We start from the raw sequence: 459,609 nt of genomic DNA on the forward strand, positions 1-459,609 counted from the left end.
GGGCATGCTCAGCGACGCCAGTTCCTCGGCAATGCGTGTGTCCAGCCGTGCGGCCGCGTCTTCGCGTTTTGCGGTCAGCGCGTCCGCCTGTTCCTGCCAGGTCTGCCGGAACGCGTCGACTTCAGCTTCCAACTGCTCCAGGCTGCCTTCGCCGCCGTCCAGTTGCGCGAGTTCCTCCTGCAGTTGCCGGTGCAGTTCCAGCAGCTGCTCGGGGCCGACCCGGTGTTTGCGGGCCAGTTCGTAGACCGTGCTCAGGCGACCTTCCACCTCTTCCAGGCGAGCCGGGTCGGCGTCGTAATCTTCCACGAAATGCTGCAGGTTGTTACCTGCCTCGTTAATCTGGATCTGGGCTTCGTTGAGCATCTGCAGGGTGTCGGCCAGAGCCGGGACGTCCACCGGAAGCTGCTCCAGTTGCTGCAGGGCCTGCTGAATCAGTGACGCTGCGCTGGGCTCTTCTTCGCTGCACAGCTGGGCGGCCTGATGGCAGTTGCGCAGAACCGTTTCGGAGTGGGCCAGCCGGGCCTGTTCCGCCTCCAGATCGTCGAGCTCGCCTTCGGCCAGCGCCAGACGGTCCAGCTCTTCCACCTGATAGCGAAGCAATTGCAGTTTTGCCTCATTCTCGTCGCGGTTGCTGCGCAGTTCGGTGAGCCGCTGCCGGCTTTTTTGCCAGGCTTTCCAGGCGTCTCGCGTGGACTCGGCAAGCTTCTCGGCGCCGGCGAACTCATCCAGCAGTTTGCGGTGGGTGTCTTTCTGCAGCAGGGATTGATGCTGATGCTGACTGTGGATGTCCATCAGCATGCCGCCAAGCTGGCGCAGGTCGGCCAGCGGGCAGGGCTGGCCATTGATATAGGCACGTGAGCGACCGTCCTTGCTGATCACGCGGCGCAGGATGCACTCATGCTCGTCGTCCAGGTCGTGGGCTTCCAGCCAGTCGGTGGCTTCGGGAATCCGGCTGACGTCGAAGCGGGCGGTGATGTCGGCCCGCTTGGCTCCGTGCCGCACGGCGCCCGCGTCTGCGCGGCCGCCGAGGACCAGGCCGAGGGCGTCAAGGACGATGGACTTGCCCGCCCCGGTTTCTCCCGTCAGCGTGGTCATGCCCTGGCGGAACCGCAGTTCAACGCGCTCGGCAATGGCGTAGTTGGCGACGATCAGTTGGTTCAGCATGAAGCCCTCCCGGATCGTGTGCGCCCTGAATGGCGCGGTGAAGTCTGGTTGGATGCGTTGTCACTGTTAATTCATACAGTGACTGTGAATATATACAGTGTTTGTTCAGTCTGCAAGTAATCTCGCCAAAGTGGTTGAAGTCCTCACGGGTGATCCCCATATCCCCGGCAAGCTAGTCAAGAAGGGCGGCATGCCGCCATTTTGCAGATAGATCAGGAGTGACTGATGAGCGCAGATGAATCCCGCAACGAGCAGGTTGAGGAAGAGCTGAACGAGGCACCCGAGGCGACTGAAGCGCCGACCGAAGAGCCCGTCGCCGAGGGGCAGGGCGAGGTTGAAGCCCTTCAGGCCCAGCTTTCCGAGCAGAAGGACCTGGTCCTGCGCACCCAGGCGGAAATGCAGAATGTGCGTCGTCGCGCGGACATCGATGTGGAGAAGGCGCGCAAGTTCGCGCTGGAGAAGTTCGTCAAGGAACTGCTGCCGGTGATCGACAGCCTGGAAAAGGCCGTCGAGAGCACCGAGGGCAAGTCGGCATCGGACGACGTGGTTGCCTCCATTCGCGAGGGGGCGGAAATGACCCTGAGTCTGTTCCGCAGCAGTCTCGAGAAGTTCAACGTGCAGGCCGTTGATCCCGTTGGCGAGCCGTTCGATCCGCAGCTCCACGAAGCCATGTCCATGGTGCCCGCGCCGGATGCGGAGCCCAACAGCGTGGTGTCCTGCATCCAGAAGGGGTACACCCTGAACGATCGTCTGGTGCGCCCGGCCATGGTGGTCGTGGCACGTCCTGACGACAGCGCAAAAATCGACGAGCAGGCTTGAAAACGCGCTTACCGAGCCAATATAGGCAGTAAACGCTCGACAAGCCGAGCCAAAGACAGAATGAACCATTGCGAATCAGGCAGATTCGGCAACTAAAGGAACTGGAGTCAATCAATGAGCAAAGTTATTGGTATCGACCTGGGGACCACGAACTCCTGTGTAGCCATCATGGATGGTGACAAGGTCAAGGTCATCGAGAACGCGGAAGGCGATCGCACCACGCCGTCCATCATCGCTTACACCGAAGACGGTGAAACGCTGGTCGGCCAGTCAGCCAAGCGTCAGGCCGTCACCAATCCGGACAACACCCTGTATGCCATCAAGCGACTGATCGGTCGTCGCTTCGAGGACAACGTTGTCCAGAAAGACATCAAGATGGTGCCCTACAAGATCGCCAAGGCCGACAACGGTGACGCCTGGGTTGAGGTGAAGGGCAAGAAGATGGCACCGCCGCAGGTTTCCGCGGAAGTGCTGAAGAAGATGAAGAAGACCGCCGAAGACTACCTCGGCGAAGAAGTCACCGAAGCGGTCATCACCGTTCCGGCCTACTTCAACGACAGTCAGCGTCAGGCCACCAAGGACGCCGGCAAGATCGCCGGTCTGGACGTCAAGCGGATCATCAACGAGCCGACCGCGGCGGCCCTGGCCTACGGCCTGGACAAGAAGGGCGGTGATCGCACGGTTGCTGTCTACGACCTGGGTGGCGGTACCTTCGATATCTCCATCATCGAAATCGCCGATGTCGACGGTGAGCACCAGTTCGAAGTGCTGGCCACCAACGGTGACACCTTCCTGGGTGGTGAAGACTTTGACCTGAAAGTCATCGAGTACCTGGCGGATCAGTTCAAGAAGGACAGCGGTATCGATCTGCGCGGCGATTCCCTGGCCATGCAGCGTCTGAAGGAAGCGGCCGAGAAAGCCAAGATCGAGCTGTCCAGCAGTCAACAGACCGACGTTAACCTGCCGTACATCACGGCGGACCAGAGCGGTCCCAAGCACCTCAACCTGAAGCTGACCCGCGCCAAGCTGGAAGCGCTGGTGGAAGACCTGGTCGACCGCAGCCTCGAGCCGTGCAAGGTCGCGCTGAAGGATTCCGGTGTGGACGCTTCCGAGATCGACGAAGTGATTCTGGTGGGCGGTCAGACCCGTATGCCGAAAGTCCAGGAGAAGGTTAAGAGCTTCTTCAACAAGGACGCGCGCAAGGACGTGAACCCGGACGAAGCGGTTGCCATGGGCGCGGCCATCCAGGCGGCGGTTCTGTCCGGTGACGTGAAAGACGTTCTGCTGCTGGACGTGACCCCGCTGACCCTGGGTATCGAAACCATGGGTGGTGTGGCCACGCCGCTGATCGAGAAGAACACCACGATCCCGACCAAGAAGTCGCAGACCTTCTCGACCGCCGATGACAACCAGACCGCCGTGACCATCCACGTGGTTCAGGGTGAGCGCAAGCAGGCGACCCAGAACAAGTCGCTGGGCCGTTTCGATCTGGCCGACATTCCGCCGGCGCCGCGCGGTGTGCCGCAGATCGAGGTCACTTTCGACATCGACGCCAATGGCATCCTGAACGTGTCCGCCAAGGACAAGGCCACCGGTAAAGAGCAGTCCATCGTGATCAAGGCCTCTTCCGGCCTGAGCGAGGACGAGATCGATCAGATGGTCCACGACGCTGAGGCGAACGCCGAAGAGGATCGCAAGTTCGAGGAGCTGATCCAGGCTCGCAACCAGGGCGACGGCATGGTTCACGCCGTACGCAAGACCCTGAGCGAAGCCGGCGACAAGGTCGACGAGCAGGAAAAAGAGTCCATCGAAACCGCGATCAGCGAGCTGGAAGAGGCGCTGAAGGGTGACGACAAGGACGACATCGAGGCCAAGACCCAGAAGCTGACCGAGGTCTCTTCTGAACTGGCCCAGAAGATGTACGCCGACCAGGCCGCTCAGGAAGGTGCCGAAGGCGCCGCCCAGGGTGAGCAGGCCCAGTCCAGCGGCGACGACGCCGTCGACGCTGAGTTCGAAGAAGTGAAAGATGAAGACAAGCGCTAAGCGCAACGTCTTCCGCTAGCCGCAAAACGCGGGGATTCATCTCCCCGCGTTTTGCGCGTTTGAAGGTTTGAGAAATTGTGCCCGGTGGCCAGCGTGCGCCGGGGGCAATGGGAATAGGCAGTCACAAGATCCCGGTGAGGCCGGGGTCTGCAACAGGTATCAGTCATGGCCAAACGCGATTATTACGAAGTTCTCGGAGTTTCCCGGGATGCGGACGACAAGGAAATAAAGCGCGCGTATCGTAAGCTTGCGATGAAATACCATCCGGACCGTAATCCGGATGACACGGAGGCCGAGAACAAGTTCAAGGAAGCCAGCGAAGCCTATGAAGTGCTGGCCGATGCGGGCAAGCGCAGCGCGTATGACCAGTTCGGCCACGCCGGTGTGGACGGCCAGGCCGGTGGTGGCGGCTTCGGCGGCGGTGGCGCCAGCTTCTCTGATATCTTTGGTGACGTCTTTGGCGATATCTTCGGGGGCGGCCGCGGTCGCAGCAACCGTGGGGCGGACCTGCGCTATACCCTGGAGCTGGATCTGGAAGAGGCGGTGAAAGGCACCACCGTGCAGATCAATGTGCCGGGACACGTCGAATGCGACGAGTGTGATGGCTCCGGCGCCGAGAAAGGCAGTCAGCCGGAAACCTGCGGTACCTGCGGTGGTATCGGTCAGGTGCGCATGCAGCAGGGATTCTTCGCGGTCCAGCAGGCCTGTCCGACCTGTCGGGGGTCGGGCAAGGTTATCAAGAATCCGTGCAAGAAGTGCCGGGGCGCCGGCCGTCTCGAGCAACCCAAGACCCTGTCGGTAAAAGTGCCGCCGGGTGTCGACACCGGCGACCGTATCCGTTTGTCCGGTGAGGGCGAAATGGGCATTGACGGTAGTCCGGCCGGCGACCTTTATGTCCAGGTCTCCGTGCGCGAGCATTCCATTTTCACCCGCGACGGTCGTAATCTGTACTGCGAGGTGCCGATCAGTATCGTGGATGCGTCCCTAGGTGGGGAGCTGGAAGTGCCCACGCTGGATGGTCGGGTCAAACTCAAGATCCCGCCGGAGACGCAAACCGGCAAACTGTTCCGCTTGCGCAACAAGGGCGTCACTCCGGTGCGCGGCGGGCCGGCCGGCGATTTGCTGTGCCGGGTGATCCTGGAGACGCCGGTCAAGCTGACCAAGCGCCAGAAAGAGTTGCTTGAGGAGTTCCAGCAGACCCTGGACGGGCAGAGTGGCAGCAACCACGCGCCGCGCAAGACCTCCTGGTTCGAGGGTGTGAAGAGCTTCTTTGACGAAATGAAATTCTAGGGAAAGGCAGCATGAAGGTAGCAATCATCGGCGCCGCCGGGCGCATGGGGAAAGTCCTGATCGAGGCGGTCGATGAGGCGGACGGCCTGGAGCTGGGGGCGGCGATCGTCGATCCGGCCAGCAGCCTGGTGGGCGCCGATGCCGGCGAAGTGGCCGGTATTGGTCGCAACGGCGTGGCGCTGGCGTCCAGTCTGGCCGACGTCCGGGATGCCTTCGATCTGCTGGTGGATTTCACCTTCCCGGATCTGACGCTGGACAACGCCCGCTTCTGCAATGAGCACGGCAAGACGATGGTGATCGGCACCACGGGCATGACCGAGGCCGAGCGGGCCGAGCTGGCCCAGGCGGCGGACGCCATTCCGGTGGTGTTTGCGCCCAACATGAGCGTGGGTGTGAACGTCGTGCTCAACCTGCTGCGGACCGCGGCCCAGGCTCTCGGTGACGACTACGATGTGGAAATCATCGAGGCGCATCATCGGCACAAGAAAGATTCCCCGTCCGGCACCGCGGTGCGTATGGGGGAAGTGGTGGCCGATGCGCTGGGGCGCGATCTGAAGGAATGCGCCGTCTACGGCCGTGAAGGTTTCGTCGGCGAGCGCCCGCGTCACGAGATCGGCTTCGAGACCATTCGCGGTGGCGATGTGGTCGGGGATCACACGGTCCTGTTTGCCGGTATCGGTGAGCGAGTCGAGGTGACCCACAAGGCCAGCAGCCGTATGACGTTCGCCAAGGGCGCGGTGCGGGCGGCCCAGTGGCTCCAGGATCGCCCGGCCGGTCTGTACGACATGCAGGACGTGCTGGGCCTGAAGGGGTCCTGAAGGGAGTGTGGCTGAACGAGACGGGTGCCGGTTATCACGGATGCCTGTCGACCTGGTGTCGGGGCGTCCGGTGGTGCTTTTCAATGGACATTGAGGTGCCCGGATTTTATAATAAGGCGGTTTAGCTGCACCAAGCGTAATTTTTAAAGAGCCAGGGAAGCGCACGCCATCTTCACTGGCAGACAAAGAAGCGGGACGGAGTGCTATCTCCCTCTCGCTTTTTTGCGACCTGAATTTGCGCTTGCGTTCCTGTTCGTGACGTTGGGGTCGTCGCTCTTGCCCGCGAGAGGGTCAGACCTGATCCGGAACTTACGATACGCCACTCGATGAGGATACAAGCCTTGAGTACACCAGCAATCCTTGCCCTCGCAGACGGAAGCCTGTTCAAAGGAATCGCCATCGGCGCCGATGGTGAAACCAGTGGCGAGGTCGTCTTCAATACGGCCATGACCGGGTACCAGGAGATTCTTACCGATCCGTCCTATGCCCGCCAGATTGTCACCCTGACCTATCCCCACATCGGCAACACCGGTGTCAACGAAGAAGACATCGAATCCGCCGACATCCAGGCCGCCGGCCTGATTATCCGGGATCTTCCGCTCCTCGCTTCCAACTGGCGCCAGACCAAGACCCTGGACCAGTACCTGAAGGACAGCAACCGCATCGGAATCGCCGGCATCGATACCCGCCGACTGACCCGCATCCTGCGTGACAAGGGTTCCCAGAACGGCGCCATCGTCGCCGGCGAGAACGCGAGCGAAGAGCGAGCGCTGGAGCTGGCCAGGGCGTTTCCGGGGCTCAAGGGCATGGATCTGGCCAAGGAAGTGGGCAGCACCACCTCCTACAAGTGGAGTCAGACGGACTGGACCCTGGCGGATGGCTACGGTGAGCAGGGCGCATCGCGGTTCAAGGTTGTCGCCTACGATTACGGCATCAAGTACAACATCCTGCGCATGCTGGCCAGCCGGGGTTGTGATATCACGGTTGTGCCGCCGCAGACGCCGGCCGCCGAGGTGCTGGCGATGAAGCCGGACGGCGTGTTCCTGTCCAATGGCCCGGGCGACCCGGAGCCCTGCGACTACGCCATCGAGGCGATCCGCGAGATTCTCGAAACCGAGCTGCCGGTGTTCGGCATCTGTCTCGGTCATCAGTTGCTGGCTTTGGCCAGCGGTGCCAAGACCCTGAAAATGGGCCACGGCCATCACGGCGCCAACCATCCGGTGCAGAACCTGGAGGACGGTACGGTGATGATCACCAGCCAGAACCACGGGTTTGCGGTGGACGAGTCCACCTTGCCGGACAACCTGGTGATGACCCACAAATCCCTGTTCGACGGCACCTTGCAGGGCATTCGCCGGACCGATCGTCCGGCCTTCAGCTTCCAGGGGCACCCGGAAGCCAGCCCGGGGCCGCATGATGTGGCGCCGCTGTTCGATGCCTTTATCCGCCTGATGGATCAGAGGGCAGCCACGCAGGGCTCCTGAAGCACCTGCCATGCCGCGCCGGCGGGCGCGGCCCTCGCTGAAGACTGAATCAAGCTGCTGACGGGTTTACTGAGAAATGCCAAAACGTACTGACATCAAGAGCATTCTGATCCTGGGCGCCGGACCCATTGTTATCGGGCAGGCGTGCGAATTCGACTATTCCGGGGCGCAAGCCTGCAAGGCGCTGCGAGAAGAGGGTTACCGGGTCATCCTGGTGAACTCCAACCCGGCCACGATCATGACCGACCCGGCCATGGCCGACGCCACCTACATCGAGCCGATTACCTGGAAGACGGTCGCCAAGATCATTGAGAAAGAGCGCCCCGACGCCCTGCTGCCGACCATGGGCGGCCAGACCGCGCTCAACTGCGCTCTGGACCTGGAAAAGCACGGCGTGCTGGAAGAGCTTGGCGTGGAAATGATCGGTGCCAACGCCGACACCATCGACAAGGCTGAGGACCGCGACCGTTTCGACAAGGCCATGAAGTCCATCGGCCTGGAGTGCCCGCGAGCGTCCATGGCTCACTCCATGGAAGAAGCCTTCCAGGTGCTGGACAACATTGGCTTCCCCTGCATCATCCGTCCGTCTTTCACCATGGGCGGCTCCGGCGGCGGTATTGCCTACAACCGCGAGGAATTCGAGGAGATCTGCGAACGCGGTCTTGACCTGTCTCCCACCAACGAGCTGCTGATCGACGAATCGCTGATCGGCTGGAAGGAATACGAGATGGAGGTCGTTCGGGACAAGAACGACAACTGCATTATCGTGTGTGCCATCGAAAACTTCGACGCCATGGGCGTGCACACTGGCGATTCCATCACTGTCGCGCCGGCCCAGACGCTGACCGACAAGGAATACCAGATCATGCGGAACGCCTCCCTGGCGGTCCTGCGTGAGATCGGCGTGGAAACCGGCGGCTCCAACGTCCAGTTCGGTATTCACCCGGACACCGGCCGCATGGTGGTGATCGAGATGAACCCCCGGGTGTCCCGTTCCTCCGCGCTGGCGTCCAAGGCGACCGGCTTCCCGATCGCCAAGATCGCCGCCAAGCTGGCGGTCGGCTACAGCCTGGACGAGCTGCAGAACGACATCACCGGCGGTGTGACGCCGGCGTCGTTCGAGCCGAGCATCGACTACGTCGTTACCAAGATTCCGCGCTTCACCTTCGAGAAGTTCCCCCAGGCCGACGCCCGCCTGACCACCCAGATGAAGTCCGTGGGTGAGGTCATGGCCATCGGTCGGACCTTCCAGGAGTCCATGCAGAAAGCGCTGCGCGGTCTGGAAGTGGGTTCCGAAGGCTTCGAGGAAATGGTCGATGTTGAGACCGAAGACGGTCGTGAGACCCTGATCCAGGAAATGAACGTGCCCGGTGCCCAGCGTATCTGGTACATCGGCGATGCGTTCCGTGCCGGCATGACCGTGGAAGAGGTCTATCGCCATACGCATGTGGATCCCTGGTACCTGGTCCAGATTGAAGACCTGGTCAAGGAGGAGGCCGCGCTCAAGACCGCCGGCAAGACCGATATCGACCACGCCACCCTGTTCCGTCTCAAGCGTAAGGGCTTCTCCGACTCGCGTCTGGCCAAGCTGCTGGGCATTTCCGAGGTGAGCCTGCGCAAGCATCGGCACGATCTGGACATCCGCCCGGTCTACAAGCGGGTCGATACCTGTGCGGCGGAGTTCGCGTCCGATACCGCCTACATGTACTCCACTTACGAGGAGGAGTGCGAGGCCGAAGCATCCGACCGCAAGAAGATCGTCGTGATCGGTGGCGGCCCGAACCGCATCGGTCAGGGCATCGAGTTTGATTACTGCTGCGTCCATGCCGCCTTCGCCATGCGCGATGACGGCTATGAGACCATCATGATCAACTGCAACCCGGAAACCGTGTCCACCGACTACGACACTTCCGATCGCCTCTACTTTGAGCCGATCACCCTGGAAGATGTACTCGAGATCGTGAACATCGAGAAGCCGGCGGGCGTGATCGTCCAGTTCGGCGGCCAGACGCCGCTGAAGCTGGCGCGTGGCCTGGAAGCGGCCGGCGTGCCGATTATCGGCACCACCCCGGACGCCATCGACCGTGCCGAGGACCGTGAGCGCTTCCAGCAGATGATTGGCCGCCTGAACCTGCGACAGCCCAGGAACGCCACCGTGCGCAGTCACGAGGAAGGCGTCATGGCAGCACGTGAAATCGGCTATCCGCTGGTGGTGCGCCCGTCCTACGTGCTGGGCGGCCGGGCGATGGAAATCGTCTACGACGAGGAAGAGCTGGTGCGCTACATGCGCAACGCCGTTCTGGTCTCCAACGACAGCCCGGTATTGCTGGATCACTTCCTCAACGCGGCCATCGAGGTGGATATCGACGCGGTATCCGACGGCAAGGACGTGGTGATCGGCGGCATCATGCAGCACATCGAGCAGGCCGGCGTACACTCCGGCGATTCCGCCTGTTCGCTGCCGCCCTACACGCTGCCCAAGGACGTCCAGGACGAGATGCGCGAAACCGTCAAGCGCATGGCCATCGAACTGGAAGTGGTGGGTCTGATGAACGTCCAGTTGGCCTGGCAGGACGATACCATCTACGTGATCGAAGTGAACCCGCGGGCCTCGCGCACCGTGCCGTTTGTGTCCAAGGCGATCGGTGTTTCGCTGGCCAAGGTGGCGGCCCGTTGCATGGCCGGTGTCAGCCTGCAGGAGCAGGGCTTCACGGAAGAGGTGGTGCCCACGTATTATGCCGTGAAGGAGTCGGTCTTCCCGTTCAACAAGTTCCCGTCGGTCGACCCGATCCTGGGGCCGGAAATGAAGTCCACCGGTGAGGTGATGGGTCTGGGTGACAGCTTCGATGAGGCCTTCGCCAAGGCGTCTCTGGCGTCCGGCACCCAGTTGCCCGCCAAGGGTACCGCGTTTATCTCCGTGCGCGATGTCGACAAGGCCGGAGCCGCGGCGGTGGCCCGGGACCTGATCGACGCCGGTTTCCGTCTCGTGGCCACGACCGGAACCGCCAAGGCGCTGGCTGAAGCTGGCATCGACGTTGAGCGGGTCAACAAGGTGCGCGAAGGCCGTCCGCACATTGTCGACGCCATCAAGAACGATCAGATCCAGTTGATCATCAACACAACCGAAGGGCGCAAGGCGATTTCCGATTCCGCCCAGATCCGCCAGTCTGCGTTGCAGCACAAGGTGACCTACACCACGACCCTGGCGGGTGGCGAAGCCTTCTGTCGCGCCATTAAATTCGGACCGGAGCGGACTGTGCGTCGGCTCCAGGACTTACACGCAGGAATTTGAAGATTATGAACAACCGAGTGCCGATGACCGTCAATGGCGAGGAGCGTCTCCGGGAGGAGCTGCAGAAGCTCAAGTCCGAAGATCGTCCCCGTGTGATCGAGGCCATTGCCGAAGCGCGTGAGCACGGCGACCTGAAAGAGAACGCCGAATATCACGCCGCGCGAGAGCAGCAGAGCTTCATTGAGGGCCGGATCCAGGAAATCGAATCCAAGCTGTCTGCCGCCCAGATCATCGATGTAACCAAGCTGGATAACACCGGCAAGGTGATCTTTGGTGTCACTGTGCAGCTGGTCAATGTGGAGACCGAGGAAGAGGTTCGCTACCAGATCTGTGGCGAGGATGAGGCGGATATCAAGGCCGGCAAGCTGTCAGTGACCTCGCCGATTGCGCGTGCCCTGATCGGGAAGAACGAGGGGGACGTGGTTGCGGTACGCGTGCCTTCCGGCACGGTCGAGTACGAAATCGAAGGTGTCGAGCACCTCTGATCCGTACCCGCCACACCCAAAAAAGCCGGCGACATGCCGGCTTTTTTGATTCCGCCTGGCGCTTGTAGAGGCGCGCCGGGGCGCCTTAGTTTTTGTGGCGCTGGAGGTTGGACAGCTTGGGGTTCGGCTTGGCCGCGCGGCGGAGAATGACGGCAATCTTGCCGATCATCTGCACCAGTTCGGCGCCCGACTCCTGGCACAGCGCTTCGATGGCTTCGCGGCGCTCGTCACGGTCCGGGCTGGCGATTTTGACCTTGATCAGTTCATGGTCGTCCAGGGCGCGCTCCAGTTCCTGCTGCAAGCCTTCGCTCAATCCCTTGTCGCCAATCATGACAACAGGCTTGAGATGGTGGGCAATGGCGCGGTACTCCCGGCGCTGTTCGGGCGACAGGCTCATAATTCAGTCTCTTTATGAATGCGATTTAAAATTCTCGGGCGGCATGGGCTGGGCCGATCCCGTATAATCCTGAAAGTGTACCAGTCCGTCCAAGGGCGGTGAATCGCCGTCACTACGTATTATGAATCAGGGCCGTCTCGGGCATGTTAGCGCTCGTAAAGGTTCCGGTGTCGGCTTTCGGAGGTCAGGTTTGGCGCGTTCCAAGTCCAGCAAGCGCTGGTTGAAAGAGCATTTTGATGACGAGTACGTCAAGCGTTCCCAGGTGGACGGTTATCGCTCCAGGGCCAGCTACAAGCTGATCGAACTTGACGACAAGGACCGCTTTTTCAAGCCGGGTCAGATGGTTGTCGACCTGGGGGCGGCGCCGGGCGGGTGGTCCCAGGTGGCCATGGAGCGGGTCGGCCACAATGGCCGTGTGCTGGCCAGCGATATACTGGAGATGAATCCGGTCGCCGGTGTTGAGTTTGTTCAGGGCGATTTCACCGAGCAGTCGGTGCTGGACGAGTTGCTCGATCGCCTCGGGGATGCGCGCGCCGACGTTGTAATTTCCGATATGGCCCCCAATATGAGTGGTATGCCGGCCGTGGATATTCCCAAAGCCATGGATTTGGTGGAACTGGCCCTGGACATGGCCAAGCAGGTGCTGCGGCCGGATGGCGTGTTTGTCGCCAAGGTTTTTCAGGGGGAGGGTTTCGACGCCCTTCTCAAGGATATGAAGGATAATTTCGGCTCTGTTGTGAGTCGTAAGCCGGGGGCGTCACGTTCACGCTCCCGGGAGGTCTATCAGGTCTGTCGCGGTTTTCGCGGCGGATGAGGACGGCTGAGCGGTTTTGCCGTCCGGACCGCCTCGACGCAGCTCCATTCCTAGTGAAGGGGCGTACAATTGATGTAAGGTTGAGGTAAAAGGGAGTGCTTGGCCATGAGTCTGGCTTCTTCCCCAGGGATCGCGCTGCGGGGCGGTCCAAACATTCACAGGTGACGATCCTTGAACGATATGGCTAAAAATCTGGTTCTCTGGCTGATCATAGCGGCCGTCTTGCTGATGGTTTTCCAAAACTTTTCGCCGACGACGAGTGGTCAGCAGGTAAATTATTCCCAGTTCGTGCAAATGGTGCAGCAGGGACAAGTCAAGCAGGTCACGGTGGATGGCTTGGAGATCCAGGGGGTGCGCGAGGATAACTCCCGGTTCCAGACAATCCGTCCGCAGGTGCCTGACAACAAGCTGATGGATGATCTGTTGGCCAACAACGTCGAGATCGTGGGTAAGGAGCCTGACCGCCAGAGCATCTGGACCCAGTTGCTGGTAGCGTCTTTCCCGATCCTCATCATCATCGCCCTGTTCGTGTTCTTCATGCGACAGATGCAGGGTGGCGGAGGCGGCAAGGGCCCCATGTCCTTCGGCAAGAGCAAGGCCCGCCTGATGAGCGAGGACCAGATCAAGACCACCTTCGGCGACGTGGCCGGTTGCGACGAAGCCAAGGAAGACGTCAAAGAACTGGTCGACTTCCTGCGTGATCCCAGCAAGTTCCAGCGCCTGGGTGGCAGCATTCCCAAAGGCGTGTTGATGGTGGGCCCGCCGGGTACCGGTAAGACCCTGCTGGCCAAGGCCATTGCCGGTGAGGCCAAGGTGCCGTTCTTCTCCATCTCCGGTTCCGACTTCGTGGAAATGTTCGTTGGTGTCGGCGCGTCCCGTGTCCGCGACATGTTCGAGCAGGCCAAGAAGCAGAGCCCGTGCATCATCTTTATCGATGAGATCGATGCCGTCGGTCGCCATCGTGGCGCCGGCCTGGGTGGCGGTCACGATGAGCGCGAGCAGACCCTGAACCAGCTGCTGGTTGAGATGGATGGTTTTGAGGGCAACGAGGGCGTTATCGTCATCGCCGCCACCAACCGTCCGGACGTTCTCGACCCGGCGCTGTTGCGACCGGGCCGTTTCGACCGCCAGGTGGTGGTCAACCTGCCCGACATCATTGGCCGGGAGCAGGTGCTTAAAGTGCACCTCAAGAAGGTGCCGCTGGCCGACGATATCGATCCGAAGGTCATTGCTCGCGGTACGCCGGGCTTCTCTGGCGCCGATCTGGCCAATCTGGTGAACGAGGCCGCCCTGTTTGCGGCGCGTCGTAACCAGCGTCTGGTTTCCATGGAGGAGCTGGAGCTGGCCAAGGACAAGATCATGATGGGCGCCGAGCGCAAGTCCATGGTGATGAACGAGAAAGAGAAGCTGAATACGGCCTTTCACGAGTCCGGTCATGCGATTGTCGGGCGTCTGATGCCCGAGCACGACCCGGTCTACAAAGTGACGATTATTCCGCGTGGCCGCGCGCTGGGTGTGACCATGTTCCTGCCTGAAGAGGACAAGTACAGTCACTCCAAGCGCTACCTGATCAGCTCGATCTGTAGCCTGTTCGGTGGCCGTATCGCCGAGGAGCTGACGCTGGGCTTTGACGGCGTCACCACCGGCGCCTCCAACGACATTGAGCGGGCCACGAGTCTGGCGCGCAACATGGTGACCCGCTGGGGGCTGTCCGAGAAGCTGGGGCCGCTGCAGTACGATACTGACAGCGAAGAGCCGTTCCTGGGCCGCTCGGCCGGCCAGAGTCAGACGGTTTACTCGCCGGAGACGGCGCAGCGTATCGATGAGGAAGTACGTTCGATCATTGATGACTGCTACGAAACGGCGCGTAATATCCTGATCGAAAACCGCGACAAGCTGGAAATGATGGCTGATGCACTGATGCGCTACGAAACCATCGATCGCTTCCAGATCGATGACATCATGGCTGGCAAGACGCCGCGGCCGCCGCAGGGCTGGAATGGCCCGGGTGCCGGTGGCAATGCCTCGGACGACGATGTGGCACCGGCTTCGAGCCCGTCTTCCGATTCGGGCAACGGGCGTCGCCCCGGCGAAGGCATCGGAGGTCCGGCCGGCGAGCACTGAGACGCTTGCCGCCCCGGCTGACTCCGGTCGCCAAAGCAGTTGCAAACGCCGTCCCGCGGGACGGCGTTTTTGTTTTACGTGCCCGCTCACGGGCATGGGTCCCACCAGAAGAGGAGTATCCCTGTGAAGATGAATTTCGCCGGTCATGAGCTCGACCTTTCCCAGTCGCATGTGATGGGGATCGTCAATATGACGCCGGACTCCTTTTCCGATGGTGGTAATTACAATCGCCTTGATGCGGCGCTGGTTCGGGCCGAGAGCTTCGTTCGTGACGGTGCCACGTTTATCGATATCGGCGGCGAGTCCACCCGCCCCGGCGCGGCGGACGTGTCCGTGCAGGAGGAGTTGGACCGTGTGTGCCCCCTGGTCGAGGCGATCCGTGAGCGTCTGGATGTGGCGATCTCCGTCGACACGAGTCAGCCGGAGGTGATCCGCGAGTCCGCCGCCCGCGGGGCCGGGTTGATCAACGATGTGCGGGCCTTACAGCTGGATGGCGCCCTGGAGGCAGCGGCTGAAATCGGATTGCCCGTGTGTCTGATGCACATGAAGGGCCAGCCGCGCTCGATGCAGGCGCAGCCCCATTACGATAACGTGGTGGCGGACGTGAGCGCGTTCCTGATGGATCGGGTGGCCGAGGCCAAGGCGGCGGGGGTTCGGGGAGAGAATATTATCCTCGACCCGGGGTTCGGTTTCGGCAAGACCCTGGAGCACAACCTGCAGCTGCTGGCCGGGCTGGAGCAGATGAACGCGCTGGGCTATCCGCTGTTGGTGGGCATGTCCAGAAAGACCATGTTGGGCGATATTACCGGACGGGACGTGAGTGAGCGGTTGCCTGCCAGTCTCGCAGTCGCGACAATATCCGCCATGTCGGGCTCCGCGATTATACGTGTACATGATGTCAGGGAAACCGTGGATGCCGTTAAAGTGGTCACCGCACTGAGGAACGTCGCTCAATGACGGAACGCAAATATTTTGGAACGGACGGGATCCGCGGGCGTGTGGGCGATGGCCCCATTACCCCGGACTTCATGCTTAAACTGGGTTGGGCTGCCGGGCAGGTCTTCAAGAAGCAGGGGCAGCGCAATCGTGTGCTGATCGGCAAGGACACCCGTTTGTCGGGCTATATGTTCGAGTCCGCCCTGGAGGCGGGGTTGTCGGCCGCGGGCGTCGACGTGTCGCTGCTGGGCCCCATGCCAACGCCGGCCATCGCCTACCTGACACGAACGTTCCGGGCGTCCGCCGGTATCGTCATCAGCGCGTCGCACAATCCCCACGAGGATAACGGCATCAAGTTCTTCTCCGCCGAAGGCGTTAAGTTGAGTGATGACGTCGAAGAGGCTATCGAAACCTGGCTCGACCGGGCGATCGAGGTGTGTGAGCCGGAAGAGCTGGGTAAGGCGTCCCGGATTGACGATGCCCCGGGGCGCTATGTCGAATTCTGCAAAAGCACGGTGCCCAATGCGTTTACCCTGGAAGGGCTGCGTGTGGTGCTGGATTGTGCCCACGGTGCGACCTACCACGTGGCTCCCAAAGTCTTCCGGGAGTTGGGGGCGTCCATCAGCGTTATGGCAAACCAGCCTGATGGGCTCAACATCAACCTGAACGTAGGTTCCACGCACATGGACGCGCTGCGGGAGAAGGTTCAGGCCGAACAGGCTGATATTGGCATTGCCTTTGACGGCGACGGTGACAGGGTCATGATGGTGGATCATGACGGCAGCGTGATCGACGGCGATGAACTGCTCTTTATCATCGCTTCCCAGCGGCAGGCTGAAGGCCGGCTGCGCGGTGGTGTCGTCGGTACCCTGATGACCAACCTTGGCGTCGAACTCGCGCTGAAGGATCGTGGTATTCCGTTCGAGCGGGCCAAGGTGGGCGACCGTTACGTCATGGAGCGTCTGGTGGCGAACGACTGGCAGCTCGGGGGCGAAGGTTCCGGGCATCTGGTGGTGCGCGATTGCACGTCCACCGGCGACGGCATCGTGTCTGCGCTGCAGGTGTTGCTCGCGGCCTGGCGGTCTGGCCGGTCCGTAGCCGAGCTGCGTCGGGAGATGACCCGTCTGCCCCAGGTGTTGATCAACGTCCGCGTCGACGAGCGTTTCGACCCCTTGTCCCGGCCGGCGATCGTGGATGCTGTCGCCGAGGCTGAGGCGGCCATGGGGGGAACCGGCCGCGTGCTGCTGCGGGCCTCGGGGACCGAGCCGTTGATTCGGGTGATGACCGAAGGGCAGGATGAGGCTCAAATGCGGCAGTGGGCCGAGAAGCTCGCCGATGTGGTGAGGCAGGCGCCCGCCGCCTGAAAATGCAAATGAGGGTGTCACTCGGTTGTGTCCGTTATAGGACTCCTGTATAGTGCGCCCTCCCTTGGAATGAGGGATGTTCATGCGACGTAAGATCGTAGCCGCCAACTGGAAAATGAACGGTTCGCGGACGTTGGCCAAAGAATTGGTCGGCGAGGTGCGGCAGGGTTTGTCCGCGCTTGATAATGGCGTTGAGGTTGTTATTATTCCTCCCGCTCTGTACGTCACTGACGTGCAGTCGCTTCTTCAGGGAAGCGCGCCGGTTGGGGTGCAGAATATTGCGCCCTGGTCTGAAGGGGCCTACACCGGTGAGCTGTCCGGGCGCATGGCGGCGGATGTCGGGTGTCAATACGCTATTGTGGGTCATTCCGAACGTCGCGAGTTGTTCGCTGAAACCGATGCGGTTATTGCGGACAAGATCGTCCAGGGGGTTGAGAGCGGTATTGCCCTGATCCTGTGTGTCGGTGAGACCCTGGAGCAGCGGGAAGCCGGGCTTGCAGTTGATGTGGTGAGCGCGCAGCTGAAAGAAGCGCTCAAGTCCGTCAGCGGCGAGCAGTGGAATCAGATCGTTGTCGCATACGAGCCCGTCTGGGCCATTGGTACCGGTAAGACAGCGACAGCGGAAGATGCCCAGGGCGTGCACCAGGCGATGCGCAAAGTGCTCGCGGAACTGGGGGCGCCGGCCGATGAGCTGAGCCTGTTATATGGGGGCAGCGTCAAGCCGGCAAATGCAGCGGAATTGTTTGCCCAGCCAGACATTGATGGCGGATTGATTGGCGGCGCTTCCCTGAAAGCGCAGGATTTTCTGGCCATCTGTAAGGCGGTTTAAGAGAGTTTGATATGGATTGGATGGAAACGCTGGTTGTCGTTGCGCACGTCGTAATTGCTGTGGCGCTGGTGGGTCTTGTTCTGATTCAGCAGGGCAAGGGCGCCGACGCGGGTGCAGCGTTTGGTGGCGGCGCATCGCAGACCGTGTTCGGCAGTCAGGGCAGTGGTAGCTTCCTGACCCGTGTGACCACGTTTCTCGCGATCCTGTTTTTTGTAACGAGTTTTACGTTGGCGGTGTTTGCCAAGCAGCGGGCCGAAGTGGCCGGCGAAGCGGGTATTCCGACCGTCCAGCAGGCGCCGGCCGCGGAGCAGTCTGACGACAGCGACGCAGCAGCCTCCGATGAGGCCCCGGCGCTGGAAGACTCCCAGCCTTCTGAAGGCGCGGGTGAAGATCAGTCTGAAGCCGGGAGCGAGTCCTCGCTTCCCGAGCTTGAGTAAGGTTGTTGCCGAAGTGGTGGAACTGGTAGACACGCTATCTTGAGGGGGTAGTGGCGCAAGCCGTGCCGGTTCGAGTCCGGCCTTCGGCACCATTTTAGAAAACGGCTTGGAGTTCCAAGCCGTTTTTTTTGGTCAGTCCTTGACCAGTGTTGTCGGCGTCCTTATACTCCGGCGATTATTGCAGTGGGTATCGGCAGCGCCGTGCCCGCTCAGGCAGGCCAGGTGTCTGTCGGCAGAGGGCGCGGGTGAAGTCGTCCTCTGGCACGTAATGACTTCAGAAGGCCCCGGTGTCGTGATGGGGCTTCTTGGTTCAGGGGCCTGGCGCAAGGCCCGATTGCACGAAAAAGGGCTGAATAACAGGCCCTTTTTTTGTTTGTGCCGAACGAAAACGAGTGGAGATGACAACAGCTTGTCAGCCAAAGTAAAGCAACTCGAAAGTATCCTGCGTCCCGTGATTGAAGGGCTTGGCTACGATTTCTGGGGCCTTGAATTCCGCTCCCAGGGCCACAAGTCCATGCTCCGGATCTTTATAGATGACGCGGAAAACGGCGTCAGCGTGGACGACTGCGAAACCGTCAGTCGCCAGGTCAGCGGCGTCATGGACGTTGAGGACCCTATCCAGACGGAATACACGCTGGAAGTGTCGTCGCCGGGCATGGACCGGCCTCTGTTCCGGCTCGAACAGTACGAAGCCTGGGCCGGGCACAATGTCAAAATCCGCCTGCGCATGGCCTTTGAGGGACGCCGCAAGTTTGAAGGCCTTCTCAAAGGTGTCGAGGGCAGTGACGTCATCGTGATCGTGGACGATCACGAATATCTGCTTCCGATCGACAGTATCGAAAAAGCCAACATCGTTCCGGTTTTTAAATAATTCGTTTGACTGCAAGTCTAAGGGTTAAGGGCAGGGCAATCTGATGAGTAAAGAGATCTTGCTGGTAGTTGAAGCCGTCTCCAACGAGAAGGGTGTGGAAAAAGAGGTCATTTTCGAGGCCATCGAACTTGCCCTGGCGACAGCAGCCAAGAAACGCTACGAAGACGAGGAAGCGGACATCCGCGTCGAAATCGATCGTCGCACCGGTGACTATGAAACTTTCCGGCGCTGGCTGGTGGTGGACAACGAGGCCGTTCCCGCACTGGGTACCGAGCTGACCATGCAGGAGGCCGAGGAGATCGATACCAGCCTCCAGCCGGGCGATGTCCATGAAGAGAAGGTCGAATCCGTGGCCTTTGGCCGGATCGGCGCGCAGGCGGCCAAGCAGATTATTTTCCAGAAGGTGCGTGAAGCCGAGCGTACCAAGATCGTCGACAGCTACCGCGACCGGGTCGGCGAGCTGATTTCCGGTACCGTCAAGAAAGTAACCCGTGACAACGTGATTGTGGACCTCGGTGCTAACGCCGAAGCCCTGCTCCCGCGCGATCAGTTGATTCCGCGGGAGACCTTCCGTATGGGCGATCGCGTTCGCGCGCTGCTGCTCGAGATCCGGACCGACCACCGTGGGCCGCAACTGATCCTGAGCCGTACCAACCCGGCCATGCTGATCGAGCTGTTCCGCATCGAGGTGCCGGAGATTGCCGAGGACCTGATCGAAATCCGTGGCGCCGCCCGCGATCCCGGCTCCCGCGCCAAGATTGCGGTCAAGACCAACGACCGCCGTATCGATCCGGTTGGCGCCTGTGTGGGCATGCGGGGTTCACGTGTCCAGGCCGTATCCAATGAACTGGGCGGCGAGCGCGTTGATATCGTGCTGTGGGACGACAACCCGGCACAGCTGGTGATCAATGCCATGGCGCCGGCGGAAGTGGCGTCCATCGTTATGGACGAGGATCGCCAGACCATGGAAGTGGCGGTCGCCGAGGACAACCTGGCCCAGGCCATCGGTCGCAACGGGCAGAACGTGCGCCTGGCGAGCGAGCTGACCGGCTGGACCCTCAATGTCATGACCGAGGAAGAGGCCGGCGAGCGCCAGGAGCAGGAATACAACCGCCTGCTGAACCATTTCACCGAGAACCTCGATGTCGACGAGGAATTGGCCGGGGTCCTGATCGAAGAAGGCTTTACCACCCTGGAAGAAGTGGCTTATGTACCGATGGACGAGATGCTCGCCATCGATGGATTCGATGAGGATATGGTCAGCGAGCTCCGTACTCGCGCCAAGGACCGCCTGCTCAATCAGGCTCTGGCCAGCGAAGAGGCCCTGGAGGGCAACGAGCCGGCTGAAGATCTGCTGACGATGGACGGCATGGACCGTGCGCTGGCATTCAAGCTGGCCGGTATGGGCGTGCGGACCATGGACGATCTGGCAGAGCAGTCCGTGGATGACCTGCTGGACATCGAAGGTATGGACGAAGAGCGTGCGGGCCAGTTGATCATGACCGCACGTGCGCCCTGGTTCCAGGACCAGGAATAATCGGGAGAGGAGGACCAGATGGCTGAAGTAACCGTAAAACAGCTGGCCGATGATGTAGGCGCTCCCGTGGACCGCTTGCTGCGCCAGATCGTAGAGGCTGGCCTGAAAGCCCGTTCTGAGAATGACGCTGTCAGCAGTGATGAGAAGCAGCAACTGCTGGCTTTCCTGCGCAAGACCCACGGCGAAGCCAACGCCGAGCCGCGCAAGATCACGCTCAAGCGCAAGACCACCACCACCCTGAAAACCGGTGGCAGTGGCGCTACACGCGGCAAGACGGTCAACGTAGAGGTTCGCAAGAAGCGCACATACATCAAGCGCACTGAAACGCAGCAGCCGGAGCAGGAAGACGCGCCGGTGGCAGAGGAAACGCCCCAGGCGGCTCCGGAAGCCCCTGTAGAAACGCCGGTCGCCGAGCAGGAACGTCCTGCTGAAGCCCCGGCTGCAGAGGAACAGGCGCCGGCCGAGCCGGAACAGCCGGAAGCAGAGGAGCCTGAGGTGGACGCCGAGGCGCCGGTGCCTGTCGAGGATGTGCCGGTACCGCCGGTCGACGCTGATGGTGGCAAAGACCGCAAGGCGAAGAAGAAAAAGGATAAATCTCGCGAACGCGCCGATGACAGCGACGATGGCAAGCCGAAGAAGAAATCGGCGGGCCACCGTGGACCGCGTAACCGTCCGGCCGAGCCGGTGTCCTTCAGTGAGGACGACGACGGTGGCGCGCGTAAACCGCTGCGGGCGAAAAAGAAACCCAAACAGAAGAGGCATGGTTTCGAGAAACCGACCAAACCCATGGTGCGTGAAGTAGAGATTCCGGAAACCATTACGGTGGGTGACCTGGCCCAGCGTATGGCCGTAAAAGCGGCCGATGTTATCAAGACGCTGATGGGGATGGGGGTCATGACCACCATCAACCAGCCTCTGGATCAGGAAACCGCTGTGCTCGTGACTGAAGAGCTCGGTCACAAGCCCAAGACCACCAGCGAGGATGCTTTCGAGGAAGAAGTCCTGAGCGAAATTTCCTTTGAGGGTGAGAAGGTCAAACGGGCCCCGGTCATCAGTGTGATGGGCCACGTCGACCACGGTAAGACTTCTCTGCTGGATCACATCCGCCGCACCAAGGTGGCGGCTGGCGAGTCCGGTGGTATTACCCAGCACATTGGTGCCTACCACGTGGAAACCGACCAGGGCATGGTCACCTTCCTCGACACCCCGGGCCACGCGGCGTTTACCGCCATGCGGGCGCGCGGTGCCCAGAGCACCGATATCGTTATCCTGGTTGTGGCGGCCGATGACGGCGTGATGCCGCAGACCAAGGAAGCCGTGGATCACGCCCGTTCCGCGGGTGTTCCGATTGTTGTGGCCATCAACAAGATGGACAAGGAACAGGCGGACCCGGACCGGATCAAGACCGAGCTGGCCGGTATGGACGTGATTCCGGAAGACTGGGGCGGCGACGTACAGTTCGTGCCCGTGTCCGCGCATTCCGGTCAGGGCATTGATGATCTGCTCGAAGCGGTTCTGCTGCAGTCCGAGATTCTCGAGCTGGAGGCCGTGCCGACCGCACCGGGTGCGGGTGTGGTTGTTGAGTCCAGCCTGGAAAAAGGTCGCGGCTCTGTGGCGACTATCCTGGTCCAGAACGGTACCGTCCGTCAGGGCGACATGATCGTGGCCGGAGCCTACTTCGGTAAGGTCCGGGCGATGATGAACGAGACCGGCGACCAGGTGAAGGAAGCGGGTCCGTCCATTCCGGTCGAGATCCTGGGCCTGAACGGAACACCGGACGCCGGCGACGAGTTCTTCGTGGTAGCGGACGAGCGCAAGGCGAAGGAACTGGCCGAGTTCCGCCAGAAGCGCGAGCGTGAGCAGCGTTTGCAGCGCCAGCAGGCGGCCAAGCTGGAGAACCTGTTCGAGAACATGGGCAAAGACGAGGTCAAGACCCTCAACGTTGTCCTCAAGACCGACGTGCGCGGTTCCCTGGAAGCCATCACCAAGGCTCTGCAGGAAATCGGCAACGAAGAAGTCCAGGTCAAGATCGTGTCCTCCGGCGTGGGCGGGATTGCCGAAACCGACGTCAGCCTGGCACTGGCCACCGACTCCGTACTCTTCGGTTTCAACGTCCGTGCCGATGCCTCCGCCAAGCGACTGGTGGAACAGGAAGGCGTCGACCTGCGCTACTACAGCATCATCTACAACATGATCGATGATGTGCGCGCAGCGCTGACCGGCATGCTGGCACCGGAGTTCCGCGAGGACATCGTGGGCATCGCCGATGTGCGCGATGTGTTCCGCTCGCCGAAGTTCGGTCAGGTGGCCGGCTGTATGGTCACCGAGGGCACCGTCTACCGTAACAAGCCGATCCGGGTCCTGCGTGACAACGTGGTGATCTTCGAAGGCGAACTCGAATCCCTGCGCCGCTTCAAGGACGATGTCCAGGAAGTGAAGAAGGGCATCGAGTGTGGTATCGGTGTTAAGGGCTACGACGTCAAGGTCGGTGACCAGATCGAGGTCTTCGACCGGGTCAGGGTCGAGCGTCAGCTGGAAAGCTGATCGCCGGACCGGTTAGACACTAGCTCAGATTGGCGCCCCGGACTCCGGGGCGCCGTGCATTCAGAGGGGCCTTGAGCCGCTCGCAAAAGGCACCTCAGGTTTGTGGTGGTGCCGAAACGACAGGGCGTAACCATGCCAAAAGAATTCAGCCGGGTTGACCGGGTTGCGGACCAGATCCAGAAAGAACTGGCCGTTATGGTCCAGCGTGAGATCAAGGATCCGCGTCTGGGCATGGTCACCATCAATGCCGTCAAGGTCAGCCGGGACCTGGGCTATGCCGACGTTTACATTTCGCTGCTGACCGCCGACGAGGTCACGGAAGACGATGAAAGCGTGCAGGATTCGCTCAAGGTTCTGCGTAAGGCGGCGGGCTTCCTGCGCAGCCAGCTCGGACGGGCGATGAAGCTGCGGGTGGTTCCCCAGCTGCGCTTCCACTTCGACACGCTGGGTGGTCAGAGCCGTCATATCGACAGCCTGATCGACCAGGCCATGGGCAAGAAGCCGGCGGTCGGACCGTCCGACGACGCCGACGAGGAGAGCCGGGATTGAGCCGGCGTCGTCGAGGCCGTGAGGTGAACGGCATCCTGGTGATCGACAAGCCCCAGGGTGTCACCTCCAACGGCGTTCTGCAGCAGGTCAAGCGGTTGTATGGCGCCGCCAAAGCCGGCCACACCGGCAGTCTGGACCCGTTGGCGACCGGGGTGCTGCCGCTTTGCTTCGGCGAAGCCACCAAGTTTTCCCAGCTGATGCTCGACAGCGATAAAGCCTACGTCGCCACAGGGCAACTTGGCGTGATCACCGACAGCGGCGACAGCGACGGCGCGGTGATGGCCGAGCGGGCGCTACCCGAAGGGCTGTCGCAGGCGGATCTGGACGCGGTGCTGCCGCGTTTCCGGGGGGCGATCGAACAGGTCCCGTCGATGTACTCGGCACTCAAGCACAAGGGGCGCCCGCTGTACGAGTATGCTCGCGAAGGCATCGAGATTGAGCGACCGGCACGGCCGGTGACCATCCATTCCCTGGAGCTGCTGTCGTTCGACGGCCGCCACTTCGACATTGCCGTGTCCTGCAGCAAGGGCACCTACATCCGCTCGCTGGTGGAGGACATTGGCGAGGCCCTGGGCTGCGGGGCGCACGTCACAAGCTTGCGTCGTACCGGCGCCGCGGGTTTCGGGCTTGATCAGGCGCACGACGTCGCCGAGCTGGAACGGATGCGCGAGGAAGGCCAGTCGCTGGACCCGCTGCTGGTTCCGGTGGACGCCGCGCTGGAAGCCTTCCCGAAAATAATGCTTCAGGATGAGCAGATTGTATCGATATTGAACGGACAACCCGTTAAAATGTCGGGTCACCCGCCGGGATGGGTTCGCCTCTACGGAGACGAGCGTTTTCTCGGATTGGGCGAGCAGTTGCCGGATGGTCGGGTTAGCCCGCGTCGTCTGGTGAAGCAGGCCTGAACGCCGTTAACGCTGTGTAGCGGGCGTCAGGTTTAGCCGGGCTGTAGAGATGCGCGGTTCGGCCGAATACGAAAGGCATCGCAAACCAAGAGGTGAGTTATGGCACTGTCTGCCGCAGAGAAGTCACAGATCGTCACTGATTTTCAGCAAGGTGAAGGCGACACCGGTTCCCCGGAAGTGCAGGTTGCACTGCTGAGCGCCAACATCGACAAGCTGCAGAATCACTTCAAGGCCAACAAGCAGGATCACCATTCCCGCCGTGGCCTGATTCGGATGGTTAACCAGCGTCGTAAGCTGCTGGACTACCTGAAGAAGAAGAACGCCGATCGCTACCTGGACCTGATCCAGCGTCTCGGTCTGCGTCGCTAAGAGACGACTGAGTCTTTGTCTGAAACGGCAGTGCGTCCCGGCCTCCGTTGTCTTGCAGCTCAGGCGTCCGCAAGGGTGCCGATGCTGAAAAGATGGAACCGGGTCCCTGCCGGTTCTGCCCGGAGAGCTCTGCTCTCCCGGCAGTCTATCTCGCCTTTCACGCTGCGCCGCAGCGAACACCGGATTCGGGGCTTTGGCCCGGGGATCCGGCGCAATGCCGACGCTGTCGGTCCTTGCCATGGGCCCGTCACGAACGACCGCCCTGTCGAGTATCGCCAGTCCCGCCGGCACAATTCGGTTATCGCAGGACATCCAGAGCTGTTTCCGACACCGGTCGGTGATGAAAGCCCGAACAATAGCAGGTTGTTGAAAGGCGCCGGCACTCTGGCGACGTTTTTCAACAGCCTGTTAGCTTTCAGTCCGGTAAGTCCCGACACTCTGACCCGCGAAGCCTCTGAGGGGAAAACGCCGCGTTTTCCGGAAATATGATTGAAAGTGAAGGAGTTACCGTGAATCCGGTAAAGAAATCATTTGAACTCGGTGGCAAGACAGTCACCCTGGAAACTGGACGCATCGCACGCCAGGCCACTGGCTCCGTGCTGGTCACTATCGACGACATCTCCGTGCTGGGCACGGTCGTGGCCCAGAAAGAGCCCAAGCCGGGCCAGCCGTTCTTCCCGCTGACCGTCAACTACAGCGAGAAGACCTACGCGGTGGGTAAGATCCCGGGTGGCTTCTTCAAGCGTGAAGGTCGTCCTTCCGAGAAGGAAACCCTGACGTCCCGCCTGATCGACCGTCCGATCCGTCCGCTGTTCCCGAAAGGCTTCATGAACGAAGTGCAGGTCATCTGTACCGTCATGTCCTCCAGCAAGACCCAGGATCCGGACATCGCCGGCATGCTGGCCGCCTCCGCTGCACTGGCCCTCTCCGGCGTGCCGTTTGAAGGCCCGGTGGGCGCGTCCCGTGTGGGTTACACCGACGAGGACGGTTACTTCCTGAACCCCACGTTCGAACAGTTGGAAACGTCCAAGCTGGACATGGTCGTGGCCGGTACCCAGGACGCGGTGCTCATGGTTGAGTCCGAGGCCCAGGGCCTGACCGAAGACCAGATGCTGGGCGCGGTCCTGTTCGCGCACGACGCCATGCAGACCGCCGTTACCGCTATCAAGGAACTGGCTGCCGAAGCCGGTCAACCGCGCTGGGAGTGGACGCCGGCCGAGGTCAACACCTCCCTGGCGGACGCGCTGGAGTCCGGCTTCAGCGACGCCGTCACCGAAGCCTACGGCATTCGCGACAAGATGGAGCGTTACAAGCGTCTGGGCGAAGTTCGCAACGACGCCGTCGAGAAGCTGGCCGGCGAAGAGGAAGGCCAGCCGTCCGAGGACGAGGTTAAGGCCTACTTCGGCAAACTGGAAAAGACCATCGTTCGTCGCCAGGTCATTGAAGGCAAGCCGCGTATCGACGGTCGTGACAACAAGACCGTGCGTCCGATCGAAGTGGAAGTGGGCGTGCTGCCGAGCACCCACGGTTCCGCCCTGTTCACCCGTGGCGAGACCCAGGCCATCGTGACCACCACCCTGGGCACCGCGCGCGACATGCAGATCATCGACGCGCTGGAAGGTGAGCGTAAGGATCCGTTCCTGTTCCACTACAACTTCCCGCCGTTCAGTGTTGGCGAGACCGGCCGCGTAGGCGCTCCGGGCCGTCGTGAAATCGGTCACGGTCGTCTGGCCAAGCGTGGTGTGGCGGCGGTCATGCCGACCGTTGAAGAGTTCCCGTACACCATCCGTGCGGTTTCCGAGATCACCGAATCCAACGGTTCCAGCTCCATGGCCTCGGTCTGTGGTTCCAGTCTGGCGCTGATGGACGCGGGTGTCCCCATCAAGGCACCGGTGGCCGGTATCGCCATGGGTCTGGTCAAGGAAGGCGAGCAGTTCGCGGTCCTGACCGACATCCTGGGTGACGAAGACCACCTGGGCGACATGGACTTCAAGGTCGCGGGTACCGCCGAGGGCATCACCGCCCTGCAGATGGACATCAAGATCACCGGCATTACCGAAGAGATCATGGAAATCGCCCTGGAGCAGGCGCACTCTGCGCGTCAGCATATCCTGGGTGAAATGGCCAAGGTCATCTCCGAGCCGCGCTCCACGCTGTCCGACCGTGCCCCAAGCATCACCAGCATGAAGATCCACCCGGACAAGATCCGTGACGTGATCGGCAAGGGCGGTTCCGTGATCCGCTCAATCTGCGACGACACCGGCGCCTCCATCGACCTGGACGACGACGGCAACGTCAAGATCTACGCCGACAACCAGGCCGCCGCCCAGGCCGCGCAGAAGCGCGTCATGGAGATCACCGCCGAAATCGAAGTCGGTGCGATCTACAAGGGCAAGGTTGAGCGCATTGTGGACTTCGGCGCCTTCGTCAACATCCTGCCGGGCAAGGATGGTCTGGTGCACATTTCCCAGATCGCCGAGCGTCGCATTGAGAACGTCACTGACGAGCTCAGCGAAGGCCAGGAAGTACTGGTCAAGGTGCTGGATGTGGACAACCGCGGTCGCGTGAAGCTGTCCATGAAAGAAGTGAAGGAAGGCGAGCAGCCGACCGAATTCGGCGCCTGATCCAGGCCCTGAATGAGAGAGCCGCCCCACGGGGCGGCTTTTTTGTGCCTGAAATCTACTGCCTCACCTGATCCAGGGGCGCAATAAACGTTCTTGCCCAGGTGCCTCGGCGTGGCCGCCGGGCCTCTACTCGCCTGAAGTGGTGCTTTCCTCGTTCGAAGCGGCCTCCTCAAGAAACGCCACCACCGCCTCCCGGTAGGCCGGGATCACAAACGTCGACGCGTGGGGCGTGTTGGTCTGCAGGAATTCCTTGGGCTGCTTCGCGGCCGTGTAGAGCGATGTGCCGTTGTGGAAGGGGATAATGCCGTCGCGCAGGCTGTGGATCACCATGACCGGCACCGGGCTGATTCGGTCGATGTGATCGACGCCTTCGTAGTCCCCCGGGATGGTCCAGCTCAGCGGCACCTGGAACAGCCAGGTGAGCCAGAAACTGTCGAGCTTTTCCCGGGCGATGGCGCGGAAACCGGCGAAGGTGCTGTCCAGCACGACCGCGGTCAAGGGCGGCTGTTCACCCCGGTCTTGCCATTCCGCGGCCAGCATCAGCCCCAGGCCGCCACCCAGGCTCTGTCCCAGCAGATAATAGGGCCCGGTGTCCGGTTGTTGCACCAGCCAGCGAAAGCCGGTCTCTGAGTCCGTCAGGGCACCCTCGATATCCGGTGCGCCGGTGGACTGGCCGTAGCCGCGATAATCGATCAGGAAGACGTTGTAGGCCTCCTTGGGCATCCAGGCCACGTTGAGCAGGTGGCTGCTCATGTTCTGGGCGTTGCCGTGCAGGAAGTAGACGGTACCGTGAGGTTCTCCCTGCGCCGGAAGCCACCAGCCGTGGAGCCGCTCGCCGTCGACCGTGTCCAGGTAAACGTCCCGGTACTCCAGGTTTAACTGGTCCGGCGTGATGTAGACCGTCTTGTCCGGATAGAAGAACAGACTCGAACAGCCGCCCAGCATCAGCAGCGGCAGGGCCAGCGAGAGCGTTAGAAGTACACGTGCAGTCCGGCGTGCCATTGGGTTTCATACCTGTCGAAGTGGTGTTTGCGCTGCCAGCCGGCGGTGAGACTGGCGGACGGATCCAGGTGCCAGGAAACGCTCGCGTAGCCGATGTCCTCGCGATGATGATCGCCGATCAGCCACGCCTTGCTTTTAACGCCTCCCATGATGCTTAACCGATGCCCCTGGTAGAGCCAGCCGAGATCGGCGCCGGGTGCTGTGTCGTAGCCCTTGTCCAGGTCATTGTCGATCTCCAGGTCGGCCGTTCCCATGGCGTAGAGCTGGCTGTTGGATGAAGTCGCCCAGCCGAAGCCGGCGCCGCCGTCCAGGTAGGGGGTGAAGACGCGCTTGCCCGATTCAATTTCCGTCCGCCGTCCGCCGAAGCCCACCTGCCAGGACAGTGGCGAAAAGAAGCGGTCGCGGACCGACAGCGAGCGGATTTCCACACCCACGAGTTGCTCCAGTTGTACTTCGTCATTGTCCGTGTAGTAACGGGTATCGAGCCGCAGGAACTGCAACTGGGCGCCCTGACGATAGCCTTCCGGTGGATCCAGCAGGTCGTGGTAGGCCGGCCGCAGGCTCAACTGAATGTAGTCGCGGTCTCCCTGCTGGCCAGCGGTCAGGCCGGCCCGGAACGTGTCGTGACCCTGGTCGTCGCGAATGGGCGGCTCGGCCGGCTGCTCCAGTGGAGGCGCGTCGTTGATCCGGCTGCGGGCCTTGAGCAGGTCGTAGGACAGGGGGGCGGCCCGGTCCCGGGGCCAGTCTTCTTCCTGCGCCTGATAGCGTACGTAGTCGTAGGTGGCGTCCAGCACGTGGGCCCGTGACTCGTCGGGCAGGGACTGGATGGCCGGTGCCGCCACAGTGCGCTCGCCGTCGGCCAGGTCAGCGGCCAGATCCCTTTCATCCGGGGGGAGCTGTTCCAGGTAGTGTTCGACGACGGTGGCGGAAGAAGGCCGGTAGTGGATCGACGCCACCAGATCGTGGTCGACCACCCAGCGTACCGTGTCGGAGGGAATGGCATGGGTGCCGACTTCGTCGAGCAGGTTGGTGCCGGGCCGGGCGACGTCGATCAGCGCCAGCAGGCGATAGGCGCAGTTCTCGTCGAAGAAGTAGTAGTCGAAATTCTTCTCGCGGATCTCCCACGCGTGGGCCAGCAGCATGTCGGTTTCTTCCGGCGTCAGGTTGAGCCGGTATTCCCACAGGTCCCGGTTCTCGATGTCCGAGTACAGGCGGATCTTTTCGTAATAGGGCTTCACCGAGGTGATGCCCGGATAGCCGCCGAAAATACCCCGGTAGGCGAACATGATCTCGCTGTCGTGGGCGGCGGCGTCCGCGGCGTAGGAAATGGTGCTGGCCAGCAACAGGTCCGCCTCTTCGTCGTTTTCCGTGCCGGGCGGATCCAGCCGCAGGAAGGTGTGCCCGAACATCGACGATGGACTGTTGAGGTAGGACGCGGCGAACACCAGGGTCACGGTTTCGGTGTTCAGTTCCTGGCGCCAGGTGTCGAAGGCCGGGCAGTCCGGCGTGTTCTGTGGCAGGTCCAGTTGCTGGCGAAGCCAGCGGTCCCTGGCCGGGAAGCGGCAGCGGGCGTGCTGGTCACCGTCGCCGGGTTGCTGGATGGCCGCCAAAGTGGCGCGCAGTTCGGCCTCCGGGGAATCCTTGCCGTCGACGCTGAGAAAAAAGCCGGCGTCATCGGCCTGGGAGGTGTAGCCGCTGCCCAGGGTGTCGGGGCGGTAATGGCCCAGGGTGAGCCAGGCCGGATCCTGGGCGAGTTGATCAAGGGGCGGAGCGGCCAGGGCAGACGAAGCCAGAAAGGCCGTTGCGATCAGGGCCAACAAACGGGGCCGTGGCCCCGACAGCGAATGTCGTTGCATGCGATCTCGGATCGGTGGTGCTTGGGAAATAGCTGTGCTGTGCGCCGTCCCTGGCGCGAAGGGCTATCCCTGCAGGTCAGGATCAGGCGATGTACTTGCCGAGGGTCTCATGCGACTCCAGCAAGGCCACGATGGCGGACACCGCTTCATCCGAGGTGGTATCGGAAGATGGGAAAATGGTGGCGAAGTTGTCCTGCATCAGTTGGCGGAAGGCCGGACGATCGGCTTCGTCGACTTTCAACAGAACCGCCAGGGTATCGAGGTTTTCGCCTTCGCCCCGGGACATGTCACGGGCAATCTTGTCGATGTTGTTATCCATGTACATGGCCATCGACTGAACCGATTCGTTGGTGTTACAGCCCAGGGTTCCGGTGGTCATGCCGAAGGTCTGGTTACCGAGCGTGCCGTTGGTGGTCGCCGCGAGAATGTGCGGGGCCATCCCCGACTGCCCCTTCCAGATCATGGCGCCGACACCACAGCCCGGCTGTGCGAAAGCGAGGCTGGAAGCGCCCAGAAGCATGGCTCCTGCGATAATTTTTTTCATGGTCCAACTCCTTGTCGTGCTTGCATCGATGTGAAAACAACGTAACGGCCCTGACGTGGTTCTCCTGACGTTGTGCCTTTGCGGGCAACGTCGTGCTCGTCCCGGTTCTCGAACGCCGGGGCTCGGCCTGACCGTTCAACAGAGTATAGACAAGTTTTGGTAGACAGCGACCCGTCCGGGCCTCAATTGACTGATTGTTCAGATAAAAAATGAACACAGTGATAACATATATTCCAAAAAGATCTAAAAACTAACTTTATATTTATTATTTGTAATATGGGTGTCACTCATTTATAGTTGCGCCCGCCACGATGGCTCACATATCACACACGGAGAGAAGTAGTCGTGAAAAAAGTACTGATCGCTTCAAGCCTGGTTCTGGCAGGCGCACTGTCTGGTTGTAGCTCCATGAACGTCAGCTCCAACCCGGTTCCCCTGTCCGGACACGTAGACACTGACCTGAAAGCTGACATTGATGTTGGCGAGAAGATCACTGGCCATTCCTCTGCGACCAAGATCCTGTTCTTCACCGTTGGTGGTGAATCCGAATACGCCGACGGCGTTGCATACGGCGCCGGCGCTGGTGGCGGTTCTCCGCTGGCCATGCTGGACGCGGTTGCTCCGGTTAAGGCCGCTGCGGCCTACAACGCCATCAAGTCTTCCGGTGCCGACGTGATCGTGGCTCCGCGTTACACCGTCAAGAAGACGGACTACCTGGTTTACGGCACCATTGACGTAACCGTTGAAGGCTACAAGGGCACCATCAAGAGCGTTCAATAAGCGCGGGTGTCTTCCTTCATGAAAAAGCCGGGCCCAAGGGCCCGGCTTTTTTGTGCCTGACGATCACGGCGCCCGGAGGGGCGCCGGCGGGTTCTAGCCGCCCAGATAGGCTTTCTGCACGTCTTCGTTGGCGAGCAGGTTGGCGCCGGAGTCTTCCAGCCGGATACGGCCCGTCTCCAGCACATAGCCGCGGTCGGCCAGCTTCAGGGCCTGCTTGGCGTTCTGCTCCACCAGGAAGACGGTGATGCCTTCATCGCGCAGGGTGCTGATGATGTCGAAGATCTGCTTGATGATCAGCGGCGCCAACCCCAGGGAGGGCTCGTCCAGGATGATCATGCGGGGTTTCGACATCAGGGCGCGGCCGATGGCCAGCATCTGCTGCTCGCCGCCGGACATGGTGCCGGCGCGCTGGTTGCGGCGTTCCTTTAGGCGCGGGAAAAGCTCGAACACGTGGTCCTGGCTCTTGCGGATCTCCGCCTTGGTATTGAAGAAGCCCCCCATATGCAGGTTCTCTTCCACCGTCAGACCGGGGAACACCCGGCGGCCTTCCGGCACAATGGCGATGCCCGACCGCATGATGTCGGAGGTGGGCTTGTGGGTGATGTCCTCGCCCCGGAACAACACGCGCCCCGAGCTGGCCTGCGGATCGCCACAGACAGTCATCAGCAGCGTCGTTTTGCCCGCCCCGTTGGCACCGATCAGGGAGACGATCTCGCCTTCCTTGACCTCCACCGAGACGCCGTGCAGCGCCTCGATCTTGCCGTAGTGGGTATGGATGTTTTCAAGTACCAGCATGGTTGATCCTTTTACTCCTCGCCCAGGTAGGCCTTGATCACGTCGTCGTTCTGCCGGATTTCCTCGGGCGTCCCACTGGCCAGCGGTCGGCCCTGGTTGATGACGTTGATGCGGTCGGAAATACCCATGACGAGGCTCATGTCGTGCTCGATCAGGACCACGGAGACGCAGTAGTCTTCCTTGAGGCTGATGATCAGCTCGTTGAGTTGCCGGGTTTCGTTGGGATTGAGTCCGGCGGCCGGCTCGTCGAGCATCAGCAGCTCCGGCTCGGTCACCATGCAGCGGGCAATCTCCAGGCGGCGCTGCTGGCCGTAGGCCAGGTTGCCGGCATCGCGGTTGGCCATCTCCGTCAGGCCGACCCGCTCGAGCCAGTAGGCGGCTCGCTCCAGTGATTTCTCTTCACGCTTGCGGTAGTCCGGTGTTTTCACCAGGCCGGCAAACAGGTTGGTGTTCAGGTGACGGTGCTGGGCGACCAGAAGGTTTTCCACCACCGTCATTTTGCTGAACAGCCGCACGTGCTGGAACGTGCGAACCATGCCCATCCGCGAGATCTTGTAATCCGGCTTGCCCTGGATCTCGCGCTCCTTGAACTTGATGGTGCCGCCGGTGGGGCGATAGAACCCGCTCAGGCAGTTAAACACCGTCGTTTTGCCGGCCCCATTGGGGCCGATGATGGACACGATCTCGCGGTCACCCACGTCCAGGGACACCTGGTCGACGGCCAACAGGCCGCCGAAACGCATCGACAGGTCGCGTACTTCAAGCATGGTCAGTCACTCCCGCTTCCTGCTGTTTGAGTTTGATGTGGACCCGGGTCATGGGCAGCAGGCCCTGCGGGCGCCAGACCATCATCAGCACCATGGCGGCGCCGAAGATCAGCATGCGGTATTCGGAGAATTCCCGTGCCAGCTCGGGCAGGATGGTGACCGCGATCGCGGCGAGGATAACCCCGAGCTGCGATCCCATGCCGCCCAGCACCACGATCGCCAGAATGATGGCGGATTCGAGGAACACGAAGGACTCCGGACTGATAAAGCCCTGCTTGGACGCGAAGATGGTACCGGCGAAGCCGGCAAAGAAGGCGCCGATGGTGAAGGCGGAGAGCTTGACCGCGGTACGGCTCAGCCCCAGGGAACGGGCGGCGATTTCGTCTTCGCGCAGGGCTTCCCAGGAACGGCCCACCGGCATGCGGATCAGGCGGCGGATGACCACCAGCGTGACGACGGCGAGGATCAGTGTGATCAGGTACAGGTAGATCACCTTGTCCATGCTGTCATAGGGTAGGTTGAACACTTCATGGAACGAGGTGTTGCCTTCCTCCTTGACGCGCCGGCCGAACTCCATGCCGAACAGCGTCGGGTCGGGGATGCCGCCGATCCCGTCCGGTCCGTTGGTCAGGTCGGTCAGGTTGTTCAGCAGGATACGGATGATCTCCCCGAAGCCCAGGGTCACGATGGCGAGGTAGTCACCCCGCAGGCGCAACACGGGGAAACCCAGCACGAAACCGAAGGCCGCCGCCAGGATTGCGCCGAGGGGCAGCGCCATCCAGAAGGAAAAGCCGTAGTACTGGGACAGCAAGGCAAAGGTGTAGGCGCCCACCGCGTAGAAAGCGACGTAGCCCAGGTCCAGCAGGCCCGCCAGGCCCACGACCACGTTCAGGCCGAGGCCCAGGATGATGTAGATCAGCACCAGCGTGGCGAGGTCGACGGCGCCGCGGGAGGCGATAAACGGCCAGGCCATGGCGCCCAGCACGATCACGATCAGGGCAATGCGCTCGATCGTCAGTTTCTTTTCCTGGGGCATCGGCGCGCGGCCGGCCATCGGGTTGATCGCCTTGGCCTGGCCCAGGGCTCCCATAATCGCAGGACGAAACAGCTGGAACAGGAAGACAATCAGCACCGCGATGGCGATGCCGATGTAGGTCTGGGTTTCGGCACCGGTCAGCTTAACGCTGATGCCCTGTGCCTCCAGGTTCAGGCCCAGGATGGGATAGGAAATAATCAGGGTAATGAATGCGCAGAACAGCGCATGGCGGAAATTCTGTGCAACCATCAGATCTTCTCCACTTCCGGTTTGCCGAGAAGGCCTGTGGGCCGGAACAGGAGGATGAGGATCAGCAGCCCGAACGACACCACGTCTTTGTACTCACCGCTCAGGTAGCCGGACGTGAAACTCTCGCCCACGCCCAGTATCAGCCCGCCGAGCATGGCCCCGGGAATACTGCCGATGCCGCCGAGTACAGCGGCGGTGAACGCCTTCAGGCCGGCAATGAAACCAAACAGCGGGTCGATCGACCCGTAATACATGCCCAGCAACAGACCGGCCACGGCGGCCAGAGAGGCCCCGATCACGAAGGTGGCGGCGATGATGCGGTTGGTGTCGATGCCCAGCAGGTTGGACATCTTGCGGTCCTGGGACACGGCGCGACAGGCGCGGCCGATGCGGGACCGGGAGATGAACAGGGACAGCCCGGTCATGCAGACCAGGGTCACCACGAAGATGGTGAGCTGCATGTAGGTCAGTGTGGCCTGGAAACCGTCCTCGCTGCCGCCCAGGGTGACGCCGCCTTCGATCAGCAGGGGGAAGCCGATGTTGCGCGAGCCCTGGGCCAGGTGAACGTAGTTCTGCAGGAAGATGGACATGCCGATGGCGGAAATCAGCGGAATCAGGCGGTGTTGGCCGCGGACGGGGCGGTAGGCGACGCGTTCGACGGCCCAGCCCATGGAGCTGGAGACGATGATGGCGCAGATCAGGGCAACGAGCAGGACCAGGGGAATCCAGGCGGGGCTGGTGACCGCCAGGCCGGTGATGACGATCAGCGAGACGTAAGCGCCGATCATGTAAATCTCACCGTGGGCGAAGTTGATCATGCCGATAATGCCGTAAACCATCGTGTAGCCGATGGCGATCAGGGCATACGCGCTTCCTACCGTCAGCCCGTTGATGAGCTGCTGGAGAAAGTACAGAACGTCGTGCATTTTTTTGAAACTCCGAAAATGAAAAACCCCGGTTGGCGATCACGCGACGCAAAAGCCCCTGTTGCCACAGGGCTTGCGGCCATCACGTCCATGTATCGCAGGTCACTGGCTGGCGTCGCCGGCGACTTCCCAAACCGGGGTTCCAAAAAAACACCTTCCCCCTCGTGAGGGGAAGGTGTCCTCAGAGAGGCGTGACCATTCGGGTCGTCCTCTCTTGCTCACAACTATTACCGATTTTTAATCGTTAGTTATTCTACCGGAGTTTTGCTGCCATCTGAATGCCATTCGTAGACCACGAAGTCGAATGACTTCAGATCACCGGCCTGATCGTATTCGACTGTACCGATGGGGGTCTCGTAGCTGCCGGAGCGCAGGGCCTCGGCAACGTCAAACGGATCCGTGGAGTCGGCCTGCTCGATGCCATCGGCAATCAGCTGAACGGCCGCGTAGGAGGTGAGGACGAACGGGCCGGAGGGATCTTCGCCCTTGTCCTGGAAGGCTTTGACCAGCGCCTGGTTCTCGGCCTTTTCGTCGAAGCTCGGGGGCAGGGTCACCAGCAGGCCTTCGGCGGCGTCGCCGGCGATGGTGTTGATGTCCTTGTTACCCACGCCTTCAGGGCCCATGAACTGGGCGTCGAGGCTGGCCTGCTGCGCCTGGCGCAGGATCAGGCCCAGCTCCGGGTGGTAGCCGCCGTAGTAGACGAAGTCGACGTTGGCCTGCTTCAGTTTGGTGACCAGGGAAGAGAAGTCTTTCTGGCCGGCAGTGATGCCTTCGTACATCACCACGTTGACGCCGTCGTCCTCCAGGGTGGATTTGACCGCGCTGGCGATGCCTTCACCATACTGCTGCTTGTCGTGGATGACCGCGACGCGCTCCGGGCTCTGGCTGGCGATGTAGTTGGCCGCAACCGGCCCCTGCATGCTATCCAGGCCAATGGTGCGGAACACCAGTTCGTAGCCGCGCTCGGTGATGGCCGGGCTGGTGGAAGCCGGGGTCACCATGAGGATGCCTTCGTCCTCATAAATGTCGGACGCCGGCTGGGTGGAGCTGGAGCACAGGTGGCCAACCACGAAGCGCACGCCTTCGTTGACCATGTTGTTGGCGACGGTGACGGCCTGTTTCGGGTCGCAGACGTCGTCCTGCTCAACGGCGACCAGTTCCTCGCCGTTGACGCCGCCGTTGGCGTTGATCTGCTCGATCGCCATACGCGCGCCGGAGAATTGCATGTCGCCGTACTGGGCAACGGCGCCGGTCATCGGGCCGGCGATGCCGATCTTGATTTCCGCGTTGGCGGCTCCGGTGGCCATCATGGCGAGTGAAGCGCTAACCCCGACCGCAAGTTTACTCAGCTTGGTTTTCATTTTGGTCTGTCCTGCCTTGCTTTCTGAGAACATTTTTTTGGTGTTTTTTCAGCCGTGCCGAGCCATTGGGAGCACGGCGATGCAACAAACAAACACCACCCGTTCTTCGTTGTCAAGAAATGGAGCGGGTCGCCGAAAAAGCCGGAACCGGCAGCGACCCGGGCGTGAAGTCCTGACAAGTGGTCGGGATCATAAGGCAGGGTTCATGCCAGGATTCAGGACTCGGTCGGACCGCTCTCCGATTCCTCCATATCCTCGGGGTGGACCAACTGGCGGAACTGGTCGAAATCGTGGAGCGGCGCAAAGCTCGGGTCGACCGAGGCGTCGTCCCGGTAGGCCTCGGAAATGTCGATGGCGGCGGACAGGCTCTTGATGGCGTCCTCCCAGCGGCCGATCTCGGCATAGGCGCAGGCCAACTGGTAATGCGGGTGGCCGTTGTCCGGCGCCAGCTTGAGTGCCCGCAGACAGAGGCTGATGGCCCACAGCGGCTCGTTCAACTCGAGCACGGCGTCGGCCTTGTAGCTCAGGGCTTCCACATCGTCTGGTCGTAGATCGAGAATCTGGTCGTAGACCGCAATCTTGTTCTGCTGGGAGGTTTCCTGACTGGCTTTCAGCCACAACGAATGCACTTCGTTGGTGCGTTCGATCTCTTCCTGGTTGCGGTTGATGATGTCCGATTTCTGCTGCAGCTGCTCTTCGATGAATTTGAGTCGCTGCTCGTATTCCACCACCAGCTCATTGACCCGCTTCTCGGCCACGCTGGCCAACTGGTTGCGCATATCCCGGATGGAGTTCCACCCGATGACCACCAGAATGGAGGTGGCGCCGGCGATCAGGTAGAAGAAGTAGGTCACCGTGTCGGTGGCGTAGGACATGGTCTTGTCGGCGACGGTGAGTTCCTTGTCCACCACCTTCTCGATGAGTTCGGCCCGGGTGCTCTGGATCTCGGTACGCAGGGTCTTTACTTCATCCAGCAGGTAACGCTCGACGAATGGGTTGTAGAGGGGCTCTTCCAACTGGTCGATGCGTTGCCGAACGTCGTCCGCGTCGGCGCCGGTCGGGCCCTGGACCTGGTTCGCGCCATTGCCGGCCGGAGGCGTCATGTCCTGCGCCTGGATAGGGCCCGCCGTCAGTGTGAGGGCCAGGGCGAATAGCCGGCCGAGTGCGCTCCTGGTGAGGCGTGACAGCACCGCGTAGGACGGCAAATGGCTGCGAGTGCGATTGTTTTGAAGCATAAAGGTTTCTAATCCCTGCGGTCTTGTTTGCTTACGGGCTTCGCGTTGAGTCCGGGCAACCGAATAGTGCCTCACGACGGGGCTTGAGGCAAAGGTTCGCGTCATGAGTGATTAGACTTTAAGCGGTCAAATAGTTAGAGTTATAAGTATTGAAGAGCGGCCAGCCTCAACCCTGAAACCGAATCTCTGGCGTTTTAGGGCTCTGTAGGGCAGAACGGGCGTTGCCATTCTCTTCATATCGTTTTTGCAGAGCCGGCGATGTAGTGGAAATGTCTGATATAAAAGCTTTGTACTCGAAAAACATGGAGCACTATAATTTCGGCCTCGCCGAATCGGCAGCGTGGGAAATCTTCATGAACAACTACGAGCAGGTGCTAGTCGCTCTTCGGCGCGTGATTCGCGCGACCGATCTCCACTCCAAGCGCCTCAGCAAAAACGCCGGATTGACGGCGCCGCAACTTCTGATCATGCGGACGATCCGCGATCTGGGGCAGGTCACTATTGGCACCATCGCCGACAAGGTTAGCCTCAGTCAGGCCACCGTGACCACCATCCTCGACCGTCTGGAGCATCGCAAGCTGGTGTACCGGGTGCGCAGCACCGCGGACAAGCGCAAGGTCCATGCCCACCTGACCGAAGACGGTGCCGAATTGCTGGCCCAGGCTCCCCAGCCGCTGCAGGAAGACTTCATCCAGAAGTTCCAGAGCCTGCACGAATGGGAGCAGAGCATGATCGTGGCGTCCCTGCAGCGGGTCGCCAGCATGATGGACGCCGACGAGATCGACGCCTCCCCGGTGCTTGATGTCGGGCCGATCAACCGTGAAGACGGGTGGAAGGCCAAAAAAAAGCAGTCGGCCAGCTAATCTAATCCGTATGGTTGCCGATACGAGGGGAAAGCGTATCGGCCCCGCCTCTCTCTTCCTGCAACAAGAACCCTGAGCGGGTCGTGCTGTTCGTGGCCGAGCCTTCAGCCGCTACCAGCTCGGCGTCCCGATACGCCATCCATAAACCGGAACTGCGGAAACACCCCTGGCCAACGTCTATAGTGGCTACACAGGTACCGATGGATCCGTACTTGGCGTAACGTCAGAAGGACATGAACTCCTATGCGAAAGAATCTCCCTGTCACCCAGCGTGAAGTCCGCATGTCGGACGGTGGTCGCCTGATCACCACCACCAATGCCAAAGGGGTTATCACCTACTGCAACGACGAGTTCGTCGACATCAGCGGCTTTTCCCGGGAAGAGCTGGTGGGGCAGGCCCACAACATCATCCGCCACCCGGATATGCCGCCCTCCGTGTTCAAGCATATGTGGGACACCCTGAAGGCCGGCCGCGCCTGGATGGGCGTGGTCAAGAACCGGTGCAGGAACGGCGACCACTACTGGGTCAGCGCCTACGTCACACCGGTGCGTGAAAATGGTCAGATGGTGGGGTACGAGTCCGTGCGCACCGCACCCACCGAGGACCAGAAGCGTCGAGCCGAGGAGCTCTATCGCAAGCTCAACGCTGGCAAGAACGGCGTGATCAAAATGGCCAACCTGCGCAACGTGTTCATCGTGGCGCTGCCATTGCTGGTCTCCCTGATCGCCAGTGTGGCGGCTCTGCACTGGGCATCGCCGGGCTGGGCCACGGCGGTGGTGATTATCGGTCACCTGACGGCCGGCTTTACCCTGCGCGGCATGATCGATAACCGGATGAAGTCCCTGGTCGATCTGCGCGATGATGCCTTCACTGACCCGCTCATCGCCATGACCTACACCGACCAGCGCGGCCGTTTTGGCGAGCTGGCGATGCTGCTGATCAGCGAGGAAGCACGGCTACGCACCGCTCTGGCCCGGATCGAGGACCAGGCCGGCATCCTGGCCGGCCATGCCTCCACCAGCCACAAGGCCATCAGTGAGGGTTCCGAGTACATCGCCAGGCAGCGTTCGGAAACCGACCAGACGGCCTCGGCCATCAACGAGATGACCGCATCGATTCACGAAGTCTCGGAAAACGTCACCCGCAATGCCCGGGAGGCGGAGTCTGCCAATGAGCATGCGGCGCAGGGTGCGGAGTTGTCGCGCCAGGCCCTGCAGGCGATCGAGAGCCTGGTCGAGCGGGTCCACGAAGTGGGCAACGCGGTGGAGAAGCTGGGTCAGTCCACCGACAGCATCGGTGAGGCCGCTGACCTGATCAGTGACATTGCCGAGCAGACCAACCTGCTGGCGCTGAACGCCGCCATCGAGGCAGCCCGCGCCGGTGAGCAGGGCCGCGGCTTTGCGGTGGTTGCTGACGAAGTGCGTTCGCTGGCGGGCCGCACGCGGGAGAGCACGACGCGCATCCACAGCGTCATCGAGGATTTCCGCAAACAGGTCGGCACCGCGGTGAGCGCCGCGCGCGACGGCGAGGTCGTGGCCGGTTCCGGTTTGGACAGGGTGCGCGAGGCGGAGCGTGCGCTGGGTGAGATCGTCGATGGCATCGGGCGCATCACCGATCGCTTCCTGCAGATGTCGGCGGCGGTAGAGCAGCAAAGCCAGGTGTCTGAGGAGATCAACCGGCAGGTGGTGAACATCGCCGAGCTGGCGGACAGCAGTACCGATCGGGCGCAGACGGCGGACAAGGTGAGCGAGGAGCTGATGCGTTTCTCGGGCGGTCTGCGCGATCTGGTGGCGCGTTTTATCGGGCGCCGGTAAGGCGTTCGGGGTCCCGGCACTGAACGGGGCCTTTCCCTTCTGTCTTTTCGTTCTGGAGGATCATCGGCCCGGGTGTCGGGGCGTGATTTGTCTCCGGCCACACCTTTTCTTTGGGCATAAAAAAAGGCGCCTAAACCAGGCGCCTAATGGGCTCTTCTCAGATGACAGGAATTCGACGCGAATGCGATGAATCCAATGATTAGAAGTATAGGTATGTGCCCCGTTTTGAACCATAGTGGATTGCGCGTACGGGTGTTCCGACTCCGTGTAACCCACTATTCATGCGGTCTGAGGGGGAGCGATCCATATCAGTGCACGCTCGCGCCGCGACGAGGCTTGTGTGCAAAACAAATCGAGTAGACATCGGAGAAATGTTTCGCGAAATGCACATTGAGCCCCTCCTGCAAATAGTCCGGTAGCTCCTCGTAATCGCCCCGGTTGGCTTCCGGCAAAATCAGGGTGCTGATCTTCTGGCGCCGGGCCGCGATGACCTTCTCGCGGATACCGCCCACCGGCAGCACCTGACCGGTCAGGGTCAGCTCGCCGGTCATCGCCAGACCCGCCTGGGGCGCCTCGCCCCGGGCGATGGACAGCAGGGCGGTGGCCATGGTGATGCCGGCGCTGGGGCCATCCTTGGGGGTGGCGCCCTCGGGCACGTGCAGGTGCACGAAGGACTTGTCGAAGAACGCCGGGTCGCCTTTGTAACGTTTCAGGTTCGAGGAGACGTAGCTGTAGGCGATCTCCGCCGACTCGCGCATCACGTCACCCAGTTGGCCCGTCAGCTTGAAGCCACGCTGGCTGCTGTGGATGCGCGAGGCCTCGATGCTGAGTGTCGCCCCGCCCATCGCGGTCCAGGCGAGGCCGGTGACCACGCCTGTGCCCTTGAGCGCCTTTTCGCGTTTGAAGTGGGGCTGGCCCAGGAAATCAGGCAGGTCGCTGACGCCCACCTTCACCGGCTGGTCCGGCTCGTCGAGCAGCCTGACGATGCCCTTGCGCACGATCTTGTGCAGCTGTTTCTCCAGGTTGCGCACCCCCGCTTCCCGGGCGTAGCCCTCGACCACCTGGCGGATGGCCGCGTCGCTGATGTTGAGCTGCTTCTTCTTCAGGTCCGAGCGCTTGAGCAGCCGCGGCAACAGGTGGTGCTTGGCGATCAGCACTTTCTCCTCGGTGATGTAGCCGGACAGGCGGATGACGTCCATACGGTCGAGCAGCGGCCGCGGAATGGTGTCCAGCTGGTTGGCGGTGCAGATGAACAGGGTCTTGGACAGATCCATGCGCACATCGAGGTAGTGGTCGAGGAAATCCTTGTTCTGCTCCGGGTCCAGGGTTTCCAGCAGGGCCGATGCCGGATCCCCCTGGAAAGACGCGCCCACCTTGTCGATCTCGTCGAGCATGATCACCGGGTTGTCCACGCCGGTGTCTTTCAGGGCCTGCACCAGCTTGCCGGGCATGGCGCCGATGTAGGTGCGCCGGTGTCCCTTGATTTCCGCCTCGTCACGCATGCCGCCCAGGCTGAAGCGATAGAACTGTCGCCCCAGTGCGTCGGCGACCGAACGTCCGATGGAGGTCTTGCCCACGCCGGGCGGCCCCACCAGCAGGACGATCGAGCCGGCGACCGAGTTGCGGAAGGTGCCCTCGGCCAGGAACTCGACGATGCGGTCCTTCACGTCTTCCAGGCCATCGTGGTCGCGGTCCAGGATCTTGCGGGCGCGGTCCAGGTCAAAGTGATCCTCCGACGACTGGCCCCAGGGCACCTGGGTCAGCCAGTCCAGGTAGTTGCGGGTGACGCCGTACTCCGGCGAGCCCTGTTCCAGCACCGACAGTTTCTGCAGCTCGTCGTCGAAGCGTTCCCGCACATGCTCGGGCGGGTTCAGCTCGTCCATGCGCGCCTGGAAACGCTCCACATCGGCGGTCTTGTCGTCCTTGGCCATCCCCAGTTCACGCTGGATGACCTTGAGCTGCTCACGCAGGAAGAACTCGCGCTGGTGCTTCTGGACTTTAGTGTTCACCTCTTCGTTGATTTCCGCCTGCAGGCGCGCGACCTCCTGCTCCTTGCGCATCAGCAGCAGCACTTTCTCCATGCGTCGCAGGAGGGGCACGGTGTCGAGCACGTCCTGCAGCTCCGGACCCTTGGCGCTGGTCATGGACGCGCCGAAGTCGGCCAGTGGTGAGCTGTCGTCCGGCCCGAAGCGGGACAGGTACTGCTTGACCTCCTCGCCGTAAAGCGGGTTGCTGCGCAGCAGCTCCTTGATGGCACTGATGATCGCGAGGGTATAGGCCTTGAGTTCGTCGGCCTCTTCCTCCGGCTCCTGTGGGTAACTGACTTCCACCAGGAACGGCGGTTTGCGCCGTAGCCACTGGACGATGCGGAAACGCTGCAGGCCCTGGGCGATGAACTGCACCTTGCCGCCTTCGTGCTGAACCTGGTGGGTGCGCACCGCGCAGCCCATGATTTCCAGGTCATCGCTGTCGGGAATGTTCGCTGACTCATCGGAGTCGACAAAGCAGAGGCCCAGAACCTGGTGGTCCGTCTCCTTGACCCGCTTGAGGGTTTCCTGCCAGGGATCCTGATTGACCACGACCGGTTGCACCTGGGCGGGGAAGAACGGGCGATTCTGGACCGGCAGCAGGTACATGCGCTTGGGCATGACCTGTTGGGTCAGGGCAAGGCTCTGTCGGTTCTCGTCCTTGCCGATGTACTCCATGCTCTCTTCCTCGTGGTGGCTATCGGTCTTGATCACGCTGCATCCTCGTGTGATTGGCTTCAGGACTCTTGCCAAATGGCTTATTCTCCGTATGTAACGGCGTCTGCCGGAAATTCAAGCAGGTTTGCGGTAATCGCCGGTTGCGAGGTGGCTGCGTCTTGAATTCGCGCTGCTGAACACCATAGTAGACATCTGTCGCCAATACCCCTGATATCGATCGAACACCGGAACAAGGTTTTCCTATGAGTGAGTCGCCCTACGTTTTCGAAGCCACCCTCGACAATTTCCAGGACAAGGTCATGCAGGCCTCCGCGCAGACGCCGGTGCTGGTGGACGTGTGGGCCGAGTGGTGCGCGCCGTGCAAACAGTTGATGCCGGTGCTGGAAAAGCTGGCGGAAGAGTTCAAGGGCGCCTTCACCCTGGCCAAGGTCAACGCCGATGAGCAGCAGGAGCTGACCGGTCACCTGGGCGTGCGCAGTCTGCCCACGGTGCTGCTGGTCAAGGACGGCCAGGCGGTGGATGGCTTCAACGGGGCGCTGCCGGAAAGCGAAATCCGCAAGGTGCTGGAGAAGCACGTGGACGCGCCTGAGGAAAATCCCCATGACAAGGCCAACCGGCTGTGGGAAGAGGGCGACCTGGATAGCGCGCTGGCGATCCTCACCGAGATGAACCAGGCCGATCCGGAAGACACCGCGGTACTGATTGATCTGGCGCAGATCAAGGCGGAACTGGGCGATACCGACACCGCCCAGCAGATCCTCGACAGCCTGGCGCCGGAAGACAAGATGCAGCCCCACGCCCGGCAACTGGCGGCGCGTCTGAAGTTCATGGAGCAGGCGGGACAACTGCCGCCGGTGGCGGAACTGGAAAAGCGTCTGGAGGCTGATCCCAGGGACTGCGACGCCCTGCACCAGCTGGCGCTGCAGCACGTGATCAAGGAAAACAACGCCGCGGCCATGGACCTGCTGGTGCGGCTGATGCAGGCCGACGCCGGCTACAAGGACGGCATCGCCAAGACGACACTGGTGGAGCTGTTCGACAAGCTCGGCAATGCCAACCCGGACGTGCGTACCTACCGCCGCAAACTCTACACCCTGATGCACTGAGTCGTCGGGGCGCAGCGGCTGGCCCGTCATGCTGAAACTGCCCCCGCAACCGGACTGCTGTGAGCTGTGCGACCGCCCGGTCGCCCAGCTCACGCGTCACCACCTCATCCCCCGTCGCCTTCACGGCAAGAAGCGTTTCCAGAAACTGTTCAGCCGCGAAGACATGATCACCCGCACCCTCTGGGTCTGTCGCCCCTGCCACAACGCGATCCACGGCGCCTGTTCCGAGCACGAGCTGGGTATGCACTACAACACCCGCAACAAGCTGATGCAGTTGGATGAGTTACGCACCTTCGTCGACTGGCTGAAGGACAAGCCGGAAGGATTTGTACCCAAGCGCCAGCGGCGGGGTTAAGGCTTGAGAATCCCGCAGACCCTGTAGCCTGAATGGGCTTTTCACATCGGCCGCCCACAAAAAAGCCGGGCACAGGGCCCGGCTTTCGGAGCGCGCGGCGAACGGCTTAACCGTTGCCCTTGCGCATCGCCTCGTACTCGTCCTCGAAGAAGAATTTCTCCTCCCCGAAGGCCGGCTCCAGCTCGTGCAGCCAGGTGGCGGTATCGCTGTACTTGGCGAAGAACGGGCGCTGTACCCAGTCCGGGTTGCGGCCCTGCAGGAAACGCAGCACGAACACCTTTTCGCCGTGGATCTCGGCAATGCCCTGGACTTCCACCTTGCCCGGGCCCGCGCTCATGGAGGGGCCGCGCGCGGTGCGGCCCAGGCCGGACACGTTCTTCATGGCTTCGCGATAGATCTCGTAGGCTTCCGCCAGTGGCAGTTCGAAGTAGTTCTTGGCGCCGGTGTCCCGCTCCACGAACATGTAGTAGGGGATGATGCCCAGCTGCACCTGTTTCTTCCACATCCTGGCCCAGGCATCGGCGTCGTCGTTGACGTGCTTGATGATCGGGCCCTGGGCGCGAATCTCGGCACCGGTGGCGCGGATGCGGCGAATTGCTTCCTCGGCGATGTCGGTGGTGATTTCCTGCCAGTGGTTGTAGTGGGCCATGACCGCCACGTGTTTGCCGTTCTCGACCAGGCGCGCGAACAGGTCGATCAGCTCGGCGGCGTCCTTGTCGGTCACGAAGCGGTACGGCCAGAAGGTCAGGGCCTTGGTGCCGATGCGGATGGTCTGGATGTGATCGAACTCCGGCTCCAGCAGGGGCTCCAGATACTGCACCAGGTTCTTGGTCTTCATCACCATCGGGTCGCCGCCGGTCATCAGCAGGTCGGTGACCTCGGTGTGCTCGCGCAGGTAACCGTGCAGTTTCTCGGCGTCGGTGCTGGCCATTTTCAGGTCCTTGTCACCGACAAACTGCGCCCAGCGGAAGCAGAAGGTGCAGTAGGAATGGCAGGTCTGGCCCTGGGACGGGAAGAACAGCACGGTCTCGCGGTACTTGTGCTGCAGGCCTTCGAGGGCCTCACCGTCCAGCTCCGGCTGATTCATCTGCATCTGGCCGGCCGGGTGCGGGTTCAGGTCGTCGCGGATTTCCTTGGCGACCGCCTGGATCTCTTTCTTGTCGGCGCCGCTGCGGTGCATCTCCGCCATGCGCTCGTAGTGCTCGGGCTTGAGCATCTCGCGCTGGGGAAAGACCAGCTGGTAGAGCGGATCATTGGGCACCTTGTCCCAGTTGATCAGCTCGTTGATCACGTACTCGTTGACCCGGAAAGGCAGGACGCTGGAGACGACCTTCATCTCGAACAGGGTGTCTTCCGGCAGGGACTGGATGGCTTCGATTTTGTCCAGTTGGCGGTCGGTGTAGACCTGGAAGCGGCGCTCCTCGAATTCCACCGTGGGAATGCGGGCGGAGAATGTTTCAGGGGCGTTTACAACGGAGTTCATAGGCCTCCCTCTCTCGTATTGGATCGATTCCGGTGCTTCTGCGGCGCCGGTCATGACAATTCAGGGCAGGGAGGGGCGTGAACGCGGATGGGTGCGTCCCCGTGACGTGGTATTCCTGTTGTTGGTAACCCCTCCTTTTGCCCCGCCTGAAAATCGGGGAGCGGAGTATAACCAATCGGGATTTTATTTTCAGGTCTAATTAAATTGCGCGTGCAAACAGGTGCTTGGCGGCATGCTCTGTTCTCAATTCAATGGAAAGGCCGCGAAATTGCAGGTATGTGACAGGAAGGTGTTCGCACTTCAATATTTAGAGTGGCGATGAATTCGGGCCTCAACGGCACAGGAAGACGATCAGCTCCTTGGGGCCGTGGGCGCCGTAGGCCAGGGTCTGCTGAATGTCGGCTGTCTTGGACGGGCCGGAGATGAAGATCAGGTTGGTGGGCAGGCCGCTGTGGCTGTAGTTGGCCAGGGCCTTCGCCATGTCCGGGTAGACGGTCCGTTCGCGCACCACGACCACGTGTACCGGTGGCACCAGTGACAGGGTCCGGGGCGTTTCGGGCCGGCTTTCCACGATCAGGGTGCCGGTTTCAGCGATCCCGCCCTGGGCCAGGCTCAGGGCGACCGGAGCCTCGCGAAACAGCGCGTCTTTCTGCGTCGTCCAGTCGTCGAACACGGTGACCTGGGGGGCGGACGCATGCTGCTGCCAGGTCTGTGCGACTTCGTCGCGACCCACCCACCAGTGCTGCCAGCTCCGTTCGGCGGCCATGGCGGCGAGCCGGTCCGGCCACTGGCTTTCCTCGATCCGGATGACCTCCGCGTGAGCCGCGCCCAGAGCCTCGATCATGGGCTCCAGGTCTGGTTGGGTGACCGCCGGCGGCGGCGACTCCGGGGGCGTCATGGGCGCTGCCGGGGAGGCGGTGCGCCCGTGACGCAGGCGGGCGAGGATACGATCTCTCGACTTCATGGGCGCGGTTCCGTCTGGCGGCGTTGGGCCATCTGTTCGTGGAAGCTGCGTGGCGCCGGCTCAAGGCGCGCGCGCCGGGCGGTCCAGGCTCGGGGCAGGGGCGGAAGCAGGCGGCGTGACCGGGTGGCCAGCCGGGTCACCAGACGGTAGAGCCGCGGATGGGCGTGGATCGTGGCCCAGACCCGCCAGATCAGGGCTTCACTGGCCTGACGCTGGCGGCCATGACCGCGTACCGGGCTGGCGGGATCGTCGGTGACGCCTTCGTGGCGCAGGCGGCGGATCAGGTCGGGCAGCGGAATGCGGACCGGGCAGGCCTCGCCGCAGGCACCGTTGAGGCTGCACGCCTGGGTCAGCTTGCCGGCCTTGTCGAGCCCGAACAGCTGCGGCATCACCACCTGGCCGATGGGACCGGGATAGACCGTGCCGTAAGCGTGCCCGCCCAGACGTTCGTACACCGGGCAGTGGTTCATGCAGGCGCCACAGCGGATGCAGCGTAGAGTGGCGCGCAACTCGCGGTCGGCGTAGATACGGCTGCGGCCGTTGTCCACCAGCACCAGGTGCACCTGACGCGGCCCGTCGCATTCGTCGTCCCGGCGCGGTCCGCTGATCAGATTGATGTAGGTGGTGATGGCCTGGCCGGTGGCGGAGCGTGGCAGCAGGCGCATCAGGTCCGGCAGGTCGGCCAGCTTTTCGATGACTTTCTCGATGCCCATGACGGCGATGTGGGTGTCCGGCACGGTGGTGGACATCCGGCCATTGCCTTCGTTCTCCACCAGGCACAGGGTGCCGGTTTCGGCGATGGCGAAATTCACCCCGGAGATGCCCACATCCGCATGGGCAAAGGCCTGGCGCAATACCCGTCGGCCGGTGCCGATCAGTTCGTCCACGTCCTCGGTGTAGGGGGTGTCCGGGATCTGGTCGGCGAACTGGCGAGCGATGCTGGCCTTGTTGCGGTGGATCGCCGGCATGATGATGTGGGACGGCGTCTCGCCCGCCTGCTGGACGATGTACTCGCCCATGTCCGATTCCAGGCAGGTGAAGCCGGCGGCCTCCAGCGCGGTGTTCAGGCCGATTTCTTCGGTTGCCATGGACTTGCCCTTGACGATGCGCTGGCCATGCACCGACTGGATCAGCCCGGTGATGATGGCGTTGGCCTCGTCACTGGTCTCGGCCCAATGCACCTGGATGCCGTTGTGGCGGCAGCGGTCTTCCAACTGCTCAAGCAGATCCGGCAGCTTGGCCAGGGCCCGGTCGCGGATGGCGGCGCCACTGTCGCGCAGGTTCTCGAGGGCATCGGGATCCGGAAACTGGCTGCGCCGTTTCTCCCGCAGGAAGGTCATGGCGCCGTGGAAGCTCTCGCGCAGCTCGGCGTCCTCCAGAGCTTCGTGGATGCGGACGCCGAAGTCCTGGTCCGGCTGGCTGGTGAAGCCGCTCATGATGCGCCTCCGGTGCGTTCCCAGAGAAAGGTGGCCAGGTGATGGGCGGGCAGGGCATTGCCCTGTTTGCGCAGCATGCCGTCGATGTTGAGCAGGCAGCCGCAGTCGCTGCTGAGCAACTGATCGGCGCCGCTGGCGCGCACGGCCTGGCACTTGTCGCTGGCCATGGCGACCGAGATCTCCGGCATCTTCACCGCGAAGGTGCCGCCGAAGCCACAGCATGCCTCGGCGTTTTCCGGCTCGCACACGGTCACGTTGGCCAGTTGTCCCAGCAGCGCCAGGCCGTCTTCCCGCACGCCCATTTCCCGGCGTGCGCTGCACGCAGTGTGCATGACCACCGTCACCGGCTCACCGTGGTCTTCCAGTTTCACGGCCAGAATACGGTGCAGAAACTCGTGCAGTTCGTAGGTGCGGGCGGCCAGGTCGCGGGCGGCGTCGGCCAGGGGATCGTCGGCCAGCAGATCGGGGTAGTGGTGGCGCAGCATGCCGGCGCAGGAGCCGGATGGCACGATCACAGGGATGGGCTCGGCGAAGCGTTCCACCACCTGGCGCGCCACGGTGCGGGCCTGGTCATCGTAGCCGGAATTGTAGGGGGGCTGCCCGCAGCAGGTCTGCTCCGGCGGGAAGATCACCTCGACACCTTCCCGCTCCAGCAGCCGGACTGTGGCCATGCCCGCTTCCGGATGGAACACATCGATCAGGCAGGTGCCGAACAGGTACACGCGATCAACAGCAGCTTTGGTCATTGGACTCCCCGAGCCGGTGACGGGCCCCGCGTTGATCAGGGGCTCACTACTCACTAGTAGACTAGTGTGAGATATCGGGCAGTACGAGCCCTGCGCTGTTCAGACATTGGTCGCAGGCGGCTTGTCGGAGGCGGGGCCAGCGACCACGCTGAGGGTTTCCCCGGGCCTTGGGTCCGGTTCATCGGTTTGTTCGGGAACTCTGACAACATCTGCCGACAAACCCATGACCCGGGCGATCCTGTTCTATGCTTACTGGAACCTTTTGTGAGCCCGTTTGGGCCAGAACGCTGTGATTTCGGCTCGGCGCGAACCGCCAGTCGGCCACGACAAACGTCTTCCGCATTGCCAACATGATGCTTGATGAGGAGGGTCGGATGTATCAGGACGAAGATCCTATCGAAACCCAGGAGTGGATGGAGGCTCTGGATTCCCTGATCGACAACGAGGGGATCGACCGCGCCAAGTTCATCCTGGAACGCCTGTCCGAGCGCGCCAGCCGCGAAGGCACCCAGTTGCCATATTCCATCACCACGCCGTTCCGCAACACCATTCCGCTGAAGCAGGAAGCCCGGATGCCCGGTGACCTGTTCATGGAGCGCCGCATCCGTTCGCTGATCCGCTGGAATGCCATGGCCATGGTACTGCGGGCCAACCAGCGACCGGGGGAGCTGGGCGGTCACATCTCCAGCTTCTCGTCGGCGGCGACCCTCTACGACGTGGGCTTCAACTACTTCTTCAATGCCGGTAACGAGAAACAGGAATCGGATCTGGTCTATTTCCAGGGGCACTCGGCGCCTGGTATCTACGCCCGTTCCTACCTGGAAGGGCGCCTGGAGGAAGAACATCTGGACAAGTACCGCGAGGAAGTCGACGGCAACGGTCTGTCGTCCTACCCGCACCCCTGGCTGATGCCGGATTACTGGCAGTTCCCCACCGTGTCCATGGGGCTGGGGCCGATCCAGGCGATCTACCAGGCCCATGTGATGAAGTACCTGCACAGCCGCGAGCTGGTGGATATGGGCGATCGTCACGTGTGGTGCTTCGTCGGCGATGGCGAATGCGATGAGCCGGAAACCCTGGGCTCGATCTCCATGGCCGGGCGCGAGAAACTGGACAACCTCATTTTCGTGGTCAACTGCAACCTGCAGCGTCTCGATGGCCCGGTGCGAGGCAACGGCAAGATCATCCAGGAACTGGAAGGCGTCTTCCGCGGCGCCAACTGGAACGTGCTCAAGGTGGTCTGGGGGCGCATGTGGGACCCGCTGTTCGACCAGGATCAGGACGGTCTGATGCAGCGCGCCATGGACGAATCCTGCGACGGCGACCTGCAGAACTACAAGAGCAACGGCCCGGCCTACACCCGCAAGAACTTCTTCGGCCGCTACCCGGAGCTGGCCAAGATGGTCGAGCACCTGACCGACGACGACATCAACAAGCTCAACCGTGGCGGGCACGATCCCTACAAGGTCTACGCGGCCTACCACAATGCGGTGCACCACAAGGGGCAGCCCACGGTGATCCTGGCCCACACCATCAAGGGCTACGGCTTCGGCGATGCCGGTGAAGCCCAGAACACCACCCACTCCCTGAAGAAGCTGGACATCGACCAGCTCAAGCGCTTCCGTGACCGTTTTGCGGTGCCATTGAAAGACGAGGAGCTGGAAAAGGTGCCCTACTACCGGCCGGCTCCGGACAGCCCGGAAATGGTCTACATGAAGAAACGCCGGCAGGAGCTGGGCGGCTTCCTGCCCAAGCGCCGCAAGGACAGTCAGCCGCTGAAAGTGCCCGGGCTGGATATCTTCAAGAATCTGCTGGAGGGCTCCGGCGACCGCAAGATCTCCACCACCATGGCGTTCGTCAGGCTGCTCACGTCCCTCACCAAGGACAAGCGCGTGGGCAAACGGGTGGTACCGATCGTGCCGGACGAGGCGCGTACCTTCGGCATGGAAGGCATGTTCCGGCAATTGGGGATCTACACCTCCGAGGGGCAGAAATACACGCCCCAGGACCGCGACCAGATCATGTACTACAAGGAGGACAAGAAGGGCCAGATCCTGGAAGAGGGCATCAATGAGGACGGTTCCATGGCCGCCTGGATGGCCTGCGCCACGTCTTACAGCACCAACGATTTCCCGCTGATCCCGTTCTACTGTTTCTACTCCATGTTCGGCTTCCAGCGGGTCGGTGACCTGGCCTGGGCCTCCGGTGACATCCAGGCGCGGGGCTTTCTGGTGGGTGGCACCGCCGGGCGCACCACGCTCAACGGCGAGGGCCTGCAGCACCAGGACGGTCACAGCCTGATCCTGGCCCAGACCATTCCCAACTGCGTGGCGTACGATCCGGCCTACGCCTACGAGATGGCCGTGGTGGTGCAGGACGGCATGCGGCGCATGTACGAAGAGAACGAGAACGTCTTCTACTACGTCACCATGATGAACGAGAACTACGAGCAGCCAGCCATGCCCAAGGGCGCCGAGGACGGCATCATCAAGGGGATGTACAAGTTCGGTGCGGTGGATACCAAGGGCCGCAAGAAGAAGCCGCGGGTTCAACTGCTCGGCGCCGGTACCATCCTCAACGAGGTCCGGGCGGCGGCCGAGCTGCTCCGGGACGACTACGGCGTGGCCAGCGACATCTGGAGCGTCACCAGCTTCAACGAACTGGCCCGGGACGGCCAGCACGTGGACCGCTGGAACAAGCTGCACCCGGACGACAAACCCAAGCAGCCATACGTGACCCAGTGCCTGCAGAAGCAGATCGGGCCGGTGGTGGCGTCCACCGACTACATGAAACTCTACGCCGACCAGGTTCGCGCCTGGGTGCCCAAGCACTATGAGGTCCTGGGGACCGACGGGTTTGGCCGCAGCGACACCCGAGAGCGTCTGCGCAGCTTCTTCGAAGTGGATCGCTACCACGTGGTGGTGGCGGCGCTCCGGGCCCTGGCCGCGGATGGTGAGATGGAACAGAAACAGGTGCTGGAGGCGATGCGTAAGTACAACATCGACCGCAACAAGCCGAATCCGGTGAAGAGCTGAGGAGACCGCCATGAGTGAGCAGGAGATCAAGGTACCCGATCTTGGCGGCGCGGATGAGGTGGAAATCATCGAAATCGCTGTCAGCGCGGGGGATACGGTCGAGGAGGAGGATCCGATCCTGACCGTGGAGTCCGACAAGGCGTCGGTGGACCTGCCGTCGCCAATGGCCGGCAAGATCACCAAAATTACCGTGTCCGTGGGAGACTCGGTCAAGGAAGGTGACGTGGTCGGGCTGATCGACGCCGACGCTGCGGCGGCGGATGAAACGCCCGATGACGACACGCCGGACGAACCGTCTGAGGACGCCTCTGAGGACACGTCTGAGGACGCCTCTGAGGACACGTCTGAGGACAAAGCGGACGACAAGCCCGCCAAACCGGCAGCATCGACTGCCGGCGGCTCGCGCACGGAGACGGTCACCGTTCCTGATCTGGACGGGGCGGAAGACGTGCCTGTCCTTGAGATCAACGTGAAAGAAGGGGACGACGTGGCCGCGGATGATCCGCTGGTGACGGTGGAGTCCGACAAGGCGACCTTCGAAATTCCGTCACCCTTCGCCGGCAAGGTCGGCAAGCTGCTGGTCAAGGAGGGGGACAAGCTCTCCGCCGGCGACAAGCTGCTGGAGATGACGGTCAGCGGCGGTGAGAGCGACGGCGAGGAGAAAGAAGCGCCAGCAAAGGCCAGCGAGGCATCGGCGGAATCGTCGTCGGAAAGCGCGCCCAAACCGCAGAAGAAAGCCTCCGGCGGTTCACGCAAGGAAACCGTCAAGGTGCCCAACATGGATGGCGCCGAAGGTGTGCCGGTTCTGGAAATCAACGTCAGCGCCGGCGATGAAGTGGCTGAGGAAGATCCTCTGGTGACGGTGGAGTCGGACAAGGCAACGTTCGAGATTCCGTCGCCCTATGCGGGCAAGGTGGACAAGGTTCTGGTCAGCCAGGGCGACAAGCTTTCCGAAGGCGACAACCTGCTGGAAATGACCGTCGCCGGTGACGGTGAGGCGGCGGACAAGGGGGCTGACGAAGCCCCGGCTGCGGAGGAGAACAAGCCGTCCCGGGCGGAAGGGGAGCAAGCGTCCCCGGCCGCGGAGTCCGTCTCTGACGAACCAAAAACCTCCGGCAAGGTGCACGCCGGCCCCGCCGTACGCAAGCTGGCGCGGGAACTCGGCGTGGACATGGCGCGCATCCGGGGCAGCGGGCCCAAGAGCCGCATCCTCAAGGACGACGTCCAGGCCTACGTCAAAGGCGAGCTGCAGAAAACCCAGGAAGGGAGCGCTCCGGCCGCTGCGGGCGGCGCCGGCATCCCCGGCGTCAAGCTGCCGGATTTCAGCCAGTTCGGCGACATCGAGCGCGAGAGCATGTCGCGCATCCAGGTGGCCACTGCCAACAACATGCAGCGCAACTGGCTCAATGTGCCTCATGTGACCCAGCACGACGCGGCGGACATCACCGACATGGAGGCCTTCCGCAAGAGCCTCAAAGCGGAGGGCGAAAAACGCGGCGTGAAGATGACGCCCCTGGCGTTCCTGCTCAAGGCCAGTGCCCATGCGCTGCTGGAACTGCCGCAGTTCAACGTGTCGCTGGATATGGAGCGCCGGGAGGTGATCCGCAAACGCTACATCCACATCGGCATTGCGGTGGACACGCCCAACGGGCTGATGGTGCCGGTGATCCGGGATGTGGATAAGAAAGGACTCTGGGAGCTGGCGGAGGAAGCCTCCGAAATGGCGGCCAAGGCGCGGGACAAGAAGCTCAAGCCCAATGAGATGCAGGGCGGGTGCTTCTCTATCACCAGCCTGGGCGGTATTGGCGGTACGGCGTTCACGCCCATTGTCAGCACGCCGGAAGTGGCGATTCTCGGTGTGTCCAGGGCGTCGATGCAACCGGTGTGGGACGGTGGCGCTTTCCAGCCCCGGCTGATGATGCCGCTGTCCCTGTCCTATGACCATCGGGCTGTAAATGGCGCCGATGCGGCACGCTTCACGACGTTGCTGGGGCAAATGCTGGGGGACGTTCGACGGTTACTGCTCTGAGGTGAAGGCGATCCAGGAAAAGCGGGCTTCGGCCCGCTTTTTCGTAATGGGTAGTCGGGCCGTTCAATGTAGCCGAAGCTTGAGCGTCGGAGGAGCCGTAAGGCTCCCCACGAGATCACTCTCGATTTCTGTCGGGGCCCGTCGGGCCCACCGAAGCTAAAGCTCCGGCTACACCAGACGGGACACTAGTTGGCAAAGTACATCCAGTCGAAATAGTCGTGCAGGTCGTCCATTACGGCGGCCTCGAACGGGTGGGTCAGTTCAAACAGAACGCTTTGGTCGTCAGTCCGTTTCATGGTCAAACCCTCGTCTTCGAAATGGACCGGGTCATGCCCGGTAAGGGCGATGCAGCACAGGGCGTGCCATGGGCAGGGGCAGGCGGGAAATCAGTCGGTTCGAAGATCGGGTTTGTCAGATCGGGCCAGGTGCGCGAGGTGTGCTGCGCCAAACCGTTGCCCGGTGAGCGATCGCGGTGCCACAAAAAAGCCCCGGCCATGGCGACCGGGGCTTCCTGTGGCGCGCTTCGTCAGAAGTTGTACTGGCTGGCAAACAGGATGCGGCTGGCGTCGCCGTCATCGCCGTTTACTTTGTCCACCATGAAGTAGGCGTATTCCACGCCCATGGTGACGTTTTCCACCGGGCTCCACTGGTAGTTGATCATCGCGTTGCTGTTGGTTTCGTGTTTCTCGCCGACGTTGGCCGTTCCAAGATCGTCCTCGGCATCGTCCCAGTCGTTGGTGGCAAAGCCGTAGCCGGCGTTAATGGAACCGGGGCCGACATCCACGCCCACACCGACCGTGCCGCCGTAGCCGCTGATGGTTTCCAGATCGCCGTTGGCGTCGACGTAGGCGTCCTCGGCGGCAAAGTTGTCGCCGGAGCGATACAGGTAGGCGTTACCGCCGTCGCTGTAGACCAGCGCCCCCTGCAGGCTGATCGTGTCGGTCAGCGCGAACTTGGCCGCGCCGAAAACCGCAAAACCGACGGCGCTGTCGTCTTCGGTGCCTGTGTCGTACTCGACCTGCTGCGCCAGGGCGGCGGCCGAGAACGACAGTGGCCCGGAGGCACTCTCGAAGCGGGCGGTCAACGTGGGCAGGCTGTGCTTATCGTCCACACCACCAACGGAGTAGACGGAGCTGATATTTTCCTCCAGCGACACCGACAAGGGCCCGGAGGTGTACCGGCCCTGGGCCACGCGACCCTGAAGACCGGCGTTCCCGGCCAGGGCGTCGAAATCGAGCACCGAGGTGTTGCCGACGAAACTGTTGAAGTTGGACCAGGTCTGGCCCAGCAGAACGCCCATATATTCGCCATAGGCATGACGCAGTCGCAGGTCGCCGCCGCCGTTGCCGCGGAAGTCGCCTTCCACGACGACTTGCAGGCCCTGTTCGGTCATGACCTTGACACCCAAGCGGCTCTGGACCGCGTCGGCGTCGAAGTGACCGGTCACTTCATCGTCTTCCGCCGCCCCGGTATTCACTTCGTCGAAGGAACCGGCCTGGGTGGAAATACCGATGTCTTCGTCAATGTCATAGACGGCGTTGAGGCGGGCGTAACCGTAGAGCTCGGCTTCGATTGAGCCGGGGTTGAGCTCGATGGCGCTGGCCTGACCGGCCAAGCCGAGGATAAAGGCAGAGGTTGTAGCCTGAACTGCGATTGTTATTTTGTTGCGGTTCATCCTGGTGTTCTCCGTGCGTTATTGTTGTGTTGCGTCAAATTCAACCTAGTTACGGTAATGTGACAATACAAAGTAAATTGATCAAAAATTATACTAAGGTCTAATCTTCAAATTCCCTTTGGAATCGCGGTCCAGTGGCGATTTATTCACGTAGAGGATAAACATGACTGAGACTGCGGCTTTTCTCGATTCTGCGACGCTGGCATTCATCGATCTGGAAACCACCGGCGGCAATTCCGCGGCGGATCGCATCACCGAGATCGGTATTCGCTTCTGGCACGATGGCGAGGTCATCGACGAGTGGCAGACCCTGCTCAACCCCCAGACCCGCATCTCCCCGTTCATCGAGCGGTTCACCGGCATCAGTAACGAGATGGTTGCGGACGCACCGCTGTTCGAGGACATCGCCGACACCCTGCGAGACAAACTGGACGGCTGCGTGTTCGTGGCCCACAACGCGCGCTTCGACTATGGCTTCATCAAGGCGGAATTCCGCCGGCTGGGGCAGGCGTTCTCGGCGCGGGTGCTGTGTACGGTGAAGCTGTCGCGGCGTCTGTATCCGCAGCATCGGCGCCACAATATGGACACGCTGATTGCCCGGCACGGCCTGCCCACCGTGCAGCGTCACCGTGCCATGGGGGATGTGGAAGCCATGCTGGCGTTCTTCGAAACGACGCTGACGGACAAGGGCGGAGAGGCGGTCGAAGCGGCGGTGCGTCATTTGCTGCGCCGACCGAGCGTGCCCTCGCACCTGCCCACGGACATCCTCGATACCCTGCCGCAGGCACCTGGGGTCTACCGGTTCTACGGTGAGAACGACGTGCTGCTGTATGTGGGCAAGAGCACCAACATCCTGCAGCGGGTGGCTTCGCATTTTTCCGGCGACCACAACTCCCACCGCGGGGTACGTATGTCCCAGAGCCTGCGCCATGTGGACTGGACCGAAACCGCCGGCGAGCTGGGCGCGATGCTGCTGGAGCTGCGTCAGATCAAGACCCTCAACCCGCTCTACAACCGGCGCTCGCGAGCGGCCAAGACGCTGGTCAGCATCGAACTGGCCGAGAGCGAGACCGGCTACCTGCAGGCGCGACTGGTGCGTGAAATCGAGCCGCACAGGCTGGGGGATTACTTCGGGCTGTTCCGCAGCGTGAAGGACGCCCAGCGGGCCCTGCAGGGCATCGCCGCCAGGAATGAGCTATGTAACCGGCTGCTGGGGCTGGAGCCCGACAACGACGGCCACTGCTTTCAGCGCACCCTGGGGCGTTGCCAGGGTGCCTGCGAGGGCGAGGAAGACGTCACCCGCTACAACCTGCGCATGCAGATCGGCTTCCACGGCCTGCGCCTGACCACCTGGCCCTGGCCTGGGCCGGTGGGGGTGGTTGAGTACAACCGGGAGCGCGACCGCACCGACATTCTCATCATCTACAACTGGATGCACGTGGCGACGGTCCACGACGAAGCCGAACTGGCGGATCTGTCCCTGTCGTCCGGGAGTGTCACCTTCGACCTTGATTCCTATAAACTGGTGGTGAAGGCGCTGATGGCGCGCGATGGCCACAAGCGACGGATCATCGAGCTGCCGGCGGTCGGGTCGCCCGATGTGCTGATGCCGGACGCCGACGCCTGAACGAATCCACGCCGGGGCACCGGGCTGTTTGAGGGGTATCACTTGTCACTGAATGTCGGTTTGCTGCTGCTGCCCGGCGCCTCCGCGCTGACCTACGCCGCAGCGGTCGAACCTTTGCTGGCGGCCAACCGTCTGCTGGGCGAAACCTGCTTTGCCATCCATCACTTCGGCGAAGGTGGCGCGCTCGGCGCTGGCCTGCCCCTGCCGCAAACCGCACTGCAGGATGACGACACACCGCTGCACTGGTTGTTGGTGATCGGCGGTCACGCCCCGCCCCGTTCGCTGCCGGAGAGTTTGCCGGACCAGCTGCGGGCCCGCGCACCCGCCCTGAAACTGATCGGCGGTCTGGCCAGCGGCAGTCTGGTGCTGGCGGAGGCGGGGTTGCTCGATGGCTACCGCGCCGCCCTGCACGGTCTGCCGGCGGCGGAGCGTCGCCGTCGTTACGCCGGCATCCGCCAGAGCGATGACGTTTTCTGCGTTGACCGCAACCGCGTTACCTGTCGCGGCGCCACCGCCGCCCAGGACCTGATGATCTGGACCATCGGCCGCGAACTGGGGCGCGACGTGGCCGAGGCCCTGGCCCAGTGGTTCGTCCGCGAGCGGGTGGGGGAACCGGATCTGGGCGGCGGGACCGAACTCGACCAGGCGACCCGCCAGGAACAGCCGGCGCTGGCGGAGGCGGTGGACCTGATGTTCGCCAACATCGAGGAACCCCTGTCCGGGGACGACATTGCCGGCCACGTAAACCTGTCCCGGCGGCAGCTCGAGCGACTGTTCCGCAAGCATCTCGATACCGTTCCCTCACGCTACTACCTCAAGCTGCGGCTGGACCGTGCCCGCGAACTGGTGCGCAACAGTGGCCTGAGCCTGACCGAGATCGCGCTGTCCTGCGGCTTTTCGTCGGGGGCGCACTTCAGCACCACCTACCGCAATGCGTTCGGGTTGACGCCGTCGGAGGACCGGGAGGTCTGAGGCGAGCGAGTGGCGGATGTGGCCGTCGTGAATGTTCCCGTCGCGGATGTAGCCGGAACGTCAGTTTCGGAGCAGGCCGAAGGCCTGCCGATATAGCCCCGGGCCCTTCCGAATCTGACGTTCCGGCCGTCGACGCGGGAGCGACCATCTCACCCGCCCCAGGTCGCAATCCTGTAACGTCCGGGTCGCAATCCTGAAAGCGACATCCACAGCACCTTCATAGAATCGTGGCAGTTTCTGACAACACGATAACGAGGATGCTATGACAACACCTTCCATTACCCGCGAAATGTTTGATGACGTGATGGTCCCCAACTACGCGCCGGGCAAGATCATCCCGGTCCGCGGCGAAGGCTCGCGCGTCTGGGATCAGGAAGGCAAGGAGTACATCGACCTGGCCGGCGGTATCGCCGTCACCGCGCTGGGCCACGCTCACCCGGGGCTGCTGGGCGCCCTGACCAGCCAGGCCGAGAAGATCTGGCATCTGTCCAACGTCATGACCAACGAGCCGGCGATCCACCTGGCCAGGACCCTGTGCGACCTGACTTTTGCCGAGCGCGTATTCTTCGCCAACTCCGGCGGCGAAGCCAACGAAGCGGCCTTCAAGCTGGCGCGCCGTTACGCCTGGCAGCACCACGGCGGTGACAAGAACGAGATCATCTCCTTCAGGAACAGCTTCCACGGTCGCACCCTGTTTACCGTAAGCGTCGGCGGCCAGCCCAAGTACCTGGAAGGGTTTGAGCCGGCGCCGCAAGGCATTCACCACGCCGACTTCAACGACCTGGCCAGCGTCGAGGCCCTGATCTCCGACAAGACCTGCGCCATCGTGGTCGAGCCGATCCAGGGCGAGGGCGGCATTCTGCCGGGCGAGCAGGCGTTCCTGGAAGGCCTGCGTGAGCTGTGCGACAAGCACAACGCCCTGCTGGTGTTCGACGAAGTGCAGACCGGCGTGGGCCGCACCGGCCACCTCTACGCCTACCAGATGTACGGCGTGACTCCGGATATCCTGTCCACCGCCAAATCCCTGGGCGGTGGCTTCCCGGTCGGCGCCATGCTGACCACCGCCAAAATCGCCGAGAGCCTGGGCGTGGGCACCCACGGCAGCACCTACGGCGGCAACCCGCTGGCCTGCGCCGTGGCCCAGCGCGTGATCGACATCGTCAGCCAGCCGGAAGTGCTCAAAGGCGTCGAAGCGCGTTCCAAACGCCTGCGCGAAGGTATGGAGAAAATCGGCCAGAAGTACGGCGTGTTCGAGCAGGTTCGCGGCGCCGGCCTGCTGCTTGGTGGTGTGCTGACCGATGAGTGGAAGGGCAAGGCCAAGGAATTCCTCAACGCCGGCCTGGAAGAGGGTGTGATGGTGCTGGTCGCCGGGGCCAACGTAGTCCGCCTGGCCCCGTCGCTGATCATCCCCGAGTCTGACATCGACGAGGCCCTGGAGCGCTTCGAGCGCGCCGTTGCCAAGGTGGCCGGTTAACGCCGGGCTTGTGCGGGCCCGATGATCGGGCCCGCGATTCGCACGACTCACAGGAGAAACGGATCCATGTGGATTGTCCGACCCGCACGACACGAAGACCTGGCCGGCATTGAAAAGCTGGCCACCGGTCACGGTGCCCGTGTTTCCACCTTGCCCCAGTCCCGGGACAAGCTGAGCGAGAAGATCGACCATTCCCTGCGGTCGCTGGCGGGAGATCCCGCGCTGGCGGACCGCGAGCGGTTCCTGTTTGTGCTGGAAGATTCCGAGACCGGCCGCATCCACGGCAGCGCCGGCATCGACGCCCGCGCCGGCAACGGCCAGCCGTTCTACAACTACCGCCGCGACGAGCTGATTCACGCGTCCCACGAGCTGGACGTGTCCAAGCGCGTGTCGGTGCTGTACCCGACCCACGAGCTGACCGGCAAAAGCCTGCTGTGCTCCTTCACCATCGACCCGGACCTGCGCGACGGCGAGGCGTTTGAGCTGCTGTCCCGCGCCCGCCTGCTGTTCATCGACCGGCACCGGGAACGCTTCACCGATGAGCTGGTGGTGGAGATCCAGGGCGTGCAGACCGACGAGGGCAACGCGCCCTTCTGGGACAGTCTGGGCCGGCATTTCTTCCATATGGACTTTGCCACCGCCGACTACTACTCCGGCGTCAAGAGCAAGACCTTCATCGCCGAGCTGATGCCGCCCAACCCGATCTACGAGACGTTGTTGTCGGAACCGGCCCAGGCCGCGATCAGTCAGCCCCACGACGCCGCGGCGCGCACCTGCCAGTTGCTGGAGCGGGAAGGCTTCCGCGTCGGCAAGCACATCGACATTTTCGATGGTGGCCCGGTGCTGGAGGCCCGCACCGATGCGCTCAACACCATCACCAGCCGCCGCACCAAGAACGTCCGGCGGGGCGAGGGCAGCCGGGGCGTGCGCTACCTGGTGGCCAATGGTGAAAGCGAACAGTTCCGCTGCACCCTGACCAACGTCAGCGATGGCCTGGGCGACGTGGTGCGTCTCAATACCGCCGTGGCCGATGTGCTGGCTGTGTCCGACGGCGACGATCTGGCTCTGGTGGCCCTCTAGCCCTGAAAGGAGACGTAGAATGCTTTTGATTCGACCCGTCAACCAGGGCGACCTGGAAGACCTGCTGGAGATGGCGCACGGCGCGGGCAAGGGCCTGACCTCCCTGCCGCCCAACCGCGACCTGCTGGCCAGCAAGATTGCCCGCGCCGAAGAGACTTTCAACGAGCGCTGTGAACCCGAGGCGGGCATGTACCTGTTCGCCCTGGAAGACACCGAGCAGAAGAAGTGCGTCGGGATCAGCGGCATCGAGGCCCGCGTCGGCCTGGACGAGGTCTGGTACAACTACCGTCTGTCCACCACGGTCAACGCGTCGCGGGAACTGGGTGTCCACGTGCGCACGCCCACCCTGCACCTGACCAACGACATGACCGACACCAGCGAGATCTGTTCGTTGCTGCTGTCCGACACCCACCGCCAGGGCGGGAACGGCCTGCTGCTGTCCCGCAGCCGGTTCCTGTACATGGCCGACTTCCGCGAGCTGTTCTCCGATAAAGTGTTCGCCGAGATGCGCGGTGTGTCCGACGCCGATGGCCGCAGCCCGCTGTGGGACGCCCTGGGCCGGCGCTTCTTCGACATGGATTTCAGCGAAGCGGACTTCCTGTCCGGCATGGGCAACAAGTCGTTCATCGCCGAGCTGATGCCCAAATACCCGATCTATGTCCCGCTGCTGCCGCCGGCGGCGCGCGAGGTGCTGAGCGAGGTGCACGACAACACCAAACCGGCGTTGCGCATGCTCCAGGCCGAAGGCTTCAACTTTAACGGGCTGGTGGACATCTTCGACGGCGGCCCGGTGGTGGAAGCGTTCATCCACAACGTCCGCGCCGTGCGCGAGAGCATGAAACGCCACGTGCTGGTGACGCGCCAGCCGGTGAACCTGGACGTGCCGCCCGAGGAGCGCGCCATGGTGTCCAACCGCTCGTTCCGGGATTTCCGCGTCACCACACTGCCGCTGAGCTGCATCAAACCGGACACCGTCAGCATGCCGGCGGAAGTGGCCGACGCCCTGCAGGTGACCTCCGGCGATCTGGTGCGACTGTCGCCCCTGAAAGACGGCAACCGCACCCGCGCGGCCCAGAACCACTGACCCCGGCGGCTGACAATACGAATTCCCGTGCAGGCGTTCGCGACTGCACGCCACAGAATGACAGGAGTGAGATATGACCATTGAACTGACCGGCGAACTGCTGATCGACGGCAAATGGCTGACCGGCCACGGCCCGGCTCTGGAATCCATCCAGCCGGTGACCGGCGATGCGGTCTGGCAGGGCCAGAGCGCCGATGTAGAAGACGTGGACGCCGCCGTACGTGCGGCCCGCAAAGCATTCCCGGCCTGGCGCCGCAAGTCGTTCGAGGAGCGCCTGGCGATCGTCGAAGCTTTCGCCAAGGAGCTGGAAGCCAACAAGGAAGCGCTGGCCCACACCATCGGTGAAGAGACCGGCAAGCCGATGTGGGAGTCCCGCACCGAAGTGGGCGCCATGATCGGCAAGATCGGCATCTCCAGGAAAGCCTACGAAGACCGCACCGGCTACAGCGCCAACGAAGTGGCCGGCGGCCAGGCGGTCCTGCGCCATCGCCCCCACGGCGTGGTGGCGGTGTTCGGCCCTTACAACTTCCCGGGCCACCTGCCTAACGGTCACCTGGTGCCGGCGCTGCTGGCGGGCAACACGGCCCTGTTCAAGCCCAGCGAAATCGCCCCGGCCACGGCCGAACTGACCCTGCGCCTGTGGCTCAAGGCGGGTCTGCCGGACGGCGTGATCAACCTGGTTCAGGGTGAGAAAGACACCGGCGTGGCCCTGGCCAATCATCCGGGCATCGACGGCCTGTTCTTCACTGGCAGCTCCAACGTCGGCCACCTGCTGCACAAGCAGTTCGGCGGCCAGCCGGAGAAGATCCTGGCACTGGAGATGGGCGGCAACAACCCGCTGATCGTGCAGGACGTTTCCGACCTGGACGGCGCCGTCCACCACGCGATCCAGTCTGCGTTTCTGTCCGCCGGTCAGCGCTGCACCTGCGCCCGCCGCATGCTGGTACCGGAAGGCGAGGCCGGCGACCGCTTTATCGATCGGGTCGTCGAGGTGGCCAGCAAGATCCAGGTCGGTCGCTTCGACGCCGATCCGCAGCCGTTCATGGGCGGTGTGGTCTCGGTCGCGGCAGCGGATGCGCTGCTCAACGCCCAGGCCAGCCTGTTCGAGAAAGGCGGCAAGTCGCTGCTGGAGATGCGCCGCCTGGAAGAGAACACGTCCCTGCTGTCTCCGGCCATCATCGACGTGACCGACGTGAAGGACGGCGTGGATGAAGAGTTCTTCGGCCCGCTGCTGACCGTGATCCGTTACCGGGATTTCGACCAGGCCCTGGAAATCGCCAACGACACCCGTTACGGCCTGTCCGCCGGCATCCTCACCGACGACCGCTCCCTGTACGAGCGCCTGACCGAAGAGGTCCGCGCCGGCATCGTCAACTGGAACCGGCCCCTGACCGGCGCCAGCAGTGCGGCTCCGTTCGGCGGCGTGGGCGCCAGCGGCAACCACCGCCCCAGCGCCTACTACGCGGCGGACTACTGTGCCTGGCCGATGGCGTCGCTGGAGTCCGAGAAGAGCGCCATGCCGGACGCCCTGGCGCCGGGCCTGAGCTTCGACTGAGGCGATGAGTACGTGTCGCCGACGCATGAGCTTCGGAGCAGGCGCAAGCCTGCCGGGAAATATCGGGGGATGTGCAGTCCCCTCCGAAACTGAAGCTTCGGCTACATTGGACTGAGCAGTGCCGGGCCACCGGTCCGGTATCTCCACGAGGATCTTGAGTGAGGTTGTCATGACCCAACACGCCACAGAAGCGAATTTCGACGGTCTGGTTGGACCGACCCACAACTACGCGGGCCTGTCCTGGGGGAACGTGGCCTCCAAGTCCAACGTCAGCGCGGTCTCCAACCCCAAGGAAGCGGCCCTGCAGGGCCTGGCCAAGATGAAGGCCCTGGCCGACCGGGGATTTGTGCAGGGCATCCTGCCGCCCCACGAGCGCCCGCACATTCCCACGCTGCGCAAGCTGGGTTACAGCGGCAGCGACGCGGACGTGCTGGCGGCCGCCGCCAAAGACAATCCGGTGGTGCTGGCGGCGGCGTCCTCCGCCTCCTGCATGTGGACGGCCAACGCGGCGACGGTGTCTCCCAGCGCCGATACCGCGGATCACCGGGTGCATTTCACCCCGGCCAACCTGAACGCCAAGTTCCACCGCTCCATCGAGCACGAGGTGACCGGTAGGGCGTTGAAGTCCATGTTCTCCGACGACGCCTACTTCGCCCACCATCCGGCCCTGCCGGCGGTGAGCCAGTTCGGCGACGAAGGTGCGGCCAACCACACCCGCCTGTGCGGCGCCTATGGCGACCCCGGGGTGGAGCTGTTCGTGTTCGGGCAGTCGGCGTTTGATGAGACCGCGCCGGCGCCCCAGCGCTTCCCGGCGCGCCAGACCCTGGAGGCGTCCCGCGCCATTGCCCGACTGCACGGGCTGAGCGACGCCCACTCGGTCTTTGCCCAGCAGAATCCGCACGCCATCGACGCCGGCGTGTTCCACAACGACGTGATCGCGGTGGGCAACGGCAACGTTCTGTTCTACCACGACATGGCGTTCCTCAATGAAGACCAGGTCCTGACCGACGTGCGGGCTCGCCTGAAGGGCACCGAACTGCAGCCGGTGCGGGTCAGCTCCGATGAGGTGCCGATTGCCGATGCGGTCAGTTCCTACCTGTTCAACAGCCAGCTGCTGACCCGCCAGGACGGTTCCATGCTGCTGGCGGTGCCGGGCGAATGCCGCGAGATCGAGTCGGTGAGCCGCTATCTGGACAAGCTGGTGGCCCAGGGCGGGCCCATCGCCGCGGTGGAGGTGTTCGACGTCAAGCAGTCGATGCGCAACGGCGGCGGGCCCGCGTGCCTGCGTCTGCGCGTCGTGCTGACCGACGACGAGCTCAAGGCCATGCACGACGGCGTGCTGATGAACGACGCCCTCTACGAGCGCCTGTGCACCTGGGTGGAAGGCCATTACCGCAGCGAGCTGACCCAGGCGGATCTGGCCGACCCGATGCTGCTGGACGAGAGCCGGCATGCGCTGGACGAGCTGACCGGGATTCTGGGATTGGGCTCGATCTACGATTTCCAGCGGTAATCATGGCTTGGACAAAAAAGGGCGCTTCGGCGCCCTTTTTTGTTGCTGACCCCGGCGTGTTGAACGCTATGCCTTGATGGAGCGCAGCAGCATCTCCATGGTGTGCCGGATCAGCGCGTCGCCCGGGTAGGTCGCCAGCGGCCCGTCGTCGCCCATTTCCTGCTGGCACATCATGATGACCCCGTGCAGCGCGCCGCGCAGATAGAGCGCGGTCTGGAAACTGTCGCTGACCTGTTGCGCATCGACGCTGCCGTCGGCGATGCCCATATCCAGCGCCTGCACCATCAACTGCATGGTTTCCATCTCGCAGCCGACCATGACCTGCGTTTCCTCGGCCTCGGCCTCCTGCATGGCGGTGGTGGCCTTGGTCAGCGCCGCAAAGTAGTCCGGCTCCTCCTGCCAGAAGTGGTAGTAGGCTGTGCCGATGGCCTGGATCTTGTCCAGCCCGGTGGCGCCCGTCTCCAGCGCCGCCCGGAAGCGTTCCCGCAAGCGTTCGGCGGCACGCAGCATGATGCCCCGCTGGATCGCCGCCTTGTCCTTGAAATAGACGTAAAGCAGGGCGCGGCTGAGGCTGGCGGTCCGCGCGATGTCGTCCATCGAGGTGCGGTCGTAGCCTTTCTCCGCGAACATGGTTTCGGCCGCGTCGAGAATCGATAACTGACGTTGCTGTTTTTCCCGTTCCCGACGTTCCTGCAGGTTGCTCATACTTCCGACCTTTCCGATTGCTTGAGGACCATCTTACTGGGCTGGCAAGCCATCCCGCGAATTTATGTGCGCTCCAGTCATTGACAATGTGTCAAAGAGTGACATGATGTCGAAATAGTCGTTCAGTTACTGAACTAATGCAAGGGCGGCGACGCTGCCCGAATGATCCGGATCGCGTCAGAACGCAGGTGAACGCCATGATCTCCGCTCCCCGAAGTGCTCGTTCCGTTGTCCTTTCAGGATGTCTTGTGTGGCTGGTGGCCGTTCTCTCCGGCTGCTCGGAATCCGTCAGTGCACCGGCGGCCATGAACACCGCGGTCAGTGTGCGTACCGCACCAGTGCAGCTCGGCGGTGAGCGCAGTGAACCGCTGCGCTTTGCAGGCATCGTCCAGGCGCGTCAGCGCGCCACCCTGACGTTCCAGGTCAGCGGCACGCTGCGGGAACGCCCGGTGGAGCTGGGGGAGCGGGTGGCTGACGGCCAGACGCTGGCCCGACTGTACAACCCGGGGCTGGAGCCGGCCCGGGATTCTGCCCGGGCCCGCCTGCAGGAGCTGCGGACCCAGCTCGACCAGGCCGGGCGTGAGTGGCGACGCTCGCAAAGCCTGTTCGAGCGGGGCGTGGTGTCGGAGCAGTCGCTGGAGCAACTGGCGGCGCGGCGTGATGCGCTGCAGGCCAGCGTGTCCACTGCCCGGGCCTCCCTGGCCGAGGCTGAACGCATGGTGGCGGAAAGCACGCTTAAAGCGCCATTCAGCGGCCGCATCGAGGCGCTGCTCGTGGAGTCGGGCGAGTTCGTCTCCGCCGGCCAGCCGGTGGCGCGTCTGTCCTCACCCAGCGGGCAGGAAGTTGAAGTGCGGGTACCGGCGTACTTGCTGGGCCAGGTCCGCCTGGGGGATGCGGTCGAGGTCTGGTCCGTGCAGGCGCGAGAGCAGGCGCCGGTGACCGGCACGGTGGTGGAAATCGCACAGCCCAGCGGTCTGCGCGGCGAGCTGCATGCGGTGCTGGTGAACCTGCCGGAGCACACGCTCGACGCCGGCGTGCCGGTGGAAGTGGGGATCGCGGCTTCGGACCGGACGACCCTGTCGGTGCCGTTGCTGTCGGTCATGCGTTCGCCTTCGGGCACCAGCGTGTTTCGTGTGGCGGCGGACGGTGACCGGCCCACGGCGGAACGGGTGGACGTGGCCGTCCGCCGCATCGTGGGCGAGCAGGCGCTGCTCGAGGAAGGAGGGCTGCAGCGGGGCGATCGCGTGGTCTACGCCGGCATGACCCGGGTCACGCCTGGAGACGCGCTGGAGGTCCTGCCATGATCGGCAAACTGATGCGCTGCCGGCGCCTGTTGGGCATGGTGGTGGTCATGCTATGCCTGCTGGGGGCCGCCGCCTACAACACCATGCCGCGCCAGGAGGATCCGTCGTTTCCCTACCGGGCCGGGCTGTTGACCGTGTCCTATCCGGGCGCCAACGCCGACACGGTGGAGCGCCTGGTGCTTGATCCGCTGGCGGACGAGCTGCGCCAGGTGGAGGAAGTGGATTTCAGTACCGGCACCGCGCGCACCGGCGTGGCGGTGGTCAATATCCGTCTGAACGACACCCTCTACGATACGGATGCCGCCTGGGACCGGGTGCGTCAGGCGCTGGATCGGGCCCGGCTGGAGTTTCCCGACGGCGTGGGGCCACTGCGGCTGGACGACCGCCTGATCGATATCCCGGCGGTGGTACTGGCGGTGGGCGGTTCACCGTCGGTCACGGCGCTGACGGAGCAGGCCGAACGCCTGAAGGACAACCTGCTGGATCTCCCCGGCGTGTCCCGCATCGAGGTGGACGGTGATGTGGACGAACAGATCACCCTGGCCCTGGACGACGCCGCGCTGTACCGGCTGGGCATCTCGCCGTCGCGGGTGCTGGATACCCTGGCCCAGCGCAATCAGGTGATTCCCGGCGGCTTCCTGGTGGTCGACGGCCAGCGCCTGTCGGTGTTGCCCAACAGCGAATTCACCGACATCGATGCCATTCGCGCCACGCCCATCGCCCTGCCGGACGGTTCCCAGGTGCCGCTGGCCGCCGCCGCTGACATCTGGCGCGGACCGGAAGAACCGCGCCAGCCGGAAACCTGGAAAGACGGCGAGCGGGTGGTGCTGGTGTCGCTGATCCTGGAAGAGGGCACCACCGACGCCATTCGCTTCGGCCAGCGCGTGCGGGAACGGGTGGCGCAGATCGCGCCCGATTTTGCCCCTTACACCATCGAGGAAATGTTCTTCCAGCCCGACAAGGTGGAGGCGCGCCTGGACAACCTGGCCTGGAGCCTGCTGTTTTCCGTGCTGATCATCATCGCCGTGGTGTTTACCGGCATGGGGCTGCGTATGGGCCTGCTGGTGGCGACGATCCTGCCCATGGTCACGCTGATCAGCATCGGGCTTTACGATCTCGGCGGCGGCGTCCTGCACCAGATTGCGGTGATCGGCATGGTCATCTCACTGGGGATTCTGATCGACAACGCCATCGTGATCGTCGAGAACATCCAGAGCCGGCTGGACCAGGGAGCGGCCCGGCGCGAGGCGCTGGTGCAGTCGGTGAAGTCGCTGGCCGGGCCGCTGGGCGCGTCCACCGGCACCACGCTGGCGGCGTTTGCACCGCTGCTGCTGTCCAAGGGCGGGACGGCGGATTTCACCCGGGGCATTCCGGTGATGATCATGCTTACCCTGTCCATCAGCTATCTGCTGGCGATTTCCGCAGTGCCGCTGCTGGCGTCCCGTTTTCTCAAGCCGCGGCGTCGTGTAAACGTCGATCCCCTGGCGGGGCTGGCGCGCCGGCTGGGCAGCCTGGTCGCCCGGATGCCGGGTCTGCTGGTCGGCCTGGGAGTGGTGATGGTCGTCGCCAGTGTCGCGCTGACGCCGTTCCTCAAGCAGCAGTTTTTCCCCAACGCCGACCGGCCGCGGGTGGTGGTGGAGCTTTACATGCCGGAGGGCACCGACCAGGCGCGCACCGCCATGGTGGCGGCAGAGCTGGAGCGGGCCCTGCGTACACGCCCGGAAACGGTCAACGTGCACCGCTTCGTCGGTTTTACCGGGCCGAGTTTCTACTACAACCTGAGCCGCGCGCCGCAGGCGCCCAACCGGGGCCGGCTGGTGGTCAGGACGCATAACCTGTCGGAGACCACGGCCCTGGTGCACTGGGTGCGCGAATACGCCGCCGAGGCCCTGCCCGAAGCGGACCTGACCGTGGGCATTCTGGGGCAGGGTCCGCCGCGGGTAGCGCCGGTGGAAGTGCGTCTGTACCACCCGGACGATGCGATCCGCGCGCAGGCGGTGGAGACGGTCTATGCTGGCCTGCGGCGGGCCCCGGGAGCGGTGGACGTGCGCCACGACCTGGACCCCGGCGTGCCCAGCGTGCGCGTCAATGTGGACGATGCCATCGCCGCCCGCTATGGCGTGACCCGTGCCGATGTGGCGCGCAGCCTCTACGGACAGAGCTTCGGTATGGTCGCTGAGCAGTACCGTCGCGAGGATGATCCCATTCCGCTGGTGCTGCGTTCCCGGGACGGCACGGACCTGTCCCTGTCGCGCCTGCTGTCGATCAACGTCTACACCAACGACGGCCGCGCCGTGCCGCTGTCTGCCGTGGCCACCGTGGAGACCACCTGGGAGCCGGCCGCGCGCTACCTGCGTAACGGCGTTCGGGTAAACACCGTGACGGCCAATCTGGAAACCGGCTACAGCTTCAGCCAGGCCCTGGACGGGCTGGGCGCCTATCTGACAGAGCATCCGTTGCCGCCGGGCGCACGCCTGGAATACGGCGGCGACGCGGAGGGCTCCAGCGACGCCAACAACGCAATCCTGACCACCGCGCCCATCGGCGTGTTGCTGCTGATGTTCTTCCTGTTGCTGCAGTTCAACTCGTTCAAGCGGGTCGGAATCATCCTGCTCACGGTGCCGTTGGCGACGGTAGGGATTTTCCCGGGACTGGTGCTGTCCGGGTCGCCGTTCGGTTTCCAGTCGCTGTTGGGCGTGATCGCGTTGGTGGGGATAGTGGTGAACAACGCCATCGTCCTGCTGGATGTGATGGATCGTCAGTTGGAAACGGGAGCCGATATTCGTGACGCCGTGCGCGAGGCGGTCGAGCAGCGCACGCGACCGATCCTCCTGACCACGGCGACCACGGTGGCGGGCCTGCTGCCGCTGGCGTTCTCCAGCTCGACCCTCTGGCCGCCCATGGCCTGGGCGATCATTTCCGGACTGTTGGCTTCGACGGTGCTGACGCTGCTGGTGGTGCCGGCGCTGTGCGTGAAGGTGATTCGCGGGCCGGTGGTGGAGATGGCGCCGGACGCGGCCTGAAGGATGCGAGGCAGGGCCTGAAATGTAGCCGAAACTTCAGTTTCGGAGGGGCCGTCCAGGCCCCGGCGCAAGACGACGGCAGGCCGGCGGCCTGCTCCGAAGCTAAAGCTCCGGCTACAGGCAGGCAAGGTGAGCCTCGTGAAAAAGACCGTCAGGCCTTCTCCCGCACCAGCAGCCCCACCCGCTGCCCGACAGGCACGTTGCGGTTGGGGAAGACGATGGCCTCCGGCCTGTCGCCCACCCTGTACTGCGTTTCGTCGTCTTCCCAGATCACGGTGCCCGGTTTGTAGGGCGTGAAGTTGGAGACGTCGTCCGGCACGTGGAAGCGGAACCGGTCGCCGGTGTTGAGGATCTCGTGGACCACTTCGAACACGGTCAGCTCATCCGAGTCGCGGGGTGGCGGTGTTGGCTCGTCGGCGATCAGGCGGCGCAGGGCGTTTTCGATGCCCTTGAAGCGCAGCAGGTCGTTCTGACCGAATGGCCGCACCTTGCCCAGCTCGATGGTGAAGCTTTCCGCACCCAGGTGGCTGGACGAGAACGATGAGAAGGTCGTGCCCGCCTTGTGTTGCAGCAGCAGCGTATGGACGTCCGCTTCCAGCAGGAAGTCGCACTGGCTCTGCGGCACCTGGCGACCCGCGACGAACGGGTAGAGGGCGAACTTCTCCCGCAGGGAGGGGCGGATGGCCGTGTGCAGGTCGTAGTGGACCACGTCCTGGGCGTTGCCAGCGAAGTCCCGGCAAGCCTGCTCCAACTGAGCGGCGCGGGTCGCCTCATCGCTGCCGGCATACTCCGCTTTGGCGTGGGCGCCGCTGAACAGCCGGTTCATGTTGTGTTCGACGAAACGGTCGCCGGCGACCATGGACGGCGGGTTGCCCAGAATCAGCAGGGTGCGCCGGCCCAACGCCCAGCGGCCGTCGATCAGCTCGTTGAGCAGTCCGTTGACCACTTCGATGGGGGCGGTTTCGTTGCCGTGCACACCGGCGGAAATGATCAGGCGGCGATCGTCGGCGTCGGCCGGAATCAGGTCCAGCAGGCCGGTGTCCAGGCGTCGGATCACGGTGCCGTCGGCCAGTTTGACTTCGGCCGGCGCCGAGGATTCACTGGCGTGGGCCAGGGTGTGGGCGAGCCAGTCCGGCTCGCCCTCAAACAGGATGGTACGGATAAACATGTCTCAGGCCCTTAACTCAGCGGCTTGAGGTGGCGCAGCATTCGCTTCTCCAGCAGGCGGAAGCAGAACACGATGGTAAAGGTCAGGGCCATGTAGATCAGGGCCACGGCGATGAAGGCATCAAACGGCGCGTAGAAGCGGGAGTAGATGTCACGCGCGGCGCCGGTCAGGTCCACGATGGTCACCACGCTGGCGATGGCACTGGCGTGCAGCATGAAGATCACTTCGTTGGAATAGGCCTGCAGGGCACGGCGGGCGGCGCTGGGCAGGATGATCCGCTGCATGCGTTTCATCCAGGACATGCCGTAAGCCTTGGCCGCTTCCACCTCGCCATAGGGCGTGGCTTCCAGGGCGCCGCGGATGATCTCCGTGGTGTAGGCCGCGGTGTTCAGCACGAACGCCAGCAGGGCCGGGTAGAACGGATCCTTGAAGATCACCCACCAGAAGGTGTCCTGGATGCCCTCAATCTGGGCGATGCCGTAGTAGATGATGTAAAGCTGGATCAGCAGCGGCGTGCCGCGGAACAGGTAGGTGTAGAGCCATACCGGGCCGGACACGAACGGGTTATGCACAGTGCGCATCACCGCCAGCGGAACGGAAAGCACCAGGCCGATGACCAGCGACAGGAAAACCAGTTGTACGGTAGTCACCAGGCCATCCCAGTAATGCAGCATGGTGGTGGCGGTGAACACCTGGTTCTGGTTGAGAAGCTCGGTAATGAATTCTGGCATTTGCTCAGTCCCCCTTGACGATACCGACGCTGACCCGGGAATTGAGCCACTTGATAAAGAGTTCGGACACGGCCGTCAGCAGCAGGTACATGATCGCTACCGGCACAAAGAACTTGAAGGGCGCGTGTTCGGCCTTGCTGGCCTGTTCGGCGATGCGGACCATGTCGGTCAGGCCGATGATGGAGACCAGGGCCGTGGTCTTGAGCAGCACCTGCCAGTTGTTGCCGATACCGGGCAGGGCGTGGCGCAGCATCTGCGGGAACATGATGCGGCGGAAGGTGTGCCAGCGGCTGAAGCCGTACGCCTTGCCTGCTTCAATCTGACCGCTCTCAACGGCCAGGAAGGCACCGCGGAAGGTTTCGGTCATGTAGGCGCCGAAGATCAGGCCGATGGTAAGCACACCGGATATGAACGGATCGAACTGGATAAACCAGTCGATTTCGAATTCGTAGTAGAGAAAGTCGGACAGGCTGTTCACCATGACCTGGCCGCCGTAGTACAGCAGCAGCATCATGACCAGATCCGGTACGCCGCGGATAACGGTGGTGTAGAAGGTCGCGCCAGCGTACAGGCCGCGATTGCCGGAAAGCTTGGACGAGGCGCCGATCAGTCCGAGGACTACCGCAAGCACCAGCGACAACAACGCCAGTTCAGCGGTAACCACTGCGCCTTTCATTAATGAAGGGCCGTAGCCGTGCAGGTCGAGCATGGATAGGTCCGTGTTGGGGACAGGCCGCCGGCAGCGTTGCCGGCGGCCGTGCCGGGTTTACATCTTGATGTCGTAGGAGAAGTACTTCTTCATGATGGTGTCGTAAGTGCCATCATTTTTCAGAGTCTCCAGGGCGGCGTTGATCTGCTCGGCCAGATCCGCGTCGCGTTTGCGCATGGCAACGCCCACGCCTTCACCCAGCTTCACCGGCTCGCCGATTTCGTGGAAACCTTCACGGCCCAGCAGAGTCTGCTCGCCCACCGGGTAGTCGACGAAGACCATGTCCAGGCGCTCGCCTTCCAGGTCCAGGACCATGTCGTCGGCGGTGGTGTAACGCTTGATTTCCACGGTGCCGCTCATGTTCTCGGTGACGTAGGTGTCCATGGTGGTACCGCGCTGGACGCCGACGATCTTGCCTTTCATGGCGTCCATGTCAGACGGGTCGGTGTTTTCGTCGTTCTTGGCGAACCAGCCACCCGGGGTGATGTAGTACGGCTCGGAGAACAGCACCTTCTCGGCGCGCTCCGGGGTGATGGACATGGAAGACATGATGGCGTCGAACTTGCGCGCCAGCAGCCCCGGGATCATGCCGTCCCAGGACTGGATGACGAAGTCACAGTTGGCTTCCAGTTCCTTACACATGGCTTCGGCCAGTTCCACTTCGAAACCGGTCAGGGTGCCATCCGGGTTTTTGTATTCGAACGGCTCGTAGGGCACGTCGAATGCAATGCGAATGTCTTTCCAGTCGCGTGCCTGGACGGAGCCCGCTGCGACGGCCAGGGCACAGGTTGCTGCAACAATCAGCTTTTTCATGAGTCGCTTCTCCATTGTTTTGCCTTTTTATCCAGTGATTCGGGATCACTGTTTTCTCTTTTTTCTGAACGCTTTCCGGCGGGCCAATCCCGCCGTGGTTGGAACAGAACGGGTGATCAGAACTTGGGCGCCAGGAACTGCTTCATGCGCTCCGAGTCCGGATTGTCGAAGACTTTTTCCGGCGTCCCCTGTTCTTCAATGCGGCCCTGATGCAAGAACAGGACCTGGGACGACACATCACGGGCAAACGCCATCTCGTGGGTCACGACGATCATGGTGCGGCCTTCCTCGGCCAGGCTCTGCATAACGCGCAGCACCTCGCCGACCAGTTCAGGGTCGAGGGCGGAAGTGGGTTCGTCAAAGAGCATGACTTCCGGCTCCATGGCCAGGGCCCGGGCGATGGCCGCGCGCTGCTGCTGGCCGCCGGACATCTGCGACGGATAATAGTCCTTGCGCTCGTAGATGCCGACCTTGTGCAGGTAGGCTTCGGCGCGCTCGATGGCCTCTTTCTTGGGTACCTTGAGCACGTTGATCGGGGCTTCAATGATGTTCTCGAGCACTGTCATGTGGGACCAGAGGTTGAAGCTCTGGAAGACCATCGACAGCTTGGCGCGCATCAGTTCCACCTGCTTGTTATCGGCGGGAATGCGGACACCCTTGCGGTTGGTTTTGAACCGGATTGGTTCACCGTGGACGATGACGTCCCCGGAGGTGGGCGTTTCCAGCATGTTGATACAACGCAGGAAAGTACTCTTGCCGGAGCCGGAACTGCCGATCAGCGACACCACATCGCCTTTGCGGGTTTCCAGGGAGATTCCCTTGAGAACTTCGTTGTCATTGAAGGTTTTGTGGATGTCTTTGCAGATCAAGGGCGCATTGTCCGCCATGAATGACTCCTGGGCCTGTCGGTAACGATCGATATCTGAGTTGGACCGATATCTGAAGTAAAGATAGTCGCATTCGAGTGGCTGCACTAACCCGCGGAAACACGAGCACGCGTGACGATTGGGCTGGCATCCGAAGCAGTCGGGAAAGGGGGAGATCTACTCGTCGAGGACCTTGGCGAGGACGAGCTTGGCCACGGGCGATTGGCCGATGAGGGCTGCCGGCTGGAGTCGCGGGCGAATCACCGTGGGGATTGTCGATGGGTCTGTCGTCATCTGAAGGCTTTGCATCTGCTTTTTCCAGCAGCCGCGACCGGGATCGCCGGCGGGCCGCATTGCCCTTCTCTTTTTTGGACCGTCTTGCCCCGGCCTGGGTCAGCGGCTCTTTTAAAGCGCGTGGCTGACACCGATTGCTTACCGGGAGTGCGGTTGAATAGCGCCAAGTTTTACGGACTGTTGCGATAAAAATCAATAGTTGGCCTGTTCGGCGTCAACATGCTTCGCGATGCGATGTATCACGGGCATCCTGAAAAGCATCGCTACATGAGCGGGTTAGGGACTCCCGAAGCGGCGCGGAGTGCTTCCGCCCGGTGACAAAAAATAACCGATTCGATGGGCCAACCTGTTAAGGTGGAAAGCTGGCGTTTTAAGGTAAAACGTTGGTGTTGATCGGCCGTTTACGGCCGGACAGGGATGAAGCAGACGTGTAAGGGAGTACCCCAAAGAACAAGAACGGGTACACGTTGAATGGTTTTTTCCGATAACGATGTCTTGCTTGAGCGCGGCCTGCTGCGGGTGACGGCGAGGGCCTGCGATCCCGACGAGTCGGTGACCCGGCGTGCCTATGATGTGGAAATCGCCGGGCAGGAGATTCTCAAGACGTTCCCCACCTTTGACGAGGCACGCCAGTTCCTCGATATGGTGGCGCCGGCCCCGGATGACTCCTGAAGGCCCGCGCCCGCGCTCCTGCTATTTTTCGCCCAGGATCGACAGCAGACTCTGGGCATGCTCTGCCGCCTCGATGCCCAGTTGGGTCAGATAGCCGCCGTCTTTCTGGGTGGTGAGGCCTTTATCGTACAGGCGCTCGGCCGCCGCGACCGCATCGAAGGTCGCCTCGTGACTGTGAACCTTGATACCTTCGCGGGTGGAATGCAGATTGAACAGGGTCAACAGGTTGAGTTCATGCAATTGGTCGGATGTGAAGGCCATGGCGTGTCCTTGTATTGTTGTTGACTCTATCCATAGTTGTAACTGACTGGCGCGGCTTCGCAAGTCTTTGCGGGCCTGACAGCTTGCCGCCGGTCCCGACCTTGCCGATTCAGGGAGAGAAAACCATGACCCCATCGATTAACTCTGTGCGCCGATCCTATGCGGCCGTCCTGGTACTGCTGGCGCTGGTGCTGGTCGGCGGCTGCAGCTCGATGTATTACGACGCCATGGAGCAGTTGGGGTTCGAGAAGCGGGATATCCTGGTCGACCGGGTGGAAGAGGCGCGAGATGCCCAGGGCGAGGCGCAGGAGACCTTCCGTTCCTCGCTGGAGCGCTTCCAGAGTGTGGTCAATACGCCGGATACCGATCTCAAGGCGAAGTACGAGGAGATCCGCGATGCTTATGAAGACAGCGAAGCGGTGGCCGCCGACGTGCGCGACCGGATCGACGCCGTGGAAGACGTTTCCGGGGCGCTGTTCGAGGAGTGGGAGGACGAGCTGGATCGCTATGAAAGCGCGTCGCTGCGCCGTTCCAGCGAGCGTCAGTTGCAGGAAACCCAGCAGCGCTATGCCCAGCTCATTGACCGGATGCATCAGGCCGAATCGCGCATGGGCCCGGTGCTGGAAGCGTTCGAGGACCAGGTACTGTTCCTCAAGCACAACCTCAATGCCCAGGCCATTGGTTCCCTGGAAAGCGAACTGGGCCGCATCCAGCAGGATGTGGACGCGCTGATCCAGAACATGGAAGCCGCCATTGCCGAGTCCCAGTCCTTTATCGACAGCTTCCAGACAGCGCAGTAAACGGCGCTCCCGGTCCCGGTCAGCCGCTGGCCGGGATCGTCTGGCTCTCGCGCAAACTCTTGTAGGCGTTCAGGTCGAAGAAAGACACGTGCACGATGTGCCGGGTCGGGATGACGATGCGGAAATCCGACAGCCCGGCCATCCGCGCGCCTTCCTCCAGCAGTCCCTTTTCCTCGTAGTGGTGGTAGTAGTTGCGCAGCAGCACCAGCTCCAGATCGTCGTCGCGCCGGTAGCCACTCAGGGTGGGGATGATGGAAATGGAGTCCAGTAGCGACGCCTCCGTGTGCACGTGGGTCACCAGCCCGATGTAGCACTTGCGGGTGTCCAGGGTCAGGGAGACCCACTGCTCGCCGCGCACGGCGTCGAGGAAAATGCCTTCCAGCTCATCCCCCAGACAGGCCTTGCGCAGCTTCTTCAGGCGCACGGCCGGGTGTCGGGTGCGGCGCTTGCTCGCGTAGCCGCTGACGGTGGCCAGGAAAAAGGCGAGCAGGGCGATCAGCAACTCCCGGGGCGTGATGGCCTGGCTGGTGTAGTCGCCGATGTTGCGGGTCAGATGATCCAGTGTGATGTCCAGGAGGGGCAGGGCGCCGGAGGGCAGGTCGAATGCGTCGATGAGCAGGACGATCAGGGTCGCCAGGATAACAAAGACAAACCCGTACAGGGCCACCGAGAAATAGCTTTCCCAGCCGGAAAGGCGCTTTTGCTGGTAGCGTGCCGGCAGGTGCAGGGACGTGAAGATGAAACCGCAGACGAGGACAAACGCAACGTAAAGGACGCCCATGCGCTTCAGGCGGTTTTGCGGTCGGGTTCGAAATCCTTGAGGCTTTGGAGTTGGGCGCGAATGGAGCGGACGACCTCTTCGTTTTCGAGGTTCAGTTTGACATTGCCATCACGATCCACGCGATAGCGGCCGGCATCCTTACCGCTGCTGTCTTTCCCTTTTTTCCAAAATCCGAAGAATCCCACGGACATAAGAAACGTCTCCTGACTGATGATGGCAGCATAGCGAATGGGGCGCGGCGTTGTCTATTCCATGACCGGTACGCAACGTCGACCGTCAATCTGTTGCGAAGAGTCTTCACTGGCCAGTTTTTTCTTTTCATGGCAGATCAAAAGGCTAGGACTGGATGCGGGAATCCTTGCCGCGTCTTCATGAATTTCGGGTTGCACCCGGGTTGATCAGTTCTTAAGCTGTTTTTCCCCATGGAGGGATGATCAGAACAGAGAGGAATAAGGCGAGCGCCAAACCGAACAATACGAAAAACGTGCGGCCAGCACGGAGGCACCACCCATGCTCGAACATTACCTCTGCAGTACCCTCCATTTGTCGCCCGGTCACCAACTCCGACCGGTTGAACCCGAAACCATGATGACCCGTTTGCCGGACGCCCCGGCGGGCAAGTGTCAGCACTTCTGCCTTCGTGACGACAGCAACCGTATCATCGCCCTTTTCGATGCACGACGGATGGCTGGCGGTTATTTCGGTTACCACAGGTATCACCCGGACGGCACGCACCTGTTGCATCGACTGTTTCGCATGAAGCAGCCGGTGGAGTATGAATTCCCGGTCTAGATCGATCTGGAGATCGGACTGGATAGCGGCCGGTTTTGAGGGGCGACGATGTGTCGGCCCGCTGCCGCCGGTTGATATAAAAAGCGCCTGCTCCGGCCGGGTCATTATGTCGGGGCAGTGGTTGAGATCAGGGACGATCTGGAACTCGATTGAACGTTCATAGTGAGTCCTATGCGATCCGTGATTCTCGAACATTTCTGTGTACAACTCGTCCAGGAAAAGCGTCAGGACGACGTTCCCCTCTACAGCATTGAGGTGGAAGGCGAAGGCTCGCTCTACAGCCATGTCAGCTTCGAGGCTGTCATGCACTATTTTGAGATGCTGGTTCACCCCGCCGATACCGGAACCGTGGCCTGAGCTTCCTGGCTTCACGCAAATGAAACACGACTGCGCCAGGATGGATCCTGCATCTGGTTGATCCCTGTTTGGCCTGGACCGGGAGGTCAGGGCTGAACGATTGTGGCCGGCGATTCTGCCGGCTTTTTGTCATCCAGCTGTCATCATCTGTCAGTAGCTTTATTCAGCAGTGCCAAGAGCCTCTGAAAAAGTTCAGTGCTCAGACTCTTCTGGAGTGGACATCGTTGCTTGCCAGGCTTTTGCCTGGCTTTTTTATGTCTGCTTGAGGCCCTTTTCGCTCTGTAGCCATCGGCTGTGGTCCACTGACCCGAATAGCGTTGGCCATTTTCCTACATCCGCCTCATCCATTTCGTCTCAAACCCGGTTCGTGTTGTCGTTATTCTGGTGACGTCTCTAATGGATGGATTGCGTGTAACACACCGACCAGAGAGATTGGTCTGTCGAGCCTGTCCGTATAGCAGTCGGACTTTTTTCATGGGTCGTTGATGCCCTGGGCCTGCCGGAGTCCCCCCGGAGGTCACGTGAAAGGGCATCCTTTTTCTTCCCCGCACGTTCGAACGAAACCTTTTCCAGCCTGAGCGATTCTCCCCCGTTTCCTGGCATCTTCCCTTCCGGCGGCTGTTCCCGTTGCTGAGCCAGCCTTGCCCTTCGCCCGGCTTGTGGGTTGGTCGTGCTCCGGCCGTCATAAAAGTGTCATCGCATTGCCATTTGCCCAAAGCTACCCTATGAAGCGCTGGCAGGAGAGCGTTCGCCACCCAGACAGATCCATGGACCATGGCCATGTGGCTGTGGCGCCCCGCATTTCACTGATGAACATCGGAGGCAAGCATGATCGAAGAGCACCTGCGCGACTGTATCTATATTCCCCAAGGGCATCGGCTGGTCCGCCAGGCGGCGGATGCTGCAGAGGCCGACGAGGACCGGGTATCAACCTGTCAGAGCGAACGGTTCCAACTGCTGGACGCCAGGGACAACCTGGTGTGCCGCTACAAGGCCTGGCAGGTCGACAACGACTTCTTCGGATACTTCGAATACGACACCGACGACACGCTGGTCGATCGCAAGACCGTGACCCTCTGACGCGTGCTGGCCACATGGCGCACCCGGCGCATCGTGGTAACCACGTACCCCGGCGTGGCCCTGTTTCACCGGATTGTCACGCAGCGTCGTTTTAATGCACCTGGTTTCGGCTTATCTGTCGGTCGAAACGAACGTGTTGCCAATGAACGATGCTGGATGGCATCGACTGGACAGCCACGGATGGCTGGCTTTTTCAGCGATTCCGAACAGGTGCCCCATGCGATCCGTACTGCACGATCACGACGTGGTCCGATTGATCAAAGACGAAACCAATGCCAGTGAAACCCTCTACCGGGTCGAGGTGGAAGGTGAAGGCACGCTCTATTCGGCCGCCAGTTTCGACGCCGCCCTGCATTACCTCGACATGCTCATGCACCCGCTGATCGTTGAACCCGCCGCCTGAAACGCTGTCTGAATGCTTCGGGTTTCTGCGTTACCCACCCATCTGTCTTCTTCCAAAACGTTGCTGTGAACGGGGCCGGCCCCGTTGCGCGGTAACCATAGAGGGAAAGGGAGTCCGATCGTGAAAGCGCTGATAACGCACCTGCGCGAGAAACTGGAACTCAAACCAAGACAGACGCTCGTGGAAATGGATCGGATGCGAACGTCGGACGGTTCAGCGCGATTTCGCAAGAAAATGTTCGAACTCCGCGAAGATGGCGACCGGGTCATCGCGCTCTATGATGCCTGGATGATCGAAGAGCGCGGCAACGGCTTCTTCGGCTACTTCCGGTACAACGCGGATGGCGACCTGATGGGGCGCCGGACATTCATCATCCGCCGACGCCGGAAGCCGACGCGCACTGGGCCCGAAACCGAATCGTCCGGACACTGAATATGACACTTTGTTCACTTGTAAGGGCTGCCGAAATCCAGACAATACCCCGCTTTTGCTCGACCGAACGGGGACTTACGGGTGAAGTGGATAGTAGTTCTGGCGATGCTGCCAGCGATAGTGTGGGCTGACTACGGCAGCGTGCGGGTGGACGAAGTGGTGCGGGTCTACGACGGCGACACCATCACCGTGAACGTCGGCGAGTGGCCGGCGCTGCTGGGTCATGAGATCGGCGTGCGCGTGAACGGCATCGACACCCCGGAAATCCGCGGCCGCTGCGAGAGCGAAAAGGCCCTGGCCTATGAAGCTCGCGACCTGGTCCGCCGCATCCTCGCGACCGCCCGCGACATCGAACTGCGCAACCTCGACCGCGGCAAGTACTTCCGCGTGGTGGCCGACGTCTACGTCGACGGCCAGAACCTCGCCTCCCACGTGCTGGCGGCGAAGCTGGCTTATCCATACGACGGCGGAACCAAGCAGGGGTGGTGTGGCGCCTGACCGGGAAAGGATCGAAAGCGCTTAGTAGGTCACCTGAATGCCCCGCTTCCGGATAAAACCGTCCGAGACAAACACACCGACAATCCCACCCACCGAAACCGCAAACGTGGCGATGAAAAGCGCGGGCAGGGCCAGCGGTCCGCTCAGCCAGCCATCGCCGAACAGGTAGAGCAGGGACGAGAGAATCGCCACCGCAAACGCCCACTTGTTCGTCAGGAAAAAGAACCCAATCTCGAAGGCCCAGACCGACTCCCGGGCCTTGTAGCGCGACAGTCCGAACGCCACGTAAGCAGCGGTGGCCAGCAAGGCCAGTCCGGCCACCACGAGTGTGTCCGGATTCAGCGGTGCCGCGACGAGCCAGACGTAGCCGATGCGTAGCGACAGCCCGGCCACGGCCAGCCAGAATAAAAACAGCGGACCCAGGATCAGTCCCATCCTTTCCTCCCTGAAGGCGCAATCCCTGATGAGCCGGTAAGCGTATCAGGCTCGCGCCTCCGTTACCGCGTTGGGCACATCAATTTCGTTCAATACCGCGTCCGGCCGTTATCGCATCCTGCGGCAACCTTTCATGCATGAAGAGAGCGACCATGACTGTTTCGATCCTGCTGATGATGTCCGCCTTCGCGCTCGCCGCGTCCATTTCGCCGGGGCCGGTGAACCTGGTGTGCCTGAGCAGTGGCACCCGTTACCCGATTTCCCAGGGCCTGATTTTTGTCACCGGCGCGACCCTGGGGTTCATTGCGCTGTTTATCGGCGTCGGGTTGGGGCTCTATTCCGTGCTGGCGCTGGTGCCTTGGCTGGAGGAGGCCTTGCGGTGGGGCGGGATTGGGTTCCTGCTGTACCTGAGCCTGCGCCTGTTTCTCGACGATGGCCGGTTGCCGGACCGGGAGGCGCGCGCCGCGCCGGGGTTCATGACCGGGGCGCTGATGCAGTGGCTCAACCCCAAGGCCTGGCTGGCGTCCGCCTCGGGCATCGGTGCCTACACCAACGGCAGCGAGCTGGACCAGGTGATCGTTTTCGCCGCGCTGTACCTGCCGATCTGCTGGCTGTCCCTGGGCAGTTGGGTCTACGCCGGCGCCTTCCTGCGGCGCCATATCCAGCGTCCGGTGGTGCTGGTTACGATCAACCGGGTGTTGGCGTTACTGCTGGCGGCGACCTGCCTGTACCTGTTGTTCGAGTAGGGGCTGGCGGTACTGGTTCGGCGTGGCCGCCATCAGTCGCTTGAAGGTGCGCTGGAAGTGGGCCTGGTCGGTGAAACCGGCGTCCAGGGCGGCCTCGGCAATCGGACGGCCGCGTTTGAGGGCCTGCTGACCGAGCTGGACGCGGCAGTTGATCTGGTAGGCGTGCGGAGGCAGGCCAAAGTGCTGCTTGAAGGCGCGCACCAGGTGCCCCGAGCTGTATCCCGAACGCGCGCACAACTCGTCGAGCGACACCTCATCCGCCGCCCGCGCCTTCAGGTAGGCGGCCAGATCCTGCAACACCTCGGGTGCCTGGGCTACTGGCTCATCGGGCCGCTCTGCCAGAGCCTGCATCAATGCCGTCAGGTATTCGACCAGCATCGTCTGCTTGTCCAGCAACGCCCGCTGCGAGTCCAGCAGGCACGCGGCCAGACGAACGTACCCGTCGTACCAGAGCGGATCCCTGAGCACGGCGGTGGCCATGTCCTGCCACTGCGGCGCGTCGAGCAACCCGGCGTCATAGCGCAGCGCCGTCAGCCAGTCCGTATCGACGTACATCATGAAATAGGCCCAGGGCCGGTTGTCGATCGGATTGCAGGCGTGGACCCAGTTGGGGTTCATCAGCACCAGTGTGCCGGCGTCGATGCGGTAAGTGTCCTTGCGGTAGAGAAAGGTGCTGAAGCCGTCAGTGATGGCGCCCAGCGACCACTGGGTGTGGCTGTGCGGCGCGTAACAGACCTGGCGACCGTCCTCGACCTTGCGCAGCTCCACGTGGGGCATGCGGTCATCGCGCCAGAATACTGGCCGGCAGGGATCCGTCTTCATCGGTGGGCACCTCGCTGCGGGATTGTTGTGTCGATTCATGCCGCGACTGACAGGTTAGCATAGCTTCGTCTGGCAATAGCCGGTGCAGTAAACTGATCGAAACCCGGAATGGTTGTTCACAGAAGCTCAGGGAGGACTGATGTCGGTGACGGAAGAGTATAAAGAAGTAGACCGCGTGTTGTATGGGCATATTCTCAGCTTTCTCGGAGCGTTAACCGCGTTCGCCACCGCTGTTGTATTGCTGGTCGTGCAGGGAAGTGTTTCGGCGGGCCGGGGATTCGGTTTGATGGGTGTCATCATGCTCGTATTGGCGATTCCCTTCTGCTTTGCCGCGTTTGTTCTTAATCTGAAGTTGCTCCGGCGTGATCGAGTTCATCCGAAAAGCATCAAAGCAGTCGATAACTTCACCACGACGGCGATGTCGTTCGGGGTTGTCGGATTCTGGGGCATTATCGGTGCCTGGACCACCTTGCTGGGGCTCGTTTTTACTGCTGCTGTATTCGTTGCATTTGGGGCGACAGTCTTCGTCGCTCGGCGGTTTGATCGACTGAACCCGAGGGACGATGAATAACTGTAGTAACTGCTCCGAAAGGCATTTTTCGTCACAATTCCTGCCGAATGTCGTCGAGATCCGGTCGGTGTCCCGACGATAGCCTTGTTCCTGTACCCGGACAATACAGGAGCGTTTATGTCTTCGGATTCCATAGCAAAGCAGTGGCTGGAGCTTTGCGACCAGGCCAACCAGGCGGAAACAAAGTATGCGTTTGAGCGGACCTTCCAGAATCTCAGGGAGATGCGGCGGATTCAGAAGGAGCGGGATCGGGTGGGGCGTCAGTTGGCGCGCTGCTGCCCGGCCCAGTGAGGCGCGGGCCTTGCCAAAACAGAGGGCCAGAAACGAAAAAAGCCGCTCGATTGAGCGGCTTTTCAGAATGATGGTGCCCGGAGGCGGAATCGAACCACCGACACGGGGATTTTCAATCCCCTGCTCTACCGACTGAGCTATCCGGGCAACGGGGGCGTATTAAACCGGTTTCGATGGGTTGAGTCAAGGCTGTTTTGCAGAAAAATTCCCAGACTTTTCAGGGGTGCTCAAACCTTGCGCAACCTGCCGGTTTATTGCTCTTCCGGCGGCACAAAACCTTCGGCTTGCTCGAAGGGTTCGTTGTCGAGGAACTTCTCCATCTGAGCCTTGAGGTACTTCCGTGCGAACGGGTCCATCATGTTCAGGTGCTTTTCGTTGATCAGCATGGTCTGCTGGTTCTGCCACTCCTGCCAGGCCTGCTTGGAGACGCTGTCGTAGAGTTCCTGGCCCTTGGCGCCGGGCATGGGCGGGAAGTCCAGGCCTTCCATCTCTTTCTGGTATTTGCGGCAGAATACGGTGCGGCTCATGAGGGCTCCTGTATTGGGCGTTCCGGATTGGGATTGATGGTAACAGATCCGTCGGGTCTGGATCAGATCAGCTGAGGCTGTTCGGGACGCGTCAGCAACTTGCGGATGGGGCTGGGAATGCCCAGCGTTGGCGCTTCTTCCCGACGTTGCCAGGCGAAGCTGTCGCCGTCCTGCACGGTGGTTTCGCCCAGGTGGCGCAGGCGCACCGGGTGGATGTGCAGGTGGTAGTGGCTGAAGGTGTGGCGGAAGCCTTCCAGCGGTTCGGCGTCGCCGCAGCGCACGCCCAGTTCCCGCTCGGCCACTTCCGGCAGTTCGTCCAGGGTGATGGCGGTATCCAGTTCGGGCAGGCTCCATAGGCCGCCCCAGATGCCGCTGGGCGGGCGCCGTTCCATCAGCAGGTTACCGGCGTCGTCCTCGATCATCAGCAGCCAGGCCTCTTTCTCGGGCTTGGCTTTCTTGGGTTTGGATTCGGGCAGGGCGTCGGTCAGACCTTCGGCCAGGGCATCGCAGTCGCTGGAGACCGGACAGGCGCCGCAGTCCGGTCTGCGCCGGGTGCAGAGCAGGGCGCCCAGGTCCATGATGCCCTGGGTGTAGTCCCGCACGCGCTCGTGGGGCGTATGCCGCTCGGCGTGGGTCCAGAGTTCGCGCAGCACAGCGGTCTGCCCCGGCCAGCCGCGCACGGCGTGGTAGCGGGCCAGCACACGTTTGACGTTGCCGTCGAGGATGGCGGCGCGGATGCCGTGGGCCTGGGCCAGTATGGCGGCGGCGGTGGAGCGGCCGATGCCGGGCAGGGCCTCAAGCTGCTCCTGTTCTTGCGGGAACTCGCCGTCGTGGTCGCGAACCACCGCCTGCGCCGCTTTCTGCAGGTTGCGGGCGCGGGCGTAGTAGCCCAGGCCCGACCAGTGCCGCAGCACGTCGTCCACCGGCGCCTCCGCCAGGCTTTGCACGTCCGGGAAGCGGGCCATGAACGCCTGGTAGTAGGGGATGACGGTGGTCACCTGGGTCTGCTGCAGCATGATCTCGGACACCCACACGCGGTAGGGCGTCCGGTTCTCGTGCCAGGGCAGGGCCTTGCGGCCGTGGTCGTCGTACCAGGCGAGCAGCAGATCGGCGAAACGGTCTGACATCAGTTGAACAGCCCTTTCAGCGCGTCCTTGATCTTGTCGCTGCTTTCCTTGTCCAGCTTCTCGTCCAGTTTTTCGCCGAGCTTCTCGTCGATGGCCTTGTTCACTTCTTTGGTCGCCTTTTTCTTGGCGGCGCTGGCGGCCATGTCCTTGAGGTTGTCGCGGAAACGCGAGCCGTCGAAGGAGCAGAGCTTGGCCGGTTCGCCGGAAATGTCGCCGCGGCATTCTACCGGAATCACCACGCCTTCCACATACTCGGTCACGCGGCAGGCTTCATCCCGGTGGATCTCGCCGACGATGCGCAGGCCCAGTTCGTAGTCCAGATTGCTCGCCGCCAGGTCCACATTGCCATCGCCATTGAGCTGCATGCCGGCCAGGGCGGCGGTGAGGTCGGTGTTGGTGATGGTGTTGCCGTCGATCTTGAGTACGCCGTGCATGTCGTTGAACGGCGTGGTGGTGCCCCAGTCGCTGGTGGACAGGCTTTCCTGGTTGGCCAGGGCAATGCCCTGGCAGGCCATGCGGGTCAGGTTCATGTCGTTGAAGCTGCCCTCGGCCAGGTTGAACTTGATCTCGCCCTTGGCGTTGTTGCGCAGGGCGGACATGCGGTTGCCCTGCGTCGTGATGTCGGCGGTCAGGTTGGCGCCGCCGGACAGCATTTTCATGTCGGCCAGATCGGTGAGCAGATCCAGGGTCTGGATGTTGTTGGCGCGTTCGCTGATTTTCCAGGTGGGGTTGTCCTTGCGCGCATCCAGGGTGGCGGTGACGTTGAAGTCGCCGTCGTAGAGTTTGCCGGCAAACGGGTCCAGCTTGATCAGTCCGTTCCTGGCGGACACCTTGGACTGGATCTCGGTGATGGTCAGGTTGCTGGCGATGAGCTGGTCCAGGCCCAGGTCGATGTCCAGGTCCAGGCCGCGCAGTGTGTCCAGCGGCAGCAGATCGGATTCCTCACCCGCCGCGGCCGCCGTCGAGCCGGACGGTTGCTCGCCGCCGGACTCGCCGGCATCCGCGCTGCCGGCGTCGCCTTCTTCCGCCTCCGGGGGCAGGTAGCGGTCGACGTTGATCGCGTCGCCCTGCAGCTTAAGGTCGATGGCGGTGTTGGCCAGGCCCAGGCCGAAGTTGCCGTTGAAGGTGGTGTCGTCCAGCACCAGTTTCAGGTTGCTGAGGTTGACCTGGCCGCCTTCGCCGCCGATGTCGGTGGAGAACGAGGCTTTCTTGAGCACGTCCGGATCGCGGGTCTCGATGGCCGGCTGGCCCAGGGTGCTGAGCAGGTCGCGGATGGAGAATTCGGCCAGGGCCAGGTTGCCGTCCAGCTTGGGCTGGTCGCCGAAGCCGGCCACGTCGACGTTGGCGGTCAGTTCCAGGCCGGCCAGGGTGGCAACGAAGTCGGACAGGGACGCGGTTTCGTTCTCCAGGTTGGCAGCGGCGTTGCCGGTGAAGCCCGCATTGACGGTCTTGCCGCCCACCGCTTCGCCGCTCAGCTCGAAGGTGCTGTCCAGGTCCTGCATCTGGAACTGGTTGAGGGCTTCGTTAGCGGTGAGTTGGGCGGAGAGCTGCGCGTTCACCGCCAGTTCCGGCGCGTTGGTGGTAAAGCGGAAGCCCAGGTCGAGCGGGAAGGTCTGGCCCAGGGCGATGTCCTGGGCGGTCAGGGAGAAGTCCTCCAGGGTGACGGACTGGCCGCTGGCCTCGTCGCTGTAGTGCACCTGGGCGTTGGTGATGGCCACTTCCTCGACGTTGAACTTGAGCGGCTCGCTGTCGCCGGTGGCGGCTTCTTGCGTTGGTTCTTCGGCGGGGGCCGGTTCGGTCGGCGCGGTCTCTTGCGCCGGCTCACCTTCCGGCATGATGCGCTCCCAGTTGCCCTGACCCTGGGCGTTCTTCACCAGCCGGGCGTCGAGGCCATCGAGGGTGAACACGTCCACCGCCGGCGCCATGGTGATCAGCGACCAGAAGTCCACTTCCGCCTGCAGCCGGTCCAGCCTGACCAGGCGCTGGCCTTCCAGCTGCGCTTCCACGTCGTTCACTTCCAGGCCGATGGGAATGAACGACCAGCTGATGTCGCCGTTCAGGGACAGGTCGAGGTTGGTCCGGCTCTCGACGGCTTTCTCGATCTGGGGCTTGTAGGCGTTGGGATCGATGATCGTGGTGGCGACCACAATGGCCAGGGCCATCAGCACAATGATGGCAATCACGGCGATCAGGAGATAGCGAAGCGCTTTCATGGCGGCAGTATCCTTACGGCTCGAATGGGTTGTCGGCAAGGGTCCGGGCGCGGACAGCAAAGCGCCCATAACGAAACTTTGTCAATTTTGCCATACGTTTAGCATACGATAGGGGATGCAATCCGCCCACTTCAGCGGCCCAATCAGCGGCGAATCTTTCCGAATGTTCATTTAATCGGCAAACCCGTTAAACTGTCGATCATCGGGCAGGGCCGTTACAGGTCTGCTGTCTCGGCGAGTAGCACGGTCGGTGCGACCGGTCCGGCATAATAAAGACAAATCAACGAAAGGAGTTTCGGGTGGCCATTACCATTGCGATCGAACTGAACCGCGAGATCGATATTCCAGGCAGCTACGACGAGGTTTTCGAACTGCTGGCGGACGTGCCGCGCTCGGCCAGCCACTTCCCCAAGGTCGATCAGTTGGTGGACCTGGGCAACAACACCTACCGCTGGGAAATGGAGAAGATCGGCATCGACAAGCACTCCATCCAGTCGGTCTACGCCAGCCAGTACCAGTCCGACAAAGAGGCCGGCAGGATCACCTGGACGCCGGTCAAGGGCGAGGGCAACGGCGTGGTGCAGGGATCCTGGACGCTCACTGCCAAGGGCGACGACGTCACCCGCGCCAGCTTCCAGACGACAGCGGAACTGACCCTGCCCCTGCCCGGCCTGCTCAAACTGGCCATCAGCCCGGTGGTGAAGCACGAGTTCAACGGGTTGGTGGATACCTACATGAACAACCTCAGGAAAGCGTTCTAGACCGCTCCGGATCTCACCGTTCCAAAGAGTTCCCGGGCGCGGTTCCGGCAATCGCGTTGATAGACGCAATGTGGTGTCAATCAAGTGAGATTGACACCGTAACGCGGTATACTCTGCCCTGTTCATTTTGACGGCTTTTCTTGATGGAGTCCCCATGGCCGAACGCAAGGCGCGGGTAGAGCGCAATACCCTCGAAACCCAGATCACTGTTTCCGTAAATCTCGACGGCACCGGCGAATCCCATTTCGACACCGGCGTGCCTTTCCTGGAACACATGATGGACCAGATTGCCCGTCATGGTCTGGTGGATCTGGAAATCGTAGCCAAGGGCGACCTGCACATCGACGACCACCACACGGTTGAGGACATCGGCATCACCCTGGGCCAGGCCTTCACCAAGGCCGTGGGCGACAAGAAGGGCATCCGCCGCTACGGTCACGCCTACGTGCCGCTGGATGAAGCCCTGTCGCGGGTGGTGATCGACCTGTCCGGCCGTCCCGGCCTGACCATGGAAGTGCCGTATACCCGGGCCAGCGTCGGTGGCTTCGACGTGGACCTGTTCGAGGAATTCTTCCACGGTTTCGTCAACCACTCGATGGTGACGCTGCACATCGACAACCTGCGCGGCAAGAACTCCCATCACCAGATCGAGACCGTCTTCAAGGCGTTCGGTCGCGCCCTGCGCATGGCCATCGAACCGGATGAGCGCATGGCGGGCGTCATCGCCTCCACCAAGGGTTCTCTCTAACCGCGTTTCCAATGATTCCGGCCGCGGCCCGATCGGACGGCGGCGGCCCTTCCTCTCCGGAGTTGTCCTGACTATGAAGTCCGTTGCCATTATCGACTACGGTATGGGTAACCTGCACTCGGCCAGCAAGGCCGTGGAACACGTGGCGCCGGACATGCGCGTCCACGTCACCGACGATGAAGCCGTTATCCGTGAAGCCGACCGCGTGATCCTGCCGGGTGTCGGCGCGATCCGCGACTGCATGGCCGAGATCCGCCGCCAGGGGGTGGATACCCTGGTCCGGGATCTGGTCGACGAGGGCCGCCCGCTGCTGGGGATCTGCGTCGGCATGCAGGCGCTGATGGCCCGCAGCGAGGAAAACAACGGCGTGGAGGGCATTGGCCTGTTCCCGTCGGAAGTCCGCTACTTCGGTGACGACCTCAGCGAGGCCGGTGAGCGTCCGGGCGAGCGTCTGCGTCTGAAGGTGCCGCACATGGGCTGGAACCAGGTCTGGCAGACCCAGGACCACCCGATCTGGCACGGCATCGAGGACGGTGACCGCTTCTACTTCGTGCACAGCTACTACGCCGAGGCCGAGGGCAATGCCGACATCGCCGGGCGCACCCGCTACGGCGTGGACCTGGCCGCCGCGGTGGCCCGCAATAATGTCTTCGCCACGCAGTTCCACCCGGAGAAGAGTCATCGGGCCGGCCTGCAGCTGTTGAAAAACTTCGTACAATGGTCCGGCCGCTGACACCGGCCCCACAACCCGAACTGGATTGATACCACCATGCTGATTATTCCCGCCATCGACCTGAAAGACGGCAAATGCGTGCGCCTGCGCCAGGGCCGCATGGACGATTCCACGATCTTCTCCGAGAACCCGGTGGACGTGGCGGCCCGCTGGGTCGACGCCGGTGCCCGTCGCCTGCATCTGGTGGACCTGAACGGCGCCTTTGCGGGTGAGCCGGTCAACGGCGAGATCGTCAACGCCATTGCCAAGCGCTTCCCGGACCTGCCGATCCAGATTGGCGGCGGCATCCGCTCGGCGGAGACCATCGAGGCCTACCTCAAGGCGGGCGTGCAGTGGGTCATCATCGGCACCAAGGCGGTGAAAGAGCCCGAGTTCGTCACCGAGATGTGCAAGCGCTTCCCGGGCCACATCATCGTCGGCCTGGACGCCAAAGACGGCCTGGTGGCCACCGATGGCTGGGCGGAGGTATCTGAAGTCAAAGCCACCGACCTGGCAAAGCAGTTCGCCAACGACGGCGTCGACAGCATCGTCTACACCGACATCAGCCGCGACGGCATGATGCAGGGCGTCAACGTCGAGCAGACCGCACACCTGGCGGAATCCTGCGGCATTCCGGTGATCGCCTCCGGCGGCGTCACCAACATGGACGACATCCAGCGCCTGTCCGCCGAGGCGGACCGCGGCATCCTGGGGGCCATCACCGGCCGGGCCATCTATGAAGGCACCCTGGACGTGGCCGAAGCCCAGGCCTGGTGCGACCAGCAGGAGCAATAATCATGTCCCTGGCCAAACGCATCATCCCATGCCTGGACGTGGATAAGGGCCGCGTGGTGAAAGGCGTGAACTTCGTCGATATCCGCGACGCCGGCGACCCGGTGGAAGTGGCCCGCAAGTACAACGAGCAGGGCGCCGACGAGATCACCTTCCTCGACATCACCGCCAGCCACGAAAGCCGTGACACCACCTACGAAACGGTGGAACGCATGGCCAGCCAGGTGTTTATCCCGCTGACCGTGGGTGGCGGCGTGCGCACGGTGGACGATATCCGCAAGCTGCTCAACGCCGGGGCCGACAAGGTCAGCATCAACACCGCGGCGGTGTTCAACCCGGACTTCGTGCGCGAGGCGGCCGAGCGTTTTGGCCGTCAGTGCATCGTGGTGGCGATCGACGCCAAGCGCGTCAGCGAGGAGGGCGAGGCGCCGCGCTGGGAGATCTTCACCCACGGCGGCCGCAAGCCCACTGGGCTGGACGCGGTGGAATGGGCGAAGAAAATGGTCGACCTGGGCGCCGGCGAGCTGCTGCTGACCAGCATGGACCGGGACGGCACCAAGGTCGGCTTCGATCTGGGCCTGACCCGTGCGGTGAGCGATGCGGTGAGCGTGCCGGTGATCGCCTCCGGCGGTGTCGGCGAGCTGCAGCACCTGGCGGACGGTGTCACCGAGGGCGGTGCCGACGCGGTGCTGGCGGCGTCGATCTTCCACTTCGGGCAGCACACCATTCCCGAGGCGAAACAGTTCATGCAGGCGCAGGGCATCGAAGTCCGGCTCTGAGGCCTTGTGCGTACCCGGAGGGCGCCCGCTCTCCGGGCTTTCCCCTGAATTCTCCGTCTATTCCCCGTCGACCTTTCTCTTCGCCAGCGGTAGATGCACCGGCTGCTTGATGTCCACAAACATCGGCGCGTTATTGTGGCGCATGGCCCACAGGCCGCTGACCGTGGCCACGGCGATGCCCTGTTCGTCCAGTTCCGGCAAGTGCTTGACCAGATAGTCCACCGTCACCTTGTGCGGGTGGCCGATGGCGATGGCGGTGCCCTTGCGGCGGGCAATGTCGATCAGGTGTTTGAACTGCTTATCGACGAAGGCCTCGGTCTGCTTGTGGTCCAGGAACACGTCCCGGCTCAGGTTGGGCACCTGTGCGCGCTGGGCGCTGTCTGCAGCCACGGTGGAGGCGATGGTGCGGCTGTCGACGAAGTACAGCGGGTACTGGAACAGCTCGCCCATGACCCAGTCCATGTGATCCCGGTTCTGGGTCAGCAGGCTGCCCATGTGGTTGTTGACGCCCTGCACGTAGGGAATGGACTTCAGCGCCCGGCGCAGGGTCTGCACGGTGGTGCGCTGGTCCATGTCGGCGTAGAGCCCGCCGCCGCCGAGACCGATATGGTGGGTGTTGGCCATGGGCGCGTGCAGCATGATTTCCTTGCCGCGGGCGTGGGCCGATTCCGCCAGGTCGTGGGTGTACGGCCGGTAGGGCAGGAAGGCCAGGGTGATCGGCTGATCCAGATCGATCAGGCGCTGGCCCTGGATGCGGTCGTGCCCCATGTCATCGATGATGATGGCGATGGTGGGCGGCGGCTGCTCGCCCGACGCCGAGGCATCGGCGAACGGTAGCAGGGTGGTGCCGACAACGGTCAGCAGGGCGCCGAGCAGGCGTCGATGACGTCCTTTCAAACTCACTCCTTGATGGCTTTGCTCTGATCGAGGATTTTCAGGCCCTTGAGCAGGTTGAGGCTGGTCCGCAGCTGGTAGTCGCGGGACACCAGTTCGTCCCGCGCCGGAGCATCGCCGTTGTCCTCGCTCTCGCCTTCGCCGTTTTCCAGGTGCCCGCTGAGGTCCGCTTCCGTAAAGAAGGGCTGGTTCTCGACTTCGGTCAGCCGGCCCTGGCGCACGACGATGTCCGGGTGGATACCCTTGGCCTGGATGGAGCGCCCGCTGGGCGTGTAATAGCGGGCCGTGGTCAGTTTGATGGCGTGGGTCTCGTCCAGTGGAACGACCGTCTGCACGGAGCCCTTGCCAAAGGATTCGGTGCCCATGACCACGGCGCGGTGGTGGTCCTGCAGGGCGCCGGCGAGAATCTCCGAAGCGGAGGCCGAACCGCCGTTGATCAGCACCACGATGGGGGCGCCGTCGGTTTCGTCCCCCGGTTGGGCGGAGAAGCGCAATTTGGAGCTCTGGATGCGCCCCTCGGTGTAGACGATCAGGCCCTCGTCCATAACCGCGTCCGCCGCTTCCACCGCCGCTTGCAGGACGCCGCCGGGGTTGTTGCGCAGGTCGATGATCAGGCCGTTCAGGGAGCCGCCGTTCCTGTCTTCGAGGCGGTTGATGGCATCGACGAACTCGCGTCCGGTTTCCGCCTGGAACTGGGTGAGGCGCAGGTAGCCGTAGCCAGGCTCGAGCATCCGGCTCTTGACGCTGGTGACCTTGATGATCGCCCGCTCGACGTCGATTTCGATGGGCGCGCCGCCCTCGTCATCACGGACGATGGTCAGTGTGAGGGTGGTGCCCGGTTCCCCGCGCATCAGCGACACGGCTTCTTCCAGCGTCATGCCTTTGACCGGCTGGTCGCCCAGCTTGATGATGACGTCGCCGGCCTGCACGCCGGCTTTCTGGGCCGGAGTGTCGTCGATGGGCGAGATCACCCGGATGAAACCGTCTTCCATACCCACTTCGATGCCCAGTCCGCCGAACTCGCCGCTGGTGCTTTCTTCCAGTTCTTCGTAGGCCTGGGGTTCCAGGTAGGCGGAATGCGGGTCGAGGCCGGACAGCATGCCCTTGATGGCGTTCTCCAGCAGGGTCTTGTCGTCGACTTCCTCCACATACGCCTCACGGATACGCCCGAACACCTCGGTGAACTTGCGCAGCTCGTCCAGCGGGAGCTGTTTTTCCGGATTGGGCAGGCGAACCGTGACGTCCTTGCCATCGATTTCGCCCGGCAGCAGGGTCTCGCCCGTTTCCGGATCCGTGTCGCCCAGGGCCAATGCCGGCAGGACCAGCAGGCAGGCGGCAAATGCCAGAACGGTCGGGGCGTTGCGTCTAGCCAGTTTCATGCAGTCATTCCTGTACTCGCAGCGATTTATTATGGAGGACCGGGCGCCTGCGCAACAGTCGTCACGGCAGACACAGTCGCCTTATTGATGGGCAAGCCACTTCCGGGGATTCTGTGGCGTGCCGTTGTGCCGGATCTCGAAGTAGAGTTGTGAGTGCGAGTCCGTGCCGCTCTCTCCGGCAATGGCGATGGTCTCGCCGGCCCTGACCCAATCGCCCGGGCTCTTGAGCAGGCTGGAGTTGTGACCGTAGAGGCTCATGTAACCATCACCATGATCAATAATGGTCAGAAGCCCGAAGCCGCGCAACCAGTTGGCAAAAACCACGCGTCCGTAATGCACCGCTTTGACGTCGGCTTCCGGCTGGGTGGCGATCAACAGGCCGTTGTGACGCAGGCGGCCGTTGCGCAGGCTTTCGCCGTAGCCAACAGTGACCTTACCACGCGCCGGCCAGGGCAGTTTAGCGCGCAGCGAGGCGAACGGCTGCGACTCGTCGGGGGTGGGGATATCGGCGATGGCCGCTTCCACTTCCTTGAGGAGTTTTTCCAGTCGCTCCCGGTCGGCAACCAGGTCTTCCCGCTGTGAGCGCTTGTCCGAGATGTCGGATTTGAGCAGGGCCAGGGTGCGCTGGCGGGTCTGGCGCTGGTCCTCCAGCTTGTCCTGGCGTTCGGCCACCGAGGCTTCGGTTTTCCTGAGATCCAGGCGGGCGGCGACGACCTGTTCGCGGGTGTCCTTGAGCTGGTTGAGGGTGCGGTGAAAAGCTTCCAGCTGGCTGACGGTGTGCTGGCTGAGGTATTCGTGATAGGTCATGATCCGCGCCAGTTTCTGCGGATCGATCTCGTTGAGCAGCACTTTCAGAGCCGGGGCGTCGCCGGCCATCCAGGCAGCGCGGATCTGGGCCTCCAGGGCGCTGCGCTTGGACGCCAGCTCCCGTTCCAGCTTGGCCTGTTGCGCGCTCAGCTCCTCCAGCCGGGCCTGTTGCTGTGCTGCCTTCTGCTGGAGGGCGCGGCGCTCTTTCTTGAGCTGCCCGATCTGCCGTTCGGTGCGCGCCAGGGTCTGCTCCAGCTCGCCCTGATCGTCCTCGGCGTCTTCCAGCCAGTCGTCGATATCCGCGATCTGTTCCTTGAGCTCTTCCACCTGTTCGCGCGAGACGTCGTCGTCCTGGGCGCTGGCGGGAAGTGGAAGCGCGCTCAGCAGTAGCAGGCCGAGCATGCCTGAGCGCAGGACGCGCAAGCGCTGGCACCGCGGTGGCTGCTGTTCGTTTACCGGGAGCGCGGGCGCCCAGCGACGAAACCGGCGAGCCGCGCTGCGAAGTGAAAGCAGGCGGCAGGCCGGTCGGATCGTGGGCAAAGCGTCCAGCGCTTGAGCTACAACGGACACCGGGGGCGCGCGTCTTGAACGGCGTTTACGGCAGTTCGACCAGCGAGTGGCCGGTCATTTCCGCCGGCTGCTCCAGTGCCATCAGCGTCAGCAGGGAAGGCGCCACGTCGCTCAGGGCGCCGTCGTCCTTCAGCGCGATAGCGCGGCTGCCCATGTACACCAGCGGCACCGGGCCGGTGGTGTGGGCGGTGTGCACCTGGCCGGACTCGGGGTCGGTCATCTGCTCGCAGTTGCCGTGGTCGGCGGTGATCAGGGCCTCGCCGTTGACGTCTTTCAGCGCGGCGTCGATCTTCGTCAGGCACTGATCGATGCACTCGGCGGCCTTGATCGCGGCTTCGTAACTGCCGGTGTGGCCGACCATGTCGCCGTTGGCGTAGTTGCAGATCACCAGGTCGTACTTGCCGCTGCGGATGGCCTCGCACAGCTTGTCGGTCACCTCCGGTGCGCTCATTTCCGGCTGCAGGTCGTAGGTGGCGACGTTCGGCGACGGCACCAGGATGCGGTCCTCGCCCTGGTAGGGCTCTTCACGGCCACCGCTGAAGAAGAAGGTGACGTGGGCGTATTTTTCGGTCTCGGCGATGCGCAGCTGGGTCTTGTCCAGCTTTTCCATGTACTCGCCCAGGCTGTTGACCAGCTCTTCGGGCGGGTAGGCGCAGGACGTCTTGATGGTGGCGGCGTACTCGGTGAGCATGACGAAGTCCGCCAGGGCCGGGCGTTGCTTGCGCTCGAAACCGTCGAAATCGTCTTCCACGAAGGCGCGGGTCATTTCCCGGGCGCGGTCGGCGCGGAAGTTCATGAAGATCACGCTGTCGCCGTCCTGGACGAACGCGTCCGGCTCGCCGGCGGCCTGGATGCGGGTGGCCTTGACGAACTCGTCGTTCTCGCCGCGCTCGTAGGCTTCGTGCAGACCTTCCACCGGGGTATCGGTGACGAACTCGGCCTCACCGGAGGTGATCAGGTTGTAAGCGGCTTCGACGCGGTCCCAGCGATTGTCCCGGTCCATGGCAAAGTAGCGGCCGACGATGGAAGCGATGCGGCCCACGCCCATCTCGCGCAGCTTGCCGTCGACTTTTTTCAGGGACGGCTCGGCGCTGCGTGGCGGCATGTCGCGGCCGTCCAGGAAGGCGTGGATGTAAACGGTCTTGGCGCCGCGCGAGCGGGCGACTTCGGCGGCGGCGAGGATATGGTCCTCGTGGGCGTGGACGCCGCCCGGCGACAGCAGGCCCATCAGGTGGACGGCCTTGCCGGCGTCCACGGCCGTGTCGATGGCGCCGGTGATGACCGGATTGTCGGCGAAGGCGCCGTCGCTGATGTCTTTATCGATGCGGGTCAGGCTCTGGTAGACGACGCGACCGGCCCCGAGGTTCATGTGTCCGACCTCGGAGTTCCCCATCTGGCCCTTGGGCAGGCCCACGAACATGCCGGAGGTGTTGATCAGCGTCTGCGGCTGTTCCTGCATGAGCTTGTCCCAGAACGGGGTGTTGGCGTTGCTGATGGCATTATCGTCAGACGGGTCGCGGTGGCCCCAGCCGTCGAGAATAATCAGTGCAGTCGTCTTTCGCATAGCGTTGATTGCCTGGTCGTCCTGAATGGAGTTTGGAGTGCCGAGTCTACCTGTTTTCGGCGGGGCAGGCTAATGGCGGCGCCTTCTGTCGCCGCCTGCGGGTGTGTATAATCGCGCATCAATTCGTCCGCTGGCTTCGGCAGGTAGTATTAATGGAAAGAGTCTTTGAATTCGTCGTCAATCACTACATTCTCGCCTCCATCTTTGTGGTGCTGCTGATTGCACTGCTGCTTCTGGAAACCCGTCGCGGGGGCAAGAAGGTCAACGCCCAGGCGCTCATTAATCTGCTCAACAAGGATCAGGCCGTGGTCGTCGATATCCGCGACCGCAAGGACTTCGCCAACGGCCATATCTCCGGGTCGATCCACATGCCGCTGAACAACCTCAAGGATCGCGCCGCCGAGCTCAAGAAACACGAAGGCAAGCAGGTGGTGATCGTCGACAAGATGGGCCAGCACTCGGCGTCCGCTGTGCGTCAGCTCAACGCCGAAGGTTATACCGATGTGGTACGCCTGGGTGGCGGCATTGCCGACTGGCAGGGCAACAACCTGCCGCTGAAGAAAAAGAAGAAGTAAGCAGGAAAAACAAGCCGGTGCGTGGCCGTGGGCAGCCAGTTGAATTTGCTGCCCGGTTGGCGCACTGTTGCACTCGACATCAACGGGCCGCGGCCCGCCGGGGCATCTTCGGATCCTAATGGCGGACGCACACGATAACGAGAGCGGAGCGGCGTCACGGCTGACTCCGGACAAGAACCGAAAGGAAGAAAGATGGCTGAAAACGATCAGGCCGCAGGCAGCGCCAACACCAACGAGAACCAGCCCCAGTTCGCACTGCAGCGGATCTACATCAAGGATCTGTCGTTCGAGTCCCCCAATTCGCCGACCCTGTTCCAGGAGCAGTGGCAGCCGCAGGTCAACCTGGACCTGAACACCGCCCATACCCAGGTCAGCGACACCCAGTACGAAGTGGTGCTGTCCATGACCGTGACCGCCAAGGTGGGTGAGAAGGTGGCCTACATCGTCGAAATCCAGCAGGCCGGCGTATTCATGGTCAAGGGTATCGAGGGGCCGCAACTGGGTCAGATGCTGGGTGCCTACTGCCCGAATATCCTGTTCCCGTATGCGCGTGAGTCCATCGACAACATCGTGGGCAAGGGCAGCTTCCCGGCCCTGATGCTGGCCCCGGTGAACTTCGACGCCATCTACGCCCAGGCGCTCAAGCGCCAGCAGGACGAAGCAGCGGGCGAAGCCGCTGAAGAGCAGAAGCACTGATCCTGACCTCGGGGCCGGCTTTCAGCTGGCCCCAGGCTTCTTTTGCGCCTTCCTCGCGCGTTTTCCTCTTTCCCGTTCGTGTCCGCAATTAAAGAGCCAGCCGTTCCCGTAGCGGGGATGTTGGCGTATTGTTGAGCCTTCCTGTTTAACCCGGCCGTCGAGCCCGACAGCAAACACCTCCGAGTCGTCATGTTCCATATCGTCCTGCACGAACCCCAGATTGCCCCCAATACCGGCAATATCATCCGTCTGGCCGCCAATACCGGCTTCCGGCTGCACCTGATCGAGCCGTTGGGGTTTGATTTCGAGGAGCGCAAGCTCAGGCGGGCGGGGCTGGACTATCACGATCTGGCGAATGTCAGTCGCTACCGGGATTTCGAGGACTTTCTGGCGCAGCATCCGGGCAAGCGGATCTTTGCCATGACCACCAAGGCCAGCGCGCACTACAGTGAGGTGACGTTCAGGGAAGGGGATTGCCTGCTGTTTGGCAGCGAAACCACCGGGTTGCCCGCGGACATCCGCGGCGGTTCCGCCATTGAGCAGGCCTTGCGCCTGCCCATGTGCAACACCTCCCGCAGTCTGAACCTGTCCAACGCCGTGTCCGTCGTGTGTTACGAGGCCTGGCGTCAGGTGGGGTTCAAGGGAGGTGTCTGAGACCTCCGTGTGAGAACGGCCGCGTTCGCGACGTTCTCACACGATCTCTTCCAATAGGCGGCGTTATCAGTCGCCTGAGGTCAGGTTGCTGAGCAGACGGCTGGTGCTTTCGTGCGCATCGCCGAACAGCATCTGCGTGTTCTCCTTGAAGAACAGCGGGTTTTCCACACCGGAGTAGCCGGCGGACATGCCGCGCTTGAGCACTACCACCTGACGCGCTTTCCAGACTTCCAGCACCGGCATGCCGGCAATCGGGCTGCCCGGGTCTTCCGAGGCGCTCGGGTTGACGGTGTCGTTGGCGCCGATGACCAGGACCACGTCGGTCTCCGGGAAGTCGTCGTTGATCTCATCCATTTCCAGCACGATGTCATAGGGCACGTGGGCCTCGGCCAGAAGCACGTTCATATGCCCCGGCAGACGTCCGGCAACCGGATGGATCGCGAAGCGCACGTTGGTGCCCCGCTTGCGCAGGAACTGGGTGATCTCGCTGACCGCGTTCTGGGCCTGGGCGACGGCCATGCCGTAACCCGGGGCGATGATTACCGAATCGGCGTTGCGCAGCTCGTCGGCGACTTCATCGATGGAGGTTTCGTTGATGGTCAGGTCGCCGTCCACTGCAGCGGAGCTGGAACTGGTCTGACCGAAGCCGCCGAGGATGACGCTCACGAACGAGCGGTTCATCGCCTTACACATGATGTAGCTCAGGATCGCGCCGCTGCTGCCCACCAGGGCGCCGGTGACGATCAGCAGGTCGTTGCCCAGCATGAAGCCGATGGCCGCGGCGGCCCAGCCGGAGTAGCTGTTGAGCATGGACACCACGACCGGCATATCGGCGCCGCCGATGGCCATGATCAGGTGGATGCCCAGGATGGCGGCCAGAGCCGTCATGATGGCCAGGGCCAGCAAGCCTTCGATCATGCTGTTGGTGGTCAGGAACCAGCCTCCCAGGCCAACGCACGCGGCGATGATGAGCAGGTTCATGACGTGGCGGCCCGGCAGGGTCAGCGCCTTGCTGGCGATGCGGCCGTCAAGCTTGCCGCAGGCGACCAGCGAGCCGGTGAAGGTCACGGCACCGATGAAGATGCCCAGGAACACTTCCACCAGTTTGATGGTGTGCTCGGCGCCGTGGGTGTCCACCAGCGGCTCGACATAGCCGGCAAAGCCGACCAGCACCGCCGCCAGGCCCACGAAGCTGTGCAGCAGGGCCACCAGTTGGGGCATCTGGGTCATTTCCACCCGGTTGGCGATGACGATGCCAATGGCGGCGCCGATGGTGATGGCGATCAGGGTGGTGACCCAGCCATCGCTCATGCCGCCGACGGTGGCGGCTATGGCGATGAGGATACCGGCGATGCCGTAGACGTTACCGCGACGGGCGGTTTCCTGGTGGCTCAGGCCGCCCAGGCTCAGGATAAACAGAATGCTTGCGCCCACGTAGGCGACTGTGATCAATCCTTGTGACATGGACGCTCTCCTTACCGATGGAACATCTTGAGCATGCGATAGGTGACCCGGAAGCCACCCCCGATGTTGATACAGGCAATCAGGACCGCGACGAACGCGATAATGCCGATCACCAGATTCTGCGCCTGGGCCAGGTGCAGGATCGCGCCCAGCACGATGATGCCGCTGATGGCGTTGGTCACACTCATGAGAGGGGTATGAAGCGAGGCGGTCACGTTCCAGATCACCTGCCAGCCGACGAAGCAGGCCAGCACGAAGACCGTGAAGTGTGACAGGAAGGACTTCGGTGCATAGGCACCGATGCCGTACAGGGCGGCGACGGTGGCCACCAGCAGGGCGCCTTTCCAGAATGCCTTGGCGCCGGACTTGCCGCTGTCGGCGTCCTCGGCTGCCGGCTGTGCGGCGGCTTGCGGCTGGGCCGGTTTAGGCGCGGGTTTCTCCGGCTGCGGTGCCGGCCAGGTCACCTTGCCTTCGTGGGTGACGGCCACGCCGCGGATGACGGTGTCTTCCATGTCGACCTGGATCTCGCCGTCTTTCTCTGGCGTCAGCTCGCTCAGCAGGTGCCAGAGGTTGGTGGCGTAGAGGTCGGAGGAGACGCTGGCCATGCGGCTCGGCAGGTCGGTGTAGCCGACGATGCTGACGCCGTTCTCGATCGCCACTTCACCCGGCTGGGTCAGTTCGCAGTTGCCACCTTGTTCAGCCGCAAGATCCACGATTACGCCGCCCGGCTTCATGGCGCGAACCATGTCCGCGGTAATCAGGCGCGGGGCCGGCTTGCCCGGGATCAGGGCGGTGGTGATGATGATGTCGACTTCCTTGGCCTGTTCCATGAACAGGGCCATTTCCGCCTCGATGAACTCCTTGCTCATCTGCTTGGCATAGCCGCCGCTGCCGCTGCCGTCTTCCTCGAAGTCCAGCTCCAGGAAGTCGGCGCCCATGCTTTCCACCTGCTCTTTCACTTCCAGGCGGGTGTCGAAGGCGCGCACGATGGCGCCCATGCTGCGGGCCGCACCGATGGCTGCCAGACCGGCGACACCGGCACCGATGACCATGACCTTGGCGGGCGGCACCTTACCGGCCGCGGTGACCTGACCGGTGAAGAAGCGGCCAAAGCGGTTGGAGGCTTCCACGACCGCGCGGTAGCCGGCAATGTTGCCCATCGCGCTCAGGGCGTCCATCTTCTGGGCGCGGCTGATGCGGGGCAGGGCGTCGATGGAGAAGGCGGTGACGTTCCTGGACGCCAGTGTCTCCAGCAGCTCGGGGTTCTGGGCCGGCCACAGGAAACTCAGCAGGTAGCTGTCGTCCTTGAGCAGGCTGGTCTCGTCCAGGTCGGCCTGCTCGTTGAAGCGGGGCCCGCGGACTTTCAGGATGAACTCGGCGGCGGACCAGAGGTCCTGCGCGTTATCTGCGATCTCGGCCCCTGCCTGGCGATAGGCGTCGTCATGATACGTCGCAGCGGCGCCTGCGCCGGTCTCCACGACGACCGTATGGCCAAGCTTGATCAGCTTGCCGACGGAGGCCGGTGTGGCCGCCACCCGGTTTTCGCCGGGGTAGCACTCTTTGGGGATGCCAATTTTCATGTGCAAACCTCTTTATGACTGTCTGTTACCGGTGCCCGTTTTTTGTTCGGCCGTAAAGCCCGTGCGAGGCTGGCCGGGTGTCTTTCATTTCAGGTTATTGTTTTTATGTTGTTTTTGTTCTTGTGGTCGATCCGGCAGCGCTGGGCATTTGCGTCGCTCGCCGGGCTCGTTCGTCTGACGAGGGGGTGCGTTTGTACCACATACCGGTAACTACGCATAGACATAAATCGACCGCGCTGCCCTCTTTTGGGGCGGAATGTCGATTATGGGCGAAAGGCTGACGCGCGTGGATAGCCCGTCTGACGTGGGGAGGCGGTTAATTCGGAGAAGGCGGGAAAAAAGCCGGCGGCGGGCGCGCCGCCGGCCCTCCGGGGTTAGCGTTCGACCGCCAGCGCAACGCCCATGCCGCCGCCGATGCACAGGGTCGCGAGGCCTTTTTTCGCATCACGACGCTGCATTTCGTGCAGCAGGGTGACCAGGATGCGGCAGCCGGAGGCGCCGATCGGGTGGCCCAGGGCGATGGCGCCGCCGTTGACGTTGACCTTGTCGGTGTCCCAGCCCAGGTCGCGGTTGACCGACAGGGCCTGGGCGGCGAAGGCTTCGTTGGCCTCGATCAGGTCCAGCTCGTCGACGCCCCAGCCGGCGCGCTCCAGGCAGCGGCGTGTGGCCGGAATGGGGCCGGTGCCCATGATCTGCGGGTCGACGCCGGCGCTGGCGTGGGCGCGAATGGTGGCCAGCGGTGTGAGGCCTAGTGCCTGGGCCTTCTCGGCGCTGCACACCACCACGGCGGCGGCGCCGTCGTTGATGGACGAGGCGTTGCCGGCGGTCACGCTGCCGTCTTTCTTGAAAGCGGGCTTGAGTTTGCCCAGGCCTTCGCCGGTGACGCCATCACGCGGGCCTTCGTCGCGATCCACCACCAGCGGGTCGCCCTTGCGCTGGGGCACGCTGATGGGCACGATCTGGCCGTCGAAATAGCCGGCTTCACGTGCGGCCACGGCTTTCTGCTGGGAGGCTGCGGCAAACGCGTCCTGCTCTTCCCGGGTCAGCCCGTATTTCTCCACGATGTTCTCGGCGGTCACACCCATGTGGTAGCCGTTGAAGGCGTCCCAGAGGCCGTCGTTGACCATGGTGTCCACCAGTTTCCAGTCGCCCATGCGCTGGCCGTTGCGACTGTTGGGCAGCACGTGGGGCGCCTGGCTCATGCTTTCCTGGCCCCCGGCGAGAATCACGTCCGCGTCGCCGCAGCGGATGGCCTGGACGGCCATGTGGACCGCTTTCAGACCGGACCCGCACACCTTGTTGATGGTCATGGCGGGCACGTGGTCGGGCAGACCGGCGTGGATGGCGGCCTGGCGCGCCGGGTTCTGGCCGCAGCCGGCGGTCAGAACCTGTCCCAGGATGACTTCGTCCACCTGATCGCCGGCGATCCCGGTCTCGTCCAGCAGGGCCTTGATGACGGCCGAGCCCAGTTGATCCGCCCGCAGGCTGGCGAGTCCGCCGCCGAACGTGCCGATCGGGGTACGGCGGGCTGCCGCGATGACTACGTCGCGCATGGTGCTCTCTCCTCAGGGAAATGTGTTGGCATTCTATCTGAAATTGTGACGGTTGCGACTAATCGTATGGTGACGACCCGTCCGGCGATGGCGCCGCCGGATCGTTGGCTGCCGGCGGCGCCAGCACCTGCCGGATGCGCTCCAGCCGGGTCTGGCGAATGGCCTCACCCAGGGCCTTGCCGGTGTAGCCTTCCGCCATCAACGCCTGGGGATCCACGGTCTTGGCCTGTCGCAGGGCGATTTCGACAGGGCCCCGGTCCAGCACCTGGCCGCGGGCCTGGCCCAGCGCTTCGGCGGCGTCCAGCAGGTCGGCGAAACGTTCCGGACGGCGCCAGGCGTCGGTCCGGTCGAGCAGGGCCATCAGCAGGTCGGCATCGCGCGGGGCGTCTTCCAGCAGATCGTCGACGGTGTCGGCCAGCAGGCGTGCCAGGTCGCGACAGTCGTTGGGCGTCTTGAGGCGTTCGGAGAGGGTGTCGACGAGATTGCCGTCGCCCAGCCCTGCCACCAGGGCCGCATAGCGCACAGCGATGCGATCCCCGTGACGGCTGGCGGCGTCCAGCGCCTGCAGGGTAGTGGGACGGCGCTGGCTGCCCAGCGCATCGGCCAGGGGCGGCATCAGCGTCTCCAGGGCGCCGCATTGCTGCAGGACCCGGAAGAAGACGCCGGGGTCCGCCTCCAGCAGGGCGCGCTGGATTTCCTGCCAGACCCGTTCAGCCACCAGATGCTCGACTTCGCCGGCCTCGGCCATGCTGCGCATCAGTGCCAGGGTGTCGTCCGCCACGCGGAAGCCCAGCGGCGCCAGGCGAGCGGCAAAGCGGGCGACGCGCAGGATGCGCAGCGGGTCCTCGGCAAAAGCCGGCGAGACGTGCCGCAAGCGGCGCGCTTCCAGATCCTGCCGGCCATTGAAGGGATCGATAATCTGTCCGTCCCCGGCCTGGGCCATGGCGTTGATGGTCAGGTCCCGGCGGCGCAGGTCGTCTTCCAGGGTGACGTCCGGTTCGCTGTGGACGACAAAACCGTGGTAGCCCTGTCCCTGTTTGCGTTCGGTGCGGGCCAGGGCGTATTCCTCCCCGGTTTCCGGATGGAGGAAGACCGGAAAATCCGCGCCTACCTGCTTGAAGCCCCAGTCGAGCATTTCCTGTGGAGTGGCGCCCACGACGACCCAGTCGCGATCCTTGACCGGGCGGCCGAGCAATTGGTCCCGGACGGCTCCCCCCACGAGATAGATATCCATAGCGCATCCCGCAATAACGATAGGGCGATTATCGGGATCATCGAACGAGGGGGCAACCCGTTCGCGGGATTGGCCGGACTGGCGGCGTGGGGCGTGACGACTGCTGGAGGCCCCTTAGCTAGAAGGCGGCCCCCAGCTCCACGGCGGCGCCGACCTCGGTGTCGCTGACCAGGCCGGACAGCTCCAGGTGAGCGCCATAGGGCGAGAAACCCAGGCCGAATGTGTACAGGGTGTCTTCTTCGACGCCGCTGTTGTCGTCGTTGCTGGCCAGATTGTGGCGGAGGCCGGCGCGCAGCTGTACGGCGCGGAATACGTCCAGCTCGCCGCCCAGGGCGGCCCACTGGGTGTCGTCACCGAAACCGAAGGCTTCCGCCTCGGTCAGATCGATCTCGGCGGTGACCGCATGGATGTCGCCATGATGGGCGATGCCCGCGGTGACGCGGGGATCGAGCTCGAAGGTTCGGCCGGAGCGGGAATCCAGGTCCATGGGGATGATGTTGCGTACCGACAGGCCGGCGGTCCACGCCTGACTCTCGCCGAAGCGGTAAGCGGCGCCGAGGTCGGCGTTGAAGCCGCTCTTGTCGGTCTCGTTCTCGTCGGCATCGAAGTCGTCGTCTTCAAAGTCGCTGACCCGCCGGCTGTACTCGTAGGTCCGCAACTGGACGTACTTGGGCGACAGGCCGAAGGCGAGCTGGTTGTCGTCGCTCATCTGGAAAGCCTTGGCGAAACTGACCCCGACTTCCCCGACCGCGGCGGCATAGGCGGTGCCCTCGGAGGTGAGGATGTCGCCAATGTCGGTGATGGTGGTGGCCAGTGCCGGATTGTTCTGAATGGCTTCCAGCAGCGCCAGGTCGCTGTCGGATACGTCGCCGCGACCGGTGGCGCGTACGCTGGCGTTGGTGAATACGCCGACCGAGACGCCCGAGGTCGGCAACGCCAGGCTCAGGCCGACGCCGGCGTCGGCGCGCATGGTGTCCCGGTTAAGCGCTTCGAGCTGGGATTGCAGGCGCCCGGCGCTGTCGGAAATGGCTGCGGTGTCCAGGGTGTCGATCTGTGCGTTGATGGTGTCGATGGTGTCCTGAATGTCGTCGATCTGGTCGATCACCTCTTCGTCGTCCGCCAGTCGGGCGTTGATTGACGGCAGGATGAGCCCGAATTCGTCGGCCCAGTCGTGTTGGCCCATGGCCAGCATGGCGGGGTTGGCGGTATTGGCCGAGGCGGGGTGGGCGACGGCGACACCGGTGCCGCCCATGGCGAACGAGCGGGCGGTGGTGAAACTCTGTGGCGCGGCCACGGCGCCGGTGGTGGTGGTGGCAAGGCTGACGGCCAGGGCGATGCGGCGATGGATCATGGAAGATCTCCGGATTGTCTGAGTCGAGCTTCCTCCGGGCGGAGTGGCGGACTATAGACCAGGCTCCGGCGCCGGAATGTGGTCACATGGTTACGTCGCGTGGCTTTTCGCTTCGTCTTACGATAGACCATCCGGCCGGCTGCCGCGTCGGCTGCGGAGAGTTTTTGCCGCCTGCCGTCCCGGAGTGTCCGGGCTCTCCGGGATTATGGTTTCATGATAGGGAGTTAGCGTTCCTGGCGTGATTCTTTCATGGCAGGGATGAAAATGCGTTTTTGCCGGAGAAAGACATGAAGCGTTTTGTAACCAGCCTGTGCCTGGCTGCGATCGGCCTGACCGGTTGTGCGTCCTCGTCGACGGAGGACCGACAGAGGGCGATCGCCGCCGAGCGACTGGAGCCGATCGTGGTCCGGGTCAGTGGATTCGGCACCTACGCGGATGCCACCAACGACCGCCTGGACACCCGCAAGCGGCTGCTGGCACGGCGCGCCTCCAAGCTGGATGCCTACCGGGCGCTGGCGGAGCGGGTCTACGGCACGGTGATCTACGGTAGCTCGACAGTGAACGACTTTGTCCTCAACAACGACAACTTCCGCTCCTACGTGGACAGCTACATTCGCGGCGCCAAGCTGGTGGCGGTCAACGAACACAGCGATGGCGTGGTGGAGTCGGTGATGGAGCTCAAGCTGGAGTCCCGCTTCCGCGCCTGCGTGGCCCTGTCCGAAGACCGCGAGGTGCCTGAGCGCTGCCCGATTCCCATGCCCATGGGCAACGACAGTCGCGGTGATGTGCACGCCGAGACGGTCGATTCGCTGTACTACCTGGAATGAGTCGGAAGTCTGGAATGAGACGAGCGGTTGCAAAGAGGCCGGCTGGAATGAAGCGGATGAGTCGTTGGTTTGCCATTATCTCGGGCCTGCTGCTGAGCGGCAGTGTTGCCGCCGCCTGGGTGCAGGGCACCGGACAGGCCGTGATTGTTGGTGATGACGTGGGTGCCGCCCGGGAACAGGCGCGCAACGCCGCCCTGCGTGACGCGGCCCTGCGCTACGACGCGCGGGTGGCCAGCGAGGACACCATGCACAACGGCGTGCTGACCGATTCCCGCCTGAGTGTGGCGTCGCAGGCGCGAGCCCGTCAGGTGCGGGTGCTGGAGGAGAATCGCCGCGGCAACCTGCTGCGCATGACCATCGAGGCGGACATGAGCGCCGACCAGGCTTGCCAGGCCCGGGATGCGGCCCGCTTGCGCAAGCGGGTGGCGATTACCGGATTCCCGATTGCCGATACCGATCACACCCGTATGGGGCGCGTGGCCGATGCCAGCGAGGTCCTGCCGCGGCAGTTGCAGGAGCGCCTGCAGGCGGATGGTCAGGTGCAGGTATTCGGTGCGACCGGTGTGCAGATGTTCCCGGACGTGCCCAATGCGCCGACCCGGCAGCGCTTCGACAACAGCCTGACCAACGTGATCCAGCTGGCGCGGGAACTGGATGTGCAGTTTGTCGTTACCGGTGTGATCCGCGACATGCGTCTGTCCGATCCGGAAGCCTGGGGAACCTCGATTCTCGATCGCATGCAGCGTGGTCTGGGGGTGGCGAACCAGGAGCGGCAATTCGTCGCCGATCTGATGGTGTACGACGGCTACAGCGGCTCGCCGGTGTTCCAGAAGCGTTTCGCGACGAGTGGCACCTGGGATGCGGATATGACCGACAATACCGGCTTCGGTTCGACCGCTTTCCGGGCCACCGATTACGGGCAGGCCGTGGAGCGGACTCTGGGGCAGATGGAACAGGCGGTGAACGCCGCCCTGGCGTGCCAGCCGTTCATTACCCGCATCAGCCGGGTCGACGGCCAGAAGGTCTACCTGGCGTCCGGCGCCACGGCGGGGCTGCGCCCGGGCGATCAGCTTCAGCTCTACCGCAGTTTCCGCTTCTTCGACGCACCGGACTCAACGCCCGAGTTGACCGACTCCGGTATGACCATGACCGTCAATCACGTGCATCCGGATTTCAGCAGCGGTCTGATGCCGGATGTCGGTGCCGTGCACAACCTGCAGCGGGATGATATTGCGATTATCTGGTGAGGGCGGCGTTGCTGAGGGGTATTAGAGGCGTCATGTCGCCGGGGCTTTAGGTTCGGAACAGGCTTGTGGCCAGCCAGAGGTTGCCCGGGGCCCTTTTACGGGCCCTCCGAAGCTGCAGCTTCGGCGACATTGGAGATGCGGTCGAGCGTGGGAATCAGACCCCGGCCGCTTCCTTCGCCGCAATGTCCCGGATCTTGCCGACCATGGCGCGCAGGCCGTTGCCGCGGGTCGGGGAGATGTGGCGGAACAGGTCGAGACGTTCGAACAGCTCGTCCACGTCCACCGACAGCAGGTCGCGCGGGGACTGGGCGTTCAGGGCGATGAGGATGATGGCGGCAAGACCGCGTACGATCATGGCGTCGCTGTCGATCAGCAGGAACAGGCGGCCGCTGTCCGGATCCGTGTAGTGGATCAGCCACACCTGGCTCTGGCAGCCGTGCACGTAGTTTTCCTCGACCCGCTCCTCATTCGGGAACGCCGGCAGCTGGCGGCCCAGGTCGATGATGTAGGCGTAGCGCTCTTCCCAGTCGTCGAGGAATTCGAACGCCTCATGGACGTCCTCCAGGGTGACTTTCTGGCCCAGGGGGTTGTCGAGGAACGATTGCTTGGCTGCTGTCATAGGTATCGGGTGTAGCGTTGTCAGGATTTGCAGAGAGTGAACCGCATCGGGGTGGATGGCGCAAGGGGAGGCCTTACAGCATCCCCAGTTCGAGTTTGGCTTCGTCCGACAGCATGTCGTTGTTCCAGGGCGGGTCGAAGGTCAGCTCCACGGTGACCTTGTCCACGTTGGGCACGTGTTCCACCTTGCGTTTGACGTCGTCGGTGATTACCGGACCCATGCCGCAGCCGGCAGCGGTCAGGGTCATCCGGATGTAGACCTGGTTGCCCTCGTCGGTCCCGTTAGTGATCTGGCAATCGTAGATCAGCCCCAGCTCCACCACGTTGACCGGAATCTCCGGATCGTAGCAGCTGCGCATGGCCTCCCACACCTGATTCTCGTTCACCGAACCGTCTTCCGGCGTGTCGTAGCTGCTCTGCGGCGGTTCCTTGCCCAGGGCGTCGGCGTCGTGACCTTCCACCCGCGCCAGGTTGCCGTTGACCGCCACCGTGAACGTGCCGCCCAGGGACTGGGTGATGGTCACAAAGGTATCCGACGGAATCATGATCTCCGTGCCGGACGGCACCAGTCGGGCTTCCACTTCGCGCTTGGTCAGGACAACTTCGCGTTCGGCCATGGGGGAATGTCGCCTCGCTTATCGGTGAATCAGGAGATGGAGAAGCTTTCGCCGCAACCGCACTCGGCGGTGGCGTTGGGATTGCGGAAATGGAACATGGAGTTCAGTCCTTCCCGAATGAAGTCGATCTCGGTGCCGTTGACGACCGCCAGGTGCTTGCGCTCGACGTAGACGTCCACATCATCGACGGTGAAGATGGCGTCGTCCTCACCCTGTTCGGTGACCCATTCGGTCTCGTACATGAAACCCGAGCAGCCGCTCTTGCGGACGGCCAGGCGGATGCCGCGGGCCTCCGGGTGCTTCTCAAGCTGCTTGCGCACGTGTGACACCGCGGCGGGTGTCAGGGTCACGCCCACGCTGGGGGTAAAGGTTTCAGCCGTCATCGATTCGCCTCCCGATCAATCCGTTATTCAGCGAACAGTCGCTGGATCTTCTGCAGCGCTGCGAACAGTTGCTCCACTTCATCCAGCGTGTTGTAGAACGCAAACGAAGCCCGCGCCGTCCCCGGTACGCCGTAATACGCCATCAGCGGCATGGCGCAGTGGTGGCCGGTGCGGATCGCGATGCCCTGCTGGTCGAGCAGGGTGCCTATATCACTGGGGTGCAGTCCGTCGATTTTAAAGGACATGACCGGCACTTTGTCAGTGGCGGTGCCGATCACGGTCATGCCCGGGACCGTTTCCACCAGCTCGTTGGCCCGCTGCAACAGCGCCTGCTCGGCGGTTTCCAGGGCGTTGCGGCCCAGGCCTTCGACGTAGTCGATGGCCGCGCCCAGACCGACCGCCTCGGCGATCGGCGGGGTGCCGGCTTCGAACTTGTAGGGCAGCACGTTCCAGGTGGTCTTCTCGAAGGTCACCCGCTCGATCATCTCGCCGCCGCCCATAAAGGGCTCCATATCCTGCAACAGCGCTTCGCGGCCGTAGAGCACGCCGATGCCGGTGGGGCCGAACAGCTTGTGGCCGGAGAAGGCGTAAAAGTCGCAGTCCAGTGCCTGGACATCGGGGCGGTAGTGGGGCACCGCCTGGGCGCCGTCGATCACCGTGTACAGGCCTTTCGACTTCGCCTTGGCCACCAGCTCGCGCACCGGGTTGACCGTGCCCAGCACGTTGGAGACGTGGGCCACCGCCAGTACGCGGGCGCGGCCGCTATCGAGTAGCGTGTCCAGTTCCGGCATGTCCAGCTCGCCCGCCGGCGTGACGGGGATCGGCACGACTTTCGCGCCGATGCGCTGGGCCACCATCTGCCAGGGCACGATGTTGGCGTGGTGCTCCATGGTGCTGACGAGGATCTCGTCGCCGGCCCGCAGCCGCTGGCCGAGGCTGTTGGCGACGGTGTTGATGGCCTCGGTGGTGCCGCGCGTCCAGATCACCTCTTTGGTGCTGGCGGCGTTGAGGAACTGACGAACCGTCTCGCGGGCGCCCTCGAAGGCGGCGGTGGCCCGGTCCCCCAGGGTATGGGCGCCACGGTGCACGTTGGAGTGGCTGTGCCGGAAGTAGGCGTCCATGGCGTCCAACACGGCGACCGGCTTGTGGGCGGAGGCGCCGTTGTCCAGGTACACCAAGGGCTTGCCGTTCACTGTCTCGGACAGGATCGGGAAGTCCCGGCGGACGCGGTCTACGTCCAGGGCTTTTCGGGCTGCCGCAAGATCGGTCATGTCGCTCAGGCTCCCTCGAACGCTTGTTCGATAAACCGGTTCAGACGCGCCTGTACGGTTTCCCGCACCGCCTCGACCGGAATCTGCTCGATCAGTTCGTTGATGAACGCCATGGAGAGCAGGGTGTTGGCCTCGCGCCGGTCGATGCCGCGGGACACCAGGTAGAACAGGGCGGTGTCGTCCAGCTGGCCGACGGTGGCGCCGTGGGCGCATTTGACGTCGTCGGCGTAGATTTCCAGCTCCGGCTTGGTGTCGATTTCCGCACCGGTGGAGAGCAGCAGGTTCTTGTTGCTCATGTTGGCGTTCGACTTCTGCGCATCCGGGTGAATGTGGATGCGGCCATTGAAGATGGCGTGGGACTCGTCCGCGGCGATGTTGCGATAGGTTTCCTCGCTGTCGCAGTGGGCGGCCACGTGTTCAATGGTGGTGTGGTTGTCGAAATGCTGTTTGCCCTGGGTCACGGCGACGCCGTTGAGGCGGCAGTTGGCGCCGGACTCTTCCAGGCGCACCTGCAGGTCGTGCCGGCGCAGCGGGCCGCCGAAGCCGACGCAATGGCTGTCCAGGCGGGCGTGGCCGAGCAGGCGCACGCCGGTGGCGCCGATGTGGTAGGTGTTCTCACCTTCCAGGGCCAGACGCACGCTGGTGATGTTGGCGCCGTCCGCCAGGCTGAATTCGGTGACGGTGTCCACCAGGGCCGGTTGTTCGCCGGTGGAGATGTATTCCTCGACCAGGGTCATCTGGCTGTTGGCGCCGGCGTCCACGTAGATGCGCGGGTAGACGGAGCCGGACGCTTCGGCGTCGGTCTCGGCGATCACGAACAGCGGACGGTCGAGCACCGCGCCCTGGCGCAGGCGGATGAACAGGCCGTCCTCGAAACGGGCGGTGTTCAGGCGCGCCATCTGCACGGCCTTGCTGTCCAGGGTGTTGTCCAGGCGCTCGGCCAGGGACTGGGCGGTGACTTCGTCCAGATCGGCGAAGCTGCGGATCTCGATGCCGTCCACGTCCGGGAAATCACTCGCTTCCGGCACCACCACGCCGTTGTGAATGACCACGTGGTAGCCGTCCATCGCCAGGGCCGGGCCGGCCTTGTAACCGGACGGCAGGTTGGCCGCGAGGGTGTCGTCCAGCTTCAGGTAACGGCTGGAGTACTTCCAGTTCTCGGTCCTGCGCGTCGGTAGCGGCATGTCCACCAGGGCGCTCCCGCGCTGTTCACGCAGCTTGCGCAGCGGTTCCGGCAGCTTGGCGCCGGACGCCTCGAGAAACGCGCCGGAAAGGGTCGGTGCTGCTTTCATCATAACCAACCTCCTTAGCCGGCCTCGACTTCGTCTGCGTCCTTGATACCGAGCCAGCCGTAGCCGCGCTCTTCCAGTTCCAGAGCCAGCTCGCGACCGCCGGACTTGACGATCTTGCCGGCGGCCAGCACGTGCACGTAGTCCGGCACGATGTGGTTCAGCAGACGCTGATAATGCGTGACCATCAGTACGGCGCGCTCCGGGGAGCGCAGGGCGTTGACGCCGTCGGCGACCACCTTGAGGGCGTCGATGTCCAGGCCGGAGTCGGTTTCGTCGAGGATCGCCAGACGCGGCTGCAGCAGCAGGGCCTGGAGGATCTCGTTGCGCTTCTTCTCACCGCCGGAGAAGCCTTCGTTGACGCCGCGCTTGAGGAACGCCGGGTCCAGGTCCACCTGCTTGGTGGTTTCCTTGGCCAGCTTCATGAAATCGACCGCGCTGAGCTCTTCCTCGCCGTGATGGGCGCGCATGGCGTTGACCGCGGTGCGCAGGAACTGCAGGTTGCTGACGCCGGGGATTTCCACCGGGTACTGGAACGCCAGGAAGATGCCTTCGCGGGCGCGCTCCTCGGTTTCCAGTTCCAGCAGGTCCTTGCCGTCGAGCGTGATTTCGCCGCCGGTGACCTCGTAGGCTTCGTTGCCGGCCAGGATCGCGGACAGGGTGCTCTTGCCGGAGCCGTTGGGGCCCATGATGGCGTGAACTTCACCCGGTTTGATGTCCAGGTCGATGCCCTTGAGGATTTCCTTGCCGTCGACGGCGGCGTGCAGGTTACGAATGCTCAGCATGGATTGTGATCTCTCTCTGAATTCCTGAATTCTGTGTGCGTGGTCGTTCGCAGGCCGTTAAGCCGGGCCCGTTAACCGACGGACCCTTCAAGGCTGACTTCCAGCAGCTTGCCGGCTTCCACGGCGAATTCCATCGGCAGCTCCTTGAAGACTTCCTTACAGAAGCCGTTGACGATCATGGACACCGCCTGTTCCGGATCGATGCCGCGCTGGCGGCACAGGAACATCTGCTCGTCGCTGACCTTGGAGGTGGTGGCCTCGTGCTCGACGATCGCGCCCTTGTTCTTGCTCTCGATGTACGGGAACGTGTGGGCGGCGCACTGGTCGCCGATCAGCAGGGAGTCGCACTGGGTAAAGTTGCGCGCGCCTTCCGCGCCCGGGCCGAACTTGACCAGCCCGCGATAGGCGTTGCTGGATCGCCCGGCGGAAATGCCCTTGGAGATGATGGTGCTGGACGTGTTCTTGCCCAGGTGGATCATCTTGGTGCCGGTATCGGCCTGCTGGTAGTTGTTGGTCAGCGCCACGGAGTAGAACTCGCCCACGCTGTTCTCGCCGCGCAGGATGCAGCTCGGGTACTTCCAGGTCACGGCGGAGCCGGTTTCGACCTGGGTCCAGGAGATCTTGGAGTTCTTGCCGATGCAGGCGCCGCGCTTGGTGACGAAGTTGAAGATGCCGCCTTTACCTTCCTCGTCGCCCGGGTACCAGTTCTGCACGGTGGAGTACTTGATCTGGGCATCGCCCAGCGCCACCAGCTCGACCACGGCCGCGTGCAGCTGGTTCTCATCGCGCATCGGCGCGGTGCAGCCTTCCAGGTAGCTGACGTAGCTGCCTTCGTCGGCGATGATCAGGGTACGCTCGAACTGGCCGGTGTTGGCCGCGTTGATGCGGAAGTAGGTGGACAGCTCCAGCGGGCAGCGTACGCCCTTGGGAATGTAGACGAACGAGCCGTCGGAGAAGACCGCGGAGTTCAGCGCCGCGAAGAAGTTGTCACCGGCCGGCACCACGCTGCCCAGGTACTTCTCGACGAGTTCCGGGTATTTCTGGACCGCCTCGGAAATCGGGCAGAAGATCACGCCGGCTTCGGCCAGCTGATCCTTGAAGGTGGTGGCGACGGAGACCGAGTCGAACACGGCATCGACGGCCACGCCGGCCAGTTTTTCGCGCTCGTGCAGGGGGATGCCCAGCTTCTCGTAGGTGCGCAGCAGCTCCGGATCCACTTCATCCAGGCTCTGCGGCATGTCTTCTTTCTTCTTCGGCGCCGAGTAGTAGGAGATGCTCTGGAAATCCACCTTCGGGTAGTTGACGTGAGCCCAGTCCGGCTCGTCCATTTCCAGCCAGCGACGGTAGGCTTTCAGGCGCCAATCCAGCATGAATTGAGGCTCTTGCTTGATCTCTGACAGGCGCTGAATGACCTCTTCATCCAGGCCCGGCTCGAAGGTATCGGCTTCGATTTCGGTTACGAACCCGTGTTCGTATTCCCGTTTGATCAGCTCGTTCACCTGCTTGTCGGTGTTCGCCATGATCGTCGCTCCGTCTCTCTCAGGTGCGGTCTTCGGTTGCGAGCCCGCAGACTCTGTTAACTGTTGCGAGCGCCGCGATGTAAAGGCGCCCTCGTAATCAATTGGCCCAATGGCTCGGGCGCAATGACGCCGGGGATTTGTCTCTCACCGTGCGGCACTGGGCCCTTATCGTTCTTATGGGGTGGTCTTCTGGGGGAGGATTGTACAATATCAGAGTAAAATAGTCAGGTATTAAATGGTCGTACCGGCATGGCCGCTCCCGGAAGCCCGCCGACGCTGCCAGACCTTCCGAAGGCCGCGTATTATAACGCAGTTTGAGCCAATTGGTTACTTTCTGGCTGATGCGGTCAGCGCATGATCCGGATGCGGCTAATCAGGGGGATAAAGGAATTCAATGTTAGTGGCCGGGAGGTCTGGTGTCCTGTCTGGTCAATTCGCGTATTTGCTCTATCCTGTGTCACCCGTTGACGCTGTGCTGTGAATGACGGTTCCTTCCGAGAACGCCGCCGGGTGGGAAGGGCTTTTGCGGCCTTGACTGTTTTTTTGAATCCGAGGAGTTGCCCGTCCCATGGCCGTTGTCCTGTCCCTGTTCGTCAAACTCCTGCCGCTCTACATCACGGTCCTGCTGGGCTGGATCGCCGGGCGCTATCTCGAAGCCAGCGGGCGTCACATCGCCGGCATCATGCTCTACATCGTGACCCCGTCGGTGATCTTCTCCGGGGTGATGGCCGCGCCGCTGACGCCGGAAGTGCTGCTGATGCCGGCCATCGTGTTCGCGTTCTGCGTGCTGGTCAGCCTGCCGCACATGGCCGTCGGCCGGCGCCTGCTCAAAGACGGCAGCGCCAACATCGTGCCGCTGGCGGTGGGCACCGGCAATACTGGTTACTTCGGCATTCCCGTGGCCTTGCTGCTGTTCGGGGAAGAGGGCGTGGCGCTCTACATCGTCTGCATGCTGGGCACCACGCTGTTCGAGAATTCGGTGGGCTACTATCTGGCCGGCCGCGGCCGCTACAGCGCGCGGGACTGCCTGGTCCGGGTGGTCCGGCTGCCGGCGATCTACGCCTTTGCCCTGGGGGTGGTGCTTAACCTGAGTGGCTTTGCCATACCGGACGTGTTCGTGCCGCTGTTCGATAACTTGCGCGGCGCCTACAGTATCCTGGGCATGATGATCGTGGGCATGAGCATCCTCAATTTCCGTGGCCTGATGGGCAACGTGCGGTTCACCGGGCTGGCGTTCTTCGGCAAGTTCGTGGTCTGGCCGCTGGCGGCCCTGGCGTTCTGGTTTGTCGACAGCCACTGGCTCGGTTTCTACGATGACGCGGTCTATCGCGCCATCTTCCTGGTATCCATCACGCCCATGGCGGCCAACACCGTGGTCATCGCCACCCTGCTGGATGCCTCGCCCCGTCAGGCGGCGGGCACCACGCTGCTGAGTACCCTGTTTGCGCTGATCTATATCCCGGTGATGGTGGCGATCTTTCTGAGTTAGTCGAACAGAGACAGCTGGTTGTCGCCGGCGCCGGCTTTGCCGCGAACCTTCGGGCGGCTCTGGCGGGGTCCCTTGCGGCTGCTGTGGCGTTCGAGCACCCGGTCGGTTTCCTGCTGCGTGACGTGCTCACGGCGGAATTCGGCCACCGCCAGCCGTGCGCTGCGGGCGGCCAGGTCATGGTCGCACACCGGCTCCGGATAACGCTCGCCCCCGTAGAGACCGTGCTGATGCGCGGTCATGTGCCAGGGGCTGTGGATGAAGTCGTCGGGCACGCCTTCCAGTTCCGGGATCCAGCGCCGGATGAAGGTGCCCTGCGGGTCCAGCTTGCGGGACTGCAGTTCCGGGTTGTAGATGCGCAGGGCGTTGATGCCGGTCAGGCCACTCTGCATCTGGGCCTGCGGGTAGTGGATGCCCGCTTCGAAATCGGTGAACAGGCGCGCCAGGTGCAGGGCCGGATCGCGCCAGTGCAGCCACAACTGGTAGCTGGCGACGGCCATCAGCATGGCGCGCATGCGGAAGTTGATCCAGCCGGTTGCCTGCAGCGCCCGCATGCAGGCGTCCACCAGCGGCCAGCCGGTTTCGCCCCGGGCCCAGCGGTCCAGCCGTTCCCGGTCGTTGGGGCCGGACTTCAGGTTCTCCAGCTCGCGATGGATGGCGCGGAATTCCAGCTCCGGCTCGTCCTCCAGCTTCTGGATGAAATGGCAGTGCCAGTGCAGCCGTGAGCGGAAGCTGCGCAGGCTGCGCTGACGGCGGGGCAGGCTGGACGGGTGCTCGCCGTTGTCGCGGCTGGCCTGATAGATCTGACGCAGGCTCAGCGTGCCGTAGGCGATGTGCGGGCTTAGCCGGGAGCAACCACTGACGGCGCTGTTGGGGCTGGAGATGTTGTACTGATAGCCGATACAGCGGCGATTGAGAAAGGATGTGAGTAACCGCTCACCCGCCTCGCTGCCACCGGCCTGGCGGTCCGGGCAGTCGCTTTCGTCGGCGCAGGGCGGTGGGGTCAGATCGAGCGCGCCCGGCTCGTCGTTGCCCGCGGCCATCAGCCGCTCCGGGCTGACGACCGGTTCGCTCCGCATCAGCCCGTTCCACGCCTGGTCCCAGAGATCCCGGTCCGGCAGGCGCCGTACCACGCCAAACTGGGACCATTCGCGGAATGCGATGCCGCGTTCCGTGCACCAGTCGATCACCCGCCTGTCGCGCCGGAAAGTCCAGTCGTTGCCGGTTTCCTCGTGGGCCAGGACCCGTTTGATGCCGTGGGTCTGATGGAGTCGCTCAAAGACCGCCGTCACCTCGCCGCGCTCGACCCGCAGCGGCGCGCCCAGCCGCGTCAGTTGGCGATGCAGCGATGCCAGACTGTCGGCGATGAAGGCCCACTGGCGCCGGCTGGTGTCGGGCAACTGCCAGTAGTCCGGTTCGACCACGTACAGCGGCAAGACCGGCTCGCCGTATTCGGCGGCGGCCGCCAGCGGGGCGTGATCCTGAATCCGCAGGTCGCGCTTGAACCAGACCAGCGTTGTCATGACGCGGTATTCCGCAAGTGGCCGCGTTGGCGACGACAGCGTTCGCTGCAGTAGCGCACGCGCTCCCAGTCCCGCGCCCATTTGCGGCGCCAGGCAAAGGGGCGCTCGCACACGGGGCAGATTTTCTCAGGCAGATGGGGCTTACTGTGCATCGCAACTAACCTGTGACGACGTATCCTGAAGTGGAACGGTAACCCGGAATACGCGACGCTGCCCGGTCCGGATTGATCCATTCTGACTGAACTTTCAGGCCGGCAACGGGACTATGGCTGAGAAGGGCGAACAGGCGCGGGGAGGCGATATGCGAGGTGTGATTGTCTTGTTCCTGATGTGGGCGCTGCCCTGGACGGGCGAGGCGGCTTTTCGCTGCGGCACCAGCCTGGTCGATGAGGGCGACTGGCCGGTCGAGGTCCGCGAGAAATGCGGTGAACCGGATTACGTGGCGATCTACCCCCAGGCGGCGCTGCCCGGCATCGGTATCGTCCAGACCGTCGAGCACTGGTATTACAACCCGGGACCACGGAGCTTCGTGCGCCGGCTGATTTTCCGCAACGGCAAGCTACGCCAGGAAGAGAGCCTGGGCTACGGTTTCCTGCCCGGTGCTCCGGGCAACTGCTCGCCGCGGATGCTGCGCGAGGGCATGAACGAGTTCGAGATCGTCCGCCGCTGCGGCGAGCCGCTGTCCAAGCGCGTCGAGTGGGTTCTGCCCCGGCGTCGCGTGGATCACTACAGCGGGTACTCGGCCTATCCCCAGGAGGAATGGCTGTACGAATTCGGCCCCAACGAGTTCCGCCGCGTCGTCACCTTCCGCGAAGGCCGTCTCATCCGGGTGGAGACGGCGGGCAAGCCCGGCCAATAGCGTCTATTTTTTCTGCTAGCAACACCCTCTTTAGGATGCGATACCGCAACCGCTGACGGGAGAGACGCCTGTGCAGAGCGATGATCGGGGCCTGCATGAGACGGGCCTGACCCTACCCCGCGCCCTGTTGTTCGACTGGCACGGCACGCTGGTGGATACCCATGACGCTATGTTCAGCGCCATGGAGGAGATGCTGCCGCAGTTGGAGGATCTCGGGTTGGTGGATCAGCTGTTGCCGGAAGAACAGTGCAACACGCCGGAAGACGCCCGCCTGGTGCGTTACATCCGCATCTTCCGACGCTTGCACCCGCGCATCCTGGCGGAGCGGCGGGTGTCCCGCACCGACATTTTCAACGCGATCTTCGGCGACAACCGCGACGCCAAGTCGATCGCGCACCACGCCTACAACCAGTGCTACCGCCAGTATTTCGGTCAGGTGAAGCCGTTTCAGGAAGGGGTGCAGGCTTACATGGAGGCCTGCCGCAAGCTGGGCATCAAGCTGGTGGTGGCCACCAACCGCAACCGCGAGTTCCTCGATACCGAGCTGGCCACGCTGGAGGAGGGCCGCTGGCGGGACCTGTTCGATGCCACCGTCTGCGCCGACGACGTGGTGCACTACAAGCCTGACCCGGAGATGATCTACAGCGCCGCGCAAAAGCTGGGCATGCCCGTCGGCAAGGACATCTGGTACGTGGGCGACGGCTATACCGATATGGTGACCGCCAACAACGCCGGCGTGACGCCGATTTTCTACAATGGCGCTGCCTGGGAAACCGAGCGTATCGCCGGCTGGTTCCGGCGCCAGGATCGTCCGGCGCGGGTGCTGGAGAGCTTCGAGTCGCTGATGGACGAGCTGGCCGCGTTCCCCGGCGATACCTTCGCCTGTGAGGTGGCCGACGTACGCCCACCCGCTTACCCGCCGCCGCAGCCGCCGGAGCGGCGGGTGGAGCCGGACTGGCACCCGGCCGTCGCCAAGCTGATCCGCCCACAGGTGATCCTGTTCGACTGGCACGCCACGCTGGTGGATACGCTCGACGCCATGTACCACGCGGTGGACGACATGCTGCCGGAGTTTCACGCGCTGGGTCTGATGGGGCGCATGCTGGAGCCGGAAGACAGCAAGACGCCGGAAGACGCCAAGCTGGTGGCCTACGTACGGGAGTTCGCGCGCCTGCATCCCAAGGTACGTGCTGATCGCAAGATCTCCCGCACCGACATTTTCGAGGTGCTGTTCGGTGAGGACCAGGACGCCAAGGACATCGCCCACGCGGCCTTCAATCGCCACTACCGCAATCACTACGGCACGGTGGACGCGTTCGAGCCCAAAGTGAGCGACATGCTGGCCAGTCTCCGCAACCTGGGTATCCGTGTGGGCGTGATCACCAACCGCGATCGCGAGTTCTTCGAACACGAGCTGGCGGCGGTGGAAGGCACTGGCTGGCGGCACCTGTTTGATACCGAGGTCTGCGGCGACGACACGCCGCTGCGCAAGCCGCATCCGGACCAGTTGATCCTGGCGGCGGAGAAGCTGGACTACCCGGTTGGCCCCAGTATCTGGTACGTGGGCGATAGCACCACCGACATCATCGCCGCCAAGCGCGCCGGGGTGACCGGGGTCTTCTTCAACGGCGCCCTGTGGGACCTGCCCTGGCTGCACAGCATTTTTCCCGGCACCCACGGCCATCCCCACAAGCCGGACGTGGTGGTCAATGATTTCTCGGAATTCTGGGCGCTGGTGCTGGCCTGCGAGGTGGGGCCGCCGTGACGGGTGTTGTTCATGGATCCCGGGTCAGGGCCCATTCGATGTCGATGCCCAGCGCCACGGCGCCCAGCAGGTCATCGCTTTGCGGATCATGCAGGGCCCGGGACACGATCACCTGGAAGTGGTTTGAGGACGCGTCATAGCGCACCGGGCCCAGGTAGAGCTGATCACCCGGTTCGACGGCCACCCGACGGAACTTGTCCTCGTCGCCCTGCCAGTAATCGCTGGTGAGCTGGCTCATGGCCACCAGCGCGCCCTGGGCGTCCATCACCAGAATCTCCGACACCAGTCCGTCCTGCTGTTCCTGCCATTGCTGCAGCGCCCGGGACAGGGGCCGCTGCTCAATGTCCCGGGCCAGGTCGCTGGAACCGACCGGCTGGGCGGCGCGCCATTGCTCGTCCAGCTGCAGGATGGCGGCCAGCGTCTGGCCTGAACGCCGGTCATAGGTCGCGCTGATCACGTCCACCTCGGCATGCAGCTGGTTGAAGAGCCGTACGGCCAGGTCCCGGATGCGGCGGGCCTCGTCGGCCTCCAACTGAAAACCAGCGGTGACGCAGTCCTCGAGGTTGGCGTTGAAGCGGGACAGGAAGTTCGGGTTGGCCTGCAGGAAAGCCTGGTTGAAATAGGTGCCCAGCGGTGCAAAGCGTATGAAGCGGCTGGTCAGTCTGGGTAGGGGCGTGCCTTCGGGATGGCGGTCGCGCCAGTCATCCATGATGCGCTGGTCCACCACCAATGCGTCGATGCGGCCGCGGTTGACCAGGGCCACCAGTTGATTCAGTGACGCTACCTGCATGGTCACGTTGTAGCCCCGGTCCTGTATCCAGTGGGCCTCGTTGCTGCCGGCAATGGCACCCAGCCGTGCATCGTCCAGAGCCACATCACCGAGGGCGTAGAGGTACCATTTTTCCAGGGCGAGCGGTGCGGACAGGGTGGCAACGGGGTCCAGGGTGTCGGACGAACTGATACCCAGGTACCCGTCAATCAGGCCTTTTTGGAGGGCGTGAATGGCCCGGCGCTGGGGCACCATGCGGATACTTGGACGCCACCGGGTTTCACCCAGAGCGCAGCGCAGGGCTTCGATGGTGGTGCCATGAACGGTGCCGTCAATGGCGTACTGGTAGGGAGGTGCGGCCGAGGCAAAAAGCTGCAGGGTCTGCTGGGCCAGCGCCGCGGCGGGGCCGAACAGGCAAACGAGTGTGATGGCCAGAACCTGATGCTTCAACCTCATACCCTGTCCCTGGCGTTCGAGCGTCCTCAACAAGGGGGCTGTCAGTAGCGTAGCACTGGTACGTTTGTTCTGCTTTGAAGCGCCTGTTATCAGTTTAGCCGTTCAACGGCTCGCAGCGTGGTCAGAGCCTGTCCAGATGGGCCAGAATCCAGTCCGCCCGTTGCAGGATGGCTTCACGCCGTTCCGGCTTCTGCCGATCCCAGTTGCGGTACATCATGCCCATGCGCGGGTTACTGCGGAACGCCTCGCGGTGCCGGTCGATAAAGTGCCAGTACAGGGCGTTGAAGGGACAGGCGTCGTCTTCGGTGGCGCGGCTCACATTGTAGCGGCAGTCGCTGCAGTGGTTGGACATGCGCTGGATGTACTTGCCGCTGGCAGCGTAGGGCTTGGAGCCCAGGTAGCCGCCGTCGGCGTGCATCACCATGCCCAGGGTGTTGGGCAGTTCCACCCAGTCGTAGGCGTCGGCGTAGACCGCCAGGTACCAGTCGCAGATGTCCTCCGGTTTGACGCCGGCCAGCAGGGCGAAGTTGCCCGTCACCATCAGCCGCTGGATGTGGTGGGCGTAGGCGTTGCGCCGGGTGGCGTCGATGGCCTTGTGCATGCAGCGCATGCCGGTGTCCCCGGTCCAGTAGAACCAGGGCAGGTCGCGGGTGTTGCCGAGTCTGTTTTCAGTGGCGTAGTCGGGCATCAGCAGCCAGTAGATGCCGCGCACGAACTCGCGCCAGCCGATGATCTGACGCACGAACCCTTCCACCGCGTTGAGCGGCGCCTGGCCGCTGTAGTAGTGCTGGACCGCCGCTTCGCACACGCCCAGCGGGTCGAGCAGGCCGCAGTTGATGTAGGGCGAAAGCACCGAATGGAACAGCCAGTCCTCGTCGTCGGCCATGGCGTCCTGGTAATCACCGAAGCAGGGCAGGGCGAAGTCGAGAAAGTGGGCCAGGGCTTCTTCCGCGTCGGCGGCGGTTACCGCGAAGTGGAAATCCTCGGCGCTGCCGAAATGGTCGGCAAACTCGCGCTCCACCAGGTCGATCACCTCGCGGGTGATGGCGTCCGGGGCCACCCGGAACGGCCCCGGTGCGGGTGGCTTGCCGTTCCATTTCTTGCGGTTGTCGGCGTCGAAGTTCCACTGGTCGCCCTCGGGGCCGCCCTCCGGCGTCATCAGCAGGCCGGTCTTCTTGCGCATTTCCCGGTAGAAGAACTCCATGCGCAGCTGCTTGCGGCCCTCCGCCCAGCGGGCGAATTCGTCCTTGGTGGCGATGAAGCGGTCATCGGGGCGGATTTCCACGGGAATTCCCAGTCTCTTATGCCATTGGCAAATATCGTCGTGCAGGCGCCATTCGCCGCACTCGGTGGTGATCAGTTTGTCCGGACGATGGGCTTCCACCTGTTCGGCCACCACGTCGCGCAGCGAGTCGTGTGAACTGTCCGAATCATAGGCGTGGTAATGAATGTCCCAGCCGGCATCCTGCAATTCCCGGGCGAAATGCCGCATGGCGCTGAACAGCAGGATGATCTTCTTCTTGTGGTGATTGGTGTAGCTGGCCTCGTCCCGGACCTCAGCCATGACGATGCGATCCTGCTGCGGGTCGGCATCCTGCAGGGCGCTGATGTCAGGGGTGAGCTGATCGCCCAGGATCAGGATCAGGTGGCGCATGGACATCTCCTTTCGATTCGCCTTTGAGTACGCCCGAAAGGCCTTTCCGGTTCAGGGCTGATCCAGGTCAAGGTGGCGACAATGTGACCCGATACACTGTGCCCAGACTTCGCATTCCGGTACCTCCCATGTCGACGCATCCCCCACTCAAGCTCGTTCCATCGACGCCCGGCACCGCCCGGCCAGCCTGGGACGACCAACTGATCCAGCGCTACGATCTCAGCGGCCCTCGCTATACCTCATACCCGACGGCGGTGGAGTTCAGCGACGCGTTTACAGCGACGGACATGGCGGATGCCGCCCGGGGCAGTGCCGATAACGGCGGCCCGCTGTCGCTTTATGTGCACGTGCCGTTCTGCGCGCGACTTTGTTACTACTGCGCCTGCAACAAGGTGCTGACCCGGCGCCGGGAAGCGGCCGAACCCTACGTGACGCGGCTGCTGAAGGAAGCCCGGATGCAGGCGGACCTGTTCGGGGCCGGGCGCCGGGTCCAGCAGTTGCACTGGGGCGGCGGCACGCCGACGTTCCTGCCGCCCGACCAGATGGGGCGCCTGATGGCGGGACTGCGCGACATCTTCGACCTGGAGCTGGGCGACGGGCGCGATTTCAGCATCGAAATCGACCCGCGCGAGCTGACCGACACCTCGCTGGCGCAACTGCATGCCCTGGGCTTCAATCGCATCAGCCTCGGCGTGCAGGACTTCAACGCACGGGTGCAGAAAGCGGTGAACCGGCTTCAGCCGCGCCGCATGGTGGAGGACATCCTGTGTGAGTCCCGGTCACAGGGCTTTCGCTCGATCAATTTCGACCTGATCTATGGCCTGCCGCACCAGACGCCCGACACCTTTGCCCGCACCGTCGATGAGGTGTTGGCGATGCGTCCGGACCGGCTGTCCATCTTCAGCTACGCGCACCTGCCGCAGCGCTTCTTCTCGCAGACCCGGATTCGCAGTGAAGACCTGCCGTCGCCGGCGGACAAACTGGCGATTCTGCACCAGACCATCGACACCCTGATCGGCGCCGGCTACCAGTACATCGGCATGGATCATTTTGCCCTGCCGGACGATCCGCTGGCCGTGGCCCAGCGCGAGGGCCGCCTGCACCGCAACTTCCAGGGTTACACCACCCACGGGGACTGCGACCTGGTGGCGCTAGGGGTCTCGGCCATCGGCCAGACCACCGACGCCTACTTCCAGAACGCGCACGATCTCGACGCCTGGGAGCAGAGGATCGATGCCGGTGAGTTGGCGACGATCCGGGGTGTGGCGCTGACGAACGACGACCGCATCCGGCGCTGGGTGATCGGCCAACTGATTTGCCAGTTCCGGCTGGACTACGCTGAATTCGAGGCGCGCTGGCAGCGGCCGTTCGGGCTCTGTTTCGTCGAGGCCCTGCACCGGCTGCGGGAGATGGAAGCCGATGGCCTGGTGACCATCGGCGGTGAGTCGTTGGAGGTGAAAGCGCCGGGGCGCCTGCTGATCCGCGCCATCTGCCAGCTGTTCGACGCCTACCGGGTGGAAGACGCGGGGCAGCGGTTTTCGCGGATTATTTAGGTGGCTTAAGGCCCCCCTCTCCCCCGGCCCACTCCCGCCAAGGGAGAGGGGAGCTTCTCAGCTAACTCGGGGTAAAACTCCCTCTCCCCTGGCGGGAGAGGGTTGGGGAAAGGGGGCGGTGTGCCCCCCAAGGATTCAGGCCAATCAAACCGCCTGCGCCTCCAGCTTCACCCGCACCCGGTCCGGCAGTGAGTAGTGGGCAATGCGCTTGAGCACGGTCCAGTACTGCTTGCCGAAGCTCCCGGTGTTGTACTTCAGCCCGTACTTCCTGCAGACCGCTTCCACCCGCGGCGCAATCTCGCGGTAGCGGTGCGCCGGGATGTCCGGGAACACATGGTGCTCGATCTGGTGACTCAGGTGGCCGCTGAGGATGTGCACCCACTTGCCGCCGGTGAAATTGCTGGAACCGGTCAACTGGCGCAGGTACCACTGGCCCCGTGACTCGTTCTCGATGGACGCTTCACTGAAGGTTTCCGCATCTTCCGTGAAGTGGCCGCAGAAGATCACCGTCGACGACCACAGGTTGCGGACCAGGTTGGCGCACACGTTGCCGGCCAGCACGATGGGAAACACCGGGAAGGTCAGCGCCGGGAAGAACACGTAGTCCTTGAACGCCTGGCGCCCGCCCTTGCGGAAGAAGTCCCGCAGGAACGCCTTCTTGTCCGACAGCTTGATTTCGCGGCGGCGGATGCGTTCGCTCTCCAGCTCGTGCAGGCCCACGCCCCACTGGAAGAATACGGTCAGCATCAGGTAGTTGATGAACTGCAGCAGGTGCCAGGGCTTCCACTTCTCGTCATCGCTCAGGCGCAGCACCGCGTAGCCGTAGTCCCGGTCCTTGCCGATCACGTTGGTGTAGGTGTGGTGCTCGTAGTTGTGGGTCTGGCGCCAGGAGTCGCCGGTGCACACGGTGTCCCACTCGTAGGTCTGGGAATGCAGCGACGGATCGTTCATCCAGTCGTACTGGCCATGCATCACGTTGTGGCCGATCTCCATGTTCTCGATGATCTTGGCGACGCCCAGCGACGCTACACCGGCGACGAACACCGGCGGGATAAAGCCGAAGGGCATCAGCACCCGGCCGCCGATTTCCAGCGTGCGGTGCAGGCGGATGATGCGACGGATGTAGCGGGCATCGCGCTCGCCCAGGTCGGCCCGCACCTCATCACGGATGGCGTCCAGGTCCCGGGCCAGGTCGTCCAGTTGGCTTTGGGTCAGTTGCGTTGTCATATCTCGCTCCTTGCCGGCTTTGTGCCGGTCGCTTGATTCGCTGTGAAGGCGTGCCGGTGGCGATCAAAGGTCCACGGTGACCGGACCCTGGGGCACGGAAATGCACAGCTGGATGGTTTCCTCGCCGGGGCCGGAGGCCTTGCCGGTGAGGCGGTTGACGACGGTGCCCTCGGTCTTGCGGCAACTGCACTGGTGGCAGATGCCCATGCGGCAACCGTAGGCCGGGTTCAGCTCGGCGGCTTCGGCGATCTCCAGCAGCGGGGCGTCGCCGTCGGAATCCACGTGAATGTCGCTGCGGGCGAAGGTGACCGCGCCGCCCAGGGGCGTGTCGGCGGCCACCGCGGTCGGCGCGCTGAAGAAGGTGCAGCGGATTTGCTCTTCCTGCACGCCGTAACGCGCCAGCAGCGCGTTGGCCCGATCCATCAGGCCGGGCGGTCCACACAGGTAAGCGTCGCGAGCCGCGAAGCCGGGCACCGCGTCCAGGTGCTGCTCGTTGAGCAGCGCCGCCTCGCCCTGCTCCTCGGTGGCGAACACATGCAGGCTCAGCGCCGGCCAGCGGGCCGCGAGAGCGTAGAGGGTTTCGGCACCGATCACGTCGGCCTGGGTGCGTACGTAGTAGAGCAGGGTAACCGGCGCCCGGTAGTCCCGCTCCGCCAGGCTCACCAGGTGGCTCAGGGCCGGGGTGACGCCACTGCCGCCCATGATGTAGAGCAGCGGTTTCGGTTGCCCGGATGGGGGCAGATCGAACTCGCCGAACGCCTGGCTGATGCCCAGGATCGTGCCGGGGCGCAGGTGGTCGTGCATCCAGTGGGTCACGTGGCCGCCCGGATGGCGCTTGACGGTCAGCGTCAGGGTGCCGTCGGTGCGCCACTGGCTGGGCGCGCTGGAGATGGTGAAGGTGCGGTGCTGGCGCACCCCGTCCACATCCACGATCACGTTGACGTGCTGGCCGGCGCGGAAGCCCTGCCAGCGCGCCGACGGGCGCAGGCGGAAGGTTCGGGTGTCCGCCGTCTCGTCGATCACATCCAGCAGCCTGGCGGGCACGAAACCGCGTACCCACATGGGGTTGAGCACCGCCAGCAGCGGGTCGAAAAACGCGCCCGGATCGTCGCGGTTGAACAGTTGCCGGCCGAGCCAGTGCAGGGCGCCTTGGGATCGGATGGTCGACAGCATCGTGGCTTCCTCCTGAAGGAATCGTTTATCGCTGTGTACAAGTGTTCACAAGTTGTGAACGACTGTACACATGGCGATCTTGAGCTGTCAATTGCCGAATGGATCAAGGGCGGTGCGGCTCTGGGGTGCTTAATGCGTTGTTTTCCCGGGTATTGTCGCCAGGTGTCTGAATCGCCGAAATAATCGGAATCGATGAATGGCCCCAAATGACAGTGCCGGTTTCTGTCGTGGGTGAGAAATGTGTACACTCGTTTTTTCGGGTCGCGGTGGCCCGGCAGTCAGGACACGGCAGGCATGACCCAGAAACCACGACGCAAACCGGGCGAGACCCGCGATAAACTGATGGAGGCGGCCCTCACGCTCGTCGGCAAGGGGCGGCATTTCGCCAGCCTCGGGATTCGCGAAGTGACGCGCCAGGCGGGGGTGGTGCCCACGTCCTTCTACCGCCACTTCCGCAACATGGACGATCTGGGACTGCAGCTGGTGGACCAGCTCGGCCTGGTGCTGCGCCGCATGATGCGCGAGGCCCGGGGCAACGTGCTGCAGGCGGACCGGCTGATCGACGAGTCGGTGGGAATTTTCATCAGCCACGTGGAGGCCAACCGCAGCTTCTTCTTTTTCATGGCCCAGGGGCTGGCGGGGGAGAGCCGCGCCGTGCAGGACGCCATCCGCAGCGAGATGCGTTTCTTCGCCAGCGAATTGGCCAACGATCTGCGTCGCATGCGGCTGGCGGAGCACCTCAGCGACGGCGACCTGGAGATGACCTGCGACCTGGTTGTGCGCACCGTGGCCTTCACCCTGACCGATCTGCTGGGCGTCTCCCCGGACGACGACTATCAGGTGGACCAGATCCGCCAGCGCACCACCCGCTTCCTGCAGCTGATCTTCACCGGCGCTGCCCACTGGCAGAGCCGCGCGCCGGGAGACGCGTCGTGATCCCCTGGCGCCGGTTCCTCGGGACCCTCGTGGCCCTGGGCGGGGTGGGGCTCTGGTTCGTGTTCTTTGCGCCGCAGAGCGGCCCGGAGCTGGATCAGACGCAACGCCTCAACGCGTTTTCCCACCTGCTGGACGGCGTCTCTCATGACTGGTCGATGACGGACCTGCAGCGTCTGCAGCATCCGGCGGTCGCCGATGCCATCGATGATCGCCAGTTGGTCGAGACGGGGCAGTCGCTGGGGCGCTTCGTCGGCTGCGGCCGGCTGGGCCTGGGTGATTTCGCCGACGACGCCCTCGACCAGCTACCCCTGAACCGCCTCGACGCCGCGACCGTCCACCAGGGCAACGGCCTCTGCGCCTTCGAGTATGGGGAGGCGCAGGTGTTGCTGGGGTACGTGATGACGCAGGAGCGGCCGCAGCTGGTTTTGCTGGAGATCAGCGATGTGCGGCTATTTGGAGACACCCGCTGAGGACTTGCGTGTTCGCTTCGTGGCGGGTTTGCGTCGTGACGCCCTTTTGCCTGGCGTGGCGGGGTTGATCGATTGTTCCAGCTCCTCCAGAGCCTCCCCCGTATAGACCGCCAGTTTCTGCATGCTCGGCAGGGTATCCCGGCACCCGGTGAACCCGAAGTTCAGTGATCCCGCGTAGCTCAGGCAGGTGATGTTCAGCGCGCCGCCGTGGGCGATCAGGGATACCGGGTACATGGCTTCCAGCTTGGCGCCTTCGTAGTACAGCGGCTGCTCCGGCCCCGGCACGTTGGAGATGGTGATGTTGAACGCCGGGCGCATGCGGCCGCCCAGGCCGGTCATCAGTTGCAGGATATAGGGCGACATCAGCAGCATGGTGTACTGGTTCAGCACCGCGCGCGGCAGGCTCTGCAGGTGGGCCTTGGCGCTCGCGGTGGAGGCTTTGATGGCGGCGAGTCGGTCGCCGGGGTCGGCCTCGTTCGTGCCCAGGCTGGCGATCATGAAACTGATGGCGGTGCCGGTGCCTTCGTCGTCGGCGGGGCGGATGTTCACCGGGATGCCGGCGGTCAGTGGCTGATCCGGCAGGACGGCCTGCTCCAGCAGGAAGCGTCGCATGGCCGTGCCACACAGGTAGAGCACGATGTCGTTCAGGGAGGCGTCGGCCTGCTTGGCGAGGGTCTTCAGGCGCTCCAGGTCATACTGCTGGGTGGCAAAGCGGCGCTGGCCGGTGACGCGGCCATTGAGCAGGGAGCTGGGGCCCACGAACGGCGGCGTGAGGCGGTCGTCGGAATGCCGGGCGGCGTGCACCAGGCGACCCAGGGCGCCGATCAGTTTCGGCGTACTGTCCACCTGGATTTTCAGGGCTTCCAGCGCTTCGTTGAAGGCCCAGTTCAGCGTCGCGGTGCGGTCGCTGGTCTGGCGTCGGCCGCGCTCGGGGCGTACCGCCCAGGGCACCCGCATGTTGGTGTCATCAGGACTCTTCGACAGCACCCGTTGCATCAGGCGCACGCCACTGATGCCGTCGATCATGGAGTGGTGCATCTTGGTGTAGAGGCCGAACCGGTTGTTCTCCAGCCCCTCGATGATGTGGCACTCCCAAAGCGGCCGCGAGAAATCCAGCGGGTGGGAATGCAGTCGCGACACCAGCACCCCCAGCTCCCTTTCGCCGCCCGGTTTGGGCAGGGCGGAATGGCGCACGTGGTAATCCAGATCGATGTGGCGGTCGGTGATCCAGTAGGGCGCCACCAGCCGGCCCAAGGCGCCGGTGTAGGCGAGCTTCTGGCTCCACGGCGGCGCCACCTCACAGTCGCTTTTCATGCGCGCCACGGTGTCCCGCAGGAAGGTTTCGGGGGCGTTTTCCGGTAACGAGAAGATCTGCAGGGTGCCCACGTGCATGGGGGTGTCGTCGGATTCCACCGCCAGCCAGGCGGCGTCGAGGGTATTCACGCGCTTCATGTTGATCCTTGTTCGTCTGGGGTGCCGCGTGCGGCTGTTTTTGTTGGTATGGCGGGAGTATAGCGGGCGTGGCCGGCCGGTGCAGCGAGTGGGATCAAATTTGGTTTCGGTAGGCCGGGGAAGGTGAAAAGGGCAAAAAAAAGCCCGGTGACTGCGGGCCGACGGTCAGGGTGGGGACGGTCGGTGCAGCTCCGGGCAGCAGGTTGGAGACGCAACTGGGCGAGCCGTGCGGGGCTCGCCCCCGGGCGTCGCATCGGCGCCCGGCGACATCGGAGGACGGGGGTCCCGATGTCGAATTAAGTTCACCCTAACGCGCTCAATCCATGTCCGCACGTTAAAATCCGTTAAGTGACAGCATCTTAAGATTCATGTCACCTCCGGGTACGGATATGGCCGGTGAGCCCTGGGCGGTCTACTCCTCCATGGCCGCTTTGTAGAGGGACTTGCGCGGCTTGGCGAATACCCGGCGCACCATCGGCGCGAAATAGCTCAACGGTAAGGTTTCCGCTTCCGGATCGAAGGCCGGTGAGTCGTACTTGCTGACGAACTCGAGCGTGCGCTTGTAATGCGGGTGATCGAGGAAGTTGTCGCGCAGGTTGCGGTCCATCCCCAGGTGATGGAAGAAGTAGTAGCCCTGGAAAATCGCATGGTGCTTGACCATCCAGTGGTTTGCTTCGCTGACAAAGGGTTCCAGCAGCACCGCAGCCACATCAGCGTGGTTGTATGTGCCCAGCGTGTCGCCGATGTCGTGCAGCAGGGCGCAGACCACGTATTCCTCGTCCTTGCCGTCGTGGTGGGCGAGGGTAGCGGTCTGCAGACAGTGGGTCATGCGATCCACCTGGAAGCCGCCGAAGTCGCCTTCCAGCAGTGTCAGGTGATTCATGATCCGGTCCGGCAGGGATTGTGCGAAATCGCCGAAGGACGCGGCGATGGTGTGCCAGTCCTCGGCGGTGCCGTCCTTCATGTGGGTGAACTGCGCGCGGGCGTCGGTTGTTGTGCTCATGGGGCTCTCCTGGCTCAGTCGCGGTAGCTGGGATCGATGCGGTCGAGCTTGCGCAGTAGCCCGGGCCAGGCCAGCTGTCCGCCCATGCCCCTGGTCACTTGCGCGGCCTGCTGTTTGATGGTGTCGACGATGCCGCCGGGGATGGGCGTCAGCTCGCGGTTGCCGGCCAGGGCGCCGATCTGGATCTCGCAGGCCCGCTGCAGGATAAACATGCCCAGGAACGCGTCGGCGATGGAGCTGCCCACGGTGAGCAGACCGTGGTTGCGCAGGATCATGAAGCTGGCTGCGCCCAGGTCCGCCTGCAGCCGCGCCTTCTCATCCTCGCGCAGGGCCACGCCTTCATAGTCGTGATAGGCCAGGCTGGCGAGGGGGAACAGGCTCTGCTGGGACAGCGGCAGCAGGCCGTCCGTCTGTGCGGAGACGGCCACGCCGGCGGAGGTGTGGGTGTGCATGACGCAGGCGGCGTCCTCGCGTACGGCGTGGATGGCGCTGTGGATGGTGAAACCGGCAGGGTTGATGTCGTGATCGTCGGGATCGAGCTTGTTGGCCTCCTGGTCCACCCGGACCAGGCTGGAGGCGGTGATTTCCTCGAACATCAGGCCGTAGGGGTTAATCAGGAAGTGGTGCTCGTCTCCGGGAATGCGGGCGGAAATGTGGGTGAAAATCAGGTCGTCCCAGCCGTACAGGGCAACCAGCCGGTAGGCGGCGGCCAGGTCGACGCGCAGCTGCCATTCCTCGGCGCTGACCTTGTCCTGCTTGGATTGGAATGCCAGTGATGCGGACATAATGGACCTCTCTCGTTGTTGGACTTGTTCTGAGTCTGTCCTGCGAGTGTAGGTCGTTGCCGGCGGCCAATTCTGTCAATCGGTTTACATTCGGCGGCACCGGGTTGCGGTGTTTTCAGTCCATCTCAGGCGTGAGCTTGGTTTACACTGGGCGGATGACCGATATCCGCCACGCCATCCGCCAGTGCCCGATTTTCTCCGGCTTCCCCGACCACGCCATCGAGGAGGCGGCCCGTCATGCCCGGGTCCGTTCGTTCCGAACGGACGAGCAGATCTACGAAAAAGGCTCCCTGCAGTCGGGCCTCTGCGTGATCGCCGAAGGCAGCGTGCGCATCTGTTCGGTCAACGCCGAGGGCCGTGAAGCGGTGTTGATGATCTTCGATCACGGCAGCTGGTTCGGCGACACCGTGTTTTCCCCCAACACGCCCCGGGTTTACGGTGCGCGCGCCCACGAGTCGGCGGTGATTGTGGATCTGGACGGCGAGCGTTTTCACGATCTGATGCGGCGTTACCCGCAAAGCTACCCAGTGGTGCTCGACCTGCTCAGCCAGCGTCTGTGGGCCACCATGTCGCTGATCGAGGACGACGCCCTGCGCGGAATGCCCGCCCGCGTCGGTCGGCGGTTGCTGTTCCTGGCGCAGATGCACGATGGCAACCGCATCCGCTCCGATGCGGTCAGTTTCCGCCTGACCCGGGAACACCTGGCCAGCATGATGGGCATGACCCGCCAGGGGGTGCACAAGGTGCTCAAGGACTTTGCCGGCGAGGGACTGATCGAGTTCCGCTATGGGCGGGTCACCGTGACCAACCCCCTGGCTCTGGAGCGTTATCTGACCGGCCTGGGATGAGGGTTCCGGGCTGTAACCAAGCGAAACAGCCTGCCGCTTTCATTCGCAATGCAAAACAGTGAAGATTTGACACTGACAAAAACGACCAGATGGATTGGCCATTTCGCTCATGGTGGAGCTCGTTCGGCCGGCCGTTTTCTGTCGACCCCAAAAGGTCGTCAACGACCGCTAATAACATCATCCTTCGCGGATAGAGGACTCTTCGCAATGCACCAACCATCCGGTTCCGGCACGTCCGGATCCATCTCCGGCCGCCTGCTGCTGGCGCTGTCGGGGCTGCTGTTGACCCTGTTCATCGCTTCCGCCGCCCACGCGGAAGGCCCCTTCCGGATCTTTACCGAGAACTACCCGCCCTATAACGCCTCCACCACCGGCCAGAGCTTCGCCCACAACGAAGATGACATCACCGGTATCTGCACCGATATGGTCAAGGCCATGATGGCCAACACCGATATCGACTATGAAATGAAGATGCGCGACTGGAGCTTCGCCTATAAGTGGGTCCAGGAGCACGCCAACCACGGTCTGTTCTGCACCGCCCGCACCGACGAGCGTGAGGACGACTTCCAGTGGGTGGGCCCGCTCGCCTCGATTCGCTGGACGCTGTTCGCCGCACCGGATTCCGACATCGAGCTGGATTCGCTGGACGACGCCCGACAGTACCGAATTGCTGGCTACAAGGGCGACGTCATGTCCGATTACCTGATCGAGCAGGGCATGGATGTGCTGACCTCGCGCAACAGCAACCAGAATCCCCAGCGTCTGGCGCTGGGGCAGGTCGACCTGTGGGTCACCGACGGGTTGGTGGGGCCGTTGATCGCCGAGGAACAGGCAGACATTACCGGACTGCGGCCGGTTCTGGTGTTCCGTGAGACCCCCATGTACCTGGCGGTCAGCAACCAGACCGACCCGGCCGTAGTGGCTGAACTGCAGGCGGCGCTCGACAAAGCCCGCGATGATGGCACCATCGATGCCATCGAGAAGCGCTACCGGTAATGCTCCTGGCGGGCGCTTCAGGCGTCCGCCGAGATGGGGGGCAGTCGAGACGGGGTCAATCGAGATAGTACTCAACCGTCGATACGACGCGGACGACCTTTGCCGGCTGCTGCTCCTCGGTAATGCCGGGCGCCTGGTCCCGGGGCAGGATCTGGAACACGCCCTGATTGGCGCGACGCAGGTCGCCCAGTTCGGTCCCGGCGTCCCGGGCGAACTGCTGGGCGGCTTCCCGCGCCGAGGCGGTGGCTTCGGCGATCATCGCCGGTTTGATGGTGTTGAGATCGTTGAACAGGTAGGTGGGGCCGGCGGGCCCGTAATCGCTGGAGAGCACCACGCCCGAATCCACCAGGTCGCTCACCGCCTGGCCGGCCTGGCGCACCTTGTCGATGTCGGTTGTGCGCACCATCAACGTCTGGTTGATGATGAAGCGTTTGCCGCTGCTGTTGTTCTGGTAGGGGTTGGCCTGGGTGTCGGTGACGTCCAGCCGCTGCAGTTCCACGGCTTCGGCATCGATGGCCTGGAGCTTGAGGAAGGCGACGATGGTCTCGCGGCTCTGGCGGGCCTGTTGCTGGGCATCGGCAAGGGTGTCGCCGGTGGCGATGAAGCGGATCGGCCAGAGCGCCAGGTCGGCTTCGACTTCCTTCTCAGCCACGCCCTTGACCGTGACAAAACGGTCGCCGGTGTGCATTTCCCGCAGGCCGTCGGCCCCGATGGCCGCGGCAATGATCAGCGCCACGCCGATCACGATACTGGATGTCAGCTTCAACTGGATGGCTCCCTGTAGCGTAGCCGGTTAGCCCGGCTGTCAGGCTAACCAACTGAGTGGCAGCCGTTTTTTCGACTCCTTGCGGCGACGCCGGGGTGGAGTCGCAAGGCCTAGACTGCTATAACCGTCTGGAGCATGCAATTGAATCCGGTCATGCGTGTGCGGTCCCTCCAGGGTACCGTTAACCGGCTGCGTCAGAGGGGAGTTGTCCAGCGCATGTCTGTCGAACCAGAACGAAGCAGAATCCTGATCGTCGATGACGACCCGGATACCATCCAACTGCTCAGCAGCATTCTCAGCGACCAGGCGGAGATCCTGTTTGCCACCTCCGGTAGCGAAGGCGTGACCCTGGCGGAAAAGCACCAGCCCGATGTGATCCTGCTGGACCAGCAGATGCCGGGACAGAGCGGTTACGACACCTGCCAGATCCTGACTGGCAACCCGCTTACCCGGGACTGCCCGATTGTTTTCGTCACCGCCCAGAATCATGCCGGTGACGAGGTCAAGGCGTTCGAACTGGGTGCCCGGGACTTCATCAGCAAACCTTTCAAGCCTGTTGTCGTCAGCGCCCGGGTGCGCAACCAGCTTGTGCTTAAACGGCAGGCCGATGCCCTGCGCATGATGCTCAACCACGACGGCCTGACCGGCGTTTTCAACCGCCGTTACTTCGACCAGCAGTTCGACACCGAGATTCGCCGACACCAGCGACAGGGGCTATCCTTGGGACTGGCGCTTATCGATGTCGACCACTTCAAGCTCTTCAATGACCACTATGGCCATTTGGCCGGCGATGACTGCCTGCATTCGGTGGCCCAGGCCCTGGAGCGGGCCGTCCGGCGCCCGGGTGAATTCGCCGCGCGCTACGGCGGCGAGGAATTCGCGTTGGTGCTGCCGCATCTGCCGGCTGGCGACATGGCCATTGTCGGAGAGCGGATCTGTAACGCGGTGCGCGGTTTGAAGGTGCCGCACTCGAAATCGGGGGCGGCCGATCACGTGACCGTCAGCGTCGGACTGGTCGCCGGCGTGCCGCCGGACATCCAGACCCGGGACTACATCCGGGCGGGCGACGAAGCGCTATACGAGGCAAAGGGGGCCGGTCGCAACGGCTACCGGATCCGCGAGTTGTAAGAGCTTTAGATCGATAGAAGAAACGGTCCGTACGGAAACATGCCGCAGAAACGGAGTTCATGGATGTTGAGCAGTCTGTTGACAGGCCAAGAGGAGATCCGGTCCCGCCCCGCGCGCTGGCTGCTTGGCATGGCCCTGACGGCCGTCTACGTGCTGGTGGCCTATCTGAGCCTCAAACTGGCGTTCCAGAACACCAACGTCTCGCCTATCTGGCCGCCTACAGGGATTGCCGTGGCGGCGTTGCTGCTGGGCGGTATGCGCCTGTGGCCGGCCATCGCCGCCGGCGCATTTATCGCCAACCTGATCAGCTTTCCAACCCTCGAAAGTGCCCCCCAGCTGACAATCATCACGTCGTTGACTATCGCTGCCGGCAATACCCTGGAAGCCCTCTTCGCGGCTTACGTGATCCGACGTCTGGCCGGAGGCGGCGTGTCGTTCGACCGGCTCCTGCACGTGTTCCGTTTTATCATGATCGCCGCTGCGGCCTGCCTGATCAGCGCGGTGGTAGGCGTGACCTCGCTGTTCATGGCGGGGTTCCTGTCCGGCCCGTCGTTCCTGGAGGCTCTGGGCACCTGGTGGCTGGGCGATACCGTGGGGCTGCTGGTGCTGGTACCGCTGGCGGTATCCCTGTTCCGGACCCAGGATGCCGAGAGCGGCCCTTTCGCCTGGAACGCCGGCATTGGTCTGGTACTGGCGTGCAGCGCGATCAGCCTGATGGTCTTCTGGCCGGTTCCCGGAGGCAGCGAGTTCCAGGCGCTGGCGGCGTTTCTCTACATTCCCTGTCTGGGCGTGGCGGCCTACTACTTCGGCCTGCGTGGCGTCTCGTTGTTGACGCTCGCCATTGGGGCTCTCGCCGTGGCCGGGACGTTGAATGGATTGGGTCCGTTTCACTTCCGCACGCCGCACGCCTCACTGGTGGCCCTCGACGGATTTATGCTGCTGTGGACCATCACCGGCATGCTGCTGTCGTCGGATCTGGCCGAGCGGGGCCACAGCCGCAATCGTCGGGTTCGGGATTTTCTGCAACCCTGGATTGCCCTGATGGTGGCCCTGGCCCTGACCATCTTTGCCTGGCGATCGATTACCGACAGCGTTGAAGAAGACGCTTCGGCCCGGTTCGCGAGCCTGACCGCCGACATTGAGGCGCGTATTCTGGAGCGCCTACGCGATTGTCAGCAGGTGCTGCGGGGAGCGGCCGGCCTGTTCTACGGCTCGGAGTCGGTGACCGCCGACGACTGGCGTCGCTATGTCCGTGAGCTGCGCCTGACGGAAAGCTATCCTGGCATCCAGGGCGTCGGGTTTGCCCGCTACGTGAACGGTCCACAGGCGCTGCAGCGGTTCGAGGAACGACTGCGCCGACAGGGATTTGAGCAGTTCCGGGTGCATCCGGAAGGGCCTCGCCAGGTTTACGTGCCGGTCACCTTCCTGGAACCGATGGATTGGCGCAACCAGCGCGCCCACGGCTACGACATGTTTTCCGAGGACAACCGGCGCTGGGCCCTGGTGCGGGCCCGGGACAGCGGCGAGGTCAGCGTGTCGCGCCGGATCACCCTGGTGCAGGAAACCGACGTCGGCGTGCAGGCCGGTTTCCTTATGTATGCGCCCATCTACCATGGGTTTCGAGTTCCCGGCTCCCAGGAGGCGCGGCGCCAGAGCATCATCGGCTATACCTATAGCCCCTTCCGCATGAACGATCTCGTCGAGGGCATCCTGCGCGACGACTTTCCCACCGTTGCGGTGGAAGTCTTCGACGGTACCCAGATCGACTCCGCGCACCTGATGTATCGGGACGCCCGGCTGGATGAGGCCGTCTCCGGCAACGGCGAGCGGACCAGCCTGGACACCCTTCCGGCGGGCAACCGGCAATGGACCCTGCGGGTGACCACGCTACCGGCGTTCCTCAAGGCGACGGATTACGGAAAGGGGCACATCGTGCTGGCCGGCGGCATCCTGATCAGCCTGCTGCTGTTTTCGTTCATACGAACCCTGGCACTGACCCGCGCCCGCGCACTGAGCCTGTCCCGGGAAATGAACGAGGCGTTCCGGGAATCCGAAAGCAAGTTTGCCTCCCTGGCGGAAAGCGCCAACGCCGGCATCTTCATTGTTAACGAACGCGGCATCGTACAGTCCTGGAACCGGGCCGCTACGATCATCTTTGGTTTATCCGAACAGCAGGTGGTGGGGCGTCACTGTCTGCGACTGGTCCCACCTGCCGAGCGGCCCCGGCTGTTGATGCAAATAGGCGGGCTGCTGGAGCGTGACGACGCCGAGCTGGCCGGCGAGCAACTGGAACTGGCTTGCCTGCGCAGCGACGGCGAGACCTTCCCGGCGGAGATTTCCGTGGGGCAGTGGCGGACGCCGGCGGAAGCCTATTTCGGGGTCGTCCTGCGGGACATTACCGAGTACCGGCTGGCCCAGCGCCGCCTGGAGGACGCCCGAACGGTGGCTGAGGCGGCGAGCCGCGCCAAGACCGAATTCGTCGCCAACATGAGTCACGAAATCCGCACCCCCATGAACGCCATGCTGGGAATGGCCCAGATCCTGGCCAAGACCCGCCTCAGTGCGGATCAGCAGCGTTACGTCAACATGATCCACAGCGCCGGGCGGTCGCTGCTGGCGATCCTTAACGACATACTGGATTTTTCCAAGATCGAAGCCGGTCGCATGGAAATCACGCACGAAGCCTTCAATGTCGAGGAGATGGCCGCCAGTCTGGCTTCCATCATGACGCTGGATGCAGCCGGCAAGCGGCTGGAGCTGGCCATCGGTATCGAACCGGATGTACCTCGCGAGGTGTTGGGCGACGAGCTGCGCGTGCGCCAGGTGTTGATCAACCTGCTGTCCAACGCGATCAAGTTCACCGAGCAGGGGGAAGTGTCCCTGTTGGTGCAGGTGCTGGAGCGGACGGACCGGCAGGCCCGGGTCGAGTTCGTGGTGCGGGACACCGGGATTGGTATGTCGGAATCCCAGTTGGAGCGGTTGTTCCAGGCCTTCACCCAGGCCGACTCGTCGATGACGCGGCGCTTTGGCGGCACCGGCCTGGGGCTCACCATCACTCGCAAGCTGGTCTACCTGATGGGCGGCGACATCCGGGTCAGCAGTGAGCAGGGCAAAGGCAGCGAGTTTGTGGTGGAGTTGCCGCTGGAACTCGCGCGATCCGGGCAGGCCCCCACCTTGCCCCGGGGCCTGGGAGACCTGAAAGTGTTGATCGTTGACGACAACGACACCTCGCGGGAATACCTGGACAAGACCCTGCGTGGCTGGAAATGGAACGTGGATACGCTGGACCAGCCGCGCTCCCTGGCCGAGCAGCTGGAGAGCGGTGTGGACAACCTGTCGCAGTACGACGTCTTCCTGCTGGACTGGCAGATGCCGGCGATGAGCGGCCTGGAGCTGGCCCGCGTGATACGGCGCATTCCCACCTACAACAACGCCATCATCCTGCTGATGGTCAATGCGTTTGCCGAGGAATCGCTCAGCGCCTCCAGTGAAGCTGAGTTGGTGGACGCGGTGATACTCAAGCCGATCACCGGCTCCCACCTGTACGACCGGTTGCATGAAGTCATCGCCGCTCGCGCCGGCCAGGATGGCCTGCTGCCACCTATGGACGATGCCCTGCAGGGGCGCCTGGAGGGCGTCCGGATCCTGCTGGTGGAAGACAATCCTCTCAACCAGACCGTGGCGGCGGGCTTTCTGGAGTACGCCGGCGCGCGTGTCGCCGTTGCTGCCAACGGCCAGCTCGCGCTGGACCATTTGCGCCACGAGGCCGCCCATTACGACCTGGTTCTGATGGACGTGCAGATGCCGGTCATGGACGGCATTGCCGCCACCCGCGAGATTCGTGGCCAGCTTGGCTTGACCTTGCCGATTGTGGCCATGTCCGCTGGGGTGCTGGAGTCGGAGCAGGCGGTCTGCCGCGAGGCGGGCATGGACGGCTTCATTGGCAAGCCGGTGGATGAGGCGGAACTGATCCGGGTGGTCGGCGAGCATCTGGGGCTGGATTCGCCCCGCGAGGCGCCGCCAGAAGCTGCCAGGGAGGATGAAGCGACGGACGAAGACGCCGCCGTGGATTTCTCCAGCCTGGACGCGCTGATCGCCGCCAATCCTGCCGGTGCCCAGGCCTTGTGTGGGGTGGTCGGTGCCGTAGTGGAGCGGGGGGCAGCGCCCCTTAGTGAAGCTCATACCCTGTGGCAACAGCAAGCCAATGACGATGCCGCCCGAATCCTGCACACCTTGCGAGGCTCTATCGGTACGTTGGGGGCCACTGTGTTCCCGGGGCTGGCTATGGCTCTGGAGCAGAACCTGCGTTCGGCACCGGAAGACGTGACATCGTCCCAATGGGATGAGCTGGCGCAGGAACACGCCCGGGTGGTAGTGGCTGCCGAACATTGGCTGGCCCGTCACAGCGGCCCTGGACAGCCGCAGGACCATACCGCGCCACTGGATCGGGCTGTGCTCGATGAATTGCTGAGGCTGCTGGAAGAGAAAAACCTGCGAGCCCAGGCGCTGTTTATGGAACATCGCGCGGCACTGGCCGATATGATGGCGCCGTCGTCCATGGCCGAAGCGGAAGCCGCCATGAAACGACTGGATTTCGAATGGGTCAAATCGGTACTGGAAGAGATCCGGAGCCCTGAATAGCCTGGCTCGGCGATGGCCGGACCAAGAGGAACCGCAATGAAGACCATCGGCCTTCTCGGCGGCATGAGCTGGGAGTCCACCGCCAGTTACTACCGCGCCCTGAACGAAGGGGTGAAATCAGCCCTGGGCGGCCTGCATTCGGCCCGGATTGTCCTCTACAGCGTCGACTTTGCCGAGATCGAGGCCATGCAGGCCCGCGATGACTGGGAGGGCGCCGCCCGGCTCCTGTCACAAGCGGCCCGGGGCGTGCAGGCCGCCGGTGCCGATTTCCTGATGATCGGCACCAACACCATGCACCGGGTGGCGACCGATATCGAAGCCGCCGTCGACATTCCCCTGCTGCACATCGCCGACGCCACGGCGGAGCGGCTGATGGCGGATGACGTTGAACGGGTGGGGTTGCTGGGCACTCGCTACACCATGGTCCAGGATTTCTACAAGGGCCGCATGACGGACCAATACGGTCTGGATGTGCTGGTGCCGCCGGAGGATGAACAGGACGAGATCCACCGAATCATCTTCGAGGAGTTGTGCCTGGGCCGGATTCGGGAGGCGTCGCGGCTGAGCTTACTGTCCAGCATCCAGGCCCTGTACGAGCGTGGCGCCCGGGCGGTGATCCTCGGTTGCACCGAGATTGCGCTGCTGGTGCGTCAGGGTGACACCGGCGTACGCCTCTACGACACCACCGCGATCCACGCCGAACGGGCCATCGAATGGGCCCTGTCCGACGTTAAGGTCTGAGCGCCGCAGCGTTTGCCGGGCTCATCGGCCCCATGGCCGGACATCCCTGTTTTCCCCGACACCGATCTCTTCGACCGGCATTGGCCAGGCAGCGCCTCAATGCGGGACGGCGTGCCGGTCGTGGAGCACTTCGCGGTAGCGCTGGTAGATGTCGTCGTAGCGGCGGCGGTTGTCGGCGTCGGGGACGCAGTGAGTCGCGCTGTCCAGCTTGACCAGCCGTCGGCACAGATCGGACAGCGGCGTGCCCGGTCCGCGCTCTGAAGCATCGCACCAGGCGGCCTGGATAGCGGCGCCCAGGGCCGCGGATTCGCTGATTTCCGGGCACACCACCTCGGCACCCAGGGTGTCGGCGACGATCTGGCGCCACACTGGGCTGCGGGCGCCGCCACCGGTCAGGCGGATCTGGCTGGCGTTGCGGGCCAGGCCGCCCAGATGTTCCAGGCCGTAACGCAGTCCGAAGGTGGCGCCTTCCACCACAGCCCGGCACAGATTGGCCGGCGAGGTATTGAGGCTGGTCAGGCCGACGAAGCTGGCGCTGGCATGGGGCAGCATGGGCACCCGCTCGCCGTTGAAGAAGGGCAGGATGGTGACGCCTTCGGCGCCGATCGGCGCCGCCGCCACGTGGTCGCTGAAGTGGGCCAGGTCCAGTTTGAGCAGCTTGCGCACGAGGGTTGTGGCCGAGGTGACGTTCATGGTGCAGGCCAGTGGCAGCCAGCCGTCGCAGCTGGCGCAGAAGTTGGCCACCATGGCGCTGTCGCTGTGCACCGGTTCCGGGGAATAGGCGTAGACCGTGCCGGAGGTGCCCAGGCTGACGGTCACCAGCCCCGGTTCGATGTTGCCGGTGCCGATCGCCCCCATCATGTTGTCGCCGCCGCCGCTGGATACCAGCACATCCCCGGCCAGGCCCAGCTTGGCGGCCATCTCCGGGCGCACGGTGCCGGCGGGTTCCCGGGCGCCGATCAGTCGCGGCAACACTCGCTCCGGGTCCAGCTCCGGGGCAATGATTTCCAGCACGTCGTGACGCCACTGGCGGGTGCGGGTATCGAAATAACCGGTACCGGAGGCATCGCCGGCCTCGGCCACCCGCTCGCCGGTGAGGCGGAAATTCAGGTAGTCGTGGGGCAGCAGCAGGGTGTCGATGCGGCGGTAGGCGTCGGGGTGGGTTTCCCGCAGCCAGGCCAGTTTGGAGGCGGTGTAGCCGGTCTGCAGCACCAGCCCCAGCCGGTCGATGCAGCCGGCTTCGCCGCCCAGCAGCTCGATCAGGCGTGCGTTCTGGGGCGCGGTTTCGGTGTCGCACCAGAGTTTGGCGGGGTGCACCGGCTCGCCGCTGGCGTCCAGCGCGACCAGGCCATGCTGCTGTCCGGAAATGCCGATGGCCCGGATCGAGCGCGGATTCACCCGGGCCCGCTCGACCGCCTCGCCGAAGGCTTCCACGAACGCCTGCTCCCAGTCGGCGGGCGCCTGCTCGCGGCGCCCGTTCTCGCCTTCCTCCAGTCGATGGGGCCGGCTGGCTTCCCCCAGGATGCGGCCGTTGTCCACGTCCACCACAACGACTTTGGTGCTCTGGGTACCGCAATCGACGCCTACGTACATGTCATGCTCCTGTCCTCGCTGTCCGCACTGTATCGGGACTTCCAAGGATAGACCACAGCGCCGGTTGGGAGTGTCCGTCGAGCGATCACAGATCACCCCGCACCAGCGCTTCCACCGTGGATCGTGCGCCGTCGCTGTGCAGTCTGTTGAGAGCGGCCAGGTAGGCGTCGCGGAAGCGTGGCTCGCCGGCCAGGTCGCCGAACAGTTCCCGGTTCTCGATGAACGCCGTGGGGTGTTTGCGGTTGTCGGCGGCGATGGCCATCAGGCTGGCCTTGAGCGGGTCAACGACGTCGATGGGCTGGCCCGATTCGTCGGTGCCCTCGGCGTAGCGCGCCCAGCTGGCCACCACGGCGGCCGCCCGGTGCATGTCGCCGCCGGATTCCAGCTGGTGGCGGATCACCGGCAGCAGCCATTTGGGAATGCGGTCGGAGCTTTCCGCGCAGAGTCTGGCCAGGGTGTCCTTGATCTCCGGGTTGGCGAAGCGTTCGATCAGCGTGCGGCGGTACTGCGCCAGATCCACGCCGGGCACATCCGCCAGGGTGGGGCTGCCTTCCTGTTCCATGTAGGCCATCAGGAAGTCGACGAACAGCGGGTCCTGACACACCTCGTGGGCGTAACGGTAGCCCGCCAGGTAGCCGAAATAACACAGCGCCTGGTGGCTGGCGTTGAGCAGACGCAGCTTCATCAGCTCGTAGGGCTCGACGTCGGCCACCACCTGCACGCCGGCCTCTTCCAGCGGTGGGCGGCCGTCGACAAAGCGGTCTTCCAGCACCCACTGGGTAAAGGGTTCGCACACCACCGGCCAGTGGTCCTCCAGGTCGAAGCGGTCGCGCAGCTCGGCGATATCGGCGTCGGTGGTGACCGGGGTGATGCGGTCCACCATGGAATTGGGGAAGGGCACCGTCTGCTCGATCCAGTCCGCCAGCTCCGGGTCGCGCAGGCGGGCGTAGGCGGTGAACATGCGGTGGGCCACTTCGCCGTTGCCCTGGATGTTATCGCAGGACATGACGGTGAACGGCGGCAACTGGCGCTCCCGGCGCCGGCGCAGGGCTTCGGTGATCAAGCCGAACGCGGTTTTCGGGCGGGCCGGGTTGTCCAGGTCGTGCAGGATGTCGGGATGGCTGCGGTTGAAGTCGCCGGACACCGGATGCACGTTGTAGCCGCCCTCGGTGACGGTCAGCGAGACAATCCGAATGGCCGGGTCCACCATGCGTTCGATCACCGCGTCGGGATCGTCCGGGGCAAACAGGTAGTCCAGCATGCTGCCGATCACGCGGGCGTCGTAATGGCCGTCCGGATGCTTGACCACCAGGGTGTAGAGGTGGTCCTGGGTGGCCAGGGCGTCCTGCATGCGCCGGTCGCCGGGCATCACGCCGACGCCGACGATGCCCCAGTCCAGCGCCTGGCCCTGGTTCATCAGACTGTCCAGGTACATGGCCTGATGGGCGCGGTGAAAGCCGCCCACCCCGAAGTGGACGATCCCCGCCGAGACGGCGCTGCGGTCGTACCCGGGGACGGCGACGCCGGCGGCCAGTTCGTTGAGTGTGCTTTGGGACAGTCGGGTCATCGTTGCCTCCATGGATAGCGGCGTTAGTCGGGGCTCAGGTGGCGACGCGGGTGTCCGTGTTGGACCAGCGGATGTCCGGTTCAATGGACTCACGCTTGATCAGCGCCGCGTTGAGCATGTCCTTGTTGTGAGTGCGGTCGAGGGCGCCTGCTTCGTCCTGACCCATTTCCAGCCAGCGTTCGATCAGCCGGGTGACCAGTTCCCCGTCCGGCACGTCCAGGAACAGGGTCAGGTCGAACAAAGCGTGCAGAGGGCGCCAGGCGGGCTGGTCCAGCAGCAGATAGTTGCCCTCCACGATCACCACCCGGTGCTCCGGTGTGACGATGCGGGCGCCGGCCCGTGCCAGGTCCAGCGGCCGGTCGAATACCGGCACTGCGACGGGCGCCCGGGCCTGCCGGATACGCGCCAGGTCGTGATGCAGGCTGTCCGGGTCGAAGGTTTCCGGAGCGCCCTTGATGGCCAGTTGCCCGCGCGGCGCCAGCACCGCGTTGTCGAAGTGGTAGCCGTCCATCGGTACCACCACTGCGCAGTCGGCTTCCTGGGCGTTGAGCGTTTCCGCCAGCCGTTCCGACAGCAGGGATTTGCCCGCCGCCGGCGGTCCGGCCAGGGCGACGATCAACCGGCCTTTCTCCACGCAGGCGGCGCGGATGGTCTGGGCGATTTCGGCGATACTGGGTGTCATCGTTCGGTCTCCGGCAGGGGGATGGGGCCGGCTGGGCCCGCATCCGCGCTGCCTCAGCTCATCCAGTTGCCGCCATCCACATTCAGTGTCTGGGATACAACATAGTCGCTGTCGGCGCTGGCGAGGAATACCGCCGCGCCGGCATGATCCTCGGGCCGGCCCATCCGCCCGTAGGGCACCGCTTCGCCCACCAGGCGTTTCTTCTCGCCCAGGGGGCGGTTCTCGTATCGGGCGAACAGGGCGTCCACTTCATCCCACATGGGCGTGTCCACCACGCCGGGGGCGATGCCGTTGACGTTGATGCCGTACTGGATCAGGTCCAGCCCGCAGGACTGGGTGAGGCTGATCACCGCCGCCTTGGAGGCGCAGTACAGGCTCACCAGCGGCTCGCCGCGGCGGCCGGCCTGGCTTGCCATGTTGACGATCTTGCCGCCTTTGCCCCGCTCGACCATGGCCCGGGCCACCGCCTGCAGGGTGAAGAACAGGCCCTTTACGTTGACGCTGAACTGGCGGTCGTAGCTGTCCTCGGTCACCTCCAGCACGGGCGCCATGTCGAACACCGCGGCGTTGTTGACGAGGATGTCGATGCCGCCCCAGCGGTCGGTGACGGCCTTGATCATGCTGTCGATGGAGGTTCGGTCGCAGACATTCAGGGTCTGGCCCATCAGGAGTACCGCGTCGCCCCGTTCGCGTTTGAGGTCGGCCAGGGTGTCGTCGATGGCCTGGCGGTCGATGTCCGCCACGACCACGCGGGCGCCTTCGTCGAGGTAGCGTTCGACGATGGCCCGGCCAATACCGCGTGCGCCGCCGGTGATGACGGCCACCTTGTCCTGCAGTTTCATGGGCGTTGCTCCTCCGGTGCCGGGCCGTTGTCGCCCCGTTGCCGGCGCCATTCCGCCAACAGTTGGGGCAGGCCGGCCATGGCCGGCAGGGTGCGCCAGGCGCCGGCGCTTTCCAGGTGTTCGTGGTGGCCGTCCTCGATGTGGCTGGCACCGGTGAAGCCGATCACGGTCATGCCGGCGCCGCTGGCGGCGGTGACGCCGGAGACGCTGTCCTCCACCACCAGGCAGTCCTCCGGCGCAATCCCCAGTTCGCGGGCGGCCAGCAGATAGACCGCCGGGTCCGGTTTTGGCAGCGGCACCTGCTCGGCGGTGAACAGCGGCGCCTGTCCCAGCCAGGCGTCCAGGCCGGTGGTGCGCAGGGAGTTGCGGACCCGGAAACGGGTGGAGTTGGAGACGATCGCCAGCGGCAGGTCCAGCCGCGACACCACATCGGCCACGCCATGGATCGGCTGCAGCGACTGGCCCAACCGACCCTCGATGGCCGCATCGATGCGCGGCAGGGCATCGTCCGGCAGGGTGTGGACGCTAAGCTGCTCCAGGTGGCGCAGGATGTTGCCGGTGGTCATGCCCAGGGCGTTGCGCAGCACCGTGTCGGGTGCCAGGTCCGGCAGCCAGTCCCGCAGCATATCCACCAGGGTGGCTTCGGCGATCACCTCGCTGTCCACCAGCACGCCGTCGCAGTCAAAAATCAGGGTTTCCATGGGCGTCTCGCTTATGGGTTGCCGGAATCGGAAGGCGCCCGATTGGCCTGGCGATCAATGGCGGTCAGTGGGTGCTGCTCCAGGCTGGTCAGGGCCAGGCCGTCGTCGCGGAACAAATGGCCGCGGAAGGGCTGGAAGCCGAAACGGACGACGTCGCCCACCTTGTGTTCGATGTCGCCGTCGGCCACCACGGTGACAATGCCCTGTTCCATCTGGACGTACAGGGAGGTGGCTCCACCCAGCCGTTCGATCACCTGGATGCGTCCGCTCAGGGGGCCGTCGTCCGCCAGGCTCAGGTGTTCCGGGCGGATGCCCAACTCCAGCGACGCGCCGTCGGCCAGGTCGCTGCCGTCCACCGGAATCCGGCAGCTGGCGCCGCCGGGCAGTTCCACGTTGACTCCCTCGGCGTTGCTGTCGCGATAGGTGACGGCCATGAAATTCATGGTGGGCGAGCCGATGAACCCGGCTACAAACCGGTTGCGGGGGTGGTGGTAGAGCGCCATCGGGGAGCCGATCTGCTCCACGATCCCGCCCTGCAGCACCACGATCTTGTCGGCCATGGTCATGGCCTCGATCTGGTCGTGGGTGACGTAGATCATGGTGGCGTCCAGCTCTTCGTGCAGGCGGGCGAGTTCCACCCGCATCTGCACCCGCAGGGCGGCGTCCAGGTTCGAGAGCGGCTCATCGAACAGGAAGATGCTGGGGTTGCGCACGATGGCGCGGCCAATGGCCACCCGCTGGCGCTGGCCGCCGGACAGGGCGCGCGGCTTGCGTTCCAGCAGGTTCTCCAGTTGCAGGATGCGGGCGGCGTCCAGCACCTTCTGCTTGCGCTCAGTCTTGGGAATGCCCGCCAGGCGCAGGCTGAAGCCCATGTTGTCCTCCACCGTCATGTGCGGGTAGAGGGCGTAGCTCTGGAATACCATGGCCAGGCCGCGCTCGGCCGGGCCCACCTCGTTCATGCGCTGGCCGTCGATGAGGATGTCGCCGTCGCTGGTGCTCTCCAGCCCGGCGATCATACGCAGCAGGGTGGATTTTCCGCAGCCGGACGGTCCGACAAAAACGACGAATTCCCTGTCCTTTACCTCCAGGTCCACGCCCTTGATGACGTGGGTTTCGCCGAATTCCTTGATCACGTTTTTCAGTTGAAGCGTTGCCATGTTGAAACCTTTTTGTGCAGAACGGCTCTTGAAAACGGGCGCCGGAAGCCGCCTATTTGACCGCGCCGAATGTCAGGCCGCGGACCATCTGTTTCTGGGTCAGCCAGCCGAACACCAGGATTGGCGCGATGGCCATGGTGGACGCGGCGGAGAGCTTGGCCCAGAACAGCCCCTCGGGACTGGAGAACGAGGCGATGTAGGCGGTCAGCGGTGCCGCCTGGGACGAGGTCAGGTTGAGACTCCAGAAGGCCTCGTTCCAGCTCAGGATGACCGACAGCAGACCGGTGGAGGCGATGCCCGGCACGGTCAGCGGCAGCAGCAGGTGCCACACCTCCTGGAAGGTGGAGGCGCCGTCCATGCGACCGGCTTCGAGGATGTCCTTGGGCAGATCCTTGAAGAAGGTGTAGAGCATCCACACCACGATCGGCAGGTTCATCAGGGTATAGACGATGGTCAGCCCCAGCTTGGTGTCCAGCAGCCCGGTGTCCCGGAACAGCAGGTAGATGGGTACCAGCACGCCCACCGGTGGCAGCATCTTGGTGGATAGCATCCACAGCAGCGTGCCCTTGGTGCGCTTGGTAGGCAGGAACGACATCGAATAGGCCGACGGGATCGCGATGATCAGCGCCAGCAGGGTGGAGCCGAAGGCGACGACCACACTGTTCCAGGCGAATTTGAAGTAGTCCGCCCGCTGTTGCACCTCGGCGTAGCTGTCCAGCGTCGGTGAGAAAATCAGCGAGGGATCGGCCACCGCCTCGGTTTCCGTCTTGAAGCCGGTCAGCACCATCCAGAAGATCGGGAAGAAGATCACGAAGGCGATGACCCAGGCCAGCAGGCCGATGGCGAAGCGTTTTACGGTTGGATTGGTCATGATGCGCGCCTCACTCGTCCAGGTTCTTGGCCACCATCCGCACCAGGAAGATGGCAACGATGTTGGCCAGGATGATGGCGACCACGCCGCCGGCGGAGGCCATGCCTACGTCGAAATCCAGCAGGGCGCGGATGTAGATCAGGTAGGCCAGGTTGGTGGTGGCCAGGCCCGGTCCGCCGGAGGTGGTGACGAAGATCTCCGCGAACACGGTGAGCAGGAAAATCATCTCGATCATGATCACCACGCTGATGGCGCGCTTGAGGTGCGGCAGCGTGATGAAGAAAAAGATCGCCACCGGCCCGGCGCCGTCCATACGGGCGGCTTCCACCTGATCGTCGTCCAGCGACTGCATGGCGGTGAGCAGGATCAGCAGGGCGAACGGCAGCCACTGCCAGGCCACGATGATCACGATCGAGGTCATCGGCAGGGACGAGAACCAGTCCACCGGCTCGGCGCCGAACACACCCGCCAGCCAGGCCAGCACGCCGTTGGCCGGGTGCATCATCAGGTTCTTCCACACCAGCGCGCTGACCGTGGGCATGACGAAGAAGGGCGAGATCACCAGCACCCGGGCGATGCCGCGACCAAAGAATTCCTGCTGGAACAGCACCGCCAGCAGCGTTCCGCCGACCACGGTGATGACCAGCACCCAGCCGACCAGCAGCAGGGTGTTGAGCATGGCCGTCCACAGGGCCGGGTCGGTGAACAGGTATTCGTAGTTCTCCAGCCCGGCGAAGCCGGTCATGCCGGGCATCAGCAGGTTGTAGCGCTGGAACGAGAACCAGACGGTCATCGCCAGCGGTACGATCATCCACAGGAACAGCAGGGTGACCGCGGGCCCTTGCAGCGCCAATGGCCGCAGCCCGCCGACCGTGCGTCCGGCAGCTCGGGGTTTGTTCATGGTGGTATCCGGCTCGTTGCTGGGGCCGGGAAGCCCGGCCCGGGAGTTCAGGGTTCGATGCGGACCGGGAGACGCGGGCGCGCCTCCCGGGCGGCAGGGTCTACTTGATGTAGCCCGCACGCTCCATGGTGCGGCGGGTGGCCCGCTGAGCGTTGCTCAGGGCCTGCTCCACCGACATCTCGCCGGTCAGGGCGGCGGCGATCATCTGGCCCACCTGGGTGCCGACCGACTGGAACTCGGGAATGCTCACGATCTGCACCCCGGTGTAGGGCACCGGCTTGAGGGTGGCGTCGGTGGGGTCGGCCTCCTCGATGGCGTCCAGCACGAAGTCGGCAAAGGGTGCCGCTTCCTGGTAATGATCGTTCTTGTAAGTGGACTGGCGGGTCCCCGGCGGTACGCTGGTCCAGCCTTCCTTCTCGCCGACCATCGAGATGTACTCCTGGGATGTGGCCCAGGTGACGAACTCACGCGCCGCGTCCTTGGCGTCGGAGGACGACGGAATCGCCAGCGCCCAGGACCAGAGCCAGTGGGAGCCTTTCGGGGTCTGTGCCACCGGGGCCGGTGCGAAGCCGAGCTTGCTGGCGACGTCGGATTCGTCCGGATTGTAGAGCTTGCCGGCGGCGGAGGTGGCGTCCACCCACATACCGCAGTTGCCGCGGGAGAACAGTGCCAGGTTCTCGTTGAAGCCGTTGGAACTGGCACCGGCGGGACCGTAGTCGTTGAGCAGGTCGACGTAGAAGGTGATGGCCTCGTTCCAGGCCTTGGAATCGATCTCCGGATTCCAGTCCATATCGAACCAGCGGCCGCCGTACGTGTTCACCAGGGTGGTGACGAACGCCATGTTCTCGCCCCAGCCGGGCTTGCCGCGCAGGCAGATGCCCGCCACGTCGTTGTCGGGATCGTTGATCTTGCTGGCCCAGTCACGCACCTCGGTCCAGGTGGGCTGGTCGGTCATCTCGATGCCGGCCTTCTCGAACAGGTCCTTGCGGTAGTACATCATCGAGCTTTCGGCATAGAACGGCAGGGCGTAGGGTTTGCCGTCGTAGCTCAGGCCGTCGAGCACGGGCTTGATCAGATCGTCCGGCTTGTAGGCTTCGGGCAGGTCCTGGAGCGGTTCCAGCCAGCCGCGCTCGGCCCAGATGGGGGCCTCGTAGGTGCCGATGGTCATCACGTCGAACTGGCCGCCGTTGGTGGCGATGTCGGTGGTCAGGCGCTGGCGCAGTACGTTTTCTTCCAGCACCACCCATTCCAGGTCGATGTCCGGATGCGCTTCTTCGAAGGCGCTGGAGAGGCGCTGCATGATGACCATGTCATTGTTGTTGACCGTCGCCACGGTCAGGGTTTCGGCCTGGGCCGCGAGCGTTGAGAAAGCCGCAATGCCGGCGAGGGGCAGGGCGTGTTTGAGCTTCATGGCTTGCTCCTTGTGTGGGAGATCTTGGAATTGTTGTGTGAAGCCTGTGCTTGCGCGTTGTTTTGATCAATTGAATCTAGATCCGATCAAATGATCGGTCAAGAGCAAAAAAAATACAACCCGCGGGAAGGATGTCGGCCGGACCGGGGTCATTCCCTGACCTCCTGGTTGGTGATGCCCCGGTCGACGCCGTGCTCGACAACATAGCGGGCGGCGGTCTCGTCCGTGATCAGCCCCCGGATCCAGCGGCCGCGCAACGCCGCGAGAATGGCCGGTCCTTTCTCGTCGCCTCCGGCCAGCGCCACCAGACGCTGCTTGCACAGGGTTTCCAGCGCGGGGCTGGTGATGCGTCGGGTGATGGAACAGTCCACCAGGTGGCCCTGTCGGTCCAGGGGCCAGCCCAGCAGCTCGCCGACGGCGTTGCAGCCCAGCAGTTCGTCCAGCTCCGCTTCGTTGATGAAGTGGTCCTGGAACAGGGTGGCGTGGCGGTTGATCGGCCCCACCCCGATGAAGCCCACCTCGGCCTCGACGGCCACCTGGGCGATGGCATGGAACAGCCGCTGATGCAGCAGGGCGTCGCGCTCCTCCACCGATCCGGCCACCACCGGCGCCGGCAGCAGGAAGCGCTCGCTGGCGGTCTTGTCGGCCAGTGCCGTGACGCCGTCGTAGCGGTTGGATGAGCCATCCCGGGCGACATTGCCCACCAGCGACACAAAGCGGTGCTGGGGGCGCTCCATGCGGCTGACCGCTTCCACCATGGCACGCACGGTCCGGCCCGACCCCAGCGACAGGGTCAGCGGATCGCTGCGTTCCAGGTAGCGGGAGAGCCGGTCGCAGCCGGCCACCGCGATGTAGCGGGCGCTGCTGTGGTCCTCGCCGGGATCGGACGGCACCACGTCGCAGAACTCCAGGCCGAACTGGTCGCGGATCGCCTGGGACAGGATCATGCAGTTGGAGATCGGGTGATCGATGTGGACCTTGACCAGCCCTTCCTGGCGGGCCAGGGCGAGCAGGCGCTGCACCCCGGGACGGGACACCCCGAGCTGGGCGGCAATCTCGTCCTGGGTGCGGCCGCCGACGTAGGACAGCCAGGCGGCACGGGCGGCCTGGTCGAGTCTCAGTTCGAATTTATCCATCGCGGTTTTCGGGTTCCTTGATGCGCTTTAACGCCCGATCATGGCAAGGGCGCCGGCAATTCACAATACGGCGGGCCGGGGAAATCCACTAGGTGTGAGATGGGAGCGGGAAGCACATTGAGCCGGCAAACCCTGTACAATGCCGGCTTTTCCACGCCGGCGTCCGCTTTCGGTGGCGCCCTGTTTCTGCAGGTTTCCATGATTTCCACCGCCAACATCACCATGCAATTCGGGGCCAGGCCCCTGTTTGAGAACGTGTCCGTCAAATTCGGCAACGGCAACCGCTACGGGTTGATCGGTGCCAACGGCTGCGGCAAATCCACCTTCATGAAGATCCTCGGGGGCGATCTGGAACCCTCGGTGGGCCAGGTCATGCTCGAGCCCAACACGCGGCTGGGCAAGCTGCGCCAGGACCAGTTCGCCTACGAAGACTGCACGGTGATGGACACCGTCATCATGGGCCACGAGGAACTCTGGCACGTGAAGGCCGAGCGTGACCGCATCTATTCGCTGCCGGAAATGAGCGAGGAAGACGGCATGGCCGTGGCGGACCTGGAAGTCCAGTTCGCGGAGATGGACGGCTACACCGCCGAAGCCCGCGCCGGCGAACTGCTGCTGGGCCTGGATATTCCCATGGATCAGCACAACGGGCCGATGAGCGCCCTGGCGCCGGGCTGGAAGCTGCGTGTGCTGCTGGCGCAGGCGCTGTTCTCCGATCCCGACGTGCTGCTGCTGGACGAGCCCACCAACCACCTGGACATCAACACCATCCGCTGGCTGGAGAGCATCCTGGTGGCGCGGGACAGCACCATGATCATCATTTCCCACGACCGCCACTTCCTCAACAGCGTCTGCACCCACATGGCGGACCTGGATTACGGCGAGCTGCGCCTGTTCCCGGGCAACTACGACGAGTACATGACCGCGGCCACCCAGGCGCGCGAGCGCATGCTGGCGGACAACGCCAAGAAGAAGGCGCAGATCGCCGAACTGCAGCAGTTCGTCAGCCGCTTCTCCGCCAATGCCTCCAAGGCCAAGCAGGCCACCTCCCGCGCCCGCCAGATCGACAAGATCCAGCTGGAAGAGGTCAAGCCGTCCAGCCGGGTCAGCCCGTTCATCCGCTTCGAGCAGGAAAAGAAGCTGCACCGCCAGGCCGTCACCCTGAAGGATCTGACCAAGGGCTTTGACGACACGCAGCTGTTCTCCAAGCTCAACCTGCAGGTCGAGGCTGGCGAGCGCGTGGCGATCATCGGCCCCAACGGCATCGGCAAGACCACCCTGCTGCAGTGCCTGGCCGGCAAGCTGACGCTGGACGACGGCGAGGTGAAATGGACCGACAGCGCCCAGGTGGGCTACTTCGCCCAGGATCACGCCGCTGACTTTGCTGAGGACGTGACGCTCACCGAATGGATGGCCCAGTGGACCGATGGCGGCGATCAACTGGTGCGGGGCACCCTGGGCCGGATGCTGTTCTCCGGCGACGATATCGGCAAGTCGGTGAAGGTGATTTCCGGGGGAGAGGAAGGCCGTATGCTGTTCGGCAAGCTGATCCTGCAGCGGCCCAACGTGCTGCTGATGGACGAGCCCACCAACCACCTGGACATGGAATCCATCGAAGCCCTGAACCTGGCGCTGGAGAACTATCCGGGCACGCTGATCTTTGTCAGCCACGACCGGGAATTCGTGTCCTCACTGGCGACCCGCATCGTGGAACTGCGCGCCGACGGCGTGACCGACTTCAGCGGCAGCTACGACGACTACCTGCGTAGCCAGGGCGTCTACTGAGGGGGATCGGAGCGGCGCGCTAGAGCGTGCCGCCGGTCTCGATGCGATAGCTCAGGTCGATGATGCGCTCGCCCACGTCCGCGCCCTGCAGACGGGCCAGCAGCGTCTCGGCCGCGCGCCGGCCGATGGCTTCCCGAGGAGTGACCACACTGGCCAGGCGTGGCGTCATGACCTGACCCACGTCGTGGCCGTGGAAACCGGCGATGGCCATGCGCCCGGGCACGTCGATCTGGCGGCGTTGGCATTCGAAGAAGGCACCGATGGCCACGTCGTCGTTGGTGCAGAAGATGCCGTCGGCGTCCGGATAGTCCCGCAGAACGTCCCCCATCAGGGTCGCCCCGACCGTGAACGACGAGCGCTGTTCGAAGCGCAGGATCACCGGCTCCAGACCGTGTTCCGTCATGGCGCGGGTGTAGCCTTCCTGACGCTGGATGGTCCGTGTATCCAGCCGCACCCCCAGATAGACCACCTGTTTCCGGCCGCGCCGGATCATCTCGCAGACCATGTCGTAGGCGGCCTGCACGTTGTCGAAGCCGACCGCCTGTTCGATGGGCGGCAGGTGGGTATCCATGACCTCGATCGTGGGAATGCCGGCGGTTTCCAGCATGCGCCGGGAGCGCTGGGTGTGCTGGCTTTCCGACAGCACCACCGCGTCCACGTTGTAGGACAGCAGCGAGGCCAGGCTGCGTTCTTCCACGTCCGGGCTGTAGCCGTAGTGGGACAGCATCAGGTGGTAACCGGCCGGCTCCGTCACGCTCTCGATGCCCTTGATCACGTCCGCGAACACCTGGTTGGTCAGTGACGGCAGCAGTACGCCGATGGCCCGGCTGGTGGCCTTGGAGAGAATGTCCGGCGCCCGGTTGGGGATGTAGCCCAGTTCCTCGGCCACTGCGAAGATGCGCTCGCGCATGGGCTCGGAGACATTGTCCGCGCCGCGCAGGCAACGGCTGACCGTCATCTTGGTTGCGCCGACCCGGTCGGCGATGTCCTGCAGTGTGGGGCGTCTTTTCTTGGGCATTGTCGTCACGTCCTGTTCGGGCGGCGCCTATGATATGCGTTATCTCTCGGATTGAAAGCCGGTGGGGCCGGTTCGACCGGGACCGCCTGAGGCCAGGGATGGCCTCAGGCGAGCGTACAGGGACGTATTTACAGCGTGTCCCGGGTGAACCGGACCCGCCGGCTATTCCCGGGGGTCAGTCCCGTTCGGCGATGGCCTCCTGGCACTGTCTCAGAATTGCCTCCGGCGTCTGGTCGATGTCCACCACGATGGCCTCGTCGGCACCGGGCTCCTCCAGCGCGGCGAACTGGCTTTCCAACATCGCCTGGCCGTTGAAGTAGTGATCCTGGCGCCGGGAATGGCGCGACCAGATGGTGTCGAAGTCGCCCTTGAGGTAGACGAACTGCAGCGCCGGATCGCCGGCCCGCAGCTGGTCCCGGTAGACCCGCTTGAGGGCCGAGCAGGCCAGCACCAGGCCGTCGTTGTCGCGGATCAGCGCCGCCAGATCCGACAGCCACTCGCGACGGTCGTCGTCGTTCAGCGGAATGCCGTTGGCCATCTTTTTCACGTTGGCCGGGCTGTGATAGTCGTCGGCGTCGAAGAACGGCACCCCGAGCTGCTGGCCCAGTCGTTGACCGACCAGGCTCTTGCCACTGCCCGAGACGCCCATCACGACGATCTTGGGATGTGTCATCTTACTGCCACCATAGAGCCAGTTGCGGGAAGGCGATCAGCAGACCCAGTGCCAGCACCTGCAGGGCAATGAACGGCAGCAGGGAACGGAAAATCTCGCCCAGTGAAATGTCCGGCGGCGTGACCGTCTTCAGGTAGAACGCGGCCGGGCCGAACGGCGGTGACAGGAACGACACCTGCATGTTCATGCAGAACACCACGCCGAACCAGATCGGGCTGTAGCCCAGCTCGGTGACGATCGGCACGAAGATCGGCATGGTCAGCAGGGCCACGCCCACCCAGTCCAGGAACATGCCCAGCACCAGCAGGATCAGCATCATGAACAGGATGGTCATCAGGCCATCGCCGCCGCTCACGGTGAACACCATGTCGCGCACGAAGTCGATGCCGCCCATCAGGTTGTAGACGCCCACCAGCGCGGTGGCGCCGATGCCGATCCAGATGATCATGCCGCATACCCGCAGGGTGCTGATGGTGGCCTTGCGCACCATCGCCAGGTTCAGCTCGCCGCGGATCGCGGTGGAAATCGCAATGCCCAGCACGCCCAGCGCGGAGGCCTCGGTGACCGACGCCACGCCGCCATAGATGCTGCCCAGCACCACGACCACCGACAGGATCGGGAAGAACAGCGCCTTGAAGAAATTGGGCGCCGGCGTCTCCGGCTCGTCGGAATCGGACGGCACCGGGGCCATCTGCGGATTGAGCCAGACGCGGATCAGCACGTAGCCCATGTAGAACAGCGCCAGGATCAGGGCCGGCAGGAAGGCGCCCTTGAACAGCTCGCCGATGGACACGTTGGCGGTCAGGCCGTAGATGATCAGCACGATGCTGGGCGGCAGCATGGTGCCCAGTGCGCCGCCGGCACAGGTGGTGCCGATGGCCAGGCGCCGGTCGTAGCCCAGGCGCAGCATCTGCGGCAGGGCGAGGATGCCCAGCAGCACGGTTTCACCGCCGATGACGCCGGACATGGACGCCAGGATGATGGCCACGATCAGGGTCTGGATGGCAACGCCGCCACGCAGCTTGCGGCCCACGCGGGCCATGGCGTCGAACAGGTCCTTGGCGATGCCCGAGTGATCCAGTAACGACGCCATCAACACGAACATCGGCACCGCCAGGAACACGTAGGAGCCGATAAACGAATAGAGACGACTGCTGACAATCGGCAGCGCGTCGGGGCCGAACCAGCCGATGGCAAACACCAGTGCCACCAGGCCGGTGGCGAAGGCCAGCTGCATGCCGGTCAGCAGGAGCAGGACCAGCAGCACCAGCATCAGCAGGCTGCCGTAGCCGATCCCAATGGAAGCGAGTTCAAACATCAGGCATCACCTCCCTGGAACACCCGGCGCAGGTCGCGGATCAGGTGCAGGATGAATTGCAGGGTCAGCACCGCAACGGCGACCAGGATGATCACCTTGAGGTAGGCCGGGAAGGGCGGGTTCCAGGCGGAGCCGGAGGTCTCCAGTCGCCAGGCGCCCCAGGGCGCGCGTACCGCGTCCTTGGCCATGAACCAGCTGCCATAGAGCAGCATGCTGCAGAAGGCCAGGCCCAGCAGCTGGTGCAGCACGTCCAGCCAGCGCTTCACTTTGGCCGGGACCGCGTCGTAGATCAGCACCACCCGAACGTGACGGTTGGTGGCGAACGCATACAGGCCGCCCAGCACGAACAGCGTCGCGCCCATGAAGGTGACCGTTTCATGGACCCACAGGGTGGGCGAGTCGAAGAGGTAGCGGCGTGCAATCTCGTAGGCCGAGATCGCCACAATCACGGCAAAGATCAGGCTCAGCTTCTTGCCCAGCCAGACGATGCCGCGGTCAAGCCAGGTGGAGCCGATATCGGTGTCGCTGTCGTCCGGCACCAGGTCGGTGTCGGGATGATCTGCGTCCGGCGCCTGGCCCGTCGGGTGGTGTTGATCAGACATAGGAGGACTCCATACCGGCTCTCACAGGGTCGCTGCGAGAGCCGGTCAATCTCATGGGAGTTACGGGAACGTGCGGTTTACAGGAGGCCCTGGGATTCCAGGTAGCTGGTCACGGACTTGTAGACCTTCTCCGCGTTGGGAGACTGCTCAGCGTAGGTTTCCCACTGGTCGCGGGCGATGCTGCGGAACTTGCGGCGCTCCTCGGCGGACCAGTCGTGGATCGTGATGTTCGGATCCTGGCGCGCTTCCTTGACCGCTTTCAGGTCGGCCATGGCCAGCTGGGTGCTGATGTCCTGGGCGAAGTCGCGGGCGGAAACGGTCATGATCGCCTGGATGTCTTCCGGCAGCTCGTTCCACTCCTTCAGGTTCATCGCGATTTCCAGCAGCGGCAGCGAGTGGAAACCGGGGTAGACCGGGTTGTTGGCGATCTCGTTCAGACCGGCTTCCTGGTTGGTGGAAAACACCGTGTAGTCGGCCGCGTCGATCACGCCCTTGCTCAGCGCGGTGTAGACCTCGGAGCCCGGCAGGTTGACCGGGGAGGCGCCCGCGGCGGCAAAGACGGACTGCACCAGGCCTTCCGGTGCACGCATCTTCAGACCCTTGAGGTCATCCACGCCATCCAGCGGCTTCTTGGACACGAACGATTCCAGACCGGTGGCAGCACCGCCGACGAACTTCACGCCGTAGGGCTTGTAGAGCTCGTTCATCAGCTCGTAGCCACCGCCGTAGTAGATGTAGTCGATCAGCTGATCCGGGCTGGACCAGGCGCCGACGGTGTTGCCGATCAGGCCGAAGGCGGGGTCCTTGCCGGAGAAGTAACCGGTGACCGAGATATGGCCGTCGAGCACGCCCATCTTCATGGCGCCGAGGGTCTCGGTGTGGCCGACCACACTGCCCACCGGCAGGATCTCGATGTTGACGCGACCGCCGGTCATGGTTTCGACGCGCTCGGCCCATTCCTGCTGGATCTCATAGTTCTTTACGCCGGACGGATCGGACGACTGGAACTTGAAGTTGAAATCGGCTGCGTAGGTGTTGAGGGCGAAAGTGGCGGTCAGGACACCGGCCACGAGTTTCAGCGGGGACATAGTTCAGCTCCTGGGCTTTTTGTTTTTACGGTAAATGTTACCGGTAACATTTGCGGAGTCTATTGCATGGAAATTGGGCGCGCAAGGGGATTATTTGATCGTAATGACTGCCGGTGGTGCAGATGGGGAGGCGGTCTGAGTGGAAGTGGCTGGTTAGCGGGGAAATTCCCGGCCGCGTGAGCGGCCGGAGACAGAGACGAGGTCAACCGGCAGATCGGGGCGACAAACCCGAGTCCTGCGCGAAGCGAATGGGCGTCCTTGCCGGAGCGGGGACAGGGATGTCCTGATCGCCATGATGGCCAGGGACGGCCATTAATAGCCACGTAGGCAAGGGCGCCATTCGCTTCTGACTCGATAACCCCGTCTTACAGGATCGGCATTCTCCTAGGCGCTCCGGGCATGGCGCGTCATGATCAGCGCATCCAGCACCAGGAACAGGGCCAGACTGACGCCCATCACCGGCAACGCCCAGCCCAAAGCGACCGTGACCGCCAGGATCAGCAGGCGCGCCGGCAGCGGTGCCCGCAGCCAGTGGGTGGTCAGGCGTCGGGCCTGGGCCGCCCGGTGGTTGCCGGGCAGTGGGCGACGCACCCACCACATCCGGTAGCCCCACACGATCATGGTGCACAGCCCCAGCGCCAGGGCGAACATCAGCACCTGGTTGGCCACGCCGAACAGCGTCCCCATGTGGATATCGATGCCCCAGCGGGTCAGCTTGGCGGCGATCGGGAAATCCTCGAAGTTGGCCTGGTCCACGACCTCGAGCGAATAGGGATCGACGGCGACGGAGTCGACCTGCGTGGGCCAGGTCCGGTCGATTTCCCGCACCTTCCAGGCCCGGTCCGGCGCGTTGCCGGGACGGATCTCCAGCTTGCCCGCATCGATGCCCGCCGCCCGCGCGCTGGCCAGCACCTCATCGTATAACCTGTCGGCGCTGGGCTGCTGGCCCGGCTCGACCCCATTGGGCGCCGCGATCTGTGTGCTCACCCCGGGCGTGCCCCAGCCGAACGCCGCGCGCATATCGGCGATGTTGCCGCCGGCCCACCTGGACCAGGTCAGGCCCGTCACCGACAGGAACAGGAAACCCAGTAATAGCGTCAGCCCCAGCACCGCGTGGCGGGACCGGCGCCGGCCGTTGGGCGTGGCGTCCTGGGCTTTGAGACCGGGACTCCGGCGCCGCTTGCGTCGACCGATGCACCACAGGGTCAGCCCGCCCAGCGCCGCGATCCAGAGCCAGGACGCGGCCAGCTCACTGTAGATCCGGCCGGTCTCACCCAGCAGCAGGTTGCGGTGCAGGAAGTCGATCCAGATGCGCAGCGGCAGGGCGCCGCTGGTGCCGTAGACGGCCAGGTCACCGGTGGGTTCCAGCGTCACCGGATCGACAAAAATCGCCCGGTGCTGGTACTGGCCCAGGCTCGGGTCGTTGAACATCACTCGGGTGGTCAGGCCGGGTTCCGGCGCTGGCCGCACCGCGGCCAGCGTCAGATCCGCCGGCACTTCCCGGCGGGCCACAGCGATCTGCTCGGCCAGGGAGTGTGGCGTGCCGGAGGCGCTGCCATTGAGCGCATCGGCGTAGATGGCATTCTCGATCTGCGGCGAAATGGCGTAAAGACCGCCGGAAAGGGCGGCCACGAGAATGAACGGGCCGACCAGCAGGCCGACGTAAAAATGCAGCCGCAGCAGCAGCGGGTAGAACCAGCTGGCCACGCCGGAGCGGGCGTCGCTGGTGGCTTCGCCCGAATCGGGGGCGAGCGTGGAGGATTCAGACATGGATCACCTGATGGCAAATAGGCTCACGACGTCGTCCCGTCACCCGGTTCGGCAACGCGGACGGACTGTTGTTATGGCGTGGTGGTTCAGGCAATCGACGCGGGCGGGGCGCGGCTCTGGGCGAGACTGTAGCGGAGCGGGCGCGCCTGGGCGGCGCGGGTGGTCAGGGTGTCTCCCGGGCGCGCCCACAGCAGCGGTGCTGTGATCAGGGGGGCGACAAGGGAGATCGGGGAAACGTGGGTCAGCAGGACGCAGTAACCACACTCGGCGTGGTCAAACGACAGGCTATCCGAGTGATGATCATGGCCGGCGGGCATCCCCGCCATGGCGGATTCGCCGCCGTGGTGTGCCTGGCTGGCGTGGTGCTGGTGATCGCCGTGCCCGGCATGGTGCCCGGACACCAGCGCCATGGATTTGGAATAGAGCGGTGCGGCGAAGATCAGCGCCATCGCCAGCAGCGCCAGCCAGGCACCGGCGCGCTGCCGGCGCTGACCCTGCCCGGCCAGACTCAGCATTGGCGCCGGCCACCGCTCCTGTCGCATGGTCAGGCGCTCGACGGAGACGGCGGACTGAGCTGGGAGCGCAGGGCTTCGGCTTCCACGAAGATCCGCTTTGCCTGCGGGTACTCGGCCTTGATGCGGCCGTCCAGGTCGGCGATGACCCGCTCCAGGTCCGCCACGCTCTGCTGGGGGCGGAACTTCACGCTCAGGTTTACGAGGATAAAGTCCGGGCCCATGTGCATGGTCAGGCACTCGTTCACGTCGTCGATCTGCGGTGTTTCGACGGCGATCTTGCGAATGCCGGCGATCACCGACTTGTTGGCGGCCTCGCCGATCAGCAGGCCCTTGGTCTCGTAAGCCAGCCAGATGGCGGTGCCGCCCAGGATCAGGCCGATGATCACCGAGGCCACACCGTCCAGCCAGTACAGCCCGAAGGTGTCGGCCAGGAAAATACCGGCGATGGCCACCAGCAGGCCGATGATAGCGGCGGAATCCTCGAACAGCACCACGAACATGGTCGGGTCCTTCCCTCGCTGAACGGCTTCCACGTAGCCCCACTTGCCTTTCGAGCGGGAAAACTCGGTGAACGCGAAGTACCAGGCGGCGCCTTCGAACAGGATGCCCAGCCCCAGCACGATGTAGTTGATCATGGGGTTTTCGATGGGCGACGGGTTGAGGATGTGGTGCACGCCCTCGTAGATGGACACGCCGGAGCCCACGGCGAAAATCAGGATCGCCACCACGAAGCTCCAGAAATACACTTCCTTGCCGTGCCCGAAAGGGAAACGCTTGTCCGCCGGCCGTGCCGATCGCTTGAGGCCGTAGAGCAGCAACACCTGGTTGCCGGTGTCCACCAGTGAGTGCACGCCCTCGGAAAACATCGCCGAGCTGCCGGTGACCACGGCGGCCACGAACTTGGTGCAGGCGATCAGGAAATTGCCCGCCAGGGCGGCGAAAATCACTTTTTTGCTGGATCCGGCCATGGATGCCTCGGTCGTCCTTCATCGTCGATAAGTAGCGGCCAAGAATATCACAGGCGTGAAGACGCCCGGCTACGCGTTTTCCGGCGTCTTGAACTGCAGTTCCGCCAGCCGCGCGTACAGCGGGTCACTGTGGATGAGCTCCTGATGAGTACCGATGCCGTGCAGCTCCCCCTGATCCAGCACTGCGATCCGGTCGGCGTGCTTGACCGTGGCCAGCCGGTGGGCGATCACCAGGGTGGTGCGATCGGCCATTAGCTCCGGCAGCGCCTGCTGGATCAGGTGCTCGCTCTGGGCATCAAGGGCGCTGGTGGCTTCGTCCAGCAGCAGGATGGGCGCGTCCATGATCAAGGCCCGGGCGATGGCGATGCGCTGCTTCTGGCCGCCGGATAACCCCAGCCCGGCGTCCCCCAGGCGGGTGTCGTAGCCCTGGGGTAGTCCGCGGATGAACTCGTCGGCGTGGGCGACGCGGGCGGCGGCTTCCACCTCGGTGTCGCTGGCGTCCGGGCGGCCGTAGCGGATGTTGTCCGCCACCGATCCATAGAACAGCGCCGGATTCTGGGAGACCAGCGCGAAGCAGCGACGCAGCTCGGCCGGGTCCAGATCGCGGATGTCGACGCCGTCCACGCGAATGCAGCCGGCGACCGGATCGAAGAAGCGCAGCAGCAGGTCGAACAGGGTCGACTTGCCTGCGCCCGACGGCCCCACCAAAGCCAGCGTCTGCCCCGCCGGAATCGCCAGATCCATGCCCCGGATGACCTCGACATCCGGCCGTCCCGGGTAGGCGAATCGCACCTGCTCCAGATCGATGCGCCCTTGCACCGGGCGTGGCAGGGGTTCCGGCTGCAGCGGCGGCGGGGTGATCTCGCTTTCCGTCTGCAGCAGCTCGACGATCCGCGCCGCGGCCCCGGCGGCCCGCTGCAGCTCGCCGATCACCTCGCTGAGCGAGCCGACCGATCCACCCACGATCATGCTGTAGAACACAAAGGCAGCCAGCTCGCCGCCGGAGATTTCGCCGGCGATCACGTCCTGGCCGCCGACCCAGATCATGATGCCCACGGCACCCAGGATCAGCAGGATCACCACCGCGATCAGCCAGGCGCGTTGGCGGATGCGTTGACGGGCGACGTCGAAGGCCTGTTCCACCACCTCGCCGAAGCGGGCCTGGTCCTGGGGCTGATGGTTGTAGGCCTGGACGATCTTGATCTGGCCCAGGATCTCGCCCACGTAGCTGCCCACGTCCGCCACCCGGTCCTGGCTCTGGCGCGACAGGCGCCGCACCCGCCGCCCGAAAATCAGGATCGGCGCGACCACTAACGGCACCGCCAGCATGACGATGCTGGTCAGCTTGGCGTTGGTGACGAACAGCAGGATGATGCCGCCAATCAGCATGAACAGGTTGCGCAGGGCCACCGAGATGGTGGAGCCGATCACCGATTGCAGCACAGTGGTATCGGTGGTCAGGCGCGACTGGATTTCCAGGCCGCGGTTGGTTTCGAAGAAGCCGGGGTGCAGGTCGATCAGGTGGTTGAACACCTGCTTGCGGATGTCCGCCACCACCCGCTCACCGATCCAGGACACCAGGTAGAAACGCGCGAAGGTGCCCACCGCCAGGCAGCCGATGAGCACGAAGAACAATAGCACCGTCTGGTTGAGCAGTTCCGGCGAGCCGGTGACGAAACCCTGGTCCACCAGCAGCCGGATGCCCTGGCCCAGGGACAGGGTGATGCCGGCGGTGAACACCAGGGCAGTAAAGGCACCGATCAGCGCCTTGCGGTAGGGGGCGACAAAGTCGATGGCCAGTTGCAGGGCCTTGCGGCGGTCCGAACGCATGGTGGGCTCGCAGTCAGGAGAATGGAACGAGTATAGGGTACGTGCGCCGGACGGTAACGGGCCAACCTCAGGGTCAGCCCGTTGTCTTCGATTGTTTGGGGGAACGGAACACCAGCAGCAGCGGAATCGACGCCAGCGTCACCCATGCCATCAGGCGAAAGTCGTTGAGATAGCTGATGGCGCCGGCCTGGGCGGTGACCATGTCATTGAGCAGACTCAGCCCGGTTGTGCTGTCCCGGGCGATGCCCCCGGGCAGCGTCAACGCGTCGAACGCCGGGCGGAACGGGTTGAGGTATTCGCCGAGGGTGGCGTGGTTGATCTGCGTGTTGCGTGCCACCAGGGTCACCATCACCGAGATGCCGATGGAGCTGCCGATGTTGCGCATCAGGCTGAACATGGCGGTCGCTTCGGTGCGGTAACGGGGCTGCAGGGTGGCGAAGGTGATGGTGCTCAGGGGCACGAACACCAGGCCCAGCCCCATGCCCTGGACAATGCCGGTCACCACCAGGCGCAGCACGGATACCTCGGTGTTGAAGTTGGCCATCTCGAACAGGCTCGCCGTGATCAGGATCAGCCCGGTCAGGATCAGCAGGCGGATGTCCACCCGGTTCACCAGACGGCCCACCAGCATCATCGAGAACATGCTGCCCAGCCCACGTGGCGCCAGCACCAGGCCGGTCATGATCACCGGATAGTTCATCAGGTTCTGCAGGAACGGAGGCAGCAATGACAGCGTCGCCAGCAGGATGATGCCGACAATGAAGATGAACACCAGCCCCGTGGCCAGGTTGCGGTCCCGGAACAGGCCCGGTTCCACGAACGGCTCGCGGTGGGTGAACATGTGCACCAGGAACATCAGGAAGGCGCAGGCGGCCACGGCGGTCTCGATCTGGATCTCCAGGGACGAGAACCAGTCCTCGCTCTGGCCCCGGTCCAGCAGCAGCTGCAGCGCGCCGATGGCGATCCCCAGCAGGGCAAAGCCGAACAGGTCGAAGCGGCGCTTCATGCGCTCGGTTTCCGGCACGAACGCGAGGATGCCCAGCAGCGACAGGATGCCGAAGGGCAGGTTGATGAAGAACACCCAGCGCCAGTTCAGATACTCGGTGAGGTAGCCACCCAGGGTCGGCCCCAGGATCGGTCCGACCATCACGCCCATGCCCCACATGGCCATGGCGGAACCGTGCTTTTCCTTGGGGTAGGTGTCCAGCAATACCGCCTGGGACAGCGGCACCAGGCCGGCGCCGAAGATGCCCTGGAGCAGGCGGAACAGCACGATCTCCTCCAGGTTGGCGGCGATCCCGCACAGCACCGAGGCGAGGGTAAAGCCGATCACCGACACGATAAACAGGCGCCGCCGGCCCAGTCGTCCCGACAGGAAACCGGTCAGTGGCGTGGCGATGGCGGCGGCCACGATGTAGGACGTCAGCACCCAGGAAATCTGTTCCTCGGTGGCCGACATGCTGCCTTTCATGTTGGGCAGGGCCACGTTGGCGATGGTGGTGTCCAGCGCCTGCATGATCGTCGCCAACATGATGGAGATGGTAATCCAGCCCCGTTTCAGGCCGCCCTCGTCGGCGGCCGGGGTCGCCGTGGCGGTGGTCATTCAGTCGGGCTCTCGGCCGCGTTGGCTTCACCGACCAGGCCCCGCAGCCAGCCGACCAGCGGCAGGTCGGAGGTGGGGTAGCCCGTGTCGATGTCGACAACGGTACTCATGCCCGCGCGCAGGCCGTCGTCCGGTCCGGCGTCGTCAAAACGGATGCGCACCGGGATACGCTGGACCACCTTGACCCAGTTGCCGGTGGCGTTCTGGGCCGGCAGCACCGAGAACTCGGCGCCGGTGGCCTGGGCGATGCTGGCCACGTGGCCGTGGAATTCCCGGTCGGGGTAGGTGTCCACTTCGATGTTGACCGACTGCCCCGGGTGCACGCGGGTGAGGGCGGTTTCCTTGAAGTTGGCGTCGATCCACAGATCGCCGTTGCCCACCAGGCTCATCAGTGGCGAGCTGACGGTGGCGTAGGCACCGGGGTCCGGTGTGTTGGCGGCGATGCCGTCGAACGGGGCGGTGATGCGGGTGTGGGCCAGGTCCAGTCGGGCCTGCTCCAGGCTGGCGGCGGCGGCCTGATAGTCCGGGTATTGCTCCACCGGCAGGTTCAGGTCGCCACCCAGGCTGGCGGCGATGCGTTTCAGCTCGCGTTTGTTGGCATCGCGCTGGCGCACGGCGGAGGTGTAATCGTGCTGGTACTGGGACAGCTCCGATTGCGACGCCAGATTGCGTTTGGCCAGGGCCTGCTGGCGCGCCAGTTCGCGCTTGGCGAAGTCGACGTCTTCTTCGGTTTTGGCGAGCTGCTCCTGGGCGGTGGCGTAGCTGGCCTTGAGACTGTTGATGGCATTGGCGGCCTGCCTGAGTTGCGCTTCGGCGCGGGCGACTTCGATCCGGTACGGCGCCGGATCGATCTGCAGCATCAGATCGCCCTGGCTGACCGCTTCGTTGTCGTCGACCAGCACGCGGGTGATCGGGCCGCTCACCTGGGGTGCGATGTTCACCAGCGGTGAGCCGATGTAGGCGTTTTCGGTGGATACGTAGCGTCCACCAAAGAGGCTGATCAGCCCGCCGACGACAACGGCGGTCAGCGGAATGCCGATCAGCAGGACACGCCGGATTTTCGATGTCCGGGCCGGCTGTGGCGCGGGCTCGGACGCCTGGTCGGTATTGCTCATGGGTGTTGTCTCCACTGTCTTTATGTCGGGCAGCTGTATGCCGGGCAGGCGGTGCGATGGATGCGTCCTGCTGTCGTCTGTTGCGTCCGCAAAGGGCCTATGGCGGCGGCCGGTTGCGCTGGAATCGCAGGAAGGGTCCCATGTCTTCTTGGGGGTGTTGGCGGAACTCCTTCGGGATCGAAACTATATAGGTTGCTAACTATGTAGAACGAGACATCCCGTGGGAATAGCGGAATTCCCGACGGCATTGCCTGATGAATTGGGCTCTATTGACCCAAAGCCATCGCCGGGGGCTGTCGAGGTTAAGACATGGACCCGGGTGGCCAGCTAGAGCATGATACGCAGCTGTTCCGGAATTAGTTGGAAGTCGACCGGTTTGAGTTGAGATGGATCAAGATCGACGTCTCAAGGGTTGTCCTGGCGGTCGACGATTAGGCTGGAGAGCGTCAGCGACTGGGCGTATCGTCGAGGTTAGGGACGGTTCTGTCCGATAAGGGAAACAAAATCATGACAACGGTTGTCGGGATTTACCTGTTTGATGATGTGGAGCTGCTGGACTTTGCCGGGCCCTACGAAGTGTTCACCACCGCGTCGCGGGTCTATCGACGTGAGCATCCGGTGGGGCCGGAGCCTTTCTCGGTGATGACCGTGTCCCAGCACGATGAGCCGGTCCGTGTCCGGGCGGGGCTCAAGGTCAACGCGGATTGCACCATCGCCGATCACCCGGACATCGATCTGCTGCTGGTGCCGGGCGGCGTGGTGACCGAGGAGTTGGAGAAGGCCTCGGTGATCCGCTGGATCGAGGCAACCGCCGACCAGGCCAACCTGACGGCGTCGGTCTGCACCGGCGCTTTCCTGCTGGCGGCCGCCGGGTTGCTCAATGGCCGCACCGCCACCACCCACTGGGAGGATATGGACGACCTGCGCCACCAGTTCCCGGCCATCAAGGTGCTGCCGGGCCGGCGCTGGATCGACCAGGGCGACGTCATCTCTTCGGGCGGCATCTCCGCCGGCATCGATATGAGCCTGCACATCGTCGAGCGCATCGCCGGACGCGAGCTGGCGCTGAAAACCGCTCGGCAGATGGAATTCAACTGGACGGAAAATGGCTGACAACCCCCCGATCGCAACCACGCCGGAGCCGCCTTACTATGCGGTGATATTCACCTCGCTGCGCACCGCTGGCGACGAAGGCTACGGTGAGATGGCCCAGGCCATGGTGGCGCTGGCGTCGCAGCAGCCGGGTTTTCTCGGTGTCGAGTCCGCCCGGGAGGATGTGGGCATCACCGTGTCCTACTGGTCCGACCTGGACTCGATCCGCGACTGGAAGCGCCAGGCTGACCATCGCCTGGCCCAGCGGCTGGGGCGTGAGCGCTGGTACCAGGAATACACCGTGCGCATCGCCCGGGTGGAACGGGCCTACGCATTCGCGATGGATACGGAGGTGCCGGATGGCGTTCTGGCTGGTCAAGAGTGAACCGGACGAGTGCGGCATCGATGACTTTGCCGCCGATCCCGAAAAACGGATTCCCTGGGATGGCGTGCGCAACTACCAGGCGCGTAACTTCCTGGCGTCGATGGCGCCCGGCGATCGCGTACTGCTCTATCACTCCAGTTGCAAACTGATCGGCGTGGCGGGCGTCGTCCGCGTGGTGAGTGAGCCCTATCCCGACCGGCTCCAGTTCGATCCGGAATCGGATTACTACGACCCCAAAAGCCCGCAGGACAAGCCGCGCTGGCAGGCGGTGGACATGGTCTTCGAGCAACGCTTCCAACACGTGATTCCGCTCAAGGCGTTGAAGGAGGCGTCGGAACTGTCGGAGATGCCGCTGGTGCAGCGCGGAGCGCGGTTGTCGGTGATGCCCGTGACCGAGGCCCAGTGGCGCCACATCCTGTCAATGGCCGACTGACCGGGTTTAACCGGCGGGTGCCCTTTCAGCGATCCGGCATTCGGTGAATCCGATTGACGTCGGCCTTCGTAGAGGTTTGCTGGAGCGTGGCCGGTTCCCGCTGCGCGCTTCCGCAGACAAATGCACACGGCATGGACGCGTTGTTGGAGTCCTGACTCTATGAGTTCGTCGGAGAACAAGCCGATCCAGTCCCGCAAACCTTCCCAGGAACGCAGCCGGCAGCGGGTCGCGCAGATGATGGCCGCGGCCGAGGCGCTGTTGCTTGAGAATGGCCCGGAGCAACTGTCTATCCCTGAGGTGGCCAAGGCATCCGGATTGAGCCGCTCGTCGGTCTATCAGTTCTTCCCCAGCAAGTACGCCCTGCTGCTGGCCCTGACCGCCCGGCACCTGGACACGGTTGCCCAGCAGTTGGCCCGGCTGCTGGATCTGGTGGGGGACGTCAGCGTCGACGATATGCTGGGTTCGGCGTTGCGGGTGGTGGCGGACTATTACAACGAGCACCGGGCGGCGCGGATCCTGATCCTCGGTGGCCCCATGAGCCGTGAAGGTTTCCAGTCCCTCGAATTCAACCACCAGGATATCGGCAAACACCTGCGCTACTGGCTTGAGCGGCACCAGCCGGACGTGCGCCCGCCCACCGAGCCGGACGTCATGACCCTGGCGGTGGACATCGGTGCGGCCTGTCTGCGCCACGGCTACTTCCGCGAGGATCTGATCAGCGACGCCATCGTGGAGCAGGCGCGCCGGGCCATGCTGGCCTATTTGCGCTCGGTGGCCGCCGTTCGCTAGCCGGTTGCCCGGTCCCGAATGCCCTTACAGCCACCCCGGCGATACCGCCCGCAGCCAATCCACCAGCCACGGCAGGAACACCGACGTGGCGAACGCCGACAGCGCCATGGCCAGCCCGGAGAAGGCACCCATCATGGGGCTGATCTGGAACGCCCGGGCGGTGCCGATGCCGTGGGCCGCCACGCCCATGGCGATACCGCGCACGCTGTCATCGCGAATCCGCAGGGAAGCGAACAGCCGCGTGCCGATCAGCGCGCCGATGATGCCGGTGACCACCACCAGCACCGCCGTCAGCGAGGGAATGCCACCGATCTCGTCCGAGATACCCATCGCCACCGGCGCGGTCACCGACTTGGGCGCCAGTGACAGCTGGGTTTCCGGGGAGGCGCCGAAGGCCCAGGCGATGATGATGGAGCTCGCCGCGCCGACGATCACCCCGATCAGCAGCGCCACGATGACCGGCACCAGCACCGCCCGTAGCCGGGAGAACTGCTGGTACAGCGGGATCGCCAGCGCCACGGTGGCCGGTCCCAACAGGAAGTGGACGAACTGGGCGCCGTCGAAGTAGGTCTGGTAGCTGGTGCCGGTGAGCTTGAGGAACAGGATCAGCGCCAGGATGGCGGTGATCACCGGGTTCAGCAGCGGGTTGCTGTTGCAGCGCAGGTAAAGACGGTGCGCGAGAAGATAGGCCACCAGCGTGAGCGTCAGTCCCAGCAGCGGCGAGGCGGACAGGTACACCCAGATGCGGGTCAGGTCGGTCTCAGCCATCGTTGCCTTCCTTCCTGGCCAGCAGTCGCTGGGTGGCGACCATCGCACCGGCGGTGGCCGCCATGGTGATTGCGGTACTCAGCACCAGCGCCAGGGCAATCGGCAGCCACTCGTCGAGGATCCGGCTGAAGTACACCATCATTCCCACGCCGGCGGGGATGAACAGCAGCGATAAGTGGCTGAGCAGCCCCCGGGCGGCGGTGTCCATCGATGGGTCCACCTTGCCGCGCAGCAGCAGCGACAGGAACAGCAGGAGCATGCCCATCACCGGTCCGGGAATGGGCAGATCGAACAGGCGGACGATCACTTCGCCCACCAACTGGTAGACCAGCAGGATGGTGATGCCGTTGAGGAATTGCATGGGGTCTCGCAATGCAGGATGTCAAAACGTGCGCGGGACGCTGGTCCCGTACGGTTAATGAAAGCATTGCTGACCGGGAAAGTCACCCCGTCTGCATGAGGTGGACAGACGGGGCGGGTGGTTACATGGCTCGGCAACCCGTTGGAAGCGGTTTGCCTTCATAGCAGCTTGCTATCGGCGGCAGTATCAGTCGCGGTCGACTTCGATCACGCCCAGGTCACTGCGCTGCAGGGTGATCTCCAGCTCATGGCCCTGCTCGTCGCGGCCTTCCAGTTGGATGCGGTCGTGGTCCTCGTGCAGGTCCATTTCCTCGATCTGTGCCAGCCCTTCGCCACGGGCCACCTCAGCGGCTTCACGCACACGTTCGGCGTCGAGCCCACGAGGGCCGTTGTCACGCCGTTCACGCTTCTCGTGGCGGGCTTCGCCGTCCCGGCTGAATTCCACCTTGGTGCGCCACTGGTTGTCGAGCCAGCCTTCCAGCTCGAAGCCGTGCCGATCGTCCAGGTCGATTTCCTCGTAGTGGGTGAACCCGTGGGCGGAGCCGGCGGCGAGCGCGTCGTCCAGATTGACGGATGCGCCGGTGGAAGCGTTGGCGGCGAAGGCGGCGGGGGCCACGAGGCTGGCCAGGGTGGTGCCGAGAATGAGGTTGCGAATGGTCATGTGGCTACTCCTTGAGTTGATTGAAGCGTGTTGATTGAATCGTGTCGGTTGATTCGGTCGTGGCCATCCGTCGGGGAGGCCATGGCATACTGTTGTACCGGAAGCGGCCTGACCCGGGGCTGAGCGATCCGTTCATGTTCCGTTCATCTCGCGTTTGCCACACTTGTTGGCATGAGGATCAGACTGATGACAAAACAGCTCGCGTTGATGATGGCCGTGCCCCTGCTTTTGCTGGGATGGACTGCGGGTCTGCATGCCGATGATGATGAGTGGCGCCGCCTGCACCGGGAGGTCGAGGCTGGCCGTGTGCAGCCTCTGCAATCCGTGCTCGACCACCTGGAAGAACGCTACCGGGGCCAGGTGGTGGAAGTGGAGTTCGAACGCGACGACGGCGAATCCATCTACGAGATCGAGATGCTGGGGCCGGATGGCCAGATCGTCGAGTTCGAGGTGGATGCCGCCACGGGCGAGGTGATCGGCATCGAAGGGCGCGGCATCGAGAGCATGGAGCGTCGATGAAAGTATTGCTGATCGAGGACGACCAGGCGCTGGCGGGGACGCTGGCGAGGTCACTGCGCGAGGCCGAGGTGCTGGTGGAAACGGCAGCCAGCGGTGGCGACGGCGATTTCCTTCTCAAGACCGAGCGCTACGACGTGGTCATCCTGGACCTGGGGCTGCCCGACGGCAATGGGACCCACTGGCTGGCGCGCTGGCGGGATGAGGGCATCGACCTGCCGGTGCTGGTGCTCACCGCCCGCGAGCGCTGGTCCGACAAGGCCGCCGGCTTTTCCGCCGGCGCTGACGATTACGTCACCAAACCTTTCGAGACGGCCGAGGTGCTGTTCCGCCTGCGGGCCCTGGTGCGGCGCAGTCACGGCCATGCCCATCCGGTGCTCAGTATCGGCGATCTGGCCTACGACACCCACGTGGGGCAGGTTACCCTGGCCGGGATGCCGGTCTCGCTGACCGCCCAGGAAACCCGGCTGCTGGGCTACCTGATGCATGCCGCGCCGCGGCTTGTCAGCCGGATCGAGCTGGCCGAGCACGTCTACGACCGGGACCAGGAACCCGACTCCAACGTCATCGACGTGCAGATCAGCCGGCTGCGCCGCAAGCTGGGCAGTCACCGTATCGAAACCGTGCGGGGCCAGGGCTATCGCATCCTGGGCGGCGAATGACGCCGGCCCCGCGCAGTCTCTCGATCAACACCCGCCTGCTGGTGGCCGCACTGGTGCTGGTCCTGTTGGCGCTGCCGCTGGCCGGTGTGTTGCTGCGCTATAACTTCGAGCAGTCGGTCACCACCGCCTTCGACCAGCGCCTGCGTTCGCTGCTCAACGTACTGGTGGCGGGGGTGGAATACGACCCGGCCAGCGGTGATCTGTCGATGGCGCGCAGCCTGGGGGATCCGCGCTTCGAGCAGGTGTTCTCCGGCTGGTACTGGCAGGTGTCGGACGGCAACGGTTTGGCTCTGACGTCCCGCTCCCTGTGGGACCAGCGACTGGCCACGGCGGATCGCTCCGGCCTGCACATCGGTGATCGCAACGGTCCCCGGAACCAGCGTCTGCGGGTCGTCGAGCGGGACGTCGAACTGCCCAACCTGCCTGCCACCCTGCACCTGGCGGTGGCGGCCAGCCGCGAAGATCTGGACGCCGAAGTCACCCGCTTCGGCCGTCTGCTGTGGTGGTCCCTGGCCGGCCTGGGGGGATTGTTGCTGGCGGGGTTGGCCCTGCAGATCCGCTGGGGGCTGTCGCCGCTGCGCCGCATCCACGCCAATCTGCGGCGGGTGGAAACCGGCGAGGACGAACGTCTGGAAACTGGCTTTGCCACCGAACTCAACGACCTGGCCGAGGCCATGAACGGGGTACTGGAGCGTGACCGCCAGTTGATCGAGCGCGGTCGCACCGCGGCCGGCAACCTGGCCCACGCCCTGAAGACGCCGAGTTCGGTACTGCGCGCCTACTGCGAACGTCTGCCGGAATCTGAGGCCCGACCGTTACTGACGGAACTGGACCGCCTCGATGCGGCGGTCCGGCACCATCTGGCGCGGGCGTCGGCGGCGGGCGGCGCGTCCCTCTCCCGGGTGGCCCGGGTGGATGAGACCCTGGCGCCAGTCTTGACCGGGATCGGTCGCATGGCGGAGCGGCAGGGCCTGGCCTGTCGAGCCGCGCCGATGCCGCAGGGTCGGGTTCGTATGGACCCGCAGGACCTGCAGGAAATTGCCGGAAACCTGCTGGAAAATGCCCTGAAATGGGCAAGTTCTGCGCTTTTTTTCAGGGTCTCGCTGAAGGAAGAGCGGTTGACGATGCGGGTGGCCGACGACGGCCCGGGAATGACACCGGAGCAGTGCGCCGAGGCGCTGGAGCGGGGGCGACGGCTGGATGAGTCGCGTGCTGGTTCCGGCCTTGGGCTGGCGATTGTCACCGAACTGGTGGCGCTGTATGGCGGCGATGTGCAACTCGGTCGCGCCGACGAAGGTGGCCTGCAGGTTGAGGTCTCCCTGCCGGTCGCCCGGGGCAACCCGGGCCCGGAGGGACGGCGCCTGTCAGCGGATTGAGCGGACCGGCGCAGGTGTCCGGTCGTTGACCAGGATGCCTCAGTCGTCGTCCAGATGGTGGGGCGGGCAGTGGAATTCTTCCACCACAGTACCGTCGTCGACGCTCTCCAGATGCACATCGAACCCCCACAGCCGGTGAGTGTGACGCAGCACTTCGCTGGTGCTCTCGCCCAGGGGGATACCGTCGGCCGGCACGTGGCGCAGGGTCAGCGAACGATCGCCGCGCAGGTCCACGTTCCACACCTGGATGTTGGGCTCGCGGTAGCTCAGGTTGTACTGGCGCGCCAGCTTCTCCCGCAGGGCGCGGTAGCCCATCTCGTCGTGGATCGCGGTGATGCGGTAGACGTCCTCATCCTCCTCGCTGGAAATGGCGAACAGTTTGAGATCCCGCATCACCTTGGGTGACAGGAACTGCTGGATGAAGCTCTCATCCTTGAAGTTCCTCATGGCGAAATGCAGGGTTTCCACCCAGTCGGAGCCGGCGATGTCCGGGAACCAGGCGCGATCCTCGTCCGTCGGCTCCTCGCAGATCCGGCGCAGGTCCGTGTAGATGGAAAAGCCCAGGGTGTACGGGTTGATGCCCGAATACCACGGGCTGTCGAACGGCGGTTGATAGATCACCGCCGTGTGGCTCTGCAGGAATTCCAGCATGAAGCCGTCGGTCACCAGACCTTTCTCGTACATCCGGTGCAGCAGGGTGTAGTGCCAGAAGCTGGCCCAGCCCTCGTTCATCACCTGGGTCTGGCGCTGGGGATAGAAGTACTGGCCCAGTTTGCGCACGATACGGATCAGCTCGCGCTGCCAGGGTTCCAGCAGCGGCGCGTTTTTCTCGATGAAGTAGAGCAGGTTCTCCTGCGGGTCTGCCGGGTAGCGGCTGCGCTTGCGCTCGTCGCTGTCTTCTTCGGCGCCCATGCGGGGAATGGTGCGCCAGAGGTCGTTGATCTGGCGCTGCATGTACTCTTCGCGCTCCTTCTGACGGCGCTGCTCCTCGGCCGCGGAGATGGGGGAGGGGCGCTTGTAGCGGTCCACGCCGTAGTTCATCAGGGCGTGGCAGGAATCCAGGATCTGTTCCACCGCATCCAGGCCGTGGCGCTCTTCGCACTCGGCCACGTAGTGCCGGGCGAAGACCAGATAGTCGATGATGGCGCTGGCGTCGGTCCAGGTGCGGAACAGGTAGTTGCCCTTGAAGAAGGAGTTGTGACCGTAGCAGGCGTGGGCGATCACCAGCGCCTGCATGGGCAGGGTGTTCTCTTCCATCAGGTAGGCAATGCAGGGATCGGAGTTGATCACGATCTCGTAGGCCAGCCCCATCTGCCCGCGCTTATAGCCCTTGGAGGTGTTCAGGAACTGCTTGCCGAACGACCAGTGGTGGTAGCCCACCGGCATTCCCACCGAGCTGTAGGCGTCCATCATCTGCTCGGCGCTGATCACCTCGATCTGGTTGGGGTAGGTGTCCAGGCCGAATTCCTCGGCGCATCGGGCGATTTCGTCGTTGTATTGCCGGATCAGGTCGAACGTCCACTCCGATGTGGTGGAGATCGGCTGCCGGGTTTCTGGCGGTCTGTCGACGGTTCCGGTCATGCGGCTTTCCTCTCGAACAACTGGCGGAAGACCGGGTAGATGTCGCCCGGGTCCGCGATCTGCTGCATGGCAAAGCTGTTGGGGTCCTGCTCCAGGATCTTCTCGTACTCGTACCAGAGCATCTGGTGATCCTGGGGCGTGATCTCGACATAGGCGTAGTACTGCACCAGCGGCAGGATCTGGTCGGCCAGGATCTTGCCGCAGATGGGCGAATCGTCGTTCCAGTTATCGCCGTCCGAGGCCTGGGCGGCGTAGATGTTCCACTCCGAGGGCGAGTAGCGGGCGTCGACGATCTGCTTCATCAGCTTGAGCGCGCTGGACACGATGGTGCCGCCCGTTTCCCGGGAGTAGAAGAACTCTTCCTCGTCCACTTCCTTGGCGCTGGTGTGGTGGCGGATAAACACCACCTCGATGCGCTTGTAGTTCTTCTTCAGGAACAGGTACAGCAGGATGAAGAAGCGCTTGGCGATGTCCTTGTGCACCTGCGTCATCGAGCCGGACACGTCCATCAGGCAGAACATCACCGCACTGGTGGCCGGCTTGGGCTTCTTCACATGCTGGCGATAGCGCAGGTCGATTTCGTCGATCCAGGGGATGCGGCGCAGATTGCCTTTCAGGCGTTTGATCTCCGCTTCCAGGGCGTCGATCTGGTCCTGTGGGCTGAACGCCGGATCCGGTTCGTGCGGATGGGCCTTGAGCTCGGCCAGTTGCGCTTCCAGCTCCCGCAGCTTGCGCTTGCGGGCGCCGCCCAGACCCAGTCGGCGAGCGTGGGCGCCGCGCAGGGAGCGCACCACGTCCAGCTTGGCGGGGATGCCCTGGGACGTGAAGCCGGCTCGTTCGTACTTGAAGGCCTCGGTGTCCTTGAGTTTCTTGCGGGCCAGGTTGGGCAGTTCCAGGTCGTCGAACAGGAAATCCAGGAATTCGTCCTGGGTGATCTGGAAGGCGAATTCGTCCATGCCTTCCCCGTCCGGGCTGGCGCCGCCCTGGCCCTGGCCGCCACCGCCGCCCTGGGGTTTGGGCACGGTGTCGCCGGCGACGAATTCCTTGTTGCCGGGATGCACTATTTCCCGGTGTCCGCCCTGGCCGTGGTGGAATATGGGTTCGTCGATGTCTTTCGAAGGAATACTGACGTTTTCGCCGCGCTCGATGTCGGTGATTGAGCGGCGCTGGACCGCGTCCGCCACCGCCTTCTTGATGTGATGGCGGTAGCGGCGCAGGAAGCGTTCGCGGTTCACGGCGCTCTTGTTCTTGCCGTTCAGGCGGCGGTCGACGATATGGGTCATCCCCATAAATATCTCCAGTTGTCGGTGGAGGTCGCCCTGGCCACATGAATTGCGGCGTTGCGCGGTGCGCACCAGCTCACCTACCCGGCAGGTATGCCTCGCTGGCTGTGCTCCGTGCGCCTTGCACTTCATGCATCCAGGCGCGCCCCGGAACTCTCGAAGTCAATTTAAAGGAGCCTTGTTCCTCTGTTCCCGACTCCCAACCTGGTTCAGGGTCGTGGCCGCGCTCAGGCGGCCAGCGGCCGTTCCGTTACTGGGACTTCCTGACCCGCAGGTACCACTCGGCCAGCAGGCGGACCTGCTTCTCGGTGTACCCGCGCTCGACCATCCGTTCGACGAACTGTTTGTGTTTCTTCTGGTCTTCCTGCGAGGCCTTCGGGTTGAAGGAGATGACCGGAAGCAGGTCCTCGGTGTTGGAGAACATCTTCTTCTCGATCACGCTGCGCAGCTTCTCGTAACTGAGCCAGGATGGATTCTGGCCCTGGTTGTTGGCTCGGGCCCGCAGGACGAAGTTGACCACCTCGTTGCGGAAATCCTTCGGGTTGCTGATGCCGGCCGGCTTCTCGATTTTCTCCAGCTCGTCGTTGATGGCGGAGCGGTTGAGAATCTCGCCGGTCTCGGGGTCGCGGTACTCCTGGTCCTGGATCCAGAAGTCGGCGTAGGTGACGTAGCGGTCGAACAGGTTCTGGCCGTACTCGCTGTAGCTCTCCAGGTAGGCGGTCTGGATTTCCTTGCCGATGAACTCGACGTAGTGCGGCGCCAGGTATTCCTTGATAAAGCGCAGGTAGCGTTCCTGCACCTCGTTGGGGAATTGTTCCTGTTCGATCTGCTTCTCCAGCACGTAGAGCAGGTGCACCGGGTTGGCGGCGATTTCCGTGGTGTCGAAGTTGAACACCTTGGACAGGATCTTGAACGAGAAGCGGGTGGACAGGCCGTCCATGCCCTCGTTGACGCCGGCGGTGTCGCGGTACTCCTGGATCGACTTGGCCTTGGGATCGGTGTCCTTGATGTTCTGGCCGTCGTAGACCCGCATCTTCGAGTAGATGCTGGAGTTCTCGGGTTCTTTCAGGCGCGACAGCACCGTGAACTGGGCCAGCATGTCCAGGGTGTCCGGCGCGCAGGGCGCCCCCTGCAGGGAGCTGTGGCGCAGCAGCTTGCGGTAGATGTCGATTTCCTCGCTCACCCGCAGGCAGTAGGGCACCTTGACGATGTAGACCCGGTCGAGGAACGCCTCGTTATGCTTGTTGTTGCGGAAGGTCTGCCACTCGGATTCGTTGGAGTGGGCCAGGATGATGCCGTCGAACGGCACTGAGCCCATGCCCTCGGTGGTGTTGTAGTTGCCTTCCTGGGTGGCGGTGAGCAGCGGGTGCAGAACCTTGATGGGCGCCTTGAACATCTCGACGAATTCCATCAGGCCCTGGTTGGCCTTGCTCAGACCACCGGAAAAGCTGTAGGCATCCGGATCGTCCTGGGAGAACTCTTCCAGCATGCGGATGTTGACCTTGCCCACCAGGGCGGAGATGTCCTGGTTGTTGTCGTCGCCGGGCTCGGTCTTGGACACACCGATCTGATCGAGAATCGACGGGTAGCGCTTGACCACGCGGAATTGGGAAATGTCACCGTTAAACTCGTGCAGCCGTTTCACCGCCCAGGGCGACATGATCGGCTTGAGGTAACGGGTGGGAATGTTGAACTCTTCTTCGAGGATCGGGCCGTCCTCGTCCGGATCGAACAGGCCCAGCGGCGATTCGTTCACCGGTGAACCCTTGATGGCGTAGAAGGGCACCTTCTGCATCAGCTGCTTGAGCTTTTCCGCCAGGGACGATTTACCGCCGCCGACCGGGCCCAGCAGGTAGAGGATCTGCTTCTTCTCTTCCAGGCCCTGGGCCGCGTGCTTGAAGAAGGAGACGATGTTCTCGACGGCGTCTTCCATGCCGTAGAACTCGTCGAATTCGGGATAACGCTTGATGACCTTGTTGGAGAAGATCCGTGACAGGCGTGGATCGCGGGAGGTATCTATCTTTTCCGGCTCGCCGATAGCCAGCAACATCCGCTCGGCTGCCGTGGCATAGGCCGACGGGTCGCGTTTGCAGATCTCCAGGTATTCCTCAAGGGAAAACTCTTCCTCCTGAGTTGATTCATACCGGTCTTTGAAATGCTGCAGAATGCTCATATAGGACCCTCGCTCGCAATGTTGGACGCACAACTACACGTTTCTGTTCCCCGATTCGTATCGTCAGGATCGCCAATTCACCGGCGCCCCAGAGGTGGATGGATAATAAGGAAATGGGAGTCGCAGACCCGGAATGCGCCGGTGGTCGGATTCCGGTCTGGCTGATTTCAGCTTAGTTCAGCTCTGGCCACTTGGACAGTTACGAATCTTTTTTGTTTCAGGATTGTTGCTCCCTTTCCCGCACCTTGATGACGCAGGCTCCAATCGGGGTTTTCGCGGTTTTTATTCGGCCATTTTCAGCGTAGACGCGATGTCGTCGGTGCGGAGATAGAACCTCTCAATCACCGCTATAAGGGACCGGCGACCCATTGTCCCGTGGATGGGCGTCGGCGCTGTGAAGGGCGCATCCGTCCGGATTTGTCTTGCCTTCGTCATTCGGTGACTTAGACTGAAATCGGGTTCGTATAGACAGACCGATACTCACGTTCCCATCCCGGCAAAACGAGACGCCAGAGAAATGAAAAGAAGCCATGACGCCAGAGAAATGAAAAGAAGCCATAAGGAGAGCCCAGTGTCCCTGATCCCGCGAATCCGCCAGACCCTGGCGGTGCTGTTGCTGTGCATGTCCGGCCCGGTCCTGGCGGCCGATCCGGTAGTGGTGTCCTCCAAGATCGATACCGAAGGTTCGGTGCTGGGGCAGATGATCCTGCAGAGCCTGGAGCGCGCGGGCATCCCGGTGGAAAACCGCATCCAGCTCGGCGCCACCAACATCGTGCGCAACGCCATCAAGGCGGGTGAGATCGATATTTACCCGGAGTACACCGGCAACGCCGGTTTCTTCTACGACATGGCCGACAGCGATGTGTGGAAGGACGCCGACAAAGCCTATGAGATGGCCGGCAAGCTTGACTACGACGCCGAGAAAATCGTCTGGCTGACGCCCGCCGACGCCAACAACACCTGGGCCATGAGCGTGCGCGGCGACCTCGCCCGGGAAGCGGGCCTGACCACCCTTGATGACCTGGCCGCCTACATCAACGACGGCGGCGACTTCCGGTTCGCCGCCAGCGCCGAATTCGTTGAGTCCGCCAGTGCGTTGCCGGCGTTCCAGCAGGCCTATGGCTTCAAGCTCGACGCCGACCAGCTGTTGGTGCTCTCCGGCGGAAACACCGCCGCCACCATGCGCGCCGCAGCGCTCAACGACAACGACGTCAACGGCGCCATGACCTACGGCACCGACGGCGGCCTCAACGCCCTCGACCTGAAAGTGCTGACCGACACCCGCGGCGTACAGCCGGTTTACCAGCCGGCGCCGATCGTGCGCGAGGCGGTGCTGGAGGCCTACCCCGGAATCCGTGACGCGCTCCGGCCGGTGTTCGAGTCGCTCGACCTGGAAACCCTGCAGCGCCTGAATGGCGAGGTGGCGGTGAACGGCGCACCGGCGGCCGACGTGGCTCGCCAGTACCTGGATTCCCTGAAACAGGATTGACCTTGTCCCATCCGGATAAACGGCCCAGCCGGGTGCTGCCGGTGCTGGGCCTGATGGCGCTCATTCTCGTCTGGTCGCTGGATCTGGGCAGTATCCAGCCCAACCGGATCGTGCCGGGGACCGGCTATGGCCTCTTCAGTGCGGTGGGCTTGAGCGGCGCCGCTGTGGTTACCCTGTTCCTGCTGGCGGTTGTGGCCCTGGCCATACTGTCCGTGCGGCGGCGTTCGCTGATGCTTTCGTTGGGGCTGGTTTTGGCCCTTGCCGCCCTCCCGCTGCTGCTGATCCGCTTCACCGGCCTGCACCTGCCGGCGGATGCACCCTACGCCCGCAGTGCCATCGGTGCCGGCTTCTGGGCATTGCTGTTCCTGCTGGTGCTGATGCTGATTGAGGTGCTGGGCCGGCGGGGCAGCGGCCGATGGAGCCAACTGGCGGTACTGGGCCTGATTCTCGGGGCGTGGGGCTGGCTGTTCAGCCGTCCGGCGTTGTCGAGCCTGTCGCTGGTGCGCGAGTTCGACAACCGGCCGGATCAGTTCGTCCAGGCTCTCTGGGCCCACCTCGGGCTGGCCCTGGGCGCGGTGGCGATCAGCTTCGTGCTGGCCTTCGCCCTGGCGCTGAAAATGATGCGCAACGAGCGTTGGCGCCGCCCGGTCATGTCCCTGGCCAGTTTCCTGCAGACCATTCCCAGCCTGGCGTTGTTCGGCCTGCTGATCGCGCCGCTCAGCGCCCTCAGCTCGGCCTTGCCCTGGCTGCAGGAGCTGGGCGTGCGCGGTATTGGCTGGGCGCCGGCGCTGCTGGCCCTGATTGCCTATAGCCTGCTGCCGATGGTGCGCAACACCTATGTGGCGCTGACCGAGGTGCCCGGATCGGTGCTGGAAGCCGGGCAGGGGATGGGCATGAACCCGCGCCAGTTGTTCCTGCAGGTGCGTCTGCCGCTGGCGCTGCCGGTCATCGTTGAAGGCGTGCGCATCACCACCATTCAGGCCATGGGGCTGACCGCCGTCGCGGCGCTGGTTGGCGCGGGTGGTTTCGGAACCTTTATCTTCCAGGGACTGGGGCAGGCGGCCATGGACCTGGTGCTGCTTGGCGCGCTGCCGACCATTGCCCTGGCGCTGGCCGCCGATGCCATGCTGTCGGCCCTGGCGGCCGCCCTGCAGGCCCGCCCCGTGCCCGCATGAGTGTTGACGTAGAGCCGCAGGAGCGTTGCTGAAGAGGGATGAGAGTGTTGAGGAGTTCACCGCAATGATCGAACTGAAGAACGTCACCCGCCGTTTCGGCGACACGGTTGCGGTCGATCACATCGACCTGACCATCGAGACCGGCGAGGTGTGCGTGCTGGTGGGCAGCTCCGGGTGTGGCAAGTCCACCACCCTGAAGATGATCAACCGCCTGTTGCCCCACAGCAGCGGCGAGATCCTGATCGATGGCGAGGACATCAACGCGGTGGACCCGGACCGGTTGCGCATCAATATGGGCTACGCGATCCAGGGCACCGGGCTGTTCCCGCACTGGAGCGTGGCGCGCAACATCGCCCTGGTGCCCAACCTGCTGGACTGGCCCCGGGAGCGCATCGACGCCCGCGTCGCCGAGCTGCTCAGTCTGTTCGGGCTGGACCCGGCCGGGTTCGCCCACAAATACCCGCACCAGCTGTCCGGCGGCCAGGCCCAGCGGGTAGGCGTGGCCCGGGCGCTGGCGGCGGACCCCAATATCCTGCTGATGGACGAGCCATTTGGGGCGCTCGACGCCATTACCCGCGAGAGCCTGCAGCAGGAAATGCTGCGCCTGCAGCGCCAGCTCAAGAAAACCACGGTGTTCGTCACCCACGACATCGACGAGGCCCTGCGCCTGGCCACCCGCATCGCGGTCATGGACCAGGGGCGCATTGTCCAGCACGACACACCGGAGAACATCCTGCGCCGGCCGGCCTCGGACTTCGTCGAGAGCCTGGTGGGCAAGCAGGATCGGGGCTTGCGCCTGCTTGCCCTGCGTCCGGTGCGCGACCTGATGATCCCTCACGCCAAGCCGCGGCCGGCGGAGCCCGGGCAGGATGGCCTGCGCGAGGACGACAACCTGCGCCTGGCGCTGTCGGTGATGATGTGGCAGGACCTGCCGCAGGTGTCCGTGTTCGACGCCCAGGGCTTTGAGACCGGCGTGCTCAGCCGGGAACGGCTGATGGCGGTGGCGGCCTGATGCGGCACTGGCTGGCCCCCGTACTCTGGATGCTGCTCCTGCTCGCCCTGACGCTCGGGATGCCGTTGCTGGAGCCGGTCTTCCGCTGGTTGCAGCCGGATACGGCTAACGTGATCTACGACCGCTCGTCGTTCCTGTCGCTGCTGGGTAACCACGGTCTGCTGGTGCTGGTGTCGGCGCTGGTGGGCACCGTCGCGGCGGTGTCCGGCGGCCTCTTCGTGACCCGTTCGTCGGGGCGGGATTTTCTGCCCCTGGTGAGCCAGATCGCCGCCATAGGCCAGACGTTCCCGCCGGTGGCGGTGCTGGCGCTGGCGGTGCCGGCACTGGGCTTCGGCGAGGGGCCCACCCTGGTGGCGTTGATTCTCTACGGCTTGTTGCCGATCCTGCGCAATACCCTGGCCGGCATCGATGGTATTGATCCCACCGTCATCCAGGCGGCCCGCGGCATGGGGATGTCCGCCCGACAGGTGCTGCTGCAGGTGGAGTTGCCCCTGGCCGGACGGGTGATCCTGGCCGGCATCCGCACCTCGGTCACCATCAACATCGCCACGGCGGCCATCGGCTCCACCGTCGGTGCCCGGACCCTGGGCGATCCGGTGATCGCCGGACTGGTCAACGGCAATACCGCCTTCGTGCTGCAGGGAGCGATCCTGATTGGCTTGCTGGCGCTGGCTACCGACAGTGTGTTCGAGGCGCTGGAGCGGAACTGGGAACGGCACTACGGTATTCGCTATGCTCCGGCCTGAACGACGACATTTCCAGTATCGCGGCCGGTGACTACCATGACATCGTCAACCGGCTGGAGAGGCCCATGAAGTACATTTTCGAAGTCACCGTCAAAGATGGCCACACCGCTGAGGAATACGCCGACGCCTGGGTGCGCGCCAGCGAGCTGATCCAGCAGGCGCCGGGCGCACGGGGCACCGAACTGCACCGGATGATCGGCGATCCCCGGCGTCTGATCGCCATCGCCCACTGGGACACCAAGGCCAATCGCGATGCCATGGAATCGAAGCCCAACGAGGAGATCAAGGCGATCATCCGCAGCGCCGCCCCGTTCGTGGAGATTCGCCGCGTGGGCGAATTCGAGGAGCCGGAATGGGTGGTCATTCCTGACCCGGATCGGCAATGAGTGCGGATGGCATAGGTGTAATGTGCCCGGGTAGTTTCTAAGTTAAACTAAAAGTCGGTCATCGCGAGAACGGCGTCGAGTCCCCGATAACGGAGAGCCATCGATGGAAATCAAGACGTTCGAAGATCTGATCGACTGGGCGCGGCAGCTCCACGCCCACCTGTCCAGCAGCCTGGAAGACTCGGCCGGGCGCAACGAGGACGAGCGCGCCAGCGCGCTGCTGCAATATCTTGCGACGCACGAGTCGGAACTGGAACGCATTACCCGCGAGTTCGAAAAGCAGGCGGACCCCAATGTGTTGCAAACCTGCCTGTACGATTTCTTCAACCTTCACCCGTTCGAAACGCGGCGCAAGACCGATACCCACTACGCCAGCCTGAACTTCGAGGAGATTGCCCGGGAAGTCTTCGAGTTCCATGACGAGCTGATCGCGCTCTACGAGAGCCTGATCCGCAAGGCCGAGATCCCCGAGGTGTCCGAGTTGATGGAGGAGCTGCTGGCGATGGAGAAGAACGAATCTATGCGCCTGGCGCGCCAGATCCGCAGCATGGACGACGTCTGACAGCCGTCGTATCCCGACATCCTGCGGGATCAAGGCGGGGGCCGGCGTGGCGGCCCCCGTTTCTGGTTCAGATGTGGGCGCCCAGGAAATCCAGCACCGGGGCGACGACGGTGTCATGCCACAGAATCCGGTGGTGGCCGAGACCCTGTGTGCGCAACACCTGCGATGTTTCCCAGAGACGTCCGACCTGCTCGCTGTGACCGGGCGCGACGGCGCGATCGGTGCTGTCGACCACCACCAGGCCCTGGGCCGGCAGGGTCGGCGCCAGCCGCGACAGCGACAGCTCGTCCCAGACGCGACGGCCGAACCGCTCCGCCATCAGACGCCGGTGTACGTCCAGGGTCTTTTCCGGGATGCCCAGATCGACGCCCAGTCGATCCACCACCGACGCCAGGTCCAGCGGCGGGGCCAGCAATACCAGTCGTTGCGTGCCAAGGCCGTCGGCAATGGCCCGCGCCGCCGCCAGAGTCCCGAGAGAATGGGCCAGCACCCCGTAGACGCCCCCCACGCTGTCCGCCACATGCCGCACGACGGCGCTCATCTCGTACAGGTCCGTCTGGCGACCCTGGGCCCGGCCATGGGCCGGCGCGTCGAACAGCACCACCCGGAAGCCGGCGGCCACCAGCGGCTCGACGTAGGCGCCGAACTGGATGCCGGCGCCGGACCAGCCGTGGACGCCCAGAATCACGGGCCCGCTTCCCCAGCTGTACACCGGAAGCGTATTGGCGCCCTGATGCAGTTGGGTATGGGCCTCTGCCCGGTCGAGCAGGGGCTCGTAGCGCGACGGCATGGGCAACCGTCCGGGCCGGAAGAAACGCTGGTGTACCAGACGGCCGGCGGCTTCCGGAGACAGGCGGTCGTAGATTGTCAGCGCCTTGTGTGTGGCGACCTGGCGCCAGGATTTCCGGGCCGGCGCCGGTTGGGGAACGGCATCGGCAATCGATTTCATGTGGATGGTCATAGCGAGTCTCCCAGTGGATGCTGCTGTGAACGACAGGCTCAGGTTAGGGCTTGTGCGGCCGACGTCGGAGTGTCATATTTGACATTAAAGGTGCGAAAAGGGACATATCGATGATTCGTGTTGCCGTGCTTGCCCAGCCGGACTGCCACGCGTCCGGCATCCACGGGGTGATGGACTTCTTCACCGTCGCCCACTATTGCGCGCGGATGGACGCCGCCGCGACCGGCTTCGAATGCCATATCGTCACCGTCGACGATCAGCCGGTACGCGGCTACAGCGGTGCCCTGGTCACACCCACCTGCGACCGGGCCGCGATCCAGCCGGATCTGATCGTGATCGGCTCGGCCATCGAGGCGGCGCTGGTGGATCGGGGGCTGGAGCGCTCGCTGGCGGCGGCCGAGCCGGTGTTCGGCTGGTTACGAGCGGCCCGCGAGCGTGGCGCGATGCTGGCGAGTGTCTGCACCGGCAGCTTCATTCTGGCGGCGGCGGGGTTGCTTGATGGCTGCGTGGCCACCACCCACTGGCGGGCGGCGGCGCTGTTCCGTCGGCGTTTCCCGGCGGTGCGGCTGGAGGAAAGCGAGCTGGTGGTGGACAACGGGCAGGTGGTTTGTGCCGGGGGCGCCACGGCGTTCGTCGATCTGTGTCTCTACCTGGTCGAACGGCTGGCGTCGCCGGCGGTGGCGCTGGCCTGCAGTAAGCTGCTGGTGCTGGACAACCGGCGCCAGGAGCAGACGCCCTACATGAGTTTCTACGGCCACAAGGCCCACACCGACGCGGCCATCCATAAGGCCCAGACCTGGCTGGAGGCCCACTACGCCGGGCCGGTAGCGATGGATGAGGTGGCTGCGGTGGCGGGGTTGGGCGCGCGGACCTTCAAGCGCCGCTTCAAGGAGGCCACCGGCGAGACGCCCCTTGGCTACCTGCAGCATGTGCGCATCGAGGCAGCCAAGCATCTGCTGGAATCCAGTGGTCGGCAGACCTCGCAGGTGATCTGGGCGGTGGGCTACGAGGATGCCAGCTCTTTCCGCCGTCTGTTCAAGCGCACGGTGGGCTGCACCATGGAACAATATCGCCGGCGCTTCAGCTACGTGGTGCCGTCGGCGGGACGGCGGCAGCCCCGTCCCGCGGAGGTGTAAATCAACCGGGATCGGCGTCACTTGTGCCGGATGCGAAGGCGACCTAATCTGCCAGGACAGGCAGCGAGGAAGTGGCCTGTGGAACCACCGTCATGCGGTGGACAATCTCTATGCGGTAGACATCCTCCACGGAAAAGGAGTCGTTGCCATGCCCGACGTACCCGTTACATCCATCCTGGTGATCGCATCCACCTCCACAGCGGCGAATGCGGATTCCAACATGTTCATCGAAGTGCTCATTCCCCAGGTTGCGGGGTCGGAAGCCGCCCTGCCGGGCCCTCAGGGCTCCACCCAGGTGGTGACCATCCCCGCCTCCGGCACCAAGACCATGAGCCAGATCACCCCCGCGGACATTACCATCAGCACCGAGCCGCCCAACCAGGGCAACGCCTGGTTGCCGTCGGCGTTCTACGTGCTGGGCAAGGGCGATTCGTCGGATTACGAGGTGATCTGCGCGATTCCCGAGTGGCCCACGGATGTGTGGCTCAGCGAAGATCCCAATGACCCGAACTCGTTTCCGGCGATCTCGCTGGATCAGGTGCTGAGCCACGTCTGAACCGGGCGTGGCGTGCCCGGACTCAGGTCTTGCGGCGTAGCCTGAAGACGCTTTCCGAGCCGTGTTCCAGCCCCTTTCGCTTGGCGAACGGATGATCCTTCTCAAGCGGGTTGGTAAGGACGCAGTCGATGTCGAAGTCGTCGCCGAACAGTTCCGCCACCTCCGCCGGGCTCACATTGAACGGAGGCGGGGTGGTGGCGCCCGTTTCGTAGTCCAGGGTGATCAGCAGGATGGACGCCTCCTCCGGCAGGATGGCTTCCAGGTGATCGGCGTATTCCCGGCGCATGTTCGGCGGCAGGGCAATCAGGGCGGCGCGGTCGTAGACCTGGCGCACATGGCGCACGTCGTCCGGCACCAGTTGGAAGAAGTCGCCGCACCAGAGGCTGAGTTCCTCGTGGGTGTAGCGGGTGAACGGCTGGTCGGGATGCACCCTGGCCTTGGCTTCGGCCTCCTCGAAAAAATCCTTGCAGGCCACCGGGCTCAGTTCCACGCCGATCACCGGATGCCCGCGGTCGTGCAGCCACCACATGTCCTTTGACTTGCCGCACAGCGGAACCAGCACCGTTTCGTTGCCGGTGTGGACCATGTCCGGCCAGTGGTCGTGGAGATAACGGTTCACCGTACCCTCGTGGAAACCGATTTCCTGCTTCTCCCAGCGGGCGTGCCAGAATTCGTGGTCCATCGACCGACCTCCTTTGCTGTCGCTTTGCGTTCAATCCAGTATGGACTCGGAGTCGGCAGGCTGTCAGCTTCTTCGCCGCTTCCTGTCATCTCCGTCATCTGGCACCCGTGATGCGGTCCGCTTCAGCGTGTAAGCTGGAGGGATTCCAGACCTTTACCGCCAGGGAACGATCATGATGAAAGCCGTTTTCCTCGATGCCGCCACCCTCGGTCACGATGTGGACCTGACGCCCATTCATAATGCGGTGGATGAACTGGTCCTGCACCAGAGCACGGCACCGGAGCAGGTGAATGACCGCATTGCCGGGTTCGAGACCGTCATCACCAACAAGGTGGTGATCGGCGCCGAGCACTTCGATGCCCACCCCGGCCTCCGCCAGGTTGTCGTCACCGCCACCGGCACCAACAACATCGACCTGGAGGCCGCCAGGGCTCGCGGCATCAAGGTGGTGAACGCCATCCGCTACGGCCGCGCCTCGGTCACCCAGCACACCATGACCCTGATCCTGGCGCTGGCCACGCGTCTGGTCGACTACCACGAGGACGTGGGCGCCGGCTGCTGGGAGCAGAGCAGCCAGTTCTGCCTGATGGACCATCCGATCATGGAGCTGGAAGGGCGCACCATTGGCATCGTCGGCTACGGCGATCTGGGGCAGGGCGTTGCCCGGTTGGCGTCGGCTTTCGGCATGAAAGTGCTGCTGGGCGCACGGCCGGGACAGGAAGCCGGCGACGTGGACGGTTATCCTCGCATTCCGCTGGACGAGCTGCTGCCACAGGTGGACGTGTTGTCGCTGCATTGCCTGCTGACCGAAGACACTCGCAACCTGATCGACGCCGACGCCCTGGCGAAGATGCAGAAGCACGCGCTGCTGATCAACACCAGCCGCGGCGGCCTGGTGGACGAGAAAGCCCTGGCCGACGCCCTGCGCAAGGGCCGCATTGGTGGTGCCGGTTTCGACGTGCTCACCGAGGAGCCGCCGGCCAATGGCAACGTGCTGTTGTCGCCGGACATCCCCAACCTGCTCGTCACGCCCCACTGCGCCTGGGCCAGCAAGGAGGCACGGCAGCGCATGGTGCAGCTCACCGCAACGAACCTTGAGGGTATCCGCAACGGCACCCAGGAGCGCTGGGTGGTGTAATTGCGGTTCACTCCACGCTCGCAGGGCCGACGGCGGGGCGTCTGGCCCGCCTACGCCCGCTGACTCCCCCCTGAAAAGTCCGCCCCGGAAGGACGCCGGTCCTGTCGTCGCCGCCATACACTGGCCGCCATGCGCACTGCGAAGGTGCGTAACGACGACAATAACAAGACCGGTGTGTCCGGGAATGCCCGCCACACCGCGGCCGCCGTTGTACCGGGGACGGGCGCGATCTCCACTCCAGCCCTTTCCGCGTTCGTGCAATGGCGTTGCCGGCAACCGGTGGAGTCTCGCCCATGCGAATCCCGAGCATTCGATGTGCCCGTGTTCTGTTCCTTGGCCTGTCGCTGATGCTGACAGTGCCAACCGTCCTCGCCGTGGAGCGCGGCAAACTGCATGTCTGGATCAACAACGACAAGGGCTTTAACGGCCTGGCCGATGTTGGCCGTCGGTTCGAAGCCGACACCGGCGTGCCGGTGGTGGTGGAAACCCCGACAGACCTGACCAGCAAGTTCGATCACGCCGGCTATACCCGCGAGGCGCCGGACATCATCATCTGGCCCCACGACCGTTTCGGCTCCTGGATCAACGAGGGCCTGCTGGAGACCGTGGAACCGTCGCCCGGCGTGCGGCAGGCCTTGGCGCCGTTTTCGTGGGACGCGGTCACGGTGGGCGACAGCGTTTATGGCTATCCCATCGCCACCGAAGTGGTCAGCCTGATCTACAACCGTGAACTGGTCAGTCAGCCGCCGCGCACCCTGGAGCAGGTCGCTGAGCTGGATGCCAGGCTGAGAGCCCATGGCAAGCGGGCCATTGCCTGGGACTACAGGAACCTTTACTTCTCCTGGCCGGTGATTGCCGGCGCCGGCGGCTTCAGCTTCGGCAAGACCGACGGTCATTATGACCTCACCCAGGTTGGCGTCGATACACCCGGTGCCGTGGCCGCCGTCGAGGCGATGCGCGAGTTGCTGCGCCGCGGCGTGATCGAAGAGAGCGACGACTACGGTCGCATGATGGACGGTTTCAAGGCGGGCACCACCGCCATGATCATCAACGGCCCCTGGGCCTGGAGTGAATTGCGCGAGGCGGGCATCGACATCGGCATTGCCGACGTGCCCGGCATCGACGCGGCGCACCCGGGCAAACCTTTCGTCGGCGTGCTGGCGGCCGGGATCAGCGCCGCCTCGCCGAACACCCGGCACGCCCAGCGGTTTATCGAGGACTACCTGCTTACCCGCGATGGCCTCAACGCGGTCAACGACGACAAGCCGCTGGGCGCCGTTACCCACCTGGCACTGGAGCAGACCCTGGCGGACGATCCGTTTATTCGCCACACCTTCGCGTCAGCCAGCACCGGCGAGATGATGCCCAACGTCCCGGAGATGACCCGCTTCTGGGACCTGCTCACCCGCCGCTTCGCCGACATGCTGGCGGGCGAGAAGCCGATCCGTCCCACCCTGGAACACGCCGGCAAGCTGCTGCGACGCCTCGATTCGATGCGTGGCTGGAACCGCCGTCATTACCTGGTGCAATAACCCGTCCGCGCCGTCGTGCCAAGGAGTCATCCCATGCGTTTTCCCGTTATCCGCACCCTGACCATCCGTGCCAAGGTGATCGGCCTGTTTGCCCTGCTGACGGCGATTGCGGTGGGCGCCTCGTGCCTGGTGATCCAGCGGATCGATACCATCGGCCAGAGCGTCGACCGCCAGCAGGCCAGCATCGATCGCCAGCTCTCGGCCACCCGCCACCAGGCCGAACTGATCCGCCAGCAACGGCAACTGGCGCAGCGGGCCCGGGGCGTCAATGTCGCGCAACGCCAGTTGGAGGCGTTGCAGTACTGGTACTCCCACGCGGCGCTCAACGCCGATCCCGAATCCCTGGACAAGGCCCGTGCCGCGGATGATGCCCTGGTGGACGCACTCGACGCGCTGGTCGCCGCCCATTCCGGTCTGGCCGACCGGGTCGCGTCGATGAAAAAGACGTTGAAAGAATACCGAATGCTCGGCGACAAGATGTTCAGCTACTTCGAGGACTCCATGATGCTGATGGGGCGTTCGATGGGCGAGGCCGCGCGCGACCGGGCGGTGACCCTGACCCGACAACTGGAGGCCATACGCGAGGATTACCGCCAGCAGGAACAGGCGCTGGGCGATGGCGTTCTGGAAGCGGGCGATGCGGTGTCGGCCGCCAGCGGTGCGGTGGCCGATTCGGTGGCGGCTATCCGCAGCGACGTCGACCGGGCCACTGGCGTCAGTCTGGGCATGATGGCGGCGATGGCCGGGGTGGCCGTGCTGTTCGGCGGCATTTTCCTGCGTTCCGTGCTGCGGCCGATTCGTGCCCTGGGCCGGCGGATAGACCAGATCCAGACCCACAACGACCTGACCGCCAGTCTCGATTACCGGCGTGACGACGAACTGCAGGTGATCAGCCAGGCCTTCGACGGCATGCTGGCCCGCTTCCGCGCCTTGATTAGTCAGTTGGGCCTGTCTACCGCCGAGCTCGGCGATGTGGCGACCCACGGGCGTGAAGGCAGTGGTGCGCTGACTCGTCAGGTGGACCGGCAACTTCAGGAAACCAGCCTGGTGGCCACTGCCACCAACCAGATGACGGCCGCCGCTGACGGTATCCAGGCCAGTACCGGTGAGGCCGCCCGCCTGGCGGAGGAAGTCAGCGAGCTGACGGCGCAGGGCGGTATGGCGGCGGAGGCATCGGTGCGCGCGATGGAGTCCCTGACCGGTCGCATCGACACCGCCAGTCAGGTAATCCATCAACTGGCCGAGCGCAGCGACGCCATCGGCACCGTGCTGGACGTGATCCGGGAAATCGCTGAGCAGACCAACCTGCTGGCGCTGAACGCGGCGATTGAAGCGGCCCGGGCGGGGGAGTCCGGACGCGGCTTTGCGGTGGTGGCCGACGAAGTGCGCGGCCTGGCTGGCCGTACCGGCGACTCCACCGTGGAAATCCGCAGCCTGGTGGAGAACCTGCAGGCTGACGCCCGGCGGGCGGTGGCGGAAATCCGCGACAGCCTGGACGAGAGCCGCGAGACCGTGGAGGCGATCCGCCGCTGCCGTGGCAGCCTGATGGATATCGAAGCCAAGGCTGGCCAGATGCAGCACATCAACCAGCAGGTGGCCCAGGCCACAACGGAGCAGGGAGATGCCATCCAGAGCATCGACCGCAACCTCACCAACCTCACCCGCCAGATCGAGGCGATCAACGAACACGCGTCGGAAACGGGTCGCCGTACCGAACGATTGGCGGCGATGGGAAATGAGCTACAGGGGGCGGTATCGCAGTTCAGGTATTGAGAATATGGAGTAGGTCGTCTTCCCCCTCTCCCCTGGTGGATGAGGGTTGGGGAGAGGAGGGAGAAGCCGACTGATCAGGTGCGGCTGGTCACTTCCAGCAGGTGATAGCCAAACTGGGTCTGGATCGGGCCCTGGACCTGGTTGACCTCACCGTTGAACACGGCCTTGTCGAACTCCGGTACCATCTGGCCCGGGCCGAAGGTGCCCAGGTCGCCGCCATTGCGGCCGGACGGGCAGGAGGAATGCTGACGCGCCAGTTCGGCGAAGTCCGCACCGTTTTCAATCTGTTGCTTGAGCTCTTCGCACTTTGCTTCAGTGTCGACCAGGATGTGACGTGCGGTTGCCTGTGCCATGATAGTAGTCCTTGCGTTTACCGGGTGGATAGACCGGGAATGCTGCCCGTGCGCGCCGCCGGAGGCAAGTTTTTTGTGAACCAAAAGGACGTGTGGCCTGTCAGTAGGAACGGATGAGGCCGGCCCGCTGGACCATGGAATTCCGGAAGTACACTCAATGACGTCACGATCCCGATGGCAGGCTGTCACCGTACTGGGTGTCGCCCTGAGCCTGTGCGGTTGCTCCGTGTTCCAGCAGCGGGACCGGATGGCCCAGTTCAACAGTGCCTACAGCCAGGGCCAGTACGCCCGGGCGGCGGGGGCGATGCAATTCGACGCCGCCAAGGGGCAGAGCGGCGGTGGCAGCCACGTGCTGGAACTGCTGCACCAGGGCGAAGCCTACCGGCTGGAAGGCGATTTCAAAGACGCCATCGACGCCTTCGACCGGGCCGAGGACGGCATGAAATACCTGGACACCGAAGGCTTCGCCTCGGCGGCGTCCGAGAACGTCATGTCGGTGCTGGTCAATGAATCCACCCGGGATTATCGGGCCCTGATGTCCGAGGCGATTCTGGTGAACACCTACAAGGGCCTGTCGTTCCTGGCGTTGGGCGATACCGGCAACGCCCGGGTGGAGTTCAACCGTGCCGACGACCGCACCCGCCGGGCCGTGGATTTCTTCTCCGAGGAAATCGCCGAGCAGAAACGCGCCCTGCGCAACGATCCCGCCAACGCCCGCATGGTCCAGCAGAGCATCGACAGCGGCAGCATGCGTTCGGTGCTGAGTTCCCATTACGGCGATCCCGGCGGCTGGAGCGTCTACCCGGATTACATCGTGCCGGCCAGCACCTACCTGCACGGTCTCTACTTCCTGGCCACGGGCCAGGGCAACTCCGACATCGAGCGGGCCGCCACATCACTGCAGCGCGTGGCGCAGATGGCGCCGGGCAACGCCACGCTGAAAGCGGATGCGACGCTGGCGCAGGCTCTTGCTGCCGGCAAACGCTCCCGGGCGGACCTGCCGCCGCAGGTCTGGGTGGTCTACGAGAATGGTCTGGGGCCGGTGCTGGAAGAGGTGCGCTTTGACGTGCCCCTGTTCTATTCCCACCGCGGCAATGCCTCGATGATCCTGACCGGCATCGCGCTGCCGCGTTACCGGGACCGGGCTTCGGTCGCCGGACACGTACAGGCGAGCACGCCCACGATTCAGGCGGCGACGGACGATTTCGCCAGCATGGGCAAGGTCATTCGCACCGAAATGCAGGCGCGCTTCCCCAGTATCCTGACCCGGGCCATCTCCGCGGCCGTGGTCAAGGGCGCGATGCAGTACCAGGCAACCGAGTCCTTTGGCATCGCCGGTCAGTTGGGCTCGATCATCTATTCCCTGGCCACAACCCAGGCGGACCTGCGCGGTTGGCAGGCGATGCCGAATCACTGGGAAGTGACGCGCCTGGAACGTCCGGCCGATGGCAAGGTCGAACTGTCCGACTCCGTGCGCGGGCGGCTGGGGACGCTGGATGTCCCGGATCAACCCTTTACGCTGATTTACGTGAAACGGCCTACCGCCGCCGGACCCGCTACAGTAATGTTACTGGACCTGCAGGGAAGGCGGCCGGGCCAGTGCCTGGTGTTGGCCGGCGGCGGGGCGGATCCCCGGTCGTGCGGCGGTACTTGATGGAGGAAACCATGATCCGAATGAAGTCTTGGCTGGTGCTGTTTGGATGGCTGACGTTGTTGACCGGCTGTGCGCTGGTCCAGCCGGAGCGGGAATACACCCAGCGGGATGACCTCAAGGTCGACCCGGAAATTCGCCAGTCCCTGGTGGTCCAGGAACTGCTCGATCAGCGGGTAAGCACGCCCAACGGCAGCCTGCTGCGCATCCAGTTCTCGGTCCAGGCCTATCAGGACACCGACATGGAGTGGGCGGTGACCTGGTTCGACGACGATGGCATGGTGGTCCGGGGCGTTGGCGAAGGCTATCGCCCCGCGCGTATTCTGCGGGACCAGACCCGTTTCTTTACCGCGACAGCGCCCCAGGAACGGGCTGTCAGCTTCCAGTTGCATCTACGTGAGGACCGTCAGCCATGAGTTTGAAAGGCATTTCCCGATCCATACTGGCCCTGGGCGCGGCCAGCGTTCTGCTGGCCGGTTGCGCCACGCCGACCCGCTACGTCGATCCGGCCGCGGACGACGGCCCGGTGGCCATGACCCTCGATTACCGCGACTTCGAGCGTGCGGCCGACGACGCCGTGCAGGACCTGCTGGCCAGCGGCGCCGTGGACAAGCCCGGTGGCGATCGGTACATCATGGTGGTCAGCCGCATCACCAACGACACCATGCAGCGCATCGACACCGACCAGCTCACCAAGAAGATCCGGGTGGCGCTGCTGCGCTCCGGCAAGGTGGTTACGACCACCGCGGTGGGCGTCGATGGACCCGAGGACGAGATGAACATGCAGGCCCGGGAACTGCGCAACAACGAGGAATTCGACCAGTCCGGCGTGCAGCAGAAAGGCACGCTGCAGGCACCGGATCTGAGCCTGTCCGGCAAGATCATCCAGCGCAACCACAAGGTCGAGGACGAACAGCAGGTGGAATACTACTTCCAGCTCAGCCTGACCGATCTTCGCAGCGGGTTGGCCACCTGGGAAAACGAAACACCGATCATCAAGCGCGGGTCCAACGATACCGTGGCCTGGTAAACCGGGGCTCAGGCCGGCGTCAGTACGAAGCCGGCCTGGGGCACGTGAATGTGGACGCGGCCAACGCGGTCGTGGTCGTGGGCGACGACCCAGCGTTGACCGTCGTCCGCGAGCAGTTGGCCGGTGACCGGGATCCGGCCGTAGTCGTTCGGCGTGATGCTCACGGGGCTGCCCAGTTGGGGATGATCCCGGCCGTCCGGCAGAGGGCGCGGTTCGCTGTCCCGGGCCGCCTGCAGAGCCTGCCCGGCGGTGATGGGCCGCACCTCGCCGTGTCCGAAGGCACGCATGCGGGCCATCCAGGCGCGTACCCGCGGAGCCTCCTTCAGCACCGGCTTGCCCGCCAGGTCCGCCACGAACCAGAGGCCGTGGTAAGCGGAAAAATCCGCCACGCAGGGGCGGTCGCCGAACAGGAAATCCGCCTCCAGCCGTTTCTCCAGATCCTCGACGTGCGTCGCGACCCGGCGGCGCGCCTGCTTGGGCCCCATGGCCGCCACCCGGGCCTGGCGCCCCATCTGGATGCGGTCCTTGAGAAACCGGTAGGTGTGCAGGATCGAGGTGCTGCGCACCAGCTTGAACAGCAAACTGCCGCCGCTGGCCGACAGGACGCAGGCCAGGAACACTTCCAGATCCAGCGTTTGCACGAAGTCCTGCACCGGCTGTGGCTGGCGATCTGGGTCCAGTTCGGAGCGTCCGCTCAGGTGCGTGATTTCCCGGGCGATGGTGCGGGTGTCACAGAACACATCGGCGCCCAACTGCGCCACCGGGATCTTGCGGTAGCCGGAGGCCAGTGGTGCCAGCTCCGGTCGCGGCGGCATTTCCTGCACATCCACCGCCTGCCACGGCAGCTCGGCGTAGCCCAGCATGGCGCGGATTTTCTCGGAGAAGGGGGACAGGGCGTACTGGTGCAGGATCAGGTCAGACATGGGGTCTCCGTGACAAAGACAGGGCTCTCGACCATACAGGCTGCCTTCGCCACCGTCAGCCTCAATCGCCTGGCCGAGGGATTCTGGCCCGCAGGGCCAGGCATGATCAACGTCACCGGCGACTCGAGGTGGACGTCAAAAGCCTGCGGCCAAGGCTGCTATAGTGGGCGGAAACTCAGGCCCACGGAGAGGCCGAATCGCTGATCAAGCAGGAGTAGAAACATGTACATCGCCATGAACCGTTTCCGTATTGCACCGGGCAAGGAAGAGGCCTTCATCGAGATCTGGCGCAACCGGGAAACCTATCTCGACGAGGTGCCGGGCTTCCAGTCGTTCACGCTGCTGCAGGGACCCAGCTACGAGGATCACACGCTGTTCTCGTCCCACAGCGTGTGGGAGTCCGAGGAAGCCTTCGTCAACTGGACCAAGTCCGAGGCGTTCCGTAAGGCCCACGCCAACGCCAAGCCGGCCAAGGACATCTACCTGGGCCCACCCCAGTTCGAGGGCTTCCAGTCAGTCCTGTAAATCGGTACACACTCAGCATTGCCGTGCCGGGAAGTCTGTTCCCGGCACGGCACCTCCCGGCTGATGGCCGTGGCCGTTTCCCGCCCCTCACGACGTAACCCTTCTCTGACGCCCTCCCGATTGCGCTCCGGCTGGTTCTGACTGGCCTTGGTGGCGCCTTCCAGGCGGTCGACGGTGATCTCCAGGCCGACCAGGGCGTTGGTCATTCGCTCGATGTAGTCCGCCGGGGCGTCATCCACCTGCCAGGCTTGCGGGCGCCCGCCTTCGTTGTCGTGGGTCAGTCGGTCCAGGTGTTGCCGCAGCCAGTCCCGATCCTGTACCACCACGGCGTTTCCGTGGGCGTGGATGACCTGGTAGTTCCAGGTGGGCACGGCCTTGCCGGTTTCCTGCTTGGTGGCGTACCAGTTGGGGGAAATGTAGGCGTCGGGGCCGTGGAAGATCACCAACACGCGCGATGACCGCTGGAGCTGTTGCCACACCGGGTTGGCCCGCGCCACGTGGCACTGGAGATGGCCGGCGTCGTCCAGGTGAAAGGGCAGATGGTTGGCGACCGGCCCCTCCGGTCCCGAGGTGACCAGGGTGCCGAACCCGCGCTCACGGATCAGCGCCCGCATCCGCTGTTCATCCTGCTCGGCAAAGTGCTTGGGCACGTGCATCGTCAACTCCCGGTTGATGGCTGACGGATCAGTATAGGCGGGCCGGGAGGCAGGATGAAGGTACAGGCGGCGGGCGTGACGACCGGAACAGTCAGGCCGCCGCGCTGTGCCGGGCCAGGGTCTGGGAAGGGCGCTCGCCAAACAGCTGCTTGTAGTCGGACGAGAACTGGCTCAGGTGATAGAAGCCGTTGTAACCGGCGGCATCCGAGACCGACGGGGCGTCGCCGTTGCTGAGCATCCGCTTGACCCGGTTGAGCCGGGTGACGCGCAGGAACTGCAGGGGGCTGATGCCCAGAATGCTCTCGAAGCTGTATTGCAGGGTGCGACGGCTGACGCAGGCCAGCTCGCACAGCTCCGCCATGGTGACCGGCAGGTCGCCGGCGTTTTCCACGTAATCCTTGATGCGCTCCACCACCGCCTTGCGATGCTGGTAGCTGGGCGCGACCGACGCGTTGGGGGTTTCCCGTTCCAGGGTTTCCAGCAGGGCCATCATCAGCAGGTCGTGGTGGATGCTGCCGTCCAGGTTGCCGGCGTCGGCCTGCACGATGCGGGTGATCAGGTAGCGCACGTTGCGCAGGGTTTCTTCCGGCAGGGTGAGCCGGGCCACGCGGCGGGCGTCTTCGGTGGAGATGGCCACGCCCTGCGAGTCGGCGGCGTCCAGCAGTGCCGTCTCCCGTACCACGATGCCCAGCATGTCAAAGCCGGCCGGGGTCACCAGTTCGAACTGGGTGCTGCCCGGGCGGCACAGGATGTCGGTGGCATCCAGCGTCTGGCCATTGACCCGGCAGTCCTGCCAGTTGCTGGGCAGCCCGAACCAGATGGCGTCGGGCCAGACCAGACACTGCTGGCGCAGGGCGTGGCTGCTGTGTTCGTTGTACACCTGCATGCCGTCCAGGTGCAGCTCGTCGATGCGGCCGTAGAAGCGTCCGGCGCTGAGCTGGTCGTATTCCTGATGCCAGTTGGTCAGGTTGTCGGCCTGTTCGTGGGCGTCATCCGTAATGGATGTGCACCGGGTTGGTGCGCTGCGCGGTTTTTTCTGGTGCACGATCGCCTCCGACGTTTCGGCCGATCTCTCCATCATGGTCGCCATATCCTGCCTTTGCCACTGAGCTTTAGTGCCTAATCCCGTAGCACTTTCGTCTCGTTTCAGGTTTGCCAATTTTCGATAACCCGGCTCACGGGGCGGCGTTACAGTGGAATAACAGAGCAATATCCGTTCCCCGCGCCTGGCGTCGGGGCAGAAAAGGCAGGACCGCGTATGCAACAACGATACTCCTACACCCTGGGCGGCCGGACCTGGCGCTTCCGGAACCTGGCGGATCTGATGGCCAAGGCCACGCCGGCCCGGTCCGGAGACCGGCTGGCGGGCGTGATGGCGGACTCGGACGAAGAGCGGGTGGTGGCCCAGATGTGCCTGGCGGAGGTGCCGCTCAAGACCTTCCTGAACGAGGCCCTGGTGCCCTACGAGGAGGACGAGATCACCCGGCTGATCCTGGACAGCCATGACCGCAGCGCCTTCGAACCGGTCAGCCACCTGACGGTGGGCGATTTCCGCAACTGGCTGCTGGGGGACGCGGCGTCCAGCGACATGTTGGCCCGCATCCGGCCCGGCCTGACCCCGGAGATGGTGGCCGCGGTCAGCAAGATCATGCGCAACCAGGACCTCATTCTGGTCGCCCGCAAGTGTCGGGTGGAAACCGCGTTTCGCAACACCATTGGCCTGGAAGGGCGCCTGTCCACACGGCTGCAACCCAATCACCCCACCGATGACGCCACCGGGATCGCCGCCAGCATCCTCGACGGCCTGCTCTACGGCAGCGGCGACGCGGTCATTGGCATCAACCCGGCCACCGACAACGTGGCCCAGGCCAAACAGCTGATGCAGCTGATGGACGAGGTGATCCGCAAGTACGAGATTCCCACCCAGTCCTGCGTACTGACCCATGTGACCAACACGCTGGAAGCGATCGAGCAGGGCGCGCCGGTGGATCTGGTGTTCCAGTCGATCGGTGGCACCGAGGCCACCAACCGCAGCTTCGGTTTCGGCCTGTCGACGCTGAAGGAAGCGCGGGACGCGGCACTGTCCCTCAATCGCGGCAGCGTCGGCCAGAACGTCATGTACTTCGAGACCGGGCAGGGCAGTGCGCTGTCCGCCAACGCCCACCATGGCCTGGACCAGCAGACCTGCGAGGCGCGCAGCTACGCCGTGGCCCGCGAATTCAAACCGCTGCTGGTGAATACGGTGGTGGGCTTTATCGGCCCGGAATACCTATTCGACGGCAAGGAAATCATTCGCGCCGGACTGGAAGACCATTTCTGCGGCAAGTTGCTGGGCGTGCCCATGGGCTGCGACATCTGCTACACCAACCACGCCGAGGCCGACCAGAACGACATGGACAACCTGCTGACCCTGCTGGGGGTGGCCGGTTGCACCTTCATCATGGGCATCCCGGGCTCCGACGACATCATGCTCAACTACCAGACCACCTCCTTCCACGATGCCCTCTACGCCCGTCGCGTGCTGGGGCTGAGTCCGGCGCCAGAGTTCGAGGCCTGGCTGGAGCGCATGGGCGTGTTCGACGACGTGCGCCGCCACGAACCGGCGGCGACCCTGCCGGGTCTGTTCGGCCCCAGTCTCAAGCGCATTACCGGAGATGCGTCATGAGCGATCGCAACAAACCCCCGGTGATCGACAACCCCTGGCGCGCCCTGCGCCAGTACACGGACGCCCGTATTGGTCTGGGCCGCGCCGGCATCAGCCTGCCCACCTCGGAGATGCTCGAATTCCAGCTGGCCCATGCCCGCGCCCGGGATGCGGTGCACTTCCCGCTCGACGTGGATCGCTTGCTGGAGGAACTGGCGGCACTCGACAGCCCGCTGCTGAGCGGCGTGGCGCCGCTGCGGCTCCACAGCCAGGCCGATGACCGGGCGACGTACCTGCAGCGGCCCGACCTGGGGCGGGAGCTGTCTTCGGCGTCCAGCGAAAAACTGGCTGAACCCGATCTGGCCACGGACGGCTACGACCTGGCGCTGGTGGTGGTCGACGGCCTGTCTTCCTCGGCGGTGCAGGCCAACGCCGTGCCGTTTCTAAGTGCTTTCCTGCAGGACCTGGCGCAGGAGCGCGACGACTGGCGTCTGGCGCCGCTCACCGTGGTGGAGCAGGGCCGCGTGGCCATTGGCGATGCCGTGGGCGCGGCGCTCAAGGCCCGGGTGGTGGCGGTGCTGATCGGCGAGCGGCCCGGGCTCAGTTCGCCGGACAGCCTGGGGCTGTACCTCACCTGGAATCCGCGGCCCGGGCTCAACGACGCCGACCGCAACTGCGTGTCCAACGTGCGGCCCGCCGGGCTGCCGGTGGAGCAGGCGAGCCAGCGGCTGCTGTATCTATTGCGCGAAGCCTTCCGCCTGAAACTGTCGGGCGTGGGGCTCAAGGACCGTACCGAGGAAGTGGTGGTCGATGCTTCGTCGGATAACAGGAATTTCCTCACTCACTAAAACCATAACGATTCAAAAAACCACAACGATTCCATAAAACGAAGGCTCTTCTGGAGAACGCAATGACGACACACAACGTGGATGACGAGTACCTGGCCAAGCGCCAGTTAAAAAAGGGAACCGCCGGCTGGGTGCTGCTGGCGGGGCTGGGGGTGTCCTATGTGATTTCCGGCGATTTCGCCGGCTGGAACTTCGGGATCGGTGAGGCTGGCTGGGGCGGGTTTGCCGTGGCCATGGCGCTGATGGCGCTGATGTACTTCGCGCTGGTGCTGTCCCTGGCGGAGATGTCCGCCGCGATTCCCGCGGCCGGCGGCGGCTACAGCTTCGCCCGCCATGCCATGGGGGCGACCGGCGGCTATCTGACCGGGCTGGCGGTGCTGATCGAGTACGCCCTGGCGCCGGCGGCCATCGTGATCTTTATCGGCGCCGCCGTGGAAGAGCTGCTCGGGGTGAACGGGCCCTGGGTCTACGCCCTGTTCTACGCCGTATTCGTGGGCATTCACCTGGCCGGCGTCGGCGAGGCGCTCAAGGTGATGATGGTGATCAGCGGCCTGGCGGTGTTCGCCATCCTGGCCACGGCGATTGCGCTGGTGGGGGATTTCGATGCCGCCAACCTGTTCGACATCGCCCCGTCGGCAGCGTCCGGCGCCAGCGAATTCCTGCCGTTCGGCTGGTATGGCGTGTGGGCGGCGCTGCCGTTCGCCATGTGGCTGTTCCTGGCGGTGGAAGGCGTGCCCCTGGCGGCTGAGGAATCCAAGAACCCGGCCCGGGACATGCCCAAGGGCATCATCGGCGCCATGGTGTTCCTGCTGTTCACCGCCGTGCTGGTGGTCTTCCTGCTGGCGGGTGCCGCCGGTGCGGAGATGATCGGCGCCAGTGGCGTGCCGCTGGTGGACGCCCTGAAAGCCACGGATCAGGCGACCCTGGCCACGGTGATCAACGTGCTGGGGCTGGCCGGCCTGATCGCCTCGTTCTTCTCGATCATCTTCGGCTACAGCCGCCTGGTGTTCGCCCTGTCCCGGGCCGGCTACCTGCCCAAGGCCCTGTCCCTGACCAGTAAGCGCAAGGCGCCGGTGTGGGCCCTGGTGGTGCCGGGCGTATTCGGTTTCCTGGTGTCGCTGACCGGCGAGGGCGACCTGATCCTGGGTATGGCGGTGGTTGGTGCCACCATCTCCTACGCGTTAATGGCCGGCAGTCACATCCTGCTGCGCCTGCGCCAGCCGCACCTGGCGCGCCCCTATAAGACGCCGGGTGGCATGGTCACGTCGGTGATTGCGCTGGTGCTGTCCCTGGTCGCCATGACCGGCGTCTACGCCTTCGACCCGCGGGCGTTCAACTACACCATCGTGCTGTTCGTGATCGGCGCGGTGTACTACTTCGCCTACGGCAAGAACCACCTGGTGGCCAAGACCGCCGAGGAAGAGCTGGCCCTGGTGCTGGATGCCGAGCATTCGCTGGATGATGAGGACGAGGCGTCCACGGAAGCGCGGCCTGCCCAGGCCTGATTCGAAAGAGGGTAAAGAAAAGGCCGGCAGGGAAACCTGCCGGCCTTTTTGTTTGGGGCGTCATGTAGCCGAAGCTTCAGCTTCGGAGAACCCGCAAGGGTTCCCTGTGTCGGGATAAACCCGTGACCATCGGCCGTCCCGTCGGGGCGGCTCGGAAGCTAAAACGTCCGCTACATAGACATCGCGGACGAGTCGCGGCTCAAGCCGGTCCGTCCGACGCCGCCGGTGCTTTTGACGCGGTGGCCTGTTCGCTTTTCCCGGGTGCGCCCGCCAGTGCCCGATACAGATTCACCATGGCCAACACCGATGCGGTCCGGCCCTGTTCCAGGGCGTTCTCGCTGTCCAGTTGCTCGCGTTCGGCATCCAGCACTTCGAAGTAGCCGATGTAACCCTGCTCATAGCGGGTGCGGGCCAGTTCGGCGGCCTCGCGGGCCGCCCGGGCGCTGGCTTGCAGGCGCTCGGTGCGCTCCTGGGCGCGGGCGTAGCGGACCAGGCGGTTCTCGGTTTCCTCCAGCGCGTCGAGAATGGCCTGGCGGTAGTTGGCCAGGGCCGCCTGGGCGTCCGCATCCGCGGCGTCGATCCGTGAGCGGACGCGGCCAAAGTTGAGGAACGACCAGTCGATGCCCAGGCCCACGGCCCGGGACTCGGCGCCGGCACTGAACAGATCGCCGCCGTCCACCGCCACGCTGCCCAGCAGGGCGTCGAGGCTGAAGCGCGGGTACAGATCCGCGGTGGCGACGCCAATGTCCGCCGTCGCGGCCGCCAACTGGCGCTCCGCGGCCAGGATGTCCGGCCGGCGGCGCAGCACGTCGCCCGGCGTCCCCGCAGGAATCAGCGGCAGGGCGGACGGCAGCGGTTCGGCTTCGGACAGCCGTGGGATCAGCTCACCGGGTGCCCGGCCAGACAGCACGGCGATGCGATGCATCCGCACCCGCACGTCCGCTTCCAGTTGCGGCAGGGCCGCGCGGGTGCGCTCCAGTTGGGCTTCGGCGCGGCGTTCGTCGAAGCGGGTGCTGCGACCGGCGTCCAGGCGTGAGCGCACGATGTCGAGGGACTCGCGCTGGATGCGGACGTTGTTGCGGGCGACGTCCAGCTGCTGCTGCAGGCCGCGCAGCTCGAAGTAGCTGGCGGCCACCTCGCCGGCGAGCGAGACGCGCAGGGCGTCCAGCTCGGCGCCGGCCGCCTGCAGGCGCGCGGCCTGGGCTTCGCTGGCCCGGCGCAGACGCCCGAACAGGTCCAGCTCCCAGCTGGCGTTGGCGCTGACGCGATAGACGTCCACGTCGGCGTCACCGGTATCGGCCGATGTGCGCTCCGCTTCCGCCAGATGCTGGGAGCGGGCGGAGGCGCTGGCGCCGATGGTGGGCATCCGGTCGGCCCGGGCGCCGCGCAGCAGGGCGTCGGCGCGCTCGAAGCGGGCCAGGGCGGCCTGCAGGGTCTGGTTGTCGGTCATGACGTCGTCGATCAGGTCCGCCAGTACCGGATCGTTGAACCCACCCCAGAAGCGAGCTTCGTCCGCGGCGGAGAAGGGCGCGCTGTCGCGCGCCTCGCTGAACTGCTCCGGCGCCTGCACATCCGGCGCCTGATAGTCGGGGCCGACGGCGCACCCTGCCAGCAGCAGGGGCGCCAGGGCCAGGTAACGTTTACGCATGTTGGTCTCCGGTCTGGTTTTCCAGGGCGACGGTAGCGGTCTTGTCCAGGGACTTGCCGCTGATCAGACGCAGGGCCACATAGAACACCGGCGTCAGCAGCAGGCCGAACAGGGTCACGCCGATCATGCCGCTGAATACGGTGATGCCCATGGCGTTGCGCACTTCGCTGCCGGCACCGGAGGCCAGCACCAGCGGGACCACGCCGGCGATGAACGCCACCGAGGTCATGATGATCGGGCGCAGACGCAGGCGGCACGCTTCCAGGGCGGCGGCGATGGTGTCCATGCCTTCCATCTCCTTCTCCCGGGCGAACTCGACGATCAGTATCGCGTTCTTGCAGGCCAGCCCCATCAGGACCACCAGCCCCACCTGGACGAAGACGTTGTTGTCACCGCCGGTGAGCCAGACGCCGAACAGCGCCGCCAGCAGACACATGGGCACGATTAGGATCACCGCCAGCGGCAGCACCCAGCTCTCGTAGAGCGCGGCCAGCACCAGGAACACCAGCAGCACGGCCAGCGGGAAGACCACCATGGCGGCGTTGCCCTGGGTGATCTGCTGGAAGCTGAGGTCGGTCCAGGCGATGTCCATGCCGCGCGGCAGCGTCTGTTCCGCCACCTCGGCGACTTTGTTCAGGGCCTCGCCGGAAGACAGCACGGCCGGGTCGGACTGGCCGATCAGGTCCGCCGCCGGATAGCCGTTGAAGCGGATCACAGGGTCCGGGCCGAAGCTGCGCTCCAGGGTGACCATGGAGCTGAGCGGCACCATTTCGCCCTGGTTGTTGCGCACGAACAGGTGCTCCAGATCGCTGACGTCGTCCCGGTAGGGCGCGTCGGCCTGGGCGACCACCTGATAGGTGCGGCCGAAGCGGTTGAAGTCGTTGATGTACAGCGACCCGAAGTAGAACTGCAGGGTGCCGAACAGGTCATCCAGGGCAACCCCTTGCGCCTTGGCCTGGCGTCGGTCCACGTCCGCATCCAGCTGCGGCACGTTGGCCTGGTAGGAGCTGAACGGGTAACTCATGCCGTCCTGCTGGCTGAGCGCGCCGGCGAGCTGGTTGGTGGCATTCTGCAGCACCCCGTAACCCGCGCCGGTCTTGTCCTGCACGTAGAGCGAGTAGCCGGAGCCCGCGCCCAGACCGAAGATCGGTGGCGGCATGAAGGAAATGGCAAAGCCTTCCTTGATGCCGGCCAGCTTGCCGTTGATCTCGCCCATGATCTCCTGGGCTGTGCGGTCGCGTTCCTTGAAGTCGTCGAACAGGATGAACACCGTGCCGATGTTGGGCGTGTTGGTGCCCTGCAGCGCGTTGTAGCCGACAAAGGCGGCGGCATCGGCCACGCCGTCGGTGTCCAGAGCGATGTCGCTGACGCTGCGGGCCACGTCTTCGGTGCGGTCGAGCGAGGCGCCTTCCGGCAGGCGGATGCTGCCCACCAGATACGTTTTGTCCTGGGTGGGGATGAAGCCGCCCGGCACCTGGTCGAACAGGAACACCGTGCCGCCCAGCATGGCGGCGTAGATCAGGAACACGACGCCACGGGTGCGCAGGCTGCGACGGACGAACCCTTCGTAGCCCTTGGCGCTGCGATCGAAGAACCGGTTGAACGGCCGGAACAGCCAGCCGAACAGCCGGTCGATCAGACGCGCGGGCAGGTCCTTGGGTGCGTCGTGGCCCTTGAGCAGGGTGGCGGCCAGGGCCGGCGACAGGGTCAGCGAGTTGATCGCCGAGATCACCGTGGCGATGGCGATGGACGCCGCGAACTGGCGGTAGAACTGGCCGGTGATGCCATCCAGGAAGGCCATGGGCACGAACACCGCGCACAGCACCAGGCAGATGGCGACGATCGGCCCGCTCACTTCGCGCATAGCCTGGTGGGCGGCGGCCAGGGGTTTGAGGCCTTCCTCGATATTCCGTTCGACGTTCTCCACCACCACGATGGCGTCGTCCACCACGATGCCGATAGCCAGCACCATGCCGAACAGGGTCAGCGTATTGATGGAGAAACCCAGCACCGACAGCACCGCGAAGGTGCCCACGATGGAGACCGGCACCGCCAGCAGCGGAATCAGCGAGGCGCGCCAGGTCTGCAGGAACAGGATTACCACCAGCACCACCAGGGCGACCGCTTCCAGCAGGGTCGAGATGACCGCGTCGATGGAGCTGCTGACGAACACGGTCGGGTCGTAGGCCACTTCCCAGGTCAGGCCGTCGGGGAAGTTGTCGTCCAGTTCGTCCATCTTGGCGCGCACGGCGGCAGAAACGTCCAGGGAGTTGGAACCCGGCGACTGGAAGATGGGGATGGCCACCGCCTGCTTGTTGTTCAGCAGGGCACGCAGGGCGTCCTCGGAGGCGGCCAGCTCGGCGCGGCCGATGTCGCCCAGGCGGGTGATTTCGCCGTCGTCGCCGGTTTTGACGACGATGTTCTCGAACTCCTCGGCGGTTTCCAGACGGCCGCGGGCGTTGATGGAAATCAGGAAGTCGTTCTTCTCCGGCATGGGCTGCGCGCCGATCTGGCCGGCCGATACCTGGATGTTCTGCTCACGCACCGCGCGGGAGACGTCGCTGGCGGTGATGCCGTGGGAGGCGGCTTTCTGCGGATCGATCCACAGGCGCATGGCGTAGTCGCCGGCGCCGAACAGGCCGGCCTGACCCACGCCGGGCAGGCGCGCCAGTTCGTCACGGATGTGCAGTACCGCGTAGTTGCGGATGTAGGTGGCGTCGTAGGTATCGTCCGGCGACAGCAGGTGCACCGCCATGGTCAGGTTGGGCGACTGCTTCTGGGTCGTCACGCCCTGGCGCTGCACATCTTCCGGCAGGCGCGGCAGGGCCTGGGTGACCCGGTTCTGGACCTGCACCTGGGCGCGATCCGGATCGGTGCCCAGCTTGAAGGTGACGGTCAGGGCCAGGGTGCCGTCACTGCCGGCGACGGATTTCATGTAGATCATGTCCTCCACGCCGTTGATGGATTCCTCCAGCGGTGTGGCGACGGTCTCAGAGATGGTTTTGGGGTTGGCCCCCGGATAGCTGGCCGTGACCTGGACGCTGGGTGGAACGACGTCCGGGTACTCGCTGACCGGCAGTCCGGGAATGCTGATCAACCCCACCACGAAGATGATGATGGACAGAACCGACGCGAAGATCGGCCTGTCGACGAAGAATCGGGAAAAATTCATGCAAAGGCTCCCTGGGCGTGGCCCGTTCGGGCCACGCCGGATTCAGTAATCGGAGATCGGGAAGTCGGGTTTACTGGGCGCGTGCGACGCGCTGGCTCTCGCGCTGGGCCGGCCGCATGGCCACCTGCTCGGGATGGACCTGCATGCCCGGCATCAGGATTTTCTGCAGCCCATTGACCACCACGCGGTCGCCGGCTTCCAGACCGTTCTCGACCACCAGCAGCTCGCCGGAGCGACGGCCAGGCTCGATGTTGCGGCGGCTGACCGTGTCGTCTTCGCCCACCACGTAGACGTAGCGGCGGTCCTGGTCGGTCAGCACGGCTTTCTGGTCCACCATCAGGGCGTGCTCCAGCCGGCTGACCGGCATGCTGACGCGAGCGAACTGACCGGGACGGAAGCGGCCGTCGGGATTGGCCATGACCGCTCGGTACTGCAGGGTGCCGGTGCTGGCGTCCAACTGGTTGTCGATGAAGTCGACGACGGCGTCGTGGGCGTAGTCGGCCTCGCCGGCCAGGCGCACGCGCACCTGGGGGTTGGAGCCCGCGTCCAGGCGGTTCAGCGCTTCCAGGGCGGTTTCCTCATCGCCTTCGAAATAGACGTACAGCGGGTCCACCGACACCACGCGGGTCAGCAGGGTCTGGTCGCTGGTGGCCAGGTTGCCGCGGGTCACCATGGCGCGACTGACGCGTCCGTCGATGGGTGAGCGGATGTGGGTGTATTCCAGATCCAGCTGGGCGCTGTCCAGTTCGGCACGGGCCGCGGCGACGCTGGCGCGGGCTTCATTGAGGGTGGCCTGGCGCTGGTCGAACTCCTCGCGGGAGATGGCGCGGCTCTCCATCAGGTGCCGCGCGCGTTCGGCTTCGCTGCCGGCCAGCGATAGCTGGCTCTGGGCGCGGGCCAGTTGCGCCTTGGCGGCATCCACATGGGCTTCGTAGGGGCGCGGGTCGATCTGGAACAGCAGGTCGCCCTGCTTCACCAGCTCGCCTTCCTCAAAGGCGACTTCGTCGATGTAGCCGCTCACGCGCGGGCGCAGGTCAACGCTCTCGGGGGCGGCAATACGGCCGGTGAAACCGTCCCAAAGGGTGACGGCATCGGACTCGACCTGGGCGACATCCACCGCCGGCGGTGGCGGCGCGGCGGCGGCTTCCTCGCTGTGGGCCTCGCAGCCGACCAGTCCCACGGCGGTGGCGAACAACAGCGTCAATGTCAGAAGCGGGGTACGTATTCCTTGCAGATGGGCGTCCATCGGATGCGTTCTCCTGGTCAAATATCGGATATCCAGCAAACAGTTCGGCTTGGCACGGTCTGACGCGGGGCCGCTCTCCGTTCTGGTTGGTTGCCGGGGACGGCGGGGGAGCTGCGGCGTTTCGCTGTGCGTCGATAACGTGTGACTAATCTAATGGTTGTCCCGCGAACGGCGGTATCCGGTTTCTCTGTGAAGGTTGCCTGATTCTCTAGAAAGGCTTGAAAGGAATTCTGGGCGTGTGGTTTCGGAAGTGTCGCAAAGGCGGGCTGCTCGATCGTTTATTCAGTTTGTCATGTAATCGTAATGCTCCGTATATAAAGCATTTTTCTTCCGTGTTTCGAGAATTGCCGCGCCGGGAGCAGAGGGGTAAAGCGCTTGTGAGTGGAAGCGCTCAGGAGAATTGGATTATCCATTAATCCAGCCGGGATCGTTGCCTGTTACTGTCCGGTGATTGCCTAATCCTGTCGAATTGGGTCAACATGAACCCAGTGGGCCATTTTCCATGCGTATACTGGTCACCGTTTTGATAGCCGTGGCGACTCCATCGTCCCGGCCATGCCCCAGGAGACCTCACTGTGCCTGAACCTCATACCCCCATCGTTGAGCAGAAACCGTTTGCCCGAGCGCACGGCCGCGTCGCCGTCCAGCACGGTCCGGACAAGTCCCCTCTTGCCGGCGCGGGTGTTCGTGCCGAGCAGGAATCGGACAGCGCTCTGGAACCCCTGCGCCAGGAGCTGGCGGGGCGGGTCCGGCGCAGTGCCCTGGAGCAGCAGCAAATCAACGCGACCGCGATTCCAGGCCTGGAAACGTTCCGTTCGGAAACTTCCACCAGTTGTGTGTCGACCGTTTACACACCGTCGCTCGCGTTTATTGTTCAGGGCGCCAAATCGGTGAACTTCGGCGATCGCGAGTTGACTTACGGGCCGCTGTCCTACCTGGTGTCATCCGTACACATGCCGGTGCTGGGTCGAATCGTGCACGCCTCGTCTGACGAGCCCTACCTGGCCCTGAAGGTGGATGTGGATCCGCAGGAAGTAAGCAACCTCGTGCTGGAGCTGGGCAGCCAGCTGCCGCTGGATGCCGCTGAAGCGGAAGCCTGCCCGGAAGCCAGCTGTGGCCTGTGCCTCGCGCGGATGGATCGCGGCATGCTCGATGCCGTCAACCGGCTGATGAGTCTGCTGGATTCACCGCGGGATGTGCCGATTCTGGCGCCGCTGGCCCGGCGTGAGATCATCTATCGGGCGCTGATCGGTGAGATGGGCGCGCGCATGCGCAAGTTTGCCGTGGCGGATTCCCAGGTGCACCGGGTGTCCCGTGTCATTGCGGTGCTCAAGGACCGCTACACGGACAGCCTGCGGGTGAAGGATCTGGCTGAAGAGGTGAACATGAGCGAATCCGCGCTGTTCCACACCTTCAAGCAGGTGACGCGGATGTCGCCGCTGCAGTTCCAGAAAAAGCTGCGCCTGCACGAAGCCCGGCGCCTGATGCTTTCGGAAGGACTGGAGGCGGCGACCGCCAGTTACCGGGTTGGTTACGAGAGCCCGTCCCACTTCAGCCGCGAGTACAGTCGCCTGTTTGGCGCGCCGCCCCGGGCGGACGTGATCAAGTTACGCGGCGAGCAGTCGGTGTCCGCCTGAAGCGATCAGGCGGGTGAGGTCTCGATGCGGTCTTCGGCGATCTCCCGGAAGCTGGCGATGAGGGTCGCCGGTTCCTGGGCGCCGGAGATCAGGTAGCGCTGGTTGACGATGAGCGCCGGCACACTCTGAATGCCCGCCATCTGGTATCGCTTTTCCTCGGCGCGTACCGCCACGGCGTAGCGGTTTGAGTCCAGCACCTGGCGCGCGGCTTCGCCGTCCAGTCCTGAGGCTTCCACGCAGCGACACAGCACCGCCGGGTCCGAGATGTTGGCTGCCTCGCCGAAGTAGGCGTCGAAAAAGGCCAGCTTGAGGTCCGTCTGCCGGTTCTGTTCCTTGGCCCACTGCAATAGCCGGTGGGCGTCGAAGGTATTGCGCGAATAGCGTTTCTGCAGTCCATCGAAATTCAGGCCCAGTTCCCGGGCGATGACCATCATGTTGGCCTGGTTGGCTTCCATTTCAGCGGGACTGCGGCCGTACTTGCGGCTGAGATGTTCCAGAATCGGCTCACCGTCGAGGGACATGTCCGGGTTGAGCTCGAACGCATGCCAGTCGATGGTGAACGCCAGTTCGTTTTCCAGTGCCTTCATGGCTTGCCTGAGGCGTGCATAACCAATGGCGCACCACGGACACGCAACATCCGACACGATGTCGATCCGCAACGTTTTCATGGTGATACTCCTGATGCCTGAGGCGACGGATAAGGATGCACTGCCCCATGATGATACCGGGAAGTGGCCGTTTGTTCATCTTTCAGGCCGATCCTCGCCACCGTCCGGGTCCAGCAGGCGGGGACCGGCGCCGTCTTCCGCCAACTGATCGCCCGGGTTTCTCAGCCGGCAGGCGTCCACCGACAGGCAGCCACAACCGATGCAGTCGCCGAGCTGGTCGCGCAGTTGGGTCAGTTGCTCAATGCGTTCGGTCAACTCCTCGTGCCACTGGTTTGAAAGTTGCTTCCAGTCTTCGGCGGTCAGGCTGCGGTTGGCGGGCAGGGCGTCCATGGCCCGACCGATCCCGGCGAGGGGGATGCCGAGCTTCTGGGCCACCTTGATCACCGCGAGGCGACGCAGAACATCGCGGTGAAACCGTCGTTGGTTACCTTCGGTGCGCCAACTCCGCACCAGGCCCTTGTGCTCATAGAAATGGATCGCGGACACGGCCACGCCGCTGCGCCGGCTGACCTCGCCGATGGTGAGCGGCTTGTGTCGATCCACGGATTTTATTGTGGTCATTGAATTCTCCAATGATAGCCGTAATTGACCTCAAGTTTAGTTGAGGTTCTAGGCTACCCGTCAATCCTGGACACACCAGGGACATCGAGACGAGGGAGAATGCCATGAGGAAACCAATACGCATCGGGCTGGTCATGGGTAGAGTCCGGGAGGGACGTCTTTGCGACACGGTGAGCGCCTGGGTCATGCGAACACTGCAGGGGAACGGTGATCTGTCGCTGCGGGTGATCGACCCGCTGCGGCTGGGTAGCGCCGATGCCGAGCATCGGTTAGGGCAGCAACTGGACGCCGTGGACGGTTTTATCGTGGTGACGCCGGAGTACAACCACAGCTTTCCCGGGCCGTTGAAACAGCTGATCGACACGTTCTTCCATGAGTGGCAGGCCAAGCCGGTGGCCTTCGTCAGTTACGGCGGACTCTCCGGGGGCATTCGTGCGGTGGAGCAGCTGCGGCTGGTGTTCGCCGAACTCCACGCGGTCACACTGCGCGATGCGGTGGCCCTGCCGCAGGTCTGGGATCGCTTCGATGCGTTCGGGGAATTGAACGATGCCGGCCGGACCACCGCCACGCTGGAGCGCATGGCGTCGCGGCTGGCCTGGTGGGCACGGGCCATGCAACGGGCCCGGGCGGAAGAACCTTATGACCAGGCGGTGTGAGGCGCGGGTGTCTCGCATGGCTGGCGATCGAATTCGAAAGGAAAACAGGTAACGGGGAACCGTAAATGGATGAATCCTATCTGTACTGGGTGACACCGGCGACGCAGTGGAGCGCTATTTGCCGTGGCAGCGGTCAGTCCGGCACTGGGCCCACCGTCATCGAGCTTTGCCGCCGCCAGGCGGTGGAGTCGCAAACGGTCCGGCAATTCCGGCCCGGTGACTTTCCCGTCGCCGTGGCGCTGGATCGCGCGGCGCTGGAACGCCGCCGGCCGGAACTTGCACTCGCCTCGGGTCCGTTTACCTGGCCCCACGGGCTCGAACGGGAATGGATCGCCGGGGTCCACATCCTGCTGCTGGAGGAGCGCGACGGGGTTTTGTCCTGTCGCATGAAGGCCGAGCCCATGGCGCGTCCGTCTCGAAAGGGCACGCGCCGCCAGGGATCTGTCGAGCCCGGCTGCGCAGGTCGGAGCGACATATCCGCCCGCTGCGTTTGCTGACACAATAGCCGACTTTGTGCGGACAATCGGACGGCAAGGCCTGCAGCCGGTCGCCGTCCGGTTTCCGGGAACGTCAGGACGACGCCGCTGGACGCTGTCTGCTGTGCCACGGCCAGCGGTGTCCCGAATCAGGGATGCGCATGCAGCACAAGGTCTGGATCGACTATCTCCGCGTCATCGCCATCGTGGCGGTGATTGCCATACACGTCAGTACCGTTTTCTATAAACAGCTCGGCGAGATCAGTGGCTTCGACTGGTGGTTCGCCAACCTGCTGGATTCCGCCAGCAGGTTCTCCGTGCCGTTGTTTGTCATGGCCTCCGGTGCCGTGCTGCTGGGTCGCGAGATCAGCCCCGGGACCTTCCTGCAGAAACGCGCCTGGCGTCTGCTGCCGCCACTGATTCTGTGGAATCTGGTGTACCTGGTGGCGGGGTATTTCCTGTGGAACCCGGACCAGCGTTCGCTGCTGGACATGACGCTCACCATGGTCCGTGCCGGACATGCCTACGGGCATCTCTGGTACCTCACCATGTTCACCTGCCTGATGCTGTTCGCGCCCTTCGTCAACCAGTACCTGCGCGGCGAGGCGCCGCGCGGCGTCGATCTGCTCTGGCTGGCAGGGCTGTTCGTGCTGTTTGCGCTGATGACCCAGGGCTCCGTGCTGGTCAGATATGTGGCCGACTCGGAGATCAAGTGGTTCGCGGTCTTCCCGCTGTACCTGCTGTATTTCGTCGGTGGCTACGCGCTGGACCGCTACGACGACCGGCTGCGATGTCCCGCTGCCGTGCTGGTGGGGATCGTGATCGCGACGGTTCTGGTGGGCGCCCTGGGCAACTGGCTGCTGTTCCGCCACACCGGGCTCGACGAGGACTTCCTGGTGCTCAGTAATCGTGGTCTGCTGGTGATTGCCTGCACCTTCGCCATCTTCCGGCTGCTGCGCCAGAATGCCCATCGGCTGAAGCCCCGGGCGTCGATCAGTGCCTGGTCCGATGCCAGTTTTGGCATTTACCTGATCCACCCGCTGATCATCTTCGCCACCCTGCCTCTGAGTCGCTACTTCGATGGCATGCTGGCGCTGTTCATGGTGCTGGACGTGGCAGCGGTAGCGCTGGTCTCGTTCCTGATCGTGCGGCTGATGCGTCGTTTTGCCTGGTTCCGGCGGGTGAGCTGATCGCACGCGGCGGACGTACCACTCCCGTCCGCTGCATCATTTGCGGCCCAACCTTTATAATGACGGCGTGCGGGCGCCGGTCCGTCGCCTGTTTAACCGTCAGCAGAAGGATTGCCCATGCCCTCATCGCCGGGTCGCCCGCGTTCGCTGTTCACCGTCGTACTCCTGTTACTGACGGCGATGTTCGTCTATGCCTGCAGTCAGGTGCCCACCTACGATAACCCGCAGCCGCTGGTGTCCCTGAATCAGACCTACGACTATCAGCAGGACATCCGGCCCATCTTCGAGGCCAAGTGCATTGCCTGCCACGGCTGCTACGACGCCCCCTGCCAGCTCAAGCTGACCAGCGCCGACGGCCTGCTGCGAGGTGCCTCGACGTTACCGGTCTACGATGGCGGACGACTCGAAAACATGACGCCGACGCGTCTCGGCGTGGACGCCCAGACGCCGGCTGAATGGCGCCAGAAAGGCTTTTTCTCGGTACTGCATGGGGATGTGGGCGACGTCGAGTCGGCGTTGGACGGGCGCGACACCTCGGTGCTCTATCAGATGCTCGCCCTGGGCCGTCAGAACCCGTTGCCGGCCAACAGCCGGATTCCGGACGACGTCAACATGGGTATGGCGCGTCCGCAGAGCTGCCCGTCGCTGGTGAACTTCGAGGACTATGCCGCAGGGCACCCCTTCGGCGGTATGCCATTCGCCAGCGCTGGCCTGACCGAGCAGGAGTTCCGGACCCTGGAAACCTGGATCGCCGAAGGCGCGGTGACCGAGCCGGCCGCCTACGAGCCGGGCGACGCCGAGCGCCAGGCCGTGCAGCGCTGGGAGGATTTCTTCAACGCCGGAGGCGAGCGCCATCGACTGGTGTCGCGCTACCTGTTCGAGCACCTGTTCGCCGCGCATCTGAATTTCCCGGACATCGACGGCGCCCATTTCTACGAGCTGGTGCGCTCCTGGACACCGCCGGGCGAGCGTATTCTGCCGGTGGCGACGGTACGCCCCAACGACGACCCGAAGGGCCGTTTCTATTACCGCCTGCAACCGATCACCCGCACCATCGTCGAGAAGACCCACATCACGTACGATCTGGGCGAGACCCGCATGCGGCGCTTCCAGTCCCTGTTCTTCGAGCCGGAGTGGCAGGTGGGCGAGCCGCCGGGATACGGCTATGAGGCGCGCGCCAACCCGTTCCAGACTTTCGCCGCGATCCCGGCCAGATCCCGCTACCAGTTCATGCTGGATGACGCCGAATACTTCGTGCGCAATTTCATTCGCGGCCCGGTGTGCCGGGGACAGGTGGCCACCGACGTGATCCGTGACCAGTTCTGGACGGTGTTCGAGGACCCGGACCAGGAAGCCTACGTCAACGACGCTGCCTATCGCGACAGCGTCACGCCGCTGCTGGGTTTGCCGGGGCAGGATAGCGACCTGCTGGCGCTGGGCTCCGAGTGGCTGGGCTATAAGCACAAGCGCAACGACTATCTGGAAAAGCGTGAGGCCCACTACGCCCAGCGCAAACCGGACGGCGCGACCCTGGACGAGATCTGGGACGGCGACGGCTGGAACCGGGACGCGCTGCTGACCATCTTCCGTCACCATGACAGCGCGTCGGTGCGGCGCGGTCTGCACGGGCAGGTGCCGCGCACCATCTGGGTCATGGATTATCCGTTGCTCGAGCGCACCTATTACGAGCTGGTGGTAAATTTCAATGTGTTCGGCAGCGTGTCGCACCAGGCGCAGACGCGGCTCTACTTCGACCTGATCCGCAACGGCTCTGAGCACAATTTCCTCCGCTACATGCCGGCCGACGCCCGCCAGCCGATCTACGATCACTGGTACCAGGGGGCCGCGGCGATCAAGAACGCCATCACCTACACCGACCTGGATCGGCAGACGCCGTCCACCCTGGATTTTTCCAGCCTCGGCCAGCGGCCGGACGAGCGCGCCCTGATGACCCGTTTCAGTGAACTGCTGACCCAGCGCGCTGCGGACGTGGCCGGCCCGCCGGATACTCTCAACCGCTGCAGCGGATCCGGTTGCGACCGGCCGGGCATCAGTGTCGCGCAACGCCAGGTTGAGGCGATCCTGCGGCCTTTGACCGGGGAAACCGGCGCCACCCTGCCGGCGATCAAGCAGCTTCCCGAAGTCACCTTCCTGCGGATCACCGACGGCGATCAGCGCTGGGTGTACACGCTGGTCCATAACCGGCTGCATGAGAACGTGGCCTTCATGTTTGCCGAAGACAGCCGGCTCACGCCGGAGGAGGACACGGTAACCGTGATGGAGGGAACGCTCGGCAGCTACCCGAATTTCAGCTTTGATATCCCGCTCGAGGACCTGGATGTGTTTGTCTCGGCCCTGTGCCGGGTGGATAGCCGCGATGGATTGCACGATCTGGCCGCGCGCTGGGGCGTACGACGAACCAGCCCGCAGTTCTGGTCGATCCTGGCGGATTTCAGGCGCTACGTGGAGGACACCGATCCGGAGCAGGCGGGGATTTTCGACGTGAACCGATACGAGAATCTCTGATGCTCTGCAAGCAGGTGCTCTGAAAACATTGGAGTGCGGCAGGGCCTGCTGGCCCCGCCGCTTCGGTTTGCCAGGCCGCTATCGAGTGGCCATCGAGTCGCTCTCGGCCGCGCTGACCTGGAACTGACTGGTCAGCTGCTTGAGTTTATGGGCGGCGCTGTGGGTGGTCTCCGAACTGGCGTTGAGCTCGGCGATGAGCCGGTTCATCAGGGTGGCGCCTTCGGCCACGCCGGACGTCTGCTGGCTCTGGGACTGGTTGGTCTGCTCGATCCGGGCGATGGCGCCGAACAGGGCCTCCACCATCTGATGCAGGGCGTCGTTGTCCTCGGCGGCGGTCTCGGCCTGTTGCAGTCGTTGCTCCATCTCGCTCATGCCGCTTTCCATGGTGGTCACCGCCTGGCGGGTGTCCTCCTGCACCCGTTGTAGCCGTTCCTCAATGTCCTGGGTTGCCTTGGTGGTACGACTGGCGAGTTGCCGCACCTCGTCGGCGACCACCGCAAAGCCGTTGCCGTGTTCCCCGGCCCGGGCCGCCTCGATGGCTGCGTTCAGCGCCAGCAGGTTGGTCTGCTCGGCGATGGCGCTGATCTCCGCCGCGGTGCGGGTGATTTCCTCGGTGCTGTCGCTGGCGCTGCGGATGCTGCCGGCGGATTTGCTGACAACGTCACGGATACCCTGGGCCTCGCGGTTGATCATGCCCAACTGGTCCCGCGCCCGGGCCACCACGCTCTCCATGCTGGTGCGCATCTGCTGGGCGGTTTCCGAGGCGTTCTCGATCTCGTGTTGCTGCTGGCGGGCGCCGTCCACCATGCGTTCGATGTCCTGCATCACCTGCTGGATGTTGTCGTCGGCCACCCGATTCTGGTCAAGCAGGTCGTTGCTGGCGGAGCGGGAGTCCGTGGCCAGGGCGATGACCTGACCGACCATACCGTCCAGGCTGTCGATAAAACTGTTGATCCAGCGCGCCAGGTCGCCGGTCTCGTCCCGCTTCATGGCGGTCACGTCCAGTCGCTGGCGCAGATTGCCGCCGCCTTCGGCGATGTTGCGGATCACGTCCGCCATCGACGCCATGCGATGGGCCAGCGGGCGCGCACTGGTCAGCCGGAACACGCCGATGCCCAGCAGGGTCAGGCCGACCTGGGCGGCGACGTTGATCCAGAAGCCGACGCCGGTAGACAGCAGGGCGACCTGCACCAGGCACAACAGCGTGGCGAACAGGCCGAAGCTCCGGGTCAGTTGATAGGACACCGAGCGGCGCCGGTAGACTTCCTCCAGATCACCCTCGCACATCATGCCCCAGCGGTCCGGCGACCCCGGCAACTGGAAGGTCACGCCCTTGCCGATGACCGGGAAGTGGCGGTAGTCGGAGTAGCCCGGGTATTTGACGTAGAGGTTGTCGCCCCGGGCGATGGTCTCACGTACGCCCGGGTGCAGCTGGCCGGTGGCCGGGTCGGTGAAGCGGATCTCGAACTCGGTGTGCTCGCGGATACTGACCACGCCGAAGCCGGTGTCGATCCCGTCCTTGAGGTTGTCGCCGTGGCTGAAGGTGGCGTCTTCGAAGCGTGAGCGGGACAGGGCCGCGCCCTGGGGAATCGACGGATCGAACTGACTGTCGATCATGAAGATGTAGTTGTCGCCGGATTCCTCAAACACGTGGCCCGCTTCGCGCTGGATCAGGTCGCTCATCACGTCGTTGGGAATGCGGGCGCACAGCGCGCCGCGTTCGCCGTTGGGTCCGGTCAGCGGCTGGTAGAACATCAGCGTTACCGCGTCGTGGAAACGGGATGAGGTGGGGCCCAGCTCCAGGGTCACCGGGTCGCGGTAGGGGCCGTGCAGGAAGCGGTCGTTCAACCCCTTGCTGACCGCCTTTTCGTTCAGGTCCCGGGCGCCGCAGCGGCGTTCGGTGGTGGACGCGATGACCCGGCCACTGTCATCAATGACGAACAGTTCGGACACCTCGCCCAGGCGGGCGGCGGCGCCCGCGAGGATGTCTCCGGTGGCATCGGGGAAGCGGGGCTCCAGGCGCTCCCGGAAACTGTCGAGGAAACTCCACTGACTGTCGGCCCAGCGCTGCAAAGCATTGACCCGGGTCGTGGCGATGCCCTGGAAGACCCGTTCGTTGTTGGCGTATCGGTCCCGGTTGAGGAAACAGGACCAGCCCATGGCCAGTTTGCCCATGCCGCCAAACCATGGCAGCCAGCGGCGCTCCTGGGTTGTCAGGTGCATGGTGTCACTTTTCAGAGTCATCGTGAGATTCGCCTCCCGTACAGCGGACTCGCCGTGGCACCACAATAGGGCGAGCCGGAAAAACATCGTGTCGTCGTTGTCGTGGCTGCAAGCGCCGGCATTCGGGCGTGTCCTGCAACATGTGAGGCTTTTGCAAACTTCAGGCCGGCCGGAGGATGGCGAAAAATAACGTGACACTCGTCACAAAAATGGGTGTCGAGATCTATGATGGTGCGATCGGCTAATAAAGAAACATTGCGTGATTTATTTTGGTGCGATGGATTGGGGCCGCGGAGGTTGGCCTCGCTCCCGGCATCCGCCAGAATAGCGGGAACGCGAAAGGATTACGGAAAATCACGCCATTTCGCGTATTTGAGGTCGATGTCCGCCGAATCATCCATACTGGTAGGGCGGTCGACCGCCTGCCCGGCGGTCCCGACAGCTGTTGCAAACCGGAATCAAGAGAGCGCGTGTGACTTCCTCCCAGATCAAGGAACGTATCGAGGCCCTGGAACAGTGGGTCCTGGCCAACCCCAATCCGCCCAGGCACTGGCCCTGGACCTGGCTTTATCGCGCCGGGCGGACCGTTTACGCCGTGGCCCGGGACGTGATCAACGGCCAGCTCACCCTGCACGCCATGAGCCTGGTGTACACCACACTGCTCAGTATCGTGCCCCTGCTGGCGCTGAGTTTCTCCGTGCTCAAGGCCATGGACGTGCACCAGCGCATCCAGCCGTTGCTGTTCCAATTCTTCGAGCCGATGGGGCCGAAAGGCATCGAGCTGGCGCAGCAGATCCTGGATTTCGTCGATAACATCAAGGTGGGGGTGCTCGGTTCGGTGGGCCTGGCGTTGCTGGTCTACACCGTGATTTCGCTGGTGCAGAAGATCGAGCGCTCCTTCAACATGATCTGGCGGGTGCCGCAGATGCGCTCCATGGCCCAGCGCTTCAGCAACTACCTCAGCGTGATCATGGTGGGGCCGCTGTTGATGGTCAGTGCCATCGGCATCTCGGCGGCGATCTTCTCGTCCACGGTGGTCCAGAGCCTGATGGCGGTTGAGCCGCTGGGGTCGGTGGTGGTTTTCCTGAGCCGCTTCACACCGTTCTTTCTGGTGGTGATTGCGTTCACCTTCACCTACGTGTTCATGCCCAACACCCGCGTGCGGGTACGCTATGCGCTGGTGGGCGGGCTGCTGGCCGGCATCGCCTGGCAGGCCGGGGGTTTCCTGTTCGCTTCGTTCGTGGCGGGGTCGGCCAAGTACGCGGCCATTTACTCGAGTTTTGCCATCGGTATCGTGCTGCTGATCTGGCTGTACCTGAACTGGCTGATCCTGCTGATCGGCGCCAGCGTGGTGTTCTACCTGCAGAACCCCGGTTCGGTGTCCAAGCGTTACCGGGTGCGGTTCTCTCCGGAACTGCAGGAGCAGGTGGCGCTGGTGATGATGTGGATGGTGTGCAAGCCGTTCAGCGAGGGGCGGTCGGCGCCGCAGCAGGAGGCACTGGAACAGCAGATGGGCGTGCCCGCGGAAGTGACCCGCCGGGTCAGTGACAAGCTGATTCGCGGCGGCGTGCTCAACCTCGCGGGCGCCGGTGGCGACGGCCTGGTGCCCGCCAAGGACCTGGACCTGATCACCGTTGACGAGATCCTGCATGTGGTGCGGGCCGACGAGGAACACCTGGTGCGGCGCCTGCCCCGGGTTTTGCCCGAATCCCTGAAGGCCCGCGTCAGCCGGGATGCCCGTACCATGTCCGAATTGGTGAAGGGCCCGCCGGCCTGACGTCCGGCTTCAGGTGCGCTGGGCGTCGCGCAGCATGTTGAGGAGGAGGGCGCGGATGCGCTCGAACTCGTCCGGCGCGAGGGCGAGCGCCTCGACCAGGACGTCCTCCGGCAGGTTGCGCTGGTGGGCATCGCGCAGTACCTCCCGGGTCCCCAGGATCATGCCGTCGTTGAGCGGTGTGTGGGTGCGGCCCCGCACCGGGCGCTCGGTGCTCAGCAGGTGGGCCTGGTAGCGCGGCGGCAGGTTCCAGGCCACCGCCAGCAGGCGAGTCACGGTCCAGTCGTTGGCGCGCAGCGCGGCGTGGATCACGGCCGGCTCCGGCGCGGCGCCGTCCTGGCGCTCGCGGTAGAGCCGCACCACTTCCCGGTACAGGGTCAGGTGGGCCATGGCCGGAATCAACCCCACCAGGAAGAAGGCGTTGCCGTCGTCGCCCCGGGCGTTGGCGATCAGTTCCGCCGAACGCGCGCAAGCCAGGCCCCAGCGCCAGACGCGCTGGGCGAACAGCGCCTCGTGACTGTTGCGGGCGGTCATCATCGGGCGCATCACCGCCGCTGCAGCGACGCTGCGCACGCCGTCCAGCCCCAGCCGGAAGATGGCCTGCTCCACGGTTTCGATGAGGTGTTCGCCGGGCCGAAAAAACGGGCTGTTGGACATGTGCAGCAGCTGGTCGGTCAGCGCCGGATCCGCCAGGATGATCTCCGCCAGTTCCTTGCGACTGACGTCCTCGTGGGTCAGCGCCCGCAGCAGCATGGGCAGCACGTTGGGCTGACGCGGCAGTTCGTTGAGGGCGCCGCTGCGTAACTGGTCCGCGAGAGCGGTGAGGACGACCGGCGTCATCGGTGTGTCGCGCTCGATCGTGGCGGGTCCGGCGTCCAGCAGCCAGCAGAAGAGGTGGTTTTCCAGTTGATCCAGGGCGCTGTGGGAAGGCTGGTTGTCCGGGTCGGGCCCGTCCGGTGCGTCGGGCTTTGTATCGAGAGGCGGCGCGGTTTCAGGAACCGACGCCGGGATCTTGGGTTTCAGCCAGTTGAACAGGCGCCACATTCGTTGGACCTCGGAAGCCTTTATTGCTCTTGTCAGCCACTGGTCGGCAACCGCCAGCCGCTGTTTTCAGGATAGCATCGCGAACGATTCGAATCGTCACAGTCCGTCAAATAGTGCGACAGATTCTGCGTGCGAACAATGCGGCTTCCGGCTAATCGCGCCCACTCAGAATCCGGCCAGGCGCTCCCCGAAGACAAACACGAACTGAGCCACACCCGCCGCAAAACCCAGGGCGGCCCCCACCAGGATCAGCTTGATCTCGTCTTCCTGGAAGCAGGGCCGCAGCAGGTCCTGGAACTCTTCCGAGCTGAGCGCCACCATGCGCTCGACCATGATGCTCTCCACCGCCTCGGCGCGGTCTTTCTCGAACACCGGGTTGTGGAAGGAGGTGGCGGAAATCTGCAGCGCCTTTTCACCCACCTGCTGCTTGAGGGTGGCGAAGCCGGTGGGCCCGAAGGCCATCTGGGTCAGGGCTTTGCCCATGCCGGCGGTTTCGTCCACCAGCGGCTTGATGTGCTTCTTCACCATGTTCTGGGCGCGTGCGCCGTTGGGGCCGTTGAGCACGGCGTTGATGATGTTGCCCACGGTCAGGATTTCATGGGTGACGATGTGGCAGAAGGAATCGGCCACTTCGCGCTGGCGCTTGAGGAACAGCCCCTGGATCCGCACCGGCCCCACGGTGTGCTCATGCAGGGGGCGGAAGATCACGTTCAACGCAATCCAGTTGGTGGCCCAGCCCACCAGCAGACCGAAGAACGGGAGCACCCACCAGGCCTGGTAGACGTACCACACGGCCATCTGCACCAGGCCGAAGAGGAAACCGAAGTAGAGGCCTGAATTGACGATGAAGCGGAACTCCTTCTCGCCGCACTCGAGGAAGATGCGGTTGAGCAGGCGCTTGTCCCGGGCCAACTGGTCGATGACCATCCCCTTGATGTCCAGCAGCCCCTCGATGTTGGCGGAGAGGTCGTCCACCAGGTTGCCGACCAGGCCGGGAATGGCCTTGCGCACCCGCTCGTACACCATGTTGCGGGCGGACTGGGGCAGATTCTCCCAGAAGGTGGGGTACTCCCGCAGCATGAGCTCGTCGACGTATTCCTCGGTGCGCGGTTCGACGGTCTGGATCACGTACTCGCCCAGCACTTCCGGGTCGATCTGCTGGAAGATCTCCTGCACCGTGCCGATCTTGGAGATGGTCGCGTCCACGCTCTTGGCGGCCATCTTGCGCGCCTTGGAGGGGATGATGCCCTGCCAGCCCCAGATGGGCCGCGCGCCGACGAATTCCAGCGGGTAGAAGGTCATCTTGATGGCCAGCCAGTTGGTGACCCAGCCGATCAGCGCGGCAATCACGGGAATGCTGAGGTATTGCCAGAACTCGGGGCGGTGCAGCAGGTCGGTCATGTAGCGTCTCGTCGGTCCGTGATCGTTCTGTCTCTTTGCGTTCTTCTGGTTCGGCGCCGCATCGTTGTAGCTGCGCAGCCTGGGCCGGAATCATCTTCTGTGGCCCCCGGGCCGGTGTCAATGACGCTGCCGCGTCGCATGCCGGTCAGCAGGATCAGTGGCCGGAGGGCGACTCCGCTGCCGCGTCCCGCCGCAGGCGCGCGGTAGCGCTCTCGATCAGCGACAGCAGCACCGGCACCACCAGCAGGATTAGTACCGTGCCCACCGCCAGGCCGAAGGCGATGCTGACCGCCATGGGGATCAGGAACTGGGCCTGCAGGGAGGTTTCGAACAGCAATGGCAGCAAGCCGCCGATGGTGGTCAGGGATGTGAGCAGGACCGCGCGCAGGCGCTGGCAGGCGGCTTCCACCAGGGCTTCCCGCGCCGGCATGCCGCCCTCGCGCAGGGACTGGTAGAAGGTCACCAGGATGATGGAATCGTTGATGACGATACCCGACAGCCCGAACATGCCGAACAGAGACAGGATGGTCAGGTCGATACCCAGCAGCAGGTGGCCGAGAATGGCACCGCACAGACCAAAGGGAATGGCGATCATCACCGCCAGCGGCCAGCTGTAGGCTGAAAACACCCAGGCCAGGATGATGTAGATCAGCGCCAGCCCGATCGCCGCCCCGGACAGCATATCTTCACCCGTCTCCCGCTGTTCCTCGGCCTTGCCCTCGAAACGGGTAAGCACGCCGTAGCGACTTTGCAGTTCCGGGATCACGTCCGCCTGAAGGTCCGCCACCACCTGGTTGGCGTTGGTGACTTCCGGGTCCACATCGGCGGTGACGTGGACCCCGAGCTGGCCGTCGGTGTGCCGCAGCAGCGCCAGCCCGCGACGGGATTCCAGCCGGATGATGTTGGCCAGCGGCGTGGTGGCCCCGTCGGGCGTGACGATGGGCAGGGTGTCCAGGGTCTGCTGCAGATCGCGTTCCCGGCGCGGCAGCATGATGCGCACTTCCACCTCGTCGTGGCTGTCGTAAAACACCTGCAATAGCTGCCCGTCCAGCGCCGCGCGCATCTGGCGGCCCACATCGTCGACGGTCAGCCCCAGGGACTGGGCCAGCGGCGTCAGGGTGAAGACATACTGCTGTTTGCCCCACGGCAAATCATCGAGGATGTCGTTGAGACCGGAGTAGCCGCGCAGGGAGGATTTCAGGTCTTCCGCCGCCTGTTTCAGAGTGCTGGCGTCGGCACCGGTGATGAACACGTCCAGCGGCTTGCCCGGCGGGCCGCCCTGGGGGCTGGTGATCGACAGTTGCTCGATGCCCGCCCGCTGCGGAAGGGTTTCGCGCCAGGCGCCGATGAACTGCGGGTTGCGCACCTCGCGCGCATCCGGGGCGATCAGCTCGACGGATACCATGGCGTACTGCTCGCCGCGTTCGGTGCTGCGCCCGCCGTCAAAGGAACCGCGATTCATTTCCAGCACCGCCACCTTGACCAGATCGTCGTCCCGGTCGCGGCCCGTCTTGAGTCGTTCGTTGGTCTGCCAGAGAGCCTCTTCCATGCGCCGGCCGTAGGCTTTCACCTCGGAAGGCGGTGTGCCGGCGGCGAACTTCACGCTGGCGACGATGCGGGTGGATTCCGGCGTGGGGAAGAAGGTGAAGCGCACGTGGCCGGTGGCCACCACGGTCACACACAGTCCCAGTACACAGGCGGTGGCCACCAGCACGGTGAGGCGGTTGTTCAGGCTCCATTCGGCAAGCGGCCGGAACCGGTGGTCGCGGAAGCGGTTGAAGGCACGATCCAGGCGCTCGCGTAGCGGTTTGTCGCGGCGATGGTGGTGACGCTGGAAGGTCGCGCGCAGGTGGCCCGGCAGGATCAGGAAACTCTCGATCAGCGAGGCGATGATCACGCAGATCACCACGAACGGAATGTCCCGCAGGATCTGGCCGATGATGCCGCTGACCAGCATCAGCGGCAGAAAGGCGGCCACCGTGGTCAGCGACGAGCTCATCACCGGCACCAGCATCCGACGGGCGCCGCCCTCGGCGGCCTGCAGCGGGCCTTCGCCTTTCTGGTAGTGGGTCATGGCGTCTTCAGCCACCACGATGGCGTCGTCGACGATGATGCCCAGCGCCATGATCAGAGCAAACAGGCTGACCATGTTGATGCTGCCGCCGTTGAACCAGAGGATCGCCAGGGTGCCCATGAACGAGATGGGAATCCCCGCCGCCACCCAGAAGGCGATGCGCCCGTTGAGGAACACGAACAGGATGCCCACCACCAGGATCAGCCCACCGAGGCCGTTCTTGAGCAGCAGGTTGATGCGCTCGACGATCAGCTCGTAGTTCTCGTCGAACGTGATCAGCTGCACGCCCTCGGGCAGGTCGGGGCGGGTCTGGTCGAGCCAGTCGAGCATGGTGCCGGCGGAATCCAGGGCGTCGCTGGTCTCCGCTCGCTGCAGCTGCATCAGAACGGCGGGCTGGCCCTGGTAGAACAATTCCACCGCGTTATCCTTGGGCCGCAGCGTTACATCGGCGACGTCGCCCAGGGTCAGGCGTCGACCGTCGGCGGTGGTGATGATGGGCATGTCCAAAAACTGCGATGCCGTACGGCCTTTCTCCAGACTGCGGATCTCGCGGGCGGATTCCTCGTCGCCGACGGTGCCGGCGGGGATGTCCTGGCTCTGTCCCACCACGCGCTGGCCCAGCTGCGGCAGGGACAGCCCAAGATCGCCGATGGCGGCGCTGGGCACCTCGATGGCGATTTCCCGCTCCGGCAAGCCGGTCATCTCCACCTTGGCCACGCCCCGGTCGAGCAGCTCGTCCTCGAAGCGGTAGGCCAGCGGACGCAGGGCCTCCAGCCGCACCGGGCCGGTCAGGATTAGGCTGGCGATGGGCTCGTTGCGGATGTATTTGCTGACCTCCGGGCGCTCGGCGTCGCTGGGCAGGTTGCGGACCAGCCCGACGTGTTCGTTGACCTGATCCAGAGCGATGCCCATGTCCGAGTTTTCTTCATACTCGATCACGATGCTGCTGTAGCCCACCGACGAGGTGGAGCGCATTTCCTTGACGTTATCGAGGTTGCGCAGCTCCTGCTCCAGCGGTGTGGTGATCGACCGTGCCACGTCCTCGGCGCTGGCACCGGGCCAGACCACGCGCACGGTGATGAAGTCGGTGGCGAAGTTGGGGAAAAACTGGCGGTTGAGGCCCGTCAGCGCGTAGATGCCGGCCAGCAGCAGGATCAGCATCAGCAGGTTGGCGGCGACCCGGTGCTGGGCGAAACGGCCCAGCAGGTCGCGCCGGTGGAGGCCGTGCGGATCAGTCACCGTCCGTCTCCGGGGACCGCACATCCACCCGCAGCCCGCCGATGGCGTTGGGCAACTGGGTGGTGAGGATGCGGTCGCCGTCGGTCAGGTGCGACGAGCGTATCAGCAGGTGCTGGCGGTCGCTGTTGAAGTGGGTGCCGACGACCTCCACGTCCAGCGATTCCAGCCGTCCCTCCTGGATGCGGAACAGGGTGCGCTCGTCGTAGAGCGCCGCGACCGGCACCGAGAACAGGTCCGGCTGCGCGGGTAGCTCCAGGATCACGTCCAGGGTGCGGTTGAGGGCGGCGTCGGGCGTCTCGCCGCGAAAGCGGAACAGGGCGTCCACGCCGCCGGCACCGCGGTTGACCTGTCCGGACAGGCGTTGCAGCGTCAGGGGCCGCGTGTCGCCGCCCAGTTCGGTGGTGGCGCGCAGGGACTGCCCCGCAGCCAGGGCTGACTGGATCGGCCCGATGTGCGGCATGGGCACCTGGGCGCGGATTTCCAGGGCGTCGTCGGCGTAAAGACTCAGCAGCGGTTCGCCGGGCCGGACCCGTTCGCCGGGGCTGACGTCGATGGCGGTGATTACCCCGGCAAACGGGGCGCGAATGCGGGTGCGATCGAGATCCAGGCGGGCCTGTGACAGCAGCGCCTGGGCCCGCTCCAGCCGGGCCTGCAGGGCCTTGAGGCGGCTGTCGTGGTTGGCCACCGCGAGCTCGCGGTTAACCAGCGAGATCTCCGCCGCCTGCACCGCTTCCCGGGTCTGATCCATGCGCGCCTGGCTGTTCAGGTTGGACTCCGACAGTCGCTGTTCCCGCTCCAGCGAGCGTTGCGCCAGAGCCACCAGCGAGCGTTCCCGTTCCAGCAGGCGCTGGTCGGCCCGGTACTGGTTGCGTTCCTGCTCGATCTGGCTTTCCAGTTCCGCCACGTCGGCCTCGCGCTGGTCCACCAGCAGGCGCACTTCGGCGGCGTCCAGCTCGATCATGACGTCGCCCTGGGTCACGCGCTGGCCTTCCAGCCGGGGCAGCCGGGCGACGTCGGCGGTGACCGCCGCACTCAGGGTCGACTGGAACGGGGTTTCGATGCGGCCCAGCAGGCGCAGTTGGGGGGAGCGGGAAGCCGATTCGATGGTGGCGGCCTGGACTGGCCAGCTTTTTTCAGCGGCCGGCGTTTCCGGTGGCGAGGGGCGCGTGGCCACCAGCAGCGCGATCACGGCGCTGGCGATAACGACCAGCAGCAGGGGCAGCAGGTAACGCTTGCGGCCCGATGTACCCATGGACTGTCGCACGGACGGATCTCTCTGCAACGATGGCTGTGGCGCGGGTTGGAGGCCCGCCTTTTCTTGTTCGTTATGGTGGTTCTGGTGCGTTATTGTGGCCTGTTTTGGCGTGCCCGGTCAGGCACCCGGGGACTGGCCATCTCCCCAGAGCCAGTGACAGATGGCGAGGGCCGCCACCGGCGCGGTTTCAGTACGCAGGACCCTCGGGCCGAGCGCGGCGGGCAGGAAGCCGGCGTCTTCGGCGCGGGCAATTTCCTCGGCGCTGAGGCCGCCTTCCGGACCCACCAGCAAGGCCATCCGCTGCGGCGTATCGAGCCCGGCCAGGGACTTCTCGGTACGGTGGTGCAGCACCAGGCGCAGGTCGTCCTCGACGGTCTGGCGGAACCAGTCGTCGAGATTCGCCACCGGCTCGATGGTCGGTACCCGGGCCCGGCCGCATTGCTCGGCGGCGCTGATCGCCACCTGCTGCCAGTGGCGCAGGCGTTTGTCCTCGCGGTCGCCCTTGAGTTTCACCTCGCAGCGTTCGCTGACCAGCGGGGTAATGCGGGCCACGCCCATTTCCACACTTTTCTGGATAGCGAAGTCCATGCGATCCCCCCGCGACAACACCTGGCCCAGATGCACCTGCAGCGGCGACTCGCTGGCATTGGTCACCGGTTCGCCCAGCCGCGCCCGCACGTGCCTTTTGCCCACGTCCGTCAGGATTGCAGGATAGTCCCGACCGTCGCCGTTGAACAGTTCGATCGACTGCTCCGGCTGCATGCGCAGTACCCGGCCCACGTGGTTGGCGGCGTGATCGTCGAGCTCAATGTCCGCGCCGGCGGTCAGGGCCGCCGGGGTGTAGATCCTGGGAATGCGCATGGTGGTGTCCGGTCGGTCAGTCGCGCACCGCGATCTCGATGCCTTCGGTGGCGACCTGGGCCAGATGCCGGATCTGCTCCTCGGTAATGATGTATGGCGGCATAAAGTAGACCACGTTGCCTAGCGGCCGCAACAGGGCCTGGCGGGTGAGCGAGTGGCGGTAGACCCGGATGCCGCGCCGTTCCTGCCAGGGGAAGGGCGTCTTGCTGGCCTTGTCCTTGACCATCTCGATGCCCAGGGTCATGCCGTGCTGGCGGATATCGCCGACGTTGGGGTGGTCGGCCAGGTGCGCTACCGACTCGCCCATGCACCGGGCCAGGCGCTGGTTGTTCTCGATCACGTGGTCGTCGCGGAAGATGTCCAGCGTGGCCAGGGCCACCGCGCATCCGATGGGGTTGCCGGTGTAGCTGTGGGAGTGCAGGAAGGCCCGCATGGTCTCGTAGTCGTCGTAGAAGGCGTCGTAGACGTTGTCGGTGGTGAGCACCACGGACAGCGGCAGGTAGCCGGCGGTCAGGCCCTTGGAAAGACACATGAAGTCCGGGGTGATGCCGGACTGCTCGCAGGCGAACATCGTTCCGGTGCGGCCGAAGCCCACGGCGATCTCGTCGGCGATCAGGTGCACGCCGTACTTGTCACAGGCTTCGCGCAGTTTCTTGTGGTAGATGGCGTGGTGCATGCGCATGCCGCCGGCGCACTGGATCAGCGGCTCGACCACCACGGCGCAGATTTCCTCGTGCTGCTCGGCGAGGATCCTGTCCATCGCCTCGAACTGGCGCAGGGCGTAATCTTCCCAGCTTTCGCCCGGCTCGCGATTGAAGGCGTCCGGAGAGGGCGCGGTGATCACTTCCATCAGCAGTGGCTCGTAGGTGTCCTTGTACAGGGACACGTCGCCCAGGGCCAGGGCGCCCAGGGTTTCGCCGTGGTAGCTGTTGCCCAGGTTGACGAAGTTCTTCTTGCCCGGTTTGCCGTGGTTGCGCCAGTAGTGATAGCTCATCTTCAGCGCCGCTTCGATGGCGGAGGAGCCATTGTCGGCGTAGAAGCACTTGTTCAGCCCTTCCGGGGTGACTTCGATCAGGCGCTCGGACAGGCGAACCACCGGCTCGTGGCTGAACCCGGCCAGGATGACGTGTTCGAGCTGTTCGGTCTGCTCGCGGATGGCGGCGTTGATGCGCGGGTTGGCGTGGCCGAACAGGTTGACCCACCAGGAGCTGACCGCGTCGATGTAGCGGTTCTCTTCAAAGTCCTCCAGCCAGACCCCTTCGCCGCGCTTGATCGGGATCAGCGGCAGGCTTTCGTGGTCTTTCATCTGGGTGCAGGGGTGCCAGACGGATTTCAGGTCCCGCTTGACGAGATCGGCGTTGCGCATGGTGTTCTCCTCTGTCAGCCGGGCTCCGTAGCACCCGGACCATCAACCATATCAGGGCGCCATCATACTGGCCGGGATGGGGTATGCGCCAGAGGTTAACCAAAAAGGATGAGTTGGTTAACAGCATGGCCCTGTTGCCCAGGGGCGCCTCGACGGCGGCCAATGCCGAAAGCTCTGGATGCGGCGATGATGTCGAAAAACACCAACAACAAGGGAGGCACAGCATGAAGTTTGATGTGGTGCATCCGTACGAGGCTCGTCTCGATACGGTATTGGACGCATTTTTCGACGAGAATCACATTCGGGCCAAGAATGAACGTCTGGGCCATCGCAATGTGGCGGTGCGCGAGAACCAACGCGATGACAGCGCTGGCAAGCTGGTGGTGGAGCGGGAGATGACCACGTCGGTGAAGGTGCCGGGGGCGTTGTCGGCGTTTCATCGGGAATGGAACTCGGTGCGCCAGGAAGAGCACTGGTTCCGCAAGGATGCGACCGAGTGGCACTGTGAGTTCCGGGTCCGCATCGACGGGGTGCCGGCGAAGATTCACGGCAACATGCAGCTCAAGGGCAACGGCGCGGTGAGCGCCAATCACGTGTCTCTCGACGTGTATTGCGACGTGCCGTTCCTGGGCAAGAAAATCGCCCAGTTCCTGGTGGACGACATGCGCTACAAGCTGGAGCAGGAATACGACGCTACGCGCGGCTTATTGCGCTGAGCGTTGAGGCGAGGGAGTCCAATGTAGCCGGAGCTTTAGCTTCGGAGGCGCCGTTAATGGGCCCGTCTTTTTGATGAGTTTTGAACGCCTGCCGGAAGCGGCTGGCGGCTGGACGGAAGCGTGGGGAGGTATCGGCAGGCCTTTGGCCTGCTCCGAAGCTGAGGCTTCGGCTACGTGGGGCCATCGTCGGCGGAACCATCGTCGACGTGACGGTGGCCGCCAGACGAAAAAGGGAGCCCGACGGCTCCCTTTTTTGATGCGGCTCGAAGCAACGCATCAGTGCTTGAGGACCCGCGACAGGAACGACTGGGTCCGCTCGTTCTGCGGGTTGTCGAACACGTCCTGGGGCTTGCCTTCCTCGACGATCTGGCCGCCGTGGATGTAGATGACGCGGTCCGCCACTTCCCGGGCAAAGCCCATTTCATGGGTCACGACCATCATGGTCATCCCTTCCTTGGCCAGTTCCCGCATGACGTCCAGCACTTCGCCGATCATCTCCGGGTCCAGCGCCGAGGTCGGTTCGTCGAACAGCATCAGGCGCGGCTCCATGGCCAGTGCCCGGGCAATGGCCACACGTTGTTGCTGGCCGCCGGACAGCTGGGTTGGGTATTTCTCCGCCTGGTTGGCGATGCCCACCCGGTCCAGCAGCTTCATGGCGGTAGCCTCGGCGGCGCGCTTGTTGGTCTCCTTGACCTTCATCGGTGCCAGCATGATGTTCTGTTTCACCGTCAGGTGCGGGAACAGATTGAACTGCTGGAACACCATGCCCACTTCCTTGCGGATCGCGGCCAGGGATTTCTGGTTGCCGCCTTTCGGGGCCAGCGGTTGCTGGTCGACCACCAGCTCGCCGGATTCGTACTCCTCCAGTCCGTTGACGCAACGGATCAGGGTGGACTTGCCGGAGCCGCTGGCGCCGATGACGACCACGACTTCCCCCGGTTGCACCTCCAGATCAATGTCCTTGAGGACATGGTGCGAGCCGAAGAACTTGTTCAGGCGCTGCATGCGCACGATCTTTTCCATGGTCAGCCTCCGTCAGGTCGATGCCAGTCCGCGCCGCTCCGCAAGACGAAGCAGGAACGAGAGCGTCAGGGTGATGGCGAGATAGAGCAGGGCCACCATGAAGTACACCTCGAATGCGGTGAAGGTGGTGGCGATGTAGATCTGGCCCTGACGGACCAGCTCGCCCACGCCGATGACGGAGAACAGGGACGTGTCCTTGATGCTGACGATGGCCTGGTTACCCAGCGGCGGAATCATCCGGCGCAGGGCCTGAGGCCAGACGACCGACCAGAAGGTCTGCGAGCGGGACAGCCCCAGGGACAGGCCGGCTTCGCTCTGGCCCTTGTCGATGGACTGGACGCCGCCGCGAACGACTTCCGAAATGTAGGCGCCGGAGTTGAGCGCGATGGCGGCGATGCCTGCGGTCAGCGCGTTGATCGGGCCGCCGACGATGTCCGGCAGACCGTAGAAGATGAACAGGACCTGCACCAGGATAGGCGTGCCCCGGAAGATTTCGATGTAGGCGGTGGCGGGCCAGCGTAGCAGGCGATTGCGGCTGATACTGGCCAGACCCATGACAATCCCGATGGCGAAGCCGATCAGCAGGCCGCCAAAGGAAATGAGCAGGGTGTAGGGAATGCCTTTTAACAGATAGGGCACCGAGCCAATGGCGGCGCTCCAATCGAATTGAAAGCCGGATTCCACGATGATTTTCTCCAGTGCTTAAACAAAAAAACGCAGGGCACCTCGCGATACCCTGCGCCTGGTCGTGGGATTTACATGTCTTCCGGCATCGGGCCGAACCACTTCTCGTAAATCTCTTTGTAGGTGCCGTCCTCTTTCATGGCGGCCAGGGCGTCATTGACTTCGTCGAGCCACTCGCTGCCGCTCTTCAGGGCGATACCGTACTGCTGGCCTTCGTACAGCGGGCCGACGGTGGTGACGCGGTTCTTGCCTTTGGTGCGGGCGAAGTAGCCAACGTTCGGCGCGTCGTAGAAGACCGCGTCCACGCTGCCGGACATCAGGGCCATGTACATGTCGGCACTGCCCGGATACGGGGTAACGCCGTCATCGTCCTCGATGTTCTTGGTCAGGTAGTCGTAGCTGGTGCTGCCGATCTTGGTGCCGACCTTCTTGCCTTCCAGGTCGTCGACGGTCTTGATGGAGTCGTCGCTGCTCTTGACCAGCAGACGCAGGCCGGAGTCGTAGTACGGGTCGGAGAAGTCGACAATCTTCTCACGCTCTTCGGTGATGGTGATGCCGGCCAGGGCAATGTCGACGTTACCGGTTTGCAGGGCCGGGATAATACCGTTGAAGTCCATGGTGTTCAGCTCGTAGTCGAAGCCGGCGCGCTTGGCGACTTCGGCGAGGATGTCCATATCGAAACCGACCATCTCGCCGGATTCCTGGTCCATCATCTCAAAGGGTACGAAGCTCGGGTCGGTGACGGCCCGCAGGGTCTCTGCGCTGACCATTGTTGAGCCCAGGGTCAGGGCGACGGTTGCACTCACGGTCTTCAGCCATTTGGTGCTCATAGATCCTCCTGGTTTCTTTTTTTGAATGTCCGATCCTGCTTGTGGCAACGGCATCACGAGACCGCAAGTCCCATGATGGACGGGGATTTCTCCCGATCGAACTAGTTTAGACCATGAGGGGAAGTCGCATTAAAAGTCAATTTTGATGCTTTAGACAAAGGTCTAATGGCCAAGGATTCTGGCAAGGAAATTGCCCGGAGAAATGGATTCGTCCGGGCGAAAGGTGCTGGGTCGGGTCAGTCACTCAGAACGCGATCTTGTCGCGATCCGCCAGGCCCAGGTTGTTCCAGATGTTCACGCTGGCGGTGGCCTGGTTCAGTGTATAGAAGTGCAGGCCAGGCGCGCCGGCGTCGAGCAGCTTCTCGCACATGCGGGTAACGACTTCCTCGCCGAACTGGCGGATGCTGTCGCTGTCGTCGCCATAGGCTTCCAGCTGCTTGCGGATCCAGCGCGGGATTTCCGCGCCGCACATCTCGGAGAAACGCGCCAGGTTGGAGAAGTTGACGATGGGCATGATGCCCGGCACCACCGGAATGGTGATCCCCATCTTCTCCAGGCGGTCGATGAAGTAGAAATAGCTGTCGGCGTTGAAGAAGTACTGGGTGATGGCGCTGTTGGCACCGGCCTCCACCTTGCGTGCGAAGTTCTTCAGGTCATCCTCGGCGCTGGGGGCTTGCGGATGGAACTCCGGGTAGGCCGCTACTTCGATGTTGAAGGTGTCGCCGGTGTGCTCGCGGATGAAACTCACCAGCTCGTTGGCGTAACGCAGTTCGCCGGCTGCGCCCATGCCTGAGGGCAGGTCGCCGCGCAGGGCCACGATGCGGTTGACGCCGTTTTCCTTGTACAGGTCCAGCAGCTCGGCAATGCTCTCCCGGGTGCCGCCCACGCAGGACAGGTGCGGCGCCGTGGAGATGCCCTGTTTGTGCAGGCTCAGCACGGTGTCGATGGTGCGGTCGCGGGTGGAGCCGCCGGCACCGAAGGTCACGGAGAAGAAGTCCGGGTTCACTTCAGCCAGCTGGTTGCGGACCGTCTGCAGCTTTTCCTTGCCCTGGTCGGTCTTGGGTGGGAAAAACTCGAAGCTGAAGCGTCGTTTGAATTGTTTCTGGGATTCCATGGTTCTGCTCTGTTGCTGACGACACCGCCCTTGCGAGACAGGCGGTGCCGTACTTCAGGGTCAGGCGGCGCCGTGTGGACGCCGCCCCCGTCAGGGCCTCAGTACTTGTAGCTTTCCGGCTTGAACGGGCCTTCCACATCGACGCCGATGTACTTGGCCTGGTCCGGTGTCAGCTTGGTGATGGTGCCGCCGAAGCCTTCCACCATGGCGCGGGCCACTTCCTCGTCCAGCTGCTTGGGCAGGACCTGGACGTAGACGCCCTTGGCGCGGGCGTCTTCTGGCAGGTCGGCGAAGCGACGCTCGAACAGGTACATCTGTGCCAGCACCTGGTTGGCGAAAGAGCCGTCCATGATGCGCGACGGGTGACCAGTGGCGTTGCCCAGGTTCACCAGACGGCCCTCGGACAGCAGGATCAGGTAGTCGCCGGCGGCCTTGTCGCGGTGGATCAGGTGCACCTGCGGCTTGATCTCTTCCCATTCCCACTGCTTGCGCATGAAGGCGGTGTCGATTTCGTTGTCGAAGTGGCCGATATTGCAGACCACCGCGCCGGCCTTGAGGGCCTTGAGCATGTTGGCGTCGCACACGTTGACGTTACCGGTGGTGGTCACCAGCAGGTCGGTGTTGCCCAGCAGCTCGGCGTTGACGCCGGCTTCAGTGCCGGTGTTGACGCCGCCGTTGAACGGGGACACCACTTCGAAGCCATCCATGCAGGCCTGCATTGCGCAGATCGGATCCGCCTCGGTGACTTTCACGATCATGCCTTCCTGACGCAGGGACGCCGCGGACCCCTTGCCCACATCGCCGTAGCCGATAACCAGCGCCTTCTTGCCGGACAGCAGGTGGTCGGTGGCGCGCTTGATGGCGTCGTTCAGGCTGTGACGACAACCGTACTTGTTGTCGTTCTTGGACTTGGTGATGGAGTCGTTGACGTTGATCGCCGGGACTTTCAGGGTGCCTTCGCGCAGCATTTCCTGCAGGCGGTGCACGCCAGTGGTGGTTTCCTCGGTGACGCCGTGACAGTTGGCCAGGATTTCCGGGAACTTGTCGTGCAGCAGGGCGGTCAGGTCGCCGCCGTCGTCCAGTACCATGTTCGGCTCCCAGCCGTCCACGTCGGCGCCGACGGTGCGCTCCAGGCACCAGTCGTACTCTTCGTCGGTCTCACCCTTCCAGGCGAAGACCGGCACGCCCTGGTCGGCGATGGCCGCGGCGGCGTGATCCTGGGTGGAGAAGATGTTGCACGAGGACCAGCGCACTTCGGCGCCCAGCTCCACCAGTGTCTCGATCAGCACGGCGGTCTGGATGGTCATGTGGATACAGCCCATGATTTTGGCGCCCTTGAGCGGCTGTTCGCTCTTGTACTTGTGGCGCAAGGCCATCAGCGCGGGCATTTCGCTTTCGGCGATCATGATTTCCTTGCGGCCCCAGTCGGCCAGGGAAATGTCGCGAACCTTGTAGTCCGCTGCGCTGCTGAATTGTTCGGCCGGTGTGCTCATTGTCTGTGCTCCTGGTTCGGTTTGCGTTGCCGCGCCATTGGCCGCAACGCGAGGATTCGTTAATAGCTCCCCTCTCCCCAAACCCCTCTCCCGCAAGGGGCGAGGGGCGAGGGGCTTTAACAGGGTGTGGCTAAAGCGCCGGGAATCAGATGCCCGCGTCATCCTTCAGCGCCGCTGCCCTGTCCGTCTTCTCCCACGGGAAGGCGGTGAAGGTCTTGCCGCCGACGGTCATCTCGAACGGATCGCGACCGAAGTGGCCGTAGGCCGCGGTGGCGCGGTACATCGGATGCTGCAGGTCGAGCATGCGCGTGATGGCATACGGGCGCAGGTCGAAGTGCTGGCGCACCAGCTGGATGATCTTGTCGTCGGCGATCTTGCCGGTGCCGAACGTGTTCACCGAGATGGACGTCGGCTCGGCCACGCCGATGGCGTAGGACACCTGAACCTCGCAACGCTGGGCCAGGCCGGCGGCGACGATGTTCTTGGCAACGTAGCGGCCGGCGTAGGCGGCGGAGCGGTCGACCTTGGACGGGTCCTTGCCGGAGAAGGCGCCGCCGCCGTGGCGGGCCATACCGCCGTAGGTGTCGACGATGATCTTGCGGCCGGTCAGACCACAGTCACCCACCGGACCGCCGATCACGAACTTGCCGGTCGGGTTGATGTGGAACTTGGTGTGCTCGTCCAGCAGTTCCGCCGGAATGACGTTCTTGACGATCAGCTCCATGACGGCCTCTTTCAGGTCCGCCTGGCTGACGTTGGGATCGTGCTGGGTGGACAGGACGATGGCGTCGATGCCGGTGACACGGCCGTTCTCGTAGCGGCAGGTGACCTGGCTCTTGGCGTCCGGGCGCAGCCACGGCAGCAGGCCGTTCTTGCGCGCTTCCGCCTGGCGCTCCACCAGACGGTGGGCGTAGCAGATCGGCGCCGGCATCAGTACGTCGGTCTCGTCGCTGGCGTAGCCGAACATCAGGCCCTGGTCGCCGGCGCCCTGGTCTTCCGGCTTCTGGCGGTCCACGCCCTGGGCGATATCCACCGACTGCTTGCCGATGATGTTGATCACACCGCAGGTGTCGCCGTCGAAGCCGACGTCGGACGAGGTGTAGCCGATGTCCTTGATCACCGAGCGCACCAGATCTTCCAGATCGACCCAGGCGGAGGTGGTGATTTCGCCGCCGACGATCGCCACACCGGTCTTGACCATGGTTTCGCACGCCACGCGGGCATTGGGGTCCTCGGTCAGGATGGTGTCGAGTACGGCATCGGAAATCTGGTCGGCCAGTTTGTCCGGATGACCTTCGGATACAGACTCGGACGTGAAGATGCTGTAGTCAGACATGCTTGCGGGTTCCTTGTTGTCAGGCGGCGTTTCAGTCGCCGCAACCGGTTAATGGGTCAGTGTTGATGATCGTTCGGAATCCCCGTCGGGGCTTCGCTCATGAGTGTTTCCAGAATTCACGGACCTGGACCTGGAAACCGTTACGTAAACCGATAAAAAGCGTCTCACCGGTGCTCAGGCCGGCGTCTTCCGCCCAAGCGGTCAGTTCTTCCGGCTCGAAGCCCAGCCAGAGGTCGCCGCAGTTGGCCTTCGCCCAGTTCTGGTCGTGGCTGCACAGGTCGCTGATGATCAGGCAGCCGCCGTCGCGCATCAGCGCCGCCGCATCCTCGAAAATATCCGCCGGGTTGGGCACGTGGTGCAGCACCATATTGGCCACCACCAGTTGGAAGCGGCCGGCCTGGCCGCCCCGGATCAGGTCGGTGGTGCCTTCGATCAACTCGACGTTGTCCAGGCCGGCCTCGCCGCACGCGACCTTTGCCCGGGACAGCATGTCGCGGGAGTTGTCCACCGCCACCACCTGCCTGCTCGAACGGCTCAGTTCCGCCAGAAAGGCGCCTTCGCCGGGGCCGATTTCCAGGCTGTCCCGCCCACTCAGTTGGGCCGCCTTCTGACGCACCAGTTCCGCGACCGGCTCGGCGTAGTGCTCGAACGCGGCGATCAGTTCCTGTTGTTCGCGGAACTGCTCCGCATGGCGCGCGAAGAACGCCTGGGACTGATCGGCCCGCTGGTCACGTACTTCGCGGATGCGCGCGTTCAGGTGATCCGGCAGGGCCACCTGGTCCACCAGCGCAAACACCTGGCGCACGGCCTGATCGGTCAGTTCCTGGCTGCGGGCGCGCAGCGGGCGACGGTAGAAAATGGCATTGCCTTCGCGCTGGGGCTCAAGCAGGCCGGCCTTGGCCAGCACCTTCAGGTGGTGGCTCATGCCCGACTGGCGAACCCCGAAAATCTGGCTCAGCTCCATCACGCCGAAGGTGTCCCGCTGCAGCACGCGCAGAATTTCCAGGCGCAGCGGATCGCCGCTGGCCTTGAAGACCGGCGCCAGTTGATCCAGTGACGGCGACAGTTCGGAGTCGATGGAGGCAATACTGTTCATGGGGTGCAAGTGTAGGAAGGCTTCGGCGAGGAATCAATATCTATATCAAAAAACTTTGATATAGGTTGGTTGGATCGGGGGCGGGCGCCGGCAATACGCCTGAAAGGCATAACCGGACGGGTTTTATCGCGCATCGATTTAAGCGACAGGTCGTGCGGCTGCTAGATTAATGGGTGTGCGGGGCGTGTTCGAGTACATGCCGCTCAGATATACCCACGATGATTCACCGCTACACGGAATGCAGCGGGTTTGCCGACAGGAGGTCTGGTGCCTGCATCCATCCTCAGTTCCCTGACATCTCTGAGAATCGCCACGAGTGCCTGCGGGTTTGTTGCGCTGCTGGTCGTTTGTCCGGTCGCTGCGGCGGACTCTTCGCCATCGCCATCGCCATCGCCATCGCCGGACCGCGCCGGGGCGTCGATCCACATGTACTGGCCGGATAGCGAACGCGGCACCGATGAAGTCAGCGTGGGCTACGACGCTTTCTACGAACGGGATTGCAGCCGTTGGTGCGGCTACTGGCGCGTGCGGGCCTTTCACGAGGTGCTGGAGACGACCGATCGCGTGGTGTCCGATTTCTATCGCCGGGGGCTCGGCGGCGACCTGGGCCATGACTGGGCGCTGGGTCACGACGTCCGCGGTGGCGTGTTTGCCGGCCTGGGCTGGGTGAATAACGACGTAGTGCCCGACGCCGACGACAGCAACGACTGGTTCGGCTCCCTGGGGCTACAGGCCACCTCGCCCCGGCTGGGGGGCACCCGGTTGCGGGTGCGCGGCAGTCTGCGCGCCAATTACGACCACTACCAGGGCGGCGTGTTGGACTGGCAGGCCGGCTTAAGCGTGATGCTGCCTCTACGGTAGCTGTTTTTCGGGAAAGGAGTAGCAACGGCAAGGCGCAGGGAGGACGCGGATGCGAACCCGAACGTCATGGAAGGCCGTATGGGTACTGGGCGCGATGGTCTTGCTGGCCGGCTGCCTGGCAGAAGGAGAGGACCAGGATGCCGACGGCGTGCCCGGGCCCGACGATAACTGTTCGGCGATGGTCAACCCGGATCAGGCGGATATGGACGGGGACGGCATCGGCGATGCCTGCGATGCCGACCGCGACGGCGACCAGGTGCGTGACAGCGTCGACAACTGCCCGGATCTGGCCAACGCCCAACAGACCGACCTCGACGGCGACCGCATCGGCGACGCCTGCGATCCGTTGATCGACTCCGACGGCGACGGCGTGGCCGATGCCGCCGACAATTGCCCGGTCACCGCTAACAGCGACCAACAGGATTCCGATGGCGACGGTGCCGGCGATGCCTGCGATTCCGGGCGGGACCTGGACGCCGATGGCATCGACGACAGCGTGGACAATTGCCTGACCGTCAGCAACCCGGACCAGGCGGACCGGGACGGCGACGCCCTGGGCGATGCCTGCGATGCCGATCACGACAACGACGGGATCGACGACGGTGTCGACAATTGCCCGCTGATGTCGAATTCGGATCAGGTGGACCACGACGGCGACGGTCTGGGCGACGTGTGCGACGACGATCTGGATGGGGACGCCGTCGATAACGACGTGGACAACTGCCCGCGCCTGGCGAACGGCGACCAGCGGGACGACGATCTGGACGGTGTTGGAGACGCGTGCGACCTGTCTGTGGACAGCGACGGAGACGGCATCGCCAACGGCGTCGATAATTGTCCGCTCGATGCCAATGCTTTTCAGGAGGACGAGGACCTCGACGGCATTGGCGACGCCTGCGACCCGGACAGGGATAACGACGGCGTTTTCGACGATGTCGACAACTGCCCGCACGATCCCAACGACGACCAGCTCGATAGCGACGCCAACGGCATCGGCGACGTCTGCGAACCGCCGGCGCCGGCGGACAGTGACGGCGACGCGGTGCCGGATACGCTCGACAACTGCCCGGTCCAGGCCAACCCCGGCCAGTCGGATTTCGATGGTGACGATATCGGCGACGCCTGCGACGACGATGTCGACGGTGATGGGGTTCTGGACGTCGCCGACAACTGCCCCCACGTTGCCAATGCCTCGCAGGCCGATGCCGATGGCGACGGCGAGGGCGATGCCTGCGACCTGGGCCTGGATAGCGACGGCGACGGCCTGGACGACGAGGTGGATAACTGCCCCTCGATAGCCAACGCGGATCAGCTCGATGCAGACGGCGACGGCCAGGGCAATGCCTGCGACAGCGATCTCGACAACGACGCCGTGCTGAACGGCGCGGACAACTGCCCGTATATCGCCAACCCGGAACAGGGGGACCTGGACCTGGACGGCGACGGTGACGCCTGCGATACCGACGCCGACGGCGATGGCGTGGACAACCTGGGCGATAACTGCCCGACGCTCAGTAATCCGTCCCAGGAAGACAGTGACGGCGATGGTCTGGGCAACGTCTGCGATGCCGAATCGGACCAGGATGGTGATGGTGTCGATGACGGCGTGGACAATTGCCCGACGGTGGACAACGCCAATCAGCACGACTGGGACGGCGACGGTGTCGGGGATGCCTGCGATTCGGACCTCGACGGCGACGGCGTCCAGAACGACGCCGATAACTGCCCGTCGTTGATCAACCCCGATCAGGCGGACCTCGACGGTGATGGCGTCGGCGACGCGTGCGACTCCGACCGGGACGGCGATGCGGTGGCCGACGGTCTCGACAACTGCCCGACCGTCGCCAACCCGTTGCAGGCGGATCTCGACGGCGATGGAATCGGCGACGCCTGCGATGCCGACCGCGACGGTGACGGCATCGGTGCCGGCGATAACTGCCCGGTGGATGCCAATGCCGATCAGCTCGACTCGGATGGCGATGGCGCCGGCGATGCCTGCGACGACGACCGTGATGGGGATGGCCTCGCCAATGGGGTCGACAACTGTCCTTTGCTGGCCAACCCCGGGCAGGAGGATGACGATGGCGACGGTCATGGCGATGCCTGCGATGCGGATCGCGACGGTGATGGCGTGACCAACGGCATGGACAATTGTCCCGCGATGGCCAACGCGGGGCAGGAGGATCAGGATGGGGACCTGGTGGGCGACAGTTGCGATCCGGATCGCGATGGCGACGGCGTGGATGACGTAGGAGACAACTGCCCGGTCGACGCCAACCCGGGGCAGGGCGATGCCGATGGCGACGGCGAGGGGGATGCCTGCGACGCCAACACCGATTCCGACGGCGACGGCGTGTCCGACGGCGTCGATAACTGCCCGTCGGTGATCAACGCCGGGCAGGTGGATCTGGACGACGACGGCGTTGGTGATGCCTGCGATGCGGATGTCGATGGCGATGATGTGGCCAATGGAGCCGACAATTGTCCGGTCATGGCCAATCAGGACCAGTCCGACCTGGACGGCGACGGCCAGGGGGACGCCTGCGACGACGACCTCGACGGCGACGGCGTGAGTCAGGGCAGCGACAACTGCCCGCTGGTGGCGAATTCGGGGCAGGCGGATCTGGACGGCGACGGCCAGGGCGATGCGTGCGATACCGACGACGACGCCGACACCGTCGACGATGCCAGTGACAATTGCCCGACCGTGGCCAACATCGGGCAGGAAGATCGGGACCTGGATGGAGCGGGCGATGCCTGTGACGACGATGTCGACGGCGATGGCGTCGATGATGTCGCCGACAACTGCCCGCTGGTTGCCAACGCCTCGCAACAGGATACCGACGGCGACGGTCAGGGGGATGCCTGCGATACCGATATCGACGGCGATGCGGTGGCCAACGACAGCGACAATTGCCCGGTGGATGCCAACGCGGATCAGGCGGACCGGGATCTGGACGGTATCGGGGACGCCTGTGACCTGGTCAGCTCGGTCAGTTGCGGGCCGGATTCCCCCTTTATGCCTCTGGAAACGCCCGATGCCACCACGTCCGACGGCCTGTTCGGCTTGCTGTGCGCGCTGTGCGGCGTCTCCGACCCGGGCCTGGCAATCGACGCGGATGCGGACACGGCGGCCCGGATGACCAGTTCCGTCGGGCTGGCGGCGGGGTCCTACCTGCGCGTCAGCAGCCAGTCGCCGGCGGTCTTCAGTGCCACGCCGCCTGCGCCACGTACCCTGGGCCTGATGCTGTCGCGCCCCAATGCGCTGCTCACCCTGGACGCCCTCGGCGGCGTGGCCATCGTGACCCGACGCAACGGCGTGGAACAGGAGCGGGCGGCGGTGGGCACCCTGCTGGCTCTACAGCTGTTCAGTGTTCCGGAAAACGCCAATCGTTATTTCGTGAACTTCCAGGCCACCCAGGACTTCGACGCCGTTGAAGTCCGGTTCGGCGGCGTCGCCAACGTACTGAGCGACCTGCGTGTGCATCAGGCCTGCGTGGCTTATCCCTGAGAGATATCAGGGGCTTCGGCGCGGCGGCCCGGAGAAAGGGATGGCGGAAGCGGATGGGAGGGAGAGGATCTTGCGGATGGCATTTGCCCATTGATGTCCTAATCGGCGAAAATATGCGCCTTCTCGATTTCTGGCCGGTATTTTCGGGGGGGTTCGGACCCGGAATACCGCGTGAAAGCCGTCGCCTAAATGTGGAGATACACTCGATGCCGTCCCGTAAAGATCTTGCCAATGCCATCCGCGCCCTCAGCATGGATGCCGTCCAGAAGGCCAAATCCGGTCATCCCGGTGCACCGATGGGCATGGCAGATATCGCCGAAGTGCTCTGGAACGATTACCTGAGCCACAACCCGGCGGACCCGTCCTGGCCCAACCGTGACCGGTTTATCCTGTCCAACGGCCACGGTTCCATGCTGCAGTATTCCCTGCTGCACCTGAGCGGCTACGACGTCACCATCGACGACATCAAGAACTTCCGCCAACTGCACAGCAAAACGCCGGGCCACCCGGAATTCGGCTACACGCCGGGTGTTGAGACCACCACCGGCCCGCTGGGGCAGGGTATTGCCAATGCCGTGGGCTTTGCCGTGGCCGAGAAAACCCTGGCCGCGCAGTTCAACCGTGACGGTCACGACATCGTCGACCACTACACTTACGCGTTCCTGGGCGACGGCTGCCTGATGGAAGGCATCTCCCACGAAGTCTGCTCCCTGGCCGGCACCCTGGGCCTGGGTAAGCTGATCTTCTTCTACGACGACAACGGCATTTCCATCGACGGTGAAGTGGATGGCTGGTTCACCGACGACACGCCCAAGCGCTTCGACGCCTACGGCTGGCAGGTCATCCCGGACGTGGACGGCCACAACGCCGAGGAAGTGCGTCGTGCCATCGAACAGGCGCGTGCCAACACCGAGCAGCCGACACTCATCTGCTGCAAGACCATTATCGGCTTCGGCGCACCCAACAAGCAGGGCACCGAAAGCTGCCACGGCGCGGCCCTGGGCGAGGACGAAATCGTCGCCACCCGCGAGAACCTGGGCTGGAACCATCCTGCGTTCGAGGTGCCGGACGACATCTACGCCGCCTGGGACGGTCGCGAAAAAGGCGCTGCGGCCCAGAAGACCTGGAACGAGACCTTCGCGGCCTACAAGAGCGCCCACCCGGAGCTGGCGGCGGAGTTCGAACGCCGTATCCAGGGCGAACTGCCGGCTGACTTTGCGGACAAGGCGGACGCCTACATCCGCGAATGCCAGGAAAACGGCGAAACCGTGGCCAGCCGTAAGGCGTCCCAGAAGACCCTCAACGCCTTCGGCCCGATGCTGCCGGAACTGCTGGGTGGCTCCGCCGACCTGGCCGGTTCCAACCTGACCATCTGGGACGGCAGCAAGGGCATCAACAAGGACGACGCCAGCGGCAACTACCTCTATTACGGGGTGCGCGAGTTCGGCATGGCGGCGATCATGAACGGCATCGCCCTGCACGGCGGTTTCGTGCCCTACGGTGCGACCTTCCTGATCTTCATGGAATACTGCCGCAACGCCGTGCGCATGGCGGCACTGATGAAGCAGCGTTCCATCTTCGTGTTCACCCATGACTCCATCGGTCTGGGCGAGGACGGCCCGACCCACCAGCCGATCGAGCAGCTCACCGCCCTGCGCAGCACGCCGAACATGCACGTGTGGCGTCCGGCGGACGCGGTGGAATCGGCCGTGGCCTGGAAATCCGCGCTGGAGCGCAACGACGGCCCGTCTTCGCTGGTGTTCTCCCGCCAGGGGCTGCCGCACCAGGATCGCAGCGAGCAGCAGCTGGCTGACGTGAGCAAGGGCGCCTACGTTCTTTCCGACAGCGACGGCCACCCGGACCTGATCCTGATCGCCACCGGGTCCGAAGTCGGCCTGGCCCAGGACGCCGCCGCCCAGCTGCGCGAGCAGGGCAGCAAGGTGCGCGTCGTGTCCATGCCGTCGGCGGAAGTGTTCGAGGCCCAGGACGCCCAGTACAAGCAGACAGTGCTGCCGCTGGACGTGACCAACCGCGTGGCCGTCGAGGCGGCCTTCGAGGATTACTGGTACAAGTACGTCGGCCTGGACGGCCGCGTGGTGGGCATGAACAGCTTTGGTGAATCGGCGCCGGCCGGTGATCTGTTCAAGTTCTTCGGATTCACCGTGGACAATGTGGTCGCGGTGTCCCAGGAACTGCTCGAAAACTGAGTTCACGCTCAGCCCGATCTTCGGCCGCCGGGATGACCGGCGGCCGTCACTCCATCCGGGAGACGTTTCCGCCACATGGCATACCGTCTGGCAATCAATGGCTATGGCCGCATTGGTCAGTGCGTGCTGCGCGCGCTGTATGAAAACGGCTACCGCGACACGTTGCAGGTTGTGGCCATCAACGAGCTGTCCGATCTGGAAACCATCGCCCACCTGACCCGCTATGATTCCACCCACGGTCGTTTCCGGGGGGAAGTCACCACCACGGCCACTGGCATGCAGGTCAACGGCGATGACATCCAGGTGCTGCGTGCCAGCCAGCCGCAGGACCTGCCCTGGGCATCGCTGGACGTGGACCTGGTGCTGGAATGCACCGGTGCTTTCAGCGATCGTTCGACGGCGGAACAGCACCTGAACGCCGGCGCGCCGCGGCTGCTGTTCTCGCAGCCGGCGGAACCGGACGTGGACCGGACCGTGGTTTACGGCATCAACGAATCCGAGCTGACCGCGGACGACCGGGTCGTGTCCAACGCATCCTGCACCACCAACTGCGTGGTGCCGGTGATCCGTGAGCTGGACCGCGCCCTGGGCGTGGAGCAGGGCGCGATCACCACCATTCATGCGGCGATGAACGACCAGCCGGTCATCGACGCCTACCATCACCATGACCTGCGTCGCACCCGCAGCGCCCTGCACAATATCGTGCCGGTGGACACCGGGCTGGCGCGTGGAATTGAACGCCTGCTGCCGGCCATGAAAGGCCGCTTCAGCGCCGTGGCCATGCGCGTGCCGACGCTCAATGTGTCGGCCATCGACATGACCGTGAACGTCTCGAAAAACACCGACGTGGCGACCGTCAACCGCCTGATCCGCGACAGTGCGGACGGGCCCCTCAAAGGCATCGTCGGCTACACCGACGAGCCCCTGGCCAGCGCCGATTTCAACCACGACCCGCGCTCGGTGATCGTGGACGGCGGCCAGACCCGGGTCAGCGGCGGTCGCATGGTGAAAGTGCTGTGCTGGTTTGATAACGAATGGGGCTTTGCCAACCGGATGCTCGACGTCAGCCAGAGCTGGCTGTCCCGGTTTGTCGATTCTCACTGAATTCCCAAAAAATGCCTTGAAACCCTTATCAACGCTTTGAAAAAAGGAACGTTTCATGACGATCAAGAAAATGACCGAGCTGGACCTGGCGGGCAAGCGGGTTCTGATTCGTGAAGACCTGAACGTCCCGGTCAAGGACGGCAAGGTGACCAGCGACGCTCGCATCCGCGCTTCCCTGCCGACCATCAAGGCCGCCCGCGACGCCGGCGCCAAGGTCCTGCTGATGTCCCACCTGGGGCGTCCCGAAGAAGGCGTCTACGATGAGGCGTCCTCCATGAAGCCGGTCGCCGCGCACCTGGGCGAACTGCTGGGCCAGCCGGTACGTCTGGTCGAGGATTACCTGGACGGCGTCGACGTGGCCGAGGGTGAAGTGGTCCTGTGCGAGAACGTCCGCTTCAACAAGGGTGAGAAGAAAGACGACGAAGCCCTGTCCAAACGCTACGCCGCCCTGTGCGACGTGTACGTGATGGACGCCTTTGGCACCGCCCACCGCGCCCAGGCCTCCACCCACGGAGTGGCGAAATTCGCGCCGGAAGCCTGCGCCGGCCCGCTGCTGGCGGCGGAGCTGGAAGCCCTGAGCCAGGCGCTGGACAACCCGGCCAAGCCGGTGGTGGCCATCGTCGGCGGCTCCAAGGTGTCCACCAAACTGGACGTCCTCAACGCGCTGGAAAAGGTCTGCGACCAGATCATCGTGGGCGGTGGCATTGCCAACACCTTCCTGGCGGCGGCCGGTCACCCGGTGGGTAAATCCCTGTGCGAACACGACCTGATCGACACCGCCAAGGCCATCGCCGAGCGGGTTAAGATCCCGCTGCCGGAGGACGTGGTCGTTGCCGGCGAGTTCGCCGAGGACGCGGAAGCCACCACCAAGGCGATTGCCGACGTGGGTGAGGGCGACATGATTCTGGACGTCGGCCCGAAAACTGCAGCGCACTTCAGTGAACTGCTGAAGTCCGCCAAGACCATTCTGTGGAACGGTCCGGTGGGTGTTTTCGAATTCGACCAGTTTGGCGGCGGTACCCGCGCCTTGGCCGATGCCATCGCCGAGAGCGACGCTTTCTCGCTGGCCGGCGGCGGTGACACCGTGGCGGCCGTCGACAAATACGGCGTAAGCGATAAAATTTCCTATATATCGACGGGCGGTGGCGCCTTCCTGGAGTTTGTGGAAGGCAAAACCCTGCCCGCCGTCGCGGTGTTGGAAGAGCGCGGCGCATAGCGAGGAGCCCCTGGACGCGTCCTGAACACCTTCTGGCGCATACGCGCCCCTGCGGGCCAAGCCTGAGAACATCAGATGCAGCGTTGCGGCTTTTGCCAAGGGCTGTCCGCATGCGGCCCAGGCCATTGCCGGCAAGCCGCGCCTTGCATCTGATGCCCTCAGACTCGGCAGAAGGTATTCAGGACGCGTCCAGCGACTCCATGAATCCTGAACTGAATTTCCAAAGGAGATTTATCCAATGGCTCTTATTTCAATGCGCCAGCTGCTGGACCACGCCGCCGAGCATGGTTACGGCGTTCCCGCGTTCAACGTCAACAACCTGGAGCAGATGCGCGCCATTATGGAAGCGGCGGACAAGACCGACTCCCCGGTCATCGTCCAGGCCTCTGCCGGTGCACGTAAGTACGCCGGTGCACCGTTCCTGCGCCACCTGATCCTGGCGGCGGTCGAGGAATTCCCGCACATTCCGGTGGTCATGCACCAGGACCACGGCACCAGCCCGGCCGTATGCCAGCGCTCCATCCAGTTGGGTTTCAGCTCCGTGATGATGGACGGCTCCCTGGGTGAAGACGGTAAGACGCCGACCGATTATGAGTACAACGTCGACGTCACCCGTCGCACCGTGGAAATGGCGCATGCCTGCGGCGTGTCCGTGGAAGGCGAACTGGGCTGTCTGGGCTCCCTGGAAACCGGCCAGGCCGGTGAGGAAGACGGCATCGGCGCGGAAGGCACGCTGGACCACAGCCAGATGCTGACCGATCCGGAAGAAGCCGCCGGCTTCGTCAAGAAGACCCACGTGGACGCGCTGGCCATTGCCATCGGCACCAGCCACGGCGCCTACAAGTTCACCCGTCCGCCCACCGGCGACATCCTGGCCATCGACCAGATCAAGAAGATCCACGCCCGCATCCCGGACACCCATCTGGTCATGCACGGTTCCAGCTCCGTACCCCAGGACTGGCTGCAGATCATCAACGAATACGGTGGCGAGATCCCGGAAACCTACGGTGTCCCGGTCGAGGAAATCGTTGAAGGCATCAAGCACGGCGTGCGCAAGGTCAACATCGATACCGACCTGCGCCTGGCGTCCACCGGCGCGATCCGTCGCTTCCTGGCGAACAACACCGCCGAGTTCGACCCGCGTAAGTACCTGAAGGAATCGGTCAAAGCCATGAGCGAAGTGTGCATGGCCCGTTACGAAGCCTTTGGCACCGCCGGCAACGCCAGCAAGATCAAGCCGATCAACCTGGAGGACATGTTCGGGCGCTATGAGCGCGGCGAACTGGATCCGAAGGTCAACTGATCGCCTGCTGATCATCGTGTGAGCCCCGCCCGTCGCCAGACGCGCGGGGCTTTTTTGTGCCTTCGGGCCTTTTCCTTGACCCGCGTCAACGGCGACGATGATGCGGATTATTCCTCATTTCCCACCACTTGTATTACGCTGTTTCGGAACAATTATTGATCAATAAGTCGATAAACGTCGCCCGGTCCGAATGGGCGAGGAGACATCCGGAGGGTGTGCATCCATCATGGAATTCAAGGATTACTACGCGGCATTGGGCGTCAAAGAAGACGCGTCGCCCGACGAGATCAAGAAGGCCTATCGCAAGCTGGCGCGTAAGTATCATCCGGACATCAGCAAGGAAGACGACGCCGAGGATAAGTTCAAGGACGTCGGCGAAGCCTACGAGGTGCTGAAGGATCCAGAGAAGCGAGCCGAATACGACCAGCTGCGCACTTACGGCGCCGGACGCAGTGGCCATTTCGAGCCGCCGCCCGGCTGGGAGAGCGCCTCGCGCTTCGGCGGTGGTGGCTATACCGAGGCGGATGCGGGCCAGTTCAGCGATTTCTTCGAGTCCATTTTCGGCGGTGGTCGTCACGCTGGTTTTGGCGGCTTCCGCCAGAACATGCGCATGCGTGGTGAGGACGTGCATGCCCGCCTCGCGCTGTTCCTGGAGGAGGCCTACAGCGGTTGCGAGAAGCAGGTTCAGTTCGAGGTCACCGAGAACGATGCCCGCGGCCTGCCGAAGCGGCGTACCAAAACCCTTAAGGTCAAGATTCCCGCCGGGATGTCCCAGGGTCAGCACATTCGTCTGAAAGGACAGGGGGCGCCCGGGTTTGGCGGCGGCGAAGCCGGCGATCTCTTCATTGAGGTGGATCTGGCACCGCATCCGCTGTTTACCGTGGACGGTCGGGATGTGGTCATGACGTTGCCCGTCGCGCCCTGGGAAGCGGCGCTCGGGGCGGAGGTTACCGTGCCCACGCTGGGCAGCCGGCTCAAGGTCAAGGTGCCCAGGGGCGCCACCGGCGGCCAGAAGCTGCGACTGAAGGGCAAGGGCCTGCCCGGCAAAAAACCGGGGGATCAGATCGTGGTGCTGCAGATCGCGCTGCCGCGCAAACACGACGGTGACAGCGAAGCCCTGTACCGCAAACTGGCCGAGGCGGAGAAGGGATTCAATCCCCGCGCCCATCTGAACGTGTAACGGAGTGCGACGTGAAGACGGAAATCAGCTACCAGGTGGAAGTGCTCGACCAGCGCACCCGTTTCAGCCTGCGGGAGATCTGCGAACGCGGCGACGTGCCTGCCGAGTTCGTGATCAAACTGGTCAATCATGGCGTGATCACGCCAGTGGAAGACGGCCCGGTCAGCGGCTGGAGCTTCGATGCCGTGGCGCTGACCCGCCTGCGCAAGGCCCAGCGCCTGCAGCGTGATCTCAAGATCAACGTGCCGGGGCTGGCCATGTCGCTGGAACTGCTCGACGAGATGACCGAGCTGCGCCGGGAGGTGGAGCGGCTCCACCAGCAACTGCGTCAGTTCATGGAAGACTGAACGATCGGCACGGTGGGGATGTTCAGCCGCTAAAACAGCGTTCCTGAAGGCTGGCCATTGCGGCCCGGTATTCGTCGGCAAGGCGGCCCACCAGGTCGTCCACCGATACCACATCCCGAATTGCGCTGACGCCCTGGCCGGCGGACCAGACGGTCTTCCAGGCCTTGGCTTCGTCGTCGATGGGTTTGAGTTTTTCGCCGTAGTCGATGGCGCCGGGCTGGTTGAGCCTGTCCATCGGGTAGCCCGCCGCTTGCAGGCTCTGGCGCATGAAGTTGGCGGGAATGCCGGACACGGCGGGGGTGTGAACGATGTCGCCCGAGACGGCTTCGATGATCATCGTCTGATAGGCGCTGTCGGCCAGGGATTCCCGGGTGTTGATAAAGCGCGTTCCCATGTAGCCCAGGTCCGCTCCCATGGCCTGGGCGGCCAGCAGATCCTCACCGTTCGACAGGCAACCGGCCAGGATGATGGCGCCGTCGAACACTTCCCGGATTTCTTTGACCAACACCATCGGGCTGGTCGTACCCGCATGGCCGCCAGCGCCCGCCGCCACGGCAATGATGCCATCCACACCGGCTTCGGCGGCTTTGCGGGCGTGTTTCTGGTTGGTCACGTCGTGGAACACCAGGCCACCATAACCGTGAACGGTCTCCACCACATGGCTGGCCGCGCCCAGCGAGGTGATGACGATGGGCACCCGATATTTTTCGCACAGGGCCAGATCCGCCTGCCAGCGCGGGTTGGTCGGGTGCACGATCAGGTTGACGGCATAGGGGGCGACCGGGCTGTCGGGCGCCGCCTCTTCCAATTCAGTCAGGCCGGCCGTCATGGCCTGCAGCCAGGCCTCGAAGCCCTCGCTGGTGCGTTGGTTGAGCGCCGGGAAACTCCCCACGATCCCCTTGCGGCAGCAGGCCAGGGCCAGCTCCGGGCCGGAGATCAGGAACATCGGGGCGGCGATCAGCGGGAGAGTGAGGCGATCCTGCAGGGCGTGGGGAATGGGCATGAGGACTCCTTGGTTGTTGTGTTTCTTTTCCGGGCTGAATCATTGACCTCCAAAATTAACCGAGACCGCTTCGAACGTCTATTGCAGGCGCCCCGGGCTGGTGTAAGCTGCTCTGCGACAACGAATCACAAGACAGCCAAGCTATGAACAGGGAGTGATCGATATGGGCGAAGCCAAACGCCGACAGCATCGGGGCGGTTCCTCCGCGAAACTGGAGCGCATGCGCCGGCGGGTCCTGCTGGCGGGCGTGGCCGTGTTGGTGGCGACTTTCCTGGTCGCGGTGTTGTGGTGGGTTATCCAGCCGCCGCAGCCGACGTCGGATGCCCTGCCGGATGTTGCTGAAGGTGCGGACCCGTTCCCTGCCAACTTTGACAGCGTCGGTGTGTCCATCGGTGATCCCGATGCGCCGATCGTGGTGCGTGAGTTTGCTGACTACCAGTGCCCGGCCTGCGCCCGGTTCGCGCCTGCCTCCGAGAAGCTGCGTGAGACTTACGTGAAGGACGGCCAGGTGCGGCTGGTGTTCTTCGACCTGCCCCTGCGTCAACACGCCAATGCCCGCCCGGCGGCGCTGGCCGCACGCTGCGCCGCGGACCAGTCTGCCTTCTGGGGCATTCAGGATAGGCTTTACGAAAACCAGTCCGAGTGGTCCGGCCAGAGCGACCCGGTTCCCACATTTGCCCGCTACGCCGACGAACTGGGCCTGGACAGCCGCCGTCTGGAACGCTGCATCCGCACCGAACTGCACGGCGATGTTATTGCCCAGAGCGTAGGCGTGTCCCAGCAGCTGCAAGTTGCCAGCACACCGACGGTCTACGTCGACAACATCCGCCTGACTCGCCCCGGTTGGAGCCAAATGGATGCCGTGATCCAGCGTGAGCTGGCGGAGCAGCAATAACCTTTTCTCCCGGGGTCAGATTTCTCTGGGCCCGGTTTCTTCGCTTTTTCACATTCTTTTTCCGTAGCGAGTGGAGGGTTTCTTTACAGACCTTTACCATACATCGCTGTTTTTCATGAAGCGCACGGAGCTGCGTGAAGTGCAAAACATGGATCTAAAGAACTGGAAAAAACAGGGAATACTCATGAAAAAGCGCGTTGTTGCTGTGCTGCTGTCCGGCCTGGTTGCAGGTCCGGTCATGGCCGATGATTTCAAATCCCAGGCGTACGTGGGGCTGAACTATCTGGCCGGCCAGTATGAAGAAGATCAGATTTCCGAGGATTTCGATGCCGATGTCCTCTTTGCCCAACTCGGGGTACAGCTTAATCCATACCTGGCAGGGGAATTACGTGCCGGCACAGGCCTGTCCGATGATTCCGCCACAGTGAGTGGCGTCGATCTGGGGTTGGATATCAACAGCCTGTTTGGCGCCTACCTGAAAGCCGGGCTGCCCACTGAAACGATCCTCTATCCCTATGTGGTTGCCGGCGTCACCCGTATTGACGCTGAGGCAACGGCTTCTTTCGGAGGTCTCTCGGCTTCCGAGTCCGATTCGGACAGCAGCTTTTCCTACGGCGTTGGCCTCAACATCGAACTGACCGACCAGTTCGTGCTCAATGCAGAGGCCATGCAGTATTACGACAAGGACGATGCTGAGCTTGCCGGCATCTCCGTGGGCGGTCAGTTCCGTTTCTGACGGCGACCGACAAGACACCGGTCCCCGGATCGGTGTCTTCCGCAGATCCCTTCCTTTTGTCACCCGCCATTGGTTAAAATCCGCTCGTCCTGAGAAGCCGTTGCCTCGCGAGGGCTTCTTGTTTTGACCATGCTCCGGATTTACGGTCCGGCCCGCAGGAGAAAACCATGAAAGATGTCGTTGTCTGTGCGCTGTACAAGTTCACCGCACTGGAAGATTATGAGCGTCTGCGTGACCCGCTGCTGGCGCTGCTGAATGAATACGAAGTCCGCGGCACCCTGCTGCTGGCGCACGAGGGCATCAACGGCACCATCGCCGGTTCCCGCGACGGGGTTGATGCGGTCAAGGCGTGGCTGGCCGATGACAGCCGCTTCGACGGCATCGACTACAAGGAATCCTACGTCGATATACAGCCCTTCAAACGCACCAAGGTGAAGCTCAAGAAAGAGATCGTCACCATGGGTGTGGAAGACATCGATCCGCGCCGCACCGTGGGCACTTACGTCGATGCCAAGGCCTGGAACGATCTGATTTCCGACCCGGAGGTGCTGCTGATCGACACCCGCAACCAGTACGAAGTGGACGTCGGGACCTTCCAGAACGCGGTCAACCCGGCCACGGATACCTTCCGGGAATTCCCTGAGTACGTCGCTGAGCACCTGGACCCGTCCAAACACCGCAAGGTGGCCATGTTCTGCACCGGCGGCATCCGCTGTGAAAAGTCCACGGCTTTCCTCAAGGAGCAGGGCTTCGACGAGGTCTACCACCTCAAGGGTGGCATCCTCAAATACCTGGAGGATGTACCCGAGGAAGAGAGCTTGTGGCAGGGCGAGTGCTTTGTGTTCGACGACCGGGTCACCGTCAACCACAACCTGGAGCGCGGCGGTTACGACCAGTGCCACGCCTGCCGCCGGCCAATCACGGAAGCCGACAAGCAGCGCCCCGAATACGAGCGGGGTGTGAGCTGTCACCAGTGCATGGACCAACTGACCCCGGAACAGCGCGCCCGGTTTGCCGAGCGTGAAAAGCAGATTCGCCTGGCCCGTGAGCGTGGCGAATCGCATGTGGGCGGTGAGGCGGCGGCTGTGATCGCCGAGCGTAAGGCGGCCAAGAAGCAGGCTCGCGCCGAACAGGCCCGGCAAAGCCAGCAGGGCGAGGCCAAGGCTTAAGGGGCCGGCACGATCTTGATCCCGGCAACGCCATGATCTGGGTAAAGCCGGTGGTGATCTGACTTCTCTGACGCCCTGTACGTTCTATCGACTTTTCAGCCAGGCCATTTTTCGTGTTTGATAGGCACGCTTGGTGCATAGGCCAAATGAGTAAAGAACGACGCAGGGAGTCGGCATGCGAACGTACAGACAGATTCTTTGGGGCGGCCTGCTGGTCGCCTCGTCCCCTTTTGCCCTGGCCCAGGACGACGAGAGCAAGAACTGGACCGGTGAGGGTGAGCTGGGTGTGCTCGTCACCGAGGGCAACAGTGATTCCACGAACATCAATGCGCGCCTCGCTCTGAAGCACGAGGTGGAAAAGTGGCGCAACACCGCCGAGTTCCGTTCCGTTTTTGCCGAGTCGGAGGACGATGAAACCGGCGAGGATGAAACGACCTCCGAGAAGTACAACGCCCAGGCGGAAACCAACTACAAGTTCGACGAGCGCCAGTTCTGGTTCCTGCGTGGCGCCTACGAGGATGACCGGTTCTCGGGCTATGACTTCCAGTCATCGACCAGTACCGGTTACGGTAACCGTGTCTGGCAATCCGGTGAGCGCTCCTACCTGGAGCTCAAGGCGGGTGCCGGTTATCGCTACAACAAGCTGGAGGAACCGGGCGATGACGGCGACGATGTCGAGAAAGGCACGCTGCTGCGCTTTGCCGGAACCTTCAACTATGGTCTGTCCGACAATGCCCTGTTCATTCAGGAGCTGAGCACAGAAGTGGGCCTGCAGGACGGCAAAACCATTACCGAATCCTTCACCGGCCTGCAGTCCAACGTGGTGGGGGATGTCTCCATGAAACTGGGCTACCGGGTCAAGCACGAATCCGAAGTGCCCGCGGGCACAGAGAAGACCGATACCGAGATCTCCCTGGCCCTGCTCTACGGCTTCTGACTCGGACTATGATTCGATGCCGCCCGCCCGGGCGGCTTAAATACGGTTGCGCAGGCCCAGATCTTCCGGGTAGGGAGCCATGTACTCCTGCTGTTCCAGGTACGACACTGGCCGGCGGCGCTGGGCCATACGCAGCAGCGACATGGGCACCACCAGCGGCACTTCCTCGCGCTGGTAGGCGGCAATCTGTTCGCAGATGACGGCCCGGTCGCTGTCGGACAGGGCGTCCCGCAGGAACCCCATCATGTGCTGCATCACGTTGGCATGGGCGCCGCGGCGGATATGGACCTTCATGATCTCCATGAAACGCCCGAAGTAGCGTTCTGCCACGGTCTCCAGGGGCTCGTCCTTCTGGTTGGCGATCAGCCGCCCCAGCTCGCGATAGCCGGGCTCGTCGTGGGCCATGAGCTGGAACTTGTGGCGGGTGTGAAAGGCGACCAGTCCGGCACGGGTGAGGCCGTTTTCGTTGAGGCGCATCCAGTCGTCGTAGGCATAGACGCGCTCGATGAAATTCTCCCGCAGGTGGCTGTCATTGAGTCGGCCCTCTTCCTCTACCGGCAGCAGGGGGTAGGCCCGCATCAGGGCGTCGGCAAACAGCCCGCGACCGTCCCGGTGTATCGTGCGGCCCTTCTCGTTGTGGACCTTGATCCGTTCCATGCCGCAACTCGGGGACTTGGCCATCAGGATATAGCCCCGCAAGTGTTCCAGCCCCGGCAGCGCGCCGTCGATCCAGTGCGTCATCTCATCGGTATAGTCCCGCTCTCCCTTCGACTCCATCAGCCGGACGGCCTCGCCCTGCTGGCGTAGCTGGATGGCCGGTCGCGGTACACCGAAGCCGGCTTCCAGCTCCGGGCAGACCGGGTGGTAGTCGAAGTAGCGCGAAAGCTGGCCGGTGCAGAAACGGGAGTGTTTGTGCCCGCCGTCGTGGCGGACGTTCTTGCCGAGCAGGCAGGTGCTGATGCCGACGGGAATCTTGGCCATGGGAAACGGAACCTCGTCTTCGCTGGATCGTCTCCGTGCATACGCGGCGGCCGCGCTATCCGATCAGGCGGTTGCCGTTATTCTTCCCGACGCTTGTGATAATCGGCCAGCACGGTGGCGTAGATGTTCTCCACGTCCCGGGCGAAATGGTCGATGGAGAAATCCCGGGCGAAGGCCAGGGCGTTGTCCGCCAGTTCGCGGTGCAGGGCCTCGTCGTCCATGATGCGTTGCACCGCCTGGCGCCAGCGCTCCAGGTTCTTGGGCGTCTTGAAGCCGTTATGGCCTTCGCGCACCACGTCGTCAATGCCGCTGGAGCGCACCGCCACCACCGGCAGACCCGCGGCCATGGCCTCCAGGATGACCATGCCCTGGGTTTCGGATACCGAAGCGAACAGGAACGTATCGCCCGCTTTGTAGTAGGTGGCCATGTCGTCGGGCGGGACCGCACCGATCAGCATAAACACATCGGTCAGGCCCAGGTCGTCGATTTTTCCCTGCAAGCGCTCGCGCTCGTGACCGTCACCGATCATCAGGAAGCGGAAGGGGCGGTCGGTCTGCTCCTTGAGCCCGGCGATGGCCTCGATCATGAAATCGATGTTCTTTTCTGTGGATAGCCGCGACACGCTGACGAACACGTGCTCGTCGTCGCGGATGCCCAGTTTTTCCCGCAGGGCCTCCACGTCGGCGTCGGAGACCGACTGGAAGCGGTCGAACTCGATGCCGGTGGGCTGCACGAAGGCCAGGGATTTCACCCCGATCATGCGCAGGTATTCCTCCGCCGAGTAGGTGGGCACGATCACGCCGTCGCACTTGTTGGCGAAATGCTTGATCAGCGCGTGGGAGATCAGGTTGCGGAAGATCAGGCCCGGTAGCGGCACGAAGTGGGCATAGTGCTCCAGCCGCGTGTGGTAGGTGTAGACCGCCGGCACCTTCAGCCGGCGCGCCATCCACAGCCCCAGGGAACCCAGCCAGAAAGGGTGATGGACGTGGATGATGTCCGGCTTGAAGGTGCGGATGGCCTGCCGGATGCGCGGCAGGAAAATATTGGCGATGCGGAACTCCCGCTGGGCGCCCAGGCTCACCAGGGACGGCACCCGCACCACGTGGGGTTCGTTGTTGGCCTGGTCCCGGTAGCGCGGGGCGACGATGCGGACCTGGTGAGCAAGCGCCTCCAGCCCCTGGCGCAGCCGTTCGATCGACAGCGGCACCCCGCCGATAAAGGGCAGGTAGTTGTTGGTGAACATGGCCACCCGCAGTTGCTTTTCCCGCCAGGGAGTGGGGTCCAGGTCAAAGTCCGGGTAATAGTCCCGGTCGACGAAAATCAGCGAGTAGAGCTTGATGGCGACCAGCCCCAGAATCCCCAGGATCAGGATGAAGTTGACGTAGCCCACGTAGAACAGCGAATGGATGAAGAACCAGAAGCTCTCCAGCTGCTTGAAGACCGGGTGCTGGCCGATGTTGAGCCGTTCCAGCGTGGTGCTGACGCCGTCCTTGCCCACGTCGACGCGGACGAAGTGATAGAAGCTGGTGTCGTTGTTCAGCACCAGTCCGCCGGCACCGCCGGTGACAATGTAGCGTGTGCCATGCGCCTGCTGTTCGGCATAGAACGGCAGGTTGGCGGAGAAGACCGCGTCCACGTTGTACTGCTGGAACAGGTCGATCAGGCCATCGCGGAATCTGGGATTCTGCAGGTACTCGTCCTCATCGTCGAACAGGGTGTCCTGATCCACGTGCCTGAGCGGCTCGCCGATGAACACGAAACGATGCTGGCTTTCGTCCTGGCGCATCAGGTCCGAAAGCCAGCGCAGTTGCCAGCGATAGGGCGTCTTGCCGGTGGCGTCGAGGAACACGAACAGGCTGTCGCCGGTGCGGAACGAGTAGAAGTAGGGGCCGTAGTGCTCGTAGAAGCGGAAGCTGCCGAAGTTGCTGAATTCGTTGTCGCCGAACGTCAGCAGATAGGGCACCTGCAGTTGGCTCATGGTCCGGTACAGGGCCCGGTATTTGTCCTCGCCGCCGCTGCTGACCGCGTTGCCCGCAGAAATCACGAAGTCCACGTCGGCGCCATTGAGCATCGGGATGATCTTGCGCTCGAACACCCCCACCGAATTATTGATGTTGCCGACCACGGCGAAACTGTATTGGTCGCTGTCGTCGAGGGCCTGATGAATGCGATCGATCTGCTCGGTGTGCACCGCTTCGTAATCCGGCTCGAAGAAGTCCAGATAGATCTTGTAGCCGATCAGCAGGAGGACGATCAGCAAACACAGGTAGAACAGTGCCTTGAGCGGTTTACGTCGGATCATCGCCGGTCCTTGCGACTTGCCGGGTCAGGGCCTCGCGTTTCTGTCGGCGGTCGCCGGACAGTTCCACCTGGGTCATCACCAGGCCCACGATCATGCCCAGGTAGATGGTGAGGAAGCGCCAGGCGACCGTGACCAGTACCAGATGCCCCGGGCCGAGAATCGGGCTGAAGAAGGTGCCGAACACCCCTTCGGAAATCCCCGAAGCCCCCGGCGTGGGCGCGAAGTACATGACGAAGGTGGTGACGAACAGCAGGCCCAGCACCATCAGGTAATCCACATCGTAACCCAGCGCCTGCATCAGCAGGGCAGGGAAGCTGAACAGCGAAACCAGGAACAACAGGGTGAACAGGATCGACAGAGCGATGTAGCGCCGGGGGCCGCGCCGATAGACGGTGAAGGCGCGGGAAAAGCGGGTCATCTCCCGCTTCATGCGGAACTGCCAGCGTTTGTGGCGCGCCGGACCGATCAGGCGGGCCCGGCGAACCGCCTGCAACAGCCCCGTCAGCAGCATGATCAGCCAGTGGGTACGCCACAGCACCACCGCAAAGAAGCCCAGGTAGAGCACGATGAACACCGCCAGCAGCTCGGCAATGCGGCCGATGATGGCGCGCCCTTGCAGGGCATCCATCCAGATCAGGCAGGCGGGAGTGACAGTAAAGATAAACGCCACCGCCAGCACGGTGCGCAGGGTGGTTGCGGCCGTGGCCGTCCCCAGCCGCACACCGTGGCGTCGCAGGTACCAGATCTGTGCCACACCACCGCCGGTGGCCATGGGCGTGACGTTGGAGAAGAAAATGTTGATGAACACCAGCCGGAACATATCCCGGAACGGCACGCGATGCCCCAGTGCCCGCAGCGTGTAATACAGCCGCAGGCCGTCGGACAGGAAGTAGATCAGCAGCAGGACCACGGCGCCGGCGAGGAAGCCGGGATGCAGCAAACGGTCGTCGAAACTGAAATTGCGCTCGGCGAACTGGGAATAAATGGTCCAGGTGCCGGCGGCGCTCAGCAGCAGGAACAGGAGGGAAAACAGGACCAGGCGTCGTCCGGGCGTTGCCGAGGTGTGTTCGTTAGACGATTGCTGACCGGCCATGTGGGCTCTCTTGATGGGTGCTGCGGCAGTGTACTGCGATCCTGGGGGGCGCTGGCAAGACCTGCCGTGGTCGTTTATAGGGTCGCTCTGGCCAATCGTTGGCTGCCCTTTGAGTCGGCGCAGGCGGCGGACTGGCGTCGATGGTGCATTGCCGGTGCCCGCGTGTGCCGCGCTATCGTCGATGCCGGCCCAACAATCAGCAGGTTACGGAACTGTCAGACAAGGTGGCGCTCCCCTTGCATAGGTCGCTAAGGGAGCGGTGGGGAACCACCGCGGGATCTGCGGATCATCAATGGATGCGACGACGTACTTCCTGGGCGTCAAACAGGGGGAAAGCCCATGACAAGGCTGGTTATCTTTACCGACCTGGACGGCACCTTACTCGATCACTACTCCTACTCGGCCGAGCCGGCGCGTCAGGCATGGGAAGCCGCCCGCGCCGGCGGCGTGCCCTGTATTTTCAATACCAGCAAGACCCGCGCTGAAGTGGAGCAGCTGCAGCAGAAACTCGGCATCGACGGCCCCTACATCGTCGAGAATGGCGCATCGGTGTGGTTTCCCGGCGACACCGATCTGCCGTTACCGCCGGATGTCCAGTCCGCGGGGGACAGTTACTGCAAGCTGCTGTCCGTGCCGCGCGGGGAAATTCTCGACGTACTCAAGCCGTTACGCCATGAATTCAGTTTCCGGTCGCTGTCCGACATGAGCGTGGCGGAGCTGATGGAACGCACGGGTTTGGAGCGCCAGCAGGCGGTACTGGCCGCCAACCGTGAATTCAGTGAACCACTGGTGTGGCAGGATACCGAGGATGCACTAAAAGAGTGCGAAAAGAGGCTGGCCCGGCACAACCTGCACCTGGTGCGCGGCGGTCGTTTTCATCACGTGATCGGCGCCTGTGACAAGGGCCAGGCCATGAGCTGGTTGCTGGCGGTCTACCAGAAGGCCTTCGGGGACGCCATCACGTCCGTGGCGCTGGGGGACAGCGATAACGATGTGGACATGTTGTCCGCCGCGGATATCCCGGTTGTGGTGCGCTCGCCGGCCCATGCACCACCGGCGATCCCGAATCGGCCCGAAGTGTGCATTACCTCTTCCTGTGGCCCCGAAGGCTGGTCGGAAGCGGTGACTTCCATACTGGTCCGGGAGGGGATAACGGCGCCTCAATAACAAACCGGCAGGCGCCCCGGCAGAGAGGAACCAAGCAATGGGTGATTTTTATCAGAACGGCATTGTGACAACCCTGCACAACCTGTCACGTCGCCCACTGGAAGAGCTGGAAGCGGAGCTGGTCACGTTCTCGAAAACGCGGCCGATGGCCCTGATCCTGCCCTGTCTCTACTCGGAACTGGAAACCGAGGCGATGCCCCGGATCCTGGAGCACCTCAAGCAGGTGCCCTATCTGAGCGAGATCGTGATCGGCCTGGACCGTGCCAACGAGGAGCAGTACCACCACGCCCTGACGTTCTTCTCGCAACTGCCCCAGCGCCACCGTGTGCTGTGGAACGACGGCCCGCGGCTGCGCCAGATCGACAAGGAACTCAAGGGCGAGGAACTGGCGCCCACCGAGCCGGGCAAGGGCCGCAACGTCTGGTTCTGCATGGGCTACGTACTGGCCTCCGGTCGTGCTGAATCCATCGCCCTGCACGACTGCGACATCGTAACCTACGACCGGGAGATGCTGGCCCGGCTGATTTATCCGGTCGCCAACCCCAATTTCAACTACGAATTCTGCAAGGGCTTCTACGCCCGGGTCGCCAACCAGAAACTCAACGGCCGCGTCAGCCGGCTGCTGGTGACTCCATTGCTGCGGGCGCTCAAGAAAACCCTGGGCAACCTGGACTATCTGGATTACCTGGACAGCTACCGCTACCCGTTGTCCGGCGAGTTTTCCTTCCGCAAGGACGTGATGACCGACATCCGCATTCCCAGCGACTGGGGTCTGGAAATCGGCGTGCTCAGTGAAATGAAGCGCAACTACAGCACCAACCGGCTGTGCCAGGTGGACATCGCCGACTGCTACGATCACAAGCACCAGAACCTGTCCCCGGACGACGACAGCGGCGGGCTGTCCAAGATGTCCATCGACATCGCCAAGGCCATCTTCCGCAAGCTCGCCACCAACGGCATCGTTTTCAACCAGGAGTCCTTCCGCACCATCAAGGCGACCTACTTCCGCATCGCCCTGGATTTCGTCGAGACTTACCGCAACGACGCCGAGATCAACGGCCTCAAGTTCGACGTCCACCAGGAAGAGCAGGCGGTGGAGCTGTTTGCCCGCAACATCATGAAAGCCGGGATCTACTTCCTGGAGAACCCCATGGAGGCACCGTTCATCTCCTGCTGGAACCGGGTGGCCAGTGCCTTCCCGGGCGTGATGCAGCAGCTGCACGACGCGGTCGAGCAGGACCTGGAAGAGCACGTGCCCAAGAGCGTCGCCAAGCGCGGCTGATTTCACTCACCGATGCGTGCAGAAGGATGGATCGCATGACCGAGCCCGAGGCCCTACCGTCACTGGAGCTGCGTGTGAAGGCGCATCTGCAGTGCCTCTATCCCCACGAAGACATCGACGCACTGGCGGCGCGCTGCCTGGAAACGTTCGGGGTGACGCCGGACGCGCCGACGCCGGGGCCCCATCGCAACAATTGGGGGCCGGGCAGCGCCATGCTGATCACCTACGGCGACTCGGTGCGCCGGGACGGTGAGGAACCGCTGCATACGCTGACCGGGTTCTGCAAGGCGCACTTCAGCGGCATGATCTCCACCGTCCACGTGCTGCCGTTCTTCCCCTACAGTTCGGACGATGGCTTCGCGGTGATGGACTACACCACCGTCAACCCGTCCCTGGGGGACTGGGACGACCTGACCGAGCTGTCCCGGCACTTCCAGGTGATGACGGATCTGGTGATCAACCACTGCTCGAGCCGCAGCCTCTGGTTCGAGAACTACAAGGCGGGCAAGGCCCCGGGACATCGCTATTTCATCGAGATGTCGCCGGACGAGGATCTGTCCGGCGTGGTGCGTCCGCGTACGTCGCCGTTGCTGCGGGCGGTGGAAACGGTGGAGGGCGAGAAGCACGTCTGGTGCACCTTCAGTCACGATCAGGTGGATCTGGATTTCGCCAACCCGGACGTGCTGCTGGAATTCCTGGGCATCATCAAACTGTACATGGACCGCGGCATGCGCTGGTTCCGGCTCGACGCCGTGGCGTTTCTCTGGAAGATCCTGGGCACGCCGTGCATCAACCTGCCGGAGACCCACGAGGTGATCCGCCTGATCCGGCTGATGATTGAGCACCGCGACCCGGAAGCGGTGATCATCACCGAAACCAACATCCCCAACCAGGAGAACCTGACCTACTTCGGCAACGCCAACGAAGCCCACATGATCTACAACTTCTCGTTGCCGCCGCTGCTGCTGCACGCCATGCTCAGTGGCAACGCCCAGCACCTCAAGCACTGGCTGATGACCATGCCGCCGGCGCAGCAGGGCACCGCCTACCTGAACTTCATCGCGTCTCACGACGGCATTGGACTACGGCCGGTCGAGGGCCTGCTGAGCGATGACGAGATCGATCGCATGATCGAGGCGCTGGTCGATTCCGGCGCTCGCATCACGGCCCGCACCGCGGCCAACGGCGACGTGCGTCCCTACGAGATCAACATCAGCCTGTGGAACGCCATGGCGCGGACGGAGACTTCCGGCGACAACGACGGCCTGCAATTCCACCGGTTCATTTGTGCCCACGCGGTGATGATGGCGCTGGAAGGGGTGCCGGCGTTCTACATCCACAGTCTGCTGGCCACGGAGAACGACGAAGCGCGGGTCGAGCACACCGGCCAGAACCGCTCCATCAACCGCCACGTGTGGGACGCCGATCAACTGGACGATCTGCTGGAAGGCGCCACGCACCACCGCGCGGTGTTCAGTGCCCTGCGCCGATTGTTGGCGATCCGCACGCGGCAGGCCGCCTTCCACCCCAACGCCACCCAGTACACGCTGCACCTGGGGGACGGCCTGTTCGCCTTCTGGCGCCAGAGCATCGATCGCCGCCAGAGCATCTTCGCCATCCACAACATCAGCGGTGAAGAGCAGGTGTTCAATCTGTCGGAGCTGAACCTGATCGTCACCGATCAGTGGATGGACCTGGTCAGCGGACGGCCGTTCGAGGACCGCATGAAGCCGGTGACCCTGGAGCCCTATCAGTTCATCTGGCTGACCAATCGCTGGTGAGATGACGCTTGCACCGGTGGCGAAGCGATAGCGGATGTAGCCGAAGATTTATCTTCGGAGCAGACCGGCGGTCTGCCGGCCGATTGCGGTGAGTTCCGCCGGTCCCCTCAGATCCCCGGCGCCGAGCCTTCCGGCAGATAACGGGCGATGATCTCGTCGAGCGTGCCGGAGCGGCGCAGATCCGTCAGCGTTCTGTTGAAACCGTCCATCAGCGGTGCCCACTTGGGCGCGAACATCAGCCGATACTCGGTCACGTCCAGCGCCACCGGCTCGATGCGGAAGCGGGACTGCCAGCCGTGCTGGCGGATGATCCATTGCGCTGCCCGTCGGTTGGCCACGCCGCCCTGCAGGTGCTGGCCGTTATGCAGTCGCTGCAACATGTTCAGGGTGTTGGGCACGTCGATGCGCCTGATCCGGCCCGACGCAAAGCGGCTTTCCAGTCTGGGGTGGTGATAGCCCAGGTTGGTCAGCAGGATCGTGCCCTCCAGGTCGTCCAGCGTGCGCGAGTGCAATGGGCTGTCAGCGCGGCGGAAGATGCTATCGCGGGCCTTGAGAATGCCGTCGGTAAACACGAAAGCGTCCGGTTGGTCGGTCCATTCCCTTGCACGCATCGTCACATCCAGCTCATCGCGTAGCAGGAAGCCGTCGACCCGCTTGGTGGGTATCTGCTGCACCTCCAGTTGGTAATCGTGCTGCCGGGCCAGGATCACCATCACATCCCAGAAAATGCCCGAGACCGAGCCGTCGTCGTGAACCATCGTGTAGGGCGGGTAGCCTCCCGGCGATACGTTGAAGCGAATGGGACCCTCGGGCAGGCGCGTGTCGGTCCCGGCATCGACCGGGGCGGCCAACACGGCCGGAACGACAATCAACAACAGCAACAGCGTTTTCAGGGGCATGGGCAGATACTTCTCGCAATGCGTCCGCTTTCGGGGCCCCGCCTGGGTTTCCGTAGTGCAGTCGGGGACTCAGGTTTAATATAGCGGATAGGGGGCAGATGCGTTGATCCGGAGCGGTGGATTGCCCGAAAAATCATCCGGCGCGGGTCCGCGGACGTATCCCGGGAAAAAGGGAGAGGCGAGATGAGCGTGACACGCCGATTCAGATCCTGTCGATCCGGCGCCCGCAGGTGGGCGCTGTTGATGTGCCTGGTATTCAGCAGTCCGTTGGCGGCCGACGACCGAGCGCCGACGGACGCCGTGGAAACGGTGATCCGAGCCCAACTGGAAGCCTTTTCCGAAGACAACGACGAAGCCGCCTTCAGCTATGCCTCGCCTGCCATCCAGCGAGGGTTCGCCAGCGCCCGGGAGTTCGCCAACATGGTGCGCAGTCGCTACCCGGCGGTATACGAGGCCGCCACCGTGCGTTTCCGCGAGCAGGTGCCCCATCCCGGGTTCGTGGTGCAGCGGGTGCAACTGCTGGGGCCCAACGGCCTTTACTGGGACGCTTACTATCGCATGGAGCGGGAAGGGGAGGAGTGGCGCATCGGCGGTGTGGTGCTGGAGGAAGTTGCCGGCGGTATCTGACCGGCCGGCCTTCCCGTCATGACGTTGCGTCGAGCGCCTGGCGGATCAGCGCCTTCTGGTGCTCGGCGAAGCCAACAATCTGCGTTTCGGCGGCATCGGCATCCCGCGCCAGCACCGCTTCGGTGAGCCGCGCGAAAAACGCGGCGGTGCGGTCGAGGTCCTGCTGGTATCGATCGGCGCAGAAATAGTAGGTTCGGCTCACGGCCGGCTTGAAGTTGGCCAGCGTCTCACTCAGGTACGGATTGCCCACCACCCCGGCACACTGATCCAGTACCTCGAAACTGGCCTGCACCACGGCCAGGATGTCCGGCGGCCGGGCGTAAAGTTGCCCCGTAACCCGCTTGATGGCCTCCAGCATGGGCGCCCGGTCGGCTTCCTCCCAGCGTTCGCAGAGACGACGCGCCAGCATGATCAGCAGGTGCATGTAGATGTCGTAGAGCTCTGCGGCGTAGGTGGCGTTCAACTGCGTTGCCCGCGCGCCCTTGCGCGGCGTGATCTCCACCAGGTGCCAGCGGGTCAGGGTATACAGCGCTTCCTTAACCGACGCCCGGCTGACGTCCAGTTCGCCGGCAATCGTGGCTTCGTGCAGTCGTTCCCCCGGTTTGATCTCGCCAGTCATCACGCGTTCGGCCAGATAGTTGGCGATCTGCTCGGCCAGCGTGTTGGGCGTCTGGAAGTCCATAAAGTCCTGCCTGTTCTGAAGATTTCAACCCGACCCGCCGGATCGCGCCGCTTTGCATCCTAGCACAGTGGTTATGGGCCAGTGGCTTGGCCGCTGGGGCCGTCTTTCCAACAACGTTTGATTTTTGATTTATTGTCCTACAATGTATCAAAATGATTTGGCGCCATCGGGCCGGGACGCGAGCATCGCCCCGACCGCAACGCCAAAGAACGAACGTGAGACGTCACAACAGCAACAACAAGAGGTATTCCCGTGAACCCACAGCAACGCACCCTGGACCTGACCGACGCGCGCCGCCGCATTCTGCTGCGCCTCAAGAAATACAGTTTCCTGATCGCCCTGCTGCCGCTGGCGCTGCCACTGCTCCTGCTTCGGGCCGGTGAGGCAACCGGCTGGATCAATCTGTTTGCCTGGGGCGTGCCGGTGGTGGTGTTTGGCATCATCCCGCTGCTGGACCTGATGCTGGGGCAGGACGCCATGAACCCCGACGAGGAGGTCGACGTACCCCGCATGAACCTCGAACGCTTCTACCGCGCATTGACGCTCGGCTGGGTGGCGGCGTTCACCGGACTGCTGGTGTGGGGCCTGTTCGTTCTGGCCGACGGTCGGTTCTCACCGCTGGGAGGCGTCGGATGGGTGTTCTCCATCGGCATCGTCGGCGGGTTGGGGATTAACGTGGCTCACGAACTGATTCACAAGGACGGCCGCCTGGAAACCTGGGCCGGCGGCTGGCTGCTGGCGCTGGTGGGCTACGGCGGCTTCAAGGTGGAACACATCCGCGGTCACCATGTGCACGTCTCGACGCCGGAGGACGCCTCGTCGTCCCGCTACAACCAGAGCCTCTACCAGTTCCTGCCCCAGGCCTACCGGCGCAATTTCATGAACGCCTGGCGCCTGGAAGCCCAGAAGCTGACGCGTAAGGGCCATTCGCCGCTGAGCTGGCGCAACGAGTTGATCTGGTGGTACGGCATCACAGTGTTGGCGCTGGTGGCGTGCACGCTGGGCTTTGGCTGGCTGGGAGCCGCGTACTTCCTGGGGCAGTGTTTTGTCGCCTTTACCCTGCTGGAAATCGTCAACTACCTGGAGCATTACGGCCTGCATCGCCGCAAGCTGGAAAACGGCCGTTACGAGCGGACCACGCCGGCCCACAGCTGGAATTCCAACTACTTCCTGACCAATGTGTTCCTGTTCCACCTGCAACGCCACAGCGACCATCACGCCTACGCCAAGCGCCGTTACCAGGTGCTGCGCCACCACAACGTCGCGCCACAGCTACCGGCGGGTTACGCCACCATGGTGGTGCTGGCGCTGGTTCCGCCGCTGTGGATGCGGATCATGAATCCGCGGGTGGAGGCGTATTATCAGGGGGAAGAACACCAGTTGGTGTGAAAACACACTGCGAGCATTGAGCGCTCCTTGTAAGGGAGCGGCCCACTGCCATGTAGCCGAAGCTTTAGCTTCGGAGGGCCCGGTAGGGCCCCTTATCGCTCTGGAGTTTCTCGATCATTGCGGCCACCCAGCGGGCGGCTCGGAAGCTAAAGCTTCCGCTACATTTCAAATGCTCACCCCTCGCGGCGCTCCTCCTGATCCTCCTCGAACAACCGCGTGAGCTCCTCGGCGGCGTCCCGGGAAGACTGGAGGATCTTGGCCGCATCGTGATGCAATCCTTTCTCGTGCTGACGGGCCAGGTTGCGCTGGTCGGTCTCCTGGAAGAGTTTGACCAGATCCTGTGCCTCGTCCCGTTCGCGGCCCAGGCTGACGAGCATCTCTTCGGCCATCAGCAGGGCTGAGTGGTAGGTTTCCCGCACCAGCCAGCGCACGCCGGCATCCATCAGCATGTGGGCGTGCCGGCGGTTGCGGGCGCGGGCGAGGATGCGCACGTCCGGGAAATACTTGCGCACCAGGTTAACCGTGCGCAGGGACGCGTCGATGTCGTCGATGGCCAGGATGAACACCTTCGCCTCACCCACGCGGGCGGCCCGCAGCACGTCCAGTTGCGACGCGTCGCCATAATGCACCTTGTTGCCGAACCGGCGCACCACATCCACCTGATCCGGGTTCACGTCCAGGGCGGTGAACGGCACGTTCAGGGAGCGCAGCAGACGCCCGCTGATCTGGCCGAAGCGCCCGAAGCCGGCGATGACCGCCCCGGTGCGGCCGTCCTCGATGGTGTCGAAGGGCGGCTTCTCCTCGCCGCCAAGCCGGGCGACGATCCGCTCGAATACCGTCAGTGCGAGCGGCGTCAGCACCATGGAAATGGTCACCACCGCAATCAGCTGCTCGTGCAGGGTGCGATCGATCAGTGCCAGTTGCGTGGCCAGGGAAAAGATCACGAAACCGAACTCACCGCCCTGGCTGAGCAGCAACCCCAGGCGCAGGGCACTGATGCCGCCCAGCTTGCCACCCCAGTGACCGATGGCGGCGATCAACAAAGCCTTGATCAGCATCAGCCCGGCGGCGCCGGCGATCAGGATCAGCGGATCGGCCAATACGGCCCCCAGGTTCAGCGTCATACCCACGGAGATGAAGAACAGACCGAGCAGCAGGCCCTTGAACGGCTCGATGTCCGCCTCAAGCTGGTGACGGAACTCCGAATCGGCCAGCAGCACACCCGCCACGAAAGCGCCCAGGGCCATCGACAGGCCCACCGACTCCATCAGGTAGGCGGTGCCGGTGACGACCAGCAGGGCGGCGGCGATGGACACCTCGCGCACGCGGGTGGCGTGGATGAAGCGCAGGGCGTGGCGCAGCAGGTAGCGACCGGCGATCACGATGATGGCGAAAGTCACCGCCACCTGGCCGATGCCCAGCAGAATCTCCGTCCAGTTGGTCGCCTCTTCCGCGTCGCCGGACACCAGAAAGGGGATGAACGCCAGCATGGGCACGGCGGCCATGTCCTGGAACAGCAGGATGGTGAACGCCAGCCGGCCATGACCGGTAGCCAGTTCCTTCTTCTCGGCCAGCAGTTGCAGCACGAACGCTGTTGAAGACAGGGCCAGGCCGCATCCCAGAACGATGGCCAGGGCGATGTCGCGGCCCGTCAGGACAACCAGCCCGCCGATGATCAGCATCGCCGTCAGCACCTGCAGGGAGCCCAGTCCGAAAATGGGTTTGCGCAGGGCGCGCAAACGGGAGAACTGCAGCTCCAGGCCGATCACGAACATCAGCAGCACCACGCCGAATTCGGAAATGTGCAGCATGTTGTCCACATCGCCCACCACGCCGATTCCGTGTGGACCGATCAGCATGCCGGCGGCGATATAGCCGAGCAGGGCGCCAAGGCCCGCGCGCTTGAACAGGGGCACGGCGATGACCGCGACAAGGAAGAGAACGACGAGCTGGCCTAAGGGGTTCATGGGTGTCCTTACTGGCTGAAATCACGGGCATGCATCGAGCTAATGCCTTGAAAGTTTAGCCGATGCGCCCCATCGTTAATGTAGTGGTAAACCTCCGCGCTTTGAATGCCAGGCAGGGAGCCCCCGAAAAAACGGCGGCCCCGCAGGCGCTGCCCGCGGCCAACGTTCTCACCGACTTTTCCCGAAGGTCCCCGGCGAATAGCGGGGATCCGATGACTGCATCAACACAGGAGCCAAGACATGTCGCCCCATTTTGAGGAAGCCCCCGGTCTGTCGGAAGACATCGATCCGGCAACGGACGGTTACGTCTTCAACCAGACCATGATGCGCATCAAGGACCCCAAGCGCAGCCTGGATTTTTACTCCCGGGTACTGGGCATGCGATTGATCCGCAAACTGGATTTCCCGGAAATGAAGTTTACCCTCTATTTCCTGGGCTACCTGGACGACCGCCAGGCCACCACCGTGCCGTCCGATGACGGCCACCGGACCACCTACATCTTCGCCCGCGAGGCGATGCTGGAGCTGACCCACAACTGGGGTACCGAAGACCAGGACGACTTCGAATACCACAACGGCAACGACGAGCCCCAGGGCTTCGGCCACATCGGTATCGCAGTGCCTGACGTTTACCAGGCCGCCGAGCGTTTCGAGTCCCTGGGCGTGCCGTTCCAGAAGCGACCGGACGACGGCAAGATGAAGGGCCTCGCCTTCATCCGCGACCCGGACGGCTACTGGATCGAGATCCTCCAGCCCAACATGCTGGAGCGCCAGCGTAAGGAAGAGCAGGCGTAAGGGCTCTGGAGGCAGACGAGAAGGCCGGGTTATCCCGGCCTTTTTTGTGTCTTGAATGCGATGAAGTGGCGGGATGCGCCTCAAAATGTAGCAGAAGCTTCAGCTTCTGAGGCGCCGAAGGTGCTCCAGTGGCCATTCGGCAGGCCCGTGGCCTGCTCCGAAGCTAAAGCGTCGGCTACATTGGATGGTGCCATCCAGAGTCCCTGCGGATGCCGGCCTTCCCCGGCTTGCTCCGATACGGTCGTCGCTACTGCGACGTCTCGTCGGCGTCCCTCCGCCGCGCCGCCGACCCGCTACGCGATGCCACCAACACGGACACCGTCAGCACCACGGCACCGATCACGCCCAGCAATCCCAGCGCCTCTCCAAGGATCATCCACGCCAGTAGCGCCGCGAACAGCGGCTCCAGGGTCACGATGATGCTGGAGGTGGTGGCCGGTGTGCTCTGCATGCCCTTGAAGAAACACACATAGCCCACGCAGGTGGGCACGATGCCGATGTAGGCGATCAGCAGCCAGTCGAGACCATCCAGTTGGGGCAGAATATCCAGTGCACCGGTGCCGGCCGCGATTGGGGCCAGCGCAACGGCGCCGGTGGTGAAACAGATAAAGGCGGTGGTGAATACCGAGCCGCCACCGGACACGTGCCGGCTGGTCAGCGTGAACGCCGCATAGACCGCCGCAGCGGCCACGGCGATGAAGATGCCGCCTAGCCGGGCTGCGTCAGGATTGCGGACGTCGCCGGACACCAGCAACAGGGTACCGGCGATGGCACTGATCAGGGCGATGACCGTGGTGCGGTTGGGTTTTTCGCCGAGCAGCGGTGCGGCGGCGATGGCCACAAACACCGGCGCGAGGCAGAGCGTGATCAGGGTCGCGATGCCGGCGCCGGTCAGATCCACCGCCCAGAGATAGGTGCCCTGGTAGGCCGCCTGCAACAGCCCCAGGCCCATCAGGCCGATCACCAGGCCGCGGCTGATCCGGTTCGTGGTGTTACGGCGATCACGCCACATCAGCAGGCCGAAGAACGGGCAGGCGATGCAGAGCCGGAAGAACGCCAGGGCGATGGGCTCCAGCTCGCTGTGGTTGAACAGGGTCTTGGCCGCAATGCTGGTGGTGGCCCACAGGGCGGCGGCGATAGCAATCAGGATGGCGCCGCGCAGGGCGTCATGGGAACGCAATGATGTGGTCATGGAAAATCTCTTGTCCGGTTAAACAAAACGCTGAAACGGGAATAGAAGCGACGACCGGACAGGCAGGCGCGATCACTCAGGCCGGGGTGGCCAGAGCATGACGAGTCCGTATCCGGTTCAGGACCGGACGGGCGGGGGTGTGCGTTTTCCGAAAAGGACAGTTGAATCAATCATGCGGCGAGATTAGCTGGAAATCGTGAGGGAGGCAACCTGCGGGCGGCGCCCGCAGGAACGCCGCTTACTGGACGGTGATGTGATCGCGGTTGGCGTCCAGCGTCAGTTGGCCGATGCCGTTGACCTTGTCCAGGTCGGACACGCTGGCGAACGGGCCATTGCTGTCGCGGTAATCGATGATGGCCTGGGCTTTGACGTCGCCGACGCCGTCCAGCTGACTGGAAAGGGTCTTGGCGTCCGCGGTGTTGATGTTGACCTGAGTGGGAGCCGCTTCCTGCGCCGGCTGGGTGTCAGCGGCGACGGCAACGTTGGACAGCGCGGTGGCCAGAACGAAAAAGGCGGTGATCAGTGCTTTCATCTGAGACTACTCCTACAACGGTTGTTTTTGCGTTATCGCAAGGACCGACTGCGGATTGTCAACGCCTGGTGGCCGTGGCCGGGAATGCAGCGCACGACGGCGCCAGAAACAGACAAATGGAGAGCAAGACTTCCGGATCGACGATATAAACAGACCGTTGGCCCGATCAGGCCCAAGCCGACCGCTGGGGATCAAGGGATAACGAAATGGCTGAAACAAGAATGGTCGAGCTGATGTGAAAGACGAAAAGTCACGGAATACGGGCCCACAAATCCCTGTGCACCCGTTCCGTGGCTTAAATTTGCCCTGTCCGCGGGCTGTACGTCCCTATAGGCCTGATCCTTCAGGCGAGTCATCCTTGCGCCGCCCAATCCGTTGGGCTGATCTTTCCCTGTCCGCCTGTTCCATCAGGCGAGATACGTCCCTGTCCTGCATCCATGCAGTTCTGCGTCCTTGCTGAAAACAAGTTTACTGGATTGGCGAATTCGGCAAATCGGACATTCCCGCTGCGCGTTGTAGGAAATGGATTACACCGGCGTAATCATCCGGAAAGATGATGTGTCAGCAGGCGTTATTCAGGGCTTCCGGGGCGGCTTCCAGCGCCTGCAGAAGGCGGTCGCCGGACCACTGGCCGCCCGGTTCCCGTTCGGCCTGGCGAATCAGTGCCACGAGCCGGCGATTGACTGGCGCGTCCCGTCCCAGCGATTGCGCCAGCTGCACCACCTCGCCATTGATCCAGTCCACCTCCGTACGCCGTCCGGCTTGCAGATCCTCCCACATGGATGAACGCGCCAGCGGGTCGATGGCGAGCATCGTGCGGGCAAGATGGCGGAACAGCCAGTCCGGCAAGCCCAGAAGTGTGGGCAGCAGGCCCATCGGCAGCCCGGTGAGTTTAACCGTGGCGATGTCGGCCTCCCGCAGCAGTGTCAGCGTTTCGCGCTGGGCCATGGCCAGGCAGCGCCGGTACGCGCGCTGCGACAGTTCGGTCTTGAGCGGCAGGCCGGACAGGGCGTTGATCGGGTTGTTCAGGTTCAGCAGCAGTTTGGACCAGAGCACCGAATCCATGTCGTCGCGCACGTCCAGCGGCAGCCCGGCGCGGGCGAACGTTTCCAGCAGCGCCGGCGATAGGCTGGCATCCCGGGCCGTCATGAGATGGCCTTCGGTGCCTTGATGGAAGTGACCCGGGGCTCGCTGCAATACATTGAACGGCACCATGCCCGCCAGTACGACCTGTTCGGGGAGCAGAGGTGCGAGGCGCCGGGCGTTGCTGATGCCGTTCTGCAGGCTGATCACCGGGATACCCGGGCGCAGGTGCGGCGCCATGGCGCGGGCGGCGTCTTCGGTGGCGGCGGACTTGACCGTAAGCAGTACCAGGTCGGCGTCGGCGAGGGCGGCCGGATCGGTGGTGTACTCCGTGTCCGAAAGCTGGATCGAGGCATCCAGCCCCTGGTAGTCGCTGACCCGCAACGGTGTGCTGGTCAGCAAGGCCTGGAGCCTCGGGCGCCCGATCATGATGACGTCGGCGCCGGTGGCGAGCAGGCGTCCGCCCAGGTAGCAGCCAATACTCCCGGCGCCAAAAAGGGCGATGCGTGGCATCTCTTGCATGGTGTCGTGTCCGGTTTGTTGTTGTGAGGCGGCGGTTGCGGGCCAATGTCGCGTGCCCCCGGATGAACGATAGCGCCATCGGCCGTGGCAGTCTGTCAACGAGTGGACAGTTTATTCCCTCGCCCCAGATGTTGCGTTTTCTGCCGGTGCCACGCCGGATGCCCGGTTTCCGTTATGACGGTCCACGGAGGGGGCGCTCCGTTCATGCCCGGTATGGAGGTGGCGCGACGGCCGATGGCTGGTCCCGGTGCGAAATTGGGGAGGCTATGTCCGCACTGTCGATGAGCAGCCGATGTGACGCAGCGCCAATTGAGTGCATGTCTGGGCGAGGAAGCCGGCTGTTTCTATGAGGATGCGTAACATTTTGCTTTGTCGTTACTTTTTCCGGCGTGCGAATTGTCTCACGGGCACCTGTTTGGGGCACTGTTTTGGTGCGAAGAAAGAGCGGGTGTCTTGTATTTGGGCGTGGCCGCCAGCGAATGGCGCACTATTTGTTGTCCAGTTGGTCAAATAAGGCAATGAAAAATAAGAAAAAAACGGGGAGTGGAATGCACGATGCACTGATCGGTTGGCGTTTTGAAACATTGGAAACTCAACCAGGTACAAAGGACGCACACTCCATGAAGATCAAAAAGCAAATAAAAGCAGGACTCTCTGCGCTGGCTCTCTCCATCTCTGTATCCGTCACCGCATCCGCGGCGGACGAAGGCCCGATTAAAGTAGGCATCCTCCATTCCCTGTCCGGCACCATGGCAATCAGTGAATCCACCCTGAAAGACACCATGCTCATGCTGATCGAAAAGCAGAATGAGGAAGGCGGTCTGCTGGGTCGCGAGCTGGAGCCGGTGGTGGTGGACCCGGCGTCCAACTGGCCGCTGTTCGCCGAGAAGGCCCGCGAACTGCTGGCCAAGGACAAAGTCGACGTCATCTTCGGTAACTGGACGTCCGTCTCCCGTAAATCCGTGCTGCCGGTGGTCGAGGAACTGAACGGCCTGCTGTTCTACCCGGTCCAGTACGAAGGTGAAGAATCCTCCGAGAACGTGTTCTACACCGGCGCGGCGCCCAACCAGCAGGCGATCCCGGCGGTGGATTACCTGATGAACGAAGTCGGCGTTGAGCGCTGGGTGCTGGCGGGCACCGACTACGTCTACCCGCGCACCACCAACAAGATCCTTGATGCGTACCTGAAAGATCACGGTGTGGCCGATGCCGACATCATGATCAACTACACGCCGTTCGGTCATTCCAACTGGCAGTCCATCGTCTCCGACATCAAGGCGTTCGGCAGCCAGGGCAAGAAAACCGCCGTGGTCTCCACCATCAACGGCGACGCCAACGTGCCGTTCTACCGCGAGCTGGCCAACCAGGGCATCAAGGCCGAAGACATCCCGGTCGTGGCCTTCTCCGTGGGTGAGCAGGAGCTGTCCGGCATCGACACCGGCCCGCTGGTCGGTCACCTGGCCGCGTGGAACTACTTCATGAGCGTCGACACCGACGCCAACTACGACTTCATCGACCAGTGGATCGACTACACCGGTAACGAGGAAGCTGTCACCAACGATCCGATGGAAGCGCACTACATCGGCTTCAACATGTGGAAGGAAGCGGTCAAAAAAGCCGGCACCGCCGACGTGGATGCGGTCAAGGACGCCATCATCGGGGTGTCCGTGCCCAACCTGACCGGCGGCTACGCCACCATGATGCCCAACCACCACATCACCAAGCCGGTGCTGATCGGCGAGATCCAGGACAACGGCCAGTTCTCTGTGGTCTGGCAGACCCCGTCCACGGTCGCCGGCGATGCCTGGTCTGACTTCCTGCCGGGCTCCAAGGATCTGATCAGTGACTGGCGCAAGCCGCTCAAGTGCGGCAACTACAACGTCGTCACCAAGTCCTGCGGCGGCGCTGCCGAAGAGGCCGCCGAGTAAGGCTGTACCACAAGGTGCGGGTGCCTGCGGGCATCCGCACCGCTCCGGACTCCCTGAACAACCCGAACCCAACAACAGGACGGATGCTTCGGAAAGGAACCGCCAGCGCGCTTGTTTTCCGAAGCGTCCGCCCGGAAAGGATTCACCTTGGATAGGACGCAACCATGAGCATCCGTCGATCGCTCACACAGCTGCTTATTGCCTGCCTGCTGTCGTTGCCCGTGCTGGTTCATGCACAGGCCAATGACGAGCAGGCTCAGTCGTTACTGGCCCAGTTGGCCGACGGCTCCTACTCGCAGAAAGCCGGGATTGTCGGCGAGATCGCCCGCAGCGGCGACGACCGCGCCCGCGGCTGGCTGGAAGCCTTCTCCGACGGCAAACTGGCCCGCATCGACCCTTCCAGCGATGACGCTGAGGGCTCTCGCGACTTCGTGATCGTTCTCTCGAACCGCGGCCGCAACTGGAAAGTCCAGGACGCCCTGACCGGCGAGGACCTGGGTGAGATGTCCCGGCGCGACCTGGACACCATCCGCGTCAACAACTCCCTGCGCAGCGAGATCGACAGCATCCTGTCGGTGATCGACCTCACCGTCGACGACGCCGACCAGCGCCTGGACGCAGCGCGCGGCCTGCGTGGCAGCGTCGACGAAGCCATGGCGGCGAAACTGGCCGAGCTGATGGCCGACGAAGACGACGCCGCCGTCCGCGCCACCCTGCAAGAGGCCATCGCCATCCACCGGGTCGAGGATCTGGGTGACGTGGACGCCGTGGCGACGCTGTCCGGCAGCCTCAACTCGGAAGCCCGCGCGGCCCTCAACACCGCCACCTACAGCGACGATCCGGCCCTCAAGGCCGCCGCCGAAGACGCGCTGGCGACCATCGAAACCAAACTCAAGTGGAACCGCGCCGCCGAAACCCTGTACTTCGGCCTGTCGCTGGGTTCCGTGCTGGTGCTGGCGGCCATTGGCCTGGCCATTACCTTCGGCGTCATGGGCGTCATCAACATGGCGCACGGCGAGCTGATCATGCTCGGCGCCTACACCACCTGGGGCATGCAGCAACTGCTGCCGGGCCAGCCGGGTCTGGCGCTGCTGCTGTCGATTCCCGCCGGCTTCCTGGTGGCGGCCCTGGCAGGCGTGGCCATTGAGCGCAGCGTGATCCAGTTCCTCAAGGGGCGCCCGCTGGAAACCCTGCTGGCCACGTTCGGCATCAGCCTGATCCTGCAGCAGCTGGTGCGCACCGTGATTTCCCCGCTCAACCGCACGGTCATCACGCCGGAGTGGATGAGCGGCTCGATCATGGTCAACGAGGCCCTGTCCCTCACGCTCAACCGGCTCTACATCATCGGCTTCGCGCTGATCGTGTTCGCCGGGCTGATGCTGATCATGCGCAAGACCCGGCTGGGTCTGGAAGTGCGCGCCGTCACCCAGAACCGCGCCATGGCCCGTTCCATGGGCATCAAGGCCACCAAGGTGGACATCATGACCTTCGCCCTGGGCTCCGGAGTGGCCGGACTAGCGGGCGTGGCCCTGTCGCAGATCACAAACGTCGGCCCCAACCTGGGCCAGAACTACATCATCGACTCCTTCATGGTGGTGGTTTTCGGCGGCGTCGGTAACCTCTGGGGCACCCTGGTCGCCGGCCTGTCCCTGGGCACCATCAACCAGCTGCTGGAGCCCTGGGCGGGCGCCGTGCTGGCCAAGATCGTGGTGCTGGTCTTCATCATCCTGTTCATCCAGAAACGCCCGCGCGGATTGTTCCCGCAGAAGGGCCGTGCCGCGGAGGGCTAAGAAATGCTTCAGTCCAAACCCTGGCTGGTACGCCCCTTCACCGAGCGTTCCACCCAACTGTTCCTGGGCGTGCTGTTCCTGGCGATGATCGTGGTGTCCGTGCTGCACCTGGTCATGCCGGAAGGCAGCGCCCTGTACGTGAGTTCCTACACCGTCACCCTGCTGGGCAAGTACCTGTGCTACGCACTGCTGGCGGTGGCCGTCGATCTGGTCTGGGGCTACCTCGGTATCCTCAGCCTGGGCCACGGCGCCTTCTTTGCCCTGGGCGGCTACGCCATGGGCATGTACCTGATGCGCCAGATCGGCGATCGCGGCGTCTACGGTGACCCGGTCCTGCCGGACTTCATGGTGTTCCTGAACTGGGACGCGCTGCCCTGGTACTGGCACGGCTTCGACATGGCCTGGTTCGCCTTCATCATGGTGCTGCTGGCCCCGGGCCTGCTCGCGCTGGTGTTCGGCTTCCTCGCCTTCCGGTCGCGGGTGACCGGCGTATACCTGTCGATCATCACCCAGGCGTTGACCTTCGCGTTGATGCTGGCCTTCTTCCGCAACGAGATGGGCTTCGGCGGCAACAACGGGCTGACCGACTTCAAGGACATCCTCGACTTTGACCTGCGCACCGACGGCGCCCGCCTCGGGCTGTTCATCGCCACCGGCATCGCCCTGGCGCTGGGCTACGTCATCTGCCGCGCCATCGTCACCTCCAAGCTGGGCCGCGTCAGCGTGGCCTGCCGCGACGCTGAGGCGCGCACGCGCTTCATCGGTTACCGGGTCGAGCGGGTGCAGCTGTTCGTGTTCACCGTCTCCGCCATGCTGGCGGGTGTGGCCGGGGCGCTCTACGTGCCGCAGGTGGGCATCATCAACCCCAGCGAATTCTCGCCGCTGTTCTCCATCGAGATCGTGGTGTGGGTGGCCCTGGGCGGGCGGGCGACGCTCTACGGGGCGGTTATCGGCGCCATCATCGTCAACTACGCCAAGACCGTGTTCACCGGCATCATGCCGGACGCGTGGCTGTTCGCCCTGGGCGCGCTGTTCGTGCTGGTCACCGTGTTCCTGCCCAAGGGCATTGCCGGCCTGCTGCCGGGGAACCGCAAGAAAGCGGACGATGACGCCGCCGACCCACCCACCAGCGCCAAGGAGGCCACGGCATGAGCATTATGACGGAGCTGGCCCAGCGCGACCGGGTCTTCGATTTCCTGACCCCGACGGCGTCCCCGGTGGACGTCCGCCACGGGCCGATCCTGTACCTTGAAGACGTCACCGTCAGCTTTGACGGCTTCAGGGCCATCAACAACCTGAACCTGACCATCGACGACGGCGAACTGCGCTGCATCATCGGCCCCAACGGTGCGGGCAAGACCACGATGATGGACATCATCACCGGCAAGACCCGCCCGGACGTGGGCTCGGTCTGGTTTGGCAGCCGCCACAACCTGCTGACCCTGAACGAGCCGGACATCGCCACCCTCGGCATCGGCCGCAAGTTCCAGAAGCCCACCGTGTTCGAAGCCCTGACCGTGTTCGAGAACCTCGAACTGGCCATGGCCACCGACAAGCGGGTGCTGCCGACGCTGACCGCCAGACTCACCGGCGAGGCCAGGGACCGCATCGGCGAGGTGCTGGAAACCATCGGCCTCACCAGCCTGCGCCACCGCGAGGCGGGCATTCTCTCCCACGGCCAGAAACAGTGGCTGGAGATCGGCATGCTGCTGATGCAGAAGCCGCGCCTGCTGCTGGTGGACGAACCCGTCGCCGGCATGACCGAACAGGAAATGGAGCGTACCGCCGAACTGCTCACCAGCCTGGCAGGCAAGCAGTCCGTGGTGGTGGTGGAGCACGACATGGGCTTCGTCCGCTCCATCGCCCGCACCGTGACCGTCCTGCACCAGGGCAGCGTGCTGGCGGAAGGTTCCATGGACGACGTGTCCAACGATCCCAAGGTGATCGAAGTCTATCTGGGGGAGGGCGCCTGATGCTCAAGATCGAAAAGCTCAACCAGTTCTACGGCGAGAGCCACACCCTCTGGGACCTCGACCTCGACGTGCCCCAGGGCCAGTGCACCTGCGTGATGGGGCGCAACGGTGTGGGCAAGACCACGCTGATGAAATGCGTGATGGGTGAGGAAAGCGTTAAGGACGGCCGCATGCTGTTCGCCGGCGACGTGGAATTGACCCAACGCAAGATCGAAGACCGATCCCGGCTCGGCATCGGCTATGTTCCCCAGGGGCGGCAGATTTTCCCGCTGCTGACCGTCGAGGAAAACCTGCGCACCGGCCTCGCCGTGCGGCAGGACGGGCTCAAAAGCATTCCCGACCGGGTCTACGAACTGTTCCCGGTACTCAGGGAAATGAAGAACCGCCGCGGCGGCGATCTCTCCGGCGGCCAGCAACAGCAACTGGCCATCGGCCGCGCGCTGGTGATAGAGCCGCGTCTGCTGATCCTCGACGAACCGGGCGAGGGCATCCAGCCCAACATCGTCGCCCAGATCGGCGAGGTCATCCGAAAGCTGATTGAAGAAGACGGTCTGACCGTGCTGCTGGTGGAACAGAAACTGCCGTTCGCCCGCAAGTACGCCGACCGTTTCGCCATCATGGACCGGGGCCGTCGCGTGGCGGAGGGCGAGATCGCCGAACTGTCCGACGCACTCATCAAGCAGCACCTGACCGTATGACGATTTTTGCACCCCTGAACACGCCGCTGCCCAACGACCGCGCGTCCGCCAACGACTCCGGCCACCGCTTCGATACCGGGCGGCGTTGGGCGGCGTCCATCGAACTGGGCTTCGAGGCCCGGCGCGAGTCGCTGCAGCGCATCACCCGACTGGTCCGCCGCCGCCACGTCGGCCCGCTGCGGGTCCAGAAACCCTTCTACCCGGAAGGCCGCGACGGCTGCTGCCACGTCTACCTGCTGCACCCGCCGGGCGGGCTGGTCAGCGGCGACGCGCTGTCGATCAGCGCCTCCCTGGGGGAAGGGTCGCACGCGCTGCTGACCACCCCGGCCGCCGCCAAACTCTACAAGGCCGACAGCCACGGCGTCGGCTGGGGCCAGCACACCCATCTCAGCGTTGCCGACGGCGCCACCCTGGAATGGTTGCCCCAGGAAACCCTCGCCTTCGATGGCTCTCGAGGCGAACAGACCACCACCATCGACCTCGCCGGTTCGGCCCGCTGCATCGGTTGGGAAGTGCTGGCCCTCGGCCGCCCGGTGGGGGATCTACCGTTCGTCAGCGGCCACCTGGAACAACGCTTCCGCCTGACCCGCGACGGCCGCCCCCTGTGGATCGAACGCCAGCCCATGGACCCGACGCACCCCCGGTTCAAGGGCCACTGGGGGCAGGGCGGCAGCACCGTTCAGGCCACGCTGTGGGCGGTGGGGCTGGAGGATGAAAACGAGGCCATCGAAGCCCTGCGCGAGCAGATCACCGCGTCCCCGCGATGGGCGGTCACCCGCCGCCGGGGCGTGTTGCTGCTGCGCTACATCGGCCACGAACGCAACGAAGCCTGGGCCATTTGCCAGCAGGCGTGGGAGATTCTGAGGCCGAGACTGACCGGCCAGGAGGCGCATATACCGCGCATCTGGCTCACATAGATGCACGAATCAATGTAGCCGATGCTTCAGCTTCGTAGGCGTCGCCAGACGCCCGGCCAACACCCGGCGGCCCTGCGGCCCGCCCCGAAGCTAAAGCGTCGGCTACGAAAGACCCGGACCTGAATCCCGGGGGCAACAGGAAGCACGAACAATGTAGCCGACGCTTCAGCTTCGGAGGCGTCGCCAGACGCCCGGGCCAACACCCGGCAGCCCTACGGCCTGCACCGAAGCTAAAGCGTCGGCTACGAAAGACATAAGAACATCGCAAACAACGGAGTTACGACGATGGAACTCACCCCCAGAGACAAAGACAAGCTGATGCTGTTCACCGCAGCACTGCTCGCCGAGCGCCGCAAGGCCAAGGGCCTCAAGCTCAACTACCCGGAATCCGTGGCCCTGATCAGCGCCGAAATCCTCGAGGGCGCCCGCGAAGGCCGCACCGTCGCCGAACTCATGAGCCTGGGCACCGAAGTGCTGACCCGGGACGACGTGATGGAAGGCGTCGCGGAAATGGTCGACGAAGTGCAGGTGGAAGCGACGTTCCCTGATGGAACGAAGCTAGTCACTGTTCATAACCCGATAGTTTGAGGAGCCCGCAGATGATTCCCGGCGAATACCAGATCAAGGACGGCGACATCGAACTCTGTGCCGGCCGTGAACGCATCACCGTCGAGGTGGGCAACACCGGCGACCGCCCGGTGCAGATCGGCTCCCACTACCACTTTGCCGAAGCCAACCCGGCGCTCACCTTCGACCGCAAGAAAGCCACCGGCTACCGGCTGGACATCGCCGCCGGCACCGCGATCCGCTTCGAGCCGGGCCAGACCCGCGAAGTCACCCTGATTCCCTACGCGGGCAAGCGCGAGATCTACGGCTTCCGGGGTGAGGTCATGGGCAAGGTCGACGATAAGGCATGAGCTATAGAGACGGGCGGGCAGTGGTGATCGGGACCGTCGGCAGCAGGGATGCTGCCGTCGAGCGTCCAGGGATGGACTTGCAGCGTGTCCCGAGCACCACTGACCGCACGGCTCCGGCACAAGTTTCAAGGATACGAGGCAGACAATGAAAATCAGCAGACAAGCCTACGCCGACATGTACGGCCCCACCGTGGGCGACCGCGTGCGGCTCGGGGACACCGAACTCTGGATCGAGGTCGAGAAGGACCACACCCACTACGGCGACGAGGTTAAATTCGGCGGCGGCAAAGTCATCCGCGACGGCATGGGTCAGAGCCAGCGCTGCGATGACGCCGTCATGGACACCGTCATCACCAACGCCCTGATCCTCGACTGGTGGGGCGTCGTCAAGGCCGACGTGGGCATCCAGAAAGGCCGCATCGCCGCCATCGGCAAGGCCGGTAACCCGGACACCCAGCCGGACGTCGAGATCGTCATCGGCCCGGGCACCGAAATCATCGCCGGTGAGGGCAAGATCCTCACCGCCGGCGGCATCGACCCGCACATCCACTTCATCTGCCCGCAGCAGGTGGAAGAAGCCCTGATGAGCGGCATCACCACCATGCTCGGCGGCGGCACCGGGCCGGCCACCGGCACCAACGCCACCACCTGCACGCCGGGCCCGTGGCACATTGGCAAGATGCTGCAGGCGGTGGACACCCTGCCCATGAACATCGGCTTCCTCGGCAAGGGCAACGCCTCCCTGCCGGAAGCGCTGGAATTGCAGGTGGAAGCGGGCGTGATCGGCCTCAAGCTGCACGAAGACTGGGGCACAACGCCGGCCAGCATCGACAACTGCCTGACCGTCGCCGACAAGTACGACGTGCAGGTGGCCATTCACACCGACACCCTGAACGAATCCGGCTTCGTGGAAGACACCCTGGCCGCGTTCAAAGATCGCTGCATCCACACCTTCCACACCGAAGGGGCGGGCGGTGGCCACGCGCCGGACATCATCACCGCGTGCTCGAAGACCAACGTGCTGCCGTCGTCCACCAACCCGACGCGGCCCTACACGGTGAACACCATCGACGAGCATCTGGACATGCTGATGGTCTGCCACCACCTGGACCCGAACATTCCGGAAGACGTGGCCTTCGCCGACTCCCGCATCCGCCGCGAGACCATCGCCGCCGAGGACATCCTCCACGATATGGGCGTGATCTCCATGATCTCCTCCGACTCCCAGGCCATGGGCCGGGTGGGCGAGGTTATCTGCCGCACCTGGCAGACCGCCCACAAGATGAAAGTCCAGCGTGGCCTGCTGCCGGAAGATCAGGAGCTGGGCGCCGACAACTTCCGCGCCAAGCGCTACATCGCCAAGTACACCATCAACTCCGCCATCACCCACGGCATCGCGCACGACGTGGGCTCGGTGGAAGTGGGCAAGCTGGCGGACCTGGTGCTGTGGAGCCCGGCCTTCTTCGGCGTGAAGCCCGCCACCATCCTCAAGGGCGGCATGATCGCCGCGGCGCCGATGGGCGACCCGAACGCCTCCATCCCCACGCCGCAGCCGGTGCACTACCGCCCCATGTTCGGCGCCTACGGCAAGGCCGCCAGTGCCACCCGCCTGACCTTTGTCAGCCAGGCCGCACTGGACGCCGGCATCGACAAGGCACTGGGGCTGGACAGCCCGCTGTCCGCCTGCAAGGGCGTGCGCCAGGTGCGCAAGGGCGACATGAAACTCAACGACGCCTGCCCGACGCTGACCGTCGACCCGCAGACCTACGAGGTCCACGCCGACGGCGAACTGCTCACCTGCGAGCCGGCCACCGAGCTGCCGCTGGCCCAGCGTTATCACCTGTTCTGAGGACGCCCGTATGATTGAACTGACACAACGCATCGCCCCGGTCGAATCGGCGGAAATCTTCGACAGCCTGACCCTGCCGTTCGAGCTGCGCATCCGCGGCCGCCTGCGGGCGACCACCGACAACGGCACCGACGTGGGCCTGTTCCTGGACCGCGGCCCGGTGCTGCGGGACGGCGACTGCCTGCAATCCGCCGGCGGCGAAGTGGTCCGCATCCGCGCCGCCGACGAACCGGTGGTGACCGCCCAGATCCCGGCGGGCCTACCGTTGGCGCGCCTGTGCTACCACCTGGGCAACCGCCATGTGCAACTGGCCATCGGCTCGATTGATGAGACGCTCGATGGGGGCTCTGGGCAGTCCGGCTGGGTCCGCTTCCCGCCGGATCACGTGCTGGAAGAACTGGCCGAACGCCTCGGCGCCACCCTGAAACACCACCAGGCCCCGTTCGATCCCGAGCCGGGCGCCTATTCCCAGGCGGGGCATTCGCACGGTCATAGCCACGGCCATTCCCACGATCACGACCATGGCCACGACCACCCGCACAGCCACGGACACGGGAGCGACCATGTCCACTGAGGCATCGCCCCTGGCGGATCTCAGCCTGCTCGGCCTGCTGCAACTGGTCAGCCCGGCGCTGCCCATCGGGGCCTTTGCCTGGTCCCAGGGGCTGGAAAGCGCCTTCGAGCTGGACTGGGTGCGCAACGAGGACGACCTGGGCCAGTGGCTGGCGGGCGTGCTGGACGACGGCCTGACCCGCTGCGAACTGCCCGTGCTGGCACGCCAGCAACAGGCCTGGGCCGACGGCGACGCCGCGACACTGGCGCAGTGGAACGACTGGCTCCACGCCACCCGGGAAACCGCCGAGCTGAGCGACGAGGACATCCGCCTGGGCTCCGCCCTCACGCGCCTGCTCACCAGCCTGGAACTGATGCCGGAAGACGGCCAGATGCCCCACGAGCCGGGCTACGTCACCGTCTTCGCCTGGGCCGCGCACCAGCGCCACGTGCCCGTGCGCCAGACGCTGCTCGGCTTCGCCTGGGCGTGGATGGAAAACCAGCTCGCCGTGGCCTGCAAGGCGCTGCCCCTCGGGCACACCGCCGCCCAGCGGCTGACCGAACAACTGCGCCCGGCACTGGTGAGTGCCGTGGATAGCGCATTGGTGCTGGAAGACGACGAACTGGGCCCGATCCTGCCTGGCCTCGCGCTCGCCAGCGCCCATCACGAAACACAGTATTCCCGTTTATTTCGAAGCTAATGCGCTCGCCAACGCGCACCCACAAACAACGATGAGGAACACACCATGAAACATTGTCTGCGAGTCGGGGTCGGTGGCCCTGTCGGTTCCGGTAAAACCGCCCTGCTGCGCCAGCTCTGCCTGGCCCTGCGCGACCACTACAACATCGCCGTGGTCACCAACGACATCTACACCCGGGAAGACGCCGACTTCCTCCTGCGCCACGAAGCGCTGGAAGCCGACCGCATCCTCGGCGTGGAAACCGGCGGCTGCCCGCACACCGCTATCCGCGAGGACGCCTCCATGAACCTGGCGGCCATCGACGACCTCCAGTCCCGCCATCCGGACCTGGAGCTGGTGCTGGTGGAATCCGGCGGCGACAACCTCTCCGCCACCTTCAGCCCGGAACTGTCGGACCTCACCCTGTACGTCATCGACGTCTCCGCCGGCGACAAGATCCCCCGCAAGGGCGGGCCGGGCATCACCAAATCCGACATGCTGATCATCAACAAGATCGACATCGCCGAACAGGTTCACGCCTCACTGGACGTGATGGATCGGGATTCCAAAAAGATGCGCGGCGAGCGGCCGTTTGTGTTCACCAACCTGTACGACGGGGTAGGGCTGGACACCATCATCAGCTTCATTCTGGAACGCGGGATGTTGCCGGAACGTCGCCCCGAGAAAATCGAAGCGTCAGCCTGAGATCGGCCCAAACCAAACGAATTGGATTGCAGTTAAACGGAGATAACCATGACACGACTCACCAAAACCCTGCTCACCGCCGGCCTCATGCTGACTGCCACTGCGGCCTCCGCCCACCCGGGCCACGGCCAGGGCGGCTTCACCAGCGGCCTGCTGCACCCCATGCTGGGCCTCGACCACCTGCTGGCCATGGCCGCCATCGGCTTCTGGAGTATGCGCCAGAGCGGCTGGATGAAACGCGGTACGCCGCTGTTCATGATCGGCGGCATGTTCCTGGGCGCGGGACTGGCCTTCGCGGGCCTGAGCATCCCCGGCGTTGAAACCGGCATTGCCCTGACCGTCATGCTGGCGGGCGTGCTGATTGCCACACTGGCCAAACTGCCGACCGCCGTGGGCGGTTCGCTGGTCGCCGCCTTCATGGTGTTCCACGGCTTCGCCCATGGCGCCGAAATGCCGGCAGGCTCACACTTCATGGCGTACATGGCCGGCTTCGGCATCGCCACGCTGATCATTGCCTTTGCTGGTCGTGGTCTGGGTGCGCTGCTGATGAAGACCGACAATCGCGTATCCCAGGTCGTTGGTGCCGCCCTGGCAGCTACTGGAGCGTTTCTAGTCGCGTAACACGCGCTAGGAAGCCTCTCTCCCCTGCGCGGGAGAGAGGTTTGGAGAGAGGGGGAGCAGGCGCCAGCCTGCCAATGAATCCTCAAGACAAGGGCGCGACCTTCAACACTCTCGCCCTTTCCATTTGCCCCAAATCAATTCCCCGGCCATCGCCCCTCACAAAACCTGCAGCAATAAGCTACCCTTCTAAAATCATCCAATTAGCTCCCAACCTTGTTTCACATCATTTTTCAGACGTGAGCGCCAAAGGTGTTTTAGGGTGAAACAGACGAGGCACGGAGTGCCCGCTGTCTGAGGATAATAAAAATGGACTTTGCTCCCGTCATACAACCGTTAATCCACGCCCTCTGGTACCTCATCCCGCTGGCCATCCTCGGCGGCATTATCCAATCGCCACAGTTCAAAGGCTGGGTCGGCGAAAGCCTGGTTAACCTCTCGGCACGCCTCTTCCTCGACAAGAACACCTACCACCTGATCCGCAACGTCACCCTGCCCACCGAAGACGGCACCACCCAGATCGATCACATCATCGTCTCGCCCTTCGGCGTGTTCGTGGTGGAAACCAAGAACATGCAAGGGTGGATTTTCGGGAGTGCCAGGCAGCGGTATTGGACGCAGAAGATCTATAAGCATTCGCAGAAGTTTCAGAATCCGCTGCATCAGAACTACAAGCACGTCAAAACGCTTCAGGCACTGCTGGGGCTGAGTGATACGCAGGTGCATTCGGTGGTGGTGTTTGTGGGAGATGCGACGTTCAAGACGGAGATGCCGGGGAATGTGACGCGAGGCGGCGGGTATTTGCGGTTTATCAAATCCCATCAGGACATTGTGCTGAGTGCAGAAGAAGTCAGCGAGATTGTGGAGAAGATCGCTTCGGGGCGCCTGAAAGCTTCATTCAAGACGCATCGGGAGCATGTGAAGCACGTCCAAAGCATTGTTGAAGAGAAAGAGAATGCGGTTCGCTGCCCGAAGTGCCAGGGCGATATGGTTCGGCGCGTTGTGAAACGTGGCGAGAACGTTGGGAAGGAATTTTGGGGGTGTTCAGCGTTTCCGAGGTGTCGGGGAATGCTGAGTCTTCAACCGGAGTAACGAGAATTGGATCCAGTTTCTTATTTGTTTACCGCTTACCTGAATACGGTACAGACCAATGTTCAGGAGCATTTTGCTGAACGGTACGGCACCCAGATTACGCCGGTCGAGATTCAATACGAGGGCGTCGAAGTGGCGTTTCAGCACCAACTCTGGCGCATTCGGGAAAAGAGCGTTTGCGGCAATGTCAGTCATAACCTGCAAGCGTTTTCTGAATGCACGCTGAAGGCGAAAGAACTCTTTGGCGAGCTTTGTTCCGAACTTTCCAAAGCGCCGCAGCAGAACTGGAAGCATGGGAAGTTTCGGACGATGTATTGCAATGCATCGGTGTCGTTTAGACCGACGGTTGCGCGCGTGAGTGCTAGTACGGAAGAGACTGAGCTGGCGAAGGCGAGGCAGGCTTGTAATGCGGCTACGGTGGCGGCTATGGGGAATCGGGAGCCTGAGGTTTTGCGGGAGAAGCGGGAGTTGTGTGGGGCGTACGAGGAGCTCAAGTCAGTGAAATAAATCTGTCCCCGTTATTGCAGATATTGGTTTCATTCAGTCCAATTTAAAATGTTTTATTTAGTAAATATTATGTATTATTAATATTGAATCGAGTTTTAATATATTATGCTTGTTTTACGTTAGCTTGTTTAGGTGCGGTGGCGATTAATGGCTTGACGATTTCAGGATGCTGTTTGTTGGGCGGTATTATTTTCTGGCAATATAAGCAATATTAACAAATTAATAAAGGTTATAAGTATGTCTTTTAAAGTAATCGGGAAAGCAAAAGATCTAAAGAGCGGAGCGGAGATTATATATTGTCAGGCTTCGCCCGATCAATATTTAAAAATCGTTGGAAACAATTTTGGTGAGTTTACTATACAAAGGCGGCGTGAGAGCCACAAGGCGTATAGACGACTTAAGGCCGACATTCTTGAGGGAGCTTTGCTGCCATCTATTACCCTCGCGGTGAAGCCGCATCTCGTCAGCGATATTATCTCAGTTCGAGACGATTGGGAGGCACTTTCAGAAAAGCTAAATAAGAGCGGAACAGTCGACATTCTGGACGGGCTCCAAAGAACATATATATTGTCAGATATAAAGAGTGAAGAGAGTGAATTTAAAGAAGGGCAGGAATTATTACTTGAGTTTTGGTTAGAGTCAGATATAAGTAAGCTGATATATAGAATGATTGTTCTCAATTCAGGTCAGAAGGCAATGTCGATGCGCCATCAAGTCGAGTTGTTGTTTATGTCGCTAAAGGAAACAATTGAAAGTCAAGTAAAAGGCATAGAGTTGATTCGCGAAAAAGATGCCAAAAGAAGAACCCAGCCTTCAAAATACTCGTTAAACAATATTGCTTCATCTTACCAATCTTTCATTACTGCGTCGCCGGAGAACGATAAAGAAAATATGGTGGCTCAGAAGCTAATTGACGAAGATGCATTCGATTCTTCTGAGGAAGAATTGAATCAAAAGTTTGGCGACTTTATTTTTTACCTGAACAAATTTTATGAACTGGATCAGATATGTTGGGAGGTGTACTCCTCGTCAAAGCTCGAAAGACAGAGGCTCGATCTAAGCAGCGAGAATGTGACAGAAGAAGACATCAAGCGAGACGGAAAGTTGGCAATTCTCGAGGAATCTGCGGGTTGGCTTGGATCTGAAAATACCATGCAATCGTTTTTTAGTGCAGTTGCTCAATATATTAATTTAGATCGTAGGGATCGAGTAAACCGGGCGCTGGACTCGCTTTTAGAAATCTCCAAAGTAGCTAATGAAGATCCCCTTGGAATGTTTAGTTACACCAAGGTGAAATCTGGACTCAATCCAAGAAAACAAAATGTTGGATATGCAACTCGTAGATTAATTGCAAATGGCTTCAAAGAGTTCTTTAGGGAAGAAGGGGCATTGAGTCTAAATGATTGTTGGCCTCAGGCGGCGGAGTAGTTTAAATGCCTGAATTAGAGAATTTTATTTTACCTGATGAAGTAAAAGAATTTATTATTCGAAATACAGATTTTGGGTCTGAAGATATCATAGTACAGGAAGATGAAAAGGGTACGCTGGTCTGTGGTAACTATATTATTCCAATATATGCGCTGGATGCATCCTACGATTCTTCAGAGGACGTCGAAGTTATTGACGAAGAACAATCTGTATTGGGGGTTCTTTGTCCAGTTCAAGGTATAACTGGCGATATTTCTAGCATGACGGAATCGAGAGTTTTGTCGTGGATATTTGAAAATATAAAACTTGGTTTGAACTTTGAAATAGGTGATACTTATCGATTTTCAAGAAGCTATTTGTCCTTGAGCAAGGATTTCAAGGACAAATATTTTTCGGATTATTATTTCAGTGCGCCCATCTGGGGTGGTTTTAGTCATATTGAAAATTTAACTCCTTTTAAAAAACAAGGTATTCCGAGAGTTCAAGCAATCTCTGGCGTCAAAATTCCAAAAGACAGAAGTTTAGATCATCTGAATTTGGCATTAATGTCTAGCAATTCTTTCGATAGGTTTCTTAAGTATTATCATCAGATTGAGATGATATTTGATTTTGTGTTTGTTAGGAAAATAAAAAAACTTGATGACTCTACTTTAGATGGCTATCGAGATATAATTAAGTCGCTCGCAAGAAAAGAGCTAGACATTCTTTGTCAAATTTTAAAAGATTATGTCGAAGATTTGAGTGGATCGATAGAGATAATAAATGGTCTTGATGTAAATTCTCATCGGCAACTGATCTTCGAAGTTTTTCAAAATAATGATAAAGAGGGGAATCCTTTAAGCAAAAAATCTCATGCTCACGCGTGGGGTCGTGTCGTTGAATTCATTGAGCTAGGTACCTTTTCCGAAGAAAAAATTAATGAAATATTTTCAAATTCGACAGATCCCAGGGATAAAATAATAAATATTTTGGCCTATTGGGTATATCGGATTAGATGCTCCATTGCACATAATAAAATTAGTGAGTTTGCATTTTCGATGGGGGATGAAAGATTTGTCTGCGAGTTCGGAGAACCACTAATTAAGGAGGTGGTCTTGCAAGTTTTCAGAAGTGAGAGATTTAAAGCGATACTTAGCGATTAGGACCAAAAGGATAATGATGAGAGAGCGGCGTGATTAATGGGGTCAGAGCGCATATTTATTGATCAACTCTGACGCCTTGGCTCCAGTGCGTTAGACTCCCCGAAGCCAAAGGAATTGGCTTCAAAGCGGATCAGAACACGGACGTTGCAATGCCCAGGAAGACACGGATGTATCTCCCCGGCGTTCCGGTGCACGTTGTCCAGCGTGGACACAACCGGGATGCCTGTTTCTTTGCGGATGAGGATTTTCGCTACTACCAACACCTGCTCGCCGAAGGCATGAAACGGTATGGTGCCGAGCTCCATGCCTATTGCCTGGTGACCAACCAATGATAGGGGTTAGTTCAATCTGCCCCCCCGGGCTCGACCGAAATCGGCCATTAAATTTGCTCCCCCTGATCCTAGCTGGCTTCTACCGTATCGTTGGTGTAACCCCCATCCACTGAGGAGATGACCATGACTATCCGACTCACAACCCAATGCGCTGATAAGGCACTCCGATCGACCAGTGCGGTCTACTACATTGCTAAGGCGACAGGGTTACACGGCGACGAAGCGGTGATTAACGCAATGGCCAGACGTGAACGAGACTCCAGTGGCGTAGGATATGGTGAGGCTGTGACCCTGGCCGCCTTACGGCATAAAGAAATCATGTCTCTGTCTGAAAAAGCCGCCGAGTACAAAGGGCTCAGTGAAGAGCTTTCTCGAAATGAGGGGACAACTGAGGGGGCAATCCCAAGCCCGCTGCTAGCGTAAGGATGGAACCATGAATAACACCCTCAATGAATGCGAGGTTGCTGCTCTGAGATCAGCCCTCAAGCACTCAACCGATCCACTGAGTGCCGAGGCCTTATTGGGCGAGGGAGAGATTGAGTTCCGGACCCTTAAAAGACGATGGGTCGGAGCTCCGTGCAGGGGTACCGCAGAGTTCATTGTTCACATGCTACTCGATGACGACGCAAGGAAGATCGTTTTTGTCTCACCATATGAGCTGGGCAACCAAGACGTGATCGACGAAAATGCGCTCAGCGAACGACGCCTGATTGAATACTTGGAAACATTGAGAGATGGCGCTGGCATCGTAGGTATCGAAGATGTTCTCAAGGATCTCAAGAAAAAGGTGCTGGATCTAACGGGACGAAAATACAGATCCTACACCAGCAAGGACGATGGGACACCAGCTGACCGAGTGGCTCGTTCGTATGCCATCAAAGCGTTGAGCACCCTCTATCGCTATCGCAATTGGGAGCCGAAGATTTTTAGCCGGTTTGCGATCCCCCAAAAGTCGAACAACTTTAATCTGGAACTGCGCGATGCCTTCCCGCTGGACTGGACTGATGATTCGGCGAAAACAGGTGTGGCTCTGTACTCTGACCTGAAGCAAAGCCTAACTTTCGGTATGAGTAAAGAGGAGATTAACACCATCTTGCCAGCGATGGGGGAGGTCTCCGATCGTTTCGCCGGCAGTTCGTGCGCATCCTCACTGGCGATCTCAGTGCTTGCATCTAAGCCGGATGCTGATCTCAGCTTCATTAGTGAAGAGGATGTCCGTGAAGCACTTAAACCGGAGCATCCACCAAGCGAAGACGAGAGGTCCAATCGACTTGATATTGATTTGTACATTGGCCTGACACTTCGAGAAGTCGAGCTCCGCCTTCTCGGCAAGGACTTCCTCAATCGTTTTCTAGCCTCGGAAAAGGCAGGCGTCCCAGCGTTAGAGGGACGATCGAGCGATAACGTGCTGATGGTGCTCGAAGCCATGCAGTCAGGGGATTCTCAGAATTTTGCGGAGATGTTGAGTCACCTGCTGGGCTATAACGTGTCGAAAATGACTCTTGAGCAGGCTATCTACCATTCAGCAAGACTTGCCCGGGTCGTCAAAATGTCATCAGGGCTGGCTAACCTTGCTCAGGCTGAGAATGGATCACCAGCCTTAACTAACCTCGAACGGCTGGCCGCCGTCATCGCTTGTCTTAGTGAAGCGGAAAATCCAGTTCGGACAAAAGCATACTGGTACGGTAAGAAAAACTCTTCCAGCAATCCACTGTTCTATCTCGACAAGATCGAAGACATTTCCAGCCAGAAAAAAATTCCGGAACACTATCTGGAGTACTGGTTTCGCAGGTTCACGCTGGTACTGTATCGACTGGCGGGGCAGGAAGCTCTTTGGCACAGCCAAAACACTCTCGAGCAGTTGGAGGGTGAGCTGGTGACCCACTTGTTTCGAACTCGTGACGTGACGACGGCAGCGGACGTGGTCACTGGTTACTTCTCCGATTTCCCCGATGTGCGGGCTATGAGTAGGTCTGCAGAGGTAATCTTGCCAATCAGGCTCACTCTGTCACCGCCCTGAGGCAGTAATTAAGAGACGACGGCGTCAGAGTTAAAGGGGTCACCCATTAGCCAGCCGGGGTCAATAGGCAATAGCAAGCCCGCATTATTAATGTGTTTCATTAATGGAGTCGGAGCGCATAGTTATTGACCAACTCTGACGCCCAATCCACAGTGCGCTAGAATCCGCGAAGCCAAAGGATTTGGCTTCAAAGTGGATCAAAACACGGATGTCGCAATGCCCAGGAAGACACGGACGTATCTCCCCGGCGTTCCCGTGCACGTTGTCCAGCGTGGCCACAATCGGGATGCCTGTTTCTTTGCGGATGAGGATTTCCGCTACTACCAACACCTGATCGCCGAAGGCATGAAACGGTATGGCGCCGATCTCCATGCCTATTGCCTGATGACCAACCACGTTCATCTGCTATTCACGCCCCACCAGCCCGACAGCCTCTCCCGGCTGATGCAGCATGTGGGCAGCTTGTACGTCCGCTATATCAACCGCACTTATCGTCGATCAGGCACGTTGTGGGAAGGCCGGCACTAGGGCAGTCTGGTGGATGTGGAAAGCTATCTGATCAGTTGTTATTGCTACATCGCGCTGAATTCAAACGCCTTGGATGAAACCTGCGTATATGTTCCCTTGAGCGGCATAATGACTCGTGCGGAGTGGTTAGATCAGAAGCTGTGAGCTTGCCTTTCCGCCCAAGTTAACTTATTGGAAACGTATTTAAATCAGAAGATTACAGAAAACCCGATGTCGATCGGGCACGATTCCCTTACGACGTCCATTTGCAGGAGAAGGCAATGAGCAGTACGAAGAAAATCGTTCAGGAGAAGGGCGGTTATGCGGTTGTAAAGATTACTGAGTTGGATGAAGAGGGTAACGCTATTGGCGTGTCTTATGTGATCGTTGACCCTAGCGGTCGGGTGGTCGAGTCGGGTCTTTCATATGATGATGCGTTGAGACGACTCGAAGAGCTAGGCGAAGATTTTGAACCACCTACGCCGGGCCCCAGTATGGGCATGTAGTGTTTACGGGGAGGGAGGCATTGCCTCCCTCCTTAGATTACGGGCGTAGAAAACGGGATTTATAGTAATTAATGGATTAGAGCACATATTTATTAAAGAGTGGTCGGGCGGTTGCTTTAATGAATGGTTATGGAATTTTTATGGATCCTATTCAAGCAGGTATTTTTGAAGTAGAAAGACAGGCAAAGAAAGCGAAGTTTAATGTATCCGTGTTCTGCGCCTCGATGAGGGAAAGTTCAAGGAGTTTTTCTAAGATTCGAGAAGATGACATGGATTTTGATCGTAAGCTTAAAGATAAGATAGGCCAAGCTCTGTCGGAACAGAGCGGGGATGAAGCCTCTCCCTCTTATTGGGCTTTTTGCGCCGATTCTCACGCTATATCTATGGGAACGTTTAGCAAGCTCTATTCCGTAATGATTGCGGCTCTGGGCTTGTCGTGCACATATCTTTTTGCGAATGATCATGTGCCGCTCTTTGTCGTCTCTGTGATTTTTTTATTTATTTTAACGAAAGCGAAATGGGGTATCGATAAATATTGTGAAACTTTAAATAGAATTTCGCTTGCTTTGGCAAATTTAAAAAGATAACAAGTACGTACGCGGGGTCAGGTCTTGCGTTTTGCCCCGCCTTGCCATTTCGTTGTGATGACCGCAGTCTGTTCTCGCCCAAAGTAGAACCACGGAAGGAGCCAAAGTACGTACGCGGGGTCAGGTCTTGCGTTTTGCCCCGCCTTGCCATTTCGTTGTGATGACCGCAGTCTGTTCTCGCCCAAAGTAGAACCACGGAAGGAGCCAAGGAATGGCCAGACCTTTGCGACTGGAATTTGCCGGCGCGTTGTATCACGTGACGTCTCGCGGAAACCGGCGGGAGATGGTTTACGAATCAGACGACGACCGCCGCGCCTGGTTGTCGATCCTCGATGAGGTTTGCGAGATCTTCAACTGGGTATGCCACGCCTATTGTTTGATGGGCAATCACTACCACCTGCTGATCGAAACGCCGGAAGGCAATCTATCGAAAGGCATGCGCCAACTGAACGGCGTCTATACGCAGGTTTTCAATCGGCACCATGGCCGGGTAGGGCACGTTTTCCAGGGGCGTTATAAAGCGATTCTGGTTGAGAAGGACAGCTACCTGTTGGAGCTGTGCCGCTATATCGTGCTGAACCCTGTTCGTGCTGCGATGGTTCGATCGGCAGTGGAATGGCCTTGGAGCAGTTACCGCGCGACGGCGGGTTATGAGCGGGATTTAAAGGCACTCGATGTTGATTGGATTCTAGCTGCCTTTGCTGAGCGGCGGGATAGAGCCGTTGAGAGTTACGAGCAATTTGTTGCTGACGGCAAGAACCAGCCGTCTCCTTGGGAAAGCTTGAAGAACCAGGTCTATCTAGGGAGCGATCAATTCGTTGATGACATGCAGAGGCGAATTGAGGGGGCTGAACGTCTCAGTGAAATCCCCATGAATCAGCACCGCCCCTTGGCCAAACCACTACAGTTCTATGTGGACTCTGCGTCGTCCCGAAACGAAGCTATCCGTTTGGCGTATGCAAGTGGCGGGTACGGCCTGAAAGACATAGGTGATTTCTTTGGGCTTCACTACTCGCGCGTCAGCCGAATTATCCGAGAGGCAAAACGCAAGACCTGACCCCGCGCATGTGACCCCGCGCATGTGACCCCGCGCATGAGACCGACCCCGCGCATGTGCGTAGATCTAGATCAGCTCGAGTGCTCTGAAATACTCCACGCAGCCTGCGTTCGTTTCGAGGTTGATTTCTTTAAAAAGACTTCGAAACTGAGAAATCCAGCTGTTGAAATGATGCTTAGACGTATCCCATTCTTTCTGGAGTCGTTTGCGGTCTTGTTCGCTGGTTTCGCGAGAATCTACGATCGATTGAACGTCATGCTCTGCCCTTTCTGCAGCTTTGGTTAGTTCACTAATCGCTATGGAGAGCGAGTCTACAATCAAAATTGGCTTGATTTTTTCATGTTCAATTTTGTCCTTTAAGCTGAATACCCAGGCTCTTATCGCCTGTACGTGCAGAGGATCCAATGCGGTGAAAGGAACAGGTTGTCTGCATGCGCGCTGAGCAACATAAAAGGGGCTGTAGATACAAGAGTCGCTCAAGATATTTGAGGCTTCATTTAAGAAAGACCGAAGTTGTAAAGCTTGATTGTTAGTGAGCTTTGGAGGGTTAAATCGCGCTCGAAACCAACTTTTTATATGGGCTATTTCGGCTAATAGCAACGATAATCCCGCAATTATCGTCACTGCCACTGCGACGGTGGGCGACCACTCAGGCATACCGGGTGCGAAGGCTGAGATTGCGGCAAGAACAATGGCACCCAATTGGGTAATGTGGTTCTGGAGAGATCTTTTCAATTCGCTCACAGTATCAATGACCAGTAGATTTTTTGGAAGCTATAGTAACTCTGGATGCTTTTGTCGGTTGGTTTTCTGAATTAATAAGTTCAGAGTAAACCAACTCCAGGCCTGCGCCCCTTCACCAAGCTCCAAAGGTGTGAAATGATCCTCAAAGACCGCTGAGTATTAAGAGCTAGGAAGATGATGAAATGGAATAGACGTTAGCTCGTGCAGGCTGCTTAATTGTTGGAGAGGCGCCTTTATCTGCTTCTGGTATAGCAAAATAACCGCGCGGCAGTCCAGACAGTGACTCAACTTCTTTCGCAGGCAGCCCAATTTCGTAAAGAGCCTCGGACTTTGAGACCAAGTTATTTTCGTTTAGTAGTTGGAAAGCGCGAGACAAAAGTTTTGGTGACTCAAACGTAAAATCAGAGTCTAATGGCTCACCTTTTGACCACCCCCGTGCCGAACGCCCTTTAAACAAGCGCATCTTATCGTAATCATCAATAATTCCAAGCTGGTAACTGCGCATAATCATTGCCGCAACAGATACTTTCCAACGCCTCTTTATAGTCAAGAAGGAATCCAAAGCAGGAATACCAATATCGGAGGAAAAGCTTTCGGCTGGCAAGAGAAAAGCACCCGCAAAATAGTCTGCTTGGCGCTCAATTTCTTTATAATATTTTTTGAAAGTTGAGGCGTCGACGTTCTGATGCATAATCACGTGCCCAAGTTCATGGGCTGCATCGAAGCGATTTCTTATCGGGTTTGCTTTATCCCTTCCAACAAAAACGTAGGGCCTATTGGTCAGGTCACTCCACAAAGAAACACCATCCATATTGGCAAAACCAAGCTCATCAGTTGCGCAGAGGATACCTGAGCTTTCCAAGGCCAGAAGAACATCTTTTATAGGACCTCGACCGAGCCCCATTTTATTTCTTGCTTCGGCAGCAAGAATTTCAATGTCATGATTGTTAATTGATAAAAAGTTTTCGAATTGAACCTTTGGAAGCTTCAATTGAGGCCAGTCGACCCAAGTCTCTAGATATTTTGAGATCTCAGCCACCCAATCCAATTTCACTTTGGCAGTCTGCCTGGCCAGCTTGGTTGCGTTCGCCATAGAGCGATAAAACGCTTGTTTTTCTGACGAGCGAGGTAGAGGCTTGAGAAAGAAGCGGTCTTTAACACCGAAAAAAAGGCTCAGTGCGTGGAGCTTCTCAATCGTAGGTAATTGTTGGCCAGACTCCCATTTGCTCAACGTGGCAGGAGACACGCCAAGAGCACTAGCGATATTGGTTTTCGTCACTCCCGCATGTTCTCTAATTTGAGCAAGTCTAAGTGGTTGAAATTCCGTAACTCCTACTCTCATGGTGACTAACCTACTCTCGACCTTCAGCTTTGCGAAGGGCGATCTTAAGGCTTGGCCAGGCGGTGTCAACTTGATTGGACTCTTCTTCCATGTCGAAGAACGGATATACCTCTTGCAGGGGAACATCCAGATGATTGCCTGACCAATCAGTAAAAGGCACGGTAAGGCTCAATAGGGCTGGCCGTTGTTGAGCGCTATCCTTGGGGTTAGGGTGAATCACCGTAGCGACAACGTGTAGGGAGTCTTCCAAATCCGGTGGCGACGGCTTCCAAAAATCAAAATTCTGAGGCTCTAAAACCGCATTTCTCAAGCTAATCAGTTTACGATGCTTCGCTGCTCGGGGCTTCGAAGACGCATGCAATTCAATGTGAGAAAGCGTGATATTGCCAGAACAAAGCAAAATGTAATGCTCACCTCTGGGTTCTGTTGCATGCACTTGAGACCGGTATCGGCTTCCCAGTGCAGCCAGAGCTTCATCAATAAGGTAACGACGAACTTGAGATCTGTAACGAGATTTTGGCGTGTGCTTAATCCTGCGCTCCGTGTCTTCGTGAGCAGCCTTATATGCCGACAACACAGAGTCTTCCACGGCAAGTAACAACTCTCGATCCAAGTGAAACGCGATATATTTGAGCAGCCGCTCTTGAAGCTCGGTCATGAAAACCCCTATTAATTTTCCTTATTCGGATTTTATCATGGATTTTTTAACTTAAGGAAGTAGGGGAGGTGGATTTCTTAACTTGCTCGCGAGTCGAAGCAAGTCGCGGGATCAGTGGGGGCAGAGAAACTAAAGGCAAACGGAGAAGAAAACCGGGACAGATTTATTTTTCGTAGCTCGCGTCCAAGTCCCTGCCTCCTCTGGTATTGCTCAGGGGCCAGCCGAAAGGCGTGACGCCTAATCCCTGTTCCGAATGGCTCGCCGCCCGCGCAAATTCCGGCTGGCCGGACCCGCTAAATCCGGTACCCTTGAGGCATCAACCATTCCCCGCCAGGGACGACGTCGAGCCATGTGCGAACTGCTGGCCATGAGCGCCAATACCCCCACCGATCTGTGTTTCAGTTTCACCGGCCTGACCCGTCGTGGCGGGGCCACCGGTCCCCATAAGGACGGCTGGGGTGTCGCCTTCTACGAGGGCAAGGGCGTTCGGGCTTTCCACGATGTCGATGCCAGTGCCAATTCCCGCATCGCTGAGGTGGTCCAGACCAGCCCGATCAAGAGTGAGGTGGCCATTTGCCACATCCGGCAGGCCAATGTGGGGGAGATCTGTCTGGCCAACACGCACCCGTTTATCCGCGAACTCTGGGGGCGGTACTGGGTCTGTGCCCATAATGGCCAGATTACGGGCTTCCGACCGGCGCCGGGTTACTACGAGCCGGTTGGCAGCACCGACAGTGAGGCGCTGTTCTGCGATATTCTGAATGATCTGCGGCGCGACTGTGACCGCGACACCGCCACCGAGGTGATTGTCGGCCGGCTGGTGGAACTGGCCCGTGGTTATGCCCGTCAGGGGGTGTTCAACCTCCTGCTCAGCAACGGGGACTGGCTCTTTACCTACTGCAGCACCAAGATGGCGAGCATCACCCGCCGCGCGCCCTTTGGCCCCGCGCGACTGAAAGACGCCGATGTCATTGTCGATTTCGAGTCGGAAACCACCCCTGACGACGTGGTCAGTGTGATTGTGACCGAACCCCTGACCACGGATGAGATCTGGGACATCTACCAGCCCGGTGAGTGGCGCCTCTGGCGCCAGGGCGAAGTCATCATGCAGGGAAGCGCAGGCCCCAACTGAGAGAAGGCCTGAAAAGAATGCCCGGGAGAACCGGTTATGTGTCCGCGGTTGTGTCCGGTGGCGATTGAACCGGCAAGCCCGCAACAGCCGAGCTTACCCGTCAACACACCACCGAGCTGCCTATTCCGGCTTACCGGATAACCTAGTTATCCATGGTCAGTTTCATGGATTGGGCTATGACTTTGGGATCGACGGGGCTGCCGTCCCGGTAGGTGACTCCGTTCAGCCAGGTCGCCACGGCATCCGGATGTCGGTGCATCCAGTAGCGAGCGGCCCGGTCCTGAGGAACAAACTCGTTCAGGATCATGTCCATCACCTGTCCTTCCATCGACAGTGAGAACTGCAGGTTGTCCAGAAGTTGCGCGACGTTCGTGCATTCTTCGGAGAATCCGGCGCGGGTGTTGGTGTAAACCGTTGCACCGCCCTGGTTGGGGCCAAAATAGTCGTCGCCACCGTCCAGGTAGGCGATATCAAATCGCTCGTTCATGGGGTGAGGCGCCCAGGCCAGGAAGACGATCCACTTGTTATCGCGGATTTTGCCATTCACCTGAGCCAGCATGATGCGTTCCGATGTTTCAACCAGATCGAACTGGCCCAAACCAAAGGCGTTGGTATCGATCATGTCGAGAATCAGCTTGTTGCCGTCGTTGCCTTTTTCAATCCCGTATATGCGGTCTTCAAACTTGTCAGCAAACTTGGCGATATCGGAGAAGTTTTTGACCCCGGCGTCATAGACCGATTGCGGTACCGCCAGCGTGTATTTTGCGCCTTCGAGGTTGGGGCCCAGCCGGGCTACCTTCTGGTCTTCGATCAGCGGATCCGCTATGGGGGCCATACTGGGCATCCAGTTGCCCAGGAAGACGTCGATATCGCCGTTCGCCAGAGCGTCGTACGTATCCACGACGGAGTGATCGGAAATATCCACGTCGTAGTCAAGCGCCTTCAACAGTTCAGACGCCACAGCGGTGGTCGCCTTTACATCGGTCCAATCGACAATGCCGAATTGTATTTGGTTACACGCTTCGGCTGCATAGGCCTTATGCCCAGCCATAACCGACGCAAAAATCGCCAGGAAGAATAGAGATCGCATGCCGCACCCGCACTCGTTGAATGAACGTTCAATCAATGGAAATTTGAGGCGAGAGTTTACCCAAAGCGGAGCCATGTTGAAATTAGCAGCGTCGTCAATACACGAGGTTTTGCGTTTTGCCCGGCCTTGCTCTGGTGACCTGATCAGCGCCGTTGTTCCCGTCTCATACCAGAACCTCGGAAGGCGCAAAGGGAATAGTCAGGGAAGGGCGAGGCCGCCGCGACTGGCGTGTGCCGGGGCGTTGTATCACGCAACGTCTTGGGAAAGTCGCCGGAGAGGATTACGCATCAGAAGATGACTGGCACGCCTGGTTATCGTGCCTTGATGAGGTTTGAGAGATCTTTGGCTGGGTATGTCTCGCCGACTGTTTGATGCTCTCTCAAAAGACATGCGCCCGTTGAGCGGTGTCTACACGCAACGGGCGAAAAATAAAGATGTACCGGTTTTCTCAATTAGAAAACGTAAATCAGACCGATACCGACCTCAGCCTCATAGTTGTTTCGAGACACTGGGCTATCCGCGATATCGTCGCCGTAGTGCTCGTAGAGTACTTCGCCGAACAGTTGCCAATGCTCGGTAAAGTTGTATCGGTAGTTGTAGTTGACGCCGATCGATCGGAATCCGCTATCAAGATCGGTAGGGGGGAGACCCGAGGCGGCCGATTGGGTTGTATCAACGCCAAAATCACTGTTGGCCTGGTCACTGTCCTGAAACACCGCGACAATACCAATTTCCGAGCCGGTTCCGTCCGTCTGTGTTCCGAATCGATGACCGTATCCGATCAAGGCTCGATTTCCGTTTGGGCCGAATATCAGACGGCCGTCTATCCAATCGCGCCACTCACCGCTGAGATCACGACGGACCTGCAGTACGACTTCGGCTCCGTCATCCTGGTCTCCGAACCCATCTAAATCCCCGTCGTCCGAGTCGGATTCCTGCCGTCCTTCGTCAAATCCCAGCGATGCCTCCAGCAACCAGGGGTCGGACACGAGCCCACGCCAACCAATGGCTTCTCCCGCAAAGTAGTAGATGTGATTGCCCCTACGCCACTGCAGCGCACCCGCAGGGTCGAATTCAAAATCGAAGTCGTCGGAACCTTCATACTCAGATTCATATTCAACGCCGACGCCCAATCCGATACCCCAGCCATCACCGTCTGTAAAGTCGTCCAGGGAAGGAAGAGGGACCAACACCGATCGGCTCTCGTCAGCCAATACGTTGTTTGTATAGGAAAATGCCAATAGGGGCACGGTTAACCAAAGAGCATTGGGTAACTTCATTGGGGTGCCCTCCGATAGAGGCGAAGTCGCACCAATAAGTATAGCTTTTCTAATTAGTTTGAGGGTATTGAGGTGCCTGTTTTTTGACCAGATCTGACGCCGCAGTGGACTTCTCCCAGTCGAGTGGGCACGCCTCGCGGGGAAATCCAGAAGTCCACTAAGCAGTAAACGGTTCGATGATTGGGGACAGGTCACCCCGTCCACTGAAAAAAAACGAGAACGCCACCAGATCGCCGAAAACATAACCATCACGCGGTTCGGAAGGCGATAGATCAGTGCCGAAGCGGGAGCCCGGCTGGTATTGGGGCTGGCGGTACGATCGTCCGCTTTATCCTGGCTCGCAGGCAACGGCAACAACATTTGCTAGTATGACTGCCCCCTCATTCCCAAAACGATCAAACCCTGAAGCATGAACGCTCCCTTCAAACTGCGTCCCTACCAACAGGAAGCGGTCGATGCCACCCTGCGGCACTTCCGCCGATCCGACGAGTCGGCTGTGATCGTGCTGCCGACCGGAGCGGGGAAGAGTCTGGTCATCGCCGAGCTGGCCCGTCTGGCCCGGCGCAAGATTCTGGTGCTGACCCACGTCAAGGAGCTGGTGGAGCAGAATCACGCCAAATACGAGAGCTATGGGTTAACGGGCGGTATCTTCGCGGCCGGGCTGAAGCGCAAGGAAAGCCGGCATCAGGTGACCTTTGCCAGCGTGCAGTCCGTGGCGGCGAACCTGGATCAGTTCCGGGATGCGTATTCGCTGGTCATCATCGATGAGTGCCATCGGGTCAGCGGGGACGACACCAGCCAGTATCAACGGATCGTCGAACTGCTGCGGCAGCAGAATGATGCCCTCAAAGTGCTCGGGCTGACCGCCACACCCTATCGTCTGGCCATGGGCTGGATCTATCGCTATCACTACCGGGGCTTTGTCCGTGGCAGCCTCGATGGGCAGGACAAGCCCTTCCAGCACTGCATCTACGAACTGCCGCTGCGCTACATGATCAATCGGGGGTACCTCACCAAGCCCGAGCTGGTGAACGCGGCGGTGGCGCAATACGATTTCTCCGCGCTGCCGCAAGACCGTTTTGGCGAGTACGCCGAGAAGGACGTCAACCAGCTGCTGAGCAAGCATCAACGCGTGACCCGGGCCATTATCGAGCAGGTGATGGAGCTGGCCGGGGATCGCCAGGGCGTCATGATCTTCGCGGCCACCGTGGATCACGCGCGGGAGATCACCGGCTACCTGCCGGAAAGCGAAACCGCCCTGGTGACCGGCGCCACCGATCTGACCGAACGGGCATCGCTGATCCAGCGCTTCAAGCAGCGGGAGTTGAAGTACCTGGTGAACGTGTCCGTGCTCACCACCGGGTTTGATGCGCCTCACGTGGACTTCATCGCCATCCTGCGCCCGACCCAGTCCGTCAGCTTGTATCAGCAGATCGTGGGCCGTGGGCTGCGTCTGGATGAAGGCAAGCAGGATTGTCTGGTGATCGATTACGCCGGCAACCACGTGAACCTGCATCACCCGGAGGTGGGGGAGCCGAAACGGAACCCCGACAGCGAGCCGGTGCAGGTGTTCTGCCCGGGCTGTGGTTTCGCCAACATCTTCTGGGGCAAGACAGACGGTGACGGCCATGTGATCGAGCACTACGGCCGCCGCTGTCAGGGCCTGCTTGGGGCCGCGGACGGGGATGACGCTGCAGCGTTGGACACACGCCCGCAACAGTGCGATTACCGTTTCCGGTTCAAGGAGTGCCCCCACTGCGCCGGCGAGAACGACATTGCGGCCCGTCGCTGTGGGCAGTGCCAGAAAGCCATCATCGATCCGGACGATCAGCTGCGGGATGCCCTGAAGCTTAAGGACGCCATGGTGATCCGCTGCGCCGGGATCACGCTGAGCGCCCAGAACGGCAAGAGCGAGGGCAAACTGAAGATCACCTACCACGGTGAAGATGGGGAAGAACTCAGCGAATCGTTCGACTTCAGCAAGCCGCCCCAGCGCCACGTTTTCAACAAACTGTTCGGGCGTCGTTTGGCCGATAGCCGGGCCCCGAAAGTGTTCCGTCGTGCTGATGAAGTGCTGGATATCGAAGCCTTGCTGCCATCCCCGGATTTTGTCATCGCCCGCCAGCAGAAGCACTACTGGCAGGTGCAGGAGCGGATCTTTGATTATCAGGGGAATTATCGTAAGGCGAATGAGGTGTGAGGTTTGCAAAATGTGCGGTTTGCAAAAAAAGGAAGCGGTACGTCGTTGCGAATTCCTGTGAGGCCCCGGTGCTGCTTGCCTACGCCAAACAATAATTTCCTACTTTGTATATGATGTAGGTTCGACGTTGGTGAATCGGTCAGCGTTTAGTCGGGAGACGATGATGAACAAGAAAACCGTAAAAGCGACGTTAACGAGCGCCATGATTGAGGCGCAGACGACTGCTTTCCTGAAGTCCGGCGGGACGGTTGAGTATGTCGAAAAGGGTAAAAGCGGGCGATTCGACGCTAAAGGATCAAAGCAGATTGATCTGAAGGCCAGCTGATCATCGCGGGGCGGGTCGATGCATTGAATCCGACCGGAGCACGAATAACCTTCCTTGGCATTCCCGTTCACAATGTCCGGCGCGGGCATGACCGAGAGGTCTGTTTCCTGATGGCCAGCCCTATGTTCTAGGGGCTTTTGATGTAGAAAATATTCTTATCCCGGACGCTTATCTCAAACAGTTCACTGGCTCGGATGAGATCGCTCAGCTTTTTGTACCCGTAGTTTACCGGGGAGAAGGAGCTGTTGTTGGAAATGTACTGACCCACCTTGCCGAGATGAGCCCAGCCATCGTCATCAGCCGTCTGTTCCACGGCGGTCCTGAGCGTCCGCACCAGAACGGAGTCACCTCGAAGTTGGTTGCGCCCCCATTTGGTTTCCACCGTTGATTTGGGAATACCGTCGACGTTGACTTGATCGGGTTCTTCGATGTCTTCGCGCAAATTCTCCGTGTAGATGAATTGCGAACAGGCGTTAACAAAGGGCATGGGCGTTTTGCGTTCACCGAAGCCAAACACGGGGAGCCCGGCTTCAAGAATGCGCATCACTAGTGGCGTAAAATCGGAGTCACTGGTCATCAATGCGAAGGCATCGACGTTGCCGCTGTAGAGCAGGTCCATGGCATCGATGATCATTGACGCGTCCGTGGCGTTTTTGCCGGATGTGTAGGCAAATTGCTGAATGGGGCGAATGGCGTTGGCGTGCAGCTTGTCGATCCAGCCACTCAGTTGTGGTCCATTCCAGTTCCCATGGGCATGGCGCACGTTCACTGCACCATACTTGGCAAGCTCCTGAAGTACTCCTTCGATTGATTGATGGCTGACGTTGTCACAGTCGATCAGGAGGGCCATTTTGTAGTTATTGTTCATATTCCCTGAGCTTTCCTTATCTCGGATGGCGTGAGTGCATGTTAGCACGTGTTATCTGCGTCGGCGGCTGGAATCCACTCCGGCGCAGGCTACAATAGCGCTCCCGAAAACCGTCGCGGAGTACCTCTATGCCAATCGAAAAGAACCAGGTGGTCCTGTTCCACTACAGTGTCAGTGATGAACAGGGCAACGTCGTCGAAACCTCCCGAGACGGCGAACCGAACGCCTACCTGCACGGTCACGGGGGCATTATCCAGGGCCTGGAAGAAGCCCTGGAAGGTCGCGAGACGGGCGACACCTTCAGCGTCACCGTTCCCCCGGAGAAAGGCTACGGCCCGCGCAACCCCGACGCCATGCAGCGCGTGCCGATGAAACACCTGCGCGGTGCCAAACGCTGGAAGCCGGGGATGATCGCCCAGGTGCAGACCGAGCAGGGCCCGCGCCACGTGGTGGTTGTTAAGGTCGGCCACAAGTTCGTCGACGTCGATACCAACCATCCGATGGCTGGCCGAACCCTAACCTTCGATATCGAAATCATCGATGTACGCGACGCCGACCCGGAGGAGATCGCGCACGGCCACGCGCATGGGCCGGGAGGGCATCACTGAGCGAGTCACGCCTTCTCCCCATGCCCACCACAGCACTCGCCCCAGCCACGCTGGCGTGAGGTGTGCCCGATCCCGGGGTTGAAGCTGTTGGTCGGGTCCAGATCGCGGTAGAAACCGGCCAGTGCGGGCTTGGCGACGTAGAGATGGCCCACGTTGTGCTCGGCGGGGTATTCGGCGCGGCGCTCGTCCAGCAGTGCCCACATGCGGTGCTCCATGGCGAGCGGGTCGACGCCCTTGCGCACGATGTAGTCCTGATGGAAGACGTGGCAGAAGAAGTGCCCGTAGTACAGCTTGTGCACCATGCCCTGTTCCAGCTCGGCGGGCAGGGTTTCGACCCAGTCGCGGTCGTTGCGGCGTAGGGCGATGTCCAGCGCCACGATGTCTTCCACCTCACGACGGTGCACTTCGCGGTAACGGATGGCTGCGCCGGCGATGGCAAAGCGATGCAGGAAGGCGCGGCGCCCTTCGTCCTCGTCGCACTCGAAGAAATGGTCGCCGTCCCGCCCGGCGAAGAAGCGGGCGAGGTGTTCGCGTGTCTGGGCGGCGGTGTCGTCCGCCACGCGCAGCAGCAGGTGATGCTCGAAACGATCGCGGTAGTCGCGCATGCGTTCGGGCAGGTGGCTGGGCAGGCGGTCCATGACTTTCTGGATCAGCCGGTCGCTGACACCACGCAGGCCCAGGCGCTCGAACAGGCCATCGATCCGGCTCTTGAGCGCGAAGGCGGTGGGTACGCGGGCGGTGCCGAAATGGTCGATGATCAGGTAGGTGTCCTTGCCGTAGCGCTCGCCGATGTCGAACGCGGTGCGGTGAATGTATTCGCCGGCAATGGGCAGGCTCGGCAGGTGGGTCAACAGGTGACGGCGAAGCTCGGTCAAATCCTGCGGATCGTTGGTGCCGATGTAGAACACGGTGCTGGTCTCCTTGACGAAGGTATCCAGCCGCACGGCAAACAGGCACAGTTTGCCGGCCGAGCCCGAGGCCTCGAACAGCCGTGACGGGTCGGCGTTGAAGCGCGCGGGGGTATCGGCGTCCACGTCACGCACGTGCTCGGCGTAGCCCGCGTCCGAGGCGTTGGCGGCCTCGTTGCGCACGGCGTCGGGGCAGTAGTCGCCGGTTTGCAGGCGGGTGAGAATTTCTTCCGGGCTGTCACCCAGTTCGATCCCCAGGTGATTCACCAGCGTCAGGCGGCCATCGGCCTGCACCTGGGCGTAGAGCGCCAGTTCGGTGTAGGCCGGACCACGCCGCACCAGCGCCCCACCGGAGTTGTTGCAGACGCCGCCCAGCACCGAGGCGCCGATGCAGGAGGATCCGATCACCGAATGCGGCTCGCGGCCCAGCGGCGCCAGCTCACGTTCCAGGCGGTCGAGGGTGGCGCCGGGCAGGCAGACCACCTGCTCGCCCTGGTTGATCAGTTGCACGCCGTCCATGCGTCGGGTGCTGATCAGCACGATATCGCGGTCGTAGTCGTCGCCATCCGGGGTGGAGCCGCCGGTCAGGCCGGTATTGGCGGCCTGCATGATGACGATGCAATCCGCCGCCACCGCCGCCTGCAACACCTGCCACTGCTCCAGCAGGGTGCCGGGCCTGACCACGGCCAGTACCTTGCCCTCGCCGGTACGGATGCCCTTGCGAAAGTGCCGGGTCGGCTGATCGCCGGTCAGCACATGGCGCCGTCCGACCAGCCCGCGCAGCCGGTCCAGCAGCGTACGGCGTTGATTGCGGTCAGCCACACTCATGCTTCGGACACCAGCAGGTCGGCGTTGATCTCGCTGATCGACTTGGCGCCGGTCAGCACCATGGCGACGCGCATTTCCTTCTCGATCAACTCAAGCAGGTTGCTGACACCGGCCTGGCCACCGGCCGCCAGTGCGTAGACAAAGGCGCGGCCGAGCATGGTGCAGTCGGCACCCAGCGCCAGCATGCGCACCACGTCCAGGCCGGTGCGGATGCCGGAGTCGACCAGGATCTTCAGGTCGCCCTTGACCGCATCGGCAATGGCCGGCAATGCGCGGGCGCTGGACGGGACACCGTCGAGCTGGCGGCCGCCGTGGTTGGACACCACGATGCCGTCGGCGCCGAAGCGCACGGCATCGCGGGCGTCCTCCGGGTCCAGAATGCCCTTGATCACCATCGGCCCGTCCCAGAAATCGCGAATCCACTCCAGATCCTTCCACGAGATCGAGGCATCGAAGTTGGCGCCCAGCCAGCCCATGTAGTCCTCCAGTCCGGTCGGGTGGCCGCGATAGGCGGAGATATTGCCCAGATCGTGCGGCTTGCCGCGCAGACCCACGTCAAAGGCCCAATGCGGATGCGTCACCGCCTGCAGGTATCGGCGCATGGCCGCGTTGGGACCGCTCATGCCGGAGTGCGCATCCCGGTAGCGGGCACCCGGCACCGGCATGTCGACGGTGAACACCAGGGTGGTGACGCCGGCGGCCTTGGCGCGCTCCAGCGCATTCTTCATAAAGCCGCGGTCTTTCAATACATAGAGCTGGAACCACATGGGGCGGCCGATCGCCGGTGCAACCTCCTCGATCGGGCAGACCGAGACGGTGGAGAGGGTGAAGGGTACGCCCTTGTCCGCCGCCGCGCGCGCCGCCTGTACTTCGCCCCGGCGGGCGTACATGCCGGTCAGGCCCACCGGCGACAGGGCCACCGGCATGTCCAGGGTTTCGTCGAACAGCCGGGTTTCCAGGCTCAGGTCCTCCATGTTTTTCAGCACCCGCTGGCGCAGGGCAATGTCGGCCAGATCCGCGACGTTGCGCTCGAGCGTGCGCTCGGCGTAGGCACCCCCATCGATGTAATGGAACAGGAAGGGCGGCAGGCGGCGCCGGGCGGCGGCGCGATAGTCGGTCGAGGCGGAAATGATCATCAAGGAATTCCCATCGGTTCTTGAACGAATTACGCCCCGGCGCGCAGGCCGGGGCGCATGCAGTCACGGCATCAGCCGGCCATCAGCGGATCGCTGACGCCCAGCACATAGGCGGCGAAGAGCGCAATCAGGCCCGTTGCCAGCACATAGTAAAGGGTCGGCCAGACGGTGCGGCGCAGCGTGGTCCCTTCGCGCCCCAGCAGGCCCACCGTGGCCGAGGCCGCCACCACGTTGTGGATGGACACCATGTTGCCGGCTGCGGCGCCGATGGCCTGCACCGACACGATCAACGCGGTGGACAGCCCCAGGTTGCTCGCGACGCCGAACTGGAACTGGCTGAACATCATGTTGGAGACGGTGTTGGAACCGGCCAGAAAAGCACCCAGTGCGCCGATGGTTGGCGCCAGCAGCGGGTAGATGCCGCCGACGCTGTCGGCAACGTAGCGCGCCATGACAATCGGCATGCTGGGCAGGTCGCCCGCGTTGATGCCGGAGTTGATCAGGATGCGCACCATCGGCACGGTAAACAACAGCACGAAGCCCGCGCTCAGCAGCACGCCCCAGGATTCACTCGCCGCTTTGCCCAGCTCGCTGATTTTCATGCGGTGCAGGAAGAAAGTGGCCAGCACCACCATGACCAGGATACCGCCCGGCAGGTACAGCGGCTGGAGGCCGGCGCTGATACCCGTCTCGCCCAGAATGTCGGTGAAGCTGACGGCCACCGACTTGAATGCGGCGGTGACCTCCGGGAACACCCGGCTGATGACCAGCAGCACCCCCACCAGCAAGTAGGGCAACCAGGCGCGCACGCTGCTCATGGGGCGGGCGGTGAGTTCGTCCAGCTTCATCTCGATTGAGCCCATCCAGGCCGCCGGCCAATGCTCGCTCGGGGCAAAGTCCCACTGGCGCTTGGGCACCAGGAAGCCGAAACGCGCGGCGGTGGTGACAATCGCCAGCCCGGCCAGGCCGCCGATCAGGGAAGGGAATTCCGGGCCCAGGAAGATGCCGCCCAGCACATAGGGAATGGTCATGGAGACCCCGGCAAACAGTGCGAAGGGCAGCACCTCGACCACCGCGCGCCAGCTTTTGTCCCGGCCGAAGAAGCGCACCAGCATGATGACCATGATCAGCGGCATCGCCGTGCCGACCAGCGCATGCACGATAGCGACCTGGCTGGTGATCAGTTGCAGGTAGGCGTCCCAGCTGGAGCCGTTGGCGGCCAGCTGCTCGCCGATGACCGCGTGATCCAGGCCGGTGTTGACCCCTACGATGATCGGCGTACCCACCGCACCAAAGGACACCGGCGTGCTTTGTACCAGCATACCCATCAGCACGGCCGCCAGGGCCGGGAAGCCGATGGCCACCAGCAGCGGCGCGGCAATGGCCGCCGGGGTGCCGAAGCCGGACGCGCCCTCGATAAAGCAGCCGAACAGCCAGGCGATGATGATTGCCTGGATGCGACGGTCCGGGCTGATGGTGGTAAAGCCGGCGCGGATGGCCGTGATGCCGCCCGAGTGCTTGAGCGTGTTGAGCAGGAAGATGGCGCCGAAGATGATCCACAACACGCCGACGGTCACCAGCAGCCCCTGCAGGGTCGAGGCCAGTACGCGGTTGAAACTCATATCCCAGACGAACAGCGCGATGCCTGCGCTGAGCAGATACACCAGTGGCATGGCACGGCGTGCCGGCCAACGCAAACCGATCAGCAGCACCCCGGCAAGCAGAATCGGGGTGAATGCCATCAGGGCAAGAAAACCGGAAGACATGGAACGCTCCTGTATTTGTTATTGATGTACGAGCATAAATTGGTAATACCAATTTACAAAATTGTGAGCGGGTAGATTAGAAAAGCATCAACGGCATGTCAAACCTGCGTCTTTGGACGTTCGGAACAGAGACGAGTATTCGGGTTGATCGTGCGACGGCCTCTGGTTACTCTTTCGTATAAATTGGTAAGACCAAAAGGATCAGGAATGGAATTGGGGCAGATTCGCCAGCACCGACTCTCCGACAACATCGTCGAGCAGCTGGAAACCATGATTCTGGAAGGCACGCTGCAACCGGGGCAGCGACTGCCCGCCGAGCGTGCGCTGGCCGAGCGGTTTGGCGTCTCGCGACCGTCGCTGCGTGAGGCGGTACAAAAACTCGTGGCCAGGGGGCTGCTGATCAGCCGTCAGGGCGGCGGTAACTACGTCAGCGAGTCGCTGGGCTCGAGCTTTAGCGACCCGTTGCTGAGCCTGCTCGAAGGGCGTCCCGAAGCCCAGCGCGACCTGCTGGAGTTTCGCCATACGCTGGAGGCGGACTGTGCCTACTACGCCGCCCGGCGCGCCACGGAGCTTGACCGTCAGCAATTGCAGTCGGCCTATGACGCGTTGCAGGCCTGCTACGCCCGCGAGGGCAAGGCGACCCGTGCCGAAGAAGGCGCCGCCGATGCGCGCTTCCATCTGGCGATTGCCGAGGCCAGCCACAATCTGGTGCTGCTGCACACCATTCGCGGTCTGTTCGACCTGCTCAAGCGCAATGTGGTGACCAATATCGGCGGCATGTATGCGCTGCGCAGCGAGACCCGGCACATGCTGGTCGCGCAGCATCGGGAACTGTTCGACGCCATCATGGAGGGCCGCGCCGAGGATGCCCGGCGCATCGCCGGCGAGCACATCAGTTACGTGCAGGACGTACTGGAAGAGAGCGAGGAAGAAAGCCGCCGACTGGCCCGCGCCCAACGGCGCGAGCAGCCGGGCAGTCGCTGATCAGGCTGGCGGCCTGCACGGTATCCTCGTGCAGGCACCTGTCGCGGTCTGGCCAGTGCCGCTTGCTGACTACCCTGACGCCGCAGCAGGAAGCTGCCCGCAAGCCCTTCTATGGATCACGTCCACTGATCCCTTCTGAAGCCAAAGCCCCGATGGGTTAGAATCCGTCGGGCCAAAGGATCTGGCTGGAGAGAAAAAGGTTCAGGTGGTCCCTGATTAACCCATTCCAGTCGTCCTCCACCCACGACCATCACAGAGGGTTTTCAGTCTATGTCCCTGCGCGTTATCCAATACGAAGCCGCTGTCGAACGCTTATCCTGGCGCGATGCCATTGATGCACTGCGTGCGGGGCACCGGGCGGAAAAGGCCGACGTCGACGATATTTTTCTGGGGCCGGCCAAAGGCACGCTGCTGAACCGTGCGGCCTATCTTCCAGGGCAGGGCTATGGTGTGAAGGCGGTGACGGTTTTTGACGAGAACCCGTCCCACGGGCTCGATACCGTCCAGGGTGCCATGATGGTCTTCGAACCCGAGCACGGCGCGTTGAGTGCCATTATCGAAAGTCGCCTGGTCACCGAATACAAAACCGCGGGGGACTCTGTTCTCGGCGCCCAGTTGCTGGCCCGGCCGGACAGTCGCCATCTGGTCATCGCCGGTGCAGGGACGCTGGCGCGCAGCCTGATCCGGGCCTACACCGTGGGGATGCCGTCGCTGGAACGGATCTCGGTGTGGGCGCGCCGGCCCGAACAGGCGCAGCAGCTCGCCGATGAGATGAGCGATCACTCGATCGAAGTCGTGGCCGCTGCGGATCTTGAGGCCGCCGTCGCCACCGCCGATATCGTGTCTACCGCCACCATGGCCCGCAGCCCCATTCTTAAGGGCGCCTGGGTCCGTCCGGGCACCCATGTGGATCTGATCGGCGCCTACAAGGCCGACATGCGTGAAGCCGACGACGCGCTGATCGCCGACCATTCACTGTTCGTGGACAGCCGTGATACGACTCTCGGACACATCGGCGAGCTGAAAATCCCCATCGCTAACGGCGTGATCACGGCGGACGATGTCAAAGGGGATCTGTACGACATGATTCAGAACGGCATCGGTCGTGAGTCCGATCAGGAAGTGACCGTGTACAAGAACGGCGGCGGTGCCCATCTGGACACCATGATCGGGATGTACATTGCGAGCGTCATGAAGTAGCGCTGAGGGCAGGCCGCTCGACCCGGACGCCAGAACCGGGGACGAGCTGTTTCCAGCCACGCGCGACGAGGCACAAAGCGAGGTCAGCGGCAGGTATGCGAATTGGCGTTATCGCGGACACCCACAGCAAAATGCGTCCCGAAGCCCTGGAGGCTCTGCAAGGCTCGGACGTGATTCTTCACGCCGGCGACGTGGGTCGGGATGACGTTCTGGAAGCACTGGAGAACATCGCGCCGGTGGTGGCGATTCGCGGCAATATCGACAAGACCGGCCGCGCCGCGGATCTGCCCGATGTGCTGGAACTGGATTTCCTCGGGCACGCGTTCTACATGCTCCACGACGTCAAAACCCTCGACCTGGACCCACGCGACCGTTATCGCGTAGTGATTGCCGGCCACTCCCACAAGCCGCGTAACGAGTGGATCGACGGTGTACTCTATTTCAATCCCGGCGGCGCCGGGCCCCGGCGATTTACGCTGCCGATTACGGTGGGGCGGTTGGAGGTGACGGCAGATGACGTCGTTGGGGACATCATCGACCTGGCGGTCTGAGCTGGACGGAGTGCCATCGTGGCCGATCCCGCTTTGGGGCGAGCCGGACTCGCTTTGCCGTTGCCTTGGCCCAGCCAGTCCCGGTTGCAGAGACATGAGGCATTCAGGTGCGACCAGACCATTGTCATCGGTGTTCACCGTTATGACCGCCCTCGGCCGAGTGGCCTCCTGAACGAGAGGGCGGCCCTGGAGGTGAGCTTACGGCATCGCGCTCAGTCCACGATATAAAATCCTGTGAAATCTTCCCGCCGCCTTGCCAGATACTTTTTAAAAAGTGAGATAATTCCGCGCCTTAAATCCTTCCAGAATGAAGTTACAAGGAGTGTATATGTCTGAAGCCCGTTTCAAGGAATACAAGATGGTCCACATCGCCGAAGGCGGTTGCGGGACGCTGCTGCTCGGGTCTTCCGGTTTGCCGTTGAAGAAAATTGAGGCCGAGCTGAACCGTCTGGCTGCCGAGGGCTGGCAGGTGGTTTTCCAGGTGCTGGAAATGAAGCGGTTTTGGCTGTTCTGGCAGCGTGAAGCGGTCATCGTGACTCTGGGGCGCTGATTTGATCGGCAAGTTCCTTGCCCTCCGGGCCATCGGTTTTTACCGGCGTACAGGCGGTGGAAGCCGATGGTTCGGGATTGACTGCAATTTCGAGCCGACCTGCTCGGCCTACGCTGAGACGGCGATTGAGCGGTTTGGGCTGTTCCGGGGACTGCCGTTGGTCCTGGGGCGCTTGAAGCGATGCAATCGGAGCGACTGCATCTGCAAATGCATTGAGCCGGTACCACGGAGCCTGTCGAATGCTGAAACAGAGTGATGTTGATTCAGAAGAGGAACGGTTGCGAAACCTCGCCGGCAAGCTGCCAGACGAAAGCCGGAAGGCCCTGTTTGGCGAACTCCGGGGGCAGATAAAAGATCCCGATACCTACGCCGTGCTGAACTGGTTTTTCCCCATCGGAATCCATCATCTTTATCTCAGAAGATGGTTCAGTGCGCTGGCGGATATCGGGCTGATCGCTATCGGCATCGTATTGCTGGTGCTGGATTTTCTTTGGGCCGGCGTCATTCTGATTGGTGTGGTTTCCGCCTGGGAGCTGTGGGCCCTGTTCAGGTCGCAGATTATCGTCCAGGACTGGAATAACCAGGCCTATCGATCCCTTCTTGAGAAGTATGGCGCGTAGGGCGAGCAGAGCACGCTGAAGCATACAGCGCGTTGAGAACGCGTGGCGCGGACTGAACATCAGGCACCGCGAGCTCCGGCAGCCGTTTTCTCCCCATATTCCCCATAAAGTCAGTTATCGAAGCCAACCTCTTCCGTCTGACGAAGAGGCTGGCTGCAGACTCCTCGTCTTATCCTCTCGTTCTCAAAACCCGCTTAACCGTCAGCCCCTGCACCAGGATTGAAAACACCACGACCACGTAGGTCATCGGCAGGATCAGGTCCCGTTCCTCGCTCATCGGCAGTGACAGGGCCAGCGCTACTGAAATGCCGCCTTTCAGGCCGCCCCAGGTCAGGGCCTTGATGGGGTTGGGCCTGAAGTCCCGGAAAGGCTGCAGCGCGACGACGGGGATCCCCGCCGAAACGAACCGCACCAGGAGCACCAGCGGCACCGCGATGATCCCGGCCCAGAGCGAGGGCAGCTCGAACGTGATGATCATCAGCTCAAGGCCGATCAGCAGGAACAGGACCGCGTTCAGGACCTCGTCGACCATTTCCCAGAAGGTATCGAGCTGCTCCTCCGTCTTCTTGGACATGGCGAATGCCCGTCCGTGGTTCCCGATCATCAGACCGGCGACGACAACCGCGAGCGGGCCGGAGGTGTGCAGCCGACTGGCCAGGGCGTAACCTCCGGCGACGAGGGCCACGGTGATGAGGACTTCAACCTGATAGTTGTCCAGGTTCTTGAGCAGGTGATAGCCCAGCAGCCCCAGCAGGAAGCCCAGCACGAGGCCGCCGACGGCTTCATGCAGGAACAGCATGCCAATGTTCTCGAAGGACGCCTCATGCCGGCCTTGGGCGATCCCCAGAATGGCGATGAACATCACGACCGCGACGCCATCGTTGAACAGGGACTCGCCGGCGATTTTGGTGGAGAGACTGGCCGGCGCGTTCAGCGATTTGAGGATTGCCATCACGGCCACGGGATCGGTTGGCGCGACCAGGGCGCCAAACAGGAGGCAATAAATGAAGGGCAATGGACTGCCCAGCCACTGCAGCACATACCACATCGCCCCGCCTACCAGGAACGTCGTGAGGACCACGCCCACGGTGGCCAGTAAGGCGACCAGCCATTTCTGATCGGCGAGTTCGTCCAGGTTCACGTGCAGGGCGCCGGCGAATAGCAGGAAACTCAGCAGGCCGTTGAGCAGGGTAGGGCCGAGATCGGCGCCGCCAACCAGTTGCTCGGCCCAGTCGGCCAGGCCGGTCACACCCAACGGTTTCAGCCCGAGCAATATCAGGGAAAACGCCAGCGAAAAGGCCATGACAGCAATGCTGTTGGGCAAGCCAATGAAACGGGCATTGATATAGCTGAACAGTGCCGACAGGCACAGCAGAATAGCGATGATTTCAAAGAGAGACATGCGTTCCTTTACGTCCATGTAGCGGTGGAGAAAGGCCGTTGTGTGAGCGTTCCGGTCGGTCCTGTGTTCGTCCGGTCAGACTCGTGTCGGCCTGGGCGGGCTATTCTCGCACAGTGTTGGGACGGAGTTTCAGAAGAAATAAGCGGCGCCGAGGCGGCATGGAGCCGGTTTGTCGGTTCGACGCCGCGGCCAGGAACTCCTGTCTGGATTGACCGAACGCTCCAATGCTTCCCAGTTGATTTATATCACCAGTCCGACGATCTCTCGCTTGACCCTACACACTATCTCGCGCAAGCATGTTCGTATAATTAACTAATGTTCGCATTGCGAACAAATCAGATGATGAGACCCTTTCGACCATGCAAGCTGTGACCAACTTTTCTGTGCGCGTCGTCCAGCGCTATCTGCCCAGCGCGTTCGTGCTGGCGATCCTGCTGACGGCGATCGTTTTCTTCCTCGGTGTTACGCTCACCGACAGTTCCCCAATGGACATGGCCAACTATTGGGGCGGTGGCTTCTCCAAGCTGTTCAAGTTTGGCATGCAGATGACCCTGGTGCTGCTGACCGGCTACGTGCTGGCTCTGACACCGGTCGTGCAGACCTTGCTCTCCGGCATGACACGGCACGCCAGCACGCCCAGGCAGGCGATGGTGCTGACCATCGTGGTGAGCTTCGTCTGCTACTACCTGAACTGGGGCTTCGGCATGGTGACCGGCGCCATCCTGGCCCGGGAGATGGGGGCCCGAATCAAGGGGCTGCATTTCCCGCTGATCGTGGCCGCCGCATACGGGGGCGAGCTGGTCCGGGGACCGTCGTCGTCGATTCCCCTGGTCATCGCCACGCCGGGCCATTTCATGGAAGACAGCATCGGGATTGTGCCGGTCACCGAGACTTTATACTCGCCCTGGAACATCGCCCTGACCCTGGGCCTGCTGGCGCTGCTGATTGCCTTCTTCATGATGCAGAAACAGCCCGATCGCATCGTGGAGCTGCGTGCCGGCGACGAGCAGCCAGACGATGAGACCCTCGACAAGGCCTCGATGAGCCCGTCCGACCGCCTGGAGAACAGCCGCTGGCCGACGTTCCTGCTGGGTGTGCTGGCGGCCACTTTCCTGGTGGGGCAGGCTATCGACAAGGGCTTCAGCATCAACCTGAACACCATCATCCTGATCTTCCTGGCGTTGGGTCTGCTGCTGCACCGGAGTCCGGCGGCTTACCTGAAAGCGGCGGAAAAGGCGGTCAACGCCGCGCGTGGCATTATCGTGCAGTTCCCTCTGTATGCGGGGATCGCCGGCATGATGACCAGCGCCGGCCTGGTGACGCAGTTCAGTGAGGCGATCATTTCCGTCGCCACGCCGACCAGCTTCCCGATCCTGACCTTCCTGTCTGCGGGCATCGTCAACTTCTTCATTCCATCGGGCGGCGGTCAGTGGGCCATCCAGGGACCGATCATGATGGAAGCGGCGGCCGCCATCGGCGCGGATCCGGCGCAAACCATCATGGCCTTTGCCTGGGGCGATGGCTGGACCAACCAGATCCAGCCCTTCTGGGCTCTGCCGCTGCTGGGCGTGGCGGGGCTCTCGGCTCGCGACATCATGGGCTACCTGCTGATCTGGCTGGTGATCGCCGGCGTCGCGATTGCCGGGACGTTTGTGGCGCTGTCCGTCTACGGCTGACGCCGCCTCGCGGAATGCCGATCTGGCGCCATGCCAGGCCGGCTCCCGCCCACGGCGAACCTATCCCGCCAGCGCCGCCCGCACTTTCTGGCTCAGGTGGCCCATGTCCACCCGGCCGGTGACCTGCGGGCGCAGGGCGTTCATGACTTTGCCCATGTCCTGCATGCCCTGGGCATCGGCGGTGCTGATCGCCTCGCGGATGAGGCCGTCCAGCTCGTCGTCGGTGAGGGCGGCGGGCATGAATTCCTCGATGATGACCATCTCCGCCCGTTCCTTGTCGGCCAGCTCCTGGCGACCGGCGTCGTCGTACTGACTGGCGGCATCGCGACGCTGCTTCAGCATCTTGTCCAGCACCTTCAGCACTTCGTCGTCGCTGAGATCGCGGCGTTCATCGATCTCGATCTGCTTGATCGCGGCCTGGGCCATGCGCAGGGTGACCAACCGGTCCTTGTCCTTGTTGCGCATCGCCTCCTTGACGGCTCCGGCCAGTGTTTCCTTGAGGGATGGGGCAGACATAGCGGATCTCCTGTGCGAGGTGTTGAGGATGGTACCTTAACCCAAAACGGACCCGGTAGGGACGAGTGCCGCCTGCGGTCGATTGCAGACGTACCGCGATTCGAGTGTTGGCTGTTTTCTGTCAGCCGTTACCCCATCAATCCCAACTGCACCACGACGGACACCGTCAGAGCCGAGGCAAAACCGAACACAAGGGCACTCTTCAAGTAGCGGGAGATGACGAGGAAAGTCACCAGCGAGAGGATAAGCGTCGCGGTGCCGACGTGGAACAGCGTGCTCTCATTGTTGAACAGGCTGAAGCCGTCGCCGAACGCGCCATAGATGGATATCAGCTGCAGGAACGCAATAAAAGCCAGGGCCGTGTTCTGTCGTTCGTTCTGTTTCTCGACCTTGTTGTTGTGGATGCGATCCTTGGCCTGCAGGTTCAGCTCTATGCTGTCCTTGACGTAGGCGACGTCGTCGTTGCAGTGCCAGCGCTCCATGAGTGCCGTCAGTTCCCGATGATACTTTGGGAACAGTCGATTCTTGTAACCCTTGAACTTTGCCAGCAGGTCGTAAAAGGCGAGCCGGACTTCCTCGGCGTCGTCTACTTCCTTTTCGCCAATGCCTGCTTTTCTTCGCAGCGTCATGTTGAGCTCATCGGCGAAGTAACTCTTCATGTAGCCCAGGCTGAAGAAGAAGGTCTGGGCACGGATCATCATGTGAAGGATGTTGACCAGCACTTCAAACGGGAAACCCACGGCGATGGTGTAATTCCAGCCGGGATGAAAAAAGGACCCCGGATAATCCTGACTCATCGACTGGCCATCAGTGATCTGGCCGACGGTTTCCTCGTTGGCAAAATGGGTTGGATTGATGTCGAAAGCATGCCCCGACATGAGTAGTGGAAGAGTTTTCTCCTCGGAGAACCCGATATCCTCCCCGGAAAAGGAACCTCCGGCCCCCGGCGGCGTTCCGAGAATCTGGATGACGTCGGCCGTCGCCCGTTTGAAGACGTCGTCCATGTACTGTTCGATGCCGAGATTTCTGAACGATGAGCGCTGGCGGAAAATATTCTCAATGATGCCCGTAGGCGGCGGGGCGGTGGTTTCCAGGCAGACTTCGGTGATCACCAGGAAGCAGGCGTGCGAATCGTACAGAAGGTGACTACGAACATCGCGCACGCCAACCGCGTCGATCCTGGGAGTGGTGAGCCTGGCTGGGTCGCCGTTGAAAGAAGCTACATGGCTCAACTTCAGTCCCCGGGCCTTGTCGATGGCTTCAAACGCGGTGACCTGGCAGGCGTCTGCTATATCATCAGTTTCGGAGTAGAAAACGTTGTGCCCTTCCAGCGTGCGATGCGCGCCATACGTGTCGGTCCCGAAGTGGCGGGACATCGATAGCATGGCGTCCACATACTGGGGACCCTGGCCATCGTGACTTCGGTAGTCTATGGATGAGAGCAGGAAAAGCTTGAGGTTGCCTGTCGATGTCATAGGTACGTTGCACCGTGTCCGCTCAGGTAATCGTCGGGAAGTGGTTCGCTTCGGTAGTCCAGCGTTAGCTCTTCTCCCTCCCGGATAAAGCGCAGCGTGACGATCCGGATCCGGTTGTCACCTAGCCGTTCCAGCTTAAGGTTAGGCGTACGAGCGTGATTGATGTAGAAGTACCTGGTTTTATAGGGGCGGACTAAAAGGCGGTTGCCCGGCAGCGCATTCCATTCGCTTGTCAGGTGTTGTGTTTCGTGCAGCGACCAGGGAACCACCTGGCCGTCCAGCTCCGCGATCGCCAGTCCGGCTTCGAGATCTGTGATACAGAACAGACCGTGACCATGAATGGTGCTGGATGCGATGCGCGTGTATCTGATGTTATCGATAACGTCCGAAAACAAGAAAGGTCCTTAGCGAGCCACAGTCTGAAACCGATGGCTTCATGCGGAGAGGTCACGCGGGCATTTTGTCTGTTTTCTGTCAGAAAATGAAGTTTTCAGATCAACCCCGACCGGATCATGTCGAACATATCGAGGATCCGCGCCACATACTGATCCTTGGGGCGGAAGCTGCTCTGTGTGCTGATGGAGACGTCTCGCTCCAGATGGTCCAGCAGCTTGTTCAGGCGTCGTCGATGCAGTCCCACCGCGGCCTGCACGGGGTCGAAGATAACGCCGGACAGGGCCGCCAGCGCCGCCAAGGCGGCCATGACCGCGACCATCACGCTGGCGGTGGTGGCCAGTGACGGCTCCGGTGGAAACCAGCTGTAGTACCAGCCGCCGATTGTCTCGCCCAGGATGAAGTCGCGGGCGGCCATAAACTTGGCGAGCATGGAGGCCAGCACCACGCCGAGCCCGATCCCGCCCGGCGTGAACTTCTGGAACGCAAAGGCCCCCAGCACCGTACAGGAAATGCTGTTGGTGATGTCGGCCGACGCTGTGCGGGTGACCCGGTACTGGCTGAGCGCGTCCGCGACCAGCGGCTCGATCAGCGTGCTGAAACGCTGATGGTCGACTGGCTCGAGGGCATGACGCGCATAGACCGATTCGAGGGATTCGATCAGGTAGTCTTCCAGCAGGGGCCCCGGCTGGCCATCGTTCAGCAGGTCGACCAGGATCAGGTCGGAGATGTGCTGCTGGACCTGGGTGGTGAAGCCGGCCGGCACCCGGTCCGCAAACTGGTGCAGCCACGCCAGCCGTGGTCGATTGCGAATCAGTATTTTCAGCAGGCACGCCAGGGCGTACACCGGCGCCCATAGCAGGTTGATCGGCGCCCGCAGCATGTCCCAGCCGAGTGCTTTGCGGTTGGTCTCGATCGCACCGGGATAGTGAAAGTGGCGATCGATAAAGCCCGGTATCCGTGTCCGGCAGTCGTTGAAATAGCGCGCAATGCCGGCGCGGATGGCCTGCTCGATCTCCGCTTCGGAGACGGGATGCTCGGGCGATGTGGCATTGGGCATGGTGAAAGGTGTATCAGCGGGTTTGTGAGTGGCCGGCACATTTAACCGTATTAGAGAAAGCCGGGACAATGTTCCTGGGGTAGCCTGCACAATCATACTGGCGGCGCGGCTTGCCGGCGACGCTCCGTTGATTGTTTCCGGGAAGCCCTTGCGGATTGAAACCGTACAGCACAACTCTTACCCTCACAGGCATTGTGATCCGCTGTGCGAGTAAGGGATCACAGTGTAACCGTGCCAGCTTGAGCTCTTCCCGGAGTGCTCGATAGTCGACGAATAGAGGGGGGCGCCATGAAGTCGTTATCGAGTACCGGTTTCGCGCTGTTCGGCGCTTCGCTGATCGCCATCAGCTACGGTCTGGCGCGCTTCGCCTTTGGTTTGTTCGTACCTCCCATCCGGGCCGATCTGGGCCTGACGCCCTACGTTATCGGTATTATCGGCGCGCTGCCGCTGATCAGCTTCCTGCTGGCCTCGTCGGTGGCCTCCTTTCTGGCGGTTCGTTTCGGCGCCCGTAACACGGCGGTGCTGTCCGGCGCGTTTGGCGTGGTCGGGCTGGCGCTGATCAGTCAGGCGTCCGGCGCGCTATCGCTGGGCGCGGGCGTGTTTGCCTGCGGCCTCTGCACCGGTCTGATGATGCCGGCGCTGACGGCGGCCATGCAGGTACTGGTCGACCGCTCCGTCCATGGCCGCGTGAGCGCAGTGATGAATGCGGGAACCAGCGTGGGCATCGCCGTTGCCGTACCCGCCGTGCTGTTTCTGGCGGGCATCTGGCGGTACGGGTACATGGCGTTTGCGATTCTGGCGGCCATCGGGATGTTGGCCGCCTGGTACGTGATTCCGTCGGTATCCCGGGTGACGCCGGCCAATGCGGCGCCGCCGCCTCCCATCAGCGCGTTGCAGTGGGCGCGCCTGTTCCGGCTATCGCTGTTTGCGTTTGCGATGGGCTTTGTGTCGTCCGCTTACTGGATCTTTGCGCCCGACCTGGTGGTGACCCTCGGCGAGTTGCCGCCGTCCGCGACCGGCTGGCTCTGGCTGGCGGTGGGGGTTGCCGGGCTGGGCGGTGCCGTCGTGGCGGATCTGGCCGACCGCAACAACCCGCCCATCACCCAGGCCCTGATGCTGATGATGCTGGCAGCGAGCCTGGCGCTGCTGGCGGCCAGCCCGGCGCAACTGGTGTTGGCGACCTTTTCCGCGCTGGTCTTCGGCCTGTCCTACATGAGCCTGACCGGGCTCTACCTGATGACCGGCATCCGCCTGTTACCGGGACGGCTGTCGCTGGGGCCGGTGCTGCCTTTCATGGCCGTCTCGCTCGGCCAGGCGTCGGGCTCGCCGATCCTCGGCATGCTGGTGAACCAGTTTGGCTACAGCGACGCGTTTGCCATGTTCGCCGCCATCGGCATTCTCGTGGCCATTCTGTCACCGCTGTACCCGCGCCACATCGATCACGCGGCCGAGGACGAAGCCGAAGAAGAAACCGGTCTCCAGGCGGCGTACGACTACCAGCTTCAGGACGAAGAGGGTGAGCCGTACACGTATGAGTCGTATGACGCGGATGAGGCCGAGCCGACGGAAAAGGGCGTTAGCGGTCCCCGGTAAACGGCCGGGGCGCTCTCCGTTCCCGCTATCGCTCGCGAACGTTCGCCTGGACCGCCTCCCGGATCGGCGTGGTGCCCTGGTTCAGTTCCAGAATACGCTGGCCCATGCGCGGCTCATGCAACAGGGTAGCGAGGGTTTCGGCGACATCTTCCCTCGCAACCTGTTCGTGAAACGCGGCCGGTCCGAGGGAAACGGTTCCCGCGCCCGGTTCGTCCACCAGCAGGGACGGGCGCAGGATCAGCCAGTCCAGGTCGCTGCGGCTGAGCGCAATATCGGCGCCTTTCTTCACGGCGAAGTAGTATTCCACGTCCTCGCCCAGTTCCCGCTCACGCCAGGACTCCGGCAGCACGGAGACCAGTGCAAAGCGCCGGACGCCCGCCCTGCGCGCTGCCTCGATGGCTTTGTCGACGCCGTCGCCATCGATGGCCCGGGTGACGTCCGGCCGGCCGCCGTTTGAACCGGCGGTGAAGACGATGGCGTCCGCATCGCCGATGGCCTCGACGAGTGCCTGTGTGTCCATGTGGGCCAGATCACCAACTTGTGAAGGCACGCCCTGGGCCTCAAGTTCGGCGTGCTGCTCCTGGCGGCGGACGAGTCCCCGGACGGTATCGCCCCGAGCCTGCAGTTGCCGGGTCAGCAGGCGTCCTATGCTGCCGCTGATGCCAATAATGAAGACGTTCATTTTCAGTGCTCCTTGGTTGCTCAGCGATTGCCCTTCCATCACGGTCGGGCTGCCGACGGGTTACGCCGAAGCCGGAATGCACCCGATGACGCTCGTCTCGAATCCAGACCGGCCAGCCCCGTCTCGCCCACGGTGTTAACGCAGCGGATCGCTCGGTATGGCTCTCGCCTTCCGCCGTCGCGGGTTCGTCGTTAAGATACGCGGCGTATGTCAATTAAATCTAACATACGCGCCGTATGTCAAAGGGCGTGCGAGCCGTATGTTGAATTGGTCTGTTGAGAGCAGGAGACATCCATGGCCGGGAAAAAACGGGTCCAGATGGTAGAGGAGACTCGCGCCAAGCTGATTCAGTCGGCCCGGGAGGCGTTCGCCGCCAAGGGCTATGCGGCGTCGTCGATGGACGATCTGACCGCCGCGGCGGGCCTGACGCGAGGCGCGCTCTATCACAATTTTGGCGACAAGAAGGGACTGTTGCAGGCGGTCATCGACCAGATCGATGCAGAAATGCTGGGGCGGATGAGCGCGGCTAAGGAAAAGGCCGGCAGCGTCTGGCAGGGATTCATGGAGGAGAGCATCGCCTACATGGAGATGTCTATGGAGCCGGAGATTCAGCGCATCGTGATGCTGGACGGCCCCGCCGTGCTGGGCGACCCCTCGCAATGGCCGAACCAGAGTGCGTGCCTGCGCACCACCATGAACACCATCCAGGCGCTGATGCAAGAAGGTACCGTACGACCGGTGGACCCCGAAGCGGCGGCCCGGATGCTCAACGGGGCGGCCCTCAACGCCTCTCTCTGGATTGCCTCCGCCGACGAACCCGAAGTCGTGCTGGGTAAGGCGGTGGATGCCTTTCGCTGCCTGGCAGAAGGGTTGCTGCAGAGGGACTGAGCCGAGGGCGCTTATCCGTATTCCACCTTCGCTTCGATCATGCGTCCCTTGACCCCAACGCAATCAGGCTTAGGGTTAAGAGGGATGGGCCGGTTTTCGGTATCCGGGAACCGGCGCGCGGGACAATCGACACTCACAGGACAGGCGAAAGGAGAACGCAATGGGCAACACGATCCAGGTGACATCGCCACTGGTCATCCTCCACGGCGACGAGATGGCCCAGGTGGCTTTCGAGGCGCTCCTGAAGACGTTTGTCACGTCGAGGCTGGATATCGAACTCAAGGAGATCGACCTGTCGGCGGAGAACCGTCTGGCCACCAACGGCCATGCGGTCACGGAGGCCATCGAGGCCATCAAAGAGTACGGCGTCGGCATCAAGAACGCGGGCATCACGGTCAACCGGACCCAGCTTGATGAACTCCTCAAGAAGTACCCGGACGTGGACGGCAACAACCTGGATCCATTGGCCACCAAATCCCCCAACGGGGCCATCCGCAAGGGCATTGGCGGTAACATCACCCGCGAGGACATCCAGTTCCGCAACCTCCGCGTGCGCCGGCCCGACTGGATCGGCCGCGACATCGACGTGATGACCATGGATGACGGCGGCATCAAGGACAGCTTCAACGAACTGGCTCGCGCCACCGGCATTATCAAACTGATGTTCGTGGGCAGCAGCGGTGACCCGGAGGAGCTGCATCGCCGGGAGATCCACAAGGGCGATCCACTGTTGCTGGCCACCAACGACATGGCGGATGTCGAGGACTGGGCCCGCCGGTTTTTCCAGCGCGCCCTGGACGAGAAGCGGGACATCTACCTGGGGCTGAAAGACACGGTGATTCCAGGCTACGACGGCGCCATGCGCACGGCCATTGAGACAATCTACAAAGATGAGTTCCAGGCACAGGTGGAAGCGGCGGGGCTCGACTTCCACTACGAGCTGATCGATGCCCAGGCGGCGCGGATCGTGTCCAACCCGCCGGAACGCGCGCTCTGGGGCGTGCCGGATAACACCACCGGTCGCAAGCTCTTCAAGCTGGTCAACCAGCTCAAGCGCTACGGCATTCCCGACAGGCACGTGCACGTGTCCATCTCCCGCATGAGTGCCGGCGGCGGTGACCAGTACGGCAGCTTCAACGCACCGGCGCGGGAGGACGGCATCGTCAAGGTGGTGGTGGACGGCGAGGAGCGCCACGCCCGGCACATCAGGAAGGGTGACCCGATGCTGCTGATGTCCAACGACCGCAAGGCCATCAAGGACTGGGTCAGCCAGGTATTCCGGGACGCGTCGCGCAAGGACAAGGAGGTCTACTTCGGCCTGAAGCGGGAGTACATGGAGTACGACGAAGTCTTCAGCGAGGTGATCACCGAAGTGCGTCGGGAGCTGGCCAAGGAGGACACCCCGCCGCCATCCTTCATGATCATGCGGCCGTCGCGGCAGCTGATCAAGATGATCACCGACCCGCCCCGCAACGCGCTCTACCCGTCACAGAATCTGGACGGCGATATTTTCTCGGACATCTCCGCCGCCCTGGGTGGCAGCCTGGCCACGGCCAGCTCCATTATCGAGAGCAAGGACGGCGCCATGCTGTTTGAAGCGCCCCACGGCACCGCCCATGACCTGTACGTGAAATACCAGGAAAGCGGCGGCAAAGAGGCGCATTTCAACCCGTCGGCGCTGATCTATGCACTCGGTAACGCCCTGGAAACCCTGGGCGAGCGGGACGGCAACCGGCCGCTGGCGGACTATGCGGGCCGGCTCAAGCAGGCGCTCAAGGACACGGTGGCCGATGGTTACATCACCGCGGACCTCAAGGGCAAGATCACCGATCCGGACGCCGAGAAAGTCGTGGACCTGTACGGGTTCATTGATGCCTTGCAGGAGCGGCTCTGACGGGCGGTCCGGACCAGGCGGGTCCATGTCGAAACCCGCGGCGCTGGTTCGACCAGGTAATGCCTTCCATTGAAAGGCGTTCCAAAACCTGATCAGGAGAACCGCTATGCCCGGCAACACGATCCGCCTGCACCGCATCCTGCGCGGCAGCCCCGAGCGTGTCTATCGCGCCTTTGTCGATCCCGATGCCCTGGTGAAGTGGCTTCCGCCCCACGGTTTCATCGGCCACATCGACGAGATGGACGCTTGCGAGGGCGGGGGCTACCGAATGTCCTTCACCAACTTCACGACCGGCAACAGGCACTCGTTCAGTGTGCGTTTTGACGAACTCAAGCCCGGCGAGCTGATCCGCCACACCGACCGTTTCGACGATCCCGGTCTGCCCGGTGACATGCAGGTGACCATCCGCCTGAGACCGGTGCTGTGCGGGACAGAACTGACCATCGAGCAGGCCGGCGTGCCCGAGGTGATTCCGGCGGAAATGTGTTACCAGGGCTGGCAGGAGTCGCTGAGTCTGCTGGCGTTGCTGGTGGAACCTGAAATCCCGGATGAGGTTTGATGCCGCATACGGGACACCCGGGCCAACCTCTGCCGCAGGCGCGTGGATCAGGCCTTGGCGGCCATCTGAGTGTCTGCCTGGGCGGCAATGCTGCCACGGATCAGCGGACTGATGCTCGACCCCTGCACGATGATCGAGAAAATCACCACGATGTAGGTGATTAACAGAATCAGCGCGTGCAGGTCCACGCCGTTGACGTAGGCCTGCCCGCTGGGAATCGACGCGGCCATGGCCAGCGCCAGGCCACCGCGCAGGCCGCCCCAGGTGAGAATCAGCACCGAGTGCTTGTCGTAGGTCCGGAAGCGCTGGAACACCGCGTAGGGCAGGCTGACGCTGATCAGCCGCGCCAGCAGGACGGCCGGAATGGCCAGGAGGCCGAGCAGGATCTGTTGCCCGGTGACCGGCAGTATGACCAGCAGCAGACCGATCAGCAGGAACAGGAAAGCGTTCAGAACGCCTTCCACCGCATGCCAGAAATTGCGGATGTTGCGAATGCTGCTCAGGCGGCCCATGGAGGCCGCCTTGGCACGGGTGACGTTGCCGATGAAAATGCCGCTGACCACCATCGCCAGCGCGCCGGATACGCCGATGATGTTCGCCAGGGCAAAACCGGCGGTCGGAATACAGAAGGTGAGCAGCAAGCGGATGTTGCCGTCGGTGCTCTTGGTCAGCAGGAAATGCCCTACAAGGGCCAGCAGCATGCCAAATGCGATGCCGCCGAGGGCTTCGGTCAGGAACAGTTCGGCGACGTTGCCAAAGGTGGGTTCGGCGCTGGTGAAGGCCAGGGCAAAGATCGTCGTGAACACCACCAGGCCGACGCCGTCGTTGAACAGGGATTCGCCTTCCACCTGGATGGATATGGAGGGTGGCGCCTTCATCTGTTTGATGATGGCCAGGACCGCAATCGGGTCGGTGGGGCTGATCAGCGCGCCGAACAGCAGGCAGTAGATAAACGGTACGGCCCAGCCCATCCATCCCAGCAACCAGAAAAGGAACAGGCCCACCAGGAAGGTGGATGCCAGGGTGCCGAACAACACCAGGATGGTGATTTCCCAGCGGCGCTTGCGCATCGCCCGCAGATCGATTTCAAGCGCCCCCGCGAACAGCAGGGGGCCGAGCATGCCCTCCAGCAATAACGATTTGAAATCCACACTGCCCAGCATGCCGGAGATGGCCGCGGCGGTCTGGTTGCCGAGCACTTTCCCCGACAGGATCAGCAGCAGCGACAGGACCACCGCGCCGGCCGTAATGGCGATGGTGGTTTGCATGTTGAGGAAAAACTGGTTGGCGAAGGCGACGAGTATCGCAATCGCGGAAAGGAAACACAGCAGATACCACGTATCCATCGACTCTCCCGGGCAAGACATCGGTTGAAAGCCAGACGCCGCCGTCTGGTGATTGAGTGTGATCTACAGCTTGGTATGAACGGGGCGACAGGGCGGGACCATCGGCGTCGTTGACGTGCAGCCGCAACGTGGGTTGCCAGCCACTCATTCATCAAGGAGCAGAACGTCGAGTCGGGAAACAGACCCGGCGTCTACAATGATAGCCAATTACCGGTTCCTTGCGGTCGTCAATGATGATCTGGCTAAACATCCAGCCGTTGCAGCCGATACATCTATTGTTGAGCGGCTGGGGTGTGGCGTGAACCACTGCCCACCTTGCCAGCCGACTCGTCGCGTGGATGAGTGAGGGGGATCTCCCGGCCGGCCAATGAGGGCCTTCATCTCTGTCGTCTTCTCCCATTACAGGACTGTTGTCGATGTTTGGAAACGAACTGCGAAAAGAAAACGCCGCCCTGAAGGAAGAGCTCTACATGCTGCGGCAGTTAGTCGCGGACATTTCGACGGAAGTGATGAAGCTGGAGCTGGATACCGGTGGGCGGATCATCTCCTGTAACGGGAATTTCGAGGCCGAGTTTGGCGGCGGCCTGTCCGCGTTGGACGGCCGACACGTCCGGGATCTGGTGCCGACCTACTTGCGTGACACCGAGCACTATCGCCGGATGATGGACGCGATTGATACCGGTGCGTTCTGGGTCGGAGCCTGGCAGGTGCAGAACCCGGCGGGGACGCATTTCTGGCTGCGCGCCTCGGTGTGCCCGATCAAGCGCAGCGATGGCAATCTGGATCACTTCACCATCTTCGCCAACAACCTGACCCGCACCATCGAATCCTCCCGCCAGCACGAGAACCTGATCCAGGCCATGCAACGTTCGACGGCCGTGATCGAGTTCGATATGGGCGGTCACGTACTCAACGCCAATAACCTGTTCCTGGACGCGATGGGCTATTCCCTGGAGGAGATCAAGGGCAAGCATCACCGCATGTTCTGTCCGCCCGAGGTCTACAACTCCAGCGACTACGAGCAGTTCTGGAACCGGCTGGGGCAAGGCGATTTTGTCGCCGACCGCTTCAAGCGGGTCGACCGCTACGGCCATGAAGTCTGGCTGGAGGCATCCTACAACCCGCTGACCGACTCGCGGGACGAGTACTACAAGGTGGTCAAGTTTGCGACGGTCATCACCGACAAGGTCAAGCAGGACCAGGAAGTGGCCAACACCGCCAGTGTCGCCTACGAAACCTCCCAGGACACCGACGCCAGTGCCAAGCGCGGCATGGAGGTGATGCAGAAGACCGCGGAGGTGATGCAGCAGCTCGCCGAACAGATGGAGAAAGCCGTCGACGGCATCGGCGAGCTGGACAAGCAGTCGCAGACCATCAATAGCATCATCCAGAACATCAGCGGCATTGCCGACCAGACCAACCTGCTGGCCCTCAACGCCGCCATCGAAGCGGCCCGCGCCGGTGATCAGGGCCGCGGCTTCGCGGTGGTGGCGGATGAAGTGCGCCAACTGGCCTCCCGGACCTCCGATGCGACCGAAGAGATCTTCGGTGTGGTCGGCAAGAACCAGACGCTCACCTCCGACGCCGTCCGCATCATCGAATCGGGCAAGACCCAGACCGAAGAGGTGAGGGGGCTGGTCAACGAAGCCAGCGGCGTGATAAACGACATTCAGGACGCGGCGCGTAAAGTGGTGGATGCGGTGTCGCAGTTCTCGAACCGGTTGGAGCGTTGACCCGGCGTCGGCCTTGCCTGATCTGATCCCATTGTCCCGGCGTAGCTCTCAGTCCAGTCATTCCGGAGTGGAGCGAGCCGATGCCCGAAGGCCCTGAAATCCGACGGATGGTCGATGACATCAGCCACGCCGTTGCCGGTCAGACGGCCGAGCGGGTCCTGTTCGCCTTCGACCGGTTCAAGCCCTTTGAAAGTTTGCTGAGGGGGCGGAGGGTGACCAGCGTCGAAGCCCGGGGCAAGGCGGTTCTGGTGTTTCTGGCCGCGACCGACGAGGACGGCCCCTGGTGCGTCTACAGCCACAACCAGTTGTACGGGAAGTGGCAGATTGGAACCCCGGAACGGGAACCCCAGACCCAACGCCAGCTCCGTTTCGCGGTATTCGGCCTGCGCAAGGCGGCCCGGCTGTATAGCGCGTCGGACATCCGCCTGGTGCGGCCGGACGAGTTGGATCAGGTGGACTACCTGACACGACTTGGCCCGGATCCGCTCAACCAGACCGTATCGGTCGAGGATTTGCTGGCGGTGTTCGACGATCAACGATTCCGCGGCCGCAATCTGGGCGGGTTGCTGCTCGACCAGGGTTTCGTCGCCGGCATTGGTAACTACCTGCGCTCCGAGATCCTGTTCGAGGCTCGTCTGGCGCCAATGCGACGCCCGAGGGAGCTGGACGACAGCGAGCGCCTCCGGTTGGCCGAGGCGATTCTGAAAATGATCGAACGCGCCTATCGCCTCAAGGGCATCACCAACGATCCGGAACGAGCCGAACGCCTGAAACACAACGGCTGGACCTATGGCCAGCGCCGCCACATGGTGTTCAATCGAGACGGTCAGGCCTGCCACGAGTGCGGTGGGGCTATCGTGAAGACAACCCGGGCGAGCCGCCGGTTGTACCATTGCCCCGGCTGTCAGGCACCGGAGGAATCGGCGAAGCACCCGCCGGTGCCTTGAAGATCGGCTCGCCCATGACCTTGTTCGCCACTCGTGCTAGCGTTCGTGCGTCGACTGGCGCTGGAGCGCCTCTATTCTTTTCTGACGAACCGGACCTTTACACGTGCTCGTTCTCGATCAGCCAACGGCCCAACGCATTGTCGAGCGGACAATGCTCGCGATTGGCCATTCCGTAAATGTAATGAGCCCGGACGGGGTGATTATTGCCTCCGGTGAACCACGCCGGGTCGGCAGCGTTCATGCTGCAGCGCGACTGGTTGCGCAGCGTTGCGAGCCACTGCTTATTGAGGCGGCCGATGTTCACGAGTATCCCGGGTCGAAGCCCGGGGTGAACCTGCCCGTCACGGTAGGCGGGCAGCTGGCGGCGGTCGTGGGTATTTCCGGCTCCCCCGGCGAGGTGTCACACCTTGCCGATCTGGTCTGCATGACGGCCGAGCTCATGCTGGAGCAGGCCGCGTTACTCGCTGCGGGTCAGCATCGTCGTCGGCAGATTGAAGAGACACTGCTGGCCGCTTGTGAGGGTAAGCCGGTCCCGGCCGTCTGGTTCGAACAACTGGGCATCGATATGAGCCGCCAGCGCGTTGCGCTGCTGGTTGAGGCGACCAGCCAAAAGTCTGTTGATCAGGTGCTGGCTCCCCTGTTGCCGGCAGTCGAACAGCGTCATAAAACGGCGCTGGCGATGCATCTGTCGCCCCGGCAACTATTGCTGTTCCTGGAAACCGAACAGCCACAGCCTGACCCCGAGGAGGTCCGACGACTACTGAACCTGCCGCTGCGGGATGACGTCATACTGGCCGTCGGGGCGACCTTCTCGACGCACTTCCAGATGGGCTATCAGTCGGCCCGGATGACCCTTGAGGTCGGCCGTCGTCAGGCACCTGACAAACGGGATCTCCACTACGCGGATTTCCACGTCGCTGTGCTCTGGCACAGCCTGGGGCCTGGCTGGCAGCAATCCCAGTTGCAAGCCGTCTTGGACGGCCTGCTCGACCATCGCCATGGGGCGCTCTATCTGCGGACACTAGAACGCTATATCGATTGCGATGGACAGATCCCGTACTGCGCGGAGCAACTCCATGTCCACCCCAACACGGTGCGCTATCGCCTGCACAAGGTTGAGTCGCTGACGGGCCTGTCGCCCTTTTCGATGCGGGATCTGCTGGTGCTGCAGTTGGCTCTGGTGACGCGCTGAGTTGTCCAGGTGAACAATTTTCTCGGTTTCAGAAAGCTGATTTCTGTTCTATTGGCTAACGACCTGTCCGGGCTCAGCTTCTAAACTGACGCACTGGACTCTGGCTCCACACCAATAACGCTCCATACCAACAACAATGTTTTCCAAAGGAGAGTATTCATGCACTTGGTTCTGATCCTGGTGGCGCTGATTGTGTTTATCGTCTTCGCGACCAGCAAGCTCAAGCTGAACCCCTTCATTACCCTGCTTCTGGCATCGTTCCTGGCGGCCTTTGCGTTCGGTTTGCCCCTCGACTCAATTGAGCAGACCATTCGCACCGGTTTCGGCAATATCCTCGGCTATATCGGGCTGGTTATCGTGCTCGGGACGATCATCGGGGTTATTCTCGAACGCACCGGTGCGGCGATTGTCATGGCGGAAACCATCATCAAGGCGTTGGGGCAGCGGTTCCCGTCGCTGACGATGTCCCTGGTCGGCTTTATCGTTTCCATACCGGTTTTCTGTGACTCGGGCTTCGTGATTCTGAACAGTCTGAAGCGCTCCATGGCCCGGACCCTTTCCGTGTCCCCCGTTGCCATGACCGTTGCCCTGTCCACCGGGCTGTTTGCGACCCATACCCTGGTTCCTCCGACACCGGGCCCCATTGCGGCAGCCGGCAACCTCGGCCTCGAGGACAGTCTCGGGCTGGTGATTGCCGTAGGCTTTGTATTTGCTGTTATCGCCGCGTTGGCCGGCCTGTTCTGGGCGTCTCGCTGCCGGAAGCTGGACAGCCGGGAGCTGGATCTGGCGGAAGAGGCATTCGAGGAAGCGAAGGAACACTACGGCGAGTTGCCGTCGGCCTGGGCGTCTTTTGCGCCGATCTTTGTGCCTATTGTCCTGATCTGCCTGGGATCGGTGGCCAACTATCCCACAGCGCCCCTGGGCGAGGGCGGTCTCTATGAAGCGCTGAACTTCCTGGGCAAACCGCTGAACGCTTTGATGATCGGTCTGGGGTTCGCCCTGTTGCTGTTGCAGGGGGACAAGAAACTGGAAGAGTTCGCCCGTCATACCCAGAAAGGGCTGGAAGTCTCCGCACCGATTATTCTGATTACGGGTGCCGGCGGTGCGTTCGGGACGGTCCTGGCGGCCACGCCGCTGGGTGAATATCTGGGTGACACGTTGTCGACACTGGGGCTGAGTGTGATTATGCCGTTCCTGGTGGCGGCGGCACTGAAGTCGGCGCAAGGTTCTTCGACCGTAGCCCTCGTCACAACCTCAGCCCTGGTCGCGCCTCTGCTGGGCCAGTTGGGTCTGGACTCCGAGTTTGGGCGTGTACTGACCGTCATGGCGATAGGTGCCGGTGCGATGACAGTCTCCCACGCGAACGACAGCTATTTCTGGGTCGTCTCCCAGTTCAGCAAGATGGACGTCGCTACGGCCTACAAGTCCCATACTGCCGCGACGTTGCTCATGGGGCTGGTCACGATCGTGTGCGTCTGGCTGGTTGCTCAGGTAGCACTCTGACATGCGCGTTGTTATCGCACCGGACTCGTTCAAGGAATGCCTGTCTGCTAACGCTGTGGCTGCAGCAATTGCGCGCGGCTGGAAGCGGGGCGCTCCGGGGGATGATGTCCTGGAAGTGCCCCTCGCCGATGGCGGTGAAGGCAGCACGCTTGCCCTGGTTGAATCGCAGGGTGGTGACTTGCACTCGGTGGAAGTAACGGGCCCGCTTGGCCGGCCCGTTCGCGCCTCGTACGGCCTGGTGAACCGGGGCCGCACCGCGATCGTTGAGGTCGCTGAGGCCAGTGGCCTGCACCGGGTGCCCGTGGCGGAGCGGGACGCTTTGTGCGCGACCAGTTACGGCACCGGTGAGCTGATCCGTGCGGCAATCGCCCATCGTCCCGAGAAACTGGTGCTGTGTCTGGGTGGAAGTGCCACGACGGACGGCGGGGCGGGTCTGCTCCAGGCACTGGGTGCAGAGCTGCTTGATGCGGCCGGTGACGATGTCTGTCCCGGTGGCGTGGGGCTGACTCAGCTCGCGCGTATCAATATGGTGCCGGCGCTTGAGAAACTGGCGGGCATCGAGCTGACAGCGGCTTGCGATGTGACGAATCCGCTGCTCGGACCAAACGGCGCAGCGGCTGTGTTCGGTCCGCAGAAAGGGGCGACGCCGGACATGGTTCGTACTCTGGACGCCGCATTGTCGCGCTTTTCCGATCTGGCCGGAGGCGCCGGGTTTGACATGCATTCTTTTGCCGGCAGCGGAGCCGCTGGCGGTATTGGTGGAATGCTGGGAGGCGTCCTCGGTGCCCGACTCCAATCGGGGATCGAATTGATCATGGAAACGGTGGGGCTGGAAGACCGGATTCGCGGTGCTGATCTGGTGATCACCGCCGAGGGGGCCATTGACAGCCAGAGTGCCCAGGGGAAAACGCCTGCGGGCGTTGCTTCCCTGGCGCTCAAGCATGGTGTTCCCGTCATAGGGCTGGGAGGCCGAGTCGGCAACGATCTCCAGGCGCTTCACGCTATCGGGCTGACGGCCGCTTTCCCGGTCGTCCAGGGACCTTCTTCCCTGGCCGATGCCATAGACGCGGCAGACGCAAACCTGGTTCAGTCCGCCGAACAACTGGCTCGTTTTGCCGGTGCCCTGGGCTCCCGCCGATAACGCGTTGCTACGGCCTGGCGCTGCATGATGTCAGGCGTGTACGGGGAGTGCGGCGGGAACCGGCGATGATTCCCGCCGGTTCCCGGTCATTGCAGGGGAACGATCAGAACCCGTAGGAACGTGAGATGGTGTCCTTGTCGCCGGACTGAACCAGTGCCCGATAGGCTTCGTTCAGTTCGTTCAGGATTTCCGGATCGGTGTTCTTGTTCACGGCCAGATACATCGGCGTTTCGCGGAACACCAGCACTCGCTTCAGGTTGGTGACGTCGGAGGCGTCGGCGGCGAGGTAGGGGCCGGCCAGGCCATCAGCCACCCACAGGTCGATCTGGTCTTCCACCAGGCGACGGGCGTTCAGGCCGTTGTTGCTGATAGCGGTGACGTCGAAGCCCTTTTCCGCCAGGTACGTCGTCATGACGTCGCCTTTGTAGCCGCCGATTTTGTACTTGCGGGCATCGTCCAGGTCATCGAGTTCAATCGAGGAGCCGGGCTTGGCGAACAGGGTCCACTCGATGGACGACAGCGGTCCCACCCAGTTGAAGAATGGTTCGCGCTCATCGGTCTTGGAGACGCAATAGATGGCGTGATTGGGATGCTGCTCGGTCCGGTTCATGCCGTAGGCGAGGTCACGCAGCTTGATGCTGTGTTCCAGGTCGGTCTTCGCCAGCATGGCTTTCAACACGTCCGTACACAGGCCGGTGATGTCTTCCGCCGAGTGGGCGAACGGCTGTCCGTTGGTGGTCATGTTATAGGGAGGATACTGCTCGGTGTATACCCGCAGCTCCTCGGTGGCAGTGGCGCAACCGGCCATCATCAGTAAGGCGCAAAGCAGCCCGACTTTTCCTTTCATGAACTCGCTCCATTCATTCCAATAAACGTGATCTGGGAGCGCGGCATGATATTGAACGTTTGTTCAGTGCAACAGGTCCGTTCTTTCTTCTTTACACTTTTGCAACATGTTGAAACGCAAGAAAAAGTCACTCTCAGGTGATGCGTTTTGGCAATTCGTAGAAACCGGAACAGATCCTGTTCGACGCGGCGGCGTCGGGTCGGCGCGAGGGGCTCCGGCACGTCCGGAGCCCGCTTCGGTTACTCGACCGGATCGGCTTCGGCCGTCCGTTCTATAGCCTGCTCGATCATTCCTCGCCATTCTGCCGTCACCGGCAGTCCGAAGGTGTCCCGCAGCACCTGCTCCAGACCCTCTGCATCCAGCTCCAGGCGGTGGGAGGTGCCATCCGGAAACTGCGTGGTGAGCCGGCCATTGAGCAGTTTGTAGCGAGCGTCGGGTGTGGTGCGTGCCACCATCAGGTGTGAGCGGAACGGCGACTGCGGGTAGGTCGATGTGTACCAGTTGGCCACTTCGTAGTCGCCGTTCAGCAACGGCTCGCCGGACAGCTCGTAAACCGGTCGCCAGTCTCCATCGATCTGCGCCTGCAGCAGCAAGCCCGGGCCGTAGGGAATGAGGCGGAAAGTCTCGTGCTGGGTGGGCTGAGGCTCGGTGGTGTCCATGCGCAACGGTGTGGTGAGGACGTTGCCGCCGAAGCCGACGTCCACCAGCCAGGGCCGGTGGTCGATCCAGACCTTCAGGGCCATGTGCGAGTGCGGCTGCGGCGCCGAGCCCGGTCTGGCCATCCAGCGCACGCGCGCGGTCAGGCCCTCCACGTGGAAGCCGAGCGCCTCCAGTACCCGTTTGAACAGCCCGTTGTGTTCAAAGCAGTAGCCGCCGCGGCCGGCGTGGATCAGCTTGTCCTCCACGGCTTTGGGCGAGATGTCCACGCCCCGGTCCAGCAACACGTCGATGGCTTCGAAGGCGATGGCGTCGGGGTGACGTGCATGCAGACCTTGCAGGGTCTCCAGCGTCGGGGTGAGCGGGCCGTGGTAGCCGATGCGCGCGCAGTAGGCGTCCAGGTCCGGGACAGGCGGTTGCTCCCGGTCCAGGGCAGCAATGATCTGGTGTGCGGCAAAGGGGGCGTAGGTATCGAGCAGGCGCACCCCGGGGTGGCGCTGGCGCAACCGGGCTTTCAGTGCGTCGCCGGCCTCACCCAGTAGCCCCCGGCCCAGGGCAATCAGGTCGAAATCCCGCGCGTCGAAGTGGTCCGCTGCGCTCTCTGGTGATGCCGTGCCCCGGGCCTCGATGCCAAACGCGGTCAGCTCATCCAGAACCGTTTGCAGGACGGCGTCCGAGCGCCCCAGAACCAGAACTTTCCTGGCCACTGGCGGTTGCTCGGTGGTGCCTGTTTCGGGCTTGATGTCCTGATTCATGAATCCGTTCTCCTTGTCGTGTTTTGGGGCTGGCCTGAGGTGATGGTCCACGAACATAGTTCCTCAAGTTAAGTTGAGGTCAAGGGTTTTGGCGTAACGAATGAAAACGACATTTGTACAGGAAACGGAGGCCCGCGGCTCCGGCGCCGGGTCAGTTGTAAAAGCGTGTAACAAATGAACCGTTTTTGGAAGCAACCTGATGTTTTTGCGATCAGTCGCCAGTACTATCGGGCGCTCGCGTCGATGCTCGGGAAGGAGCGTCACCGATTTCTCAAAGCGTGTCGACATCGGACGTCAGGAATGCTTTGCGCCTTAATGCGAGAGACAACCTCATGAAGCTCAAGTCGAAGTTGCTGGCGGCGCTTCTCGGAACCACCCTGATCCCGGTCCTGATCGTCTCGACGGTCACTGTGCGCAACGCCATCCAGCAGGCGCAGCAGGACTTTGTGGAGACCAGTACCACCAATATTTCCATCGTCGACGACTCGTTCAGCAACTTCCTGAACGTCATGGGCTACCAGGTGTCCTTCATGGCCGACGCCGCGGCCGTGAAGGACGCTCAGGCTGGTAAGCTGTCCACCTATTTCGGCGAGGCGCGCAAACCATCGCAGGTGGCCCGCGAGCAGGGCGGTCGGGAAGAAGCCATCTTCGATCTGTTCAGCAGCATCGGCGACAACAACCCCATGCTGGGTTACGTCTACATGGGCGACAAGCACGGCGGTTACGCCGAGTGGCCCGGAACCGCCGGCTATGGCGACTGGGACCCGCGCGCCAAGCCCTGGTTCGATATGGCGAAGGACGGCAACTACGACGTCGTCCGCCGGGACGGATACTACTGGGAGCCGGACGACGCCTTCTACGTGTCCATCCTGAAGGCGTTCAGGAACAACGCCGGCGACTTCGAGGGAGTGGTGGCCCTGGACGTGTCGCTCAAATCCCTGACCGAGATGGTCAAGAAGGTGCGTTTCGGTGACACCGGCTACCTGATGATCATCCAGGGGGACGGCAACATCCTGGTGGACGGTGGCCATCCGGAGAACAACTTCAAGCCGCTGGACGGCATGGAGGCGGGGTATTTCTCGCAGATCGCCGATACCGACAACGGCGTGATCGACGTCACCGTCGACGGTGTGGACTACATGGCCAACGTCTACGAATCGCCGGATCTGGGCTGGAAGTTCGTCGGCTTCAAGCAGAGCAGCGAAATCTTCGCCAGCGCCCGGGAAGTGGGTGTGAACACCGCGATCATCAGTGCGGTGTTGGTGATCCTGTTCGGGGCCATCGGCCTCTATATCGCCAACCGCATCGTGACACCGATCAACCAGGTGAAGGACAGCCTCAAGACCATCGCTGAGGGTGAAGGCGACCTGACCACCCGCATTGAGGTGTCCAGCAAGGACGAAGTCGGTGAGCTGGCGACGTGGTTCAACCAGTTCATCGAGTCGACCCGCGAGATGATCGATGCGATCAAGGAGACCTCGCGGAAAATGGAAGGCGTGTCCACCGAGACCAATTCCCGGTCCGTGGAACTGGCGGACAGTTCCACCAGGCAGCTGTCGTCCATCGAGCAGATCGTCACCGCGGTGACCGAAATGGCGGCGGCGGCCAACGAGGTGGCCACCAACTGCGTCGACACGGCGTCCATGTCCGAGAAAGGGCTGGAGGCGACCCTGGCCGGCAAGGACGTGATCAACCGCAGCGCGGCCAGCGTCAAGGAGCTGGGCGAGCGCATCGGTTCGTCCACCGATATGATCCGCGAGCTGGAGAAGGAAACCAGCAACATCAACAGCATCCTGACGGCCATCCGCGATATCGCCGAGCAGACCAACCTGCTGGCGCTCAACGCCGCTATCGAAGCGGCCAGGGCCGGCGAGCAGGGGCGGGGTTTCGCGGTGGTGGCGGATGAAGTCCGCAGTCTCGCCAAGCGTACCCAGGCGTCGACCGAGGAAATCAACGAGATCCTGGGCAACCTGGTCAACCGGACCCGGGACGTGTCCTCGGCCATGACGCAGAGCGCCGAGGAGTCGACCGCTGCGGTGACCGCCTCCGGCGAAGCGCTGGAAGCCTTCGATAACATTGAGAACGCCGTCGAGCGCATCCGCGACGTGTCCACCCAGACCGCCAGCGCGGCGGAAGAGCAGCATTCGGTGACCGAGGAGATCAATCGCAACATCGTCACCATCAACGACTCGGCCAATGACGTGACCGAGGTGTCCACCAAAGTGGACCAGCTCTGCTCCGACCAGGCGGATCTCAATCTGCGCCTGACGCAATTGGTGTCGCGCTTTAAGACCTGATGGCGTCGAACCCGGGAGGTGGCTGGCCTCCCGGGTTTATCCCGCTCTCCGTTTTTATAACCACCCGTTCCAATAAAAGGCAGAATTCGTCTAGGCAGGGCATTGTTGTTTTGCTAACGGTGTCTTATCGTTCTGGTTCTAAAAACACTTGTCACTTATTCTCAAGCTGAATATGTGAATGCTGTGCAATCAGGGAGCGCTGTCAGTCATGCCGAATGCTTTTTCATCCGTCTTCACATCCCGCAAGGGCCGGGCGCTGGGTGCCCTGGCGCTGGTTCTGTCGCTGGCCGGCCCGGCTTCGGCGGCGGATCGTCAACTGCTGAACTCGTCCTACGATATCGCGCGGGAACTGTTCGCCGACTACAACGAACTGTTTGCCAGGCACTGGCAGGAAGAGACCGGTGAAACCGTCGAGATCCAGCAGTCCCACGCTGGTTCCTCCAAGCAGGCGCGCGCCATCCTGCAGGGGCTCGACGCGGACGTCGTGACCTACAACCAGGTGACTGACGTGAACATCCTCGCCGAGCGCGGCCGCCTGATTCCCGAGGACTGGGCCTCGCGCCTGCCCAACAACAGCTCGCCGTACTACTCCACCATGGCGTTCCTGGTGCGCGACGGTAACCCCAAGAACATCGAGAACTGGGATGACCTGATCCGTGAGGACGTGGAGCTGATCATGCCCAACCCGAAGACGTCCGGTAACGGCCGCTACACGTACCTGGCGGCGCTGGGCTACGCCAAGGACAAGTACGGTGATGACCAGGATAAAATCGACGCTTTCATGAGCGAGCTGCTCGGCCACGTCAAGGTGTTCGACTCCGGCGGTCGTGGCGCCACCACCACCTTCGTTGAGCGCGGCCTGGGCGACGTATTGCTGACGTTCGAGTCCGAGGTTAACAACATCCCCGAGCTGAACCCGGACAAGCAGTTCGAAGTGGTGGTGCCGAAGGTCAGCTTCCTGGCCGAATTCCCGGTGGCGTGGATCGACAAGAACATCGAGAAGAAGGGCAACGAGAAGCTGGCCAAAGAGTACCTGGAATACCTCTACTCCGAGGATGCCCAGCGCCTGCTGGCGGGTTTCAACTATCGGGTCCACAACGAAACCGTGCAGAAAGAGATGGCGGACAAGTTCCCGGACCTCAAGCTGATGTCGATCCAGGAGATCGCTGGCAGCTGGGAAAGCGCCATGCAGACTCACTTCGCCAGCGGCGGCAAGCTCGACCAGCTGCAGCGTCAGCGCTAGGAACGTGCGTTGATCCATGGCGACCACTGATGTGCCCGCGCGGTCGGCTTCCCGCCTGACCGCGCCCAAATCCAAACGCGTGTTGCCGGGGTTCGGTCTAAGCCTCGGCATTTCGCTTTTCTTCATCAGCCTGGTGTTGCTGCTGCCGATCGCCGGTCTGGTGATCCGTGCCGGCGGCATGGGCTGGGACCAGTTCTGGTTCGTGATCACCGACCCGCGCGTGGTGGCTTCCTACAAGGTCACCGCGCTGGCGGCCTTGGGCGCGTCCCTGTTCAACTGCGTGTTCGGGCTGTTGATGGCCTGGGTACTGGTGCGTTATGACTTCCCGGGCAAACGCCTGCTGGACGCGATCATGGATCTGCCATTCGCGTTGCCCACGGCGGTGGCCGGCATCACCCTGGCGACGTTGTTCGCCGAGAACGGCTGGTACGGGCAGGTGCTGTCGTCGATGGGCATCGAAGTGGCCTACACGCCGCTGGGCATTGTGGTGGCCATGGCGTTCACCAGCGTGCCGTTCGTGGTGCGCACGGTGCAGCCGGTGCTGGAAGAGCTTGCACCGGAGGACGAAGAGGCGGCCATGAGCCTGGGCGCTTCGGATTTCACCGTGTTCCGCCGCATCCTGTTTCCCGCGCTCTGGCCGGCGGTGGTTACCGGCGGCGCCCTGTCGTTCGCGCGCAGTCTGGGTGAGTACGGCGCGGTGATTTTCATCGCCGGCAATTCCCCCTACGTCAGCGAAGTGATCAGCCTGATGATCTTCGTGCGGCTGGAGGAGTACGACTTCCCGGCCGCCAGCGCCATTGCGGCGGTGGTCATGACTGTGTCGCTGTTGCTGCTGCTGGCCATCAACATCTGGCAGGGGCGCTACCTCAAGCGCCTGCACGGAGGTTAGGGGATGAGTGCACCGAAACATCGTCGCGTTGGCGACGGCGCGCTGATTCGCCGTAGCCTGATCGGGTTGGCCGTGTTGCTGACCGTGCTGCTGCTGTTCATGCCGCTGGTGCTGATCTTCGTGCAGGCGTTTGCCGACGGCTGGGGCAGCTACATCGCCAATATCTTTGATCAGTACACGCTCCACGCTATCGGCCTGACCCTGTTCGTGGCCCTGCTGACGGTGCCGCTGAACATGGTGTTCGGCATCTTCCTGGCGTGGCTGGTGACCCGTTTCCGCTTCCCGGGGCGCAAGCTGCTGACCACGCTGATCGACATCCCGTTCGCCGTGTCGCCGGTGGTGGCCGGTTTGCTCTATCTGCTGCTCTACGGCAGCAATGGCTGGGTCGGCCAGTGGCTGGGGCAGTATGATATCCAGCTCATGTTCGCCTGGCCCGGTATCGTCATGGTGACGGTGTTCGTGACCTGCCCGTTCGTCGCCCGCGAGCTGATCCCGCTGATGCAGCAGCAGGGCCGCGAAGAGGAAGAGGCCGGCGTGGTGCTGGGCGCCTCCGGCTGGCAGTTGTTCCGCCGCATCACCCTGCCCAACATCCGCTGGGCGTTGATCTACGGGGTGATTCTCACCAACGCCCGGGCCGTGGGCGAGTTCGGCGCGGTGTCGGTGGTGTCCGGCAACATTCGCGGCGAGACCAACACCCTGCCGCTGCACGTGGAACTGCTGTACCAGGACTACAACATCGCCGGGGCGTTTGCGGCCTCGTCCCTGCTGGCGGGCATCGCGCTGATCACGCTGGTGGTGAAAGCCATCGTGGAATGGCGCCAGAGCCGAATTTAAGGGTTTTCCATGAGTATCGAAATCCAGGGCATCAACAAGTTCTTCGACCAGTTCCAGGCGCTGCACGACATTGACCTGACCATCCCCGATGGCCAGCTCACGGCGCTGCTGGGGCCGTCCGGTTCCGGCAAGACCACGCTGCTGCGCATCATCGCGGGCCTGGAAACTCCGGAGCGGGGCAGGATCCTGTTCAGCGGCCGTGACGTCACGCAACTGCACGTGCGCGACCGCCGCGTTGGCTTCGTGTTCCAGCACTACGCGCTGTTCCGCCACATGACCGTGGCCCAGAATGTGGCCTTCGGTCTGGATGTGCTGCCGCGTGGTGAGCGTCCGGGCAAGCCCGAGATCCGCAAGCGCGTCAAAGAGCTGCTGGAGATGGTCCAGCTCGACCACCTGGCCGGGCGTTACCCGGCGCAGCTGTCTGGTGGCCAGAAACAGCGCATCGCCCTGGCGCGCGCCATGGCCATGCGCCCGGAAATCCTGTTGCTGGACGAACCCTTCGGCGCGCTCGACGCCAAAGTGCGCAAGGACCTGCGCCGCTGGCTGCGCAATCTGCACGACGAGCTGCACTTCACCAGTGTGTTCGTCACCCATGACCAGGAAGAGGCGCTGGAGCTGTCCGACCAGGTGGTGGTGATGAGCAACGGTCGGGTGGAGCAGGTGGACTCGCCGCTGGAACTCTACGCTCGTCCGGACAGCCGTTTCGTGTTCGAATTCCTGGGGCAGGTCAACGTGCTGTCCGGCCGCATCAGCGACGGCGCCATCCGTCAGGGCGACGCCTGGGTGCGCCTGCCCGAGAGCTGCGACAACGACGACGCCCAGCTTTACCTGCGCCCCCACGAGGTACGCCTGACTCAGACACCGGGCGAGGACGCCCACCTGCCGTTCCGCATCGAGGCGATCAACGTGATCGGCGCCGAAGTCCGCATCGAACTCAAGCCCGATGGCTGGGCCTGCGACGAGCTCTGGGAAGTCGGCATCAGCCACACCGAGTTCAACGCCCGCCGGCCCCAGCGCGGCGACCGCTGCTACGCGGTGCCGGAAGTGGGCCACCTGTTCTGCGAACACGCCGAGGAGCCGCGCACCCTGGACTGGGCGCAGCGCCAGGATGCCGAGATGCATCAGACGTCGTAATCTCGGCGGGGCCCGTCACTGCTAAGCTGTTTGGGTCCGGTACGATGTCCGCCGGGCCCATCGAACCAGCAGGGCAGGACGCACCATGTTGACGAAATGGCTTGTCATTCCACTCCTTTCGCTGAGTGTCTATCTGCTTGCCGGCTGCAGCACGGCACCTCAATCCGGAGCGCCCGATCCCCGGCCTGATCCCGAAAACAACGCGGCAGCCGCCTCGGGTGCCTCCGGCGCGGTCGACGTGGTCCGGCGCTACTACGCGGCGCTCAGTGTCGGCGACTACGACACGGCCTATGAACTGTGGGGCGATTCCGGCCCGCCGAATCAGTCCTACGCAGACTTCGTCAGCGGCTACGATCGCACCAGACAAGTGGCGGTCGGCGTAACGGGCGATGTCCGGCTCGAAGGCGCCGCCGGTTCCCTCTACGCCACCGTGCCGGTGATCGTCCGGGCGACGCGGGACGACGGCCAGGCTCAGCGCTTCTCCGGTCACTACATCCTGCGCCGCGTCAACGACGTGCCCGGCGCATCCGCCGCGTCGCTGCGCTGGCATCTGTATGACGCGGACCTGCAGCCGGTACGCTGAAACGGATCTCAAGGAAGCCCCTGGGGGAGAGCCCTGTCATGAAACGTCTCACCCTGTGCGTGGTCACGCTGCTGCTTGTGGGCTGTTCCAGTCGCGGTACGTACGACAGCATTCAGGATAGCGGCAAGCGGGAATGCGCCCGACAGCCGCCGGGCGCTTACGAAAGCTGCATGGAGCGCTACGGGCTGGATTACGATGAGTATGAGCGGGAGCGGTCAGCGCTTTAGCCGCTTGTCTGGCCAGAATGAAGCCCAGCCGCCGCGCCTTGAGCAGCGCCCGGATCCGGTTGTCACCGTCGAACCGTGCCGGCATTTCCAGGGTGGCCTGCTGGCGCGGGTTTAAACTTCGCACGATATCCGTCGGGTGCTCATATTTCTAGTTGGGCAATCAGGCGGCCCGGCTCATCGGCCCTTCCCGGCACTCTCGTCGGCCGTTTGCCGTAACGCCCAGCGACAGAACTCATCCACCGGCATGGGCTTGGCAAACAGGTAGCCCTGCAGCCGGTGGCAGCCCAGCTCGTCGAGCTTCGCCACGGTGGACTGGTCCTCCACGCCTTCGGCCACGCTTTCCAGGTTGAGGGTGCGGGCCAGTTTCAGGGTGTTCTTGACGATTTCCAGGTCGTTGCGGTTGGAGCACATCTGGCTGATGAAGCAGCGGTCGATCTTCAGTTCGTGGATCGGCAGGCGGCTCAGGTACGCCAGTGACGAGTAGCCCGTGCCGAAATCGTCCAGCGCAATCCGGCAACCGCTGTCGGCGATGAGCAGCAGGGACCCAATGACCGACTCCATGTTGTGCATCATGGAGGTCTCGGTCACCTCGAAGATCACGCGATCCATGGGAATGCCATGTTCCCGAATGCCCTCGAGCGCGTCCGGGATGAAGTGGCGGTCGGTCAGGTTCTGAACCGACAGGTTAATGCTGCAGGTGATGTCCAGGTGGCGTTCGCGCAGGGCCTGCATGGTTCTCCAGGACTGCGCAACGACGTAGCGCGAGAGCAGGTCCATCAGGCCGGAATTCTCTGCAATCTCAATGATTTCCCAGGGTGGCACGGGGCCGAAGCGCGGGCTGTGCCAGCGCAACAGGACTTCCGCCCCGACGAGCTCGCGCCCCATATCGGTCATTTGTGGTTGCAGGTACAGCTCCAGTTCGCCGGCTTCGATGGCCGATGGCAGGGCCGTCAGCAGTTCCAGTCGGCGTCGGGCGAAGCCGGAAATGTCCTCACTGTACACTTGCACCGGCACCTTGCTGGCCGCACTGCTGTCCCGCGCGGCCGAGGCGTGCTGGTAGAGGATTTCCGTGCTGTCACCGTGTTCCGGGAAAATGGCTACGCCGCAGTGCAGGTTCATGAGCACGGGAAGCCGGACGGTGTGGAACGACACTTCATGGTGCCCGACCACCTGTTCGACGTATGGCCGCAGCCTGCCTTTCAGGTGTTCCAGTTCGACGATGAATGCCGCTGAACCGAACTCGGGGATCGCAATGTATGCCGGTTGTCTGGTTTCCAGGCAAATGGCGCCGCCGAGCATGGCGAGCGTGTGGTTCAGTTTCTTCGTCAACTGGCAGAACATTTCCTCCGCCAGATGGCGTCCCATGCTGGACGCTATGTCTTTGACCTGCGGGTAGTGGACCAGCACCAGAGCGACCGTTTGCTCCCGGCTGATGACCGTTTGCAGCTGTTGGTTGAGCATTGAGGTGTTGGGCAGGTTGGTGACCGGGTCATGCATGGCTTGCTCGAGACTCTGAATTTCCAGATCCCGAATCTGATTCTCGGCCAGTTGGTGTCTTTGCAGGGCCGCCAGTTTACGCGCCCGTTCGTCCTTGATGCGGTGGGCCAGGGCAAAGGAGAGCAGCAGCACCTCGGCGGCCGAGCCGGCCTGCATGGCATGGTTGGTGAGAGCGTTGACCGGCAGAAGATTGAAGACACTCAGCAGATACAGGGCGGCCCCCACGGCAAACGCGGCCCAGGCCAGTACGAAGTAGCGGGCGCTGGCGACGCCGTCCCTCAGGGCCGCGAGCCCAACGGAGATGACCAGCACGATCACCAGGGTACCCAGCAATCCGGCAAACAGGGCGCCGTTGGTGGGATCGAGCCAGGTATAGACGATCAGTATCCCGGCCAACCCGGCGGTGATGCCCAGGCTACGTTCCCAGCGATAGGAAATCTCCTCCCACTTCAGGAAACTGCGAGCAAACATCACGGCAAACAGGGACACCAGTGCGGTGCTGGTGGGGAGGGCATAGCGGGTCAGCAGAGGCTCCCCGCTCCAGATCCAGGCGCTGCCGGCCCCGGAAATGCAGAGCATCAGCAGGCTGATGGAGCCAATGTAGAGCACATAGTAGCCGTAGGCTGAGTCCCGTATCGAAAGAAACAGGAACAGGTTGTAGGTGGCCATGGCCGCCAGGATGCCGAAGTAGATGCCCCAATAGAGGCTTTCCCGGGAAAAGTGGTTCAGCAGACGATCCTCACTCCACAGTTCGACCGGCACCTGCAGGGATGTGGCGGAGCTGGCCCGCAGCACCAGGGTCACCTGGCCGCTCAGATCCCGGGGCAAGGGCAGCGCCACCTCGTAGCTGTGGGCCTGTTTGCGCTGGTTTTCGGTCTTCTCGCGACTGGTGTGGTAGCTCGCCGGTAATTGTCCGTTGGGCAGGATGAACAGGTCCACTTCCTCAAGCAGAGGGTAGGGGATGACCAGGAACCATTGCTGGCGTAGGGGGCCCGGGATGGTGAGGGAGGTCCGGATCCAGACCGATTGATCGGTGAATCCCAGGTTCAGCACCCGATCGTCGGACTTGGCCTGCCATGGCTCCTGCTGTACGACTTGCTCAAGAGGCCGGGTACCGTCCAGCCGGTATTCTATGCGGTCGTTGAGACGGAACTGGCCGCTGTCGCCGTCAATCGACAGCGTTTCGGCGAGGGCCGGCAGGGCGCACGCCAGCCACATGGCCACCATCACCCCCTTCCACATCGTCACCGGCCCGGTGGTCCATCTGCCGAGATGCATCATGGGATTATCCCGTCCGCTCTATTCATCCAGGGGCCTGACCAGGCGGCCGGTGAAACCGAGCCGCTCCGCCTGTCGGCAAAAATGGTCGAACCCGCCTTCCGCGATGTCCGGCTGGTTCAGCAGCACCAGGGCTTCCACGAGGCATCCCGGAATATCCCGGTTGTTCCAGTCCGGCATGCGCGGCCACATCATGAACTGATCGTGGGACAACACGATTTTCTCCACCTCGATCCGGTTTTCCTGCAGGCGTTCCCGGACTTTCAGGCTGATGCAGGGATGGGTGTCGTCGGCGATCATCGCGCCCGCTGGCATGTGGGTGTACAGGTCCAGCACGTCATCGCCGCGCTGGGTGAGGGCAATGTAGAGCGGCTGGTCGTGCAGGTGCTCCAGCGACGCGGTTTGCAGGACCGTGCCCTGGTCGGTGGTGATCTCGTTGTCCTCCTCGTAGCGGGGATCGAGGCCAATCACCCGGTCGTACAGGCTGGTGAGATCCTGGCACACGGCGTTGCCGATGCGTCCGGCCCCGCCCAGCACCACAATGCTGTTCTGCTCGCGGTACTGTGGCCGCTCACGCATTTGCCGGGCGATATCCCAGATCATGTAGCGGGTGCCCAGACTGCCTTCCACCAGGGGCGGGGCGATCTCTATGCCGGCCTTCTTGACGAAATTGGGCAGGCGCCCGACCAGCGCGATCCGCCGGGCTTCGGGGAAGTCCTGTTGCAGCCGCTCGATGTACAGGCGCACCTTGTCGGAGTCGGCCTGTAGCTCATCCTCCAGGAACTGCGGCGCGACCATCAGCCCGCGCATGTTCTCGTTGCGGATGAACCCCAGAAGCAGATTGAACGGCATGCGTCTGGCCATGGCCGGCGTGAAATAGGAGCGCACCTGCTTCTCGTTGCCGTACACCGCGAAGATGAATCTGGGCCTGACCAGGGCCAGTATGAGCGAGCGCAGATAGGTGTTGGCCGAGAATACGGCGAAGCGACGGCCCTGCTTCCACAGGGCGCGTCTGGTTCTGGTGCTCAGCCGTTGCCAGAGGGGCGCCACTTCGTAGAACGCCCGCAACTCCGGGCCCGTAAAGCGACGGTCGTAGAACTGCACACCGATATGGCTCTGGCCGGTATGCATCACCGTCGCCACGACCTTTGTGTCGGCCTTGTCGCGGAAGTGGATGTCGACCTTTTCGCCGGCGCGGATGAAGATTCCTTCCGGTCGTTTCAGGCGCAACCCGCTTACGGAGATGTCGAGGGTGCTGGTTTCGAACGCGTGATCGGCATAGCTCACCGTCACCGGTATTCGGATCCCTGACCGCAAATGCCGGCGATACTCCCCATGCATCCTTATCATGGCGATTCCTTTCCGCTCTTTCGAAAATGGAGCAACTGTCCCATTCACAGTCTGGGTCAATCTGCGACAGGTCGCCATTCGTAATCGGGGCCAATCTGTTTCCGCGGGTCCGTTTGAACCGATAATCGGAGAAGCGCGCTGCTATCGATGGCGCGTTGGGGCGCGTGAAGGGAGCCGGCTTGCCTATCGGTTTATCTCAAGTCGCAGCCATTCGGCCAGTCGTTCCCCCCGGCGATGGGACACGTAGTGCGGCAGCAGCAGGCACAGTCGTCCGCTGGTCTCAATCGATCCCCAGGGGGCCACCAGCCGTCCGCTGGCCAGGTCCCCCTCCACCAGCAGTCTGGGCGCGATGGCCACGCCCAGCCCGGCCAGGGCGGCTTCGATCAAATAGTAGAGGTGGTCGAAGCCCTGGCCGTTCCGCAGGGCCTGTTCCAGGCGTGATTCGTCCAGCCCTTGTGCGCGAGCCCATTGCGGCCAGGCCTGCGGGCGTGAGCGGGTGTGAAGCAGGGGGGCGGTGAAGATCGAGTCGGGGCGTTGCGGATCGAACGGGTGCGCCTGGGCAGGACTTGCCACCGCACAGATGTCTTCCGGCGCAAGCTCTATGGCCTCCATATCGGCGGGAAACGGGGGCTCGGAGAAGAGCAGGGCGGCACCGCCCTCGCTGCGCCTCGGGTCCAGTTCGCTGTCGCTGTCGCCGACCTGGAGCTTGATGTCGGGCAGTTCCCGCTGAAAGCGTTCCAGGCGCGGAATAAACCAGCGTGACAGGAGACTGCCGGGGCAGTTCAGCACGAACGGCGCCTCTTCGGTGGCGCGCTTGAGTTCCCCGCAACTTTCCCGCAGGCGGGCAAAGGCCTCGCCGACGCCGTTCTGCAACTGTCGGCCCTGTCTTGTGAGCCGGATGCCACGCCCGGCTTTGCTGAACAACGGAGCGCCGAAGTGTTCGTCGAGGCTGCGCAGCTGTCGACTGACGGCGCCGTGGGTCACGTGCAATTCGCGCGCAGCGGCGGTCACGCTGCCCAGCCGGGCGGTGGCCTCGAACGCGCGCAGTGCGCTCAATGGGGGCAGATCCTGGCTCATTATTCTGTGACTCCAGCTCACATATAGCTGCAATTCTATCGATTTTTTCCCGCCGTTGTCTTCGATAGCCTTTCGGTTAATCCAATTCCTTTCTTTCAGACAGGTGGCTTATGAAAGAGACATCCATGCAGCCTGACGCCGACGGGTTCTTCGGACCGTTCGGCGGCAGCTTTGTCGCCGAGACGCTGATGCCCCTGATCCAGGAGCTCCAGACCTGTTACCAGGAAGCACGTGACGACCGCGATTTCCAGGATCAGCTGGCGTACTTCCAGAGTGACTACGTGGGCCGGCCCAGTCCGCTTTACCGGGCCGACCGGCTGACCGAGCATTTCGGCGGCGCGACCATCTATCTCAAGCGCGAAGAGCTCAACCACACCGGCGCGCACAAGATCAACAACTGCATTGGCCAGATCCTGTTGGCCAAACGCATGGGCAAGAAACGCATCGTCGCCGAGACAGGCGCGGGCATGCACGGGGTCGCTACGGCCACAGTGGCGGCCCGGTTCGGCATGCCCTGCGTGGTCTACATGGGCCAGACCGACATGGAGCGCCAGCAGCCCAACGTGTTCCGGATGAAGCTGCTGGGCGCGGAAGTGATCCCGGTCAGCAGCGGCACCGGTACCCTCAAGGACGCCATGAACGAGGCGCTGCGCGACTGGGTGGCCCACGTGGACGATACCTTCTACATCATCGGCACCGTGGCCGGACCGCACCCGTACCCGGCCATGGTGCGTGACTTCCAGGCGGTGATCGGCCGTGAAACCCGGAGCCAGATCCTCGACAAGGAAGGGCGCCTGCCCGACTCGCTGGTGGCCTGTATCGGCGGCGGCTCCAACGCCATGGGGCTGTTCCATCCCTTCCTGGGTGATGGATCCGTGGAGATGGTCGGCGTGGAAGCCGGTGGCCTGGGCGTCGACAGCGGCAAGCACGCGGCGAGCCTTAACGGCGGCGTGCCGGGTGTGCTCCACGGCAACCGCACCTACCTGCTGCAGGACGACGACGGCCAGATCACCGACGCCCACTCGATTTCGGCCGGGCTGGATTACCCGGGCATCGGCCCCGAGCACGCCTGGCTGCACGAGCAGCAGCGCGTCGACTACGTCTCGGTGACCGATGATGAAGCCCTCGAAGCCTTCCAGCTGTGCTGTCGCCTGGAAGGCATCATTCCCGCGCTGGAATCCGCCCACGCCCTGGCGGAAGTGGCCAAACGGGCACCGAAGCTGCCACCGGAACACCTGATGGTGGTCAATCTCAGCGGTCGGGGTGACAAGGACATGATGAGCGTTGCCGACTATCTCGGCAGTAACCGACAAGGTGGCCACGATCACCAGCCAGCGGAAGAGGGGAACGCGTGATGAGCCAGGCAACCCGACTGGAAACCCGTTTTGCAGCCATTCGATCTGAAAACCGGCCGGCGCTGGTGACCTACGTGACCGCCGGCGATCCCGACCCGGACACGTCGCTCGACATTCTGCGCGGTCTGCCAGCGGCGGGCGCGGACGTGATCGAGCTGGGCATGCCCTTCACCGACCCCATGGCCGACGGCCCGGCAATCCAGAAGGCGGCGCAGCGGGCGTTGCGTAACGGTCAGACCCAGCGCAGAACGCTGGACATGGTGCGTCGGTTCCGCGAGGAAAACAGCGACACGCCGCTGGTGCTGATGGGGTACTACAACCCGATCTACCGCTATGGCGTCGAGCGCTTTCTGGCGGATGCGGCCGAGGCCGGGGTGGACGGGCTGATCATCGTCGACCTGCCGCCGGAGCATGACAGGGCGCTGTTCGCCTCGGCCACGGACCTGGGCATCGACCTGATCCGCCTGGTCACGCCGACGACCCACGGTGAACGGCTGGCCCGCGTGCTGGAGGGCGCCTCCGGGTTCGTTTACTACGTCTCCGTGGCCGGTGTGACCGGTGGCGCGTCAGCCAGCCTGGACAGCGTGGACAGCGCGCTGGCCCGTTTCCGCGAGCACACGGACCTGCCCATCGCGGTGGGATTCGGTATCCGCAACGCCGACCAGGCCGCCGCCATTGGCCGGATCAGCGACGCGGTGGTGGTGGGCTCGGCGCTGGTGGAGTGTATCGAGCGATCCAAGGATTCGGCCGGAGCTCGCGACGCGGTGCTGGGACTGACCCGCGAGCTGGCCGACGGGGTACGCCGGGCTCGCTAGCGGGCTGGGTTAAGACGCCACCTTGCCTTTGTGATACCGCGCGCCGGCTTCCCGAACCGCCGACGACATGGCCATGGCGTACATGGCCGCTCCGATCGCGGCGCCCAGTAGCCAGGCATAGCCGGACAGCTCGCTCATCTCCTCGACCCAGACGCTGGAGACCGAGAACACAGCACCGATGACAAAAGCAAACAGCGCCTTCTGGTTCCAGCCCGCTTCATAGGCGTAGGCACCCGCCGGGTCGGTGCTGTAGAGGTCCTGCAACTTGAGGCGCTGTTTCTTCACGATGAAGTAGTCCATCACCATGATGCCGTAGAGCGGTGCCAGGGTGGCGCCGAGGGTATTCACGAATCCGCTGATGCCGATGCGGCTGATGAAGCTGACCCAGAACCCGCCGATCACCAGGGCGAAGAGCGAGGTGATCCAGCCCGCGCGTTTGAAGTCGAGCCGTGCCGGGGCCATGTTGGCGATGCCGTTGACGGCGGGGATGAAATTGGCGACCAGGTTAATGCCCACGGTGGCGGCGAAGAAGGTGACGGCGGCAATCACGCTCAGCAGGGCGCTGTCGGTGCGCTCCACGATCTGTGACGGGTTGGTGATGTTCTCGCCGTATATGACCGCCGCACCGGCGGTGATTAGCAGCGCCAGGGCGGAAAACAGCACCATGTTCAGCGGCAGCCCCACCAGGTTGCCGAGTTTCATGGAACGGTGGCTGCGCGAATAGCGGGAGAAATCGCTGAAGTTGATCATCACCGCTGCGAAGTAGGCCACCATGGTGCCGACGATGGCGACAAAACCGTTGAACTCGCTGGTCCAGGTCGGGTTCTCCGGCGCGAAGATGGTCTGGGCGGCGTCCCACAGCTGGCCGTCGGACTTCTGCCAAAGCACCACCAGCAGGCCCAGCATCACCAGGTAGACGAACGGCCCGGCCAGGTTGAGGAAGGTGCCGACCCAGTTCATGCCCCGCGAGAAGATCGCAATCTGCAGCGCCCAGACGATCAGGAAGGATACCCAGCCCAGCGCCGACAGACCCATCCATTCGCTGGTGCTCTCATAGCCGGTAAGGGTCACCAGCAGCAGGTAGAGCGCGGTCGAGGCAAAATAGGTCTGGGCGCCGTACCAGAACACCGCCACCGTGGCGCGCAACACCGACGGGAGCTTGGCGCCTCGCACGCCCATACTGGCACGCGCCAGAACCGGGTAGGGAATGCCGTGCTCCACGCCCGGCTTGCCGGAAATATTGACCAGACACATCACCAGCAGACTGGCGGTCAGCAGCGCCAGAAACGCCGTCCAGCCGGTGACGCCGTAGGAGATGAACAGCGAGGCCACCAGGGAGTAGCCAAACAGGCTCTGGATGTCGTTGGCCCAGACGTTGAAGATCTCGAACCAACCCCACTTCTTCTCGTCCTTGGGCAGCGGGTGCAGCGAGTCGTTGTCCAGTTCGCCCGCTGCCCCCTCGGTGTGTCCGTGCATGCTCGCCATTGTCGCTTCCTCAGAGAAGGTTGTTTTTGGAACCTCGATGATCATACGAGTGAGCATGGACTGTGCCAGGGCCAAAAGGGGTGCTGTGAAAAGCACTGGTCATACCGGAATGGCTCAATTTGGTGCGGAGAGGCGTATCCACGGACCATGGCGCGCGATTCGGGGGCTAATGACCCATCCGGTCTGTTTTTCCGCTTCCAGTGACGGTTGTGTCCGGTGCGGCGACGGGAATGTCTGGACCGGATGGCCCCATTCGGATAGATTCCGCCCTTTCATTCGCCAGACAGGGAGTTAGCGAATATGAGCCAGCGCTTGCGGGACAAGTATGAGGACGTCGACCTGACGCCGGGTAATGGCAAGGGCAGTGCGACCGTGTCCATTTTCTTCGGGGCCATGTCGTTGTTGGGTGCCTTGTGCTTTCTGATGCCCGAACTGCTCACCATGCCCGAATTCCGCGCGGCCTATAACCCGGAGGTGATGCGCTATCTGCTGCAGTTGAGCATCGCCGTGAGTTTCGGTTTCGGACTGTTCGCCATGGCCCGACACGAATCGCCCGGATACGGCCTGACCGGGATGGGACTGGCGGTTGCGGCGGCCCTGCTGGCGTCGGGCCGGATTGAGGCGCCCAACATCGACAGCCGCGGGCTCTACGTGGGGCTGGACTACTTCATTCTCACCCTGGTGGTTCTGGCGCTGGTCTTTATTCCGTTGGAGCGTGCCTATCCGAAGGATTCCCGGCAGAGCATCCTGCGCAAGGGCTGGATCACCGATCTGAAGTATTTCATGGTGAGTCATATGGGCGTGCAGCTGATCAGTTTCTTCACGGTGATCCCGATCCAGGTCTTCCTGCACAGCGTGACCACCTGGGACCTGCAGCTCTGGGTCGCGGCCCAACCGGTGTGGCTGCAGTTCATTGAGATCCTGCTGGTGGTGGATCTGGGCACCTACTGGCTCCACCGGGCAATGCACGAAGTGCCGGCGCTGTGGAAATTCCACGCCATCCACCATTCCACCGAGCAGATGAACTGGCTGGCGTCGTCGCGTCTGCACCTGCTGGAAATCCTGGTGAACCGGTTTGCCGGCTACCTGCCGATCTTCGTGCTCGGGTTTGCTCCCTCGGCACTCTATGCCTACCTGATCTTCATCTCGTTCCACGCGATCTTTATCCATTCCAACGTGCGCTTCCGTTTCCCGGTGCTGCGCTGGATCCTGGCGACGCCGGAATACCATCACTGGCACCATTCCTCCGAAGACGCGGCCATCGATAAGAACTACGCCGGCTTCCTGCCGATCTACGACATACTGTTCCGCACCGTCTATTTGCCGAAGCATCTGGCCAGCCGTTACGGCACCGTCTCCGACGATATTCCGGACGGGATTGTGGGGCAGTTCCTGTTCCCGTTTCGTGGGTGGTTCCGCCGGGACTGAGGGAGGCCTGGACGGGATAGACCAAACGCGCGCGGTGTAGGCAATTTCCTACACGGATGTAGGTCATAGCGCATTCCGAAAGATTAACATTCTGTTAGGGTTGCGTGCCTGATCCAGCGATCTGGATCGTTATCTGGCCACGGTATAGAAACTCAAGGAATTTCAAGGATGAATACGCAGTCTGAGGCTTTTTCCGATACATCGACCGCCATCGAGGTCCGCAAGATCAAAGCGGGGCCGCCGCTGAGCTGGATCATCGATGCCTATCGCCTGATTCGTGCTCACTGGAAGACCATTGTTCCGGCTTATCTGATCGTGACGATTGGGACTGTCCTGATCCAGTTTGGCATGGTAGCGGCGCAGCCGCGTAATCCCGGCTTCGGAACGCTGGTGCTGATCATGGTGTGTATGTTCGTAGCCATGTTGCTGCAGTCGGGCATGATGGCCCTGTTCCATGGCACCGCCGAGCAGCAGCCCAGGATCAATGACGTATTCCGGGGCTTCCGGGGGCGCAGCATCCTGGGGATTTTCCTGCTGATCATCGCCATGCTGCTGGTGACGGCCGTTTACGGTCTGCTGGTTTACCTCGCCTTCGAACTCTTTGGCTCCAGCGATGCGATGATGGGCATTCTCAATCCCCACGGCAGCTACGACCGGATGATGGGCTCGATGATGGGTGGCACCAGCATCGTTTTTGCTCTGGTTCTCCTGGGGGTGGCGGTGGTCACGGCGCTGTTCTGCTACGCCATCCCGCTCATCATCGTGTCGGGCGCCGGCGTTATTTCCGCGCTGGCGAACAGCTTCCGGGCGAGCTTCAAGAATCTGTTCGTACTGTGCATTTTCGCCATGAACATCGGGGCCGTTTATTTCCTGGTGTTGCTGATCCCGATGATTGGCGGTGCGCTCAGCACCTCGATGGTGATCTTCCTGATCGTCATGGCGCTGGCCGTCTGGCTGTTCGCGCTGGTGATCAACGGCGCTTACTACCTCTCTTTCCGGGACGTGCTGCTGGCGGGCCGCGTTGATGAGGGCGTCGCTGTGGAGTGAGCTTCACGACCGAAATGATGAACGCCAGCAAAAGCCGCGCGGTAAAACGTGCGGCTTTTGTGTGTCTGGCGCCGGCGGCTGATCCGCATCCCGCCAATGGCGGCTATACTGAGAAAACCAGCGACCCACCCAGCGGGCAAACGTATGCGCGAGATCGATGCCCTGGAATTCTGGCAGGCGCAGGGATCCGCCTACTTTTGTGAACTCTCTACCTTCGGAGCGTTGCCGGAGACTGTGGTTCTGGAACTGTTGCAGGCAGGTCGCGTACTCGCGCTGGATGCGGGTGAGCACCTGTATGAAGTGGGCGAGCGGAGCGACGCTTTCTACATCGTGCTGACCGGCCAGATGAAAAGCTATATGCCCCGGAGCGACGGCGGTTGGACACTCGCACGCTGCCACGATCCGGGCGACGATATGGGGTTCGTACCCATGATCGCGCTACTGGCACGCCCGGCCTTCGCCATGGCCGTGGAGGACGCGGTGGTGCTTGAGATCACCTCCGGTCACTTCCTGGACCTTCAGCAGCAGAAACCGGACGCCTTTGGTCTGATGCTTCTCAACCTGGTGCGCGGCACAGCGCGGGCCTTCATCAACATGGCGAGCACGCTCGCGGAACAGGATTACGAGCTGCACCATAGCTACCAGAAGGGACACTAGCTCTCCGGCAGCCGCGAAGGGTCCACCAGCCAGTTGCGGAAATGACGCATGGCCGCTGTCATATGCCGGTGGGTCGGGGTGAACAGCGAGAGTGAGCCCTGACTGGGTAGCCGCTCGGGCAGCACCTGAACCAGGTTGCGTTGCTCCAGATCCTCCCGCAGCAATTTGGCCCAGCCGAGCGTAACACCTTGTCCGGCCAGCGCGCCGTTCATCAGCAACTGGTAACTGTTGGCCCGCAGCGTACGCTCGGGTGGGTGCCAGTCGAACCCCAGCGCTTCGAACCAGCCCTGCCAGGTGAGCCAGTCGTGGTAGTGATCTTCCACCACCATCAGCGTGTGATTGCGCAGCAGGTCCCCGGCATCTGCGGGCTTCCCGCTCTGGTCCAGGTACGATGGTGCGCAGACGGCGATCACGTCCTCGTTGGCGAAGATGGGTTCGCAGCTCAGCCCCGGCGGTTCCACTTCTCCGGGCACGTGGTAGTAGATGCCCAGATCGAACTCGGACAGGTCCAGACGATGCGGGTCCTCGACGGTCAGGATACGGATGGCGATGTCCGGGAACAGCGCCTGAAATTCCGGCAGCTGGCGGGCCAGCCAGATGGACGCGATGGTGGGGCTGGAGGCGATGGTCAGTCGGTCATCGTCGCCACGGGCGCGCAGATGGGTGGTTTCGTTGGCCAGCTCCCGCAGCAGGCGCTGGACCACGCGGAAGAAGTGTTCGCCGGTGGGCGTCAGGGTCAGGCCGTCGGCGCGGCGCTCGAACAGCGGGCGCCCCAGATCGTCCTCCAGCCGTTTGACCTGGCGGCTGATGGCGCTCTGGGTGAGGCTGAGTTCAGCGCCCGCCTGGGTGAAGTTGCAGTGACGCGCCGCCGCTTCGAACGCCTGGAGACAGGACAGCGGCGGCAGGGACGATCGGGACATGGCACGCTCCGGGAACATCGAGTGCCCCGGAGCATACCATGCGGAGCCGGCGCTGCGGCTCACACGGCGGTGCGCGGGATGACCCGTTCCCACGTCTTGTGGTGGACCAGTTCCCGCTCCTCGAACGCCTTCTGTTCCGCCTTGAGATAGAAGTTGTCGGCGTCGCAGGTCAGCCAGTGGTAGCTTTTCACGGTGACGTGGAATTGCCCGTCACCCTCGCTGCGGCCGGCTTCGTAGTGCCACTCGATCTCGGCGCGGGCCTTGTCGGCATCCTCGGGATCAGCGGTGTAGATCTCGCGGCAGTGCTGATCGACCCAGAGGCCGTGGTCGAGGAAGCGCATGGCGCCCAGGTCGTCCTCGATGATCACCGACACCTCGCCGCTGGCCACATCCTCGCGAACGGTGCGACGCGGGGCCCCGGCGCGTAGCGTCTCCAGCCGCGCCGGCTCGGCGGATTCCGCCGCTTCGAACGGGCAGTCGATGGCGTCGCCGGTGAAGACCGGCAGACTCAGGCGTTGCAGGCCCGCTTCCAGACGCAGGTCGGCGCGTTTGCGAGCCGGCCACAGCAGCGGGAAGTTGGCGGAGCTGACCGAGACCCGCAGCTTGTGCCCGGGCGGCAGGCGGTAGCCCACCATATCCAGCTTCAGGGTGACGTCCATCGGCTCACCCGGCACCGGCGGCTCGTAGGTGGCGCGGTCGTTGCGCAGCGCCAGGTTGAGCACCCCGTAGGTGACCATCGCCACCTTGCCGTCGGGGCCCACATCGTTGAGGCGCACGGTGAGCTGGCCGCAGTCTTCCGGGCTGGACAGCCGCAGGTTCACTTCCGGCTGGCCCAGGATCGGCAGCCAGTCGTCCGCCGCCTCGCTGTCGAAGGTCAGGGCACAGGCATCGTCCCGGCGCTGGTCGGTCGGCAGGTCCGGGCCGAACCAGATGGCGCAGTACTCGCCCTGGCCGGTGCCGGCGGTCAGCGGCGTGGTCATGGTCTGCGGCGCCGCCAGCGGGGATGCCTCTGATTGCAGACCGGATTCGGTCAGGAAGTACTCACGTGCGGCCACGGCCTCGCCCGGCCAGGCTTCGGTTTCCACCCAGGTGCCCGGGCGTTCGCTGTGCATGGCTTTGGGCGGCAGACCGTCCTGCAGGTAGAAGCGGGCCGGGGCCTCGTCCATCACGCCGGTGTCGATGTCCTTGAGCCAGTAGTCCCACCAGCGCAGCGCCTCCTGCAGGAAGCCGACGGACGGCTCGGGCAGGGCGAAGTGCGGGTACTTGTGGATCCACGGGCCGACCATGGCTTTCTTCGGTCCCGGAAGGTGTTCCATCAGGCGCGGGATGCTGTTCTTGTAGGCGTCGCCCCAGCCGCCGACGCAGTAGACCGCTGCTTGGATGTCGCGGTAGTCCTCGCACACTGAACCGTGACGCCAGTAGTCGTCGCGGGTGGGGTGGGACATCCAGGTCTCGGCCATCAGTGGCATGTTGTTCAGCCGGTGCTTCCACATCTCGCGCCACTGGTCGCCGACCAGCTGCGGGTCGGGCACGGCGGCGGAGAAGCTCAGCATGGTCGAGGCCCAGCCCAGGTTCTCGTTGAGCAGGTTGCCGCCCTTGTAGTGGATGTCGTCGGCGAAGCGGTCGTCGGTGGAACACAGGGTGATGATCGCTTTCAGCGGCTCCGGACGCAGGGCGGCCAGTTGCAGGGAATTAAAGCCACCCCAGGAGATACCCATCATGCCCACCTGGCCGCTGCACCAGGGCTGCGCCGCCAGCCAGGCGATGACTTCCAGGCCGTCCTTCTGCTCCTGCTCGGCGTACTCGTCCGCCATCAGGCCGTCGGACTCGCCGTTGCCGCGCATGTCCACCCGCAGGCAGGCGTAGCCGTGACCGGCGAAGTAGGGATGCGTCAGGGCGTCGCGCACGGCGGTGCCGTCGCGCTTGCGATATGGCAGGTACTCGAGGATGGCCGGCACCGGCTCCTCGGTATCCGGCCGCCACAGGCGGGCGGCCAGTTTGGTGCCGTCGGACAGCGGGATCGTGAAATGCGCCGTTTCGGTCACCGCATACGGAAAGTCGTGCTTGATGCTCATGGGGTGTCCTTGAGTCTTGATGGCTTTTGAAACTGGATTACTTGGGTTTGGATGGCGGCAACTGCAGCCGCTCCGGATGACGCAGCCAGATCCACAGTGCGCTGGTGGCCAGCAGGATGATCAGCATTGCCGGCAGGCCGCCCAGGTTGGAGAGCATCTTGACGCCGTCGACGCCGATGAAGCTCACCATCACCCAGGACACGATGCCGACGATCGCGCCCCACAGGACCTTCATTTTCAGGCCCGCGTTGAGGTCGGAGTCCGCGGTCAGGCCCCGGGTGCACAGGTTGCCGATGGCATCGGTATTGGAGTCCGCCGCCGTCACGTAGGAGATGTAGGCGATGAACAGCAGCAGCGGCACCCACAGCCCGGACAGCGGCAGCTCGCCAAACACGGTGTAGAGCACGTGTTCCACGCCCTGATCGTTCAGCACTGCGTACAGGTCCACGCCCGCTTCGCGCTGGAGGTAAAGGGCGGTGCCGGAGAAAATGATGATCCAGGTGCCGGAGAACGCGGCCGGGAACAGCAGGTTGATGCGGAGGAACTCGCGCACGGTATAGCCCCGCGAGATCTTGCCCAGGAACAGCGCGGAGACCGGCGCCCAGGCGAACCAGATGGCCCAGTAAAAGATCGACCAGCCGTAGGGCCAGTTGTCCTGTCCGGCGGCACCGGTGAACAGGCTCTTGGCGAAGAAGTCGTCCAGGTACACGCCCAGGGATTCGGTGCCCAGTTGCAGTATGAACACGGTCGGCCCGGCGATGAACACGAACAGCCCCAGCGCCAGCAGCAGCCAGGCGTTGAGCGCGGACAGTCGGGCAATGCCTTTCTTCAGGCCGCTGGCGGCGGAAATCACAAAGGTCACCACCACGATGGAAACCACAACGCCCAGACGCAGTGGCGAGGTATCCCCCGGCAGGTACTGGCCCACGCCGCCGGCCAGGGTCAGCGCACCGGTGCCCAGGGTGGACGCCATGCCGGCGACCAGCGAGTAGAGCGCGAGCGCATCGATCAGCCCGCTGAAGCGCTGGATGCGAGGGCCGACCAGCGGTTCGAGCATGCTGGAGATGGAGAAGCGCTGGCGACGGTTGTAGAAGGCCAGGGCGAAGATCAGCGCCGGTACCGCGTAGATGGCGTAGGGCGTGATGGTCCAATGCAGGAACATGGTGGACATGGCAAACAGCATGGCGTCGCCGGAGCCGGCTTCGATGCCGGACGAGCCGGGCGGGCCCATGAAATGATAGAGCGGTTCGGCGGTGGTCCAGAACAGCACGCCCACGGCGAGGGTCGTGCACAGGGTGATGGAAAACCAGCGCAGCCGGGAGAGCAGCGGCGTGGCGCCTTCCCCGCCGATGCGGATGCGGCCGATGGGGGAGAAGTAGACGATGACCGCAAGGATCACCAGGTAGAGACTGCCCAGGCTGAACAGCCAGGAAAAGTGGTCGAGAATCTCGCTGTTCAGTTCCTTGGTGACGGACAGGAACGCATCGAGGTCGACGTAGCTGGCCACAACGGCCGACATCAAAATGATGAATGTGGGCCAGAAGACCCCGTGTCGCAGAGAGCCCTGCATAAGTACCGCTCCGTTATCGTTATGTACAAAGAGTCGCTTATGGCGAGCTATTGTAGGGAGCGGGGGTAGGGGGCCGGCAAACGCTTTCTCGTCATTGGGGTATGCGCCTGGCGCATGGCTGTGGTCTTGCAGGGCCTGGAATCGGGCGCCGGTCGATGCTTGTGTTGCATGGGGTGGCGTTGCCTCTTCCGGACGGGGCCGGAAGGCCGGTTGTCGTTCCCCTCACCCGGGGCGGGCGAGGGGAGGCGATCCGGCTTTGGCGGTGGGCGTTACAGGCCGCCCAGGGTCAGCTTGGCCGGGTCCAGCAGGCGCTCCAGTTCCTCCCGGGACAGGTCGGTATTCTCCACTGCCACATCAATCACCGGGCGCCCTTCCTTGTAGGCCAGCTTGGCGATCTCCGCCGCTTTCAGGTAGCCGATGATCGGGTTCAGTGCCGTGACCAGGATCGGGTTGCGCGACAGCGCCTGCTTCAGGCTCGATTCATTCACGGTGAATGTGGCGATGGCCTTGTCGGCCAGCAGGCGCGAGACGTTGCCGATCAGCGTCATGCTCTCCAGCAGGTTGCGGGCCACCAGCGGCAGCATGACGTTCAGCTCGAAGTTGCCGGATTGCCCCGCCACGGTGATGGTGGTGTCGTTACCCATGACCTGAGCGGCCACCATGGCGGTGGCTTCCGGGATCACCGGATTGACCTTGCCCGGCATGATCGACGAGCCCGGCTGCAGGGCTTCCAGCTCGATTTCACTGAGACCGGCCAGCGGTCCCGAGTTCATCCAGCGCAGATCGTTGGCGATTTTCATCAGCGAGACGGCGGTCATCTTCAGCTGGCCGGACACCGATACGGCCACATCCTGGGTGCCGATGTGGGTGAACAGGTTGGCGGCCGGTGTGAAGCGGACGCCGGTCAGCTCCGTCAGCTGCTGATTGAAGTTTTCGGCGAATTCCGGGTGGGCGTTGATGCCGGTGCCCACCGCGGTGCCGCCCTGGGCGAGGCTTTGCAGCATGGGCTGGGTGTTCTTCAGGGCCTCGATGTTCTGGTCGATCTGGCTGGCCCAGCTGAGCAGGCTTTGGTCCAGGCGCACCGGCATGGCGTCCATAAGGTGGGTTCGCCCGGTCTTGACCTGATCCTTGACCGTTTCCGCCTTGGCCTTGATCGCGTCGGAGAGGTACGCCAGTGCCGGCAGCACCCGCTCGTTCAGCTCCAGCGCGGCGCTGATGTGAATGGTCGAGGGAATGATGTCGTTGCTGCTTTGGCCGTAGTTGACGTGATCGTTGGGGGAGATGGTCTCGCCGCTGTTGCGGCTGGCCAGGGTGGCCAGGACTTCGTTGGCGTTCATGTTGGAACTGGTGCCGGAACCGGTCTGGAACACGTCCACCGGGAAGTGTTGCATCAGGTTGTCCTGCGCCAGCAGATGATCCACCGCTTCGCCGATGGCCGCGCCCATGGTGGCGTCCAGCAGGTCAAGTCGCGCGTTCGCCTGGGCGGCGGCTTTCTTGGCCAGCAGCAGCGCGCGGATAAACGGCTCCGGCATAGGCCGGCCGCTGACCGGGAAATTGTTGATGGCGCGCTGGGTCTGGGCGGCGTAGAGCGCTTGTTCCGCTACTTCCAGTTCGCCCATGCTGTCGCGTTCGATACGTGTTGCCATGCTCGGTTCCTTAACGGTGTTGGTTGTGGGTGTGGGAAATCAGTCGGGGCGGGACAGGCTGGGGCAGAAGAAATGCGAGAGCGTGCTGATCTCCTGCAACAGGCCCTGGAGCTCTTCGTGCCGTTCGTCGCTGCCGGCCAGGCGTTGCAGGCAGCACAGTGGCCGCACCAGTTGGTCCAGACAGAAAACGCGCCAGTGGGAGGGGTTCAGCTCGTCGGTAAACGTTTCCAGAAGCAGGTCGACGGCGTCTCGATAACAGCGCCACTGCTGATCGCACGGGGAACCGGCGCACTGGTTATCCTCGAAGTCGAGCCACATCATGACCAGTGCCGGGTTGTCCGGTTCCAGGCCGTGGCGGATTCGGGTTCTGAGTCGCTGGGCAAAGGGCGTTGAGCCTGGCATATCGGTCCTTACTGGAAGCCGGCGGAATGACGCGCCAGCTTTCCTGATCCTCTTTAATGAGATTGATTTGCATTCTCTTTGTGTGGAGGCGCATCGTCAAGCTCGTTGAGGAGGCGGGTCATGCGGTTGCGGGATCGGTCGAGTGTCGTGGCAGGGTGGCTATCTTTGAGGATGGGGGACTGGTAGCCTCGGCAGTGAATCAAAAACTCCCAACGTTATCCCAATCGCCGGGCCACACTATGGATGTTGCTTCCATCGCCAGCTTCAGCACCCAGCTTAGCCAGAGTCAGCTCCGGGAGCAGGTGCAGATCAGCGTCCTGAAATCCGCCCAGGACATGGCCGCCAGTGGCGCGCTTCAACTCCTCGAAGGCGTGACCGAAGCGGCGCCGACCACGGCCACCAGTGCCAACCCCAACATCGGCAGCCAGATCGACGTCCGCGTCTGAACGCGCGGGCGTTTTCTCCCCGGATTAATCCGCCAGCCAATCCAGCCCCAGCACCAGGCGGGGCAAGCGGCTGGCGTCCGGCGAGCGGTGCACCAGCCCCCGGCCTTCGTTGCCGATCCAGGCTTCCCCTTTCAGAAGCGCCACCGCGCCGGGTGGAACCTGCTGGATCTCTCCTTCCCCTGGCGTCTGGTTGGGCAGAGGGTCGGCACCGACGCCCCGGGCGACGGCGGACTCGGGCAGCCACTCGGTCCCGGTTCCCCGGTAGGTGCATAGCAGGCGCACGGGAACGCGGTCGGTGTGGAAGCGCGGGCACATGGTGCCGTTGAGCGCGTGCAGGCGGACGCCCACCGCATCGGGCTCGAACAGGCAGCGATACATGTCGATGAGCTGATTGACATCATCCAGCCAGGCGGCCGCGCCATCGAGCTGGCGGGCCCAGTCCGGCAGCAGGGCGTTGGCCGGTTCCCCGGGACCGAGGTTGATGAAACGCTCCAGCTTGTTCGTGTGGGCAAACAGCGACTGGGCGAATGTCTGGGCGCCGGGGAGCGGCGGACGCTTCCAGACGGTCAGGTTGACGTCGTCCCGGAAAATTTCGGTCAGACATTCGGCTTGGGTGCTTTCAACGGCCAGTGGCTGGGAAATCGTTTCGGGGAAATGGGTCATGGTCGTCGCTCCAGGTATTTGATCAGGGCAAGTCATGACGCTTGCGTGATTGTGTTATTGTTATGTTATAACATGCTATTTGCAATGCATAGCGATGATGAAAACGCACACGACCTTTGCGGGCCGTGTCGCCGTTAATGCCTCTCGCCCTATAAAACATGAGGAGACCCACCATGCCTTTGTCCGCTGCGGATTTGCCCGTCACCGTGCTGTCCGGATTCCTGGGCGCCGGCAAGACCACCGTGCTCAACCACATACTGAACAACCGCGAAGGCCGTCGCGTGGCGGTCATCGTCAACGACATGAGCGAAGTGAACATCGACGCCGCCCAGGTCCAGCAGGAAGTGGAGCTCAATCGCGCCGAGGAGAAACTGGTGGAGATGAGCAACGGCTGCATCTGCTGCACCCTGCGCGAAGACCTGCTGGTCGAAGTGGGCCGCCTGGCTGCCGAGGGGCGCTTCGATTACCTGGTCATCGAGTCGACCGGCATTTCCGAGCCGCTGCCGGTGGCCGAGACCTTTACCTTTGCCGACGAGAACGGCGTGAGTCTGTCCGACGTTGCCCGGCTCGATACCATGGTGACCGTGGTCGACGCGGTGAATTTCCTGCGCGACTACGACGAGGCGCAATCCCTTCAGCAGACCGGCGAAAGTCTGGGGGAAGAAGATGAACGCAGCGTGGCGGACCTGTTGGTGGATCAGGTGGAGTTCAGTGATCTGCTGTTGATCAGCAAGACCGACCTGGTGGAGCCGGCGCAACTGGAACGACTCACCGGCGTGCTGCGCAGTCTGAACACCGAAGCCGGGATCCTGCCCATTCGCGACGGTGCGGTGCCGCTGGATAAAGTGCTGGGTACCGGCCGCTTCAGCTTCGAGCGCGCCCAGCAGGCGCCGGGCTGGTTGAAGGAAATGCGTGGCGAGCACGTGCCGGAAACCGAAGAGTACGGCATCGGCAGCTTTGTCTATCGCGCCCGCCGACCGTTCCATCCGGCCAAGTTCCACGACTTTCTTCATCAGCCGTGGCAGGGCGGCAAACTGATCCGCTCCAAGGGCTACTTCTGGCTGGCGTCACGACCGGAATTCGCGGGCCACTGGAGCCAGGCCGGTGGCATCGCGCGTCACGGCTTTGCCGGCACCTTCTGGAAAGCCGTGCCCGAGTCCAACTGGCCCGAGGATCCGGAGTTCCGCCGGATGATCATGGAAAGCTGGGAAGAGCCGTTCGGCGATATGCGCCAGGAGCTGGTCTTCATTGGTCAGGACCTGGACCGGGAGGCGGTCTGCCGGCAACTGGACGACTGCCTGCTGGACGACGAGCAGTTGATGGCGGGCCGCTCTTTCTGGCAGACCCTGAACGACCCGTTCCCGGCCTGGCAGTAAATCCGGGATGTCTGGAGGGCCCGTCTAGAACAGGCCCATCTGGGAGGTGTCGTCCACCAGGTCGAGGGTGTCCGCCTGCGGCAGGCGTTCGTTGAGCAGGGTGCTCCACAGCGAGGCCAGGGACAGCGCATCGCCGTTGTCCGGCATGTGCATGAACACGAACGGCCGCTGGCCGGCCTCGATCCAGCCGGCGACCCGCTCCACCCAGGGCGCGAGGAAGGGCCGGTTGGCCTCCAGGTCCGGGTGGCCGATGTAGCGCACGACCGGCGGGGCGTCGACCGGCAACAGGTGCACCGGCACCTGGGGTTTCTTGCGCTGGGCATCGACGGTGGCGTCGCAGTCCGGCACCGCTGAGAAGAGCCCGCGGCTGTCGAGGCAGACCCGCGCCACCTGACGTTCCCGCAGTCCGCGATTGAGCTGTTTCTCCGCTTCGCCCTTGCCGAAGAATGCGCTGTGCCGGACCTCGACCGTACAGCTCAGCGGCGCCGGCAGGGCCTCAATGAACCCCCACAGGTTACTCAGGTGCTCGGGGCCAAAGGCGGCCGGCAACTGGATCAGGAACGGCCCCAGCACGTCGTCGAGTGGGGAGAGGATCTCCAGGAAATCCCGCACCTGGGCGTCCACGCCGGTCAGCAGGCGGTCGTGGCTGATGGCGCGGGGAAACTTGAACAGGAAGCGGAAGTCAGCCGGCACCTGGCTGCGCCACTGGCGGCATTGCTCCTGGCTGGGTGTGGCGTAGAAGGTGGTGTTGCCTTCCACAGTGTTCATCACCTGGCTGTAGCGCTCCAGCGGGCTGCGGCCGGACGGAAGCTGGGTGTTCCACTTGGGATCGTGCCACTGAGGGCTGCCGAGAAAGTAGGGGCGGGTCATGGTCCAGTCGGGATTGTGGTGGATCGTCGCGTCTTGGGTTCGCCGCTTATTCTACCGATGTGTGTGCCCGGATCGAGCGTAAAAGTCGTGTTGCGCCAGCTCCTCACGAATCCGGCTCACCAGCCCGTTGCTCAGTTGGCGGTAGTCCGGGTAGGGCGTCAGCAGCAGGCGACGGTCGGGGTCGATGGCCACGCCGGGACAGCGATCGAGCGGTCGGGCGTTGTGACTCAGGCCCTCGAAGCGTTGCAGGTTGTCCTTGCCGCCGATCCAGTGCCAGCCGTCGATCTTCAGCAACTGCGGCGTAAAGCACAGGGCCGTCTGTCCGAACAGAGCGTCGTCCCGGAAACGGCGCCAGTCGTCCGCCGCCGGGCTGGTGATTTTCGACAGCAGTGTGACGATCTTGCGCCAGTGATTGGAGTTGGCGGCGACCAGGGCGTCCGCCCGGGGATCGTCTACAAGCTGCGCCAGGCCGTTCGGTCGGTGCGGCAGGTAGAGTGCCAGGCGGGGAGCGGCGGCGCCGAGGCTATCCGGCTGGGTTGAGGTGTCGGATGGTGGCATGGTCAGCTCCGATACGGCGCCCGCAGGCTGTCGATAAAGCGCGGCAGGCACGGATTGGGGTTGGCGTCGTTCCAGTAGACGCCCTGTTCCACGTCGGATGACTCCTCCAGCGGCAGGAACACGGCGCCGCGCAGCTGCATCCGGCGCATCGAATCCGGCACCAGCGCGACCCCGAGGCCCTGTGCCACCAGGTTGACGATGGTCTGCTGCAGGTGCGTCTCCACGCGGATGCTGGGATCGAAGTCGTACAGCCGGCAACAGGCGGTGACCGCCTCGTGCAGCGCCGGCGCCGTGCGGCTGGGGAAGGTGATGAACGGGTCCGACGCCAAGTCACCCACCGACACTTGACGCGCGCCGGCAAGCCGGTGCGTCTCCGGTAGGACCGCACAAAGCGGTTCCCGAAACAACGGGCGGTATTTCAGTGTATGCGCAAAGCGCAGCGGGAAACTGATGCCCACGTCTGCGGTACCCTGGATCAGGGCCTCATGCAGGTCCCGGGGCAGTGTTTCGTTAAGGCCTAGTGATACGTCGGGGTGTGTCTCCGAGAAGGCGGCGACCATCTCGGGCAGGGTATTCCACGCGGCGTACATGGTGAAGGCGATGGTCAGGGTGCCGCGTTCCCCCAGGGCCGCGGCCCGCGCCGAGGTCACGGCCACGTCCAGATCACCGAGTAGCCGGCCGACGTCCCTGCGGAACTGGTCGCCAGCGGGAGTCAGTTCCACGGCCCGGGAATGACGTCGGAACAGCGGTGTGCCCAGATCGGCTTCCAGGGCGGCGATCTGCCGGCTCAACGGTGGCTGGGTCATATTCAGGCGCTCGGCGGCCCGTCTGAAGTTCAGCGTTTCTGCCAGCACCAGGAAACTGCGCAGTTGGCGAAGGTCCATTTCATTGATGCGTATTGGGTATCGAAAGGTTATATATATAGCATTAGACGGTATCGGTGACCAAGGGTAGGCTGGCGCTTTCTATTCGGGCGTTTGAGTGGAGTCTGCCGATGATGGCTGTGGTGAATGTGTTGTTGCCGATCTTTGGGTTGATCCTGGCCGGTTACGTGTGCCGCCGGACCGGTCGCCTGGGAGACACCGCCGCCTCCGAACTCAACCGCTTCGTGGTCTGGCTGTGCCTGCCGGCACTGCTGTTCATGTCCACCGCAACCGCCTCCGCCGAGGAAATCTGGCATCCCGGTTTTATTGCGGTGGTGACCCTGGGAACGCTGCTGGTGTTCGCGATCACCGTTGGCTACCGCTGGCTGGTCCGGCGCGACCTGGCGGATGCGAGCATCGACGGCCTCAGTGCGTCCTACGCCAATACCGGTTATATCGGCATTCCGCTGTGCATTCTGGTGTTGGGGGATGACGGCCTTGAGCCCGCCCTGATCGCCACGCTGATCGTGGTGTGCCTGCTGTTTTCCATTGCCATCGTCTGCGTCGAGGTGGGCCTGCAAAACGAACCTTCGGCGCTGCGGGCCGTGCGCAAGGTGGTGGTGGCGCTGGCCCGCAATCCACTGGTGGTGTCGCCGATCCTGGGCGGCGCCTGGGCCCTGTCGGGATTGGAGCTGCCCCAGGCGGCGGGGCAGTTCCTCGACATGCTGGGCGCCGCCACCACGCCCTGCGCCCTGGTTTCCCTCGGTGCGTTCCTGGCCCAGCGCGAGCGCGGCCCGGCCAACGGCGCGCTGGGGCTGGTCGGTATCAAGCTGATCGTCCACCCGCTGCTGGTCTGGTGGTTGGCGGTCCACGTGTTCCACCTACCGCCGTTCTGGGCCAAGGCGGCCCTCCTGCTCAGCGCGCTGCCCACGGGCACCGGGCCGTTCATGCTGGCGGAATTCTATCGGCGCGAGGCGTCGGTGGTGGCCAGTTCGGTGTTGTTTTCGACGGTGGGGTCGCTGGTCACGTTGTCGTTTTGTCTTTACTGGATGGGGTGACGTCGCCGCCGATGAGGTGATCGATCAATGCCTGTGAAAACGGTGACAGGGTGGCCTTGGGATGGGTGCAGATCTTTAGATCACGCTGGGCCCAGTCTTCTTCCACTTCGATGACGGCGAGGGACTGGTTACCGGACTGCCTGAGCGCTTCTTTTGGCACCAGGCCAATGCCAACACCGGCGGCCACCATGCGGCATACCGCTTCAAAGCTTTTGACCTGAACTCGAACGTTCAGGTGTGCTCCCAGGCCAGACGCGGTATTCATGGTAAAGGTGTGAATGGCCGAGCCGGCATGAAGCATCACGAACGGCTCTGACAGGACGTCTGCGAAGGAAATCGACGCCGTACCGGCCAGGGCATGCCCTTCTTCGGTAATCAGCACCAGACGGTCCTCCCGGTAGGGTTGTAGCGTTACTTCCTGGTGGTCATCGTGCCCGGCTACGATCCCGATCTCTGCTTCTCCGCGGGCCACGCCGGCGAGAATGTCGGAGCTGGTCTGTTCCTCCAGGTTCACGCTGATCCGCGGGTTGTGACTGAGGAACGCTGCAAGATCGTTGGGTAAGTAGCTGTGAATGGCATGGGTGTTGGCCCAAAGCAGCACATGGCCCTGCACGCCATCGGCATAGGGGGCCAGATCGGAGTGCATCTGTTCCAGCTTGGCGAAAACCTGCCGGGCATGGCGCAGGAAAACCTCCCCGGCACGGGTGAGCTGAACGCCGCGGGCACGCCGTCGCAGCAGCGCAGTGCCCAGGGACGATTCCAGGATCTTGATTCGGTGACTTGCCGACGACGGAGCCAGAAATGCCCTTTCGGCACCGTGCGTCAGGCTCTGACATTCAGCGATGGCAATGAACAGACGTAAGTCGGTCAGATTGTATTTCATCGAGAGAATTCGTAAATAACGAACAGTGGTTTGGTGAAATAGCAATTCTAGCAGGCGTCTGTGGTTTATAGGATTCATATTATCGAATCCTTTATGATGAGTCCTCTCGATGCTCACCCAGATGTCTTCCCGGCAGTCCGGCATGGTACTCGCGGTACTGGCTGCCTTCGGTTTCTCTTTCAAGGCGATCTTCGTCAAGCTCGCCTACCAGGTGGCACCGGTCGATGCCGTAACCTTGTTGTCCCTGCGGATGATGTTCTCTTTGCCGTTGTTCGTTATCACGGGCTATGCCTACCTGCGCAGCGGGCCCGCTCTGGGCTGGAAGGATTGGCTGTTGCTGGTATTTCTCGGGCTAACCGGCTATTACGGTGCCTCGATACTGGATTTCATGGGGTTGCAGTACATTTCGGCGGGGCTGGAGCGGGTCATCCTGTTTACCTACCCGACCATCACGATTCTGATTGGCCTGCTGTTCCTCAACAAACCGCTCAGCGTCAGACTGAGCATTGCACTGGCGCTGTGTTATGCCGGCGTCAGCCTGGTTTTTATCAGCGACAGCCAGGTGTCAGAAGACAGTGCCGCCCCCTGGATTGGCGCGGGTTTGGTGTTTGCCTCAGCGGTGTCGTACGCGGCCTACAATGCTTTCTCGGAAGTTTCGATCAGCAAACTCGGAGCCGCCCGCTTCTCGGTTCTTGCCCTGGTGATTTCGATTGCCGCTGCGCAACTTCATTTCCTGGCGGTAAATCCGGTCAGCGACCTCGTTCAGCCGCTGCCGGTCTACGGGTATTGCGCCGCAATGGCTCTGTTCTCGACGGTGATGCCGATATTCTTTCAGTCAGGAGCGATCCAGCGCATTGGCGCGGGGCGGACCGTGCTTGTGGGCATGCTCGGTCCGGTCATGACGATCTTTTTCAGCTGGCTGATACTGGCTGAGCCGATGACCTGGGCGCAGCTGTGTGGAACGGCCCTGGTGCTGGCCGGCATCTATCAGGTCCGGCGGTCGTGACGGCCACCGCAAGTGCGTCAGCCGGGCCGGAGTCATTTTTCGCCGCGAAGAGCATAGACATGAGCTCGCGCGGGTTTGCGCTCCTTCAGGAGGATGATCGTCAGGGTGCGGGTATGGGGAGAGAGATCAAAGACGGTTCAGATTGAGTGGTGCCAGCACCTGCCGCTCGTCGGCTCCGAAGGTGTCGGTGAACAGGTCGTCGATCTGGCGCTGCTTGTCCTCATCAGGCAGGGCGGCGTCCAGAATGAGGCGCTTCTGTTCGAGGTAGCGGGTTCGCCGTTGAGGCCAGTTGTCTACCTCGATCAGGTCCGTTTGCAGGGTATTGTTGAGGGCCTTGCTGCGTTTGAGTTTTTCCTCGAGGTTCAGATCCGGATTCGCCTGCAGTCGGCGTGCGGCCAGCATGTATTCAAAGTGGGCGTCGGATGCGCGGAATAGCTGATTGGCGAGCTCTTCGCCGAGCTGGCTTACGCGTAATTGCTGCAAGCCTCGGTACCTCTGTTCGGGGGACGTCGGAGAGCGGCCATCCGCCCCGTTCGGGGCGGCCAGCGTTCGGCGCGCTTCGAGGAAACGGTAGTAGTCGCTGGCCAGCGTTGCGGTCTGTTCGCCGGCCGGGCCCGGCAGACCCGCCCGGATCAGCTCTGCCAGGTGGCCAAGCTGTTGCTCGGACAGCATCAGTGCTCCGTTATGGAAAATCCGTTCGAGAGCCTGACGGGCATTGTTATCGGGTACCAGATTACCGGTATCGTCCAGCCGCATGGCCTGAACAAGCTGGAAAACACCGTCCACAGTAAACGGGATGTCCGCAACCGGTTCACCAGACATTCCGTCGTCCCGACGTCCTTTTGCGACGGGCAGCGGTTTCCCGGGTCTCGGTTGTGGTATGGGGGAGGCCTCATGCTGCTCGGCCGGAAGCTCGCTTCCGCTTGCGTGGGCAGATGGTTTGGGCGACGGCTCTGGCCAGAACCAGACGCTGCCAGCGACGAGCAGTAGCAGCGTGGTCCCCAGCAGAGCCGCCCGCCGCGGGTTTGGCCGCCCATCGCTGTGACTCATACCGCCACCCGGCTTCCCAGCAGCGGCGCCACCAGTTCCAGGGCGGACTCGTCCACCAGCGGATGCAGGTACGGTGGCTGCAGGAACATGGCGGACGGGCTCATGCCGTTCACGGTCCGGTAGCAGCGCGACAGGTGTGCCGAGCTGGAAAAACCGGCGTACATGGCGGCGTCGGTCATCGAGTGGCCGAGAGCCATGAGGATGGTGCTGATCGAGACCCGGTAGCGGATGCGGTACTGGGTGATGGTCAGGCCCACCTGTTTCTTGAACAGCTTCTCCAGCCGCGAGCCGGACAGATGTACCGAGGCGGCCATTTCTGCCAGCGGGCACGGCGCGCCCAGGGATTCCCGGATGCGATGAGCCACGCGCACGATGCGGGCGTCGAAGCCGGGCAAATCGGCCTGGCGCGGGGTGTTGGGCAGAAGACGCCGACGCAGGCGCTGGCGTGCGGCATTGGGGCTGATGTCCGGGGCGTTACGGATGGCGATCAGCTCGCGGATCAGCGCCTCCTCGTCCGGATGCTGGTAATAGATGCCGGGGGAGGCTTCCCGCATCAGCCGGCCCAGGGAGGCGTAGTCCCGTGAGAAGGGTGGCAGGAAGAAAATCGCCACCACCGCCTTGCGGGTGTCGAGGACCGAATGGTCGAGCCAGAGACCGGCCGGGGTGAGACAGCTGCGCGTGGTGATGGGGGCGCCGTCGGCGCCGCGTAAGGTGAAGGTGCCGTTCAGGCACAGGGTCAGTCGTTCCTGGGTGGTTCGGTGCGGTTCCTGGCGGGCGTAATGCGTGCCGAGAAACACACCCTCCCGGTTCCACAGGCACAGTTTCGGGGATCGCAGGCTAACGGGGGCAAGGTTGTTTTTGTTGTCCATCGCGTGCTCCGGTTGGCGGAGTCCGTTGTCGGACCGTCCGTGTCCAGTGAACAGGTAGACCGGGCCACCCGGGCCCGGCCGTGGAAACGTCCTACGTCTCTTCGCAGCATAGACGGGTTTTCAACCGCGGTTCGCGGCATCGACCGTTTTTGCCGGCTAGTACGGGCAAGTGCCGCGATATTCGGAGATCCGATACTGGTCTTCATGGTCCGGGCCGCACAGGAACGGCGCGTAGCGGGTGTCCTGGTCGATGTGCAGTTTCATCCAGGAGACGCCGTACTTGCTGAGCACCGCGTTGTTGAGGTTGCCGCCGTTGGCGCAGAAGTGATCGCCGTTGTTGATCTCGAAGAAGGCCTTGGCGGTGGAGCCGGGAATGTCGTTGTAGAAAGGCGAGGCGTGGGAAGACACCGGCGCGACCACGTCGTTCTCGCAGGCGAAGATCAGCGTGGGTGTCTCGATCTCATCGAAATCGTTGAAGCTGGAGTTCCAGGGAGCCAGTGGGATGGCCGCGCTGAGTCGGTCGTCGGCGGCCAGCTGCAGCGTGCCGCCACCGCCCATGGACCAGCCCACGGCACCCAGGCGATTCGGATCCACCATGCCGCTGATGGCGCTGAAGGAGGAATCGCTGCGGTCGATCAGGTAATCCAGCGCGGCGTCGATCTGGTCACGGCGCGATCCCGGCTGATCGTAGATGGTGATGGTGTCGATGGTCATGACCACAAAACCGTGCGACGCCAGTTGCTCGCCCCACCATTCGATGGACGATTCGTAGGACACGTAGCCCGGAATCACGACGATGGCGCCCATCTGGCCGGTGGTGTCGGTCGGGTAGTGAATGGTGCCGCCGCCGAAGCCGCTGACCAGCGATGAAACGTTGACCGTGTCGACGTTATAGGGTCCGCTGCTGGCCTCCAGGTAGGCTTCCGTGGGATCCGGCCCTCGGGTGAAGTCGGCGGATGCGGTGCTGACGTGCAGCGACGCCGCGAACGGCAGCGCACAGACCAGCGCGTAGCTCAGCTTTTTCAATGTGTTCATGGCATTACCCCTGACTGATTGACGCTTGTTGTGATGTTGTTACCGCGTTGGCCGTCGTCGTCCGGACGACCGCCATCCAGGCCGACGCTACTGGATGATCCCGCCGACGGCTTTCACGATCTGGCACTTCCGGCGTTCTGCTGGTACTTCCCGGGGCTGGCGAGGGTCTTTGTTCGTTTTGTTGGGCCGTGTCTGGATCGGCTGCCTCCAAAAACACGGTTCGGCAGTAGTCACCTTGAGGCCGCTTCGAAGGACGCCGTGAAGCGCGCCGGCATTCCAACAAATATGCCCACATTCCAATGAACAAGGTGACGATATGGAACGCACGCACGTGTCTGGAAACGCAGAATGGCCGAAACGGACGCTTCTCGCCCTCGCCGTTTCGAGTCTGGCCCTGGGACTCTCCGGCTGCTGGCTGGACGATGATGACGACGACGATGATAGGGTGGGTGGCGGCGCGCCGGAATTCGCCGCGGCAACCGTCTACGTTGCCAGCAACAGTGGCGGCGGAGACACCAATGTCCGCGTTCGCGACGAAGACCTGGAACTGATGAACACCTACACCACCGGTGCCAATGAGGGCGTCCTGGTCAATGAGGCCGGCCACCTGGTGCAGGCCGGCGACCTGATGAGCACCGGCCGGCTGGTCACCGCCTGCAACGCCGAGACTCGCATGACGGGTGACGCCAGCTACGAAATCACCGGCGCCACCACCACCTTTTCCAGCCCCAAGGGCATTGCCCGAATTGCCAGTGAAGGCCTGATCGCGGTCGCGAACAACGGCGCCAGCACGGTGCTGCTGATGGGAGCGTCGGCCTCGGGCGATGTGGCCCCCGTGGCCACCGTCGCTCTCGCCGCCAACGCCTGGGACCTGGTCTATGACGACGCCTCCGACCGCCTGTTCGTAGCCCAGGTGGACGGCACCGTCGCGGTGTTCGACCGCTTTGCCCAGGATCAGGGCGTGGGCGGCGCCAACCGCACCTTCTCCATCGTCGACGGCGACGGGGAACCCTCGGTCAACCTGCACGGCATTGACTACGATGCCGACGGTGACCGCCTGGTGATCGGCGACGTCGGCGAGGCCGGCTCGGACGACGACGGTAAGCTGTACGTGGTCGACAGCGCCAGCACCGCCGACGGCCAGGTCATTGCCACCACCACGATCAAGGGTGACCAGACGCGCCTGGGCAATCCTGTGGACCTGCAACTGACCGGCACCGACGTGCGCATTGCCGAGAAGGCCAACGGCGGCGGCTCGGTGCTGGTCTACCAGAACATCTTCAGTCGTTCGGGCGGCAATGTGGCCGCCGATCGGGTGCTGGATACGCCGGCCCCCGAGTCGATCGAAGTGGTGCTGGAGACGGACCCGGCGCCCGGCGTGACCGATATCCTCGACCCGGACACCGCCTACCAGTTGCTGACCACCAGCAACCCGGCGACCGGTTCGGCCACGTCCGGTCAGTTGTTCACCAATGAATCGACGCTCGCCGCGGCGCCGGCGCTGGCGTTCGACGCCGGACTCGACAGCGTAGAGAACGTGACCCTGGATCGCGACGGCAACGCCTACATCACCTACGACGACGGCACCACCGCCAACAGCGGTATTGCGGTGATCGGCGCGATCGATGCGCGGGATAATTTCGACGGCAGCCGGGACCGGCTGATCACCGGCTCCAACACGCGGCTGATGTCGCCCAAGGGCATCGAACTGGCGGACGACCTGGGCCTGATGATCGTCGCGGAGCAGGCCGGTGCGGAAGTGCTGGTCTTCAGCGCCTGCGCCAGCGGAAACGCCACGCCGACGGTGGTCAGCACCGGTGGCGTCGCGCCCTGGGACAGCGACTACGACGCCGAGGGCGATGCGCTTTACGTGGCCCTGACCGATGGCACGGTAGCGGCCTACGACGACTTCTCCGCCGACCTTGGCGACGGCGGCCCGGACCGGCTCATCACGCCGGCCATGGGTGGTACTCCGTTCGCCGCGCCGACCAACATCCACGGCATTCGCTACGTGGCGTCGGACGACGTGCTGATTATCAGCGATGTGGGGTCCGGTGCGGCGGCTGACGATGGCGCGTTGATGACGATTCCCGACGCATCGTCTTCCGACGGCACCACCAACGTAGGCAAGCGCATCGCCAACCCGGGTGATGGCTCCGACCTGACGGGGCTGGGCAATCCGGTGGACATCGCGTTCGACGGCGCGGACCTGTACGTGGCGGAGAAGATCAACGGCCAGATCCAGGTCTGGCGTGATTTCCTCAGCGACGCCGCCCTGACCGGCAATGTGGCGCCGAGCGACAGCGTGGCGGCCACGGCACCGGAGTCGATCGTGCTGAAGCCGGAATAGACGACCGCGAAATGAAAAAGACCCGGGCCTGGCCCGGGTCTTTTTTTTCTGACGGACGTTAGCGGAACACTACAGCGCCACGGCCCGGCCGATGTACTCGATCGGCCCGGTGGGACGACCGATCGGCGAACCGCTGGCGTCTTCCAGGGTGATCTCGAACAGCTGGTTGGGCTGCAGCGGTGGCAGGTCGTTCAGGTTGATGCGCAGCGGCTGGCCGGGTTGCACCAGGCCCAGCGATACCGGGCCGCTCCAGTCGTCGGCCTTGGTCCAGAACTCCAGGGCCTTGCCCTGCGGCACGTCGAAATTGCCCAGTGCGGTCAGGGTCAGTGTCTGGCGATTGCTGGCTTCCACCACCCAGCCTGGCGCGTGACCATCCGGTGTGGCGAGCACCACCATGTAGTTGGGCTGCGGTTGCTGGAAAATCAGCCCGATGCCCATGAGCAGCGCCAGCGCGAAGCCGGCTGCCGTGAGGCCACGCCACAGGGCCAGGCTGTGCCACCAGCCATCCCGCTTCCGCCGTGGTGTGTGCAGTGGAGCCTGTGGTGACGGTGCCGGATCGCTGGCAATGCTGTCGCTGATGCGTTGCCAGACGCTGTCGGGGACCGGCATCGGGTCCACAGTGTCGCACAGCGGCACCAGACGGTTTTCCCAGTACGCTACCCAGCCTGCCAGCTCCTCATCGGTCTTCAGGCGTTCGATGACCTCTCGGCGCTCCGCTTCGGGCAGGGTGCCCAGGACGTACTCGCCGGCCAGCTCGAACAGCGGCTCCTGATCGCTGTGATCGGTCATGCGAGGCACTCCTTCAGCGCCACAAGACTGCGCTTGATCCAGGACTTCACGCTGCCCAGTGGGGCGCCCAGCAGGTCGCTGATCTCACTCTGGCTGTAGCCGTTGACGTAGGCGTGGTAGAGGCAGGTGCGACGCTCCGGCTCCAGCGCCATGATGCAGTCATGCACCCGATCGTTCTGCATGCCCCAGTGGCTGGTGTTGACGCGCTCGCACCACTGGCTGTCGCTGACGTCCGGCAGCTCGTCGGGGGATTGGTCCCGGGGTTCGCGGCGGCGTGAAAACCGGATGGCGTCGAGCGCCAAATGGCGGGCGATGGAATAGATCCAGCCGCGACCGGTACCGCGGGACGGATCAAAGGTGTGGGCTTTCTGCCAGATGCGCAGGAACAGGTCGTGGATCAGATCTTCGGCGGCGGCTCGATCCCGGACGATGTTGTAGATCACCCCCATCAGGCGGCTGGCTTCTTCCCGGTAAAGCGATCGCAGGGCCGTCTGGTTGCGGGCGGCGCAATCGCGCAAACAGGTCTCGTAGTCGAATGCATGGTTATCTTCTGGCACGCGTTCCCCATCAGCACAGCCGGGACCTGCCCGGCATCATCGTCGGTTTGGAAACCGTTCGGTTTTGAAACAGTGTAGATAGGTTACGCCCGGTTTGCGATTTGGATGCAGGTGCGGCGGGAAATGTTTGGAAATCCTCAGGAAAAGGGATGGCCGGCGCGCTCTGACGGGCGCGCCGGCGGGCCTCCGGAAGCGGCTTCCAGAGGCCTCAAACGGCTTCCGTGGTCCGTGCTTGTCGGCGCCGCCGAGCCTTCGCCGGTGCCGCCGCTTTCTGGCGTCGGGAGACGACGTGGTAGTCCTCCAGCCGGAACGTGCTGAGCCGCTGTTTCAGCCTGCCCAGCGACCAGGGCCAGGCGGCGAAGTTGCGGCCGTTCTGGTCCAGGTAGTAGCTGCTGCAGCCGCCGGCGTTGAACACGGTGGATTGCAGGTGTTTCTGCACCGTGCGGTTGTGACGGCGGACCACGGAAGGCTTCACCGCAAGTTTGCCGATGCGCCGGTCGCGGATCTTCTTCAGGCCGTCGATGATGTAGTCGAGCTGGGCTTCGGCCAGGCGAATGAAGGAATCGTAGACCAGCACGTTGGGGCCGAGGATCAGGAAGGCGTTGGGTACTTTCTCGATCGCTGTGCCCAGGTAGGCCTCGGGTGAGCTGTCCCGCCACAGGTCCGCGAGGCGCTCGCCGCGTTCGTTGAAGACCCGATTGCCGATCGGCGGATGCGACACGTCGAATCCGGTGCCCCAGATGATCACGTCCACCTCGCGGCGTTCGCCGTTGGCGGCGATCACTGTGTTGCCGTCCACTGCCACCAGGCCACTGGGGATCAGCGTGGTGTTGTCCGCCTGCAGCGCCGGGTAATAATCGTTGGCGAACAGGATGCGCTTGCAGCCCAGCAGGAAGTTGGGTGTCACCGCCTTGCGCAACTGCGGATTGCGGACCTGCAGCCGCAGCAGCTGTCTGGCGGCGGTGCTGACCGGTTTCAGGGCCACCGGATTACGCAGTCCGAAGTTGATCGCGTTCAACGAACCGGCCACCGCCGCGCGCCAGCCCTGCTGGATGGCGGGGAAGCGGTCGATCACTTTTTTGGCTGTGTCGTTGAGCGGCAGGTCCGGTTTGGGCAGCACCCAGGGGGCGGTGCGCTGGAACACATGCAGCTCGACGACTTTGGGCTGGATGCGCGGCACGAATTGGATGGCCGAAGCGCCGGTGCCGATCACCGCCACACGCTTGCCGCTCAGGTCGACATCGTGATGCCAGCGGGCGGAGTGGAACATCTCGCCGGTGAAGGTGTCGAGGCCGGGAATGGCCGGCGTCTGCGGCTCGGTGATGGGGCCGGTGGCGAAGACCACCGTGCGCGCCCGGTACAGGCCTCGCTCGGTCTCCAGCCGCCACAGCTGATCGGTGTCGTCCCAGCGGGCGCTTTCCAGCGCGTTGTTGAACTCGATCAGCGGGGTGATGCCGAAATCGTCGCTGACGGTTTCCAGGTAATCCAGAATCTCCGGCTGCTTGGCGAACAGGTGACTCCAGCGGCTGCTCGGCGCGAACGAGTAGGAATACAGCGCCGAGGGCACGTCGCAGCCGCAGCCGGGGTAGGTGTTCTCGCGCCAGGTGCCGCCGACTCGATCGGCTTTCTCGATGAGGGTGAAATGGTCGTAGCCGTTCTGTTTCAGCTTGATGGCCGTCGCCAGGCCGGAGATGCCGGCGCCCACGATCAGGGTGTCGTATATGGGGGCGGTGTTGTTTTTGGTGGAAGCTGCCATGGTGTTGCCTGCGGGGTCAATGGTCTGAAAAGCCGTTTACTTGAACAGCCGGTAGGAGAGGCCCAGGGCCTTGGCGTAGAGATTGGGCGAGGCCCGCTTCATCAGCCAGAACAGCTTGGCGTCCACCTGGGGCGTGGTGTAGAGGTGGCCGCTGTCGAGGCGGTTGAGGGTCAGCTTCGCCACGTCGTCGCTGGTGGTCAGGGCGTAGTTCATCAGGGCGTGGTCGGCGAGTTTGGCGTAGCGGCCGGGGAGGCGACCGTTCTTGATGATGTCCGTGGGCACCAGCGTCGGGCACAGTACGTTAACCCGGATACCATGCTTCCTGAGCTCCGCCGACAGGGTTTCCGACAGCGCCAGCACGCCCGCCTTGGTGACGTTGTAGGCGCTCATTTCCGGAGCCGCGGTGTAGGAGGCGGCCGACGCCACGTTAATGATGGCGCCGCGCCCCTGCTGCTTGAAGCGCGGCACGAACTCGTGGCAGCCATGGATGACGCCCCACAGGTTGATGCTCACGCACCACTGCCAGTCGTCCAGGGTCAGCTCGTCGAATTTGCCGCCCAGGCCCACCCCGGCGTTGTTGATGACCAGGGTCGGGGACTCGCCAAAGTACGCGTCCGCCTGCTCGGCCAATTGGCGGACCTGCTCCGCCTCGGCCACATCGCAGCGCACCGCCAGGCCGCTTGCGCCCAGTTGCTCGATGCGGGCGACCGTCTCCTGCGCCGCGGCCAGGTTGATGTCGGCGCAGACCACGGAACCGTGACGCTGCGCCAGCTCCAGCGCGAAGCTGCGGCCGATCCCGCTGCCGGCACCGGTGACCACGGCGCGGGCTTCGCGGCTTGGCAGCCCGTGCTTGCGTGAGAAGAATGGAACCATAATGCGTTTCCCGAAAGGATCGTTGTTGTATGTCCGGGCGCGCTCAGGCGCGCACCGGCGGCACCACTTCCTTGACCAGGTAGGGCGCCAGCAGCCCGGTCTCGGGGTTCAGCAGGCGCTCCTTGTAGTAGGCCAGGTACTCGGACGTATCGTGGTCGTTGGGGTGAAAGCCGGGGCGCAGGTAGTCGAAGACATGGCCCAGTGTGCTGCCGTAGATGCCGTTCCTGCGGCCGGCGATCAGCCCCACGCTGCGCCGGGCGTCGCGCCAGAAGCGGCGGCTGAACAGGTTGCGGGGCTTGCGCAGCAGGGGAATGCCGAGGCCGCCCAGCGCCACCAGGAACCAGATGGTAAACAGCGCCATGGCGAAGCCGCTGACGCGCAGCACGTAGTTGCCATTGAGCGTCTGGTAGACGTCGTAAGCGATGTCCTTGTGTTCCGATTCCTCCAGCATGTGCCACATCCAGAGGGCGCGCTGCTTTTCGTCGTCGGACTCGAAGAAATAGTCCTCGTGTTGCATGAAGAACTGCGCCAGCACCGCGGTGAAGTGCTCGATCCCCGCCATCAGCGACAGCTTCAGCGGCTGCGGGAAACGCAGGAAACCGTGTTCGAACACGTTCCGGGCCAGGAAGCGGTAGAAACTGACCGGGAAGCGATGCATTTCAAGAATGTCGTTCCACTCGTCGTGCACCTTGGAGTGCAGGGCCTCCTGGCCGATCAGCGCGGTGACCCGCTGTTTCAGCACCGGGTCCTTGAGGAAGTCCCGGTGGTAACGCGCGGTCTCGATGACCAGGTCCTCGCCGAACGTCAGGAAGATCGACAGGGCCGAGAAATAGCCGCTGGCCAGTTCGGTGTTCAGGTAGAAGTGAGTGTCGACGGACTTGGCGTCGAACTCGAACTTCATGTGCCGGATGGGAATGCCCGGCCGCCGGCTGTCGGAGTCGGTTGCGGCGCCTGTCGGCGCCTTCAATGCTGCGCTGTTCATGGTTTTCCCCGTTATCAATGCGAACGTGAAATGAGCGCTAACTCGTTGCTAACAGGTTAATTTTCGACATTGTTCGGATTCAATTCGGACCCTGGCGAGAACAGAGGGCGGCGGTGGGGCGGCGCGCCGCCGTCCGTAAGTGCGCCAATCAGCGGCTAAATTCGGACGCTGTGTCTGGCGGCGTCTTGTCCGGATTGGAGGCTGTGAAGGGAAGCGCTCGCCAAAGTGAGCGCTTGTTCGGGTTTTGACGTGCATCGGGCCGGCGCCGACTTTCGCATGCGCGCGGCATGCGCTAGCTTTCCTGTAAACGCCGCCGGTCGGGCAATGTCATGCTGGAATCCCTGGAAAGCGCTCTGCAGGCCTGGTTCCTGCCGGGTCTGACGGCACTGGCCGCGGTGGCCGCGACGTATGTGATCTACCGGCTCGCCCTGTGGCTGACCCGCCATGTCACCGACTCCCGCACGGTGCCGCGCCTGTTCCTCGACGCCGCCGCCCGTGCGCTCGGTGTGGTGTCCTGCCTGCTGGTGCTCAACGGGATGCTCAAGGCGGTGCCCGACGACCTCCCGTTGCTGGCACTCATCCAGCAAATTGCGACCCTCCTGCTGATCCTGGCGCTCACCTGGGCGGCGGTGCGCCTGACCTCGGCGATCGGCGAGGCGATCGTCCACCTGAACCCGGTTTTGGAAGGACAGTGGAAGCGGGCCCGCAAGGTCGAGACGCAAACGCGGTTCCTGGTGCGCTGCCTCAATGTGCTGATCGTCATTGTCGGCCTGGGTGCCGCCCTGATGACGTTCGAGTCCGTGCGCCAACTGGGCGCCAGCCTGCTGGCGTCGGCCGGCGTCGGCGGCATTATCCTGGGCTTTGCGGCGCGCCCGGTGCTGAGCAACCTGCTGGCGGGGATGCAGATCGCCCTGACCCAGCCGTTCCGGATCGACGATGTGCTCCACGTTCAGGGCGAATGGTGCTGGGTGGAGGAGGTGACGGCCACCTATGTGGTGCTGCGTGTATGGGATCTGCGGCGCCTGATCGTGCCGCTGCAGTGGTTTATCGAGAACCCGTTCCAGAACTGGTCCCGCAATACGGCGGAATTGCTGGGCACGGTGTTTCTCTGGGTCGACTACACCATGCCGGTGGCACCGCTGCGCGAGGAGTTCGGCCGCTTACTGCGTGACAGCCGGCAATGGGACGGTCAGGTGGAAACCGTGCAGGTCACCGATGCCAGCGATCAGGCGATCCAGATCCGCTTTCTGATGAGTGCGCCAGACTCAAGCCAGAGCTGGGACCTGCGCTGCGCGGTGCGTGAAGGCCTGGTGACGTATATCCAGCAGCATTACCCGGAGCAGTTGCCCCGCGTCCGGGCGCGGCTTTTGGAAGCCAACCGGGAAGATCCGGACAGGGACGGCGGGGCCGGCGCAGAGAGCGACTGACCCCCCGCGCTGGCCCGGCCTACATCAACGACGGCAGCCAGAGCACGGCCGCTGGCACCAGCACCAGGAACACCAGGCGGATACCGTCGGCCAGCAGGAACGGCAGGATGCCGCGGAAAATATCGGTGAGGGGGATCTCCGGCAACGTGGCTTTAAGGACGAAGCAATTCAGGCCAACCGGTGGGGTAATCATCGCCAGTTCGACGACGATGATGGTGATGACGCCCCACCAGATGGGGTCCATGCCCAGGCCGAGGATGACCGGCACCACCACGGGCACTGTCAGGAAGATCATGGCGAACCCGTCAAGGAACATACCCAGCACCAGATAGAACGCGAGGATCGCGAACACCACGGCAATCGGGCTCATGTGCATCGACTGGATGAAGTTGACCACGTCGGTGGGAATACCGGCCAGGTTCACGAACTGGTTGAGCACCATGGCGCCGGAGGCCACGAAATAGATCATGCCAGCGGTCTTGGCGGTGTCGGTGAGACACTCGACGAAAATCTTCCAGGTCATCTTGCGGCGCAGGATGGCGAACAGTAGCGCTCCGCCGGAGCCGATGCCGCCAGCTTCGGTGGTGGTGAACCAGCCGAAGAAGATGCCCAGCACGATCAGCATGAACAGGACCAGCACGCCCCAGACCGACTTGAGCGACGACAGGCGCGCACCCCAGCTGTATTTTTCACCGCGCGGCAGCCAGTTGGGCAGGAAAGCCGCTATCGCCGCGATCACGCCCATGTACACCACCACTTGCAGTGAGGCGGGCACCAGCGCCGCCATGAACAGGCCGTCAAGGTTGGTCTGGGTGAGGAGGCCATAGATGATGAGCGCGCCACTTGGGGGAATCATCAGGCCCAGGGTGCCGCCGGCGGCCACGGAGCCGGCGCTGAAACTGTCGTCATAGCCGTGCTTGCGCATCACCGGCAGGGCCAGGCGCCCCATGATGGCGACCGATGCGGCGGAATTGTGGGACAGGGACGAGAAGCCCGCGCAGGAGGCGATGGTGGCCATACCCAGACCGCCACGGAAACGGCCGAGCCAGCGATTGGCGGCCTCGAACAGGTCATCGGCGAGGCCGGCGCGGGCCACGAATACGCCCATCGCCAGGAACAGCGGCAGCACCGAGAACTGGTAATTCATGGCCAGTGCCACGATTTCGTTCTGGGCGACAGTGGCCGCAGCCGGCAGTCCGCGAGGGTGGATCCAGGCGATGCCGCCGATGCCGCACAGCATGAGATTGAACCCGAGCGGGATTCGGGTGAACACGATCAGCGCCATCAGCGCTACGATGACAGTCAGGACAACCACAGTTCCCAATCTCCGTTAGAGGCGTTTTGTCAGAGGCGTTGGTGCATTGCTTGCCGGATTTGCGGCGAGGCTTCAGGTGTCGTCGTCATGGATGCCGACCCGAAGCAGCCGGAAGAAACCGATTACGGTGGCGATCAGCGCCAGCACCGCGAACGCGTAGACGGAATACCCCAACTGGACTTCCAGGAACTTGGTCAGCATTTGGGCATCCAGCAGCTTCTGGGCCTTGACGAACATCAGCCAGGTGATGCCGACCATCGACAGGAACGACACGGCGGCGGTAAACACCCGTTCGACGACCCGGAGGCGGGCGGGATAGCGCGTCACCGCCAGGCCGGCGACGATGTGACTGTTGTTTCGAACCACCAGCGACATGCCGGCGAAGAAGGCGATGCCGAGCAGGGTGGAGATGAACTCCGCGGCGCCGGGCAGTGGCGTCGCAAAGTGACGGCCGGCTACGTCGACGAAGGTGACCACGATCATCGCGAACACCGAGACGCAGGCGATCACCTGCGCCAGCCGAAAAAGGCCGCTGTCGAGGCGGTCGACAGCGGCAGAGAAGGAGCGCAACGGGGTCATGATTATTCGGCTTCGTCCATGGTTGCCTGTGCGGTGGTATTCGCCGCCTTGAGTTGGCCGGCGTAGATGTCCTCCATGCGCGAGCGGTAAAACTCGAAGGCGTTGGCGGCATCGTCCAGGTGGCGTTTCTGGGCATCAGCGATCCATGCCTGCTTCATCGGCGCCAGTGCGTGCCGGAGCTTGTCGACGAAGGCGGGATCGGCATCCACGATATCCAGGTTCAGTTCCTTGAGCGCTCTGTCCTTGCGTTCGTCCATGGCGATGCCGGTACGGCGCGGCAGTCCGTCCGCGGCGCGCAGCACGGCGGCCTGCTGCTCAGCGTTGAGTTCGTTCCAGGCGTCCTGGTTCATCACCACAGCCCAGGTGGCGGAGCCCATGCCGCCCGGGAAGCGGGTCATGGCCTTGACGTGATCGCCCAGACTGGCGGCGAGGATGGTGCCGGTACCGATCATCGCGCCGTCGACCGTGCCCTTGGAGACGTATTCGAACAGTTGCGGGAAGTAGGAGTGCACGGGGACGGCGCCGACGGTTTCCAGTGCATCGGTCTGCTTGCCGGCGGTGGCCCATATTTTTTTGCCGTCGAAGTCGGCCATGCTGCGGATCGGCTGCTCCCGGCCCACGAAATTGACCCCCGGCAGCACGTGCATGGAAAGCAGTTTGACGTCGTTGAATTCGTTGACCTTATCGAAATACTTCTGCTGGGTTTCCCAGATCGCCACGGAGGCGGATTCACCCGACAGCGAATTGAACGGCATGTCCCCAAGCAGTGGCAGGCCGGTTTGGGCGCGGCTGGCGTAGACCGAAATCATGGCCATGTCGATGATGCGGTCCTTGACCGCACTCAACTGGCCGTCTGGTTTGGTGAGAGAGGAACCGGGTATGGTGATTTCGATGCTTCCACCGGATTCTTTCTCGATACGCCGGCTGAAGTCGTCGATCGACGTGCGACGCATGGGGTCGTGTTTGGGCAGGTAGGTGTTGTAGATGAGCTTGACCGGGTCGTCCGCCGCCTGGGCGCTCGAGACGCCGGCCAGCAGGGACAGGCCAAGTATGGCAGTGCAGGTAAGTCGCAGCATGATGTCTCCTCGGTCTTGTTGGTTATAAATGGAGAAAATCAGTTGTATGTGTGAGCCCTTGATGACGCGGGGCTTTACCAGCGAAGCCAGACAATTGCGCGTCTGATCGATGTGAAGGTGCCGTGGCTTGGTGGTTTCAGAAGTCATGATCCGGCCACGCGTTTCTTCTTATCGTCCTGATGCGTTGCCTCGGGCTTTACCTCCGGGTTCCGTCGCCCTGGGCAGGGGCGATTTTCAGCGTTGTTTCACCTCCTTTGTCCCGGCGCCTTTGCCTTCCACGCCGTTCTTCTCGTGAAGCTCTTATCTTTCTTTTTTCTTCATATTTAGATATATCGTAGTTCAAGATAGATCTAGAATTTGCAGGCAGCCATTAGACGAAGGTCTTAGGTCTTTGCTTTGATCACTTGCAGCCGATCCGGTGGATTCGTTAAGGCACGTCGGCGTCCAACAAGCCGTGTTGGGGACAGGAAAAGCGATTGAGGGTGAATGGCGTTGACAGTCGACTTCCCGTGGCTGCGGGCTGGCCTCTTGAGTTGGGAAAGGGAGTCACTCGCCGTGGCACGGGACGCTTTATTACGTTTTGGCAATGCTTGCGACAAGGCGTGGAGCCGGGACTAGATTTTTAGGGAAGTGTCTTTCGCAAGGAGGTCTCCGACCATGACACGTTCTCTCCCTTCTTTCCTTGCAGTTCCCCTTACGGCCCTGGTGTTCCTGATGATGTCGGCCGCCGCCCATGCGGGCAGCGATAGCGGTGTCTACGTCGGTGCGTCCGTGGGCCAGGCCCAGGTGGATTTCGACGATGAGTTGCCGGATGTCGGTGAAGTGGATTTTGACGACGACGATACCGCCTATAAGATCTTTGCCGGCTACAACTTCGGCCTGATTCCGCTCGTGGACCTGGCTGTGGAGGGCGCCTACGTCGATTTCGGCAAGTTCAAGGGCGACATCGGCAGCATCAGTGACCGGGACCTGGATGTCGACGGCTGGACGGCCGCCGGGCTCGCCGGTGTGAACCTCGGCCCCATCGGAGTGTTCGGCAAGGTGGGTGCCATCAACTGGGACAGCGATTTCGACGGTCTCGGTGACGAAGACGGTACCGATCCGTTCTACGGCGTGGGTGCGCGCTTCAGCCTGTTCTCGTTCCAGGTACGGGCCGAGTACGAGCGCTACGACCTGGACGATTTCGACATCGACTACTTCTCCGTAGGCGCGGCTTTCACCTTCTGAGCCACTCTTTCGGCAAACGCCATTCACCGGGCGGCTTACGCATTGTCGGTGGTCCCGGTCGCTTCTCCACAGACTGGCCGAAGCAATCCGCCAGACGGGACATTAGTTCCTTAGGAAGTCCAACACGGCCGCGCGTTCGGGGATCGATGCGGAGGCGCCGACCCGGGTAACGCACAGCGCCGCTGCGGCACTGCCCAGGCGCAGGGCTGTCTCGGGCTGCTCGCCGCCAGCCAGGGCCGCCAGGCAATAGCCGATGAACGTATCCCCCGCGGCGGTGGTGTCCACGGCGTCCACCGCAAAAGCGGCCACCCGGGAGCGCCCTTCCGGGCCGATATAGACCACGCCTTCACGCCCCAGAGTCAGGATCAGCGCCAGACCCGGATAATCCCGGTGCAGAGAGGCTTCGGCCTCGGTGACGCTGTCCACGCCAGCCAGATCCATGGCTTCGACTTCGTTGACGATCAGCAGGTCCACCCCGGCGAGCAGGGGAATGACCGAATCGCGGGTCATGGGCGCCGGATTGAAGGCCACGCGGATGCCCTGGCGGGCGGCCTGCGCCATGGCGTCGGCCAGACCGCTGGTTTCGTTTTGCAGCAACAGCCAGTCGTCCGGGCCAGCGGGTGCCAGTGCCCGCTCAATCTGCTGCCGGGTCACGTTGTGGTTGGTACCGGGATAGAACAGGATGGCGTTTTCTGCATCGTCGGTCAGTTGGATGATGGCGTGGCCGCTGGCCCCGTCCAGCGGAGTGATGGAAACGGTGTCGACGCCGGCCTCGGCCAGTTGGTCGAGCACCCAGGTGTCCGCCTGCCCGATGGCGCCGATATGCTGCACATGGGCACCGGCGCGGGCCAGGGCGATGGACTGGTTGGCCCCCTTGCCGCCAAGCACCGTGTGGTAATCGCTGGACGCCAGGGTTTCGCCGGGTCGCACGAAATGATCCACGCGGTAGACATGGTCGAGGTTGATCGAGCCCAGGTTGTAGATGGTCATGGCGGGCCTTGTGCTTTCCTTGTTGTCGTTAGCGGGGCCGCTTTCCGGCGGGCGAATGCATCGAGCCTAGCATGGAGAAGCCTGTGAAACACTCGCGCCGGGACGGCCTTCGTGGTATATCCGCAGCCCTGTCTTGCCAATCAATGGAATTCGAACCATGCCCAGAGCCAGCGAAATCAAGAAGAACTCCGCCGTCGAATACGAAGGTAACGTCTACTTCGTCAAGGACATCGAGCGTTCCGTGCCCCAGGGCCGGGCCGGCGGCAGTCTGTACCGGATGCGCATGTACGATGTGGTCACCGGTAACAAGATCGACCAGACCTTCAAGGATTCCGACATGCTGAACCTGGCGGACCTGGTGCGTCGTCCCGCGACTTTCTCGTACACGGATGGCGACGAGTACGTTTTCATGGACAGCGAGGACTTCACCCAGTACAGCCTGATGGGGGAGGCGATTGCCGACGAGCTGCTGTTCATCAACGAGGACACCCAGGGGGTGATGGTGATTCTGGTCAGCGACGCGCCGGTGTCCCTGGCCCTGCCGCCGACCGTGGACCTGACCATCGAGGAAACCGATCCTTCCGTCAAGGGTGGCTCGGCCACCGCGCGCACCAAGCCGGCGCGGTTGACCACCGGGCTGGTGGTGCAGGTGCCGGAGCACATCTCCTCCGGCGACCGTATCAAGATCAACGTGGAGGAGCGCAAGTTCCTCGGACGCGCCTGATCCGTTTGGCGCCGGTGGTCAGGCGCGGCCGGCCTGGGACGGACTGATACCGAACTGGCGCCGGAAGGCCGCGGTGAAGTTGTTCGGGTGGCCGTAGCCGGCCAACGCCGAGGCTTCGGTGATGCTGGCGCCGTCCTGTTGCAGCGCCCGATAGGCGTTTTGCAGCCGCCGTTGCCGCAGGAAGCGGCCCACGCCCATGCCGAGGCAGTCCCGGGCGTAACGCTGGAGCGTGGCGGGGCTCATTCCGAGTTGGTTGCCGATCTGACTCTGGGTCATGGCGAGCACCGTGTCGCTCTCCAGCAGCTCGAGGAACTGTCGGGCCTGGCGTCCGGTTAACCGGGACGCGGCAGCGCTGTCTGCCGGCAGCGTTTCCAGCCAGGCTGTCATCAGCGACAGGGCGAACCCCTCCCGCGCCAGCTGACCGATGCGGCCCGGGTCCGGGTGTTCGATCAGGTGCCGGGCCTGCATCCACAGGGACGGCGGCAGCGACCAGGGCGCCACCGACAGGTGCTGCTGCATTCGCCTCTTGAGCGGCTTCGAATCCAGCGCCTGCTGTTCAAACCACTCCGGTTCCACGGCAACGTAAAGCGCCGTGCGCTGTTCCCCTTCCGCGGTTTTCATACTGCAGCTTTCGGCATGGCTCAGTGTCATCACCTGGGCCTGCGCCGCCGATTCGTGCAACGCCATGTGGCGGTTGCCGAACTGGAATCGGGTCTGGCCTTCCAGGAACAGGGAGATCTTGAGGCTGGCGGACAACTCCGCGTCGAAGCCGATGTCCCGCTCCGCCCGGGCGTTGACGATATGGAAAGACAGCCCCGAGGCCAGCTTCTCGGTCAGCAGGGTGCCCCGCAGCATCGAGTGCCCCGCACTGGCCGGCGCCGGGCATTCACGCAGGCGGTAGCGGTTCAGGTGCCTGGCGTTGTGCTCCAGGTCTTCCGTATTCAACAGATGCGGGTTTTGCGGGGAAGGGCGGCTCATGAACATCCTCTGACGCCGTGGCATAAAGGGCAACTGTCATTGGCTTACGGGGGCAGTTGAGGCAAATCAATAGATGATTGATGTTTTTGCATCCGCAGCAGACAGGCACCTGTGGAATAATGCGTGCCAGCCAATCTAAATGCAAACGATTGTCGTTTGTGATTGTGGCGGCGCCGGGCTTTACCCGGTGTCGCAGCCGTAACCGCTGCACTGTTGCTGGAGACGTTCATCCATGTCCGATAAGAAAATCCGTTCCGCCATCCGTCAGGCCTGCCGTTCCCGTCAGGCGGTGACCGCTGTTTCATTGTCCCTTTTAGCCTGCGCCTTACCCGCATCCGCTGCCGAAGACACATCGGACGATGTTGCCCTGCCCACGCTCACGGTAGAAGGCAACCGTCTCTACGAGATGGCGCCCAGCGAGGAAGCCGGGGGTTACGGCGTCGAAGCCGCCACTGTCGGCACCAAGACGCCCGCCTCCCTGCGCGATATTCCCCAGTCCATCACCGTACTGACGCGGGATTACCTGGATGATCGCGGCGTCACCCACATCGACGACGCCGCCAAACTGACGCCGGGCCTGCGCACCCTGAGCAACGACAGTGGCCGCTCGTCCATCTATTCCCGCGGCTACGAATACGACGAACTCAACATCGACGGTCTGCCGGCGCCGCTGCAGAGCATCTTCGGCACGCTGCCGTCGCTGTCGGCGTTCGACCGCATGGAAGTCATGCGCGGGCCGTCCGGCCTGTTCAACAGCACCAGTGAACTGGGCGGCATCATCAATCTGGTGCGCAAGCGCGCCACCGTCGAAACCCAGGGTTCGCTCCAGGCCGGCTACGGCAGTTGGGACCGCAACCGGCTGTCGGCGGACGTGTCCGGTTCCCTCAACGAATCCGGATCCGTGCGTGGCCGGGTGGTGGCGTCCCGCGAGGATATGCCAAATGAGGTCGACGAGAATGAGAACGTCGATGAAAGCTACTACGGTACGCTGGATATCGACGTGACCGACGCCACCGAGCTGTCCCTGGCGGTGCTGCACCAGACCAAGGACATCACTCCGTCCAATGGTCTGCCCGCGTTTTCCGACGGCAGCCTGGCGGACTGGGATCGCTCCACCTTCCTGGGGGCCGACTGGAACAACTTCGAGAACGAAACCACGGACCTGTTCCTCGATCTGACCCACCAGTTCGACAACGGTGGCTACGGCCGCTTAGCGGTGCGCCAGTCCCATCGTGAAGGCGACTATTACTACGCCTTTACCGGCAGTGCGCTGGGGGACGACGGCAGCACCAGTCTGCGCACCACCCAGCGCGACTTCGAACAGGATGCGCTGTCCATGGACGCCAGCTACAGCCAGCCGTTCGAGGCCCTGGGCCACGTCAGCGAATTCGTGGTGGGTGCGGATTACAAGCACTACGACACCGACTACCTCAACGGCGCCTCCAATCTGGGCTCGATCAACGTCAACACCTTCGACGCCTCGTCGGTGACGTACAGCGATCCGACCTATTCCCAGCGCATCGAGAACGAGCTGACCGAGACCGGCGTCTACGGCAAGCTGACCTTCCGTCCGCTGGAAAACCTGGCTTTGATCGCCGGCAGCCGCTTCAGTTGGTATGACCTGAGTGCCGATACCACCGCGTTGTCCACCGACACCACCACGGAAAGCGACGGCGACGGTTCAGGCGAGTGGACCCCGTATGCCGGCGCGGTCCTGGATGTGGACGAGCACCACTCCCTCTACGCCAGCTACTCGGAAGTGTTCAATCCGCAGACCGAGACCGACGAGAACGGCGACCTGATCGATCCGCGCGAGGGCGAGCAGTACGAGATCGGCATCAAGGGCGCCTACGACAATGGTCGCCTCAACAGCCGGCTGTCCGTTTTCCAACTGACTGACAAGAACCGTGCCGCCACCCCCTACGATGAAGACGGCAATGCCATCAGCAGTTACTCCGAAGCCACCGGTGAAGCCCGGGTACGCGGTTTCGAAGCGGAGCTGAGCGGCCAGTACGGTCCCTGGGATCTGCTGGTGGGCTATACCTATATGGACACCGAGAAGCTGGCCGGCGATACCAACACCCTGTTCATGCTGATGCCGCATCACACCGTGAACGCCTGGTCCAAGTACACCTTCCACCAGAGTGGCCTGCTGAACCAGTTGAGTCTGGGCGCCGGCGTGACCGCCATGAGCGACTTCTACCTGGAGCGTGGCAGCACAAGCATCGAAGCGCCGGGCTACGCCGTGGTGGATGCTCTGATCAGCAAGCGTTTCACCGAAAACCTGTCCGCCTCGCTGAACGTCAACAACGTGTTCGACCGCAAGTACTACTCGCGGGTGGGCAGTGTGGCCACGTTCAACTTCTACGGCCCGTCGCGCAATGTGATGGCCAACGTGTCCTACGATTTCTGACCTGACGGGACACTGGAAGCCGGGCCCATGTGGCCCGGCAACCCCGCCTCGTAACGTCGTCCGGCGCACGACGCCCTTTCCGGCCAGGCCGAGTTGGCCTATCCTCGCCCGGAACCCTGATCGAAACCCGTGCCCGAGACCGCCGATGGATATCCGCCAACTGCAATACCTGGTCGCCCTGGATGAAGTGCGCCACTTCGGCGACGCCGCCGCCCGTTGCCACGTCACCCAGCCGGCACTGTCCATGCGCCTGCGCCAGTTGGAAGAGGAACTGGGGCTGACGCTGGTCACCCGTGGGCACCGGTTCGTGGGCTTCACCGCTGAAGGCGAACGCATCCTGGCCTGGGCGCGGGCAGTGCTGGCCGCCCACGACGGGTTGCACGCCGAGGCCTCGGTGTGTCGCGGCCAACTGGTGGGCACGCTGCGAGTGGGGATGGTGCCGCTGGCGGGCTTCGAGCCGATCCCGTTGCTGCAACAGTTCGCAGCCCAGCATGCGGACGTGCGTTTCGAGTTGAAGTCCCTGAGTAGCGAACAGATTCTGGAGGGACTGGACACCAACAAGCTGGACGCCGGGTTTGCCTACGCCGACGGGCGTCACGAGCGCAAGTACCGCTTGCTGGAGGTGGCCGACACCAGCATGGGGTTGCTGTTCAACCGCGAGCGCTGGTCCTTCGCCGCCGAGACGCTGGACTGGTCGGACCTGGAAAAACTGCCTCTGGGTATTCTCAGCAAGGGGATGCATTTCCGTCAGTCGGTGGACCACGCGCTGCAGAGTGCCGGCGTCGAAATCACGCCGTTGGTGGAAACCGACTCGGTGGAATTCCTGGTGCAGTCGGTCAGTGCCGGCCTGTGTTGTGCGGTCATGCCCATGGGCGGAGGCCTGGAACAGCGGGACGAGACGCTGGAGCTGCGCCCCATTGCCGGCAGCCACACCCTGGCGCCGCTGTGTCTGGCGACCCGACGCAGCGCGCCGGTGTCGGCGCTGGCCGAAGCGCTGCAGCAGTTCGTATGTGAGCGCCTGGCGTTGACGGATCAATAAGCACTGTTTATCAATGGATCTTTAATCGTGATTGGACGGTTATGATGTCCCGTCTTAACCTGTTGCTTATTTGCCCAACAGGTTTGCCCCATGACGCACGAATCCGCATCCGGCCACGCTCCCGTTCCCAGGTTTGAACCCTATAAAGGGCCTGCCGCCGGTTGGGGGGCGCTCAAGAGCGTCGCCGCCTTCTGGCTGGACAGCAAACAGCCGATCAGGAACATCCGTGCGCTGCTCAAAACCAACCAGAACGGCGGTTTCGACTGCCCGGGTTGTGCCTGGGGCGACGATCCCAATGGCGGGCGCGTCCAGTTCTGCGAGAACGGCGCCAAGGCGGTGAACTGGGAAGCCACCAAACGCCAGGTGGGTCGCGAGTTCTTTGCCCGTCACAGCGTGAACGAACTGCTCCAGCGCAGCGATCACTGGCTGGAGTACCAGGGCCGGCTGGTCGAACCGATGCGCTACGACGCCGCATCCGATCGCTACCTGCCCATCGGCTGGGACGACGCGTTCGCCCTGATTGCCGAACATCTCAACCGGCTCGACAGTCCGGACCAGGCCGAGTTCTACACCTCCGGTCGCGCCAGCAACGAGGCGGCGTTCCTCTACCAGCTGTTCGTGCGCACCTTCGGCACCAACAATTTCCCGGACTGCTCCAACATGTGCCACGAGGCCAGCGGGGTCGGGTTGTCCCAGACCATCGGTACGGGCAAGGGCACGGTCACTTTCGACGATTTCGCCGAGGCGGACGCCATCTTCGTGTTCGGCCAGAATCCGGGCACCAACCACCCGCGCATGCTGGCGCCGCTCTCCGAAGCGGTCCGTCGCGGGGCCCAGGTGGTCTGCTTCAACCCGCTCAAGGAGCGCGGACTGCAGCGTTTCCAGGATCCCCAGGCCATCCATGACATGCTCAGGAACGGCTCCGAGCCACTGAACACGGCCTACTTCCGGCCGGCGCTGGGCGGTGATATGGCGGCCGTGCGCGGCATGGTGAAGTGCCTGATCGAGTGGGATCGCGAAGCCCAGGAGCAGGGCCGGGCCGCAGTGCTGGACTGGCCGTTCATCGAGCAGCATACCCAGGGGCTGGACGCCTATATGGGGGTGGTCCGCGCGACGTCCTGGGAACAGATCGAGGCGCAGAGTGGCCTGAGCCGCGCCGACATCGAGGTCGCGGCGGACACCTACCGCAAGGCGGACAACGTCATGCTCTGCTGGGCCATGGGCATCACCCAGCACCGGCACTCGGTGCCCACAGTGCAGGAATTGGTGAACCTGCAGTTGCTGCGGGGGAACATCGGCCGCCCGGGCGCGGGCCTGTGTCCGGTGCGCGGTCACAGCAACGTGCAGGGCGACCGCACCATGGGCATCGACGAAAAAGCCCCGGCGCCGCTGCTGGATGCCCTGGAGCGGGAATTCGGCATCACCGCGCCGCGCCGGCCGGGTCACAACACCGTCGAAGCCATCGAGGCCATGGCCCGTGGCGACGCCCGGGTGTTCATCGGGCTGGGTGGCAATTTTGCCCAGGCTACCCCGGACAGCGAGCGGACCCATCAGGCCCTGGCCAACTGCGACCTGACCGTGCAGATCAGCACCAAGCTCAACCGCAGCCACCTGGTTACCGGGCGGGACGCCCTGATCCTGCCGTGCCTGGGACGCACCGACATCGACTGGCAGGCCGGCGGCCCCCAGGCGGTGACCGTGGAGGATTCCTTCAGCATGATCCACGCCTCTCACGGCCAGTTGCCGCCGCAGTCGGAGCGGATGAAATCCGAGCCGGCCATCATCGCCGGCATGGCCAGGGCGACCCTGGGCAACCGGCCCATTGACTGGGATGCGGTGATTGCGGATTACGACCGCATCCGCGACCTGATTGCTCGCACCATTCCCGGTTTTGACCAGTTCAACGACCGCCTCAAGCAGCCGCGCGGTTTCTACCTGGGCAACCCGGCCCGGGAGCGGCGCTGGAAAACGCCCGGCGGTCGAGCCGTTTTCTCGCCCAACGCGTTGCCGGATGACCTGTTGCACGACCGGATCAAGGCGACCGGGCAGACCCCGGACGTGATCCTGCAGACCCTGCGTTCCCACGATCAGTACAACACCACGATCTATGGTCTCAACGACCGCTACCGTGGCGTTAGCGGCCAGCGCCGGGTGCTTTTCATGAATGACGATGACATTCGCCGTCTGGGCCTGGAGGCGGGTGAGCGGGTCGACATCACGTCCCTGTGGGAAGATGGTCGGCGTCGCTCGGTCGGTGGCTTCAAGGTGCTGGCCTACGATGTGCCGGCGGGTCAGGCGGCGGCCTACTACCCGGAGACCAACCCGCTGGTGCCGCTGGAAAGCACCGGTACGGGCAGCCACACGCCCACGTCCAAATTCATCGCCATCAAACTGTCGAAGAGCGCGGAGCAGGACCACGACCGGGTGCTGGCCGCGGGCTGACCGGAGCGTCAAAGAACACGTGAGTGGCGCCGTGGGCGATCATCCCTGTTATGATGGCCCGCTTCCCGATTCTCAAGCCAGCCACCAGGAAGCCGTCATGACCGCTTTGCCACCTTGTCCCCAGTGCCAGTCCGAGTACACCTATGAGGACGGCATCCAGCTTGTCTGCCCCGAATGCGGCCACGAGTGGAGCGAAGCGGAGCAGTCGGCGGATGAGGCGGGCGCGGTGATCCGGGACGCCAACGGCAATGAACTGCAGGACGGCGACACGGTGACCGTGATCAAGGATCTCAAGGTCAAGGGCTCCAGCCTGGTCGTCAAGGTGGGCACCAAGGTCAAGAACATCCGCCTGGTGGACGGCGACCACGACATCGACTGCCGCATCGACGGGGTCGGGGCGATGAAACTGAAGTCCGAATTCGTCAAGAAAGCCTGAGGTCAGGTGGGTCGCCGGGTTCTGAGACCGGCGGACCCATTCCATAAGCAGCAGTGATCAATGCAGCGGCGGGCGTTCCACAGCGGCCTGTCGCAGGCACTGGATCATCTGGGTGCAGGTCGGCGTGCGGATGCGTCCACGCATGGTGATGATGCCCACCGGAGGTAGCTCCATGGGCAGTTCGATATCCAGCACCTTCAGAAACCCTTCCTTCTCGAAATGCATGCCCACGTCGCCGGCGAGGTAGCCGATAGCGTGCCGGTGGCGGACGAAGTTCAGGATGTTCAGGAACGACGCCGTCTCGATCAGGTCCACCGGCGGGTTCAGCCCGTGCTTGTAGAACATCTGGTTGAGCTTGACCCGTGACGATGCCCACGGCGGAGGCACCACCCAGGGCTGTCCAGCGAGGTCGGCCCAGTCGGGGTTGGCCTTGCTGGCCAGGGGGTGATCCGGGCTGGCCACCACGCACATTTTCTCGTTATAGAGCGCCTGGGTGTCCAGGTCCGGCGCGGCGTAGCCCGGTTCCAGTCTTCCCACCAGCAGATCCAGCTCGCCCATCCGTAAACGCGGCAACAGACGTTTCAGGTCGCCTTCCTCAACCATGACCGAGGTCAGAGCCGAGTGTTCCTTGAGCAGCGATACGGCACGCGTCATCCACACCGGCGTGGCCACCACCATCGCTCCGATGCTGACACGTCCGGCGGCTCCGGTGGCGACGGCGTCCAGCTCATCCCGGGTGCGACTGAAATCCGCCAGCACCGAGCGGGCAAAGCGCACCACCGACTCGCCGTAAGGCGTGGGTTCGGTGCCCCGGGTGGAGCGGGTAAACAGGTCCAGCTCAAACATCTTCTCGATTTCCGCCAGCATCTTGGATACGGCCGGCTGGGTGAGCGACAGGAATTCGGCGACGCGACCGATGTGGCGGAATTCGTCGAGCGCCACAAGCAGTTGCAGGTGGCGCAGTTTGAGGTTGGAGCGCAGGGCACGATCAATGACAGACATGGCTTTACATTACCTTAAGGTTATGAAGGCAGTCCATTGTTTCATTTTATCCTTATGATGGCGGGTCGCATACTCGGTTCAAACACAAATACAAACGACCATCACAAGTAAGCACCTATGGACCAGTCTGCATCCACATCGCCCCTGCTGCGCCTGCACGCCAACGACAATGTGCTGATCGCCCGTCGCCAGATTGGCCTCGGCGAAGAGCTCCCCGAGTTGGGGCTGCGCGCCCGGGCCCAGATTCCGGCCGGACACAAGATCGCGGCCAGAGACATCCCCGTCGACGAGCGGGTCAAGAAGTACGACACGGTGATCGGCGCCGCCGCCCGGGACATCAAGGGTGGCGAACACGTGCATACCCACAATCTGACCCTGATCGATTTCGACCGCGATCCGGCTTTTGGTCAGGACGTGCGGCCGGTGGACTACCTGCCGGAGGAGGAGCGGGCCACGTTCCAGGGGTATGTCCGACCGGACGGCCGCGTGGCGACTCGCAACTTCATCGGCATCCTGTCGTCGGTGAATTGCTCCGCCACGGTGATCAACCATATCGCTGAATACTTCACCCCGGAGCGACTGGCGGACTACCCCAATGTCGACGGTGTCGTCGCCTTTGCGCAGACCAGCGGCTGCGGCATGTCGTCTCCGAGCTATCACTTCGACATCCTGCGCCGTACCCTGGCCGGCTACGCCCGCCACCCGAACTTTGCCGGTGTGCTGATCGTCGGGCTCGGCTGCGAGCGCAACCAGGTCGATACGCTGGTGGAGTCTCAGGGCCTGGAAGTCGGGCACGGCGTTGAGACGCTGGTCATGCAGGATACCGGCGGTACCCGCGAGACCATCGAGGCGGGCATCCGCGCGGTGGAGTCCATGTTGCCCGAGGCCAATCGAGTGGAGCGTCAGCCGGTCAGTGCCAGGCACCTGAAAATCGGTCTGGAATGCGGCGGCTCGGATGGCTTCTCTGGCATCTCCGCCAACCCGGCGCTGGGCGCGGCCATGGACATCCTGGTGCGTCACGGCGGCACGGCCATTCTGTCGGAAACCCCGGAAATCCATGGCGTCGAGTTCATGCTCACGCGCCGCGCCGTTTCCCGGGATGTCGGGCAGAAGCTCCTGGACCGCCTGGCCTGGTGGGAGGACTACACCCGCGGGCACAGCGGCCAGTTCAACGGGGTGGTGGGCCCGGGCAACCAGGCTGGCGGCCTGGCCAACATCTTCGAGAAATCCCTGGGGTCCGCCATGAAGGGCGGAACGACGCCGCTGCAGGCTGTCTACGAATACGCCGAGCCTATCGACAGCAACGGGTTTGTCTTCATGGACTCGCCGGGTTATGACCCGGTGGCCGTGACCGGCCAGATCGCCAGCGGGGCCAACCTGATCTGCTTTACCACCGGGCGGGGGTCGATGTTCGGCTCCAAGCCGGCGCCGACCATCAAACTTGCTTCCAACACCCCCATGTACGACCGCCTGACCGAGGACATGGACATCAACTGTGGCCAGGTGATCGACGGTACCCTGGATATGGACGCCATGGGTCAGGCTATTTTCGAGCACATCCTGCGTGTCGCATCGGGTGAAGCCACGTGCAGCGAACGGCTGGGTTTGGGCGACCACGAGTTCGTGCCCTGGCACGTCGGCATTGTCAGCTAAGAGCCTGTCTTTCAAAGCATCGAATACCCAATAAGACCCGTTAAGAAAAGGAAATGACCATGTCTCTGACTCTCACGCGTGACGATTTGATCCGATCGCAGAACCTGATCGGCGGCGAATGGACGTCCGCGTTATCGGAAGTGGTCTTCCCGGTCCAGAACCCGGCCGATCTGGCTACGATCGCCCAGGTCCCTGACAGCGCCGCGGCCGATGCCCGAGCGGCCGTCGATGCGGCCCACGCCGCCTTCGCGGCCTGGCGCGAGATGCCCGCCAAGAGCCGGGGCCAGATCCTCAAGCGCTGGCACGCCCTGATCCTGGCGCATCAGGATGATCTGGGCACACTGGTGTCGCTGGAACAGGGCAAACCCCTGGCCGAAGGTCGGGGCGAGATTCTCTACGCCGCCAGTTATGTTGAGTGGTTTGCCGAAGAGGCCAGCCGCATCGACGGTGATGTGATCGCCTCGCCGGTTGCCGGTCGCCGTATGATGGCAGTCCGCGAACCGGTGGGTGTGGTGGCGGTGATCACCCCCTGGAATTTCCCGGCAGCGATGATCGCCCGCAAGATCGCGCCGGCCCTGGCGGCGGGCTGTACGGTGCTTGCCAAGCCGGCGGAAGACACGCCGCTGACCTCCCTCGCACTGATTCGCCTGGCGGAAGAGGCCGGGGTGCCGGCGGGGGTGATCAATGTGGTTTGCGCGTCCCGCGAGCAGACGCCTGAGGTGGTGGACGTCTGGCTGGCCGAATCTCGCGTGCGCAAAGTCAGCTTCACCGGCTCCACGCCCGTGGGCAAGCATCTGGCGCGGGCGTCAGCCGACACCTTGAAGAAGCTGTCCCTGGAGCTGGGGGGCAACGCGCCTTTCATTGTCTTCGACGACGCGGATCTGGATGCGGCCGTGGATGGCCTGATGGCGGCCAAGTTCCGCAACGGCGGCCAGACTTGCGTATGCCCCAACCGGGTGTATGTGCAGGCCGGTGTCTTCGAGGCGTTTGCCGAACGTCTGAGCCGCCGGGTGGAGGCCCTGAAAGTCGCGCCAGCGACGGATCCGGAGGCCGAGATCGGACCGATGATCAATGCCCGGGCGGTGGAGAAGATCCTGGCGCATATCGAGGATGCGGTGGCCAAGGGCGCGCGCGTCCTGGTGGGCGGACAGCGCCTTGAGGAACTGGGCCCGAACTATGTGGCGCCCACGATCCTGGCCGATGCCGGAGAGGACGCCGTGCTCTGTTGCGAGGAGACGTTCGGTCCGGTGGCGCCGCTGTTCCGTTTCGAATCGGAGGACGAGGTGATCGAGAAGGCCAACGACACGCCGTTCGGCCTGGCGGGCTACTTCTATTCAGAGAACGTCAGCCGCATCTGGCGTGTTGCCGATGCCCTGGAAACCGGCATTGTCGGCATCAACGAAGGTGCGGTGGCATCGGAGGCCGCGCCTTTCGGGGGCGTCAAGGAATCCGGTTACGGTCGGGAAGGCTCCAGGTACGGCCTGGAGGACTATATGCACATCAAATATCTCTGCCAGGGCAACCTGCGCCAAACCAGCGGAGGCTGAAAGATGCATCACACAGCGGTACCCGGCATGGTTCCGGGCAATCCCTTCAAGCGGGCGCTGGCCAACGGCGAGCCGCAGGTGGGCTTCTGGCTTTCCATGGGCAGCAGCTATTGCGCGGAGATGTGTGCGACCGCTGGATTCCAGTGGCTGCTCATTGATGGCGAGCACGCGCCTAACGATGTGAACAGCACCCTGGCCCAGCTCCAGGCGGTGGCGCCTTACGGTGGCCATCCGGTGGTGCGGGCGGTGCAGGGCGAACCGGCGCTGATCAAGCAGCTGCTGGATATCGGTGTGCAGACGCTGCTGGTGCCGATGGTGGATACCCCGGAGCAGGCGGCTGCGATGGTGGCGGCCACACGGTATCCGCCGGAAGGTATCCGGGGTGTGGGGGCGGCGGTGGCGCGGGCGTCACGCTGGAACGGTCGGGCCGATTACGTGCACCACGCCAATGAGGAAGTCTGCCTGCTGGTGCAGGCGGAAACCGTCACCGCCCTGGAGAACCTGGAGGCCATCTGCGCGGTGGATGGGATCGACGGGGTGTTTATCGGCCCGGCGGATCTGGCGGCGTCCATGGGCCACCTGGGTAACCCGGCACACCCGGAAGTGCAGGACGCTATCGATGAGGCCATCCGGCGCATCGTCGCCTCGGGCAAGGCGGCCGGCACATTGACCGGCGACATCGAGCAGGCGCGGCGCTTCCTGTCGTTGGGTGCCACCTTCGTCGCGGTCGGACTGGACGTGACCCTGCTGATGCAGTCGGTACGCCAGCGTGCCTTCGAGTTTGGCCTGCGGGCCAATCAACCCACGTCCGTCAAGGGACCCTATTGAAGTGAGGTATACGGGCCTGCGCCCGGAAACAGACTCCTACGGGAGCACTGAAGAGAGAGATCGCGAACCGGACGGGGCATCGGCGAATGCCCCGGGGCGGTTCGAAGACAGTCCGATCAACCAGAAATACGATCACTAACAAATATAAGGAAGCATCATGCACAAGCTGATAAAAACGTCCGTTCTGATGGCCGGTCTCCTGGGTGCGGGCCTGGCGTATGCCGAGTACCCCACCAAACCGATCACCATGGTCATCCCCTACAATGCCGGCGGCGGTACCGATGTGCTGGCGCGGGCCATGCAACCGGCGCTGGAAGAGTCGCTGGGGCAGACCATCATTGTCTCCAACGTCCCCGGTGGCGGTGGTATTCTGGGCTTTACCAAGGTGGCCAATGCCCGCGCCGACGGCTACACCGTCACCATCCCCAACAACGTGATCTTCGCCACCGAAGGTATGGGGAACGCAACCTACCACTCCGATGATTTCGACTATCTGGGCAACGTGCTGACCGACAATTACATGGTCGCGGTCCGTGCGGACGGTCCCTGGCAATCCTGGCAGGACCTCCTGGAGGATATGAAAGCCAACCCCAACAGTGTGAAATTCGGCTTCTCCGGCTACGGCGGCTCCACCCACGTGGCCAGCGAAATGCTCTCTGACAGCGCCGGTTACAAGGCCAAGCAAGTGCCTTACGACGGCTCGTCCAAGGCCGTGCTGGCGGCGATGGGGGACCACATCGACGCGCTGATGCTCAACGTGGGGGATCTCGCCGCGGGCCTGAAATCCGGCAAGCTGCGCCCCTTGATGATTCTTGGGGACAAGCGCCTGCAGGAATACCCGGAGGTCCCCACGGCGCAGGAAGAAGGCCTCAAGCTCTCCCTGACCAACTGGCGCGGTGTCGCGGCACCGGCGGGTGTGGATGATGAGGTCAGACAGGCCTGGGCCGAGGCGCTCAAGCAGGCGACCGCCGATCCGGCCTTCCGCAAGGCGATCGCAACCCAGGGCGCTGAGATCGAATACATCCCGCCGGGCGAAACGCTCGACGAGCGGATGGCCACCCTGGCGGAGTCGTTTATCCAGACGGCCCATAAGCTGAAACAATAAACGGCGATGCGGCTCCGCCGGACGGAGTCGCTCCCTCACGTTGCCATAGGGGGTGTCGCGATGTTGCGCATCAACGAACGACAGATTTTCTATGTCGTGCTGATTGTCGGGGCGGGGTTTTTCCTGAGTATGGCCAAGGCCATTCCGTCGTCGATGGGAATGCCGGGGGACCCCGGCGCCGGTTTCTTCGCCTTTTGGTCCTGCGTGATCATCATGGTGTTGCTGGGGTATCTGCTGGTGACCGAAACCTTCTTCCAGCGCGCGGACCGGGACACACCGGTTCGCATGACGCGGCACGAGCTGGTGGCCCTGGCGGTAACTATCGCGGCCATTGTGATCTATCTGTTGCTGCTGTCCTACGCGGGCTTTGTCATCAGCACTCTGTTCTTCCTGTTTGCCTTCCGGCAGATCATCGATCGACTGATCAAACACGAGCCGATGTCCGCCCGGTCTTTAATAGCCTCTGGCGTTTTCTCGGTGTTGGCCACCGGTTTTATCTATCTGGTGTTCTCGGTTCTGTTTGAACTGGCGATGCCCTGAGCAAGGTAGGGGATCCGATTATGCTTGCTAACTTTGCAGATGCAGCCAGCCTGTTTCTGGACGTCAATGTGTTCCTGGCGATTGCCTTCGGTACGGTCCTTGGTCTGATCTTCGGCGCGCTGCCGGGACTCACCGCGACCATGGGTATTGCCCTGTTGCTGCCGCTGACTTTCAGCATGGAGCCGGTGACCGGTATGGGCATGCTGCTGGGTGTCTACTGTGGTGCGATTTCCGGGGGCTCGATCCCGGCAGCCCTGCTGAACATTCCGGGCACGCCGTCGTCGGTGGCCACCACTCTGGACGCCTTCCCCATGGCCCGCAACGGCGAGCCCGGGCGGGCGTTGGGGCTGTGTATCGTGTCTTCCATGATCGGCGGCCTGATCAGCGTCGCCATCTTTGCCTTCCTGTCGCCGGTGATTGCCGACGTGGCGCTGGATTTCAGTGCGGTCGAGTATTTTTCTCTGGGATTGTTCGGGCTGACCATTATTGCGTCCGTATCAGGCCAGTCGATCATCAAGGGGATCGTAGCCGGTCTGATTGGCGTACTGATCTCCTTGATCGGGATTGATTCGCTGACCGGCGTAGTGCGCCTGACCGCGGGTATTCCCGACCTGGTCGGCGGTGTCGATCTGATGCCGGCCCTGATCGGCCTGTTCGCGCTGTCGCAAATCATCAGCGATGTCACCAACCTGTCGCCGCAGAGCCAGGCCGGTGCCCGGGTGCGGGTCAATAACGCCTATCCACGTTTCCGGGAAACCTTCCGCCACTGGAAGGTCTGGTCCAGCAGTTCGTTAATCGGTTCGCTGGTGGGGGCAATCCCCGGGGCCGGCGGCAGCATCGCGTCTTTTCTCGCCTATGACCAGTCCAAGCGCATGTCCAAGACCCCGGAGAAGTTCGGCACCGGCCACGACGAGGGGGTGATTTCCTGCGAGTCTGGCAACAACGGCATGACCGGCGGCGCACTGATTCCCATGATGACGCTGGGGATTCCGGGTGATGCGTCGGCGGCGATCCTGATGGGCGGTTTGCTGATCCATGGCCTGCAACCCGGTCCGATGCTGTTCCAGGATCAGGGCAACATCGCCTACGGCATCATCATCGCGTTCCTGGTGGCCAACATCTTCATGTTCTGTTTCCAGTCGGTGGGCATCAAGCTGTTCGTGCGCGTGTTGCAGATTCCGCGCTCCTATCTGCTGCCCTTCATTCTGGTTATGTGCATGGTCGGCGCCTATGGCATCAGCGGCACGTTGAGCTCGGCCTGGGTCCTGTTGTTCTTCGGGGTGTTCGGCTACTTCCTCAACCGCTACGGGTTCAGCTCGGCGCCGGTGGTTCTGGGCATGATTCTGGGGTACATGGTCGAATCCAATTTCCGCCGTGGTATGACCATGAACGACGGCGACTGGACCGTTTTCTTCACCCACCCCATTAGCCTGTGTTTCCTGCTGCTGTCGGTGGTCTCGGTGGTCCTGCCGATCATCCGCCATCGCCGTCAGGCCAGGCAGCGCCAGCAGGAAACGAACTCGAACCGGCCGCTGGAGTCGGCACGCTGAGGCATGCCGCTCCGGCGCAACACCAACCACGTGATGGACCTTGTGAATGACTGACTATCGGATTGCGCTGATACCGGGCGACGGTATTGGCGGTGAAGTAATGGACGCCGCCTGGCCGGTGCTGCAGACCCTGGCGGACCGGCACGGCTTCGGGCTGGATGGCGAATGGCTGCCCTGGTCCTGCGAGTACTACCTCAAACACAACGAAATGATGCCGGCCGATGGCGTGGAGCAATTGCGGCGCTTCGACGGCATTTACCTGGGCGCTGTGGGCCTGCCGGCCACGGTGCCGGACCACGTCTCGCTGCGTGGCCTGCTGCTGGCGATCCGCCAGGGCCTGGATCTGTCCGTGAACGAACGGCCGCACCGTTTGCTGGCCGGTGTCACTGGACCGCTGCGGACGGCTGAGCCGTTCGACATCCTGTGTGTACGGGAGAACACCGAGGGCGAATACAGCGGCGCGGGTGGCCGGGTGCACCACGGCGGCGATCGCGAAGTGGCGGTGGAAACCTCCATCTTTACCCGGGTGGGTGTGGAGCGGGTCCTGCGCTATGGTTTCGAGCAGGCGCGCCGGCGGCGGTGCAAACTGGCGTCGGTGACCAAGTCCAACGCCCAGCGTCATAGCATGGTGTTCTGGGACGAGATTACCCGGGAAGTCGCCAAAGACTATCCAGACGTGGAAGTCACTGCCTATCACGTGGATGCGATTGCGGCGCGGATGATCACGCATCCGCAGTCCCTCGATGTGGTCGTTGCCTCCAACCTGTTCGGCGACATCCTGACGGACATCGGTGCGGCCATCCAGGGAGGCCTGGGCTTCGCCGCGTCCGCCAACATCAATCCCCGGGGCACGGGGCCGGGGATGTTTGAACCGGTGCATGGCTCGGCGCCGGACATCATGGGCCGAGGGCTGGCCAATCCGCTCGCTACACTTTGGGCTGGTGCGCTGATGCTCCGGCATCTTGGGGAGACAGCGGCCGCGGATGCGCTGCTCGCTGCGATCGAGCAGGTGACGGCAGCCGGCCAGGGCACGCCCGATATGGGCGGCGAGCTGTCGACCCAGGCTCTCGCGGAAGCGGTGCGGGCGGCTCTCTGACAGGACGCATGGCCAGAAATCGTCCTGTCGCGGCCTGTTCTTCAGATGGGGTGGGCTGCGGCGCCCCATCAAAAGACTCTTGAGTATCGCTCCGGCTTCCCGGAGGATGGCGGACTGGCAGCGGCATGGCTGCGAGTCGCCAACCCCCGAAAGGGAACGTCTCAACGACCCGGGAGAACCGTCGTGAATACCCTCAAGTACCTTGCCTTTACGCTGGCGCTGGCCACGTCTTCCGCCGCCCTGGCGGATGCCGCTTCCACCGCCGAGGCGGAAAAACTGCTCGATGCGATCAACATGGAAGAGACCCTGGATCGTTCGATCAGCCAGATGCTGGATGTGCAACTGAACCAGCAGCCGTCCCTGAAACCCTACAAGGACGTGATGCTTCGCTTCTTCAGCAAGTACATGAGCTACGACAACATCAAACCGGACCTGGTCAGTATCTATGCCGATGCGTTCACGGCCGAGGAGTTGCGCGAGCTGAACGCGTTCTACACCACGGACATCGGCCAGAAGGCGATCCGCACCATGCCGGACCTGATGGCCAAGGGCGCGCAGATGGGCGCCCAGCGGGTCCAGGCCCACATCGGCGAACTGCGCACCATGATCGCCGAAGAGGCGGAGCGCCTCGAACAGCAACCCTGATCCTGCCGGGCGCCGTGCCAACCCGCGGCGCCTGCCCCGACCGCGCGGCCGGGCCCGGTCGCGTGCGCTATACTTCCTGAATCGGTTGTACCGGTTGCCTGCGCTGCCGCGTGTTGTCGTCTTTCCCTGGAATCGATCTGGAGGCGCCGGGCATGCATCGAATCGGGATTCTGGCCCTGTTACTGGTCGTGCCGATCCTCCCCGGAGTGGCACTGGCCGACCGCGCCGGCACCTGGGACTTTTCCGTCCAGATGGTCGGTAACCTGGACGAGACCAGCCGTGGCGATAACGACTCCCGACTGGATATCGACTCCGACCTTGGCCTGGCCTTCGGCGGGGCCTATCACGCCACCGAGCACCTCCAGTTCGGCGTCGACCTCACGTTCCTGAACCCGGATTACGAAGCCCGTTTCAATATCGACGGTGGCGGTACCCGCACCGTCAAGACCGAGCTGGACGTGTTCAATACCCACATCTACGGTGCCTGGAACTTCATGGAAGGCCCGCTGACGCCCTATGTGCGTGCCGGTCTGGGCTGGACCTACATCGATTCCAACATCATCTCCAGCGATGTGCCGGTCGGTGTGTGCTGGTGGGATCCGTGGCTGGGCTACGTCTGCTCCGCCACTTACAACACCTACGACGACACCCAGTTCAGCTATGGCGCCGGGGCCGGTGTGCGTTACGAGTTTGGCGAGCATTATTTCGTGCAGGCGGGCTTCGACCATTTCGAACTGACCGACGATGACCTGGGTGCCAGCCCGGATTTCGACGTCTGGCGAATCCAGTTCGGTTGGCGCGTGCGCTACTGGTAAACGACTGGCCGGATTGGTTTTTAAGCATTCGTTATTGCAAATTTGGGAAAGTCGTTTACCTGCTTCGGCGCAAGGTGATGTGATCGCGAAGTGATCTGATCCATTTGCATCGCGATCTATTGCCGGTATGACTCATCGTCCTTTCCATTCGGATCCCGTGGTTGTCGGGAGTCGATTCCCGGCGTTGATCGCGGTGTGATCTCCAGACCAACAAGAAAAACGTCAGTTGCGGACCCCAAGCCCTTGCACCCCGATCACGTCCACCGTGTGGCACCGTTCCTTAGCCAGGCCGGGCCGTCGCTCCGGGTGCTTGCCGGGTCCGCACCTCGTTGTTGCCAAGGCGCCCTGACGCCGCAATAAAAACAATGTTTCAACAGGAAAAATGCGATGAACCGGACTTTTTGTGCAGTACTGTGCGGCCTGCTGTTGCTGGCTCCCGTAACCGCTAGCGCGGAGCCCCAGAAGCTGATTTTCTCCTACGTCACCAGTAGCGATACCCCCACCGGCAAGCTGGTGGCGCTGTTCAAGAAACTCGTCGAGCGCAAGCTGGACGACCGATATACCATTGAGATCGTGCCCGAAGGCCGGCTCATGGACGACGCCCAGGCGGTTGACGCGGTGGCGTCCGGGGAGATCGCCTTTGCCGTGCCGCCCGTGTCGAAATTCGGCGATTACACCCAGCAGCTCAAGGTGTTCGACCTGCCATTCCTGTTCCCTGACATGGGCGCGGTCAACCGCTTTGAGCAGGGGCCAGTGGGGCAACAGCTGCTTGAGAGCATGAGCGGCAAAGGCATCGTCGGTCTGGGCTACCTGCATAACGGGGCCAAACAGCTGACCGCCAACCAACCGTTCCACACCCCGTCGGACCTGGCGGGGCTGAGTTTTCGCATCATGAATTCGGACGTGCTGCGCAAGCAGTTCGAACGTCTGGGTGCCACCCCGGTCCCGCTGCCGTTCCCCGAGGTCTACCAGGCGCTGGCGGATGACCGTATCCAGGGGCAGGAGAACACCTGGTCCAATATCTATTCCAAGCGCTTCTACGAGCATCAGCCCTACATGATGGAATCCAACCACGGCATGCTCGAAGGTATGCTGATCACCAACGCGGGCTTCTGGAACGGGCTGAGCGAAGAGGAGCGGCGCCACTTTCGTTACGCCGCGCATATGGCGTTGGAGTACGGCAACGCCATGTCCCTGGCCAAGGGCGCCAATGACCGGGAGGCGTTGCTCAGCATGAAATCGGTGGATATCTACCAGCCCGGCGCCACGGAGCTGGCGCAGTGGCGAGAGGTCATGGAGCCGCTTTGGGACGAGTACCGGTCCGCCGTCGGCGCCGATGTGCTCCAGGCCGCCCAGGCAGCCGGCAATTAGCCGTCATTCCGTGATGGGCGCCGCATCGAAGTGGTGTTGCGGCGCCCGGTTGCGGGCCGTGTGACGCACTGTTGGCCGGCCCATGACGGTCAGTTGCAGGATGCCGCTTGCGGGCGCTGGCTGAGTACCCCGGCCAGCGCCAGCAGCGACAGCGCCATCACGTAGAGGCCGTAGCCGTAGACGGTCGGCTCGAAACCATAGCGCTGGGAAGCCAGGCCCGCTGCCAGGGCCGGCAGGCTGGCAGACAGATAACTGACCACATAGATCACCGACATCAGCGACGAGCGTTCGCCGGCCGGCGCCAGGGCCATGATCGCGCGCATCGCGCCCATGAAGCCGGTACCGAAGCCCAGTCCGGCCACCGTGAATCCGGTCAGCAGCAGGGGCGTGGAGTGAGTGTAGACACTGCCCAGAATGATGGACATCCCCAGTGGGAGCAGGGTGCCCGAGAACATGAGGATCTGCCGGGTTGCCAGCACGCGCATGCGCCACACGCTGACGGCCCCCATGGTCGACAGCAGGCACACCATCAGGCCACCGATCATGGCATTGTCGAGACCGGTCACGTCCTTGGCCAGCATGGGGCCGAGCGACAGGCTGAAACCACCCAGTGACCAGGCGGCGATGTTGGCCGGAATCACGCGCAGAAAGGTGGGCAGCACGTTGGCGGGAATGTGCACCCGGGGACGCATGGCGGCCAGTGCACCGGCGCGGCGCTGGACGCTTTCCCGGGTGCTGCGCATACCGATCGACTGCCAGACGAAGATCGCGACCATGATCACGAACACCAGACGCATGGGGTAGGGGGCTTCGGCCACGAGTACGCTGGAGCCGAGCGCGCCCAGTCCCATGCCGATCATCGGCGCGACACTGGCCAGGATCGGACCATGCCGGTGGTCGCTGTCGATCAGCGCGGCGCCCAGGGCACTGGTGGCGATGCCGGTCGCCATGCCTTGCAAGGCCCGGGCGATGAACAGCCAGGTCAGGTCGTGGGCGCCCCAGAAGCAGAGCATGGCGCCGATTTCCAGGATCAGTGCCGTGGCGATCACCGGCCGTCGTCCCAGGTAGTCCGACAGCGGACCGGTGAACAGCAACGTCAGCAGCAGGGCAAACAGGTAGGTGGCGAACGCCAGGGTCAGCATGGGCGTGGAAAAATGCCAGGTCGCCTGGTACAGCGGATACAGCGGCGTGGGAACGCTGGAGGCCGCCAGGAACGCCACCACGACCAGCGTGTAAAACACCAGCTGGCGCGGGTTGGCGCCAGGCTCGGGAGTGGTGTGGACGGAAGCGGTCATGGAGGCTCCTTAAAGCAAAGACTTTGCGTTATGATGCGCAGTGTACGGTAAAGCAGACTTAAAGCAAATATTTTGCGTTTAGGGGTGGTATGGGATCCAGAAGCGATACGAGTTGCAAGCCAGCGGTCAGGCCCGGTGGCCGGAGTGCGCGGGTCCAGCAGGCGGTGCATGAGGCGGTTCGGGCATTGTGCGAGGAGGCCGGACGCGACGCCCTGACGGTGCCGCAGGTGGCCGAGAGGGCTGGCGTGACGCCGTCGACCATCTACCGCCGCTGGGGCAACCTTAAGGAGCTGATGGCCGATGTCGCCGCCGAGCGCCTGCAGCCGGACGCGCCACTGGCGGACACCGGCAGTCTGGAAGGCGACCTCATGGCCTGGGCCGGTGACTACATGGAGGAGATGGCTTCCGCACCCGGTCAGCAGGTCCTGGCGGACGCCCTGGGCAGCCACAACCTGGCGTTGCGTCAGCGTTGCTGGGCGTGGCAGCGCGACCAGATGGCGTTCATGCTGGAGCGGGCCCGGGCCCGCGGCGAGTCACCCCTGCCCACGATTGATGCCTTGCTCGACGGTATCATGGGCCCGCTGACATACCGCCTGAGCTACGCGCCGGATTCCCTGTCCCGGGACGGTCTGGCGCACTGGGTTCGCCGGTCACTCTCTGTGACCGCGATGGCCCCGGCATGACCGGAAACGGTGGCGATCATTCCGGTCTGACGTCGAGCCGCGGGGCGTGCTCGAACAGGTAGTCGAGAAAGGCGCTGACCTTGGAGGATCGCAGCCGGTTTTCCGGGTAGATCACATGGATGCCGTGGCGGGCCGGTTCGCCGGCTGATTCCCAGGCGTCCAGGATCGGTACCAGCGTTCCCTGCCGCAGGTGACCGTCGATCAGCCAGGTGGGGAACAGGATCAATCCCTGTCCCTGCAGGGCCGCTTCCACCAGGCATTCCGCGTTGTTGCTGCGCAGGTTTCCCCGTACCTCCACGACCCTGAATGTGGCTTCTCCCTCTCCCCGGAAATACCAGGGTTGCTCGCCCCGGGTGCCCTTGTAGACCAGGCAGTTATGTTCCTGCAGTGCTTCGGGCGTGTCGGGTTGGCCATGCCGGGACAGGTAGGCCGGCGCGGCGCACACCACGTGGTGCTGTTCGGCCAGTTGGCGACCGACCAGGCTGGAATCGGCCAGGGATCCGATACGGATGACCACGTCCGCGCCTTCCTGCACCGGATCGACGAAGGCGTCCGTGAGCGTCATGTCGACGTCAATGGCGGGGTAGCGGGACTGAAAGGCCGCCAGCAAAGGTGCGATGTGTCGGCGGCCAAACGCGACCGGCGCGTTGACGCGCAGTGTCCCCCGGGGCTGCCCGGCGGCGCCGGAAACCTGCTCCGCCGCCCGGTCCAGTTCATCCAGAAGGTCTCGCACCTGCAGGAAATAACGCTCCCCCACCTCCGTCAGGCGTACCGCGCGGGTGTGACGGTAGAGCAGCCGGTGGCCGAGCGCCTTTTCCAGGCGGGCGATGCGTCGCGACACGGATGAGGCCGGCAGGCCAAAGTGTCGGGCGGCTTCGGCAAAGCGACCGGAAGAGGCCACCCGCACGAACAGCCGCAGTGAAATCAGATCGATATCGTTGCTTTCCAAGCAATAAACCTTTGCTCATGTGTCGGGTTGTTCGTTCCTGAGCATGACTATAAATTGCCGGCCTTTCAATGACGACCAAACGGGGACGACATGCAATCGATACTGACGCTTTTCCTGGTCCTGTGCGCGGGCATGGGGCTGTCGGTGGAAGCGGGCTTGCTGGGGCCGCTCGGGGAAGAGGTGGGCCACCTGTCGGCCACGCTCTCCATTTTCATGGTGGGTGGCATGCTGCTGACCCTGGCCATGGTCTTCTTTGGCGCGCCGCTGGGGACGCTGTTCCGGCAACCGCGCTGGCTGCTGACCGGCGGTGTCCTGGGGCCGGTGTATGTGATCGTGCTGACGGTGACGACGCCGCTGGTGGGCGTGGGGATGACCATGGTCGGCATCCTCTGTGGTCAGGTTGCTGCAAGCCTTGCGATCGATCACTTCGGGCTGTTTGGCAGCGAGCGCCGGGCCATCGATGGTTACCGGGTGCTGGCCCTGGCGATGATTCTGATGGCTCTCTGGCTGATTTACTGAGGACGTATCCATGCTGATTTCACTGGTTTTTCCTTTGCTGCTCGTAGGTGGTGCGGTGCTCGCCGCGCAATCCTCCGTTAATGGCCGGCTGGGCTCGACCGTCGGCGTGCTGGCGAGTGCCTGGCTGACGTTTGCGATGGGGGCGGCTATTACCTTCCTGCTGGTGTTCTTCTTCGAACCGCCGCACGCCGAGTCGCTGTTCACGGTACCCAAGTGGCAGCTCACGGGAGCCCTGTTCGGCGTGGTGTACATGCTGGCGATTGTCTTTGCCGTCCCCCGGGTCGGTACAGCGGCGGCGACGGTCGCGGTGATCACCGGTCAGTTGCTGATGAGCCTGCTGGTGGACCACTTCGGCTGGCTGGGTAACACCCGCCTGCCGCTGGACGATTCGCGCATCGGCGCCATCGTGCTGCTGGCGGCCGCACTGGCCCTGATCTATCTGAGTAACGTGCGCCGGGAGAGGGCTTTGGCCACCGCCTGACGAGGCTGGCAGATCAATCCCCGGCAGCGCCAAGCGTTGCGTCCGGCGGCAGATTGTTTAAAAATGCGCCTCCGTCCTTTGGGTAGCTGCCTATGCAGTTGCCTGAACCGCGACATAGCGAATCGTTCTGCCACCGCCACGCCAAGGAATATCCATGTCTCACGCTGCCGAAGCCCAGGCCGCCAAACCTGTTTCATCCCGTTCGCTCCGCCAGTACCTGGCCATCCTGGGGCCCGGTATTCTGGGAGCGGCCGCGGCGATTGGTGGCTCGCATCTGGTGGCGTCCACCAAGGCGGGGGCCCTGTATGGCTGGCAGTTGGCCGGGCTGGTGGTGCTGGTCAATCTGCTGAAGTATCCGTTCTTCCAGATCGGCGCCCGCTACACCATGGCCGCCGACGAGTCTCTGATCCAGGGCTACGACCGCATCGGCCGCGGTTACCTGTACCTGTTTACGGCGCTCAACCTGTTCGCCTCGGTGGTCAGTACCGCCGGGGTGTCCATGTTGTGCGGCAGCATCCTGGGGCTGTTCGTTGGCGATAGCCTGAACGTGACCCAGCTCACCATCATCGTGCTGGCCGGCTCGCTGGCTTTCCTGATTTCCGGTCACTATCGGGTGCTGGACGGCGTGACCAAATGGATCATTGCCGGCCTTGCGGTGGCTACGGTGGCGGCGCTGGTGATTGCCCTGGACCGGGGCGGCGTGGCGCCGCCGGAGTTTGTGTCACCCAGTCCGTGGAATCTCGCGGCCATCGGCTTCCTGGTGGCGTTGATGGGCTGGATGCCGGCGCCCATCGAGCTGTCGACCTGGAACAGCGTCTGGTTGCGGCAGAAGCTCAAGGACCGGGGCGGTGACCTGACCTATCGCGACTCCATTGTCGACTTCAACGTGGGCTACGTTACGTCGACCGTGCTGGCATTGGCCTTCATGGGGCTGGGAGCGCTGGTGCTCCATGGCAGCGGCGTATCCCTGGCCGGTTCCGGCATCGCCTTTGCCCATCAGTTGGTGGATGTCTACGCCGGCGTGATCGGTGACTGGAGCCGCTGGCTCATCGCGGCCATCGCGTTCCTGTGCATGTTCTCGACCACGGTTACCGTGCTGGATGGCTACAGCCGGGCACTGAGCGAATGCTTTGTCCAGTTTGGCCAGCCGGCCGGCAGCCGCCCCACCGGCCACGGTGCCCGTTATACCTACCCGCTGATGGTGGTGATGGCGATTGTCGCGGCGCTGATTGTGATGTTTTTCAAGGGTGCGCTGCTGGCCATGTTGGAGTTCGCGATGATTTCCGCCTTTGTGGCGGCGCTGGTCTTTGCCTGGTTGAACTACCGGTTGATGGGGCTGGATTCGGTGCCGGCCGAGCACCGTCTGGGCAAGGGGATGGTGGTGCTGAGCTGGATCGGCATCGTGTTCTTCGCGTCGGTGAACGCGCTGCTGGCGTACTGGTATCTGTTCGTGAAGTGAGCCGTTCGCGGCCAATAAAAAACCCGGGGCTTCGGCCCCGGGTTTTCTGGTTCAGGCGCGGTCGCCGGTTTATTCGCCGACGCGACCGCCATCGGCTTTCTGGATCACCACGGTAGAGGCCCGCGGGCGCACGGTGCCGCTGGTCTCGACGGTGGCGTCGGAGCCGGAAGGCCAGTTGCCCGGGTGCTGCACGTTGATGAACAGCGCGGTCTTGTCCGGCGTCGCGAAGATGCCGGTGATTTCACAGTCGTTGGGGCCGACCGCAAAGCGTTTCAGGTTGCCCTGGTCCTGCATGTCGACCACCGACGGATCGTTGCTGTTGCCGGAGACGGTCGACGGCACCACGGCCAGGACCTGGTCGTTGGTGTAGTCCGCCACGTCGTTGCCGCCGTTGTCGGTTTCAATCCAGAGGATGCCCTGGTCGCCGTCGCGCTGGTCGTACCACAGGCCGTCCGGGCTGGCGAACTGGTTCAGCTCGGTCAGGCCGGACGGATTGTCGTTGCCGGTCACGGCGCCGCCGAAGACGAAAATCTCCCACTCGAAGGTGGTGGAGGAGGCGGTGCCTTCCTGCCAGCGGATGATCTGTCCGTTCTCGTTGGCGGCGCGCGGGTTGGCGTTGTTCACCGGTGCGGTGCTGTAGCCCACGCCCAGGTCCTCGATGGCGCTGCCGCTGTTGGTGTAGGTGGCGGCGGTGCCTTCCGCGGTGCGGTCCGAGTTGTTGGTCAGGGTCATGTAGACGTCGCCGGAGGCCGGGTCCACCGCGCCCCATTCGGGACGGTCCATCGGCGTGGCGCCCATGATGTCGGCGGCGTCGCAGGTGTTGATGATCACGCCCGCCAGATCGTCGGCGGCCAGCCCCAGGGCGTCGGCCAGGGTGCCGCCGTCCGGGGTTTCCGCGTCCGGAGTCAGCGCCAGCCACTCGCCGGTGCCGTCGTCGTTGAACTTGGCGACGTAGAGAGTGCCTTCGTCCATGTACTTGGCGCCCAGGGCCAGGCGGTCGTAGGTGCCGCCGGCCTGGTTGGCATCGCTGGCGCTCCAGACGGCGTCGGAGACGAACTTGTAGATGTACTCGTTGCGGGAGTCATGACCGGAGTAGAACACCACCGGCTCGCCTTCCACCAGTTTGCCCGGCCAGCAGCCTTCGTGACGGAAGCGGCCCAAGTGGGTGCGCTTGACGGCTTCGCCGGTGTACGGGTCGATTTCGACGATGTAGCCGAAGGTGCGCGGCTCGTTACGGTAGTCGTCCGCCGCGGTGGCGCCGGTTTCCGTGGCGTCGAAGCGGGCGAATTCCTCGTCAACCTCAGCGGCCGCCGGATCATCGGACGCGGTTTCCCAGCCATAACGACCGGTGCTGGAGCCAATCCCCAGGCGCAGGTCGTCGTCGCGCTGAGTGTCGGTCTTGATGAAGTAACCCGGCCAGTTCTCTTCGCAGGTCAGGTAGGTACCCCAGGGCGTGTAACCGCTGGCGCAGTTGTTGTTGGTGCCGCGGGTCATGGTGCCGTCGGTGGAGTACTTGGTGATGACGTAGTCGCTTTCGGCCACCGGGCCGGCCAGCGCCATCGGCGTGGCGGAGGTGATGCGGCGGTTGTAGGTGGAGTTTTTGACGTGGCCCCAGCTGCCGTCGGACTGCTTCTGCACTTCCACCAGGGTGACGCCGTGGGCGTTGATCTCGGTGCGCACTTCGTCCGCCAGTCGGTAGGCGTTGGAGGTGTCCGGCCCGCCCTGGGTTGACCAGAGGGCGCCCTGGTCGATGTACTCGTTGTTCAGCGCCAGGATGAAATGGGTGGACGCGGTGTCCTCGGCCAGCGGGAAATGGTACATGCCGTCGTGGTGCATGCCCACGGCGTTTTCCTGGATTTCCGGAGTGAAGGCCAGGGACTCATCCCACTCGGTGCCGGCGTCGCTCAGTGCGGTCCCCCAGGGGATCAGGATCTGCGCGGTGTAGCCGTCGGGCACGACGATGGCGTCGGTCAGCGAACCCAGCACGGCGTCGAAGCCGAGAGTTAGGGAAGTGTCGTTGTCGCTGTCGTTATCGTCGTCGTCATCATTCCAGTCGCAGCCGGCCAGGCTCATGCCGAAACCGCCCAGTACCGTGGCGGCGGCGACGTTGAGGCTGCCGCGCATGACGGAGCGGCGGCTGAGACGGCGTTCCATGATTTCCGAGAACGGCTCGTTGCCGCTCTGGTTGTAGATCTCGTGGCTCTCGATTTCCTTACTCATGTGTCCCTCTCTCATCGATTATTTGTCGGAATGGGCGTCAGTTCCTAAGCCGTCCGCAAGCCTATCGATACAAGGTGACAGGTCGGTTACCGAAATAAGACGAATCGGACGTTCATCAGAGCCGCCCTGACGCGTCGTTCTGGTACGCATTCCGGATTGATGACGCAGCGCGAAAAGGCGCGGAACCGGGCTGTCGCCGGCTTGATTCGAAGGCCTGAGCGGTTTCTACTGGGCGGCGCCCGCACGCATCGGATGCGGGAAAACATCGAAGGAGATGGCTTTGGCAGGACGAAGTAAGGGGCTGATTCCGGTATTGCTGGTGGTGGGGGCGTTTATCGCCAGTCTGGTTTGGCTGGTCGGGTGGGCGTCGTTGACGCCGGTGGTGCCGGCCATTTACGGGGTGGTCAGTGGCGTTCTCTTTCTCCTGTATGGTCTCGACAAACGGGCGGCCCGCCTCGATCGTCGCCGGGTGCCGGAGCGGCGTCTGCAGGCGCTGGCGCTGTTGGGCGGCTGGCCCGGTGCCCTGCTGGCCCAGCAGCTGTTCCGGCACAAGACCCGCAAGCTTCGTTTTCAGGTGGTCTTCTGGCTGATCGTACTGCTGCACCTCGTGGTGCTGGGGGCGCTGCTTCTGGCGCATGGCATCGAGGGGTGGCGGAATGAGCTGTGGCCGGAACTGTCGCGCCTGCTCGGCAACGGGTAGGGGGGCGGTCGACCGTCAGTGGTCGAAGGCAACCCGTCGAGAAAACCGGGAGCATCCCGCCCCCGGTTGTGTTGACCGGTATCCGGTGAGGTTTTACCAGGCGTACTTGAGGGTACCCAGCACGGTCCGGCCGTCGCCGTAGTAGTTGGTGCCGTAGTAGCTGGTCACCACGTACTCTTCGTCCAGCAGGTTGGTGGCGTTGACCGACAGGCCCAGCTTGGGGGTGATCTGGTAGCGCACCATGGCGTCGGCCACCGTGTAGGCGTCGACCGGAACGGTGTTGGCGTCATCGCCGTAGGTCGAGCCGACGTAGCGCACGCCGCCACCGATCGTGACATCGCCTCGCGCACCGTTGGCCGGGAAGGTGTGATCCACCCACGCCGAGGCCAGATGCTCGGGCACCGCGGACGGGCGGTTACCTTCGTTGCCGCCGATGCCGTCTTCCTCGATTTCCGCGTCCCAGTAAGAGTAGGCCAGGGTCATGTTGGTGTTGCGGGCGAGGGACATCTTGGCTTCGAACTCGGCGCCGCGGTTGCCGATCTTACCCACCTGACGCTGGATGACGGGAGTCACGTTGGTGGGCACGTTGGTCTGGGTCAGGTCGAACAGCGCCACGGTGAACAGCGCGTCGAGCGTGGCCGGCTGGTACTTCATGCCCACTTCGTATTGCGTGCCTTCCTGGGGCTCAAGCGAGCCTTCCACGGAGTAGCCGTTGGCGCTCGGTGCATACAGCGGCTGGAAGGACTCGGAGTAGTTGCCGTAAACCGACAGGCCGTCGGTGATCTTGTAGGTCAGGCCGGCGCGGGAGGTGAAGCTCTCGGCGGTGGTGCTTTCGTCGGTGTCGGTCGTGAAGTAGTGCACGTCGGCATCGAAGTAGTCGTAGCGTCCACCCAGCGTCAGGATCCAGCGATCGTTGAAGGTCAGCTCTTCCTGGGCGTAGACGCCGTAGGCGTTCTGTTCCGGTTCGTAGTCCTGGTAGACGGTGGACACATCGACGCAGGCACGGCCGCAGTAGACCGGGTCGTAGATGTCGATGCCCGGCGCCGACCCGAGCAGGGTGGTTTCCCGGTCCTTGTCGTAGGTGTAGTCCATGCCGAACAGGGTACGGCTGTCGATGGAGTCGGTCAGGGCGGTGTCGTACTGGAGCTGGTTGTCGATGCCGAAGCGGTCCGCCTCGCCGTCCACCGAAAAGGCGGTGCGGTCGACGCTGGGATCGGTGGTGCCGCCGTAGACCTGCTCGTAGTCCAGGTCGATGTGACTGTAGCGGGCGGTCTGGCGGAAGGTCAGCGCGTCCGAGAACTGGTGCGAGAACAGATAGCCGAGGGATGATTCGGTGGTGTCGAACCGGTTGAAGTCCGGCTCGCCCAGGAAGCTTTCCGGATCGATGTCGGCGTCGGCGGGGAAGCCATAACCGGCGTTGCTGTCGCGCTTGCTGAAGTTGGCCAGAAGGGTCAGCGAGGTTCTGTCGCTGGGCTGGTAGGTCACCGCTGGTGCGATGTAGAAACGGTCGTCGTTGGAGTAGTCCCGACCGTGGGTGCCGTCCTGCCACAGGCCGGTCAGACGATAGCTCCACTTGCCGTCGTCATCGACCGGGCCGCCGAAATCGGTACCGGCACTGAGGTGCTCATCGCCGCCGGTGACGAAAACTTCGCCGTGCTCGGTGGATTGCGGGCGTTTGGTAATGGCGTTGACCAGACCGCCGGGACCGTTCAGCCCGAACAGGCTGGAGGTGGAACCTTTCAGCACGTCGATCTGTTGCAGGCCGTACGGTTCGATCCGGGAGGTCGTGAAACTGGGAATGCGGCTGGGCAGGCCATCGCGATAGGTGCCCAGGGACATCTGGTTGAACCCGCGAATCCGGTAGAAATCGTAGCGGTCGTCCGAGCCGTAGGCATCCACCGAGACGCTGGAGGTGTAGGACAGCGCCTGCTGCAGGTCCTGGACGTTACGGGTTTCCAGTTCTTCTTCGGTGATGACCGAGACCGAGGCCGACGTATCGACAATCGGCGTGTCCATCTTGGTGCCGGTGGCGCTGCGGCTGTTGACCACACTGTCCGTCACCGGTCCCACCGCCGATTCCGCGCTGGCCTGGACCTGCAGTGGATCCAGCGGCGTGGCGTCATCGCTGACTTCCGCGGCGGCTTCCACCACGACGGTATTGGCGTCGGCCAGGCTGTAGCTCAGGCCGGAGCCCAGCAGCAGTTGGCCCAGGGCGTCGGCGTTGCTCAGGGTGCCGTTGACGGCGGGCGCCTGCAGGTCGCGCACCAGCGAGCCATCGACCGTAATCTGCAAGTCCGATTGCTGACCGAACAGGGCCAGGGCCGGTGTCATCGGCTGGGCCGGAATATTGAAGGTGTTTTCGGCCTGCAGTGCCGAGGCTGCCTGCTGGGTGCTGGTCTGGGCGTTGGCGCTGGCCGGCAGCAGCATGGGCGTCAGGCCGGTGGACAGCAGCAGGGCGCTGGCCAGGACGCGGCGGCGGTATCGGGTGGGGGAGTGGGTGGATGCCCCGGTTGTCATCGAGTGTCTCCGTTGGATGTTTGTCGTGCGTTAATGAGAATTTGAACGTTTCTCATTTGCGTGCTTGAGACAAAACGTCGGCCGGAGGACTTTTTTCAAAAATAATCTGAAATTGCCTCAAAAAACCTGAAATCGAACATTCGTGCGCGTTCAGGAGGCGGACACCAAGAGCAACCAGGGCGTGATTTCCCGCACCACGGCCTGTTGCGCCCGGGCAATGCCGCGCAGCGCGCCGACCGGATTCTTCAGGTTGTAGACGCCGGTGACGGGCTGCCCGGCGAGGGCGTCGTCGGTTACCACGATACGCCCGGGGAAATAGCGTCGTAGCCGGTCAACCACGTCGCCCAGGGGCTGGTCCTGGGCGATCAGCTGGTGTTGGCGCCAGGCGGCGATCTGACCGGTTGGGAGAGTGCCGCGCTCCACGCCTTGAGCGTCACGGACCGAGATTGTCTGTCCCGTCGTCAGCACTTCTGTGGCATCCGCCTGTAAGGTTGGATCGACCCGCACCCGGCCGTGCTCTACGGATACGGCGGTGCCCAGGTCCCGGCGCAGGACGTTGAAGCCGGTACCCAGGACCGTGACCTCCGTGTTGTGGGAGGACACCCGGAAGGGCCGTGTGGGCGCCGGCGTCACCTCGAAGAAGGCCTCGCCCCGCAATAGGTCGATATGGCGCTCGCCGTCACTGTAGTGAACGCTGATGGCGCTCTCCGGCGCCAGGGTGACGACGCTGTCGTCGCTCAACTGGATATCGCGCGTTTCCGCCGTATCCGTGGTGTAGTCCGCCCGCATGTGCAGGTAGGCGTGAGGGCCCACCACCAGCGCCAGCAGGCAGGCCGCTATCGCCAGGCCGGCGACACGCAGACGTCGGGGGCGCCGCTGTGCCGCGTGGGGCTGAGCCCCGGTGGGCGGCGCGTCGTTTGCTGCGAAGGCTGCATCGTGCTGGTGGCTGGTAGTCTGACCGCGCATCTCATCCAGCGCCGCCTGCCAGGATCGGGGCTCGGCCGGGGCCGCGGCCTCAATCAACAGGGCGGTATGCCGGGTCGCCGCCCAGGCGTCGGCGTGCTCGGGGCTGCGTTGCAACCACGTGTCGAAGGCCTGGCGGAGGTCGTCGTTCCCGGGCTCCTCCTGCAATCGGATCATCCAGTCGGTCGCTTCCCGGTCGATCCGGGCGCGGCTTGATTCGGTGTTCCCTGCCATTCCCGTGTCTATCCCTTTGCGGCTCGTTGAGTGCTGTTGTTATCGGGGCCGTCCTGCTGCCAACGCGGTGCCCTGATGACGAAACGTTCCGACACCGGCTTTTTCCAAAAAAACAGGTTCCAGGAAAACAGAGGTGCTGTTTGGCGTTGCATGGACACTAGGGACGCTCCAGACGCTCTTTGCAGTACTCGATGCCTTCAGCCACCAGCTTGTGGGCGAGGGCGACGGAAATATCGAGATAGGCGGCAATCTCCCGCAGCTTGGCGCCGCCGAAGCGGTTCATCTCCAGTGCGATCCGGGTGCGCTCGGGCAGCTCGTTCATGGCGGCCAGGACCCGCGCGTACTCGTCCCGGTAAAGGTTGACCGTTTCCGGGTTGCGGGCGGTATCGGCGGCATGTAGTGAGGCGTCGTCCTCCGGCGGCGGCACGGTCACCGGGGGCTCGCGGGTGGTGCGGCGACGGCTGTCCAGCGCCAGGTTGCGCACGATCCGGTAGAGGTAACCGGTGGCGTCATCCAGGAAGCGGCCCCGGGACGCCTCGTCGAAACGCAGCCAGGCCTCCTGCACCAGGTCCTCCGCGGTCACCCGGTTGCCGGTAATGCGGCTGGCATAGCTGACCAGCGCACTCCGGTGGCTGACGAACAGGTCGAGCGCGGATTGGGGATGGGACAAAGCGACTGCTTCCTCAGAAAACGACGCGGCCAGGGCATGGATCGCGGCGCCTATTGATACCAGAAAATGAGATTGATTATCAATTATTTCCCCGCCAGGCATCGTTGAGTGCCCTGAAGTGTACGACTTTTGTCTAATGGTTGGTGTGTATTTCTAGATATATCTTGCTATCAGATATATCGAAAATTACAAAAAAGATCGCACAATACCTATGGAAAACCACCCCGCAACCCGTTGCTTTCAGTGCCTTTGCCGTCCTCCGGTGGTGGCCTGCCACGCACGGCGAATGAAGAGGTGAAGCATGACGCACGTTGAAACCCGCGATGTGGAATATGTTCAGGACGACACCCGCATGCTCGGTTATTTCTGTTCGCCACGGGATGCGGCGCCCGGGAGCTGTCCCGGGGTGCTGGTCGTGCACGGCGCCGAAGGTATGACCAAGCACGTCATGGCCAGCGCCGAGCGGCTGGCGGCCCTGGGGTACGCCGCCCTCGCTGTGGACTTGTGGGGCGGGCGCAAGCGGCTCAACGGACCGGCTGAATTCGACGACATGATAGGGCTTTTTGCTGAAGACCGGACACTTTGGATGGGGCGCATGGAGGCGGCCCGCGAGACGCTCCGGGCGCAGTCGTCGACCCATCCCGGCAAGCTGGGCGGTCTCGGCTACTGTTTTGGCGGTTCCTCGGTGCTGGAGTTTGTTCGCAGCGGCGGTGAGTTGCAGGGCGTGGTGAGTTTCCACGGCGGTATCAACCTGGTCCACGACGACTGGTCGGATGCCTGCGGCGAGGCCCGGGCACTGATCTGCACCGGTGCCGACGACCCCATGGCCAATGCCGACGACCTGGCCCGTGTGCAGGAGGCCATGACCCAGGCCGGACTTGGTTGGGAGGTCAATCTGTACGGCCACACCAGGCATGCCTTTACCGAGGCCGACGGCCCCGGAACGCCCCCGTTTGCGGCCTACAGTGCCACCGCTGATTGCCGCTCTTGGCACGCCATGACGGGCTTCTTCGAGGATGTTTTCGGGCAGTGAGGGGCTGGGTGCCCCGTCACGCGACGACGCATGTCAGTAACAGGAGTGAATGATGGATCTTGGTATCGCCGGGCGCAGGGCCTTTATCTGCGGATCGTCCCAGGGGCTGGGGCTGGCTTGTGCCCGCTCCCTGCTGGGGGAAGGCGTGGCGGTGACTCTGAACGGCCGCGACGAGGACAAGCTGCGGACAGTGGTCGACACCCTGCGAAAGGATTTCCCCCAAGCCGAAATCGGTCATGTTGCGGCGGATCTCACCACCCGCGAGGGGCGCGCTGCGATCCTCAGGGCCGTGCCGGATGTGGACATCCTCGTCACCAATAACGCGGGCCCGGCGCCCGGCGCGTTGGAGGACTGGGACGAGCCGGCCCTGGATGCGGCCATGGAAGCCAATTTCATGCCCGCAGTGCAGTTAATCCGGGCCTACATCCCCGGCATGCGTCGCCGCGGTTTCGGCCGCGTCGTCAACATTACCTCGGCGATGGTGAAGTCCCCGCACTACATGATGGGGCTGTCCACTTCCGCCCGCGCCGCCCTGACGGCCATCAGCAAGGCCATCAGCCGAGAAGTGGCGGTGGACAACGTCACCCTCAACAACCTCCTGCCCGAGCGGGTGGATACCCCGCGCCAGGAATTCATGCTGCAGCGGCTGATGAAGAAGGAAGGAATCGGCCGGGACGAGGCACGGGAGCGCAACTGTCGCTCCATCGCCGCCGGCCGGTATGGCCGACCGGAGGAGTTCGGCGATGCCTGTGCATACCTGTGCAGCGCCCAGGCCGCGTTTATCTCCGGCCAGAACCTACAGCTCGACGGTGGTTCCTATGACGGCCTGGTCTGACCGGAGCGGGCGCGAACCGGAGGAGATAAGCGGTATGACGCGTGGGGAGCAGGACAGCCGACTGGCCATCCTGGAATTCGAGCGAGTTCGTCAGCGTGCCCTCACCGAGCCGGATCTGGGCGTGTTGGAAGGGCTGCTGGCCGACGACCTGGTGCATATTCACAGCACCGGCATGGTTCACGACAAGCCGGCTTTCCTCAACCACATCCGCAGGATGGGCGGCTTCGTCTCGATCGAGCGTGAGGTGCCCGAGATACGGGTCGAGGGACACCTGGCCGTCGTCACCGGCGTCACCATTAACACGGTGCGCTCGCTGGAAACCGGTGAGCGAATGGTCCGCCACGGATTCTCCACCCTGATTCTACGTCAGGTGGAGCAGCGCTGGGAGGTGGTGCTGTCCCAACTGACTCCGGTTCGCGACAGGTCCTGACCTGTCTGGACGTTCATTCGTGAAAGGAAAAACAAGATGAAACTGGTGCGATTTACGGAAAGCGGGACCACCCGTATCGGCAAGGTTGTGGGCGACCGGGTGGTGGACCTGTCCGGTGTGGCCGGCGTGGGGCACTCCATGCGGCAGTTGCTGGGCGACCTGCCGCAACTGCGCTCTGACCTGGAGGGCGTGGCCGAGCCGGCCTTTCCGATGGACAAGGTGCGCCTGGAGGCGCCGGTCAACGATCCGCAGAAGTTCCTGGGGATCGGGATGAACTATGCCAAACACGCCGAGGAGGCGCGCCAGGCCGGCATCAAAATTCCCGAGAGCCAGCTCTGGTTCAACAAGCAGGTCAGTTGCCTGAACGGGCCTTTCGATCCGGTGGTCAAGCCGCAGGAGTCGGACATGCTCGACTACGAGATCGAATTGGGCGTGGTCATCGGTCGCCGCTGCCGTCACGTGAAGGCGGATGGCGCACGTGCGGTGATCGCCGGTTACCTGATCGTCAACGATGTGTCCACCCGGGACTGGCTGCACAAGTCGCCCACGTTCACTCTCGGTAAGTCGTTCGACACGCACGGCCCTATCGGCCCCTGGCTGACCACCGATGATGAGATCGCCGACCCGCTGAACCTGGACATGAAACTGACGGTCAATGGCGAGGTGCGCCAGCATTCCCGCACCAACGACATGATCTATGACATCTACCAGCAGATCGAATACCTCTCCACGGTGATGACCCTGGAGCCCGGTGACATCCTGGCAACGGGCACGCCATCGGGTATCGGTGCACCCACAGGCAACTTCCTGGAGGAGGGCGACGTGGTGCGGCTGGACATTGAATCCTTGGGCTACATCGAGAACCGGGTGGTCGGTGACGGCCGGGGCTGACGCCGGTGTGTACACCGATCCGTTGATCTATCGAGGAGCAAATGGCATGGCCAGTGACGATTATCGTGACTACATCCTGCCGCCGGACACCTTTCGTATCCAGGCGGCGCGGGGGGTGGACCCCAAGACCTATACCGAGCGCATGCTCTCCAACGAGAAGGGCGCCAAGCTGCGCGACGAGTGGAAGGCCGCCCTTGATGAGCCCTTTCAGGGTGTCACGCCCGACGGCGAGGTGGAGCATGGTCTGTTTGATCTTGAGGATGAAGGCTTTGATGTGGCGCCTGCGGTGGCGGCGGCAGAGGCGTTCCTGGAGACGCTGGATGAGGCCCAGCGCAAGCAGGTCGGCTATCCGGTGGACGCCCCGGAATGGCGGGGCTGGTATAACCCGGAGATTCAGTTCAACGACAACGGTGTACGCCTGGAGAACATGTCGGAGGGTTCGCGCCAGGCGTTCCTGAAACTGCTGCAGGCGTTTACCAGCGAAAAGGGGTTCACCAAGATCCGGCGACTGATGGACGCCAACCACTTTCTGGGCGAACTGTACGACCTTAACAACATCATGAACCGGTGGAGCTATCACGTTCTGATGTTCGGCGAGCCGTCCACCACAAAGCCCTGGGGCTGGAGCCTGTACGGCCATCACGCTGCCATCTGCTGTTTCGTCGTGGGGCGTCAGTTGGTGATCTCGCCCACCTTTATGGGGGTGGAGCCCAAGCACATCGACCGCGGCGACGGAGAGGCTTTCACTCTGCTCACCGGCGAGGAGAGCCTGGGGCTGGCGCTGATGCAGTCGCTATCGCCGGCGCTGCGCGATCGGGCCACGATCTATGGGTTGATGGAAGATCCGGCCATGCCGGACTGGCGCTTCAACTTTGCCGACCAGCGCCACCTTGGCGGCGCCTGCCAGGACAACCGTGTGATTCCGCTTGAGGGCATACGTGCCTCGGAATTGGATCGATCCCAGCGCGCCAAACTGATGCAGGTGATCGAGACCTTCCTGGAATTTTTGCCCGACGGTCCGCGCGCGGCGCGTATGCGGCTCGTCGAGAGCCACCTGGACGACACCTGGTGGAACTGGATCGGCGGCTGCGGCGATGACGACGTTTTCTACTACCGCATCCAGAGCCCGGTGATCATGATCGAGTTCGACCATCACAGCGGCATGTGGCTGGGCAATGAGGAACCCGCCAAGTTCCACATCCACACCATCACTCGCATTCCCAACGGTAATGACTACGGCAAGGCCTTGCTGGATCAGTTCCAGAAGCATTGTGGATGCGGTGTTCATGGCCCCGATCGGGGGCCGGGGCAGGCGGGATAGCCGCTCCGTCCCCAGGTCGGTCACCTCGTTGTTGTGTCGGAGGTGACTTGCCCCGGTTGCTGCATCGGGAATGCATCCGGGGCCCTTTTAGCCGCTAGCGGGACCGTTATCTCAAGACTGAGCCTTTTCCCGGGCTGGCTGTACGCCGGGCCGTTGGGCCTGCCTTTGTCTGGAATACGGTCGCGAGCTGGTATCGATACACGCCGCGGAAGCGCGTCCGGGCGACGCGGAGGAGGGCATGACACGCCGCCGGAATTCCGGTCAGGCCCAGAAAAACAGCGCTTTTATTCCAATCCATAACAAGACAGAAGCACACGAGAGAACAAGAGGGGCAACACAATGACAATAAAGTTGATATCCAGGTTGGGCTCTTTCATCGTTTCGTTTTTCCTGCTGTTCAGTCCGGTCGGTCATGCGGCCGAGGCATCCGGGGAATCCGTGGATTCGCTCAACGACTGGCTGGCACAAGGGACGTTTTTCGGTGAGCTGAAAACGATGACCTTCTTCAAGACCTACGAAGGCATCATCGACGACAAACGGACCCATTCGTTCGGCGGCGAGTTTCAGTATCGCAGCGCCGATCTCCACGGTTTCAGTTTCGGCGTGGGTGAATACTCCGCCTACAATTTCGGCCTGAATCCGTCCAACCCGGACGAGACCGAGGGCTATGTGCCGTCCGACAACATCACCATGATCGGCAAGGCCTTCCTGCGCTACCGGGGCGCTGGTTTCGATCTCAAGGGCGGCCGCATCGGGCTGGATACACCCTTTGCCAACGAAGGTGACGGCCGCACCATGATCCCGGCGCTGTACGAAGGTTTCGGTGGCACTTACGCACTGCCGTTCAATCCCGACATCAAGGTGTACGGCTACCGCATTTTCCGCTTCAAGCCCTTCAGCGAAGACAGCTTCATCAAGGGGGACGCCGGTAATCCGGAGATCCCCGAAACCGACACGCCGCAGACGGACAGCAATGGCTTTGCCACTGCGGGTGTGCGCTGGGGACATCGCTACGGCGCCAATGCCGAGGCCTGGTACTACAACTTCGACAAGCGCCTGCAACTGGCCTATGCCGGTTTCCAGATGCCGCTGGATTCCCTGAAGATGGATTCCTGGACCCCCTTCTGGGCTCTGCAGTACGTCAAGGAATGGGACGTCTCCGATCAGGCGGCACCGTTTGAGAACGTGGACACGGACCTGTATTCCGGCCGTGTAGGCATCAATTCTCGCAACGACAAGATCTACCTCGCCGCGACCTATGTCCCCCACAAGGACGACGCTTTCCTCAGCGGCGCCTACGTCGCGCCCTACAGCTACGGTATCTACAACTCCACGCCGATCGAGGATGGCCAGCCGCTGGCGTCCATGGCCACCAAAGACCAGCCGGGGCGCTCCTATTCACTGCGCTATGTGCACCATGACGACAAGCTGCTGGCGGTTCTGGGCCTGACGCGCTTTGAACTGGAGGAATCGACCGGGATCAACTACCCGCTGGATGAATCCGAATTCAACGCCGGCTTCGTGATCCTGGGTTACAACGTCACCGATCGTTTCGGGCTGCAGTTCGAAGGGGATTACATCGACTCCGACTCCGACGTGACCGGCGCCTATCACGCCGAGCGTATCCGCATCACCTACAAACTGGGCAACGCGCCGGGGCACGGTTAGCCGCCTTTCGACAAGGGGCGCCCGCGGGTGCCGGCGCCCCGTTCTTCGCCAGCGAGGTCAAACCCATGCAGCGACGACAGAGCATCTATATCGACGGGTTCGCACACAGGAACCCCATTCCGGCAGCCTGCCGCGTGGACGGCATGCTTTATTCGGGCGTGATCTACGGGCGTGATCCCGCCACCGGAAAAATGGCCGACGGGCTGGAGTCGCAGTGCGCCCTAATGTTCGGGCATGTTCGCAGCATCCTTGAGGTGGCCGGCGGCAGCACCGCCGACATCATCAAGATGACCCTGTGGATGCAGGACAAGTCCCAGCGCGACGTGGTGAACCGACACTGGGAGCGGCTGTTCCCGGACCCGCAGTCGCGCCCGGCGCGTCACGCGCTGGATGGAAACTTCACCGGTAACATGCTGATCCAGTGCGATTTCGTGGCGGTACTGGCGAACCGCTGATCCCACCGTGACACCTGGTGTATACGCAGAGGACCTTTCCATGACGTTCGATAGCGGTAACCGCCGTCAGCGTGTACAGCTCATTGTGGTGCTGGGCATCCTCAGCGCGGCGTCCTCCCTGGGCACGGACATCTACTTGCCGGGGCTGCCGGCGCTGACCGAGGAGTTTCGGGCCGATCCGGCCGTTACCCAGTACAGCCTGAGTCTGTTCTTCATCGGCCTGGCGGTGGGTCAGTTTCTCTATGGTCCCATCGCCGATCGCTACGGCCGCAAGCCGGTGCTGTACTTCGGGTTCACGTTGTACCTGTTGGGCTGCGTGGCCGGTGCCCTGGCGGGGTCGGTCACCACGCTGATCCTGGCGCGGGCGCTGCAGGGCCTGGGGGCCGCCACGGGCCAGGTGATTCCCCGAGCCATCGTGCGTGATCGTTTCTCCGGTGCGCAGGCGGCCCGTGTGATTTCCTTCGTGATCATGGTGATGGCCATTGCCCCGCTGGTGGCCCCGCTGATTGGGAGCCTGGTGCTGAGTGTGGCGTCCTGGCGTGCGATTTTCTGGCTGTTGGCGGCCTACGCCACCCTTGGTTTGCTGGCTTCGGCGCTGTGGCTGGGCGAGTCCCACGGTGTCGACAAACGCGCGCGCCACGGTAGCCTGCCAGCCCAGTACCTGGGCTATTTCGAGCTGCTGCAGCGCGGACCTTTCCCGCTGTTCCTCGCGTGTGGGGTGCAGATGTTCGCCGTGCTGTTTGCCTTCGTCTCCGCCAGTTCCTTCATCTACATCGACCAGTTCGGCGTCGACGACTCCCTGTTTGGTTTCTACTTCAGCTTCAACATGATCGCGATGCTGTTGGGGAATCTGATTAATGGCCGGCTGGTCGTGCGCTACGGGTATCTGCCCATGCTGGGCATCGCCGTGAGCAACACCCTGATCTGGAGCATTGTCCTGCTCGTCATGGCCGTTACCGGCGTGGGTGGGCTCTGGGGCATCGTGATCCCGGCCTTCCTCATGTTGCTGACCGTCAGTATGGCCGGAGCCAATACCATCGCCGGGCTGCTGGATCTGGCACCGGATACCGCCGGCGCGGCTTCGGCGCTGTTCGGCGTGACCCAGTTCGGCTGCGCGGCGCTGGCGGCTTCCCTGGTCGGCGCACTGGGCAGTGACGCCGTGGCCATGGCCAGTGTGACCTGTGCCGCGGCGACTGGCGCAACACTGACCTACAGACTGTTGCGGCGCCGCTTGACCGGGACCGCAGTGGAAGAAGCGGCTTAATCGCTGTCCGAACCGGTCGCCCACTCCGGCCGGTGCCAGCATTGTTTGCATGTCAGGCGGATGCTATATTTCAGATATATCTAAAATTAAGTTATATGCGATGAGAGTGGAGTAGCCAGCTTGACCAGCTTGAAGAGTGCGGCGGGAAGTAACCCGAGAAAGAGTAGGGCAAAAGGTAACAAGCGTGATGATCGTTCTCCAGGCCATGACGGCGACAGGTCCGGTGACGCTGCCGGCTCGGGAAGCCGGGGCGGCCGACGCAGTGGCCGTTTGTTCGACTACGGCGAACTGCGACTGCTGGTCCTGACCATGCTCGCGGACCAGCCCAGCCACGGCTACGAGATCATCAAGCAGATCAAGGAGCGCTTCGGCGGCAACTACAAACCCAGCCCGGGCGTGATCTATCCCACGCTGACCTGGCTCTATGACAAGAACTACGCGGTCATCGACACCGAGGGTGGCGGCCGAAAACAGTACAGCATCACCTCGGAAGGCAAGGCGTTCCTGAAAGCGAACGAGGCGCAGGTAAAGCTCCTGATGTCACGGGTTGGACCGTCCGGCAAAGGCCGGCCGCCGGCGCAGATCGTCAACGCAATGGACCACCTCAAGTTCGCCCTGAGTCTGCGCATGAAGCGTGAACCGCTGGCGGAAAGCACCCTCGACAAGATCGCAGGGGTCATCGATGCGGCGGCCGATGAGGTCGAGGAACTAATGAACGAGCGGCCGGTGGCCGATACCAACGTCAAAAGCGTCGCCGTTGTCGAGACGCCGAATGCGGAGCGTTTCGTGCGCCGGTTGAGCAGTCACTTCCAGCACAAGACGCCGGTCACCGCCGGCGAGAACTCGGTCCAGATCCGTATGTCCCGGGGGGCTTGTTTCCTGGAGGCCGGGGAGCATGAACTCCGTGTCACCGTCATGTCGCCCGACGTCAAGCAGATGGGGGAACTCCAGGAGATCATCGTACGTCACCTGGAAGATGCCTCCGTCCGCGAAGAGCTGAGGTTCGACTGGCAGTCGGCCTGAGCCGGCTGTCAGCCGACACCCTGGAATGATCGGCGATATTTGGGGCCGGCGGACCATGGATGGGGTTCGTAGTCGCGCACTTGATACAACTGTTTGAACATGTTTTGAAAGAGGATGTCATACATGTCCACGCCGATTCTTTTCATCAAGCATCAATGTTCCAAGTCAGAACAGGAGATGCTGCGCGTGCTGCGGGCGATTCACGACCGTGCGGATCCCTTTCCGGGTATTGCCCCCCAGCTCGGCCATCAGGGCGTGTCGGAAACCGACATCATCGATCTGATCGAGGTCTTCCAGGCCCTGTTCCGGCAGTTTGGGCGGTTCGACATGCTGGGCCCCAAGTCTCCCTGTGTGTCGCGGGATGAGCTCGACCTGCTGGCGACGCTGAACTATTTTGCACGCTACCGCCTGCAGATGAATGGCGTTGATTACCCGGAAGAGTTCGGGCCATTCTACGACCTGCTCCAGGCCGGCGCCGCCCTGTTGGAGCGGGTCGGCGTCGCCTTTCGCCCACGTCCGATGCCGGAGACATTTGCCGGCTTCCGGCTGTAAGGCCAAAGCCTGCTGACTGGCCTTGACCACCCGGGATCCGGCGAGGAGGGGCAGGACCAAAAACGGGCCTGCCTGTGGGATTCAGGACGTACCGGCCCGGGGCGGTACTTTCTCCTTGAAGGCGCTGGCCAGTCGCGTACTTTCCTTGACCAGCAGGCCAACGTCGCTGCCCACGGCGACAAAGGTGGCGCCCAGTTCCAGGTAACGTTCCACCAGTTTGGCATCGGCAGACAGAATGCCGGCGGCCCTGCCGTGTGACTGGATGCGTTTGAGGGCGTCCTCGACCACGGCCTGGACCTCGGGTGCTCCCGGATTTCCCAGATAGCCCATATCGGCGGCAAGATCGGCAGGGCCGACGAAGACGCCGTCCACGCCTTCGGTGGTGGCGATGTCATCCAATGCCTCCAGGCCGGCCCGGTTTTCGATCTGCAGCAGCAGGCAGATCTCGTCGTTGGCGGTCTGCAGGTAATCCGGGATGCGGTTGAACGCCGACGCTCGCGCGAGGGCCGCGCCGACCCCCCGAATCCCCTGTGGTGGATAGCGTACCGCACGCACCATATCCCGGGCCTGGGCAGCGGATTCGATCATGGGCACCAGCAGTGTCTGGGCGCCGATGTCCAGGTATTGCTTGATCAGGGCCGGCTCGCCGATGGTGGCGCGAACCGCGGTATGACACGGCGAGGCCGCCAGGGCCTGGAGCTGCGCCATCATCAGGGGCACATCGTTGGGGGCGTGTTCGCCGTCGATCAAGAGCCAGTCGAAACCGGCGCCGCCGCAGATCTCGGCGGTATAGGGGCTGGCCAGGGCGACCCAGAGGCCGATCTGGGGACGCCGCTCCAGCAGCGCCTGTTTGAAAGTGTTACGCGGGGCAGGCATGGCATTCCTCACTCAAAGAAGCAGCTGACGGTGCCGTAGGGGCCGAAATCGCCGACGATGGTGTCACCGTGGCGGGCCTCGACCGGGCGGATGAAAGAACCGGACAGCACCACCTGACCGGCCTCGATGCGGTCGCCGTAACGGGCCAGGCGGCGGGCCAGCCAGGCGATGCCGCGCGCGGGATGATTGAGCACCCCGGCCCCCAGTCCGGTTTCCTCGACGGCGGCGTTGCGCGAGACGATGGCGCCGGTCCAGCGCATGTCGATCTCGTGGGCGCGCACGGCCCGGCCGCCAAGCACGATGCCGGCATTGGCCGCGTTGTCGGAGATGGTGTCGACGATGGTACGTGCCTGACCGGTTTCCGGGTCTTTGCGCAGAATGCGGGTGTCCAGGACCTCCAGCGATGGGGTCACGTAGTCGGTGGCGTTGATCACATCGAAGACAGTGACGTCGGGGCCGGACAGCGGGGCTTTCATGACGAAGGCCAGCTCGGCCTCAATGCGGGGCTGGATAAAACGGTCCGGCGGGATGCGGTTGCCGTCCTCGAACAGCATGTTGTCGAACAGCACGCCCGAGTCCGGTGTGTCGATGTTAAGGGCGTATTGCATGGCCTTGGAGGTCAGGCCGATTTTCCAGCCGATCACACGGCGGCCGGCGTCGATCTTGCGGTTGACCCAGGCGGTCTGGACGGCGTAGGCGTCGTCCAGAGTCATGCCCGGATGTTGCCGCGACAGGAGGCCGGTCTGCCGACGGGTTTTCTCGGCTTCGTCCAGGTCGGCGACGGCCTGCTGGATGGCGTTTGGGTCGAGCATGGTCTATCCCTCGTCTTCCACGATGTTGCGCAGCACGCCGATGCCTTCCGCCTCGACCTCAACCACATCGCCCGGCTGCAGCCAGAGCGGTGGCTCGAAACGGGCGCCGGCGCCGGTGGGGGTGCCGGTCACCAGAATGTCGCCGGGTTCCAGTGTGGTGAACGTGGATATGTAGGCGATGATCTCGCGAAAGGAGAAGAGCATCCGGCTGGTGCGGTCCTGCTGGCGAATCTCGCCATTGACGCGGGTCGTCAACTGGATATCGGCCAGTTGGGACGCGTCGGTAAAGGGCACCAGCCAGGGACCCATAGCGCCGCTGCTATCGAAGTTCTTGCCCTGGGTGACGTTGAACTTGGCGTGGCGAACCCAGTCGCGGATGGTGCCTTCGTTGCACAGCGTCAGGGCGGCGATGTGGTCCAGCGCTTTAGCCGCCGGGATGCGACGCCCCTTCTTTCCGATGACGATGGCGATCTCGCCTTCGTAGTCCAACTGCTCGCTTTCCGGCGGCCGTATCAGCGGCTGCAGGTGGCCGGTCAGGGAACCGGGAAAACGCACGAACAGGGAGGGCTTGGGCGGCGCGTCCTGATCGTCGCGGTACTCGGCATTGCGGTTGGGATAGTTGACCCCGACGCAAAGGATTTTGCCCGGTCTGGGCAGGGGAATCTCATAGGTAACGTCTTCGGGGCTGAAGTCGGGCTCGAGGTTGGTGACCTCTTCGGCGAGTGTGGCCAGCGCGTTGTCGGCGACCACCTCGTGCAGTGTCGGCCAGCGGGACGAGTAGCGGGCCGACAGGTCGATGATCCCGTGATCGGTGACCAGGCCGTAGAGGATACCCCGGGGCGACGATAGAGTTGCAAATCGGGCGTGTTTCAACTGAGCCTCCTGTTGTTGTTTGGACTCGAGTCAGTTTCAACGCGGTTCGCCCGAGAGGGCGGGCGAAAACAGGCCGCCATCGAGTATGGCGGCCGCGTTCCCGGTGTGGATGCCGGGGGATTTAGTCGAGGTTGATGTTGAACATACGGGCGGCGTTTCCACCCAGGAGGTTGGCCTTGTCTTCGTCGGTGACGTTCAGGGATTCGATGGTTTCGATGCCCTGGAAGAACCAGTCCTTGCGGATCGGGTAGGAGCTGCCGTACAGAATGTTCTTGCTACCGATGACGCTGACAGCCGCTTCGAGCTGGGCCTTGCCCCACTGCGGGGCGCCGGAGGTGTCGAAGAAGATGTTGTTGCTCAGCTGATCGCGCAGGTTGCTGGTGCCGGTCTGGAAGCGGTCCACGGCATCGTTGAACTTGTGCTGGGGCGGAACCAGCATGTCGGCGAAGGCGTAGAAGGCACCGCCCAGCATGGAGTGGATGAACTTCAGGTTGGGCAGCTCGTCGAACATGCCGCTGAACAGCTCGCGGCCGACCGCGGTGGCCTGGTCCACGCAGCGACCGAACTGGCGACGCTGGTTGGTGTACGGCAGTACCGAATGGTAATCCACCGGCAGCGGCGTGTGGTGGACCACCACCGGTACGTTCAGGTCATTGAGGAACTTCAGGTAGGGACGGAAGACCGGGTCGTCCAGGTAGATCTGGCCGTAGTGGGCCACCATCTGCACGCCCTTGAAGTCCAGTTCGTTCAGGCAGCGGTCGACTTCGCGCAGGCAGGCGTCGGTGCCCCAGGGCGGAACGACGGCGAGCGCGGTCATCTTGCCGCCACTGCGTTTGACGTATTCGGCCATACGGTCGTTGACCAGTTTGCAGGTTTCGATGTCGAGCCATTCCTGCCACACCGGCAGACGGAAGACCGCATGGTCCACGCCGGCTTTTTCCATGTCGGCCAGTTGGCTTTCCAGGGTGTACTGACCTTCGGCGTAGTTCAGGTTCACGTAGCCCTTGGGCTGTTCGATGATCAACTGCTGCAGGTCCTTGCCTTCGATCTGTTCGACCCGGGTGTGTACGCCATATTGGCGGGGGATGCAGTCGAGAAAGGAATTCAGCAGATTCTTGTCGGAGAACAGGTCGCCCGGCAGCCAGTGCATGTTAGCGTCGATGATTTTTCTGGAACTCATGGTTTTGGTCCTTGTTGTGGTTTCAGTCGTGTTTCTGATTGCTGTTGTGGATTCATGATTGCGCGCCATCGTGCGACGGCGAACGTTGGGCCGGACCGTTTCTTGCCGAACGTGCCCGGTCCCGGTTCGATTTCCTCAAGACGTGGAGAAAACCGATTTGTACTTCCCTGCCTCGCCGGCGCCCTCTTTTTTTCCGGGGATTTTCATCCCGGCCTTGGCGTGGTATTCGCTAAAGATGGAAAGCGCTTCTTCGTAGGGGAAGATCGTCTCGATATCGTCGAAGGGTTTGCCGCCACTGCGTTCCTCGACAATGCGGCGAACCACCTCCGGGCCTTCGCCACGGGAGGCCATGACCAGCCAGTTGACCTTTTCCCGGCGCTCCGCCTCGTATTGCCTGAGCGCCTCCGCCGGGTCGTCCACCGCGGCCAGTCGCTCGGCCAGCACGCGGGCGTCGACGAAGGCCTGGCAGACGCTGTTGCCGCCGCGTGGGTACATGGCGTGAGCCGCGTCGCCGAGTAGCGTGATGCGACCGAACGACCACTGGGGCAGTGGGTCGTGGTCGATCAGCGGGAACAGGTAGCATTCCCGCGCGTTGCGGATCATCTCGCCGACATCGAGGAAGTCCAGCTTGCAGTCGTCGAACACGTGTTCGATTTCCTGGATGCCCACTTCCTGATTCCAGTCTTCCTCGCTCTGGGGCTTCTCGTCCTGCTCGACCACCCAGTTGACCAACTGATTGCCCTGGCCATCGACGTTGTCCTGGATCGGGTAGACGATCAGGGTGCCCTGGCGGATCGGATCGCCGATGTGCAGGATGCTGCCGCCGGTCTTGATCGGCGGCATGACGGTAACGCCGCGGTAGAGGGTCAGGCCGGAGAAATGGGAGCGGTCGGATTCCGGCAGCAGTTTGCTGCGGATGACCGAGCGGATACCGTCGACACCGATCACCACATCGGCGCGGACCTGGCCAGGCTCACCCTCGAAAGTCAGGGTGACGCCGTCTGCATCCTGATCGATGTCCTTGCAGCGCGCGCCGAGCGTGATGGCATCCTCGCCCAGACGGTCCAATACGGCCTTGTAGAGCATCATCTGCATGTGGCCGCGATGAACGAAACGCTGGTCGTGGTCGTAGCCCATATGGCGGCCGCATTCCTCGCCGAAGATCTTCTGGCCGTAACCGGTGTAGAAGACGGATTCCCGGGCTTCGACGGAGATGTCGCGGAAGTCTTCATACAGTCCCAGTTCGGTGATTTCTTTCACCGCATAGGGCTTGATATCCACGCCCACGCCGAGCGGTTTCAGCTCCGGGGCGGCTTCGTAGATGTGTGGGCGAAAGCCCTGCTGGTGGAGTCGCAGCGCGGTGGCCAGGCCACCCGGGCCCGCGCCGATGATTGCAATGTCCAGCATGGTTCGTTTCCTCTTGTTGTTAGCGGTAGCTCCGTGCCGGAGCCGGTGTCGGATGATTGGTGGCTATTCGTTCACCAGCGCCAGGAATCGCTCCAGGGTCGGTGGGTCCACCTTGATGTTGGGCTCGCGCGGTTCGGTCCCCACGAAAGGACTCGCTTCGGCAAACCATTTCTTCTGCGCCGGGAACCCCCACTGATCGGCCCGTTTGGGGTCGGCCAGATCCCAGGCCAGTGGCGGCTCCAGGTCGATGTGCTGGTAGTGGGTGTTGAACAGCTCGACGCGGTGGCCGTCCGGGTCGCGGAAGTAGACGAACAGTGCGCCGCTGATGCCATGGCGCCCCGGGCCGCGCTCCAGACGGGTGGCATAGCCCAGGGATCCGGCCACGTCGCAGGCGCGGATCATGTCGTTGGTATCGGGGAGGGTGTAGGCGAAGTGGTGCAGGCGCGGTCCCAGCCCGTTGGTAAAGACGATGTCGTGCGGGTTGCCCTTGCGCTGCATCCAGACGCCCCACAGATTCTCGCCGCCATCCTCGCGCTTGGAAAAAGTGTACTCGCTGAGCCGGAATCCCAGCGGCTGGTAGAACTCATAAGCGCGGCGTACGTCGTGGGTCTGGATCTGGTAGTGATCGATGCGCTGGGCGCTGGCACCGCGGTAGTGGTTGTATTCCTTCATCATCCGCGGACGTCGCTCCATGGAAGACGTCAGCTCCAATGGCACACCGGTGCTGTCGGTGACGTGCAGGGTTGGGCCCTGGAAAGGCACGTCGACAAGCTGGCAGTCGATGCCGCGGCTGCCGAAGTAGTCCTGGGCGGCGTGGATGTCGTCGTCGGTCAGTACCCGCATGCCGATCCGGGCGCATTTGCCGGCGTTCGGCGACTTGTTAAGCACGAGGCTGTGGTGACCGTTCTCCTCCAGCCCTCGCAGGTAGACGCTGTTGGCGTCCTCATCGCTGACCACCAGCCCCACCAGTTCGGTATAGAAGTGTTTGCTGGCTTCCAGATCGCTCACATTGAGCACAACGTGACTGGTGCGGGTCACGTTGAAGGGTGGGTTCAGGACGAAATCATTCAGGCTCATTGTTGTTCTCCCTGTCGTTCGACGCGGCTCCGGACGGGCCGGCCTTTCACACTTTGGTGCGTCTTTCGATTGCGAGTGATTTGAATATTTCGATATATCTTAGAAAAAGATATATCTTAATTTTCCGATCAACGATTAGACAAAAGTCGTAGTTGAGGTGTTTGGTTTGGAGAAAAGGTGGGAGCTTTGCACCGAGCTGGTGCGCTTGGGCGTCGGTCGTGCGTCGGTCAGTTAGCCGAGGTGGGCGTTACTGTGATGAGCCCCGGGTAGAAGGCGTGCCGTTGCGAGGTGGCAGGCGCTGGTGAGGTCTGCGCCGCACCGGGCACGGATACTGCTCGTGTTGGGATGTTTCACACGTTGAGCGGAGGTTGCTGCCCATGCTACTCGTTGGCCGGCGGTGTCTCCGCATTGGGGAAAGAGCATGAAAGTATCCGTCATCGGCATGGGCAATGTCGGTTCGAGCCTGGCGTTTGTCCTGGCCATGAAACACATCGTCAAGGAACTGGTTCTGGTGGGGCGCAGCCGGGAATCGGTGTTGGGGGACGTCCTGGACCTGCGCCACGGCCAGCTGTTCGTCAGCACACCCACCCAGGTCAACGCCGGAACCCTGGCGGACACGGCCGGTTCCGACATCATCGCCATGTGCGCGTCGGTGCCCACGCCCAAGCATATGCGTAGCCGCATGGAGCTGGCCCAGGGCAACGTGGACCTGATGCGTGAGATCATGCCGGAACTGGCGCGTCTGTCGCCGGAAAGCACGATCGTGATGGTGTCCAACCCGGTGGACGTACTGGTCCACTATGCGCTGAAGTTTACCGGCTTCCGGCCCAACCAGGTGCTGGGCACGGGCACGCTGGTGGATTCCTCGCGTTTCCGTCAGTTGCTGGCGGAGGAGTTGCGGATCCACACCGAGGACATTCGCGCTTATATCCTGGGCGAGCACGGCGACAGCCAGTTTCCGGCCATGAGCTGCGCCGAGGCCGGTGGTGAGCCGCTGGACCCGACGCCGGGTCGTTTCGCCTTGTTCGAGAAGGCCTCGCGAGCCGGCTTCGAAGTGCTCAAACATAAGGGCTGCACCAACTACGCCATTGCCCTGGCCGCGGCCTTCATCATCGAGAGCATCGCTCTGGACGCCAAGCACACCATGCCGGTCAGCCTGCGGGTGGACGGTTTCCAGGGGGTAACGGACGTTTGCCTGAGCCTGCCGGCGGTGATTGGTGGCAACGGGATCGAACGGGTATTGCATCCCAGGCTGAACGAGCGTGAGCAGCAGGCTTTCCTGCACAGCGCGTCGACCGTGCGCAACGTCATCGAGTCGGTGGCTGGGGAAGCGGTGACTTAGTGTTTCCTGATACCTGCGTCCCATAACACCCGCGCCCCTTAACACGGGGGCCCCTCAACATCGGGGCCCGGCATTAAGCTTAGCCGGCCATATCCTTCACGTTCTCCATCACCACGAAAGTGCTGGTCTGGAGGACGTGGGGCAGGGCGGAGATCTGCTCGCCCAGGACCTGGCGGTACTCGGCCATGTTGCGGGTGCGGACCTTCAGTAAATAATCGAAGTTACCGGCAATCATGTGGCACTGCTCCACCGCCGAGATCTGGTTGATGGCGTCGTTGAAGGCGGCCAGGGCCTTGCTGCTGGTGTCGTTCAGGGTGACCTGGGCGAAGGCAATGTGACTCAGCCCCAGCTTGGTCTGGTTGATCAGTGCGGTGTAGCCGGTGATGTAGCCCTGCTCTTCCAGCCGGCGCATGCGGACCTGGCAAGGGGTTTTGGAGAGGCCGACCCGGGAGGCCAGCTCCGTAACGGTGACGCGCGCGTTCTTTTGCAGTTCGCGCATAATGGAGCGATCGATTCGGTCCAGTTCGACCATGGTTCGAATTCCCGGGAAGATTAATGGCTAATTGAGTCGTCAAATATAATCAGGTTGCCTTCGTTTTGAAACCGTATGGTCAAAGTGTCTTTCGAGGATTGGTTATACTGCGTGTACGATCCCATTTGCTGTGCCGTCGGCTTTATCCGGAGACGATTAATGACCGAATCCCACCCCTCGGACTCCAACGCCCTTCTGGAACAACTCGCGGACGCCATCCAGGCGGATGATCCCGACCAGACCCACCTGAGGGAAATCGTCAACCGGGTCATGGCCCAGTCGCAATCCTGGGAGAGCCACCTGCGCACCCAATTGATCGAGGCCTTCGGCGATGACCTGGGCGATCGGTATGCGCGCTCGTTCCGGAGCGCCTTCCCCAGCGGTTACCGTACCCGGTTTTCCGTGGCGGAAGCGGTCAGCGACCTGCGCCAGTTGCTGTCCATCGCTGTCAGCAGCGATGTGCCCATGCGTTTTTATCCAGTGGACGAACGCGACGGCCAGGTGCTGCGTTTCAAGCTCTACAGCCAGGGTAAGCCGGTTATCCTCTCGGACGTGATTCCCATGCTGGAAAACCTGGGCATGCGGGTTCTCGACGAGCACCCTTACCGCATCCAGCGCCAGGACGGGGAGACCTTCGGGGTCAGTGATTTCACCGTGGAGGTCCATTCCACCGGCAATCAGGCGGTGGCGGACAGCGTCATGTCGTTGCTGCAGGAGGCTTTCCGGGAAATCTGGAACGGCTTTGCCGAGAACGATGAACTGAACCGGCTGATCATGGTGTCCGGCCTGGGCTGGCGGGAGGTAAGCCTGCTGCGGGCCTATTCCCGCTACATCAAGCAACTGCGTTTCGGTTTTAGCCAGCCGTTCATTGCGGAGACCCTGGCCCGCCACGTAGAGATTACCCGGCGGCTGGTGGCCCTGTTCCAGGTGCGTTTTGATCCGGCGTTTGAACCGAATGGCACCCGGGCGGACGAGAGCGCCGCCGTTGAAGAGGCCATCCTGGCGGATCTGGAAGCGGTGGAGAGCCTGGATGATGACCGCATCCTGCGGCGCTTCTACCTGCTGATCAAGGCCACCTTGCGCACCAACTTTTTCCAGCGCTTCGAGGGGCAGTTCAAGAGCTACCTGTCCCTCAAGTTCGACCCCCAGTCGATCCCCGATATCCCCAAACCGAGACCCCGCTTCGAGGTGTTCGTCTATTCGCCCCGCGTTGAAGGGGTACACCTGCGGGCGGGACCGGTGGCTCGGGGCGGGCTGCGCTGGTCGGACCGGGCGGAGGACTACCGCACCGAGATCCTGGGTCTGGTGAAAGCCCAGCAGGTGAAGAACTCGGTGATCGTGCCGGTGGGCGCCAAGGGCGGCTTTATCGTCAAGCAGCCGCCCCGCGACGGTTCGCGTCAGGCGCTGCAGGAGGAGGGCGTGGCCTGCTATCGAATCTTTATTCGCGGCCTGCTGGATCTGACCGACAACCTGGAAGCCGGTCAGGTGGTGCCGCCGGCGGACGTCGTGCGTCACGATGACGACGATCCCTACCTGGTGGTGGCCGCCGACAAGGGCACGGCCACCTTCTCCGACATCGCCAATCGCCTGGCCGAGGAGTATGGCTTCTGGCTGGGGGATGCTTTTGCCTCCGGCGGCAGCGAAGGTTATGACCATAAGAAGATGGGTATCACCGCCCGCGGCGCCTGGGAATCGGTCAAGCGCCACTTCCTGGAAAAAGGCGTCGACACCCAGTCCGACGAGTTCACGGTGGTTGGCGTCGGCGACATGGGCGGCGACGTATTCGGCAACGGCATGTTGTTGTCGGACCGGATCCGGCTGGTGGGCGCGTTCAATCACCTGCACATCTTCATCGACCCCAAGCCCGACGCCGCAGCGGCGTTCCGCGAACGCCAGCGCCTGTTCGAGCAGCCCGGGTCCAGCTGGGCCGACTACGACCGCGAACTGATCAGCAAGGGCGGCGGCGTGTTTTCCCGTTCCCAGAAGTCGATTCCCATCAACGCCGCCATGCGCAAGGCCCTGGGCACCGACGCCAGGCGGTTGACGCCCAACGAGCTGATCAGCGCGCTGCTGCAGGCGCCGGTGGACATGATCTGGAACGGCGGCATTGGCACCTACGCCAAATCCCCGGCTGAGTCCCACGAGAGTGTCGGGGACAAGGCCAACGATCCGGTCCGTGTCGACAGTAACCAGTTGCGCTGCCGGGTGCTGGGAGAGGGCGGCAACCTGGGGTTCACCCAGCTGGCGCGGATCGGCTTCGCCCGCCGCGGCGGGGCGGCCAACACCGACTTCATCGACAATGCCGGCGGCGTGGACTGCTCGGACCACGAGGTCAACATCAAGATCCTGCTCAGCAAGGAGGTGCAGGAAGGTCGGTTATCGCTGGAGCAGCGCAATCGCCTGTTGCGGGAGATGACCGGCGAAGTGTCTGAATTGGTGCTCCAGAACAACTACCGCCAGGCCCTGGCGCTGAGTCTGGCCGAGTCCACGGCTGCTGCCAGTCTCGACGAGCATGAGCGCTTCATGCGTCGCCTGGAAGCGGAAGGCCGGCTGGACCGCGCGCTGGAATTCCTGCCCGGCGACGAGGCCTTGCAGGAGCGCAAGGAATCCCTGTCGGGCCTGACCCGACCGGAGCTGTCGGTGCTGGTGTCCTACGCCAAGATCGAGCTCAAGCAGTTGCTGCTGGCGTCGCCCCTGGTCCACGACGAGCGCTTCCGCGACGCGCTCTACTCGGCGTTTCCGGCGTCGCTGTTGCGGGCCTTCCCGGGCGCGGTGGAACAGCACCCGCTGCGGGCCGAGATCACCGCCACACAATTGGCCAATGACATGGTCAATCGCATGGGCATCACCTGGCTGGACAAGATCCGCCATGCTTCGCGCTCCGGTGCGGATGAGATCGCCGCGGCCTACCGCATCGCGGTGGATATCTACGATGTCGACGCACAATGGCGTGAGATCGAAGCGCTGGACGGTCAGATCGCTGCCGGCGTCCAGCTCGATCTGTTGCGCGATCTGACCCGGCTGGTGACACGCACCACCAACTGGTTGCTTCGCACACGGCCGCAGGATCTCGATGCAGTGGCCTGCCGCGAGCGTTACCAGCCACATCTGGTGCGGGTCATGAGCGCCACCGACAGCCTGCGCGGCGTGATTCCTGAAAGCCGCTGGAATGAGCGCTATGATTATTATGTGAGCAATTCGGTGCCGGAACGTCTGGCGGCCTGCTGCGCGTCCACAGAGAGCCGCTACTGGTTGATGGATATCATCGAGGTGGCGCTGCAGTTCGACGAGTCGCTGGAAGCGGTGGCCTGGGTGTACTTCTCGCTGGGCGAAAGCCTCAACCTGACCTGGCTCGACAGGCAGATGCGCCAGTTCCGGGCGCGGGGGCATTGGGAGGTGCTGGCCACCAGTCATTACCGCGACGATCTGGACTATCAGCTGCGTCACCTGACCTCCAGTGTGTTCCGTGTGGGGAACGGGAGCGAACAGGATGCGTCCGTGGGCGAAGTGCCGTCGAAAATGGCGCCCGAAACCTTGCTGGCGCAGTGGCGCGACGGCAAGCAGACGCAACTGGGCCGTTGGAAGCAGATGCTGGGAGACATGCAGACGGCGAAAAACATTGATTGTGCAGTGTTTTCTGTCGCTCACGGTGTCCTGAGGGAGCTGGCGGCAGAGGCGGGATGACTGCGAAATCGGGTTTCCCGTCGAACGGGTAAAGGTCATATTGCCTATATTTAACCCTTCGGAAAGGAAGGGCTCGGTTTTTGTTTGGCCAAAAAAGGTCTGATTGGTTGCTTTGGCCGGGGTAATAGGAAAATGGTCTTTGTCTGTCTCGGTAAAATGCGACCAGAGAGACAAACAACGACGAGGTGACAACTATGAAACCGCAGCAGTCAGTGACTCCTGAACTAATCGACTCCCGCCAGGCCGTCCGCGATTACTATCTGGCCGACGAATACAAGGTGATTCACGAGCTGATTGCTGACGCCCAGTTGTCCAAGGCTGAGCGTGAAGCGATTTCAGCGCGTGCGGCAGACCTGGTGCGCAGCGTCCGCAGTAACGCCAAGCCGACCATCATGGAGAAGTTCCTGTCGGAATACGGCCTGACCACCAAGGAGGGCGTGGCCCTCATGTGCCTGGCTGAGGCCCTGCTGCGCGTGCCGGACAACACCACGATCCACGCGCTGATCGAAGACAAGATCACCTCCGGAAACTGGGGCGCCCACGTGGGCAAAGCCACCTCTTCCCTGATCAACTCCACCACGCTGGCCCTGCTGATGACCAGCAACCTGCTCAAGGACTCCGAGCGCCAGAGCGTGGGCGAGACCCTGCGCAAGCTGATCAAGCGTATGGGCGAGCCGGTGGTGCGGACCGTGGCCGGTCAGGCCATGAAGGAAATGGGGCGCCAGTTTGTCCTGGGCCGTGACATCGAGGAAGCCCAGGAGCGCGGCAAGAGCAACATGAGTCGCGGTTATACCTACTCCTACGACATGCTGGGCGAAGCCGCCCGGACCGATGCCGACGCGCTGCGCTACTACAAGGCCTACGCTGACGCCATCGACAGCATCAGCAAGAACTGCGCGGGCGACGTGCGCACCAACCCGGGCATCTCCGTCAAACTGTCCGCCCTGCTGGCCCGCTACGAGTACGGCCACAAAGAGCGCGTGATGGAAGAGCTGGTGCCCCGTGCGCTGGATCTGGCGAAGAAAGCCGCCAAAGCCAATATGGGCTTTAACATCGACGCGGAAGAGGCGGATCGCCTGGACCTGTCCCTGGACGTGATCGAAGCGATCCTGGCAGATCCCGAACTGGCCCATTGGGACGGTTTCGGCGTGGTCGTGCAGGCTTTCGGCAAGCGTGCGTCCCACGTCCTGAACTGGCTCTACGCCCTGTCCAACAAGCTGGATCGCCGCATCATGGTGCGTCTGGTGAAGGGTGCCTACTGGGACGCCGAGATCAAGCGCGCCCAGGTGATGGGCCTGAGCGATTTCCCGGTGTTCACCCGCAAGGCCTGCAGTGACGTGTCCTACCTGGCCTGCGCCAAGCAACTGCTGGGCATGACCGACCGCATCTATCCGCAGTTTGCCACCCACAACGCCCACTCGGTGTCGGCGGTGCTGGAACTGGCCAAGAACGTCGACCGCAACCTGTTTGAATTCCAGCGTCTGCACGGCATGGGCGAGTCCCTGCACGATCAGGTGATCCGCGACAGCGGCGTGCCCTGCCGCATCTACGCGCCGGTCGGCAAGCACAGCGACCTGCTGGCGTACCTGGTGCGCCGTCTGCTGGAGAACGGCGCCAACAGCTCGTTCGTGAACCAGATCGTCGACACCAGCATCACCCCGGAAGAGATTGCCAAGGATCCCATCGACGCGGTGCTGGCCCTGGGCGACGGCATTTCCAGCAAGGCCATTGTGCGTCCGGCCGACCTGTTCGGCGCCAACCGCCGCAACTCCAAGGGCTGGGACCTGACCGATCCGGTCACCATCGCGCAGATCGACGAGGGCCGCGGCGCTTACCGCACCCATCGCTGGAAGGGCGGTCCGGTCATGGCGGTGGACGCCGTGGGTGCGGAAGTCCAGGTGGTGCGTAATCCGGCCGATCCGGACGACGTGGTGGGTGAAGTCACCCAGGCCTCCGACGCCGATATCGACGCCGCCATCACGGCCGGCGAAGAGGGCTTCCGGACCTGGTCCGCGATGCCCGCCGAAGAGCGCGCCGAGTGCCTGCGCAAGATCGGCAAGCTGTACGAGGACAACGTCGACGAGCTGTTCGCACTGACCTGCCGCGAGGCCGGCAAGTCCTTGTTCGACGCCGTCGCCGAAATCCGCGAAGCGGTGGATTTCTGTGAGTTCTACGCCAACGAAGGCATTCGCTACAAAGACAGTGGCGACGCCCGCGGTGTGATGTGCTGTATTTCGCCGTGGAACTTCCCGCTGGCGATCTTCACCGGCCAGATCGCGGCCAACCTGGCGGCCGGCAACGCCGTCATCGCCAAGCCGGCGGAGCAGACCGCACTGCTGGCGGCCCGGGCCGTTGAACTGATGCACGAGGCCGGCGTCCCCAAAGGCGCCGTGCAGCTGGTGCCGGGCACCGGCGCTACCGTCGGTGCCGCGCTGACGTCCGATCCGCGTATGGCGGGCGTCTGCTTCACCGGCTCCACCGCAACGGCCCAGCGCATCAACAAGGTCATGACCGAGAAGATGGCGCCGGACGCCCCGCTGGTAGCGGAAACCGGTGGCCTGAACGCCATGATCGTGGATTCCACCGCGCTGCCGGAGCAGGTGGTGCGCGACGTCCTGGCCTCGTCCTTCCAGAGTGCCGGCCAGCGCTGCTCCGCGCTGCGCATGCTGTACGTGCAGAAAGACATCGCTGACCACCTGCTGGAAATGCTGTTCGGCGCCATGGAGGAGCTGGGCATCGGCAACCCGTGGGACCTGTCCACGGACGTGGGCCCGGTCATCGACCAGACCGCCAAGGACCGCATCGTCAGCCACTGTGAGAAATATGAGAAGCGCGGCAAGGTGCTGAAGAAGCTGTCGGTACCGGAGAAAGGTCTGTTCGTGTCGCCAACCGTTATCCAGGTCAGCGGCATCGAGGAGCTGGAAGAGGAAATCTTCGGGCCGGTCCTGCACGTGGCAACCTTTGAGGCGGCGGATATCGACAAAGTGATCGACGCGGTCAACGACAAGGGCTACGGCCTGACCTTCGGCATCCACAGCCGGGTGGACCGTCGCGTCGAGCGGATCTCCAGCCGCATCAAGGTGGGCAACACCTATGTCAACAGGAACCAGATCGGCGCCATCGTCGGCTCCCAGCCGTTCGGCGGTGAGGGCCTGTCCGGTACCGGTCCCAAGGCGGGTGGTCCGCACTACGTGCGTCGTTTCATGAAGGGCGAGAGCATCGAGGTGCCGGCCCAGTCCGCCGGCAAGCAGATCGGTGCCGAGCGCCTGCAGAAGCTGATCGACAAGGCGCAGGGGCTGCAGCCGCAGGCTCCGGAAAGCCGTATCCAGGCCATGCGCCCGATCTTCGGCGAGGTGCCCGAGGCCCTGGACGCGCATCCGGAAGACATGCCGGGACCCACTGGCGAGCTCAACCGTCTGTCCAACCACGCCCGCGGCCTGGTGGTGTGCCTGGGGCCGGACGGCGAGTCTGCGCTCAAGCAGGCGGCCAGCGCCCTGTCCCAGGGTAACCGGGTGGTGGTCGTGGCGCCGAACGTCGAGAAGACTGTCAGCCAGGCGGCCAAGGCCGGCCTGCCGATCGTTGGCGTTGACGGTGTGCTGGACCCGGTTGCCTTGACCCAGGCTCACGGCTTTGAAGCGGTGACCAGCGTTGCCGAGCGCTCGCTGCTGCGCGAGTACCGGGATGCCTTGGCCAAGCGCGACGGCGCGCTGATCCAGTTGATCACCGAGCCAACCCTGACCCAGCGCTTCGTGGTAGAGCGGCACCTGTGTGTCGACACCACGGCAGCCGGTGGTAACGCGAGCTTGATCGCCGCGTCCGAATAAGCCCTCAACGAGGCTTCGGTTCCGACAACGCCCGGATGGTTCCGCCATCCGGGCGTTTTTCGTTGGGGCGCTGGGGTTCCCGCAGGATGCTTCCCAAAAATGAATACGGTTTTGCAACCAATCAATTAGGGGCCTAGCAAACGGGCTGCTAGGTTGGTGTCGGTTCCGTCGCGTTCCTTCCTTCTGCGTGGCGGGGCCAGGGAGCCTGATCAGAGGTTCCTGAACTCAGGTCTATCAAAAACAACGACAACACAGGGATCGTGGCGTCCGTTTTCTCAAAACCATAACAACATTGGGAGAAGCCATGCTGAAACAATGCCTGACGGCTGCGTTGCTGATGTTTGCCCTGGCCTCGAGCGCCATGGCGCAGGACAACAGCACTTTCCGGGTCACCCTGCTGGGCACCGGTACTCCAAACCCCAATCCCGATCGTTTCGGCCCCAGCACCCTGGTGCAGGCCGGCAACCTGAACCTGCTGTTTGATGCCGGGCGCGGCAATACCATCCGCCTGTGGCAGTTGAAGGTGCCGCTGGGCAGTCTCGATGAAGTCTTCCTGACGCACTATCACTCGGATCACGTCAACGGTCTGGCGGATCTTTGGATGACCGGCTGGCTGCCGCCGGTATACGCCGGGCGCAAGCAGCCGTTCAACATCACCGGCCCGACCGGTCTGCAGGCACTGACCGATGGTCTGGTCAGTGCGTTTGAGAACAACGCCAAGGTGCGTATTGCCGATGAGAAGCTGCCGCCGGAAGCCAACCGCTTCAACGTCACCGAGTTTGACGAGCAGGTCGGTGGCGTGGTCTATGAAAAGAACGGCGTCAGAGTCACGGCGTTTTCCAACTTGCACGGCGACCTGATTCATCCGTCGGTCGGCTACCGCATTGACTATCAGGGCAAGTCGGTGGTGATTTCCGGGGATACCCGCAAATCGAAGACGGTGGTTGAGCATTCACGTGGCGTTGACCTGCTGATCCACGAAGTCGCTGCTGCCCGACCGGAGCTGCTAGAGGCGCTGCCGCGTCTGCAGCCGATCATGAATCATCACACCACGCCGCAGGAGGCGGGTGAGGTGTTCAGCGAAGCCAAGCCAAAGATGGCGGCCTTCACGCATTTCGTGCTGCTGGCAAACCAGGATTACCCGCCGATGACGCCTGCGGAAATCGAGACGGCAACGCGGGAAACCTACGATGGGCCCCTAGCTATGGGGCAGGATCTCATGGCGTTCGATCTGTCCGGCGATAAGGTCAGGGTGATTCCCTGGAACAGCGATCGATAGATCCCCTCGGGGGTTGCCCTTCCGTGACGCCCACCCGGGCGTCACGCATCTTTCTCCAGCCACGCGCAGTGCACTCCGATAACGAACCGGAACGATCCATCGGACATCCGGTAGGGCGCCAGAGCCCGCTCAGCGGCCGCGCTCACTCGCTCGTGTTGATCGGCCGTTACCCGGACACCGGCAAACGGAAACCAGCCGTCCACATCGGCCCGGATCAGATCGGTGATGGTCGGGAAGATGACACTTTCCTCCAGACGTTCCACCTCGACCTCCGCCAGGCCGGCTTCGGCAAAGGTATTCTCGATGATCGAGCGTTGGCCCATGGCGAAGGGCGCGCGCAAAAGGTCGCCGACCGACGGGCTGATCAGTTCCCCATAGAGACCTGACAGAGTCTGGTATACCGGTTGTCGGATCAGCTCATCGAAAACCAGAACCACCAGTCGACCGCCGGGCTCCAGCACCCGGTGCATTTCCCGCAGCGCCTGCACGGGATCGTCAAACAGCATCAGGCCGAACTGGCAGGTGACGGCGTCGAAGGTGTCTTCGTCGAAAGGCAGATTGCCGGCGTGACTTTCCACCCAGCGGATGGTTTCGGATTTTTCCCGGGCCACGGCCAGCATGCCGGGGTTCAGGTCCAGTCCGGTCACGAGGCCATCGGGCTGGACCCGCTGCTGGGCCGACAGGGCCAGTTCACCGGTCCCGCAGGCCACGTCCAGGAGATGCTGGCCGGGCTGTATTCGGGAGCGGTCGAGTGTATGGGGAATCCAGGGCGCGAAGAGTGCGGGCATCAGCCACCGGTCATAGGCCCGGGCGGTGTCGGCGAGCGTTTCCTCGGTGATATCGGTCATGGTTTTCCTCCTTCCGGACAACCGACTCGGGGATGTCATTGGGCAGAGGTGGAGCGGGACACTCGCTCCATTGGCTACCATAGCGCGCCGGCGCAGAAAGGTCATTCGGGATGTGCGTCATGCCGCTGTGGCGGATAGGTAGCGGTGTAGCGGGCGCAGCTCAGCGGAATTACGGTCGTGCAACCTTCCCGCAATGAATATCGGGCGGAGTGCCGTGCCGGCGTTCCCGCAGCAGCACGCGGAATGCGATATAAGTCAGCGTGTTAGGTCGGGTCAGGGAATGCCGGATTTGGCCTAAATTGACATGCGCGTCATCTTGCCGGTGCGAGATATCGCACGAGCAGCATGTGCTTTGACGGCTCCGAACGGCCCATCCTCCCGGGCTACTTTCGGCTCCCATCCTTACTCGGCATGACGCAAGGAGTCGCGAGATGAGTCAGTTCCCGGAGGCGACGGATCCGGTGCTCCGTAACCTGAAGCACGATGTTCCCGCAGGCATTGCGGTCTTTCTGGTAGCCATCCCGTTGTGTCTCGGCATTGCCCTGGCGTCGGGCGCACCCCCCCTGTCCGGTCTGCTGGCCGGTATTATCGGTGGGCTGGTGGTGTCGCTGGTCAGTGGTTCGGCGTTGAGCGTGAGCGGTCCCGCCGCCGGGCTGGTCGTGGTGGTTCTGTCCGCCATCGAGGCGATTGGCTTTGCCGGGTTGCTGATGGCGACGGCGCTGAGTGGGTTGCTGCAGATGCTGTTCGGTTTCCTGCGCCTGGGCCGGATCGGGGCGTTCGTACCCAGCTCGGTGATCAAGGGAATGCTGGCGGCGATCGGTCTGATCCTGGTGATTAACCAGTTGCCGATGCTGGCGGGTATGGCGGACTGGCCGGCCCTGGAGGATTGGGGCTCACGGGCCTTGTCGGCGCAGTTCAGTGGGCTGGCGTTGCTGATTGCCCTGGTCTCCTTCGCGGTTTTGCTGCTGTGGGACCGTCCCGTGATCAAACGGAGTGTGCTCGGCAACCTGCCGGGGCCGCTGGTGGTGGTTATCGTCGCGGTGTTGCTCGACCGGCTGGTCCCGTCCGCCTGGCTTTCCCCGTTAACCGGCGCCCATCGGATTGAGCTTCCGATCGACGCCATGGGCGTGGCCGGGATCGGCGAGTTCCTGGCCCAGTTGCATCTCCCGTCGCTGACGTCGCTGGCCGATCCCCAGGTCTATGTTTTTGCCCTGACACTGGCGCTGGTAGCCAGCCTGGAAACGCTGCTCTCCCTGGAAGCGGTGGACAAGATCGACCCGCTCAAGCGCCACTCGCCGCCGCATCGGGAACTCAAGGCCCAGGGTCTGGGCAACCTGCTCAGTGGTCTGGTGGGCGGCCTGCCGATCACGGCGGTGATCGTACGCAGCTCGGCCAACGTGCAGGCCGGGGGACGTTCCCGGACGTCGAGTTTCGTTCACGGGGCGCTCCTGTTGGTGACCGTGGCCTGCCTGGCGCCGGTGCTGGAGCAGATGCCCCTGGCGTGCCTGGCGGCGATCCTGATCCATACCGGCTTCAAACTGGCGAGCCCGAGGCTGTGGGTCGAACAGTACCGCAAGGGATTGAATCGACTGGTGCCGTTTGCGGCGACCCTGACGTCGGTGGTGGTGATCGACCTGCTGAAAGGGGTGCTGGTGGGCATGTTCTGCGGGCTGTGTTTCATGATACGGGCCAACTTCCGGCGCGCGGTATCGTTCCGCCAGGAGGGGCAGCGGGCCTGGATGCGCTTCCTGACGGACGTGTCTTTCCTCAATCGCGAAGAGGTGCGCAGCAAGCTGGAAAACCTGAAACCGGGCACGCACCTGGTCATAGACGGCCAACTGGCGGCGCATGTGGACCCGGACATCCGTGATGATATCGAGGCCTACGCACGCAATGCGCCCGACCATGGCATCAGCGTGCAGGTGCGCGACCTGCGGGGCTTCAGTGGACACTTCCCGGCGTCGCGGACCATCGACGAGGGCGAGTCTCTCGCGGCCCCCGGGCGACAGGTGTTTGGCTAGGGCGACGAGCGTGGCTGCGGGTTGCGCTTCAGCGGTGGCCCGCCAGGAGGCCCTCGGCTTCCAGCTCTCGCAACTGGGCAACCATCCAGGGGCTGAAAGCCCAGGGAGTGGCGGTCACCGCCTTGATCAGGTCCGCGGGACGGACCCAGCGGCAGTCCATGACTTCGCTCGGTCGCGGCTCCGGTTGGCTGACGCAGCGTGCTGAGAACACGGGGCAGAACTCGTTCTCGACGATGCCGGAGGCGTCTTGCGCCCGGTAGCTGAATTCCGGCAGTCGCAGTTCGACGTCCTGGATATCGACGCCCAGTTCGTAGCGGCAGCGGCGTTTCACGGCATCGGCCGGGGTTTCGCCGGGCAGGGGGTGGCCGCAGGCCGAGTTGGTCCAGACGCCGGGCCAGGCCACCTTGGTCAGGGCGCGCCGGGTCAGTAAGAGCTCACCTTCCGCGTTGAAGAGATAGCAGGAGAACGCCAGATGCAGCGGCGTGTTGCGGTCGTGCACGGTCGCCTTCGGCGCGGTTCCCGCGGGCTGGTTGTGGCGGTCCAGCAGGACGACCCGTTCCTCGTCGACGGTCATGTTTCCTCCAACTTACAGAGCGTCTGGCCTTATCCGGTAGACAGTAATCGGTTGCGACAGTTGCCGGTATCGTGGGTTTTGCCTGTTCATTACCGCAATCCATCGATGCCATTGATTCGCGCATCCGCCGGTGAGTGTTCCCCGACCGGGTCGCGGCCTATACTGGCGCCGCAAGACGATCCGCGCACCCGGGCCCGACGTAAATACGGGTCGAAGACAACACCGAGAGGCCTTCGTGAATACGCTTTACTGGTTCACCCGCGATCTCCGCCTGCATGACAACGCGGCCCTGCTGGCGGCCTCGAAATCCGACAGCCTGCTGTGCGTCTACGTGGTGGATCCGCGCTGGTTCACTCCCGGCCGGTTCCAGAGTCGATCGATGGGAACGCATCGCTGGCGTTTTCTGTGGCAAAGCCTGATGGCGCTGGAGCGGCATCTTCGCCCATTGGGCCAGCGATTGCATCTCGCGTTCGGTGTTCCGGAGCAGGTCATTCCGGCGCTGGTCCGGGCCCACGGTATCGATCACATGATCCGTTCACGTCAGCCGGGTACGGAAGAAGCCGGCCAGTGGCGGGCTATCCGGGAAGCGGTGCCCGCGACCCTATGTCGGGAGTTCGAGACGCTGAGCCTGTTTACCGAGGGCTCCCTGCCCATGCCCCTCGACGAACTGCCGGCCACCTTTTCCCAGTTTCGCAAACAGGTTGAAGTCGCTGGTGGGCATCATACCGATGCTCTGCGCATTCGGACGCTGTCGGCCCTGCCGCCGCCTCCCGGTTTCGCGCAGGACAACCGCGGCGACTGCCCGCCCATCAGCGAGCCGGGGCAAGCTCCGCGATTTACCGGTGGTGAGCGTGCCGGGCTCGAACAGCTGCAGGCGTTCATTTTCGACAGCCACCGTATTGCGCGCTACAAGGACACCCGTAACGCGCTGGACGACTGGGACGCCTCTTCCAAATTTTCGCCGTGGCTGGCCAACGGCAGTCTGTCGGTGAGGGAGGTGGCTGAGAGCATCGCCGAATACGAGCGTGCCGAAACCCGCAACGAATCCACCTACTGGCTGTGGTTCGAACTGCTGTGGCGGGAATATTTTTACTGGTCTGCACTGCGCCATGGCGTCGACCTGTTCCGGCGTGACGGTGTCCAGTGCAAACGGCGACCGGTGACATTCTACCCTCACCGATTCAAGGCTTGGTGTGAGGGCACCACCGAGTACCCGCTGGTTAATGCCGCCATGAACCAGCTCCGCCAGACCGGCTACATCAGCAACCGCGCCCGGCAGTTGGCGGCCAGTTGCTTCGTCAACGAGCTGGAGCTGGACTGGCGTTACGGGGCGGCCTGGTTCGAGCAGCAGCTGGTCGACTATGACGTGGGCAGCAACTACGGCAACTGGCAGTACCTGGCGGGTGTCGGCGCCGATCCCCGGGGACAGCGGCAGTTCAACCTGGAGAAACAGGCGCAGACCTACGATCCGGATGGCGCGTTCGTCGCCCGTTGGCAGGGTGAGGCGAATCAGCCGGTGGGGCGCCACACGGTCGATGCGGCGTACTGGCCGTTATCCTGAGGCGCCGGCCACCGTGCGCCGGTACTCGTCCGGGGTCACGCCCATCAGCCTTCGGAACATGGCGATAAAAGCCGAGGCACTGGCGTAGCCCAGCTCCAGGGCGATGGCCTCGACCTTGTCGCCCGCTTCCAGACGCGGCATCGCCTTTACCACCCGCAGCCGTTGGCGCCATTCCGCGAGCGACATGCCCAGGTCCCGCTGACTGCGGCGCATCAGGGTGCGCTCGGTGGAATGGACTGCCCTGGCCAGTTCCGGCAGGGAGCGGCTGTCGCCGGGGTCCCGTTCGAGGATGCCCATCACCCGCGAGAGCACCGGGTCATTGGATGTGGGCAGGTAGCTGCCCATGCATTCGGCGTCGGCCAGTTGGTCCACCAGCACCCGCAGCAGGCGCGTATCGGTCTCGGAGTAGGGCGGTGTCAGGTTCTGCTGGCGCAAATGCTCCAGCAGTTCCCGCACCAGCGGGCTGACGGCAAGGGCACAGGTCTGCTCCGGCAGCGCGTCGCTGAACGGGGCAGAGACATAGAGCGAACCGTGGCAGGCTTCGTAGCGGTTCAGGCCCTGATGTTCCACCCCCGGCGGTAGCCAGAGGCCATACTGCGAGGGGGCCAGATACTGGCGATCGCCCACCTTCACTTCCATGACGCCGCTGAAGGAATAGACGAACTCGCCCCAGGCGTGGCTGTGAACCGGGTACGCCGCCTCCGCTGGCACGCAGGCGCTGCGGAACAGCACCGGTTCCGGCAACCGGTCGCTGAACGGCGGTATCTGCAGGTTCTTGCCGGGAAGACTCATGGTGCACTGTCCGATTAACCGTTTCGACTGTCCATTTTGCGCTATATCCTCCAAACATGACAGCCCGACAATAGACGCTTCCTGTTCATTCCTGCCGAAGGAGCGTTGCCATGAGTACCCGCAAGACTCTCGATGCACAGGCCTCGGGCCTGATGGTTCTGTTCTGTCTGTGTCTCGGCATGCAGCAGGTGGCATTGAAGGCGACCGGCGGCGACATCGCGCCGGTCCTGCAGATTGCCCTGCGCTCCGGCGCCGGTGCCCTGTTGGTTGGGCTGGTGATGTGGTGGCAGCGTGAGCGCCTGAGTTTTGCCGATGGCAACTGGCGTCCCGGTTTGTTGGTGGGGCTGCTGTTTGCGGCGGAGTACTTTTTCCTCGGCGAAGCCCTGCGCTTCACCTCGGCGTCCCACGCGGTAATCTTTCTCTACACGTCGCCGATTTTTTCCGCCCTGATCCTGCATTTCCGGGTATCCGCCGAACGCATGGGAGCGGTGCAGTGGTCGGGTATCCTGCTGGCCTTTGCCGGTATTGCGGTGGCGTTCCTGGCACAGGAGTCCGGGGATGAGGACGTGGTCAGTGATGTGCTGCTCGGCGACGTTCTCGCCCTGCTGGGCGGTCTGTGCTGGGGCATCACGACGGTGGTGATCCGGTCTTCCAGCCTGTCGGAAATCTCACCGCGCCAGACGCTGCTCTATCAGTTGGTGGCTGGCTTCGTGCTGCTGCTCATCGGGGCGGCGGTGAGCAATCAGTTGGCCTTTAATCCCACGCCGCTGGCCCTGGCCAGTCTGGGGTTCCAGTCGGTGATTGTCTCCTTCGGCGCGTTCATGATCTGGTTCTGGCTGCTGCGCCATTATGTCGCTTCCCAGGTGGGTGTGTTGTCCTTCATGACGCCCCTGTTCGGCGTAGCGCTGGGCGGTTGGTTGCTCGACGAGCCCATTACGCCGGGATTCCTGTTCGGCTCGCTGCTGGTGATTGCCGGTTTGTTGCTGGTGAGCGGGCAGGGCTGGTTCCGTCAGCGCTTCCTGGCGCGGCGACCGGCCGTGGATGAGGCATGATGGTTTCCGGATGGCCCCGGCAGACATAAAAAAGCCCCGGCTGGGAGCCCGGCCGGGGCAAAACGTCAGACCAAAGCGGCCGACAGACAGATCGAAGGAAGAATCAGACCAGTCCCAGTGCCAGTGCCGGGAAGGCAATCAACAGGGCCAGCCGGAAGATGTCCGACATCACGAACGGCAGTACGCCCTTGAAGATGGACTGCAACGGCACGTCTTTCGCCACGCTCTTTATGACGAACACGTTCATACCCACGGGCGGGGTGATCAGCCCCATTTCCACGGTGATCACCGCCACAATGCCGAACCAGACCGGATCGAAACCGGCGCTCTGGACCAGCGGCAGCACCACCGGCACCGTCAGCAGCAGCATCGCAATGCTGTCCATGACACAGCCCAGCACGATGAACAGGGCCAGCACCGCAAACAGCACACCGTAGGGCGGCCAGCCCAGTTGCCCGATCACGTCGGTCAGGTAGAAGGAAATCCGTGAGACTGACAGGAAGTAGCCGAAGATTTCCGCGCCCACCAGCATGAAGAAAATCATCACCGACAGTGCGAGCGTCTCTTCCACCGCGCCCATCAGGTCACGGAACGTCATACCGCGGAAGAAGGCGATGATCATGGTGATGAAGGCGCCAATGGCGGCGGCTTCGGTGGGCGTGAACAGACCGCTGTAGATGCCGCCGATGATCAGCAGGAACACGCACATGAAAGGCATGAAGCCGCGCATGCCCAGGATCTTGTCCTTGATGGTGTTGGCTTCGCCGGGCCTGGCGAGTTCCGGTTTGAAATGCACCAGCAGGGCAATGGTGATGCAGTAGAACACCAGCCCCAGGATGCCGGGGATCAGGCCGGCGATGAACATATCGCCCACCGACTGCTCGGTGATCAGCGCGTACAGCAGCAGGGCGATGCTGGGCGGAATCATGATGCCCAGCGTACCGCCGGCGGCGAGGGTGCCGGTGGCCAGGGAGTCGGCGTAGCCCAGCTTCTTCATTTCCGGCAGCGCCACCCGGGACATGCTGGCGGCGGTAGCCACCGACGAACCGGAAATGGCGGAGAAGGTACCGCAGGCGGAGACCGCGGCCAGGGCCATACCACCGCGCCAGGCGCCGAACAGGGAGCGGGCGGCGTCGAACAGCTCGTTGGACATGCGTGCCTTGGAGGCCAGAACCCCCATCAGCAGGAACATTGGAATGGGGCTGAAGCTGTAGTTGCTCAGGGTCTCGAACGGGCTGGTTTCCATGATCGCCAGGGCCGGATCGATGGCCACGATGGCGGTAAAGCCGATCACGCCGACACCGGCCATGGCCAGGGCGATGGGCAGGCGCACCGCGATCATCAACAGCATCAGGGCCACCAGCAGTAGCCCGATTACGGGTGCGCTCATTGGGAAACCTCCTTGCCGGTGGCCAGTCCGGCCAGGCCGACGCTGACGCCACGCAGGGCCATCAGCCCCAGCGGAATGGTCGCCAGAAAGTAAATGTTGCTCAGGGGAATCAGCAGGTCCTGGGTCAGTTCCTGGCTCATCTGGGCGTTATGCCAGGCGTCGACGAAGCGCCAGCACAGCAGGCCGCCGAAGACTCCAAAGACCATGGTGTAGAAACTGTCGATACGCACGATCGTTGTGGGGGACATCTTCTGGGTGAAAAGATCGACGATCAGCTGACCCTTGTCGATGGCGTACGGAAAAGCCAGCAGGATGGCGAACAGCAATCCGTACTTGACCAGCTCGATACCGCCGGGGAACGTCAGGTCGATGGCACCGCCCGTAGCCGAAAAAATGGCTCGCGCCGCCACATCGAGGACGACGCAAACCATGATGGCCAGTAGGAGGATGCCGCCTGCGCGATAGAGGATCAGACAGATTCGATCTATAAGCTTGCAGACAGACATGCAGTACTACCTCTGGGATTGAATCAGGCGTTTACGAGCCGCACTCGCTCGTCAGCGCCTTGGCCTGTGAATAAACATCTTCAGCAGGCAATCCCTTCTGCTTCAGCTCTTCCAGGTAATCGTTGGTGGTCTTTTCGAACAGCTCCTTCCAGGCCGCCATCTTGTCGGTGCCCTTGATTTCCGTGATCTGGTCACCGGCCTCGACGGCTTCGGCGCGGCCCTTGTCGTCCAGTTCGTCGAACAGCACGCCGAAGTGCTTGGCCTGGGCCAGGCCGGAGTGATCGTCGATCACTTTCTGCAGGTCCGCCGGCAGCTTGTTGTAGACGTCCTTGTTCATGGTCATGACGAAGGCCAGGGAGTACAGGCCGATCTCGGAGTGGTAGCCGGTCTGCTCGGCCAGGCGGAAGCTCTTCACGCCTTCCCAGGGCATGGCAACGCCGTCCAGTACGCCGCGCTGCAGGGCCGGGTAGGTGTCCGGTGCGGGCATGCCAACCGGCTGGGCGCCCTGGCCTTCCAGCATCTCGCCGACCACCGTGGTCGGGCGGCGGACCTTGAGGCCGGCCAGGTCTTGCGGTGTGTTGACCGGCGTTTCCCGGGTGTGGATGTGGCCGGGGCCATGCATGAACAGGAACAGCGGATGGGTTTCATCCAGTTCCTTGCTGATCAGCTTCTCGTCGTACAGGGATTGCAGCATGCAGGAGCCCTGTTTGGCGCTGTCGATCAGGCCCGGCAGCTCGGACACTTCAGTGAGCGGGAAACGGTTGGCGGTGTAGCCGGGAATCACGGTGGAGATATCGGTGATGCCGTAGCGCACCGAATCCCAGCTCTGGGTGGCCTTGGTCAGGGTCTGGGACGGGAAGATCTGGATCTCCAGCCGGTGGTTGGAGTCTTCCTCGATGGACTCGGCCCAGGCTTTGACGGTCTGGTTGAACTCGGAGTTGGCCGGCCACCAGTGGGCCAGGCGCAGGGTGTGTTCCGCCGCCTGGGCAGCCGGTTGAACGAACAGCAGGGTGGCGGCGCAGACAGCGGCCGCCCGATTCAGTTTGAACATGGTCGTTCCTTGTTGTTGTGTGGACTTTGGTTATGTGGACTGGCGTGTTGTGAAAACGCGGGGCCCGGAGGCCCCGTCCCCTTACTTTTTGCCGACCGAGTACTGGATCGACACGTTGCGGCTCTTCTGGAAGGTTTCCATGTCTTCGCCGCGCATGCTGGCGTAGATCTCGGGATTGGATACCCCAATCACCGCGCCCATCTTCTCCAGCATGAAAAAGATCACCCCGTAGCGGATCATCTCGATCCACTTGCGGCCGCGGATCAGGTCGCGCTCCTCCTCGGTGAGTTCGAATTCCTCGAACAGCACTTCCGGCTCCTCCAGGAAGCGCTGGCGGTGGGCCGGCTCGATCAGCCGGTGCAGGAAGTCGTTGATCCGGTAGGCCCGGTGGCTGGTTTCCAGGTCAAACAGATAGGTGCCCGGGAGTTTTTCCATACCGTCCAGCTCGTGGGTGAGCTGCTTGCGGTGGGCGTCCAGTTCGGACTCGGCCGGGCGTTCGCCCTGGTCCTCGAAGATGACCGTGGCGATGTTGGTCATCGACGGCAGGTAGCTGGTGGAGTGCACCCGCTTGACGGTGTCCGACAGCGCGCCGCGCATGATCAGCCACATGATCACCTCGGAGCCTTCGGCACCGCCGAGTTCGGCGTATTCGGCGATGGTCATGTTGGTCAGGACCTGGGGATCTTTTTCCAGCAGGTCGACGAAGCGCACGTCCCACTCTTCGTTGTTGAAGCCGCAGCGCTCACCATGCACCTGGTGTGACAGGCCGCCGGTCGCCGCGATGGCCACGCGCAGATCTTCCGGGTAGGACTCGATGGCGCGGCGCAGGGCCTGCCCCATCCTGAAGCAGCGCTTGGCGGTCGGAATCGGGAACTGCAGAACGCCCACCTGCAGCGGCACGATGGTGCCGCGCCAGCCATCGGCGTCCGGCGAGATCATCGACAGCGGCGAGAAACAACCGTGATCCAGCGGCTTCTTCTGGAAGACCGACAGGTCGAACTCGTCGTTCATCAGCGACTGGGCAATGTGACGCGACAGCGCGGCGTGGCCCTTGGTGGGTGGGTAGTCCCGGGCACCGCCCCCTTCGTCAGCGGTGCGGTAAACGTCATCGACACCCAGCGCGAACGGTGAGTAGTGATCGAAGAAAAAAGAGGTGATGTGATCGTTGAAAATCATGAACAGGACGTCAATGTCCTGATCGTCGACCCACTGCTGAACGTGCCGGAAGCCTTCAAAGATCGGCGACCAGGCGGGGTCTTCAGACTTGTTGGTGTCTTTCGCGAAACCAATCGTGGGGGAGTGGGATGCGCCGATCCCACCGATAATTCTGGCCATGCTAGCTCTCCCTTGTACGGGTCTTGTAATCGTTTCAGAGCTGTTGAATCCGATTCAGTTGCTCACGCGTTTCGTACGCGACCTTGGTAACGACCTTCAAAGCTATTCCTTGCGCGATAAAGAAACAATGGGTCATGATGGGAACGAATCGTTTCTTTTTGGAAACGAACAATCCGATGCCTGAATGTCGTGGGAGGTGCAGCGTGCGCTGGTATATCGATGACGTGCCGGTCTTTGTGGCGGTGGTGGAAACCCAGAGCGTGACCCAGGCTGCGCAGCAGTTGGGTATCTCCAAATCCAAGGTCAGCAAGACGCTGAGTCGCCTTGAGGAGGGGCTGGGGGTACGCCTGCTCAAGCGCAATTCCCGCAACATCCATGTCACCAGCGAGGGCGAGACGTTCTACCGCCATGCCATTCCCATCCTTGAGCAGGTGAGCGAGGCGGACAACATCATGGCGGGGCTCACAGCGGTCCCCAGCGGACGTCTGGTGGCGGCGTTACCAGTGGCGTTCGCCCGGGAGTTCGTGGCGCCGCGCCTGGTGGAGTTCCGGGAGCGCTTCCCGGGCATCGAGCTGGAGCTGATCATGGCCAGTCATTCGGTGGACATCATCCGCGACCAGATCGACGTGGCGGTGGTGATCGGCGCGCTGGCGGATTCCGAGCTGGTGTCGCGCCCGCTTTACCAGGGCAACCTGATCTGGGTCACGACGCCGGCGTACGCCGCAAAACACGCCATCGACCCGGAGTCGACCGACCCGGTGCCCCATGTCCAGATCTGCGAGAAGCGCTACGGCATCCGGCAGTTTCCGGTGCACCTGCCGGGCGGGCCCGGGACGCTGGATCTGGCACACGGTCTCATCCACGCCAACGACCCGCTGGTGGTGCGGGAGTTCGTGCTCAATGGCGGCGGCGTGTCCTGTGTGCCCGACCAGTATTGCCGCAAATACCTGGAGGACGGCCGCCTGGTCCAGGTGTTCGAGCAGGTGCGCTTCCAGGAGTCGGCGTCGATCCTTTCGGCGATCTATCCCGGGCGGCGGTTGATGTCCGGCAAGATTCGCGCGTTTCTCGATTTTCTCAATGAAGTGGCGGAAACCATTCGCGCCGACAACCCCGGCAGCCGTGTTCCCGAAGTGCATGCGGGACGGCGCCCGGGAACCGGGTTTCTCTAAATTGAATATCCGGGTGTCTAAATTGGAATAGCCATGAAAGTGGTGGTGGGTCATAAATTGAGGTAATGGAAGGCGGCTTTGCCCCGGGCCGGCCCAAAGGGCTCGAACAGCCTGCCTTTGCCAATAACAAATCCCCCCAATGGAGCTGCCGCAATGATTATCGACTGTCACGGCCACTACACCACCACGCCACCCCAGGTGGGCGACTATCGCGAGAAACAGAAGGAAGCCCTGGCCCGGGATCCCGAGCACGTCGGCGAGAAAGGCCGCATCGTCATCAGCGACGATGAAATCCGCGAGAGCATCGAGGGCAACCAGCTGCGCCTGCAGCAGGAGCGCGGGACCGACCTGACCATTTTCTCACCGCGGGCAAGCTGGATGGGGCACCACATCGGCAACGCCCATACCAGCCGTTTCTGGACCGAGCACCAGAACGATCTGATTCGCCGGGTGTGCGACCTGTTTCCCGAGAACTTCGTGCCGGTGGCGCAACTGCCGCAGTCCCCCGGCGTCGATCCCACCGGCTGCGTGGCGGAAATCGACCGGACCGTGGGCGAAATGGGCTTTATCGGGATCAACCTGAATCCGGATCCGTCCGGCGGTCACTGGACCGGTCCGTCACTGGGCGACCGCGCCTTCTATCCGGTCTACGAGAAAATGGTGGAATACGACGTGCCTGCGATGATCCACGTCAGTGCCGCCTGCAACCCGTGCTTCCACACCACCGGCTCCCATTACCTGGGTGCCGACACCACCGGTTTCCAGCAGTTGATGATGTCCGACGTGTTCAAGGACTTCCCGTCGCTGAAAGTCATCATCCCTCATGGCGGCGGCGCCGTGCCCTATCACTGGGGCCGCTTCCGCGGGCTGGCGCAGGACAAGGGCCTGGGAACGCTCGACGAGCTGGTGCTCAGGAACATCTTCTTCGACACCTGCGTCTACCACCAGCAGGGCATCGACCTCCTGCTGAAGGTGATTCCCGAGGAGAACATCCTGTTCGCGTCCGAGATGATCGGGGCGGTACGCGGCATCGATCCGGAATCGGGGCATCATTTCGATGATACCCGCCGCTACATCGACAACAGTCCACACGTGGACGCGGCCGGCCGCCAGAAGATTTTCGAGGGCAACGCCCGTCGCGTGTTCAGTCGCCTGGACTCGCTGCTGGCCAGGAAGGAGGCAAGCGCATGAAAGAGACCATCGTCGTACAGAACATTGAGCGCGCCGACGAAGCGGTGATCCAGGGGCTGGCTGAATGCGGCGTGGCGACCATCCACGAGGCCCAGGGCCGTATCGGCCTGCTGGCCGATTACATGACGCCCATCCAGCAGGATCGCTGCGTGGCGGGTTCGGCGCTGACCATCAGCGGCGCCGCCGGTGACAACTGGATGATGCACGTGGCGATCGAGCAGGCCCAACCCGGCGACATGCTGGTGTTCGCACCGACGTCCCCGTCCAATCACGGGTTCTTCGGCGATTTGCTGGCCACCTCCGCCCAGGTGCGCGGCGTGGTGGGCCTGGTGATTGACGGCGGCGTGCGCGACACCCGCGACCTGCGCGAGATGAACTTCCCGGTCTGGTCCCGCTATGTGCACTCCCAGGGCACGATCAAGGAGACCGTGGGCTCGGTGAACGTGCCGCTGGTCTGCGCCGAGGCGCTGATCCATCCGGGGGATGTGATTGTGGCGGACGATGACGGCGTCGTGGTGGTGCGCCGGGAGAAGGCGGCCGAGGTGCTGGAGCTGTCCCGGGCCCGTATGGCCCGGGAAGAGGAAAAGCGGGTGCGCCTGGCCAACGGTGAACTGGGCCTGGACATCTACGACATGCGTCCGCGCCTGAAGAAAAAAGGGCTCAAGTATGTCTGACGGCGTGCGCTGCATGTGGATGCGCGGCGGGACGTCCAAGGGCGGTTACTTCCTGGAGGACGATCTTCCGGCCGACAGCGCGGCCCGCGATGCCCTGTTGCTGCGTGTGATGGGCTCCCCCGACCCGCGCCAGATCGACGGCATGGGCGGCGCGGACCCGCTGACCTCCAAGGTGGCGGTGGTGCGTCCCTCACAGCGTGACGATGCCGACGTGGACTACCTGTTCCTGCAGGTGTTCGTGGATCAGGCGTTGGTCACCGATGCCCAGAACTGCGGCAATATCCTGGCCGGCGTGGGCCCGTTTGCGCTGGAGAGGGGGTTGGTGCAAGCGCAGGGTGAGGTCACCGACGTGCGCATCTTCATGCGCAACACCGGGCAGGTCGTGACGGCCCGGGTCGCCACGCCCAATGGCCGGGTCAGCTACGAAGGCGACGCCCGCATCGACGGCGTGCCCGGCTCCGGCGCGCCGATCCCGGTCACCTTCCACGACACGGCCGGCTCCAGCTGCGGGGCCCTGCTGCCCACGGGGCAGGTGCGCGATGTGATCGACGGTGTCGACGTCACGCTGATCGACAACGGCATGCCGGTGGTGGTCATGCGCGCCAGCGATCTGGGTATTCGCGGTGACGAGCGTCGCGACGAGCTGGAGGCCAACAGCGCCTTGCGTAAACGGCTCGAGTCGATCCGCCTGCAGGCCGGCCCCCTGATGAACCTGGGGGATGTGACGGAAAAATCGGTGCCGAAGATGACCCTGGTCAGCGAGCCCAGGGCGGGCGGTGCCATTGCCACGCGGACGTTCATTCCGCATCGGTGCCACGCCTCAATTGGCGTGCTGGGCGCGGTCAGCGTGGCGTCGGCAGCGGTGTTGCCCGGCTCGCCGGCGGCTGAGGTGGCGCAGATCCCGCCCACCGGGGACGCCGGCCTGGTGCTGGATGTGGAGCATCCCACCGGCTCAATGGGCGTTACCCTGACGCTCGATGCCGCCGGTCAGCCCATCGCAGCCGGCCTGTTGCGGACCGCTCGCAAGCTGTTCGACGGTCAGGTGTTCTGACCGTCGAACGACGATGTCGACGGTTGCCGCGTTTCAGCTGGCGCCGTCGCTATGCTTCTGGTCGCGAAAGCGGCTGAGCTCCAGCCCGGTGCCCACCGGCAACAGCACGCTGGTCATGCCTTCTTTGGCACGGACCGCCCGACCATAGGCCTGCACGTTTTCTCCGCCCGGGCGAATCATGTTATCCGCTACGATCATCGCGCCCGGCTTCAGCTTGGGATAGAAGGCTTCCAGG

The 459,609-nt window shown here is 63.0% G+C and carries 408 protein-coding genes, 2 tRNA genes and 5 pseudogenes (2 of these 415 only partly in view); 228 read left to right on the forward strand and 187 right to left on the reverse strand.

Going from position 1 to position 459,609, the window contains the following annotated elements; genetic code table 11:
• Positions 1-1,164 carry the 5' portion of a DNA repair protein RecN gene (gene recN / locus DKK67_RS03280; RefSeq protein WP_111494351.1) on the reverse strand. It extends 516 nt beyond the left edge of the window, so the window shows 1,164 of its 1,680 coding nt (coding positions 1-1,164); its start codon is at positions 1,162-1,164; its stop codon lies off the left edge, out of view.
• A 225-nt stretch (positions 1,165-1,389) separates the two neighbouring features.
• Between recN and grpE the strand changes: the two genes are divergently transcribed.
• From grpE to greA, 7 genes are all read left to right on the forward strand, one after another.
• Positions 1,390-1,983, forward strand: coding sequence for a nucleotide exchange factor GrpE (gene grpE / locus DKK67_RS03285; RefSeq protein WP_111494353.1), 594 nt, complete (start codon positions 1,390-1,392; stop codon positions 1,981-1,983).
• Positions 1,984-2,097: 114 nt separating this feature from the next.
• Positions 2,098-4,026, forward strand: a complete 1,929-nt coding sequence (dnaK, locus tag DKK67_RS03290) for a molecular chaperone DnaK (RefSeq protein ID WP_111494355.1) — start codon at positions 2,098-2,100, stop codon at positions 4,024-4,026.
• Positions 4,027-4,191: 165 nt separating this feature from the next.
• The gene (dnaJ, locus tag DKK67_RS03295) at positions 4,192-5,316 is read left to right on the forward strand and encodes a molecular chaperone DnaJ (protein ID WP_111494357.1); all 1,125 of its coding nucleotides are present in this window, start codon (positions 4,192-4,194) and stop codon (positions 5,314-5,316) included.
• A gap of 11 nt (positions 5,317-5,327) precedes the next feature.
• Positions 5,328-6,134, forward strand: coding sequence for a 4-hydroxy-tetrahydrodipicolinate reductase (dapB, locus tag DKK67_RS03300; protein WP_111494359.1), 807 nt, complete (start codon positions 5,328-5,330; stop codon positions 6,132-6,134).
• 341 nt (positions 6,135-6,475) lie between these two features.
• Complete coding sequence (gene carA, locus DKK67_RS03305) at positions 6,476-7,618, forward strand: glutamine-hydrolyzing carbamoyl-phosphate synthase small subunit (protein ID WP_111494361.1); 1,143 nt, start codon at positions 6,476-6,478, stop codon at positions 7,616-7,618.
• Between the two features lie 76 nt (positions 7,619-7,694).
• Entirely contained in the window at positions 7,695-10,910 is a 3,216-nt protein-coding gene (carB, locus tag DKK67_RS03310; RefSeq protein ID WP_111494363.1) for a carbamoyl-phosphate synthase large subunit, read from the forward strand.
• 5 nt (positions 10,911-10,915) lie between these two features.
• Positions 10,916-11,395, forward strand: coding sequence for a transcription elongation factor GreA (gene greA, locus DKK67_RS03315; protein ID WP_111494365.1), 480 nt, complete (start codon positions 10,916-10,918; stop codon positions 11,393-11,395).
• An 85-nt stretch (positions 11,396-11,480) separates the two neighbouring features.
• Here greA and yhbY read toward each other — a convergent pair whose 3' ends face one another.
• Positions 11,481-11,792: a ribosome assembly RNA-binding protein YhbY gene (yhbY, locus tag DKK67_RS03320; RefSeq protein WP_111494367.1), complete on the reverse strand. Its 312-nt coding sequence runs from the start codon at positions 11,790-11,792 to the stop codon at positions 11,481-11,483.
• 190 nt (positions 11,793-11,982) lie between these two features.
• Here yhbY and rlmE point away from each other — a divergent pair, with 190 nt between their 5' ends.
• From rlmE to pnp, 14 genes are all read left to right on the forward strand, one after another.
• Entirely contained in the window at positions 11,983-12,606 is a 624-nt protein-coding gene (gene rlmE, locus DKK67_RS03325; protein WP_111494369.1) for a 23S rRNA (uridine(2552)-2'-O)-methyltransferase RlmE, read from the forward strand.
• A 171-nt stretch (positions 12,607-12,777) separates the two neighbouring features.
• A complete protein-coding gene (ftsH, locus tag DKK67_RS03330; protein ID WP_228160498.1) occupies positions 12,778-14,730 on the forward strand; it encodes an ATP-dependent zinc metalloprotease FtsH in 1,953 nt (650 codons plus the stop codon).
• 129 nt (positions 14,731-14,859) lie between these two features.
• Positions 14,860-15,687: a dihydropteroate synthase gene (gene folP / locus DKK67_RS03335; protein ID WP_204355719.1), complete on the forward strand. Its 828-nt coding sequence runs from the start codon at positions 14,860-14,862 to the stop codon at positions 15,685-15,687.
• On the forward strand, positions 15,684-17,030 hold the full coding sequence (gene glmM / locus DKK67_RS03340; protein ID WP_111494375.1) for a phosphoglucosamine mutase: 1,347 nt from the start codon (positions 15,684-15,686) through the stop codon (positions 17,028-17,030). Before folP ends, glmM begins: the two co-directional genes overlap by 4 nt.
• Before the next feature lie 82 nt (positions 17,031-17,112).
• Positions 17,113-17,859, forward strand: coding sequence for a triose-phosphate isomerase (gene tpiA, locus DKK67_RS03345; RefSeq protein WP_111496749.1), 747 nt, complete (start codon positions 17,113-17,115; stop codon positions 17,857-17,859).
• An 11-nt stretch (positions 17,860-17,870) separates the two neighbouring features.
• The gene (secG, locus tag DKK67_RS03350; protein WP_111494377.1) at positions 17,871-18,296 is read left to right on the forward strand and encodes a preprotein translocase subunit SecG; all 426 of its coding nucleotides are present in this window, start codon (positions 17,871-17,873) and stop codon (positions 18,294-18,296) included.
• A 7-nt stretch (positions 18,297-18,303) separates the two neighbouring features.
• Positions 18,304-18,388 (forward strand) — tRNA-Leu (locus tag DKK67_RS03355).
• A gap of 317 nt (positions 18,389-18,705) precedes the next feature.
• Positions 18,706-19,167: a ribosome maturation factor RimP gene (gene rimP, locus DKK67_RS03360; protein WP_111494379.1), complete on the forward strand. Its 462-nt coding sequence runs from the start codon at positions 18,706-18,708 to the stop codon at positions 19,165-19,167.
• Positions 19,168-19,210: 43 nt separating this feature from the next.
• A complete protein-coding gene (gene nusA / locus DKK67_RS03365; protein WP_111494381.1) occupies positions 19,211-20,704 on the forward strand; it encodes a transcription termination factor NusA in 1,494 nt (497 codons plus the stop codon).
• An 18-nt stretch (positions 20,705-20,722) separates the two neighbouring features.
• The gene (gene infB, locus DKK67_RS03370; protein WP_111494383.1) at positions 20,723-23,248 is read left to right on the forward strand and encodes a translation initiation factor IF-2; all 2,526 of its coding nucleotides are present in this window, start codon (positions 20,723-20,725) and stop codon (positions 23,246-23,248) included.
• A gap of 132 nt (positions 23,249-23,380) precedes the next feature.
• Positions 23,381-23,797, forward strand: coding sequence for a 30S ribosome-binding factor RbfA (gene rbfA, locus DKK67_RS03375; RefSeq protein ID WP_111494385.1), 417 nt, complete (start codon positions 23,381-23,383; stop codon positions 23,795-23,797).
• Complete coding sequence (truB, locus tag DKK67_RS03380) at positions 23,794-24,702, forward strand: tRNA pseudouridine(55) synthase TruB (protein ID WP_111494387.1); 909 nt, start codon at positions 23,794-23,796, stop codon at positions 24,700-24,702. The genes rbfA and truB overlap by 4 nt, the downstream gene beginning before the upstream one ends.
• A gap of 99 nt (positions 24,703-24,801) precedes the next feature.
• Positions 24,802-25,071: a 30S ribosomal protein S15 gene (gene rpsO / locus DKK67_RS03385; protein WP_111494389.1), complete on the forward strand. Its 270-nt coding sequence runs from the start codon at positions 24,802-24,804 to the stop codon at positions 25,069-25,071.
• 509 nt (positions 25,072-25,580) lie between these two features.
• Positions 25,581-27,695 carry a polyribonucleotide nucleotidyltransferase gene (pnp, locus tag DKK67_RS03390; protein ID WP_228160499.1) on the forward strand — a complete coding sequence of 705 codons (2,115 nt, stop codon included), beginning with the start codon at positions 25,581-25,583 and terminating at the stop codon, positions 27,693-27,695.
• 126 nt (positions 27,696-27,821) lie between these two features.
• Here pnp and DKK67_RS03395 read toward each other — a convergent pair whose 3' ends face one another.
• The 3 genes from DKK67_RS03395 to DKK67_RS03405 all read right to left on the reverse strand — a co-directional run bounded on the left by DKK67_RS03395 (position 27,822) and on the right by DKK67_RS03405 (position 31,097).
• Positions 27,822-28,697 carry an alpha/beta hydrolase gene (locus DKK67_RS03395; protein ID WP_111494393.1) on the reverse strand — a complete coding sequence of 292 codons (876 nt, stop codon included), beginning with the start codon at positions 28,695-28,697 and terminating at the stop codon, positions 27,822-27,824.
• The gene (locus tag DKK67_RS03400) at positions 28,667-30,553 is read right to left on the reverse strand and encodes an Lnb N-terminal periplasmic domain-containing protein (RefSeq protein WP_111494395.1); all 1,887 of its coding nucleotides are present in this window, start codon (positions 30,551-30,553) and stop codon (positions 28,667-28,669) included. Before DKK67_RS03400 ends, DKK67_RS03395 begins: the two co-directional genes overlap by 31 nt.
• An 82-nt stretch (positions 30,554-30,635) precedes the next feature.
• On the reverse strand, positions 30,636-31,097 hold the full coding sequence (locus DKK67_RS03405; protein ID WP_111494397.1) for a DUF3015 domain-containing protein: 462 nt from the start codon (positions 31,095-31,097) through the stop codon (positions 30,636-30,638).
• A 345-nt stretch (positions 31,098-31,442) separates the two neighbouring features.
• Here DKK67_RS03405 and DKK67_RS03410 point away from each other — a divergent pair, with 345 nt between their 5' ends.
• Complete coding sequence (locus tag DKK67_RS03410; protein WP_111494399.1) at positions 31,443-31,877, forward strand: hypothetical protein; 435 nt, start codon at positions 31,443-31,445, stop codon at positions 31,875-31,877.
• Positions 31,878-31,970: 93 nt separating this feature from the next.
• Here the strand turns inward: DKK67_RS03410 and DKK67_RS03415 are convergent, their stop codons facing one another.
• From DKK67_RS03415 to DKK67_RS03440, 6 genes are all read right to left on the reverse strand, one after another.
• A complete protein-coding gene (locus DKK67_RS03415) occupies positions 31,971-32,672 on the reverse strand; it encodes an ABC transporter ATP-binding protein (RefSeq protein WP_111494401.1) in 702 nt (233 codons plus the stop codon).
• Between the two features lie 11 nt (positions 32,673-32,683).
• Positions 32,684-33,439 (reverse strand): high-affinity branched-chain amino acid ABC transporter ATP-binding protein LivG, encoded by a 756-nt coding sequence (gene livG, locus DKK67_RS03420; RefSeq protein WP_111494403.1) that lies wholly within the window; start codon positions 33,437-33,439, stop codon positions 32,684-32,686.
• On the reverse strand, positions 33,432-34,724 hold the full coding sequence (locus DKK67_RS03425) for a high-affinity branched-chain amino acid ABC transporter permease LivM (protein ID WP_111494405.1): 1,293 nt from the start codon (positions 34,722-34,724) through the stop codon (positions 33,432-33,434). Before DKK67_RS03425 ends, livG begins: the two co-directional genes overlap by 8 nt.
• On the reverse strand, positions 34,724-35,650 hold the full coding sequence (livH, locus tag DKK67_RS03430; protein ID WP_111494407.1) for a high-affinity branched-chain amino acid ABC transporter permease LivH: 927 nt from the start codon (positions 35,648-35,650) through the stop codon (positions 34,724-34,726). The genes DKK67_RS03425 and livH overlap by 1 nt, the downstream gene beginning before the upstream one ends.
• 248 nt (positions 35,651-35,898) lie before the next feature.
• Positions 35,899-37,011, reverse strand: coding sequence for a branched-chain amino acid ABC transporter substrate-binding protein (locus DKK67_RS03435; RefSeq protein WP_111494409.1), 1,113 nt, complete (start codon positions 37,009-37,011; stop codon positions 35,899-35,901).
• A 215-nt stretch (positions 37,012-37,226) separates the two neighbouring features.
• Positions 37,227-38,114 carry a TPR end-of-group domain-containing protein gene (locus DKK67_RS03440; RefSeq protein WP_111496750.1) on the reverse strand — a complete coding sequence of 296 codons (888 nt, stop codon included), beginning with the start codon at positions 38,112-38,114 and terminating at the stop codon, positions 37,227-37,229.
• A gap of 485 nt (positions 38,115-38,599) precedes the next feature.
• On the opposite strand from DKK67_RS03440, the gene DKK67_RS03445 reads away from it, so the two are divergent.
• Together DKK67_RS03445 and DKK67_RS03450 are read left to right on the forward strand one after the other, a co-directional pair.
• Positions 38,600-39,109: a MarR family winged helix-turn-helix transcriptional regulator gene (locus DKK67_RS03445; RefSeq protein ID WP_111496751.1), complete on the forward strand. Its 510-nt coding sequence runs from the start codon at positions 38,600-38,602 to the stop codon at positions 39,107-39,109.
• A gap of 243 nt (positions 39,110-39,352) precedes the next feature.
• A complete protein-coding gene (locus tag DKK67_RS03450; RefSeq protein WP_111494411.1) occupies positions 39,353-40,924 on the forward strand; it encodes a methyl-accepting chemotaxis protein in 1,572 nt (523 codons plus the stop codon).
• A gap of 308 nt (positions 40,925-41,232) precedes the next feature.
• On the opposite strand, the gene lon is transcribed toward DKK67_RS03450, so the two are convergent.
• The gene (gene lon / locus DKK67_RS03455; protein WP_111496752.1) at positions 41,233-43,629 is read right to left on the reverse strand and encodes an endopeptidase La; all 2,397 of its coding nucleotides are present in this window, start codon (positions 43,627-43,629) and stop codon (positions 41,233-41,235) included.
• A 242-nt stretch (positions 43,630-43,871) separates the two neighbouring features.
• On the opposite strand from lon, the gene trxA reads away from it, so the two are divergent.
• Positions 43,872-44,735 carry a thioredoxin gene (trxA, locus tag DKK67_RS03460; RefSeq protein ID WP_111494413.1) on the forward strand — a complete coding sequence of 288 codons (864 nt, stop codon included), beginning with the start codon at positions 43,872-43,874 and terminating at the stop codon, positions 44,733-44,735.
• Positions 44,736-44,763: 28 nt separating this feature from the next.
• On the forward strand, positions 44,764-45,090 hold the full coding sequence (locus DKK67_RS03465) for a hypothetical protein (protein ID WP_111494415.1): 327 nt from the start codon (positions 44,764-44,766) through the stop codon (positions 45,088-45,090).
• A 106-nt stretch (positions 45,091-45,196) separates the two neighbouring features.
• Here DKK67_RS03465 and DKK67_RS03470 read toward each other — a convergent pair whose 3' ends face one another.
• From DKK67_RS03470 to DKK67_RS03485, 4 genes are all read right to left on the reverse strand, one after another.
• On the reverse strand, positions 45,197-46,573 hold the full coding sequence (locus DKK67_RS03470) for a KamA family radical SAM protein (protein WP_111494417.1): 1,377 nt from the start codon (positions 46,571-46,573) through the stop codon (positions 45,197-45,199).
• A 331-nt stretch (positions 46,574-46,904) separates the two neighbouring features.
• Positions 46,905-47,537 (reverse strand): LutC/YkgG family protein, encoded by a 633-nt coding sequence (locus DKK67_RS03475; protein WP_111494419.1) that lies wholly within the window; start codon positions 47,535-47,537, stop codon positions 46,905-46,907.
• Positions 47,534-48,973, reverse strand: a complete 1,440-nt coding sequence (locus DKK67_RS03480; protein ID WP_111494421.1) for a LutB/LldF family L-lactate oxidation iron-sulfur protein — start codon at positions 48,971-48,973, stop codon at positions 47,534-47,536. Before DKK67_RS03480 ends, DKK67_RS03475 begins: the two co-directional genes overlap by 4 nt.
• Entirely contained in the window at positions 48,970-49,719 is a 750-nt protein-coding gene (locus DKK67_RS03485; RefSeq protein WP_111494423.1) for a (Fe-S)-binding protein, read from the reverse strand. Before DKK67_RS03485 ends, DKK67_RS03480 begins: the two co-directional genes overlap by 4 nt.
• Before the next feature lie 374 nt (positions 49,720-50,093).
• Here DKK67_RS03485 and aceE point away from each other — a divergent pair, with 374 nt between their 5' ends.
• Positions 50,094-52,754, forward strand: coding sequence for a pyruvate dehydrogenase (acetyl-transferring), homodimeric type (gene aceE / locus DKK67_RS03490; RefSeq protein WP_111494425.1), 2,661 nt, complete (start codon positions 50,094-50,096; stop codon positions 52,752-52,754).
• A 10-nt stretch (positions 52,755-52,764) separates the two neighbouring features.
• Positions 52,765-54,783, forward strand: coding sequence for a dihydrolipoyllysine-residue acetyltransferase (gene aceF / locus DKK67_RS03495; protein ID WP_111494427.1), 2,019 nt, complete (start codon positions 52,765-52,767; stop codon positions 54,781-54,783).
• A gap of 526 nt (positions 54,784-55,309) precedes the next feature.
• On the opposite strand, the gene DKK67_RS03500 is transcribed toward aceF, so the two are convergent.
• Entirely contained in the window at positions 55,310-56,458 is a 1,149-nt protein-coding gene (locus DKK67_RS03500) for a DcaP family trimeric outer membrane transporter (RefSeq protein WP_111494429.1), read from the reverse strand.
• A 163-nt stretch (positions 56,459-56,621) separates the two neighbouring features.
• Here DKK67_RS03500 and DKK67_RS03505 point away from each other — a divergent pair, with 163 nt between their 5' ends.
• The 7 genes from DKK67_RS03505 (at position 56,622) to astB (ending at position 65,763) form a co-directional block, all read left to right on the forward strand.
• Positions 56,622-58,085, forward strand: coding sequence for an exonuclease domain-containing protein (locus DKK67_RS03505; protein WP_111494431.1), 1,464 nt, complete (start codon positions 56,622-56,624; stop codon positions 58,083-58,085).
• A 42-nt stretch (positions 58,086-58,127) separates the two neighbouring features.
• On the forward strand, positions 58,128-59,057 hold the full coding sequence (locus DKK67_RS03510) for a GlxA family transcriptional regulator (RefSeq protein WP_111494434.1): 930 nt from the start codon (positions 58,128-58,130) through the stop codon (positions 59,055-59,057).
• A gap of 262 nt (positions 59,058-59,319) precedes the next feature.
• Positions 59,320-60,531 (forward strand): aspartate aminotransferase family protein, encoded by a 1,212-nt coding sequence (locus DKK67_RS03515; RefSeq protein WP_111494436.1) that lies wholly within the window; start codon positions 59,320-59,322, stop codon positions 60,529-60,531.
• Positions 60,532-60,597: 66 nt separating this feature from the next.
• A complete protein-coding gene (locus DKK67_RS03520; RefSeq protein WP_111494438.1) occupies positions 60,598-61,611 on the forward strand; it encodes an arginine N-succinyltransferase in 1,014 nt (337 codons plus the stop codon).
• Positions 61,612-61,630: 19 nt separating this feature from the next.
• Entirely contained in the window at positions 61,631-62,695 is a 1,065-nt protein-coding gene (astA, locus tag DKK67_RS03525; protein ID WP_111494440.1) for an arginine N-succinyltransferase, read from the forward strand.
• Positions 62,696-62,768: 73 nt separating this feature from the next.
• Complete coding sequence (astD, locus tag DKK67_RS03530) at positions 62,769-64,250, forward strand: succinylglutamate-semialdehyde dehydrogenase (RefSeq protein ID WP_111494442.1); 1,482 nt, start codon at positions 62,769-62,771, stop codon at positions 64,248-64,250.
• A 169-nt stretch (positions 64,251-64,419) separates the two neighbouring features.
• Positions 64,420-65,763: an N-succinylarginine dihydrolase gene (gene astB / locus DKK67_RS03535; RefSeq protein WP_111494444.1), complete on the forward strand. Its 1,344-nt coding sequence runs from the start codon at positions 64,420-64,422 to the stop codon at positions 65,761-65,763.
• A 66-nt stretch (positions 65,764-65,829) separates the two neighbouring features.
• Here the strand turns inward: astB and DKK67_RS03540 are convergent, their stop codons facing one another.
• Positions 65,830-66,468: a TetR/AcrR family transcriptional regulator gene (locus DKK67_RS03540; protein WP_111494446.1), complete on the reverse strand. Its 639-nt coding sequence runs from the start codon at positions 66,466-66,468 to the stop codon at positions 65,830-65,832.
• A 248-nt stretch (positions 66,469-66,716) separates the two neighbouring features.
• Here DKK67_RS03540 and DKK67_RS03545 point away from each other — a divergent pair, with 248 nt between their 5' ends.
• Together DKK67_RS03545 and DKK67_RS03550 are read left to right on the forward strand one after the other, a co-directional pair.
• A complete protein-coding gene (locus DKK67_RS03545) occupies positions 66,717-67,772 on the forward strand; it encodes an efflux RND transporter periplasmic adaptor subunit (RefSeq protein ID WP_228160500.1) in 1,056 nt (351 codons plus the stop codon).
• A complete protein-coding gene (locus DKK67_RS03550) occupies positions 67,769-70,795 on the forward strand; it encodes an efflux RND transporter permease subunit (protein WP_111494450.1) in 3,027 nt (1,008 codons plus the stop codon). Before DKK67_RS03545 ends, DKK67_RS03550 begins: the two co-directional genes overlap by 4 nt.
• A 151-nt stretch (positions 70,796-70,946) precedes the next feature.
• On the opposite strand, the gene astE is transcribed toward DKK67_RS03550, so the two are convergent.
• From astE to DKK67_RS03575, 5 genes are all read right to left on the reverse strand, one after another.
• Positions 70,947-71,963, reverse strand: a complete 1,017-nt coding sequence (gene astE, locus DKK67_RS03555) for a succinylglutamate desuccinylase (protein ID WP_111494452.1) — start codon at positions 71,961-71,963, stop codon at positions 70,947-70,949.
• 11 nt (positions 71,964-71,974) lie between these two features.
• On the reverse strand, positions 71,975-72,694 hold the full coding sequence (locus tag DKK67_RS03560; protein ID WP_111494454.1) for an ABC transporter permease: 720 nt from the start codon (positions 72,692-72,694) through the stop codon (positions 71,975-71,977).
• A gap of 4 nt (positions 72,695-72,698) precedes the next feature.
• Positions 72,699-73,403 carry an ABC transporter permease gene (locus tag DKK67_RS03565; protein ID WP_111494456.1) on the reverse strand — a complete coding sequence of 235 codons (705 nt, stop codon included), beginning with the start codon at positions 73,401-73,403 and terminating at the stop codon, positions 72,699-72,701.
• A gap of 57 nt (positions 73,404-73,460) precedes the next feature.
• Positions 73,461-74,216, reverse strand: coding sequence for a transporter substrate-binding domain-containing protein (locus DKK67_RS03570; RefSeq protein ID WP_111494458.1), 756 nt, complete (start codon positions 74,214-74,216; stop codon positions 73,461-73,463).
• 116 nt (positions 74,217-74,332) lie between these two features.
• Complete coding sequence (locus DKK67_RS03575; protein ID WP_111494460.1) at positions 74,333-75,103, reverse strand: ABC transporter ATP-binding protein; 771 nt, start codon at positions 75,101-75,103, stop codon at positions 74,333-74,335.
• Between the two features lie 744 nt (positions 75,104-75,847).
• Here DKK67_RS03575 and DKK67_RS03580 point away from each other — a divergent pair.
• Positions 75,848-76,048 carry a hypothetical protein gene (locus DKK67_RS03580; RefSeq protein ID WP_111494462.1) on the forward strand — a complete coding sequence of 67 codons (201 nt, stop codon included), beginning with the start codon at positions 75,848-75,850 and terminating at the stop codon, positions 76,046-76,048.
• 21 nt (positions 76,049-76,069) lie between these two features.
• On the opposite strand, the gene DKK67_RS03585 is transcribed toward DKK67_RS03580, so the two are convergent.
• Positions 76,070-76,309, reverse strand: a complete 240-nt coding sequence (locus DKK67_RS03585; protein WP_111494464.1) for a TIGR02647 family protein — start codon at positions 76,307-76,309, stop codon at positions 76,070-76,072.
• Between the two features lie 125 nt (positions 76,310-76,434).
• On the opposite strand from DKK67_RS03585, the gene DKK67_RS03590 reads away from it, so the two are divergent.
• The gene (locus DKK67_RS03590) at positions 76,435-77,109 is read left to right on the forward strand and encodes a DUF2959 domain-containing protein (protein ID WP_111494466.1); all 675 of its coding nucleotides are present in this window, start codon (positions 76,435-76,437) and stop codon (positions 77,107-77,109) included.
• A gap of 19 nt (positions 77,110-77,128) precedes the next feature.
• On the opposite strand, the gene DKK67_RS03595 is transcribed toward DKK67_RS03590, so the two are convergent.
• Together DKK67_RS03595 and DKK67_RS03600 are read right to left on the reverse strand one after the other, a co-directional pair.
• Complete coding sequence (locus DKK67_RS03595) at positions 77,129-77,890, reverse strand: hypothetical protein (protein ID WP_111494468.1); 762 nt, start codon at positions 77,888-77,890, stop codon at positions 77,129-77,131.
• A 5-nt stretch (positions 77,891-77,895) separates the two neighbouring features.
• A complete protein-coding gene (locus DKK67_RS03600) occupies positions 77,896-78,081 on the reverse strand; it encodes a hypothetical protein (RefSeq protein ID WP_111494470.1) in 186 nt (61 codons plus the stop codon).
• A 319-nt stretch (positions 78,082-78,400) separates the two neighbouring features.
• On the opposite strand from DKK67_RS03600, the gene DKK67_RS21500 reads away from it, so the two are divergent.
• The 6 genes from DKK67_RS21500 to DKK67_RS03625 all read left to right on the forward strand — a co-directional run bounded on the left by DKK67_RS21500 (position 78,401) and on the right by DKK67_RS03625 (position 81,452).
• On the forward strand, positions 78,401-78,682 hold the full coding sequence (locus DKK67_RS21500) for a hypothetical protein (RefSeq protein ID WP_162628729.1): 282 nt from the start codon (positions 78,401-78,403) through the stop codon (positions 78,680-78,682).
• Between the two features lie 171 nt (positions 78,683-78,853).
• A complete protein-coding gene (locus tag DKK67_RS21505) occupies positions 78,854-79,039 on the forward strand; it encodes a hypothetical protein (RefSeq protein ID WP_162628730.1) in 186 nt (61 codons plus the stop codon).
• Positions 79,040-79,867: 828 nt separating this feature from the next.
• The gene (locus DKK67_RS03610) at positions 79,868-80,119 is read left to right on the forward strand and encodes a hypothetical protein (protein WP_111494474.1); all 252 of its coding nucleotides are present in this window, start codon (positions 79,868-79,870) and stop codon (positions 80,117-80,119) included.
• Between the two features lie 217 nt (positions 80,120-80,336).
• Complete coding sequence (locus DKK67_RS03615; protein WP_111494476.1) at positions 80,337-80,522, forward strand: hypothetical protein; 186 nt, start codon at positions 80,337-80,339, stop codon at positions 80,520-80,522.
• A gap of 120 nt (positions 80,523-80,642) precedes the next feature.
• Entirely contained in the window at positions 80,643-80,954 is a 312-nt protein-coding gene (locus DKK67_RS03620) for a hypothetical protein (RefSeq protein WP_111494478.1), read from the forward strand.
• 81 nt (positions 80,955-81,035) lie between these two features.
• Positions 81,036-81,452, forward strand: a complete 417-nt coding sequence (locus tag DKK67_RS03625) for a thermonuclease family protein (RefSeq protein ID WP_228160501.1) — start codon at positions 81,036-81,038, stop codon at positions 81,450-81,452.
• Positions 81,453-81,473: 21 nt separating this feature from the next.
• On the opposite strand, the gene DKK67_RS03630 is transcribed toward DKK67_RS03625, so the two are convergent.
• Positions 81,474-81,887, reverse strand: a complete 414-nt coding sequence (locus tag DKK67_RS03630; RefSeq protein ID WP_111494482.1) for a hypothetical protein — start codon at positions 81,885-81,887, stop codon at positions 81,474-81,476.
• A 152-nt stretch (positions 81,888-82,039) separates the two neighbouring features.
• On the opposite strand from DKK67_RS03630, the gene DKK67_RS03635 reads away from it, so the two are divergent.
• Positions 82,040-82,633: a LysE family translocator gene (locus DKK67_RS03635; RefSeq protein ID WP_111494484.1), complete on the forward strand. Its 594-nt coding sequence runs from the start codon at positions 82,040-82,042 to the stop codon at positions 82,631-82,633.
• Here the strand turns inward: DKK67_RS03635 and DKK67_RS03640 are convergent.
• Entirely contained in the window at positions 82,592-83,455 is an 864-nt protein-coding gene (locus DKK67_RS03640) for an AraC family transcriptional regulator (protein WP_204355720.1), read from the reverse strand. The two genes, DKK67_RS03635 and DKK67_RS03640, sit on opposite strands and share 42 nt — an antisense overlap.
• A gap of 139 nt (positions 83,456-83,594) precedes the next feature.
• On the opposite strand from DKK67_RS03640, the gene DKK67_RS03645 reads away from it, so the two are divergent.
• Both DKK67_RS03645 and DKK67_RS21510 read left to right on the forward strand, forming a co-directional pair.
• Positions 83,595-84,026, forward strand: coding sequence for a hypothetical protein (locus DKK67_RS03645; RefSeq protein ID WP_111494486.1), 432 nt, complete (start codon positions 83,595-83,597; stop codon positions 84,024-84,026).
• A 117-nt stretch (positions 84,027-84,143) separates the two neighbouring features.
• The gene (locus DKK67_RS21510) at positions 84,144-84,317 is read left to right on the forward strand and encodes a hypothetical protein (RefSeq protein WP_162628731.1); all 174 of its coding nucleotides are present in this window, start codon (positions 84,144-84,146) and stop codon (positions 84,315-84,317) included.
• A gap of 71 nt (positions 84,318-84,388) precedes the next feature.
• Here DKK67_RS21510 and DKK67_RS03650 read toward each other — a convergent pair.
• The 4 genes from DKK67_RS03650 to DKK67_RS03665 form a co-directional block, all read right to left on the reverse strand.
• Positions 84,389-84,464, reverse strand: a tRNA-Phe gene (locus DKK67_RS03650).
• 104 nt (positions 84,465-84,568) lie between these two features.
• Positions 84,569-84,844, reverse strand: a complete 276-nt coding sequence (locus DKK67_RS03655; protein WP_111494488.1) for an oxidative damage protection protein — start codon at positions 84,842-84,844, stop codon at positions 84,569-84,571.
• Positions 84,845-84,906: 62 nt separating this feature from the next.
• On the reverse strand, positions 84,907-85,971 hold the full coding sequence (gene mutY / locus DKK67_RS03660) for an A/G-specific adenine glycosylase (RefSeq protein ID WP_111494490.1): 1,065 nt from the start codon (positions 85,969-85,971) through the stop codon (positions 84,907-84,909).
• The gene (locus DKK67_RS03665; protein WP_111494492.1) at positions 85,971-88,184 is read right to left on the reverse strand and encodes an AsmA family protein; all 2,214 of its coding nucleotides are present in this window, start codon (positions 88,182-88,184) and stop codon (positions 85,971-85,973) included. The genes mutY and DKK67_RS03665 overlap by 1 nt, the downstream gene beginning before the upstream one ends.
• A 299-nt stretch (positions 88,185-88,483) precedes the next feature.
• Here DKK67_RS03665 and DKK67_RS03670 point away from each other — a divergent pair, with 299 nt between their 5' ends.
• The 5 genes from DKK67_RS03670 to hisF all read left to right on the forward strand — a co-directional run bounded on the left by DKK67_RS03670 (position 88,484) and on the right by hisF (position 91,976).
• The gene (locus DKK67_RS03670) at positions 88,484-88,945 is read left to right on the forward strand and encodes an SRPBCC family protein (RefSeq protein ID WP_111494494.1); all 462 of its coding nucleotides are present in this window, start codon (positions 88,484-88,486) and stop codon (positions 88,943-88,945) included.
• A gap of 154 nt (positions 88,946-89,099) precedes the next feature.
• Positions 89,100-89,693: an imidazoleglycerol-phosphate dehydratase HisB gene (gene hisB, locus DKK67_RS03675; protein ID WP_111494496.1), complete on the forward strand. Its 594-nt coding sequence runs from the start codon at positions 89,100-89,102 to the stop codon at positions 89,691-89,693.
• Positions 89,694-89,766: 73 nt separating this feature from the next.
• The gene (hisH, locus tag DKK67_RS03680; protein WP_111494498.1) at positions 89,767-90,426 is read left to right on the forward strand and encodes an imidazole glycerol phosphate synthase subunit HisH; all 660 of its coding nucleotides are present in this window, start codon (positions 89,767-89,769) and stop codon (positions 90,424-90,426) included.
• A gap of 36 nt (positions 90,427-90,462) precedes the next feature.
• On the forward strand, positions 90,463-91,200 hold the full coding sequence (hisA, locus tag DKK67_RS03685; RefSeq protein ID WP_111494500.1) for a 1-(5-phosphoribosyl)-5-[(5-phosphoribosylamino)methylideneamino]imidazole-4-carboxamide isomerase: 738 nt from the start codon (positions 90,463-90,465) through the stop codon (positions 91,198-91,200).
• A gap of 2 nt (positions 91,201-91,202) precedes the next feature.
• Positions 91,203-91,976, forward strand: coding sequence for an imidazole glycerol phosphate synthase subunit HisF (hisF, locus tag DKK67_RS03690; RefSeq protein ID WP_111494502.1), 774 nt, complete (start codon positions 91,203-91,205; stop codon positions 91,974-91,976).
• Between the two features lie 57 nt (positions 91,977-92,033).
• Here hisF and DKK67_RS03695 read toward each other — a convergent pair whose 3' ends face one another.
• From DKK67_RS03695 to gpmI, 4 genes are all read right to left on the reverse strand, one after another.
• Positions 92,034-92,837 carry a divergent polysaccharide deacetylase family protein gene (locus DKK67_RS03695; protein WP_407657826.1) on the reverse strand — a complete coding sequence of 268 codons (804 nt, stop codon included), beginning with the start codon at positions 92,835-92,837 and terminating at the stop codon, positions 92,034-92,036.
• A 38-nt stretch (positions 92,838-92,875) separates the two neighbouring features.
• Positions 92,876-94,249 (reverse strand): S41 family peptidase, encoded by a 1,374-nt coding sequence (locus DKK67_RS03700; RefSeq protein WP_111494504.1) that lies wholly within the window; start codon positions 94,247-94,249, stop codon positions 92,876-92,878.
• Between the two features lie 81 nt (positions 94,250-94,330).
• Positions 94,331-95,479 (reverse strand): murein hydrolase activator EnvC family protein, encoded by a 1,149-nt coding sequence (locus DKK67_RS03705; protein WP_228160502.1) that lies wholly within the window; start codon positions 95,477-95,479, stop codon positions 94,331-94,333.
• Positions 95,480-95,651: 172 nt separating this feature from the next.
• Positions 95,652-97,199: a 2,3-bisphosphoglycerate-independent phosphoglycerate mutase gene (gene gpmI / locus DKK67_RS03710; RefSeq protein ID WP_111494508.1), complete on the reverse strand. Its 1,548-nt coding sequence runs from the start codon at positions 97,197-97,199 to the stop codon at positions 95,652-95,654.
• Between the two features lie 143 nt (positions 97,200-97,342).
• Here gpmI and DKK67_RS03715 point away from each other — a divergent pair, with 143 nt between their 5' ends.
• The 3 genes from DKK67_RS03715 (at position 97,343) to DKK67_RS03725 (ending at position 99,115) form a co-directional block, all read left to right on the forward strand.
• Positions 97,343-97,765 (forward strand): rhodanese-like domain-containing protein, encoded by a 423-nt coding sequence (locus DKK67_RS03715; RefSeq protein ID WP_111494510.1) that lies wholly within the window; start codon positions 97,343-97,345, stop codon positions 97,763-97,765.
• A 192-nt stretch (positions 97,766-97,957) separates the two neighbouring features.
• Positions 97,958-98,461 (forward strand): protein-export chaperone SecB, encoded by a 504-nt coding sequence (secB, locus tag DKK67_RS03720; RefSeq protein ID WP_111494512.1) that lies wholly within the window; start codon positions 97,958-97,960, stop codon positions 98,459-98,461.
• Between the two features lie 189 nt (positions 98,462-98,650).
• Positions 98,651-99,115 carry a tRNA (cytidine(34)-2'-O)-methyltransferase gene (locus tag DKK67_RS03725; protein WP_111494514.1) on the forward strand — a complete coding sequence of 155 codons (465 nt, stop codon included), beginning with the start codon at positions 98,651-98,653 and terminating at the stop codon, positions 99,113-99,115.
• Positions 99,116-99,181: 66 nt separating this feature from the next.
• Here the strand turns inward: DKK67_RS03725 and pntB are convergent, their stop codons facing one another.
• The 5 genes from pntB to traF form a co-directional block, all read right to left on the reverse strand.
• The gene (gene pntB, locus DKK67_RS03730; protein WP_111494516.1) at positions 99,182-100,579 is read right to left on the reverse strand and encodes a Re/Si-specific NAD(P)(+) transhydrogenase subunit beta; all 1,398 of its coding nucleotides are present in this window, start codon (positions 100,577-100,579) and stop codon (positions 99,182-99,184) included.
• 11 nt (positions 100,580-100,590) lie between these two features.
• Positions 100,591-102,159, reverse strand: a complete 1,569-nt coding sequence (locus DKK67_RS03735; RefSeq protein ID WP_111494518.1) for a Re/Si-specific NAD(P)(+) transhydrogenase subunit alpha — start codon at positions 102,157-102,159, stop codon at positions 100,591-100,593.
• Positions 102,160-102,533: 374 nt separating this feature from the next.
• Positions 102,534-103,712: an acetyl-CoA C-acetyltransferase gene (locus tag DKK67_RS03740; RefSeq protein ID WP_111494520.1), complete on the reverse strand. Its 1,179-nt coding sequence runs from the start codon at positions 103,710-103,712 to the stop codon at positions 102,534-102,536.
• 58 nt (positions 103,713-103,770) lie between these two features.
• Positions 103,771-104,946 (reverse strand): multifunctional CCA addition/repair protein, encoded by a 1,176-nt coding sequence (locus tag DKK67_RS03745; RefSeq protein ID WP_111494522.1) that lies wholly within the window; start codon positions 104,944-104,946, stop codon positions 103,771-103,773.
• A gap of 118 nt (positions 104,947-105,064) precedes the next feature.
• The gene (gene traF, locus DKK67_RS03750; RefSeq protein WP_111494524.1) at positions 105,065-106,297 is read right to left on the reverse strand and encodes a conjugal transfer protein TraF; all 1,233 of its coding nucleotides are present in this window, start codon (positions 106,295-106,297) and stop codon (positions 105,065-105,067) included.
• Positions 106,298-106,584: 287 nt separating this feature from the next.
• Here traF and DKK67_RS03755 point away from each other — a divergent pair, with 287 nt between their 5' ends.
• Entirely contained in the window at positions 106,585-107,124 is a 540-nt protein-coding gene (locus tag DKK67_RS03755; protein ID WP_111494526.1) for an LPP20 family lipoprotein, read from the forward strand.
• A gap of 56 nt (positions 107,125-107,180) precedes the next feature.
• The gene (locus tag DKK67_RS03760; protein ID WP_228160504.1) at positions 107,181-108,371 is read left to right on the forward strand and encodes a flagellar assembly protein T N-terminal domain-containing protein; all 1,191 of its coding nucleotides are present in this window, start codon (positions 107,181-107,183) and stop codon (positions 108,369-108,371) included.
• A gap of 154 nt (positions 108,372-108,525) precedes the next feature.
• Here DKK67_RS03760 and DKK67_RS03765 read toward each other — a convergent pair whose 3' ends face one another.
• The 7 genes from DKK67_RS03765 to sufB form a co-directional block, all read right to left on the reverse strand.
• Entirely contained in the window at positions 108,526-108,990 is a 465-nt protein-coding gene (locus DKK67_RS03765; RefSeq protein ID WP_111494530.1) for a SufE family protein, read from the reverse strand.
• Between the two features lie 73 nt (positions 108,991-109,063).
• Positions 109,064-109,606 (reverse strand): putative Fe-S cluster assembly protein SufT, encoded by a 543-nt coding sequence (sufT, locus tag DKK67_RS03770; RefSeq protein ID WP_111494532.1) that lies wholly within the window; start codon positions 109,604-109,606, stop codon positions 109,064-109,066.
• A 29-nt stretch (positions 109,607-109,635) separates the two neighbouring features.
• Entirely contained in the window at positions 109,636-109,989 is a 354-nt protein-coding gene (locus DKK67_RS03775) for a HesB/IscA family protein (RefSeq protein ID WP_111494534.1), read from the reverse strand.
• Positions 109,990-110,012: 23 nt separating this feature from the next.
• The gene (locus tag DKK67_RS03780; RefSeq protein ID WP_111494536.1) at positions 110,013-111,260 is read right to left on the reverse strand and encodes an aminotransferase class V-fold PLP-dependent enzyme; all 1,248 of its coding nucleotides are present in this window, start codon (positions 111,258-111,260) and stop codon (positions 110,013-110,015) included.
• Between the two features lie 5 nt (positions 111,261-111,265).
• Positions 111,266-112,552: a Fe-S cluster assembly protein SufD gene (gene sufD / locus DKK67_RS03785; protein WP_111496755.1), complete on the reverse strand. Its 1,287-nt coding sequence runs from the start codon at positions 112,550-112,552 to the stop codon at positions 111,266-111,268.
• A gap of 14 nt (positions 112,553-112,566) precedes the next feature.
• Complete coding sequence (sufC, locus tag DKK67_RS03790) at positions 112,567-113,334, reverse strand: Fe-S cluster assembly ATPase SufC (RefSeq protein WP_111494538.1); 768 nt, start codon at positions 113,332-113,334, stop codon at positions 112,567-112,569.
• Between the two features lie 71 nt (positions 113,335-113,405).
• The gene (gene sufB, locus DKK67_RS03795; protein ID WP_111494540.1) at positions 113,406-114,854 is read right to left on the reverse strand and encodes a Fe-S cluster assembly protein SufB; all 1,449 of its coding nucleotides are present in this window, start codon (positions 114,852-114,854) and stop codon (positions 113,406-113,408) included.
• A gap of 568 nt (positions 114,855-115,422) precedes the next feature.
• Here sufB and DKK67_RS03800 point away from each other — a divergent pair.
• Entirely contained in the window at positions 115,423-116,343 is a 921-nt protein-coding gene (locus DKK67_RS03800; RefSeq protein ID WP_111494542.1) for an AEC family transporter, read from the forward strand.
• Here DKK67_RS03800 and DKK67_RS03805 read toward each other — a convergent pair.
• Both DKK67_RS03805 and DKK67_RS21990 read right to left on the reverse strand, forming a co-directional pair.
• Positions 116,340-117,863, reverse strand: a complete 1,524-nt coding sequence (locus DKK67_RS03805) for an FAD-binding domain-containing protein (protein ID WP_111494544.1) — start codon at positions 117,861-117,863, stop codon at positions 116,340-116,342. The two genes, DKK67_RS03800 and DKK67_RS03805, sit on opposite strands and share 4 nt — an antisense overlap.
• Positions 117,860-118,015 (reverse strand): DUF2256 domain-containing protein, encoded by a 156-nt coding sequence (locus DKK67_RS21990; RefSeq protein WP_111494546.1) that lies wholly within the window; start codon positions 118,013-118,015, stop codon positions 117,860-117,862. The genes DKK67_RS03805 and DKK67_RS21990 overlap by 4 nt, the downstream gene beginning before the upstream one ends.
• 149 nt (positions 118,016-118,164) lie before the next feature.
• Between DKK67_RS21990 and DKK67_RS03815 the strand changes: the two genes are divergently transcribed.
• Together DKK67_RS03815 and DKK67_RS03820 are read left to right on the forward strand one after the other, a co-directional pair.
• Positions 118,165-118,722 (forward strand): DUF2845 domain-containing protein, encoded by a 558-nt coding sequence (locus DKK67_RS03815; RefSeq protein ID WP_111494548.1) that lies wholly within the window; start codon positions 118,165-118,167, stop codon positions 118,720-118,722.
• 70 nt (positions 118,723-118,792) lie between these two features.
• A complete protein-coding gene (locus DKK67_RS03820) occupies positions 118,793-120,487 on the forward strand; it encodes an HAD family hydrolase (RefSeq protein ID WP_228160505.1) in 1,695 nt (564 codons plus the stop codon).
• A 10-nt stretch (positions 120,488-120,497) separates the two neighbouring features.
• On the opposite strand, the gene DKK67_RS03825 is transcribed toward DKK67_RS03820, so the two are convergent.
• Together DKK67_RS03825 and DKK67_RS03830 are read right to left on the reverse strand one after the other, a co-directional pair.
• Entirely contained in the window at positions 120,498-121,712 is a 1,215-nt protein-coding gene (locus tag DKK67_RS03825; RefSeq protein WP_111494550.1) for a transporter substrate-binding domain-containing protein, read from the reverse strand.
• Between the two features lie 121 nt (positions 121,713-121,833).
• A complete protein-coding gene (locus DKK67_RS03830; protein WP_111494552.1) occupies positions 121,834-123,366 on the reverse strand; it encodes a cryptochrome/photolyase family protein in 1,533 nt (510 codons plus the stop codon).
• A 128-nt stretch (positions 123,367-123,494) separates the two neighbouring features.
• On the opposite strand from DKK67_RS03830, the gene hemN reads away from it, so the two are divergent.
• Positions 123,495-124,919, forward strand: a complete 1,425-nt coding sequence (gene hemN, locus DKK67_RS03835; RefSeq protein ID WP_111494554.1) for an oxygen-independent coproporphyrinogen III oxidase — start codon at positions 123,495-123,497, stop codon at positions 124,917-124,919.
• A gap of 144 nt (positions 124,920-125,063) precedes the next feature.
• Here the strand turns inward: hemN and DKK67_RS03840 are convergent, their stop codons facing one another.
• Together DKK67_RS03840 and DKK67_RS03845 are read right to left on the reverse strand one after the other, a co-directional pair.
• A complete protein-coding gene (locus DKK67_RS03840; protein WP_111494556.1) occupies positions 125,064-126,146 on the reverse strand; it encodes a fatty acid desaturase family protein in 1,083 nt (360 codons plus the stop codon).
• A 63-nt stretch (positions 126,147-126,209) separates the two neighbouring features.
• A complete protein-coding gene (locus tag DKK67_RS03845; RefSeq protein ID WP_111494558.1) occupies positions 126,210-127,319 on the reverse strand; it encodes a ferredoxin reductase in 1,110 nt (369 codons plus the stop codon).
• Positions 127,320-127,613: 294 nt separating this feature from the next.
• Here DKK67_RS03845 and DKK67_RS03850 point away from each other — a divergent pair, with 294 nt between their 5' ends.
• A complete protein-coding gene (locus DKK67_RS03850; protein WP_111494560.1) occupies positions 127,614-128,255 on the forward strand; it encodes a TetR family transcriptional regulator in 642 nt (213 codons plus the stop codon).
• A complete protein-coding gene (locus DKK67_RS03855; protein ID WP_111494562.1) occupies positions 128,252-128,725 on the forward strand; it encodes a hypothetical protein in 474 nt (157 codons plus the stop codon). The genes DKK67_RS03850 and DKK67_RS03855 overlap by 4 nt, the downstream gene beginning before the upstream one ends.
• Here the strand turns inward: DKK67_RS03855 and DKK67_RS03860 are convergent.
• From DKK67_RS03860 to DKK67_RS03870, 3 genes are all read right to left on the reverse strand, one after another.
• A complete protein-coding gene (locus tag DKK67_RS03860) occupies positions 128,705-130,177 on the reverse strand; it encodes a WS/DGAT/MGAT family O-acyltransferase (protein ID WP_111494564.1) in 1,473 nt (490 codons plus the stop codon). The two genes, DKK67_RS03855 and DKK67_RS03860, sit on opposite strands and share 21 nt — an antisense overlap.
• 412 nt (positions 130,178-130,589) lie before the next feature.
• On the reverse strand, positions 130,590-131,180 hold the full coding sequence (locus DKK67_RS03865) for an HD domain-containing protein (protein WP_111494566.1): 591 nt from the start codon (positions 131,178-131,180) through the stop codon (positions 130,590-130,592).
• 14 nt (positions 131,181-131,194) lie between these two features.
• Complete coding sequence (locus DKK67_RS03870; protein ID WP_111494568.1) at positions 131,195-131,965, reverse strand: class II aldolase/adducin family protein; 771 nt, start codon at positions 131,963-131,965, stop codon at positions 131,195-131,197.
• A gap of 155 nt (positions 131,966-132,120) precedes the next feature.
• On the opposite strand from DKK67_RS03870, the gene DKK67_RS03875 reads away from it, so the two are divergent.
• Positions 132,121-132,813, forward strand: coding sequence for a Crp/Fnr family transcriptional regulator (locus tag DKK67_RS03875; RefSeq protein ID WP_111494570.1), 693 nt, complete (start codon positions 132,121-132,123; stop codon positions 132,811-132,813).
• A 207-nt stretch (positions 132,814-133,020) separates the two neighbouring features.
• The gene (locus DKK67_RS03880) at positions 133,021-133,809 is read left to right on the forward strand and encodes a substrate-binding periplasmic protein (RefSeq protein WP_111494572.1); all 789 of its coding nucleotides are present in this window, start codon (positions 133,021-133,023) and stop codon (positions 133,807-133,809) included.
• Positions 133,810-133,864: 55 nt separating this feature from the next.
• Here DKK67_RS03880 and DKK67_RS03885 read toward each other — a convergent pair whose 3' ends face one another.
• Entirely contained in the window at positions 133,865-134,575 is a 711-nt protein-coding gene (locus DKK67_RS03885; protein ID WP_111494574.1) for an SIMPL domain-containing protein, read from the reverse strand.
• A 216-nt stretch (positions 134,576-134,791) separates the two neighbouring features.
• On the opposite strand from DKK67_RS03885, the gene DKK67_RS03890 reads away from it, so the two are divergent.
• The 3 genes from DKK67_RS03890 (at position 134,792) to DKK67_RS03900 (ending at position 141,085) form a co-directional block, all read left to right on the forward strand.
• Complete coding sequence (locus tag DKK67_RS03890; RefSeq protein ID WP_111494576.1) at positions 134,792-135,703, forward strand: diguanylate cyclase domain-containing protein; 912 nt, start codon at positions 134,792-134,794, stop codon at positions 135,701-135,703.
• 129 nt (positions 135,704-135,832) lie between these two features.
• Positions 135,833-140,344, forward strand: a complete 4,512-nt coding sequence (locus DKK67_RS03895) for a CHASE domain-containing protein (protein WP_162628732.1) — start codon at positions 135,833-135,835, stop codon at positions 140,342-140,344.
• Positions 140,345-140,380: 36 nt separating this feature from the next.
• Positions 140,381-141,085: an aspartate/glutamate racemase family protein gene (locus DKK67_RS03900; RefSeq protein WP_111494580.1), complete on the forward strand. Its 705-nt coding sequence runs from the start codon at positions 140,381-140,383 to the stop codon at positions 141,083-141,085.
• A 96-nt stretch (positions 141,086-141,181) separates the two neighbouring features.
• Here DKK67_RS03900 and xylB read toward each other — a convergent pair whose 3' ends face one another.
• From xylB to DKK67_RS03950, 10 genes are all read right to left on the reverse strand, one after another.
• The gene (gene xylB / locus DKK67_RS03905) at positions 141,182-142,678 is read right to left on the reverse strand and encodes a xylulokinase (protein ID WP_111494582.1); all 1,497 of its coding nucleotides are present in this window, start codon (positions 142,676-142,678) and stop codon (positions 141,182-141,184) included.
• Between the two features lie 85 nt (positions 142,679-142,763).
• Positions 142,764-144,245: a mannitol dehydrogenase family protein gene (locus DKK67_RS03910; RefSeq protein ID WP_111494584.1), complete on the reverse strand. Its 1,482-nt coding sequence runs from the start codon at positions 144,243-144,245 to the stop codon at positions 142,764-142,766.
• Positions 144,246-144,279: 34 nt separating this feature from the next.
• The gene (locus DKK67_RS03915; RefSeq protein WP_111494586.1) at positions 144,280-144,927 is read right to left on the reverse strand and encodes a nucleoside/nucleotide kinase family protein; all 648 of its coding nucleotides are present in this window, start codon (positions 144,925-144,927) and stop codon (positions 144,280-144,282) included.
• A 53-nt stretch (positions 144,928-144,980) separates the two neighbouring features.
• Complete coding sequence (locus DKK67_RS03920) at positions 144,981-145,769, reverse strand: L-iditol 2-dehydrogenase (protein WP_111494588.1); 789 nt, start codon at positions 145,767-145,769, stop codon at positions 144,981-144,983.
• Positions 145,766-146,470 (reverse strand): HAD family hydrolase, encoded by a 705-nt coding sequence (locus DKK67_RS03925; RefSeq protein ID WP_111494590.1) that lies wholly within the window; start codon positions 146,468-146,470, stop codon positions 145,766-145,768. Before DKK67_RS03925 ends, DKK67_RS03920 begins: the two co-directional genes overlap by 4 nt.
• Positions 146,471-146,481: 11 nt before the next feature.
• Positions 146,482-147,627: an ABC transporter ATP-binding protein gene (locus tag DKK67_RS03930; RefSeq protein ID WP_111494592.1), complete on the reverse strand. Its 1,146-nt coding sequence runs from the start codon at positions 147,625-147,627 to the stop codon at positions 146,482-146,484.
• Positions 147,628-147,679: 52 nt separating this feature from the next.
• Positions 147,680-148,498 (reverse strand): carbohydrate ABC transporter permease, encoded by an 819-nt coding sequence (locus DKK67_RS03935; protein WP_111494594.1) that lies wholly within the window; start codon positions 148,496-148,498, stop codon positions 147,680-147,682.
• 10 nt (positions 148,499-148,508) lie between these two features.
• Positions 148,509-149,399, reverse strand: a complete 891-nt coding sequence (locus DKK67_RS03940) for a carbohydrate ABC transporter permease (RefSeq protein ID WP_111494596.1) — start codon at positions 149,397-149,399, stop codon at positions 148,509-148,511.
• 100 nt (positions 149,400-149,499) lie between these two features.
• A complete protein-coding gene (locus DKK67_RS03945) occupies positions 149,500-150,810 on the reverse strand; it encodes an ABC transporter substrate-binding protein (protein ID WP_111494598.1) in 1,311 nt (436 codons plus the stop codon).
• Positions 150,811-150,959: 149 nt separating this feature from the next.
• Complete coding sequence (locus tag DKK67_RS03950) at positions 150,960-151,946, reverse strand: sugar-binding transcriptional regulator (RefSeq protein ID WP_111494600.1); 987 nt, start codon at positions 151,944-151,946, stop codon at positions 150,960-150,962.
• A 198-nt stretch (positions 151,947-152,144) separates the two neighbouring features.
• Between DKK67_RS03950 and DKK67_RS03955 the strand changes: the two genes are divergently transcribed.
• Complete coding sequence (locus tag DKK67_RS03955; protein ID WP_111496757.1) at positions 152,145-153,731, forward strand: ABC-F family ATPase; 1,587 nt, start codon at positions 152,145-152,147, stop codon at positions 153,729-153,731.
• 19 nt (positions 153,732-153,750) lie between these two features.
• Here DKK67_RS03955 and gntR read toward each other — a convergent pair whose 3' ends face one another.
• The 11 genes from gntR to DKK67_RS04010 all read right to left on the reverse strand — a co-directional run bounded on the left by gntR (position 153,751) and on the right by DKK67_RS04010 (position 166,231).
• Positions 153,751-154,749, reverse strand: a complete 999-nt coding sequence (gene gntR, locus DKK67_RS03960; RefSeq protein WP_111494602.1) for a gluconate operon transcriptional repressor GntR — start codon at positions 154,747-154,749, stop codon at positions 153,751-153,753.
• A gap of 175 nt (positions 154,750-154,924) precedes the next feature.
• Entirely contained in the window at positions 154,925-155,422 is a 498-nt protein-coding gene (locus DKK67_RS03965; protein WP_111494604.1) for a gluconokinase, read from the reverse strand.
• Position 155,423: 1 nt separating this feature from the next.
• A complete protein-coding gene (locus DKK67_RS03970) occupies positions 155,424-156,740 on the reverse strand; it encodes a TRAP transporter large permease (protein WP_111494606.1) in 1,317 nt (438 codons plus the stop codon).
• Entirely contained in the window at positions 156,740-157,342 is a 603-nt protein-coding gene (locus tag DKK67_RS03975) for a TRAP transporter small permease subunit (protein ID WP_111494608.1), read from the reverse strand. The genes DKK67_RS03970 and DKK67_RS03975 overlap by 1 nt, the downstream gene beginning before the upstream one ends.
• A gap of 77 nt (positions 157,343-157,419) precedes the next feature.
• Positions 157,420-158,430 carry a TRAP transporter substrate-binding protein gene (locus tag DKK67_RS03980; RefSeq protein ID WP_111494610.1) on the reverse strand — a complete coding sequence of 337 codons (1,011 nt, stop codon included), beginning with the start codon at positions 158,428-158,430 and terminating at the stop codon, positions 157,420-157,422.
• A 384-nt stretch (positions 158,431-158,814) separates the two neighbouring features.
• Positions 158,815-160,200, reverse strand: coding sequence for a PepSY-associated TM helix domain-containing protein (locus DKK67_RS03985; RefSeq protein ID WP_111494612.1), 1,386 nt, complete (start codon positions 160,198-160,200; stop codon positions 158,815-158,817).
• Positions 160,201-160,286: 86 nt separating this feature from the next.
• Positions 160,287-160,715, reverse strand: a complete 429-nt coding sequence (locus tag DKK67_RS03990; RefSeq protein ID WP_162628733.1) for a DUF2946 domain-containing protein — start codon at positions 160,713-160,715, stop codon at positions 160,287-160,289.
• A gap of 29 nt (positions 160,716-160,744) precedes the next feature.
• Positions 160,745-161,683 (reverse strand): cation diffusion facilitator family transporter, encoded by a 939-nt coding sequence (locus DKK67_RS03995; protein ID WP_111494616.1) that lies wholly within the window; start codon positions 161,681-161,683, stop codon positions 160,745-160,747.
• Between the two features lie 69 nt (positions 161,684-161,752).
• Positions 161,753-163,513, reverse strand: coding sequence for an ABC transporter transmembrane domain-containing protein (locus DKK67_RS04000; protein WP_111494618.1), 1,761 nt, complete (start codon positions 163,511-163,513; stop codon positions 161,753-161,755).
• Between the two features lie 73 nt (positions 163,514-163,586).
• A complete protein-coding gene (locus DKK67_RS04005; RefSeq protein ID WP_111494620.1) occupies positions 163,587-165,116 on the reverse strand; it encodes a DHA2 family efflux MFS transporter permease subunit in 1,530 nt (509 codons plus the stop codon).
• Positions 165,113-166,231 (reverse strand): HlyD family secretion protein, encoded by a 1,119-nt coding sequence (locus DKK67_RS04010; RefSeq protein ID WP_111494622.1) that lies wholly within the window; start codon positions 166,229-166,231, stop codon positions 165,113-165,115. Before DKK67_RS04010 ends, DKK67_RS04005 begins: the two co-directional genes overlap by 4 nt.
• A gap of 507 nt (positions 166,232-166,738) precedes the next feature.
• Between DKK67_RS04010 and DKK67_RS04015 the strand changes: the two genes are divergently transcribed.
• From DKK67_RS04015 to DKK67_RS04030, 4 genes are all read left to right on the forward strand, one after another.
• Complete coding sequence (locus DKK67_RS04015) at positions 166,739-167,344, forward strand: DJ-1/PfpI family protein (RefSeq protein ID WP_111494624.1); 606 nt, start codon at positions 166,739-166,741, stop codon at positions 167,342-167,344.
• Positions 167,337-167,708 carry an antibiotic biosynthesis monooxygenase family protein gene (locus DKK67_RS04020; protein ID WP_111494626.1) on the forward strand — a complete coding sequence of 124 codons (372 nt, stop codon included), beginning with the start codon at positions 167,337-167,339 and terminating at the stop codon, positions 167,706-167,708. The genes DKK67_RS04015 and DKK67_RS04020 overlap by 8 nt, the downstream gene beginning before the upstream one ends.
• Complete coding sequence (locus tag DKK67_RS04025) at positions 167,683-168,141, forward strand: EVE domain-containing protein (protein ID WP_111494628.1); 459 nt, start codon at positions 167,683-167,685, stop codon at positions 168,139-168,141. Before DKK67_RS04020 ends, DKK67_RS04025 begins: the two co-directional genes overlap by 26 nt.
• A 159-nt stretch (positions 168,142-168,300) precedes the next feature.
• Positions 168,301-168,930: a TetR/AcrR family transcriptional regulator gene (locus tag DKK67_RS04030; protein ID WP_162628734.1), complete on the forward strand. Its 630-nt coding sequence runs from the start codon at positions 168,301-168,303 to the stop codon at positions 168,928-168,930.
• Between the two features lie 24 nt (positions 168,931-168,954).
• Here the strand turns inward: DKK67_RS04030 and DKK67_RS04035 are convergent, their stop codons facing one another.
• From DKK67_RS04035 to DKK67_RS04045, 3 genes are all read right to left on the reverse strand, one after another.
• Positions 168,955-169,698 carry an LrgB family protein gene (locus tag DKK67_RS04035; protein ID WP_111494632.1) on the reverse strand — a complete coding sequence of 248 codons (744 nt, stop codon included), beginning with the start codon at positions 169,696-169,698 and terminating at the stop codon, positions 168,955-168,957.
• Complete coding sequence (locus DKK67_RS04040) at positions 169,691-170,059, reverse strand: CidA/LrgA family protein (protein WP_111494634.1); 369 nt, start codon at positions 170,057-170,059, stop codon at positions 169,691-169,693. Before DKK67_RS04040 ends, DKK67_RS04035 begins: the two co-directional genes overlap by 8 nt.
• Before the next feature lie 186 nt (positions 170,060-170,245).
• On the reverse strand, positions 170,246-170,719 hold the full coding sequence (locus tag DKK67_RS04045) for a PepSY domain-containing protein (protein WP_111494636.1): 474 nt from the start codon (positions 170,717-170,719) through the stop codon (positions 170,246-170,248).
• 186 nt (positions 170,720-170,905) lie between these two features.
• Between DKK67_RS04045 and DKK67_RS04050 the strand changes: the two genes are divergently transcribed.
• Genes DKK67_RS04050 through DKK67_RS04060 form a run of 3 tightly spaced genes read left to right on the forward strand, consistent with a single transcriptional unit; the run spans position 170,906 to position 173,273 of the window.
• Positions 170,906-171,238 carry a PepSY domain-containing protein gene (locus DKK67_RS04050; RefSeq protein ID WP_228160506.1) on the forward strand — a complete coding sequence of 111 codons (333 nt, stop codon included), beginning with the start codon at positions 170,906-170,908 and terminating at the stop codon, positions 171,236-171,238.
• Positions 171,235-171,897: a winged helix-turn-helix domain-containing protein gene (locus DKK67_RS04055; RefSeq protein WP_111494640.1), complete on the forward strand. Its 663-nt coding sequence runs from the start codon at positions 171,235-171,237 to the stop codon at positions 171,895-171,897. The genes DKK67_RS04050 and DKK67_RS04055 overlap by 4 nt, the downstream gene beginning before the upstream one ends.
• Positions 171,894-173,273, forward strand: coding sequence for a sensor histidine kinase (locus DKK67_RS04060; RefSeq protein WP_111494642.1), 1,380 nt, complete (start codon positions 171,894-171,896; stop codon positions 173,271-173,273). Before DKK67_RS04055 ends, DKK67_RS04060 begins: the two co-directional genes overlap by 4 nt.
• Before the next feature lie 39 nt (positions 173,274-173,312).
• On the opposite strand, the gene DKK67_RS04065 is transcribed toward DKK67_RS04060, so the two are convergent.
• The 3 genes from DKK67_RS04065 to DKK67_RS04075 form a co-directional block, all read right to left on the reverse strand.
• Positions 173,313-174,854, reverse strand: coding sequence for a SpoVR family protein (locus DKK67_RS04065; protein WP_111494644.1), 1,542 nt, complete (start codon positions 174,852-174,854; stop codon positions 173,313-173,315).
• Positions 174,851-176,137 carry a YeaH/YhbH family protein gene (locus DKK67_RS04070; protein WP_204355797.1) on the reverse strand — a complete coding sequence of 429 codons (1,287 nt, stop codon included), beginning with the start codon at positions 176,135-176,137 and terminating at the stop codon, positions 174,851-174,853. Before DKK67_RS04070 ends, DKK67_RS04065 begins: the two co-directional genes overlap by 4 nt.
• A gap of 250 nt (positions 176,138-176,387) precedes the next feature.
• Entirely contained in the window at positions 176,388-178,310 is a 1,923-nt protein-coding gene (locus DKK67_RS04075) for a PrkA family serine protein kinase (protein ID WP_111494648.1), read from the reverse strand.
• Between the two features lie 622 nt (positions 178,311-178,932).
• On the opposite strand from DKK67_RS04075, the gene osmF reads away from it, so the two are divergent.
• The 6 genes from osmF to DKK67_RS04105 all read left to right on the forward strand — a co-directional run bounded on the left by osmF (position 178,933) and on the right by DKK67_RS04105 (position 183,680).
• Complete coding sequence (gene osmF / locus DKK67_RS04080) at positions 178,933-179,799, forward strand: glycine betaine ABC transporter substrate-binding protein OsmF (protein WP_228160605.1); 867 nt, start codon at positions 178,933-178,935, stop codon at positions 179,797-179,799.
• Entirely contained in the window at positions 179,796-180,974 is a 1,179-nt protein-coding gene (locus tag DKK67_RS04085; protein WP_407657809.1) for an ABC transporter permease, read from the forward strand. Before osmF ends, DKK67_RS04085 begins: the two co-directional genes overlap by 4 nt.
• A gap of 64 nt (positions 180,975-181,038) precedes the next feature.
• Entirely contained in the window at positions 181,039-181,986 is a 948-nt protein-coding gene (locus DKK67_RS04090) for an ABC transporter ATP-binding protein (protein WP_111494652.1), read from the forward strand.
• Positions 181,986-182,732 (forward strand): ABC transporter permease, encoded by a 747-nt coding sequence (locus DKK67_RS04095; RefSeq protein WP_111494654.1) that lies wholly within the window; start codon positions 181,986-181,988, stop codon positions 182,730-182,732. Before DKK67_RS04090 ends, DKK67_RS04095 begins: the two co-directional genes overlap by 1 nt.
• Positions 182,733-182,797: 65 nt before the next feature.
• Positions 182,798-183,118 (forward strand): antibiotic biosynthesis monooxygenase family protein, encoded by a 321-nt coding sequence (locus DKK67_RS04100; protein ID WP_111494656.1) that lies wholly within the window; start codon positions 182,798-182,800, stop codon positions 183,116-183,118.
• 103 nt (positions 183,119-183,221) lie between these two features.
• Positions 183,222-183,680: an ATPase gene (locus DKK67_RS04105; protein ID WP_111494658.1), complete on the forward strand. Its 459-nt coding sequence runs from the start codon at positions 183,222-183,224 to the stop codon at positions 183,678-183,680.
• Positions 183,681-183,747: 67 nt separating this feature from the next.
• Here the strand turns inward: DKK67_RS04105 and DKK67_RS04110 are convergent, their stop codons facing one another.
• Entirely contained in the window at positions 183,748-184,641 is an 894-nt protein-coding gene (locus DKK67_RS04110) for an alpha/beta hydrolase (protein ID WP_111494660.1), read from the reverse strand.
• Between the two features lie 110 nt (positions 184,642-184,751).
• Between DKK67_RS04110 and DKK67_RS04115 the strand changes: the two genes are divergently transcribed.
• Together DKK67_RS04115 and DKK67_RS04120 are read left to right on the forward strand one after the other, a co-directional pair.
• Complete coding sequence (locus DKK67_RS04115; RefSeq protein WP_111494662.1) at positions 184,752-185,777, forward strand: GlxA family transcriptional regulator; 1,026 nt, start codon at positions 184,752-184,754, stop codon at positions 185,775-185,777.
• A gap of 148 nt (positions 185,778-185,925) precedes the next feature.
• Positions 185,926-186,333, forward strand: coding sequence for a hypothetical protein (locus DKK67_RS04120; protein WP_111494664.1), 408 nt, complete (start codon positions 185,926-185,928; stop codon positions 186,331-186,333).
• Positions 186,334-186,355: 22 nt separating this feature from the next.
• Here the strand turns inward: DKK67_RS04120 and tmpT are convergent, their stop codons facing one another.
• On the reverse strand, positions 186,356-187,015 hold the full coding sequence (tmpT, locus tag DKK67_RS04125; RefSeq protein WP_111494666.1) for a thiopurine S-methyltransferase: 660 nt from the start codon (positions 187,013-187,015) through the stop codon (positions 186,356-186,358).
• A 175-nt stretch (positions 187,016-187,190) separates the two neighbouring features.
• On the opposite strand from tmpT, the gene DKK67_RS04130 reads away from it, so the two are divergent.
• From DKK67_RS04130 to DKK67_RS04140, 3 genes are all read left to right on the forward strand, one after another.
• The gene (locus tag DKK67_RS04130) at positions 187,191-188,153 is read left to right on the forward strand and encodes a D-2-hydroxyacid dehydrogenase (RefSeq protein WP_111496759.1); all 963 of its coding nucleotides are present in this window, start codon (positions 187,191-187,193) and stop codon (positions 188,151-188,153) included.
• A gap of 293 nt (positions 188,154-188,446) precedes the next feature.
• Entirely contained in the window at positions 188,447-189,685 is a 1,239-nt protein-coding gene (gene malE / locus DKK67_RS04135; RefSeq protein WP_228160507.1) for a maltose/maltodextrin ABC transporter substrate-binding protein MalE, read from the forward strand.
• A 33-nt stretch (positions 189,686-189,718) separates the two neighbouring features.
• Complete coding sequence (locus DKK67_RS04140; RefSeq protein ID WP_111494668.1) at positions 189,719-191,458, forward strand: methyl-accepting chemotaxis protein; 1,740 nt, start codon at positions 189,719-189,721, stop codon at positions 191,456-191,458.
• Positions 191,459-191,532: 74 nt separating this feature from the next.
• Here the strand turns inward: DKK67_RS04140 and DKK67_RS04145 are convergent, their stop codons facing one another.
• On the reverse strand, positions 191,533-191,811 hold the full coding sequence (locus DKK67_RS04145; protein WP_111494670.1) for a peptidylprolyl isomerase: 279 nt from the start codon (positions 191,809-191,811) through the stop codon (positions 191,533-191,535).
• 157 nt (positions 191,812-191,968) lie between these two features.
• Here DKK67_RS04145 and DKK67_RS04150 point away from each other — a divergent pair, with 157 nt between their 5' ends.
• Genes DKK67_RS04150 through lpoB form a run of 3 tightly spaced genes read left to right on the forward strand, consistent with a single transcriptional unit; the run spans position 191,969 to position 194,492 of the window.
• Complete coding sequence (locus DKK67_RS04150) at positions 191,969-193,465, forward strand: COG3014 family protein (RefSeq protein WP_111494672.1); 1,497 nt, start codon at positions 191,969-191,971, stop codon at positions 193,463-193,465.
• A gap of 20 nt (positions 193,466-193,485) precedes the next feature.
• Complete coding sequence (locus DKK67_RS04155) at positions 193,486-193,878, forward strand: DUF1425 domain-containing protein (RefSeq protein ID WP_162628735.1); 393 nt, start codon at positions 193,486-193,488, stop codon at positions 193,876-193,878.
• Positions 193,875-194,492: a penicillin-binding protein activator LpoB gene (lpoB, locus tag DKK67_RS04160; RefSeq protein ID WP_111494676.1), complete on the forward strand. Its 618-nt coding sequence runs from the start codon at positions 193,875-193,877 to the stop codon at positions 194,490-194,492. Before DKK67_RS04155 ends, lpoB begins: the two co-directional genes overlap by 4 nt.
• Before the next feature lie 8 nt (positions 194,493-194,500).
• On the opposite strand, the gene DKK67_RS04165 is transcribed toward lpoB, so the two are convergent.
• Positions 194,501-195,415, reverse strand: a complete 915-nt coding sequence (locus DKK67_RS04165; protein WP_111494678.1) for a glutathione S-transferase family protein — start codon at positions 195,413-195,415, stop codon at positions 194,501-194,503.
• Between the two features lie 222 nt (positions 195,416-195,637).
• Here DKK67_RS04165 and DKK67_RS04170 point away from each other — a divergent pair, with 222 nt between their 5' ends.
• Positions 195,638-195,940: an antibiotic biosynthesis monooxygenase family protein gene (locus DKK67_RS04170; RefSeq protein ID WP_111494680.1), complete on the forward strand. Its 303-nt coding sequence runs from the start codon at positions 195,638-195,640 to the stop codon at positions 195,938-195,940.
• On the opposite strand, the gene DKK67_RS04175 is transcribed toward DKK67_RS04170, so the two are convergent.
• Both DKK67_RS04175 and DKK67_RS04180 read right to left on the reverse strand, forming a co-directional pair.
• Positions 195,895-196,596 carry an FMN-binding negative transcriptional regulator gene (locus DKK67_RS04175; RefSeq protein WP_111494682.1) on the reverse strand — a complete coding sequence of 234 codons (702 nt, stop codon included), beginning with the start codon at positions 196,594-196,596 and terminating at the stop codon, positions 195,895-195,897. The two genes, DKK67_RS04170 and DKK67_RS04175, sit on opposite strands and share 46 nt — an antisense overlap.
• 91 nt (positions 196,597-196,687) lie before the next feature.
• A complete protein-coding gene (locus DKK67_RS04180; RefSeq protein ID WP_204355721.1) occupies positions 196,688-197,677 on the reverse strand; it encodes a helix-turn-helix domain-containing protein in 990 nt (329 codons plus the stop codon).
• Positions 197,678-197,854: 177 nt separating this feature from the next.
• Between DKK67_RS04180 and DKK67_RS04185 the strand changes: the two genes are divergently transcribed.
• From DKK67_RS04185 to eat, 3 genes are all read left to right on the forward strand, one after another.
• Positions 197,855-199,261 (forward strand): ethanolamine ammonia-lyase subunit EutB, encoded by a 1,407-nt coding sequence (locus DKK67_RS04185; RefSeq protein WP_111494686.1) that lies wholly within the window; start codon positions 197,855-197,857, stop codon positions 199,259-199,261.
• Entirely contained in the window at positions 199,258-200,088 is an 831-nt protein-coding gene (gene eutC, locus DKK67_RS04190; protein WP_111494688.1) for an ethanolamine ammonia-lyase subunit EutC, read from the forward strand. The genes DKK67_RS04185 and eutC overlap by 4 nt, the downstream gene beginning before the upstream one ends.
• A gap of 62 nt (positions 200,089-200,150) precedes the next feature.
• On the forward strand, positions 200,151-201,593 hold the full coding sequence (gene eat / locus DKK67_RS04195; RefSeq protein ID WP_111494690.1) for an ethanolamine permease: 1,443 nt from the start codon (positions 200,151-200,153) through the stop codon (positions 201,591-201,593).
• 199 nt (positions 201,594-201,792) lie between these two features.
• On the opposite strand, the gene DKK67_RS04200 is transcribed toward eat, so the two are convergent.
• The 3 genes from DKK67_RS04200 to DKK67_RS04210 form a co-directional block, all read right to left on the reverse strand.
• Complete coding sequence (locus tag DKK67_RS04200) at positions 201,793-203,241, reverse strand: efflux transporter outer membrane subunit (protein ID WP_111494692.1); 1,449 nt, start codon at positions 203,239-203,241, stop codon at positions 201,793-201,795.
• Positions 203,234-206,413, reverse strand: coding sequence for an efflux RND transporter permease subunit (locus DKK67_RS04205; protein ID WP_111494694.1), 3,180 nt, complete (start codon positions 206,411-206,413; stop codon positions 203,234-203,236). Before DKK67_RS04205 ends, DKK67_RS04200 begins: the two co-directional genes overlap by 8 nt.
• Before the next feature lie 70 nt (positions 206,414-206,483).
• Positions 206,484-207,659: an efflux RND transporter periplasmic adaptor subunit gene (locus DKK67_RS04210; protein WP_111494696.1), complete on the reverse strand. Its 1,176-nt coding sequence runs from the start codon at positions 207,657-207,659 to the stop codon at positions 206,484-206,486.
• 722 nt (positions 207,660-208,381) lie between these two features.
• On the opposite strand from DKK67_RS04210, the gene DKK67_RS04215 reads away from it, so the two are divergent.
• Positions 208,382-209,296: an AraC family transcriptional regulator gene (locus DKK67_RS04215; RefSeq protein ID WP_407657827.1), complete on the forward strand. Its 915-nt coding sequence runs from the start codon at positions 208,382-208,384 to the stop codon at positions 209,294-209,296.
• A 5-nt stretch (positions 209,297-209,301) separates the two neighbouring features.
• Here the strand turns inward: DKK67_RS04215 and DKK67_RS04220 are convergent, their stop codons facing one another.
• Positions 209,302-209,964, reverse strand: coding sequence for a DsbA family oxidoreductase (locus tag DKK67_RS04220; protein ID WP_111494698.1), 663 nt, complete (start codon positions 209,962-209,964; stop codon positions 209,302-209,304).
• A 75-nt stretch (positions 209,965-210,039) separates the two neighbouring features.
• The gene (gene soxR / locus DKK67_RS04225) at positions 210,040-210,516 is read right to left on the reverse strand and encodes a redox-sensitive transcriptional activator SoxR (protein WP_407657828.1); all 477 of its coding nucleotides are present in this window, start codon (positions 210,514-210,516) and stop codon (positions 210,040-210,042) included.
• 113 nt (positions 210,517-210,629) lie between these two features.
• Between soxR and DKK67_RS04230 the strand changes: the two genes are divergently transcribed.
• The 4 genes from DKK67_RS04230 to DKK67_RS04245 all read left to right on the forward strand — a co-directional run bounded on the left by DKK67_RS04230 (position 210,630) and on the right by DKK67_RS04245 (position 215,373).
• Complete coding sequence (locus DKK67_RS04230) at positions 210,630-211,181, forward strand: NADPH-dependent FMN reductase (RefSeq protein WP_111494702.1); 552 nt, start codon at positions 210,630-210,632, stop codon at positions 211,179-211,181.
• A gap of 65 nt (positions 211,182-211,246) precedes the next feature.
• Positions 211,247-211,678 carry a hypothetical protein gene (locus DKK67_RS04235; protein ID WP_111494704.1) on the forward strand — a complete coding sequence of 144 codons (432 nt, stop codon included), beginning with the start codon at positions 211,247-211,249 and terminating at the stop codon, positions 211,676-211,678.
• Positions 211,679-211,818: 140 nt separating this feature from the next.
• Complete coding sequence (locus DKK67_RS04240) at positions 211,819-212,847, forward strand: acyltransferase (RefSeq protein WP_162628736.1); 1,029 nt, start codon at positions 211,819-211,821, stop codon at positions 212,845-212,847.
• A 117-nt stretch (positions 212,848-212,964) separates the two neighbouring features.
• The gene (locus tag DKK67_RS04245) at positions 212,965-215,373 is read left to right on the forward strand and encodes a fatty acid cis/trans isomerase (RefSeq protein ID WP_111494708.1); all 2,409 of its coding nucleotides are present in this window, start codon (positions 212,965-212,967) and stop codon (positions 215,371-215,373) included.
• A gap of 78 nt (positions 215,374-215,451) precedes the next feature.
• Here the strand turns inward: DKK67_RS04245 and DKK67_RS04250 are convergent, their stop codons facing one another.
• Positions 215,452-217,617, reverse strand: a complete 2,166-nt coding sequence (locus DKK67_RS04250; RefSeq protein WP_111494710.1) for a methyl-accepting chemotaxis protein — start codon at positions 217,615-217,617, stop codon at positions 215,452-215,454.
• 451 nt (positions 217,618-218,068) lie between these two features.
• Between DKK67_RS04250 and DKK67_RS04255 the strand changes: the two genes are divergently transcribed.
• Positions 218,069-219,373 carry a YihY/virulence factor BrkB family protein gene (locus DKK67_RS04255; protein WP_111494712.1) on the forward strand — a complete coding sequence of 435 codons (1,305 nt, stop codon included), beginning with the start codon at positions 218,069-218,071 and terminating at the stop codon, positions 219,371-219,373.
• A 9-nt stretch (positions 219,374-219,382) separates the two neighbouring features.
• On the opposite strand, the gene DKK67_RS04260 is transcribed toward DKK67_RS04255, so the two are convergent.
• The 6 genes from DKK67_RS04260 to DKK67_RS04285 form a co-directional block, all read right to left on the reverse strand.
• The gene (locus DKK67_RS04260; RefSeq protein WP_111494714.1) at positions 219,383-220,414 is read right to left on the reverse strand and encodes an HDOD domain-containing protein; all 1,032 of its coding nucleotides are present in this window, start codon (positions 220,412-220,414) and stop codon (positions 219,383-219,385) included.
• Between the two features lie 165 nt (positions 220,415-220,579).
• Positions 220,580-221,815 carry a DUF445 domain-containing protein gene (locus tag DKK67_RS04265; protein ID WP_111494716.1) on the reverse strand — a complete coding sequence of 412 codons (1,236 nt, stop codon included), beginning with the start codon at positions 221,813-221,815 and terminating at the stop codon, positions 220,580-220,582.
• 154 nt (positions 221,816-221,969) lie between these two features.
• Positions 221,970-225,128, reverse strand: a complete 3,159-nt coding sequence (locus tag DKK67_RS04270; protein WP_228160508.1) for an efflux RND transporter permease subunit — start codon at positions 225,126-225,128, stop codon at positions 221,970-221,972.
• Positions 225,121-226,392, reverse strand: a complete 1,272-nt coding sequence (locus DKK67_RS04275; protein WP_162628737.1) for an efflux RND transporter periplasmic adaptor subunit — start codon at positions 226,390-226,392, stop codon at positions 225,121-225,123. The genes DKK67_RS04270 and DKK67_RS04275 overlap by 8 nt, the downstream gene beginning before the upstream one ends.
• A 108-nt stretch (positions 226,393-226,500) precedes the next feature.
• A complete protein-coding gene (locus DKK67_RS04280) occupies positions 226,501-227,244 on the reverse strand; it encodes a 16S rRNA (uracil(1498)-N(3))-methyltransferase (protein WP_111494722.1) in 744 nt (247 codons plus the stop codon).
• 16 nt (positions 227,245-227,260) lie between these two features.
• Positions 227,261-228,610 carry an adenosylmethionine--8-amino-7-oxononanoate transaminase gene (locus DKK67_RS04285; protein ID WP_111494724.1) on the reverse strand — a complete coding sequence of 450 codons (1,350 nt, stop codon included), beginning with the start codon at positions 228,608-228,610 and terminating at the stop codon, positions 227,261-227,263.
• A 224-nt stretch (positions 228,611-228,834) separates the two neighbouring features.
• Between DKK67_RS04285 and DKK67_RS04290 the strand changes: the two genes are divergently transcribed.
• Positions 228,835-229,326: a DUF2505 domain-containing protein gene (locus DKK67_RS04290; RefSeq protein ID WP_111494726.1), complete on the forward strand. Its 492-nt coding sequence runs from the start codon at positions 228,835-228,837 to the stop codon at positions 229,324-229,326.
• 276 nt (positions 229,327-229,602) lie between these two features.
• Here DKK67_RS04290 and DKK67_RS04295 read toward each other — a convergent pair whose 3' ends face one another.
• The 7 genes from DKK67_RS04295 to DKK67_RS04325 all read right to left on the reverse strand — a co-directional run bounded on the left by DKK67_RS04295 (position 229,603) and on the right by DKK67_RS04325 (position 236,902).
• The gene (locus DKK67_RS04295; RefSeq protein WP_111494728.1) at positions 229,603-230,349 is read right to left on the reverse strand and encodes an amino acid ABC transporter ATP-binding protein; all 747 of its coding nucleotides are present in this window, start codon (positions 230,347-230,349) and stop codon (positions 229,603-229,605) included.
• 12 nt (positions 230,350-230,361) lie between these two features.
• The gene (locus DKK67_RS04300; protein WP_111494730.1) at positions 230,362-231,033 is read right to left on the reverse strand and encodes an amino acid ABC transporter permease; all 672 of its coding nucleotides are present in this window, start codon (positions 231,031-231,033) and stop codon (positions 230,362-230,364) included.
• A 71-nt stretch (positions 231,034-231,104) separates the two neighbouring features.
• On the reverse strand, positions 231,105-231,863 hold the full coding sequence (locus DKK67_RS04305) for a transporter substrate-binding domain-containing protein (protein ID WP_111494732.1): 759 nt from the start codon (positions 231,861-231,863) through the stop codon (positions 231,105-231,107).
• A 244-nt stretch (positions 231,864-232,107) separates the two neighbouring features.
• Entirely contained in the window at positions 232,108-232,977 is an 870-nt protein-coding gene (metF, locus tag DKK67_RS04310; protein WP_111494734.1) for a methylenetetrahydrofolate reductase [NAD(P)H], read from the reverse strand.
• 98 nt (positions 232,978-233,075) lie between these two features.
• On the reverse strand, positions 233,076-234,470 hold the full coding sequence (ahcY, locus tag DKK67_RS04315; protein ID WP_111494736.1) for an adenosylhomocysteinase: 1,395 nt from the start codon (positions 234,468-234,470) through the stop codon (positions 233,076-233,078).
• Between the two features lie 145 nt (positions 234,471-234,615).
• Positions 234,616-235,806 carry a methionine adenosyltransferase gene (metK, locus tag DKK67_RS04320; RefSeq protein WP_111494738.1) on the reverse strand — a complete coding sequence of 397 codons (1,191 nt, stop codon included), beginning with the start codon at positions 235,804-235,806 and terminating at the stop codon, positions 234,616-234,618.
• 97 nt (positions 235,807-235,903) lie between these two features.
• Complete coding sequence (locus tag DKK67_RS04325) at positions 235,904-236,902, reverse strand: metalloregulator ArsR/SmtB family transcription factor (RefSeq protein WP_111494740.1); 999 nt, start codon at positions 236,900-236,902, stop codon at positions 235,904-235,906.
• A 267-nt stretch (positions 236,903-237,169) separates the two neighbouring features.
• Between DKK67_RS04325 and DKK67_RS04330 the strand changes: the two genes are divergently transcribed.
• The 12 genes and pseudogenes from DKK67_RS04330 (at position 237,170) to DKK67_RS04365 (ending at position 248,631) form a co-directional block, all read left to right on the forward strand.
• On the forward strand, positions 237,170-237,763 hold the full coding sequence (locus DKK67_RS04330) for a hypothetical protein (protein ID WP_162628738.1): 594 nt from the start codon (positions 237,170-237,172) through the stop codon (positions 237,761-237,763).
• A 130-nt stretch (positions 237,764-237,893) separates the two neighbouring features.
• Positions 237,894-238,169 (forward strand): annotated as a pseudogene (locus tag DKK67_RS21995) (thrombospondin type 3 repeat-containing protein); the annotation flags it as partial.
• Between the two features lie 24 nt (positions 238,170-238,193).
• Positions 238,194-239,171: pseudogene (locus DKK67_RS22000) on the forward strand (thrombospondin type 3 repeat-containing protein); the annotation flags it as partial.
• 27 nt (positions 239,172-239,198) lie between these two features.
• Positions 239,199-239,393, forward strand: a pseudogene (locus tag DKK67_RS22045) (thrombospondin type 3 repeat-containing protein); the annotation flags it as partial.
• Positions 239,394-239,420: 27 nt separating this feature from the next.
• Positions 239,421-239,714: pseudogene (locus DKK67_RS22005) on the forward strand (thrombospondin type 3 repeat-containing protein); the annotation flags it as partial.
• Positions 239,715-239,741: 27 nt separating this feature from the next.
• Positions 239,742-241,274 (forward strand): annotated as a pseudogene (locus DKK67_RS22010) (thrombospondin type 3 repeat-containing protein); the annotation flags it as partial.
• 206 nt (positions 241,275-241,480) lie between these two features.
• Positions 241,481-243,481: a transketolase gene (tkt, locus tag DKK67_RS04340; protein ID WP_111494744.1), complete on the forward strand. Its 2,001-nt coding sequence runs from the start codon at positions 241,481-241,483 to the stop codon at positions 243,479-243,481.
• Positions 243,482-243,556: 75 nt separating this feature from the next.
• The gene (gene gap / locus DKK67_RS04345) at positions 243,557-244,585 is read left to right on the forward strand and encodes a type I glyceraldehyde-3-phosphate dehydrogenase (protein ID WP_111494746.1); all 1,029 of its coding nucleotides are present in this window, start codon (positions 243,557-243,559) and stop codon (positions 244,583-244,585) included.
• A 55-nt stretch (positions 244,586-244,640) separates the two neighbouring features.
• On the forward strand, positions 244,641-245,801 hold the full coding sequence (locus tag DKK67_RS04350) for a phosphoglycerate kinase (RefSeq protein ID WP_111494748.1): 1,161 nt from the start codon (positions 244,641-244,643) through the stop codon (positions 245,799-245,801).
• A 238-nt stretch (positions 245,802-246,039) separates the two neighbouring features.
• Positions 246,040-247,104 carry a class II fructose-bisphosphate aldolase gene (gene fba, locus DKK67_RS04355; protein ID WP_111494750.1) on the forward strand — a complete coding sequence of 355 codons (1,065 nt, stop codon included), beginning with the start codon at positions 246,040-246,042 and terminating at the stop codon, positions 247,102-247,104.
• Positions 247,105-247,330: 226 nt separating this feature from the next.
• Complete coding sequence (locus DKK67_RS04360) at positions 247,331-248,284, forward strand: DnaJ C-terminal domain-containing protein (protein WP_111494752.1); 954 nt, start codon at positions 247,331-247,333, stop codon at positions 248,282-248,284.
• Positions 248,285-248,295: 11 nt separating this feature from the next.
• Positions 248,296-248,631, forward strand: coding sequence for a chaperone modulator CbpM (locus DKK67_RS04365; protein ID WP_228160509.1), 336 nt, complete (start codon positions 248,296-248,298; stop codon positions 248,629-248,631).
• A gap of 22 nt (positions 248,632-248,653) precedes the next feature.
• Here DKK67_RS04365 and DKK67_RS04370 read toward each other — a convergent pair whose 3' ends face one another.
• Complete coding sequence (locus DKK67_RS04370; protein WP_111494754.1) at positions 248,654-249,634, reverse strand: NAD(P)H-dependent flavin oxidoreductase; 981 nt, start codon at positions 249,632-249,634, stop codon at positions 248,654-248,656.
• 163 nt (positions 249,635-249,797) lie between these two features.
• On the opposite strand from DKK67_RS04370, the gene DKK67_RS04375 reads away from it, so the two are divergent.
• From DKK67_RS04375 to DKK67_RS04390, 4 genes are all read left to right on the forward strand, one after another.
• The gene (locus DKK67_RS04375) at positions 249,798-250,529 is read left to right on the forward strand and encodes a DsbA family protein (RefSeq protein ID WP_111494756.1); all 732 of its coding nucleotides are present in this window, start codon (positions 249,798-249,800) and stop codon (positions 250,527-250,529) included.
• 115 nt (positions 250,530-250,644) lie between these two features.
• Positions 250,645-251,265, forward strand: a complete 621-nt coding sequence (locus DKK67_RS04380) for an outer membrane beta-barrel protein (protein WP_111494758.1) — start codon at positions 250,645-250,647, stop codon at positions 251,263-251,265.
• A 167-nt stretch (positions 251,266-251,432) separates the two neighbouring features.
• Positions 251,433-252,434: an oxygen-dependent tRNA uridine(34) hydroxylase TrhO gene (gene trhO / locus DKK67_RS04385; RefSeq protein ID WP_111494759.1), complete on the forward strand. Its 1,002-nt coding sequence runs from the start codon at positions 251,433-251,435 to the stop codon at positions 252,432-252,434.
• A 175-nt stretch (positions 252,435-252,609) separates the two neighbouring features.
• Positions 252,610-253,371, forward strand: a complete 762-nt coding sequence (locus DKK67_RS04390; RefSeq protein ID WP_111494761.1) for a DUF481 domain-containing protein — start codon at positions 252,610-252,612, stop codon at positions 253,369-253,371.
• A gap of 36 nt (positions 253,372-253,407) precedes the next feature.
• Here DKK67_RS04390 and DKK67_RS04395 read toward each other — a convergent pair whose 3' ends face one another.
• The 3 genes from DKK67_RS04395 to DKK67_RS04405 all read right to left on the reverse strand — a co-directional run bounded on the left by DKK67_RS04395 (position 253,408) and on the right by DKK67_RS04405 (position 257,748).
• Positions 253,408-254,352 (reverse strand): YbgA family protein, encoded by a 945-nt coding sequence (locus DKK67_RS04395; protein ID WP_111494762.1) that lies wholly within the window; start codon positions 254,350-254,352, stop codon positions 253,408-253,410.
• A 77-nt stretch (positions 254,353-254,429) separates the two neighbouring features.
• The gene (locus tag DKK67_RS04400) at positions 254,430-256,655 is read right to left on the reverse strand and encodes a glycosyltransferase (protein WP_111494764.1); all 2,226 of its coding nucleotides are present in this window, start codon (positions 256,653-256,655) and stop codon (positions 254,430-254,432) included.
• Entirely contained in the window at positions 256,642-257,748 is a 1,107-nt protein-coding gene (locus DKK67_RS04405) for a lysylphosphatidylglycerol synthase transmembrane domain-containing protein (protein ID WP_111494766.1), read from the reverse strand. Before DKK67_RS04405 ends, DKK67_RS04400 begins: the two co-directional genes overlap by 14 nt.
• Positions 257,749-258,087: 339 nt before the next feature.
• Between DKK67_RS04405 and DKK67_RS04410 the strand changes: the two genes are divergently transcribed.
• The 3 genes from DKK67_RS04410 to DKK67_RS04420 are packed head-to-tail and all read left to right on the forward strand — an operon-like array spanning position 258,088 to position 261,978.
• Positions 258,088-258,915, forward strand: coding sequence for an HAD-IIB family hydrolase (locus DKK67_RS04410; RefSeq protein WP_111494768.1), 828 nt, complete (start codon positions 258,088-258,090; stop codon positions 258,913-258,915).
• A 37-nt stretch (positions 258,916-258,952) separates the two neighbouring features.
• Positions 258,953-260,197 (forward strand): glycosyltransferase family protein, encoded by a 1,245-nt coding sequence (locus DKK67_RS04415; protein ID WP_111494770.1) that lies wholly within the window; start codon positions 258,953-258,955, stop codon positions 260,195-260,197.
• 35 nt (positions 260,198-260,232) lie between these two features.
• The gene (locus DKK67_RS04420; RefSeq protein WP_111494772.1) at positions 260,233-261,978 is read left to right on the forward strand and encodes an alpha-amylase family glycosyl hydrolase; all 1,746 of its coding nucleotides are present in this window, start codon (positions 260,233-260,235) and stop codon (positions 261,976-261,978) included.
• Between the two features lie 107 nt (positions 261,979-262,085).
• On the opposite strand, the gene DKK67_RS04425 is transcribed toward DKK67_RS04420, so the two are convergent.
• Complete coding sequence (locus DKK67_RS04425) at positions 262,086-262,877, reverse strand: substrate-binding periplasmic protein (RefSeq protein WP_111494774.1); 792 nt, start codon at positions 262,875-262,877, stop codon at positions 262,086-262,088.
• 243 nt (positions 262,878-263,120) lie between these two features.
• Here DKK67_RS04425 and DKK67_RS04430 point away from each other — a divergent pair, with 243 nt between their 5' ends.
• On the forward strand, positions 263,121-263,504 hold the full coding sequence (locus DKK67_RS04430) for a DUF4864 domain-containing protein (protein WP_228160510.1): 384 nt from the start codon (positions 263,121-263,123) through the stop codon (positions 263,502-263,504).
• 16 nt (positions 263,505-263,520) lie between these two features.
• Here DKK67_RS04430 and DKK67_RS04435 read toward each other — a convergent pair whose 3' ends face one another.
• Complete coding sequence (locus DKK67_RS04435) at positions 263,521-264,186, reverse strand: GntR family transcriptional regulator (RefSeq protein WP_111494776.1); 666 nt, start codon at positions 264,184-264,186, stop codon at positions 263,521-263,523.
• 252 nt (positions 264,187-264,438) lie between these two features.
• Here DKK67_RS04435 and DKK67_RS04440 point away from each other — a divergent pair, with 252 nt between their 5' ends.
• Positions 264,439-265,575 carry an alkane 1-monooxygenase gene (locus DKK67_RS04440; RefSeq protein ID WP_111494778.1) on the forward strand — a complete coding sequence of 379 codons (1,137 nt, stop codon included), beginning with the start codon at positions 264,439-264,441 and terminating at the stop codon, positions 265,573-265,575.
• Between the two features lie 173 nt (positions 265,576-265,748).
• Here the strand turns inward: DKK67_RS04440 and DKK67_RS04445 are convergent, their stop codons facing one another.
• Positions 265,749-267,542, reverse strand: coding sequence for a monovalent cation:proton antiporter-2 (CPA2) family protein (locus DKK67_RS04445; RefSeq protein ID WP_111494780.1), 1,794 nt, complete (start codon positions 267,540-267,542; stop codon positions 265,749-265,751).
• A 240-nt stretch (positions 267,543-267,782) separates the two neighbouring features.
• Here DKK67_RS04445 and gloA point away from each other — a divergent pair, with 240 nt between their 5' ends.
• Complete coding sequence (gene gloA, locus DKK67_RS04450; protein WP_111494782.1) at positions 267,783-268,337, forward strand: lactoylglutathione lyase; 555 nt, start codon at positions 267,783-267,785, stop codon at positions 268,335-268,337.
• A gap of 247 nt (positions 268,338-268,584) precedes the next feature.
• On the opposite strand, the gene DKK67_RS04455 is transcribed toward gloA, so the two are convergent.
• The 3 genes from DKK67_RS04455 to DKK67_RS04465 all read right to left on the reverse strand — a co-directional run bounded on the left by DKK67_RS04455 (position 268,585) and on the right by DKK67_RS04465 (position 271,666).
• Positions 268,585-269,529 carry a DMT family transporter gene (locus DKK67_RS04455; RefSeq protein ID WP_111494784.1) on the reverse strand — a complete coding sequence of 315 codons (945 nt, stop codon included), beginning with the start codon at positions 269,527-269,529 and terminating at the stop codon, positions 268,585-268,587.
• Positions 269,530-269,767: 238 nt separating this feature from the next.
• Positions 269,768-270,061 carry a ComEA family DNA-binding protein gene (locus tag DKK67_RS04460; RefSeq protein WP_111494786.1) on the reverse strand — a complete coding sequence of 98 codons (294 nt, stop codon included), beginning with the start codon at positions 270,059-270,061 and terminating at the stop codon, positions 269,768-269,770.
• A gap of 561 nt (positions 270,062-270,622) precedes the next feature.
• Positions 270,623-271,666: a 2-dehydropantoate 2-reductase gene (locus tag DKK67_RS04465; RefSeq protein ID WP_204355723.1), complete on the reverse strand. Its 1,044-nt coding sequence runs from the start codon at positions 271,664-271,666 to the stop codon at positions 270,623-270,625.
• A gap of 620 nt (positions 271,667-272,286) precedes the next feature.
• Here DKK67_RS04465 and urtA point away from each other — a divergent pair.
• The 24 genes from urtA (at position 272,287) to DKK67_RS04575 (ending at position 293,471) form a co-directional block, all read left to right on the forward strand.
• A complete protein-coding gene (gene urtA, locus DKK67_RS04470; RefSeq protein ID WP_111494788.1) occupies positions 272,287-273,594 on the forward strand; it encodes an urea ABC transporter substrate-binding protein in 1,308 nt (435 codons plus the stop codon).
• Between the two features lie 164 nt (positions 273,595-273,758).
• The gene (gene urtB, locus DKK67_RS04475) at positions 273,759-275,384 is read left to right on the forward strand and encodes an urea ABC transporter permease subunit UrtB (protein ID WP_111494790.1); all 1,626 of its coding nucleotides are present in this window, start codon (positions 273,759-273,761) and stop codon (positions 275,382-275,384) included.
• A gap of 3 nt (positions 275,385-275,387) precedes the next feature.
• A complete protein-coding gene (urtC, locus tag DKK67_RS04480) occupies positions 275,388-276,536 on the forward strand; it encodes an urea ABC transporter permease subunit UrtC (protein WP_111494792.1) in 1,149 nt (382 codons plus the stop codon).
• Positions 276,533-277,357 carry an urea ABC transporter ATP-binding protein UrtD gene (gene urtD / locus DKK67_RS04485; RefSeq protein WP_111494794.1) on the forward strand — a complete coding sequence of 275 codons (825 nt, stop codon included), beginning with the start codon at positions 276,533-276,535 and terminating at the stop codon, positions 277,355-277,357. Before urtC ends, urtD begins: the two co-directional genes overlap by 4 nt.
• Entirely contained in the window at positions 277,357-278,055 is a 699-nt protein-coding gene (urtE, locus tag DKK67_RS04490; protein ID WP_111494796.1) for an urea ABC transporter ATP-binding subunit UrtE, read from the forward strand. The genes urtD and urtE overlap by 1 nt, the downstream gene beginning before the upstream one ends.
• Positions 278,052-278,972, forward strand: coding sequence for an urease accessory protein UreD (locus tag DKK67_RS04495; protein WP_111494798.1), 921 nt, complete (start codon positions 278,052-278,054; stop codon positions 278,970-278,972). The genes urtE and DKK67_RS04495 overlap by 4 nt, the downstream gene beginning before the upstream one ends.
• Before the next feature lie 285 nt (positions 278,973-279,257).
• Complete coding sequence (gene ureA / locus DKK67_RS04500; protein WP_111494800.1) at positions 279,258-279,560, forward strand: urease subunit gamma; 303 nt, start codon at positions 279,258-279,260, stop codon at positions 279,558-279,560.
• A gap of 11 nt (positions 279,561-279,571) precedes the next feature.
• Positions 279,572-279,889, forward strand: coding sequence for an urease subunit beta (locus DKK67_RS04505; protein ID WP_111494802.1), 318 nt, complete (start codon positions 279,572-279,574; stop codon positions 279,887-279,889).
• A 145-nt stretch (positions 279,890-280,034) separates the two neighbouring features.
• A complete protein-coding gene (gene ureC, locus DKK67_RS04510; protein ID WP_111494804.1) occupies positions 280,035-281,738 on the forward strand; it encodes an urease subunit alpha in 1,704 nt (567 codons plus the stop codon).
• A 10-nt stretch (positions 281,739-281,748) separates the two neighbouring features.
• Complete coding sequence (ureE, locus tag DKK67_RS04515) at positions 281,749-282,312, forward strand: urease accessory protein UreE (protein ID WP_111494806.1); 564 nt, start codon at positions 281,749-281,751, stop codon at positions 282,310-282,312.
• Complete coding sequence (locus tag DKK67_RS04520; protein ID WP_111494808.1) at positions 282,302-282,991, forward strand: urease accessory protein UreF; 690 nt, start codon at positions 282,302-282,304, stop codon at positions 282,989-282,991. The genes ureE and DKK67_RS04520 overlap by 11 nt, the downstream gene beginning before the upstream one ends.
• 45 nt (positions 282,992-283,036) lie before the next feature.
• Positions 283,037-283,675 carry an urease accessory protein UreG gene (gene ureG, locus DKK67_RS04525; protein WP_111494810.1) on the forward strand — a complete coding sequence of 213 codons (639 nt, stop codon included), beginning with the start codon at positions 283,037-283,039 and terminating at the stop codon, positions 283,673-283,675.
• 48 nt (positions 283,676-283,723) lie between these two features.
• The gene (locus tag DKK67_RS04530) at positions 283,724-284,296 is read left to right on the forward strand and encodes a HupE/UreJ family protein (protein WP_111494812.1); all 573 of its coding nucleotides are present in this window, start codon (positions 283,724-283,726) and stop codon (positions 284,294-284,296) included.
• A 306-nt stretch (positions 284,297-284,602) separates the two neighbouring features.
• Positions 284,603-285,385 carry a nuclease-related domain-containing protein gene (locus DKK67_RS04535; protein WP_111494814.1) on the forward strand — a complete coding sequence of 261 codons (783 nt, stop codon included), beginning with the start codon at positions 284,603-284,605 and terminating at the stop codon, positions 285,383-285,385.
• 6 nt (positions 285,386-285,391) lie between these two features.
• Positions 285,392-285,892 (forward strand): hypothetical protein, encoded by a 501-nt coding sequence (locus DKK67_RS04540; RefSeq protein WP_111494816.1) that lies wholly within the window; start codon positions 285,392-285,394, stop codon positions 285,890-285,892.
• Positions 285,893-286,129: 237 nt separating this feature from the next.
• Positions 286,130-287,320 carry a glycosyltransferase family protein gene (locus DKK67_RS04545; RefSeq protein ID WP_111494818.1) on the forward strand — a complete coding sequence of 397 codons (1,191 nt, stop codon included), beginning with the start codon at positions 286,130-286,132 and terminating at the stop codon, positions 287,318-287,320.
• Positions 287,321-287,325: 5 nt separating this feature from the next.
• On the forward strand, positions 287,326-288,462 hold the full coding sequence (locus DKK67_RS21515) for a hypothetical protein (RefSeq protein WP_162628739.1): 1,137 nt from the start codon (positions 287,326-287,328) through the stop codon (positions 288,460-288,462).
• Between the two features lie 149 nt (positions 288,463-288,611).
• Positions 288,612-288,794 carry a hypothetical protein gene (locus DKK67_RS04550; protein WP_228160511.1) on the forward strand — a complete coding sequence of 61 codons (183 nt, stop codon included), beginning with the start codon at positions 288,612-288,614 and terminating at the stop codon, positions 288,792-288,794.
• A gap of 123 nt (positions 288,795-288,917) precedes the next feature.
• A complete protein-coding gene (locus DKK67_RS04555; RefSeq protein ID WP_111494820.1) occupies positions 288,918-289,217 on the forward strand; it encodes a hypothetical protein in 300 nt (99 codons plus the stop codon).
• A 10-nt stretch (positions 289,218-289,227) separates the two neighbouring features.
• The gene (locus tag DKK67_RS04560; protein ID WP_111494822.1) at positions 289,228-290,814 is read left to right on the forward strand and encodes a hypothetical protein; all 1,587 of its coding nucleotides are present in this window, start codon (positions 289,228-289,230) and stop codon (positions 290,812-290,814) included.
• Positions 290,815-291,030: 216 nt separating this feature from the next.
• Positions 291,031-291,342 (forward strand): transposase, encoded by a 312-nt coding sequence (locus tag DKK67_RS04565; RefSeq protein ID WP_228160512.1) that lies wholly within the window; start codon positions 291,031-291,033, stop codon positions 291,340-291,342.
• Positions 291,343-291,602: 260 nt separating this feature from the next.
• The gene (locus DKK67_RS04570; RefSeq protein WP_111494824.1) at positions 291,603-291,827 is read left to right on the forward strand and encodes a hypothetical protein; all 225 of its coding nucleotides are present in this window, start codon (positions 291,603-291,605) and stop codon (positions 291,825-291,827) included.
• Positions 291,828-291,967: 140 nt separating this feature from the next.
• On the forward strand, positions 291,968-292,414 hold the full coding sequence (locus DKK67_RS21520) for a zinc ribbon domain-containing protein (RefSeq protein ID WP_162628740.1): 447 nt from the start codon (positions 291,968-291,970) through the stop codon (positions 292,412-292,414).
• 211 nt (positions 292,415-292,625) lie between these two features.
• Positions 292,626-293,471 (forward strand): transposase, encoded by an 846-nt coding sequence (locus tag DKK67_RS04575; protein ID WP_111494827.1) that lies wholly within the window; start codon positions 292,626-292,628, stop codon positions 293,469-293,471.
• 66 nt (positions 293,472-293,537) lie between these two features.
• On the opposite strand, the gene DKK67_RS21525 is transcribed toward DKK67_RS04575, so the two are convergent.
• The 3 genes from DKK67_RS21525 to DKK67_RS21530 form a co-directional block, all read right to left on the reverse strand.
• Positions 293,538-294,215 carry a hypothetical protein gene (locus DKK67_RS21525; RefSeq protein ID WP_162628741.1) on the reverse strand — a complete coding sequence of 226 codons (678 nt, stop codon included), beginning with the start codon at positions 294,213-294,215 and terminating at the stop codon, positions 293,538-293,540.
• 166 nt (positions 294,216-294,381) lie between these two features.
• A complete protein-coding gene (locus tag DKK67_RS04585; protein ID WP_162628742.1) occupies positions 294,382-295,557 on the reverse strand; it encodes a helix-turn-helix domain-containing protein in 1,176 nt (391 codons plus the stop codon).
• A gap of 10 nt (positions 295,558-295,567) precedes the next feature.
• Positions 295,568-296,215, reverse strand: coding sequence for a hypothetical protein (locus DKK67_RS21530; protein ID WP_162628743.1), 648 nt, complete (start codon positions 296,213-296,215; stop codon positions 295,568-295,570).
• 349 nt (positions 296,216-296,564) lie between these two features.
• Between DKK67_RS21530 and DKK67_RS04590 the strand changes: the two genes are divergently transcribed.
• The gene (locus tag DKK67_RS04590; RefSeq protein WP_111494833.1) at positions 296,565-297,347 is read left to right on the forward strand and encodes a class II glutamine amidotransferase; all 783 of its coding nucleotides are present in this window, start codon (positions 296,565-296,567) and stop codon (positions 297,345-297,347) included.
• Positions 297,348-297,489: 142 nt separating this feature from the next.
• On the opposite strand, the gene choX is transcribed toward DKK67_RS04590, so the two are convergent.
• Both choX and DKK67_RS04600 read right to left on the reverse strand, forming a co-directional pair.
• Complete coding sequence (choX, locus tag DKK67_RS04595; protein ID WP_111494835.1) at positions 297,490-298,437, reverse strand: choline ABC transporter substrate-binding protein; 948 nt, start codon at positions 298,435-298,437, stop codon at positions 297,490-297,492.
• Between the two features lie 452 nt (positions 298,438-298,889).
• Positions 298,890-299,717, reverse strand: a complete 828-nt coding sequence (locus DKK67_RS04600) for a MipA/OmpV family protein (protein WP_111494837.1) — start codon at positions 299,715-299,717, stop codon at positions 298,890-298,892.
• Positions 299,718-300,126: 409 nt separating this feature from the next.
• Here DKK67_RS04600 and DKK67_RS04605 point away from each other — a divergent pair, with 409 nt between their 5' ends.
• Both DKK67_RS04605 and DKK67_RS21710 read left to right on the forward strand, forming a co-directional pair.
• Positions 300,127-301,917, forward strand: coding sequence for a DEAD/DEAH box helicase (locus DKK67_RS04605; protein ID WP_111494839.1), 1,791 nt, complete (start codon positions 300,127-300,129; stop codon positions 301,915-301,917).
• A gap of 163 nt (positions 301,918-302,080) precedes the next feature.
• The gene (locus DKK67_RS21710; RefSeq protein WP_204355724.1) at positions 302,081-302,242 is read left to right on the forward strand and encodes a hypothetical protein; all 162 of its coding nucleotides are present in this window, start codon (positions 302,081-302,083) and stop codon (positions 302,240-302,242) included.
• Positions 302,243-302,369: 127 nt separating this feature from the next.
• Here DKK67_RS21710 and DKK67_RS04610 read toward each other — a convergent pair whose 3' ends face one another.
• The gene (locus tag DKK67_RS04610; RefSeq protein WP_111494841.1) at positions 302,370-303,110 is read right to left on the reverse strand and encodes an NYN domain-containing protein; all 741 of its coding nucleotides are present in this window, start codon (positions 303,108-303,110) and stop codon (positions 302,370-302,372) included.
• 128 nt (positions 303,111-303,238) lie between these two features.
• Between DKK67_RS04610 and DKK67_RS04615 the strand changes: the two genes are divergently transcribed.
• A complete protein-coding gene (locus DKK67_RS04615) occupies positions 303,239-303,718 on the forward strand; it encodes an FKBP-type peptidyl-prolyl cis-trans isomerase (RefSeq protein ID WP_111494843.1) in 480 nt (159 codons plus the stop codon).
• Positions 303,719-303,723: 5 nt separating this feature from the next.
• Here DKK67_RS04615 and dld read toward each other — a convergent pair whose 3' ends face one another.
• The 3 genes from dld to DKK67_RS04630 all read right to left on the reverse strand — a co-directional run bounded on the left by dld (position 303,724) and on the right by DKK67_RS04630 (position 308,356).
• Positions 303,724-305,454 carry a D-lactate dehydrogenase gene (dld, locus tag DKK67_RS04620; RefSeq protein WP_111494845.1) on the reverse strand — a complete coding sequence of 577 codons (1,731 nt, stop codon included), beginning with the start codon at positions 305,452-305,454 and terminating at the stop codon, positions 303,724-303,726.
• The gene (gene lldD / locus DKK67_RS04625; protein ID WP_111494847.1) at positions 305,451-306,590 is read right to left on the reverse strand and encodes an FMN-dependent L-lactate dehydrogenase LldD; all 1,140 of its coding nucleotides are present in this window, start codon (positions 306,588-306,590) and stop codon (positions 305,451-305,453) included. Before lldD ends, dld begins: the two co-directional genes overlap by 4 nt.
• Before the next feature lie 71 nt (positions 306,591-306,661).
• Complete coding sequence (locus tag DKK67_RS04630; RefSeq protein ID WP_111494849.1) at positions 306,662-308,356, reverse strand: L-lactate permease; 1,695 nt, start codon at positions 308,354-308,356, stop codon at positions 306,662-306,664.
• Positions 308,357-308,563: 207 nt separating this feature from the next.
• Between DKK67_RS04630 and DKK67_RS04635 the strand changes: the two genes are divergently transcribed.
• From DKK67_RS04635 to DKK67_RS04660, 6 genes are all read left to right on the forward strand, one after another.
• Positions 308,564-309,340, forward strand: a complete 777-nt coding sequence (locus DKK67_RS04635; RefSeq protein WP_111494851.1) for a GntR family transcriptional regulator — start codon at positions 308,564-308,566, stop codon at positions 309,338-309,340.
• A 270-nt stretch (positions 309,341-309,610) separates the two neighbouring features.
• Positions 309,611-310,540, forward strand: coding sequence for an ornithine cyclodeaminase family protein (locus DKK67_RS04640; protein WP_111494853.1), 930 nt, complete (start codon positions 309,611-309,613; stop codon positions 310,538-310,540).
• Between the two features lie 95 nt (positions 310,541-310,635).
• Positions 310,636-311,091 carry a metallophosphoesterase family protein gene (locus tag DKK67_RS04645; RefSeq protein WP_111494855.1) on the forward strand — a complete coding sequence of 152 codons (456 nt, stop codon included), beginning with the start codon at positions 310,636-310,638 and terminating at the stop codon, positions 311,089-311,091.
• Between the two features lie 328 nt (positions 311,092-311,419).
• On the forward strand, positions 311,420-311,641 hold the full coding sequence (locus DKK67_RS04650) for a DUF4177 domain-containing protein (protein ID WP_111494857.1): 222 nt from the start codon (positions 311,420-311,422) through the stop codon (positions 311,639-311,641).
• 1 nt (position 311,642) lies between these two features.
• Entirely contained in the window at positions 311,643-311,897 is a 255-nt protein-coding gene (gene yidD / locus DKK67_RS04655; RefSeq protein ID WP_228160513.1) for a membrane protein insertion efficiency factor YidD, read from the forward strand.
• The gene (locus DKK67_RS04660; RefSeq protein ID WP_111494859.1) at positions 311,881-312,261 is read left to right on the forward strand and encodes a TM2 domain-containing protein; all 381 of its coding nucleotides are present in this window, start codon (positions 311,881-311,883) and stop codon (positions 312,259-312,261) included. The genes yidD and DKK67_RS04660 overlap by 17 nt, the downstream gene beginning before the upstream one ends.
• A gap of 169 nt (positions 312,262-312,430) precedes the next feature.
• Here DKK67_RS04660 and DKK67_RS04665 read toward each other — a convergent pair whose 3' ends face one another.
• Positions 312,431-313,663, reverse strand: a complete 1,233-nt coding sequence (locus tag DKK67_RS04665; RefSeq protein ID WP_111496767.1) for a cation:proton antiporter — start codon at positions 313,661-313,663, stop codon at positions 312,431-312,433.
• A 359-nt stretch (positions 313,664-314,022) separates the two neighbouring features.
• Here DKK67_RS04665 and DKK67_RS04670 point away from each other — a divergent pair, with 359 nt between their 5' ends.
• Positions 314,023-315,339: a short-chain fatty acid transporter gene (locus DKK67_RS04670; protein WP_111494861.1), complete on the forward strand. Its 1,317-nt coding sequence runs from the start codon at positions 314,023-314,025 to the stop codon at positions 315,337-315,339.
• A gap of 60 nt (positions 315,340-315,399) precedes the next feature.
• Here the strand turns inward: DKK67_RS04670 and DKK67_RS04675 are convergent, their stop codons facing one another.
• The 4 genes from DKK67_RS04675 to DKK67_RS04690 form a co-directional block, all read right to left on the reverse strand.
• On the reverse strand, positions 315,400-315,855 hold the full coding sequence (locus DKK67_RS04675; RefSeq protein WP_111494863.1) for a GatB/YqeY domain-containing protein: 456 nt from the start codon (positions 315,853-315,855) through the stop codon (positions 315,400-315,402).
• A gap of 128 nt (positions 315,856-315,983) precedes the next feature.
• Positions 315,984-317,330, reverse strand: coding sequence for a hypothetical protein (locus tag DKK67_RS04680; RefSeq protein ID WP_162628744.1), 1,347 nt, complete (start codon positions 317,328-317,330; stop codon positions 315,984-315,986).
• On the reverse strand, positions 317,327-317,725 hold the full coding sequence (locus DKK67_RS04685) for an SET domain-containing protein-lysine N-methyltransferase (protein WP_111494867.1): 399 nt from the start codon (positions 317,723-317,725) through the stop codon (positions 317,327-317,329). The genes DKK67_RS04680 and DKK67_RS04685 overlap by 4 nt, the downstream gene beginning before the upstream one ends.
• Before the next feature lie 95 nt (positions 317,726-317,820).
• The gene (locus DKK67_RS04690) at positions 317,821-318,783 is read right to left on the reverse strand and encodes a DUF6635 family protein (RefSeq protein WP_111496768.1); all 963 of its coding nucleotides are present in this window, start codon (positions 318,781-318,783) and stop codon (positions 317,821-317,823) included.
• Positions 318,784-319,071: 288 nt separating this feature from the next.
• On the opposite strand from DKK67_RS04690, the gene DKK67_RS04695 reads away from it, so the two are divergent.
• Positions 319,072-320,376: an MFS transporter gene (locus DKK67_RS04695; protein WP_111494869.1), complete on the forward strand. Its 1,305-nt coding sequence runs from the start codon at positions 319,072-319,074 to the stop codon at positions 320,374-320,376.
• 25 nt (positions 320,377-320,401) lie between these two features.
• On the opposite strand, the gene DKK67_RS04700 is transcribed toward DKK67_RS04695, so the two are convergent.
• Positions 320,402-321,058 carry an NAD(P)H-binding protein gene (locus DKK67_RS04700; protein WP_111494871.1) on the reverse strand — a complete coding sequence of 219 codons (657 nt, stop codon included), beginning with the start codon at positions 321,056-321,058 and terminating at the stop codon, positions 320,402-320,404.
• A 294-nt stretch (positions 321,059-321,352) separates the two neighbouring features.
• On the opposite strand from DKK67_RS04700, the gene DKK67_RS04705 reads away from it, so the two are divergent.
• The 3 genes from DKK67_RS04705 to DKK67_RS04715 all read left to right on the forward strand — a co-directional run bounded on the left by DKK67_RS04705 (position 321,353) and on the right by DKK67_RS04715 (position 324,399).
• The gene (locus DKK67_RS04705; RefSeq protein ID WP_111494873.1) at positions 321,353-321,946 is read left to right on the forward strand and encodes a TetR/AcrR family transcriptional regulator; all 594 of its coding nucleotides are present in this window, start codon (positions 321,353-321,355) and stop codon (positions 321,944-321,946) included.
• A 160-nt stretch (positions 321,947-322,106) separates the two neighbouring features.
• The gene (locus DKK67_RS04710; protein WP_111494875.1) at positions 322,107-323,840 is read left to right on the forward strand and encodes an isocitrate/isopropylmalate family dehydrogenase; all 1,734 of its coding nucleotides are present in this window, start codon (positions 322,107-322,109) and stop codon (positions 323,838-323,840) included.
• Between the two features lie 106 nt (positions 323,841-323,946).
• The gene (locus tag DKK67_RS04715) at positions 323,947-324,399 is read left to right on the forward strand and encodes an SRPBCC family protein (protein WP_111494877.1); all 453 of its coding nucleotides are present in this window, start codon (positions 323,947-323,949) and stop codon (positions 324,397-324,399) included.
• 47 nt (positions 324,400-324,446) lie between these two features.
• Here the strand turns inward: DKK67_RS04715 and DKK67_RS04720 are convergent, their stop codons facing one another.
• Positions 324,447-325,745: a cation:proton antiporter gene (locus DKK67_RS04720; RefSeq protein ID WP_111494879.1), complete on the reverse strand. Its 1,299-nt coding sequence runs from the start codon at positions 325,743-325,745 to the stop codon at positions 324,447-324,449.
• 416 nt (positions 325,746-326,161) lie between these two features.
• Here DKK67_RS04720 and DKK67_RS21925 point away from each other — a divergent pair, with 416 nt between their 5' ends.
• From DKK67_RS21925 to DKK67_RS04745, 5 genes are all read left to right on the forward strand, one after another.
• Complete coding sequence (locus DKK67_RS21925) at positions 326,162-327,478, forward strand: methyl-accepting chemotaxis protein (protein ID WP_111494881.1); 1,317 nt, start codon at positions 326,162-326,164, stop codon at positions 327,476-327,478.
• An 80-nt stretch (positions 327,479-327,558) separates the two neighbouring features.
• Complete coding sequence (gene nei, locus DKK67_RS04730) at positions 327,559-328,425, forward strand: endonuclease VIII (RefSeq protein WP_111494883.1); 867 nt, start codon at positions 327,559-327,561, stop codon at positions 328,423-328,425.
• A 103-nt stretch (positions 328,426-328,528) separates the two neighbouring features.
• Complete coding sequence (locus DKK67_RS04735) at positions 328,529-329,617, forward strand: CdaR family transcriptional regulator (protein ID WP_111494885.1); 1,089 nt, start codon at positions 328,529-328,531, stop codon at positions 329,615-329,617.
• Between the two features lie 159 nt (positions 329,618-329,776).
• Positions 329,777-331,120: a GntP family permease gene (locus tag DKK67_RS04740; RefSeq protein ID WP_111494887.1), complete on the forward strand. Its 1,344-nt coding sequence runs from the start codon at positions 329,777-329,779 to the stop codon at positions 331,118-331,120.
• Between the two features lies 1 nt (position 331,121).
• On the forward strand, positions 331,122-332,261 hold the full coding sequence (locus tag DKK67_RS04745) for a glycerate kinase (protein ID WP_111494889.1): 1,140 nt from the start codon (positions 331,122-331,124) through the stop codon (positions 332,259-332,261).
• Between the two features lie 103 nt (positions 332,262-332,364).
• Here DKK67_RS04745 and DKK67_RS04750 read toward each other — a convergent pair whose 3' ends face one another.
• Both DKK67_RS04750 and DKK67_RS04755 read right to left on the reverse strand, forming a co-directional pair.
• Positions 332,365-333,108, reverse strand: a complete 744-nt coding sequence (locus tag DKK67_RS04750; RefSeq protein WP_111494891.1) for a substrate-binding periplasmic protein — start codon at positions 333,106-333,108, stop codon at positions 332,365-332,367.
• 239 nt (positions 333,109-333,347) lie between these two features.
• Positions 333,348-334,520 (reverse strand): arylamine N-acetyltransferase family protein, encoded by a 1,173-nt coding sequence (locus DKK67_RS04755; RefSeq protein WP_111494893.1) that lies wholly within the window; start codon positions 334,518-334,520, stop codon positions 333,348-333,350.
• A gap of 332 nt (positions 334,521-334,852) precedes the next feature.
• On the opposite strand from DKK67_RS04755, the gene DKK67_RS04760 reads away from it, so the two are divergent.
• From DKK67_RS04760 to DKK67_RS04790, 7 genes are all read left to right on the forward strand, one after another.
• On the forward strand, positions 334,853-336,817 hold the full coding sequence (locus DKK67_RS04760; RefSeq protein ID WP_111494895.1) for a methyl-accepting chemotaxis protein: 1,965 nt from the start codon (positions 334,853-334,855) through the stop codon (positions 336,815-336,817).
• Positions 336,818-337,025: 208 nt separating this feature from the next.
• Positions 337,026-338,060 carry a thiosulfate ABC transporter substrate-binding protein CysP gene (gene cysP, locus DKK67_RS04765; protein WP_111494897.1) on the forward strand — a complete coding sequence of 345 codons (1,035 nt, stop codon included), beginning with the start codon at positions 337,026-337,028 and terminating at the stop codon, positions 338,058-338,060.
• Between the two features lie 16 nt (positions 338,061-338,076).
• On the forward strand, positions 338,077-338,949 hold the full coding sequence (gene cysT, locus DKK67_RS04770; RefSeq protein WP_111494899.1) for a sulfate/thiosulfate ABC transporter permease CysT: 873 nt from the start codon (positions 338,077-338,079) through the stop codon (positions 338,947-338,949).
• Positions 338,950-338,952: 3 nt separating this feature from the next.
• Positions 338,953-339,783 (forward strand): sulfate ABC transporter permease subunit CysW, encoded by an 831-nt coding sequence (gene cysW, locus DKK67_RS04775; RefSeq protein ID WP_111494901.1) that lies wholly within the window; start codon positions 338,953-338,955, stop codon positions 339,781-339,783.
• 9 nt (positions 339,784-339,792) lie between these two features.
• A complete protein-coding gene (locus tag DKK67_RS04780) occupies positions 339,793-340,917 on the forward strand; it encodes a sulfate/molybdate ABC transporter ATP-binding protein (protein WP_111494903.1) in 1,125 nt (374 codons plus the stop codon).
• An 85-nt stretch (positions 340,918-341,002) separates the two neighbouring features.
• A complete protein-coding gene (locus DKK67_RS04785) occupies positions 341,003-341,500 on the forward strand; it encodes a hypothetical protein (RefSeq protein ID WP_111494905.1) in 498 nt (165 codons plus the stop codon).
• Between the two features lie 38 nt (positions 341,501-341,538).
• Positions 341,539-341,727, forward strand: coding sequence for a hypothetical protein (locus tag DKK67_RS04790; protein WP_111494907.1), 189 nt, complete (start codon positions 341,539-341,541; stop codon positions 341,725-341,727).
• Between the two features lie 174 nt (positions 341,728-341,901).
• Here the strand turns inward: DKK67_RS04790 and DKK67_RS04795 are convergent, their stop codons facing one another.
• The 3 genes from DKK67_RS04795 to DKK67_RS04805 all read right to left on the reverse strand — a co-directional run bounded on the left by DKK67_RS04795 (position 341,902) and on the right by DKK67_RS04805 (position 346,929).
• Positions 341,902-344,505, reverse strand: coding sequence for an EAL domain-containing protein (locus DKK67_RS04795; protein ID WP_111494909.1), 2,604 nt, complete (start codon positions 344,503-344,505; stop codon positions 341,902-341,904).
• A gap of 18 nt (positions 344,506-344,523) precedes the next feature.
• Positions 344,524-345,930, reverse strand: coding sequence for a PilZ domain-containing protein (locus tag DKK67_RS04800; protein WP_111494911.1), 1,407 nt, complete (start codon positions 345,928-345,930; stop codon positions 344,524-344,526).
• Between the two features lie 105 nt (positions 345,931-346,035).
• Complete coding sequence (locus DKK67_RS04805) at positions 346,036-346,929, reverse strand: LysR family transcriptional regulator (protein ID WP_111494913.1); 894 nt, start codon at positions 346,927-346,929, stop codon at positions 346,036-346,038.
• Positions 346,930-347,039: 110 nt separating this feature from the next.
• Between DKK67_RS04805 and trpB the strand changes: the two genes are divergently transcribed.
• Both trpB and trpA read left to right on the forward strand, forming a co-directional pair.
• Positions 347,040-348,284, forward strand: coding sequence for a tryptophan synthase subunit beta (gene trpB, locus DKK67_RS04810; protein ID WP_111494915.1), 1,245 nt, complete (start codon positions 347,040-347,042; stop codon positions 348,282-348,284).
• Positions 348,284-349,099, forward strand: coding sequence for a tryptophan synthase subunit alpha (gene trpA / locus DKK67_RS04815; RefSeq protein WP_111494917.1), 816 nt, complete (start codon positions 348,284-348,286; stop codon positions 349,097-349,099). The genes trpB and trpA overlap by 1 nt, the downstream gene beginning before the upstream one ends.
• Positions 349,100-349,108: 9 nt before the next feature.
• Here trpA and DKK67_RS04820 read toward each other — a convergent pair whose 3' ends face one another.
• Positions 349,109-350,584: an NCS1 family nucleobase:cation symporter-1 gene (locus tag DKK67_RS04820; protein ID WP_204355725.1), complete on the reverse strand. Its 1,476-nt coding sequence runs from the start codon at positions 350,582-350,584 to the stop codon at positions 349,109-349,111.
• A 300-nt stretch (positions 350,585-350,884) separates the two neighbouring features.
• Between DKK67_RS04820 and DKK67_RS04825 the strand changes: the two genes are divergently transcribed.
• The 3 genes from DKK67_RS04825 (at position 350,885) to DKK67_RS04835 (ending at position 353,716) form a co-directional block, all read left to right on the forward strand.
• The gene (locus tag DKK67_RS04825) at positions 350,885-352,012 is read left to right on the forward strand and encodes a sterol desaturase family protein (protein WP_111494919.1); all 1,128 of its coding nucleotides are present in this window, start codon (positions 350,885-350,887) and stop codon (positions 352,010-352,012) included.
• Positions 352,013-352,180: 168 nt separating this feature from the next.
• Positions 352,181-353,059, forward strand: a complete 879-nt coding sequence (locus DKK67_RS04830; protein ID WP_111494921.1) for a hypothetical protein — start codon at positions 352,181-352,183, stop codon at positions 353,057-353,059.
• 144 nt (positions 353,060-353,203) lie between these two features.
• Positions 353,204-353,716, forward strand: coding sequence for a cyclic nucleotide-binding domain-containing protein (locus tag DKK67_RS04835; RefSeq protein ID WP_162628746.1), 513 nt, complete (start codon positions 353,204-353,206; stop codon positions 353,714-353,716).
• Here the strand turns inward: DKK67_RS04835 and DKK67_RS04840 are convergent.
• The 5 genes from DKK67_RS04840 to DKK67_RS21535 all read right to left on the reverse strand — a co-directional run bounded on the left by DKK67_RS04840 (position 353,713) and on the right by DKK67_RS21535 (position 360,329).
• Entirely contained in the window at positions 353,713-354,636 is a 924-nt protein-coding gene (locus DKK67_RS04840; protein ID WP_204355726.1) for a LysR substrate-binding domain-containing protein, read from the reverse strand. The genes DKK67_RS04835 and DKK67_RS04840 overlap by 4 nt on opposite strands.
• Positions 354,637-354,695: 59 nt before the next feature.
• A complete protein-coding gene (locus DKK67_RS04845) occupies positions 354,696-356,711 on the reverse strand; it encodes a CocE/NonD family hydrolase (RefSeq protein WP_111494927.1) in 2,016 nt (671 codons plus the stop codon).
• 37 nt (positions 356,712-356,748) lie between these two features.
• Positions 356,749-358,281, reverse strand: coding sequence for a BCCT family transporter (locus DKK67_RS04850; protein WP_111494929.1), 1,533 nt, complete (start codon positions 358,279-358,281; stop codon positions 356,749-356,751).
• Positions 358,282-358,550: 269 nt separating this feature from the next.
• Positions 358,551-359,927, reverse strand: coding sequence for a class II fumarate hydratase (locus DKK67_RS04855; protein ID WP_111494931.1), 1,377 nt, complete (start codon positions 359,925-359,927; stop codon positions 358,551-358,553).
• A 39-nt stretch (positions 359,928-359,966) separates the two neighbouring features.
• Positions 359,967-360,329, reverse strand: a complete 363-nt coding sequence (locus DKK67_RS21535; RefSeq protein WP_162628747.1) for a hypothetical protein — start codon at positions 360,327-360,329, stop codon at positions 359,967-359,969.
• Between the two features lie 239 nt (positions 360,330-360,568).
• Between DKK67_RS21535 and DKK67_RS21540 the strand changes: the two genes are divergently transcribed.
• Positions 360,569-360,775 (forward strand): YjfB family protein, encoded by a 207-nt coding sequence (locus DKK67_RS21540; protein WP_162628748.1) that lies wholly within the window; start codon positions 360,569-360,571, stop codon positions 360,773-360,775.
• Between the two features lie 24 nt (positions 360,776-360,799).
• Here DKK67_RS21540 and DKK67_RS04870 read toward each other — a convergent pair whose 3' ends face one another.
• Positions 360,800-361,438: a DUF1826 domain-containing protein gene (locus tag DKK67_RS04870; protein WP_111494935.1), complete on the reverse strand. Its 639-nt coding sequence runs from the start codon at positions 361,436-361,438 to the stop codon at positions 360,800-360,802.
• A gap of 173 nt (positions 361,439-361,611) precedes the next feature.
• On the opposite strand from DKK67_RS04870, the gene zigA reads away from it, so the two are divergent.
• Positions 361,612-362,814 (forward strand): zinc metallochaperone GTPase ZigA, encoded by a 1,203-nt coding sequence (gene zigA, locus DKK67_RS04875; RefSeq protein WP_111494937.1) that lies wholly within the window; start codon positions 361,612-361,614, stop codon positions 362,812-362,814.
• Positions 362,815-362,838: 24 nt separating this feature from the next.
• On the opposite strand, the gene DKK67_RS04880 is transcribed toward zigA, so the two are convergent.
• From DKK67_RS04880 to DKK67_RS04890, 3 genes are read right to left on the reverse strand one after another with little or no spacing between them, the layout of a single operon-like run.
• Complete coding sequence (locus tag DKK67_RS04880) at positions 362,839-363,684, reverse strand: DUF72 domain-containing protein (protein WP_111494939.1); 846 nt, start codon at positions 363,682-363,684, stop codon at positions 362,839-362,841.
• A 51-nt stretch (positions 363,685-363,735) separates the two neighbouring features.
• Positions 363,736-364,242 (reverse strand): DUF6942 family protein, encoded by a 507-nt coding sequence (locus tag DKK67_RS04885; protein WP_111494941.1) that lies wholly within the window; start codon positions 364,240-364,242, stop codon positions 363,736-363,738.
• Positions 364,243-364,244: 2 nt separating this feature from the next.
• Positions 364,245-365,126: a LysR family transcriptional regulator gene (locus tag DKK67_RS04890; RefSeq protein WP_111494943.1), complete on the reverse strand. Its 882-nt coding sequence runs from the start codon at positions 365,124-365,126 to the stop codon at positions 364,245-364,247.
• Between the two features lie 110 nt (positions 365,127-365,236).
• Between DKK67_RS04890 and DKK67_RS04895 the strand changes: the two genes are divergently transcribed.
• Positions 365,237-366,163, forward strand: coding sequence for an AEC family transporter (locus DKK67_RS04895; RefSeq protein WP_111494945.1), 927 nt, complete (start codon positions 365,237-365,239; stop codon positions 366,161-366,163).
• Here the strand turns inward: DKK67_RS04895 and DKK67_RS04900 are convergent.
• A complete protein-coding gene (locus tag DKK67_RS04900; protein WP_204355727.1) occupies positions 366,129-367,124 on the reverse strand; it encodes a LysR family transcriptional regulator in 996 nt (331 codons plus the stop codon). The genes DKK67_RS04895 and DKK67_RS04900 overlap by 35 nt on opposite strands.
• A 31-nt stretch (positions 367,125-367,155) precedes the next feature.
• Between DKK67_RS04900 and DKK67_RS04905 the strand changes: the two genes are divergently transcribed.
• A complete protein-coding gene (locus tag DKK67_RS04905) occupies positions 367,156-368,052 on the forward strand; it encodes a DMT family transporter (RefSeq protein ID WP_204355728.1) in 897 nt (298 codons plus the stop codon).
• A 126-nt stretch (positions 368,053-368,178) separates the two neighbouring features.
• Here the strand turns inward: DKK67_RS04905 and DKK67_RS04910 are convergent, their stop codons facing one another.
• The 3 genes from DKK67_RS04910 to DKK67_RS04920 all read right to left on the reverse strand — a co-directional run bounded on the left by DKK67_RS04910 (position 368,179) and on the right by DKK67_RS04920 (position 371,006).
• Positions 368,179-369,102, reverse strand: a complete 924-nt coding sequence (locus DKK67_RS04910) for a lipase secretion chaperone (RefSeq protein ID WP_111494949.1) — start codon at positions 369,100-369,102, stop codon at positions 368,179-368,181.
• Positions 369,099-369,971, reverse strand: a complete 873-nt coding sequence (locus DKK67_RS04915) for a helix-turn-helix domain-containing protein (protein WP_111494951.1) — start codon at positions 369,969-369,971, stop codon at positions 369,099-369,101. Before DKK67_RS04915 ends, DKK67_RS04910 begins: the two co-directional genes overlap by 4 nt.
• A 156-nt stretch (positions 369,972-370,127) precedes the next feature.
• Positions 370,128-371,006: an alpha/beta hydrolase family protein gene (locus DKK67_RS04920; RefSeq protein WP_111494953.1), complete on the reverse strand. Its 879-nt coding sequence runs from the start codon at positions 371,004-371,006 to the stop codon at positions 370,128-370,130.
• 316 nt (positions 371,007-371,322) lie between these two features.
• Here DKK67_RS04920 and DKK67_RS04925 point away from each other — a divergent pair, with 316 nt between their 5' ends.
• Positions 371,323-373,356, forward strand: a complete 2,034-nt coding sequence (locus tag DKK67_RS04925) for an NHL repeat-containing protein (protein ID WP_111494955.1) — start codon at positions 371,323-371,325, stop codon at positions 373,354-373,356.
• A gap of 69 nt (positions 373,357-373,425) precedes the next feature.
• Here the strand turns inward: DKK67_RS04925 and DKK67_RS04930 are convergent, their stop codons facing one another.
• The 5 genes from DKK67_RS04930 to DKK67_RS04950 all read right to left on the reverse strand — a co-directional run bounded on the left by DKK67_RS04930 (position 373,426) and on the right by DKK67_RS04950 (position 378,313).
• A complete protein-coding gene (locus tag DKK67_RS04930) occupies positions 373,426-374,145 on the reverse strand; it encodes an anti-sigma factor (protein ID WP_111494957.1) in 720 nt (239 codons plus the stop codon).
• Positions 374,142-374,702, reverse strand: coding sequence for a sigma-70 family RNA polymerase sigma factor (locus DKK67_RS04935; protein WP_111494959.1), 561 nt, complete (start codon positions 374,700-374,702; stop codon positions 374,142-374,144). Before DKK67_RS04935 ends, DKK67_RS04930 begins: the two co-directional genes overlap by 4 nt.
• Positions 374,703-374,910: 208 nt before the next feature.
• Positions 374,911-376,458, reverse strand: a complete 1,548-nt coding sequence (locus DKK67_RS04940) for a flavin-containing monooxygenase (RefSeq protein WP_111494961.1) — start codon at positions 376,456-376,458, stop codon at positions 374,911-374,913.
• Positions 376,459-376,494: 36 nt separating this feature from the next.
• Positions 376,495-377,331, reverse strand: a complete 837-nt coding sequence (locus DKK67_RS04945; RefSeq protein WP_111494963.1) for an SDR family NAD(P)-dependent oxidoreductase — start codon at positions 377,329-377,331, stop codon at positions 376,495-376,497.
• A gap of 43 nt (positions 377,332-377,374) precedes the next feature.
• Entirely contained in the window at positions 377,375-378,313 is a 939-nt protein-coding gene (locus DKK67_RS04950; RefSeq protein WP_111494965.1) for a metal-dependent hydrolase, read from the reverse strand.
• A 329-nt stretch (positions 378,314-378,642) separates the two neighbouring features.
• Between DKK67_RS04950 and DKK67_RS04955 the strand changes: the two genes are divergently transcribed.
• The gene (locus DKK67_RS04955; RefSeq protein ID WP_111494967.1) at positions 378,643-379,740 is read left to right on the forward strand and encodes a mechanosensitive ion channel family protein; all 1,098 of its coding nucleotides are present in this window, start codon (positions 378,643-378,645) and stop codon (positions 379,738-379,740) included.
• A 19-nt stretch (positions 379,741-379,759) separates the two neighbouring features.
• On the opposite strand, the gene DKK67_RS04960 is transcribed toward DKK67_RS04955, so the two are convergent.
• From DKK67_RS04960 to dctP, 3 genes are all read right to left on the reverse strand, one after another.
• Positions 379,760-381,055, reverse strand: a complete 1,296-nt coding sequence (locus DKK67_RS04960; RefSeq protein WP_111494969.1) for a TRAP transporter large permease — start codon at positions 381,053-381,055, stop codon at positions 379,760-379,762.
• A 72-nt stretch (positions 381,056-381,127) separates the two neighbouring features.
• Complete coding sequence (locus DKK67_RS04965; protein ID WP_111494971.1) at positions 381,128-381,634, reverse strand: TRAP transporter small permease; 507 nt, start codon at positions 381,632-381,634, stop codon at positions 381,128-381,130.
• Between the two features lie 2 nt (positions 381,635-381,636).
• A complete protein-coding gene (dctP, locus tag DKK67_RS04970; RefSeq protein WP_162628749.1) occupies positions 381,637-382,710 on the reverse strand; it encodes a TRAP transporter substrate-binding protein DctP in 1,074 nt (357 codons plus the stop codon).
• 657 nt (positions 382,711-383,367) lie between these two features.
• Here dctP and DKK67_RS04975 point away from each other — a divergent pair.
• The gene (locus tag DKK67_RS04975; RefSeq protein ID WP_111494975.1) at positions 383,368-383,937 is read left to right on the forward strand and encodes an outer membrane beta-barrel protein; all 570 of its coding nucleotides are present in this window, start codon (positions 383,368-383,370) and stop codon (positions 383,935-383,937) included.
• 102 nt (positions 383,938-384,039) lie between these two features.
• On the opposite strand, the gene DKK67_RS04980 is transcribed toward DKK67_RS04975, so the two are convergent.
• Positions 384,040-384,927 (reverse strand): ribokinase, encoded by an 888-nt coding sequence (locus tag DKK67_RS04980; protein WP_111494977.1) that lies wholly within the window; start codon positions 384,925-384,927, stop codon positions 384,040-384,042.
• A gap of 157 nt (positions 384,928-385,084) precedes the next feature.
• On the opposite strand from DKK67_RS04980, the gene efpL reads away from it, so the two are divergent.
• Positions 385,085-385,651 carry an elongation factor P-like protein EfpL gene (gene efpL / locus DKK67_RS04985; protein WP_111494979.1) on the forward strand — a complete coding sequence of 189 codons (567 nt, stop codon included), beginning with the start codon at positions 385,085-385,087 and terminating at the stop codon, positions 385,649-385,651.
• 18 nt (positions 385,652-385,669) lie between these two features.
• On the opposite strand, the gene DKK67_RS04990 is transcribed toward efpL, so the two are convergent.
• Positions 385,670-386,629 carry a helix-turn-helix transcriptional regulator gene (locus tag DKK67_RS04990; protein ID WP_162628750.1) on the reverse strand — a complete coding sequence of 320 codons (960 nt, stop codon included), beginning with the start codon at positions 386,627-386,629 and terminating at the stop codon, positions 385,670-385,672.
• Between the two features lie 232 nt (positions 386,630-386,861).
• Between DKK67_RS04990 and DKK67_RS04995 the strand changes: the two genes are divergently transcribed.
• From DKK67_RS04995 to DKK67_RS05010, 4 genes are all read left to right on the forward strand, one after another.
• Positions 386,862-389,042 carry a TonB-dependent siderophore receptor gene (locus DKK67_RS04995; RefSeq protein WP_111494983.1) on the forward strand — a complete coding sequence of 727 codons (2,181 nt, stop codon included), beginning with the start codon at positions 386,862-386,864 and terminating at the stop codon, positions 389,040-389,042.
• Positions 389,043-389,187: 145 nt separating this feature from the next.
• Positions 389,188-390,081, forward strand: coding sequence for a LysR family transcriptional regulator (locus DKK67_RS05000; protein ID WP_111494985.1), 894 nt, complete (start codon positions 389,188-389,190; stop codon positions 390,079-390,081).
• A 90-nt stretch (positions 390,082-390,171) separates the two neighbouring features.
• Positions 390,172-392,523 (forward strand): FdhF/YdeP family oxidoreductase, encoded by a 2,352-nt coding sequence (locus DKK67_RS05005; protein WP_111494987.1) that lies wholly within the window; start codon positions 390,172-390,174, stop codon positions 392,521-392,523.
• A gap of 97 nt (positions 392,524-392,620) precedes the next feature.
• The gene (locus DKK67_RS05010) at positions 392,621-392,959 is read left to right on the forward strand and encodes a zinc ribbon domain-containing protein YjdM (protein WP_111494989.1); all 339 of its coding nucleotides are present in this window, start codon (positions 392,621-392,623) and stop codon (positions 392,957-392,959) included.
• Positions 392,960-393,016: 57 nt separating this feature from the next.
• Here DKK67_RS05010 and DKK67_RS05015 read toward each other — a convergent pair whose 3' ends face one another.
• On the reverse strand, positions 393,017-393,961 hold the full coding sequence (locus DKK67_RS05015; protein ID WP_111494991.1) for a LysR substrate-binding domain-containing protein: 945 nt from the start codon (positions 393,959-393,961) through the stop codon (positions 393,017-393,019).
• Between the two features lie 117 nt (positions 393,962-394,078).
• Between DKK67_RS05015 and DKK67_RS05020 the strand changes: the two genes are divergently transcribed.
• The 10 genes from DKK67_RS05020 (at position 394,079) to DKK67_RS05065 (ending at position 405,111) form a co-directional block, all read left to right on the forward strand.
• Positions 394,079-395,614 carry a UxaA family hydrolase gene (locus DKK67_RS05020; RefSeq protein WP_111494993.1) on the forward strand — a complete coding sequence of 512 codons (1,536 nt, stop codon included), beginning with the start codon at positions 394,079-394,081 and terminating at the stop codon, positions 395,612-395,614.
• 59 nt (positions 395,615-395,673) lie between these two features.
• Positions 395,674-397,161, forward strand: a complete 1,488-nt coding sequence (locus DKK67_RS05025) for an NAD-dependent succinate-semialdehyde dehydrogenase (protein ID WP_111494995.1) — start codon at positions 395,674-395,676, stop codon at positions 397,159-397,161.
• Between the two features lie 3 nt (positions 397,162-397,164).
• Positions 397,165-397,989 (forward strand): 4-hydroxy-2-oxoheptanedioate aldolase, encoded by an 825-nt coding sequence (gene hpaI, locus DKK67_RS05030; RefSeq protein WP_228160514.1) that lies wholly within the window; start codon positions 397,165-397,167, stop codon positions 397,987-397,989.
• Positions 397,990-398,146: 157 nt separating this feature from the next.
• Entirely contained in the window at positions 398,147-399,094 is a 948-nt protein-coding gene (locus tag DKK67_RS05035) for a tripartite tricarboxylate transporter substrate binding protein (protein ID WP_111494999.1), read from the forward strand.
• A 60-nt stretch (positions 399,095-399,154) separates the two neighbouring features.
• Positions 399,155-399,634 (forward strand): tripartite tricarboxylate transporter TctB family protein, encoded by a 480-nt coding sequence (locus DKK67_RS05040; protein WP_162628751.1) that lies wholly within the window; start codon positions 399,155-399,157, stop codon positions 399,632-399,634.
• Between the two features lie 20 nt (positions 399,635-399,654).
• Complete coding sequence (locus DKK67_RS05045) at positions 399,655-401,184, forward strand: tripartite tricarboxylate transporter permease (RefSeq protein WP_111495003.1); 1,530 nt, start codon at positions 399,655-399,657, stop codon at positions 401,182-401,184.
• Between the two features lie 46 nt (positions 401,185-401,230).
• Positions 401,231-402,280, forward strand: coding sequence for a tartrate dehydrogenase (locus DKK67_RS05050; protein ID WP_111495005.1), 1,050 nt, complete (start codon positions 401,231-401,233; stop codon positions 402,278-402,280).
• Positions 402,281-402,463: 183 nt separating this feature from the next.
• On the forward strand, positions 402,464-402,925 hold the full coding sequence (locus DKK67_RS05055; protein WP_204355729.1) for a DUF2059 domain-containing protein: 462 nt from the start codon (positions 402,464-402,466) through the stop codon (positions 402,923-402,925).
• A 152-nt stretch (positions 402,926-403,077) separates the two neighbouring features.
• Positions 403,078-403,740: an outer membrane protein gene (locus DKK67_RS05060; protein ID WP_111495009.1), complete on the forward strand. Its 663-nt coding sequence runs from the start codon at positions 403,078-403,080 to the stop codon at positions 403,738-403,740.
• 387 nt (positions 403,741-404,127) lie between these two features.
• Positions 404,128-405,111 carry a DctP family TRAP transporter solute-binding subunit gene (locus tag DKK67_RS05065; RefSeq protein WP_111495011.1) on the forward strand — a complete coding sequence of 328 codons (984 nt, stop codon included), beginning with the start codon at positions 404,128-404,130 and terminating at the stop codon, positions 405,109-405,111.
• 89 nt (positions 405,112-405,200) lie between these two features.
• Here DKK67_RS05065 and DKK67_RS05070 read toward each other — a convergent pair whose 3' ends face one another.
• Positions 405,201-406,406: an MFS transporter gene (locus tag DKK67_RS05070; protein WP_111495013.1), complete on the reverse strand. Its 1,206-nt coding sequence runs from the start codon at positions 406,404-406,406 to the stop codon at positions 405,201-405,203.
• 89 nt (positions 406,407-406,495) lie between these two features.
• Here DKK67_RS05070 and DKK67_RS05075 point away from each other — a divergent pair, with 89 nt between their 5' ends.
• Entirely contained in the window at positions 406,496-407,089 is a 594-nt protein-coding gene (locus DKK67_RS05075; RefSeq protein WP_111495015.1) for a TetR/AcrR family transcriptional regulator, read from the forward strand.
• Positions 407,090-407,105: 16 nt separating this feature from the next.
• Here DKK67_RS05075 and DKK67_RS05080 read toward each other — a convergent pair whose 3' ends face one another.
• Positions 407,106-408,038, reverse strand: a complete 933-nt coding sequence (locus tag DKK67_RS05080; protein WP_204355730.1) for a LysR family transcriptional regulator — start codon at positions 408,036-408,038, stop codon at positions 407,106-407,108.
• Positions 408,039-408,128: 90 nt separating this feature from the next.
• On the opposite strand from DKK67_RS05080, the gene DKK67_RS05085 reads away from it, so the two are divergent.
• The 3 genes from DKK67_RS05085 (at position 408,129) to DKK67_RS05095 (ending at position 410,497) form a co-directional block, all read left to right on the forward strand.
• The gene (locus DKK67_RS05085) at positions 408,129-408,557 is read left to right on the forward strand and encodes a DMT family transporter (RefSeq protein ID WP_111495017.1); all 429 of its coding nucleotides are present in this window, start codon (positions 408,129-408,131) and stop codon (positions 408,555-408,557) included.
• Positions 408,558-408,567: 10 nt separating this feature from the next.
• Positions 408,568-409,038 carry a DMT family transporter gene (locus tag DKK67_RS05090; RefSeq protein ID WP_228160515.1) on the forward strand — a complete coding sequence of 157 codons (471 nt, stop codon included), beginning with the start codon at positions 408,568-408,570 and terminating at the stop codon, positions 409,036-409,038.
• Between the two features lie 154 nt (positions 409,039-409,192).
• Positions 409,193-410,497, forward strand: coding sequence for an NRAMP family divalent metal transporter (locus DKK67_RS05095; RefSeq protein ID WP_111495019.1), 1,305 nt, complete (start codon positions 409,193-409,195; stop codon positions 410,495-410,497).
• A 69-nt stretch (positions 410,498-410,566) separates the two neighbouring features.
• Here DKK67_RS05095 and DKK67_RS05100 read toward each other — a convergent pair whose 3' ends face one another.
• Positions 410,567-412,717 carry a PhoX family protein gene (locus DKK67_RS05100; protein WP_111495021.1) on the reverse strand — a complete coding sequence of 717 codons (2,151 nt, stop codon included), beginning with the start codon at positions 412,715-412,717 and terminating at the stop codon, positions 410,567-410,569.
• 274 nt (positions 412,718-412,991) lie between these two features.
• Between DKK67_RS05100 and DKK67_RS05105 the strand changes: the two genes are divergently transcribed.
• A complete protein-coding gene (locus DKK67_RS05105) occupies positions 412,992-413,417 on the forward strand; it encodes a DUF1294 domain-containing protein (RefSeq protein WP_111495023.1) in 426 nt (141 codons plus the stop codon).
• 93 nt (positions 413,418-413,510) lie between these two features.
• Here DKK67_RS05105 and DKK67_RS05110 read toward each other — a convergent pair whose 3' ends face one another.
• The 3 genes from DKK67_RS05110 to DKK67_RS05120 all read right to left on the reverse strand — a co-directional run bounded on the left by DKK67_RS05110 (position 413,511) and on the right by DKK67_RS05120 (position 417,801).
• Complete coding sequence (locus tag DKK67_RS05110) at positions 413,511-415,934, reverse strand: TonB-dependent siderophore receptor (protein WP_111495025.1); 2,424 nt, start codon at positions 415,932-415,934, stop codon at positions 413,511-413,513.
• A gap of 150 nt (positions 415,935-416,084) precedes the next feature.
• Positions 416,085-417,131, reverse strand: coding sequence for a FecR family protein (locus DKK67_RS05115; RefSeq protein WP_111495027.1), 1,047 nt, complete (start codon positions 417,129-417,131; stop codon positions 416,085-416,087).
• Positions 417,132-417,288: 157 nt separating this feature from the next.
• Positions 417,289-417,801, reverse strand: a complete 513-nt coding sequence (locus DKK67_RS05120) for a sigma-70 family RNA polymerase sigma factor (RefSeq protein ID WP_111495029.1) — start codon at positions 417,799-417,801, stop codon at positions 417,289-417,291.
• A 301-nt stretch (positions 417,802-418,102) separates the two neighbouring features.
• On the opposite strand from DKK67_RS05120, the gene DKK67_RS05125 reads away from it, so the two are divergent.
• The 10 genes from DKK67_RS05125 to DKK67_RS05170 all read left to right on the forward strand — a co-directional run bounded on the left by DKK67_RS05125 (position 418,103) and on the right by DKK67_RS05170 (position 427,273).
• The gene (locus DKK67_RS05125) at positions 418,103-418,834 is read left to right on the forward strand and encodes a dienelactone hydrolase family protein (RefSeq protein WP_111495031.1); all 732 of its coding nucleotides are present in this window, start codon (positions 418,103-418,105) and stop codon (positions 418,832-418,834) included.
• 52 nt (positions 418,835-418,886) lie between these two features.
• On the forward strand, positions 418,887-419,669 hold the full coding sequence (locus DKK67_RS05130) for an SDR family oxidoreductase (protein ID WP_111495033.1): 783 nt from the start codon (positions 418,887-418,889) through the stop codon (positions 419,667-419,669).
• Positions 419,670-419,703: 34 nt separating this feature from the next.
• A complete protein-coding gene (locus DKK67_RS05135; protein ID WP_111495035.1) occupies positions 419,704-420,099 on the forward strand; it encodes a nuclear transport factor 2 family protein in 396 nt (131 codons plus the stop codon).
• 36 nt (positions 420,100-420,135) lie between these two features.
• Positions 420,136-420,990, forward strand: a complete 855-nt coding sequence (locus DKK67_RS05140; RefSeq protein ID WP_111495037.1) for a fumarylacetoacetate hydrolase family protein — start codon at positions 420,136-420,138, stop codon at positions 420,988-420,990.
• A gap of 46 nt (positions 420,991-421,036) precedes the next feature.
• A complete protein-coding gene (locus DKK67_RS05145) occupies positions 421,037-422,311 on the forward strand; it encodes a DUF3500 domain-containing protein (RefSeq protein WP_111495039.1) in 1,275 nt (424 codons plus the stop codon).
• Positions 422,312-422,749: 438 nt separating this feature from the next.
• A complete protein-coding gene (locus DKK67_RS05150) occupies positions 422,750-423,979 on the forward strand; it encodes a hypothetical protein (RefSeq protein ID WP_204355732.1) in 1,230 nt (409 codons plus the stop codon).
• A 65-nt stretch (positions 423,980-424,044) separates the two neighbouring features.
• Positions 424,045-424,434, forward strand: a complete 390-nt coding sequence (locus DKK67_RS05155) for a RidA family protein (RefSeq protein WP_111495041.1) — start codon at positions 424,045-424,047, stop codon at positions 424,432-424,434.
• A 40-nt stretch (positions 424,435-424,474) separates the two neighbouring features.
• A complete protein-coding gene (locus DKK67_RS05160) occupies positions 424,475-425,698 on the forward strand; it encodes a multidrug effflux MFS transporter (RefSeq protein ID WP_111495043.1) in 1,224 nt (407 codons plus the stop codon).
• A 270-nt stretch (positions 425,699-425,968) separates the two neighbouring features.
• Complete coding sequence (locus DKK67_RS05165) at positions 425,969-426,721, forward strand: DUF2218 domain-containing protein (protein WP_162628752.1); 753 nt, start codon at positions 425,969-425,971, stop codon at positions 426,719-426,721.
• 123 nt (positions 426,722-426,844) lie between these two features.
• Positions 426,845-427,273: a hypothetical protein gene (locus DKK67_RS05170; RefSeq protein WP_111495045.1), complete on the forward strand. Its 429-nt coding sequence runs from the start codon at positions 426,845-426,847 to the stop codon at positions 427,271-427,273.
• A gap of 81 nt (positions 427,274-427,354) precedes the next feature.
• Here DKK67_RS05170 and hpaI (DKK67_RS05175) read toward each other — a convergent pair whose 3' ends face one another.
• The 6 genes from hpaI (DKK67_RS05175) to hpaD form a co-directional block, all read right to left on the reverse strand.
• Positions 427,355-428,149 (reverse strand): 4-hydroxy-2-oxoheptanedioate aldolase, encoded by a 795-nt coding sequence (gene hpaI, locus DKK67_RS05175; RefSeq protein ID WP_111495047.1) that lies wholly within the window; start codon positions 428,147-428,149, stop codon positions 427,355-427,357.
• An 8-nt stretch (positions 428,150-428,157) separates the two neighbouring features.
• The gene (hpaH, locus tag DKK67_RS05180) at positions 428,158-428,961 is read right to left on the reverse strand and encodes a 2-oxo-hept-4-ene-1,7-dioate hydratase (RefSeq protein WP_111495049.1); all 804 of its coding nucleotides are present in this window, start codon (positions 428,959-428,961) and stop codon (positions 428,158-428,160) included.
• 3 nt (positions 428,962-428,964) lie between these two features.
• On the reverse strand, positions 428,965-429,834 hold the full coding sequence (locus tag DKK67_RS05185) for a fumarylacetoacetate hydrolase family protein (protein WP_111495051.1): 870 nt from the start codon (positions 429,832-429,834) through the stop codon (positions 428,965-428,967).
• A 121-nt stretch (positions 429,835-429,955) separates the two neighbouring features.
• Positions 429,956-431,014, reverse strand: a complete 1,059-nt coding sequence (locus DKK67_RS05190) for an amidohydrolase family protein (RefSeq protein WP_111495053.1) — start codon at positions 431,012-431,014, stop codon at positions 429,956-429,958.
• A 135-nt stretch (positions 431,015-431,149) separates the two neighbouring features.
• Complete coding sequence (locus DKK67_RS05195) at positions 431,150-432,421, reverse strand: FAD-dependent monooxygenase (protein WP_111495055.1); 1,272 nt, start codon at positions 432,419-432,421, stop codon at positions 431,150-431,152.
• A 63-nt stretch (positions 432,422-432,484) separates the two neighbouring features.
• Positions 432,485-433,498 carry a 3,4-dihydroxyphenylacetate 2,3-dioxygenase gene (gene hpaD / locus DKK67_RS05200; RefSeq protein ID WP_111495057.1) on the reverse strand — a complete coding sequence of 338 codons (1,014 nt, stop codon included), beginning with the start codon at positions 433,496-433,498 and terminating at the stop codon, positions 432,485-432,487.
• A 421-nt stretch (positions 433,499-433,919) separates the two neighbouring features.
• Here hpaD and DKK67_RS05205 point away from each other — a divergent pair, with 421 nt between their 5' ends.
• Positions 433,920-434,840 (forward strand): malate dehydrogenase, encoded by a 921-nt coding sequence (locus DKK67_RS05205; RefSeq protein WP_111495059.1) that lies wholly within the window; start codon positions 433,920-433,922, stop codon positions 434,838-434,840.
• Positions 434,841-434,919: 79 nt separating this feature from the next.
• Here the strand turns inward: DKK67_RS05205 and DKK67_RS05210 are convergent, their stop codons facing one another.
• Positions 434,920-435,372 carry an Lrp/AsnC ligand binding domain-containing protein gene (locus DKK67_RS05210; RefSeq protein ID WP_111495061.1) on the reverse strand — a complete coding sequence of 151 codons (453 nt, stop codon included), beginning with the start codon at positions 435,370-435,372 and terminating at the stop codon, positions 434,920-434,922.
• Positions 435,373-435,531: 159 nt separating this feature from the next.
• Between DKK67_RS05210 and DKK67_RS05215 the strand changes: the two genes are divergently transcribed.
• The 3 genes from DKK67_RS05215 (at position 435,532) to DKK67_RS05225 (ending at position 444,159) form a co-directional block, all read left to right on the forward strand.
• Positions 435,532-439,056 carry an NAD-glutamate dehydrogenase gene (locus tag DKK67_RS05215; RefSeq protein WP_111495063.1) on the forward strand — a complete coding sequence of 1,175 codons (3,525 nt, stop codon included), beginning with the start codon at positions 435,532-435,534 and terminating at the stop codon, positions 439,054-439,056.
• 194 nt (positions 439,057-439,250) lie between these two features.
• Positions 439,251-442,880 (forward strand): bifunctional proline dehydrogenase/L-glutamate gamma-semialdehyde dehydrogenase PutA, encoded by a 3,630-nt coding sequence (gene putA, locus DKK67_RS05220; protein ID WP_111495065.1) that lies wholly within the window; start codon positions 439,251-439,253, stop codon positions 442,878-442,880.
• 304 nt (positions 442,881-443,184) lie between these two features.
• Positions 443,185-444,159, forward strand: a complete 975-nt coding sequence (locus tag DKK67_RS05225; protein WP_111495067.1) for an MBL fold metallo-hydrolase — start codon at positions 443,185-443,187, stop codon at positions 444,157-444,159.
• A gap of 41 nt (positions 444,160-444,200) precedes the next feature.
• On the opposite strand, the gene DKK67_RS05230 is transcribed toward DKK67_RS05225, so the two are convergent.
• Positions 444,201-445,007: a class I SAM-dependent methyltransferase gene (locus tag DKK67_RS05230; RefSeq protein ID WP_162628753.1), complete on the reverse strand. Its 807-nt coding sequence runs from the start codon at positions 445,005-445,007 to the stop codon at positions 444,201-444,203.
• A gap of 431 nt (positions 445,008-445,438) precedes the next feature.
• Here DKK67_RS05230 and DKK67_RS05235 point away from each other — a divergent pair, with 431 nt between their 5' ends.
• Complete coding sequence (locus DKK67_RS05235) at positions 445,439-447,028, forward strand: SulP family inorganic anion transporter (protein ID WP_111495071.1); 1,590 nt, start codon at positions 445,439-445,441, stop codon at positions 447,026-447,028.
• A gap of 28 nt (positions 447,029-447,056) precedes the next feature.
• Here the strand turns inward: DKK67_RS05235 and idi are convergent, their stop codons facing one another.
• On the reverse strand, positions 447,057-447,602 hold the full coding sequence (idi, locus tag DKK67_RS05240; RefSeq protein ID WP_111495073.1) for an isopentenyl-diphosphate Delta-isomerase: 546 nt from the start codon (positions 447,600-447,602) through the stop codon (positions 447,057-447,059).
• Between the two features lie 235 nt (positions 447,603-447,837).
• On the opposite strand from idi, the gene DKK67_RS05245 reads away from it, so the two are divergent.
• Positions 447,838-449,163, forward strand: a complete 1,326-nt coding sequence (locus DKK67_RS05245; RefSeq protein WP_111495075.1) for a DASH family cryptochrome — start codon at positions 447,838-447,840, stop codon at positions 449,161-449,163.
• On the opposite strand, the gene DKK67_RS05250 is transcribed toward DKK67_RS05245, so the two are convergent.
• Positions 449,155-449,955, reverse strand: a complete 801-nt coding sequence (locus DKK67_RS05250) for an AraC family transcriptional regulator (protein ID WP_111495077.1) — start codon at positions 449,953-449,955, stop codon at positions 449,155-449,157. The genes DKK67_RS05245 and DKK67_RS05250 overlap by 9 nt on opposite strands.
• Positions 449,956-450,065: 110 nt before the next feature.
• On the opposite strand from DKK67_RS05250, the gene DKK67_RS05255 reads away from it, so the two are divergent.
• Positions 450,066-451,007: a DMT family transporter gene (locus DKK67_RS05255; RefSeq protein WP_111495079.1), complete on the forward strand. Its 942-nt coding sequence runs from the start codon at positions 450,066-450,068 to the stop codon at positions 451,005-451,007.
• 103 nt (positions 451,008-451,110) lie between these two features.
• On the opposite strand, the gene DKK67_RS05260 is transcribed toward DKK67_RS05255, so the two are convergent.
• The 4 genes from DKK67_RS05260 to DKK67_RS05275 form a co-directional block, all read right to left on the reverse strand.
• Positions 451,111-452,397, reverse strand: a complete 1,287-nt coding sequence (locus DKK67_RS05260) for a TRAP transporter large permease (RefSeq protein WP_111495081.1) — start codon at positions 452,395-452,397, stop codon at positions 451,111-451,113.
• Entirely contained in the window at positions 452,394-452,903 is a 510-nt protein-coding gene (locus DKK67_RS05265; RefSeq protein ID WP_111495083.1) for a TRAP transporter small permease, read from the reverse strand. The genes DKK67_RS05260 and DKK67_RS05265 overlap by 4 nt, the downstream gene beginning before the upstream one ends.
• A gap of 31 nt (positions 452,904-452,934) precedes the next feature.
• Complete coding sequence (locus DKK67_RS05270) at positions 452,935-453,954, reverse strand: TRAP transporter substrate-binding protein (protein ID WP_111495085.1); 1,020 nt, start codon at positions 453,952-453,954, stop codon at positions 452,935-452,937.
• An 81-nt stretch (positions 453,955-454,035) separates the two neighbouring features.
• On the reverse strand, positions 454,036-455,289 hold the full coding sequence (locus tag DKK67_RS05275) for a gallate dioxygenase (protein ID WP_111495087.1): 1,254 nt from the start codon (positions 455,287-455,289) through the stop codon (positions 454,036-454,038).
• A 203-nt stretch (positions 455,290-455,492) separates the two neighbouring features.
• Here DKK67_RS05275 and DKK67_RS05280 point away from each other — a divergent pair, with 203 nt between their 5' ends.
• The 4 genes from DKK67_RS05280 to DKK67_RS05295 all read left to right on the forward strand — a co-directional run bounded on the left by DKK67_RS05280 (position 455,493) and on the right by DKK67_RS05295 (position 459,374).
• Positions 455,493-456,458 (forward strand): LysR family transcriptional regulator, encoded by a 966-nt coding sequence (locus DKK67_RS05280; protein ID WP_111495089.1) that lies wholly within the window; start codon positions 455,493-455,495, stop codon positions 456,456-456,458.
• A 153-nt stretch (positions 456,459-456,611) separates the two neighbouring features.
• Positions 456,612-457,649, forward strand: a complete 1,038-nt coding sequence (locus DKK67_RS05285) for an amidohydrolase family protein (RefSeq protein WP_111495091.1) — start codon at positions 456,612-456,614, stop codon at positions 457,647-457,649.
• On the forward strand, positions 457,646-458,323 hold the full coding sequence (locus DKK67_RS05290) for a 4-carboxy-4-hydroxy-2-oxoadipate aldolase/oxaloacetate decarboxylase (RefSeq protein WP_111495093.1): 678 nt from the start codon (positions 457,646-457,648) through the stop codon (positions 458,321-458,323). Before DKK67_RS05285 ends, DKK67_RS05290 begins: the two co-directional genes overlap by 4 nt.
• Positions 458,316-459,374, forward strand: a complete 1,059-nt coding sequence (locus DKK67_RS05295; RefSeq protein ID WP_111495095.1) for a 4-oxalomesaconate tautomerase — start codon at positions 458,316-458,318, stop codon at positions 459,372-459,374. The genes DKK67_RS05290 and DKK67_RS05295 overlap by 8 nt, the downstream gene beginning before the upstream one ends.
• 33 nt (positions 459,375-459,407) lie before the next feature.
• Here the strand turns inward: DKK67_RS05295 and DKK67_RS05300 are convergent, their stop codons facing one another.
• A protein-coding gene (locus tag DKK67_RS05300; protein WP_111495097.1) for an O-methyltransferase crosses the window boundary here: on the reverse strand, positions 459,408-459,609 show its 3' portion. Its footprint extends 425 nt past the window's final position; 202 of the gene's 627 nt are visible here — the last part of the coding sequence; its start codon lies off the right edge, out of view; the stop codon is at positions 459,408-459,410.

The organism is Marinobacter bohaiensis (assembly GCF_003258515.1).
GTDB classification, from domain to species: domain Bacteria; phylum Pseudomonadota; class Gammaproteobacteria; order Pseudomonadales; family Oleiphilaceae; genus Marinobacter_A; species Marinobacter_A bohaiensis.

Bases quoted from the DNA above. Each gene is read 5' to 3' on its own strand.
- DKK67_RS04565 (WP_228160512.1), top strand. From the start codon at position 291,031: ATGCCCAGGAAGACACGGACGTATCTCCCCGGCGTTCCCGTGCACGTT.
- DKK67_RS05155 (WP_111495041.1), top strand. From the start codon at position 424,045: ATGCAGCGACGACAGAGCATCTATATCGACGGGTTCGCACACAGGAAC.
- DKK67_RS04445 (WP_111494780.1), bottom strand. From the start codon at position 267,542: ATGAACCCCTTAGGCCAGCTCGTCGTTCTCTTCCTTGTCGCGGTCATC.
- DKK67_RS21535 (WP_162628747.1), bottom strand. From the start codon at position 360,329: ATGCCAGGCTCAACGCCCTTTGCCCAGCGACTCAGAACCCGAATCCGC.
- DKK67_RS04000 (WP_111494618.1), bottom strand. From the start codon at position 163,513: ATGCGTTCGGACCGCCGCAAGGCCCTGCAACTGGCCATCGACTTTGTC.
- DKK67_RS04890 (WP_111494943.1), bottom strand. From the start codon at position 365,126: ATGGACCTTCGCCAACTGCGCAGTTTCCTGGTGCTGGCAGAAACGCTG.
- DKK67_RS04060 (WP_111494642.1), top strand. From the start codon at position 171,894: ATGACGCCGGCCCCGCGCAGTCTCTCGATCAACACCCGCCTGCTGGTG.
- DKK67_RS04185 (WP_111494686.1), top strand. From the start codon at position 197,855: ATGCAACAACGATACTCCTACACCCTGGGCGGCCGGACCTGGCGCTTC.
- DKK67_RS05275 (WP_111495087.1), bottom strand. From the start codon at position 455,289: ATGGCCAGAATTATCGGTGGGATCGGCGCATCCCACTCCCCCACGATT.
- hpaI (WP_228160514.1), top strand. From the start codon at position 397,165: ATGCATCACACAGCGGTACCCGGCATGGTTCCGGGCAATCCCTTCAAG.
- DKK67_RS03665 (WP_111494492.1), bottom strand. From the start codon at position 88,184: ATGAAAGCGCTTCGCTATCTCCTGATCGCCGTGATTGCCATCATTGTG.
- DKK67_RS05135 (WP_111495035.1), top strand. From the start codon at position 419,704: ATGACGCGTGGGGAGCAGGACAGCCGACTGGCCATCCTGGAATTCGAG.
- DKK67_RS04855 (WP_111494931.1), bottom strand. From the start codon at position 359,927: ATGGCAACACGTATCGAACGCGACAGCATGGGCGAACTGGAAGTAGCG.
- rbfA (WP_111494385.1), top strand. From the start codon at position 23,381: ATGCCAAAAGAATTCAGCCGGGTTGACCGGGTTGCGGACCAGATCCAG.
- DKK67_RS05130 (WP_111495033.1), top strand. From the start codon at position 418,887: ATGGATCTTGGTATCGCCGGGCGCAGGGCCTTTATCTGCGGATCGTCC.
- DKK67_RS05210 (WP_111495061.1), bottom strand. From the start codon at position 435,372: ATGGTCGAACTGGACCGAATCGATCGCTCCATTATGCGCGAACTGCAA.
- DKK67_RS03575 (WP_111494460.1), bottom strand. From the start codon at position 75,103: ATGGCGGACAATGCGCCCTTGATCTGCAAAGACATCCACAAAACCTTC.
- trxA (WP_111494413.1), top strand. From the start codon at position 43,872: ATGAGTGAGTCGCCCTACGTTTTCGAAGCCACCCTCGACAATTTCCAG.
- DKK67_RS04415 (WP_111494770.1), top strand. From the start codon at position 258,953: ATGGGTGATTTTTATCAGAACGGCATTGTGACAACCCTGCACAACCTG.
- DKK67_RS04570 (WP_111494824.1), top strand. From the start codon at position 291,603: ATGAGCAGTACGAAGAAAATCGTTCAGGAGAAGGGCGGTTATGCGGTT.
- DKK67_RS03775 (WP_111494534.1), bottom strand. From the start codon at position 109,989: ATGACGGCTGAAACCTTTACCCCCAGCGTGGGCGTGACCCTGACACCC.
- astE (WP_111494452.1), bottom strand. From the start codon at position 71,963: ATGTTTATCCGTACCATCCTGTTTGAGGGCGAGCCGGACTGGCTCGCC.
- DKK67_RS03890 (WP_111494576.1), top strand. From the start codon at position 134,792: ATGTCTGTCGAACCAGAACGAAGCAGAATCCTGATCGTCGATGACGAC.
- DKK67_RS21520 (WP_162628740.1), top strand. From the start codon at position 291,968: ATGGATCCTATTCAAGCAGGTATTTTTGAAGTAGAAAGACAGGCAAAG.
- DKK67_RS04550 (WP_228160511.1), top strand. From the start codon at position 288,612: ATGCCCAGGAAGACACGGATGTATCTCCCCGGCGTTCCGGTGCACGTT.
- DKK67_RS03700 (WP_111494504.1), bottom strand. From the start codon at position 94,249: ATGAAACTGGCTAGACGCAACGCCCCGACCGTTCTGGCATTTGCCGCC.
- DKK67_RS04665 (WP_111496767.1), bottom strand. From the start codon at position 313,663: ATGTCTCTCTTTGAAATCATCGCTATTCTGCTGTGCCTGTCGGCACTG.
- DKK67_RS05115 (WP_111495027.1), bottom strand. From the start codon at position 417,131: ATGGCAGGGAACACCGAATCAAGCCGCGCCCGGATCGACCGGGAAGCG.
- DKK67_RS04900 (WP_204355727.1), bottom strand. From the start codon at position 367,124: ATGAATCCTATAAACCACAGACGCCTGCTAGAATTGCTATTTCACCAA.
- xylB (WP_111494582.1), bottom strand. From the start codon at position 142,678: ATGTACGTAGGCGTCGATTGCGGTACCCAGAGCACCAAAGTCGTTGTG.
- DKK67_RS05260 (WP_111495081.1), bottom strand. From the start codon at position 452,397: ATGAGCGCACCCGTAATCGGGCTACTGCTGGTGGCCCTGATGCTGTTG.
- DKK67_RS04360 (WP_111494752.1), top strand. From the start codon at position 247,331: ATGGAATTCAAGGATTACTACGCGGCATTGGGCGTCAAAGAAGACGCG.
- ureG (WP_111494810.1), top strand. From the start codon at position 283,037: ATGAAACATTGTCTGCGAGTCGGGGTCGGTGGCCCTGTCGGTTCCGGT.
- tkt (WP_111494744.1), top strand. From the start codon at position 241,481: ATGCCGTCCCGTAAAGATCTTGCCAATGCCATCCGCGCCCTCAGCATG.
- gntR (WP_111494602.1), bottom strand. From the start codon at position 154,749: ATGCCCAAGAAAAGACGCCCCACACTGCAGGACATCGCCGACCGGGTC.
- DKK67_RS04090 (WP_111494652.1), top strand. From the start codon at position 181,039: ATGATCGAACTGAAGAACGTCACCCGCCGTTTCGGCGACACGGTTGCG.
- DKK67_RS21540 (WP_162628748.1), top strand. From the start codon at position 360,569: ATGGATGTTGCTTCCATCGCCAGCTTCAGCACCCAGCTTAGCCAGAGT.
- DKK67_RS04605 (WP_111494839.1), top strand. From the start codon at position 300,127: ATGAACGCTCCCTTCAAACTGCGTCCCTACCAACAGGAAGCGGTCGAT.
- hpaD (WP_111495057.1), bottom strand. From the start codon at position 433,498: ATGAGCCTGAATGATTTCGTCCTGAACCCACCCTTCAACGTGACCCGC.
- DKK67_RS04435 (WP_111494776.1), bottom strand. From the start codon at position 264,186: ATGGACTTCCAGACGCCCAACACGCTGGCCGAGCAGATCGCCAACTAT.
- DKK67_RS03615 (WP_111494476.1), top strand. From the start codon at position 80,337: ATGCGATCCGTACTGCACGATCACGACGTGGTCCGATTGATCAAAGAC.
- fba (WP_111494750.1), top strand. From the start codon at position 246,040: ATGGCTCTTATTTCAATGCGCCAGCTGCTGGACCACGCCGCCGAGCAT.
- DKK67_RS04530 (WP_111494812.1), top strand. From the start codon at position 283,724: ATGACACGACTCACCAAAACCCTGCTCACCGCCGGCCTCATGCTGACT.
- DKK67_RS04410 (WP_111494768.1), top strand. From the start codon at position 258,088: ATGACAAGGCTGGTTATCTTTACCGACCTGGACGGCACCTTACTCGAT.
- DKK67_RS03565 (WP_111494456.1), bottom strand. From the start codon at position 73,403: ATGCTCGACCTGCACGGCTACGGCCCTTCATTAATGAAAGGCGCAGTG.
- DKK67_RS03480 (WP_111494421.1), bottom strand. From the start codon at position 48,973: ATGAGCGGCTTCACCAGCCAGCCGGACCAGGACTTCGGCGTCCGCATC.
- DKK67_RS04910 (WP_111494949.1), bottom strand. From the start codon at position 369,102: ATGAGTCACAGCGATGGGCGGCCAAACCCGCGGCGGGCGGCTCTGCTG.
- DKK67_RS04925 (WP_111494955.1), top strand. From the start codon at position 371,323: ATGGAACGCACGCACGTGTCTGGAAACGCAGAATGGCCGAAACGGACG.
- DKK67_RS05195 (WP_111495055.1), bottom strand. From the start codon at position 432,421: ATGCTGGACATTGCAATCATCGGCGCGGGCCCGGGTGGCCTGGCCACC.
- DKK67_RS03995 (WP_111494616.1), bottom strand. From the start codon at position 161,683: ATGGCCGGATCCAGCAAAAAAGTGATTTTCGCCGCCCTGGCGGGCAAT.
- DKK67_RS03590 (WP_111494466.1), top strand. From the start codon at position 76,435: ATGACCCCATCGATTAACTCTGTGCGCCGATCCTATGCGGCCGTCCTG.
- DKK67_RS05270 (WP_111495085.1), bottom strand. From the start codon at position 453,954: ATGTTCAAACTGAATCGGGCGGCCGCTGTCTGCGCCGCCACCCTGCTG.
- DKK67_RS21990 (WP_111494546.1), bottom strand. From the start codon at position 118,015: ATGCACAGTAAGCCCCATCTGCCTGAGAAAATCTGCCCCGTGTGCGAG.
- hisB (WP_111494496.1), top strand. From the start codon at position 89,100: ATGGCCGAACGCAAGGCGCGGGTAGAGCGCAATACCCTCGAAACCCAG.
- DKK67_RS04940 (WP_111494961.1), bottom strand. From the start codon at position 376,458: ATGGCAGCTTCCACCAAAAACAACACCGCCCCCATATACGACACCCTG.
- gloA (WP_111494782.1), top strand. From the start codon at position 267,783: ATGTCGCCCCATTTTGAGGAAGCCCCCGGTCTGTCGGAAGACATCGAT.
- livG (WP_111494403.1), bottom strand. From the start codon at position 33,439: ATGCTTGAAGTACGCGACCTGTCGATGCGTTTCGGCGGCCTGTTGGCC.
- DKK67_RS03940 (WP_111494596.1), bottom strand. From the start codon at position 149,399: ATGAACAAACCCCGAGCTGCCGGACGCACGGTCGGCGGGCTGCGGCCA.
- hisF (WP_111494502.1), top strand. From the start codon at position 91,203: ATGTCCCTGGCCAAACGCATCATCCCATGCCTGGACGTGGATAAGGGC.
- DKK67_RS03435 (WP_111494409.1), bottom strand. From the start codon at position 37,011: ATGAAAACCAAGCTGAGTAAACTTGCGGTCGGGGTTAGCGCTTCACTC.
- carB (WP_111494363.1), top strand. From the start codon at position 7,695: ATGCCAAAACGTACTGACATCAAGAGCATTCTGATCCTGGGCGCCGGA.
- DKK67_RS05225 (WP_111495067.1), top strand. From the start codon at position 443,185: ATGCTGAAACAATGCCTGACGGCTGCGTTGCTGATGTTTGCCCTGGCC.
- DKK67_RS05000 (WP_111494985.1), top strand. From the start codon at position 389,188: ATGGATATCCGCCAACTGCAATACCTGGTCGCCCTGGATGAAGTGCGC.
- dnaJ (WP_111494357.1), top strand. From the start codon at position 4,192: ATGGCCAAACGCGATTATTACGAAGTTCTCGGAGTTTCCCGGGATGCG.
- DKK67_RS04285 (WP_111494724.1), bottom strand. From the start codon at position 228,610: ATGCGCAACGCCGATCTCGTCAAGCGGGACCTGAAATCCGTCTGGCAC.
- DKK67_RS05060 (WP_111495009.1), top strand. From the start codon at position 403,078: ATGCATCGAATCGGGATTCTGGCCCTGTTACTGGTCGTGCCGATCCTC.
- DKK67_RS03520 (WP_111494438.1), top strand. From the start codon at position 60,598: ATGTGGATTGTCCGACCCGCACGACACGAAGACCTGGCCGGCATTGAA.
- DKK67_RS04205 (WP_111494694.1), bottom strand. From the start codon at position 206,413: ATGAATTTTTCCCGATTCTTCGTCGACAGGCCGATCTTCGCGTCGGTT.
- DKK67_RS03415 (WP_111494401.1), bottom strand. From the start codon at position 32,672: ATGCTGGTACTTGAAAACATCCATACCCACTACGGCAAGATCGAGGCG.
- DKK67_RS04805 (WP_111494913.1), bottom strand. From the start codon at position 346,929: ATGAGCCAGGATCTGCCCCCATTGAGCGCACTGCGCGCGTTCGAGGCC.
- DKK67_RS04120 (WP_111494664.1), top strand. From the start codon at position 185,926: ATGCCCGACGTACCCGTTACATCCATCCTGGTGATCGCATCCACCTCC.
- DKK67_RS05255 (WP_111495079.1), top strand. From the start codon at position 450,066: ATGAGTACCCGCAAGACTCTCGATGCACAGGCCTCGGGCCTGATGGTT.
- cysW (WP_111494901.1), top strand. From the start codon at position 338,953: ATGAGTGCACCGAAACATCGTCGCGTTGGCGACGGCGCGCTGATTCGC.
- DKK67_RS04820 (WP_204355725.1), bottom strand. From the start codon at position 350,584: ATGGCGAGCATGCACGGACACACCGAGGGGGCAGCGGGCGAACTGGAC.
- DKK67_RS04150 (WP_111494672.1), top strand. From the start codon at position 191,969: ATGACGTCACGATCCCGATGGCAGGCTGTCACCGTACTGGGTGTCGCC.
- DKK67_RS04790 (WP_111494907.1), top strand. From the start codon at position 341,539: ATGAAACGTCTCACCCTGTGCGTGGTCACGCTGCTGCTTGTGGGCTGT.
- DKK67_RS04175 (WP_111494682.1), bottom strand. From the start codon at position 196,596: ATGCACGTGCCCAAGCACTTTGCCGAGCAGGATGAACAGCGGATGCGG.
- DKK67_RS04230 (WP_111494702.1), top strand. From the start codon at position 210,630: ATGAGGAAACCAATACGCATCGGGCTGGTCATGGGTAGAGTCCGGGAG.
- DKK67_RS03515 (WP_111494436.1), top strand. From the start codon at position 59,320: ATGACAACACCTTCCATTACCCGCGAAATGTTTGATGACGTGATGGTC.
- DKK67_RS05020 (WP_111494993.1), top strand. From the start codon at position 394,079: ATGGACCAGTCTGCATCCACATCGCCCCTGCTGCGCCTGCACGCCAAC.
- DKK67_RS04885 (WP_111494941.1), bottom strand. From the start codon at position 364,242: ATGCCACCATCCGACACCTCAACCCAGCCGGATAGCCTCGGCGCCGCC.
- DKK67_RS04505 (WP_111494802.1), top strand. From the start codon at position 279,572: ATGATTCCCGGCGAATACCAGATCAAGGACGGCGACATCGAACTCTGT.
- DKK67_RS03765 (WP_111494530.1), bottom strand. From the start codon at position 108,990: ATGACAGCAGCCAAGCAATCGTTCCTCGACAACCCCCTGGGCCAGAAA.
- DKK67_RS03830 (WP_111494552.1), bottom strand. From the start codon at position 123,366: ATGCGCCACCTGATCCTGATCCTGGGCGATCAGCTCACCCCTGACATC.
- DKK67_RS04755 (WP_111494893.1), bottom strand. From the start codon at position 334,520: ATGAATCAGGACATCAAGCCCGAAACAGGCACCACCGAGCAACCGCCA.
- DKK67_RS04830 (WP_111494921.1), top strand. From the start codon at position 352,181: ATGAATACGCAGTCTGAGGCTTTTTCCGATACATCGACCGCCATCGAG.
- DKK67_RS04660 (WP_111494859.1), top strand. From the start codon at position 311,881: ATGCTGAAACAGAGTGATGTTGATTCAGAAGAGGAACGGTTGCGAAAC.
- DKK67_RS04465 (WP_204355723.1), bottom strand. From the start codon at position 271,666: ATGCAAGAGATGCCACGCATCGCCCTTTTTGGCGCCGGGAGTATTGGC.
- efpL (WP_111494979.1), top strand. From the start codon at position 385,085: ATGCCCAGAGCCAGCGAAATCAAGAAGAACTCCGCCGTCGAATACGAA.
- DKK67_RS03465 (WP_111494415.1), top strand. From the start codon at position 44,764: ATGCTGAAACTGCCCCCGCAACCGGACTGCTGTGAGCTGTGCGACCGC.
- DKK67_RS03990 (WP_162628733.1), bottom strand. From the start codon at position 160,715: ATGCTGAGTCTGGCCGGGCAGGGTCAGCGCCGGCAGCGCGCCGGTGCC.
- DKK67_RS03915 (WP_111494586.1), bottom strand. From the start codon at position 144,927: ATGACACCCAGTATCGCCGAAATCGCCCAGACCATCCGCGCCGCCTGC.
- dctP (WP_162628749.1), bottom strand. From the start codon at position 382,710: ATGCTGCGACTTACCTGCACTGCCATACTTGGCCTGTCCCTGCTGGCC.
- DKK67_RS03640 (WP_204355720.1), bottom strand. From the start codon at position 83,455: ATGAAGACGGATCCCTGCCGGCCAGTATTCTGGCGCGATGACCGCATG.
- DKK67_RS03760 (WP_228160504.1), top strand. From the start codon at position 107,181: ATGAGTCGTTGGTTTGCCATTATCTCGGGCCTGCTGCTGAGCGGCAGT.
- DKK67_RS03815 (WP_111494548.1), top strand. From the start codon at position 118,165: ATGCGAGGTGTGATTGTCTTGTTCCTGATGTGGGCGCTGCCCTGGACG.
- aceF (WP_111494427.1), top strand. From the start codon at position 52,765: ATGAGTGAGCAGGAGATCAAGGTACCCGATCTTGGCGGCGCGGATGAG.
- secG (WP_111494377.1), top strand. From the start codon at position 17,871: ATGGATTGGATGGAAACGCTGGTTGTCGTTGCGCACGTCGTAATTGCT.
- DKK67_RS05010 (WP_111494989.1), top strand. From the start codon at position 392,621: ATGACCGCTTTGCCACCTTGTCCCCAGTGCCAGTCCGAGTACACCTAT.
- DKK67_RS05285 (WP_111495091.1), top strand. From the start codon at position 456,612: ATGATTATCGACTGTCACGGCCACTACACCACCACGCCACCCCAGGTG.
- DKK67_RS21500 (WP_162628729.1), top strand. From the start codon at position 78,401: ATGCTCGAACATTACCTCTGCAGTACCCTCCATTTGTCGCCCGGTCAC.
- DKK67_RS03630 (WP_111494482.1), bottom strand. From the start codon at position 81,887: ATGGGACTGATCCTGGGTCCGCTGTTTTTATTCTGGCTGGCCGTGGCC.
- DKK67_RS04200 (WP_111494692.1), bottom strand. From the start codon at position 203,241: ATGCGTAAACGTTACCTGGCCCTGGCGCCCCTGCTGCTGGCAGGGTGC.
- DKK67_RS21515 (WP_162628739.1), top strand. From the start codon at position 287,326: ATGCCTGAATTAGAGAATTTTATTTTACCTGATGAAGTAAAAGAATTT.
- DKK67_RS03840 (WP_111494556.1), bottom strand. From the start codon at position 126,146: ATGACAACGCAACTGACCCAAAGCCAACTGGACGACCTGGCCCGGGAC.
- ureA (WP_111494800.1), top strand. From the start codon at position 279,258: ATGGAACTCACCCCCAGAGACAAAGACAAGCTGATGCTGTTCACCGCA.
- DKK67_RS05105 (WP_111495023.1), top strand. From the start codon at position 412,992: ATGGCTTTGGCAGGACGAAGTAAGGGGCTGATTCCGGTATTGCTGGTG.
- DKK67_RS03645 (WP_111494486.1), top strand. From the start codon at position 83,595: ATGTCGGTGACGGAAGAGTATAAAGAAGTAGACCGCGTGTTGTATGGG.
- DKK67_RS04945 (WP_111494963.1), bottom strand. From the start codon at position 377,331: ATGGTTCCATTCTTCTCACGCAAGCACGGGCTGCCAAGCCGCGAAGCC.
- DKK67_RS04695 (WP_111494869.1), top strand. From the start codon at position 319,072: ATGAAGTCGTTATCGAGTACCGGTTTCGCGCTGTTCGGCGCTTCGCTG.
- urtC (WP_111494792.1), top strand. From the start codon at position 275,388: ATGCTTCAGTCCAAACCCTGGCTGGTACGCCCCTTCACCGAGCGTTCC.
- DKK67_RS04370 (WP_111494754.1), bottom strand. From the start codon at position 249,634: ATGCCCATTCCCCACGCCCTGCAGGATCGCCTCACTCTCCCGCTGATC.
- DKK67_RS04325 (WP_111494740.1), bottom strand. From the start codon at position 236,902: ATGAACAGTATTGCCTCCATCGACTCCGAACTGTCGCCGTCACTGGAT.
- DKK67_RS03975 (WP_111494608.1), bottom strand. From the start codon at position 157,342: ATGTCTGATCAACACCACCCGACGGGCCAGGCGCCGGACGCAGATCAT.
- DKK67_RS04425 (WP_111494774.1), bottom strand. From the start codon at position 262,877: ATGCCCCTGAAAACGCTGTTGCTGTTGTTGATTGTCGTTCCGGCCGTG.
- urtA (WP_111494788.1), top strand. From the start codon at position 272,287: ATGAAGATCAAAAAGCAAATAAAAGCAGGACTCTCTGCGCTGGCTCTC.
- DKK67_RS05035 (WP_111494999.1), top strand. From the start codon at position 398,147: ATGCACAAGCTGATAAAAACGTCCGTTCTGATGGCCGGTCTCCTGGGT.
- DKK67_RS04250 (WP_111494710.1), bottom strand. From the start codon at position 217,617: ATGACTCTGAAAAGTGACACCATGCACCTGACAACCCAGGAGCGCCGC.
- DKK67_RS04590 (WP_111494833.1), top strand. From the start codon at position 296,565: ATGTGCGAACTGCTGGCCATGAGCGCCAATACCCCCACCGATCTGTGT.
- DKK67_RS05170 (WP_111495045.1), top strand. From the start codon at position 426,845: ATGTCCACGCCGATTCTTTTCATCAAGCATCAATGTTCCAAGTCAGAA.
- DKK67_RS03475 (WP_111494419.1), bottom strand. From the start codon at position 47,537: ATGAAGTCGAGAGATCGTATCCTCGCCCGCCTGCGTCACGGGCGCACC.
- DKK67_RS04245 (WP_111494708.1), top strand. From the start codon at position 212,965: ATGCCCTCATCGCCGGGTCGCCCGCGTTCGCTGTTCACCGTCGTACTC.
- DKK67_RS04560 (WP_111494822.1), top strand. From the start codon at position 289,228: ATGAATAACACCCTCAATGAATGCGAGGTTGCTGCTCTGAGATCAGCC.
- DKK67_RS04350 (WP_111494748.1), top strand. From the start codon at position 244,641: ATGACGATCAAGAAAATGACCGAGCTGGACCTGGCGGGCAAGCGGGTT.
- DKK67_RS21925 (WP_111494881.1), top strand. From the start codon at position 326,162: ATGTTTGGAAACGAACTGCGAAAAGAAAACGCCGCCCTGAAGGAAGAG.
- DKK67_RS04390 (WP_111494761.1), top strand. From the start codon at position 252,610: ATGCGAACGTACAGACAGATTCTTTGGGGCGGCCTGCTGGTCGCCTCG.
- DKK67_RS05160 (WP_111495043.1), top strand. From the start codon at position 424,475: ATGACGTTCGATAGCGGTAACCGCCGTCAGCGTGTACAGCTCATTGTG.
- DKK67_RS04760 (WP_111494895.1), top strand. From the start codon at position 334,853: ATGAAGCTCAAGTCGAAGTTGCTGGCGGCGCTTCTCGGAACCACCCTG.
- DKK67_RS04680 (WP_162628744.1), bottom strand. From the start codon at position 317,330: ATGACATCGACAGGCAACCTCAAGCTTTTCCTGCTCTCATCCATAGAC.
- DKK67_RS03585 (WP_111494464.1), bottom strand. From the start codon at position 76,309: ATGGCCTTCACATCCGACCAATTGCATGAACTCAACCTGTTGACCCTG.
- DKK67_RS04155 (WP_162628735.1), top strand. From the start codon at position 193,486: ATGAAGTCTTGGCTGGTGCTGTTTGGATGGCTGACGTTGTTGACCGGC.
- DKK67_RS04495 (WP_111494798.1), top strand. From the start codon at position 278,052: ATGACGATTTTTGCACCCCTGAACACGCCGCTGCCCAACGACCGCGCG.
- choX (WP_111494835.1), bottom strand. From the start codon at position 298,437: ATGCGATCTCTATTCTTCCTGGCGATTTTTGCGTCGGTTATGGCTGGG.
- DKK67_RS04825 (WP_111494919.1), top strand. From the start codon at position 350,885: ATGAGCCAGCGCTTGCGGGACAAGTATGAGGACGTCGACCTGACGCCG.
- DKK67_RS04980 (WP_111494977.1), bottom strand. From the start codon at position 384,927: ATGACCATCTACAACCTGGGCTCGATCAACCTCGACCATGTCTACCGC.
- malE (WP_228160507.1), top strand. From the start codon at position 188,447: ATGCGAATCCCGAGCATTCGATGTGCCCGTGTTCTGTTCCTTGGCCTG.
- DKK67_RS04785 (WP_111494905.1), top strand. From the start codon at position 341,003: ATGTTGACGAAATGGCTTGTCATTCCACTCCTTTCGCTGAGTGTCTAT.
- zigA (WP_111494937.1), top strand. From the start codon at position 361,612: ATGCCTTTGTCCGCTGCGGATTTGCCCGTCACCGTGCTGTCCGGATTC.
- DKK67_RS04295 (WP_111494728.1), bottom strand. From the start codon at position 230,349: ATGGAAAAGATCGTGCGCATGCAGCGCCTGAACAAGTTCTTCGGCTCG.
- DKK67_RS04430 (WP_228160510.1), top strand. From the start codon at position 263,121: ATGTGCCTGGTATTCAGCAGTCCGTTGGCGGCCGACGACCGAGCGCCG.
- DKK67_RS04955 (WP_111494967.1), top strand. From the start codon at position 378,643: ATGCTGGAATCCCTGGAAAGCGCTCTGCAGGCCTGGTTCCTGCCGGGT.
- DKK67_RS03450 (WP_111494411.1), top strand. From the start codon at position 39,353: ATGCGAAAGAATCTCCCTGTCACCCAGCGTGAAGTCCGCATGTCGGAC.
- DKK67_RS04045 (WP_111494636.1), bottom strand. From the start codon at position 170,719: ATGACCATTCGCAACCTCATTCTCGGCACCACCCTGGCCAGCCTCGTG.
- DKK67_RS04645 (WP_111494855.1), top strand. From the start codon at position 310,636: ATGCGAATTGGCGTTATCGCGGACACCCACAGCAAAATGCGTCCCGAA.
- DKK67_RS05215 (WP_111495063.1), top strand. From the start codon at position 435,532: ATGACCGAATCCCACCCCTCGGACTCCAACGCCCTTCTGGAACAACTC.
- DKK67_RS03395 (WP_111494393.1), bottom strand. From the start codon at position 28,697: ATGGCACGCCGGACTGCACGTGTACTTCTAACGCTCTCGCTGGCCCTG.
- DKK67_RS04170 (WP_111494680.1), top strand. From the start codon at position 195,638: ATGTACATCGCCATGAACCGTTTCCGTATTGCACCGGGCAAGGAAGAG.
- DKK67_RS04030 (WP_162628734.1), top strand. From the start codon at position 168,301: ATGAGTTCGTCGGAGAACAAGCCGATCCAGTCCCGCAAACCTTCCCAG.
- DKK67_RS05110 (WP_111495025.1), bottom strand. From the start codon at position 415,934: ATGACAACCGGGGCATCCACCCACTCCCCCACCCGATACCGCCGCCGC.
- dnaK (WP_111494355.1), top strand. From the start codon at position 2,098: ATGAGCAAAGTTATTGGTATCGACCTGGGGACCACGAACTCCTGTGTA.
- DKK67_RS03870 (WP_111494568.1), bottom strand. From the start codon at position 131,965: ATGTCCGCATCACTGGCATTCCAATCCAAGCAGGACAAGGTCAGCGCC.
- DKK67_RS03425 (WP_111494405.1), bottom strand. From the start codon at position 34,724: ATGGTTGCACAGAATTTCCGCCATGCGCTGTTCTGCGCATTCATTACC.
- DKK67_RS03850 (WP_111494560.1), top strand. From the start codon at position 127,614: ATGACCCAGAAACCACGACGCAAACCGGGCGAGACCCGCGATAAACTG.
- DKK67_RS03755 (WP_111494526.1), top strand. From the start codon at position 106,585: ATGAAGCGTTTTGTAACCAGCCTGTGCCTGGCTGCGATCGGCCTGACC.
- DKK67_RS05295 (WP_111495095.1), top strand. From the start codon at position 458,316: ATGTCTGACGGCGTGCGCTGCATGTGGATGCGCGGCGGGACGTCCAAG.
- sufC (WP_111494538.1), bottom strand. From the start codon at position 113,334: ATGCTGAGCATTCGTAACCTGCACGCCGCCGTCGACGGCAAGGAAATC.
- DKK67_RS04095 (WP_111494654.1), top strand. From the start codon at position 181,986: ATGCGGCACTGGCTGGCCCCCGTACTCTGGATGCTGCTCCTGCTCGCC.
- DKK67_RS04750 (WP_111494891.1), bottom strand. From the start codon at position 333,108: ATGAAAGGAAAAGTCGGGCTGCTTTGCGCCTTACTGATGATGGCCGGT.
- DKK67_RS05290 (WP_111495093.1), top strand. From the start codon at position 457,646: ATGAAAGAGACCATCGTCGTACAGAACATTGAGCGCGCCGACGAAGCG.
- DKK67_RS04010 (WP_111494622.1), bottom strand. From the start codon at position 166,231: ATGAGCAATACCGACCAGGCGTCCGAGCCCGCGCCACAGCCGGCCCGG.
- DKK67_RS04105 (WP_111494658.1), top strand. From the start codon at position 183,222: ATGGAAATCAAGACGTTCGAAGATCTGATCGACTGGGCGCGGCAGCTC.
- DKK67_RS04040 (WP_111494634.1), bottom strand. From the start codon at position 170,059: ATGCAATTCCTCAACGGCATCACCATCCTGCTGGTCTACCAGTTGGTG.
- ureC (WP_111494804.1), top strand. From the start codon at position 280,035: ATGAAAATCAGCAGACAAGCCTACGCCGACATGTACGGCCCCACCGTG.
- DKK67_RS03880 (WP_111494572.1), top strand. From the start codon at position 133,021: ATGCACCAACCATCCGGTTCCGGCACGTCCGGATCCATCTCCGGCCGC.
- dapB (WP_111494359.1), top strand. From the start codon at position 5,328: ATGAAGGTAGCAATCATCGGCGCCGCCGGGCGCATGGGGAAAGTCCTG.
- DKK67_RS03955 (WP_111496757.1), top strand. From the start codon at position 152,145: ATGATTTCCACCGCCAACATCACCATGCAATTCGGGGCCAGGCCCCTG.
- DKK67_RS21530 (WP_162628743.1), bottom strand. From the start codon at position 296,215: ATGACCGAGCTTCAAGAGCGGCTGCTCAAATATATCGCGTTTCACTTG.
- DKK67_RS03845 (WP_111494558.1), bottom strand. From the start codon at position 127,319: ATGCTGTCGACCATCCGATCCCAAGGCGCCCTGCACTGGCTCGGCCGG.
- DKK67_RS05250 (WP_111495077.1), bottom strand. From the start codon at position 449,955: ATGAGTCTTCCCGGCAAGAACCTGCAGATACCGCCGTTCAGCGACCGG.
- DKK67_RS04055 (WP_111494640.1), top strand. From the start codon at position 171,235: ATGAAAGTATTGCTGATCGAGGACGACCAGGCGCTGGCGGGGACGCTG.
- DKK67_RS03895 (WP_162628732.1), top strand. From the start codon at position 135,833: ATGGCCCTGACGGCCGTCTACGTGCTGGTGGCCTATCTGAGCCTCAAA.
- putA (WP_111495065.1), top strand. From the start codon at position 439,251: ATGAAACCGCAGCAGTCAGTGACTCCTGAACTAATCGACTCCCGCCAG.
- trpA (WP_111494917.1), top strand. From the start codon at position 348,284: ATGAGCCAGGCAACCCGACTGGAAACCCGTTTTGCAGCCATTCGATCT.
- DKK67_RS04070 (WP_204355797.1), bottom strand. From the start codon at position 176,137: ATGACCCATATCGTCGACCGCCGCCTGAACGGCAAGAACAAGAGCGCC.
- hpaH (WP_111495049.1), bottom strand. From the start codon at position 428,961: ATGCTCGACCCAAACGCCATCCAGCAGGCCGTCGCCGACCTGGACGAA.
- DKK67_RS04780 (WP_111494903.1), top strand. From the start codon at position 339,793: ATGAGTATCGAAATCCAGGGCATCAACAAGTTCTTCGACCAGTTCCAG.
- DKK67_RS03965 (WP_111494604.1), bottom strand. From the start codon at position 155,422: ATGACACATCCCAAGATCGTCGTGATGGGCGTCTCGGGCAGTGGCAAG.
- greA (WP_111494365.1), top strand. From the start codon at position 10,916: ATGAACAACCGAGTGCCGATGACCGTCAATGGCGAGGAGCGTCTCCGG.
- hpaI (WP_111495047.1), bottom strand. From the start codon at position 428,149: ATGCCTGCCCCGCGTAACACTTTCAAACAGGCGCTGCTGGAGCGGCGT.
- cysT (WP_111494899.1), top strand. From the start codon at position 338,077: ATGGCGACCACTGATGTGCCCGCGCGGTCGGCTTCCCGCCTGACCGCG.
- DKK67_RS03745 (WP_111494522.1), bottom strand. From the start codon at position 104,946: ATGGATATCTATCTCGTGGGGGGAGCCGTCCGGGACCAATTGCTCGGC.
- DKK67_RS04100 (WP_111494656.1), top strand. From the start codon at position 182,798: ATGAAGTACATTTTCGAAGTCACCGTCAAAGATGGCCACACCGCTGAG.
- DKK67_RS04140 (WP_111494668.1), top strand. From the start codon at position 189,719: ATGCGTTTTCCCGTTATCCGCACCCTGACCATCCGTGCCAAGGTGATC.
- DKK67_RS03950 (WP_111494600.1), bottom strand. From the start codon at position 151,946: ATGGATAAATTCGAACTGAGACTCGACCAGGCCGCCCGTGCCGCCTGG.
- DKK67_RS04265 (WP_111494716.1), bottom strand. From the start codon at position 221,815: ATGACCGACCTGCTGCACCGCCCCGAGTTCTGGCAATACCTCAGCATT.
- DKK67_RS03610 (WP_111494474.1), top strand. From the start codon at position 79,868: ATGATCGAAGAGCACCTGCGCGACTGTATCTATATTCCCCAAGGGCAT.
- DKK67_RS05100 (WP_111495021.1), bottom strand. From the start codon at position 412,717: ATGAGTAAGGAAATCGAGAGCCACGAGATCTACAACCAGAGCGGCAAC.
- DKK67_RS05040 (WP_162628751.1), top strand. From the start codon at position 399,155: ATGTTGCGCATCAACGAACGACAGATTTTCTATGTCGTGCTGATTGTC.
- DKK67_RS05090 (WP_228160515.1), top strand. From the start codon at position 408,568: ATGCTGATTTCACTGGTTTTTCCTTTGCTGCTCGTAGGTGGTGCGGTG.
- DKK67_RS04380 (WP_111494758.1), top strand. From the start codon at position 250,645: ATGAAGCGCACGGAGCTGCGTGAAGTGCAAAACATGGATCTAAAGAAC.
- mutY (WP_111494490.1), bottom strand. From the start codon at position 85,971: ATGTCAGACCGTTTCGCCGATCTGCTGCTCGCCTGGTACGACGACCAC.
- DKK67_RS03600 (WP_111494470.1), bottom strand. From the start codon at position 78,081: ATGTCCGTGGGATTCTTCGGATTTTGGAAAAAAGGGAAAGACAGCAGC.
- DKK67_RS05140 (WP_111495037.1), top strand. From the start codon at position 420,136: ATGAAACTGGTGCGATTTACGGAAAGCGGGACCACCCGTATCGGCAAG.
- DKK67_RS03560 (WP_111494454.1), bottom strand. From the start codon at position 72,694: ATGCCAGAATTCATTACCGAGCTTCTCAACCAGAACCAGGTGTTCACC.
- DKK67_RS03860 (WP_111494564.1), bottom strand. From the start codon at position 130,177: ATGAAGCGCGTGAATACCCTCGACGCCGCCTGGCTGGCGGTGGAATCC.
- DKK67_RS04395 (WP_111494762.1), bottom strand. From the start codon at position 254,352: ATGGCCAAGATTCCCGTCGGCATCAGCACCTGCCTGCTCGGCAAGAAC.
- DKK67_RS04235 (WP_111494704.1), top strand. From the start codon at position 211,247: ATGGATGAATCCTATCTGTACTGGGTGACACCGGCGACGCAGTGGAGC.
- trhO (WP_111494759.1), top strand. From the start codon at position 251,433: ATGAAAGATGTCGTTGTCTGTGCGCTGTACAAGTTCACCGCACTGGAA.
- DKK67_RS05125 (WP_111495031.1), top strand. From the start codon at position 418,103: ATGACGCACGTTGAAACCCGCGATGTGGAATATGTTCAGGACGACACC.
- DKK67_RS03655 (WP_111494488.1), bottom strand. From the start codon at position 84,844: ATGAGCCGCACCGTATTCTGCCGCAAATACCAGAAAGAGATGGAAGGC.
- metF (WP_111494734.1), bottom strand. From the start codon at position 232,977: ATGGAATCCCAGAAACAATTCAAACGACGCTTCAGCTTCGAGTTTTTC.
- DKK67_RS04840 (WP_204355726.1), bottom strand. From the start codon at position 354,636: ATGTCCCGATCGTCCCTGCCGCCGCTGTCCTGTCTCCAGGCGTTCGAA.
- DKK67_RS04130 (WP_111496759.1), top strand. From the start codon at position 187,191: ATGAAAGCCGTTTTCCTCGATGCCGCCACCCTCGGTCACGATGTGGAC.
- DKK67_RS03900 (WP_111494580.1), top strand. From the start codon at position 140,381: ATGAAGACCATCGGCCTTCTCGGCGGCATGAGCTGGGAGTCCACCGCC.
- DKK67_RS04995 (WP_111494983.1), top strand. From the start codon at position 386,862: ATGTCCGATAAGAAAATCCGTTCCGCCATCCGTCAGGCCTGCCGTTCC.
- DKK67_RS03725 (WP_111494514.1), top strand. From the start codon at position 98,651: ATGTTCCATATCGTCCTGCACGAACCCCAGATTGCCCCCAATACCGGC.
- DKK67_RS04690 (WP_111496768.1), bottom strand. From the start codon at position 318,783: ATGCCCAATGCCACATCGCCCGAGCATCCCGTCTCCGAAGCGGAGATC.
- nusA (WP_111494381.1), top strand. From the start codon at position 19,211: ATGAGTAAAGAGATCTTGCTGGTAGTTGAAGCCGTCTCCAACGAGAAG.
- DKK67_RS04845 (WP_111494927.1), bottom strand. From the start codon at position 356,711: ATGAGCATCAAGCACGACTTTCCGTATGCGGTGACCGAAACGGCGCAT.
- DKK67_RS05205 (WP_111495059.1), top strand. From the start codon at position 433,920: ATGAAAGTATCCGTCATCGGCATGGGCAATGTCGGTTCGAGCCTGGCG.
- hisH (WP_111494498.1), top strand. From the start codon at position 89,767: ATGAAGTCCGTTGCCATTATCGACTACGGTATGGGTAACCTGCACTCG.
- DKK67_RS05075 (WP_111495015.1), top strand. From the start codon at position 406,496: ATGGGATCCAGAAGCGATACGAGTTGCAAGCCAGCGGTCAGGCCCGGT.
- secB (WP_111494512.1), top strand. From the start codon at position 97,958: ATGGCTGAAAACGATCAGGCCGCAGGCAGCGCCAACACCAACGAGAAC.
- DKK67_RS03780 (WP_111494536.1), bottom strand. From the start codon at position 111,260: ATGACCGATCTTGCGGCAGCCCGAAAAGCCCTGGACGTAGACCGCGTC.
- cysP (WP_111494897.1), top strand. From the start codon at position 337,026: ATGCCGAATGCTTTTTCATCCGTCTTCACATCCCGCAAGGGCCGGGCG.
- DKK67_RS04220 (WP_111494698.1), bottom strand. From the start codon at position 209,964: ATGAAAACGTTGCGGATCGACATCGTGTCGGATGTTGCGTGTCCGTGG.
- ureE (WP_111494806.1), top strand. From the start codon at position 281,749: ATGATTGAACTGACACAACGCATCGCCCCGGTCGAATCGGCGGAAATC.
- DKK67_RS03740 (WP_111494520.1), bottom strand. From the start codon at position 103,712: ATGCGCGACGTAGTCATCGCGGCAGCCCGCCGTACCCCGATCGGCACG.
- DKK67_RS04850 (WP_111494929.1), bottom strand. From the start codon at position 358,281: ATGCAGGGCTCTCTGCGACACGGGGTCTTCTGGCCCACATTCATCATT.
- DKK67_RS04050 (WP_228160506.1), top strand. From the start codon at position 170,906: ATGACAAAACAGCTCGCGTTGATGATGGCCGTGCCCCTGCTTTTGCTG.
- DKK67_RS05045 (WP_111495003.1), top strand. From the start codon at position 399,655: ATGCTTGCTAACTTTGCAGATGCAGCCAGCCTGTTTCTGGACGTCAAT.
- eutC (WP_111494688.1), top strand. From the start codon at position 199,258: ATGAGCGATCGCAACAAACCCCCGGTGATCGACAACCCCTGGCGCGCC.
- astA (WP_111494440.1), top strand. From the start codon at position 61,631: ATGCTTTTGATTCGACCCGTCAACCAGGGCGACCTGGAAGACCTGCTG.
- DKK67_RS03945 (WP_111494598.1), bottom strand. From the start codon at position 150,810: ATGAAGCTCAAACACGCCCTGCCCCTCGCCGGCATTGCGGCTTTCTCA.
- DKK67_RS05235 (WP_111495071.1), top strand. From the start codon at position 445,439: ATGAGTCAGTTCCCGGAGGCGACGGATCCGGTGCTCCGTAACCTGAAG.
- pntB (WP_111494516.1), bottom strand. From the start codon at position 100,579: ATGTCACAAGGATTGATCACAGTCGCCTACGTGGGCGCAAGCATTCTG.
- DKK67_RS03920 (WP_111494588.1), bottom strand. From the start codon at position 145,769: ATGAAACTGCAGGACAAGGTGGCCGTCATCACCGGCGGCGCACGCGGT.
- DKK67_RS03580 (WP_111494462.1), top strand. From the start codon at position 75,848: ATGGTTTTTTCCGATAACGATGTCTTGCTTGAGCGCGGCCTGCTGCGG.
- gap (WP_111494746.1), top strand. From the start codon at position 243,557: ATGGCATACCGTCTGGCAATCAATGGCTATGGCCGCATTGGTCAGTGC.
- ahcY (WP_111494736.1), bottom strand. From the start codon at position 234,470: ATGAGCACACCGGCCGAACAATTCAGCAGCGCAGCGGACTACAAGGTT.
- DKK67_RS04280 (WP_111494722.1), bottom strand. From the start codon at position 227,244: ATGCGCATTCCCAGGATCTACACCCCGGCGGCCCTGACCGCCGGCGCG.
- DKK67_RS03470 (WP_111494417.1), bottom strand. From the start codon at position 46,573: ATGAACTCCGTTGTAAACGCCCCTGAAACATTCTCCGCCCGCATTCCC.
- DKK67_RS03550 (WP_111494450.1), top strand. From the start codon at position 67,769: ATGATCGGCAAACTGATGCGCTGCCGGCGCCTGTTGGGCATGGTGGTG.
- DKK67_RS04290 (WP_111494726.1), top strand. From the start codon at position 228,835: ATGAAGTTTGATGTGGTGCATCCGTACGAGGCTCGTCTCGATACGGTA.
- traF (WP_111494524.1), bottom strand. From the start codon at position 106,297: ATGATCCATCGCCGCATCGCCCTGGCCGTCAGCCTTGCCACCACCACC.
- DKK67_RS04740 (WP_111494887.1), top strand. From the start codon at position 329,777: ATGCACTTGGTTCTGATCCTGGTGGCGCTGATTGTGTTTATCGTCTTC.
- DKK67_RS03805 (WP_111494544.1), bottom strand. From the start codon at position 117,863: ATGACAACGCTGGTCTGGTTCAAGCGCGACCTGCGGATTCAGGATCAC.
- DKK67_RS05065 (WP_111495011.1), top strand. From the start codon at position 404,128: ATGAACCGGACTTTTTGTGCAGTACTGTGCGGCCTGCTGTTGCTGGCT.
- DKK67_RS04075 (WP_111494648.1), bottom strand. From the start codon at position 178,310: ATGAGCATTCTGCAGCATTTCAAAGACCGGTATGAATCAACTCAGGAG.
- DKK67_RS21510 (WP_162628731.1), top strand. From the start codon at position 84,144: ATGTCTTCGGATTCCATAGCAAAGCAGTGGCTGGAGCTTTGCGACCAG.
- urtB (WP_111494790.1), top strand. From the start codon at position 273,759: ATGAGCATCCGTCGATCGCTCACACAGCTGCTTATTGCCTGCCTGCTG.
- folP (WP_204355719.1), top strand. From the start codon at position 14,860: ATGAATTTCGCCGGTCATGAGCTCGACCTTTCCCAGTCGCATGTGATG.
- urtD (WP_111494794.1), top strand. From the start codon at position 276,533: ATGAGCATTATGACGGAGCTGGCCCAGCGCGACCGGGTCTTCGATTTC.
- DKK67_RS03400 (WP_111494395.1), bottom strand. From the start codon at position 30,553: ATGCAACGACATTCGCTGTCGGGGCCACGGCCCCGTTTGTTGGCCCTG.
- DKK67_RS04920 (WP_111494953.1), bottom strand. From the start codon at position 371,006: ATGAACACATTGAAAAAGCTGAGCTACGCGCTGGTCTGTGCGCTGCCG.
- DKK67_RS04110 (WP_111494660.1), bottom strand. From the start codon at position 184,641: ATGACCATCCACATGAAATCGATTGCCGATGCCGTTCCCCAACCGGCG.
- DKK67_RS05070 (WP_111495013.1), bottom strand. From the start codon at position 406,406: ATGACCGCTTCCGTCCACACCACTCCCGAGCCTGGCGCCAACCCGCGC.
- rpsO (WP_111494389.1), top strand. From the start codon at position 24,802: ATGGCACTGTCTGCCGCAGAGAAGTCACAGATCGTCACTGATTTTCAG.
- DKK67_RS04600 (WP_111494837.1), bottom strand. From the start codon at position 299,717: ATGAAGTTACCCAATGCTCTTTGGTTAACCGTGCCCCTATTGGCATTT.
- DKK67_RS04035 (WP_111494632.1), bottom strand. From the start codon at position 169,698: ATGGCTGAGACCGACCTGACCCGCATCTGGGTGTACCTGTCCGCCTCG.
- DKK67_RS04700 (WP_111494871.1), bottom strand. From the start codon at position 321,058: ATGAACGTCTTCATTATTGGCATCAGCGGCAGCATAGGACGCCTGCTG.
- nei (WP_111494883.1), top strand. From the start codon at position 327,559: ATGCCCGAAGGCCCTGAAATCCGACGGATGGTCGATGACATCAGCCAC.
- astB (WP_111494444.1), top strand. From the start codon at position 64,420: ATGACCCAACACGCCACAGAAGCGAATTTCGACGGTCTGGTTGGACCG.
- DKK67_RS04635 (WP_111494851.1), top strand. From the start codon at position 308,564: ATGGAATTGGGGCAGATTCGCCAGCACCGACTCTCCGACAACATCGTC.
- dld (WP_111494845.1), bottom strand. From the start codon at position 305,454: ATGAGTGTGGCTGACCGCAATCAACGCCGTACGCTGCTGGACCGGCTG.
- DKK67_RS04675 (WP_111494863.1), bottom strand. From the start codon at position 315,855: ATGTCTGCCCCATCCCTCAAGGAAACACTGGCCGGAGCCGTCAAGGAG.
- urtE (WP_111494796.1), top strand. From the start codon at position 277,357: ATGCTCAAGATCGAAAAGCTCAACCAGTTCTACGGCGAGAGCCACACC.
- DKK67_RS03930 (WP_111494592.1), bottom strand. From the start codon at position 147,627: ATGGCAACGCTTCAACTGAAAAACGTGATCAAGGAATTCGGCGAAACC.
- DKK67_RS03875 (WP_111494570.1), top strand. From the start codon at position 132,121: ATGACCGATATCCGCCACGCCATCCGCCAGTGCCCGATTTTCTCCGGC.
- hemN (WP_111494554.1), top strand. From the start codon at position 123,495: ATGTCGACGCATCCCCCACTCAAGCTCGTTCCATCGACGCCCGGCACC.
- DKK67_RS21505 (WP_162628730.1), top strand. From the start codon at position 78,854: ATGCGATCCGTGATTCTCGAACATTTCTGTGTACAACTCGTCCAGGAA.
- DKK67_RS04455 (WP_111494784.1), bottom strand. From the start codon at position 269,529: ATGACCACATCATTGCGTTCCCATGACGCCCTGCGCGGCGCCATCCTG.
- DKK67_RS04165 (WP_111494678.1), bottom strand. From the start codon at position 195,415: ATGTCTGACCTGATCCTGCACCAGTACGCCCTGTCCCCCTTCTCCGAG.
- trpB (WP_111494915.1), top strand. From the start codon at position 347,040: ATGAAAGAGACATCCATGCAGCCTGACGCCGACGGGTTCTTCGGACCG.
- DKK67_RS04800 (WP_111494911.1), bottom strand. From the start codon at position 345,930: ATGGCGACCTGTCGCAGATTGACCCAGACTGTGAATGGGACAGTTGCT.
- DKK67_RS04610 (WP_111494841.1), bottom strand. From the start codon at position 303,110: ATGAACAATAACTACAAAATGGCCCTCCTGATCGACTGTGACAACGTC.
- DKK67_RS03800 (WP_111494542.1), top strand. From the start codon at position 115,423: ATGGCCGTTGTCCTGTCCCTGTTCGTCAAACTCCTGCCGCTCTACATC.
- DKK67_RS04305 (WP_111494732.1), bottom strand. From the start codon at position 231,863: ATGAGCACCAAATGGCTGAAGACCGTGAGTGCAACCGTCGCCCTGACC.
- tpiA (WP_111496749.1), top strand. From the start codon at position 17,113: ATGCGACGTAAGATCGTAGCCGCCAACTGGAAAATGAACGGTTCGCGG.
- eat (WP_111494690.1), top strand. From the start codon at position 200,151: ATGACGACACACAACGTGGATGACGAGTACCTGGCCAAGCGCCAGTTA.
- DKK67_RS03910 (WP_111494584.1), bottom strand. From the start codon at position 144,245: ATGACCCGACTGTCCCAAAGCACACTCAACGAACTGGCCGCCGGCGTC.
- DKK67_RS05015 (WP_111494991.1), bottom strand. From the start codon at position 393,961: ATGTCTGTCATTGATCGTGCCCTGCGCTCCAACCTCAAACTGCGCCAC.
- glmM (WP_111494375.1), top strand. From the start codon at position 15,684: ATGACGGAACGCAAATATTTTGGAACGGACGGGATCCGCGGGCGTGTG.
- DKK67_RS04670 (WP_111494861.1), top strand. From the start codon at position 314,023: ATGCAAGCTGTGACCAACTTTTCTGTGCGCGTCGTCCAGCGCTATCTG.
- DKK67_RS03865 (WP_111494566.1), bottom strand. From the start codon at position 131,180: ATGAGCACAACAACCGACGCCCGCGCGCAGTTCACCCACATGAAGGAC.
- DKK67_RS04895 (WP_111494945.1), top strand. From the start codon at position 365,237: ATGATGGCTGTGGTGAATGTGTTGTTGCCGATCTTTGGGTTGATCCTG.
- DKK67_RS04905 (WP_204355728.1), top strand. From the start codon at position 367,156: ATGCTCACCCAGATGTCTTCCCGGCAGTCCGGCATGGTACTCGCGGTA.
- hisA (WP_111494500.1), top strand. From the start codon at position 90,463: ATGCTGATTATTCCCGCCATCGACCTGAAAGACGGCAAATGCGTGCGC.
- DKK67_RS03570 (WP_111494458.1), bottom strand. From the start codon at position 74,216: ATGAAAAAGCTGATTGTTGCAGCAACCTGTGCCCTGGCCGTCGCAGCG.
- DKK67_RS03825 (WP_111494550.1), bottom strand. From the start codon at position 121,712: ATGAGGTTGAAGCATCAGGTTCTGGCCATCACACTCGTTTGCCTGTTC.
- DKK67_RS05005 (WP_111494987.1), top strand. From the start codon at position 390,172: ATGACGCACGAATCCGCATCCGGCCACGCTCCCGTTCCCAGGTTTGAA.
- DKK67_RS04640 (WP_111494853.1), top strand. From the start codon at position 309,611: ATGTCCCTGCGCGTTATCCAATACGAAGCCGCTGTCGAACGCTTATCC.
- DKK67_RS03440 (WP_111496750.1), bottom strand. From the start codon at position 38,114: ATGACGCCTCCGGCCGGCAATGGCGCGAACCAGGTCCAGGGCCCGACC.
- grpE (WP_111494353.1), top strand. From the start codon at position 1,390: ATGAGCGCAGATGAATCCCGCAACGAGCAGGTTGAGGAAGAGCTGAAC.
- DKK67_RS04405 (WP_111494766.1), bottom strand. From the start codon at position 257,748: ATGGCCGGTCAGCAATCGTCTAACGAACACACCTCGGCAACGCCCGGA.
- astD (WP_111494442.1), top strand. From the start codon at position 62,769: ATGACCATTGAACTGACCGGCGAACTGCTGATCGACGGCAAATGGCTG.
- DKK67_RS03445 (WP_111496751.1), top strand. From the start codon at position 38,600: ATGAACAACTACGAGCAGGTGCTAGTCGCTCTTCGGCGCGTGATTCGC.
- DKK67_RS03485 (WP_111494423.1), bottom strand. From the start codon at position 49,719: ATGACCAAAGCTGCTGTTGATCGCGTGTACCTGTTCGGCACCTGCCTG.
- DKK67_RS03935 (WP_111494594.1), bottom strand. From the start codon at position 148,498: ATGACCAATCCAACCGTAAAACGCTTCGCCATCGGCCTGCTGGCCTGG.
- DKK67_RS03540 (WP_111494446.1), bottom strand. From the start codon at position 66,468: ATGAGCAACCTGCAGGAACGTCGGGAACGGGAAAAACAGCAACGTCAG.
- yhbY (WP_111494367.1), bottom strand. From the start codon at position 11,792: ATGAGCCTGTCGCCCGAACAGCGCCGGGAGTACCGCGCCATTGCCCAC.
- DKK67_RS04715 (WP_111494877.1), top strand. From the start codon at position 323,947: ATGCCCGGCAACACGATCCGCCTGCACCGCATCCTGCGCGGCAGCCCC.
- DKK67_RS04145 (WP_111494670.1), bottom strand. From the start codon at position 191,811: ATGGCACAGGCAACCGCACGTCACATCCTGGTCGACACTGAAGCAAAG.
- DKK67_RS03500 (WP_111494429.1), bottom strand. From the start codon at position 56,458: ATGAACCGCAACAAAATAACAATCGCAGTTCAGGCTACAACCTCTGCC.
- DKK67_RS04520 (WP_111494808.1), top strand. From the start codon at position 282,302: ATGTCCACTGAGGCATCGCCCCTGGCGGATCTCAGCCTGCTCGGCCTG.
- DKK67_RS04710 (WP_111494875.1), top strand. From the start codon at position 322,107: ATGGGCAACACGATCCAGGTGACATCGCCACTGGTCATCCTCCACGGC.
- metK (WP_111494738.1), bottom strand. From the start codon at position 235,806: ATGTCTGACTACAGCATCTTCACGTCCGAGTCTGTATCCGAAGGTCAT.
- livH (WP_111494407.1), bottom strand. From the start codon at position 35,650: ATGCACGACGTTCTGTACTTTCTCCAGCAGCTCATCAACGGGCTGACG.
- DKK67_RS05190 (WP_111495053.1), bottom strand. From the start codon at position 431,014: ATGAGTTCCAGAAAAATCATCGACGCTAACATGCACTGGCTGCCGGGC.
- DKK67_RS03970 (WP_111494606.1), bottom strand. From the start codon at position 156,740: ATGTTTGAACTCGCTTCCATTGGGATCGGCTACGGCAGCCTGCTGATG.
- DKK67_RS03715 (WP_111494510.1), top strand. From the start codon at position 97,343: ATGGAAAGAGTCTTTGAATTCGTCGTCAATCACTACATTCTCGCCTCC.
- DKK67_RS04615 (WP_111494843.1), top strand. From the start codon at position 303,239: ATGCCAATCGAAAAGAACCAGGTGGTCCTGTTCCACTACAGTGTCAGT.
- DKK67_RS04795 (WP_111494909.1), bottom strand. From the start codon at position 344,505: ATGATGCATCTCGGCAGATGGACCACCGGGCCGGTGACGATGTGGAAG.
- idi (WP_111495073.1), bottom strand. From the start codon at position 447,602: ATGACCGTCGACGAGGAACGGGTCGTCCTGCTGGACCGCCACAACCAG.
- DKK67_RS04630 (WP_111494849.1), bottom strand. From the start codon at position 308,356: ATGTCTTCCGGTTTTCTTGCCCTGATGGCATTCACCCCGATTCTGCTT.
- DKK67_RS04915 (WP_111494951.1), bottom strand. From the start codon at position 369,971: ATGGACAACAAAAACAACCTTGCCCCCGTTAGCCTGCGATCCCCGAAA.
- DKK67_RS03635 (WP_111494484.1), top strand. From the start codon at position 82,040: ATGACTGTTTCGATCCTGCTGATGATGTCCGCCTTCGCGCTCGCCGCG.
- DKK67_RS04650 (WP_111494857.1), top strand. From the start codon at position 311,420: ATGTCTGAAGCCCGTTTCAAGGAATACAAGATGGTCCACATCGCCGAA.
- DKK67_RS05025 (WP_111494995.1), top strand. From the start codon at position 395,674: ATGTCTCTGACTCTCACGCGTGACGATTTGATCCGATCGCAGAACCTG.
- DKK67_RS04545 (WP_111494818.1), top strand. From the start codon at position 286,130: ATGTCTTTTAAAGTAATCGGGAAAGCAAAAGATCTAAAGAGCGGAGCG.
- DKK67_RS04065 (WP_111494644.1), bottom strand. From the start codon at position 174,854: ATGACCGGAACCGTCGACAGACCGCCAGAAACCCGGCAGCCGATCTCC.
- DKK67_RS21710 (WP_204355724.1), top strand. From the start codon at position 302,081: ATGAACAAGAAAACCGTAAAAGCGACGTTAACGAGCGCCATGATTGAG.
- DKK67_RS05230 (WP_162628753.1), bottom strand. From the start codon at position 445,007: ATGACCGATATCACCGAGGAAACGCTCGCCGACACCGCCCGGGCCTAT.
- DKK67_RS04870 (WP_111494935.1), bottom strand. From the start codon at position 361,438: ATGACCCATTTCCCCGAAACGATTTCCCAGCCACTGGCCGTTGAAAGC.
- DKK67_RS03925 (WP_111494590.1), bottom strand. From the start codon at position 146,470: ATGGAAACCCTGATTTTTGACTGCGACGGCGTGCTGGTGGACAGCGAG.
- DKK67_RS04720 (WP_111494879.1), bottom strand. From the start codon at position 325,745: ATGGATACGTGGTATCTGCTGTGTTTCCTTTCCGCGATTGCGATACTC.
- DKK67_RS04880 (WP_111494939.1), bottom strand. From the start codon at position 363,684: ATGACCCGCCCCTACTTTCTCGGCAGCCCTCAGTGGCACGATCCCAAG.
- DKK67_RS04460 (WP_111494786.1), bottom strand. From the start codon at position 270,061: ATGAAAGCACTGATCACCGCCTTTTTCGTTCTGGCCACCGCGCTGTCC.
- DKK67_RS04705 (WP_111494873.1), top strand. From the start codon at position 321,353: ATGGCCGGGAAAAAACGGGTCCAGATGGTAGAGGAGACTCGCGCCAAG.
- DKK67_RS04835 (WP_162628746.1), top strand. From the start codon at position 353,204: ATGCGCGAGATCGATGCCCTGGAATTCTGGCAGGCGCAGGGATCCGCC.
- DKK67_RS04975 (WP_111494975.1), top strand. From the start codon at position 383,368: ATGACACGTTCTCTCCCTTCTTTCCTTGCAGTTCCCCTTACGGCCCTG.
- DKK67_RS03735 (WP_111494518.1), bottom strand. From the start codon at position 102,159: ATGAAAATTGGCATCCCCAAAGAGTGCTACCCCGGCGAAAACCGGGTG.
- DKK67_RS05145 (WP_111495039.1), top strand. From the start codon at position 421,037: ATGGCCAGTGACGATTATCGTGACTACATCCTGCCGCCGGACACCTTT.
- DKK67_RS04965 (WP_111494971.1), bottom strand. From the start codon at position 381,634: ATGACCCCGTTGCGCTCCTTCTCTGCCGCTGTCGACCGCCTCGACAGC.
- DKK67_RS05050 (WP_111495005.1), top strand. From the start codon at position 401,231: ATGACTGACTATCGGATTGCGCTGATACCGGGCGACGGTATTGGCGGT.
- DKK67_RS04260 (WP_111494714.1), bottom strand. From the start codon at position 220,414: ATGTGGCGCCTGTTCAACTGGCTGAAACCCAAGATCCCGGCGTCGGTT.
- DKK67_RS04115 (WP_111494662.1), top strand. From the start codon at position 184,752: ATGATTCGTGTTGCCGTGCTTGCCCAGCCGGACTGCCACGCGTCCGGC.
- tmpT (WP_111494666.1), bottom strand. From the start codon at position 187,015: ATGGACCACGAATTCTGGCACGCCCGCTGGGAGAAGCAGGAAATCGGT.
- DKK67_RS03595 (WP_111494468.1), bottom strand. From the start codon at position 77,890: ATGGGCGTCCTTTACGTTGCGTTTGTCCTCGTCTGCGGTTTCATCTTC.
- DKK67_RS04930 (WP_111494957.1), bottom strand. From the start codon at position 374,145: ATGACCGATCACAGCGATCAGGAGCCGCTGTTCGAGCTGGCCGGCGAG.
- sufB (WP_111494540.1), bottom strand. From the start codon at position 114,854: ATGGCGAACACCGACAAGCAGGTGAACGAGCTGATCAAACGGGAATAC.
- DKK67_RS05265 (WP_111495083.1), bottom strand. From the start codon at position 452,903: ATGTCTGTCTGCAAGCTTATAGATCGAATCTGTCTGATCCTCTATCGC.
- DKK67_RS04015 (WP_111494624.1), top strand. From the start codon at position 166,739: ATGACAACGGTTGTCGGGATTTACCTGTTTGATGATGTGGAGCTGCTG.
- DKK67_RS04535 (WP_111494814.1), top strand. From the start codon at position 284,603: ATGGACTTTGCTCCCGTCATACAACCGTTAATCCACGCCCTCTGGTAC.
- lldD (WP_111494847.1), bottom strand. From the start codon at position 306,590: ATGATCATTTCCGCCTCGACCGACTATCGCGCCGCCGCCCGGCGCCGC.
- infB (WP_111494383.1), top strand. From the start codon at position 20,723: ATGGCTGAAGTAACCGTAAAACAGCTGGCCGATGATGTAGGCGCTCCC.
- DKK67_RS04020 (WP_111494626.1), top strand. From the start codon at position 167,337: ATGGCTGACAACCCCCCGATCGCAACCACGCCGGAGCCGCCTTACTAT.
- DKK67_RS03505 (WP_111494431.1), top strand. From the start codon at position 56,622: ATGACTGAGACTGCGGCTTTTCTCGATTCTGCGACGCTGGCATTCATC.
- DKK67_RS05095 (WP_111495019.1), top strand. From the start codon at position 409,193: ATGTCTCACGCTGCCGAAGCCCAGGCCGCCAAACCTGTTTCATCCCGT.
- lon (WP_111496752.1), bottom strand. From the start codon at position 43,629: ATGGAGTACATCGGCAAGGACGAGAACCGACAGAGCCTTGCCCTGACC.
- DKK67_RS04240 (WP_162628736.1), top strand. From the start codon at position 211,819: ATGCAGCACAAGGTCTGGATCGACTATCTCCGCGTCATCGCCATCGTG.
- sufD (WP_111496755.1), bottom strand. From the start codon at position 112,552: ATGAAAGCAGCACCGACCCTTTCCGGCGCGTTTCTCGAGGCGTCCGGC.
- DKK67_RS04420 (WP_111494772.1), top strand. From the start codon at position 260,233: ATGACCGAGCCCGAGGCCCTACCGTCACTGGAGCTGCGTGTGAAGGCG.
- DKK67_RS04210 (WP_111494696.1), bottom strand. From the start codon at position 207,659: ATGGACGCCCATCTGCAAGGAATACGTACCCCGCTTCTGACATTGACG.
- DKK67_RS04025 (WP_111494628.1), top strand. From the start codon at position 167,683: ATGGCGTTCTGGCTGGTCAAGAGTGAACCGGACGAGTGCGGCATCGAT.
- DKK67_RS04575 (WP_111494827.1), top strand. From the start codon at position 292,626: ATGGCCAGACCTTTGCGACTGGAATTTGCCGGCGCGTTGTATCACGTG.
- DKK67_RS04180 (WP_204355721.1), bottom strand. From the start codon at position 197,677: ATGATGGAGAGATCGGCCGAAACGTCGGAGGCGATCGTGCACCAGAAA.
- DKK67_RS04950 (WP_111494965.1), bottom strand. From the start codon at position 378,313: ATGAACAGCGCAGCATTGAAGGCGCCGACAGGCGCCGCAACCGACTCC.
- DKK67_RS03985 (WP_111494612.1), bottom strand. From the start codon at position 160,200: ATGTCTGAATCCTCCACGCTCGCCCCCGATTCGGGCGAAGCCACCAGC.
- DKK67_RS04555 (WP_111494820.1), top strand. From the start codon at position 288,918: ATGACTATCCGACTCACAACCCAATGCGCTGATAAGGCACTCCGATCG.
- sufT (WP_111494532.1), bottom strand. From the start codon at position 109,606: ATGGCCGAACGCGAAGTTGTCCTGACCAAGCGCGAAGTGGAAGCCCGA.
- aceE (WP_111494425.1), top strand. From the start codon at position 50,094: ATGTATCAGGACGAAGATCCTATCGAAACCCAGGAGTGGATGGAGGCT.
- DKK67_RS04585 (WP_162628742.1), bottom strand. From the start codon at position 295,557: ATGAGAGTAGGAGTTACGGAATTTCAACCACTTAGACTTGCTCAAATT.
- DKK67_RS04005 (WP_111494620.1), bottom strand. From the start codon at position 165,116: ATGACCACCGCCACGGCGACCCCGGCCGCCGACGAGGGCGGCCTGAAA.
- DKK67_RS04745 (WP_111494889.1), top strand. From the start codon at position 331,122: ATGCGCGTTGTTATCGCACCGGACTCGTTCAAGGAATGCCTGTCTGCT.
- DKK67_RS03405 (WP_111494397.1), bottom strand. From the start codon at position 31,097: ATGAAAAAAATTATCGCAGGAGCCATGCTTCTGGGCGCTTCCAGCCTC.
- DKK67_RS04990 (WP_162628750.1), bottom strand. From the start codon at position 386,629: ATGAGCCGCCCTTCCCCGCAAAACCCGCATCTGTTGAATACGGAAGAC.
- DKK67_RS04400 (WP_111494764.1), bottom strand. From the start codon at position 256,655: ATGATCCGACGTAAACCGCTCAAGGCACTGTTCTACCTGTGTTTGCTG.
- lpoB (WP_111494676.1), top strand. From the start codon at position 193,875: ATGAGTTTGAAAGGCATTTCCCGATCCATACTGGCCCTGGGCGCGGCC.
- DKK67_RS04375 (WP_111494756.1), top strand. From the start codon at position 249,798: ATGGGCGAAGCCAAACGCCGACAGCATCGGGGCGGTTCCTCCGCGAAA.
- DKK67_RS03980 (WP_111494610.1), bottom strand. From the start codon at position 158,430: ATGTCCCCGCTGAAACTCGTGGCCGGTGTCCTGACCGCCACTTTCGCC.
- DKK67_RS05085 (WP_111495017.1), top strand. From the start codon at position 408,129: ATGCAATCGATACTGACGCTTTTCCTGGTCCTGTGCGCGGGCATGGGG.
- osmF (WP_228160605.1), top strand. From the start codon at position 178,933: ATGTCCGGCCCGGTCCTGGCGGCCGATCCGGTAGTGGTGTCCTCCAAG.